Source organism: Nocardia africana NBRC 100379 (genome assembly GCF_001612635.1).
GTDB lineage: Bacteria > Actinomycetota > Actinomycetes > Mycobacteriales > Mycobacteriaceae > Nocardia > Nocardia africana.
Window position 1 is genome coordinate 56,472 of record NZ_BDAV01000005.1, and the last position, 461,373, is coordinate 517,844.

Consider the following 461,373-nt stretch of genomic DNA (forward strand, 5'->3'; position numbering starts at 1 on the left):
GCTCGAGCGTCCCGAATCTCACAAGGAGTGCGCGCGCGATGGCAGGTAAACGCACGGTGCTGACGGTTCAGCTGCGGCGGTTGGCCGCACTGCTGTCGGAGATGCGTGAGCAGGCGGGGATCAGCAAAGAGGTGGTCAGCGCTCGCACCGGCATCAACGTCACCACGCTCTACCGGATCGAAACCGCGCAGGCGCGCCCGCAGCGGCGCACCCTCACCGCGATGCTCGACCTGTACGGCATCGGCGAACCGCAACGCTCCGACGCGGTGCAGTTGCTCATGGAAGCGCAGAAACCGGGCATGTCGCGCCCGTTCGAGGCCGCCGTCTCGGAGGTCTACGCCGCCTACATCAACTTCGAGACCGAGGCGCTGTCGGCGCGACTGTTCCAGACCTCGTTCATCCCCGGCCTGCTGCAGACCGAGCGCTATGCGTGGGCGGTCCTGGACACCGCGATGCCCAAGGTCGAGACGTCGGTGATCGAACAGCGCCTGCGGGCCCGGGTGGAGCGCTCGAAGGTGCTGACCCGCGACGGGAATCCGCTGGAGTTGTGGGTGGTCCTCGACGAGGCCGCCATCCGGCGGGTGGTCGGCGGGCCCGAGGTGATGCGCGAACAGTTGCTGCGGCTCACCGAGGACACCGACAAGCGCAATGTCATCCTGCAGGTGCTGCCGTTCGGCGCGGGTGCGCACCCGGCGATGGTCGGCTCCTTCGTCGTGCTCGACTTCCCCGATCCGGCCGACCCCGAACTGGTCTACGTCGAAGGGATCGCCGGCGACGATATCGTGGAGGGCCACAACGAGATTCGCCGATTCGGCGTGATGTTCGACCAGCTGCGCGCGATGGCACTGAGCCCGCGTGATTCCGCGGAGATGATCAACGAGATCGCCGAGGGCCTGCGCTGAGCGACGCCGGCCCGGCCCCGCTCACTGCCGGCTGGCACGCCGGAATCCGACCGCCGCCGGCACCGCGAACAGGACCATCGCACCGACCGACCATCCCACCGTCGCCCACAGCGGCCCGCGGGCCGATTCGCCGAGCGCCAGCGCGCTCATCGAGTCGATCGCCGTGGACAGCGGCTGATGGGCCACGATCGGCTGCGCCCATTCGGGGTAGGCGGGAAGCGGGACGAATCCGGTACTGAAGAACATCAGTAGCGAGGATCCGAGCGAAATGGCCTCTACCACGAACGTTTTCGCCGAATACACCGCCACCGCCGTCACCATGGTGGCGAATCCGATTCCGTAGAGCAGCGGCACCCCGAGCACCGCGAGTGCGGCGGCGGGACGGTGGAACCGGAAACCGAGCGCCATACCCACCGCGAAGAGCACCACCGTGCAGAGCACGATCCGGGCGACCTCGGCGAGCAGCCGCGACAGCAACCCCGAGGCGCGGTGGACCGGCAGCGCCCAGAAGCGGCCCAGCAGGCCCGCATCGCGTTCGCGGCCCAGCGTCACCGCCCCGGCCAGCGATCCCGACATCACCGACACCACGGTCACCATCGGCACCGAACCGTAGAGCGCGTCGACGCCGGAGAACGAAGAGATCTGCCGGCCGAGCACCGTATTCAGCATTATCAGCAGCAGCGCCGGGAAGACCAGGATCTGTGCCGTGGTGAGCGGATCGCGGCGCCAGCGCCGCAACAGCCGGCCGGTCTGCACCAGGGTCTGTGGCAGCAGATACCGCCAGCGCTCGGTATCCACCTGCACGGTCGCCAATTCGCGCACCGCCGTGTCCGCCCCGGTCATCGCTGCCTCCGTACCGCCAGCACCACCGACCCGACGCCGAAGACCAGCAGCCCGGCCACCGTCCACATCACACCCGGCCCGATCGTCGACCGGTCCACCGCCGTGGCGAAACCCGGCTTGTCACCCGCGAGCGCTCGCATCGCGTCGACGAACTGCGACACCGGCTGATTCCGCGCGAAACCCTGAATCCACGGCGGGAATTGCGAGGCCGGCGCGAACCCGGTGGACACCATGCCGAGAATCAATTGCGGCAGCATCAGCACCTGGGTGGTGGCCTCCGGCGACTTCGACAGCGCCCCCAGCAGATCACCGAACAGTCCCAGCATCACCCCGACCGACACCGAGAACAAGAGGAAACCCAGTGTCTCCCAGTTACTTCCGCCGAACCGAAAACCGATCACGTGCGCGGCCAGCAGCGCCGCCGCCAACGCGATGACGACGCGGTATCCGGTGGGGGCGGTGCGGGCCATCAACGGTGCGATCGAGGGAATGGGCATGGTCGCCAGCCGGGCATCGAGACCGTCGCGGGCATCGACCGCCGCACGCAGCGCGGCCGCGGACGCGCAGAACGACACCGCCTGCATGACGATCATCGGCATCAGGAACTGGGCGTAACTGCTCGCCCCGTGCCCGGCGAAAGTCATCACCCGATTCAGCGGTACGTAGAAACCCAGGGTGAACACCGTCGGCGCCAGCACCGCCGTCAACACCTCGCCGTTGCGCAGCGAGGGCCGGATCTGGCGCCGGGTGAGCACCCAGCACGGCAGCCACCAGCCGCGCAGCACGGCATGCGCGCTCCGCCGCGGCATCGCCTGGATACGCACGGTCATCGCCAGCTCCGTTCGCACGCGGTCGGCATCGGTCCATCACACCAGACACCGGACCGCCGCGGCGTGATCTCGGCGCGAGCGGGGCCCGATTCGCGATGTATGTCGTGGCCTACCCCGTCTCGTCCCGGACGAACCGGACTCGGCCGCGTGGTCGTCCCACCCTCGGCGCCGCGGGGAACTATGCTGTGCGCCGTGCTCGAACCCCAACCCGCCGTCGCGCCCCATCCGGATATCGCCCATCTGGCTCCGCTGCTGGGCACCTGGCGGGGCTCCGGTCACGGGGAGTATCCGACCATCGAGCCGTTCGACTATCACGAGGAAATCCGGTTCGGCCACGTCGGCCGCCCGTTCCTCACCTATCGGCAACGCACCCGCCACGCCGGCGACGGCCGCTCGCTGCACGCCGAAACCGGCTACCTGCGCGCGACCGGCGCGGACCGGGTGGAACTGATCCTCGCCCACCCCACCGGTATCACCGAGATCTGCGAAGGGCGGATCACAATCGCCGAGGACGGGCTGCGGCTCGAACTCGATTCCACGCATATCGGCACCTCCACGACGGCGAAATCGGTCACCGCGCTGGGCCGGTCGATCCATCTGTCCGGCGACACGATCGACTACACGCTGCGAATGGCGGCCGTCGGGCAACCGACGCAACACCATCTGTCGGCCAGCTTGCGCCGATCTGAACAGAATTAGAAATTGACAGTCTAACCGGGCTTTTCATGGCCTTTTCCGCTGCGCGTTCCGGCACAGGGGGTTGTCGGCGCGCGGTTCGCCGGTTTACGGTTTTCGGGGTCGGCTAACAGTCGGCGAACCGATGGTTCGATGCCAGTGGCTCTCACTCACCGACAAGGGAGAAGACCATGAAGCGTTCGACGCTCACGCTGATCACCGCGGGGATGATCCTCGCCGGGACCGGGGCCGTGGAGATTCTGGGAGACGGTTCGGCCGGGGCGTCACCCCCGACCGAGCACGCGACCTCGGCCACCGTCGGTGGAACGGAGGTGCAGGGACAATAAACGCCACCCGAACTACACAGCTTTCACCCCCGTGACCGGACGCCACCGAGCGTCCGGTCACGTGCATTCGGGGGGCTCGCCGCAATCTCGGTCCGCCGGGCGGGCCCACGGGCGGCTCAGGCACTGCCCGGTGGGAGAGCTGCCAGCATATCCCTGGTCACCGCGACCGCATTGTCGGAACTCCCGCCGCGTACCAGCAGCGTCGCCCATGCGAGATCGCCGCGAAATCCGATGAACCACGAATGCGATCCGCCGTCGACCTCCGCCTCACCGGTCTTGCCGAACACCTCCCCCTGGTCGGCGATCCGCTCGGCCGTACCCCCGGTGACCACCTTGCGCATCATCGCCTGCAGACCCTCCACCACCTGCGGCGACAGGCTCGGCCGGTCACCGTGCACGGCCGTCTCGTGCCCGGAGATCAGATACGGTGTCGGCGCCGACCCGTGCGCGACCGTCGCCGCCACCAGCGCCATGCCGAACGGGCTGACCACCACCTTGCCCTGACCGATCCCGTCCTCGGTGCGGACCACCTCGTCGTCGGCCCGTGGTACCGAACCCGACACGGTCGGCAACCCGGCGACGGTGTAGTCCGGGCCCACCCCCATCCGCGCGGCGGCGTCGGTCAGCGCCGCACCGGGCAGTTCGCTGGCCAATTTCGCGAAGGCCGTATTGCAGGACCGCTCGTACGCCGTCGACATCGGCACATCACCGAGGGAGAACAGGTCGTAGTTCGGAATTGTCCGCTCCCCCACCACGATCCGGCTCGGACACGGCACGACGGTATCCGGGTTCGCGATGTCCGCGGTCATCGCGGCGGCGGCGGTGACGGTTTTGAAGGTGGAGCCGGGCGGATACAGCCCGGTCGTCGCGACCGGCCCGTCGGTGTCGGCGGCCTCGTTCTGCGCCACCGCGAGGATGGCTCCGGTGGAAGGCTGGATCACCACCATCATGGTCTGCTCGCGACGCGGGTCCACGGCCCGCTGCGCGGCGTTCTGCACGGTGCGATCGATACTGAGCGAGAACGACGGAGCCGGTTGCGGCGCAACCTCTTTCAGCACATCGGTATCGACGCCGTCGGCGTTGACGGTGACCACACTCCAGCCCGCCTTGCCGTCGACCTCGTCGATGACGGTCTTGCGGATCTGCGTCATCAGGTCGGGCGCGAAATGCCTGTCGGTGGGCAGGAGGTCCCCCTGCCGGTCGGTGGTCACCCCGGGCAGGCCCAGCAACTGTCCGCTGACCTGGTCGAATTCCCAATCGCTGAGCCCCAGGACGAGAGCAGGACCGTGTTGTTTCCGGGCGGCGGCCAGGATCGCGTCGGTGGTCAGGGTGTCGTCGAACTGTTTCAGCGCGGCCGACAGCGCGCCGGCCACATAGCCCGGATCCGGGGCGTCGGACACCGTGAACGAAATCCTGTGCACCACACCCGGAACCAGGACGTCGCTGCCGGACCGTTCATTGACCCGCGCCCGCGGAGCCGGGGTGGTGCGCAGGTGCAGGCTCTGGGTGTCGCCCAGTTTCGGATGGATGTCGGAGGCACTCCAGCGCACCTTCCACTGCCCGCCGCTGCGGCCCATCTGCAACTGCCCGGAGTAGCTCCAGACGCGGTCCTTCGGCAGGGTCCACTCGTAGGTGTAGTCGACGGTGGCGGTGTCGCCGGTGACGCGCGCGGATCCGGTATGCGCGGTCAGGTGCTGTGCCTGCAGGTTCTGCCACGCCGAAGCCAATGCGGCCGAGGCCTTCTCCGGCTGGGTGGTCAGATCGGCGGCGTGCGCCGCGTCCTGGCGGGCGAAGGCGGACAGGAAGGAGTCGGCCGCGGCGACCGGCCCCTGCGGTCCGGACGAACACGCGCTCGCCGTCACCACCACGGCGGCGGCCGCACTCAGCACCAGCGCGCGCGGCGCACATCTCGACTTCGACATCGCCACCGATGGTAGCCAGCAGGTCGCTGGTAAACGTTGCGACACACTGGCTTTGCCCGGTGGGCACCGGAATCCGGGTGCTCAGTCCACGAGGATCGTCGCGAATGTCGCGACCTGATGGAAGCCGACCTTGGCGTAGGCGCGGCGGGCGACCTCGTTGTAGGAGTTCACGTACAGGCTCGCGGTGCGACCCGCCGCGACCACCGCATCGGCGACCGCGGCCGTCCCGGCGGTGCCCAGGCCCCGGCCGCGCCACTGTGGATGGACCCACACGCCCTGGATCTGACCGGTCCGCCGCGACATCGCCCCGACCTCGGCCTTGTAGACGACCTGACCGTCCTCGAAGCGCGCCCACGCGCGACCGGCTTCGATGAGGCTCGCCACCCGGCGCCGGTATCCGCGCCCACCGTCGCCGGCCCGCGGATCGACGCCGATCTCCTCGGTGAACATCGCGACCGCGGCGACCAGATACCGTTCCAGCTCGTCGCGCCGCACGCGGCGCACCTTCGGATCGGGTACGGCGTGGGCGCGGCCGTCGAGAGCCAGCAGCGGCTGATCGGAGCGGATCTCGCGCGGCGGACCCCACCGCTGTTCCAGCATCTCCCACAGCGGCAGCGCCAATTCCTGGCGGCCCACCACCGAGGAGCACAGCCGCGGCCAGCGTGCCGCGCGGTCGGCGAAGGCGCGCATATCGTCGGTCGTCCCGCGCAGCGGCACCAGATTGGCGCCGGAGAAGCACAGCGAATCCGCCGGGGTGCCCCGCGTCCACAGTTCCCCGCCGCCGCGGTTGTCCAGACCGTATTCCTGCAGGCGCGCGGCAACCATGCACCCGGCCACCGGATCGGTGTCCAGCACTTCCAGCACCTGTGCCAGATCGCGATCCGCGAGCTGACGAGCACCGGAAATCCGTGACCGGCGCGACGGTTCCAGCACACTCCGCACGCTCCCAGCCTGCCATGAACGACGCCTGCGTGCGGGGGCTTTGCTCGGCTCCAAGGGCAGAATGCGCCCGGCGCGGGACACGCCCACTCCCTCTTCGCGTCCGGCGGTCAGCCGACGGTCACGACGGGCTCGCCGGTCTCGGCGTCGGTACCCATCTCGTCGGCGATGCGCATGGCCTCTTCGATCAGCGTCTCCACGATCTGATGTTCGGGCACGGTCTTGATGACCTCGCCCTTCACGAAGATCTGGCCCTTGCCGTTGCCGGAGGCGACACCCAGATCGGCCTCGCGTGCCTCACCCGGCCCGTTGACCACACAGCCCATGACCGCCACCCGCAGCGGCACCTCCAGGCCCTCCAGACCCGCGGTGACCTCGTTGGCGAGGGTGTAGACGTCGACCTGCGCACGTCCGCAGGACGGGCAGGACACGATCTCGAGTTTGCGCGGACGCAGATTCAGCGACTGCAGGATCTGCCCGCCGACCTTGACCTCCTCGGCGGGCGGCGCGGACAGCGAGACCCGGATGGTGTCGCCGATGCCCTCGCTGAGCAGGGCGCCGAAGGCCACCGCCGATTTGATCGTGCCCTGGAAGGCCGGTCCGGCCTCGGTGACGCCCAGATGCAGCGGATAGTCGCACTGTGCGGCCAGCTGCCGGTAGGCCTCGACCATGACCACCGGATCGTTGTGCTTGACCGAGATCTTGATATCGCCGAAGCCGTGTTCCTCGAACAGGCTCGCCTCCCACAGCGCCGACTCCACCAGCGCCTCGGGGGTGGCCTTGCCGTACTTCTCGAGCATGCGCTTGTCCAGGGAGCCCGCGTTCACGCCGATCCGGATCGGGATCCCGGCCGCACCCGCGGCCTTGGCGACCTCCTTGACCCGGCCGTCGAACTCCTTGATGTTGCCCGGATTGACGCGCACGGCGGCACAGCCGGCATCGATCGCGGCGAAGATGTAGCGCGGCTGGAAGTGGATGTCCGCGATCACCGGGATCTGCGACTTCTTCGCGATCATCGGCAGCGCGTCGGCATCCTCCTGCCGCGGGCAGGCCACGCGCACGATGTCACAGCCGGACGCGGTCAATTCCGCGATCTGCTGCAGCGTGGCGTTCACGTCGTGGGTCTTGGTCGTGGTCATCGACTGGACGGAGATGGGGTGATCACTGCCCACTCCCACCGTGCCCACCATCAGCTGGCGCGTCTTTCGCCGCGGTGCGAGGACCGCCGCCGGTGCGGCCGGCATCCCCAGGGTGATGGCTGTGCTCACGTTCGGCTGCCTACTTTCATCTGCGTCTGGGTGCACCCGTTCGTTGCCGAGTCTAGTGCGGGCGGTAGCAGAGCGATCTGTGAGAGCACCGACACCACCGCCGGTGATCCACGCGCTCGCGGTCCGCCGCCGTCCGCAACCACTGTGACCAGGACCGCATGGTGGCCGGGGCCGGACTGCCCGGCACACCCGGTTCGCCCGGTCATCCGGGCTTTTCCGCCCCGATGCCGAGGCGGTTACCGTGGACGAGCCGAAGACCGGCAAGCACCCTCGCGTTCAGGAGGATTCACCGGATGTACATCCTGCGACCACGTGTCGGGCGGCACTGACCGTGCGCTTGGCGATGACTCCGGAACTGCCCGCCGACCCGGAAGCGGCTGAGGCCCTGCAGGAACGATTGCGCGATTCGGTGCTCGCCCACGACCCGCGGCCGCCGCGATTTCGCACCGTGGCCGGCCTGGATTCGGCGTACGACGAGTCCGGCGCGGTCGTCGCCGCCGTCGTGGTCCTCGATATCGACACCATGAAGACCGTCGACACCGCCGTCGCCCACGGCACGACGCGGTTTCCGTACGTGCCGGGCCTGCTCGCGTTCCGGGAGCTGCCGACCACCCTGGCCGCGCTGGAACGCCTCGGGACCACGCCCGACCTGCTCGTGTGCGACGGCCAGGGCATCGCCCACCCGCGGCGTTTCGGGCTGGCGTGCCACCTGGGTGTGCTGACCGGCCTGCCGTCGATCGGCGTCGCCAAGACGGTGTGGGGTGAGTGCGACGAGCCCCATGCCGCGCGTGGTTCGGTCTCGGACATCACCGTGGACGCAGAGGTGGTCGGCCGGGCGCTGCGCACCCAGGCCGGGATCAAACCGGTGTACGTGTCGGTGGGCCACCGCATCTCGCTCGACACCGCATGCGCCCAGGTTCTCGCGCTGGCGCCGACGTACCGCCAGCCGGAAACCACGCGCCGCGCCGACCAGCTGTGCCGGACCCTGCTGCGCGACACCGTCGCTCGCGGCTAGGGATCCGTCCGCGCCGATGCGGCGGCCGACGTCGGGCGGCAGCATCGAAACAGCCCGCGCAGACCACCTTTGGCAACTTGACCGTTAACGGATGATTCACATCGTGCGCGCCCGCGAGATTCGATGAACATCACCGGCGTCCGGAGCGCCGAACCATGATCCTCCGGGAGCGCCGGAGGCGAATGTCACCTCGTTCCCGATATCGGTTCCCGAATTACCGTCGCACCCAATACGGTCGATTGTTTTTCCGGCTCCTCGCACGCAATCGACGTAGCCGGAATCCGATTATGATTCCCCGATTCCGACGGGATGCGAACTCTTTCCCCCGAGCCACGACGGCAGCCGCCGAGCCCTACCCGAGCCATGTCCCGTGCCGGATTCCGCAGATCAAGAGGCAAAACAGATTAACGGGCGCCGGAGCCGACACGACCTGCCGCGAAAAAGCAAGGCACGGCCGGAATTCGCGCCCAATTCGTGCCTTGACGACCATCGCGGGCGGGCAGACGATAGATCGATGACCGGCGACGAGGAATTGATTCAGGTCGAACAAGTCATCGAGCGACTCATCGCGCGTCACCCATCCGTCCCGCCCGGGGACATAGAACTCATCGTGCGCGAGATCCACAAGCGCTTCTCCGCGGCGCGAGTGCACGATTTCGTCCCGCTGCTCGTCGAGAAGGCGGCACGGCAAGCGATCAGCATCCGCATGGCGGGACCGGCGGCATCGTCGTCTCGCACCCGTCCGCGCGGCACGCACCCGGTGACGGTCATCTGAGGAGGCGAGGACGAGCGTCATGGCGGCCACACACGCGGTTCCCCGCAGCCCGTCGGCGGGTGCGCCGGCTCCCGACCGGGCCGATTGGCACGCTCGCGACGCCGACGCCGTGCTGGCAGCGCTGTCCTCGGACCGGCATGCCGGACTCACCACCGCCTCGGCCGAGGAACAGCGTCGACGCTACGGCCCCAACGAGATAGCCGCCGAGCCGGCACCGGCGCCGTGGGCCGTCGCGCTGCGGCAGCTCCGGGATCCGATGAACCTGATGCTGGTCGCGGTGGCGGTGGTCAGCGTCGTCATCGGCGAGATCCCGACGGCCATCGTGGTCGCGGTGCTGGTCGTGCTCAACGTCGTACTCGGCACGCGGCAGGAACTCGTGGCGCGCGCGAGCGTGGACGCGCTGGCGAAGATGCAGTCGCCGCAGGCGCGGGTGGTACGCGACTCGGCGCTGATCCAGCTCGACGCGGTCGAGCTGGTGCCCGGCGATATCGTCCAGCTCGAAGCGGGCGATATCGTCCCCGCCGACGGCCGGCTCCTCACCTCCGCGACCCTGGAAACCCAGGAGGCGGCGCTCACCGGTGAGAGCGCCCCGGTGGCCAAGGACCCCGGCACGCTCGCCGCCGCGGACGTGCCGCTCGGCGACCGCGGCGACATGGTCTATCAGAACACCTCGGTCACCCGGGGAACCGCCACGGTGGTGGTCACCGAAACCGGGATGAACACCGAGATGGGCCGGATCGCGTCGATGCTGTCGGCGGTTCCGCCGTCGAGGTCGCCGCTGCAGCGGGAGCTGGATTCGCTGACGAAACTGCTCGGGGTGATCGCGTGGACGGCGGTGGCGATCATCGTGGTGATCGGCGCGCTGCGCGGCCAGGATGTGACATCCGTACTGCTGCTGGGCATTTCGATGGGCGTCTCCGCGATTCCCACCGGGCTGCCGACCTTCGTCCAGGCGATGCTCGCCTACGGTGCCCGCCGCCTCGCCGATGCCAAGGCCGTGGTCAAGAACCTCACCGACGTCGAGACGCTGGGCGCGACCAGTGCGATCAACTCGGATAAGACCGGCACCCTGACCATGAACCAGATGACGGTGCGTTCGCTGTTCTTCCACTGCCGCTGGTACGGCGTGACCGGAGAGGGGTACAGCAAGAACGGAACGGTCACCGAGGCCGCCGGTGCGGACATCCCGGATTTCACCCTTCTCGCCTACGGGCTGTGCCTGGACAGCGACGCCACCGTTTCCGACGCCGGAGAAGTGGTCGGCGATCCGACCGAGGCGGCCCTGGTGGTGCTGGCGGCCAAGCTGGGTATCGACGCTCCCCTCACCCGCCGCGAATATCCGCGCGTCGCCGCGGTGCCCTTCGACTCGGCCTACAAATTCATGGCGACCTTCCACCATCTGCGCGTCGACGATCGGACTCGATTCGTCGAATTGGTCAAGGGCGCACCGGATATGGTCCTGGCCCGCTGCGCGAATGCCTACCGCCCCGGCCGCAGGGAAGTGCCGATCGAGGAGGCGCGCCCCGAGATCACCGCCGCGATGCACGCCATGTCGGAGAAGGGACTTCGCGTCCTGGCCTTCGCCGCCCGAATCCTCGACGGCCAGGAGGAGGCCGCGCAGGCCGATCCCATGGCGATGGTCGAGAATCTCACCTTCGTCGGCATGGTGGGCATCATCGACCCGTTGCGGCCCGAGGCGGTCGAATCGGTGCGCATCGCCCACGAGGCCGGCATCGACGTGCGCATGATCACCGGCGACCACGCGATCACCGCCGCCGCGATCGGAGCCGAACTCGGGCTGGGGCCGGGGGCGGTCGGCGGCGCGGAACTGCAAGCCATGACCGATGAGCGGTTGGCCGCGGCGCTGCCGAATCTGCACGTGTTCGGCCGGGTGACCCCCGAGGACAAGCTGCGACTGGCCGGCGTGATGCAGCGCGGCGGCGCGGTGGTGGCGATGACCGGGGACGCGGTCAACGATGCCGCCGCGCTGAAGAAGGCCGATATCGGCGTCGCGATGGGTTCGGGCAGCGAGGTCACCAAACAGGCGGGCAAGATGGTGCTCACCGACGACAACTTCGGGACGCTGATCACCGCGATCCGGCTGGGCCGCGCCATCTACGACAAGATCGTCTCCTACATCCGGTATCAGATGTCGAAACTGTTCTCCCTGGTGCTGCTGTTTCTGGTGGCCAGCATTTTCGACATCAACCACGGCGTCGCGCTGACCCCGCTGATGGTGCTGTTCCAGCACTTCTTCATCACGCTGTTCCCTGTCGCGGTCATCATGACCGACCCGCCGCCACCGAATCTGATGAACAAACCACCGCGCGACCCGGCGATGCCGATCGCCAACCGGGCCGCGTTCACGCAGTGGCTGCTCTACGGCGTGCTGCAGTTCGCGGTCGCCCTCGCCGCCATGCTGCTGGCTCCCGGCGAGATGAGCACCGACACCGCCTCGGTGCCGATGACGACGACCTTCGTGGTGCTGTCGCTGGGTTCGGTCCTCGCCGGGCTGGCGATGCGCCGCGATCCCGAATCCGGTTTCACCGCACCGATTCTCGGTGCGCTGAAGATTCTGTCGATACCGGTCGTGGTCACCGTCCTGGCCGTGCAGCTGGGCTTTCTCCAGGATCTGCTGATGACGACATCGCTGACGGGCGGGCAGTGGCTGGCCTGTCTCGGCTGGTCGCTGCTGATCCCGATCGCCGTCGAGGCCGAGAAAGCGCTGCGGCGCAGGCGCGTTCGCCGGAGCACACCGCCCGCGCCGTTGAACGCCGCGGTCGCGGTGGCGCCGCAGCGGGCCCGGGCTCACTGAGGCGCGGCCGTGCGCTGGAGCGACGGTATCGGCCGGCTGCCGGGAATCGCGACCGGCACCTGAGTTGCGGGACGAGGCCTGTCGTGAACCACGCCTATGCCGAAGAGCCGCACTCGCACCGTCGGCCCGCCGTCGCCGCGAGCGACGGTCGCGAGCTGCGCGGCCGAACCCACTGGGCGCGAACAGCATTCGTCTTCGCCGGTGCGGCGGTCGTGGTGCCGGTGGTGTTCGCCGGGGTGCTGGCGACACTCGCGGTGCTGATCGTCGGTGCGGGCGGTGTGGTGGTCACCGTCGCCGCGCTGTATTGGTTCGTGAGCGGGCGTGGGGTCCTTCGGTGGGTGTCGGCGGTCGTGGCGGTGGCGGCGCCGATCGTGGTGCTCGTGATGTTGGTGCGCGCCGGCCTGCTGTGGGTCGTGCTGGTGACGGGTGCGCTCGCCCTGGCATCCCTGTTCTGTGCCCGCGCCGCGCTGCGGCCGCGCGACTCCCACACCACGGCGATCGACTACGCCGCGCCACCACCCCGGCGACCGTTCCTGATCATGAATCCCCGTTCCGGCGGAGGGAAAGTCGAGAAGTTCGATCTGCGACGCCGGGCCGAAGCACTCGGCGCGGAGGTTGTCCTACTGGAGGGCCACGTCGATGTCGCCGCCGTGGCTCGCGACGCCGTCGAGCGAGGTGCGGATCTGCTCGGGGTAGCGGGCGGCGACGGAACCCAAGCCCTCGTGGCCGGGGTCGCGGCCGCCCACGACCTGCCGTTCCTGGTGCTCAGCGCGGGCACGCGCAATCATTTCGCCATGGATCTCGGGCTGGACCGCGCCGATCCGGCGACCGGGCTCGACGCCTTGCGCGACGGTGTCGAGATGCGCGTCGACCTGGGCCGGATCAACGGCCGGCCGTTCGTCAACAACGCCTCGTTCGGCGTCTACGCCGAGATCGTGCGCAGCCCCGCCTATCGCGACGACAAGACCGCGACCGTCATGCGCATGCTCCCCGACCTGCTCGCCGGCCACAGCGGGACCCGGCTCGTGGCGCGGATCGGCGCCACCACGGTCACCGGCCCGCAGGCGGTGCTGGTGAGCAACAATCCCTACGGCACCAGCGATCTCGCGGGGCTGAGCCGCCGCGACCGCCTCGACCGCGGCGTGCTCGGAGCGGTCACGGTCTCGGTCTCCGATACCCGCGCCGCCGTGGATTTGATCCGCCGCACGCACAGTCACGGGCTGACCCAGCAGACCACCTCCGAAGTCGTCGTCGAGGCCGAGAGCTCACCGATTCCGGTCGGCGTCGACGGAGAATCACTGCTGCTCGACACACCGGTGCGATGTCTCGTGGAACCGGGCGCCCTGCGCGTGCGTGTTCCGCGCAAGCGCCCCGGAACCCGCTCCGCCGCACCGGCTGTGAGCTGGCCGCGGCTGCGTGATCTCGCTTTCGGCCGCGCGCGCACCGAATCCGCTACGGGAACAGCTTGATCGGATTCACGATGTCGGCGACCAGTGTGAGGATCATGTACGCCCCGCCGATCACCACCACCACGTAGGTGGCGGGCAGCAGCTTCATGTAGTCGACCGGAGCGCCGTTGGGCAGGCCCTTGCGGTTGCGCCACATGTTGCGCAGCTTCTCGTAGATCACCACCGCGATATGGCCGCCGTCCAGCGGGAGCAGCGGCAGCAGGTTGAACGCGCCGAGGAAGAAGTTCAGGCTGGCCAGCACCAGAATGAACGCGTTCCACAGGCCGTGTTCGGCGGTCTCGCCGCCGATCTTGCTGGCACCGTAGACACTGACCGGAGTATCGGCATCGCGCTGGCCGCCGGTGACCGCGTGCCAGAGGCTGACCACCTTGCTCGGCATCTGCGCCAGCGAGGCGAACGTGCGGCCGAACATGTCACCGGTGAACGCCACCGAGGCCGGAACGGCGGAGACGATGTCGTGTTTCACCGGCAGGTAGAAGTCTTGTGCCACACCGACTTTGCTCACGTAGACCGGCGTGGTGACTCGCTCGGTACTGTCGGTGGACTTCAGCGGATAGGTCGCCACGCGTTCCGGGGTGACCGGAATCTGCAGGGTCTGATCGTCGCGCTTCACCGTGTAGACGACCGGGCCGTCGGCCTTCTCGGTGATCGAGCGGAAGTCGTCCCAGGTCTTGACCGGCTTACCGTCGATCGCGGTCACCAGGTCGCCGCGCTTCAGACCGGCGCGTTCGGCCGGACCGGGGCCGGTGCACTTCTGCATCGACCCGTCGGGGTTCTGCGCGGGCACGCAACCGGCCGGGTAGATCTGAGTGGCCGGCGGCGAATCCAGCCGCGGCAGCCCCCAGGCCACCGCGAGCAGCACGATCAGCAGGAAGCCCAGGATGAAGTTCATCGCGATGCCGCCGAACATCACCACCAGCCGCTTCCAGGTGGCCTGCCGGTACATCGCGCGATGCAGGTCTTCGGGTGGGACCTCGTCCAGCGCGGTCATACCCGCGATATCGCAGAAACCACCCAGCGGCAGCGCCTTGAGGCCGTATTCGGTCTCACCGCGGCGGAACGAGAACACCTTCGGCCCGAAGCCGACGAAGTAGCGGCGCACCTGCATGCCGGTGGCCTGCGCCGCCCACATGTGGCCACACTCGTGTAGCGCCACCGATACCGTGATGCCGAGGGCGAACAGCACGAATCCGATCGCGAAGCCCATGCGGTATGGAACCCTCCTGAATCAGTTGCTCACGAGCGTGCGCGCACGCTGTCGCGCCCACGCATCCGCCGCGAGCACCTCGTCCAAGGTACTGGGTTCCGCGGCCCAGCGGTCGGCCGACTCGACCACCCGCGCGACCGTGCGCACGATATCCGGGAATCGCAGCGCACCGTCGAGGAATGCCTGCACCGCGATCTCGTTGGCGGCGTTGTACACCGCGGTGACGCTGCCGCCGGCCTTGCCCGCCGCACGCGCCAGTTCGACGGCCGGGAACACCTCGGTGTCGACCGGTTCGAATTCCCAGGTGAACGCGGTGCCGAAGTCGATCGGGGCGAGAGTGCCCGGCACCCGGTCGGGCCAGCCCAGGGCCAGGGCGATCGGCAGCTTCATATCGGGCGGACTGGCCTGGGCGAGGGTGGAGCCGTCGGTGAAGGTCGCCATCGAATGCACGATCGACTGCGGATGCACCGTGACATCGATCTTGTCGTAGTCGATGCCGAACAGCATGTGCGCCTCGATCAGTTCGAGGCCCTTGTTCACCAGCGTGGCCGAATTGAGGGTGTTCATCAAACCCATCGACCAGGTGGGATGGGCCTTGGCCTCCTCGGGACCCACCGATTCCAGCATCTCGGCGGTCCAGCCCCGGAACGGGCCGCCCGAGGCGGTGAGCACCAGCCGCGCGACCTCGTCGGCGCGCCCACCACGCAGGCACTGCGCCATCGCGGAGTGTTCGGAGTCGACCGGGACGATCTGCCCGGGGGTCGCGGCCCGCGTCACCAGGCTGCCGCCCGCGACCAGCGATTCCTTGTTGGCCAGGGCCAGGCGCCGACCCGATTCCAGGGTCGCGAGCGTCGGCCCCAGCCCCAGCGCACCGACGAGGGCGTTGAGCACCACGTCGGCGTCGGTGCGGCGCACGAGTTCGGTCACCGCGTCCGGACCGGCCAGGGCCACACCGAGTTTCGCGGCCGCGGCCGGATCGGCGACGGCCACGTTGTCGGTGCCGGTGACGCGGATCTGCTCGGCCAGCAGGTCGGTATTGCCGCCGCGCGCGGCCAGTCCCACCACCTGGAACCGGTCCGGATTGGCGGCGACGACCTCCAATGCCTGGGTGCCGATGGAGCCGGTGCTGCCCAGCAGCAGAACTTTCACGATGTCGGACACGCACTCATTGTCCACGGTGAATCGCCGTGGACGTCACCCCGCTGGCTACGACGCCCGGTCGTATGCAAACATATTCTCGACAGTCACCTTCACGACCTGCGGACCTCGCGGCGCACTCCGCGCATCCGAACCGCAGTGAACACGGAAATGATGGGAGCGAACGTGGCCGCCACGGAACTGGAACCCGCCAAGAGCGCCGGCGTCGTCACCAAGGTCGATCCCGCCGAGGTTCCCTCCGCCGCCTGGGGCTGGAGTGGTGAATCGCGGCGCACCTTCCGTATCGCCGGATGGGTCGTCGTCGTGATCCTGCTGGCCATGCTGTTCGAGAACCAGCAGGGCCACACCTCGGGCACCGGCTACACCGGATACATCTTCCTGATCGGCTTCGCCGTCGCGCTGGCGGGCGTGCTGATCCGCGATTCGATCATCCACCGCAAGCCCCGCTGAATCGGCTTCGCGCCGTGCGCCGTTCGACCGGCCGCTGAGGTTCCACCTCAGCGGCCGCGTCGTTTCCGCGGGCCGGCCTTGCCCGCCCGTCCCGGCTTCGCCCCGCCACTGCGGCGTGCGGCCGGTTTCGCACCGCCGTCGCCCCGGCCCCGACCGCGCTGTGCCGCACCGCCTTCGGCGCGCGCGCCGGAATCGTGCCGGCCGCGCCGATCGCGTTCACCGGCGGTCCGGGAGCTGCGTGCCGTGCGGCCCCGCACGACGCCGATGAATTCCTCGGCGAGTTCGACCGCATCCTCGATCGGCCAGGACAGCGCGATCTGCGTCGGATCGACATCGGTGAGCGGACGATAGATCAGATCGCGGCGGTGATGCAGCCGTGCCAGCGACTGCGGCATCACCGCCGCCCCGCCGGCCGCGGCCACCACTTCGACGGTGTCGCCCACCGCGTCGAGATCGGTCGCGTCCTGCATCCGCTCGCCCTCCAGATCGGCCAGGCTCACCTCGTCGAACAATCCGATCGGATGATCCTTCTGCACCACCGCCACGGCGACCTCGTGATAGAGCGGAATCGCGTGCAGCCCTTCCCGATCGATCGGTAAGCGGACGAAGCACATATCGACCCGTCCCTGCGCCAGGGCGTCGCGCTGTTGCGCCTGCGGCACCGCGATCACCTCGAGCGCGACGTCGGGGAACCGTTCGGCCCACACCCGCGCCCACTTGGCGACGATGACGCCCGGGACGTAGCCGATGCGCAGCGCGGGGGAAGCAGACTCGGTCATGCGGCCAGCGTATGGCACCGGGCGGGCCGGTCCGGCATCCGCCGCAAACCATGGCGGCCCGATATCCGATCGAGGTGACGCGGAGGTCGACGGCAGTGGTCGAAACCGTGCCCACCGGGCGAACACGGTAGAAATGATCGCAGTACGTTTCCCATCCTCCCCCGGCGTTCCGGGCAGACCAGATCGGATATGCGTTGACGACCCCCTCCCCGGCCCCGATGGCATCCGGCGGCCCCGGATTCGATCGGCCGCTGTTCACCACCATCACCGATTTCGCCGACCACACCCGGTGGCTCAACGACACGATGCTGTGGTTGACCGATGCCGGTCTGGCGGTGTTCGCGGTGCTGATGGTGATCGGCTGGTGGCTGGCCCGGCGCCGCGACGACCGGTCCATGGCGCTGGCGCTGCTGGCCCCGGTCAGCGTGGTGATCGCCTATCTGGTCGCCGAGGTGGTGAAGGTGATCGTCGCCGAACCGCGCCCGTGCCGGGGCGTGCCGACGGCCTACATCATCGAGACCTGTCCGGCGCCGAGCGACTACTCGTTCCCCAGTGGTCACACCACCACCGCCGCGGCCACCATCGCCGCGCTGTATCTGCTGGATCGGCGGCTGGGCTGGATCGCGGCCGTGTTCGCGGTCTTCCTGGCCTTCAGCCGGGTCTACGTCGGCGGTCATTACCCGCACGACGTCATGGCGTCGGCGATCCTGGCCATCCCGGTGGCGGCGGCCGTCAGCCTGCTGCTGGCCCGCCCGGCCACCGCGGTGGTGACGCGTATGCGGTCCTCCGCCCTGGCGCCACTGGTCGCGAACACCGCGGCGACACCGGCGTCCCGGGTGTGAGCCGGGCGGCATTCGCTATTCTGTCCGACGTGGCGGTGGGGCTCGCCACTTCGGCGCAGCGGCCGGAGCAACCGTGATCACCCGATCGCCAACAGTCCCTACTCGAGGTTTCCGCGTGTTCGTGTTCGAGTAGGAGTCCGTCGTTGTCCGAGCTACGCCGTGAGGAGCCCCGGCCCGGTGAATCCGCCGACCGGCCGGTCGATCCCGATATCGATCTGCATGTCCCCGCGCATTGCCGCGAACTGCTCCGCGAACACGGCGCGGTGGTTGCGGTGATCGGGCTGGGTGGCGGATTGGGCGGTCTGTCCCGCTACGGCCTCACCCAGCTGCTGCCGACTCGCCCCGGGCAGTTCCCGTGGGGCACCTTCACCGAGAATGTGCTCGGCTGCCTCGCGATCGGCGTGCTGATGGTGCTGATCACCGAGGTGTGGTCGGCGCATCGACTGGTGCGGCCGTTTCTCGGGGTCGGATTTCTCGGCGGGTTCACCACCTTCTCCACCTACGCCGTCGAAATCCGCAATCTGCTGCAGCCCGGTTCGGCCGGGACGGCGTTCGTCTATCTGGCCGCGACCCCGCTGAGCGCGCTGCTCGCGGTCCTCGCCGGGGTGACGGTGGCGCGAACAACCGTGCTCCGCACGGTGATTCGAGGGGAGGCACGGTGACCGTCGTCCTGGTCTTCGCCGGTGCGATGATCGGCGCCCCGGCCCGCTACCTCACCGATCGGTTCGTCCAGGCACGCCACGACAGCCTGTTCCCCTGGGGCACGCTGACGGTCAACATCGTCGGCTGCCTGATTCTGGGCGCGCTCACCGGCGGTGCGGCCGGCAGTCCGGTGCTGGCGTTCGCCGGCACCGGACTCTGCGGGGCGCTCACCACCTACAGCACCTTCGGCTACGAGACGGTCCGGCTGCTCGAACAGCGCGCCGTGTTCTACGCCGCGATGAACGTGGTGATCAGCGTGATCGCCGGACTCGGCGCCGCACTGCTCGGCTATGCCGTGGCGCACGCGCTGGCCGGCTGAGATACCGCGTCCTCAACCGGCTCGGCCGTGCGGCTGGTCCCAGACCAGCGCCAGATACATCCGGGCCCGCTCACGCGGCGAATCCAGGCGTTCCCCGAGCAGGTCGTGCAGCCGGTCCATGCGGTAGCGCACGGTCTGCGGATGGATGTGCAGATCGTCGGCGACGGCGTGCCGGTCGCCCATGTTCCAGAGCCAGCTGCGCAGCGTTTCGACCAGCCGGTCGCGCTTCCCGTCGGGCAGTTCCCGAAGTGGTTGCAGCACTTGGGCACGCAGCGTCTCCAGCAGCCATTCATCGCGGTTGGCGATGATCGTGTCGAGTTCGTCGGCTACCACCACCGGCGAGCCGGACAGCACGCCGGCCTTGCGCAACCGCAGCGCGGTGCGGGCGATCCGCATACCGGTCGGCAGCAGGTCCAGCGTGAGCGGATGGCCGATCACCGCGTCACAACCCCGCAGCGCGGTGACCAGCCGGGTGATCCGCCCGCCCAGCATCGGACTGGGCACGATCGCCCCGACCGCGTCGTCGCGCCGGATCGGCAGGCAGTGGCCGCCGAGATGTTCCACGACGCCGCAGGAGCGCGCATCGGCCGGATCGGCGAGCACCACCGCGACCTCGGGAGGCAGTTGCCAGCCGGCGCGTTCGGCGGCCAGCCGGATTCCGATGGTGTCCGAACGGCCGGAAAGCAACATTTCCGCCAATTCCTCGCGGTGCCGTTCCCGGGCCGCGCTGGATGCGGACTGTTCGAGTACATATCCGTGCGCGGAGGCCGCGGAGAATTCGTCGACGAAGGCGAAAACGGCCTCCGCCAGCACCGCGAGCACCTCCGGTCCGAGGTCGAGTTTCAGCGCCGTTTCCGCGACGTGATGCCAGGCCGCGCGGGCGCCGACCTGGTAGGCGCCGAGCAGATCGGACAGGTCCGCGCCGTCCTGCAGTTGCTGGCGGCCCACCTGTTCGAAGACCAGCTGGGTCCGCGGCGGAACACCCTCGCCGGCGGAATCGCTTGTGTGCGGGCCGTGTTCGGCCAGGTCCAGGAGCCGATGGACGAACAGCACCCCGACCTCGGCAACCTCGGGGCGATGGTCGTCGAGATAGCGCGCGTAGTCGGGCCATTCGGCGGCGAGCAGATCACGGACCTCGTCCAGGAGATCGGGCATCCTAGCGTCGAGTTCCTCCGAAAGCTGCTCCAACGCCTCCGGTGTTATCGGAATTTCATTATGGGAATCGCTCATTCGAGTCCTTTCCGACTCGATTATCTTCCGGATACAAAAAACGCCAACCGGAATCACCTCGACGGTTGAAGATTTGAACCCTGTGTTGCGTTCACCATCGAATCATGGACGCGGCGACAGCCCCGGCCCGCTGGCTGCGGGCCCGTGAAAAGGAAGAGAACTTTCCCGTCGCGCTGCGGTGGTTGCCGCGCGAACCACGCCGACACCTGCACGCGGTCTACGCAGCCACCAGGTTAATCGACCAGGTCGGCGACGAAGCCCCCGGCGATCGTGTGTCGCAACTGCTGACGCTGCGAGCCGACCTCGCAGGTCTCTATCAGGGCCGCACGCCCGACGATCCGGTGCTCCAGATGCTCGCCCCGACCGTGGCGGCGTGCGATCTGCCGCAGGAGGCATTTCAGGAACTGATCGAGGCGAATCTGCTCGATCAACGCGTCGACCGCTACGCCACCTTCGAGGATCTGCTCGGCTACTGCCGGCTGTCGGCGAATCCGGTGGGCCGCCTGGTCCTGGCGGTCTTCGACCAGTCCACGCCGGACACGGTCGAACTGTCGGATCGGGTGTGTTCGGCACTGCAGGTGCTCGAGCACTGTCAGGACGTGGCCGAGGATCACGCGGCCGGACGCATCTACCTGCCGCAGGACGATCTGGCCGCGGCCCGGGTGCCGGAGGCGGCGCTGGCCACCGGCGGACCGGGCGATCCGGCGTGCCGGGCGGTGGTGATGACCCAGGTCGAACGCTGCGAATCGATGCTCGGCGAAGGCGCTCCGCTGGTCGCCCGGCTCACCGGGTGGGCCCGGCTCGCGGTCGCGGGATATCTCGCGGGTGGCTGTGCGACGGCACGGGCGCTGCGCGCGGCCGAGGGCGACGTGTGGACCCAGCCGGTGCGGCCCCGCCACGTCGACACCGTGGCCTCGATGGTCACGCTGCTCGGCAAGGCCACGGTGGTGCCGCAGTGAGCGGCATCGCGACCGGGCCGACCACCGCGGCGGCCTACGACACCTGTGAACAGATCACCCGCACCGAGGCCAAGAACTTCTACTACGGCATCCGGCTGCTGCCTCCGGAGAAGCGCTCGGCGCTGTGCGCGCTCTACGCGCTGGCACGGCGCATCGACGATATCGGCGACGAGCGGGGCGAACCGGCCGCCAAAACCGAGGCGCTGACACTGTTGCGCAAGGAATTGGACAAGGTCACCGGCGGCGCCGGCACCGACGACCCGGTGCTGTTCGCCGTCGCCGACACCGCCCGGCGCTATCCGGTACCACTGGGCGCGTTCGGCGAACTGATCGACGGGGTGCAGGCCGATGTCGACGGCGTCACCTACGTCGACTTCGACGAGCTGGCCCACTACTGCCGCTGCGTGGCCGGGGCGGTGGGCCGCCTGTGCCTGTCGATCTTCGGCTCCGGCGGTGATCCGTGCGCCCCGCTGTATGCCGATCAGCTCGGAATCGCGTTGCAGCAGACCAACATTCTGCGCGACATTCGCGAGGACCTCGGCAACGGCCGCGTCTATCTGCCCCGGGACGAGCTGCGGCGCTTCGGCGTCCGGCTGGAACTCGACGCCGGCGGTGCGCTCGACGATCCCAACGGCGGACTCGCCGCGCTGATCCGCGCCGCTGCCGAGCGTGCCGAGAACTGGTATTGCCTGGGGCTGCGGCTGATTCCGCATCTGGACGGCCGCAGTGCCGCCTGCTGCGCGGCGATGGCGGGCATCTACCGGCGGCTCAACGAGCGCATCCGCGCCAATCCGGTGGCCGTCTACGACCGGCGGCTGTCGTTGAGCGCACGGGAGAAGACCCGGGTCGCCTCCGGCGCGCTGCTGCAGTATTCGATGACGGCATTCGGGTGGGGCACGCGATGACGGCGCGGGTGGCCGTGGTCGGCGGCGGGCTCGCGGGGATCACCGCGGCCCTGCGCTGCGCGGACGCCGGATATGCGGTGCGGCTGTTCGAATCCCGGCCCTGGCTGGGCGGGCTGACGCATTCGTTTCCCCGTGGCGATCTGTGGATCGACAACGGACAGCATGTTTTCCTGCGCTGCTGCGACCGCTATCTCGCGCTGCTGGATCGGCTCGGGATGCGGGACGCGGTCCGGCTGCAACCACGGCTCGACATCCCGGTATCCGGCGCCGGCCGGGTGGGCAGGTTGCGGCGGTTGCCGCTGCCGGCGCCGCTGCATCTGAGTTGGGCACTGCTGCGGTATCCCTGGCTGTCGCAGGGCGCGCGGCTGCGGTTCGTCCGTGCCGCGCTGGCGCTGCGCGCGGTCGACACCGCCGATCCCCGCACGGACACAATCAGTTTCGGGGACTGGTTGCGTGCGCACGGCCAGCATCGCGACGCCGTCGACAGTCTGTGGGATCTGGTCGGCATCGCCACCCTCAACGCCCGGGCCGACGACGTATCGCTGGCGTTGGCCGCCACCGTATTCCAGATCGGCCTGCTCACCGACTCCGGCGCGGCGGATATCGGCTGGTCGCGCATCCCGCTGCGGCAGTTGCACGGCGAGGCCGGGCACGCGGCGCTGACGGCGGCGGGCGTGACGGTGATCCACGAGAAGGTCACGGCGGTCCGGCGGGCCGAGGCCGGGTGGTCGGTGCGGACCGGAGCGAGCACCTACGCCGCCGACGCCGTCGTCTCGGCGGTGCCCCCGGCGGCGGCACAGGCGCTGCTGCCCGCCGACGCGGTGGATCTTCCCGCGAATTGGGTTGCGGCCCTGGGAAGTTCGCCGATCGTCAACATCCATGTGATCTACGACCGCCGGGTGATGGACGAACCGCTGCGCGCGGGCGTCGGCACGGTCGTGCAGTGGGTGTTCGACCGGACCGGCGCGTCCGGGTTGCGCACCGAGGCAAGTCCGCGCAGCGCCGTCGCGCTTCCCGCCGGCGCACAGTATCTGGCCGTTTCCGTCTCCGCCGCCGACGCATTCGTCGATCGCCCGGTCGCGCAGCTGCGCCGGGAATTCCTGCCCGCCCTCGAACAACTGCTGCCCGCCGCCCGCACGGCACAGGTCGTGGACTTCTTCGTCACTCGCGAACGCCATGCGACGTTCCGGCCCGCCCCCGGCAGCGCGCGGCTGCGTCCGCCCGCCGCCACGGCGTTGCCCGGCCTGGCGCTGGCCGGCGCGTGGACCGACACCGGCTGGCCCGCGACCATGGAGGGCGCGGTCCGCAGCGGGGAATCCGCTGCGGCCGAGGTCATCTCGCATCTGGCGGGGATTCGACCCCGCGCCGGTGCCGCCGAGCGCACCGGTATGCCCGGACCCCGCACGCGGATATCGGAGGTGATCAGATGACGGTAACCATCCTGTCCACGGTCGACGCCGACGGCCAGGCCGTCCGGTCGGCGCTGTCCGACGCCGTCGGACGGCTCGACGAGGCGATCCGGCCGGTGGTCGCCTATCACCTCGGCTTCTGCGACGAACACGGCCGTCCGGCCGCCGCCGACAGCGGCAAATCGGTGCGGTCGCGGCTGACCATGCTCGCCGCCCACGCCGCCGGCGGTGACGAGCTCTGCGGGATTCCCGGAGCGGTGGCGGTCGAACTGGTGCACAACTTCTCGCTCGTACACGACGACCTGATGGATCGCGACGCCACCCGGCGGCATCGGCCCACGGTCTGGGCGGTGTGGGGCGATCCGGTCGCGGTGCTGGCCGGCGACGCGATGCTCTCGCTGTCCCACGAGGTGCTGCTCGACTCCGGCTCCCCGCATGCGATGGCTGCGGCCCGGCTGGTCGGGAAGGCGACCCAGGATCTGATCATCGGCCAGGCCGCCGACGTCGACTTCGAACACCGCAACGACGTGACCCTCGCCGAATGTATCCGCATGGCCATGGGCAAGACCGCGGCGCTGCTCTCGGCGAGTGCCGCGCTCGGCGGTGTGCTGGCCGGGGCGCCGGCGGCGACGATCGCGGCGCTGCGGACCTACGGCGACAACATCGGTCTCGCCTTCCAGCTCGTCGACGATCTGCTCGGCATCTGGGGCGATCCGGCGGTGACCGGCAAGCCGGTGTTCTCGGATCTGCGCTCGCGCAAGAAGTCGCTCCCGGTCACCTGGTGCCTGGAATCCGGGCGCCCGGCGGGCCAGGCGCTGGCGCAGTGGCTCGCCCAATCGGGCGAACCGAGCGAACACGATCTACGCGCCGCCGCCGACATGGTCGAGACCGCCGGTGGCCGGCGTTGGGCGCGGGCCGAGGCCCGGCGGCGGGTGCGCACCGCCCAGCAGGCTCTGACCGCGGTCACCCTCACCCCCGAATACCGCCGAGAACTCTGTGACCTGGCGGATTTCATCGTGGAACGGAGTGCATAGGAATGACAGTCACCCAAACCGGCAATGCGGCAGCGCACCGGCGGGCCTCGGTCGATCCGGCGCACGGCGCCGACGAACTGAGCGCGGTCCGCGCGGCCACCGACGCGGCGGTGCGGCTACTGCGTTCGTCCCAGCACGAACAGGGCTGGTGGAAGGGCGAATTGGCGACCAACGTCACGATGGACGCCGAAGATCTGCTGCTGCGGGAGTTCCTCGGCATCTCCAGCCCGGACGTGACCGAGCCGGCGGCGCGCTGGATCCGATCCCAGCAGCGCGCCGACGGCACCTGGGCGACCTTCCACGGCGGCCCCGGCGATCTGTCGACCACCGCCGAGGCGTGGGTGGCTCTGCGGCTGGCCGGTGACGACCCCGCCGCACCGCATATGCGTGCCGCGGCCGAATTCGTGCGCGCCCAGGGCGGGATCGAGGCGTCGCGGGTCTTCACCCGAATCTGGTTGGCGCTGTTCGGTTTGTGGTCCTGGGACGATCTGCCGAATCTGCCACCGGAGCTGGTGCTGTTCCCGTCCTGGTTCCCGCTCAACATCTACGACTGGGGATGCTGGGCCCGCCAGACCGTGGTGCCGTTGACCGTGGTGGCCACCCTGCGGCCGTGCCGCCCCCTGCCGTTCGGCATCGACGAGTTGCGAACCGGCGCGCCCGTGGCCCGCCGCGCGCCGATCACCTCCCTCGCCGGAGTGTTCCAGCGGGTGGACACGGTGCTGCACACCTACGCGCGACTGCCGGTGAATCCGCTGCGCGATCTGGCGATGCGGCATGCCGCGGAATGGATTCTGGCCCGTCAGGAGGCCGACGGCGGCTGGGGCGGAATTCAGCCGCCGTGGGTGTATTCGCTACTGGCACTGCACCTTCTGGGCTATTCGCTCGATCATCCGGCGATGCGGGCGGGCATCGCGGGCCTGGACGGATTCGTCGTCCGGGAACAGACCCCGGACGGTGAGGTGCGGCGGCTCGAGGCCTGCCAGTCACCGGTGTGGGATACCGCGCTGGCGACGGCCGCGCTGCTGGACGGCGGGGTGGCGCCGGACGACCCGGCGGTGCTGCGGGCCACCGACTGGCTGCTGGGTGAGCAGATCACCGCCGGCGGCGACTGGCAGGTGCGCCGGCCACGACTGGAGCCCGGTGGCTGGGCCTTCGAATTCGCCAACGACGTCTACCCCGACACCGACGACACCGCCGAGATCGTCATTGCGCTGCACCAGGTCTCGCATCCGGACCGCCGGCGGCTGGACGCGGCGATCGAGCGCGCGGTGCGCTGGACGGTCGGCATGCAGTCCGCCGACGGCGGGTGGGGCGCCTTCGACGCCGACAACACCTCGATCCTGCCGACGAAACTGCCGTTCTGCGATTTCGGCGCCGTCACCGACCCGCCCTCGGCCGACGTGACCGCGCACGTGGTGGAGATGCTGGCGGTCCTAGGCCGCAGCGGCGATCGCGCGTGCCGGCGCGGCGTGCGCTGGCTGCTCGACCACCAGGAGTCCGACGGTTCCTGGTTCGGACGCTGGGGCGCCAACCACGTCTACGGCACGGGCGCGGCGGTTCCGGCGCTGGTCGCGGCGGGCACGAGCCCGCGGTCGACGGCGATCCGGGCGGCGGTGCACTGGCTGGAGGACCATCAGAACGCCGACGGCGGATGGGGTGAGGATCTGCGCTCCTATCGGGAACCGGAATGGGTCGGCCGCGGCGAATCCACCGCCTCGCAGACCGCATGGGCCCTGCTGGCCCTGCTGGCCGCCGAGGAACACGACTCCCCTGCCGTGCGTCGCGGCATCGACTGGCTGGTGCGCACCCAGCGCCCCGACGGCGGCTGGGACGAGGATCTGTTCACCGGCACCGGCTTCCCCGGCGATTTCTACATCAACTATCACCTGTACCGGCTGGTGTTCCCGGTCTGGGCACTGGGACGGTACCTGCGGCGGCAGAGCGCATCGGGCGAACAGATGGCCGCGGCTGCGGTATCCGCACCGGTCATGTCCCCGGCAACCGACGGGGCGGGTACTGCCGGCCGGGACGGGAGCTGACCGTATGGCCCGGCCCGGAACCATCTGCGCCCCTCTGCTTTCGGAGTGGGCGGCACTGCGGGGCGCCGCCGCGGCGCCCGTGGTGCACACCGGGCGCGGCCCGCGGCGGCGCTACGACGCCGCCGCCGCGGGCCCGGTCGCGGTGGCGGGTGTGGCCGGTGCGCTGACCGCGGAGCTGCGCCCCGGCGATCTGGTGGTGGCCGACGAGATCCGGCGCAACGGTACCGAATTGCCCAGTCCCGCAGCGGTTCTCCTGCACGGGGAAGTGCGGCGACTGGGGCTGCCCGCACGCCTCGGGCCGGTGTATTCGGCCGAGCACGTGGTCACCGGCCGGGCGCGCGCCGAACTGGCGGAGACCGGTGCGCTCGCGGTCGACACCGAAACGGCGTTCCTCGCCGCCGATGCCCCCGACGGGCAGGCCGTCGCGCTCCGGGCGATCGTCGACACTCCCGACGCGCCCCTGCTGAGCCCGGGCACAGTGTGGCGCGGGGTGCGGGCACTGCGCTCGCTGCGAGCGGCGGCGCCGGCGCTGGACCGGTGGTCGGCGGCGGCCGGTGAGCGCGAGATCCTGCTCGCCGGTCCGCGCTCGTTCTGCGCCGGGGTCGAGCGAGCGATCGAGATCGTCGAGCAGGCGCTGGACCGCTTCGGCGCACCGGTGTACGTGCGGCGCCAGATCGTGCACAACAGCCATGTGGTGGACGAATTGGCTGGGCGCGGCGCGGTTTTCGTCGAGGAGCTCGATCATGTGCCCGAAGGCGCGGTGGTCGTGCTCGCCGCGCACGGCGTGGCTCCGGACGTGCGCAGCCAGGCCGAACGCCGCCGCCTGCGCGTAGTCGACGGCACCTGTCCGCTGGTGTCGAAGGTGCATGCGGAGGTGTGCAATTTCGCCGCCGCCGACAAGACCGTCTTCCTGATCGGGCACGCCGACCACGAGGAGGTGGTGGGCACCCGCGGCGAGGCGCCCGAGAACGTCATCGTGGTCGCCGATCCGGAAGCGGCTGCCCGGGTGTCGCCACCGGATCCCGATCGGGTCGCCTACGTCACGCAGACCACCCTGGCCGTCGCGGAGGCCGAAGCCACGGCCGCCGTACTGCGGCAACGGTTTCCGGCGCTGAGCGGGCCGCGCAAGGACGACATCTGTTACGCCACCACCAATCGCCAACAGGCGGTGCGGGCGGTGGCGCGCGAATCGGACCTGGTGCTGGTGCTGGGTTCGCCCAACTCCTCCAATTCGCTGCGGCTGACCGAGGTCGCCGCGGCCGAGGGTGTGGCGGCACATCTGGTGGAGCACGCCGGCGAGGTCGAATTGGGCTGGCTGGCCGGCGCCCGCCGCGTCGGCGTCACCGCCGGCGCGTCGGCACCGCCGCATCTGGTGGACGACCTGGTCGAGGCCCTGTCCGGGCTCGGCACCCTGCGGGTCCGCCACACCACCGTGACCGAAGAGAGTGTTCGATTCAACCTGCCTCGGGAGGTGAGCTGAATGGCCATGCCGTTCCGTCAATCCGTACGTCTGGGAGCGTATCTCGCAAAACAGAAGCTGCTGCGGCGCGAGAAGTTCCCCATTCTGGTCGAATTGGAGCCACTGTTCGCCTGCAATCTGAAATGTGCGGGCTGCGGCAAGATCCAGCATCCGCACACACTGCTCAAACAGCGCATGCCGGTGGAACAGGCCGTCGGCGCGATCGAGGAATGCGGCGCCCCGATGGTCTCGATCGCCGGTGGTGAACCGCTGATGCATCCGCAGATCGACGAGATCGTGCGGCAACTGCTCGACCGCAACAAGATCGTCTTCCTGTGCACGAACGCGGTACTGCTGCCCAAACATCTGCACAAGTTCACCCCGCACCGCAATTTCGCGTGGATGGTGCATCTGGACGGGCTGCGCGAACGCCACGACGCCTCGGTGTGCAAGGGCGGCGTCTTCGATCAAGCCGTGGCCGCGATCCGCGAGGCCAAGGCGGCCGGATTCCGGGTGATGACGAACACCACGTTCTTCGATGTGGATTCGCCGCAGGACGTGATCGACGTCCTGGACTATCTCAACGACGAGCTCGAGATCGACCATATGCAGATCGCACCCGGCTACGCCTACGAGAAGGCGCCCGATCAGGAGCACTGGCTCGGGGTGAAGGAGACCCATCAGCTGTTCGCCAAGGCCTTCGCCGACGGGCGCCGCAAGAAGTGGCGGCTCAACCACTCGCCGCTGTATCTGGATTTTTTGGAGGGCAAGGTCGACTTCGACTGCACCGCCTGGGCGATTCCGTCGTATTCGCTCAAGGGGTGGCAGCGGCCGTGTTATCTGCTCGACGACGGTTATGTCGCCACCTATCGGGAATTGATCGACGACACCGATTGGGACGCCTTCGGTCGCGGCAACGATCCGCGCTGCTCGAATTGCATGGCGCACTGCGGATACGAGCCGACCGCGGTGGTCGCGACCCTCGGTTCGTTGAAGGAGACGATCCGCGCCGCCGTCAGCTGAGTCGAATCACACCGGGTCGAATTCCCCACCGGAAGGTGAGCCACGTATGAATCCCTCGCCGCGCGGGCCGGACCCGCTCGCCGCCCTCACCGGACCCGACGCGCTGGCCGCGTTGTCCGACGACGAACTGCCCGCGCTGGCGCAGCTGGTACGCGATCGCCTCGTCGAGACCGTCACCGGAACCGGCGGGCATCTCGGCGCCAGTCTGGGGACGGTGGAACTGACCATCGCGCTGCATCGCGTATTCCGTTCGCCCACCGATGTGCTCGTCTTCGACACCGGACATCAGAGCTATGCGCACAAGTTGCTCACGGGGCGGTCGCCCGCCTTCGCCACGCTGCGCCAGGCCGGTGGGATCGCGGGGTATCCCAACCGCACCGAATCCGCGCACGACTGGGTGGAGAACTCGCACGCCTCGGTCAGCCTGGCGTGGGCCGACGGCATCGCCAAAGCCTTCCACCTGCGTGGCGAACACGATCGCCGGGTGGTGGCGGTGATCGGCGACGGCGCGCTCACCGGTGGTGTGGCGTGGGAGGGCCTGAACAATCTGGGCGCGGGCCGGCGGCCGGTCGTGGTGGTGCTCAACGACAACGGGCGCTCCTACGATCCGACCGTCGGCGCGCTGGCCGGGCACCTCACCGGACTGCGCGACGGCGACACCGTCTCCGGAAACCTTTTCGACGCCTTGGGTTTCACCTACCTGGGACCGGTGGACGGCCACGATATCGGTGCGCTGTGCACGGCCCTGCGCAAGGCCGTCGAACTCGCCAAACCGGTTGTGGTGCATGCGATAACAGTGAAAGGACGCGGCTTCGGCCCGGCCGAGGCCGACGAGGCCGACCGCATGCACGCATGCGGAGTGATCGATCCGGTGACCGGTGTGCCGCGGAAGCGGTCCGCCCCCACCTGGACCGATGTCGTCGAATCGGAGCTGGCCGCCATCGCCCGCGACCATCCGGAGGTGGTCGCCATGACCGCGGCGATGCGGCTGCCCACCGGCCTCGGCGCATTCTCCCGGAGGGCTCCGGAGCGGGTGTTCGATTCCGGCATCGCCGAACAGCACCTGATGGCCTCCGCCGCGGGATTGGCGGCGGCCGGTATGCATCCCGTGGTGGCGGTGTACTCGACCTTCCTCAACCGCGCGATCGATCAGGTGCTGCTCGATATCGCCCTGCACGAACTGCCCGTCACCCTGGCGCTGGACCGCGCCGGTGTGACCGGTCCGGACGGGCCCAGCCATCACGGGATGTGGGACCTGGCGCTGCTCACCTGCGTGCCGGGGATGCGGATCGCCTGTCCGCGCGATCCCGGCCGGGTCCGCGAACTCCTGCGCGAAGCCGTCGCCACGGCCGGCCCCACCGCCGTGCGCTACCCGAAAGCCACTGCCGGAGCGGATATTTCGCCGCTGGCACGGATGGACGGAATGGATATTCTGTATCGCGGGCCGCACCGTCCCCTCGACATCCTGCTGGTGGCGGTCGGCCCGATGGCCGGACCGTGCCTGCGGGCGGCGGAACTGCTGGCCGACAGCGGTTTCGGCGCCACCGTCGTCGACCCGCGCTGGGTGTGGCCGATCAACCCGGGGCTGACGGCGATCGCGGCACGGCATCGGCTCACCGTCTGCGTGGAGGACGGTATCGCCGCCGGCGGGATCGGCTCCCACCTGGTCCACACGATCGCCCGCAACCCCGAGGCCGCCCCCGTCCGCGCCCTCGGCCTGCCCACCGAATTCATCGCCCACGCCTCCCGCGACAGCATTCTGGCCGAATACGGCCTCACCGGCGAGGGCATCGCCGCGGCCTGCGCGGAGTGGTTGCCCGCGACGGAGAGGATCCGATGACCGCCGTATTCCTGTCCGAGCCCACGGCGCCGCCCCTGCGACCCCGCCGGGAGAGCCGGCGCATCCAGGTCGGCTCGGTGCCCGTGGGCGGCGGCGCACCCATCTCGGTGCAGTCGATGACCACCACCGTCACCGCCGATGTCGAGGCGACGCTGCGCCAGATCGCCGAATTGACCGCTGCCGGTTGCGATATCGTCCGCGTGGCGGTGCCCACCCAGGACGACTGCGCGGCGCTGCCGACGATCGCCCGCCGCTCGGCCATCCCGGTGATCGCCGACATCCACTTCAATCCGCGCTACGTCTTCGGCGCCATCGACGCCGGCTGCGCCGGGGTGCGGGTGAATCCGGGCAATATCCGCACCTTCGACGACAAGGTCCGCGAGATCGCCGCCGCGGCCGGTGCGGCGGGGGTGCCGATCCGCATCGGCGTCAACGCCGGTTCCCTCGACCGGCGGATCCTGGACCGGCACGGCGGTCGCGCCACTGCCGCCGCGCTGGTCGAATCGGCGCTGTGGGAGGCCGGCCTGTTCGAGGAGCACGGTTTCACCCATCTGAAGATCTCGGTGAAACACAACGATCCGCTGACGATGATCCAGGCCTACCGGCTGCTCGCCCAGCGCTGCGACTACCCGCTACACCTCGGGGTCACCGAGGCGGGGCCACCGCTGCAGGGCACCGCGAAATCGGCCACCGCGTTCGGAATCCTGCTGTCCGAGGGAATCGGCGACACGATCCGGGTCTCGCTGTCGGCGCCGCCGGTCGAGGAGGTCGAGGTCGGTCACCACATCCTGGCCGGGCTCGGGCTGCGCCCCCGCACCCTCGACATCGTGTCCTGCCCGACCTGCGGCCGCTCCCAGGTCGACGTCTTCGAGCTCACGAAGAAGGTCGAGGCGGCCTTCCGGGATTTCCCCGCGCCGCTGCGCGTCGCGGTGATGGGATGCATCGTCAACGGGCCGGGTGAGTCGCGGGAAGCCGATATCGGAGTCTCGGCGGGCAATCACAAGGGGCAGATCTTCGTCCGCGGCGAGGTGGTGCGGACGGTGCCGGAATCGAGGATCGTGGAGGCGCTGCTCGAGGAGGCGCTGACCTTGATCGAGGATTCCCCGGAGGGTTAGCCCGGCAAATACGGACATTATTCGCATACCGCCCCATTTGCTGTGACGGTTGCTCGCTACAGCCATGCAGGATTGGACCTGCGGTATAGGTATGCCTTACCTTTGGACGGTGAGCTGGGCCGAGGCTGTACCGAATCTACTGATCTGCCTGCGGGAGGGCCTCGAGGCGGGCCTCGTGGTGACGATCCTGCTGGCCGCCGTGCGCAAGACGTCGACCCCGCAGCGCCCGGTCTCCTCGACGCCGGTCTGGCTCGGCCTGCTCGGCGCGGTATCGGTGGCGGCCAGCTTCGCGGCCGTGCTCACCTATTCGACGAGCGTGCTCTCCAACTCCGGCCAGCAAGTCGTCGGCGGCACCCTGAGTGTGATCGCGGTCGGTCTGGTGACTGCCATGGTCTTCTGGATGCGACGCACCGCCGCGTCGCTGTCCGGCCAGCTTCGGGGTGAGGTCGCCCGGGCCACCGCGATCGGGGCGGGAGCGCTGGCCATCACGGCCTTCATGGCCGTCGGGCGCGAAGGCCTGGAATCGACGCTGTTCGTGTGGACCGCGGTCAAGGCCTCCGGCACCACCGTCGCGCCGCTGATCGGCGCCGCCCTCGGTTTCGCGGCCGCGGTGGTGCTGTGCTGGCTGCTCTACCGGCAGTCGGTCAAACTCAACCTCGGCGTGTTCTTCAACCGCACCGCGCTCGCCCTGATCGTGATCGCCGCCGGCGTGCTGTCCTACGGCCTGGGCGACCTGCAGGACGCCGGAATCCTGCCCGGCCGTCACTGGGTGGCGTTCGACCTGTCGGCGCAGATCGACCCGAACTCCTGGTGGGTCTCGATCATCACCGGTATCACCGAGCTCACGCCGCGCATGACGGTGCTACAGGTTGTCGCCTGGGTGGTCTACCTGGCCGTGGTGATCCCGCTGTTCATCCGCGCGGGACGCCAGGCGCCCGCGAAGGCCCCGGCGAAGCGTCCGGAGCAGTCGGCGCCCGCCACGACGGCGGGCACCGCAGCCGCGGCGGCCGAATCCGAGGCCACCGGCGCCGGCGCGAGCTCGCAGGATGCCGGTACGACTCCGGCACCTGCAGCCGCGCCGGCCCCCCTGACGGCGTCGACTGCGGCGCACGACCGCTCCGAGCAGACGCCCGACTGGTGGGAGCGGATCGCCGGGCCGCGCCCGTTGCTGGTGGGTGCGGTGCTGGTGCTGGTCCCCGCGGTGGCCGCCGGGGTGGCGATCGCGCTGCTGCCGTCGAGCGACTCCGGTAAGGCGCAGGCGGTATCGGTCACCGACAGCTCGTGCGCCTCGGAATGGAAGTCCGGGCGGGCCGGGAGACAGACATTCGAGGTACAGAACAAGACGTCCAAGGCCGGGGAGATCAACCTGATCAACTCCGGCGGTGCGGTCGTCGGCGAGATCGAGACCATCGGCCCGGCCACCACCGCCAACCTCACCGCGACCTTGAGCAGCGGCAGCTACACCATGCAATGCCTGATGTCCGGCAAGCCGGTGACCTCGTCGGCGGCGGTGCAGGTCAGTGGTGAGGCGGGCGATACCCCGCCGGCCGTCAAACGCGTCACCGAGGACGATCTGCGCGGACCCAACGACGCCTATCAGACCTACGTCTCCGGCGTGCTGACCCGGCTCTCCGGCGCCGTCACCGCGATCGGCAACGATCTGCGCGGCGGCAATATCGCTGCGGCACAAGCGGATTGGCTGAACGCCCAGCTGGAATGGGAAAGGGTCGGCGCCTCCTACAACAGCTTCGGCGACGCCGGCACCGCCGTCTCCGGTCTGCCCGACGGCCTGCCGGGTGGGGTGAACGATCCCGGATTCACCGGGCTGCACCGGCTGGAATACGGCCTGTGGCACGGACAGCGGCCGGATCAGTTGCTGCCGGTGGCCGATCGGCTCGGTGGCGATATCGCCAACATCCGGAAGAACCTCGGTAGCGACGAGCTGGCCGGCGACCCGAAGAAGCTGCCGCTGCGCGCGCACGAAATCCTGGAAGACGCTCTGCGCGACCATGTGTCGAGCATCGACGACCAGGGCGCGGGCGCCGCCTACCCGATGACACTCGCCGATATCGACGTGACGCGCACGGTGCTCGATCAGCTCGGCCCGCTGCTCGATCCGCGAGCGCCGCAACTGCGCGCCACCCTGCGGACCCGCCTCGACGAATTGCAGGCCGCCCTGCTCGCCACCCAGGACCACGGACACTGGCAGTCGCCGGACCGCACCCCGCCGGCCGCCCGGCAAGCCGTCAACGCCCGCCTCGGCGCCGCCCTCGAGGAACTCGCCAAGGTGCCGCGATTGCTCGAAGTGCCGATCACCCACTGACATGCCGAACCACCGACATGCCGAACCACCGACCGACCAGTAAGGCTTCACGATGAACGTCAGCCGCCGCCGCTTCCTCTCCGGCGCCGCCGCCGGTGCCGCCGGAACCGCGCTGACCGCGGGCATTCTCGCCGAGGGCGCCCGCAAGGACGCCGACGCCGCCACCGTGGGCGTCCCGAAGGCCGAGGCGAGCTACCCCTTCCACGGCGAACATCAGTCGGGCATCCTCACCCCGGGCCCATCGGCGAAACAGAACGCCGCCTGCTTCGCCGCCTTCGACGTCACCACCACCAACCGCGCGGAACTGGTGGAGGCGATGAAGACCCTCACCGCACGTGCCCGCTTCCTCACCGCCGGCGGCGCCCCGACCGATCTCGGCCTCGGCCAGCCGCCGTCCGACAGTGCGGTGCTCGGGCCGGAGGTCATCGCCGACGGGCTCACCGTCACCACCGGTGTGGGCGCCAGCCTGTTCGACGGCCGCTTCGGGCTGGCCGCGGCCAAACCCGCCAAACTCACGCCGATGCGGACCTTCCCCAACGACACTCCGGACCCGGCCTGGATGCACGGCGACCTGCTGATCCAGCTGTGCGCGCATCACCCCGACACGGTCCATCACGCGCTGCGCGACATCACCCGCCAGACCCGCGGGGCGCTCCAGCTGCGCTGGAAGATCGACGGCTACAACTCCCCGCCGCGTCCGTCCGGCACCGGCCGGAACCTGTTGGGCTTCAAGGACGGAACGGCCAACCCGACCGGCGCCGACGCCGAATCGCTCATCTGGACCGACGGCGGCGGCGAACCGGAATGGACCCGCGGCGGCACCTACCAGGTGGTCCGGCTGATTCGCATGCTCGTCGAATTCTGGGACCGGGTCTCGATCAACGAGCAGGAGAACATGTTCGGGCGACGCCGCGACTCCGGCGCCCCGCTCGACGGCAATCAGGAATTCGACACCCCCGATTACGCCGCCGACCCCGAAGGCTCGGTCATCCCGCTGGATTCCCATATCCGGCTGGCCAATCCGCGTACCCCCGAAACCGCCCGCCAGCAGCTGGTCCGCCGCTCCTACAACTACGACCTCGGCGTGGAGCGCAACGGCAACATGGCCTCGGGCCACATCTTCACCTGCTTCCAGCAGGACGTCGCCCGCCAGTTCGAGGCCATCCAGACCCGGCTGATCAACGAACCCCTGACCGACTACGTCCAGCCCTTCGGCGGCGGCTATTTCTTCGCCCTGCCCGGGGTCCGCGACGAGAAGGATTGGTACGCAAGGGCCTTGCTGAGCTGAGCGGCGAGCGCGGGCTGATCGGCGCCGCCGCGATGGTGTGGTGGGGCCGCCACGGCGATCGCACCGGCGAACGGCGCCGGCATGTCGCTCTGCCCGCGATCATCGGCGGTCTCGCCATTCCGGTCGCGCTGTACCTGGACAACCCGTTCGCGGCCATGTCCGCGGTCACCGTCTGCGCCGTCGGTGTGCTCGCCGCCCTGCCCACCTTCTGGGCCCTGCCGAGCGCGTTCCTGTCCGGCGCCGCGGCCGCGGGCGGTATCGCCTTGATCAATTCGCTCGGCAATGTCAGCGGGTTCGCGGCGCCCTATCTCACCGGCCGGCTGGCCGACCTGACCGGGACCCAGCACGCCGGCCTGTGGGTGGTGGGGGCGGCGATGGTGCTCGCGGGTCTCGGCGTATTCGCATTGCGATCCGTCGGCGACGACCGCGACACTATCGGCAGCGCAGCGAACTAACCCTCGGCCGCCAACTGTCCACAGGCCGCGGCGATCTCCTGCCCCCGCGTATCGCGCACCGTGCACGGCACACCTTGTGCCTCCACCCGCCGAACGAATTCGCGCTCAACAGGTTTCGGTGAGGCGTCCCACTTCGAGCCCGGGGTCGGATTCAACGGGATCAGGTTCACGTGCACGCGGGAGCCCAACGCCTTGTGCAGCTTCTGGCCCAGCATGTCGGCACGCCACGGCTGGTCGTTGATATCGCGGATGAGGGCGTATTCGACCGAGACCCGGCGACCGGTCTTGTCGGCGTAATACCGTGCGGCGTCGAGGACTTCGGCGACCGACCAACGATTGTTGACCGGCACCAACGTATCGCGCAATTCGTCGTCCGGCGTGTGCAGAGAGACGGCCAGCGTCACCGACAGCCCCTCATCGGCCAGTTTGCGGATCGCGGGCGCCAGGCCGACGGTCGACACGACCACATTGCGCTGCGAGATACCCAGGCCGTCCGGTGCGGGCGAGGTGATCCGCCGGACCGCCGCCACCACGCGCTTGTAGTTGGCGAGCGGCTCACCCATCCCCATGAACACGATGTTCGACAGCCGGCCGACACCACCGGCCACCTCGCCGTCACGCAGAGCCGCAGCGGCCGCGCGCACCTGGTCGACGATCTCCGCGGTCGAGAGGTTGCGGTTCAGTCCGCCCTGCCCGGTCGCGCAGAACGGACAGGCCATGCCGCAGCCGGCCTGACTGGAGATGCACAGCGTGTTGCGGTCGGGATAGCGCATCAGCACGCTCTCGAGCAGGGTGCCGTCACCGGCACGCCACAGCGTCTTGCGGGTGGTGCCCTCGTCACACACGACCTGCCGCACCTCGCTGAGCAGCGGCGGGAACAGCGCCTCGGCGATCTTCTCCCGCATCGGCTCGGGCAGATCGGTCATCTGCCGCGGATCGGCCTGCAACCGCCCGTAGTACTGCCGGGCGATCTGATCGGCCCGGAACTTCGGCAGTCCGAGTTCCTCCACCGCCTGACGCCGCTGGGCCGAATCGAGGTCGGCGAGATGCCGCGGCGGCATTCCACGGCGCGGAGCATCGAAAACGAGCGGCAGGGAGGTAGTCATAACCCTTCCAGTGTCGCATTGACCATGCGGGTCCGCCGCGAGCGGGCAGGGATAACCCGATCACAGTTACGGCGCGGGCGAACGGGTATTCCGGAGATACACATATCCGCCATAGCGATCGGGAATGATCGAAATATGACCAGCGACGCAGTACCGAGCCACGGACCGGATCCGGTCCCGCACACCGATCCCCCGCGCGTCGACACTCCGCCCTCGACCGCGCCCGTCCGCCGCAACCGGGCCCTCCAGACCCGCGCGGGCTACACCTGGGTGGCGCTGGTCGCGGCGGCGGTCATCGGGGTTCTGCTGTTGATCTTCATCCTGCAGAACCTCGACCAGGTCCGGATCCACCTGTTCTTCTGGCAGGTCAACCTGCCGCTCGGCGTCACGCTGCTGCTGTCGGTGATCGCCGGAGCGCTGGTGATGGCGCTGGCCGGCGGGTGGCGGATCATGCAGTTGCGGCGCGCGGCGAAGCGGCGCTGAGCCTCAGAGCAGGGCGGTCAGCACCAGCCAGGAGACGAACGCCGAGGGCAGCATCGAGTCGAGGCGGTCCATGATGCCGCCGTGTCCGGGCAGCAACGTGCCCATGTCCTTGATGCCCAGCTCGCGCTTGATCTGGGATTCGATCAGATCCCCGCAGGTCGCCACGAGAACGATCGCGACGCCGAGCAGCACGCCGATCATCGAATTGGCCTGCAGCAGCAGCGTCACCGTGAGCAGACCGCCGATGATGCAGAACACCAGCGATCCGCCGAAACCCTCCCAGGACTTCTTCGGGCTGATGGCCGGCACCATCGGATGGCGGCCGAACAGCACCCCGGCCACGTAACCGCCCACATCGGAGCAGACCACCAGAATCATGAAGGTCAGCACCCGGAGATTGCCGTCGTCCTGCTGCAGCATGAGCACCGCGAACGAGGCCAGCAGCGGGATCCAGGACACCACGAATACCGTGATCGCGGTGTCGCGCAGGAAGTTTCGCGGCGTCGCCGCCAGGCCGTGATCGAACAGTCGCCAGACCATGCACACCAGCGCCGTCGCAGCGAAGGCGCCCGCCACGCCCTCGGTGCCGTAGGGCCAGGCCAGCCAGATCATCGCCTGCCCGCCGACGATGAGCGGCACGCGCGGCACCAGGACATCGGCCTCGCGCAGCCGCTTGGCGACCTCCCAGGTGGCGATCGCCATCGCGACCGCGATGACTCCGATCAGAACCTTCGGAACGAACAGCAGGATCGCGATCAGCGATGCGCCGAGGCCGACACCGACCGCCAGCGCCGCCGGTAAATTGCGACCCGCACGCGAGGGCTTACCGCTCGGCTGCGCCGAGGGCGTGTCGGGAGCCGGTGTTGCACCGGCCGGGTCGCTCACCGGCATCGTCTCGCCGGCTGCGGCTTCTTCGGCCACGATTGTCCCGTCGCTCACTTATTCGTCCACTCCGTCCCCGGGCCCGTGCCGCATCGTCGCGCCGGGCCGAGTCTCACACCTCGAGCAGTTCCGATTCCTTGTGCTTGACCAGCTCGTCGATCTGGGCAACGTACTTCTGGGTGGTCTTGTCCAATTCCTTCTCGGCGCGACCGACCTCGTCCTCGCCGGCCTCGCCGTCCTTCTGGATGCGGTTCAGCTCGTCCATCGACTTACGCCGTACGTTGCGAATGGCGATCTTGGCGTCCTCACCCTTGGATTTCGCCTGCTTGACCAGTTCCCGGCGGCGCTCCTCGGTGAGCTGCGGAATCACCACGCGGATGATCGTGCCGTCATTGGTCGGATTCACGCCCAGATCCGAATTGCGGATCGCGGTCTCGATCGTCTGCAACTGCCCCTGCTCGTAGGGCTTGATGACGACCATGCGCGGTTCCGGCACGGTGATGCTGGCCATCTGGGTGATCGGCGTCGGCGAGCCGTAGTACTCGACCACGACCCGGTTGAACATGCCCGGGTTGGCGCGGCCGGTCCGAATACCTCCGAGGTCGTCCTTCGCCACCGAGACAGCCTTTTCCATCTTCTCCTCGGCGTCGAAGAGCGCTTCATCAATCACGACCGTTTCCTCCACAGCATCGTTTCGGGGCCCGGAATTCGCGAGGACCGATCCCCGCAGGGTTCAGGACCGAACCAGTGTGCCGATTTTCTCACCGGCCACCGCGCGGGCGATATTGCCCTTGATCAACAAATTGAACACCAGCATCGGCATCTGGTTGTCCATACACAAACTGAACGCGGTGGCATCGGCCACCTTGAGTCCGCGCTCGAGGACTTCCTTGTGGGTGATCTCGGAGAACATGATCGCCTCCGCCTCAACCTTGGGGTCGGCGGTGAAGACGCCGTCGACGGCCTTGGCCATCAGCACCACCTCGGCGCCGATCTCGAGGGCGCGCTGCGCCGCGGTGGTGTCGGTGGAGAAGTACGGCATGCCCATACCGGCCCCGAAGATCACCACGCGGCCCTTCTCCAGATGCCGCTTCGCCCGCAGCGGCAGATACGGCTCCGCGACCTGTCCCATCGTGATGGCCGTCTGCACCCGGGTGTCGACTCCCTGCTTCTGCAGAAAGTCTTGCAGCGCAAGGCTGTTCATCACGGTGCCGAGCATACCCATGTAATCGGAGCGGGCCCGCTCCATGCCGCGCTCCTCGAGTTCGGCGCCGCGGAAGAAGTTGCCGCCACCGATGACCACCGCCACCTGCACGCCGGTCGAGACGACCTCGGCGATCTGCTCGGCTACGGTCTGGACTACATCCGGGTCGAGCCCGACCTCGCCGCCGCCGAACATCTCCCCACCCAATTTGAGGAGTACTCGGCGATAGCCCTTGCGGTCGGGCGCCGTATCCGGGTCCGTCATCGGTCTCCTAGTCCTCGGCAGTCGAGCGAGCGCACGCACGGGAAATCACCCTCCCGGGCGCGATTGTTCGCGCGGGACGGTAACACGCTGTGTCCATCCTGCACCACGCGAGGTCGCGCCGGTGAGCCGACCCTCGGATACGCGGCAATTCCCGATGCTGGTGCGAAACGTTGTTGCTTCAAATAAGGTGCGGGGGCACGCCGATCATCAGCCTGCTGCCGGCGATCCCGTATCCGGCGAACCGGGCCGTCACGGGCAGCAGCGGATACGTCGACCCCGGCGGCTGCGGCGGCTGATCGATGCCGAAAGGCCCCCGGCGCAACGGAATTCGTCGCACCGGGGGCCTTTGCGGCGTATCAGGCCTGACCGACCTCGAAACGGGCGAAGCGGGTCACGGTGACACCGGCCTCGTCCAGCAGCTGCTTGACCGTCTTCTTGCTGTCGGTCACCGAGGACTGCTCCAGCAGGACGACGTCCTTGTAGAAGCCGTTCACCCGGCCCTCGACGATCTTCGGCAGCGCGGCCTCCGGCTTGCCCTCTTCCTTGGCGGTCGCCTCGGCGATCTCGCGCTCCTTGGCGACGACCTCGGCCGGGACGTCCTCGCGGGTCAGGTACTTGGCCTTCAGCGCGGCGATCTGCATCGCGGCGGCGCGAGCGACCTCGGCGGCGGCCTCGCCCTCACCCTGGTACTCGACCAGCACACCGACGGCCGGCGGCAGGTCCGAGGACCGCTTGTGCAGGTAGGTCGCGACCGGTCCGTCGAAGGACACGACGCGGCGCAGCTCCAGCTTCTCGCCGATCTTGGCGGCCAGCTCCTGCACCACCTGGTCGGCGGTCTTGCCGTTGACGTCGACGGCCTTGAGCGCCTCCAGATCGGCCGGGCGCACCTTGGCGGCGGCGTCGACGATGTCGCCGGCGGTGTTCTGGAACTCGTCGTTCTTGGCGACGAAGTCCGTCTCGGAGTTGAGCTCGATCATCACGCCGTTCTGCGCGGCGACCAGGCCCTCGGCGGTGGCGCGCTCGGCGCGCTTGCCGACATCCTTGGCGCCCTTGATCCGCAGTACCTCGACGGCCTTGTCGAAGTCGCCGTCGGTCTCCTCCAGGGCCTTCTTGCAGTCCATCATTCCGGAGCCGGTGAGCTCGCGGAGCCGCTTCACATCCTGGGCGGTGTAGTTCGCCATCGTGGCGAGCCTCCTCGAAGATTTACGAAAGTTGTCAGGTCTCTTAGCACCACCATGCCGACCGCTTCCGAACAGGAAGGGCCGGCAGGGTGAACAGACAATCGCGGTGGGAACCGCGCCGGATCAGAAGTCGGCCGGGGTCTTGGTGGCCGGCTCTTCCTTCAGCTCCGCCTCGGCGGCGGTCTCCGTAGCAGCCTCGCCGCCCTCGGCGGCCGGGGTCGCCTGCGCCAGGAGTTCCTGCTCCCACTCGGCGAGCGGCTCGCCGGCGCCGGCTTCGGGCTTCACATCGCCCGAGGCGCGGGAGGCACGAGCCTGCACGCCCTCGGCGACCGCGGAAGCGACAACCTTGGTGAGCAGCGCGGCCGAGCGGATCGCGTCGTCGTTACCCGGGATCGGGTAGTCGACCAGGTCGGGGTCGCAGTTGGTGTCCAGGATAGCGATGACCGGGATGTTCAGCTTGCGAGCCTCACCGACGGCGATGTGCTCCTTGTTGGTGTCGACGACCCAGATGGCCGAGGGCACCTTGGCCATATCGCGGATACCGCCGAGGGTGCGCTCCAGCTTGTTCTTCTCGCGGGTCAGCATCAAGATTTCCTTCTTGGTGCGGCCCTCGAAACCACCGGTCTGCTCCATCGCCTCGAGTTCCTTCAGGCGCTGCAGCCGCTTGTGCACGGTGGAGAAGTTGGTGAGCATGCCACCCAGCCAGCGCTGGTTGACGTAGGGCATCCCGACGCGAGTCGCCTCGGCCGCGATCGACTCCTGGGCCTGCTTCTTGGTGCCGACGAAGAGAACGGTGCCACCGTGGGCGACGGTCTCCTTGACGAACTCGTAGGCCTTGTCGATGTAGGTCAGCGTCTGCTGCAGGTCGATGATGTAGATGCCGTTGCGGTCGGTGAAGATGAACCGCTTCATCTTCGGGTTCCACCGCCGGGTCTGGTGACCGAAGTGTGCGCCGCTGTCGAGCAGCTGCTTCATGGTTACGACAGCCATAGCCGCGTACCCGCCTTTCCTATGCCGGTTGACGCAGAAACCGAAGGCCGGTCTCTGCCCTGGCGTCCGTGGCCGCCGGACCTTCCGGAAAAATTCGGGAGGACCAGCCGACGGCACCGTGATCGGACGCGCGAAGTCGATCCGCGTACAGCGAACCGCGTGGCCAGTCTACGACCAGCGCAGGTGAGAACATAAACGAGGTGGTCAGCGCCCGGTTTCCCGGCGGGCTCAGCGGACGCCGGGCAACCCGCCGATCCCCAGATCAGCTCACAGATGCCAGCCGGGCGTCGACTCCAGCAACGCCACCACGAGCGCCGCCAGCGCCACCACGCAGATCGCCGCACTCGTCGTCGACATCGCGATCCGCCCGTCGCTCCACCTCCCCCAGGCATGGGTATGCAGGGTCCGGCTGCGCGCCACGGAGACGGTGGCGATCACGGCCAGCGCACCGATGGCCACGAGCGCGAGCACGATGGCGGCACGATCACCGCTGGTGAAGGCCACGTGCAGGAACAGCAGCGCATTGGCCATGGCCGCCACGGCTGTCCGCCACCAGGACAACGCCGTCCGCTCCGCCTGCAAACCCCGGTCGGCCGGGACTGCGGGCGGGCGATTCGGCGGGATCGCGGTCATGACAGCAGCAATCCGATTCCGGCCAGCATGGCGATGACGGCGATTCCGATCGCCAGAATCGGCACCATCACCGTGTGCGGGAGCGGACGGCCCTCCCGCATCGCCGCCCCGACCAGCCGCCAGCGGCCGAAGGCACCCAGAGCGATCACGGCCGCCAGCACGATGCAGCTGATCGCCAGCGCCGATCGGATGTCGTGATGACCGAACGGCTGCACCAGCTCGTGCACCGCGACCCCGCCCGCGAGCAGGCCGAGGGCGGTGCGGATCCAGGCGAGGAAGGTGCGTTCACCGGCGAGGGTGAATCGGTAGTCGAGTTCGGGGCCCTCGGCAGGGGACGGCGACTGGGCCGCAGAGGCGAGCGGCGACTGAGCCGAAGTGGCGGGCGACGACTCAGCTGCGGGGGCAGGCGACGACTCGGCCGCGGGCGTGGGCGACGACTCGGTCGCAGGCGTGGGCGACGACTCGGTCGCGCCGATCGGCGACGACTCGACATTGCGCCCGGCGGACGAACCCGCACCGCCGCCGCTCGGGTCCGGCGGAGCGGATTCGGCGGGCCCCGGCGTTTCGGCACTCATGAACCGGACCGGCCACGGGCTCGGGACGGACGAGAGGTGTGGGCCGAATCGCGAACGGCCACTTGCCTTTCCACCGGTCGCATCGTCCCGGCGAACGATGCGGCCGTGATCGAGTCGGCGACGTCACGACACACGATCATCGACCTGCCCTTCCTCGGGGCGAGCCCAGCGGACCCGGTACACAGCGTCCTGCCGGAACGCGCCCTGTTCACATGCCTCGGAGTTGTCCACACACGCCGAAACCGATCTTTCCATGTCCCTCGGTTCCGGCGAGGGTGGGACGCATGCGCTGGATGTCGGCACTTCTCCTGGGGACGGCGGTGGCGGCCGTGACCTGCGGCGCCACCACGGCAGAGGCCGCGCCCGCGACCGGATTCGGCTGGCCGCTGCAGCCGCGCCCGGCCGTCGTGCGTGGTTTCGACAAACCGCCCCACGATTGGCTACCGGGCCATCGCGGAGTCGATCTCGCGGGCGCCGCCGGACAGGCGGTAATCGCCGCCGGCGCCGGAATCGTGGTGTTCGCGGGGGAGGTGGGCGGCAAACCGGTCGTCTCGGTCGACCATCCGGGCGGACTGCGCACGACCTACGAGCCGGTGCGAGCGGAGGTGCCGGTCGGTCGCCGAGTCGAGCGCGGGTCGGCGCTGGGGACGCTGCAACCCGGCCATGCGGGTTGTCCCGGCGTCTGTCTGCACTGGGGTCTGCGGCGCGGCCGTGAGTATCTCAACCCGCTCGGCCTGGTGCGCCACGCTCCCGTGCGCCTGAAGCCGGTGCGGCCGCCCGCTCCGCCGGCGCCGCACGGAGGTCCCGTGGCGGCTCCCGCCGATCTAGCGGACCGCCTCGGCGGCAGTGGATTCCTGTTCGGGCAGTTCACGCTTCCACTGCCGGAAGCCCTCCTCGGTGCGCCCGCGCCGCCAGTATCCGGAGATGGAGGCCCACTCGGCCGGCACCCCGCGCTCGGTGCGGACATAACGCCGCAGATCGTGCATCACCTTGTCGGCCTCGCCGTGGATGAAGACGTGCACGCGGCCTTCGCGCCAGGGCTCGGCACGGACCGCGGCGGCCAGCGCTTCGCCGGGGGCACGGTCACCGCGATACACCCACTCGAGTCCTACCGCTGCGGGGCGCGGGAAATCGAGTTCGTCGGCAGGACCGGCGATTTCGACGAATACTCGGCCGACGGCATCGGACGGGAGGGCGGCACACGCCGTGGCGATGGCGGGCAGGGCCGCCTCGTCACCGGCGAGCAGATGCCAATCCGCCTCCGGCTTGGGGGAATACGCGCCGCCCGGCCCGAAGAGTTCGATGCGGTCGCCGGGTCGAGCCGTGGCCGCCCACGGCCCGGCCACCCCCTCGTCACCGTGGTAGACGAAATCGATGGCGATCTCCTCGGCCTCGGTGTCGATCGAGCTCACGGTGTAGGTGCGCGTGGTTTCGCCATCGGGGCCGGGGAACAGCAGTTTGACGTAGGCGTCGGTGAATCCGTTGGGCTGGAATCCGGCGAACCCCGGGCCGCCCAAATACACCCGGATCAGATGGTCGGTCAAGCGTCGCGTGCGCCTGACCTCGAAGGACAGTTTGGTGCGAGTTCGAGCCACAGTGCGTTACCTCCGATATTAGGGTTACCTAAGTAAGGTTAGCACGACTTATCTCCGATAGCTCGAAGTATATCGGCGACATCTTCGAGCTGTCCGCTGTCGCGCCTATGCCCTGTTGCGTCCCTCGCTCTGCGGGCGAGGATGGAGCTATGGCGAATTCCCCGGCCACCGAGCCGTTCACCTATCCAGAAGTCGGAGCGACCGCCGGCGAATTCCCGCTCGGCTATCACCACTTCCGGCTGCGCCGCCGCATCGGTAGCGGACGGGCGCTGTTCGAATCCGCCGGCGATCAGATCCTCGCCTACCGCATGCAGCGCGGCACCGGCATTTTCCAGCAGGCCGATACCCCGGTCGCCGAACCGGGAACGGCGCTGACGGTGCGACTGGGCATCGCCGGCATCGGCATCACGGCACCCTGCCGGGTGATCTATGTGGTCGACGAACCAACCCGCCGCGGCTTCGCCTACGGAACCCTGCCGGGCCACCCGGAAATCGGCGAGGAACTCTTCGCGGTGGAATACGACCCCGCCGACGAGACGGTCTACGGCGTGGTGGCCGCCTTCTCCCGTCCCGCAACCTGGTACGCGAAACTCGGCGGCCCCGTCGTCCGCGCGATCCAGCATTTCATCGCCGGCCGCTACATCGACGCCATCCGCCCCTAGGCGATGACATGATCGGCCTGTAGGCGGCGACGCGAAAATCTCCGCCTTGGTCCACCTTCTGCTCGAGGCTTCGCATGCGAGCGCTGGTGTTCAGGACCCAGCCGGTCGAATGCCTTTCAGGGTCCGGGTCGTTCTCGGCACCGGGCAGGGCGAACCGTCCCAGACCGTCTCGTTCCATAGGCCGGCCCAGTGCGGCCACGCATCGTCTCGGGTGCGAGTCGACGGACTCCCGAACTCCGGGTGCACGATCTTGCGCGCGACACGCACCTCGGACCGGTATCCCGGTCCGCCGAGCACGGGTCATAGCGTGCCCGACGCCGGAGGGCACCCCGGCATCACGCCGGCTCCGCGAGGCAGGCCGCGTGACGACTGGTCGAACTGCTGTGCACAGCAACCTGTTTGGAGCCAAGCAGCTCAACGGCACCATCGTCGCAGTGCTGCGGAGCAACCGTCGCACCGCTGCTCAGGCGCGGGGATGGGCCTGGTCGTGGACGCGTTTCAGGCGTTCGATCGAGACGTGGGTGTAGAGCTGGGTGGTCGCCATACTGGCGTGACCGAGCAGCTCCTGGACCACGCGCAGGTCGGCTCCGCCTTCCAGTAGATGAGTGGCGGCGGTGTGGCGCAGACCGTGTGGGCCCAGGTCCGGTGCTCCCGGCACCGCCGAAACGACGTCGTGGACAACGGTTCTGGCCTGGCGCTGGTTCAGCCGGCGGCCGCGCCGGCCGAGCAGCAGCGCCCGCCCGGATTCGGCGGTGGCCAGGTGTGGGCGCCCGTAGTTCAGCCAATTCTCCAAAGCCCGGTCGGCGGGCAGGCCGAACGGTACCGAGCGTTCCTTGTTGCCCTTGCCCAATACCCGCACCAGCCTCCGGCCGCGGTCGACGTCGTCGATGTCGAGTCCGCACAGTTCGCTGACTCGGATACCGGTGGCGTACAACATCTCCACGACGAGCCGATCGCGCAGGGCCATCGGGTCACGCTGGGCCGCACCGGATTCCGCGGCGTTCATCGCCGCGTCGGCCTGGTCCTTGCCCAGCACGGCGGGCAGGACCCGATGCGCACGGGCCGAGCCCAGTCGTGGGCCGGGATCCGTCGCGAGGCGGCCGGTATGCGTCAGCCAGGCGGTGAACGTGCGCACCGCCGAAGCCCGCCGCGCCATGGTGGTCCGGGCGGCGCCCCCGGCCGATTGTTCGGCCAGCCACGATCGCAACAGCGGCAGATCGATCTCTCCCACCGCGGCATCGGGGCAGCGGGCACACAGATGTTCCAGCAGGGACCGTGCATCCCCGAGATAGGCCCGCACCGTATGCGCCGACCGGTTTCGTCCCAGCAGCAGATGTCGCTCGTACTGCTCGAGCAGATCCGCGAGATCGCCCGGTAATCCGTCCATTTCTCCACCGTCACCGGCTGCCGCCCCGCGCGCAAGCCACCGCGCCGACAGCAGCCCGCAGAACCGGCACCCCCTCCTCGGTCGGCTTCCGGTGGCGTCGGTCGGCCGCCCCGGTATCTCTCGACCGGGAGACCCGCTCACCACCGACCAACAGGCCCACCACCGCCGACCGCGCCGACTCGCCACGCTGCAGCAGACTCTTGGGCGTCGGCTGGGACATACGCTCACGCCCACCACACGTGGCACAAGCCAGGAGCGAGTGGATTCCGATTTTTATGCGTGCTCCCCGCAGGCACCACCGCTCACCGGCCGCGTCGAGGCGTCGGTGACGAAGGTGAACGGCGCCCCGGGATGCGCGTCGCCCCCCTCCTGCGGGAAGTGTTGGGTGACAACGACGCCTGGTGCCGGCGTACGCCGGGCCGGTGCTGCCGGCGTACGCCATCGACCGGCTACACCGCCACGGTGAGCCTGTCGGTCGGTCATTTCGCCGCGAGGCCGCAGGTCGCCGGTCACGTCGACAGTTAGGCGCACTCTGACCGCACTCGCCTGTCACGCCCCCTTTCGCACGGTGCGGAACCAGCCCGAACTGTCCGACCCGACCAGCCCGGCGACCTCGAGGGCGACCAGTGCCGCGCGCACCGCGTGGATGGCGAGGCCGCTCTCGTCGGCGATCTGTTTCGGCAGTCGGGAACCGGCGACGGGCAGTTCCGCGAAGACGGCCGCCTGGTCCCCGGCGAGATCGGCACCGGCTTCGCTGCCCGCGGGCAGCGACAGTCGCAACGGCCCGACCTCGTCGTGGATTTCGTCGACCCGGGTGACGAGGATGGCTTCCCGGTCGCGGATCATGCGGTGGCAGCCGACCGATGCCGCAGCGGTGATCGGCCCCGGCACCGCGAGCGCCGGACGGCCCAGGCGGCGAGCCCATTTCGCGGTATTGCGCGCCCCGCTGCGCACACCCGCCTCGACCACCAGCACCCCGTCGGACAGCGCCGCGATCAAACGGTTCCGAGCGAGAAACCGGTGTTTGAGGGCGGCGGCGCCGGGCGGGTATTCGCTCACCACCAGACCGGTTTCGGCGATCTCGGCCAAGAGGCGTTCGTGCTGAGCGGGATAGGGGCGGTCGACGCCGCATGCCAGCACGGCGATGGTGGGACCACCGACGGCCAGCGCCGCGCGATGCGCCATCCCGTCGATGCCGAAGGCCGCGCCCGACACGATCGTCCAGCCGTGCGCGGCCAATTCCCCCGCGAGTTCGGCGGTGACCTGTTCGCCGTATCCCGAGGAGCAGCGAGCTCCCACCACGGCCAGAGCCTGTTCGGTGTACTGCTGCAAGGACAACGGGCCGCGCGCCCACAACACCAGCGGCACTGCGGCGTCGGCATCGCGGGCCGGGTCGAGCTGGGTCAGGCCCAGCAGGCGCCACTGCGGCCACTCCGGGTCGTCCGGAGTGATCACCCGCCCGCCGATGCGCGCCATCAGCTCGAGATCGCGCTCGGCGCGGTCGACGTCGCGGCGCCGTTCGGTCGGACCGCGCAGCGATTCGGGCAGATCGCATTCCCGCACCGCGCGCGCCGCCTCCACCACGCCGACTCGCGCGATGAGCGCCGACAACGCCGGACACGGTCCCTCCACCACGCGCGACAGATAGACCCACGCCAGCCGCTGTTCGTCCGCGTCGACGGTGACCAACGACGCGACACCACCGCCCGAAACGGCCTCCACGCCAATCGAATCACCGTCCGCGCCGTAACGGGTCACCGCCACACCCCCGCCTCGCCGCCGAGGCCGCCCGCATGTCGGTGCTGTCGCCGAACTCGACAGGCCGGCATCGGGTTCGTGCCGAATCCCGCCCTGCGAAACACGTTCTGCCTGTCCGCTCGTTCTCGAGTTCGACCGCGTTCGGCGGCCCCCGTTCCCGCACAGGCCATCGACCTACCGATCATCAATTCCCTCCCTCACTGCGCACATTCGGTCATCGGTACCCACGCCCACGCCCACGCCCACGCCCACGCCCACGCCCACGCCCACGCCCACGCCCACGCCCACGCCCACGCCCAGACGATGAGCGCCGACGGGCGCGCTCGACAACTCAGGACACGCCGCGTTGCCGAAAGTTCAACGCCTGCAGCACGTCCTGCGCCGACGGCGCATCTCCCCCGCGCAAATCGCAGACTGTCCACGCGACCCGGATCGCCCGATCCGCACCGCGGGCGGACATCCGGCCCTGACGCAGCGCACTCTCCACCGGCGCCAGCGCGTCGGCCGCCAGCCGGAAGCGCTGGCGCAGCACATGTCCCGGCACCTCGGCATTGACGGTCCACCCGTATTCGGACCAGCGCCGCGCCGCGACCTGCCGCGCCAGCTCGACCCGTTCTCGCACGACCACACTGGATTCGGCGTCGGAGGGAGTGAACGTTCCGGCGGCGTGCGCATGCATCTGAACCCAGATATCGATGCGATCCATCAGCGGTCCGGACAGTTTGCCCAGATACCTGCGGCGAGCCAGCGGTGCACAGATGCAGTCGACGTCGCGGGCCGGAGCGCACGGACAGGGATTGGCCGCCAGGATGAGCTGGAAGCGGGCCGGATATCGCGCCACGCCGTCGCGGCGGGCAATGCGAACCTCACCCTCCTCCAACGGCGTTCGCAACGCCTCCAGCACCTTGGTTCCGATTTCGGCACATTCGTCGAGAAAGAGGACACCGCGATGGGCCCGGCTGACGGCGCCCGGCCGCGCGGATCCGGAGCCACCGCCGACCATCGCCGAGACCGAGGTCGAATGGTGCGGTGCCACGAACGGTGCCGTCGTGATGAGCGGATGATCGTCCGACAGCGTCCCGGCCACCGAATGGATGGCGGTGACCTCCAGCGACTCCGATTCCGTCAAAGGCGGCAGCAGACCCGGAAGCCGTTGCGCCAACATGGTTTTGCCGATGCCCGGCGGCCCCGTCAGCAACAGATGGTGGCCCCCCGCCGCGGCCACCTCCAACGCCCACCGCGCCTCGTCCTGACCGACTACCTCGTTGAGGTCGCCGATACTTCGCCGCGGGGCGGTATAGCTACCGTCCGGCGCCGACAATTCGCCGTCGCCACGCAACCAGTCGATCAGCGCGCGCAGTGTCGGCGCCCCGAGCACGGTGATCCCGTCCACCAGCCCAGCCTCCCCGAGCACCGACTCCGGCACCACGACGGTCTTGCGGCCCGCGGTTCGCGCCGCCAGCACGGCGGGAAGGATGCCCCGCACCCGCCGCACCCGGCCGTCGAGGGCCAGCTCGCCGAGCAGGACCGTACCGGCGAGCTTCGATCCGGGCACCGAATCACCGGCGTGCAGCACGGCGGCGGCCAATGCCAGGTCGTACACGCTGCCGACCTTCGGCAGCGTCGCGGGTGACAGGGCGAGAATGACGCGGCCGTCGGGCCATTTCTCCCCGGAGTTCGCGACCGCGGCCCGTACCCGGTCCCTCGATTCCTGCAAGGTGGTGTCCGGGCGCCCGACCAGATGAACCGAGGGCAACCCCTGCCCGATATCGGCCTCGATCTCGACGAGTTGCCCGTCCACCCCGGTCACGGCCACCGAATGAGCGCGTCCGAGGGCCATCAGAACGCCGCCCGGACGTGCTCGATCCGCGGGTCCCGGCCCGGGAGCAGCAGGACCGACACCACATCGAAGCGGACCTGCCGCCACGGTCCGCTCTGTTCGGCCAGCCACAGCAGCGCGAGCCGGCGAATGCGCTGTTGTTTGGCGAAGGTCACCGACTCGGCCGGTGTGCCGAATCCCAGCCCGGACCGTGTCTTGACCTCGACGAAGGCCGTGGTGTCGGCTTCCCGGACGATGAGGTCCAGTTCGCCGTAGCGACACCGCCAATTTCGTTCGACGATCCGCATCCCGGCCCCCTGCAGGAACTGCGCGGCCAGTTCTTCTCCGTGGGCGCCGAGCGCCAGATTGTGTGCCACCCGCTCAGCATGCCGTCGGCGACACTACGCTCTGCGGGCCTCACCTGCGGAAACAGAAACTCTGTGGATGAACCCCGGGCTGTGGATCAACGGCCGGGCCGACGAACGATCTCCCCAGGTCGGCCCCGGTTCTCGCCTACTGCTCTCTATTCGGGAAGGCGCAGGTCCGGCTTCTCCAACTCCTCGATGTTCACGTCCTTGAACGTGATGACGCGGACGTGTTTGACGAAGCGGGCGGGCCGATACATATCCCAGACCCACGCATCCGACATCCGCACCTCGAAATACACTTCACCGTCGGCGTTCTGCGGGCGCAACTCGACAGAATTGGCCAGATAGAAGCGGCGTTCGGTCTCGACGACGTACGAGAATTGACCGACGATGTCCTTGTACTCGCGATACAGCGAGAGTTCCATCTCGGTTTCGTACTTCTCGAGGTCCTCGGCGCTCATGCCTCGCTCCGCTCGCTCATCGGGTGGAATATCCTCCTCTATCGCCACGAACGCGTGTAGGTCACATCATCCCGCATGGGCCGGATCGACAGCCACCCGCCCGGTCTCCCCGGCCTCGGTACCCCGGACGTTGCGCCACGACCGGCGGTGCTCGTCACTGGGCCCGAGCCGCTCCAGCGCCGCCAGATGCTCGGGCGTGTTGTAGCCCTTGTGCGCGGCGAATCCGTATCCGGGCAGGTCACGATCCATCTCGACCATGATTCGGTCGCGTGTGACCTTGGCGAGGATGCTGGCCGCGGCGATACAGGCCGCCGCCGCGTCGCCGCCGATCACCGGCAGCGACGGCACGCTGATACCCGGCACCCGGAAGCCGTCGGTGAGCACGTAGCCGGGCCGCACGTCCAAACCCGCTACCGCCCGGCGCATGCCCTCGATATTGGCGACATGGATGCCGATCGCGTCGATCTCCCAGGCGGGAATCACCACGACCTTCCAGGCCAACGCGCGGCGCACGATCACCGGATACAACTGCTCGCGCACGGCCTCGGTCAGCTTCTTCGAATCGTCCAGTCCCGCAAGGGAATCGTAGGCCTTCGGCGCGAGCAGACAGGCCGCGACCACGAGGGGACCGGCGCAGCATCCCCGCCCCGCCTCGTCGACACCCGCGACGGGCCCGAGGCCGCTGCGGATCAGTGCCGCTTCCAGCGTGCGCAGACCACCGGCCCGCCGCATCACCACTCGCGGCGGCCAATCTCCCGTGCGAACCACCGGCCGGATGATCTTGCCGCCCTTACCGTTGCGCGTCGTGCGTCGCGATGTCTCCGCCACTGCACCTACCGTTCGACTATCCCGTGACTCGATTATCTCGCGCCGCGCGCCTCAGTTCGTCTGCGGATTCTGTGATCGGACCGGCCCGATCCGGCTCGGCGGCCAGATCTTGAACACCGCTTTACCGCGCACAGCGTCGACCGGCACGGTGCCGGAGTACTCGTCGTCGACATGGGCGCGCGAATCCGCGGATTCGTTGCGGTTGTCACCCATCACCCACAGATTGCCCTCGGGCACCTTGACCGGACCGAATTCCCGGCCGCGCGGGTCGATCGACAGCCCGCCGGCCACCTTGGTCGCATAGGGCAGCCCCGGCTGATAGGGGTAGATGTAGTGCGCATACGGCTCGTCGAGTGGTTTGCCGTCGACCATCACCCGGCCCTGCGCATCGCAGCACTGCACGGTCTGGCCGCCGGTCGCGATCACCCGCTTGACCAGGTCGTTCTCATCCGGCGGCACCAGTCCGAAGAACGAGAAGAAGTTCTGCACGCCGCGCACGACGACGTTGCTGGAGCGGTTGGAGTGGTAGGACTTGTTCCACGAGCCGCTCGGGCCGACGAACACCACGACGTCGCCCGGCTCGGGATGACCGAAGTCGTAGCTCAGCTTCTCGACGTAGATCCGGTCGCCCGTGCAGCCCGTGCAGCCGTGCAGAGTCGGTTCCATCGACTGCGACGGGATCACATACGGCCGGCCGATGAAATTCACCACCAGCGCCGCGATGACGGCGGCGATGACGATCAGGATCGGCAGTTCTTGCCAGAAGGGCCGCTGCTTGCGCTTGCGCCTGCCGCGCCGGCTGCGCGATCCGGACTCGCCTCTGCGTTCGCCACCGGCACGTTTGTCATCGGCTCCGGGCACCGCCACCGACTCGCTTTCGTCTGCCACGCCGAACAGGTTATCCCGCAGCCATGTTCGTCGTCGCCCCGGCGCACCCTGCGCGCCGAGAAGGCGGGCATATCCCGGCCGCGAAAAGGAAAACCCCCGGTCGCGAGGACCGGGGGCAGGCGTGAACGGGCAGAGCCCTGATGTTCAGCGCTTCTCCTTGATCTTGGCGGCCTTGCCGCGCAGATCGCGCAGGTAGTACAGCTTGGCCCGGCGGACGTCACCGCGGGTCACCACATCGATGTGGTCGATGTTGGGGCTGTGTACCGGGAAGGTGCGCTCGACACCCACGCCGAACGACACCTTGCGCACGGTGAAGGTCTCGCGGATGCCGCCACCCTGGCGGCGGATGACCGCACCCTTGAAGACCTGGATGCGCTCCTTGTTACCTTCGATAACCTTCACGTGCACGTTCACCGTGTCACCCGGGCGGAAGTCCGGGATGTCGGTGCGCAGCGACTTTTCGTCGACGAAGTCGAGGGTGTTCATTTCCGTCCTTTGGAAGTTCGCGTGAACAGAGGAACCTGGCGGCAACTGCTCGGCCGGTTCGTGCTCCGGATAGTGGGCGGTGCGCCGGGTCGAATGCGCCCAGAGCAACCTGAGCATTGTGCCAGATCAGGCCGCTGCGGGAAAAATCGCCCCCGGGTTCCGCGCCGTCCCGGCCGTCAATGTCCGGAGTGCTGCGGGTGGAACGCCGTCAGGTCGTCGTCAGCATCGGCCGGTCGCGGCGTATCCGCGGGTGGCGGCGCGTCCGCGGGACCCGGGTGGTGCGGTCCCTCGTGCATGGATGCCCGCATCGCTCTGGTCCGCAGGTGGGCGGGCGGAGCGGGGACCACGGTACGCGCCAATTCTTCCTCGGCCGCACTGCGCACATGCTCGACATCGGGTTTGCCGGCGACCAGATCCTGCACGAAGATCTTGGCCCGGATCACCGGCCGCCGGTAGCGGCGTTCGCGTACGACCGCCCGGTACATCAGGCGGCGGCGTTCGCCGTAGCGCCAGCGCGCCCACGGCGCACCCGGCCGGCTCAGCCGCAGTGCGCCCACGACCAGCAACGGCAGGAAGAACATGCCGAACAATCCGGTCCAGATCTTGCCCTTGGCGATGACGATCGCGGCCAGCACCAGATTCACCAGGGCGAAGATGCCGAGGAAACTGCGTCCCGCGACGCTGCTGTCGTGCCGGATGTCGTTGACGTCGAGCAGCCACAGCGGGTGGAAGCCGAGCAACAGCAACCCGGTGACCGCTACCGCGACGAACACCGCATCGACCGAGGTGCGCCCCTGTTCCTCCCAGTACACATCGCGCAGGTAGTAGATCAGCGCGAATTCGTCGAGCACCAGGGCCGCACCGACCCCGAACGTCGAGGCGAGCGCGGAGATGGTGCCGACTCCGCTGTTGTAGGTCGCGACCAAGCCCAGTCCCGACGCCAGCACCAGCACCACTCCGAACACCATGTGGTGAATATGCACGTTGCCGGCGCGCAGGTTGCCGGGCCACCAGCGCACCTGTTTGCGAATCATCCGCACGCTGAGCCGGATCAGCAGGAATCCGACGATGAAGCCGAGCAGGAAGCACAGCAACGGCAGGCGTCCCTCCGCGAGGATCGCGTCGTCGAACCAGCGCCGCACAGCCGTCGTCCCCTCACTCGGAACCGCGGTCGGGGTAGTGATGCCCCGCGAGGCCGATCACCGAGACCGGACCCCGCGACTCCATTGTCCCGTACCCGGCCGCCGCGGTCGGGCCGAACCCGAATGCGGCGGCCGCCGAGACCTACCGCCCGAAACCGGCGCGGCGCAGCGCATCCGCCATCGCGCCCGACGGTTCGGGCGCATTGCGACGCTGCTGGTTTCGGCCCTGCCCCTTGCCCTGGCCGCCGCCACGGTTCTGCCCACCGCGATCCTGGCCGCCGCGGCCCTGGTTGCCCTGGCCACCGCGCGGCTGACCACCCCGGTTCTGCCCACCGCGCTGGCCCGCGCCACCCTTCTCGGGTTTGCCCGCGCCGGGCTCGTCGTCCAGACGCAGGCTCAGGCCGATGCGCTGGCGGGCGACGTCGACCTCCAGCACCTTCACCTTCACCACGTCACCGGACTTCACGATCTCGCGGGGATCGCGGACGAACGAATGCGACATGGCCGAGACGTGGACCAGGCCGTCCTGATGGACACCCACATCGACGAAGGCGCCGAAGGCGGCCACGTTCGTCACCACACCTTCGAGCACCATGCCGGGTTCGAGGTCGGCGACCTTCTCCACGCCGGCGGCGAATTCGGCGGTCTTGAACTCCGGGCGCGGGTCACGGCCGGGCTTCTCGAGCTCGGCGATGATGTCGGTGACGGTCGGCACACCGAATTTCTCGTCGGTGAATTCGTCCGGCCGCAGTGCCCGCAGGGCGGAGGTGTTGCCGATCAGCCCGGGCACATCGCGTCCGGTCGCCTCCAGGATCCGGCGCACCACCGGATACGCCTCCGGGTGCACGGCCGAGGAGTCCAGCGGGTCGTCGCCGCCGCGGATGCGCAGGAAGCCCGCGCACTGTTCGAACGCCTTGGGGCCCAGCCGCGGCACCTCGAGCAGGGCGGTGCGACTGCGGAACGGCCCGTTCTGATCGCGATGCGCCACAATCGATTCCGCGACAGAGGAGGCGATGCCGGAGACGCGCGACAGCAGCGGCACGGAGGCCGTGTTGACGTCGACACCGACCGCGTTCACCGCGTCCTCGACCACCGCGCCCAGCGACCGGGCCAGCAGGGTCTCGGAGACGTCGTGCTGGTACTGGCCGACGCCGATGGACTTCGGCTCGATCTTCACCAGTTCGGCCAGCGGATCCTGCAGCCGGCGCGCGATCGAGACCGCGCCGCGCAGCGAGACGTCCAGGTCCGGCAGCTCCTGCGAGGCGTACGCGGAGGCGGAATACACCGAGGCGCCCGCTTCCGACACCACGATCTTGGTCGGCTTCCGCGCGCCGGGCGTCGCACCGATCCGCGAAATCAGTTCCGCGGCAAGGGCGTCGGTCTCCCGGGACGCGGTGCCGTTGCCGATCGCGATGAGCTCCACGTCGAACCGCGCCACCAGCGCCCCGAGCACCGCGAGCGACTTCTCCGTCTGACCCTGCGGTTTGTGCGGATAGATCGTCTCGGTGGCCACCACCTTGCCGGTGCCGTCCACCACGGCCACCTTCACGCCGGTGCGGTAGCCCGGGTCCAGCCCCATGGTGGTGCGGGTGCCGGCCGGTGCGGCGAGCAGCAGGTCACGCAGATTGGCGGCGAAGATGTCGACGGCGTCCTTCTCCGCGGACTGCCGCAACCGCATCCGGATGTCGATACCGAGGCTGACCTGCAGTTTGGTCCGCCATGCCCAGCGCACGGTGTCCAGCAACCAGGTGTCGGCGGGGCGTCCCTGGTCGGCGATGCCGAATTTGTGCGCGATCCGGCCCTCGTAGATGGTGCGCTGCCCCGGTTCCGGTTCCTCGGTGTCGGGTTCGAGCGACAGGCTCAGCACATCTTCCTTCTCGCCGCGCAGCAGCGCCAGGATGCGGTGCGAGGGCAGTTTGGCGAACGGCTCGCTGAATTCGAAGTAGTCGGCGAATTTGGCCCCGGCCTCTTCCTTACCGGTCCGGACCCGCGAGGTGACCTGTCCACGCTCCCACATCAATTCGCGCAGTTCACCGACAAGGTCGGCGTCTTCGGCGAATCGCTCCACCAGGATCGCGCGGGCACCGTCGAGCTGTTCTGCGGTGTAGCCGGACGGATCGGTGGCAGGGTCGCCGATGAGGGCGTCGGCGACCGGTTCGTGCCCGGCCTCGCGGGCGATCTGCGCCTTGGTGCGCCGCTTCGGCTTGTAGGGCAGGTAGATGTCCTCGAGGCGGGCCTTGGTCTCCGCGAGCATGATCTGCTGTTCCAGCGCGGCATCCAATTTGCCCTGCCCGCGAATGGATTCCAGGATCGAATTCCGGCGCTCGTCGAGTTCGCGCAGGTAGTGCAGCCGCTCCTCCAGTTGGCGCAGCTGCGCGTCGTCGAGCCCGCCCGTCACCTCCTTGCGGTACCGGGCGATGAACGGCACGGTCGACCCGCCGTCGAGCAGCTCTACGGCGGCACGGACCTGTTCGTCACGGACCGAGAGCTCCTCGGCGATCCGCCTGCCGACACTGGCAAGGCGGACCTTTCCAGGGGCGGCGGCTTCCGGGCCGGTGGTGGCTTCGGTGCTGACGGGTTCGGAGGCTGTCGTCACGCTGGCTGACACTACCGTCGGCCGCCGACAGCAGACCAGGTGGAGCGCCCGGTGCGCACGCAGCCGCACCCGCTGTCGGCGCATCGCGGCCGGGAATAACCGAAAACCGCCTGGCCACAGGCTCGCCGAACTCGTGAATGCGATCGAACTCGGCAATCTCGGCGAGCGCACATCCGCACCCCCTCGTGGGCGCGTCGGGCACGCGATACCGGCGACAGGGCGAATGCCACGCCGGCCGGGTGAAGTCCTGCAGCGCAGGGTGTTCGGCTACTCCGGCGGCAGCAGATCCGGGCGGCGCTCCCGGGTGCGCCGCATCGACTGCTCTCGGCGCCACGCGTCGATGCGCGCGTGATTGCCCGACAGCAGAATCTCGGGCACATCGAGTCCGCGCCAGCTCACCGGCCGGGTGTAGCTGGGGCCTTCCAGCAGCCCGTCGGAGAACGAATCCTGTTGATGGGAGGCCTGATTGCCCAGGACGCCGGGGATCAGGCGCACCACCGCCTCGGCCATCACCAGCACGGCGGCCTCCCCGCCGATCAGGACGTAATCGCCGATGCTGACCTCTTCCACCCGTACCCGGCGGGCGGCGTCGTCGAAGACGCGCTGATCGATCCCCTCGTAGCGGCCGCAGGCGAAGACCAGATGCGATTCGGTGGACCAGCGCTGGGCGGTTTCCTGGGTGAACGGCACTCCGGCCGGCGTCGGCACGACGAGCAATGCGTCGTCCGGGCACACCTCATCGAGCGCATCGCCCCAGACGGCGGGTTTCATGACCATGCCCGGCCCGCCCCCGTAGGGAGCGTCGTCGACCGACTGATGCACGTCGTGGGTCCAGCGCCGCAGATTGTACACGCCGAGTTGAACTATGCCCTTCTCGATCGCCTTGCCCAGCAACGCGGTCCGTAGCGGCTCGAGATATTCGGGGAAGATGGTGACGACGTCGATGCGCAGAGCTGACGAGCGCTGCGCGGGCTCGTCGGCTCCGATGCCCATCACTACTCCTCGTCCAGCAGACCTTCGGGTGGGTCGATCACGATCAGGCCCTCGGCGATCGACACGGTCGGCACGATCGCGGTCACGAAGGGCACCAGAATCTCACGACCGGCACGCCCGCCGGCGCCCGCGCCGGCCCGGATGGACAGCAATTCGCCTGCGGCCGAATGCAATACCTCGGTCACGGTGCCGATCTCGGTCCCGTCCGCGAGCCGCACGCTCAAACCTTCGAGTTCGTGATCGTAGAACTCGTCGGGGTCCTCCGACGGCGGAAGGTCGGCCGTATCGACGAGAAAGAGGGTGCCGCGCAACGCATCCGCGGCGGTACGGTCGCCGACACCCTCGAGACGAACGAGAAGCCGGCCCGAATGCTCTCGGGCCGACTCCACCGTGAAAATGTCCACCGCCTCGCTTCTCGGCGCCCGGCCACGCAGGCGGGCGCCGGGAGCGAAGCGGAGTTCGGGTTCGTCGGTACGTACCTCGACCACGAGTTCGCCACGCACACCGTGCGATTTGGCGACCCGCCCGACTACCAGTTCCATCTACTGATCGGTATCGACCACGTCGACCCGGATACCCCGGCCACCGATACCGGCGACCAGGGTGCGCAGCGCGGTCGCGGTACGACCGCCGCGGCCGATCACCTTGCCCAGATCGTCGGGGTGGACGTGGACCTCGACGGTGCGTCCCCGCCGGCTGGTGATCAGATCGACGCGCACGTCGTCCGGATTGGCGACGATGCCGCGCACCAGGTGCTCGACGGCATCGGCGACGACCGCACTCATGCCTCCACCTCGCTGGCGCTCGGTTCCGGCATGACTGCGGTGGCAGCTGTGCCGTCGGTTCGCTCGCTGCGCTCGCTCACGTTACTCGGCAGCCTCGGTCGCGGCCTCGGCCTCACCCTCGCCCTCGGCGGCCTTGGACTTCTTCTTCTTGGGGGTGACGGCCTCGGCGACCGGCTCGCTGTCGGCGGCGGCCAGGGCGGCGTTGAACAGGTCCAGCTTGCTCGGCTTGGCGGCCTTGACCTTCAGGGTGCCCTCGGCGCCCGGCAGGCCCTTGAACTTCTGCCAGTCGCCGGTGATCTCCAGCAGACGCTTGACCGGCTCGGTCGGCTGCGCGCCGACTCCCAGCCAGTACTGCACGCGCTCGGAGTCGACCTCGATCAGCGAGGGCTCTTCCTTCGGGTGGTACTTGCCGACGTTCTCGATGGCGCGGCCGTCGCGGCGGGTGCGGGCATCGGCGACGACGATGCGGTACTGGGGGTTGCGGATCTTGCCCAGACGGGTCAGCTTGATCTTGACAGCCATGGCTGTATCAATGCCTTTCGATGGCGGCCGCCCGAGGGCAGCCTGAGTGGTCACGGCGCAATTCAGCAGCCCGCACGGGGGTGCGGACCCGGTTTTGCGTTGAGTGTGTGACCGCCGCGCGGTACGTAACCGGAGACGGGCTGACACTGTCCCCGAATACGGAACCGCGAGCGGGTCGCGGTCTTCGACGAGGACGGTCGTTCATTGTGCCAGACGCGCCCGCACCCGGAGAAATCGCCCCGGACCCGGCGGGCCGGGCCGCCGCGCGCACGGGGCTCGAGCGGCCGGGCCGGCCGCGGACCGCGGCCATGGCTGGTGAACAGCGCGTTTGCCGGGCCCATCGCCGCCCTGACGACCTACCTGTGTCCAGTGACCGGGTCGCGCCTCGGGTAGACCCGCCCGCGCAATACGACGAAGGCGGGTGCGTCGAGCGCCGCACGGCTCCCCCTGGGATCGGTGCGGTAGACGACGAAATCGGCTGGTGCGCCGTCCTCGATTCCCGGTCGGCCGAGCCACTCGCGCGCCCGCCACGATGCCGCGGCCAGCGCCTCGTGGCGCGAGAGCCCCGCCCCGGCCAGCGCGTCGATCTCGTCGGCGATGCGGCCGTGCCGGATCGAACCGCCGGCGTCGGTGCCGGTGTAGATCGGCACCCCCGCCGCGTGGGCGTCGGCGACGGTGTGGCGGACCCGGCGGTGCAGATCGCGCATATGGGCGGCGTAGACCGGGAATTTGGTCGCACTGTCGGCGATATCGGGGAAGGTGTCGATATTCACCAGGGTGGGCACCAGCGCGGTGCCGTGTTCGGCCATCATCTCGATGGTGTCGGCGGTGAGTCCGGTGCCGTGCTCGAGACAGTCGATTCCGGCGTTGATGAGGCCGGGCAGCGCGTCTTCGCCGAAGACGTGCGCGGTGACGCGGGCGCCCTCCCGGTGCGCGGCGTCGATGGCCTCCTTCAGGATCGCGTCGCTCCACAGCGGCCGCAGATCACCGGCGGAGCGATCGATCCAGTCACCGACGATCTTGACCCAGCCGTCGCCGAAACGAGCCTGCTCGGCGACGATATCGGGCAGGTCGCGCTCGTCGTCCAGTTCGATGCCCAGTTCGCGGATATACCGCTTGGGCCGGGCGATGTGGCGACCGGCCCGGATGATCTTCGGCAGTTCGTGGTGGTCGTCGATGAAGCGGGTGTCGATGGGCGATCCGGCATCGCGCAGCAGCAGGGCCCCCGTATCGCGTTCCACCTCGGCCTGCGCGATCGCGCCCTCCCGATCCTCGTGCCCGCCGCCGTAACGAATGCCGACATGGCAGTGGGCATCGACCAGCCCGGGCACGATCCACCCTGTGTCACACAGGGTTTCGGCGTCGAGCACCGGCTCGTACGAGATCACCCCGTCGCGAACCCACAGATCGCGCACCTCGTCGTCGGGAAGAACCACCCCGCGCAGATGCATCCGCATACCGCCTCCTGACCACGTCGCGAACCCGGTCTCGCCGTCGATGCCAACCTACCGCCGCCCCTCCGCGGTATCGGTTCCGGCACTACACCCCGGATACCCGAAACGGGCGGCGCCTTGCGACGCCGCCCGTTTCGGATGTTCAGTTCTTGGGGAACTTCAACTTGCTCAGATCGAATCCCTCCAGGCCCGGCGGCAACTCGTCCAGCCCCGCGGGCATATTCGACAGATCCGGCATCCCCGCGGCGGGCATCCCCGGCATTCCGCCCGGCATACCCGGCATCCCCGGGAACCCTCCGCGCATACCCTTCGGCGGGGTCGGACCGCGTCCGCCCTTCTTGCCCTTCTTACCCTTCTTACCCTTGGCGTTGCGGCGCGCTCCCGGCAGACCCATCTGCCGGCCCATCGCGGCCATCATCTTGCGGGCCTCGAAGAAGCGGTCGACCAGTTGGTTCACATCGGAGACGGTGACGCCGGAACCGTTGGCGATGCGCAGGCGGCGCGAGGCGTTGATGATCTTGGGGTTGGCGCGCTCGGCGGGGGTCATACCGCGGATGATGGCCTGCACCCGGTCGAGTTGTTTGTCGTCGACCTGGGCCAGTACATCCTTCATCTGACCGGCGCCCGGCAGCATGCCGAGCAGGTTGCCGATCGGGCCCATCTTGCGGATGGCGAGCATCTGGTCGAGGAAATCCTCGAGGGTGAGTTCGCCGGAGCCGATCTTGCGGGCGGCCTCCTCGGCCTGCTGCTGGTCGTAGACCTGTTCGGCCTGTTCGATCAGGGTGAGCAGATCGCCCATGCCGAGGATGCGGCTCGACATGCGGTCGGGGTGGAAGACGTCGAAGTCCTCGAGCTTCTCACCGGTGGAGGCGAACAGGATCGGGGCGCCGGTGACCTCACGAACCGACAGCGCGGCGCCACCGCGGGCGTCACCGTCGAGCTTGGTGAGCACGACACCGGTGAAACCGACACCGTCGCGGAAGGCCTCGGCGGTGCTGACCGCGTCCTGGCCGATCATGGCGTCGAGGACGAACAGCGTCTCGTCCGGGTGCACCGCGTCGCGGATGCCGGCGGCCTGGCGCATCAGCTCCTCGTCGATACCGAGGCGGCCCGCGGTGTCGACGATGACGATGTCGTAGTGCTTCTGCTCGGCTTCCTCGACACCGGCCTCGGCGACGCGGATCGGGTCGGCGGCGGTGACGCCCAGGGCGTTGTCGCCGCCGCCGATCGACGTGCCGGGATGCGGGGCGAACACCGGCACGCCGGCTCGCTCGCCGACCACCTGCAGCTGGGTGACGGCGCCCGGGCGCTGCAGGTCACATGCCACCAGCAGCGGCGTATGCCCTTGGCCCTTCAGCCATTTCGCGAGCTTGCCCGCGAGTGTGGTCTTACCGGCACCCTGCAGACCGGCGAGCATGACGACCGTGGGCGGGTTCTTCGCGAACTGCAGGCGCCGGGTCTCGCCACCGAGGATGCCGATCAGTTCCTCGTTGACGATCTTCACGACCTGCTGCGCGGGATTCAGCGCCGCCGATACCTCGGCGCCCTTGGCGCGTTCCTTGACGCGGGCGATGAACTGCCGCACGACCGGCAGCGCCACGTCGGCCTCGAGCAGGGCCAGCCGGATCTCGCGCGCGGTCGCGTCGATATCGGCCGGCGACAGACGCCCCTTGCCACGCAGATCCTTCAGGGCACCGGTCAACCGGTCGGAAAGGGATTCGAACACCGATCGCGCTCCTGGTCTCGTCGAGGGACGTCACTCGGGTTACCAGGGTACGGGCAACTCCGCGATCGGTGGATTCGCCCTAGTCGAAGCCCTGTCACACGGGCCCGTCGCCGGACCCGTCACCGGGGCTGCGGTCAGGACAGCGCGCTGTGCCGCGGCCGCGGGGCCCGGCTGAAGTCGTGCTGTTCGTAGGCCACCAGATAGACCGCCTCGCGGCCGGTCAGCCCCAGTGGCAGTGCCATGGCGTCCAGGGTCGCCCAGTCGGAGTCACCTGGGGTGCCGTCGACGAGCGCGCCGGCCAGTTTCATAGCCGCCACCGCCTGACCGCCGGTCAGCGTCCGGCCCGGAAGCCAGGACACCACCCAGTGGTCGCCGCCGACACAGCGAGCGATGTGGTGGGTCGAATCGCTGGTGATCATGGATGAGGACACGACTTCGTTTGCCATCGACCTGCTCCCCTCAACGCACCCAACTCGCCGGACAGGTACAGCAACAGGTACAGCAACAGCTCGAACAGCTTGCGATCACGATCAACTTCACGATCTACACCGATCGTAGAGTGGCAGACATCACATCCAGCAGAGGTTGCCGCAACGATCTGGTTACCGCATTACGGACCAATCGACCAGGTTGTCCCGATAACCGGCAGGAGGTTGGTAAACCTAACCGGCATCGGCGGCGGTGTCCGTTTCGCTCGGTTTCTTCGGCTCCGGATGCGGGACGACCCCCAGCAGCGCCGCCTCGATGGCACGACGTCGCTGCGGGGTGTCGTCCTCGCCCAGACCGAGGCCGAACGAGTCGACCACCACCGAGCCCATCGTGTCCGCCTTGGCCCACCGCACATCCGCGCCGTGGGCGGCCAAGGCCGCGGCCAAGCGGCTGAGCAGGCCGATGCGGTCCTCGGCACGCAGTTCCAGCACCACCTCACCGGGCCGGTCGGCCTCGATCCAGATGACCCTCGGCTGCGCCTGGGCGTACCGGCTGGTTCGCGCCGTCGCCTCGCGCTCCTTGTCCGCCAGCACGGAGGCCAGCTTCAGATCGCCGTTGATCGCGCGGATCAACTCCTGGCGCAGCAGGCCGGCCTCGGGCGGATTGCCGAAGGTCGGTGTGACCACGAAGGTGTCGATCGCGGTGTCGCCGGAGGCGGCCAGGGTCGCGGAGAGCACCCGCAGGGAATGCAGCGCGAGCACCCCGGCCGCCTCCGAGAGCAGGCCCGGAGTATCGGGCGCCACGACCGTGACGAGGTGGATGTAGCGTCCGTCGCCCGGAGTCAGTTCCACGTGCACACCACCGGCCGCGGCCTTGTCCAGCACGGCGGCGTCGACCACCGTCGGCGTCGGCGAAACCCGTTGCGGCACGGGCTCTCCCGCCATGGCGGCGTGGCCGCGGCGCACCAGTTCCCCGATCAGGGAAGCCTTCCACTCCCCCCACACGCCCGGACCGGTCGCCAGCGAATCGGCCTCGGCGAGGGTGTGCAGCAGATCGAGCAGCTGCCGGTCACCGCCCAGCGCGTCGACCACCCGAGCCGCCGTCGCCGGATCGGCGAGATCGCGCCGGGTCGCGGTTTCGGGCAGCAGCAGATGATGCCGCACGATCGTCGCCAGGCTGTGCACATCGTCGGGCCACAGGCCCAGCCGATGACCGATCCGGTCGGCCAGCTCGGCACCCACCACGCTGTGATCCTCGGTGCGGCCCTTGCCGATATCGTGCAGCAACGCTCCGAGCAGCAGCAGATCCGGCCGGGCGACCCGGGTGCTCAGCGCACTGGCGTAGGCGACGGTTTCGACCAGGTGGCGGTCGACGGTCCAGGTGTGCACGGCATCGCGGGGCGGCAGATCGCGCACCGCTCCCCATTCCGGAAAGAGTCTGCCCCACAAGCCCGTTCGATCCAGGGCCTCGACGGCGTCGATGGTGTTGCGACCGGCGCCCAGCAGCACGAGCAGATCGTTGAGCGCCTCGCGCGGCCACGGCTCGCGTAGTTCGGGAGCATCCTCCGAGAGGCGGTTGAGGGTGGTCGCCGACATCGGCAGGCCGGTGCGCGCCGAGGCGGCGGCGACCCGCAGGATCAGGCCGGGATCGCGCTGCGGCCGTGCGTCGCGGGCCAGCACCACCTCACCGGCGTGTTCGACCACACCCTCGTCGAGCGGGCGGCGCACGGGCAGGCGCCGCAATCGGGCCAGACCACGGCGCGGCAGCGCGTTGGCGGCGGTGCGCAGGCCGACGTCGACCGAGTAGACGACCGTGCGCGCGGCGTCGCTGAGCGTGCGCGCCAGATCGAATCGATCGCCGATGCGCAGCGCGGCGCCGATTTCGTCCGCGTCCTGGGCGCGCAGCTGATCACGGGAACGCCCGGCCACCCGATGCAGTTCGGTCCGCACGTCGAGCAGCCGGCGATGAGCCGCCTCGAGACCTCCGCCGGGAACGTCGGGGCCCAGCCCGGGCATCGCGTCGGTCAGCTGGGCGATGGCCAGCGCGTCGAGCAGCTGGATATCGCGCAACCCGCCGCGGCCGTTCTTGAGGTCGGGTTCGGCCCGGTGCGCGATCTCGCCGTTGCGCTTCCATCGCACGTGGGTCTGTTCCACCAATTCACCGAAGCGGGAACGGATTCCGGTGCGCCATTCCCGGCGCACGCCGCCGATGAGCAGATTGCTCAACTCCGCGTCGCCGACGATATGGCGGGCATCGAGCATGCCGAGCACGGCGGTGAGATCGTCGGCGGCCACCCGCAGCGCCTGCGGCACGGTCCGCACGCTGTGATCGAGTTTGATGTGGGCGTCCCACAGCGGATACCAGAGCCGGTCTGCCACCTCGGCGACCCTCGCGGGGTCGACATCGTCGTGCAGCAGCATCAGATCCAGATCGGAATACGGCAGCATCTCGCGCCGTCCCAGTCCGCCGACCGCCACCACGGCCAGCCCGCTGTCGGCGGTGATGCCCAACTCCGCCCCCTTCGTGGTCAACCACAGCTCGTGCAGGTCGACCAGCGCCTGTCGCAGCGCTTCGGCGCTCAGTCGCGGCCGCCGGGGGTCACCCCCGTCGAGCAGTTGATCTCGTGCGGCCACCAGATCCTTGGCGCCCTGGGACAATTCGTCTGCACTCATACCCGCAACCACCGCCCGTTCATGCGGGCAGCCCCGTTCCCGGCCGGTGCCAGGGAGCGGGGCTGCCCGAATCCTTCATCTCCTATAGTGCGTCGGCACCGCGTTCACCGGTTCGGACCCGGATCACCGATTCGACCGGGGTCACCCAGACCTTGCCGTCACCGATCTTGCCGGTGCGCGCGGCCTCGACGATCACCTCGACGACCTTCTCGACCGAGGCGTCGTCCACGACGACCTCGACCCGTACCTTCGGCACGAAATCGACCGAGTACTCCGCTCCGCGGTATACCTCGGTGTGCCCCTTCTGCCGGCCGTACCCCTGGACTTCGCTGACCGTCATTCCCAGCACACCGGCCTGCTCGAGCCCGGACTTGACGTCCTCGAGCGTGAACGGTTTGACGATTGCAGTGATCAGTTTCATTGCGTCATGCCTCCTTGACGGCGGTACGTGCCGTGCCACCCACAGCAGCGAAATCGTATGACGTCTCCGCGTGCTCCGACTCGTCCATGCCCTTGAACTCGTCTTCCTCGGAAGCACGAATGCCGATCGTGTACTTGATGATCAGACCCAGAATCAGCGAGACGACGAAGGAGAACGCCAGCACCGTGAAGGCGCCGACGGCCTGCTTGCCGAGCTGATCGAAACCGCCGCCGTAGAACAAGCCCTTGGCGCCGCCGGCTCCCGCACCCGATTCCGGGACGAGGAACAGACCGATGAGCAGCGTACCGACCACACCGCCGACCAGGTGCACGCCGACCACGTCGAGCGAGTCGTCGAAACCGAGCTTGAACTTCAGGCCGACCGCCAGCGCGCACAGCACACCGGCCACCGCGCCGATCACCAGCGCACCCAGCACGTTCACCGACGAGCAGGACGGAGTGATCGCGACCAGGCCCGCGACGATGCCCGAGGCGGCGCCGAGGCTGGTGGGCTTGCCGTCACGGAACTTCTCCACGACCAGCCAGCCGAGCATCGCGGCGCAGGTGGCGAAGGTGGTGGTCAGGAAGGTGGAACCGGCCAGGCCGTTGGAGCTGACCGAGGAACCGGCGTTGAAGCCGAACCAGCCGAACCACAGCAGACCGGCGCCGAGCATGACGAAGGGCAGGTTGTGCGGACGCATCGGCGTCTTGGGCCAACCCTTGCGCTTGCCGAGCACCAGACACAGCGCCAGGCCCGCGGCACCGGCGTTGATGTGCACCGCGGTACCACCGGCGAAGTCGATGGCCTGCAGTTTGTTCGCGATCCAGCCGCCGTGGTGGACGATGTTGCCCGCGGCGTCCTTGACGTCGAAGTCGAACACCCAGTGCGCGACCGGGAAGTAGACGATGGTCGGCCACGCGATCGCGAAGACCACCCACGCGCGGAACTTCATGCGGTCGGCGACCGCACCCGAGACCAGGGCCACGGTGATGATGGCGAACATCAACTGGAAGGCCACGAACACCGTCATCGGGATGGTGCCGGCCAGCGGAATGTTCGCCTGATCCACCGCCGCCGCGCCGGTCGACGGGTCGGCCGGGCTGGCCTTGACGGCATTGGTGCCGATCAGCCCCTTGAGCCCGAAGAACTGGGCGGGGTTGCCGATCAGGCCGAATTTGTTGTCACCGAATGCCTCGGAAAAGCCGTAGAGCGACCACAGCACGCCGACGATGCCCATCGCGCTGATGCTCATCATGATCATGTTGAGCACGTTCTTCGAGCGGACCATACCGCCGTAGAAGAACGCCAGCCCCGGGGTCATCAACAAAACGAGCGCGGAGCTCGCCAGCATCCACGCGGTGTCGCCGGTGTCGGGCACACCGAGCAAGGGATACGCCACCTTGTTCCTCCTCATCTCGGGCCCGGCCGAAACTGCGGCAAACGAGCCTGCACAGAAGGGTCGCCAGCGGGTGTTTCATCCGTGCCGCCGCGATGTTTCGCATGCGTGAACGGATCCGCCTCCCGTGTTGCTACCAGGTTTCAGCGCGCACACAGCGCATGTCGGCGCACTGTGAGGACCGTGTCGAAATGAGGAGGAACTGCCGTTTTGCTTCCGCCGCTACCCGAGAAGGGCGTCGACGAACGCGGACGGTTCGAAGGGGGCCAGATCGTCGGCGCCCTCACCGAGGCCGACCAGTTTCACCGGCACGCCGAGCTCGTGCTGCACCTGGAACACGATGCCGCCCTTGGCGGTGCCGTCGAGTTTGGTGAGCACCACGCCGGTGATGTCGACGACCTCGGCGAAGACGCGAGCCTGGGTGAGCCCGTTCTGCCCGACGGTCGCGTCGAGCACGAGCAGGACCTCGTCGACGGCGGCCTTCTTCTCCACCACGCGCTTCACCTTGCCCAGTTCGTCCATCAGACCGGTCTTGGTGTGCAGCCGGCCCGCGGTGTCGACCAGAACCGCGTCGACCCCCTCCGCGATGCCGGTGCTGACCGCGTCGAAGGCGACCGATGCCGGATCCGCGCCCTCGCGGCCGCGCACCGTGTCGGCGCCGACCCGTTCGCCCCAGGTCTGCAGCTGGTCGGCGGCGGCGGCGCGGAAGGTGTCGGCGGCGCCGAGCAGCACGCGACGGCCGTCCGCGACCAGGACACGCGCCAATTTGCCGGTGGTGGTGGTCTTACCGGTGCCGTTCACGCCGACGACCAGCAGGATCGACGGGTGGTCGGCATGGGGCAGCGCCCGGATCGAACGATCCAGTTCCGGGCGCAGGGCCTCGATCAGCACATCCCGCAGCACCTGCCGGGCCTGTTCGGAGGTGCGCACGCTGCGCGCGGCCAGCTCCTCGCGCAGTCGCTCGACCACGGTCGTCGTGACCGAGGTGCCGAGGTCGGCCATGACCAGGGTGTCCTCGATCTCTTCCCACGAGTCCTCGTCGAGATCGCCACCGCCGAGCAGGCCGAGCAGGCTCTTGCCGACGGCGTTCTGCGATCGCGAGAGCCGCCCGCGCAGGCGGACCAGGCGACCGGCGGTGGGTTCGATCTCCTCCACCGCGGCGGGCTCGGGCGCCGGGGCCGTGGGCGTCGGCGCGGTAGGTGTCGGGGCGGTCGGTGCCGGCGCGGTCGGTGCCGAATCCGCCGGGGCGGTCTCGGGCGTCTCGACCGGCGCGGTCTCGGGCGCTTCGACCGGGGCGGGAGTGACCGTGGCGGCGCCGTCGGTCGAGGGCGGCGCGGCGGGCGCTTCCGGTGCGGCCAGGCCGTCGCCGGGTGTTTCCGTCGTTTCCGGTTCGACGGTCGGCGCGGTCGCGCTCGCCCCGTCCGCCGGGCGGTCGGCCAGGGTTTCCGGTTCCGGCAACCGCACGTCGGTGATGGTCCGGCGCACCGAGTCGCGCGGAATGGCGGCGTCGTCGCCGACGTGCGGCTGACCTTCGTCGTCGGTGCGCTCGATCGGGACCGGTTCGGGGCGCGGTGGCGTCAGCGTGCCCGAGCCCGCACCGCCCTGACTGAAGTTGAAGCCACCGGCCGCGGTGTAACCACCCGACCGGTCGGTCAGCTGCTTGTCCTGCTCCTCCGCCGGGGTGATGCTCACTCGCCGGCGCTTGTACAGGACGAATCCGGCAACGAACGCCACCAGTAGTACGGCGACGATCGCGGCGATCAGAATCCAGGCTTGCGCAGTCACGGTTCCCATCCTGTCAGAACCCGCGAACGCCCCCGCGTGGCGGCAGGCAGGTGGCGCGCCCGCGCCGGTACGGGCGATTCGTCACTATTCGCGCGACTATCCGCAACTATCCGCGCACCTATCAGCACACGCCCGACACGCCGACGACGTCGGACGATACGGCGTCCGGCCACGCATCACCGGCAACCGTCCCGATACCAACCGCCCAAGGCGCGGCGAATCCGACACAGAGACAATAGGATCGGCTCGTGACCGATCGAAATGTGCTTGGGGGACCGCTGGAGGAGTGTGGCACCGATCCTCTCACCGGCTTCTACCGGGACGGCTGCTGCAGCACCGGCCCCGAGGATCTGGGTAGCCACACCGTCTGCACCGTCGTGACCCAGGAGTTCCTGGAGCATCAGAAATCGATCGGCAACGATCTGCTGACCCCACGTCCGGAGAACAACTTCCCCGGACTGCAACCCGGCGACCGCTGGTGTGTGGTCGCGGTGCGATGGCTGCACGCCCACGAGGACGGGGTGGCCGCGCCGGTCGTCCTGGCCGCGACCCACGAGAACGCCCTCGAGGTCGTGCCGATGGAAACCTTGCGCAAATACGCCGTCGACGTCCCCGACGACGTCAGCGATCTGTTGTAATCGCTCGCCGGACGGGCGATCGAGCCCGAGGAATCGCGCTCCCCGACGAACGGGACTTTCGGCGAACGGTCTGCCCGTCGAGACGGTCCACGCCCGCGCGGGAGTCCGTGTCCTCGACGGAATCGGTATTCGCGGCGCCGGCCCGGATGCCCGGAGCCGGGTACCGTCGATCGGGTGAGATGGTGGCGGGGGCGGGCAGCGGCAACGTCGGGACGCCCGCGCGGCGCCGAGATCGACGAACTGTTCGGCCCGTCGCGCAAACATATTCACGAACGCAAGGAATGGGTGGCGATCGCGAAGGTCGACGACCGCCTCGCCGGCGACGATCCGATCGTGGACCTGCCGGCCGGCACCGTCACCCTGTCGCCCACCGGGCAGGCGGCGGATGAGATCCCGGGTACCGAAACGTAGGACTTCGCCCAACGCCGTGGGCTCGTGGCTCACTCGGCGACGTCCGAATCCTGTCCCGCCGCACGCCCGGCCCGGCGCAGCCGATGGGCCTTCTGCCTGCACGCGGACGAGCAGTACCGGGCGGGTCGACCGATCTGCGCCTGCGCCACTTCCGCCCCGCAGATCGGACAGCTCCCACTGTCACGATTCCCGTCGTCCGCCACGGTTTCGTTACGGCCGAGGGGCGAGTTTTCAGGTTTCGTTACGGCCGATTCGGCACGCATCGCCGCCAGCAGCATGGCCGCGGGGCGGCACAGTTCGTCGCGCGCGTTCGAAACACGTTGCATGGCAACGCATCCGGTGAAGATCGCGAGCACGTCGACGAGGGTCAGGTCGGCACGTACCCCGCCCGTGCGCCGCGCCGCCTCCAGCAACTGCCCGAGGGCGACGTGAAATCGCTCCCCGGCATCCCGCAGCAGCATCCGCGGCCAGCCGTCGTCGGCGTCGAGCAGATCGCACATCGCCTTGTTCCCCGGAGTGCGGGTGACGACCTCGGCACAGAATCCCAGGAAGGCCGCGGCCGGATCCGTATCGTCGCGCAATGCCAGCGCCCGCGCGGTGAGCCGATCGATCCGTTGCTGCAGCACCGCCTCGAGCAGGTCCGTCTTGGTGGGGAAATGCCGATGCACGGTGCCCGCCCCCACGCCCGCGCGGCGGGCGATCTCCGCCAGCGACACCGACGTTCCCGATTCGGCGAAGGCGCGCTGGGCGGCGGCGAGGACGCGAGCACGGTTACGGCGAGCGTCGATCCGGGTGCCCGGGGCTCCGGGCACCGGTGCGCGCACGCCGTAACGAAACCCCACATCGGCGGATGGCGGAGACGACAACGCTGTTCCTATCGTACGAATACGGGTCGACCGACCCGATTCTATCGAAAGGTACCTCCGACATGACCGTCCACGACAACCTCGTTCTCGTCACCGGCGCGACCGGCAAGCAGGGCGGCGCGACGGCCCGCGCGCTGCTGTCCCGCAACGTCCCGGTCCGCATCCTGGTACGCGATCCCGCCGCCGCCGGAGCGCGCGAACTCGCCGCACTGGGCGCGCAGGTGGCCGTCGGCGACTTCGACTCCCCAGCCTCTCTGACCGCGGCGGTGGCCGGAACGCGCGGCATCTTCCTCGTGCCACCGGCGGCCTTCGGGCCCGACGGCTGGGATGTCGACCTGGAGGCGACCCGCGGCGCCGCCGTGATCGACGCTGCCCGCCGCGCCGGAACCGACCACATCGTATTCACCGGCGTCGCCTCCTTCGACAACGAAATCTCCTGGGGCAGTGCCGGAAAGCGGCAGATCGAGCAGGCACTGGGCGGCAGCGGCATGCGCTATACCGTGCTGCGCCCGGTCCGGTTCATGGAGAACTATCTGGCGCAGGGTATGCCGCTCGACGGGTTCGTCGGCGGGGTGAACGTCCACCTGTTTCCGGCCGATCGGCCGGCACAGATGATCGCGGTCGACGATATCGCCGCGGTGGCCGCGGTGGCCTTCGCCGATCCCGAACGGTTCTCCGGGCAGACACTCGAACTCGCCGGCGACGCCGTGACCCCCGCCGCCGCCGTGGAGTTGATCTCCCGCGCGACCGGATATCCGGTGCGGTATCGCGAAATCACCGAGGCGGAGGCCGACGCACTGGGTGAACAGATCGGCAATACCTGGCGCCTGAGCCATCAGGGCCACGGCTGGCATGCCGATATCGAGCAGATCCGCTCGATCCACCCGGGCTTGCAGAGTCTGGAAACCTGGCTGGCCGGCACCGGCGCCGCGGTCCTGAAATCCCGGTTCGCGGCGGGCGACTAGGTCGACGCGCCCACCAGATTCTCCCCGCGCAGTCGCTGCGAGATGACCTGGGTGATGCCGTCGCCACGCATGCTCACTCCGTACAGCGCGTCGGCGATCTCCATGGTCGGCTTCTGGTGTGTGATGACGATGAGCTGCGACTTCTCCCGCAACTGCTCGAACAGGCCGATGAGGCGGCGCAGGTTCGTGTCGTCCAGGGCGGCCTCGACCTCGTCCATCACGTAGAACGGCGAAGGGCGGGCCCGGAAGATCGAGACCAGAAATGCCACGGCGGCAAGGGATTTCTCACCACCGGACAGCAGCGAGAGCCGCTTCACCTTCTTGCCCGGCGGCCGCGCCTCCACCTCGATGCCGGTGGTGAGCATGTCGCTGGGGTCGGTGAGCAGCAGCCGTCCCTCGCCGCCGGGGAAGAGGCGGCCGAACACCTGCACGAACTCGCGTTCCACGTCCTCGTAGGCCTCGGTGAACACCTGCAGGATGCGGGCGTCGACCTCGGCCACCACATCGAGGAGATCCTGGCGGGCCTTCTTGACGTCCTCCAGCTGGGTGGACAGGAAGTTGTAGCGCTCCTCCAGGGCCGCGAACTCCTCCAGCGCCAGCGGATTCACCTTGCCGAGGGTGGCGAGATCCTTCTCGGCGCGTTTGACGCGGCGCTCCTGGGTGGCGCGGTCGTAGGGCATTTCCTGCGGTGCGCTCACCTGGTCGCCGCGCTCGCGGGCCTGCTCGTACTCCTGCATCTCCAGGGCGGTCGGCGGCATCGGCACGTGCGGACCGTATTCGGCGACGAGTTCGTCCAGCGCGATGCCGAACTGCTCGGCGATGGTGGTCTCCAATTGTTCGATGCGCAGCGCGGATTGGGCCCGCGCGACCTCGTCGCGATGCACGGCGTCGGTCAGCTGCGTGAGTTGTGTGCTCAGCGCCCGCACCCGCTCCTTGATCTGATCCACCTGTCCGGCGCATTCGGTACGCCGGCGGACCAGCTCGTCGCGCCGCGCGGCCGCCTCGGCCACCACGGTTTCCAGCTCCGCGGCGATCCGCTCGGCCGATTCGGCGACCACCGCGGCCACCTCGGCGGCACGGCGGCGGGCGGCCTGGGCGCGTTCGGCGCGGGCGCGGGTCTCGCGTTCGGCGCGAGCCGCGCGCCGCAGCGAATCCGCTTTGCCCCGTACCGATTCCGCGCGCTCCTCGGCGGTGCGCACCGACAGCCGGGCCTCCACCTCCATGGCGCGCGCCTCGGCCAGCGCGGCGGCGGCCTGTTCGCGTTCCTGCCCGGCGGTATCGGTGCCGGCGTCGGCGTCGGAATCCAGATCGGACTGTTCTGATTCGGCATGACGCAGCCGGCCCTCGAGTTCGGCCAGGGCCCTCAGATTCTCGTCGCGCGCGGTTTCGGCCTCGGCGCGCTGGGCCAGCAGCCGCTCGTATTCGGACTGGGCGCTGCGCGCCGTCGCACCGAGGCGACCCAGCCGGTCGTAGATCGCGACCAGTGCCTGATCGGATTCGTGTAGCGCCAGCAACGCCTGGTCGACGGCCTGTTTGCGATCGCTCTGCTCGGCCAGCGCACCCGACAGCGCGGCCTCGACCTCCTCGGCCTGCCGCTGCCACGACACCAGTTCGGCGGCGGCGGCATCGATTTCGGCCTGCACCTCGATCTGGCTCGGCGCCCGGTCCGAGCCGCCGAGCACCCAGCCCGAACCGCTCAGATCGCCGTCGCGGGTCACCACCCGCAAGTCCGGCCGGGCGGAAAGGACTTCGGCCGCCTGCGCCAGATCGTCGACGACCACGGTGCCGGCGGTGAGCGCCGCGACCGCACCACGCAGCCGATCCGGGCAATCGACCACCTCCACGAGCGCGCGCACTCCCGCGGGCAGATCACCGATCTCACCGCCGGGCTGCGCCGCACCGCCGTAGACGACGGCCGCGCGCCCACCGTCGGCCTCCTTCAGCGCCCGCACCGCCGCCTGCGCGGTGGGGTGTGCGTCGGCGGCGATGGCGTCGGCCAGCGGCCCGAGCGCGGCGGCCACCGCGGCCTCGAATCCGCTGTGTACCCGCACCATTCCCGACAGCCGGCCCTGCAATCCCTCGGCGCGGTTGTCCAGCAGCCAGGCGCCGCCGTCCTTGCGGGCCAGGCCCATGGTCAGGGCCTCGATCCGGGCGGTCAGCGAGGCGACCTTCTTACCGGCCTCGCGGTCGCGTTCGCGCAGTTCGGTCACGCGCGCATCGGCCAGTTCGAGCGCCTGGGCGGCGTGCTCGTAGGCGGCGTCGAGACCTTCCTCGCCGGCGTCGAGTTCGCTCAATTCGGTTTGCACGGACTCGAATTCGGCCTCGGCGGCATCCCCGCGCTGCCGGGCGGCGGCCAGCGACTCCGACAGCCGGGCGATATCACCGTCGGCCGACTGGGCGCGGTGGCGCAGCGTATCCACCTGACCGGCGAGGCGGGCCAGACCCTCGCGCCGGTCGGCGATGGCGCGCACCGCCGCCAGGTGGGCCTGTTCGGCGGCCTTGGCGGCCTGTTCGCGGTCGAGCAACTGATCGCGGGCGGCCTCCAGGGTCGCGGTGGCGACCTCGACCGCTTCGAGCAGTTCGGCCTCCTCGGCCTGCACTCGATCCGCCTCGGCCTCGAGCTGTTCGGGATCGCGGCCGGTGCCGGTGGGCTGCTCGATGGTGAGGTTGCGAGCGCGGTCGCGGGCGATCCGGATGGTCGCGTTGACCCGCTCCACCAGCGCCGAGAGCTGGAACCAGGTCTGCGCGGCCGCCTCGGCGCCGGGAGTCAGCCGGGAGAGCTGGAATTCCTGCTGCGCCAGTGCGGCATTGGCGGCATCCAATTCGGCCTGCACATTGATCTGCTGTTCGCGAGCGAAGGCTTCCTTGCTCTGCTGGCTCTCCAGTTCACGCCGACGCGCGACCAGATCGTCGGCGGCCAGTCGCAGGCGGGCATCGCGCAATTCGGCCTGCACGGTGGCCGCGCGCCGGGCGACCTCGGCCTGGCGTCCCAGCGGTTTGAGCTGACGGCGCAGTTCGGTGGTGAGGTCGGTCAGACGGGCCAGATTGGCCTGCATCGCATCGAGTTTGCGCACCGCCTTCTCTTTGCGTTTGCGGTGCTTGAGCACGCCAGCGGCCTCTTCGATGAAGGCGCGGCGGTCCTCGGGACGCGATTCCAGAATCGCCGACAGCTGGCCCTGGCCGACGATGACGTGCATTTCCCGGCCGATACCGGAGTCCGAGAGTAGTTCCTGGACATCCATCAGCCGGCAGGAGTTGCCGTTGATCTCGTATTCACCGGCGCCGTCGCGGAACATCCGGCGGGTGATCGAGACCTCGGAGTAGTCGATGGGCAGCGCGCCGTCGGAATTGTCGATGGTCAGAGTGACTTCGGCGCGGCCCAGCGGCGCCCGTCCGGCGGTGCCGGCGAAGATGACGTCCTGCATCTTGCCGCCCCGCAGCGCCTTGGCGCCCTGCTCCCCCATCACCCAGGTCAGCGCGTCGACGACATTCGATTTGCCGGACCCGTTCGGCCCCACCACACAGGTGATGCCGGGCTCGAGCCGCAGCGTCGTCGCGGACGCGAAGGATTTGAATCCCTTCAGCGTCAGACTCTTCAGGTGCACAGTCGGTCAGGCTACCCGGTCGGGGCGCGTTGCCGGTCGGATGCCGGGCGAACGTGTTCGCCCGGCATCCGCCGAATCGGGACCGGAATCAGGCGGCGGTGACGGTCAGCGTGTAGTCGCTGGGCGAGCCGTCGGCGGAGGTGACGGTGATCTGGTAGTCGAGGCCGTCGGCGACGATCTCGGCGTGCGGGACCTCGGTGGCGGCCATCGGGCCGACCAGCGGGCCGACGGTCACCCGGGCGTTGCCGTTGTTGGAGGTGACGTCGAAGATCAGCTTCTGCCCCTGCGCCGACGCGATGGAGTAGTTGTCGATCTTGCCCTCGGCCACGGTGCCGCTGCCGCCGGTGCTGTTCTGGCCCGGGGCGATCACCAGGCGGGTGACGGCGCCGGGCAGCGCGGGCACGCCCGGCAGCGGCTGGGCGGAGGCGACGCCACCGGCGACCGCGAAGGTGATCGCGGCGATCAGCGTGACGAGCACGGCCGGAACGGCGCGCACGAACAGACGAAGTACTCGGGATGCGTACATGGACCCACATCTTTCCTCACACCCTGCGCAGGATCGCAAGTCCCGGCACGTGTTTCGCGTTCCGACACGCTGTCACCACCTGCCGGGAATCGCCTCGGGCGCCCCATCCGCGGTCGCAATAAGTTAACGACCATTTGCGCTCGACCCGGAGTAAATGAGAAGGTGGAGGCCCGTTTATCGCACAAGGAGTTCTTCGTGAATCTGGACTGGTCGCCCACCGATCTGACGTTTCGCGACGAGGTGCGGCGCTTTCTGGACGAGAATCTGACCCCGGAACTACGCCGCGCCGGTCGGCTCGCCACCAGCGTGTACCCGGATCACGAGGCCAGCATGCAGTGGCAGCGCATCCTGCACGCCCGTGGCTGGGCCGCGCCGGCCTGGCCGGTCGCCCACGGCGGCTGTGACTGGAGCATGACGCAGCACTACATCTTCGATCGGGAATCCACCCTCGCGGGCGCGCCCGCACTCTCGCCGATGGGCATCCGGATGGTCGCGCACGCGATCATCGCCTTCGGCACCCCGGAACAGAAGGACTACTTCCTGCCGCGCATCCTCACCGGCGAAGTGTTCTTCTGCCAGGGCTATTCCGAACCGGAGGCCGGTTCCGATCTGGCCTCGCTGACCATGGCCGCGGTCTCCGACGGCGACGATCTGGTGTGCACCGGTTCCAAGATCTGGACCACGCACGCCACCGAGGCGAACTGGATCTTCGCCCTGGTCCGCACCTCGAGGCTGGAACGCAAACAGCAGGGCATCACGTTCGTACTGATCCCGATGGACACCCCCGGCATCGAGATCCGCCCGCTGGTCATGACCTCCGGCGAGCAGGTCCAGAACCAGGTGTTCTTCGATCAGGTGCGGGTGTCGAAAACCAACGTCATCGGCCGCATCGACGAGGGCTGGACGGTCGCCAAACATCTGCTGAACTTCGAGCGCGGCGGTTCGGCCTACGGCCCGGCGCTGCAGGTGCTGGCCGAATCGCTGGCCGAGCACGCGGCCGGACAGCCCGGCTTCTCCGGCGGCAGCCTGCTCGACGAACCGGCCTTCGCCGCGAAACTGGCCGATGCGCGCATCCGCGCCGACGTGCTCGAGATCCTCGAATACCGCACCATGTCGGCGATCTCGCACGGTAAGGATCCGGGTCCGGCCGCGTCCACGATCAAGATCCTGGGCACCGAGTTGAGCCAGCGGCTCACCGAATTGGCCCTCGAGGCCGCCGGTCCGCGCGGGCGCGCCTATCAGCCGCACGCGGCCATGCCGGGCGGCCCGGTCGCCGATTTCGTCGCTTCCGCCGATGGATATCTCAGCGGCGAACCGTGGCAGGCCGTGGCGCCGCTGCGGTACTTCAACGACCGCGCGGGCTCGATCTACGCGGGCAGCAACGAGATTCAGCGCAACATCATCGCCAAGGCAACCCTGGGACTGTGAGAGATGGACTTCGAATTCACTGCCGAACAGCAACTGCTCCGTGACACGGTCACCGAATTTCTCGCCGCCCGTTACGATCTGGAGAAGAGCCGGGCCGCGGCGCGGGTCGGCGCCGGCCATCAGCCGGAAATGTGGCGCGCCTTCGCCGAGGAGGTCGGCATCCTGGGAGCGAGCCTGCCCGAGAGCGTGGGCGGGTTCGACGGCGGCGCCATCGAGACCATGATCATCGCCGAGGCGCTCGGCGCCGCCCTGGTCGTCGAACCCTACGTCGACACCGCCGTCCTCGGCGGCGGACTGCTGCGCCGCGCCGGCGGCGCCCGGGCCGAGGAGCTGTTGCGCGGCATCGTCGACGGGTCCGTGATCACGGCCTTCGCCGCCCTGGAAGCCGATTCCGGCTACGACCCCACACAGGTCACCACGACCGCCCGCCGCGACGGCGACGACTGGATTCTCGACGGCGCCAAGACGGTGGTGACGAGTGCGCCGCTGGCCACCCACCTGCTGGTGACGGCACGCACCGCCGACGCGGCGGGGCTGTCGCTGTTCGTGGTGGCGGCCGATGCGGCCGGCCTGACCCAGCACCCCTATCGCACGATCGACGAACGCCGCGCGGCCGATCTGGTCCTCGACGGCGTCCGGGTCCCCACCGACGCGCTGCTGGGCGCCGAGGGCGCGGCCGACGCGTCGATCGAGCGGGCGATCGACGAGGCGATCGCCGCGATCTGCGCCGAAGCCGTGGGCGGGATGCGGCGGGTACTCGCCGACACCGTCGAATACAGCAAGCAGCGCCGCCAATTCGGCGTGCCGATCGCCAGTTTCCAGGTGCTGCAGCACCGCATGGTCGATATGCACCTGGAGCTCGAGCAGGCCGTGGCCGCCACCTACCTGGTGACGCTGAAACTCGACGCCGAACCGAAGGCCCGCGCCCGGGCCGCCGCCGCGGCCAAGGCCACCGTCGCCCGCGCCGCGGGCTTCATCGGGCAGCACGCGGTGCAACTGCACGGCGCGATGGGCATGACCGAAGAACTCCCCATCGGGCATTTCTTCAAGCGGCTCACCGCGATTCGCACCGAATGGGGTTCGGCGGACCAGCACATCGCCCGCTACGCCGCGCTGACGCGGGCCTGAGCGGCGCGCACGATCGCCGGGGCGAGGTTCCCATACCGCCGACGCCCCGGACATGTTTTCGGCCGGAATCCGATTCGGATTCCGGCCGAAAACGCGCCGGGGATGCCGGGCTCGCCCCGCCACCGTCGGGAGCGAACCCGCGCGTTCATCGGTCCCGACGTGATCGGGTCACCCCCGCTCAGCGCAAGGGGGTGAAATCGCGCGAGGCGATGTAGGTCGGCCGCCGATGCACGGCCGAATACGGTTCTTCGAGAGTGTTCTCCACGCTGTTGAACACCAGGAAGACGTTCGAGCGCGGGAACGGCGTGATGTTGTTCGACGAGCCGTGCATGATGTTGGAATCGAACAGCAGCGCCGAACCGCGGGCGCCGGTGAACTGCGCGATGCCGTACTTGTCGGCCAGCTGAGCCAGATCCTCCTGTGCGGGCACGCCGATCTGCTGCTCGCGCAACGATTCCCGGTAGTGCTCGTCCGGAGTCTCACCCTGGCACGGCATGAACTGCCGGTGCGAGCCCGGCAGCAGCATCAGGCTGCCGTTGAACGGGTAGTTGTCGGTCAGCGCGATCGACAGACTCACCGCACGCGGTGAGGGCATTCCGTCCTCGGCGTGCCAGGTCTCGAAATCCGAATGCCAGTAGAACCCGGCACCCTCGAATCCGGGCATGTAGTTGACCCGGCTCTGGTGGATGTAGACCTCGGAACCGAGGATCTGGCGGGCCATCCCGACGATCCGCTCGTCACGCACCAGCTCCGCCACCACGGAACTGATCTTGTGCACCTCGAAGATCGAACGAACGCTGTTCGACTTCTTCTCGATGATCACTCGCTCGTCGGCACGCAACACCGGGTCGGCGGCCAGCCGATCGACGTCGGCGGCGATATCGGCCACCTCCATCGGGGTCAGCAATTCGTCGATGATCGCGTACCCATCGGCATCGAAATTCTGCAGCTCCGGCGAGGTGACCGTGCCCCATACCGTGGGGTCGGTGCGCTCCACCGGCGGTACCGCTACGGCGGTTCTGGTCCGGTAGCGGTCGATTCGACTCTCCGCCAACGTCATCGCGGCGTCGTCCTCCTAACTACATCACTACTCGCCTACGGCCACCAACGGGTAGACACCGTTCTCGTCGTGAACTTCCTTGCCCGTGACCGGAGGATTGAACACACACAGCATCCGCATCAGCGTGCGGGTCTCGACCCGGTGCCGCTCGTGCCCGTTGAGCAGGTACATCGTTCCCGGCGCCAAGTCGTAGGTGACGTCGTTGGTCAGATCCGTGAGCGTGCCCTCGCCCTCCACCAGCCACACCGCTTCGACGTGGTTCTGGTAGTGGAACTCGTGCACGGTGTTCGGCTGAATCGTCGTCTCGTGGAAGGAGAAACCCACCCCGTCGCCGCCGAGGATGATCCGCTTGCTGCGCCAGCCCTCGGCCGCGACGTCGCGGTCGGTTCCGGTGATCTCGGCAGTGGTACGCACGATCATGGTCAGTTGCCTCCTCGGGCCATGTCGACCGCCCGGTTCAGGATCCCCAGGCCGTGGTCGAGTTCGTCGTCGGTGATGGTCAGCGGCGGCAGCAGCTTGACCACCTGGTCCTCGGCGCCGGAGGTCTCCACCAGCAGGCCCTCCTCGAAGGCGATGCTGCTGACCTTGCCCGCCTCCGAGGCGTCGTCGAACACCAGTCCCTGCACCAGCCCGCGGCCGCGGGTCGAGACACCCTCGAAGTTCTCCGAGAGCGCCTCGAACGACTTTCGGATCTTCTCGCCCTTGGCGGCGGTGGCCTCCTCGAGACGGTGGTCGGTCCAGTAGTGCTCGAGCGCCACGCGGGCGGTCACGAACGCCGGGTTGTTGCCGCGGAAGGTGCCGTTGTGCTCACCGGGCGCCCACTGGTCCAGCTCACGCTTCATCAGCACGAGCGCCAGCGGCAGGCCGTAGCCGCCGATCGACTTGGACAGCGTGACGATGTCCGGGGTGATGCCGGCGATCTCGAAGGAGAAGAACGGCCCGGTCCGGCCACAGCCCATCTGCACGTCGTCGACGATGAGCAGAATTCCGCGCGCGGCGCACAGCTCCGACAGATGCCGGAGCCACTGTGCCCGAGCGACGTTCACGCCGCCCTCGCCCTGCACGGTTTCCACGATCACCGCCGCGGGCTTGTCCACACCGGAGGAATTGTCATCGAGGACCCGCTCCATCCATGCCAGATCGTCGGTGCCGTCCAGATACCCGTCGTAGGGCATCGGATTCACGTGGTTCAACGGTACCCCGGCGCCCGCGCGCTTGGTCGCGTTACCGGTCACCGAGAGCGCACCGAGGGTCATGCCGTGGAATGCGTTGGTGAAATTCAGGATCGAGGTGCGGCCGGTCACCTTGCGGGCCAGCTTCAGCGCCGATTCGACCGCGTTCGCACCGGTGGGACCGGGGAACTGGACCTTGTAATCGAGGCCGCGCGGATCCAGCAGAACCTTGTTGATCGTCTCCAGCAATTCACGCTTCGCGACGGTCGACATATCCAGTCCGTGCGTAATTCCGTCACGGGCGATGTAATCGATCAGTGCTTCTTTGAGAACGGGATTGTTGTGCCCGTAGTTGAGCGCTCCGGCGCCCGCGAAGAAATCGAGGTAATCACGTCCGCTACCGTCGCGCAGCCAGGCGCCGGAGGCGGTGTCGAACAGCGTGGGCCAGGAACGGCAATACCCACGGACATTCGATTCGAGCGATTCGAAAACGGTCATCTCAGCGGTGGTCATCGATGATCCTTCCTATCGTTTTGCGTCACTCTTCAGTGGCGCGATCCGGTACAGGTCCTCCGATTCGTGCCCGTCCGGAAAATCTTCTGGCTCGAACAACGTCTCGCGCGTCATTTCCGCGTCACGGCGCCGGGCCAGTGAGGCGAACATTGCCAGCGAGGCTTCGTTGTCCGGCGAAACGGTTGTCTCCAACTTCGAAACACCTTGGTCGGCAACGTCTTCGACGAGCCGATCCAGCATTGCCACGCCCACTCCGCGGCCGCGGAAGGCGTGATCGACGGCTACCTGCCAGATGAACAGCGTGTCCGGCGATTCCGGGCGCAGATATCCGGTGACGAATCCTGCTATCTCCGAGTCGATTTCGGCCACGACGGTGGTCGAGGCGAAGTCACGACTCCACAGCAGATACGCGTAGCTCGAATTGGCGTCGAGCACTTGGGAATCCACTGCGATTCGCCACATCCGCGCTCCGTCGTCCACCCGCGGCCGACGAATCAGCGTCTGGGTCGAAACGTTCCGACGGCCGTTCGGCTCGTCGGTTGCCGGAGAACTGAACGACATACTCCGCGTTCGGGTCTGCATCACCCCTTCAGAATTGCCCGCGAACGTTGAGGTCTATCGTGCGACTACTTTACGGTTGTGTTACAGAAGTATGATCGGTGAATTTCGTCACCGTGGGCAACCACACCATGAATCGCGCCCCGCCGCCGGGACGGTCGTCACATTTCACGCGGCCACCGTGGGCGGCCACGGTTTCGGCCACCAAAGCCAATCCGATGCCGGTGCCCGACCGTTTCCCGCGTCGCACCGTCACGAATCTTTCGAAGATGCGTTGCCGATCTTGCGGAGCGACTCCCGGACCGGCGTCGTCGACCGTGATCACCATTTCGTCGCCGGCGCGCGCGACCCCCACCGCGACCACTCCCCCACCGTGCCGCTGCGCATTCTCGAGTAAATTCACCAGCGCACGCTCGAGTTCGAGCTTTCGCCCGGTCACGATTCCGTCGTCGGCGACGGTCAGCAGATCCGGTGAATAATGCATTTCCGCGAGCGTGTGGGTGAGCAGTTCGCGCACCGACAGCGGTTCGGCGTCGGCACCGTGCATGCGCGCCTCGGCCCGGGCCAGTGCCAGCAGATCGTCGAGCAACCTGCGCAGATGGTCGAGTTCGGCGCGCACCAGCTCCAGCGCCCGCCGGGACCGTTCGGGGAGCTGATCCTCGTAGCGCGACATCACTCCGACGCTGGTGGTGAGCGTGGTCAGCGGGGTTCGCAGTTCGTGACTCACATCACCCACCAGCCGGCGTTCGCGATCGATGCGGTTCTGCAGCGAATCGACCATGGTGTTGAACGCGTCCACGGTCGGGGCCAGATCGGGATCGTCGGTGTCGGGCAACCGGGTGCCGAGCTCACCGGAGGCGATCTTGGCCGCGGTGCCGGTGACCTGGCGCAACGGTTCCAGCAAACGGTGTGACAACCAGATTCCGAAGATCGCGCCGATCACGGTGCCGCCGAGCGCGCAGGCCAGTGCGGTGCGCCACCCGCCGCCGTCGAGCTTCGCGATCAGCACCGCCAGCAATGCCGAGACCAGGCCGGTGACGGTGAAAGCGACGATCACGCGACCGCGCAGAAGCTGGCGGCGGGGCAGGCGCGGAAATCTAGCGCTGCACATCGAGGCGGTAGCCGAGCCCGCGCACGGTTACCACGATCGCCGGCTCCGACGGGTCGCGCTCGATCTTGGTGCGCAACCGCCGGACGTGCACGTCCACGATCCGCTCGTCACCGAAGAACCCACGGTCCCAGACCCTTTCGAGCAGGACGCTGCGCGAGAGCACCCGCCCGGGAGTCTCGGCCAGCTCGCACAGCAACCGGAATTCGGTGAGGGTGAGGTGCAACTCCTCGTCGCCGCGGTGGACGGTGCCGCCGTCGGCCGAAAGCACCAGCGGCGCTTCGGGATAGGCGTCGAGCACGATCTCCTGCGGGGCCGGCGGCTCCACGGTCTGCTGGGCGCGGCGGCGCAGGGCCCGCATCCGGGCGGTGATCTCCTTGATCTCGAACGGCTTGGTGACGAAATCGTCGGCGCCGGCCTCCAGCGCGGCCACCACGTCGTGGGTGTCGTCGCGCGCGCTGACCACGATGATCGGCACGTCGTGATCGCGACGAATCTCACGAATACAGGTGAATCCGTCCATCTCCCCCAGCATCAGATCCACGATCATCACATCCGGTGCGCCGTTGTCACGCAGATGTTCGAGCGCGTCCTCGGCCTCCTCGGCCTCGGCGACGTCGTAGCCCTCGTCCTCCATGGCCAGCCGCAGCGCACTGCGGACCCGGTCGTCGTCCTCTACGATCATCAAATTTGCACTCATCGCTACACCTCGTCCAGCCACGCGTCATCGGACCGTGATTCCCCGACCCGTCCGTTCGTCAGCGATGCGAGCGGCCGCGCAGCCAGTGGTCTCGCACCGTTCTCTCATAACCACACATCCCTAACAGACATCGGTGGCGGACCACACGACGCCGGACATGCCGGCCGGTCGGTCCTGAGCGCCCGCTGGGCACACAACAGTAACTGGAGTACCCGGCGCGCCGATGCGTAAACACGGGGCAACACCACCGAGGTGCAAGCACCTCAAAAAGCCCCGTAAACTACGTACCGAGACAGTAAGGCGATTGGTGCGCTGCGGGGGCTTGCCCAGGCGCACGTCGAACGCAGGAGACACCATGTCCACTCGCCGCTGCCGATTCAGTGTTGCGCTGGGAGCTATCGCCCTGGTGACGACGCTGATGGCCGCGTGCTCGTCATCCCCGGATCCGGCGTCGAATCCGACGCGGGGCACCCCGGGGCCCGCCGCGCCGGCCATTGCGATGGTCCCGGCCACGGGTAGTGCCGACGTCGATCCGCTCGGCACGATCGAGGTGAGCGCAACCGACGGCATCCTCACGGATGTGACGTTGACCAACGAAGAAGGTAAACAGGTCGACGGCACGCTCAATCCGGAGCGAACCGCGTGGAAGCCGAAGGTTCCGCTCGGTTACGGCCACAACTACAAGATGACCGCGAACGGCATCACCGTCACCGGACCCAGCGGTCCGATGACCTCGTCGTTCACCACGCTCACTCCCAGCAACCAGGTCAAGGCGTATCTGACCACCACCGGCGGGCAGCCGCTGGCCGAGGGCGGAACCTACGGTGTGGGCACTGTCATCGTCGCCCACTTCGACGAGGCGGTCGGTGACCGGGCGGCGGCCGAGAAGCGGCTGTCGGTGACGACGGAGCCGCAGGTCCAGGGCTCGTGGTACTGGCTCGACGACAAGAACGCGCACTGGCGGCCGCAGCAGTACTGGCAGCCCGGCACGAAGGTCACCGTCGCGGCGAACATCTTCGGTGCTCAGCTGGGGCCCGGTCTGTTCGGCCAGGAGGACTCCAAGACCAGCTTCACCATCGGTGACTCGCACGTCTCCATAGCCGACGACAACACCCATGAAGTGCAGGTGTTCGAGAACGGCAAGCTGATCCGCACCATGCCCACCTCGATGGGCCGCGGCGGCAGTGAACAGGTCGGCGGCAAGACGATCTACTTCAACACTCCCGCCGGCATCTACACCGTGATGGGCAAGGGCAATCCGGTGATCATGGACTCCTCCAGCTACGGCCTGCCGGTGAACTCGCGCCTGGGCTACAAGGAGGCGATCGGCTGGGCCACCCAGATCAGTGGTGACGGCATCTACCTGCATCAGCTCGACTCCACGGTCTGGGCGCAGGGCAACACCGACACCTCGCACGGCTGTCTGAACCTCAATCTCGAGAACGCGCGCTGGTTCTACAACTTCGCCGTCCCGGGCGATGTGGTCGAAGTCCGTAACACCAGCGGGCCGCCGCTGCCGTCGTGGAACAACGGCGACTGGATTGTGCCGTGGGATCAGTGGGTGGCCGGCAGCGCGCTGCACTCCTGAGCGCCACCGCACCGATCGCCACGGCGGCCGGCTTCAGCGCCGCACCGGATACCGCTGGTCCAGCTCGAGATTCACGCCGAGGACGTCGACCCTGGGCTCCCCCAGGAAGCCCAGGTCACGACCGTCGGTGTGCGCCGCCACCACGGCGGCGACCTGCTCGGACGTGATCCCCCGGGCGGCCGCCACCCGTGCGCTCTGGATCTGCGCGTAGCGCGGTGAGATGTGCGGATCCAGTCCGGAACCCGATGCGGTGACCGCGTCGGAGGGCACCGGGGTATCGGCCGGCGCGTCACCGCGGACGGGGACGATCAGCCCGGCCGAATAGTCCGTCCCGGGCTGGGCACAGTCCACCCGGACCCCGCGGTAGGCGTCCTGGAACGGCACCGCCGGGCACGCCTCGTTCACACTGACGACCTTCGTGGGCGCGGTGACCTCCCCGTGGCCGTCGCGGGGACCGAAGACCGCCAGCACCGCACCGACCCCGCCGGGCGTGCAGAACGGCCGCGCCCCGGAGACGCCCTCGCGCTCGCCGACCTGTTTGCTGCGCGTGCAGACCGTGGTCAGCAAACTTGCCTTCGATTGTGCCGGGTCGGTCGCCAGGGTGTCGACGACGTCCTCCGGACCTTTGTTGCCGAAGTTGGTGTTGGTCGGGTCGTAGCCGTCGGGGCGGCTGCCGTCGGCCGGAGCGGAATTCGACGGGCGCGTCTGGAAGTACTGCGGCAGCGCCGCGCCCTTGCCGTCGGTGAACGCCTGCCCGATCAGGCTGCTGCCGACCAGTGTTCCGTCCCGGTGGACCAGTGAGCCCTCGGCCTTGTCGTGCAGGCCCGGCAACTGGGCGACCGCGAAAACGGCCAGCGGATAGGCGATTCCGGTGATCACCGTGAGTACGAGCAGTGCTCGTACCGCGGCCAGATGCTGGCGGAACCAGGTGGTGTATCGCATCGAGAAGGAAGGCATATCAGGACATCCCCGGCAGGAATCGGACGACAAGGTCGATGAGTTTGATGCCGATGAACGGGGCGACGATCCCGCCCGCCCCGTAGATGGCGAGGTTGCGGCTGAGCAGTTTCGACGCACTCGACGGGCGATAGTCGACGCCGCGCAGAGCCAGCGGGATCAGCGCCACGATGACGACCGCGTTGAAGATCACCGCCGACAGGATCGCCGACTGGGGACTGTGCAACCGCATCACGTTGAGCACGTCCAAACCGGGGAACAACGCCACGAACAGCGCGGGAATGATCGCGAAGTACTTGGCGATGTCGTTGGCGATGGAGAAGGTCGTCAGCGCACCCCGGGTGATCAGCAACTGTTTGCCGATCTCGACGATCTCGATCAGTTTGGTCGGATCCGAATCCAGATCGACCATGTTGCCGGCTTCCTTGGCCGCCGACGTTCCGGTGTTCATCGCGACGCCGACGTCGGCCTGCGCCAGCGCCGGGGCGTCGTTGGTGCCGTCGCCGGTCATGGCGACCAGACGTCCGCCGGCCTGCTCGCTCTTGATCAGCGCCAGCTTGTCCTCGGGAGTGGCCTCGGCCAGGAAGTCGTCGACTCCGGCCTCGTCGGCGATCGCCTTGGCGGTGAGGGGATTGTCGCCGGTGATCATCACCGTGCGAATTCCCATGCGGCGCATCTCGTCGAAGCGTTCCCGCATGCCCTGTTTCACCACATCCTTCAGATGGACCACACCGAGCAGCCGGGCCCGCCCATCGAGCAGCTCGCCGACCACCAGCGGTGTGCCACCGGAGGCCGAGATGCCGTCCACGGTCCGGCCCACCTCGTCCGGCACCGCACCACCGTGCGCGCGAACCCATTCCGTGACCGCGCTGGCCGCACCCTTGCGCAGCTGATGCCCGTCACGCAGATCCACCCCGGACATCCGCGTCTGGGCGGTGAATTCCACCCAGTGCGCACCCGCGAGTTCACCCGGAGTGCGTTCGCGCTTGCCGTAGGCGGACTTCGCGAAGACCACGATCGAGCGTCCCTCGGGTGTTTCGTCGGCGAGGCTGGAAAGCTGTGCGGCGTCGGCCATCTCGTCCTCGGTCACCCCCGGCATGGCGACGAAACTCGATGCCTGCCGGTTGCCGAGGGTGATGGTGCCGGTCTTGTCGAGCAGCAGTGTGTTCACATCGCCGGCGGCCTCGACCGCGCGGCCCGACATCGCCAGGACATTGCGCTGGACGAGCCGGTCCATCCCCGCGATGCCGATCGCCGACAGCAGCGCGCCGATTGTCGTCGGGATCAGGCAGACGAGCAACGACACCATGACGATGCCGGTCACCCCGTTGATATCCAGTGCGGCGGTGTCACCGACTCCCGGGTTGTTCACCTTCGAGAAGATCGCCGGCGGTTGCAGCGTGACCACGGCGAAAACGAAAATGATCGTCAAGCTCGCGAGCAGGATGTTCAATGCGATCTCGTTGGGCGTCTTCTGCCTGCTGGCGCCCTCGACGAGCGCGATCATCTTGTCGATGAAGCTGCCGCCCGGTTCCTGGGTGATCTTCACGACGATGCGGTCCGACAGCACCGTAGTACCGCCGGTGACCGCCGACCGGTCGCCGCCGGATTCGCGGATCACCGGCGCGGATTCGCCGGTGATCGCCGATTCGTCGACCGAGGCGATGCCCTCCACGACGTCGCCGTCGCCCGGAACCACCTGCCCGGCCTCGACCACCACATGGTCGCCGCGCCGCAGTTCGGGTGCGGGAACCCGCTCCTCGAGCGGCGAGTCGGCGCCCGGATGCCAGTTCACCAATCGCCGGGCGACGGTGTCGGTCTTGGCTTTTCGCAACGTATCGGCTTGCGCCTTACCGCGGCCCTCCGCGACGGCCTCGGCCAGGTTCGCGAAGATCACCGTCAGCCACAGCCACACCACGATCGACCAGGCGAAGACCGTGGGATGGGCGACGGCGAGGATCGTGGACCACATCGCGCCGATCTCCACGATCAGCATCACCGGATTGCGCCACAGCGTGCGTGGATCCAGTTTGCGCAGGGCCTCGGGCAGCGACCGCGCGAGCATCACGGGATCGAACATGCCGCGGGTGACCCGGCGCGAGGACGGTTTTCCGCCGTGCGGGGCGGCCACGGAATCGGTTGTCGGAGCGGTCATGTCAGTGGATTCCTTCGGCGAGCGGCCCGAGCGCCAGCATGGGCAGGAAGGTCAGGGCGACCAGGATCAGCGTCACGCCGGCGACCATGCCGACGAACTGCGGCCGATGCGTCGGCAACGTGCCGATCGATTCCGGCGTATGCCCCTGGTGGGCCAGCGATCCGGCCAGCGCGAGAACGAGAACGATGGGAACGAATCGGCCGAACACCATCGCCAGGCCGAGGGCGGTATTCCACCAGACGGTGTTGCCGCTGAGCCCGGCGAAGGCCGAGCCGTTGTTGTTGGCGGCCGAGGTGAAGGCGTAGAGCACCTCCGACAGGCCGTGCGGGCCCGAATTCGCCATGGCCGCACGCTCGCCCGGCAACGCCATCGCGATCGCGGTGCCCACCAGTGCGATCAGTGGAGTGACGAGGAAATACGATGCGGCGAACTTGATTTCGCGCGGCGTGATCTTCTTGCCGAGATATTCGGGTGTACGCCCGACCATCAGCCCGGCGACGAAGACGGTGATCACCGCCAGGATCAACATGCCGTACAGGCCCGATCCGACACCACCGGGCGCGACCTCACCCAGCTGCATGTTGACCATGGTCATCATGCCGCCGAGGCTGGTGTAGGAATCGTGGGCGGAATCGACGGCGCCGGTAGAGGTCAGGGTGCTCGAGGCCGCGAAGGTCGCGGAATCGGCGACGCCGAAACGTGTTTCGACTCCCTCCAGCGCGGATCCGACCGCCGTCGGAACGGTGCCGTGGTGGCGCAACTGCAGGAAGTTGGTCAGCGTCACGCTGATCAGCGCGAGGACACCCATCACCGAAGCGATCGCATATCCCTGTCGGTTGCTGCCCACCATGCGGCCGAAGGTCCGCGGCAGCGAGAACGCGATCAGCAGGATCAGGAAAATCTGGATCCAGTTGGTCCAGGTCGTCGGATTCTCGAACGGGTGTGCGGAGTTCACATTGAAGAACCCGCCGCCGTTGGTGCCCAGCACCTTGATGACCTCTTGGGAGGCGACCGGTCCCCCCGGGATTGTCTGCGGCGCCCCGGACACCGTCTGCGCCACCTGATCGTGCAGATGAAAGTTCTGGATCGCACCGCCGGCGATCAGCACGATCGCGAAAACGAAAGCGATCGGCAGCAGGATTCGCAGCGTGCCGCGCACCAGATCGACCCAGAAATTTCCGAGATCACCGGTGTGGCGGCGAGCGAACCCACGCACCAGCGCGACCGCCACCGCCATCCCGACAGCGGCCGAGAGGAAGTTCTGCACCGCGAGGCCGGCCATCTGAACCAGATGTCCCTGGGTGGATTCACCGGCGTAGTTCTGCCAATTGGTGTTGGTGACGAAACTGATCGCTGTGTTCCACGCCAGCGCCGCGGTCATTTCCGTGCCGGGCTGATGCAGGTGCAACGGCAAATGTCCCTGGATCAGCTGGAGAAAGAACAGCGCCAGTACACCGACCGCGGAGAAGGCCAGCACGCTGCGGGCGTAGACGCCCCACGTCTGTTCCACCCCCGGATGGACGCCGACGGCTCGATAGACGATCCGTTCGACCCTCGAGTGTTTCGTCCCGGAATACACCCGATACATGTAGTCGCCGAGCGGTACGTAGACCGCGGCGAGCGCGATGATCAGGGTCGCCACGAAGACGACCCCGGCAGTGGTTGTGCTCACCTAGAACCTTTCCGGGAACAGCAGCGCCGCAACCATGTAGACGGCGACGCCGAGCGCCAGGATCAGACCGACGATGTTCTCGATCACAGCCGTTCCACCCCTCGTTGGAGCAGGCCGAGCAGGGCGAAGATCGCCACGGTCACGACGGTGAACACCGCGACAGACATAAGTGCAAACCTCTCTGTTGACGGCATCCGGAGCGGATGCGCCGCCAGAAAGTCAAGCGTCTCGAACGGTCCGTTTTCGACGGCCTTGACGGCTTCTTAGCGGCGCGGACGACGGCTTTGACGAGGTGCTTACGTCCCTCCAGCGTCCGCGAACGCGGCGTCAAAGTCAGCACCGGCCCCGTCAAGAAAGTGTCAAGATCGGCAAACGACCGGCCGTGGCGGTGCACAGTGTGTTGTCCGGTTCGCCCAGTCGACGGGCACAGCGGCAATCACCGGGTCGTGAGGAGAAGACAGTGCCGGATTTCGCGGTCGCGGCGATGGTGATCATCGTCTTCGTCAGCTGCGCGCTGGGTCTGCGCGTCGCCGGCGGGCGCACCACTCGGGTCGTCCGGGTTTCGCACCGTCCACGTCGTCCGAATCGCGCGATGATGGACCTGTGAAGCGCGGACAACTACGCATCTACCTCGGGGCCGCGCCCGGCGTGGGAAAGACCTACGCGATGCTCGGCGAGGCACATCGGCGAATAAGCCGTGGCCGCGACGTGGTCGCCGCGGTGGTGGAGACCCACGGCCGCAGCAAGACCGCGGAACTGCTCGAGGGCATCGAGCGCATACCGCCGGCGATGCGCACCTACCGCGGCACGACCATGCCCGAACTGGATCTCGACGCGGTGCTGCGCCGAGCGCCGGCCGTGGCCCTGGTCGACGAACTCGCGCATACGAACGTGCCGGGATCGAAGAACGAGAAGCGCTGGCAGGACGTCCACGAACTGCTCGACGCCGGTATCGATGTCGTCTCCACGGTCAACGTTCAGCATCTGGACAGCCTCAACGACGTGGTCGAGCAGATCACCGGCGTGGTGCAACGCGAAACCGTGCCGGATTGGGTGGTGCGCGGCGCCGATCAGGTCGAACTGGTCGACATCACGCCGGAGGCGTTGCGGCGCAGACTTTCCCACGGCAACGTCTACACCGCCGAGAAGGTCGACGCGGCGCTGCGCAACTACTTCCGGCCCGGCAATCTCACCGCGCTGCGCGAACTGGCCCTGTTGTGGCTGGCCGACCAGGTCGACGCCGCGCTGGCCAAATACCGTGCCGACCACAAGATCACCGCCACCTGGGAGGCGCGCGAACGCGTGGTCGTCGCGGTGACCGGCGGGCCGGAATCGGAGACGATCGTGCGCCGCGCGAGCCGCATCGCCACCAAATCCAGCGCCGAGTTGATCGTCGTGCACGTGGTACGCGGCGACGGACTGGCCGGAGTGTCGGCGCAACGGCTGCACCGGTTGCGCGAGCTCGCCGCCGGACTCGGTTCCAGCCTGCACACGGTGACCGGCGAGAACGTCCCCAACGCCCTGCTGGATTTCGCCCGGCAGGTCAACGCGACCCAGCTGGTGGTAGGCACCTCCCGGCGCTCGCGCTGGGCACGGATTCTCGATCAGGGCATCGGCGCGACCGTGGTGCAGCGGTCGGGGACGATCGACGTCCACATGGTCACCCACGAGGAGGCGCAACGGGGCCCGCGCTGGTCGGCGCTGCTGCGGCGGCAGCGGCCGACCGCGTCGTGGCTGGCCGCGCTGGTGGTGCCCACCCTGATCACCCTGGTCTGCTATCTGTGGCTCGATTCGCGACTCGATCTGGCCGGCGAGAGCGCGATGTACTTCATCGGCGTGATCGCGGTCGCCCTGCTCGGCGGTGTCGCCCCGGCCGCGCTGTCGGCGGTGCTGGGCGGGCTGCTGCTGAACTGGTTCTTCACCACCCCACGCCACAGTCTCACCATCGCCGAACCCAATAATTTCCTCACCATCGTCGTGATGGCGGGGGTCGCGGTGGCGGTGGCGGCGCTGGTCGACATCTCGGCCAATCGCACCCGCGAGGCACGCACCGCCTCCCGCGAAGCCGAGTTGCTGACCCTGTTCGCCGGCGCGATCCTGCACGGCGCCGACCTGCCCGATCTGCTCGAGCGCGCCCGCGAGATCTACCGTCAGCGGGCGGTGAGTTTCGTCAGCGACGCGGAAGTGATCGCCTGCGTCGGTGACGATCCGGCGCGCACTCCCGGCGCCGCCGATACCGCGATCGGGGCCGGCGACGAGGAACATTGGCTGCTGCTCAGCGGGCGCGCGCTGACACCCGGTGACCGCCGGGTGCTCGCCGCGGTCGCCGGGCAGGCGGCCGGGCTGGTGCGCCAGCGCGAACTCGCCGATCAGGCCCAGGCGGCGGCCGGTGTGATGGCGGCCGACCGGCTGCGCCGCGCGCTGCTGTCGGCGGTCAGCCACGACCTGCGCACGCCGCTGGCCGCGGCGAAGGCGGCGGTGTCGAGCCTGCGCAGTGAGGACGTGCAGTTCTCCCCTGCCGATACCGCCGAATTGCTGGAAGCCATCGAGGAATCCACCGATCAGCTCACCGCGCTGGTCGGCAATCTGCTCGACTCCTCGCGGCTCGCGGCCGGCGCCGTGGAGCCCAACCTCAAACAGGTCTACCTGGAAGAGGTGGTCAACCGCGCGGTCGTCGGCGTCGGTATGGGCACCCGCGGTGTGCGGCAGGCGGCGATGGACCGGGTGAAGGTCGAGGTCGGCGAGGTGTCGGTCTACGCCGACAGCGGCCTGCTGGAACGGGTGCTGGCCAATCTGATCGACAACGCGCTGCGCTACTCGGCACCGCCCGGGACGGCGGTCCCCGACACACCGGTGCGGGTTGGCGCCGAACGCGACGGCGACCGGGTATCCATCACAGTGGTCGACTACGGTCCGGGCGTTCCGACCGGACTCGAGGACCAGATGTTCGAGCCGTTCCAACGACTGGGCGACCGCGACAATTCGACCGGTGTGGGCCTGGGCCTGTCGGTGGTCCGCGGATTCGTCGAGGCGATGGGCGGCACCGTGCACGCCGAGCCGACGCCGGGAGGTGGTCTGACCATGGTGGTCGAGCTGCCGGCCAGTGAAGTACAGGAGGCGTCGTGAGCAACACTGCGCAGCCCGCGCGCGACGCCGACCGGGCGCGGGTGTCCCGCAACACACAGGAGGCGTCGTGACATCGGCCGAACGACCACCGGCCGCGACCCGGGTCCTGGTCGTCGACGACGAACCGCAGATCCTGCGCGCACTGCGGATCAACCTGTCGGTGCGCGGCTACGAGGTGATCACCGCCGCCACCGGCGCGGCGGCCCTGCGGGCGGCCGCGGAGAAACATCCCGATGTGGTCGTGCTGGATCTCGGCCTGCCCGATATCGACGGTGTCGAGGTGCTCGCCGGAATTCGCGGCTGGAGTTCGATGCCGGTGATCGTGCTGTCCGCCCGCACCGATTCCTCGGACAAGGTGCAGGCCCTCGACACCGGAGCCGACGACTACGTCACCAAGCCGTTCGGCATGGACGAACTACTGGCCCGCCTGCGGGCCGCGGTGCGGCGTTCCGCCTCGGCCGCCGAGGAGTCGGCGCCCATCGTGGAAACGTCCTCGTTCACCGTCGATCTCGCGGCGAAGAAGGTCATTCGCGGCGGCCGCGACGTCCACCTCACCCCCACCGAATGGGGTGTGCTGGAAATGCTGGTGCGCAATCAGGGCAAGCTGGTGGGCCGCCGGGAACTGCTGCGCGAGGTGTGGGGGCCGGCGTACGCGACCGAAACCCATTATTTGCGGGTATATCTGGCGCAGTTGCGGCGCAAGCTCGAAGACGATCCGTCCCAGCCGAAACACCTGCTCACCGAGGCCGGCATGGGGTACCGATTCCAGGCCTGACCGGCCCACGGCCGGTCGGGCAGAACCGGTGATATCGGACACAGCCGCCCGCACACGCCGTGGTGAAAACCGGTGTGCGGTGCGGATACGCCGGGCGCGATGGCAGGATCGACGGTATGTCCGAACAGACCGCCAACTCCGCCGCACCCACCGCCGCCACTGCGCAGCCCGCGACCGTCGCGCCCGCCCCGCAGACCAAGGCGCCGAAGCCGGTGACCGAATTGTGGGTGGAGCGGACCGGCACTCGCCGCTACACCGGGCGCAGCTCGCGCGGGGCCGAGGTACTCATCGGCTCCGACGGCGTCGAGGGCGTCTTCACCCCCGGTGAGCTGCTGAAGATCGCCCTGGCCGCCTGCACCGGAATGAGTTCGGATTTCCCGCTGTCCAACCGGCTCGGCGAGAACTACGACACCACGATCCGCGTTTCCGGCGACGCCGACCGCGAGAACGAGGTGTATCCGGAACTGAAGGAGGTCGTCGAGCTGGACCTGTCCGAACTCGACGAGGCCGGTCGCCAGCGCCTGCTGGTCACCGTGCAGCGCGCCATCGACAAGGTGTGCACGGTGGGACGGACGTTGAAGGCGGGCACCACGGTGAACCTGACGTTCCAGATCGACAAGATCGACTCGTGAGCCCCGAACCCGTCCGGCTCAGCGCGTGGGTGCACGGCCTGGTTCAGGGCGTCGGGTTCCGCTGGTGGACGCGGGCGCGGGCGCTGGAGCTCGGTTTGGTGGGCCACGCACGCAACACCCGGGACGGGCGCGTGCACGTGATAGCCGAGGGTCCGCGACCAGCGTGCGAGCGTTTGCTGGCATTGTTGCGGTCGGGTGACACTCCTGGTCGAGTCGACCTGGTTGTGGAAAACTGGGGCGCCGCCCTCGGCGGAATCACAGGCTTCGAGGAACGGTAGCGGCGGGGATACAGGAGTCGATCGTTGGCAACACATGAGCCGGGGGGCGGACCCGGGGATCGGGATTCGCACGACCCCCGCGACACCCCGTCGACGGGGGAAGACAACACCGGTGCCGGCGCGGAATCCGGCGAGTCGAAGGACATCGGCGCATCGGATCCGACAGTGCGTTCCGGCGCAGAGCCCGGTGGCGAGCGTGAGAGCGTCGCATCCGAGGCGGAACCGGCCAAGCGCCTGGGAGAACCGGACCCCACACTCCCGAATCCGCGGACCGCGCCGACGCTGCCGGGGGCACCGATCCTGCCCGGATTCCAGGAGCCGACCGCACCGATTCCCGGCCTCGGCACTCCGGGGGTTCCGAACCCGCTGTCCGACAATGCTTTCGGTATCGACGTCGGCGGCTCGACCGGGTCCGAGGGCGAGAATCCCGACGCCGCAGGCGAATCCAAGCCCCGGCGCATGCGCGGCAGTATGCAGCGGCAGGAGGCCGGCGTCACCCAGCCCCGCCCGCCGACGGTGGCCGAGGCTCGGGCACGCGACAAGGCCCGCAAACGCGCCGAGGAGGCTGAGCGGGCCGCGGCCGAGGCCGCGGAAGCCAAGCGGCGCAAGCGCAAACGGCTGCTCATCGGCGGCGTGGCGGTGGCCGGCATCGCCGCGGTGGTCGGCACCGGATATCTCGCCTACCAGGCCGCGCACCGGCCGGCGAATGTGACCGCGTACTGCATCACCGACGACAACGGCCGGCAGCAGGTCGTTCCCGACGACGACTGTGTGCGCGCCCAGTCCTACACCACGTCCAGCGGCTATTACGGTGGCGGCGGCCTCGGGCCCGGCATATTCCTCTACAACGGCCATCAGTACCGCTACTACTACGGCGGCAACAACGCCGTCGGGCGCGCGCCCGTCGGCGGCAGCACGGTCGAGCCGAAGAAGGCCACCGTCAGCACCAAGAGCGGGACCGTCGTCCGTGGCGGTCTCGGCAGTAAATCCGGTTCCACCAGTGGAGGCTCCTAGATGCGTCGGATGCGCAACCGGCAACGTACCGGCTGGCAGAAGATCATCGCCGATCAAGGGCTGGTATTCGGCTCACCCGGCCGCGACGCGAACGGACAGTCGCGCCCGTACTGGGACGAATCGGTGCACTACGAATTCGATCTCGATGAAATTCTCGCGCTCGAGGCCCAGGTCGAGGTCCTGCATTCGATGTGCCTGCACGCGGTCGAGCAGATCGTGCTCACCGAACGCTTCGCCGATTTCGGTCTGCCCGAATGGAGCTGGGAGCCGATCAAGAAGTCGTGGCAGCGTAGCGACCCGTACGTCTACGGGCGTTTCGATCTGCGCTACGACGGCCGCGGCCCGGCGAAACTGCTGGAGTACAACGCCGATACGCCGACCTCGCTGCTGGAGGCGGCCATCGTCCAGTGGCACTGGCTCACCGACGTCTACCCCGACGACGACCAGTGGAATTCGCTGCACGAGCGCCTGGTCGAGCGCTGGGGCGAGCTGCTCGACCAGCTGCCCACCAACCAGCTGCACTTCACCTGGTCCTCGGCCGACGCTTCCGGCGAGGACAACGTGACCACCGCGTATATGCAGGAGACCGCCGCCGAGGCCGGTTTCGACACCATCGCGCTGCCGATCGAGGAGATCGGTTTCGATACCGAGCTGGAGCGTTTCGTCGATCTTGCCGAGGCGCCGATCGGTTCGATCTTCAAGCTGTATCCGTGGGAGTGGGCGCTCGACGACGATTTCGGCAAGCGCGTGGTGGACTCCATCCCCGAGACCGCCTGGGTCGAACCTCTGTGGAAGACACTGCTTTCCAACAAGGCGCTGCTGGCGGTGCTGTGGGAGATGTATCCCGGGCACCCGAATCTGCTGCCGGCCTATCTCGACGATCCGCACGAACTCACCGAGTACATCCGCAAGCCGAAGCTGGGCCGCGAGGGCGCCAATATGACCATCGTCGGCGCGGGGATGGAAACCTCGACCGGCGGCGTCTACGGCGAGGAAGGGTTCGTCTACCAACTCCTCGATCCGCTTCCGGATTTCGACGGCCTGCGTCCGGTGCTCGGCGCCTGGATTGTGGGCGACACCTCGGCCGGTCTCGGCATCCGCGAATCCCCCGGCCTGATCACCGACGACGGCTCCACCTTCGTTCCGCATCGCATTCCGACCAAGTAGCATTCAGCGACTCGATCGACATCACCGGAGGAATTTGTGTCGTCCCCCCTCGCGCTCGAATCAGGGTATTGGAGCTCCGTCGGGCACGGCGTCGGCGCGATCGCGCTGTACGCGGTGCTGGGTCTGGCCCTGATGCTGATCGGTTTCCAGGCCATCGACAGTTCCACGCCCGGACCGCTGCGCAAGATGGTCGCCGCCGGTAATCCGAACGCGGTCGTCATCGCCTCCGCGGGCATGGTGAGTATGGCGTTGATCGTGGTGCTGGCGATCTACTCCTCCGGCGGCCGGCTCACCGAGGGCCTGATCGCCACCGGGATCTACGGGCTCGTCGGCATCATCGCGCAGGTGATCTCCATCCGGCTGCTCGAATGGCTGATCGGCCTGCACATCGGCGATCTGCTGAAATCGTCCACGTACCACATTCAGTCGCTGCTGGTGGCCGCCGCGCATCTGGCGATCGGCATGGTCGTCGCGTTCGCGATCCTCTGAGCGGGCCCCGGTTCGCCGCGAGGTATCACCGCGCGGTGAACGCCAGGAGTTCACTCAGTGGCAGGCTGTTGATGATGCGATCGGCCGGGACCTCGTTCGCCGCGGCACGTTCGCAGCCGTAGCCCTGCCAATCCAGCTGCCCCGGGGCGTGCGCGTCGGTATCGATGCTGAAATAGCAGCCCATCTCCACGGCCAGGCGCAGCAGCCGGCTCGGCGGATCGAGACGTTCGGGACGGCTGTTGATTTCCACGGCCGTCCCGTAGCGGCGGCAGGCCTCGAAGACGAGTTCGGCGTCGAACGACGATTCCGGCCGGATGCCGCGATTCCCGGCGACCAATCGTCCGGTGCAGTGGCCGAGCACGTCGACGTTCGGATTCGCGACCGCGTACACCATGCGCTTGGTCATGGTCTCCGAGTCGGCACGCAGATTCGAATGCACGCTGGCCACAACGATATCCAGGCGGGCGAGCAGCTCCGCCTCCTGGTCGAGGGTGCCGTCGTCGAGGATGTCGACCTCGATGCCGGTGAGGATGCGAAACGGCGCGAGCCGCTCGTTGAGTTCGGCGACCACGTCCAGCTGGCGGCGCAGCCGCTCCGCGGACAGGCCGTTGGCGACTGTCAACCGCGGGGAATGGTCGGTCAGCGCGCAGTAGTCGTGGCCCAGCGCCTGCGCGGTGCGCATCATCTCCTCGATCGGACTGCCGCCGTCGGACCAGTCCGAGTGGGTGTGCAGATCCCCCCGCAGCAGCGCGCGGACCGCACCGCCGGCGGGCGCGATCGGCTTTGCGGCGGAACGCAATTCGGCCAGCCGCTGCGGCACGGCGCCGGCACAGGCCTGTTGGATCACCGCCGCGGTCTTCGGCCCGATACCCGAAAGTTCCTGCCAGGCACCGGATTCGCGATAACGCTCGAAATCGGCATCCGGCAGCTCGGCCACCACATCGGCCGCCCGCCGGTAGGCCTTGACCCGATGGGTTTGCGCGCGATCGCGTTCCATCCAGAACGCGATCTCGCGCAGCGCGGCCACCGGATCCGGAACCTGCCCGCCCACTAGGGCATCCGGTTGTATTTGATGAACGCCACCCCGTCCTCGAACACCCGGCTCGTGAGTACCCGGAACAGCGCCGGCTCCGGCAGCCTCGGTCCCGCGCCGAACAGCGGCCGCCCGTGCCCGAGCACGATCGGATACAACTTCAGGAAGATCTGGTCGATCTCCGGCAGCAGCGCCTGCGCCAGCTCGCCGCCGCCGCACAACCAGATACCCGCTCCCTTCTCCTGCTTGAGTCCGCGCACGCGCCCGAGCGGGTCGGAGGAGATCAGCTCGACGTCCGCATCCGGATCGGCAGGCAGGGTGGTCGACACGACGAACTGCCGCAGATGTGAATACGGGCTCGACGTGCCGGTCCGTACACCGAAATCGTGGGTTTTCCGGCCCATGAGCACGGTGTCGAAAGTTTCGCCGGGGCTGTCGATCCCGAGCGATTCGCGGATCTTGGTCGGTAACGTCTCCGGATACTGCGCGGTGATGGCGGGGCCGTGGTCACCGCCGACCGGGAAGAAGTCGACCGATCCGTCCGAGGTGGCGATGTAGCCGTCGATGGTCGAGGCCACGAAGTAGGTGAGCTTGCGCATCCGTTCTCCCTTCATGCGAAGTGGCGTCATCGGACACACCGCAAATTTAGCGCGTACTCGCCACTATCGCCGGGGCTTCGGCTGGCAGCGCGGACAGGAGTAGGAAGAGCGGTTCATGAACTTCTCGCGGCGGATCGGCGCGCCGCAGCGACGGCACGGTTCGTCCTCGCGGCCGTAGGCGGCCAGCGACCGCTCGAAGTATCCGGAATTGCCGTTGACGTTGACATACAGCGCGTCGAACGAGGTACCACCGGCGTCGAGGGCCGCCCCCATCACCGCCTGCACCTCGCTCAGCAGCCGCCGCAGCGCGGGCCGGGTGAGCGCCGCGGCGGGGCGTTCACCGTGGATGCGAGCTCGCCACAACGCCTCGTCGGCGTAGATGTTGCCGATACCCGAGACCACCGTCTGATCCAGCAGCACCCGCTTGATCTCGGAGGATTTGGTCCGCATCCGCGCGACCACGGCCTCGGTGTCGAAACGGGGATCGAGCGGATCGCGCGCGATGTGGACGACCGATTCCGGCAGTTCCTCACCGTCGGCAGTGACCAGCCGGTTCAACGCCCAGCCACCGAAGGTGCGCTGATCGATGAAACGCAGCTGCGTGCCGTTGTCGAGACCGGCGACGATATGCGCGTGCTTCTCCAGCGGCGCCTGCGCGGACTGCACCAGCATCTGCCCGCTCATCCCGAGATGAACGACGAGCGCGGCATCGGGATCGTCGAAGGTCAGCCAGAGGAATTTGCCGCGGCGGCGGGCGGATTCGATCCGCAGGCCCGCCATCCGTGCGGCGAGATCGTCACCACCGAGTTCGTGCCGGCGCACCGACCGCGGATGTTTGACCAGGACCGATTCCACGACGTGGCCGACGACGTGCTCATCGAGTCCGCGCCGGACCACCTCGACCTCGGGCAGCTCGGGCATCAGTCACCGGCTTCGGCGGAACCGTCCGCGGTGAGGGCCTGCCAGGCGGCGCCTGCGGCCTTCTGCTCGGCTTCCTTCTTCGACCGGCCGATACCCTGCCCGTAGGCCTTGCCGCCGATCACCGCGGTAGCGGTGAATTCCTTGTCGTGATCGGGACCCGTCGAGGTGATCTCGTAGCTGGGCACACCGATGCCGCGTTCCGCGGTGAGCTCCTGCAGGCTGGTCTTCCAGTCCAGGCCGGCGCCCATCCGGGGACCGCGTTCGAGCAGTTCGGCGAACAGCCGCAGCACTACTCCGCGCGCGACCTCGATGCCGTGTTGCAGATGGACCGCGCCCAGCAGCGATTCCATCCCGTCGGCGAGGATGCTCGCCTTGTCCCGGCCGCCGGTGAGCTCCTCACCCTTACCGAGCAGCAGGTGACGGCCGAGCCCGCCCTCGCCCAGGCCGCGCGCGACCTCGGCCAGGGCATGCATGTTCACCACACTGGCGCGCAATTTGGCGAGCTCGCCCTCGGATTTCTCCGGATGCTCGAGATACAGGCGCTCGGTGATGCTCAGACCGAGAACCGAATCACCCAGGAACTCCAGGCGTTCGTTGGTCGGCAGACCACCGTTCTCGTAGGCGTAGGAACGGTGGGTGAGCGCCAGACGGAGCAGATCCGGACGCACCTCCACGCCGAGCGCCTCGAGGAGGCTGGCGTGGTCAGCGGAATCGCCCGCTGCGGGTGCGTCCGCTTCGTCCTTACCGGCGGTCACTTCGCGGCTACCCGATCAGCAGATCAGATGGCCGAGGTGACCTGACGGCCCTTGTAGGTGCCGCAGTTCGGGCACGCGATGTGCGGGAGGGTCTTCTGACCGCACGCCCGGTTCGGGCAGGTGATCAGGGTCGGCGCGGTGGCCTTCCACTGGCTGCGCCGCGAGTGGGTGTTGGCACGAGACATCCGGCGCTTCGGAACGGCCACGACTACTTCTCCTCTGTCTTCGAACTTGCCGAACCATTGCGGTCGGCAAGAGATCGGTCTACGTCTGATGGGGCGTCGGAGACGCCGGTGCCGGGGGTTTCGCTCGCGAATTTCGCAAGCCCCGCCCAGCGAGGGTCCAGTATCTCATGCGTGTGATCCGGACCCGCAATCGCCATCCGGACACCGCATTCCGGGCACAGCCCGGCGCAATCGGGTTCACACAGCGGTTGCAGCGGCAATTCCAGGCCGACGGCGTCGGTGATCACCGGCTCGATGTCGATCATGTCGTCGACGAGCCGGTAGATCTCGTCTTCCTCGGTGGTCTGCTCGGTCGCGCTGTCCGGATAGGCGAACAGTTCGGTGATCTCGAGTTCCAGATCGTCGGTGAACGACTCCAGGCAGCGCGAGCACTCCCCCTCGATCGGCGCCGACACCGAACCGGTGACCAGCACGCCCTCCGAGACCGCCTGCAGGGTCAGATCGAGGTCGATCTCGGCACCGGCCGGGATCGCGATCAGGTCCAAGCCGATCTTCTCGGGGGCGGTGACGACCCGATGCACCTGCCGGATCGAGCCCGGGGCACGCCCCAGACTGCGAGTGTCCAGCACGAAATCCGCGTCGGTCTGACGACGACGCGAACCGGGACCGGACTGGGCGGACATCGGACACTCACTCACGTTTCGAGGGGGTTTGGGCAACCACTCCACAGTACGCGAACTGCGCCGATCCCCCCAAATCCCGGAACGAGCGCGGACGGATCAGCGCCGGAAGTCGGCGGCGTAGTCCGGAATGCCGGTCCCCGAACGCAATTGCTGGCGACCGCGGCCGACCGTGCGCAGCGTCGAGTGCAGAGTTTCCTCGAAATCGGCGAGCTGGGAATCGACGTAGTGGTCGCATTCCTCGCGCAGCCGGTCCGCCTCGGTCTGCGCGGCGTCGATCAACCGCGCGGATTCGGCGTGCGCGGCCCGTACCACCTCGGTCTGCGAGACCAGGCGCTCCTGTTCGGCCTGCCCCTCGGCCACCGATCGGTCGTAGGACGCCTGACCGGCCGCGATCATCCGCTCCGATTCGGTGCGGGCGCGGCCGGTGAGCGCCTCGTATTCGGCCTTACCGTCGGTCACGATGCGGTCGGCCTCGGCCTGCGCCGTCGCGACCAGGTGATCGGCGTGCGCACGAGCCTCGGCGACCATCCGGTCGGCATGGGCCTTGGCGTCGGCCAGCAGCCGGTCGGCCTCCTCGCGGGCGTCGGCGACGGTCTGTTCGGCCTGGTCGTTGGCGCCGGTCACCGTCGCCTCGGCGGAATTGCGGGCATCGGAGACGATCTTGTCGCGGTGATCGAGCACGTCCTGGGCGTCGTCGAGTTCGCCCGGCAGCGCCTCCCGCACGTCGTCCAGCAGTTCCAGCACATCACCGCGAGGCACGATGCAATTGCGGGTCGGCGGGATACCCCGCGCCTCTTCGACGATCGCGACCAGTTCGTCGAGCGCTTCGAATACGCGATACATCCTGCTGACCCCACTCTCGTGCCGAACTACAGCTCTCGGCCCAGTGTGCCCGCATCCCGCGTGTCTGCCCAGATCACCTTCGGTGTGTCGGGCGGTGTTTCCTATCCCACACAAATCAAGTGGAGGCAATCTCTCCGCTTGGTGCTATCTTTTCTACCGAGCGGTAGACCAGCCGGAACCGATCCCCTCGGCGCCCGGCACTGTGCGATCGGAACGACAATGGTTGTCCTTTATCCGGCACCTCCGGGTATGTGGGTGAACCCACAGCCCGATCCGGGCGTATCCCTCGTGCACACCGAACCGCCGGTCGAGACGCCCGAGACGCAGCAGTCCCCGCCTGTCATCGGTCGCCTCGCTTCCCGCTTCGCCGACTACCTGCGTGGAGACCACTGGTTGTCGCAGCTGGTCCGGTTCGCACTGGTCGGCGGTTTCAGCAATATCGGCTACTTCCTGCTCTTCCTGGCCTGCTACGGCGGTGGACCGCAGCTCGCCAACCTGACCGGATCCATCGTCAGCACCGCACTCGCCAACGAACTGCACCGGCGGCTCACCTTCCACGCCGCCGACCGGGTCGGCTGGCTCGCCGCCCAACTCGAGGGCGGCGGACTGGCGCTGGCCGGCCTCGCCATCACCTCGGGGGCGCTGGCGGTGCTCGATATCGCGGCGCCCGGACTCGACGACGTCGCCGAGGCGATCGCCGTCATCGCCATCACCGCCGGAGTCGGTGCGTTGCGCTTCCTCACGCTGCGGCTCTGGGTGTTCTGACCGCCCGGCGCGCTCCTGCACGGGGTGCGGCTGCAACCTGGTCATGTGAGCAAGGAACCGAGCCTTCTTACCCCACGTCCTAACTCAGCAAACATCGTTGCGAGTTCTCATCGTGGGAGGTTCGGCAATGCATCACCATTCGGGGAACCACTGCCCGGGAAGTCCCACCCTCTGGCGCGCGGGTCTGCGCTCGGCCGCGTCCCCGCGCCCGCGGATACCGGTTCCGTGCCCGCTCCTTCCCCACCCGCGCCGCACCCGGCCGCAGCAGGATCCGCAATGACACACCGCGCCCCGGGTGCCGAGACCCGGTGCGGCGCAGCGCGACCGGCCGGAATCGCGGGTTTGCATCGGCGTCGCGACGCGGTGTCGGCAGGGGTCGGTGACGACGAGATCCGCCGGCGCTGTGCGATCGGAAGCTGGCGGCGGGTGCGGCGCGGCGCCTATGCGGAGACCTCGGTGCTCGCCGACCTGGACGGCGTGGCGCGGCATCGGCTGACTGTCGCCGCGCTGCTCCCGGAGATGGCGGCCGACGCCGTGGTCAGCCACCAGTCGGCCGCGGTGCTGCTCGGTGCGCCGATGTCACCGGCACTGCTCGACCGCGTGCACGTGACGCGCGATCGACGCTACGGCGGGCGCATCAAGCCGAATCTGGCGGTGCATTGCGCACCGGTCGGCGTCGTGGCCGAACGCCACGGGCTGCTCGTCACCACCCCCGCGCGCACCGTCGTCGATCTGGCGCGCACACTGCCGTTCGAATCCGCGGTCGTCGTCGGCGATGCCCTCGCCCGCGAATTCGGTCTCACCGCACCGGCATTGGCGCGCGAACTGGCCTGGGCTCGAGGCCGGCGCGGCGTCGACGGCGCCCGGCACGTGATCGGTTTCCTCGATCCGCGCAGCGCCGGAGTCGACCACTCCCGGATCCGGGTGCTGCTGCGACTGCTCGGTTTCCCGCCGGCGGATGCCGGTGGGGTGATCCATGCCGACGACGGGCAAGTGCTGGGTACGGCCGATCTGTATCTCGGCCGGACCGGAGTGGTGCTCGAGGTCGACGGGCACCCGCCGGGCAGAGCACGAGCCCACGGGTGCCCGTCGCGGCGCCCGCAGGATGCGGTATTGCGCCGCTACGGATTTCAGTCGATCCGCACCACCTGGCGCGGGTTGAGTACCGGAAGCACCGCGGAACGCGTGCACGCCGCGCTGAGCCGGGCCCGCGAGCAGCGGCCCCGCGGTTATATCCGCCCCGCTGCCCTCCCGGCGCCGGCGCCACTGCGGCTGCGTGCGCTGTGACGACCACGATCGGCTCGGCCCGCCCCGACCTGTTAGCGTCGCTACATGGCTGGAGCACTGTGCCCCGGGTCCTTCGATCCGGTGACCAACGGGCATATCGACGTCATCTCGCGCGCGGCCGCGCAGTTCGACGAGATCGTCGTGACCGTGATGATCAACAAGAGCAAACAGGGCATGTTCAGCGTCGACGAGCGGATCGAGATGCTGCGCGAGGCGACCGCCGATCTGCCCAACGTGCGGATCGAATCCTGGTACGGCCTGCTGGTCGATTTCGCTCGCGAACAGGGCATCACCGCCATGGTCAAGGGACTGCGCGATGCCACCGATCTCGGATACGAGATGCAGATGGCCCAGATGAACAAGCACCTCTCCGGCGTCGACACCTACTTCCTGGCCACCAACCCGGCGCTGAGCTTCCTGTCCAGCTCCCTGGTCAAGGAGGTGGCGACCTTCGGCGGCGATGTCACCGGCATGTTGCCCCCGGCCGTGCACAAGCGCCTGCTCGCCCGCATCGCCGAACGCCGCGGCTGAGGTGGTCGCCGCCGCAGCGGGATCGACCGCCGCGGCCGCGCGCCGGGCCGGGCGTCACCCGCGGTGTTCCGCAAGGTCGACGCGGGTTTCGCCGTATCGGCGCGACTTCAGCGCCGAATAACCTGCGGGCCATACCGTTTCCGGTGATCGCGCCGACCGCTCGACGACGATCAGCGCGTCCTCGTACAGCCAGCCGTTGACCGATAACGCCCGCAGATCGGCCTCGACAGCGGCGTCGGCGACCGCGTAGGGCGGGTCGGACAGCACCAGGTCGTAGGGCTCGGCCGGTGCGGTCGCGAGCACGGAAGCGACTGCACCCAGGCGCAATTCGGCGCCCGGCACATCCAGATCCGCGATATTTCCGCGAATCACCGCGGCCGCCTTGCGATCCGATTCGACCAGCAGCGCATGGGACGCACCGCGCGACAGTGCCTCCAGACCGAGGGCCCCGGAACCGGCATAGAGGTCCAGCACCCGGATGCCGTCGAAGTCCATGCGCGCGGCGAGCGCGTTGAACAACGCCTCCCGCACTCGGTCGGAGGTGGGCCTGGTCCCCGCGGGCGGAACCCGCAGCCGTCGGCCACCGGCCACGCCCGCGACGATCCGGGTCACCGCGAGTCCTCCGCCACGGCACGCCGAGGGCGCGAGGCCGTCATTCGGCCGCGGTCTCGTTCGTGCGCAGTTCCACCAGCAGATCGCCACCTTCCACCTGCTGCACCGCACCGATCGCGACGCGGGCGACGGTACCGGCGCGGGGTGCGGTGATGGCGGCTTCCATCTTCATGGCCTCGATCGTGCCGACCGTGTCACCGGCGGCGACGGTGTCCCCTTCGCCGACGGTGAGCGTCACGACACCGGCGAACGGGGCGGCGATGTGGCCGGCGTTGTTCTTGTCGGCCTTCTCGGCCACCGGCACCTCGCTGGCGATCGAGCGGTCGCGCACCAGCACCGGACGCAGCTGCCCGTTCAGAATGCACATCACCGTGCGCATACCGCGCTCGTCCGGCTCGGAGATCGCCTCCAGGCCGATGAGCAGGGTGACGCCCTTCTCCAGTTCCACGCGGTGTTCCTCGCCGTGGCGCAGACCGTAGAAGAACTGATTCGCCGACAAGCCGGTGGTGTCGCCGTACTTCTCCCGGTGTGCCAGGAATTCCGCGGTCGGACCGGGAAACAGCAACCGGTTCAAGGTCTCTCGGCGCTGCTGCGACGTTCCGTCCAGCGCCGCGGCGTCTTCCGCGGTCAACGGCACTTCCGGCTTCGCGGGTCCGCGGCCTTCGAGAGCGCGGCTGCGGAAGGGTTCGGGCCAGCCCCCCGCCGGGGTGCCGAGTTCGCCACGCAGGAAACCGATCACCGAATCCGGGATGTCGTAGCGCGCGGGGTCGGCGGCGAAATCCTCCACGTCCACACCGGATCCGACCAGCGACAAGGCCAGGTCACCGACCACCTTGGAGGACGGGGTGACCTTCACCAGCCGGCCCAGCAGCCGGTCGGCGGCCGCGTATTTCGCCTCGACCTCCTCGAACCGGTCGCCCAGCCCGAGGGCGATGGCCTGCTGCCGCAGATTCGACAGCTGCCCGCCCGGAATTTCGTGGTGGTACACCCGGCCCGTCGGCCCCGGCAACCCGGACTCGAAGGGCGCGTACACCTTGCGCAACGCCTCCCAGTACGGCTCGAGGTCGCACACGGCGTCGAGGTTCAGACCGGTGTCGTAGGGCGAATGCGCGGCCGCGGCGACGATCGCCGAGAGCGCGGGCTGGCTCGTGGTGCCGGCCATCGGCGCGCTCGCGCCGTCCACGGCGTCGGCGCCGGCCTGCCAGGCCGCCAGGTAGGTGGCGAGCTGGCCGCCCGGGGTGTCGTGAGTGTGCACGTGCACCGGCAGATCGAAATTGCTGCGCAACGCCGTCACCAGCGTGTGCGCGGCCGGCGCCCGCAGCAGCCCGGCCATGTCCTTGATGCCGATCACGTGCGCGCCGGCCTCGACGATCTGCTCGGCGAGCTTGAGGTAGTAGTCGAGGGTGTAGAGGTTCTCGTTCGGATTCGACAGATCACCGGTGTAGCTCATCGCGACCTCGGCCAGCGCGGTGCCGGTCTCGCGGACCGCGTCGATCGCCGGCCGCATCTGATCCACGTTGTTGAGTGCGTCGAAGATCCGGAAGATGTCGATGCCGGTCTCGGTGGCCTCGCGCACGAACGCGCGCGTCACCTGCTCCGGATACGGCGTGTACCCGACGGTGTTGCGTCCGCGCAGCAGCATCTGCAAGCAGATGTTCGGAATAGCCTCCCGCAACGCGGCCAGCCGCTCCCACGGATCCTCGTACAGGAACCGCAGCGCCACATCGTAGGTCGCGCCACCCCAGCATTCGACCGACAGCAGCTCCGGCGTCATCCGCGCCACGTGCCCGGCCACCGTCAGCAGTCCGCGCGTGCGCACCCGGGTCGCGAGCAGCGACTGATGGGCGTCGCGGAACGTGGTGTCGGTGACGCCGACCGCGTCGCGCTCGCGCAGCCACCGCGCGAACCCCTCGGGCCCCAGCTCGAGCAGACGCTGACGGGTGCCGTCCGGCGGCGGCGCACTCAGATCGATCGCGGGAAGCTTGTCGTGCGGGTACACCGCCGTCGGCCGCTCACCGTGCGGCTTGTTCACCGTCACGTCGGCCAGATAGCGCAGGATGCGGGTGCCGCGGTCGGCGGAACCGCGCTGGGTCAGCAGTTCCGGGCGCTCGTCGATGAACGAGGTGGTGATCCGTCCGGCCCGGAAATCCGGGTCGTCGAGCACGGCCTGCAGGAACGGGATGTTCGTGGCCACGCCGCGGATGCGGAATTCCGCGACCGCGCGCCGGGCCCGCGCCACCGCCTGCGAGAAGTCGCGGCCGCGGCAGGTCAGCTTCACCAGCATCGAGTCGAAGTGCGCGCCGACCTCGGCGCCCAGGTTCGCACCGCCGTCGAGGCGGATGCCACCGCCGCCCGGCGAGCGGTAGGCGGTGATGCGGCCGGTGTCGGGACGGAATCCGTTGGCCGGATCCTCGGTCGTGATCCGGCACTGCAACGCCGCACCGTGAATCGACACACTGTCCTGGCTCAGCCCGAGATCCGCCAGCGACTCCCCGGACGCGATGCGCAGCTGCGACTGCACCAGATCCACATCGGTGATCTCCTCGGTCACCGTGTGCTCGACCTGGATCCGCGGGTTCATCTCGATGAACACGTGACGGCCGCGCTCGTCGAGCAGGAACTCCACGGTGCCCGCGCACGAGTACCCGATCTGCCGCGCGAAGGCCACCGCGTCGGAGCAAATACGTTCGCGCAGTGCGGGATCCAGATTCGGCGCGGGCGCCAGCTCGATCACCTTCTGATGCCGCCGCTGCAGCGAACAGTCGCGCTCGAACAGATGCATGACGTTGCCGTGCTGATCGGCCAGGATCTGCACCTCGATATGGCGAGGGTTGATCACCGCCTGCTCGAGGAACACCGTCGGGTCCCCGAACGCCGACTCGGCCTCGCGCATGGCGGCCTCGATCGCCTCGCGCAGCTGCACCCGGTCCGCCACCCGGCGCATACCCCGGCCGCCACCACCGGCGACCGCCTTCACGAACACCGGGAACTCCATCTCCTCCGATGCCCGCAGCAGTTCCTCGACATCGGCCGAGGGCGCGCTGGAGTTCAGCACCGGCAGCCCGGCCGCCTTCGCCGCCGCGATGGCCCGCGCCTTGTTACCGGTCAGTTCGAGCACCTCGGCCGAGGGGCCGATGAAGGTGATGCCCTCGGCCGCGCAGGCCGCGGCGAGGTCCGGATTCTCCGACAGGAAGCCGTAGCCGGGGTAGACCGCATCCGCGCCAGCGGACTTGGCGGCGCTGATGATCTCGGGAATCGAGAGGTAGGCGCGCACCGGATGTCCGGGGACACCGATCTGGTACGACTCGTCGGCCTTGAGGCGATGCACCGAGTTGCGATCTTCGTAGGGGAAAACCGCCACGGTGCCGATGCCGAGTTCGTACGCGGCGCGGAAGGCGCGGATAGCGATTTCCCCGCGGTTGGCGACCAGCACTTTGGAGAACATTCGATAAAGGTACCTGCCCGGCGAGCGGGGCCGGACAGTGAATACGGCTTCGCAGCCATCCTCACAAACCGGATCGGCGAGTCTGCGAAGTTGTGTTCTTCCAGCGGAAACATATCCGGCTGGGCGGTCGGCGTTTCGCATGCCGATCGCGGTGGATTACGCTCGGGAACGCAGCTGGTTCGCTGCCGTCGACGAGTTGGAGCCCCGAGCGTCGCGCGCAGCGTCGAAACCGGTCCTCGCGGGCCGGCGAGAGGGAACCCGGTGGGAATCCGGGACTGTCCCGCAGCGGTGAACAGGAACGACCGCCGTCATGAGCACTGGAGCCTCTCCGGGAAGCGACGGCCAGTAGGCGACATCCGGGGCCATCCCCGGACCGGTCCGCACGACCGATGCCTGTGAGTCCGAAGACCTGCCGGTTGTGCCGGATACGCCGTATCCGGCGGTCACCGCCTCGTGGATCGGGCGGGCGGACCCGCGGCACACCGGAAACCCCGGTGCGGCAGTGTTTTTCGGGGCTTCGTCCGTCGTGCGGCGGTGACCTGTGGCTTCCATTACTGGAGAACACCGTGACTGTCACAACGCATAATCGTTTCACCGCAACGGTTCTGGGCCTGCCGCGCATCGGGCCGCGGCGCGAACTCAAACGTGCCGTCGAAGGGTATTGGGCCGGCCGGATCGACGCCGCCGAACTCGAGCGCGTCGCCCGGCAGCTGCGCGCGCAGGGCTGGTCGGCAGCGCAGGACGCCGGACTCGACGCGGTACCGGTGGGCACCTTCTCGTTCTACGACCAGATGCTCGACACCGCGGTCATGCTGGGCGCGCTGCCCCCGCGGGTGGCCGGCATCGGCGATCCGCTCGACCGCTATTTCGCGGCCGCGCGCGGCGCCGAGGGCATCGAACCGCTGGAAATGACGAAATGGTTCGACACCAACTACCACTATCTGGTGCCGGAGATCGGCCCGGACACCCGGTTCGCCCTCGACCCGTCGGTCCCGCTCGGCGAGCTGCGTGAGGCGAGTGAACTGGGCATCGCCGCCCGTCCGGTGGTGATCGGCCCGATCACCTTCCTGGCCCTGTCCAAGGGTGTCGACGGCGTCGCGCCGATGGACCGGCTGGGCGAGCTGATCCCGCTCTACCGCGACCTGCTGGAACGGCTGGCCGACGCGGACGCCGCCTGGGTCCAGATCGACGAACCGGCCCTGGTGCGCGACCTCTCCGAGGCCGAACTCGACACCGTGCGCACCACCTACGACGCGGTGAGCGCCGGGGACCGGCGGCCGAACATCCTGGTGGCCACGTACTTCGGCTCCCCGGGCCCGGCACTGGGCGCGCTGGCCGCCACCCCGGTCGAGGGTGTCGCGCTGGACTTCCGGTCCGGCACCACCGTCGCCGAGGTCGCGGCGGTGCCCGCCCTGGCGGACAAGCTGGTGGTCGCCGGGGTGGTGGACGGCCGCAACATCTGGCGCACGGATCTGGAGGCGGCGCTGAGTGAGCTGGCGACCCTGCTGGGATCGGTCGGCGCCCTGGCGGTGTCGACCTCGAGTTCGCTGCTGCATGTGCCGTATTCGCTGGCCGCGGAGTCCGGCCTGGATCCGGTGCTGCGTTCGTGGCTGGCTTTCGGCGCCGAGAAGATGAACGAGGTGCGGGTGCTGGCACACGCGGTCGGTGCCGGCACCGACGCGGTCGCCGCGGAACTCGCCGCATCGCGCGCAGCGATCGAGAACCGCCGCCGCGATCCGCGCCTGCACAACGCGGCCGTGCGGGCCCGGCTCGCCGGCCTCGGCGAGGATCGAGCGCGGCGGGCACCGGCGCAGCGCCGCCGGGAGCTGCAGCGCGCGCAGCTGCGGCTGCCGCTGCTGCCGACGACCACGATCGGCTCCTATCCGCAGACCACCGCGATCCGCACCGCCCGCGCCGATCTGCGCGCCGGCCGGATCGACGATGCGCAGTATCGCGAGCGGATGCGCGCCGAGATCGCGGATGTGATTGCGCTACAGGAGAATCTGGGGCTCGACGTCCTCGTGCACGGCGAACCCGAGCGTAACGACATGGTCCAGTACTTCGCCGAACAACTCGACGGATTCGCCGCCACCGACAACGGCTGGGTGCAGTCCTACGGCACCCGCTGCGTGCGCCCGCCCATTCTCTACGGCGACGTGGTTCGCACCGCGCCGATGACGGTCGAGTGGATCACCTACGCCCAATCGCTGACCGGTAAGCCGGTCAAGGGCATGCTGACCGGCCCGGTCACGATTCTGGCGTGGTCGTTCGTGCGCGACGATCAGCCGCTCGCCGAGACCGCGCGGCAGGTGGCGCTGGCCATTCGTGACGAGACGGTGGATCTCGAGGCCGCCGGAATCCGGATCGTGCAGGTCGACGAGCCCGCGCTGCGCGAGCTGCTGCCGCTGCGCCGCGGTGATCAGCGGCCGTACCTGGACTGGGCGGTGGGCGCGTTCCGCCTGGCCACCGCCGGGGTTCGCGACGACACCCAGATCCACACTCATCTGTGCTACTCCGAATTCGGCGAGATCATCGGCGCCATCGCGGCATTGGACGCCGATGTCACGTCGGTGGAGGCGGCGCGCTCACATATGGAGATCCTCGACGATCTGACCGCCGCCGGGTACGCGCTCGGTATCGGGCCCGGTGTCTACGACATCCATTCGCCGCGAATCCCGAGTGTGGCCGAGATCGAGAACTCACTACGCGAAGCGATGAAAGCCGTGCCGGCGGAGCGGTTGTGGGTGAATCCGGACTGCGGCCTCAAGACCCGCGGCCGCGCCGAGGTGGAGGCGTCGCTGCGCAACATGGTCGAGGCGGCCGCGCTGGTGCGCTGATGCGTTGACGCGCTGCTGTCGCACGGTCGGCGACTCGCCGGACACGAGTCGCCGACCGGACCGCCTGCCGGAAATCTCGCTCCGGAGCCCAGCAGCCTCACCGGCAACCTTTTCCACCCGGTAGTTCACCGCCTGCGAGCAGCACTTCCGCTTTCACGCACCGGTCGAATCCGGCCGCATACTTCGCACGCTACGCATCCTCGAAGTTGATCAAAACTCCTTGCAACAGCAGATTTTTGTACGCGCCGAGTAGCGAAATTGCAATGATTGCGAAGGTGTAAAGGTAGCATCTGCGGCGTGCGCAAGATGTATGCGGGTGCCCGGTTACGGCGGTTGCGCGAAGAACGACGGATGACCCAGGCCGCCCTGGCCAAGTCGTTGGAGCTTTCGCCCAGCTATCTCAATCAGCTCGAACGTGACCAGCGGCCTCTGACGATTCCCGTTCTGCTGAAACTCAATTCGACCTTCGATCTCGATGTGCAGTTCTTCGCCGCCGACTCCGACGCGCGGCTGGTCTCGGACCTGCACGAGGTGCTGGTGGAGGCGGCCGGCGGCACCGCCCCACCGGCGGCGGAGGTGGAAGATCTCGCCACCCGGCTACCGGAGGTCGCCAAGACCATCGTCGCCATGCATCGCCGTCTGCGCGCCACCACCGATCAGCTCGATCTGTTGTCGTCGAAGGTCGCCACCCCCGCCGGGGCGCCCGGTGTGCCGATGCCCTACGAGGATGTGCGCGATTTCTTCTACGACCACCACAACCACATTCCGCAGCTGGATCTGGCCGCCGAACGGCTGTTCGACGAATGCGGCCTGACGATCGGATCGATCGATCGCCAGCTGGCCCGCGTCGCCGAGGAGCGGGCCGGCGTCACGGTTCTGGTCCGCGGCGACGGCGCCGACCCGGCCATCCCGAAACGGCGCTACGACCCCGAGACTCGCACCCTGATCCTCGCGCGCCGGTTGCGCCCCGGGCAGCGAGCATTCCAGATCGCCACGACACTCGCGTTCCTGCTGCACGGCGACCTGCTCGACGAGGTCCTCGACGCCACCCCGTCGCTGGTCGGTGAATCGCGGGCCCTGGCCCGGGTCGGGCTGGCCAACTATTTCGCCGGCGCGGTGGTGCTGCCGTACGGCAAGTTCCTGCGCTCGGCCGAGGAACTGTCCTACGACATCGATCTGCTCTCCCTGCGATTCGAGGTCGGCTTCGAGACGGTCTGCCACCGGCTCAGCACCCTGCAGCGGCAGGGCCAGCGCGGCGTGCCGTTCTTCTTCGTCCGCACCGACCGCGCGGGCAATATCTCGAAACGTCAGTCCGCCACCGCCTTTCACTTCTCCCGGGTGGGCGGCAGCTGCCCGCTGTGGGTGGTGCACGAGGCGTTCTCACATCCCGGCCGGATCCTCACGCAGGTCGCGGCCATGCCCGACGGCCGGCGCTATCTGTGGATCGCGCGCACGACCTATCCCAGTCCGCACGGATTCGGCACCGCCACCAAGGAATTCGCGGTCGGGCTGGGTTGCGATATCGAATACGCCGACCGGCTGGTGTATTCGCAAGGCCTGCAACTCGACGAACCGGCCGCCGCGGTGCCGATCGGCGCCGGATGCAAGGTGTGCGAGCGGCCGGCTTGTCCGCAGCGCGCGTTCCCGCAGATCGGCCGCCCGCTGGCGGTCACCGAGAACTCCAGCGTCGATCTGCCGTACCCGCCCGCGGTCCGGTGATCAGGACTTCGCCAGATATTCCAGCCGCTCGGAGTCGACGGCGGCATGCATCATATTCGCCAAGCCGGGATGGTCGGTCAGCCCCGGATCGGCGTCCACGACCTCCCGCGCCAGCACCTGGGCGGTGGTGATGACGTCGAGATCGTCGAGCAACGAGAGCAGTTTCAAACTGCGCGCGGTACCCGACTGCGCGGAACCCAGCACATCGCCCTCGCGGCGCTGCCGCAGATCCAGCACCGACAGTTCGAAACCGTCCAGCGTGCCGGCCACCGCCTCCAGCCGCGCCATGGCCGTACCCATCGGCGAGGTTTCGGTGATGAGCAGGCACAGACCCGGATGCTTGCCACGGCCCACCCGGCCACGCAGCTGATGCAGCTGGCTGACGCCGAACCGATCGGCATCCACGATGACCATGACGGTCGCGTTGGGCACGTCGACGCCGACCTCGACGACCGTGGTGCAGATCAGCACGTCGATATCGCCGTCGTTGAACGAGCGCATGACGCGGTCTTTGTCGTCGGTCGGCAGCCGGCCGTGCAACAAGCCCAGACGCAGGTCGGCCAGCGGTCCGGCGCGCAGCGTCTCGAAGACGTCGATCGCGGCGTGGGTGGTCGGTTCCTCACCCGTGTCGTCGGCTTGTTTGCGGCTCTTGCCTTTCGACTTGGCGCCCTTCTTCGATGCGCCGTCGTCCTCCTCGTCGCCGATGCGCGAGCAGACCACATACGCCTGCCGGCCGGCGGCGACCTCCTCGCGGATCCGCTCCCATGCGCGCTCGACCCACGCCGGTTTCATCCGGGCGGGCACCACCCGGGTGGTGATCGGTGAGCGCCCGCGCGGCAGTTCGGTCAGGGTGGAGGTCTCCAGATCGCCGAGGGTGGTCATCGCGATGGTGCGCGGAATCGGCGTCGCGGTCATCACCAGCAGATGCGGGGTGATGCCGTCTTTCGCCTTGGCGCGCAAGGCATCTCGCTGCTCCACACCGAAGCGGTGCTGTTCGTCGACGATCACCATGCCCAGATCGAAGAATTCGACCGCGTCCTGGATCAGCGCATGCGTGCCGATCACGATGCCGGCCGTGCCGGTCACCACGTCCAGCAGTGCCGCCTTCTTCGCACTCGCCGACATCGACCCGGTCAGCAGCACCACCTTGGTGGCGCGGTCGGCGGCGCCCAGTTCGCCCGCCGCACCGAGATCGCCGAGCATGGACCGCAGCGACCGATAGTGCTGGGCGGCAAGGACTTCCGTCGGAGCCAGCAGTGCGCACTGCAGTCCGGCGTCGACCACCTGCAGCATCGCGTGCAGGGCGACGATGGTCTTACCGGAACCGACCTCACCCTGCAGCAACCGGTGCATCGGATGCGGGCGTGACAGGTCGCCGGAGATCTCGGCGATCACCTTGTTCTGGCCGGCCGTCAGCTCGAACGGCAGGCGCTGCTCGAATTCGGCGGCGATGCCGTCTGTGCGCGGTGGGCACGGGCGTGCGGTGCGCCCGGCCGCGTCGTGGCGGCGCTGGGCCAGGACCAGCTGCAGCGCCAGCGCCTCGTCGAAACGCAGCCGCTGCCGGGCCTGGTCGATATCGGATTTCCGTTCGGGCAGGTGGATCAGCCGCAGCGCATCCGAGACCGGGAGCAGTTCGTGGTCCTCGCGAAGATCCTGCGGCAGCGGATCGTCGATCGGATCGAGCTGGTCGAGCACCTGCCGCACACACGCCAGAATGTCCCAGCTCTGCACCTTGGCGGTCGCCGGATACACCGGAATGTACTCCCGTTCGAAGAACGAGATATCCACTCCCCCAGAACCTTTCGCGCTCTCCGCCAGACCGCGCAGGGCGCCGCCGCCGCGCACGGAGGTGAGACTGTCCACCGATTCGGCCGTCTCGGGCAGGATCAGATACGACGGATGCGACAGATTCCAGCGATCCGGCCGCCACCAGTGCACGGTGCCCGACATCATCGCCCGGACGCCCTGTTTGACGAGGTAACTCACCTTGTCACCGTTGAAGAAGGTGATCTCCACCGGTTTCGCGGAGCCGGTGTCGAGTTCCACCTTCAGCAGTTTGCCGCGGCGCTGGCGCATCGGCCGCAGTTCGGTCTTGCCGACCCGGCCCACCACCGTGATGTGGGCGCCCTCCTCGGGGGCCTCCTCGGTGAGCGGCTGCCCCTGGGTGGCGTAGCGCAGCGGATAGTGGCGCAGCAGATCCTCGACGATATGCATGTCGAAGGCGTCGGCCAGCGGTTCGGCCGCCTTCACGCCCAGCACGTGGTCGAGCCTGTCGCTCAGTGTCGCCATCTACTCCACCCCGATCTGGACCAGGTCCACGGCCTGTCCGCCGTCGTAGGTGACGACCTCGACGCCGGGAAATTCCGTGGTGATGTGTGCGGTGAGCTCGTCGGCCAATCCGGCGGGCGCCTGCGCGCCCAGCAGCAGCGTCACCAGTTCCCCGCCCAGGCCGAGCATGCGATCGAGCAGGGTGCGAGCGGCCCGGCGCAGGTCCGGATCGATGACGACAACATCGTGGCCCACCAGGCCGAGACCGTCGCCCTGTTCACACGTGCCGACGATGGTCAGCGCGCGTTCGGTGGCGACGCGGACCGCCCCCCACCGGGTACTGGCCGCCGACTGCGACATCGTCAGCGCGTCGTCGACGGCCAGGCTGCCGCTGTCGTGCAGGGCGAGGGCGGCCAGCCCCTGCACCATGGAGCCGCTGGGCAGCATCATCACCTCGCGCCACCCGTCGCGGGCGGCCATACCGATCGCCACCAGCTCCGGCGCGGGCAGCGCCCCGTTCGGTAGCACCAGCACCTCCCGCTGCGGCATCGCGCGAATGGCGGCGAGGAGCCGATCGGCGGTCACCGCACCGGTGAGCACGACGGCACCGGAATCCTCGAACAACCGCACCGCCCCGGCACCGGTGGCGATCGCGAGAATGCCTCGATCGGACTGCCCGTGCGCGGCAACGGACGTTCCGAACAATCCCTCGATCCGGATATTGCCCAGGGTGCCCGCGGCGAGGCCCGCCTCCACCGCGGCACCGGCGTCGGCACAATGCACATGCGCGGACCAGCTGCCCTCGCCGTCGCCCACCACGACCACCGAATCTCCCAGCGCGGCAAGATCACGACGCAACCGGTCGATGCGCGCCGGATCGGTCTCGCCGATCCGGTACATGACCTCGTACTGCGGTACGCGCGCCCGTTGTCGCCGGGCGGACTCCTGCCCGGCGCGCCGGACTGCCTCCGTGCCGGACTCGCTCCGGGACGAGATCATCGGCGGCGCATCGCCTTCCGTTCGCGACCGCAGACTCGCGATGTGCGCGCGATCGAAGCCCTCCGATGCATCACGACTCACGACGGAACCGTCGCCCGTGAGCACATCCGGCCGGTCCCCCTCGGGCTGCGCCGACGGATTCATCTGCGCCGCAATCTGATTCGAACGCACGGTCGGCGAATCGTCACCGGGAGCATCGCGTCGCACCGGCGCGGCGGCCCGCCGCACGGGGCCGCAATCGGTCACCCGGTAGACCGGACGCGCGGGTGCGCTCCCGGTGCACACCTCCACCAGGGCGTCCAGCAGGACCAGCAGCCCGCGTGCCCCGGCATCGACCACACCGGCCGCACGCAGCACGACCAGTTGCGACGGTGTCTCACCCAGCGCCTTCACCGCGCCGTCGGCGGCGGCGACGGCCACCGCGGCGACCGTCTCCTCCGCACAGTCCTCGGCGCGGTCCGCGGCCGCTTCCAGCACGGTGAGCATGGTGCCCTCGACCGGTTCGCTCAGCGATTCCCGGACCAGGACCGCCGCCCGGCGCAACGCGGCACGCAGCGTAGCCGCGGTGAGGACGCCGCGATCGGCCGATTCGGCCAGCCCCCGCAGCACCTGCGACAGGATGATTCCCGAATTCCCGCATGCCGCGGCGGTCGCGGCTCGGGCCATGGCGCCGAGCGGATCGGCGGCGCCGGACAGATCAGCATCACCCGGCACCTCCGTCGCGGCGAGCGCGGCCCGCATGGTGATGAGTAGATTGGTTCCGGTGTCGGAATCGGCCACCGGGAAGACGTTCAGCGCGTTGATCTCCTCGCGATGGGCGAGCAACTGTTCCACACACAGCGCACCCCACTGCCGCAGTGCGGCCGCATCGAGCCTCTCCCGGACCCCGCGCACGTCACCGTCCTTCCCGCCACCGCGATCACCGTCCAACCCGCCAGCCAGGGTAGTCGTCCACACCGACAGCCTCGACACGCGAAGCCCGGTAAGGACGCGGATTCGGCGGCGGCGACGACGCGAGCGCGGATCGGCGCGCGCGGCCGGCCCGGGGGCGATTGGACATCGAAGACGACCGGCCGCTACTCTTGCAGGGTTGCCTCACGCGGCCGCTGCCGGTTGCGTTGACCAGCGGTAGCGCTGGTAGGCATTGAGGATAAAGTTTCCGGACAGGCTGTCTCCCGACAGCGGTCCCCCATGACATGAAGGAGCTCGCGACTATGGCTGCCGTCTGCGACGTCTGCGCCAAGGGCCCCGGCTTCGGTAAGTCGGTTTCGCACTCGCACCGGCGCACCAACCGTCGCTGGAACCCGAACATCCAGACCGTTCGTGCGCAGGTTGCCCCCGGCAACACCCGCCGCATGAACGTCTGCACCTCCTGCCTGAAGGCCGGAAAGGTTGTTCGCGGCTGAGCTGCGTAGACATCTTCGACGCCCCGGCGCACCCACAGGGTGACCGGGGCGTTGTCATGTGGTCACCCGGCGGGACGCGCCGGTGAGCCCGCATCGCCCGCGGATCACGGCGGCGACCCCCGAATACGCCCGTGACCTGGCGATCTGTCATATCGAATCGTGGCGTGAGGCCTACCGCGGCCTGGTGCCCGACCACGTGCTCGCCGCCTTCGACGTCGACCGCCGTACCGCCCGGTGGGAAGCGCTCATCGACTCGATCGGCGAGAGCGCGGCGGCCGACCGAACGGCCCACACCATCGTGCTGGCCATCGACGACACCCGCGCCCCCGGCGACCGCGTTCTCGGATTCGCGCACGCCGGCCCGCCTCGCGACGAACCGCGCGTCGCCGATCGGGAACTGTATGCGCTCTATGTCCGGGCCGATCGATACGGCACCGGAATCGCACAGGAATTGCTGCGTGCGATTCTCCTCCCCGACACCGACACCGCGTTATGGGTGTTCGAGGAGAATCCACGCGCCCGGAATTTCTATCGAAAGTTCGGATTCGCCGCCGACGAGGCCCGCCGAATCGAACCGTTCTCCCTGGCGAGCGAGATCCGGATGATCGCCCGCCGCCCGATTACTGGGCGCCGTTGAAGCAGTCGAGTCCGCCCTGCGCGCTGATGCTCTGGAAGATGCACAGACCGCGCGCATTGACGTTGGACGACAGCGACGACGAACCCGTCTGCGGATCCCACAGGGCCAGCACCGGTCCCGCGTGCTGAGGGGTGGTGACCTCTTCCTGCGGGGTGGCCGGCTCCAGCGGCAGGCCGGCGGCCTGCGCTATCGCGGGTGCGCCGAGAACCGCCGCACCGGCGGCGACGGCGACTACGGCACCGCGCACGGATGTGATCTGCATGCATCTGCTCCTGTTTCGCTCGAACTGTTACGCCGCGGTCAGGGCAAGCGCCAATCGACCGGGGCGGCCCCCAATGTACCGAGCAATTCGTTGGTGCGGGAGAAAGGCCTCGATCCGAAGAAACCGCGAGAGGCCGACAGCGGTGAGGGATGGGCGGATTCGATGAACGGGACATCGCCGAGCATCGGCTTCAGTGTCGAGGCGTCGCGGCCCCACAGAATCGCCACGAGCGGCTGCTCGCGGGCCACGAGCGCGCGAATTGCCTGCTCGGTCACCGCTTCCCAGCCCTTGCCCCGATGCGATGCGGGTCGGCCGGGCGAGACCGTCAGCACTCGGTTCAGTAGCAGCACACCCTGATCCGACCACGGCGAGAGGTCACCGCACGACGGCGTCGGATGGCCGAGATCGCGCGAATACTCGGAGAAGATGTTGGCCAGGCTGCGCGGCACCGGCGAAACATCCGGCGCCACCGAGAAACTCAATCCCATGGCATGGCCCGGAGTCGGATACGGGTCCTGTCCGACGATCAGCACGCGCACCTTGTCGAAGGGGCGGGTGAAGGCGCGTAAGACGTTCTCCCCCTTGGGGAAGTATCCGCGTCCGGCGGCGTTCTCCGCCCGCAGGAACTCGCCCATCTCGGTGATCCGGTCGGCCACCGGTTCCAATGCCTCGGCCCAGCCCGTATCGATGATCTGCGGCAGTGGTTTCGCGCCCATGTCGGGACAAGATAGTCGCCGCGGCTCGGCGTCGTCACGCCGCCCACCCGCCGTCACATCGTCGGGCCGCACCACTATTCGTCCCCTCCGAACGACTCCCAGCCCAGCGGCCCCGGCCACCGCGCTCCGTCGACGAAAACGCCCGTGCCGGTGCATACCCGGCCGATCGTCCGCCAGCCCGGTGGGATCGCGGTGCCGGCCGCGAAGGTCGCGGCGAAGGCATGGTCCTCACCGCCGGTGAGCACCCAGCCGAGCGGGTCGGCGTGCAGCGCGGCGGCGACCGGAGACAGCGCCGGGTCCGCCACTGCCGCGGAGTCGATATCGACCGCCACACCGGAGGATTCGGCGATATGAGACAGATCGGCGAGCAGTCCGTCGGAGACATCGGTCATCGCGGTGATCGCCGTGGCATCCGGCAGCCCCAGCACGGCCGAGTAGGGTGGTCGCGGAACCCGGTGGGCGGCAATCACATCGGCGAACGGCTCGGCGTCGTCACCGGCCGACAGGGCCGCCAGTCCGGCCGCCGACCAGCCGAGCCGCCCGGCGACCGCGACGATATCGCCGTCGCGCGCCCCCGAGCGCAGCACGGCCCGGCCCCGGGGATCACCGAACGCCGTCACCGAGATCACCAGCTGCGGGCTGCGCACCACATCGCCCCCGGCGATCGAGGCCCCGGCACGCCGCGCCTCCGCCCACATACCGTCGACCAACCCGTCGACGAAGGTCACCGGCGTCTCGGCCGGACAGCCCAGCGCCACCACGAACGCGCTGGGCGCGGCGCCCATCGCGACCACGTCGGCGGCATTCTGCGCGATCGCCTTGGCGCCGATCTCCTCCGGGCGCGACCAGTCCAGCCGGAAATGCCGATCCTGCACGAGCATGTCGGTGCTGACCACGTACCGCCCGGCCGGGGCCGCCACCACCGCCGCATCGTCGCCGGGCCCCAACTCGACGCCGCCACCGGACGAACGCCCGGCGTTCATCCGTTCGATCAATGCGAATTCGCCCAGGTCGCGCACGGTGCGCGGGCCACTCTCGGTGATGTCGCTCTCCTTCTCCACACCCGGTCACGTCACCGGGGACACCACACTCCGACGCTACCCTGTGCCCGGGCAGCGGCACCGGCCCGCTGTGGCCTTCTGTCGGGCGCGGGGGCCGGATGCCGCGAGAGCGCGCCGACGGCCGTTCGATACCCTCGAACACGCATTCCAGACAATCAGCCGGGCGCGACGCCCGCCCGGCACGAGTGGAGACGAATCCCGGATGAGTAGCGAGACGGACCGGCCGACAGCGGACACCCCGCAGCCCGACCGACCGGAGCCCGAGCCCGGCCTCCCCGCCGCGGCCGACCCGGAACCCGCTACCAACCGGCCCGAGAACTCCGCGCCGACCGTGGCCGCAACCCCCGCAAGCTCCGAGACCGACGAGACCGACGGCTCCGACCGCACGGATGTGGCGGCCGAGTCTTCCGAGTCGCAGCCGGCGGACTCCGAGCCCACCGAGCGCGGCGATTCCGGCCGCGACGCCTCGGCTGCCACCGAATCCGCCGCCGAGCAGGAGACCGACGACGCCGGGCCACAGTTACATCCGGCGCTGATCGCGACCGCCGTCGCACTTCCGGTCGCGCTGATCGTCGTCGTCCTGGTCATCGCGGTCATGTCGCGACAGTCCACCGGCCGCGAGCCGCTGGCGCTGGGCTCGGTACCGGCGCCCGCAGCGTCGAGCCAGGATTGCACCACCCTGCTGGCGGCGCTGCCGGAGTCACTCGGCGACGACTACACCAAATCCGAACTGGCCCAACCGGCTCCGCCCGCGACCGCGGCCTGGCAACTGCCGGGCGGCGGTGATCCGATCGTGCTGCGCTGTGGCTTGGACCGGCCGCTGGAATTCACCAAGGCGTCCGCCCTGCAGGTGGTCAACGGCGTGAACTGGTTCGAGGTGCGCGATCAGACCAGCGGCGTGACCTCCGGCACCTGGTATGCGGTCGACCGCGGCACCTATATCGCCGTGACCATGCCGGCCAAGGCGGGACCGTCTCCTCTGCAGGAGATCTCGAACGCGATCGGCAAGGCCCTCCCCGCGAAACCACTCGATCCGGGCCCCGTGCCGAACTGAGCCGGTCAGACGCGCGGCAACGCGTGCCGCGCCGCCGCTCAGCGCAGTCCGGTGCCCCGGGTCAGTGCCGTCTCGATCAGCGTCGTGATCAGGGTGCGGTTGTCGATTCCGGTGGCATCCCACATGCGCGGATACATGGAGATGGAGGTGAATCCGGGCAAGGTGTTGATCTCGTTGATCACCGGTCCGGATGCGGTGACGAAGAAGTCGACCCGCGCCAGCCCCTGGCAGTCCAGCGCCCGGAACGCCCGCACCGAGAGCTCCCGGATCTGTTGCGACACATCGTCGTCCAGCTTGGCCGGAATGTCGAACTCGCACACGTCGTCGAGGTACTTGGTGTCGAAATCGTAGAATTGCGGTGCGCCGGAAGCGGTTTCGCTCGCGGAGCTGTCGCCGTCGGGCATGCGGATCTCGGCGATCACGCTGGCCTCCACCCGGCCGTCCGGGAATTCCAGTACTCCGCACTCGACTTCGCGTCCGACGATGGCGGCTTCCACGATCACCTTCGGATCGTGCAGGCGAGCCGCGGCGATCGCCGAATCGAGATCGATCCACTCCTCGACCTTGGTGATGCCGATCGAGGAGCCCCCGCGCGCGGGTTTGACGAACACCGGCAGGCCGAGCCGGTCCCGATCGGCCTCGCTCACGGTGTCGGTGCCGGGGCGCAGCACCACCTGCGTGCCGACCGGAAGTCCTTCCGCGGCAAGCAGTTTCTTGGTGAACTCCTTGTCCATGCCGGTGGCGCTGGCCAGCACGCCGGGGCCGACGTACGGCACACCCGCCAGCTCCAGCAGTCCCTGCAGGGTGCCGTCCTCACCCCACGGCCCGTGCAGTACCGGAAACACGACGTCGACCACGCCCAGCACCGCTTCGGCGCCGTCGAGCGCGACCAGCGCGCCCGAGCGGCTCGGATCGGCGGCCAGGGTCAGCACGGTGCCGGCCGAGTCGACCGTGGGCAGCGCACGTTCACGGATGGCGAGTGCGCGCGCATCGGCGCCGCTGAGCACCCAGGCGCCCTCGCGGGTGATGCCGATGGGCACCGCCTCGTAGCGTTCGGGATCCAGGTTCGTCAGCACCATGCCGGCGGAAACGCACGACACCGCGTGTTCGTTGCTGCGGCCACCGAACACCACCGCAACCCTGATCCGGTTTGTCATAGTCCGAACCGTACCCCGGCCGGACCGAAATCATTCATTCCGGTTTGATCCGCCGACCGAGTAATTGCCCGACGGCATCGGAAACCGAGAGTTCCTCGTGACAGACCCGATGCACCGCGGTGGTCAGCGGCATCTCCACATCGTGGGTCTCGGCCAGCGCCCGGATCGAGGTGCACGACTTCACACCCTCCGCGACCTGCCCATGTGTCGCATCCTGGGCGGCGCGCATGGAGCCGCCGGCGCCCAGCACATGGCCGAAGGACCGGTTGCGCGACAGCGGCGAGGTGCAGGTTGCCACCAGATCGCCCACCCCGGCCAGACCCGCCAGCGTGACCGGATTCGCACCCAGCGCCACCCCGAGCCGGATGATCTCGGCGAGGCCGCGGGTGATGAGACTGGCGACGGAGTTGTCTCCCAGGCCCATGCCCGCGGCGATCCCGCACGCCAGCGCGATCACGTTCTTGCACGCGCCGCCGATCTCGCAGCCGATCACATCGGTATTGGTGTAGGGCCGGAAGTAGCCGGTGGCGCAGGAATGCTGCACCGCCTCCGCCCGCGCCGCATCCGAGCAGGCGACCACGGAGGCGGCCGGCTGTTCGGCGGCGATCTCGCGGGCCAGGTTCGGACCCGACAGCACCGCGATGCGCCCGGAATCCGCGCCGGTCACCTCCGCGATGACCTCGCTCATCCGCATCAGGGTTCCGGTTTCGATGCCCTTGGCCAGACTCAGCAGCGTCGCATCCGAGCGGATCGCCGCGCGCCAGTGCGCGAGATTGGGACGCAGGGACTGCGACGGGACGGCCAGCACGACGATGTCGGCGTCGTCGAGGGCCACGCGGTAATCGTCGGTCGCCGCGATCCCGTCGAGCCACACATCGGGTAGATAGGCGGGATTGCGATGTTCGGTCGCCACGGCCTTCGCGATCTCGGGCCGCCGCGCCCACATCGTGACCTCGGTACCCGCGTCGTTGAGCACTTTCGCGAATGCGGTACCCCAGGATCCCGCACCCATCACTGCCGCCCTCGTCATCGTTTCAATATGCCACTCGCCGCGACGCCAATACCCGGTACTCGGGGTTCGCGTGTTCGATCGGTCACTGCTCGCAGGCTGCGGCCCCTCGGAACGTGCGACGATGAACACATGCGTCCGGATGCCGTCCACGCCGTGATCGCGGTCAAGCACCTCGACCGAGCCAAGAGCCGACTCGCCGACCGATTGCCGGCCGGCGAACGCTCGCGGCTGGTGCTGGCCATGCTGTCGGATACGGTCGCCGCGGCCCTGGCCGCCGGACTGGGATCGGTCACGGTGGTGACACCCGATCCGCGCGTGGCGAGCGTCGTGCGCGAACTCGGTGCGGCGGTCCATCCGGATCCGTCCACGACGGCCCTCGCCGATACAGCGGCGCTCACCGATTCCGCGCAGCCCCTCGCGGACAGCGACGGCCTGAACACCGCATTGGCATCGGCCGCCACCGCCGTGCGCGAACGCCACGGTGCCGTCGATCTGCTTGCGCTGCAGGCCGATCTGCCGGCCGTGCACGCCGACGAGTTGCGCTCGATGCTCGCCGCCGCGCCCGGCACCGGCCGCAGCGTGATCGTCGACCACACCGGCCGGGGCACCGCCGCCCTGCTCGTCCGCGCCGCGGGCCACACCCACACGGCGGATTCGCTCTCCCACGCCGACGCGGCCGATTCCACGCCCCTGATGCCCCGCTTCGGAGCAGACTCCGCGCGCCGCCACCGGGAATCGGGTGCGGTCGACGTGGGCGGGCACTGGCCCGGGCTGCGACTGGACGTCGACACCGCCGAGGATCTCGACCGCGCGCTGTCGCTCGGGGTCGGCACGGCCACGGCGGCGTTGTTGCGCGACATCGGCTGGCCGGTCGATGTTCACGAGAACCTCACTCGGAGGTGTGCCGCACCGTCACACGTGTGCTAGATGATCGCCAGGCCTCTACGAGGGGCCGCACAACGGTGGTGTCGAGCGCGACACCACCCGAGCCGTAAGGAATGATCGTGAGCGTGAGCGAAACGGAGACCGTCCCGCAACAGCCCCGGCTACCGGCGGCCCCGCCGGCGGCCACGCCACCGCCCACCACGGCCGCCGCGGCACAGTTGCCCGCCGATCGCTACCTCAATCGAGAACTGAGCTGGCTGGATTTCAACGCGCGCGTGCTGGCCCTCGCCGAGGACCCCTCGGAACCGCTGCTGGAACGCGCCAAATTCCTCGCCATCTTCTCCTCGAATCTCGACGAGTTCTACATGGTGCGAGTGGCCGGCCTCAAGCGCCGCGCCGAGGCCGGACTCTCGGTCCGCTCCGCCGACGGCCTGTCCCCCACCGAACAGCTGACTCTCATCGCCGAGCGCACCCAGGAACTGGCCGGGCGCCACGCGCGGGTCTTCCTCGACCAGGTGCGGCCGGCCCTGAGCGACGAGGGTATCGCCATCATCGGCTGGGCCGATCTGGACGACGACGAACGCCGCCGGTTGTCCGGATACTTCCTCGACCAGGTGTTCCCGGTGCTGACCCCGCTCGCCGTCGATCCCGCCCACCCCTTCCCCTACATCAGCGGCCTGAGTTTGAATCTGGCTGTCACGGTGAAGGATTCCGAGACCGGCGGTGAACATTTCGCCCGCGTGAAGGTGCCCGACAACGTCGACCGCTTCGTCCGGGTGCGCCGCACCCTCGACGAAACCCCCGGCGCCCGCAGAGATTCCGACATCACCGCTGTACCCCGGCTGGCCGCCTTCCTGCCGATGGAAGATCTGATCGCCGCCCACCTCGATCAGCTCTTCCCGGGAATGGAAGTGGTGGAACACCATTCGTTCCGCATCACCCGCAACGCCGACTTCGAGGTCGACGAGGACCGCGACGAGGATCTGCTGCAGGCCCTCGAACGCGAACTGGCCCGCCGCCGCTTCGGATCGCCGGTGCGCCTGGAAGTTTCCGACGATATGACCGAGCACATGCTCGAGCTGCTGCTGCGCGAACTCGACGTCGACCCGGGCGATGTGATCCAGGTGCCCGGCCTGCTCGACCTGTCGTGCCTGTGGCAGGTCTACGGCGTCGACCGGCCGCTGCTCAAGGACGCGCCCTACGTGCCGGCCACCCCACCGGCGTTCGGTGAAAGAGAAACGCCGCGAAACGTTTTCGCCGCCCTGCGCGAGGGCGACGTGCTGGTGCACCACCCCTACGATTCGTTCTCCACCAGCGTCCAGCGTTTCATCGAGCAGGCCGCGGCCGATCCGCAGGTGCTGGCCATCAAACAGACCCTCTACCGCACCTCCGGCGACTCCCCGATCGTCAACGCGCTCATCGACGCCGCCGAGGCCGGTAAGCAGGTCGTCGCACTGGTCGAGATCAAGGCCCGCTTCGACGAACAGGCCAACATCAAATGGGCGCGCGCGCTGGAGCAGGCGGGCGTGCACGTGGTGTACGGCCTCATCGGCCTGAAGACCCACTGCAAGACCTGCCTGGTAGTGCGCCGCGAGGGCGCCACCATCCGCCGCTACTGCCATATCGGGACCGGCAACTACAACCCGAAGACCGCACGGCTCTACGAGGACGTCGGACTCCTCACCGCCGCACCGGAGATCGGCGCCGACCTCACCGACCTGTTCAACTCGCTGACCGGCTATTCGCGAAAGGCCAACTACCGCAACCTGTTGGTCGCGCCGAGCAGCGTGCGCTCGGGCATCGTGGAGCGGATCCGGCGCGAGACCGAACTGGCCGCCCAGGGCGTGCCGGCCCGTATTCGCCTCAAGGCCAACGCCATCGTCGACGAGCAGATCATCGACGCGCTCTACCGCGCGTCCCAGGCCGGCGTGCCGGTGCAGATCGTGGTGCGTGGCATCTGCGGGCTGCGGCCGGGTGTGCCCGGGATGAGCGACAACATCGAGGTGCGCTCGATTCTCGGCCGGTTCCTGGAACATTCGCGCATCATGCATTTCCAGGCCCAGGACGAGTACTGGATCGGCAGCGCCGACATGATGCACCGCAATCTCGACCGGCGCGTGGAGGTCATGGCGCAGGTGAAGGATCCGAAGCTGCGCGAGCGGCTGGCGGTGGTCTTCGATTCCGCCCTCGATCCCGCGACCCGATGCTGGGTGCTGCAGCCCGACGGCAGCTGGGCGGCCCAGCCGAGCCCCGACGCCGACAGCCGCGGCGTGCAGGTGCGCGACCATCAGGAGTTTCTCATGCGACTGCGGAGGCCGAACCAGCAGTGAAATCCTCGGCCACACGAGATTTCGATCGGTCCCCGGAAGACGGCGACACCGCCCTCGATCGCCTCGGCGACACCGGCGGATCGATCAGCGACGGCGAGACGGGTACAGATGACGGCAGCTCGGGCGACACGATCTCGGATCCGCGGGTGACCGCCAACATCATCGCCGCCGGCGCGGTGGTGTGGCGGCGGCCCCGCGACGGCGGTCCGGTCGAGGTGGCCCTCGTCCACCGGCCGAAATACGACGATTGGTCGCTGCCCAAGGGAAAGCTCGACCCGGGCGAAACCGCAATGGTCGCGGCCGAGCGCGAAGTGGCCGAAGAAACCGGCCTGAACTGCCGTCTGGGACGCTATCTCGGTCGGGTCACATATCCGGTACCCGGACATCGCAAACTCAAACGAGTGGACTATTGGGCGGCCACACCCGTCGCCGGCGAGTTCGTCACCAATTCCGAAGTCGACCAGTTGCGGTGGCACCGGGTGGACCGGGTGATGGACCAACTCTCCTACCCGATGGATCGCCGAATCATCCGCAATTTCCTGCGTCTGCCGCCCGATACCGCGACCCTGGTGCTGGTGCGGCATGCGAAAGCGGGCCGCCGCGACCGATTCACCGGTCCCGACGACGAACGGCCACTGGAAAAGGCCGGTCGCGCACAGGTCGAGGTGCTGACGCCGAATCTGCTCGCCTTCGGGCCCGGAGCGGTGTACTCGGCGCCTCCGCTGCGTTGTGTGCAGACCGTCGCGCCGGTCGCCGAGGTCCTCGGCCTCGACATCGCCCGCGAGCCGCTGCTGTCGGAAAGCGGTTATGCCGCAGCACCGGAGGCCGGTGTGGCTCGGCTGCGGGAACTGGTCTCCTCCGACGTCGTTCCGCTCGTGTGCAGTCAGGGCAAGGTCATTCCGGATCTGCTGCAACGCTGGGCCGACGACGACGGCCTCACCCTGCCGCCGGCCCGGAACCGCAAGGGCAGCGTGTGGGTGCTGTCGGTCGCCGACGGACGGCTGGTCGCCGCCGATCATCTCGATCGGTCCCTGCGTACCCACTGAATCCGGGAAAACACGGACGAGCCCGGAAACGCATCGAACCGAAAACGCAATGACCCCGGACCGAAAGGACCGGGGTCATCGGCGTCGCGTCACTCGCTATCGCCGCGTGGTGCGCTTGGTTGCCGTGCGCTTGGCAGCGGTCTTCTTGGCGGGTGCCTTCTTGGCCGCGGTCTTGGCCGCGGTCGTCTTCTTCGCCGCGGTCTTCTTGGCTGTCGTCGCCTTGGCGGCCGTGGTCTTCTTGGCCGGAGCCTTCTTGGCCGCGGTCGTCTTCTTCGCCACGGTCGCCTTCTTCGCAGGCGCCTTCGCGGCCGTCTTCTTGGCGGTCGTCTTCTTGGCCGGGGCCGCCTTCTTCGCCGTGGTCTTCTTCGCGGCGGTCTTCTTGGCCGTGGTCTTCTTGGCGGCGGTCTTCTTCGCCGCACCCGACACCGGCGCTGCCACACCGCGTTTCACGGCCGGACCGGCCGCCGCGATCTTCTGCTTGCCCGAGATGATCGCCTTGAACTGCGCACCCGGGCGGAACGCGGGCACCGAAGTGGGCTTCACCTTCACCGTCTCGCCGGTTCGGGGATTACGCGCCACCCGTGCCGCCCGCTTGCGCTGTTCGAATACACCGAATCCGGTGATTGTGACGCTCTGACCCTTGTTCACCGCACGCACGATCGTGTCGACAATGTGCTCGACTGCCGCAGTGGCCGTGCGCCTGTCAGTACCCAACTTCTCGGTCAGAACATCGATCAGTTCCGCCTTGTTCATTGAATCCTCCGCAGACTAATGGCCCGTCGTCGGACCGACTAGGTACCACGGTAAACCCTGAATGGGCAAGAGTCTATGTGCCACGCCAAATTTCATGTGGCGTGGCACACGCGCAGCAACCTCGATTGGTTGCCCTCAGCTAACACTCGAGACTGTTCAGTCCCGTGAAATAGCCGCTGGAATGGTGGTCGGTTTCCAAGACGGCCTTGCCTTTTCGAACTGCTCGATGGCCTCTTCCTGCCGAAGAGTCAGTCCGATGTCGTCGAGACCTTCCAGCAGCCGCCACCGGGTGTAGTCGTCAATATCGAAGGGCAACACGGTGGTTCCAGCGGCCACAGTGCGCGCCTCGAGATCGACGATCAATTCCAGGCCGGGATGTTCTTCGATCAACTTCCAGAGCAATTCGACATCATGTTGTGACATCTGCGCGGCCACCAAGCCGCCCTTACCGGCGTTGCCCCGGAAGATGTCGGCGAAGCGGGAAGAGATCACCACCCGGAAGCCGTAGTCCATCAATGCCCAAACCGCATGCTCTCGCGACGATCCCGTACCGAAATCCGGTCCCGCGACCAACACACTTCCCCGGTCGAAGGGGGTGGTGTTCAAAATGAAGCCCGGATCCGAACGCCAGGCGGCGAACAGACCGTCCTCGAATCCCGTTCGGGTCACCCGTTTCAGATAGACCGCCGGGATGATCTGATCGGTATCGACATTCGACCGGCGCAACGGCACGCCGATCCCCTTGTGCACCTTGAACGGTTCCATAGTTGCTCCTGTAGTCCTGAGGTGAATTCCGGCCGGTCAGTTCAGATCCGCAGGCGCCGACAACCGGCCCCGCACCGCCGTCGCGGCCGCGACCTGCGGCGAAACCAGATGCGTGCGGCCGCCTTTACCCTGGCGCCCCTCGAAGTTGCGGTTCGACGTCGAAGCACAGCGCTGACCGGGAGAAAGCTGATCCGGATTCATTCCCAGGCACATCGAGCAGCCGGCCTGGCGCCATTCCGCGCCCGCCGCGGTGAAAATTTCGCCCAAACCCTCGGATTCGGCCTGGGCACGCACCCGCATCGAGCCCGGCACGATCAACATCCGCACGCTGTCGGCGACCTTGCGGCCCCTCAAAACGTCCGCCACCGCCCGCAAATCCTCGATCCGGCCGTTGGTGCACGATCCCACGAAAACCGTATCCACGGGCACCTCACGAAGCGGAGTTCCGGGCTCCAAATCCATGTAGGTCAGCGCCTTCTCCGCGGCCGCTCGCTCGTTTTCGTCGGCGAAATCCTCCGGATTCGGCACCACGTCGCCCAGCGGGGCGCCCTGACCGGGGTTCGTGCCCCAGGTGACGAACGGCGTCAACGACGCGGCGTCCAGGTGCACCTCGGCGTCGAAAGTGGCGTCCGGATCGGTCTTCAGCGCCTCCCAGGCGGCCACCGCCGCATCCCAGTCCGCGCCGGTGGGGGCGTGTTCGCGGCCCTTCAGGAATTCGTAGGTGACCTCGTCGGGAGCCACCATGCCCGCCCGGGCGCCGGCCTCGATGGACATGTTGCACATCGTCATCCGCGCCTCCATGGACATGGCGCGCACGGCCTCGCCGCGGTATTCGAGCACATAGCCCTGTCCGCCGCCGGTACCGATCTTGGCGATGACCGCCAGAATCACGTCCTTGCTCGTGACGCCGGGCGGCAGCTGGCCATCGATATTGATCGCCATGGTCTTGAACGGCCGCAGCGACAACGTCTGCGTCGCCATCACATGTTCGACCTCGCTGGTGCCGATACCCATCGCCAGCGCGCCGAATGCGCCATGGGTCGAGGTGTGCGAATCACCACACACCACGGTCATGCCCGGCTGCGTCAAACCCAGCTGCGGGCCGACCACGTGCACGATGCCCTGTTCGATATCACCCATCGGATACAGCCGGACGCCGAATTCCTCGCAATTGCGCCGCAGGGTTTCCACCTGGGTGCGCGAGATCGGATCCGCGATCGGCTTATCGATATCGACCGTGGGCACATTGTGGTCCTCGGTCGCGATGGTCAGATCCGGCCGGCGCACCGGGCGGCCCGCAGCCCGCAGCCCGTCGAAGGCCTGGGGGCTCGTTACCTCGTGCACCAGGTGCAGATCGATGTAGATGAGATCGGGTTCGCGCTGCGCACCCTCTCCCGCACCCCGTACGACGACATGCTGATCCCAGACCTTCTCCGCCAGCGTGCGTGGCCGTTCGGCCATGACAACCACCTCTCTGTGCCTATTGCGACGGCTTCGCCGCCGCGGTTTGCGGCCCCCTGGGCCTCGGTTCTTCCCTCCTCCGCTCAGTCGCTGCGCTCCCTCGCTCCGTCAGTCCAGAACCGAGGCGGGCCGCAAACTTGGAGGTGGGCGTCCTTTCGAGGTCCACCGGCCGGTATGCGTCTTTGGTGTTCGACGAACTTGCCAATCTCACTATGCGAGACGCTAATATCGTTCTATGAGACAGCATAGCGGCATCGGGGTGCTCGACAAAGCCATGGCCGTGCTTTACGCCGTGGCCGAACAACCGTGTGGACTCAACGAGCTGTGCACCCGCACCGGACTGCCCCGCGCCACCGCGCATCGGCTGGCCGTGGGGCTGGAGACCCATCGCATGCTGGCTCGCGACGCCGCCGGCTCCTGGCGGCCCGGCCCGGCGCTGTCGGAGCTGGCCACCACCGCCGAGGACCCACTGCTCGACGCCGCCGCCGTCATCCTCCCCCGGCTCCGTGAGATCACCGGCGAGAGCGTGCAGCTCTACCGGCTCGACGGGCACTCCCGTATCTGCGTGGCCGCTCTCGAACCCACCTCCGGCCTGCGCGACACCGTCCCGGTCGGCGCCCGCCTGCCGCTGACCGCCGGATCGGCCGCGAAGGTCCTGCTGGCCTGGGCCGATCCGGAACTGCAGCGGGGTGTCCTGGCAGATGCGGTCTTCGGTGAGCGCGCCCTGGCCGAGGTCCGCCGCCGGGGCTGGGCACAGAGCGCCGCGGAACGGTCCGCGGGTGTGGCCAGCGTCTCGGCGCCGGTGCGCGACGGAACGTCTCAGGTGATCGCCGCGGTCTCGGTATCCGGTCCGATCGATCGCATGGGCCGGCGCCCGGGCGCGCGCTGGGCCGCCGATCTCGTCGCCGCCGCCGATGCCCTGCACAAGCGACTCTGATCGCCGGATAACGAGCTGTGATTCCGGCCATACGCCGTAAAGTATCGTGACCGCATGGGAGTGAACCAACGCGCACAGATCGTGATGTCCGAGACGGAGATCACCGAATTCCTGGAACGCAGCCGCATCATGACGCTGGCGAGCCTGGGCAAGAACGGAACGCCGCATCTCACGGCGATGTGGTACGGCCTGGTCGACGGTGAGATCTGGTTCGAGACGAAGGCCAAGTCGCAGAAGGCGGTGAATCTGCGGCGCGATCCGCGCGTCACCGTCCTGGTCGAGGCGGGCGACACCTACGACCAGCTGCGCGGGGTGTCGATCGAGGGCCGCGCGGAGATCGTGGAGGACCCGGAGGCACTGTTCAAGGTCGGCATCAGCGTCTGGGAGCGCTACACCGGCCCCTACACCGAAGAATTGCGCCCGATGGTGGAGGCGATGCTGAACAAGCGCATCGCGATCCGCGTGGTGCCGGAACGGGTGCGCAGCTGGGATCACCGCAAGCTCGGGATGCCCGCTATGCCGCCGGGTGGATCGACCTGGCCGGTGCGGGACTGACCGCACTCCCGCAACGGGAACCCGGGAACGAGAAAAGCCCTCCAGCTCGCGCTGGAGGGCTTTCGAATGTAGCCCCGACGGGATTTGAACCCGCGCTACCGCCTTGAGAGGGCGGCGTCCTAGGCCGCTAGACGACGGGGCCGAGGACTTCCCCGAAGGGAGATCTCCGTGGATCTTTCGATCGAGGAGGCTCGGCAAGCTTAACCGGCCGAGACCCGGCGACCAAATCGCCGGGGATGCTGTTCCGTCTCGACCGAACGAAGCGAATCAACATTCTCCGCTGGGGTACCAGGACTCGAACCTAGAATGGCTGAACCAGAATCAGCTGTGTTGCCAATTACACCATACCCCAATGACCTGGGCTTTCGACCTCTCCCCTGCCGGTTCGAGGCCCTCGTTCCGGGCCGAGAAGAAGAGTACCAAACCCCTCCCGTACTTATCCAAATCGTCTGGTCAGAGCCCATTTTCCGGGCCGATACGGCCCCCGGACTCCCGGCGGGCGGTCACGAAGCCGCGACCGCCCGCCGGAACGACCGATTCGATGACCGATTCGGCGAGTATCCGGGGCCGGCGCGGCTCCTACGCGAGCGCTGCCCGCAATCGCTGCATGGTCAGCTCGCGGCCGAGCAGTTCCAGCGATTCGTACAGCGGCGGGCTGATGTGCGATCCGGTGACCGCCACCCGCACCGGACCGAAGGCCTTACGCGGTTTGAGCCCCAGATCGTCCACCAGAGCCTTTTTCAGCGCCTCCTCGAGCACGGTCGGCGTCCATTCGGAAACACCGTCGAGCGCCGCCACGGCGGCCTGCAACACCGGCACCGCATCGGGCCCCAGATTTTTTTGCGCCGCGGCCTCGTCGACAGCAAACTCCTCGGCCGGCACGAACAGAAACTTCAACAGATCCCACGCATCACCGAGAACCACGATCCGGGTCTGCACCAACTCGGCCGCCGCGGTGAAAACTCGATCGTCCACTTCGGCGCCGATGTGGCCCTGCGCGGTGAGGAACTCCCGCAACCTCCGGGCGAAATCCCCGGTATCCAGCAAACGAATGTGTTCGGCGTTGATCGCATCCGCCTTCTTCTGGTCGAAGCGGGCCGGATTCGAATTTACTTTCGATATCTCGAAGGCATCGACCATCTCCGCCATGGAGAAGACATCGCGGTCCTCGGCGAGGCTCCATCCGAGCAAAGCCAGGTAATTCAGCAAACCTTCAGGAATGAATCCGCGATCCCGGTGCGCGAAGAGATTCGACTCCGGATCACGTTTGGACAACTTCTTGTTGCCCTGGCCCATCACGAAGGGCAGATGACCGAACTCCGGAGTGAACTCCGCCACCCCGATCCGCTGCAATGCGGCATACAACGCGAGCTGTCGCGGAGTGGAGGAAAGCAGGTCTTCCCCGCGCAACACGTGTGTAATTTTCATCAGTGCGTCATCGACCGGATTCACCAGCGTATAGAGCGGATCACCGGTGCCGCGGGTGAGCGCGAAATCGGGCACCGTCCCAGCCTTGGCAGTGATCTCCCCGCGAACCAGATCGTTCCACACCAGATCACTGTCGGGCATCCGCAGGCGCACCACCGCCGGGCGGCCCTCAGCCTTGTAGGCCGCAATCTGCTCGGGGGTCAGATCGCGATCGAAGTTGTCGTAACCGAGCTTCGGATCGCGTCCGGCGGCCCGGTGACGCGCCTCGACTTCGTCTGGGGTGGAGAAGGATTCATAGGCTTCGCCGGCCGCCAGCAACCTCTGGACGACATCGAGATGAAGCTCACGCCGCTGCGACTGACGGTAGGGACCATAGGGCCCGCCGACCTCCGGCCCCTCGTCCCAGGTCAGTCCGAGCCACCGCAGCGCGTCCAGAATCGCGTGGTACGACTCCTCGGAATCGCGTGCGGCATCGGTGTCTTCGATACGGAAGACGAAGGTGCCGCCGTGGTGGCGAGCGAACGCCCAGTTGAACAGCGCGGTCCGGATCAGGCCGACATGCGGTGTGCCGGTGGGTGACGGGCAGAATCGGACCCGTACGTCAGTCATAGTCCTTCTCTCGATCAACGTTTGGCGGCAACAGGATTGGTAAGGGTACCGATGCCCTGAACCGTCACGGATACGGTTTGCCCATCCGTCATCGGTCCTACACCTTCCGGCGTTCCGGTGAGGATGACATCGCCGGGCAGCAATGTCATCACCTTGGTGACCCACTCGATCACTGTCGGAATGTCGTGCAGCAGAAGTGAAGTCCGGCTGCGCTGGCGCACCTCACCGTCGAGTTCGGTGGTGATCTCGAGATCGCCCGGATCGAGTTCGGTTTCGATCCACGGCCCCAGCGGGCAGAAGGTGTCGTAGCCCTTGGCGCGCGTCCACTGCCCGTCATGGCGCTGCTGGTCACGCGCGGTCACGTCGTTGGCGACGGTGTAACCGAGAATGACGTCTGCGGCTCGGGCGGCCGGCACGTCCTTGCACGGGCGGCCGATCACCACCGCCAGCTCCCCCTCGTATTCGACCTGAGAGGAATTGGGCGGCAAGAGGATCGGCAGGTTCGGCCCGACGATGGAGGTATTCGGCTTCAAGAAGATCACGGGATCCTCCGGCGCCGGTCCGCCCATCTCCGCGGCATGCGCGGCGTAGTTCTTGCCGACGCACACCACCTTGCTGGCCAGGATGGGGGCCAGCAGTCGCACATCGGCCAGCGGCCAAGTACGGCCGGTGAATGTCGGGGTACCGAACGGATGCTCGGCGATTTCACGAGCGATCTCGTCGGAACCGTCGGTTTCGATACTCACGAACGCGACCCCATCGGGGCTGGCAACACGACCTAGACGCATGGCGAAGAGTCTATCCACCTGCCCGAACGCGGCCGACCACCCGGTCTGCGACAGCCGGATGTGACGAATTTCGACTTGCCGACCGGGCACTTCCTGGGTGTACGGTAGGAGCCTGTTCACAGTGTAAGACTCTGATCCCAAAATATGAGATTCGAGGTGAGGGCGTTGACCACCGTGACCCCCGTGCGCGCGACCCGGCGGTGGACGATGCTCGCCCTCGGAGTGTTCGCGCAGTGCTCGAGCGCGGTCATCGTGCACGGCACCCCGTTCCTGTTGCCGGCGCTGACCGATCGCGGAATGCCCTTGGCCACAGCGGGTCTGCTGGTCGCGATGCCGACGGTCGGCCTGGTCTGCACGCTGATCGCCTGGGGATACATCGTCGACCGGGTGGGCGAGCGCACCGTCCTGGTCGCCGGTCCGGTCGTGATGTGTGTGGCAGGTGTGGCTGCTGCGACGGTGACGAACTCCGGCATCCTGGGCGTGCTGCTGTTCCTGGCCGGTATGGGCGCCGCCAGTACCAACGGCGCGAGCGGACGGGTGATCGTCGGCTGGTTCCCGGTCGATCAGCGCGGGCTCGCGATGGGCATCCGCCAGACCGCGCAGCCCCTGGGTGTCGCTATCGCGGCGATGTCGATACCGGCTGTCGCTGCCGCACACGGGTTTTCCACGGCGATCCTGGTGCCGGCGGCGATGGCGGGCGTCGCGGCGATCGGCTGCCTGATCGGGATCGTCGACCCGCCCCGTCCCGCGAGCAACGGCGCGCATCCGGACAACCCGTATCGGGGCGATTCCACGCTGTGGCGTATCCACGCGGTATCGGTGCTGCTGGTGATCCCGCAGGCCACCCTGTGGACGTTCGCGCTGCTGTGGCTGCATCGCGATGCCGGGCTATCGCTGCCGGTGGCCGGGGCGATCGTCACCGCGACCCAGATCCTGGGCGCTGCCGGGCGCATCGGCGCCGGTGTCTGGTCCGACCGCGTCGGCAGCCGCCTGCGTCCGTTGCACACCGTGGCGATCGCGGCTGTGGTCTCGATGGCCGCCCTGGCCGGCACGGCCTGGCTGCACTGGTGGTGGGCGGCGATCCCGATCCTGTTCGCCGCGTCGATGATCACCGTGGCGGACAACGGCCTGGCCTTCACCGCCGTCGCCGAGATCGCCGGTCCGTACTGGAGCGGCCGCGGCCTGGGCATCCAGAACACCGGCCAGAACCTGGCATCCGCCGCTGTCGCACCGATTTTCGGCGCTCTCATCACCGCCGCAGGGTTCCCGGCGACCTATCTGGTCGCCGCGATCATCGCCGCGGCCGCCGTCCCCTTGGTGCCGATCGCCCGCAACCGCTGACGCCCGGGTTCCCCACGCCCGCACCCCTTTCCGTCACAGTACGGAGCGCGACCGTGGGGAAACCCTACGCCGCGAACAGCTTTCGAAGTTGTACTTACAACCTGAACTTCGCCGGACAATGCCGACAGGCGACTCGGGAACGACAAGGTCGAATCGTTCTCGATCGACGCCCGACCTTGTGCGGGCGACACAATCACATCTCGATCAGCGCAGCTGGATCGAACTCGACCGGAAAAACCTTGTCTGCCTCGATATCCGCGCCCGGCTTCCCTCGCCGACCGTCGGCTCCCATCGGTAGCCGTCGTCGCCGAGCACGGAACGATGAATTCGGATATGTGGCTGATGCTCGATGATCCAATACTGTGGGATCCCGAGTGCCGCGTACTCGCGGACTTTGCGCACCCGGTGCGACAGCAACCAGCGCCGCGAAGAACTCGTGGCGCGCATCCGAACGCATCGTGTCGGAGCCGCACACGCGACAATCCCCCTGTCGCGCAACTCTTTACGCGACAGGGGGATCGGCTGGGCAAACTCAGATCGACGCGGCGATGCGGTCACCGATTTCGACCGTGGAGGCGGTACCGGTGCGGGCGGCGAGGTCCTTGGCCACCGCGGCTTCGATGCGGGCGGCTTCCTCGGACCGGCCGAGGTGGTTCAGCAGCAGCGAGACCGAGAGGATGGCGGCGGTCGGGTCGGCCTTGGACTGGCCGGCGATATCGGGGGCGCTGCCGTGGACCGGCTCGAACATGCTCGGGTTGGTACCCGAGGCGTCGATGTTGCCCGAGGCGGCCAGGCCGATACCACCGGACACCGCCGCGGCGAGGTCGGTGATGATGTCGCCGAACAGGTTGTCGGTGACGATCACGTCGAAGCGGCCCGGATCGTTGACCATGTGGATGGTCGCGGCGTCGATGTGCTGGTAGGCGACCTCGACCTCGGGGTACTCCGCGCCGACCTCGGTGACGGTGCGCTGCCACAGCGAACCGGCGAAGCTCAGCACGTTGGTCTTGTGCACCAGCGTCAGGTGCTTGCGGCGCTGCTGAGCCTTGTCGAAGGCGTAGCGCACCACCCGCTCGATGCCGAAGCGGGTGTTGGTGGAGACCTCGGTGGCCACCTCGTGCGGGGTGTTCACGCGGATCGCGCCGCCGGTACCGGTGTACGGGCCCTCGGTGCCCTCGCGCACGACGACGAAGTCGATCTCCGGGTCGCCGGACAGCGGGCTGGTGACGCCCGGGTACAGCTTCGACGGACGCAGGTTCACGTGGTGGTCGAGCGCGAAGCGGGTGTGCAGCAGCAGACCGCGCTCGAGCAGGCCGCTGGGGACCGACGGATCGCCGATCGCGCCCAGCAGGATGGCGTCGTGCTGCTTCAGCTCCGGCAGCACCGAGTCCGGCAGCACCTCGCCGGTCGCGTGGTAGCGCTTGGCGCCCAGGTCGTACTCGGTCTTCTCGACCCCGGGCACGACCACATCGAGTACCTTGAGCGCCTCGGCGATGACCTCGGGCCCGATACCGTCACCGGCGATGACAGCCAGCTTCATATGACAACGCTCCGTTCGTTCCTGCTCGCGGCTCGCAACGCGTATGCGGCCGAATCAGCCAAGGGCGGTCGATCGGCGGCGTTGCGCCCGGCCGGATCGCCGACACCGCCACACTATCGGTCCCCCGGATCACCCCGATAACCAGGGCAAGCCGCTCCCAATGAGTGAGATCGGGGACGGTCCCGCGATCGCGGCCGGTGCCGCGAGTCCTGCGAAAGCCTCGATTCTTCCGAACCGCCGCGTTCGTGCACCGTCGATGCGGGCGCGGAACAACGGCGTCCGGTGTCGCTACTGCTCCCGCCGCCCTGCTCGTTCCCCTGGTCCCACTGGTACGCGACGTCTCCCGAAACGCACAATGCGCGCGAATCCGGTTCCGCACCATCGCGGTTGGATTCGCGCGCACTGTCACGCGTTGCGGTCGAGCCGGTTACGGCCCGCCGAAATCAGCTGAGGTCGACCTGAACGACCTTCGCGGCGCCCACGGCCTCGGCGATCGAGGACTGCACCTCGGCCGGGACGGACTCCTCGACGCGCAGAATGACCGTCGCGCCTTCCTTGTCGATGTCCTGGCTCAGCTGAGCGGCCTTGATGTCGATGGCCGCCTCGCCCAGCTTGGTGCCGATCTTGCCCAGGGCGCCCGGACGGTCGTCGTAGTTGAGGATCGCCAGGTTGAGGCCCTCGGCACGCATGTCGTAGTTGCGGCCGTTGATGTTGACGATCTTCTCGACCTGAGCGGGCTCGGTCAGGGTGCCGGCGACGTTCAGGGTGCGGCCGTCACCGAAGACGGCGCGCAGGTCGACCAGGCTGCGGTGGGTCGGGCTCTCGGTGTGGGTCGTGACGGACGCCTCGAGGCCCCGCTCCTCGGCCAGCGACGGGGCGTTGACGAAGGTGACCGCATCCTCGATGTGCGCGGAGAACACGCCGCGCAGGGCCGAAAGTTCCAGCACCGCAACCTCTTCCGAGGACAGCTCGCCGCGCACCTGGATCTCGAGGGAGACCGGCAGCTCGTCGGCGAGAGCGCCCAGCAGCACACCCTGCTTGCGGACGATGTCCAGCCAGGGGGCGACGATCTCGCTGACCGCACCACCGGCGACGTTCACCGCGCCGGGCACGAACTCACCGGCGAGGGCCAGCTGCACCGACTTGGCGACATCGGTTCCGGCCCGGTCCTGGGCCTCGGCGGTGGAAGCGCCCAGGTGCGGGGTGACGACGACCTGCGGCAGCTCGAACAGCGGGCTGTCGGTCGACGGCTCGGTCTCGAACACGTCGATGCCGGCCGCGCGCACGTGGCCGGAGGTGATGGCGTCGGCCAGCGCCTGCTCGTCGATCAGACCGCCGCGGGCGGCGTTGACGATGATGACGCCCTTCTTGGTCTTGGCCAGGGTCTCCTTGTTCAGCATGCCCTTGGTCTCGGGGGTCTTGGGCAGGTGAATGGAGATGAAGTCGGCGCGCTCGAGCACCTCGTCCAGGCTCAGCAGCTCGATGCCCAGCTGGGCGGCGCGGGCCGGGGAGGTGTAGGGGTCGTACGCGATGACCTTGGTCTCGAAGGCGGCGAGGCGCTGCGCGAACAGCTGGCCGATGCGGCCGAGGCCGATGACGCCGACGGTCTTGCCGAAGATCTCGACACCGTTGAACTTGCTGCGCTGCCAGGTGTGCTCGCGCAGGGTGGCGTCGGCGGCCGGGATCTGGCGGGCGGCGGCCAGCAGCAGGGTGACGGCGTGCTCGGCGGCGGTGTGGATGTTGGAGGTCGGCGCGTTGACGACCATGACACCGCGCTCGGTGGCCGCGGGCACGTCGACGTTGTCGAGGCCGACACCGGCGCGGGCGACGATCTTGAGGTTCTTACCGGCCTCGAGCACCTCGGCGTCGACGGTGGTGGCCGAACGGACCAGCAGCGCGTCGGCCTCGGGCACGGCGGCCAGCAGCTCGGGTCGATTGGGGCCGTCGACCCAGCGAACCTCGACACCGTCACCGAGCGCGTCGACGGTCGACTGGGCGAGCTTGTCGGCGATCAGAACAACAGGACGGCCATTTTGGCTCACTGTGGGGCACTCCTGGGGAAAGAGGTCGGCATTTACCGCGGACCAGCTTAATGGTCGCGCTCCGGCGCCGGTGTACCGCCCGGTAGGCAGCCGCCCTCACACCGCCGCCGAGCCGCGGCCGTGGCGCATCCGGCCCCGGACGCGGAAGAGCCCCGCATCTCGAAAGATGCGGGGCCCCACTGTAAGTCGCGGACAGTTCACGCTACGTAAAGTGGCGCGCAGTCAGCGGACTCGATCAGATAACGCTGACGTTCTGAGCCTGCGGGCCCTTCTGGCCCTGCCCGATCTCGAACTCCACGCGCTGCCCCTCGTCGAGGGACCGGAATCCACTACCGCTCACAGCCGAGTAGTGCACGAACACATCGGGACCACCGTCATCCTGAGCGATGAACCCGAAGCCCTTCTCGCTGTTGAACCACTTCACTACGCCTTGCGCCATTTCATACCTTCTGTAGACGAGCCGAGCCGACCAACTTCACGGTCGGCCCGTTCTCGATGTTCCAGCCTGCCACGGACCGCGATCTCGCGCCACCACAGCAGCCACCCGAGACGGGGGATACCGCGCCCGGAGCGAAAATATCGCTTTTCGATCGGCGTGCGCTGTGATTGTCCCGTGATAGCGCGGCCCGGCCGCGCCCGGTGCGCCGCGACGGGCGGCGGGAATCATGTGCGCGGCCGTCCGGCCGCAGAAATGGGTCGACCCCGGACACCGCGGTCCGGGGTCGACCCGAGGTCGCGTCATGCGACCGAAATCAGTGATCAGCCACCGAAAGAGCCGGTCCACAGGGTGTTGACCAGGCCGTGGAAGGCGGCACCCAGGGTGTCGAACAGGCCGTTCACAGCAGCGCTACCGGTGTCGATGATAACGGGGATCATAAATACCTCTTCGTTGTTTCAATTCAGTCGTACAAACTGACGATCAACATATCGAGGGCCCTCAAAGGCGCGTTAACCCGATTTCTGGAAAAGTGATCTGCCCGACAGGTCACAGTTCGTGTGCGTCCGGCCACAGTCGGCGCATCGGCTCGATTCGGACGCCCTTGGCTTCCGGTCCGGCCTTGGTATGGCGAACGTCGAACTCGACGCGCTGGCCCTGGACCAATCGCCGGAAACCGTCGCCGTGAACCTCGGTGTATTCGACGAAAACGTCGGCTCCGCCACCATCCGGGATTATGAAACCGAAGCCTTTCTCACTGTCGAACCACTTCACCGTGCCGTGCAACTACGCTTCTCACTTACTTCTCGACGTCGGGCCAGGCAGAGGGTAACCGGCCCCCCACCGACAGTCCAGCGCCGGCGGCCGCCGCACACCGCCACTCACTCCGGCAGCGGACGACGCAATTCATGTTGCAGCGCTTCCAGTTCCGCGCCGCCGGCCATCTGCCGGGTCAGCTCGGGAAGGTCGATCTGCGACTTGTCGTAAGCGCCGAGTGCGCGGCCGCGCCGCAGCAGCAGGAATCGGTCGCCGACGGGATAGGCGTGATGCGGATTGTGCGTGATCAGCACGACTCCGAGCCCGCGATCGCGGGCCTGCGCGACATAGCGCAGCACCACGCCGGACTGTTTGACGCCGAGCGCGGCGGTCGGTTCGTCGAGGATGAGGACCTTCGCGCCGTAGTGGACCGCGCGGGCGATCGCCACACATTGTCGCTGCCCGCCCGAGAGCGTGCCGACCGGCTGTTCCAGATCGCGAATCTCGATTCCCATGTCCGACAACGCCGCCCGCGTGACCTCGCGCGCGGTCGCACGGTCCAGCAGGCGAAGCGGTCCGACGCCCCTGGTCGGTTCCGAGCCGAGGACGAAATTGCGCCACACACTCATCAACGGCACGACGGCCAGGTCCTGGTAGACGGTGGCGATACCGCGGTCCAATGCCTCGCGCGGCGAGGAGAACCGGGTCGGCTCGCCCTCGATGCGCAGGTCACCGGCATCGTGGCGGTGCACACCGGCGAGAACTTTGATAAGGGTCGACTTCCCGGCGCCGTTGTCGCCGAGTACACAGGTGACCTCCCCGGCCCGCACGACCATCGAGATGTCGGCGAGGGCGACGACGCCGCCATAACTCTTCCCGATGTTCACCGTCTCGATCAGCGGGGCGGTGGTCGGCGCCGGCGTCTGCTGAGGGGTCATCGGCGCAACCTTTCCGCGCGCTTGGCGAAGGCGTTGTTGACCAGTACCGCGGCAAGCAGCAGTACTCCGAGGAAGAGCATGAACCAGTCGCTGTCCCAGCGTGCGAATACGATTCCCTGCCGGGCCATGCCGAAGATCAGCGCGCCGATGGCCGCGCCCAGCACCGATCCGAATCCGCCGGTGAGCAGGCAACCGCCGACGACCGCGGCGATAATGTACTGAAACTCCAGACCCACGCCCTGGTTGGCCTGCACACTCGCGAACCGCAGCAGATTGCAGGAGCCGACGATCCAGCCCGCGACCGCGGTGCCCATGAACAGCAGAATCTTGGTCCGCGCCGCCGGTACGCCGACGGCTCGCGCGCTGGGCAGCGAACCGCCGACCGCGTAGATCCAGTTGCCGAAGCGGGTGCGCAGCAGCACCACCGTCGCCACCGCGGTGACGGCGATCCACCACAGCACCGAGGCTTGGATGCGAGCCTCACCGAGATTCGTCGTCGCCGCGAAAACCCAACCGGCCGAGGCGTATCCGGGCGCGGAACGGATTCCCGACACCTGCACGGTCCCCGTGACCAGCCGTGTCACGCCGAGGTTGAGGCCCTGCAGGGCGAGGAACGTGCCCAGGGTGACGATGAAACTGGGCAGGCCGGTGCGCATCACCACCCACCCGTTCAGCGCGCCGACCACGAGGGCGAAGAGCAGGGAGACGGCCAGCGCGAACCACACGTTCCAGCCCGCGTGCACCGCGAGCATGGCGGTCACCAAGGCCGTCGACGCGGTCATCACCCCGGCGGACAGGTCGAATTCGCCGCCGATCATCAGCAGCGCGACCGCGACGGCCATGATGCCGAGCGTGGAGGCGTCGTCGAGCCAGGTGGCCACGCCGAGGGGGCTGAGGAACCGGTCGGTGATCACGGCGAAGAAGACGAACACCAGCAGCGCGCCCAGACCGGCGCCGATTTCGGGCCGGACGATCAGCCGGTTCAGTAGCGACGGCCGGATCGCGGCGGGTGCGGTGGTTTCGGAAATCGTTGCGGTGTCGGTCATTACAGCTCCCTGCTCAGCGCGTGCCCTGTGCCACGAGGGCGGCGATGGCGTCGACGTTGGTCTTGTCCACGAAGGCGGGTCCGGTCTGCACCGGCATCCCACCCCCGACCGTGTCGAGATTGCGCCGATACAGCTGCAACATCACGACCGGCAGATATCCCTGCTCGTACTGCTGCTGGTCGACGGCGAACACCAGGGTTCCGGCCCGGATCGCGCTCACCACATCGGAATTCAGGTCGAAGGTCGCGACGGCGGCGCGCGAGCGGGATTCCCGCACGCCGTCGACGGCCCGGGCGGCGATCTGCGAATTGAGGGTCAGCACGGCGTCGATCGAGCGGTCGGCCTCCAGCGCTCCCTTGATCCGTGACTGCGCATCGGCGGGATTGTTGATGTCGACCTGCAAGGTGGTGGCGTGGCCGCCGAATCCGTCGATCGCGCCGGCACAGCGGTCGTTGGCACCGATATTGCCGGCTTCGTGGATGACGCAGAGCATCGTGGTCCTGCCGCCCTCACGGAGGCGTTTCCCGGCGGCCGCTCCCGCCTGCCGCTCACTCTGCCCGACATGACCGATCGCACCGGCGGTCGTGCTCTCGGCTTCGCCGGAGTTGATCGTGACGACCGGAATCCCCGCGGCGACGGCGTGCTCGACGGACGGGCGCAGCGCCTGCGGATCGGCCATCGACACCACCAACCCGTCCACATGCTGCGCGACGGCGTTGTCCACCAGCTTGGCCTGCTGCCCCGGATCGCCCGAGGAGTTGTATTCGACCCGGATGCCCAGATCCTTACCGGCCGCCTCGGCGCCGTTCTTCACCACATTCCAGAACGCGTCGCCGGGGCTGCCGTGGGTGACCACGGCGACCGAGTTCAGCGGAGCGGTCGAAACGGTTGCGGGAGTGGCTGTTTCGGAGACGTCGGCTCCGGGTCCGCTGCACGCCGCCAGAATCGCGGTGAGAGCCAGCCCCGGCGCGAGGCGGCGTACGAGGCCGCGCCGATGTCGCGCGGGCGCGGCAGAACGGTCGGGAATCCGGTGTGGCCGTGCGGTCATCGCGCCTCCGGGCATTCGGCAGAACAAGGCGGGCGCCCGCTCCGGAGCGCTCCAGGTGTATTGAACACCACCGGACCGGCCGCGACCGGTGACACGCGCCCGCGGGTGGCGCCTCACACGGGCCCGCGCCGCGGCGACTACCCTCGTCAACATGGTTGTCGGAAAACGCGGGAGGGCCCCGATCGACAGCCCTGGATTCGAGCTGCCGCTGCTGCTGTTCGCCGGGTTCCGCTCGCTCATCGACGAATTGCACGCCGAGCTGGCGCAGCGGGGCCACCACGACATGCGCCCGGCCCACGGATTCGCGATGCAGGCGATCGGAGTGCAGGGCGCGACGGCCAGCGAAATCGGCCGCAAGCTGGGCGTATCCAAACAGGCGGCGGGCAAGACGGTCGAGAAGCTGACCGCGCTGGGCTACGCCGAACGTGTCGAGGATCCCGACGACGCCCGACGCAAGATCGTATGCCTGACCCCGCGCGGTATCGACGCCCTCCGGCAGTCGGCCGAGATTTTCGAGCGATTGCGCCGCCGCTGGGCGCACGAGCTGGGCGCCCAGCGCGTGCGCGATATGGAATCCGCGTTGCGCACGATGGTCCGGCCGGAATCGTTCCGGCTCGATGTCGCGGGGTGGTTCGGGAGCTGACCGGCTCCGCCCGGCGGCTGTCGAGGCTTGCCCAATTAGACAACCCGGTTTACTGTTTAGACAACTTGGTTGTCTAACTCGAACGGATCGACTCATGCATTTCCCCACCCACACCCTCGACTCCGCACCCGCCGAGGCCCGTCGCACGATGACGGCGACCGCCGCGCACCTCGGCTACCTCCCCGCCGCAGTGGCGAAAATGGCGACGTCACCGCGACTGCTCGACGGCTTCATGAAGCTCAATGCCCTGTTCGAAGCCGGCACCCTCGACGAGCTGTCGCGCGAGGTGCTGGTCATGACCATGGCCACGCGCAACGAATGCCACCTGTGCGTGGCCATGCATACTGCGAAGCTGACCACGCTCGGCGCCGATCCGGAATTGATCGCCGCGCTGCGCGACCAGCGCCCGCTTCCCGATCCTCGCCTGGCCGCACTCCAGGAGTTCACCCTCGCCGTCGTAGAAACCGCCGGCAACGTCCCCGACGAGCGAGCGAGCGATTTCCTGTCCCACGGCTACAGCACCGAACAGGCCCTCGAGGTGGTGCTGGGCATCGGCACCTACACGCTGTCCACGCTGGGCAATCGACTCACCGCGGCGCCACTGGACCCCACCCTGGCCGCATTCGCCTGGTCGGCGGGGCAGCGCACGGCGTGACACGCAGCGCTTGACCTCAACCGCACTCGAGCTCTTAGCGTGGCGGCATGCCTTTCACCGCGGCCGAACGCGCGTATCCGACTTCCCAGTCGCTGGGCCGGCTGGCCACCGTGACGGCGGACGGGCAACCGCAGCTGGTGCCGGTGGGGTTTCGCGTGAACGAGGACGGCACGATCGATATCGGCGGGCCGAGTCCGAGTGCGCAGCGGTATCGCAATGTGCGGGGTAATCCGAAGGTGAGCCTGGTCGTCGACGATATAACGCCCGACGATCCGGCCGAGGTGAAGCCCGGCTGGGGGCGCGGGATGTGAGCTGAGCCCTTCTCAGCCCTGGGCGTATCGCGGCCGTGACGTGCGCGCCGAATTCGGCGATGGTTGCGGGACACGCGAGTTGAAAGGGGCTGGTCGTGTTCGCGACTGCCACATCCGTCCGGGTACGCCGAATCCTGGCGAGGACGGCGATAGCGGGATTGATCCTCATCGGGTTGGTCACCGCGACCGCCGGGCAGAGTTCGGCGCAGGCGCCGGCGAGCGAGCCGAGCTCGGTCGGTTGGTACTACCCGGAAGTGACGCCGTTCGATCCCATACCGCTGAACTACCTGTACGGCTGGAATTCGTGGTATCGGCCGTACTACTCCTGGTATAGGCCGGTTTACCCGCCGGGGTGGTTCGGCAGCAGCTGAACCGCAGGACTCGGGGGCAACCCCGAGCCTCCGTCATCCCCGTGGCCGATTCGGCCCTGAATCTCGTGCCACCACCCGTGACGCGGTGTCCGATGTGCGGGAGACTGCGTTCGGTGTAACTGATTGGAAGGATTCACCGTGATTGCCAGAACCGAACATCGCACCAAGCGCACGGCGGCGCGAATCGCCGTCGCCGGGGCCATCGTCGCGGCGCCGCTTGCCGCACTGGCCATTCCGGCCCAGGCCGACGTCGTGAGCGCCCCGGCGGCCACCGAGATCGCGCACCCGGGTCACGGGCACGGCCCGTGGGACGACCGCGACCGTGGCGACTGGGACCACCGCGGCGACTGGGACCGCCACCACCGCGGCGACGACTGCAACCCGTGGGACCGGCACGGCAACGGCTGGAACGGTTTCCGCCACGTCGTTCCCCCGGGCTGGTTCGGCAGCAGCTGATCCGATGTGTTCGCGGCCCGGCGCCTCCACGGCGCCGGGCCGCTTGTCGTTACCGGCCGGCCGCGGCTATCGTCGCCGCGACGCCGTCGAGGACCAGGTCGAGACCGAAAGCGAAGTCCGAGTCGGGATCGGCCTCGGCGGGTTGGACGGCGTCGAACAGTCCCGAATCCAGCAGCGCGGCCATATCCGGCAGCCGTTCTCGATCCACCAGGGCACGCAGGTTACGGCTGTAGTCGTGCAGGGCGCCCGCGGGGTCGAGATCGGTTGCCGACATGGCGTGTTCGAGCTGGCGGGCGGTGACGAACGCCTCGCGCACCTAGCCGCTGACAACCATGATCGCCCCGACCTTCGCCGGCCAGTCCAGTGCGGTGTCACGCAGTGCGCGCAGCCCGGCGTCCATCCAGGCCACGGTATTGGGCCCGTTCGGCGGTCCGGTGATCGGCAACTGGGTGAGCCAGGGACGGGCGCGGTGCCTCTCGAGTTGTGCCAGTGCCCAGGCGCGCAGCATCGAACGCCATGAGCCGCTGGGCAATTCGGGCGGTGCGCCCATTCCGGCATCCGACATCAAGCCCAGTAGTTCGTTTTTCGATCCGATGTGACGGTAGATCGACATCGGCGTAACACTCAGAGCCGCAGCGATTTTCGGCAGCGTCGCGGCGGCGAGCCCCTCCCGGTCGGCCAGCTGAACCGCCGTCGTCACCACTGTTCATGACCACGGCCGCCGTCACGATCCTGCGCACCCGGTTCTGCCCGCGTGGGCGGGACGCTCGGCCGCGGTCCTGGCGGTGGTGAACGTGGCGTTCGCGCCGTCGATGTTCTTCGGGAACAACCCGGCGAACTTCTACACGGCGAACGGAAGGGGCTCTACCGCAACGGTTTCCGGGTTCACGATCATCTGGGTGCTCGCGTCGGGGATAGCGTTGCTCACCTCCGCATCACCGAAAGCTGTTCTCGCCGGGAACAACTCACACACGGCGGCATCGCAGTTGATCGACTGACGCCGCCGGGGCGCTCGACTCCCGCCCCGGAATAAGCTGCGGTCGAGACCTTTTCACTGCCGAAGGTAATCTGCCGCCGCCATGCCGATCGTCTGCGCGACGAGCGCGAGGGCCGGAACGTCCAACTTCCACTGCTGCCAGTAGAGCGGCACATCGACCCACTGCTGCGGTGCGACATTCCGCAACGCGCCCGAACGCAGCAGGGGGTCGGCGTGCGTTTCGGGGACCAATCCCCACCCGAGCCCCGCGACGATGGTGTCGCGGAAGCCTTCCGACGTGGGTACGTAATGGCGGAGCCGGCTCGCGCCCGCCCTGCCGGAGGTGACGGTGCGGACGTAGCGATCCTGCAGCTCGTCCCGGCGATCGAAAACGATCACCGGCGCGTCGGGAAGCCGCTGCTCCAGAGGTCCGCCCGCGAAATGGCGCTCGACGAATTCCGGGCTCGCCACCGGCAGATACCGCGCCAGACCCAGCAGCCGTGCGGTACATCCGGTCACCGGCTCGGCCAGCGAGGTCACCGCCGCCATCACCGTGCCCTCCCGCAGCAGCGCGGCGGTGTGGGATTCGTCCTCGCGATGCAGATCGAAGCAGACCGGCGGATCCTGCGGCACCTGCGACAGGGCGGGCAGGAACCACGTCGCCAGTGAATCGGCATTGACCGCGATGGACAGCGTCGTGGACTCGGCATTACCGGCGATTCCCAGCTCTCGTTGCGCGGCCTCCTGCAATGCGGCCAGTTGCCGCGCGAACCGCACGACCGCCTGGCCGGACTCGGTGGGCCGAACCGGTTTCGTGCGCAACAGCAGCACGCGCCCGGTGCGCTGTTCGAGCGCCTTGATCCGCTGACTCACCGCCGAGGGCGTCAGATGCATCGCGGCCGCGGCGGCGTCGAATGTGCCTTCGTCCACGACGGCGAGCAGCGTGCGGACTTGATCAACCGGCAGCTCGGACACCACGGTCGCTAATGATAGTTAAGAACCTTTAGCTGTACTGATTACGTCAAGACCCATACCGTCGGCTGCGTGAACAGCGGTATCTTCTCGGCGGCCCTCGCCGGATTCGGTGCCGGCTTATCCCTGATCGTCGCCATCGGCGCGCAGAACGCGTTCGTCCTGCGCCAGGGTGTGCGCGGACAAGCCGTGGCGGCCGTGGTCGCCATCTGCATCGCCTCCGACGCCATTCTGATCATGTGCGGTGTCGGCGGTCTGGGCGCGCTGGTCAGCGCCTATCCGGCAGCACTGACCGTCGCCGGACTCGCCGGCGGGTGCTTCCTGATCGCCTGCGGCGCCGTCGCGGCCCGTCGCGCGCTGCGTCCCGCCACCGCCGCCCTCGCGACCACCGGCGATTCCACCGCGTCCATCCGCACCGCGATTCTGGTCTGCCTGGCGATGACCTGGCTCAACCCGCACGTCTACCTCGACACCGTCCTGCTGCTCGGCTCGGTCGCCGCCGGGCACGGATCGTTGCGCTGGGCCTTCGGAATCGGCGCGATGATCGCGAGCGGAGTGTGGTTCGCCGGGCTGGGATACGGGGCTCGGCTGCTCGCGCCGGTGCTGTCGCTGCCCGCGGCGTGGCGAGTGCTCGATGTCTTCGTAGCGGGGACGATGTTCGTGCTCGGGGTGGTGCTGTTGACGCAGATTGCTTGAGTGTCGGCTTCGCGGCGCGGTGCACCGTGTGCCCCAGTGAAACTCACTGCAACACAGGACTTTTCGGTCACTTGTTCAGAACGGACTTCGAAATCCGCACAGGCCGAAGGGTGCACACCTCCACCCCTTCTTGATAGAATTCGAACATGCATTCGAACGCGGAGGACGTCGCCGAGCAGGTCACGAGACCGCTGCTCGCTGCGATTTCCGAGCTGTTCGAACGTTCACTGATGCCGCTGTCGGATGAACAAATGATCCAGGCGATGCGGGATGTGGAGAGTTGCGCGCGCCGGTTGACAGCGATGCAGCATCGCCTGCTGATCGAAGCCGAGGAGCGATCCCTGCCGTCGCGGACCGGCGCGAAGACGGTGAAGCGGTTCCTGATGGAGACGCTGCGGATATCGAGCGCGGACGCGGGCAGCCGCGTGAACTCGGCCCGCTGGGTAGGAACCTTCCACGATCTCGACGGCCAACTGCGCGACCCGCAATTGCCCTGCACCGCAGCCGCTTTGAGCCACGGCGACATCTCCGCCGATCACGTGCGCGGGATCGCGCAGGTCATGAACCGCGTGCCCCGGGGCGTATCCGACTCGGATCGCGAAGCCGCGGAACAACTGCTGGCCGAATTCGCACGATCCGGCTCACCGGACGACATCGGCAAGGTCGGCGACCGCATCCTGGCCTACCTGGACCCCGACGGCCGCCTCACCACCGACCAGGACCGCGCCCGAATGCGAGGCATCGTCGTAGGCCGGCAACGCCCGGACGGCATGTCCCCCATACGCGGCGACATCGACCCCGTGCTGCGCGCCCTCTTGGACCCACTGCTGGCCAAGTACGCCCGCCCCGGCGTCTGCAACCCGGAGGACCCCAACAGCCCCGCCGTCGATATCGACACCGCCGACCCTGCCGCGCTGGCCGAGGCAGCGCGAGCCGACCACCGCAGCGCCGCCCAACGCAACCACGACGCACTCACCGCGGTCCTGCGCTCCGGCCTGGTCGCCGAAGACCTCGGCCGCCACCGCGGCATGCCGGTGACCACCGTACTGACGATGAAACTCGAAGACCTGGAAAAGGATTCGGGCACCGCGACCACCGCCACCGGCGGCGTCGTCCCGATCCGCGAAGCACTGCGACTGGCCGAACGATCCCGCCCGTACCTGGCGATCTTCGACCACGCCGGACTCCCCCTGCATCTGGGCCGCATGAAACGACTCGCCTCCCCGACCCAACGCCTGGCGCTGATCGCCGCCCTGCGCGGCTGCTCCCGCCCCGGATGCGACGCCCCCGCCGGCCTCTGCGCCGCCCACCACATCCGCGACTACGCCAAGGGCGGCCCCACCGACATCACCAATCTCGTCCTGGCCTGCGACGCCTGCCACTCGTTGATCCACGACGGCCCCGGCGGCTGGAAAACCATTGCACAGGAAGAACTTTCCCCCTTCCCCGGCCGCACCGCATGGATCGCCCCAGAACACATCGACCCCAGTCGAACACCCCGCATCAACCACCGCCACCACCCCGACGAACTCCTGGCCGCGATACTCACGCGCATCCACCTGCGCGACGAACAGGAACGACAACAACGTCGCAAACGTGAACGCGAACAACACCAGCGCTGGTTGCAATCGCGCTTCCGCCCGCCCGACACCAGCGCGGCTTGACACCCGACCACCGGCCGGGCAATCCGCCGTGCATGAAACAAGGCGCCGACACTCACAGCCGCCGGGATCGGTCCGGCCGCACCCGCCCGGCGGCCACGAGAGTCCTCATCGCCACGGCCTTCGCGGCGCACAAGGCAGGATCACATTCCAAGTGCAGCTGCATATCCTCGTGCGCCTCCACCACCGTCGGCACCGACGACCGGGCGCCATGCGTCAACGAGAACCAGAGGATGTCCGGGCGCACAACGGCTTTCACAGCCGGACACGTGCCTTGGCCGAATGTCCGATCACCCCCGACATCCGGCCAAGCACAGGAAACCCCGGCAACCGCCAACGCCGCCACACCGACAACCGTCATCACCAAGGATCCCCTGCGATGTCGAACCCAATTCCCCGCGTTTGTAAGGCAGACAACGCAGGTCGCATGTCGGGATACAGGTGTCCCTAATTGATTTCTCTCCATGGCCGGCAGCCTCTCGCAGCTGGCGTTCCTGTTCGAGATCAAACCCGGCCGAAAGTACTGGAAGGTCTCGGCGTCGTTCCGCCCAGCTGCAGTCACCGCTCCAAGCACGGCAGAAAAGGTGTGCCGTGGACACCGATCCGGTCAGCCCGGGCACCGATCTCCCGAGTGTCGTCGAGAAGGGTTTCACCTACGTCGAAACGACTGATCGAATCAAGTCGCCACCTTACGTCGAACGAACACCGAAGAGCCTACTCAAATCCGCGAAAGCGCCTGGTAAGACCTTTCTTCCGCAACATCCCGTGATTGCCCACGGCTGACCAGGACGCCGACGACTGCCTCACGAGCCACTGTACGAAGCTCGGCGTCGAGAGCCGCGTCGTCGAGTGCCTCGTAGACCAGGAACGGGTCGAGTCGGAGTAGGCGCTTCAGAAAGTCGCGGAGAACCTCACGTTCGGGCATATCACGAATTTCGATCTCTTTCCACACCCGAAGAATGGATTTGATCAGCTGTGGCCGCCCGCCCAACGTCGCTCGCCGCGCATAGATTTGGTCGAACTCGGATTCACCCAGCACCGACAGGGCCGCATACGGGTCGGACTCTTCTGGCGAGTAGACGAAGTGCGCTCGCCACCACATCCGGCCGAATACATGCCGGGTGAGGTCGGCGCCCAGAAAACGATCGCGCAAGACACCGTCGCTGGACGGAGGGTATCGCCAGTACGCCACGTCCGGTAGCAGGATGACGGCCAGGAATGCCCAGACGTCGCCGGAGGCGGCTTCTGCCGGGGCGATATCCATCTGGCTGTGCAGTAACGTCGCCAATCTCAGGTCGAACACGGCTTTCTGATCGTTCGCCGGCGGCGCCGGAAAACCTGCTTCCTTGGCCAGATCGATGACCATGTCGCGGAGCGCCTGTAGCCGATCCGGTTGCACGCGAGCGCCGCCGGTAGCAACGTACACGGCGGTCTCGTCGCTCGTCGCCGATCGGGACTGCAGATCCAGAACCGACAGCTCCCGGTACTCCTTGGCCAACCTCGAGGCATGCGGGCGCAGCAGGCGTGGGTACAGGAAGGTCATGCCACACCTCCGAAGAGACGTACGGCGGCCTGCAATTCGGCTTCGAATCGACTTGGCGAGTTGTCGGCGAGCAAGCGGATGTCTTCGATCGAGCGGGACGGGAAGAGTCGCCCGATCAGCTCCTGCAGGGTGGCGCCGAGAGTGTCGTCCTCATAGTCGATTTCATCATCGAAGTCGCTGTCGCGAAGGGCGTGGTTAACCATCGAGCGGGCGACGTCGGCATACAGCGCCTCCATCACGAGTTGGTCCTGAACCCGTGGGCTCTTCACGCGCTGGACCGCCTCTGCCATCACGGTGTTCTTCTCGTTCACCAGGAGCAGGATCGTGCCCATGGTGGCGGCTTCCAGATTCGATCCGATCTCCAGATACCATGCCGCATTCTCGGGATAAGGGGTCGTAGCAAAGTCGACGATCGCGATCGGAAACTGCGTAGCATCACCTTGCAAACGTATTGCGTGACGGTCACTCCACAGCACCGATCCCGCGCGCCGAGGGGCAGTCAGGCGATCCTTGCCAATTCGCCTGTGCGTCAGCACCAACGCCGTGTCGAGTACCACGGTGCCGCCTAGATCGGCACCCCGAAGCACCGCGGACAGTTCGACCACCCCGGATTCCGGAACCGGCTGCCGCATCAGGCACCCTTTGAGTTTGGAGCCGTCCGCGCGCCAGGTGGCGGCCAGGGTTAGAGGCGTTCCGGGAGCCAACCCGGACTCCTCACGCGCGCGTGCGATATCGACGGTGACTTTTCGACGCAGCTCCAGGTCGGTCTGATAGTCCCAATGCGGGAACGCCTCGGGAAGTGGAAGCTCTTCTCCATCGATCGTCAGCATCCATCCGTCTGCACCGACGACATCAGGCTGCGGAATCTTGTAGGGCAGCGCGAGCGACATCAGGCGTCCACCGCCTCCACATACAGTCCGATATTCGTCATCGTGTCGGCAGCCGGCTTGACCACCGCCTGCCAGGTGTTCCCGCGGCCGCCGTAGACCAGTTGGGTTTCACCGCTATGAAGTACTCCCGCGGAATCACGCCACCCGATGAGAAGGGGCATATCGGCTCCGGCAGGTGGGTCCAGTTCGAGCCCGGAGTCATTACTGAGGGCCACCGCCAGGTCGGCGGTGACACGTTGTGGCCCGTTCACCGGTAGCCGGAACTCCTGAACCACCACGGCCGCACCCTCGAATTCCTCCAGGTATGGATCACCGACGTATTCGATCTTGGGTCGGCGGCGTCGCACAGGTTTCTGCTCCAGGGACCCGCCTCCCAGCATTCGGTCGGCGCAGTTGTCGTCACTGCCATCGGGACGAACTCCATCGCCGGAGTCGACGTCGAGACGCTCGTCGACGATATCTGTGTTCATCGCGGGCGATCCCACCTTCTTACGACGCTTCACCGGACGCCGAGGCTCCCGCGAGCGGGTATCGCCCGGCTTGCCGTAATCGGTCGCTGAGCCGACGCCCCAGGTTCCGCCGATCAAGGGCGAAAGTCGATCGGCCGCGGCCCCGAGTGACACCTGGGCGACCTCGAACTGAGCCGAGTTTCGAGTGCCGAGAACCTCTTCGATGGATTCCTTCAATCTGGTGAAAGTTGTTTTTACATAGGAACTTTCAGGATGCTCGAGGGATTGGTAATTCCAGCTGTCGTGAGTCGGCGGCTCGGCGGCGGCGTAGGCGCTGTCCAATGCCACATCAGCTCTGAAGACCCCAGCATAGGCCGTGTATTCGGTCGTAGGCTTCGGACCTGACCAATACGTCACAACCAATTCGGCCGGGCGCATCAGACAGACGTGATGCAGAAGGCCGTCTTCGAATCCTGCGACGCTAGCCGCGTCGCTGGGCTCGAATTTTTGAAACATGAAGCGCTGCAATCCGAGGTCGCCGAGAAGCAACTTCTTGCGCCCCCACCGCAGCTGTTGGCGTGCTTCGGGATCGTTCATCTGTCGGTAAGCCACGACGAACGGCCGCAATGTCTTGAGCGACTCCGGGTCGGGCACCGGATATTCGATGCCGTCACAGCTCACAGAAAAGCGCATCGGGCGCATGCCCGTGCTCCTCGGCAACATCTTCGGCCAGAGATGCCAAACGATCGTTTCAGCAAGATACCGTGCGGCATCGGCCGGCTCACGCTCATCGAGAATCGGATCGACGATCGCGATCGTCGTTCCGGTTTCCGAACTCTCGAAACCTCGGAGTCCGAGTCGATTGGCCATCACGTCCGCATCGACACCGACCACGGGTTCGACCACGTTGTCCGATATCGCGCCCCACCAGTGCCGACCGGTGTACCGCCGCGGACCCGACGATTCCTCGGCCTGATAGCTCTGCCACAGCGAAGCACCCATCAGCCTGGACTCGAGTCGCCCTCGATATCGGCACCGGGTATACACCAGGATCGTGCCGCATCGCGACAGCAGGTACAGGATGCCTTTCCCGAAACCGTATGTTCCACCGCCGAGCGCCTGGTCGCGCGGCTCACCGATATTGCGCAGGAAGGCGACGAAATCCCTTGTTTCGTCGGAGACTTCGTCGGCGCGGGTAGGTCCCCCCAGACCACGGGTTCCTCTGTCGGAGATGGAGAGTATCCGGATCGCCGGCTTCTGCAACGAGTCGCGCAGTGGCAGGAAGGCTTTCATAGGCGCACGGCGTTGAAAATGCTCCCGCCACGCCGAGGCGTGGGCCGCACTCACCGTTTGCAGGTCGAGCCGGAAGTCGACCGAGGTTTCGTCGTCGCAGCGCGCGTCCCAACTGTTCTGCGCTGATTCTCGGACGAGCACAGTGAGGTGGTCCAGCTGAGGCTTACCCAGTTGGTTCCGAATGCCCTCGGCAGCGCTGGCGCCTTCTGCCGGGAACGGTTGCGACATCCATGCGGGCTCGTTCACCTCAGCTCCTCGACCAGTGCAGCTAGTTGTGTCTTGATCCGGCCGTCGTCCAACGGTTCCGGCGATTCTCCGGTCAGCGAGACCGAGTAATCGACGCCGAAAACCGCCTCGGATGTCCCGGCCGCGGACAAATGGGTCTGCGTCAGTCGTGGAAAGTCGTCATCGACCCGGTACCAGCGTTCCTCGTTCAGTCCGAAACGTATGTGCCGGTAGTGGTCGTCGTGCGCGACGCGGTATCCGACTGCGGCCAGCAAAGTGATCACGGCCCCTTCGTCGTCACACAGTCTGAGGACCTCGTCGACCAACTCCTTGACCCCCGTTCCACCGACGACCGCTGCCTCCAACCGCAACCAGACGAGAGCGAGTGTGCCGCCGAGGGGCGGCTCCATCTGGTTCAGGCCGTGGATTCGGATTTCCCTGCTTTCGGCTGCCATCGAGGTCTTCACCTCTATCGCGTTCAGCTCGCCCGAGAAGTCGTGGCGATATCCCGACGGTCCCCGCCACAGCCGGTGAGCGCCCGCATCCAGTTCCAGTAGACGTCGCAACACCACGAGTTCGCCGAAGAGGCCGGCTATCTGTTTGGCCCCTAGCGGAGCCCCGGGATTCTGGAACAACGCTTTCCAGTGATCCAGGACCCGATTCATGGCCTTGACCGGCTGTGCGGACGCGGCCTCCGTCGCGAGCAGAATGTCTGCGCACAGCACCGCGAAGACATCGTTCAGATCCGCTCTGAGACAGCAGAGATCGGCAAAGCTCGAGCGAGTTTCGTCGTCCTCGAGGACCCTTTTTCGCAGTTCGAGCACTGGCCCATTCAAACCGCGCCGCACACTGTGATGTGGATCGACTGGCACGAGAAGATGTCGATGGCCGTCGATATCGACGGCAGCGAGGAGCGGTCCCGCAGGGGTCACGACGGGAAGAGCAGCAGTCTGCAACGCGTGCCCGGTCGTCGGACGGTCATGTTCGAGTCGATCCCAGTAGTCGTCGAGAATGGATCGAAGGGCCGTGTCGGTCATCCTTCGTCCGCCTCGAGGATGCTCAGGTCCTCTTCCTCGTTTTCGATTCCGGACAGGTCGGCCGAGATGTAAGTGGCCTCCCACTCGACGGTGGTGTCGGCGTCGCTCGGCGTCGGAAACACCAGCCCCACACCGATCACATGCTCCGGTGCGTCGAGCGACAGACGGGTCTTTTTACGGGCTTCGCTCGGCTCAGAGAGCTTGTCGATCGGGTACAGCACCAGCAACCCGGTGTCCGGGAATTGTCTGCGGCGCTCAGCTTCGATCTGTTTCTCGGTGAGATCAGCTGCCGCGTCCGCCAAATCCACCGCAGCGTCGCGGCGGCTCATCAGAGTCTTGATATCGGCGATGTCGGCGGTCGACGTTTGTAGCCGCGAACGCACGATTCGACCGACCGACACTCCTGGCGCGAAATCGAACCGACCGGCCTCGTCCTCGCTCGGCGTTCCGACGATGGCGATGTTCCAACGACGCAGAGTGTGCGCCTTGCGGTTTCGCTTGTCGATGTAGTCGATGATCAGGTCGCTGTCGCATTCCTTCGAGTTCTCGTGGAACTGGTACTCACGCAGGAAATCGATCACCAGTTCGCTGGGCACATCCCGGATCAGGTACCGGCCCTCGTCGCTGCGATCCTCTGCTCGTCCCCGTGCCACAGCCTCTGACACCAGCACCTGCGCCGCCTTCTGATTGCGCAGCAGCCAGTCGGATTCCCTTCGGAAGTAACGGGTTTGGACCCGCCTGCCGCCATAGGAGGAGGCGGCGGTCACGGCGGACTTCATCTTGGCCGCTGCAGTCACCCGCAACGACGGGTGCGTACGCAACCGAACTGCGAAGGTGCGCGGGGTCTTGTCCTCGGTCAGATAGAGGTCTATATCACGACGCATCTCGGTCTCGACGGTCGCCAGGTGGCGGAACGAGTCCTCGAGTTCGGTCGTCATCCAGATTCGTGGCAGGTCGGCGTAGCCCTTGCGGAATCCGAACCATCGCCCCATCTGAAGCAGGGTGTCGTAGGTGGAAACCGATCGGACGAAAAAGCTCACCGACAGGCCTTCCAGGGTCAGTCCGCGCGAGAGCGTGTTGCCGCCGACCGCGATGGCCACGACGGGACCGTTCTCGTAGTCGAGTCGGTCGACGCTCTCGGAGTTGTCCATGACGATCCGGCAGTCCCGGACCGCCCCCGGCAGGTATTCCAGTACGGTCTCGAAAGGCACTGCCTCCTCGCCGAAGTCGGAGGCGGTAACCCGCGAGGTCTCTTCCTCCCAAAGCTTGCGCAACCGCTCGATCCCAGCCTCGGCGGCCAAATCGCGGATCATCCGTCCGCGCATCGTCTCCAGCGGTTCGCGGAAACTGTTGTGCACCGAAGTCCGCACACTGGTGTGAATCAGCATGGTGCTGTGCGGATTACCGGTCCCACGTGCACGGCGGGCGGCTGTGGTCATCCAGAAGTAGTGCACAGCATCACGCAGGGCGTCGGTGATGGTGGGGACAAACCCTTCGGCGTCTGCCTTCGTTTTGGGCCGAACCAATTCGACGTCCTCGTCGGGAATGGTCCGGATCATGTCGTGACCGTCATCGACCTCGTTGGGGTCCTCGCCGTCGAGCGCATACCGCCCGAACAGGACCTCGGTACCGAAGTGACCGTCAGGTTTGGGCAGGTTGACGATGAAATGTTCGGGATACAGATCCTCGGCGGCCGGGTCGATCAGCAGGTTGGCGAACGGAGAGGCCGTGTACCCGACATAGGCGGACTTCGGCAAGGTGTTCAGGATCTGCCGGATCAACGGGTTGATCGAGGCGGTAGCGACCGTGGCCTGATCGGCCTCGTCGTCGACGATCAGCGCCGGGCAGTCGGCGAGGTACTCTTGTGCGTCGCCGAGCCACCGCACCAACTTGCGCAGCACCGTGGCATTCTTCTTGACCACGCACAGCACGTGCGTCTTGTTCGACTTCCCGAAGAAGCTCGCGGGATTCGCGGTAGGGCGGAAATCCGCGTCCAGATCGGTGATCTGGGACCAAAGGCTCGGGTTCGGTTGGACGAGCTGTTGGATGAGGCGCGCCTGAGTTTGCCGCCGCAGGCCGTTATGAATTCCGGCCAACACGATGAAGAGCTTGTACCCTCGGTCGGCGGCCTTCGCCATGACGGCGGTGAAGCTGGTCGTCTTTCCAGACTGCACATAGCCGACGACCAGGCCGCGCGTGGAGAAAGCCCGCTCACGCGGGTGGCTCAGCAGCGAGACGATGCGAGTGGACGAGGCGTCGAGGCTGTCGATCGCCGGAGGCTGCCATCCGTCACGCCGCAGGATGTCGGCGAGCGCAGGCCAGAGTCGATCATCGGGATGCGGTCCTGCATACCAGGTCTCGTAGTTGTCGATGACGACCGCTTGCGGTTCCTGGAGTTCCTTGATCCGGATCATGTCGGCCTCGTACCGCTCGAGGATCCGCGTGATGACATCCTCAGAAGCCAGCACCGCCAACTTCTTGACCGCTTCCGCCGGCGTGTACTTGTCCAAGATCGACTTGAACACGTCGTACTGGTCCTCGATCAGATCGTCCACCCGAAGCTCCCTGCCCCTCACTCTTGTCGCACTCCGCTCCGCGACCCACTTGCGTCGCGGAGATCGAGCTCCGTGAACGGCGGGTACCCCAGTGCGCTTTCAACGAGGAATAGTACAAACGCAGCATTGCGTTACGGTCCGAGTCGAGACGCTACTTTGCATCCGTCGTAGGGCAGCTCGGCATTCCCATTCGCCAGTTCGACGACCCTTGCCCGTGCCACGGTTCGAACGCCGGCGCCGCAAACAGATGCGGACCGTCTCTTGCCACGGCGCCCGGCGGCCCCGGCGCTCTCGACTCGCGGTTCACTCCGAACCGGACCGAACGTGGCGTTATTCTGAATCGACGCGCGCCGCGCGGAGAAGGGGGCATCGATGAAAGGCGTCGCACAACGCCTCAGCTCGCTGGAATTGTGCGCTGGGGCAGGTGGGATGGCGCTCGGGCTGGAACGGGCGGGGTTCGATCCGGTTGCACTGGTAGACAACCGAAATATTGCGTGCACGACGTTGCGAGCTAACAGACCGCGGTGGCGGGTGGTCGAACGGGATCTGTCGCTGATCGATCCACAGAAGGATCTCCCTTCGACCGACGTTCTCGACCTCCTGTCAGCGGGACTACCACGGGTGCGCTCCGCAGCGACTGCGTCGCGCACTCGCGGTGACAACTTCGAACTCGAACTGCTCGAGACCACCGGCCGGTGGGTGTGGGAACTGCGGCCGCGAGCAGTCCTGCTGGAGAACGTCCCCGACCTGGTCTCACGCGACGAATATGCCGAAAGTCGTTCGTATGTCGAGAAATATCTGGACGCCGCCGGCTACGAGTTCAACTGGCGCGTGATCGATGCCTGCAATTTCGGTGTGCCACAACGTCGGGACCTGGGCATACTTGTCGCCTTCCGGGACGGCGGACTCAACGAATTCAATGCCGCACTGGATGCGGTCCTGCCAACACCGAATCTGACAGTCGGTGCGGTACTTCGTACTTCGATGGCCATTCGGGGCTGGTCACAAGCCGCCGAGTGGGCCGCGTACGCCGATCGGCTCGCACCCACAATCGTCGGCGGTTCATGGGATCGCGGTGGCGCCGATCTGGGCCCCGCAGGATCGCAGCGCGCCTGGGCAAAGCTGGGTGTCGAGGGAAAGTCGCTATCCGATAGCCCTCCCGGGATGGACTTCCAGTGGGATCCCGACCTGCCCGACGGAAGGGTGCGGCTGACAGTCGACCAGATCGCCGAGCTGCAGGCATTTCCGAGCCATTGGGAAGTCTGTGGCCTCAAGACCGCCCGCTACCGCCAGATTGGAAATGCGACGCCGCCTCCTGCCGCCGAGGCACTCGGCCGTGCAGTACGCGCCGGCCTGGGTTGTAGCTGAAGTCCCGCTCCGGCCGTGCGCCGGCTATGCTCCAGGGGTGCCGAGCGAGGACCTCACCGTTGCCATGGAACATGCCGACACCGTCGACCTGTTTGCCGGGCCGGGTGGCCTGGACGTTGCTGCGCGCTGGCTCGGCCGAAAGGTCTACGGCCTCGAGTGGGACGCCGATGCCTGCAAGACCCGAGAAGCTGCCGGACTCAATTTCAAGTGCCACGACGTGCGCAAATTCGGTCCCGAGAATTTTCCCACCGCGACGATGCTGATCGGCGGGCCTCCGTGCCAGACCTTTACGGTCGCAGGGAACGGTGCCGGCCGGCGAGCCTTGGACATCGTGTTGAAATTCATAATCGCCATGGCGGCAGGCGAATCGGTACAGCACGAGCTCGCACGGCTGGAAGACGAACGCACCGGCCTGGTTTTGGAACCATTGCGCTGGGCGCTGCGAGCAGCCGAGCTCGGTCGCCCGTACCGGACGATCGTGCTAGAGCAGGTCCCCGCCGTTCTTCCAGTTTGGGAAGCGATGGCGATCGTGCTGCGCGACAAATTGCAGTACCACGTCGAGACCAAGGTGCTGCATACCGAGCGATATGGGGTACCCCAGACTCGGCGCCGCGCGGTTCTCATCGCCACCCTCGACGGACCTCGATCGATACCACAGCCGACCCACCAGATATTCCGCAAGTCGGGCTTACGTCCTACCGACGACCATCACTTGCCCGCGTGTAAGACCATGGCGGATGCCCTCCCTCACCGAACGGAGGCCTTTGTCGTTATTTCGAACTACGGCACAGGGGGAGATCCGAAAGCACGCGGTGTCCGCGAGTCCACGCAACCGTCCGCAACGATCACCGGGAAAGTTTCACGAAACAAAGTGGTGAGCAGCGGCCGGACCGATCGGTTCAGCGAGCTGGAAGCGGGCCGGTTACAAAGCTTTCCAGAAGACTATCCATGGCGTGGCGGCGCGGTCGCCCAGCAAATCGGAAACGCTGTTCCGCCGATCTTCGGATTGCATGTCCTCTCGGCCGCCCTCGGGTGCCAGGTCACACGCGAGTTGGCAGAGGACATATTCCTTCTGAAGTGGGCGGAGGTGCAGGATGAGGAGAAGAATGGGGTCCCGGCCGTTCTGACCGAACTTCGCGAGCGAGTAACGTCCGCCCGTGAAGGGGCTCGGAACGACCGACCCGATCCAGGCGTCACATATCAACCGGCGCTATTGTTCTGAACCGATTTCCTCGAGGTAGCCTCGATTCGCACGGCAAGGCTCTGGGTAGGATCCAGTCTACGGAGAACAATTTGCTGTTCGAATTCCGGTCTGGCCAGATGGCACCGCGCTAGCCTACGCCGACCGGGGACGCAGCACCACGATGCCCGGAACGGTTTGCACGTATTCGCCCAGCGGAGTGTCCACCACCTTGTTGTTGGTCGCAAGTGAGGAGGCATTTCGGAAAACCGGGCCGCTCGGCGTCATGACAAGGATTCCGACGTGGGTGACGTCGAGTCCGGGTTGGTCGGCGTAGGCGCCGATGTAGTCGCCGGTTCGGAGCCCGTTGATGACGCCCTGATCCACTGCGGCACTTCGGATGTAGGTGATGTTGCGGTCTACCACCGGGATTCCCGGTAGGTAGACACCGCCGTCAGCCCTTGCGTTGAGGTGTTTGGGGACCGTGATTGCGGCGGGTGACAAAAGAGCGGTCATGTCGGTGGCGGCGACGTCCGCAACTCGTGCCCAGTCTGTGAAGAAGTGTTTGCGGTGGGTGTAGTCGACTTGGGCTTCCGCGTAGCGGGTGTCGATCAGGTTGGCTTCGAAGCGGTTTCGGTCGGCGGTTCGGCTCAGGGCTTCTACGTAGTCGAGGAAGGTGAAGCAGTCCACCTGGCGGAAGTCGGCTACCAGCTGTTCGGGCTGGGTTGGCGAGCCGATGAGGGTGTTCGCGGCGTAGGGGGTGCCCAGGAATTGTCGGGACAGCAGGTCGAGCAGTTCACCTTTGCTTGCTCCGGTCGCGCCGGCGCGCAATGCGACGAGTTCGTCGATGCGGTGGGAGGTGGTGTCGTCGATGGCGGCGTCGGCGCCTGCGCGTACCGGCAGCAGGAGGGCCGTCGCGAAGAGGACGAGCAGGATCGGCAGTGTGCGGGCGGTGGAGCGCAAGGCGCCTCCCGGTGACGGGGCGTTCGGTCGGAGTCCACGGTAGTTCAGCGGGCGGCCGTCGCGCAGAGCCGGATGGGATCGCCTGTGCTGCGGCGCAGATCAGCTTCTGTTTCGATACCGAATTCGGATAACGGCGACGCCGGCGTGAGGTGCGCTGGTAGAACTGACAGCGTCCGTCGTCAGTTCATCGGCGGGCACACCGTATTACCCGCGAGAGAGGCCGGCTCAGTGGACCGCAGCTCATTCCAGAAACTCTTCGACCTCAGCGGGCGGACCGCGATCGTTACCGGCGGTACCCGGGGTATCGGGCTCGCTCTGGCCGAAGGGATGGCCTGCGCCGGCGCGAATGTGGTTGTGGCAAGCCGGAAGCCGGAGGCCTGCGAGAAAGCCACCGAGCGGCTGCGGGAACTCGGGGCCGAGGCGATCGGGGTGCCCACTCATCTCGGTGAGATCGACCAGTTGCAGGGGTTGGTGGCGAAGACGGTGGAGACGTTCGACGGGGTCGACATCGTGATCAACAATGCGGCGAATGCGCTGGCTCAGCCGTTGGAGGTCATGCAGAAGCCGGCGGTGGACAAGTCGTTCGCGGTGAATGTGCAGGGGCCGTTGTTTCTGGTGCAGGCGGCGTTGCCGTATCTGCGGAAGAGCAAGCATGCGGCGGTGTTGAACTTCGCGTCGATCGGTGCGTTCGGGTTTTCCGGTGGGCTGGCGATGTATTCGGCGGGGAAGGCGGCGTTGTTGTCGTTGACTCGCTCGATGGCCGCCGAATTCGCCGGCGACGGGATTCGGGTGAACGCGATCGCTCCGGGGGCGGTGGATACCGATATGGTCCGCAACAATCCGCAGGAAGTGGTGGACGCGATGGCGGCGGCACCGTTGCTGCGGCGGCTCGGTCAGCCGGACGAGCTGGTCGGGCCCGCGCTGCTGTTGTGTTCGGACGCAGGCAGTTTCATCACCGGGCAGACGTTCGTCATCGACGGCGGCACCGTTGCGCGCTGAATCGCGAAGGAGGCGGGGATGTCCGCGCTGAACATCGAATACCGGTCCTCGGGTGTCGTCGTGTTGACCATCGACCGGCCGCACCGGCGCAATGCGCTGGACAATCAGACCGTCGCCGAATTGCATCGGGTGCTCGACGAGGTCAACGGGAAGCCGGAGGTGCGGGCGCTGGTCATCACCGGCGCGGGGGCCGGATTCTCCTCCGGTGCGGATCTGAAGTCGAAGCCGGAGGATTTCACGGCCACCGACGCGACTCCGACCGCGACGCTGCTGGGTGCGGTGCGGTCGCCGGTCGCGCGGATCTACGCGAGCCAGGAGTTGATGGCCTCGGCGTTCGAGAAGATCCATCGGCTGCGGCAGCCGGTGATCGCGGCGGTGAACGGGGCCGCGGTCGGTGGTGGGTTCGCGCTCGCGCTGGCCTGCGATATCCGGTATGCGAGTCGTAGTGCTCGCTTCGGGGCGGTGTTCATCCGGCACGGGATCTCGGCATGCGATATGGGCACCAGCTATCACCTGCCTCGGCTGGTGGGCGCGTCACGATCGGCCGAATTGCTGCTCACCGGACGGGTTTTCGACGCCGACGAGGCCGAGCGGATCGGGCTCGTCCTCGAGGTGGTCGACGAGGACGAGCTGCTGAACCGGGCGATCGACAAGGCGGAGGAGATCGCCGCCAACTCCCCGCTCGCGGTGTGGATGACCAAGGAGACGATGTGGCAGACGGTGGACGCGCCGAGCCTGCGGCACGCCCTCGACATCGAGAACCGGACTCAGGTGATGTGCAGCGCCACCGGGGAGCTGGCGGAATCCTTCGGAGCGTTCCGCGACGGGGACGAATTTCGCTGGCGCCCACTGTGACCCGCCGTCACCGATTACGACCCCTGCCTCAGGCGGCGCCGGATACTCGGCGGCCGAGCCGGAGCCGCCGCGCGACCCGGCTCATCAGCCGAGACATCGTCGAGGGAAACGAATCCGGCTCCGGAACGGTCACCGGCCGGACCCGTCCGTTGTGCAGGGCCGCGATCGCCCAGCCGCCGTCGGTACGCACGGTCACCAGCGTCTGACGCGACAGCCGGCGGCGGGGCAGCCGTGAGCGCCAGGGCATGAGGACCGAGGCCGTGCCGTGCAGGATCGCCACGTCGGAGGTGACGTAGCGAATCGATTCGAGCTCGCCGACCAGGGCCGAACCGGCGAGGACGCCTCGAAAGAGCTTGTCGTGATTGTGCTGGTGCTCGGCGCGGCCGATGGCGCGGGTGCCGTCGTAGGAGACGTAGTCGGAGTCCGTCGTGAACAAGGCCGCGTAGGCCGCCGCGTCGTTCTCGGTCCATGTCCGCAGGAGGTCGTCGAACAGGCCGCGCAGGGCCGCATCGTCGGCTCGGGTATCGAGGGTGGTGCTCATGGTCGCGCCCTTCCGGTGCTACAATTCGAGTATCGAAAATTAAGATAACAGAAAGTTTCGAATGTCGAAAGAAGAACTGATCGGCGAGATCGCCCAGGAGCTACGCCGGCTGCAGCAGAGTTTCGACGCCTTCGACGAGGCGGTGTCCGCTCATCTGGGGCTCAATCGCACCGATCTGCGTTGTCTGGACATCGTGCTGGGAGCCGGACGACTGTCGGCCGGCGAGCTGAGTACCGCACTACGCCTCAGCCCGGCCGCCACCACGACCGTGGTGGATCGCCTGATCCGGGCCGGAATGGTCACGCGCACAGAGGATTCGGAGAACCGCCGACGGAAGATCATCGAGGGCACGGCGAAGGCCGCGCGAGTCGCGGACGAGATCTTCGAACCCGTAGCCCGCGCGGGAACGCAGGCTCTCGGGCGGTTCGATATCGGCGAACTGCGGACGGCGCTCGAATTCTTGCGTGTCGCGAAAGAGGTGCAGCAGAGCCAGATCGCGCGAGTCGCACAGCTCGGTGGCACCACCTGACCGCATCGTCCGACCGCCACGCCTGCCGGTAGAGCGGGAGCCGGCCGCGACATCACGCCGTCGCGACACCGCGCCCGGGCATGACAGGTCGACACCGGCCCGCTGGACCTGTGGAAACTATCCGACCGTGATCCGGAAGTGGTTCGGCTGCGCGTCTTCCGGAACAGCGTCTGCGGGCGTGAAATCCTCGACCAGCGAACGTAATCCGATCAGGTGGCGGGCGTGGGCGTCCAGGGCAACGTCCTCGTCGGAGGCCGGAATCCACTGCCGGATCGAGCGCGCCTTGGCGTCCGGGTCCAAGGCGACGACCACAGCCAGGCCGTGGGCCGCCAGTTCCGGTTCGCCGGAGTGCGGGTCCGTGGAGGTGACGTGCACGCTGATGTGCATGCTGCGGGGGCCGGTGTGGATCAGCCGGGCCGTCGCCTCGACGGCGTGGCCGATGACGATCGGGCGGTAGAAGCGGATGCCGCCGAAGTACGAGGTGAGAACGTGCTGGCCGGCCCATTTCGCGCCGCAGACGTAGGCCGCTTCGTCGATCCACTGCATGGTGCGGCCGCCGTGGACCTTGCCGCCCCAGTTGATGTCGGAAGGCGCGGCGAGGAAGCGCAGGGTCGCACTGGGCGCCGTTCCTTCGGCGGTGTAGCGCTGGGCGGCCATCGCGGCTTCGATTTCCTTCCGAACCGCGATCCTGACCTTCGCCTGCCGGTGCCGCCGCACTTCCAGAGCGGTGACCGGATTCCATTGCGGCACTTCGACGGTGCGTCGCTCGCCATCGACGGCGACGAAGATGGTCAGGCACTGGGCGCTCTGGACCGGCTTCACGCGGGTCGGGTCGGTCGAGTAGACGGTGACCAGGATGTGCATGCTGGTGCGGCCGGTGTGGACCAGGTTGGCGTGCAGTTCCACCAGCTCGCCGACCTCGATCGGCCGGTCGAGATGGATATTGCCGACGTAGGCGGTGACGCAGTAGTGACCGCTCCACTGGGCGGCGCCGGCATAGGCGACCTTGTCGATCCATTCGAGAAGCTTGCCGCCGTCCACCGTGCCGACTATGCCGGCATCGGCCGGCTTGACCAGGAAGCGGTGGATGACCTCGGCGCGAGATCCGGTCGAGTGGGCGGCGGCCGCTGGAGCGGCGAGGGTGTCAGGCACGGCGACAATTCCGTTCGGGGATGTGCGGTCGATACGCTGACACCGTTGTCCTGGAGCACAGTAGAGGGCGCGTGCCATACGGGCGAGTAACCGCTCCCCAGGCGAGAAGGGCCGGCACCCAGCCTCAATACGGGTTCGCCGCCGCTTGTACTCGTCCGGAATCTATGGCGCGCAACAGTTCTCGATGGTCGGCGGCGGTCTGATCGGCATAGGTGAGGGCGAATTGCGTCATCGCCTTGTCGAAGGCCTCTCCCCCGCCGAGGTAGTCGGCGATGGCGATGCGGTCGCCGGAACGGGCGTGGGCCCGGGCGAGGGTGTGGCCACAGATTCCGGCGTAGTCGCGCAGGGCGGCCTTCGACATCTGGGTGATGTCGGCGCCGCCTTTCATATCGCGCAGCTGCCGGAAGTAGTAGTTGCGGTCGTTGGGACCGGAGACCCAGCCCAGGAAGATGTCACTGGAGGTCTGCAGCAGACGCTGGCCGTGGACGACGCGGTGGTCCTGGTGCTGGAAGCGGCTCGGCGCGAGATACGGCTCGAGCACCGACTTTTCGGCTTCCTTCATCTGCAGGAACAGCGGGCCGCCGGTGTCGCGGTCGACGGCCAGGATCACATAGCAGCGGGTGCCGACGCTGCCCACACCGACCACCTTGTGCGCGTAGTCGACGATGCGATAGCGATCGGCCAGCACCCGCCGCTCCTCGGGCAGCGACCGCCGGTAGGCGGTGAACACCTCTTCCACGGTCTGCGCGTCGACGTAATCGACCGGTGTCAGCAGCGGCGGTCGATGCCGGATGCGCAGCGCTCCCTGGTCGTCGGTGTAGGTGAGTTTGCGCAGCGCGCCGAGGTTGGTGCGTTTGCGGGCCGCCTCGAACGTGCGGTCCACACCCTCGAGAAACTTGGGGCGGCTCACCATATTCGCCACCGTCTCCTCATCGACCTGCTCGTACCAGACGTCGAGGGAGTCCATACCGGCCAGGCGGCGCATACATTCCCGGTAGGCCGTCGCGGCGCTCCGGGCGGCGGCGGTGGCCTCCTCATCGGTGAAGCCCTTCTCCCTGGCCGCCACGGCCACACTCGCCACCAGCCGCTTGACGTCCCATTCGAACGGGCCGGACAGGGTTTCGTCGAAATCGTTGAGGTCGAACACCAGTGACCGTTCCGGCGAGGCGAAGATGCCGAAATTCGACAGATGCGCGTCCCCGCACAACTGCACGGTCAACCCGGTGTGCGGGATCGTGGCGAGGTCGGCGGCCATGATCGCGGGAGCGCCGCGCAGGAACGAGAACTGCCCGGCCGCCATCCGGGCGTAGCGAATCGGAACCAGATCGGGCAGCCGGGTGGCGGCCTGGCGTTCCAGGATCGCGATCGGATCGCGATCGGGGGCCGCGTGGAATTCACCGAGCGACGAGCGGGGAACGGTGGCGCGCACCGCACGTCCCGTGGAGAGGGGTTCGCCGGAAACTGGGTCGGCCACGGTCTTCGTCATCCACCAAGTTTTGCCCCGGAACGCGTCTGCGGCAACCGCTTGGCGAACACCGTGATCCGCTTGCCGCCGACACGACCGTGCCGCCCTCCGCAGCACTGGTTCTGCGAAGGGCGGCACCCCCTGTGGCTCATGCGTTGAGCGGGATCGCGATGACCACCTCCTGCTCGTTCTCCGGGAGGTAGTGCACCTGCACGATCCGTCCGACCTGCACGTTCGAGACGCTCGCCGGCGGCAGGAACTTCTCCGCGTGGGTGCTGAAGGTGCTGCCGTCGGGCCGGGTGACCGCGAGCCCGAGGTCGATTTTCGCGTAGCCGTTGCGGATTTCGCCGGGCACCGACAGCGACTGCACGACCGCCTGCGCGGCCACGCCACGACCGGCGATGTCGATCTTGGCGCGCGTGGTCACGCCCTTGCGAATCAGCGATTCGTTCATCGCCTGCTGGGCCGACGCGCTGTCGCCGGATCGATCGACTTCCACCTTGTCGGTCCGCCCGGGCAGATAGCGCACCGGAAGTACGACACCGGGGCGCAGCAGCGCCAGTTCGGCGAGGGGCACGATCATTGTGGCGGTCGAATCGAAGATCTCGCCGTGGGCGCCCTCGACGCTGAACTCGATGCGCAGCTGCGGCCGGTCGTTCACGCTCACCCCGGTCTCGCGAATCGACTTCACGGTTCCCAGGCCGAGCAGGCCATCGCGGAACTCCGCGCTGTTGCGGCCGGTGAGCGCCGACAGCACGCCCTCGCCTGTGAACACGAAGGCCATCACCACCGTGGTGAACGCGATGATCGGCAGTGCGAGAAAACCGTTGAGCCAGGCGGCGAAACCCGGCTCCCACGGGCTGCCGGCTCGATAGGTGAGCCCGTGCCAGAGGTAGACACCGATCGCGACGACCTCGAAGGCGACGGCGCCGGCTCGTACTGTGGTGCGCATGACGGTTGGTCCTCTGCTCAGCCGTTGACGATGGTGGGGCAGGCGAAGGTGATCTCGAACTTCGCGGTGGCGGGGCCGGCCATCGGGTTGGTCATATCCGGGGCGGCGACACCCTCACCGGTGATCCGGTAGGTCTTGCCGTCCTTGGTCACCGTGGCGGAGCCGCCGGGCTGGCCGTTGCCGAAGCCGACGGCATAGGGCAGACCGGAGGAGCCGCCCTTGCTGCCGCCGATCGCGACCGCCTGCACGGTGTCGCCGCCCGCGGTGAGGGTGGCGCTGACGCTCAGATGGCCGTAGGTGGGGTTGGCGGCGTCGGTCAATGCCAGGGCGAGCGTTCCGCCGCGCTGGGCGCATGTGGTGTCGAAGCTCGCGCTCAGGGCCTTGCCGTCCACGAGGGCCGCCGACTTTCCGCCCGCCGGGGCCTGGGTCGCCGGCGCCGCGGTCGTCGACGCCGGGGCGGCGGTGCCGGAGTCGTCGCCGCAGGCGCCGAGGGCCAGGGTGAGGCCGGCGGCGGCGAGGGTGGCGGCGGCGATCCGGATCTGCTTGGTGCGCATGGTGTTCGTTCCTTCGTTCTCGGTGAGTCCGGCCAGGTGATCGGGCCGTTGTTCACAAAGTTAGGAAGGGCCGGCCGCCTACCGATCCCAGGTTTCGGGTTGTCGCGGCAGCGGCTTTCGGACCCCGGCCGGGGTGGCGGCGGTGGGCTACTCTGACCGAATGCGACGACCGCGCGCCATGGTGCTCGACGAGGTGTGGCGCGGTATCGACGGCGTCGAGGCGCTCAGCGGCGCCCAGGGCGGGCCGCTGCGCCGCACCGTCAAGCTGATCCTCGACCCACTGGTGATCCGGCCGGTTCAGTACCCCGCCTGCGCCGGGCCGATGCTCACCGCGGACGGCGCCACCCTGCTCGCGGCCCGCGTCCATGCCGCCGCCGATGTGCTGCGCGCGACCGCGGCCTGGTTCACGCTCCTCAAACAGGTTCGACGGGCACTGCGCATCACCGACGGCAATCCGCAGGACCTGTATTTCCAGCGCTGTTTCGAACTCGCGACGGTGTCGGGGGCACCGGATCCGGTGCGTGACAGGCCCACTGCCACAGCGGCATTGCACGACATCCATCACCTCGCGGCGGGGCGGACCACACAGGCGTTGAAGGATCATCTCACCGATCGGTCCGCGATCGGCGAACTCGCGGCGCTGATCGACACCGCGTGGCGCCGGCGACCGCGATACGCGCCCGCGGGCGCCGACCACACCACCGCCCTCGCCGCACTCCTCGATTCGTGCGCCACCGACCGAGCCGAGGACACCGCACGGGAACTGCGCGCCCTGATCACGGAACGGGCCGGGACACATTCGGGAATTGCGCTGTGGTACAACGCTTCCGGAGTTTCCGCATCGGAGCTGGGACTGACCGTGCACGGACTGCCGGTCGCCCCCGCGCTCGGCGCCGGGGCATCGACCGCGACACTGGCACTGCCGTTCGACCGCACCATCTACGAACGTGTCTTCACGGTGTTGCAGGCCTCCACCGAGCGCTCGGATCTGCCCACGATCCCGGAATTGGTGGTCGAGGAGATCGCCCGGAGTTGCGCACCGTGGGCGTTGCTCGACGAATCACTTCGGGTGACAGCGGCGGCGGGGGTAGAACTGGCACGGGGCCTCGCCCCCGTCACCGGAACCGATGGGTCGCCCGCGAGCGAACCGGTGACCTCGAGCGGCCGCGTCCGGGATCCGGACGATTCTGCGCGTGAGGACATTTCCGTCAGACGGGGCGGCACCGCCGCGCATCGGGTGATCAACGCGAGGTGGCGGCGCGAGGCCTATGTGCTGCAGGCACGCCGCCTCGCCGTGCACGACACCGGGAACTCGTCCGATCCGCTGGCCATGATCGCGGCCGAGCTTCGCCGTCCCTGGCGTTCCTATCTACGGCGACTGTGGGTTCGTCTGCACGGCCGCGATGTCCGAGGCGCGTCCATATCGCAGATACCACCGGAAACACCCGAGTTGTGGGATCTGCTCGACGGGGTCGCACGCTCGGTCATCCTCGATCACCGGATGCGGGTGCGGAAGGCGCTGACCGCCAATTCCTGTGCGGCGATGACCGATTCGCTGGAATCGAGGGCCGGATGATGCCCGAGGCCGTATTCCTGCACCGCGACGACGAGGTGGTCATCGTCTCGCCTGCCGATACTCCTACCGTCCACGACGGCACGCCCGGACTGGACACGCTGGTTCTCGAGGTGATCGGCGGTCATCTGTCGTGGGGTTTGCTGTCCGGTCAGGCAGTTCCGGCGGCGGTGCTGCACGATCCGGACGCCACGCAGGAGTGGCTGTGGGCCGTGTACGGCGAACCGGTGGCACTCGCCGTCGCCGACGGGCGATCCGGAGAGCTGACGGCGACAGCGGCTCGTCCCGAATTGGCCTATGCCGCACGGCAACTCGGCTATGCGTACTGGGCCGCGCACTGGTGGCCCGCCTCCACCATAGACGGCATTCCCGCGCTCGATTCCGAAGTGCTCGGCCGGGATATCGCGGCTCTCACCGAAGCCTGCGAATCGATCGTCGACGGTGCCGACGCACAACCGTCGCCGATGGGTCCGCCGTCCGAGGCGATTGCGGCGCGCCGGCAGGACTACGCGTTGGCGGCCGGTGCCGCCGGCCCCGGGCACACCGGATTGGCCCTGGCCACGGGCACCTCGGGCTGGGATTGGCGCCGGTGTCCCCCGGGCGTGCTGGATGCCTCGGAATTCGCCATCTCGTGGCTGCTGGCGAGGGAATCCGGCAGTACATCGGTCGAGGTGCGCGCGACGGCGGCTCCGCACCTCGATGCCGGTCTGCCCGTGCATCTGCGGCCTCGAGCTCGGGTCGTAACAGACTCCGTGGCAACGGATGTCGCGCTGCGGCTCACCGGCGATACGTGGGTCGGCGAGGAGCTGGTCGACGCCGAAAATATTGTGCGCGTGGATCTTTACGTGCCCGGGGTCGGGCCCGCCCCCGACGAGACCTCGGCATCGGAGAACATTTACGGGCCGAGGCTACGGCAGCGGATCCGGGAATTCGTGATCGACCGATTGCGATCGCCACAGCCGTCCATGCCACTACTCGAGGCAGAGCGCGCCGCCGCCGCATCGGATACGGACTTCTGATGGCCGACGCTGTTCCTCCCGGCCTCGAACTGCTGCACGAGGGCGCCGCGGCACACGCTCGCGGCGACGTCACCGAAGCACTGCGGATATTCGAGCACGCCACACACACCACCACCGGCGGCGTTCGGGTCAGCGCTCTGGTCAATGCGGCGAGTATGCGCGACGAACTCGGCGACCACGCCGGCGCCATCGCCGGATTCCGCGCCGCGATCGCCGAAATACCTGACGATGCAACGGAAAAGCGCGCATCCACACTCGTCAACTATTCACAGGCACTGCAGCACGTAGGCGATCTCGACGCCGCACAGACGGCGCTCGAGCAGGCGCGCGACCTTCTCACCGGCCACAGCGAGTTGTCGACGTTGCGGGTCTCGTGCCTGATCTCGCTGACCGCCGTTGCGATGCATCGCAGCCAGTGGGCGCGGGCCATCGAGCTGGCTACCGAATCACTGGAGTTCACCACGCGATTCGCGCCGCCGTTGCGCGGCCACCCGCTCGCCAATCTAGCGGCCGCCCACTTCGAGTCGGGGCGTGGTGAGCTCGGGCTCGACTTCGCCCACCAGGCCCTGACCGCATTCGAAGCAGCGGACGACGCGAACGGCACGGCCGAATCCCGGCAGACGCTCGCGATGATGTATGCCCGGCTGGGCCGCCCCGACGACGCCGAGCCGTATCTTGCTGCCAGCCAGCAATATTTCGAGCAGGCCGGTCTCGGCTACCGCGCGGGACTGGGGCTGCAACTGATGGGATATCTCGCCGAACGGCACGGCGACCTCGACCGCGTCGCACAGCTGTATCACCGGGCGCTGACCTCTTTCGAGCAATCCGGTGCCGCGCTCGAATCCGCCGGAGTGCGAATCCGAATGGCGACAGTGGATTTCGCGCACGGCCGGGTCGGCGACGGACAAGCGCAGCTCGCGGCCGCCTACGCGATCTATGCGGCGCGCGGTCTCGGCCTGCAGTGCGCGCGGGTCGACTATTGGCATGCGGCGCTGTGGGAGTCGGTGATCGACGACATGGTCACACCGCCGCCCACGGAGGTACTCGCCCTGGCTCGCGATCTGGCCGTCACCTCCGCCCTCGCCATCGACGCGGTGCGCTACAGCTTCACCAACGGGACCCAGCGGGAACAGTGGAACCGTGAGATCGCCGCTCCCGCCCTGCGACTGGCATTCCGCTTCGCCTACCTGTGCGGCAACGGCGGACTGATCGCTGATCTCATCGAAACCGTCTGCGCCGGAACTTCTTTCGTCGGCGACACCGCCTCTGCGGACGGTCCGCCCCGGCTTCCGTTCGACCCGATACCGATGCCCGGGGATGACGATCCCGACGCCGGTTCCCTGCAGCTGGGCTCGGCGCTGGCCCAGGTCGCCGCCGCGGCCGGGCTGCCCGTCTCCCCACCGCCACGGCTGGCGGTCGCGCCGGACGGCCACATCGCCTTGGACACCTACATCACCGCGGCCGAACAACGCTACGGCCGGACCGTCCGGGACGATCGGGTACTGGCGGTATGACCGACGAGGCACCCGGCGCACAACCGACGGTGAGCGTGCGGATGGCCGATGCCGGCGATCTGTACATGTCCTGGCGCTGGGTCGCGGATACCGCGAGCCCGGGCGTGGCTCTGCTGCCCGGCGCGGACATCGACGCCGCGGTGCGCCGGCTCGCGGCGGCGCTGCCCGATCCCGCCCGTCCCGGCGGACTCGAACAGGCCCTCACCACCGGCCCTTTCGCCGACCGCGAATCGGAATACACACTGGCCCAGGCACTCAGCCGCGCACTGCTCCCACAGGCGCTCGCGATCCAACTGCACGACCTGCTCGTGCGCGGTGTCCGCCCGCATATCCGGCTGCAGCCATCGCCACGGGTCGCGCAGGTGCCGTGGGAGATCATCGCCCCCGATCCGAATCTACGGCTGATCGATATCGCGGATCTCAGCCTGCTCGCACCGGCGAGCATCGTCCACGCGCCCGGCCGCACCGCGCGCAGGTGGGCCGGCGACCGTGCGCTGCCCGTGGTCGCGGTGCTCGATCCGCGGGTGCCCGGGTTCCGGGCCGATTCCGAACTCGGTTCGGTGCTCGGACGGATGCGTTCCAGCTCCCCACTCGCCGAGCTGGTAGCCGAATACGTTGCGCGACAGCGTTTTCGGCCGCTGATCGACGACCCGCTGCAGGCCTTCCGGCGCACCGATCTCGACCGCGGCCGTTTGGGCGCACTGCTGCGGGACGGTGCCTCCCGGCTGGTCTACGTCGGCCACGTCACCGCCGAACGTCCGGAATCCGGTCTGAGCGAGAACGCCGAACTGCACCTCACCTGCGCCGCCGACACCACCGGTTTCGCCCGGCCGCTGCGCACCCATCGCCCGCTGTCGGCCAAGGATCTGCTGCTGGGCACTCATACGTTGGAGCCCGAACCGGTTGCCGGACCGCAACTCTGGCCGATCCCGAGCCGGGTCGCGCTCATCGCCTGCGAAAGCGGGGGCGATCTGCGCTTCACCGAAGCGCTGGGGTTGGTGGCGGCGATGATCCACGGCGGGGCCGAACTGGTCACGGCCACTCGCTGGCCGCTACCCACCGATCTGGCATTCCAGCGGTTCGCCGGCACCACCGACGCGACGCCGCTGCAGGATGTCATCTGCGCGGTCGACGAGGCGCACGAAAGGGCCGATCCCGTTGCCGCCCTGGCGAAGTGGCAACGGGGGCGGCTCGCTGCCTGGCGTGAGACGGGTGCTGTGGCGGATTCACCGGTCTTGTGGGCGGCCTTCGCGACCGTCGACGCCCAGACCGAGCGTTGAACGGGCGCAGCGACCGCCGCAGAGCACCGCACAGACGCGACGACCCGCCGGACACGATTGTGCCCGGCGGGTCGTTCTGCAGCGTGAAACCTTACGCGGTTTCGGTGATCGGCCGGTCGACCCAGCTCATCAGGTCGCGCAGCTTCTTGCCGGTGACCTCGATCGGGTGCTCGGCGTTCTGCTTGCGCAGGCTCTCGAGCTCCTTGTTGCCGCCCTCGACGTTGGCGACCAGGCGCTTGACGAAGGTGCCGTCCTGGATGTCCTTCAGGATCGCCTTCATGCGCTCCTTGGTGTCGGCGTCGATGACCCGCGGGCCCGACAGGTAGCCACCGAACTCGGCGGTGTCGGAGACCGAGTAGTTCATCCGCGCGATGCCGCCCTCGTACATCAGGTCGACGATCAGCTTCAGTTCGTGCAGCACCTCGAAGTAGGCCATCTCCGGCGCGTAGCCGGCCTCGACCATAACCTCGAAACCGGTCTTGACCAGCTCTTCGGTACCACCGCAGAGGACGGCCTGCTCACCGAACAGGTCGGTCTCGGTCTCCTCCTTGAAGGTGGTCTTGATGACGCCGGCGCGGGTGCCGCCGATGCCCTTGGCGTAGGACAGCGCCAGGGCCTGGCCCTCACCCTTCGGGTCCTGGTCGATGGCGATCAGGGCCGGAACACCCTTGCCGTCGACGAACTGGCGGCGCACCAGGTGGCCGGGACCCTTCGGGGCGACCATGCCGATGGTGACGTTGGCCGGAGCCTTGATCAGGCCGAAGTGGATGTTCAGGCCGTGGCCGAAGAACAGAGCGTCGCCGTCCTTCAGGTTCGGCTCGATGTCCTCGGTGAAGATCTTGGCCTGCGCGGTGTCGGGGGCGAGCAGCATGATGACGTCCGCCCACTCCGAGACCTCGGCCGGGGTGCCGACGGTCAGGCCGGCCTCTTCGGCCTTGGCCCGCGACTTGGAGCCTTCCTTGAGGCCGATGCGCACCTCGACGCCGGAGTCACGCAGGCTCAGCGAGTGTGCGTGGCCCTGGGAGCCGTAGCCGATCACGGCGACCTTGCGGCCCTGGATGATCGACAGATCGGCGTCGTCGTCGTAGAACATCTCGACTGCCACGGTGGTTGTGTCCCTTCGTTGATTCTTCTGAATAAGTGTTAGCGGGTCGCGGTGATGGACTTCGGCCCGCGGCCGACGGCCACCACGCCGGACTGCACGATCTCACGGATGCCGTACGGTTCCAGCATCCGCAGCAGCGCCTCGAGCTTGGACCGGGTGCCGGTCGCCTCGATGGTCAGCGCGTCGGGCGACACGTCGATGACCTTAGCCCGGAACAGGTTGGCCGATTCGATCACCTGGGTGCGCACGCTGGCGTCGGCGCGCACCTTCACCAGGATCAGCTCGCGGGCCACCGAGGCGTCGGCGTCCTGCTCCACGATCTTGATGACGTTCACCAGCTTGTTCAGCTGCTTGGTCACCTGTTCCAGCGGCAGATCCTCCACGGTGACGACGATGGTCATCCGCGAGATGTCCGGAACTTCGGTGCCGCCCACGGCCAGGGATTCGATGTTGAATCCACGCCGGGAGAACAGACTCGCCACCCGGGCCAGCACGCCGGGTTTGTCCTCCACCAGCACGCTGAGGGTATGGGTCGTGCTCACAGGTTGGTCTCCTTCTGCGAGGCCCGTTCGTGCGCCGACAGGGTCGCCTTGTCGTGGGACATGGCCTCATGGATGACGGCCGGCTCGGCGGCCTGCTCGTCCTCGTCGAACAGCGGGCGGATGCCGCGGGCGGCCATGATCTCGTCGTTGGAGGTGCCGGCGGCGACCATCGGCCACACCTGCGCGTCCTTGCCGACGATGAAGTCGATGACCACGGGACGGTCGTTGATCGACTGCGCCTCGCGGATGGCGGCCTCGACGTCCTCTTCCTTCTCCACCCGGATGCCGTGGCAGCCCAGCGCTTCGGCGAGCTTCACGAAATCGGGGATGCGCAGGGTGTGGGTGCCCAGGTCGGTGTTGGAGTAGCGCTGCTCGTAGAACAGCGTCTGCCACTGCCGGACCATGCCCAGGTTGCCGTTGTTGATCAGCGCGACCTTGATCGGCACGCCCTCGACGGCACAGGTCGCGAGCTCCTGATTGGTCATCTGGAAGCAGCCGTCACCGTCGACCGCCCACACCTCTTTGTCCGGCGCGCCCATCTTGGCGCCCATCGCCGCGGGCACGGCGTAGCCCATGGTGCCCAGGCCACCGGAGTTCAGCCAGGTGCGCGGCTTCTCGTACTTGACGAACTGCGCGGCCCACATCTGGTGCTGACCGACACCGGCCACGTAGATGGCGTCGGGTCCGGCCAGGCGGCCCAGGGTCTCGATGACGTACTCCGGCGACAGCGAGCCGTCGGAGGTCGGACCGTAACCGAGCGGGTACTGCTTGCGCACACCGTCGAGGTAGGTCCACCAGGACTCCAGGTCCAGCAGCGGAGCCTCGGCGTTGGTGAAGGCCGGATCGGACTTGAGGGTCTCGATCAGTTCCGTGATGACCTCGCGGCAGTCACCCACGATCGGCACGTCGGCGTGGCGGTTCTTACCGATCTCGGCGGGATCGATATCGGCGTGGATCACCTTCGCGTGCGGGGCGAAGGAATCGAGCTGGCCGGTGACGCGGTCGTCGAAGCGGGCGCCCAGGGTGATCAGCAGGTCCGACTTCTGCAGGGCCGCAACGGCTCCCACGGTGCCGTGCATACCGGGCATACCCATGTTGAGGGTGTGGCTGTCGGGGAACGCGCCGCGCGCCATCAGGGTGGTGACCACCGGGATGCCGGTCAGCTCGGCCAACTCCAGCAGCTCCGGCGAGGCATCGGCCTTGATCACGCCGCCACCGACATAGAGCACGGGAGCCTTGGCCTCGGCGATCATCCGGGCCGCCTCGCGCACCTGCTTACCGTGCGGCTTGGTCACCGGACGGTAGCCGGGCAGCCGCATCTCCGGCGGCCAGCTGAAGGTGGTCTGCGCCTGCAGCACATCCTTCGGGATGTCGACCAGCACCGCGCCCGGACGGCCGGAGGAGGCCAGATGGAACGCCTCGGCGATGATGCGCGGGATGTCGATGGCGTCGTTGACCAGGAAGTTGTGCTTCGTGCACGCCATGGTGATGCCGGAGATGTCGGCTTCCTGGAAGGCGTCGGTACCGATCAGGCCGCGGCCGACCTGTCCGGTGATCGCCACCAGCGGCACCGAATCCATCTGCGCGTCCGCGATCGGGGTGACCAGGTTGGTCGCGCCCGGACCGGATGTGGCCATACACACACCGACCTTGCCGGTGGCCTGGGCGTAACCGGTCGCCGCATGGCCGGCGCCCTGCTCGTGCCGGACCAGGACGTGGCGCACGCGGGTGGAGTCGAAGAGCGGGTCGTAGACGGGAAGAATCGCACCACCCGGAATGCCGAATACCGTGTCGACGCCGAGCTCCTCGAGGGAGCGGACGACGGACTGGGCGCCGGTCACCTTCTCGGGCGGGACCTGGCGGCGGTTTCCGGTCGCGGCGGCAGCCGCGGGGGTCGGCTGGGAGGCCGAGGGCGCTGGCCTGCGGGCCGAGGGCCCGGGCCGGGCAGTTGGTGCGCTCACCGTCTTTTTCCTTACTGCTTGTCGTTCACCGCTTCGCTGTCACGCGGCGCTCGCGCGAACATCGAAGCCGTGAACACAACTTGTCCGAACACAAAAAAGCCCCCGTCAGCCGATGGCTGAGCGAGGGTGGCGCGTCGCAGTTGCGAGCTTGACGTAGTCGACCTCGAGTCGTCAGGCTCAGCGCTGGACGCGCCGGCCGATTACGAGAAGCTCGTTTCGATTCACGCGCTCGACGGTATGCGCGCGAGAGCCGATGAGTCAAATTACTTGACGTGCGGTGTCTCATTATGTGAGACGGGGCGGTTCGAGTGTCGCTTCACCATGATGCGAGGATGGGGGTGTGTCATCGCCGCAGCAGTCCGTGCCACCAGCTCAATCGTCCCACACCGCCGAAGGCGGAACCGATACGGGGCGGGTGATCCGTATCCCCCGGCTCGGGCATCTCGGGGTGTTCATTCTGCTGTTCTGCGTGGCGTTCCCGTTCTTCGGCTGGCCGGCGGTGCTGTGGATCCTGTTCCTCATTCCCATCGCGGCCGCGTGGTGGGTCGAGCGCTCCCGCACCACGGTCTCGGCCGGCGGACTGGATCTGCGCACGACCTTCGGCTCCCGGCATATCGACTGGTCTCAGATCCAAGGACTGCGGATCCCCAAGCGCGGCTGGGTGCGCGCGCATCTGAGCGACGGTTCCGAGGTGGCCCTGCCGGCGGTGAGCTACGACCGGTTGAAGGATCTGGTCGCGGCATCGGACGGGCGGATTCCGGATCCGTTCGCACGGCCGGAGAAGAGCGCGGCGGGCACTGACGACAAGAACGACGAAAAGGACGGCATCGAAGCCCGGAGCGCGGAATCCGGCGCAGCGGACAGCTCCTCGGCCGACGTTGCCGAGAAGCCGGATACCTCCACGGACGACTGAGCGGGATCTCGTTCCGCTCCGCCGCTTCGGCAAGTCGTCGCCGCCCGCCCGGCGGCGAAGCAGTGGGATGTTTCACACTCTCCCGCCAACGCCGAACGCCGGGAACAAATTCGCGCGTTCGCGATGCTGCCCTGACTACGTCCCCACTCGGGGCGAGTCGCCGCGATCATCGCGTCGCGGTGCGGGTCCGTGGTCGAGGCCCCACCCGGTGACGGCCGCTCGGACCGGCTCGACGTGCGTCGTGCTGCCGCGCCACCCCGCGGCCGCACGACCACCCGCCTCCGGTGAGCCCGCTCCGGTGGCGGGAGTAACGTTGAAGCGCCGAACAGACACTCTGCTCTTGCGAACAGACACCTCTGCCGACGACACCACTCGCCGAAGAGACGCTCCGCACGGCGGCCGACCAGCCCCCGGCCCCGGCGACCCACCGGACGATGAGCACCGACGAGCAGAGCCCTGCCCGAGTAGAGCCGCTCCGGCCACCGCGCCGACCACCGAGGACCGAATTCATGCCACCGCTTCGCTCACGCACCACCACCGCCGGACGCAATGCCGCAGGCGCACGCGCACTCTGGCGGGCCACCGGCCTGACCGACTCCGATTTCGGTAAGCCGATCGTCGCGATCGCGAACTCCTACACCCAATTCGTGCCCGGCCACGTGCATCTGAAGGATGTCGGCGAGATCGTCGCCGACGCGGTGCGCGCCGCCGGTGGCGTGCCGCGCGAATTCCACACCATCGCCGTCGACGACGGCATCGCGATGGGTCACGGCGGCATGCTCTATTCGCTGCCCAGCCGCGAAATCATCGCGGACTCGGTCGAATACATGGTCAACGCGCACACCGCCGACGCGCTGGTGTGTATCTCCAACTGCGACAAGATCACTCCCGGCATGCTGAACGCCGCCATGCGGCTCAACATCCCGACCGTGTTCGTCTCCGGCGGTCCGATGGAGGCCGGTAAGGCCGTGGTCGTCGGCGGTGTGGCCCAGGCGCCCACCGATCTGATCACCGCGATCGCCGCCAGCGCCTCCACCGAGGTCAGCGACGAAGGGCTGAGCGAAGTCGAGCGCAGCGCCTGCCCGACCTGCGGTTCCTGTTCCGGCATGTTCACCGCGAACTCGATGAACTGCCTCACCGAGGCACTGGGCCTCGCGCTGCCCGGCAACGGCTCCACCCTCGCCACCCACGCGGCGCGGCGGGCGCTGTTCGAGCGGGCCGGCAGCACCGTCGTCGAGATCGCCAACCGCTGGTACCGCGAGGACGACGATTCGGTCCTGCCGCGAAACGTCGCCAACGCCAAGGCCTTCCGCAACGCGATGGCCCTCGACGTCGCGATGGGCGGTTCCACCAACACGGTGCTGCACACCCTGGCGGCCGCGCAGGAAGGCGACATCGATTTCGACCTCGCCACCATCGACGAGATCTCGCGCCGGGTGCCCTGCCTGTCGAAGGTCTCGCCCAACTCCGACTACCACATGGAGGATGTGCACCGCGCCGGTGGCATCCCCGCCATCCTCGGCGAGCTGCGCCGCGGCGGACTGCTGGAAACCGACGTGACCACCGTCCACACCGCCACCCTCGACGAGTGGCTCGACACCTGGGACATCCGCTCCGGCAAGGCCTCCGACGAAGCGATCGAACTGTTCCACGCCGCACCGGGCGGGGTCCGGACCACCGTGCCGTTCTCCACCGAGAACCGCTGGTCCTCGCTGGACACCGATGCCGAGGGCGGCTGCATTCGCGATATCGCACACGCCTACACCGTCGAGGGCGGGCTGTGCGTGCTGCGGGGCAATATCGCCCTCGACGGCGCCATCCTGAAGACCGCCGGTATCGACGAGGACCTGTTCACCTTCGAGGGACCGGCCGTGGTGCTGGAATCCCAGGAAGACGCGGTCTCGGCGATCCTCGGCAAGAAGATCACCCCCGGCGACGTCGTCGTGATCCGGTACGAGGGCCCCGCCGGCGGCCCCGGCATGCAGGAGATGCTGCATCCCACCTCGTTCCTCAAGGGCCTCGGCCTGGGCAAGGTGTGCGCGCTGATCACCGACGGCCGCTTCTCCGGCGGCACCTCCGGCCTGTCCATCGGGCACATCTCCCCCGAGGCGGCCAGCGGCGGCGCCATCGGCCTGATCGTGAACGGCGACCGCATCCGCATCGACGTGCACACCCGCGCGCTGGAGCTGCTGGTCGACGACGAGGTGCTCGCCGAGCGCCGCGCCAAGATGGAGGCGCGGGAGCGGCCGTGGCAGCCGGTCCAGCGCGATCGGCCGATCACCACCGCGCTGCGGGCCTACGCGGCGCTGGCGACCTCCGCCGACAAGGGCGCAGTCCGCCGCGTGCCGTAGGCTGTGCCGCCTCCCCGAGGAAGTGATCGCCCACGATCCGGCGACCGCGAACCGGGATGGCGGAAAAAGGGGGATTCGTGGCGCGCACAGCGGGGCGCACCATGCCCGAATCGAGCACCATTTACGGGGCGCCGACCGTTCGGAAGCGTCGTCGCCCCAACCGGTTCCGGTCGACGCCCGCGGGCAGCAACCGAGAATCCGATCACGAGGAGTCCCCCATGCCTTTCATTACCACGTCGGACGGCGTCGACATCTTCTACAAGGACTGGGGCAGCGGACAGCCCATCGTCTTCAGCCACGGCTGGCGCTGTCCTCGGATGACTGGGACGCACAACTGATGTTCTTCGTGTCCCACGGTTTCCGGGTGGTCGCTCACGACCGGCGTGGACACGGCCGTTCCGCTCAGGTCGCCGACGGGCACGATATGGACCACTATGCCGATGACCTGGCCGCCGTCGTCACTCATCTCGATCTGACGAACGCGGTTCATATCGGTCATTCCACCGGCGGTGGTGAGGTCGTGCGTTACCTGACCCGCCACGGACAGGATCGGGCGGCCAAAGCCGTTCTGATCAGTGCGGTGCCGCCGATCATGGTGAAGACCGCCGACAATCCGGGCGGATTGGACAAGTCGGTCTTCGACGACATCCAGGAACAGGTCGCCACCCGCCGGTCGGACTTCTTTCGCACGTTCGCCGAAGGACCGTTCTACGGCTACAACCGGCCCGGCGCACAGCCCTCCGAAGGAGTGATCGCCAACTGGTGGCGCCAAGGCATGGCCGGCGGCGCCAAAGCCCACTACGACGGTGTCGTCGCATTCTCCCAGACCGACTTCACCGATGAGCTCACGAAGATCACCATCCCCACTCTCGTCATGCACGGGGAGGATGACCAGGTGGTCCCGATCGAGAACACCGGCATCCGCTCGGCCGAACTGTTGCCCAACAGCACCCTGAAGACCTATCCGGGCTTCCCGCACGGTATGCCGACGACCGAAGCCGCGACCATCAACGCCGACCTGCTCGCATTCATTCGTTCCTGAGCGGTCGTTGCGCGCCGGAGCTCGTCCGGGCGGGGTCCGCCGGATCTGCGGCAGTTGGGAACACGGCGCTCCCCAGTGGGAAGCGCCGTGTTCACCAGGTTGTGGCCCGGCGTCGCGGCTACCTACTTGCGCAGGTGGTGGCTGACGTCGCCGATGAGGTCCATGGTGACCGCGCGTTCGGCGAAGGCCCAGGTGCCGTCGGTGCGGTGGAAGCGGTCGGCGTAGCGGCCGCTAACGATGGGTTGCAGCGGTAGGTCGGGGGTGGCTTGCAGGACGGTGAAATACGATCGGGCCGTGGCGGTGTCCCGGTCCTCGTCGACCTCGATGACCAGGTTGGTGACCAGGTGTTTCGTGCGGGGAGTGCCGTCGTCGTAGCGGATCACGGTGGCGGACAGCATCTTCTCCACCGCGCCGCTGCCCTCGATCCGTGCGCCGCTGCCGCCGAAGCTGCCTGCAGCGAACAGAGCGCCGACGCCGCCGAAGTCGCCCTGGTCGACCAGCAGGGCGTAGTCGGCGATCAGGCGTTCGATCGCTCGGTGACTCGACGGCTCAACGGAATTCGACACGGGAACGACTCTAGAAGATCCCCACGAACGGGTTGCCGCCGTGCAGGAAGATCCAGCCGGCGGCCGCGGCCGCGAGCGCCAGGATCAGGCAGACGAACGAACCCCAGGAGGGGCGGACGGCCCAGCCGCGGTTGCGGTCGAACGACAGGCGGCCGGGGCCGGTGAGGATCAGCGAGGCCGCCGCGCCGGCGAGGATCGACTCCAACTCGACCGGGCGGTACTGGAAGTCGGGAGCCATACCCTGCTTCCACAGCCACGCGGTCGAGATCGAGGCCAGGACGGCGCCGGCCGCGAGCGGGGTGGCCAGGCCGAGGATGATCAGCGCGCCGCCGCCGACCTCGGAGACGGTGAGCATCGCGGTGGACAGTTCGATGTGTTTCCAGCCGCCCTGTTCGAGCATGTGCCGGGTGCCGTCCAGACCGGGCCCGTGGAACCAGCCCGCCAGCTTCTGCAGGCCGTGGTAGAGGAAGGTGAGGCCGACGGTCAGGCGCAGGCCCAGCAGACCCAGATCCAGTGTGCCGCGCCGATATTCGCGTGGGCGACGGAGTCGCTCGGTGTCGCCGTTGGCCCGCGCGGGCGGGATCGTGGCGAAGGCGTAGGTGGGTGCTTCGGCGCCTGCGGGCTCGGCGCCGGGATGTTCCGTGCCGGGATGTTCGGTGCCCCGGGCAGCGCCGGGGTGCGCTGCGCTCGCGGCGGTAGCGCCGGCGGCGGCGCCGGTGGGCTCCTGCGTCATCTTCGTGGCGCCGGTGTGCTCGGCACCCGCGGCCGGTACGTCCGGGTCCAGGCCGAGATCGTCGTCGGTGCGCGGAACATCCTTGCCCACCGCGGGTTTCACCGAGGGAAATTCGCCGGTCGGATTGTCGTAGGGGCTGCCTGCCGTCGGTCCGGAGCCCGACGGCCGCCCCGACGGCTGATTCGATTCCGGTGTTTGATTCGGCTTGTCCGTCACGGGCACAGAGTATGACGCCAAACGAGCGGGCGCGTGGTCTGGTCCCGGCGTGTCAGCCGCGGCCCGCCGGTCCTGCGGCGCGCCCCGCCAGCACGAACCGCAGTCGCCGCGGTGGGCCGCGCGGTGTGGTCCGGACCCCTGCGAGCGCGCGCGGCGGTATTTCCGTAACGTTTGGGCAATGAGTGTGGTTGTCGTCGGCCGTGTCGCGTCGATCCTCGCCGTCACCGCGGGCCTGGTGGTCGGCTGTGCTCGCTTCGACGATTCCGCGTCCAAACCGTTCACTCCCGCACCCACCATCGAACCCGAGGGGCAGGGCCCGACCAGCGAACCGAAAACTCCGCCGCCGACCGGGCAACGCCCGACCGGGCCCTGTATCGATCCCGATCCCGCGGTCGTGGTGTCGTGCCTGGACACCACCGGCGGGCTGACGGTCCTGCCGGACGGGCAGCAGGCACTGGTCACCGAACGCACCACCGGGCGCCTTCTGAAGGTCACCGCCGTCGATCCGAGCCAGGCGCCGCCGCAGCCGCTCGAGGTCAACCGGGTCGATGTCGACGCGGCCGGCGACGGCGGGCTCAGCGATGTCGCGCTCTCACCGAGTTACGGCGAGGACGGCCTGGTCTACGCCTACATCACCACCGCCTCGGACAATCGCGTCGTGCGCATCGGCGCGGGCGGCGATCCGAAACCGATTCTCACCGGAATCCCCAAGGGCGCCAACGGAAACCACGGCTCGCTCGCCTTCGTCTCACCGACCAAGCTGGCGGTGCTGACCGGCGACGCCGGCAATCCGGGCGCGGCGAACGACCCCGGGTCCCTGGCCGGCAAGCTGCTCGAGATCGACGATCCGGCGCCGGGCAACGCGAATCCGAAGGTGCTGGCATCGGGTATCGGCACCGCCGGCGGGGTGTGCCCCGACCACAAGGACACCATCTGGTTCACCGACCGCACCGCCACCGAGGACCGGCTGCAGCGCCTCGGACCCGACGGCGCCGTCGCCACGGCGTGGACGTGGCCGGACAAGCCGGGTGCGGGTGGCTGCGCGGCCGCCGTGGACGGCGTGGCGGTCTCGATGCAGGGCGCCAAGGCGCTGGCCTTCGCCAACGCCGATCCCACCACCCACGCGGTGACCACCGCCCCGACGATGGTCGCGCAGGACAAATACGGTTCGCTCGGTGGCGCCGCGCTGGGCGCCGACGGCAACGTCTGGGTGGGGACGGTCAACAAACCCGCCGCCGCGGGGCCGTTGGACGACCGCATCGTACGGATCCCGCCGCCGAAGGGCGGTGCCGGCGGTGGACCGGACTAGTCAGCAGGGTCTTCCCGGCCCGGCCGCGGTGGGCCGGGCCTCGAGGTACGAGTACTCAGGCCGCGCCGCAGGCGGCGAGCACCAGTTCACGGACGCGGGCGGCGTCGGCCTGGCCTCGGGTGGCCTTCATGACATCGCCGACGATCTTGCCGGCGGCCTGGACCTTGCCGGAACGGATCTTGTCGGCGATGTCCGGGTTGGCGGCCAGGGCCTTGTCGACCTCGGTCTGCAGGGCGGAGTCGTCGGACACCATGCCCAGCCCCTTGGCCTCGACGATCTGCCCCGGATCGCCCTCACCGGCCAGCACGAAATCGACGACCTGGCGCGCCACCTTGGAGTTGATGGTCTTGGCGTCGACCAGCGCGACCACCTCGGCGACCTGCTTCGGCGTGATCGGCAGATCCTCCAGCGCGACCTCGCGCTCCTTGGCCTGCTCGGTGAGGTAGTTGACCCACCAGGCGCGGGCGGCGTCGACCGTGGTGCCGGCGTCGACGGTGGCGATGATCAGATCGAGCGCACCGGCGTTGATCAGATCGCGGAACACCTCGTCGGACAGACCCCATTCGGCCTGGATGCGGGCGCGGCGCAGCCACGGGTATTCGGGGATGGTGCCGCGCAGCTTCTCGACCCAGTCGGCGTCGGGCGCGATCGGCTCGAGGTCCGGTTCCGGGAAGTAGCGGTAGTCCTCGGCGGTTTCCTTGACCCGGCCCGGGGAGGTGGAACCGTCGCCCTCGTGGAAGTGGCGGGTCTCCTGGATCACGGTGCCGCCGGAGCTGAGCACCGCGCCTTGGCGGCGCATCTCGTAGCGCACCGCGACCTCGACGCTGCGCAGCGAGTTCACGTTCTTGGTCTCGGTGCGGGTGCCGAATTCCTTGGCGCCCTTGGCCATCAGCGACACGTTGGCGTCGCAGCGCAGCGAACCCTGCTCCATCTTCACATCGGAGACGTCGAGTGCCTTCAGCAGATCGCGCAGGGCGGTGACGTAGGCGCGGGCCACCTCGGGGGCGCGTTCACCGGCACCGGTGATCGGCTTGGTGACGATTTCGATCAGCGGCACGCCGGCCCGGTTGTAGTCCAGCAGCGAATGGCTCGCGCCGTGGATGCGGCCGGTGGCGCCGCCCACGTGCAGGGACTTCCCGGTGTCCTCCTCCATGTGGGCGCGTTCGATGTCGACCCGGAAGGTGGAGCCGTCGTCGAGCACCACATCGAGGTAGCCGTCGGTGGCGATCGGCTCGTCGTACTGGCTGATCTGGTAGTTCTTCGGCTGATCCGGGTAGAAGTAGTTCTTGCGCGCGAAGCGGCCCCACGGAGTGATCGAGCAGTTCAGCGCCAGGCCGATGCGGATCGCCGACTCCACGGCCTGCTGGTTGACCACCGGCAGCGAACCCGGCAGGCCGAGACAGACCGGGCAGACCTGGGTGTTCGGCTCGGCGCCGAAGGCCGTCGGGCACCCGCAGAACATCTTGGTTTCGGTGCCCAGTTCGACGTGCACCTCCATGCCCAGCACCGGCTCGTACCGGTCGATGACGTCGGCATAGTCCATCAAGTCCACCGTGGGTGCAGTCATGTCCATCAGTTTATGTAAGGGCACCGACGACGCTGCGCCGACCCGTTGCGGGGCGCAGTACCCGGAGTAGTCCCACGCGCCCGGCCGCGTGGGACTTCCCCTCCTGACGCGATCAGTCGACGGCGATGGCCTCGACGATCGGCATGCGGGCCGCGCGCAGCGACGGCGGGATCGAGCCGAGCAGGGCCAGGACCAGCGCGGCGGCGGCGTAGACCAGCAACAGGGGGCTCGGGCGGTACACCACGTCGATGGTCATCGCGTGCCCCATCGCCACGGTGGCCAGATACTGCACGGCCGCGCCGGTCACCAAACCCAATGCGGCCCCGGCCAATCCGATGCCGGCCGCCTCGGTCAGCACCGTGCGCAACAGGAATCGGCGGCTGGTGCCCATGGCGCGCAGCACGCCGAGTTCGCGGCGGCGTTCCAGCACCGACAGCATCAGCGTGTTCAGCAGCGCCGCGGTCGACACCAGCACCACGATCCACAGAATCGAACCGGACAGCGACGTACCCTGCTGCACCCCCTGCGATACCGCCGCGAGCGCCTGCGCGCCGGTGTCCACGTGCAGGGCGGGCGGCACCACCGCGCGGATCGCGTCGATCACCTGGGCCTTGTCGACACCGGGCGCGAAGTTGACGCCGAGGATCGTCTCTCCCGGCCGGTCGTACCACTGCCGGAGGACGTCCAGATCCATCAGCACGATGCCCGACAGCGCCGAGAAGTACGGGATCACCCGCAGGACCCGCACGGAATGGATGCCCGTCGGCGTCGGCAGCTCGAGTCGTGCGCCCTCGCCGACACCCAGCGAGCGCGCCACATCACGCGACAGCACCACGCCCTGCCCCGACGACATCTGTTGCAGCACATCGGGTCCCAGATCGGCCAGGACCGACGATCGGATATTCGCCTGATAAGCCTGCAGCATCACCCGGTCGCTACCCACGGTGGCGAAGGCCATCTGCGCCGACCCCACGTCGGCGACGCCGGGCACCCGCCGCACCGTTTCCTTCAGATCCGCCGGAAGCAGTGGGCCCGTGGGGAATTCGGCCAGCGAGGTGGGGCTGATGTAGGCGTCGCGGCGGCCGAGATCGGAGAACGAGTCCCGCGCCGAATCGACCAGATTGCTCGACGCACCGCCCATCGCGACGGTCGCGGTGACGCCGATCATCACCGTCATCGCCGTGGCCCACACACGTCGCGGAGCCCGTTCGATGGTGGTCGCCCCCAGGGCGCCGGGCGCGCCGAAGATCCGGGCGACCGCGGCCGCCAGTCGCACGATCGGGCCCATCGCGGCGAAACACAAGCCGACCGCGCCCGCGATGGACAGCGAGATCGCGACGAGCGAGACCCGCCCCAGATCAGCGCGAGCGATGACGATGGCGCCGCCGACCATGGCCACGCCACCCGCCAGCGCACCCCAGCGCAACCACGGCCCGACCGAATCGGCCTTCGACACTCCCACCGGCGCCAGCGCCTCGATGGGCTGCACCTTGTAGACCTGCCGGGCGGCGATCGACGCGGCCGCGACGCTGGCCAGCACACAGGCCGCGATCGCGAACGGAATCGCGTAGCCGGGCACCATGTATTCGGTGCGGGTGTCCACCGCCGCCACCATGGCCGAGGGAATCGTGTCGATCGACATGCGCCCGGCGAAGATCCCCACGACCGAACCGATCGCGCCGCCGATCAACCCGATGACGGCCGCCTCCACGACGAGATCACGAACCATCGGACGCCGCCGCCCGCCGATCGCGCGCAGCAGCGACAGCATCGGGCGGCGTTGTGCCACCGCCATACTCATCGCGTTGTAGATCAGAAATCCCGAAACGATCAGCGCCGCAGCGGAAGCCATCGTGGTGGAGAAGCGCACGAGCTGGATCGCGCCACCCGCCTGGGCGGCCCGCAGGCTCGGATCGGCCACCACGGCCCGGCCGTTCACCAGCGTGGTCAGCGCCGAACGCAACTGCCCCACATCGGTTCCCGGCTTCGGCACGATCTGGAGGGAGTCGACCATGCCCGCCCGGCCGGCTAGTTGCTGGGCGACGGGCAGGGTGGCGATGACGATGTGCCCGCTGTTGAGTTTGCGGGAGGTGGCGTCGTCGAGTACTCCGGCCACGGTCACCTGCTGGTTGCCCAGCGTGAAGGTCTCGCCCTCGTGCCGGCCCAGCCCCGCGCCGACGAGAACGCCGCCCGGCACCGACAGCAGTTTCGCCGCCTGCGCGCTCATCGCCCCGTTGAGTTCGCTGCCGAGCGCCGATACCGACGCGTCGGCGCCGATGAGCAGCGTGCGGTCGGCCGGGTTGCCGACCCCGGTGCGGATCATCGGCACCGCCGCCTCGACGCCGGGGACCGCGCGCACCTGCGGCACCAGATCCTGCCCGAATCCGCTCTCGGTGATGCCGGAGATCTCGAGTTGGGCCTTACCGCCCAGCGCCGAGGTCAGCCGGTCGACCGAGCCGGTCACCGAACCGGAGATGCTGAGCACCGCCACCAGCAGTCCCGCCGATACGCCCATGACCGCCATCGACATGGCGGTGCGGCCCTTGTGGGTGAACAGCTCTCCGATATTGAACAGCCGCAACCGATCCCAGCCGGCTGTGATCACGCGCGCACCACCTCGTCGCCGTCGCGAACCTCGCCGCGGCGCGCGGACACCAGCTCGTCGGAACCGATGCGCCCGTCCCGCAGGGTGATCACGCGATCGCAATATTCGACGGCGCCCATGTCGTGGGTGACCATCACCACCGAATTGCCGGCGCCGGAGATGTCGCCGAGCAGTTCCAGAATGGCGGCGCCGGTCTTGGAATCCAGGTTGCCGGTGGGCTCGTCGGCCAGGATCAGCGGCGGATCCATGATCAGCGCGCGAGCCACGGCCACCCGCTGCATCTGGCCGCCGGACAGTTCGGCGGGACGATGGTCGGCGCGATCGGCCAGGCCCACGCGGTCGAGCAGTTCCAGCGCCCGCGGCTTGGCCTTGCGCAACCCGGTGCCGTCCAGCAGTTTCGGCACCGCGACGTTCTCCCACGCCGAGAGCGTCGGCAGCAGGTTGAAGAACTGGAAGACGAAACCCACGCGGTGGCGGCGGAACTCGGATTGCCGGTTGTCGTCGAGGGCGCCGATCTCCTCCCCCTGGAAGGTGATCGAACCCGAATCCGGCGAATCCAGTGCGCCGAGCAGGTGCAGCAGCGTGCTCTTTCCGGAGCCGGACGGGCCGATGATGGAGGTGAATTCCCCCGCCTCGATGCGCAGGCTGATGCTGTCGAGAGCGCGAACCCGCTGTTCACCCACCCGGTATTCCTTGACGACGTCGGTCAATTCCAACATGGCGGTCGCCCCACCCTCTTTCTGCTGTCGGTTGCGGTGACGGCGCGGGTTCGACTGCGCCGCAACCGGGTCGGATCGTCGCTCAGCGTGCCAGGGCCGGCTCGCGATGCCAATGCCGGACCTCGTGCGCGTCGAGCACGGCACGCAGAACCGGCTGTTCGGCGGCCAGTTCCAGATAGGCCTCCGCCGGCGACTGTCCCTGCAGCTGAGCCTGGTCGAGCTTGGCGTGCAGATGGTTGTCCCACCGATACCGCAGGGCGGCAAGCACTCCGGCCGGTCCGCCGAAGAGCCGATCGCAGTCGGGCAGGTCGTAGAACAGTCCCGGGGTGGCCGGATCGACGGCCGCGCGGGCGAGCACCTCGTGCAGGATGTCGGTACGAGCGTGCTGGTCTTGCCAAGTCATCGCACCCATCTCCTCGGGCCGGGTGTCCGAACCTTTCCGCCGGACACTGTGCGACTCACGCTACGGACGCGGCCCCGCGGATACGTCGTGCCGCAGACGAGACTTCGGGTCCTACCACGGTAGGAGCGCGGGCCCTTTCCGGGAACGATGCAACGGCGCCCCGCCGGCGACTAGCCTGACTGTTATGGACCTGACCAGCGCCGACGACCGTGCGGGTGCATCGCCGCACGCGCCGCGGCGCCCGGGCCGGGCCCGCCTGGCGCTGGGGCGGGTCGCAGGTCGCCTGCTCGACCTCGCGCACGATCCGGCCGGCACGCTGCGGCGGCGGGTCGAGGAGATGTCCTACGGCTATCCCGTCTCGGTGGTGGTCACCGCGGATATCGCGGTCGTGGTGTCGGCGGTCGCGGCCGCGGCGCTGCGCAGCCAGTACTTCTCGACCGGGGTGCCCTTCCTCGCGGTGGCGCTGCTGTTCGCCTGCTATCCGCTGCTGTTCTTGTTCGATCTGCCCCCGAAACCGGCGGTGTTCGGCCTGTCCGCGCTCACCGCCCAGGCACTGTTCCTGCTGCAGCCCGTCTCGCCCGACTGTTCTCCGCTGGTGCTGACCGTGATGGTCGGCATGATCGGGGCGATCGCGCCGAAACGGGTCAGCCTGTTCTGGACGATCGCCGCGGTCGCGGAGATCGTCATCTTCTACGCACTGGGCTCCGCCGAACTGGTGCAGGTATACGTCGTGGCGATCGTGCTGGGCTGGATGGTCGGCCTGATGCTGCAATTCCAGCGGCAGTCGCTCGATCAGGAACGCGAGAATCAGGCGATCCGCTCCGCGCAGGCCGCCGACGACGAACGCCGACGGATCGCGCGCGAGGTCCACGACGTGATCGCCCATTCCCTCAGCGTCACGCTGCTGCATCTGACCGCGGCGCGGCACGCACTGGAGACCGACCGCGATGTCGACGAGGCCATCGACGCACTGGGCGATGCCGAGCGCCTCGGCCGCCAGGCGATGGCCGATATCCGGCACACCGTCGGCCTGCTCGATCAGCGCCCGTCCGCGATGACACCCGAACCGGGTCTCGAGGACATCGCCGATCTGGTCGCCGATTTCGTCGGTGCCGGGTTGGCGGTGACCTATCACCTCAGCGGCGACACCACGACGGTGTCCGCGTCGACGGGTCTGGCGCTCTACCGGATCAGCCAGGAATCGCTGTCGAATATCGCCAAGCACGCGCCGGGTGCGCAAGCGTCCCTGGATATCGCCGTGACCCCCGGCGAAGTGACCGTGCGCGTGCGCAATACGCTCCCGCAGGGCCCGGCGCCGCGCACCGGCCGCGGGATGGGGATCACCGGTATGCGCCAGCGCACGGCGACCCTGAACGGCACTCTGTCGGCCGGCCGATCGGGCGAATACTGGCAGGTGCGCGCCCGCATCCCCCTCGCTCCCGACGAGGTGTGCCCGGTGAGCGGACTCGACGATCCCCTGACGATGGTGCGCGATGCGATCACCTCGCTCACCCGCAAACGCCAGGAGGACCGGTGAGACATACTCGCGCGGCCGCTCACCGGTCCGACCGGGCGTGGGTGTGCTGCAACACACAGGAGGGCACGTGAATCCGGGGCAAACCCCACTCGCCGCCACCGATACCGCGACCACCACCGTGCTCGTCGTCGACGATCAGGAACTCGTGCGGGGCGGGCTGCGAAGGATCCTGCGCCGCCGCGACGGCTTCGTGGTCACCGAATGCGGTGACGGCGACGAGGTGCCGGCCGCCCTGGCCGAACACCGGCCGGACGTGGTGCTGATGGATCTGCGGATGAAGCGGGTCGGCGGCATCGATGCGACCCGGCGGCTGCGGACCCGCGCGGACGCGCCGCCGGTGCTGGTCCTCACGACCTTCGACGACGACCATCTGCTCTCCGGTGCGCTGCGGGCCGGTGCGGCGGGCTTCATCCTCAAGGACTCCCCCGCCGAGGATCTGATCCGCGCGGTGCGCACCGTGGCCGAGGGCGGCTCCTGGCTCGATCCGTCGGTCACCGGCCGGGTGCTGTCGGCCTACCGGACGGCGCGGCCGGTCCCGACCGACACCCGCTCCCGCATGGCGGAACTGACCGCTCGCGAACTCGAGGTGCTCAAACTGATCGGCCGCGGGCGGGTCAACTCCGAGATCGCCGGCGAACTCGGCATCTCCGAAGTAACGGTAAAGAGCCACGTCGGACACATTTTCGGCAAGCTAGGGTTACGAGACAGGGCGGCCGCGATCGTCTTCGCGTTTGACCACGGCGTGGTCGCACCCGGAGAATCGGCGTTCTGAGGGGCAGGCAACCCGGTGCGGCGCCGGGCAGGTTGGCCACCTTGCCCAGGAGTTGGAGGTTCACCGGTGGAAGTGCCGAGGTCACGGGTCGGCACGAGATTCGGCCCGTACGAGGTGCGGTCGCTGCTCGGTCGCGGTGGTATGGGCGAGGTGTACGAGGCGTTCGATACCGGTAGGGATCGCGTGGTCGCGCTCAAGATCCTGCCCGAACAACTCGCACAGGACGCGACGTATCAGGAACGTTTCCGCCGCGAATCGCAGGCGGCGGCCCGGCTGGCCGAACCGCACATCATCCCCATCCACGACTGGGGTGAGACGGGCGGCTCCCTGTTCCTGGATATGCGGCTGGTGCGCGGTGAGAATCTGCGCACGCTGCTGCGCCGGCAGGGAAAGCTGGATGCCGACCGCGCCGTGGCGATCATCGAGCAAGTGGCCGCCGCGCTCGATGCGGCGCATGCCGCCGGGCTGGTCCACCGGGATGTCAAGCCCGCCAACATCCTCGTCACCCCCGCCGATTTCGCCTATCTGACCGATTTCGGCATCGCCCGCGACGAGGGCGACAGCCCGCACACCACGGGCAGCCACGCCGCCGGTTCCTACACCTATATGGCGCCGGAGCGATTCGACTCCGGGCCCGTGACCGCCCGTGCCGACATCTATTCGCTGGCCTGCGTCCTGCACGAATGCCTGACCGGCGCGACGCCCTTCCCCGCCGAGAGCGTCAGTGTGCTGATCCGGTCGCATCTGTCGGAACCACCGCCGCGGGCCAGCGCCGCCCGGGCCGGCGTGCCCGAGGCCATCGACGGCGTCATCGCACGCGCGATGGCGAAGGCGCCGGCGGACCGGTATCAGACCGCCGGGCAGTTCGCGGCCGCGGCGCGCGCCGCGCTGGGACTGGGCGGACGTATGCCCGCCGAGCCGACGACCGCGAGCACGCCGTTCGATTCGGGGACGCCGAAGGTGTTCGGCGCGGAACTGCTCGCGAACACCCCGCGCGGCGAGGAGACCCGCATCGGCCCCAGCCCTATCGATGTGGCGGCGGCGCGGGACAACGACTACCGCCGCGCGCCGGAGCCGACGACCTTCCAGCCGTTCGGCCCGGACGGGCCGACGATTGCGGCGAACTTCCAGCCACGCGGACCCGTCGCCGCGGGCGGGGCCGCCGCGTCTGCCGGGGCCGCGCAAGCCGGTGGCGCGCAGCCTGTTTCAGCCGCCGCGTCGGGGGGCGCCCCGGTTCCGGAGGACGCGGCCGGTGCGAACCGTGCCGCCGGCACCGACGTCCCCGCGGCCACCTCCCGCGGGTACGAGACCACGGGCACACTGCGCATCATCCCGCCGCCGAGCAAGGACGAGCGCGATACGTCCGGCGATCTGCCGATCATCCGTCCCGCCGACCCCACGCTGGTCGGACCGGGCGAATTCCACTACATGCTACCCGACGAAACCGTTGCGGCGCAGTCGAAGCCGGCCACGCTGCCCAGTCTGCCGATGCGCAAACCACCCGCGTCGGCCGCGGCCGCCTCGGGACCGCCGGCGGCGGAACCGGTGCTGCCGCGGGCGGGCGAACCCACCCGCGCGTACGGCGTGAACGGGAGCGCGGACACTCCCGACCGCACGGAACAGCCTGCCCTCGAGCAGGATTCGGCACCGGGTTCCGAACACCGCACCCAACTGCTCGACCCGACACAGTTCAGCACCCGGCCCGAGGACAGCGCGCGCTCCGGCGCCGGCACCGATCTCTCCGACGAAGACCTGCAGCCCGGCGAGAAGACCGAACTGATCGACGTCTCGCAGTTCCGGCACGGCGGCACCGATCGCGCGCCCGGCGCCGAGGACACCCGGTTCCTCGACGTCTCGCAGTTCGGCACCGCGACGGAGGCAGCGGGCGACACGCAATTCCTCGACGTCGCGGGCGACGAGGACTACGACGAGACCCCGTACGACGACGATCCGCGCTACAGCGACGACGCTCGCTACGACGAGGACGCCCGGTACGAGGACGACGCCTACGACGACTATGCCGACGAGTACGCCGATGACGAGTACGCCTCGGCGGCAACGGGTTCGGACGATCGGCGCCCCGCCAAGCGATCGCGATCGGTCGCGGTCCCGGTCGTTCTCGGCGTCCTGGGTGCGGCGGTGCTGGCCGGCATCGGCGTGGTCGGCTGGCAGGTCTTCGGCTCGTCGTCGAACACCGACCATCCGGCCACCGCGGCGGGTCCGGCCGCCCCGGCGGTGACCGCCCAGCAACCGGCGACCAGCTCCGCGCCGACCACGACCGCGGCGCCGACCACCACCGGCACGTCGGCGAATCTTCCGGTCGGCGCGACGCCGTGCTCGCAGACATCGACGTCGCAGGGTTCGTTCGCCAAGACGGCGACCGGTTCCTCGGTGACCTCCTGCGGTTTCGCGGAAGCGGTGCGCAAGGCGTACGCGCAAGCGGCCGAATCCCACGGCGCGACCAGCGCGGCCACCGCAGAGGCCAGCACCTCGATCATCGCGGTGAGTCCGGTGACGGGCCGGTCCTATCCGATGACCTGCACCAGCTCGGGCAAGGTCGTCACCTGTACGGGCGGTGACAACGCGGTGGTCTATGTCTACTGACCCGACGCCCACCGGGCGCCAGGGTCGGCGGCGGTTGTTCTTGGCAGTTCTCACACTTCTCGCTTCGGCGTGCGCGGCGCACGGTGCCGCGGTCAGCACCGAGCCGGGCCTGTCCCGGCCGCCCGCCGACATGATGCGTCCGGCGCCCGTTCCCGACTCGACGTCCAGCCTGCCCAGCGGCCTGGTGGCCGGCTTCGCCAACCTGCGCGCGCAATTGCCCGGCCGTATGGGCCTGGCGGTGATGGCCGTGGGCGGCGACCGCGTGATCACGCTCGGCGACTGGACCACGGGAGTCGCCTGGTCGACGATCAAGGTGCCGCTCGCACTCGCGGCGCTGCGCCGGGATCCGGTCGGATTGGCCGACGCCGCACAGGCCGCCATCACCGCCTCGGACAACGATGCGGCCCAAGCACTCTGGATCGCGCTGGGGGGTGGTGAACCCGCGGCCGAAGCGGTCGAGGCGGTGCTGCGCGAGGCCGGCGACACCACCACCGATGTCGCCGACCGGCACAACCCGGACGCGCGCCAATCCATCGACGACCCCATGGTCTTCGGCGCCACCCCATGGAGTCTGGTCGATCAGCTGCGCTTCGCCGCCCGGCTGCCGTGCCTGCACAATGCCTCGCGGGTGGTGGATCTGATGCAGCAGATCACCGACAGTCAGAGCTGGGGCCTGGGCTCGTTCGTCGGCGCCGAGTACAAGGGCGGCTGGGGACCCGACGACGACACCGGGGCCTATCTGGTCCGCCAATTCGGGCTGGTGCCGACGTGGTCCGGCCAGCTCGCGGTAGCCCTTGCGGCGCAACCGGATTCGGGTTCCTATGATGACGCGGTCGTCATGATGGACCGAATGTCGGCCCTGCTGTCCGAACACGTGCACGAACTGCACGGCGGAGAATGCGAGCGGTGAGTGTGCACTCGTCTCATATGCGCCGTCGACGGTCGGCGCATTTGACCGGCGAGCCGCGACCGCACACAATTCCTCGTCTGACGGATGGTGCCGTGCGGGGCCATTCGCACGATGTGGAGGTGAACGGGTGCACGCACCACTCCGGCCGAGCACGAAGCGGGCCATGGCTTTTCGCGCTTGTCGCTGCGCGGCGGCATTGCTCGGAGCGAGCCTGTTACTGAGCCCGGCGGCCTGCTCGAACGCCTCCGACACCGTCACGCCGACCACGACGACCCGGGCGAGCACGTCGTCGGCTCCCGTCACGATGTTCGCGCTGCCGGGTTCGCTGGCGGCCGATTTCACCGCGCTACGACCGAGTCTCGACGGACACGCCGGCATGGCGATCATGGCGGTCGGTGGCCAGCGCACCGCGCAGATGGGCGATTGGACCACCGGGCCGTCCTGGTCGACCATGAAAGTCCCACTGACACTTGCCGTTCTGCGCACGAACGGCAACACCAGCACGTATCAGATGTCGGCGGCCATCACCGAGTCCGACAACTCCGCGGCCGACGGGCTGTGGCAGTCACTGGGCACCCCCGACGCGGCGGCCAAGGCGGTGCAGGCGGTGCTGCGGGAAGGGGGCGACACCACCACGACCGTCCCCGCGGCCCGCTCGCGCGCCGAGTACTCCGCGTTCGGGCAGGCCGACTGGTCGCTGGCCGACCAGGTGCGCTGGGCATCGCGGCTGCCCTGCCTGCCCGATGCCGACACCGTGACCACGCTGATGAGCAAGGTGGTCTGGGGCCAGCAGTGGGGCCTCGGCCATTTGGACAACACCCGTTTCAAAGGCGGCTGGGGTCCCGACCCGAGCGGCAACTACCTGGTCCGCCAATTCGGGCTGCTGACCACACCCAACGGTGACGTCGCCATTTCCCTTGCCGCACAGGCGACCTCGGGCACCTTCGACGACGGCACCCAGATTCTGAACAAGATGGCGGGGCTGATCACCAAACATCTCGACGACCTTCCGGCCGGTCACTGCGCACCCGCGCAATAGCCTCACTGCGCACCCGCGCAATAGCCTCACCGCGCACCCGCGCAATAGCCTCACCGCGCACCCGCGACGACCGCTGACCGTGGTAGCCGGTTGCTGTAACCGCCGGTTAACGGGGGCGGGGCTGCGCCGCGCGGCCAGGCGCGGCAAGATAGCGGCATGCGCATCGGAGTCTTGACCGGAGGCGGGGACTGCCCAGGCTTGAACGCGGTCATCCGAGCTGTCGTTCGCACGGCGAACGGCCGCTACGGTGACGCGATCGTCGGCTTCCAGGACGGTTGGCGCGGGTTACTGGAGGATCGCAAGATCCACATCCATAACGACGACCGCACCGACCGGCTGCTCACCAAGGGCGGCACCATACTCGGCACCGCCCGCACCAATCCCGACGTGCTGCTGGAGGGATTGGGGCGGATCAAACGCACCCTCGACGACAACGGCATCGACGCCCTCATCCCGATCGGCGGGGAGGGCACCCTCACCGCGGCCCACTGGCTCTCCGACGAAGGCGTGCCGGTGGTCGGCGTGCCGAAGACCATCGACAACGACATCGACTGCACCGACACCACTTTCGGCCACGACACCGCCGTCAGCATCGCCACCGACGCCATCGACCGGCTGCACACCACCGCGGAATCGCATCAGCGCGTCATGCTGGTGGAGGTGATGGGCCGCCACGCCGGCTGGATCGCGATGAATTCCGGCATCGCCTCCGGCGCCCACCTCACCCTCGTCCCCGAGGTACCCTTCGACGTCGACGAGGTGTGCACCATGATCAAACGCCGCTTCCAGCGCGGTGATTCGCACTTCATCTGCGTGGTCGCCGAGGGCGCGAAACCCGCCGAGGGCTCGTTCCACCTGCGCGAGGGCGGGGTCGACGAATACGGCCACGAGCGGTTCACCGGTGTGGCCCACCAGTTGGGCGTGGAGATCGAACGCCGCATCGGCAAGGAGGTCCGCACCACGGTGCTGGGCCACGTGCAGCGCGGCGGCACGCCTACCGCCTACGACCGCGTTCTCGCGACCCGCTTCGGCCTGCATGCCGCCGAAGCGGTCCACGACGGCCGGTTCGGCCAGATGGTGGCGTTGCACGGCACCGAGATCGGCCTGGTGTCGCTGGCGGAGGCGACGAAGCAGCTCAAGCTGCTGCCCAACGATCGGTACGGGGAGGCCGCCGCGTTCTTCGGGTGAGGAAGGCCGGCACTGCGCCGGCCTCCTCTCACGTCAGCGGCATCTTTCGCCACCACGCGGCGAATTCGGACTCGCTGAGGCCGTCCGAGGAATTCATGAACGAGGAATACCGGCTGCTCGCGATGACGAGACATCGGCCCCGCTCGGAGTCCGGGCCGAAGGACAGCACGACCCACCGGTAGTAGAGCGATGCGGAACTCGGCGGGTTCACGTGGCTCGTATAGCTGACGGTGCCGGTTCTCCCGCTGCCCTGCGGTGAACCGGTCAGCTGAGCGACCATTGCCTGAGCATCGGCGGACGACGCGTATTTGAGGACGGCATAACTCGGCGTGTCGCCCGAGTTCACGCAATCCCAGCCGATCGTCCACTTTCCCAGCTCCAGATCGTTTCCCGTCAAGGCCAGCAGATTCTGACCGCTCGGCTTCCGGATGCAGGAAGCCCCGCCGTATCCAAGCCTCGGGGCCGGGACCGCAAGCGCGGGAAACAGTTCGGTGATGGTGGCCGCCTGCTTGTCGAGGGCTTGGGTTTCATGCAGCCAATCCTCGGCGCTTTTGCTCTCATTCCGCTGCAGCACCACCACGACGATCGTGACGATGATGGCCACCACCACCAGGACGGCGATGATGATCGAGGCCACCATCGCGCCCGAGCGCTTCGGCGGCTGTGGGCGGTATCCCGGGCCGGGCGGGTAGCCCGGCGGCGGCGCGGAATACCCTGCGGGAGAGGGGCTTGCGGGCGAGGACATCCCAGGAGGAGGTGCTGCGGGAGAATGTGCGGCGGCCGGCATCGGCATTCGAGCGGATGCGGTATTCGAGGGGCCGGCGGTGTTCGCGGCCGGTGAATAGTGCTGTCCGCCAAGGGGAACCACGGTAGGCACGCGAGCGCCGTTCGCCGGCGGGTACCCCTGCGTATGGGTGCCGGGGTGTGGTCCGGCGGGCACGCTCGCACCGTTAGCGGGCGGGTATCCCTGCGTGTGGTTACCGGGCTGAGGTCCGGCGGGCACTCGCGCCGAGTTCTGAACGGGTGCCGGCCCGCCCGGCCGGACGAGTGTCGGGGCCGCACCACTCGCCGTCGGCATCCCCGCGGGCGCGTTCAGCGCCGCTCGTGCCGCGGCCGCGAATTCCCTACAGCTGCCGAATCTTTCGGATGCCCGCTTGGCCATGGCGCGGGCGATCACCCCGTCCATCGCCGGGGACAGTCCGGCGCGGCGCGCACTGGCGGGCGGGACCGGGAGTTGCAGGTGGCCGCGGATCACCTCGGTGGGATGTTCGGAGTCGAACGGCCCCGTTCCGGTGAGCAGCCAGTACAGCGCACAGGCCAGCGAATACTGATCGGAGCGGTGGTCGAGTTCGACGCCGGTCATCTGCTCCGGTGAGGCGTAGGCCAGGGTGGCGGTGAACATGCCGGCCTGGGTGAGGTGCGTGGAATCCTCACGCAGACGGGCGATTCCGAAGTCGGTGAGGAAGACCCGCTCACCCTTGCCGCTCACCGCCCGGGCCAGCAGGATGTTGGCGGGCTTCACATCCCGGTGCAGCACACCGTTGCCGTGCGCGTAATCCAGTGCGTCGGCGACACCGTCGATGATCTGCACCGCACGCTCGGGCGGCAGCGTCAGCGGATTCACCGTCGCGGCGTCGACGCCGTCCACGTATTGCATGCAGATCCACAGCTGATCGTCCTCGACGCCGCGGTCGTAGACGGCGACGATGCCGGGGTGGTCGAGTTGTGCGCACAGGTCGGCCTCGCGTTCGAACCGAGCGCGGATCTCGGCATCGGTGTACAGCTCGCGATTCAGCAGTTTCAACGCGGTCAGCCGGGGCAGACGCGGATGCCGCGCCAGATAGACCGATCCCATCCCTCCCTGACCGAGCAGTCGCTCCACGGTGAAGCCGGCGAACACGTCACCGTTGTTCAACACCTACGTTCCCCCTTCCGGCGACGTACCAGGTGGCGATCCTACCCGGATCGCTCAACCCGGCGTGACCAGGCCGGATTCGTAGGCGATCACCACGGCTTGCGCGCGGTCCCGCAGATCGAGTTTGGAAAACACCTTGGACACATGGGTTTTCACGGTCTGCTCGGCGACGAACAGCGCCTCGGCGATCTCGGTGTTGGACATGCCCTTGGCGATCAGCTCGAGTACTTCGCGTTCGCGCGGGGTGAGCGCGTTCAGGGCCGGTGCGGGTTTGGGGCGGGCGCGGCGGCGGGTGACATCGGCGATCAACCGGCGGGTGACCGTCGGCGCCAGCAGCGCCTGCCCCTCGGCGACGACCCGCACCGCGCGGACCAGTTCGTCGGCGGGTGCGTCCTTGAGCAGGAATCCGCTGGCGCCCAAGCCCAATGCCTCGTACACGTAGTCGTCGATGTCGAATGTGGTCAGCATCAGCACGCGCACCGGCGGATCGAATCCGGCGGCCAGGATGGCACGCGCCGCCTCGAGCCCGTTCATCTCCGGCATGCGCACATCCATCAGCACCACATCGGGCCGCAGCCGTTTGGCCTCGGCCACCGCGATCGCCCCGTTGGCCGCGTCGCCGATGACGCTGATATCGGGCTGGGCGGCCAGCAGCGCACCGAACCCCTGCCGGACCATCGCCTGATCGTCGGCGATCAATACGGTGATGGGCATACCCGCCTCAGAGGAATCTGATGATCGACAGCAGCCCGGCCACCAAGCAGTAGACCGCGAACGGCAGCAGCGTGCGGGACTTGAAGAACCGCTCCAGGAATCGCACCGCGAGCCATGCCGCGATGCCGGCGACGATCGCGCCGACCAGCGCCTGCCCGTGGATGCCGGCGGCCTGCGGACCGGCCAGTTCCGGCAGCTTCAGCACACCCGCGGCCAGGATGACCGGAGTGGCGAGCAGGAAGGCGAACTTCGCGGTGTCCTCGTGGTCGAGTCCGCGCAGCAGACCACCGACCATCGTCAGCCCGGAGCGGCTGAATCCGGCCAGCAGCGCACCGGATTGGGCCAGGCCGATGCCGAGCGCATCCTTGACCGACAGCGCCGCCAGCCGCTCGTCGGAGGGAACCTCGAGGTCCTCCTCGAGCGCCACACCGCGCGCCTGCGCGTCGGCGCGGGCCTCGTCCGCGGCGAAGCGGCGACCGTATTCGGCCAGCGACGGTGCGTTGCGCCGCCGCAGGCCCTCACCCACGATCAGCACCACACCGTTGAGGGTGAGGAAGATGCTCGCGTAGATCGGCGTCGCGAACATCGTGCGCAGCGGATGTTCCAGCAGCAGGCCGAGCACGCCGACCGGGATGGTCGCCAGCACGATTAGCCAGGCCAGCCGCTGCGACGAGGTCTCGATGCGCCGGGTGCGCAGCGTGGTCACGAAGCCGACGATGATGTCGCGCCAATCCCGCCAGTAGTAGCCCAGCAGCGCGAGCGCGGTCGCCACGTGCAAGGCGACCACGAAGGCCAGATACGGGGTGCCGTTCTCGGAGTCGCCCTCGGTGACCAGCTTCTCCCAGCTGCCGCCCAGCCAGGCCGGCACCAGCACGGAATGTCCCAGGCTGGAGATGGGGAACAATTCGGTGACGCCCTGCAGCGCGCCGATCACGATGGCTTGGAAATAGGTGAGCATCGCCGCTAAGTCTTACACGACCGCCGACTCAGTTCCGCACGCCCGGCAGGGCAGTCGCCGCGGGTGCCCCGACGGTTCCTTCCGCGACGAGAATCGGTAACCGCGCATACACCTGGAAGCCACCTTCGGAGCGCGGTCCGGCGGCCAGCATGCCGCCGATGGATTCCGCCCGCGCCCGCATTCCGGAGATACCGCTGCCGTCCGAGCTCACCACCGGCGCCCCGCCCGTCCCGGCATCGTTGGCGACCAGCACCTCCACCGCCTGCGCGGCCACCGTCAAGGTCACCGTGACGGCCGCGCCCGGCGCATGCCGCGAGACGTTCGACAGCGACTCCTGCACGATCCGGTACAGCGCGAGGCCGACGGTATCGGGGACCGCGGCGAGCGGCCCGTCGATGGTCCAGTCGATGCGCACCCCCGCGCGGCGCACGCCGTCCAAGACCGACACCACGTCCGCGGCGACCGGCTGCGGCGCGTGTTCGGGCAGCTGACCGTCGCTGCGCAGGACGCCGAGCATGCTGCGGATCTCGTTGAGCGCCTCCCGGGCGGACGCGCCGATGGAGTCGAACTCCGCGCGAGCCGCCTCCGACACGTCCGGAACCCGATAGGGCGCGGTCTGCGCCTGCACCACGACCATCGACATGTGGTGGGCGACCACGTCGTGCAGGTCGCGCGCGATGCGAGCCTTCTCCTCGAGGATCGCGCGGCGAGCGCGTTCCAGTTCGTTCTGCTCCTCCTGCCGCACCAGCGCCTGCCGCGACAGCACCAGCCAGCGCACCAGCAGGCCGAATCCGACCAGCCCGGTCATCGCCAGCGGCCAGCCGAACCCGGCCTCCGCGAACGAACTGGTGCCCGCCATGGTGGTCGCGAACAGCAGTGACGACGCGATCCACGCGATCAGCACGATCTGCATGGGCGCCCGCACCGCCACCGCGAACAGCAGTGCGAACAACACCAGGATGTGCACGACCTGGTACGGCAGATCGTTGCCCGGCTGATGCGGGATGGCCAGCGCGATCAGCAATGCCGCACCGGCCGAGATGGCCCAGCCCAGCGCCGGGTTGACGCGGATCAGCGCCAGCGGAAAGACCGCCAGGGCGGCGATGAACGGCTGCGCGGCGGCCGGAACCTGATGGGTGACGTGCAGGGTGGGCCAGCCGACCGCGAACAGAATTCCCACGACCACCACCGTCGCCATGTCGAACCACAGCCGCGCCCGGCCCGGAGTTCGCGCCGCCGCCCGCGCCTGCCGCGCCGCTCGTATCGCCCGTCTCATGGTGACGAGCCTAGGAACTTCCCTGCGATCCGTCCTCACCCCCGGGATCGACATCGCGCCCCCTACCCGGGTATGAGACCGCCGACCGCGCGCACCCCAGTAGCGGGGCCGAAATCGATCTGCAGCGGGACGTGCGCGCCGGTTCCCGATTCCTACCTTCGACCGCCATGAGCGAAATTGCGGATGGGTCGCCGCGCGGGGGCAGCAGGACCACGGTAGGCAAGGAGCCGAGCCACGGCGGCCGTCGTGCGTGGCGTAGGGATGACGGAAGGTCGTCGGCCGCGATGCCCGGTCGAGCCGGGACGTACGAGCGCTTCGTAAGTCATTGGCGGCGTGGGTATGTGCGCGGGATCGTCGGCGTTGCGGCCGTTGTCACCGCGGTGCTCGCGCTGCTGGTGTCGTTGCCGCCGGTAGCCGGGGCGGCCGAGATCGGGCCCGCGTCGGAGAACACGGCCGCACGCGATGCGGTGCGCGCCCTGACCGGTGACCGGCCGGAGCTGGCGGTGATTCCGGCGGATTTCGCTGCGACACAGGGTTATCGGCCCGTCGAGATGGCGGGTATGCCGGTCGACCCGTCCGGCGAGTGCTCCTCGCCGGTTCCGCTTCCCGCCGAATTCGACACCGCCTGCAAGGCGCACGACCTCGGCTACGACCTGCTGCGCTACGCGGAGGTCCACGGCCATCCCCTGGGCGCCTGGGCGCGCCGAGCCATCGACAACGCCCTCGAAACCCGGATGTTCGCCGCCTGCGATACGCGCGCCGACCTGCTCGCCCGCGCCCGCTGCACCACGATGGCGTCGGTCGCCACCGCGGCGGTGGATCTGAATTCGCGCCGCCAGAACTACGCCGCGCCGATGCCCGAATACCTGTTCGGCCGGCAGCTTTCCGGAACGGAACTCGGCCCGCAGGTGGTTCACATCCTGGCCCGGCTCGCCATGGTGCTGCTGATGGTGGCGGCGTTGTTCGCCATCGTCCGCCGCACCGTCCAGCCGCGTCGGGGAGGGCAAGGGACAGCGCCACAGGCGAATTGGGCGTGGCCGTGGTCGGGCTCTCGTGGCGCATCAGCCCGGCGCGGGTGGAGCCGACGCCCGGGTGGGCGTACCGGCAATCCGGCAGCGCCTTGGCCAGGTCATGACTGGCGCGTTCTCTCCGCCACACGCATCAGTGCAGCGGTATCGTGCACCGTACGAGCGGCGCGTGAATGGCTGTCGCGCAACGCTGTTCAGCTACGCAGCGTTGCCATGCGGGGTGTCGACGGGATCGGCCTATGGCGCGGCGCTCCGGCGACCGCGGCAGCGGGAGGCGGCCCCGGTGGATGGACGCCGGAGCGGGCGCGGCCGGCCGTTACGGCCCTGGAACTTTCACCGTTGCGGCGTCCGGGCGCGCGACGAGAAATCTCGCCCACCCAACCGGCGAGCGACCCACGAGGGACGGCGGCGCCGGGCACTGGCACTGGCACTGGCACTGGCACTGGCACTGGCACTGGCACTGGCACGAGCGGTAACCGATCGACGCCGCAGCACTCACACGATCCCGCCGGTTCGACTGGCGCACAGGGCAGTTCGTCGCCGGATGGTATCGCCGAGGCCACCGTCCGAACATGTTTCACACCACCGTCGCTCGGCGAGGCGACCGCCACGACACCGTCTTCCCGCTCGTCCGAGCGGGCGCGACATCCACTCGGCGCGGCGATCCGCCGCCTCGTCACCATGGTCACGCCTCGGACCGGGACGCTGATGGCCTCGGCGGCGGGGATCTCCGCCTCGCTGGCGCCGGGACTCCTTCCGCGCACCTCGCTCGCGCAGGCGTTGCTCACCGCCCTGCTGGTACTCATCGCGCTGGGTGTGGCGGGACTCGGCCGGAAGGTGTTGGGCCACTGGGCGATCGATACGGAGAAGCGGACCATGCGGTTCCGCAGTGCGATCGTGATCGCGTGCGGTGCCGTGACCGGCGCCTCGCTCATCCACGCCTGGTACTGGCAGAACCGGCTGCGGGCGGCCATGGATTTTCCGCCGGTGGGTGTCCGGTATTGGCTGCACGGGGCGATCGGCGTCGTGGCAGTGGTCGTTCCGATCGTGCTCGTGATGCGCGGATTGCGGTGGGCGGCACGGTATGTGGGACGGCTGCGGGCGACGGCGCTGGTGGCGGCCACCGTCCTGGCCTGCCAGTTCGCCCTGCTGCCGGCCGTGGTGAATTGGCAGCGCTCGGCCTTCGCCTCGGCCGACGCCGCCATGGATCCGACGGTGGTGCGACCGGTGTCCTACACCCGCTCGGGCAGTCCGGATTCGGAGGTGAGCTGGGCCTCGCTCGGGGCGGAGGGACGCAAATTCGTCGCCGAGCGCGGCCGGTCGGTCCGCGTCTACATCGGTCTGGACTCCGCACCCGATCTCGATTCCCGTGTCGCCCTGGCCCTTCGGGAGATCGAGCGGTCCGGCGGATTCGACCGCGCCCACCTGGTGATGATGGTGCCGACCGGATCGGGCTGGCTCGACGCCAACGCCGCACGCGGGCTCGATGAGCGGTTCGACGGGGACGCGACGCTGGTCGGCATGCAGTATTCGCAGGCCCCGAGCTGGGCGACCTTCCTGTTCGCCCGCGCCGACGCGGAACGCTCGGCGCGGGCGCTGTTCACCGGCATCGAACGACGACTGGCCGGCATGGCCCACCCGCCGAAGCTCTACGTCTACGGCCAGAGCCTGGGCGCGATCGCGGGCAGCGCCATCTTCGCCGACGACCGGGACGAAAGCGCCCGGGTCTGCGCCGCGCTGTGGGCGGGCCCGCCGGCCTCGGCCGTGCACCGCGGCGGGGCCACCGTCCTCGCCAACTCCTCCGATCCCGTGGTGCAGTGGTCGCCGCGATTGCTCTGGCGCGCACCCGATCTCACCGGGACCCGCCACGACGCCCCCCATCCGCCGTGGCTACCGGGGCTGAGCTGGGTGCAGACCACCGCGGATATGCTCTCCGCCCTCGGCCCGGGCCCCGGCCACGGCCATCGCTACGGCTCCGACCAGGGCACCGCCCTCGGAACCTGCTGACCTCGACGACGGCGGCCGCGGCGGGTATGGCGCCGGCTCCCACCCAGCCGACCACCGTGCCCGTCCGGCCCTCGCCGTGTGCTATACCGGTTCTCGCAGGTCAGAACTGTAAATCGGCGGAAGGACGGCATGGACAAGCCCACGAATCTGGTGGAATTCGAGACCATGCTGCTCGGCCGCTACACCATTCACCCGCGCTATCGCCGCGACGGCACCCGCCTCGATCGCAGCGCCTACCTGCTGCTCAGCCGGCTGGCCATCGAGGGACCGATGTCGATCGGGCAGCTCAGCGAGGCGTTCGGCCTCGACGCCTCCACCCTCAACCGGCAGACCGCGGCGCTGCTGCGCGCCGGACACGTCGAGCGCATCCCCGATCCCGAGGGCGGCATGGCCCGCAAGTTCCGCATCACACCGGCCGGCGAGGAGAACCTCGACGCCGAGCGCAGCGCCAATATCGAAGGTCTGGGCCGTGTGCTGGAGGGCTGGTCCCCCGACGACGTCGCGCGATTCGCCGACTATCTGCAGCGCTTCAACACCGATATCGAGCGGCTCGACGGCCGCCCGTGGCCGCGGCCGTAATCCCCGGCTCGACGATCACCGCGCGTTCGCGGCGGCGTGACTTCCTCGGTACGCCGCCGCATCCACGCCGGATCGAGCTCGCCGATCGTCCGCGGCTCAGACGATCGGACCGCGCGCGGCCTCGTAGGCGGCGCCCACGCGGTAGAGCCGGTCGTCGGCCAGCGCCGGCGCCATGATCTGCAGGCCCACCGGCAGGCCGTCGTCGGCGGACAGTCCCGACGGCACCGACATCGCGCAGTGCCCGGCCAGGTTGGTCGGGAGGGTGCACAGGTCCGACAGGTACATCGCGAGCGGATCGTTCACCTTCTCCCCCAGCTTCCACGGCGTGAACGGGCTGGTCGGCGAGACCAGCACATCGACGGTCTCGTAGGCCTTGTCGAAGTCCTGCGCGATCAGGGTGCGCACCTTCAGCGCCTGACCGTAGTAGGCGTCGTAGTATCCGGCCGAGAGCGCGTAGGTGCCGATCATGATGCGGCGCTTGACTTCCGGGCCGAACCCCGCCTCGCGGGTGAGCGACATGACCTGCTCCGCGGAATGGGTGCCGTCGTCGCCGACGCGCAGGCCGTATCGCATGGCGTCGAAGCGAGCCAGGTTGGACGACACCTCACTCGGCAGAATCAGGTAGTAAGAGGCCAGCGCGTATTCGAAGTGCGGGCACGACACCTCGACCACCTCGGCGCCCAGATCCTTCAGCTGCGCGACCGCGGCGTCGAAGGAGGCGAGCACACCCGGCTGATAGCTGTCGGAATGCAGCTCCTTCACCACGCCGACCTTCACGCCGGTCAGATCACCGCGCGCACCCGCGCGAGCGGCCTCCACGAGCGCCGGAACCGCCACATCGCGCGAGGTCGAGTCCTTCGGGTCGTATCCGGCGATCACCTCGTGCAGCAAGGCGGTGTCGAGCACGGTGCGCCCGCACGGACCGCCCTGATCCAGCGACGACGCGCAGGCGACCAGGCCGTAGCGGGACACGGTGCCGTAGGTCGGCTTGGTGCCGACGGTCGCGGTGACCGCGGCGGGTTGACGAATGGAACCACCGGTGTCGGTGCCGATCGCCAGCGGAGCCTGATAGGAGGCCAGGGCCGCCGCCGAACCGCCGCCGGAACCACCGGGGATGCGGCTGGTGTCCCACGGGTTGCGGGTCGGGCCGTAGGCGGAGTTCTCGGTGGACGAACCCATCGCGAACTCGTCCATGTTCGTCTTGCCCAGGATCGGGATGCCGGCGGCGCGCAGCTTGGCCGTCACGGTCGCGTCGTAGGGCGACACCCAGCCCTCGAGGATCTTCGACGCGCAGGTGGTCGGCATGTCCGTGGTGGTGAAAACGTCCTTGAGCGCCAACGGAACTCCCGCCAGCGGCGAGGCCACGGTGCCCGCGGCGATTGCGGCGTCGACCTCGGCGGCGGTCGCCAGCGCCTGCTCGCCGGCGACGTGCAGAAAGGCGTTGAGCTCACCGTCGACCTCGGCGATGCGCTGCAGATGCGCCTCGGTGACCTGCACCGAGGACACCTCGCGGCCGTGGATCTTCTCCGCCAGCTCGGCCGCGGACAGTTTCGTCAGATCGCCGCTCATTACTCGCCTTCTCCCAGGATCTGCGGAACCATGAACCGCTGCTCGTCGACCGCGGGGGCGCCGGACAGCGCCTCGTCCGGGGTGAGCCCGGGGACGACCACATCCGGGCGGGTGACGTTGGCGGTCGGGTTCGGCGACGCGGTGGCCGGTACGTCGGCGGCGACCTCGGTGATGACCTGCACGTGACTCAGGATCGAATCCAGCTGACCGGCATACAGATCGAGCTCTTCGTCGGTGAGGGCGAGCCGGGACAACCGGGCGAGGTGTGCGACCTCGTCGCGGGAGATGGCGGACACCGCGAATCCCCTTTCGGCAGGTTGGTGCGTGTCGATGGCGCAGGGCGCTGCGCATGGGACAGCCTAATGGGGTCAAGGCCCGGAGGCGGCAGCGGATGCGTAACCACGCAGGGCCTCCCCATTAGGCTCGGACAACACAGCCTAATGGGTCGGCCGTGTAGCCATCCGGTCACGGTCGGCTGCGCTGTTCGTTCCGGTGCTCGCCGGACACACGGTTGACATCACAACGTCATCGGAACGGCACTGGCACGGCACCCGGTGTTCGGCAGACAATGTATGTGGCGTACCTCACTGCTCCCGCTTCGAATCGTTTGCCGGCAGCAGTGGGTGTAAGTATTGCGAGACTCGGGTATACGTCCGAAAGTCTCGGTCGCACAGGAAAGGAAGGCAAGCACGTGTCATATCTGCTTCGCGTGCAGCTTCCGGATCGCCCAGGAAGTCTCGGTTCACTCGCAGTAGCGCTGGGCTCCGTCGGCGCCGACATCCTCTCGCTGGATGTCGTCGAACGCGGCGCAGGATATGCGATCGACGATCTGGTGGTGGAAGTTCCGTCGGGTGCACTGCCCGACACGTTGATCACCGCGGCCGAATCACTCGCCGATGTGCGGGTCGATTCGCTGCGTCCCTATTCCGGCATTCTCGATACCCATCGCGAGCTGGAGCTGATCGACCAGGTCGCCACCGCCCGCGACGACCGGCTGCAAGTGCTGGTCGACGGCGTCCCGCGCGTCCTGCAGGTCGGGTGGAGCACCGTGATGGACCTGGGCCCGCACGGCGGCGGCCAGCGCTTGGTCGGCAGCACCAGCGCACCCGAGACGCAGGCCGGCAGTGTGCCGTGGATGCCGCTCGAGAAGCCGACCGCCCTCGATCCCGAGGCCGACTGGGTCCCGCAGATCTGGCGGGACATGGACACCAAACTGGCGGCCGCCCCGCTCGGCAATACCGGCAAGGCGCTGCTGCTCGGCCGTCCGGGCGGGCCGGATTTCCGGCCGTCCGAAATCGCGCGGCTGGGCTACCTGGCCGGCATCGTCGCCACCGTCCTGAGCTGAATCGATTGCGGCGCAGCGCCTTTCGGCGAAAAGTGGCCGTGGGCAGCTGGGCCGGGCCGGACACTGCCCGCCTCCCGCCGCGGACGCCTACGCCCCGCGAGTGAGTTCCAGCCGCATCACGGTGAGCGGCAGCCCGGCGTCGGTGTGCCAATCCCGTTCCGGCACATGGCCGAATCCCAGCCGCTCGTAGATGCGGCGGGCGTCGGCCATCCCGGGCATCGTGGTCAACACCACCGCGGCGAAGCTCTCCGCCCGGGCCGTCTCGACGACGGTGCGGACCAAGGCGGTGCCGACGCCGGCGCCGCGAGCCCGTTCGGCGACCGCGAGCATGCGGAACTCCAGCTCACCCGGCCGTGCGATATCCGCGTACCGGGTGCCGGGCCGCGCGATGGTCAACGAACCCAGCAGATCCCCGTCGCGCTCCGCGACGAGGACCTCGGCTTCGCGCGCTCTGGTCTCGGTATCGGAAAGTTCGGCCACATAGAGACTTTCGGGATGCACATGCCCCTCGCCGACGTAGGTGTCGACCGTGAGCAGTGCGATCGCCGCGAAATCGTCCGGGCCGGCGGGGCGAATCCGTGCCCGCGTATCCAACTGGTCCATCCTCAGTCCGATTCGTCCTCGGAGTCCGGCTCCGGCCGCACCGCGTCGGGCCCCTCCGCCAGCAGCGCGCGGAACCCGTCCTCGTCCAGAATGGGCACACCGAGTTCCTCCGCCTTGGCCGCTTTGGACCCCGGGGAATCACCGATCACCACGAAAGCCGTTTTCTTCGAGACCGATCCGGCCGCCTTGCCGCCGCGCACCAGGATCGCTTCCTTGGCCTCGTCGCGGGAGAATCCTTGCAGGGAGCCGGTGACCACGATCGACAACCCCTCGAGGTTGCGTTCGATGGATTCGTCGCGCTGGTCCTCCATGCGCACCCCGGCCGCACGCCACTTGTCGACGATGGTGCGATGCCAGTCGACGGTGAACCATTCCTTCACCGCGGCCGCGATGGTGGGGCCGACGCCGTCGACGGCCGCCAGCGCCTCGGCCGACGCCTCCTCGATCGCCGCCATGCTGCCCAGTTCGGCAGCCAGGGCGCGCGCCGCGGTCGGCCCGACGTGGCGGATGGACAGCGCCACCAGCACCCGCCACAACGGACGGTCCTTGGCGGCGTCCAGATTCTGCAGCAGGCGTTTGCCGTTGGCCGAGAGGGTGCCGCTCTTGTTGACGAAAAGCGTTGTGCCGAGCAGTTTCTCCTCGGTGAGGTCGAACAGATCGCCCTCGTCCGAGATCGCGCCCGACTTCAGCAGGTCGATCGCGGCCTCGTAACCCAGCGCCTCGATATCGAACGCGCCACGCCCGGCCATGTGGAACACCCGCTCCCGCAACTGCGCGGGGCAGTGCCGCTGGTTCGGGCACCGGATATCGGCATCGCCCTCCTTCTCGGGCGCGAGCTCGGTTCCGCATTCGGGGCAGTGGGTGGGCATGACGAAGCGCCGTTCGCTGCCGTCGCGCACGTCGACCACCGGCCCGAGCACCTCGGGAATGACATCGCCGGCTTTGCGGATGGTGACGGTATCGCCGATCAGCACACCCTTGCGCTCGACCTCCGAGGCGTTGTGCAGCGTCGCCATCGCGACCGTGGAACCGGCGACGGTGACCGGTTCCATCACCGCGAACGGCGTCACCCGGCCGGTCCGGCCGACGTTGACCTGGATGTCGAGCAGGCGGGTGGTGGCCTCCTCGGGCGGGTACTTGTAGGCGATGGCCCAGCGTGGGGCACGCGAGGTGCTGCCGAGGCGGCGTTGCAGGGTGAACTCATCGACCTTGATCACCTGGCCGTCGATTTCGTGCTCGATATCGTGGCGGTGTTCGCCCCAGTACCGAATGCGCTCGACCACCGCGTCGGCGCCCTGCACGCGCACGGTGTGCGCCGAGACGGGCAGGCCCCAGGCCGCCAGCGCCTGATACGCCTCGAACTGCGAGGACGGACTGAATCCGACCATCCGGCCGAAGCCGTGACAGATCATGCGCAGCCGGCGCCGGGAGGTGACGGCCGGATCCTTCTGCCGCAGCGAACCGGCGGCGGTGTTGCGCGGATTCGCATAGGGCGGTTTTCCCTCGGCGACGATCGCCGCGTTCAGATTTTCGAAGTCCTCGAGCCGGAAATACACCTCACCGCGCACCTCGAGCAGCTCCGGAATCGGGAATTCCGTTGTGGGCGTGAGTTGTTCGGGGATGTCTTCGATCGTGCGCGCGTTGAGGGTGACATCCTCACCGGTGCGGCCGTCGCCTCGGGTGGCGCCGCGCACCAGCCGGCCGTTCTCGTAGACGAGGTTCAGCGCCACACCGTCGACCTTCACCTCGCACACGAAGTGCGTATCGGCGCCGGTTTCGGCGACCACCCGGCTGATCCAGGTGCGCATCTCGTCCTCGTCGAACACGTTGTCCAGCGAGAGCATGCGCTCGAGATGGTCGACCGCGGTGAATTCGGTGGCGAAGCCGCCGCCGACCAGCTGCGTCGGCGAATCGGGTGTGCGCAGGTCCGGATGCGCCTCCTCCAGCGCCAGCAGGCGCTGGAACAGCTTGTCGAACTCGCCGTCGGAGATGATCGGCGCATCGCGCACGTAGTACCGGAACTGGTGTTCGCGGACCTCCTCGGCCAGCTGCTGCCATTCGGTGCGCTCGTCGGCCGTGGCCGCCTCGGCGGCGTCGGCCGCCTCGGCGGCGCGTGCGTCCTCGATCCCGGTTTCGCTCACGTCTGGCACATTAGCCCAGCCCACCGACATGCTCGCGGACCGTTCGGGCACGTCGGAATCAGGCGTTCACGGCGGCCCGGACGTCGTCCGGCCAGGACGGCGGCGCCGATTCGAAGGTGCGCTCGGCGTTCGCGAGCACCGCCCGGCCGAGCGCGTAGTTACCGGTGCCGCCGATGATCGCACCGAGACCGGCGGGCAGCGCGCGGCCGAACAGCAGCGCCCCGCGCTTGGCGATGAAACCGACGATGAATTTGCGCGCCATCGGGTTGTCGATCGAGCGGACCACCGGGAGCTTGTCCGCCACCGCCGAGGCCCAATCCTTGGCCGACTGGCCGGCGCCCTTGCCGAGCAGCTGCGCGCCGCCCTCGCCCAGGACCACCGCCACCACCAGCGCCCGGCGCTGCTGCTGCGACATCGTTCGCATCCCGTGCAACTCGCCCACCGAGACCGCGTAGAACGCCGAGGCCTCCATGAAGAAGACCGATTCCACACCGCTGGCCGCCAGCCCGATGATCGTGCCCACCCCGGGCACCGCCGCCGACAGGCCCGCGAGTGTGCCGCTGACGGTCACCGCGCCCAGATAGCGCCACCGCAGGCCACGCTCGATATCCTCCGGCGTGCGCTCCGGATGTTTGCGCCGCAACCGGCCGACGTACTTGGCCGCCAGCGGTTCCTGCACCCCCGTCCCCGCCCGCACGAAGGTCTCCACCGACTTCTGCACTACCCGCTCGAACATCCCGGAGGCCCCTTTCGTCGACACCGGCGACCTTACGGAGAGCACGCCGGTTCGCGTCTACCGACACGAACCGGACACACATCTTCGCCCGGCCGCCGCACTGTTCACGCCGAAGCCGTCGCGACCGCCGGATCCCTAGGGCTCGGCACTGCGACAACTTCGCTCGGCACAGCGATTACCCGCCCGCCGGCGGTTCACTCGCCGATGTGCCGAGGCCCATGCCGCGAGGGCGCCCCGAAGACCCACAGCCGGGCGGCGGCCACGCTTCGGGAGGTGCCTGATTCCGGCGGCGACGGACTCAGCGAAGTTGGCTGTCCCGGCAGAGGCCCGAACCGCGCGCGGAGGGCGGCGCCCGGTGGGTGCCGGGCTCGAAGGTCCACGAACCGGTGGTACGTGTAACCGCCCTGCTATCTAATTGATGGCGGCACAGTGTCCGCAGACCCGGCCGGTCCCGGATCGGGCCGCACCGAGCGCGGCGACATCGGAGAGGAGGGCGGCGGCAGATGAGCGGGCAGCCCGAGTCGGCGCCCACACCGGCACCGCCATCCGGGGACGCCTGCGCCGACTGGGAGGAGATCTTCGGCGGCAATGTCGGCTGGGTGTACGCGCTGATGCTCGCGAAGGTGGGCGCCGCGCCCGACGCCGAGGAGCTGACGACGGAGGTGTTCATGACAGCACTGGAACCCTCGATCGAGGTGGAACCGTCGCGGATCCCGGCGCTGCTGCGCGATACCGCGCGCTCGGTACTGGCCCGCTACTGGCTCTCGCGGGTGGGCCGCGAAATCACCGTGATCGACGCCGAGCCGCCCGGCACCACCTCGACCACGCCGGCAGCGGTCGGAGATCTGCTCGCCGAACTACCGGAACCCTACCGGCGCGTCCTGGAATTGCGCTTCCTGCAAGGACTTTCGATGGCCGACACCGCGGCGCGGCTCGGTGTCAGCGTTCCCGAGGCCGAGGCACGCCAGCGTCTGGCGTTGCGATCGGCCGCCCGTCCCGGATCAGGAGGCTCGCTGTGAGCAGCAAAGATGTGGAACGCTACGTCGACGACATCCTGGCCGGCCGCAGCCCGCGCGGCTTCCGGCCCGACGATGACGATGCCGCCCAGATCCGTGCCGCGATCGCGCTGCGCTCGGCCCGGACCGGCGCGGGCAGCCCCGACGAGGAGTTCATCGCCCGGCTGCATCATCGCCTGGCCGAGGACCTCGACGAACCCACCGCCGAGCCGGGTGCGCGCCCGCGGCGTCCCACCCGGCGCACGGTATTGATCGGCACCTCGGTGGCCGCCGCGGCCGCGGCGGGCGGGGTGATCGACCATACGATGCTGAGCGGATCCGGCGAGCCGAAAGTTCCCGCCGCACAGCAGACCCTCGTGCCGTCCCACGGAACCTGGCAACCGGTCCTCGCCAGTGCGGAACTGCCCGACGGGGCGACCACGCCGTTCGACCTCGGCGCCGTCAACGGCTTCCTCCGCCGCCGCGACGGGGTCGTCTACGCACTGTCGGGAATCTGCACCCACCAGGGGTGCAAATTGTGGCTGGACGCGGCGGCTGCCCGGCTGCGCTGCCCGTGCCACTCGACCTCCTTCGGTTTCGAGGGTGAGGTCGTGACCCACGAGCTGCCCCGCCCGCCCGCTCCCCTGCCGCGGCTGCAGGTCCGTGAAGCCAACGGCTCGATCGAGGTGTTCGCACCGGAGAAGCCGGCCTGACGGCCCGCACCGAACCGCGTGTAACCACACCCCGTATCTATACCGGACAGGCGCGCGCGTCACCGGGCTGCAGGAGGGTGGTTGGGATGGCAGGGCGATCCACGGCCGGGTCGCGGTCGCCGGAGGATCCCCGGCGCCGGGACCTGCGACTGGTACCGCAGGATCGCTATTCCAACTGGGAAGAGGTGTACCGGGACAACGTCGGCTGGGTCTACGCGCTGATCTTCGGCAAGGTCGGCAACAAGCCGGATGCGGAGGACCTCACCGCGGAGGTGTTCGTGGCCGCGCTGAAACCGTTGCGGATCACCGCGAGCGTCGCCGAGGTGCGCGCCTATCTGCGGACCACCGCTCGCACCGCGCTCGCCGGGTACTGGCGATCCCGGATGGGCCGGGAGATCACGGTCATCGACGACGATTTCCCGGACGAGACCGGTTCGGCACCCACCGATTCCGCCGACTCCCGGGCACCGGAGCACGTGCGCGCGGTGTTGAGCGGACTGCCCGAACGCTACCGCCGGATTCTCGAACTTCGGTTCCTGCAGGGGTTGTCGGTGCGCGACGCGGCCGCGGCGCTCGCGATCAGCGTGGCCAATGCGAAGGTGCTGCAGCATCGAGCGCTGCGAGCGGCGTCGGAACTGAACATCGACCTCGGTCTGTAACCCGGTCCCCTATCTGTCGGTGAAACCCCGCACCCCGCGGGGTCCGGATGGAGGCCGGATCCGATGCATCGACACCTCGTTCTGAATCTCACCGCCGCCGCGCTGGTCGCGCTCGGCGCACCAACATTGGCGGCCTGCTCGACGCCTGCCGACAAGGGCGCGAGCCCGCCCGCTCCGACCGTCCGCTCCGACGACCCCGGACTGGGCATGACGCCGGGCGCGCCCGCACCGATGCCGGATATGCCCGGCATGCCGACCACACCCCGCACCCCGGCCGTCGCGGCCGGACCGAACGCCGTCACCATCGACAATTTCGCCTTCGGCCCGCAGACCGTCACGGTGAAGGCAGGCACCACGGTGACCTGGACCAATCGCGACGAGGAACCGCATACGGTGGTGGCGCGCGACGGCTCGTTCCACTCCCCGGGCCTGGGCACGGGGGCCACATTCGGCTTCACCTTCGCCCAGCCGGGCACCTTCTCCTACTTCTGCTCGATCCATCCCTTCATGCACGCGACAGTGGTGGTGACCCCGTGACCGAAAACGATCCGCAGCACACCGATCCGCGCGATCCGCACGCCATGACCCGCCGTCAGCTATTGCGTCACAGCGCCTGGTTCGGCGCGGCCGTCGGCCTGACGGTGGTCGGCGGCGAGGTCATCTCCCACGTGGCGGGCGCGGCCCCGGCCACCTCCGACCGTCCCACCCTGCGATTCGCGCAGATCAGCGACAGCCACATCGGATTCCAGGGCACCGCCAACGCGAATGTGACCGACACCTTCACCGAGGCGATCGATCAGGTCAACGCGCTCGGGTACACACCGGATTTCGTCATCCACACCGGGGACCTGACACATCTGGCCACACCCGCGCAATTCGATCAGGTCCGCCAGATGATGTCCGGATTGCGCGCGCCCCACATCTTCACCGTGCCCGGCGAACACGATTCGGCCGACGACGGCGGACAGCGATACCGCGAGGTGTTCGGCAAGGGCACCCGTGGTGACGGCTGGTACAGCTTCGATATCGCGGGCGTGCACGTCATCGGTTTGGTGAATACGCTCCACGCGCAGAATCTGGGCCATCTGGGGCAGGACCAGATCGATTTCGTCCGAACCGACGTGGCGGGATTGTCCGCCGACACCCCGATCATCGTCTTCAGCCATATCCCGCTGTTCGCGATGTACCCCCAATGGGGTTGGGGCACAGACGATGCCGCGCACGTCCTGAGCCTGCTGCGGCGGTTCTCCTCGGTCACCTGCCTCAACGGCCATGTGCATCAACTCTTCACCAAAACCGACGGGAACATCACCTTCTTCAGCGGGACGACCACCGCCTACCCCTTGCCGCATCCCGGCGACGGGCCCGCGCCCAAACCGGTGACGTTGCCGGCCGGAAAGCTCCACGACGCATTGGGAATCCGCGAAGTGAGCTACCAGCAGGGCCGGCAGATGCTCGCGATCAAGGAGCAGACGCTGCGATGAACACGCTGTCTCCCACCCGGTCACGGTTCTCCTCGCGCCTGGTGATCAGCGCCGGGCTCGTCACCACCGGTGTCGTGCACACTCAACTCTACGGCCGGGGCTATCGCTTCATCGAATACGTGGGCCCGTCGTTCGCCATCCAGGCCGCCGCCGCCTTCGCGCTGGCCGCGCTGGTTCTCGCCGGTCCCTGGACCATGCGCGCGGCGGCAGCGGTGCTCAGCGCCGCTTCCCTGGGCGGCTTCGTGCTGTCGCGAACGAGCGGACTGTTCGGATTCACCGAAATCGGCTGGCAGCCGGCACCGCAGGCGATGATCGCGGTCGTCGCCGAGATCGTCACCCTGGTGGTCTGTCTGGCCTCGCTGTACCGGAGGGAACTTCGCACCTGATGTCGCGGCGCCGCCCGGCGGACGGCAGGATGGCTCGGGTGCTGCGTAGTTTTCAGGTGACCAATCACCGATCCCTGGCCGAACCACAGGAACTCCGCCTGGTGTCGAGCCGGGCGGGAGCGCTGCCCGCTCCCGTCACCGCCGTCCACGGCGCGGCGGCGAGCGGGAAATCCGGTCTCGTCGACGCACTGGCCCACATGCGCGACGCGGTCCTGCATTCGGTGACCGGGTGGGATCCCTACGCCGGGCCGGTGCGCACACCGCATCTCGGATTCGCCGACCGGCCTTCGGAATTCGTTGCCACCTTCGTCGCCGAGGGCACCCCCTACACCTACGGGTTCCGCCTCGACAACGCCGATGTCACCGCAGAATGGCTGCATACGCATCCACACAACCGCAAACGCATCATCTTCGAGCGCGAGGGCGAGCAGATCCGGATCGGGCCGATGTTCGAACCGGTGCGTTTCGGCATCACCGCCCTGGTGCCGCTGGTGCGGCCGAATGCGCTGCTGCTCAGCCTGACCGGGCAGATGTACGCCGAGGCGCTGGTGCCCGCCTACCGCTGGTTCTCCGCCCAGCTCGACGTCCAGCGCGGGCCGGCCGACCCGCACAGCATCGCCGAGCGCCTCGGCGGCCACATCTCCCGCTCCGCCGACAACGCCGCGCGGCTGCTGATGCTGCTGCGCTCGGCCGAACTGGGCATCGAGGATCTGCTCCTGGCCGAGAACGATCCGATGTACGCGGACTACCTGCGCGACATCGACGGCGAAATCGCCGGTATGGCCAAGGAATTGGACGCGTGTGCGGCCTCGCCCGCGCACGCCCAGCAGGTGCGGGAAACCCTCGGCGTGGAACCCGTCGCCCTCGAGCGCGAACTGAGCAATCTGCGCGCGGCCCGCGACACTCTCTACGCGCGGATGGTCGCCCGCCGCGGGGTCGGGCTCGGAGTGGTCCACGCGGGCATCGACGCCGCCTTCGACATCGCCGACGAATCCACCGCCACGCTGGCCCTGCTGCGCCTGCTGCCGACCGTGCTCGACGCGCTCGACACCGGCCGGGTGCTGGCGGTCGACGATATCGACACCCACCTCACCGGGGACACCGCCGACCGGCTGATCCAGCTGTTCCAGAATCCGGAGACCAACTCCCGGGGCGCGCAGCTGATCTTCACCACTCGCAACCGCACGCTCATCGACCGCGGCAACGGGCGATCGCAGTCCCGGCGCACCCGAGTGTGGCAGGTGCGCCGGACCGCGACCGGCACCAGTGAGCTCGGCGCCGGCTGATCTCGCCGGAGCGCCCCGGTGACGGCGGCGCACCGGGCTGTCCCGTTTGTCCGCCTAGCATGGAGGCATGCTGCTGCAGATCGTGTTCATCGTGTTGATCGCCGGCGCTCTCATCGCGCTGCTGATGAACTTTCGCGGGCGGGGTCGTTTCGGTGGCTTCCAGCGCGGCGCGCAGGAGGCCGGGACGCTCCGGATTACCGGAGTGAGCCCGCGCCCGGCCGCGCAGGGCGAGCAGTTCGTGACGATCACCGGCACGATTTCCGGGCCGAGCGTAGCGGCCGAGACCGTGTACGGGCGCTTCGCCTGGGACGTCAATCAGTGGCCGTTCCCCGGTGAAGACCTCCCGGTCGTCTACCCGCCGGGTAAGCCTCAGCACTGGCAGATCGGTCATCCGAACCCGGGGCCGTCCGCTGGATTGTGATCCCGGCGCCGGTCTCGCGGTATCCCGGAGCGACCGCCGCTTTCCGGACACGCCCGCCGTCGGCGGTGCGTCGGGATCGTCCGCGGCTCATCGCGCCGTACCGATGCGTCCTATTCGAAGGTGAGCGAGTCCGGGTCGTCGGCGTAGGCGCGGGCCACGTCGGACGACAGATCGAGGGCGCGCCGTGCCCATGCCGGCGCAGCGGTGCCCAGCCCACACGCGGGGGTGACCAGGATGCGATCGGTGAGTGTGCGGCGCGGGAAGCCGAGGCGGTCGACCAGGCGCACGCCCGGTTCGGCAAGCTGCCGCCAGGTGGGCGGGGTGGCCGGGGCCCTCGTCGGGACCAGGCCCAGAGCGAGGAATTTGCCGGCGTCGAGTAGTTCACCGACGGCGTCGAGATTGCCGGTAGCGACGGCCGCCATATCGAAACCGACTGCGGCAGCGGCACTTGCGCGCAGAAACGACAGTGGCGGCGCATCGGCGCAGCTGTGGATCAACACCGGGCCGGACTGTGCGGTGACGACCGTGTCGAGGATGTGCAGCGCCTCGGGCTCGGGAACCGCACGCACGGTGTTCAGCACGCTCGCGCCACGCAGACTGCCCTCCAGCACGGCTCCCAGCGACGGTTCGTCCAGTTGCACGACCACCTCGGCGCCCAATCGTTTGGCCACCTCGGCGGCATGATCGGACAGCCCCTCGGCCAGTGATTCCGAAAGGTCGCGCACGGCACCGGAATCGGTGAGCACGCGATGACCGTTCGCCAGTTCGACCTGTGCGGCGAGGGTCAGCGGTCCGGCCGACTGGACCTTGAGGGTGCGGCCGGTGCCGGTGAGACCTGCCGTCTCCCAGGCTTCTTCGAGCGCGTCGAGATCGGTGCGAAGCAGATCGTGAGCGCGGCGCGCGGTCGCTCCGGGGCGGGCGCTCATTCGGTATCCGCGGGTGGTGGTGTCGAACTGCATATCGACCAGCAGCGCCGAGGCGCGCCCGAGCATATCGGAACCCGCTCCGCGGGCGGGCAATTCGGGGAGATGGGCGAGTTCGGGCAGCTCGCCCACAACGGTGGCGGCGGCCTCACGAGGGTCGGCGCCCGGCCAGGAGCCGACACCCGTGGCGATACCTCCCCGCAGGCGCGGCCGCGCGTCGGATCGCTTCTCGCTCGTCATCTTCCACCCATCTCGATCACCGCGCCGGACGTCCGCGGCCACCCGGAGTCACGCACGGCGCAACCGTATCCGAGCGTGCACGCGAAGTCGGCAGTACTCCCCGAAGTCGTCCCCGATCCGGACGACGCCCACGCTCACCGCGCGGAATCCGCGGCCAGTTCCCCGACGCGCTCACGGCCGGTACCGCTGATGGTTCCGCTGCCGATCACGCGGTCACCCAGCGGATCCGGCAGATAGGCCACCACGGCCTGCCCGCGCGCCACCCCGGTCAGGGGCTCGCGCAGCCGCGCGATCAGCCCGCCGTCGACCGCCTCCACGACGGCCGGGGCGATCCCGCCGTGCGCACGCACCTGGACGACGCAGTCGAAGGGTCCGGACGGCACCTCGCCGGACGTCCACACGGCCCGGTCCGCCCGCACGGTCCACACGTTCAGATCTTCGGCGGGACCGACGTGAACGGTGCCGGAGTCCGGATCGATCTCGGTGACGTAGCGGGGGCGGCCGTCCGCGGCGGGGCCGGGCAGCCCGAGCCCCTTGCGCTGCCCGATCGTGAATCCGTGCACGCCTTCGTGATCGGCCAGCTTGCGGCCGTCGCTGTCGACGATGGCGCCGGGGCGCACGCCGATCGAGGCACCGAGGAACGCGCGGGTGTCACCGGAGGGGATGAAGCAGATGTCGTGGGAGTCGGGCTTGTTCGCCACGGCGAGACCGCGCTCGGCGGCCTCTTCGCGGATGCGCGGCTTCGGGGTGTCACCCACCGGGAACATCGCCCGCGACAGCTGGTCGGCGGTGAGCACGGCCAGCACGTAGGACTGGTCCTTGTCGGCGTCGACGGCGCGGCGCAGCACACCGTCGGACAACTGCGCGTAGTGACCGGTTACCACGGCATCGAATCCGAGCGCGGCGGCACGGTCGGCCAGAGCCGAGAACTTGATCTTCTCGTTGCAGCGCAGGCACGGATTCGGCGTCTCACCGGCCGCGTAGGCGGCGACGAAGTCGTCGATCACATCCTCTTTGAAGCGGTCGGCGAAATCCCAGACGTAGAACGGGATTCCGAGCACATCAGCGGCGCGGCGGGCATCGCCGGCGTCCTCCTTGGAACAGCAGCCCCGCGACCCCGTGCGCAGCGTTCCGGGGGTGGCCGACAGGGCCAGATGCACGCCGACCACCTCGTGGCCGGCGTCGACCGCACGCGCGGCGGCCACGGCGGAATCGACGCCGCCGCTCATCGCTGCCAGCACTCTCATCGCGTACCTCCTTTCGCACCGGCCAGTCCGGCCGCTTCGGCCCGTTCCACCACCGATGGCAGAACTTCCAGCACCCTGTCGATCTCGGCCCCGGTCGTGGTGTGGCCGAGTGAGAACCGCAGGGAACCGCGCGCCCGGCGCGGTTCCACCCCCATCGCGAGCAGGACATGGCTCGGCGCGGCCACCCCGGCGTTGCACGCCGACCCGGTGGAGCATTCGATCCCGGCGGCGTCGAGCAGCATCAGCAGGGAATCGCCCTCGCAGCCGGGGAAGGTGAAGTGGACATTTCCGGGCAGGCGTCGGTCACCGGTCGCGCCGTTGAGGACGGCGCCGGGAACCGCCTCCCGCACACCGGCGATCAGGCGATCGCGCAGGTCGATCAATTCCGCTGTGCGCGCGGGCATTTCCCTTACGGTCTCCCGCAGCGCCGCGGCGATTCCGGCCGCGGCCGGCACATCGGAGGTGCCCGATCGCAGGTCGCGCTCGTGGCCGCCGCCGTGCAGCAGCGGGACGCAGCCCACCTGCCGGCCCAGCAGCAGGACGCCGCATCCGTGTGGACCGCCGACCTTGTGCCCGGCGAAACTGGCCGCGGCCAGCCCGCTCGACGCGAAGTCGATGGGCAGCTGGGCGGCGGCCTGTACCGCGTCGCTGTGCATCGGAATGTCGAATTCCTGTGCGACGGAGGCCAATTCGAGGATCGGCTCGATCGTGCCGACCTCGTTGTTGGCCCACATCACGCTGACCAGGGCGATGTCGTCGGCGTGCATCGACAGCGCTTCGCGCAGCGTCCCCGGCGAGACGATGCCATCGGCGTCGACGTCGAGCAGGGTGACCTGCGCGCCCTCGTGCTGCTGCAGCCAGTCCACCGCGTCGAGCACCGCATGGTGTTCGACCGAACTCACCAGGATGCGGGTGCGGCCCGGATCGGCGTCGCGACGGGCCCAGTAGATACCCTTGACCGCGAGATTGTCACTTTCGGTACCGCCCGAGGTGAAGATCACCTCCGAGGGACGGGCCCCGAGGTCGGCGGCGACGGATTCGCGCGCCTCCTCCAGCAATCGTCGCGCGGTGCGGCCGGAGCCGTGCAGGGACGAGGCATTACCGACCGTGCCGAGCACAGCCGTCATCGCCTCGACGGCGGCCGGGAACATGGGTGTCGTGGCCGCGTGATCGAGGTAGACCGTCTTGGGCGCCGCTGCGACCGGACCCGGGAAAGCCGACATCATGACCGATCCAGCCTATCCCACCGTTGACCTGCACACCTTGGGGGTATCCTTCCGCTTTCCGCGCACCACCTACGCTTCACCCCCATCGGCAACCCGGCGGCCCTCCCCGGATATTCCCGATCGCCGCCGGAGATTCCCGGCGGCCGCGATTTTCCGGCGTACAAATCCGACCGCCGAGAAGCAAGCATGTGCTCGATATTTGCTGAAGCCGGAAAAGTTCGCTCGCCGCGAATCCCCGATTTGAGCTCGAACCAACACTACCATTCGAAAACGACTGGATAACAGGTTCTTTCGGGCCACCGACCAGCGCGCGGGAAGTTTGCGGATAACGGCTTTTCTGACTAGGCTGCGTCGCAGAACGATCACCACGGCGCGGCGCGGATGGCGCTCGAGCGGGGGCGATTCCGATATTTCCCGCCGTGGGTGCGCTGGGGGTTATTCGCAGACATATGACGGCTGAGCCCGGTATGCGGCAGATCGTGTCCGGGCTGTGAGGTGAGGAGAACGGTGAGCGGCAAACTGATCACGGCAACTCCGTCGGCGGCCCTGCTGGTCGAGGAGATCGTCGATCGCTACGGCTCGGTCGAGCAGTTCTGCAACCAACTGCGTCGGGACCTGGACGACCCGACCGTGCAACTGCCGCGCCTGACCCATCTGCTGCCGCCGGACAGCCCCCATTCCCCACATCTCGCCTGGTCGCAGGCTCCGTGCACGGGACCGGCACGCGAAACCGATGCGACGCCGTCCGGCGGCCACGGCGATGCCGTGGCGGCCCCCGGCCCGGGCCCGGCCTCGGCGGCCGAACCCGGTCCGCCCGCGCCCTCGCGAGCCGATCCCATGACCCCCGACGCGCAGGTGCGCCGCAGCCTGTGGCACCGCCTGCTGTCCTGGTGGTGATTCGTCTCGGCGCCCGGTGAGAGCGGCGCGGCGCCGACCCCCACCGCTCCCCGGGCGCGCCGTCGCGCCGCGGCATCCCCCGCTGACGATCGCATCGGTGGTGCGCGTGTTGCGCGATGCCTTCTGCCACAACGCCTTCGGAGCCGAACAGTGCGGGTTCGCGCACGCCGGTCACGTGCCGGCGCCCCGATCTCCTCCGTCCCCGGCCCCGCTCTGCAGCCGGTCCGGTGGACGCTCGATCTGTTCCGCGCGGTGCGGATGCGCCCCACGGCGACCTCCGCGACGGTCGTCCGCGAAGGCCCCCGCCTCTGCCTGGTCGACGCGGTGCTGCGCCAGGACGGCCAACCGGCGGCGCGCGCGAGTGCGCTGTATCTGCGAGCGAGCGAGGCCCCGCCCGCGTGACGGTCCCCGAAAACGCCTCTGGCACTTCACCATTCCGGTGGTCGAGGGCGAGGAGCCGACCCCGTTCCAGTTCGCCGCCTCGGTCGCCGACGTCACGAATATGGTGTCCGATCTCGGCAGCGCGGGGCTGGAATACATCAATCCCGATGTCACGATGGCGATCACCCGCCTGCCGGCCGAGAGGGAAGTCGGCCTCGCCCTGACCGAACGCGTCGAACACCACGGCCTCGCCGTCGGCACCGCGGTCATGTTCGACCGCGACGGCGTCCTCGGCACCACCACCGTCTCCGCCATCGCCAACGCCCGCCGCGCCGTCCGCCTCGACCACGGACGCGACTGAGCACGACCGCTTCCGCCAACAGGACGCCGACCTGATCAACTCTCGGGTGTGGGGCCGGTGAGGACCGCCTGCGCGATCTTGCGGAGGGCGGCGACGAGGCGACGGCGGTCGTCGGTGCGGGTGGCCAGGACTACGTGGGCCGGATCGACATCGGCGAGGGGGACGGCGGTGAGGTCCGGGCGCAGGGAGTGGATCCGGAAGCCGGCGGCGATGGCGATGGCCTCGCCGGCGGCGATGATCTCGAGTTTGTCCTCCATCGCATCGATGATCGGTCCGTCGGGGGCGGGACGGCCGTCGGGGCGAGGGTCGATGCGCCAGTAGGCATTCCAGGCCGGATCGGAATCGCGGAGGCGGGGCAGCGGTTCGTCGGCGATGTCGTCGAGGGTGACCGATTCCTTGCCTGCGAGCCGGTGGGAGACCGGCAGGATCACCACCCGCGGCTCGTCGTAGAGAACGGTGACGTGCAGGCGGTCGGTGGGAAAGGGCAGCCGGGTGACCAGTGCGTCCACGCGATGTCCCAGCAGCGCGGCGGGGACGTCGTTCCAGGGCACGTGCTGGGCGCGCACCTCGGCATCGGGATGCCGGCGGCGCAGTTCCCGGACCGCGGGGGTGACGATCAGCCCGCTGGTGTAGCCGATCGCCACGCGACCGGGCTGGGCGGCGGCGCGGGTCTCGGCGACCGCCGCGGCCGCCGCACGCAGGAGCGCGTGGGCCTGCGGCAAGAACACCTCCCCGGCCTCGGTGAGCCGGCTGCCCTGCGGCGTCCGGTCCAGCAGGCGAGCACCGAGTTGCTGTTCCAGCCGGTGGATCTGACGGCTCAGCGACGGCTGGGTGACGTGCAGCGCCGCGGCCGCGCGACCGAAGTGCCGATGGTCGGCGACCACGGTGAAACAGTGCACCAGCCGTAGATCGAGGTCCACGGGTGACGTCTCGGACATGCCGCCAGCTTACTGGCCCCGGCCTGGCACTCGGTGGCCTCTACCTGGAGTGATACGAAGAATGTATTGCGTCAGGCGAAAGATTCATTGGCAGCGACGATGTCGCCGGTGCGAGAGTGAGTTACCGGCACAGACCGGCAGCAGAGCCTCTGGCTGCCCCCTTCGACGCCGCGCGACAGTGTGCGCGTCGTCGGCCGTGGCACCGGTTGCACCACCGGCCGCCGACGCAACTGTTCCCGTATTCGCCTTCAGCACAAGCCATTTCACCCGAGCTCAGCACATCCCAGGAGGAACGGTCGATGACAAGCAGCACCGTCGTGGAGGCCGCGCGCCGTCGGCGCAGGAGCAACGAAGCGCGGGCCGCCGGTTGGAGGAGGCCGGAATCCGGGCGGTATGGACCAACGAGGTGATCGGCAAGGACGCGTTCGCGCACTTGGCCGTCCTCCTCGCCGCCACAGAACGGATGACGGCCGGAACGTGCGTGGCCAACATCTGGGCCCGGGCGCCGCAGACCGCGCACGGCGCCGCCGCCTACCTCGCCCAGGCATATCGGGGGCGCTTCGTCCTCGGCCTCGGCGTGGGATATCCGCAGCAGGCCGACAGCGTCGGCCGCGAGTTCGGCAGCCCGCTGACGACAATGCGGGACTACCTCACCGGGATGAACGAGCAAACCTGGCCGCCGGCACCCGAGGCGTCCTATCCCCGTATTCTCGCCGCGAACGGTCCGAAGATGCTGGCCCTGGCCGCCGAGATCGCCGATGGCGCCCTGCCCGCCGCGCTGCCCGCGGAACACACCGCGCGCGCCCGGAATACGCTCGGCTCCGGCAAACTGCTGGTGGTGGGTCAATCGGTCGTGGTCGACGATGATCCCGGGCGAGCCCGCGCGACCGCCCGCGAGGTGGTGCGGACGTGGGCCGCCCGGCCGTCGTTTCGCGCCACACTCGTCGAATTGGGCTATCCGGCAAGCGAAATCGACGACACCAGCGACCGGGTCGTGGACGCACTCGTCGCCCACGGCAGCCCGGAATCCATCACCGCCACGATCCGCGCCCAGCGGGACGCCGGGGCGGACCATGTGGTGCTGCTGCCGCCGATCGGCACCGAATTCGCCTCCGGCATCGAACAGCTGGTGTCGATCGCGCCGGCACTGAACGAGATCGGCTGAACGCGCCACTCCGCCCTCCCCCGCCGGCGCAGGTCCCGGGCGTAGGGTCGCCGCATGCGCCTGAGCACCCGAAATCAACTCGACGGCACCGTCGTCTCGGTCACTCGCGGTGAGGCCATGGCAGTGGTGCGGGTCCGCCTCACCGGCGGGGACGAGATCACCTCGTCCATCACCCGCGATGCCGTGGACGATCTCGGCCTCGCCGAGGGATCGACGGTCAAGGTGCTGATCAAATCGACCGAGGTCACCCTCGGCATCGAATAGATCCACCGGCGAGGCCCGCCGGCGGCACACGTAGCCTGGTCTGGTTCGTTCCGGACCGGCCGGTGCCGGCGCTGCTGTATCGAAGCGACGGAGACAGTGATGCGTCTGGCTGATCTGACCTCGGCCGACCTCGCCGAGGCCGACCGCGCGCCGCTGCCGGCGATCCCGCTCGGCGCGACCGAACAACACGGCCCGCGGCTGCGGTCCGGCGGGGTGAAAGCGGTGAGCGCCAACGGAATACTCGGCGATCCGACCACCGCCGACGCCGCCGAGGGCGCCCGAATCCTCGACCGCTGGACCGGCGCGTTGATCGCCGCGGTCGCCGAACATTTCCCCGAACCGCGCTGAGGCAGCCGCATCGCCGCCGGAAATCGGCCTAGCCTGGGCGAAGCACTGCATCGCGATCGATGGAGGTAACGCCATGGCCTGGACCCCCGCTCAGCTCGATCGAATCGGATCGTCCGAGGAACTGCAGATCACCAGCTACTACGAGAACGGCGCACTGCGGGATTGGACCACCATCTGGGTGGTGCGCGTCCACAACGACCTCTACATCCGCTCCGCCTACGGACAATCCGGCGGGTGGTACCGCCACGCCATGCACACCCGCGGCGCGCGCGTCCGCGCCCACGGCGTCGAGACCGACGTAACCCTGCACCCGGTCACCGACTCCTACCTCAACGACCGAGTCCGCAAGGCCTACGAGTCGAAATACCGCGACCACCCCAGCGCCCTCGAACCCATGCTGGCCCCGGCCGCCGAGAACACCACCCTGCGCATGGACCCGGTCGGGTAGTTCGGGGACGGGCAGCCCGGTTAACACCTCCGTCGTCGGCATCGGTCGGGGTTCGTCAGTGCACCATCGACAGCTGTCGGTGCGGACAGGTAACGTCCGGCCTGTCGTCGATAGGGACCGAAGGGTGGGGCCGATGATCCGATCGAAGCGTTTCCGGAGCACAGGACGATGTGCCATCGGAGTCGTGAGCGCCGTTGCCGCCACAATCCTGATGGTCGCGCCGTCCTGGGCCGCCCCTGCACCCGGCAGCGGATCCGGGTCGCCGACCAGGGCTCCGGGCCCCGAAGTCGAGCTCAATGCCTACTGTGACGACCACGGCGGCGTCGCCCACCTCGCGAACGGCCGCACCGTCTACTGCACACGGGTCGAAGGCACTGACGCCTTCGTGTGGTCCTACTCACGGGGACCTCTGAGTCACGACCCCAATACCCGGGGCTACACCTGCGACGACAACGGCTGCCACTTCCCCGACGGTTCCACCGTCCCCGGTTATCAACGCTGCGGCATTCTCTGCGGCGAGCCGCCGACCAGCGGTGACATCCAAAGCGGGTTGGCCGACTGTTTCAATGCCGGGACTCCCTTCGAGGAGTGTGAGCGGCGCGGCCGGTGAACGGCGGCTTGTGACCCACCGGCCGGGCGCTGCTCCGCATCACTGCCCGGTGAAGTAGTGTCCCTCCTCCAAATCCTCGATGAGGTTGGGGTGCAAGGGTTTCCACCCGAGCAGGGCCGTGGTCGCCTCGGCCGTGGTGGGGTTGTCCAGCTGGACTATGGGGGCGAGGAAGCCGAAGTGAGCGGGGGCGTCCTCGGCGGCGATGCTGACGACGGGGACGTTCAGGTGGCGGCCGATCACCTCGGCGATGCGGCGCAGCGGAATGCCTTCGTCGCCGACGGCGTGCAGGCGGGTGCCGGCGGGGGCGGATTCGAGGGCCAGGCGGTACAGGTGCGCCGCGTCGAGGGTGTGGCCGGCGGGCCAGCGGTTGGCGCCCTCGCCGACGTAGGCGGACACACCCTTCTCACGCGCGGTGGCGATCAGGGTGGGTACGAAACCGTGGCGGTCGAGGGTGCTGTGCACGGTCGGTGGCAGTCGGACCACGCTGGAGCGGATACCGCGATCGGCGAATCCGATCACCTCGTTCTCCGAGTCGATCCGCGGGCCGGCCGGCAGCGAGTCGGCCTCCGTGCCGATCCGTCCCAGGGCCGCGAGCAGACCCGTTCCGGACGTGCTGACCAGCGGCTTACCGGATCCGGCCAGGGCCTCGCCGAACGCCCGGACGACGCGGAGATCGGTCTGCGCCGCACCGAGGAAGTCCCCGGCGATCATGTTCTCGTGTTTGAACGCCAGGTGGATCACGCCGTCGGCCGCGGCCGCCGCCTCGGCCAGCACCTCCGGATCGTCCAGATTTCCGCGCTGCACCTGCGCTCCGACCGCCGCCAAGGCCGCGGCCGAGGCATCCGATCGCGCCAGCCCGACCACCTCGTGTCCCGCTGACAGCAGTTCGGGCACGACCGCGGACCCCACATGTCCCGACGCCCCGGTGATGAATACGCGCATGGAAAGACCTTCCCGCGAGAAATGCGCCGCGCTTCCCGCGCGGCGGCCGCCGATGTCAGCGACTGCCATCAGACTACACCGCGATGTCAGTTGCTGTCATCACTCGCGGGCAGACAGACCTGAAATCGCTCGACACCCGGGTACTTCTCGCCCAGCGACGTCGCGGTGAATCCGAGCGCCGAGTAGAAACCGAGCGCCGAGCGGTCTGTCTCGGCGACGATCGGCAGCGTGGGGTCGTCCCTGCGGATTCGCGCCACCAACCGCCGACCGACCCCGCGCCCGCGCGGCGATGTCGCGATATGCAACAGGACGATCCGGTCCGCGCGCCGTTCGTACCCCGCCACGCCGATGGGTTCGTCGTCCAGAAACACGGCCAGCAGCTCGGTGGCCGGATCGTCGCGATATCGACGCAGCACCTCATCGAGGCGGGCCGGGCCGCCACCCACGGCCGCCGACAACAGCGCGCACACCCGGATATCCGCCGCGAGATCACGACCGGCTCGAATCGTCATCCGGGCACCGTATGCCCGGCACCGGCCCGCGAACGCCTCGCGGGAGGCCGGCTCTCAGACCGAATTCGCCGCGCGGCGTTCGATTTCCGCGGTGCTCCAGGCGCCGATCATGCGGGCGGTCATGACGATGGCTTCGCGGCGTTCCTCGGGGTCGACCTCGAGGGCGGAGGCCCGCAGGACCGCGGAGAAGCCCGTGTTCACCAGCACGAAGGCCATGACGTCGAGTTCGTGGTCGTCGCTGGGGCCGAGGATCTGGATCAGCAGCACCTTCACCAGCAGGCGCAGGCGGGGTTCGAACTCGGGTATGCCGCTGTTGTAGAACTGCACACCGGCGGCCAGGGCGCGCACCAGTTTCGCGTTGTCGACCAGTTCGTCGCAGATGGCGGCGAGGATGTCGGCGGTCATATCCTCCACCGAGCGATCCGCGCGATCCAGCCGTTCGGTGAAGCGGCGCTCGATGCTCTCCAGCAGCCGTTCCAGCAGTTCCTCGACGATGACCGTGCGGTCGGAGAAATACCGGTAGACGGTTCCGATGCTCAGGCCGGCCTCGGCGGCGATCCGGTTGGTCGAGGTGTTCTCGATCCCGCGCTCACCGAACAACCGCGCCGCGGTGTCCAGGATGTGCTGGCGGGTTTCCTTCGCACGCTCCTGCGTCGGGCGTCGACGCTGACCGACCGCCTTGGACGGCATCACGCACTCCTACCTGATCTCGCGCCTGTTGATCGGTTGCTCATCCTAAGATGCCCGGGAACGATATCCAGCCTGTTCGGCGGCCGGCCACGACGAATTGGCCGAGTCCACAAAGGACCGGCGTTTCCGCTATTACATTGGCGCCACAGCGGATTTCCCACCGAGAGGCCAACCATGTCGGAGCGCGTCGTCGGAGTCGTGCTCGCCGCCGGGGCCGGGCGGCGCTTCGGCCGTCCCAAGGCCACGGTCGGTGACTGGCTGACCACCGCGGTGGACGCCCTGCGCGGCGGCGGGTGCGCGGAGGTCGTGGTGGTGCTCGGCGCCGCCCGCCTCCCACCGATTCCCGCGACCACCACGGTGGTGGCACCGGAGTGGGCCGAGGGAATGAGTGCGTCTGTGCGCACGGGAATCGGTGCGGCGCAGCGGCTCGACGGTGCATACGTCGCCCTGCATGTCGTGGATACCCCGGATGTCGGCGCGGATGTCGTCGCCCGGGTGATCGAGCGAGCGCTCGCCGATCCATCCGGTATCGCGCGCGCGAGTTTCGCCGGACGTCCCGGTCATCCCGTGGTGATCGCCCGGCGGCACTGGGCCGATCTGCTGACGACCCTGTCCGGTGATCGCGGCGCCGCCGCCTATCTGCGAACCGTCCCCACCCGGACCGTGGAATGCGGTGATCTGGCCACCGGCCGCGATATCGATGAACCCGGCGACCTCGAACACTGACGCGCCCCGTCAGCCCCGCCGCACTCGCCGCCGGACCACGACCCCCGGCACCGCGAGTCTCAGCGTCGCCGCGAAACCGCTGTGGCGCACCAGATTTCCGGACTCCGTGGCCGCGAGCAGACCCAGCGGCTCGGCCGAGTTGCGCGCGGCGGTGGCGGCGCTGCGGTGCCGGACCGGCCGACCCACGCCGACCCCGGACTCGCATCGTAGCCACGGGACGAGGGCCGAATCATCGGCGGTTACGATCCACGCGTGGCGAAACTGAAGGTGTCGGTGGACGTTCCGATCTCCCCCGATCGGGCGTGGTCGCACGCGTCGAACCTGAGCGAACTCGACCAGTGGCTGATCATGCACGAGGCGTGGCGCGGGCGGGTGCCCGACGAACTCACCCCCGGTACCGAACTGGTGGGCATCGCCTCGGTGAAGGGTCTGCGCAATCGCGTGCGCTGGACCGTGCGCACCGCCGAACCGCCACGCCGGCTCGTGTTGACCGGCGCCGGCAAAGGCGGCACCAAATTGGGGCTGGAACTGCTGGTCGCGCCGAACGCCTCGGGTTCGGAGGTCACGGTCGACATCGATCTGGGTGGGCGACCGCTGTTCGGCCCGATCGGAGCGACCGTAGCGCGGGCCCTGAGGGGCGATATCGAACGCTCACTCGACCGGTTCGTCGACCTCTACTGCTGAACTCGGCCGGCGCGGTTCGAGGACGACCAGCGGGATCGTGCGACCGCCCGCCCGGCGCCGATAGAACTCGTAATCCGGTGTCATAGCGACGAATTCGCGCCACAGGTCCGGATATTCGGCGGCGGTGGCGACTCGCGCACGCACCGGGCGCACGTCGGTCCCGACCCGCATCGTGGTGTCGGGGTGGGCCAGGAGGTTGTGATACCAGGCCGGATGGTGCGGCTGCCCGGCCTTGGACGCCGCGATCGCCACCGCGGCCCCCGCGTCGACGTACATCAGCGGTGAGGTGCGCCGGATGCCGGATTTCGCACCCACATGATCGAGCAGCAGGATACGCGCGTCCCGACGACCCGGCATGCGCCCGCCGATCCGCCCGCCCGACCACCGGTAGAGCGCCACATGGACTTTCGCCGTCCGACGACCGGCATAGACGCCGCGGCGGTTGGCGAATCGTGCCGTGGCGGAGACGATTCCGGCGAGTGAGGCCATACCGCCGAGCATGCATCACCTCTGGCGTTCGCGCCAGGGACCGCTCCGCACGGCCGAACTCGCATCCCGGTGAGAATCGGGTAACCGGCCGGCAACCCGAGCGGGCTTGCGATCCGCATCCACGGCAATATGCTGGAGATTGTGACGAATCTGCGGATCAGTGAGGCGGCGGCGCTGCTGGGCGTCAGCGACGACACCGTGCGGCGTTGGATCGATCAGGGCCGGTTGCCGGAGATCCGGCTCGACAGCGGTCGCAAGGGGGTGCGCGGCGCGGACCTGGCCGACGTGCTGCGCGGTCAGCACGCCGAGGCGCACGAACCCGGTGTCACCGTCGCCGCCTCGGCCCGCAACCGGATGCGCGGCATCGTCACCCGCATCGTCAAGGACACGGTGATGGCGCAGGTCGAGATGCAGGCCGGACCGTTCCGGCTGGTCTCGCTGATCAGCCGGGAATCGGTCGACGAACTCGGTCTCGAGGTCGGCAGCATCGCCGTCGCCTCGGTCAAATCGACCCACGTCGTGGTCGAAATCCCGGAAAGTTGACGAGAATGCAGAGTGTGCGCACCATCGGCGCCGCAGCGGCCGCCGTAGCCGTCACCATGGGCTTGGCCGGATGTGGTTCCGACGCCGCCCCATCCCCCGCCGGAACGGACCAGCTCTCGGGCACGGTGACGGTGTTGGCGGCGGCCTCGCTCACCGAGACGTTCACGAAACTCGGACACGACTTCGAGGCCGCCCACCCGGGCGTGAAGGTCGTCTACAGCTTCGGCGGCAGTTCGGCACTGGCCGAGCAGATCAGGCAGGGGGCGCCGGCCGATGTCTTCGCCTCCGCCGCGCCGGCCACCATGCAGCAGGTGGTCGACTCCGGTGAGATCACCGCGAAACCGGACACCTTCGTGAGCAACCGGCTGGAAATCGCTGTGCCCAAGGGTAATCCGGGCAGGATCACCGGACTGACCGATTTCGGCAGGCCCGAGCCGCGGATCGCGCTGTGCGCGGTGCAGGTGCCGTGCGGTGCGGCCGCGGAGAAGGTCTTCCGGATCGCCGGCATCACCCCGCAGCCCGACACCCGTGAGCAGGATGTCAAGGCCGTGCTCACCAAGGTGACGCTGGACGAGGTCGACGCCGCGCTGGTCTACCGCACCGATGTGCAGGCGGCCGGAGACAAGGTGCAGGGCATCGACTTCCCGGAATCAGCGCAGGTGATCAACACCTATCCGATCGCACCGCTCGCCAAGGCGCCCCACGCCGCCGCGGCCGCCGCCTTCGTCGACTACGTGCACTCCGATCCGGCGAAGAAGGTGTTCGCCGCCGCGGGATTCGATACCCCGTGACCAGGACGGGAACGCGGCGGCGGACGGCCGCGGGACGGCGGCCGGTCGTGCTGGTCCTGCCCGCGCTCGGTGCGCTGGCGTTCCTGGTGATCCCGCTGATCGGCCTGCTGGTACGCACCCCGTGGGCGAGCCTGACCGCCCGGCTGTTCAGCGCGGAAGTCGGTACCGCCCTGCGACTTTCGCTGATCTGCGCGAGCTGCGCGACCGTGATCTGCCTGCTGCTGGGCATCCCGCTGGCCTGGCTGCTGGCGCGGGCGCACATCCCGGGCCGCGCAGTGATCCGCGCGCTGGTGACGGTGCCGCTGGTACTGCCGCCGGTGGTCGGAGGGGTGGCGCTGCTGCTGGTGTTCGGCCGCCGCGGGCTGCTCGGGCAGTACCTGTACGACTGGTTCGGCGTCTCGCTGCCGTTCACCACGCCGGGTGTGGTGGTGGCCGAGGCGTTCGTCGCCATGCCGTTTCTGGTCATCTCGGTGGAGGGCGCGCTGCGCAGCACCGACACCCGCTACGAGGAAGCCGCCGCCACCCTCGGCGCGACCCCCTGGTACACCTTCCGCCGCGTCACCCTCCCCGCGATCCTGCCGGGCGTGATCGCCGGCGGCGTGCTGTGCTGGGCCCGGGCGCTGGGCGAATTCGGCGCGACCATCACCTTCGCGGGGAACTTCCCGGGCCGCACCACCACCATGCCGCTGGCGGTGTATCTCGCGCTGGAAACCGATCCGGACGCCGCGATCGTGCTCAGCCTGGTGCTGCTGCTGGTCTCGGTCGCGGTGCTGGTGTCGTTGCGCGAGCGCTGGATTCGAGCAGCGGTATGACGCTGCGGGCCGAACTCGAGGTGCGGCGGGAGCGCTTCCGCCTCGGCATATCGCTCACCGTCGAACCCGGTGAGGTGGTGGCCCTGCTCGGACCCAACGGCGCCGGCAAGACCACGGCACTGCGCGCGCTGGCAGGACTCGAACCGCTCAGCGGCGGACGTCTCACCGTCGCCGACCGGATCTGGGACCAACCGCCGGGAATCTTCGTCCCGGCCGAACAGCGACAGGTGGGCGTCGTCTTCCAGGATTACCTGCTGTTTCAGCATCTTTCGGCACTCGAGAACGTCGCGTTCGGCTTGCGGGCCCGCGGCATGCGGCGCGCACAGGCGCGGGCGCGCGCCGCCGACCGGCTCGACCGGGTCGGTCTCGCCGAGCACGCGCACGCCACACCGCGCACCCTCTCCGGCGGACAGGCACAGCGGGTCGCACTCGCGCGCGCCCTGGCCACCGACCCGCAGCTACTGCTGCTCGACGAACCGCTGGCCGCGCTCGACGCCGGGACCCGGATGCAGGTGCGCGCCGACCTCGCCCGTCACCTGCGCGACTATCGCGGCCATACCGTGGTGGTCACCCACGACCCACTCGATGCGATGGTGCTGGCGGACCGGCTCGTCATCCTCGAACAGGGCGCGATCGTCCAGCAGGGCGCACCGGCCGAGATCGCTCGGCGGCCACGGTCGGACTATGTCGCGGATCTGATGGGGCTCAACCTGTTTCGCGGCACGGCCGAGGGCACCGGCGTCGAGATCGACAACGGCGGGCACCTCACCGTCGCCGCACCGGCTGCGGGCCGCGTCTTCCTCGCCTTCCCGCCGACCGCGGTGAGCTTGCATCCCCAGCAACCCGGCGGCAGCCCGCGCAACACCTGGCCGGTGACCGTCGGCGGCCTGGAACACCACGCCAACCTCACCCGCGTCCGCCTCGACGGGGCCCCACCGGTGCTCGCCGACATCACCTCGGCGGCGGTGGCCGACCTGCGCATTCATCCGGGCATGCGGCTGTGGGCCGCGGTCAAGGCGACCGAGATCCATGTCTACCCCGCTTGAAATCTCGAGGTCGGCGGCGTGGCGCGCGCCGAATCCGAGGTCCGCGCGGGTTCGCGCATTATGCTTGCCGGTCGATAGCTATTCGGGATCTGCTGCCGTGACATCGAGGAACAGGATCCAGCTATGCGCCGTCCTCTCATCGCCGCCGCGACGGGCATCGCCGCGGTTACCGCCGTCGCGTCGGTCTTATGGACCGGCGGGAGCGAAACGAGTCACGCCCAGCCACCCGGCACGGACGTGACAGGTTCGGGAGTCCATCTGACCGCGTCGGTGGACAACATCGGGGTGAACCCACCCGGTGACCGGACACCGAACTACCTCATGACGTTCTCCCATGCCGCGCAGTTGTCCGGGAATTTCTCGATCAACGTCGAAGGCGACCCGATCAGCTCGGGTCAGGCGGTCGCGGGATTCCTGCTGGGGTGCGGGATCAGCGTGGCCGGCGGTTTATCCGTAGGCATCTCGCCCAACCAAGGGCTGCAGCTGAGCATCTCGCCCACCTTCACGCCACCCTCTCTGACCACTGCGGCTGCTCCGATTGCGGCCAGCGGTAGCGCCACTCCGACCACAACCACCAGCGCCTCCCCGACGACCGCCCAGATCACGACCACTCCCACCCAGGCTGTCCGTACGACTGTGGCCGCCCCCACCACGAGCGCCCCTCCGACTACGACCGTCACCACGACCACCACCCCCACCACGACAACCCCCATCACAACCACCCCGCCCACGATCACCACCCCCACGATCACCACACCCACCCTGCCGACCACCTCCGGTGCGGGGGTGCCCGGAGTATCTCCTCCCGGTTTCAACCTCGGGCCGAGCGTCGGCGGTTCCCTGGGGTTGTCCGAATCGCTGACCGCGACCCTCGAACCCGGCCAGGTCACCCCCGCCACGACGGCGACGGCCACCCTGGACGACAAGACCACCTTCCCATACCACATCACGTTCAACAATGCCGCGTTGAACGTCTCCCAATGCGCGTCGCCGGTGTCGGCCGTCCCCTTCGTCTCCACCTCGGTGTCGACCGCCACGGGACTGGTCCAGACCACCGCGTACGGCGATCAGTTCACCTTCTGACAACGCATCCCCCCTTATACGGCCTGGGCCGCCCGCAATGCGGGCGGCCCAGGTGCATTCAGGTCAGGATACGGCCTCGCTCACCGCATTCGGCCCGTCGAACATACGGTCGGGCATGCTCTCGAGCGCGTCGACGATCTCCGCGCCGGCGCCGTTCTTGCGCGCCGCGCGCACGATATCGCGGCGGTCACACGGATAGTCCACGCCGGAGAGATACTTCTGCACCTGAATGGGATTCACCTTCTGGCTCATCGTTTCTCCTCTCTCGGTACTGTCCGTACGGGAATGGAACGACGGCGCGATACCACCAGGATCCGAGCCGAAACATCGCAGTTGCCGGATCGCTGCCACGATCACCTGGACGGGCTGGATCCGCAACAATCCGGGGTCCGGTTCGGCGCCGTGCGGATCGCCGATATGCCCCGCCCACAGGGCGATATGGGCCGGTTCGGGCGGCGGACCCCACCACGCCGGCGGGGTCGGCCCGAAGATCACCACCGACGGCGTGCCGAAGGCGCTGGCGAGATGTCCGACGCCGGTATCCCCGCTGATCACCAGGGCGGCATGCGCGACGACGGCGGCCAATTCGGTCACCGTGAGCGCACCGGCCAGCACCGATCGCCGAGGCAGGCCCGCCGCGTCGGCGACCTGCGCCGCCAGCGCGGCCTCCTCGGCATTTCCCGTGACCACGACGTGGTGACCCAACGTCCGCAGGTGGGCGGCGACGGCGGCGAAGCGGTCGGGCGGCCACCGCCGCGCCTTCGAACTGCCTCCGGGGTGCACCACGACGCGGCCGGCCGGGGCGCCGACGTCCGGCCTCCGGAGTTCGAGGCGGGTCGGATCGGCCGGGATGCCCGCCGACTCGAGCAGCCGGCACCAGCGATGCACCTCGTGCACTCCGTCGGGCCAGGCGGGGCCCGCCACCTCGGGAAAGTCCCGATGCCGGTGGGTGATCAGGCGTGCGGGGCGGACCTTCAGCAGATCCTCGATGCTCTGCGGACCACTGCCGTGCAGATTCACCGCGAGATCGGGTGGTGGGCGGTCCCAGCGCAGTGTGCCCAGACCGGCGGTCGGGAGGACCTCGTCGACACAGTCGGCGAGGTCGGCCAGCGGCGCCAGCCAGCGGGGAGCCGCCAGCACCAGATGGTCGTCGCCGTGCGCGGCCCGCAGCCCTCGCAGGGCAGGCACCGCCGTCAGCAGATCACCCAGCCCCAGCGCCCGCAGGACCAGCGTCACACCCATGACGGTGGATCTGCCGCCCGGCTCGGCGCGGCGGCCACGACCGTTCGATCCGCTCGCATCTCGCCCATCCCGAGCGAGGACACCGCACCGTCGCGGACGAACCGCGCCGCGACATCGACGGCACGGCGGACCGCGTTCGTCACCGAATCACCGGAAGCCAGCGCCGCGGTGGCCGCCGCGGCGAATCGGTCGCCGGCGCCACACACGTCGTATCCCTCCCCGCATCGAAGATCCGGCGATATCCCCACGGCGACAGTGCCTTTCGTTCCGCGACGGTAGAGCACCGCGCCCTCGGCGCCGAGCGTGACCGCCACCGCCCGCGCCGACCACCGGCGGCTCAGCTCACGAGCCCGGTCCCCGAACCCGCCGTCGCCGCCCACCAGGCTCGCGGCTTCGTCGCGATTCGGTGTCACCAAGCTCGCCCCGGCGACGGGCGCCGGACCGCGCGGATGGGGATCCCACACCACGGGAATGTCGTGCAGGCGCCGGCCCAGCAGGGCGCGAATCCCGGGGTGGGCGGCGACGCCGTGGCCGTAGTCGGCGACGAGAATCGCACGGGCACAGCCGAATTCGGCTTCGACCTCATCGGGGAGCGGACCGTGCCCGATCCGGCCGTCGCCGGAGTCGACACGCACCACCGAGACCGGGCGATCGGCCGCACCGTCGGCGGCGACGGGAGCGCACGGGCCGACGGCGCGAATCCGCTGTTTGCACACCGTCGTTCCCGGCATCGGCAGCGGCGCCACCCGCACGCGCCCCGCCAGCAGCCGGCGCAGCCGGTGGCCGGCCTCGTCGTCACCGAATCCGCCGACCAGCACCACCTCACCGGCGTCGCGAGCGGCCAGCAGGGCGGCCAGCCCCGCACCGCCGGGGCGCCAGATCCCGGTGCGGACGTCGACCACCGGAACGCCGGCGTCGGGACTGCGACGGTCGGCGCGGCCCTCGATATCGCTGTCGAGCAGCACATCCCCGACGACGACCAGCGGCCCGGTCACGAGGCTTCCCGCAGCGCGGAGTCCAAGGCCGTGCACAGCGCGTGGACCAGCACCAGGTGGACTTCCTGCACCGTCGCTGTCGACGCCGCCTCCACCGCCACCGCGTCGTCGCACAGCGACGCCAGCGAATTCGGCGCCGGGCCGGTCAACGCCCAGCTGGTCAGGCCGATTTCGGAGGCGGCCTTCGCCGCGGCGACGACATTGCCGCTGGAACCGCTGGTGGACAACGCGACCAGCACATCTCCGGGCCGGCCGTGCGCCCGCAGCTGGCGGGCGAACATCTCGTCGAATCCGTAGTCGTTGGCTATCGCGGTGACACTCGAGGTGTCGGCGTGCAGTGCGACCGCCGACAGCGGTCTGCGCTCTTCCCGGAAACGCCCGGTCAGCTCGGCGGTCAGATGTTGCGCCTCCGCCGCGCTGCCGCCGTTACCGCAGGCGAACAATCTGCCCCCGTCGCGATAGACACGAGCCAATCGCTCTCCCCAGTCCCAGATGCGGGCGACCGAGGGGCGCACGTTCCTGCGCAGCGCCGTGCCGAGGAGTTCGAAATGCTCCTCCAATTCGGCGCCGATGCCGGCGACGTCGTGACGGCGATAGTCGTCTCCCGGTGCGATCATGGCAGCGCCTCCTTCCCGTCGAGTTCGGCAAGTGCCAGCGAGACCGCGGTCCGCAGGTCCGGTGCGACGTGGGCGACCACCGCGGCGAAGGCGATCTCCGACGGCCGCGTCTTCGCCGTGGGCACGAGCACCGACCGCGCGCCCGCCGCGGCGGCCGCCTCGACATCACTGCCGATATCACCGATCACGACACAGCGGTCGGGCGTGGTCCCCAGCGCCTCGGCGGCCGAAACGACAAGTCCCGGTTGCGGTTTGCGGCAGTCACAGCCTTCGTCGCGGCGATGTGGGCAGATCTGCCAGGTGTCGATGGGACCGAGCAGATCCTCGACCTTCGCGGTCACCGCCGCCAGCTGCTCCGGGGTGATGGTGCCCGCGCCCACCCCGGACTGGTTGCTCACCACCCCGATCCGCACTCCGGCCCGGCGCAGCCGATCCAGTTCGGCGGCCGCACCGGGCACCGGCTGCACCAGTTGCGGATCGGACAGATACGGCACATCGATGATCAGGGTGTCGTCGCGGTCGAACAGCACCGCCGGCGGGCCGCCGTGCCGCGCCGCGGTCGCCGAGCGCCGCGTTTTCTCTCCACGCAGATGCGCCACCGCGTCGACGATCTCCTCGTCGGCGATCCGGTTCAGGCACGGATGGCCCGAGACCGGGCACTGCCGGGCCCGGGTTCCGGCGCACGCCGCGGACTGGTCGCCGAGCACCACCGTCGGAACCCCGTGCGGCGCCCAGCGGATCGCGGGAACGACCGGCGCGAACAGCGAGACCACGGGAGTCGCGACGGCCGCCGCCAGATGCGCGGCGCCGGTATTGGGCGCGACGACCACATCGGCCCCGCGCAGGACCGCCGCCAGCTGCGGCAGGTCGGTCGCTCCGCCCAGATCGCGGGCATGCGTCCCGGCGACGGTGGCGGTCAGCTCACGCTCGTCCGGGCCGCCGGTGACCACCACGCGGTATCCCGCCTCGGCCAGGGCCACCGCGACCGCGCGCGACCGCTGCGCCGACATCCGGCGGGCGGGCACGGCCGCACCCGGATGCAGCACGACATAGCCCGGCTCACCGGTCAGCGCGGAGACATCCGGCAGATCGGTACGCACCCGCAGCCGGTGCCCGACCGACGGATAGCCTGCCGCCTCGGCCAGTGACAGCGCCCGAATCGCCTCGGGCACATCGTCGTCCAGTCGATGGCGGACATCGAGCAGCGATCCCGGATAGTCGGGACTGATCGCCGAGATCCGGGCGACTCCCGCCATCCGCAGCACGAGCGCCAGCGGCAGTGGGGACTGATGGAAGGAGGTGAAGATGATCGCCTCGTCCGGCTGCTGGGTGTCGACGAGCTTCACCAGCTCGGCGATCGATTCGGCATCCACCGGCGGGGCATCGAAATCGACCCAGCCGGCGTGGAATTCGAGCACCTGGCTCACCCCGGGCAGCAGCTGCGCGGCGGCCCGCCCGCGCGGGCCCGCCAGGAAACTCACCCGCTCCGCGCGGGCGGCGACCGCTCGCACGGCCGGGCCCGTCAGCAGCACATCGCCCGCACTGTCCAGGCGGGCCACCAGGACATGGCCGCTCATCTGCGCCTCCCGCTGTGGAATTCGGCAACCGTGTCGGCGAGCAGCCGGTCCCAGCGTTGCGTGAACTCGGTGATGCCGAAGTTCTTCACCGCCCAGGCCCGGGCGGCCTGTCCGGTGCGCTGGGCGAGTTCCGGATCGGTGAGGTAGCGGCCGATCGCGCCGGCCAGCTCGTCGAGATCGGTGGAGACGACGCCCGCCTCCGGCGGGACCGCCCAGGGCGCCTCGGTGGCGCCGACCGCCACCACCGGCATGCCCACGTACATGGCCTCGAGCAGCGATAAACCGAGCGAAGTCCAGCGGGCGGTGTGCACGAACACCCGCCGCCTTCCGATTTCGGTGTGCAGCCGTTCCTGGCCGACGTCACCCGCACCGTGAACCCGGGTCGCGGGGCAGTGCTCCCACTTGTGCAACTCGCCGGTGTCGATGCCGAAGACGTCGATCGGCGCGGCCCGCGACAGTTCACCGAGCAGATCGGTGCCGGTGATCCGCCACCGCCGCACCGGTTCGTTGATGATCGAGGCCGCGCGCTCGAGCTCACCGGTGTACCGGTAGCCCGGATCGACGACTCCGTGCGGGACCGTCTCGGCCCGGCAGCGCCCGTTGTCCCACATCAGCCGGTTGAACCCGGTGACATGCACCAACGTCACGTCGCTGCGGTCGGCCAGCGGATGCCGGCTGGTGGCCGCGTGTTCGCGGGGGGTGTTGTGCTCGACGTAGATCACCGGCACCTCCTGGCCCGGCACTCGGCCGAGCCAGTCGCGCACCAGCTCGAATTCCTCGAGACGCTGCAGCACCACCACGTCGACCGGCTCGTCGGCCAGATCGGCCGGTGCGACCTCGACAGCGGATTCGGGCCACGGTCGCCCGCACCGGCCCAGTGCCCACTGCCGCCGCCGGGAATCGGACGGAACCAGATATCGATGACGCCCCTGGACGAAGGAGGTCATCCACGATCCGTGCACGTGCCACACCAGCACGCGCAGGGGATCCGAAACCGGTACGGCGGCAACGGTCATGGCCACGACGATTCGGTGGACGAGCACACCAGCATTTCCCGAACCTCCGATCCGGCGGGCCGGGTGAGGGCGAAAACGACGGCGTCGGCGACGTTTTCGGGCCGTTCGAGTCGCACGTCGGGCCCGGGGACGTACTGCTCGGGGCGGTCGTCGAAGAAGTGCGTGTCCATCCCGCCCGGGATCAACAGCGTCACGCCGATCTCACCGGCCGTCTCGGCGGCCAGTGCCCGGGTGAATCCCACGACCCCGAATTTCGACGCGCAGTACGCCGTGGCATCGGGCAGCGCACGCATGCCCAGGGTCGAGGCACAGGTGACGACGTGACCGCGCGACGCGCGCAGCGCCGGCAGCGCGGCGCGGATCACCGCCGCGGTACCGAGCAGATTCACCCGCACCACCCGTTCCCAGGCGGTCGCGTCCACTTTCTCCAGCGGGCCGCAGGCATCGATCCCGGCGGCGGTGAACACGCCGTCGATGCGGCCGCCGGCCCGGTCGGCCAGCGCGCGCGTCGCCTCCTCGGCCGCGGCCGAATCCGCGAGATCGGCTTGCTCCCAGTCCACGTCGATATCGGGACGGTTGCGATCGATGACCAGCGGGACGCCACCGGCGGCGCGCACCGCGTTCACCGTCGCCGCGCCCAGTCCGGACGCGCCACCGGTGATGACGATATTGCCCAGGGGCCGAGTGCCATTGCCCAGAGGGTGAGTCGGTTGATTCATCCGCGAGTTCCTCCTGCTGTCAGCGAGCGGACGACGCGATGTCGCCCGCGGCGGCCGTGGCGGCGGTCCGGCGATAGGCCGCCGAGGTATCCCTGGAGATCCGATCCCACGAATAGCGGGCGCGGGCTCGTTGCAGCCCCGCCTCCCCCATCGCCTGGCGCGCCTGCCGGGTATCGAGCAGGCCCGAGAGCACCTCGGCCAGCACCGCGGGATCACCCGAGGGCACCAGGCGGCCGGTCACGCCGTCGAGGACGGTGTCGAGCATTCCGCCGACCGCGGTGGCGACCACGGGCTTCGCACACGACATCGCCTCGAGCGGAACGATGCCGAACGGCTCGTACCACGGCGTGCACACCACGGCGTCGGCCGAGCGCAACAGCATCGGCATTTCCCCCCGCGGCACCGGCCCGCGTAACCGAACTCGTTGCGACACATCGTATTCCGCGGCCACCGCGCGTAATCGCGCCTGCTCGGCCTCGTCCTCGGCGCTCGGCGAACCACCCGCGATCACCAGTTCGGTGTCGGGAACCTCCGACAATGCCGCGATCGCGGTGTCGAATCCCTTCCGCCGCACCATGCGGCCGACCGAGACGATCCGCCGCGGCAGATCGGGTTCTTCGGCGGGGCCGTCGGGCGTGAACAGCGACAGGTCGACACCGCACGGCACCACCGATGTGCGCTCGCGCGGCACCCCCATTTTCCCGAGCTCCCGGACCTCGTCGGAACAGGTCGCGACGATATGCGTGGCTCCGGCCGCGACCCGGCGCTCGGATTGGATACGCGAGCGCGGGCTGGTGTCGGCCAGCCCCTGATAGCGCCGCTTCACGGTGCCCAGCGCATGGAAGGTCAGCACCACCGGGACGGCGAGATCGCGGGCGGCGAGTTCGGCGGCGATACCCGACATCCAGAAATGCGCGTGCACGATATCGGGCGGGTCGGCACTCCACTGCTGTCGCAGGAATGCGGCGAAATCGGCCAGGAACGGCAGGATATCGTCCTTCGGGATGTGCTCGGGCGGGCCGGCCGGCACGTGGATCACGCGATATCCCGCTCCTACCAGCACCTCGGTGGGGATGTCGGGGTCGTCACGGCGGGTGTAGACCCGCACGTCGTGGCCCAACCGGGCCAGTCCCGCGGCGAGTTCGGCCACATGCACGTTCTGCCCGCCCGCGTCCACACCACCCAGGGGAGCCAACGGGCTGGCGTGCTCGGACACCATCGCAATCTTCACGCTTCCTCCGATCCGCGTCGCCGCCGGTGGACCTCGCGCTCTCGAACTGCGCCATAGCTGGCGGAAACCGTGCCATGGATGTATGCGACCCGCGACCGGCCCGATCGTTCGACTTCTGAACCGGTTGTGGTCGTCATGCCCGCGCAGACGCGATGCAAACGGCCCGGAGCAGAACAGTCCGACGACCGGGCGTCGGTGAACGACCAGGACTGAGTCGCGCGCGCACGGGTAGGGCTGCGGTATGTCCGAGACGACGACAGCCCCGGCCACGACAGCGGCACCTCAGCGGCCCGCTGCTGTTCCCGCGACCGAGGGTGCGAGCATCGGCCCGATCGGCGACACCGTGCCCGACGTGCGGCGCATCGTGGTTCTGCGCGGTGGCGCACTCGGCGACCTGCTGTACGCGGTGCCGGCCCTGTACGCCTTGGCCGCGGCCTACCCCGGCGCCGAGATCACCCTGCTCGGCGCGGCTCTGCATGCCGAACTCCTGCGGGACCGGCCCGGACCGGTCGACGAGGTCGCGGTCCTCCCGGTCACCCGCACCGACTGGAACGAACCCGCGCAACCGGCCGAGACCGAATTCGTCGACCGAATCCGCGAACGCCCCGTGGATCTGGCCGTGCAACTGCACGGCGGTGGCGCCTGGTCGAATCCCTTTCTGCGCCAGCTGAATCCGAGGGTGAGCATCGGTTCCCGCGCCGAGGGCGCAGCGCCGCTGGATCGCACCCTCGCCTATCGCTTCTATCAGAACGAGGTGTTGCGGGCACTCGAGGTGGTCGGGCTGGCCGGCGCGCCGCCGGTGGTGCTGGAGCCGCGCGTGGAACTCACACCCCGGGATCTGGCCGCGGCCGATGCGGCACTGGGCACCGTGACCGGCCCGCTGGTGATCGTGCATCCCGGCGCGAACGATTCCCGGCGGCGCTGGCCGGCGCAGGCCTTCGCCGAGATCGCCACCCACTGCCTGGACCGCGGTGCGACCGTGGTGATCATCGGCGGCCCGTCGGATCAGGCGCTGGTGGCCGATCTGCGTTCTCACATCCCGGTCGCGGCGACCGGCGATGCCAGGCTGCGCACCCTGGTCGGCTCCGATATGCCGACACTGTGCGGAGTGCTCGCCCGCGCCACGGTCCTGGTCGGCAACGACAGCGGACCGCGACATCTCGCCCGGGCACTCGGCACACCGACCGTGGGGGTGTTCTGGATCGGCAACGTCATCAGCGCCGGGCCGCTGAGCCGCGGCAGCGACCGCGTGCTCATCTCCTGGCAGACCCACTGCCCGGCATGCGGACACGACGCCACCGACGAGCGTCTGCCCCGCTGCCCGCACGGCGATTCGCTCGTGTCCACGGTGCCCGTCGCGGCGGTGCGCGCGGACGTGGACGAGCTGCTCGGCTGGAAGTGATCGTGGCCGCTAGGGCGCGGCGCCGGAGCGAATGCGCGCGATGACCTGCGACGTCGAGTGATCGGCCAGATAACTCAGCACCCGCACCTCTCCGCCGTAGCCGTTCACGATCGGCGCCTCCGGCAACATCTCCGGCCGATAGTCGCCACCCTTGACATAGAGGTCGGGTGTGGTCGCGCGCAGCAGGGCGGCCGGGGTGTCCTCGTCGAAGATGGTCACGTGATCCACGCAGCTCAGCGCCGCCAGGACGGCCGCACGCTCGTGGTCGGGGTTCACCGGCCGGTCCGGCCCCTTCAGCGCGCGCACGCTGCGGTCCGAATTCACCGCCACCACCAGCACGTCGCCGAGCCGTTTCGCCTCGTTGAGATAGGCGATATGGCCGGCATGCAGCACGTCGAAGCACCCGTTGGTGAACACGATCCGTTTGCCGGCCGACCGCTGATGCGCCAGCACCGTGGCGAGGTCGCGTGCCGACAACACCGCCCCCGCGCTGCGCGCGAGCCGATCGCGCAATTCGGAGGTCGAACACATCGAGGTCCCGGTGCGGTGCACCACCACATCCGCAGCCGCCTGCGCCACCTCCACCGCGGCGGTCGAGGGCAGCCGGCCGAGCAGCGCCAGCGTCAGCGCGGCGACGAAAGTGTCTCCGGCGCCGGGAGATTGGCTCTCCGGCACGGGCTCGGCCCAGGTCCGGTGCAGCGGCCGATCCCCCTGCAGCAGCACCGCGCCGTCGCGGTCGAGGGTCACCACGACCGCGCCGGCGCCGGTGAGTTCGAAGAGCCGGTCGCGGTGCCGGTCGAACCATTCCACGCGGGACCGCCCCGGCATCGCCGACGGCATCCCCAGCACCCGTGCGGCCTCGTCGGCATTCGGGGTCACCAGATCGGGACGCAGATCCGCCCACCGGGTCGGATGGTGGGTGTCGACGATCACCAGCGGCAGGTCGGCCCGGCGGGCGGCCAGCGCCTCCCGGACCCGCTCCCCGAGTACACCGTCGTAATCGCAGACCACGAGGGCATCGGCCCCGTCGAGCGCCTCGGGCAGGGTGTCGATCACCCGGTCGACGTCGGCACCGGTCGCCGGCGCCGACGTGCTCCGATCGAAGCGCACCACGATCTGGTCTCCGGACACCACCCGGCATTTCGCCACGGTCTCGGCGTCGGCCACGCTCAGATAGGTCGTATCCACTCCGCAGCGGCGCAGCGAATCGCGCAGATGGGTGCCGTGCTCGTCGGCTCCGGCCAGCGCGACCAGACGCACCTCGGCGCCCAGGGCCGCGATATTGGCCGCGGTATTGGCCGCGCCGCCCGGCAGATAGCTCGTCGTGTGCACGTCGACCACGGGCACCGGCGCCTCCCGGCACAGCCGCTCCGAACGGCCCCACATCCAGACGTCGAGCACCGCGTCCCCGAGGACGACCACCGTCGCGTGCTGCTGGGCGAGGCGGTCGGCGATCTCCGGAACCAGACTCCGCGAAACCGGTGATCCCGCTTCACGATTCATGTGTCCTCCTCGAGGCGGCGGGTCTTCGGGTGTGCGCCGATGAATCAGTTCTTCCGGCGGGCGCGCTCGTTGGACCGCTGGATGGATTCGATCAATTCCTTCTTCGTCATCCGGGAGCGGCCGCTGATGTCGAGGCGCTTGGCGACATCCAGCAGATGCTGTTTCGACGCATTGGCATCCACACCGCCGGCGGTCGTGCCGGCCGGCTCGGGGCCGCCGTGCCGGGCGCGCTCGTCGGAGGGACCCTTCTGCTTCTTGGGCTCCCAGTGGTCGCCGACCTTCTCGTAACTGTGCTTGAGTGCGGCGTATGCGACGCGATGCGCGCGTTGTTCGCTCCGGTACTCCTCCAGCGCGGAGTCGTGAACCTCGGCGAATATCCGCTGCGCGTGCTCATCGGATTTCCGTATCGTGCTGGGCAATTCGGACTGTTTCGGGTCACCGCGCCGTGTGGTCTTGGGCATCGTCTGTTCCCTTCGTCGACGGACAACTACTCGGGTCGCCGAACCGGCGGCCCTGTCGACGCACTACCCGGACTGCTCCGGCATATTCACCGCAACAGCGCGATCTGCGCTTCGACGTGCTCGGGCAGGCGGCGGCGTTCCCGCAGCGCGTGCGGCATCCGGGCCGCGAAGCTCACCAGAGCCGGGACACCGCTGGGGTGGCGCAACGCCGTGCGGCCGAAGGCGGCCAGCTCACGCAGGCAGGCGCCGACGGGCCGGCGCATCACCGCGGTGAGCGCGGCGTTGCGGGATTCGAGGTAGACGCGGGCGGTATTCGGCATCCGGCGCGGCGAAGGCATATGCCGGCTGACGATCTGCGGCGAATAGCACAGCAACCATCCCGCGGCGGCCAGATCGTAGGCCAGCAGCGTCTCCTCCCCGGCGAAATGCAGCACCGGGGAGAATCCGCCGGCCGCCAGGAACGGATCACGGCGCACCACCGCCGCCCCCGCCAGAAATCCCAGCACCGATGGTCCCGGCGCCCGGGGATCGGTCCCCAGGGCACTGCGGTGCATCAACTCGTTGACCGGATCCTCGCGCATGTCGGGACCGACCAAAGTCCGGCCCGCGATCAACCCCACCTCGGGATGCCGATCGAACAGCTGCTCGGCCGTCGGCAATGCGCCCGGCGCCCACCAGGCGTCGTCGTCACAGAACGCGACGAACGGTGTGGTGGCACATCGGGTGCCGTGATTGCGGGCGACCGCGCCGTCGTTGCGCGGCAGCTCGACCACCTCCAGCGCACGGATCCGCCCGCGAAATCCGGCCGCCGCCGGCACCGTGTGATCGTCGGACGCGTTGTCCACCACCACGATCGGCGGTTGCGGCTCGATCTCGGCGAGGCGGTCCAGGGTGATGACCAGTTCGTCGGCCCGGTTGCGGGTCGCGATCACCACGGTCGTCCTGCTGCGATCCCGGCTCATCGGCCGTTGCCGATCACGGTGAACCCGTCGCGCCGCAGAGCCTCGGCGTCGAGCAGATTCCGGGTGTCGACGATCAGCCGGCGCCGCGTGAGAGTGCCCAGGCGCGGCCAGTCCAGTTTGGCGAATTCCGGCCATTCGGTCGCCACCACCACCGCATCCGCCTCCCGCGCGGCGTCGTAGGGGTCGTCGACGATGTGCACCCGGGCCGGCAGGCCCAGATCCCGGCCGCGCGCCGGCGCCACGGTGGGGTCGTAGACGCACAGCTGCGCGCCGTGTCCGGCCAGGGCGGCGGCCAAGCGCCGGGCCGGTGAGTCGCGCAGGTCGCCGGTGCCGGCCTTGAATGTCAGGCCGAACAGCGCGGCCCGCACCCCGGCCAGGTCTTCGCCGGTGCGGCCCAGTACCCGCGCGACGGTGGTGACGGTGCGGTCGGTCTGCGCGCGATTGGCCGCCACCGCGGCCTCCAGCACACCCAGGTTCACCTGCTTGTCGTGGGCGATGTGCAGCAGCGCCGCGGTGTCCTTCGGCAGACACGACCCGCCCCAGCCCGGCCCCGGCCGCAGGAACGCGGCGCCGATGCGCGGATCCGAACCCAGACATTCGCCGACGAGTTCGATATCGGCACAGACCTTTTCGCACAGCTCGGCGAGTTCGTTCACGAACGACACCTTCGTCGCGAGGAAGGCATTGCTCGCGTACTTGGCCACCTCGGCACTTTCGAAATCGACGATCTGCACCGCCGGGGACTCCACGCCCTGATACAGCCGCGCGATCCGCTCCCCGACCTCGGCATCGGCGGCACCGATGACGATGCGATCGGCGTGCAGGAAGTCGTAGACCGCGTGACTTTCCCGCAGGAATTCGGGATTGCTCACCACATGCAGCCCGTGCCGGCCCGCCGCCTCGCCGGCCGTGCGCGCCGTGCCGACCGGGACGGTGGACTTCAGCACGATGATCGCGCCGGGAGACAGCAGATCGAACAGGGTGGCCAGCACGTCCTGGACGGCACTGGCGTCCGCCGCACCCGACGGGGTCGCGGGCGTCGGCACGCAGACGAAGACCACACCCGCCTGCGCGAGCCGTTCGATATCGGTGTCGAACTCCAGCAGTCCGGCGCGAATGCCTTGGCGCAGAAGCGGTTCCAAGTCCGGCTCGTGAAGGTCGGTGCGTCCCTGCCGCAATCGTTCGACACAGCCGGCGTCGACGTCGACCGCGGTCACCGGCCACCCGAGATGCGCGAGTCCCGCCGCCGTGGTGGTGCCGACGTACCCGGCTCCCACGACGCCGATACGTTCACTCATGGCCGGCCTCCGATCCGCCGGTCGCCGGCCGGGGCCGCCGGGTTCCGCGTGCCACCTGCCATTCGCCGCGCAACCGATGCCAGCACGCCGCCGGTGGAATCAGCACACTGGTCAGCGCCATGGCACCGACCTCGCGAACGGTGGCCGGACCCTGACCGATACGCCGCGCCGCGAACTCGGCCGTTCCCGCCAGCCACAGGCCCGCACACGCGAGGGCGGGCGCGCGGCGACGGCGCACCGCGAACACCGCGGCCGCGACCCCCGCCGCCGAGACCGCCGCGTGGGTGCCGAGTCTGCCGCTGCCCTCGCCGATGTCGTCGCGCCAGGTGCGGCCGAATTTACGGCGCATCAACGCGTTGTCCGCATTCCCCGCCTGCGCGCGCAGCGACGACAGCAGTGAACCGGACGCGGGAGGGTGCGTGGTCACCCGGCTGCCCGAGGTGATGTGACGCCCGGTCCGCACGACGCGCAGCGCGAAGTCGGAGTCTTCGCGGTAGGCACGCCGGAAGCGTTCGTCGAAGCCACCCAGTTCGGCGAGCACCACACGGCGATAGGCCATATCCGCGGTGATCCAGCGCGCACCCGCCAAGGCGGCGGTTCCGCGCTCGGCGTCGGTGGGCCGGCGTCCGGCCGGCAGCGGCACCCACAGCCGTGCCTGCGATCCGGCGACATCGCCCGGCAGATCACGCAGATCCTCGGCCAGGCGCGTCCGCCATTCCGGTGACGGCACCACATCGTCGTCGAGAAACGCGATCCATTCCGACTCGGCCGCGCGCCACCCGGCGTTGCGTGCCGCCGCCGGTCCGCGACCGCCCGAGCGCACCACGCGCACGGGAATCTCGCTGGGCGGCAACGACAACGGCTCGACGGCATCCGATCGACCGGCCGACGGCCGATCGTCGACGACGACGATCTCGGCCGGGGCCACACCACCGGGCCGATTCACCGCCGCCAGCACGTTCGCCAATCCGGCTCGTCCGATGGTGGGGATCACGATGGTGTAGTCGGGAGTCACACCGTCGGTGCCGCCGGGAGCCGCAGAGTCGGTACCACCGGGAATCTCCGCGTCGCGCACGCCGCTCACCGCCGCACGACGAACGGGCCGATCGCGAGCAGGTCCACCGGCGCGGAACCGAAACACTCGAGCGCGTCGCGGGGGGAATCGACCATGGGCCGGCCGGCGGTGTTGAGGCTCGTGTTCACCACCACGGGCAGCCCGGTCAACTCCTCGAACCGGGCGATCATCCCGGACAGCAGCGGCTGGTCGGCAGCGTCGACGGTCTGGATGCGGGCGGTGCCGTCCACATGGGTCACCGCCGGCAGACGCTCCCGCCACGGTTCGGCGACATCGTGGACGAAAAGCATGTAGGGACTGGGCAGTGGCCCGCGGGTGAAGATCTGCGACGCCCGCTCGGCCAGCACCATCGGCGCCACCGGACGGAACTGTTCGCGGCCCTTGACGGCGTTGAGGCGCTCCAGATTTCCGGCGTACCCCGGATGCGCCAGCAGCGAACGATATCCGAGGGCGCGGGGGCCGAATTCGGCCCGGCCCTGGAACCAGGCGACGATCTCGTTGCCGGCCAGCGCCTGTGCGACGGTGCCGGCCAGGTCGGCCGGTCGGTCGTAGCGAATGTGAGCCTCGCGCAGCGTCTGTTCGATCTCGGCGTCGGAGAAGCCGCGGCCGAGAGCGGCCGTGGTCATGGGATCGGGAGGTGGTCCCGCTTCGGCGGCGATCGCCAGGGCGGCACCGAGCGCGGTGCCCGAATCGCCCGCCGCCGGCTGCACCCAGATGTCGTCGAACGGTCCCTGGTCGAACAGCGCGGTATTCGCCACACAGTTCAGCGCGATACCCCCGGCCAGGGTGAGCTTGTCCGCCGAGGTGGCCGCGCGCAACCACCGGCACAGGTCCAGCATCACCTCCTGCAGGACCTGCTGGACCGAGGCGGCGAGGTCGGCGTGTTCGGGCCGCATCGGCTCGTGCGGGGCGCGCTTCGGGGCATAGGCGTCCCAGTTGATCGGGTGGGTGCGAAAACCGCCGTCGCCGGTGCTGAAAACCTTGTCGCGCAACCAGTCCACGAATCGCGGCTGCCCGTACGAGGCCAGCGCCATCACCTTGTACTCGTCACTGGAACGCAGGAAACCGAGGTGGGCGGTCAGTTCCTCGTACATCAACCCGAGCGAATGCGGAAGCTGTTGCGTGGCAAGCACATCCAGCTTTCCGTTGCGGTATTCACCGGCAAGCATCGACGTCGACTCGCCACGGCCGTCCAGCGTCAGCACGGCCGCGTCTCCGAACGGCGCGGCGAGCCCGCAGGACGCCGCGTGCGCGACGTGGTGCCGCACGAAACGCACCTTGTCCGGGTCCAGCCCGGGCAGCTCGGTCGCCAGCAGGTACGGAGCCCGCTCCGCGTACCGGGTGCGCAACGGTTCCCAGCTCGGATCCAGGCCGCCGAGGCTCTCGTCCACCTGTGCGGGATCGTAGGAGTAGCCCACCGCATCGAGATCCGCCGCGGTGAGTCCCGCCTGGGCCAGACACCAGGCCGCGGCCTGTCCGGGCTGTTCCCACGCCGAGAACGGCACCGGGCGCTTGCCGTGCTTACGCCTGCTGAACCGTTCCTCTTCGGCGGCCGCGACGATTGTGCCGTCCACGACCAGCGCCGCCGCCGAATCGTGAAATATGGCATTGATTCCGAGAACGCGCATCGAACACCTCCCACAGGTGTCGCAAGGCTTGTGCCGGCGAACTACCCGGCGTGTGATCGCATAAACCGCGCCCGCGCCCGCCGCTGCGCGAACCATGCCAGTGTCCGGCGCAAACCCTCCTCCGGCGAGACGGTGGGTTCCCAGCCGAGCAACGCACGCGCCGAACCGATATCGGGACATCGCCGCCGCGGATCGTCGACGGGCATGTCGACCGAACGGATCGGCGAGTGACCGCCACCGAGCCGCTGAATCAGCGCCGCGATCTCGTTGACCGTCATCTCCTGCGGATTCCCGATGTTCACCGGACCGCGATGGCCCGACTCCGCCAGCGCGAGCAGCCCGCGCACGGTGTCGTCGACGTAGCAGAGCGAGCGGGTCTGCTCACCGTCGCCGGCGATGGTGAGCGGCTCCCCGGCCAGCACCTGCTCGATGAACGCGGGCACCATCCGGCCGTCGTCGGCACGCATGCCCGGCCCGTAGGTGTTGAAGATGCGGGCGATCGCCACATCGGTGCCGCGGTCGCGGTGATACGCGGTCACCAAGGCCTCGGCGTACCGCTTCGCCTCGTCGTACACACTGCGCGGACCGACGGGATTGACATTGCCCCAATAGGTTTCGCGCTGCGGATGTTCGGCCGGGTCGCCGTAGACCTCGCTGGTCGAGGCCAGCAGCAGCCGCGCGCCGTGGCGATCCGCCAGGTCGAGCGCCGCCGCGGTGCCGTCCGCCCCGGCCCGCAGCGTCTGCACCCCGAGCCGGGCGTAGTGGATCGGCGACGCCGGCGAGGCGAGATGCGCCACCAGGTCGACCGGCCCGACATCCGGCAGCCCCTGCGTCACGTCGTGGGCGAGGAATCGGAAATCCGGGTACTTCTCCAATTCCGCGATGTGGTCCGGATCTCCGGTGGCGAAGTTGTCCACGCCCACGACCGCCGTGCCTCGTTCGAGCAGGGCCGTGCACAAATGGGTGCCGATGAATCCGGCACACCCGGTGACGACCGCCCGGCGAAACCGCGACGCGCTCGTCATCGTCAGTCCTCGAACCGAGCCCAGTACCGGACTTCGCGGCACCGGCCGAGGAACTCGGCCACCGAAGCGCCCGCCGCGAGATCCAGGACACCGCCATCGAGATCGCCGGTCAGCCCCGCGGCCGCGAACAGCGCGCCGGCATTGCAATGGGCGATGAATTTGCCGTGCGCGTAGGCGTCGCTGACGAAGTCGCGCGCCGGCGGCAGCGTGGCGAGTTCGGCGGCTCCCGCTTCGGTCGCGAGGATCACGACCGCGTCGTAGAGCACCGAGGGTCCACCGTCGATCTTCTGGTCCGCTTCGATGGTTCCGCCGTCGTCGGTGGTGACACCGCCGACCTTCGGCGCGACGATCTCGAGGATCGCCTTCTCCGCCTGCACCGCCTCGCGCACCTCGGCCAGCGCCTTCGCGTCGACACCCTCGGTGACCAGCACGCCGATCTTGCGCCCCGCCACGCTCTCCGGGCCGTTGCGCACGATACTCAGCGCCGGCGAGGGCGCCAGATCGGTGATCGGCTCGCGCGCACAGCGGGCCGGTTCCGGAAGCTCGGCGAGGCCGAGACCGTCGGCGACCGCCGTGGCCAGATCCTCGTGCACGTTGCGCAGCGCGGCGACGACCCGGGTGCGGATCTCCACGCGATCGCATTTACTCAACTCGAAGACGAACGCGTCGATGATGTGCTGCTGCTCGATCCCGGTCTGGCTCACATAGAACTGCCGGGCCTGGCTGTAATGGTCGGCGAAGCTTTCCGGGCGCAGCCGGCGTTTGGGGCCGGAAACGGTCTCGGGAACCGTCGTGAAGCCGCGTTCGGGGTCCTCGCGCGGGCCCTTGATCTCGTCGGGCCAGGAATTGGGTTCGTAATTGACCCGGCCCTTCGGATTGACCATGGCCATGTGGCCGTCCTGCTGGAACGTCGCGAACGGACATTTCGGCGCGTTCACCGGCAGGTGCGTGAAATTGGGCCCGCCCAGCCGCTTGAGTTGCGTGTCCAGATACGAGAAGTTGCGGCCCTGCAGCAGTGGGTCGTTCGTGAAATCGATACCCGGGATGATGTTCTGCGTGCAGAACGCCACCTGCTCGGTTTCGGCGAAGAAATTGTCGACGACCCGGTTCAGTACCAGCTTGCCGACCGGGCGCACCGGCACTTCCTCCTCCGGGATGATCTTCGTCGGATCCAGGATGTCGAAGGCGAAGCGATCGGCGAACTCGTCGTCGAACAGCTGCATGCCCAGTTCCCATTCCGGATAGTCACCGGACTGGATGGCGTCCCAGAGGTCGCGGCGGTGGAAATCGGGATCGGCGCCGTTGATCTTCAGCGCCTCGTTCCACACCACCGACTGCAGGCCCTGCTTCGGCTTCCAATGGAATTTGACGAACGTGGAGCGGCCCTCGGCGTTCACCAGCCGGAAGGTGTGGACACCGAATCCCTCCATGAACCGGAACGAGCGCGGGATGGCTCGGTCGGACATGATCCACAACAGCATGTGGGTCGATTCGGGGGTGAGCGATGCGAAGTCCCAGAAATTGTCGTGGGCCGTCTGGGCCTGTGGAAAGCCGCGGTCGGGCTCCTGTTTGGCGGCGTGGATTATATCCGGGAATTTGATGGGGTCCTGAATGAAGAAGACCGGGATATTGTTCCCCACCAGATCCCAGTTGCCTTCCCGCGTATACAGTTTCACCGCGAAACCGCGGACGTCGCGGGCCAGATCGAACGAGCCCTTGTTACCGGCCACCGTGGAGAACCGGACGAACGCCTCGGTCCGGCGACCGGCCTCCTGAAAGGGATCGGCCCGGGTCAGATCCGACAGCGAATCGTAGTTCTCGAAATAGCCGTGCACGCCGAAACCGCGGGCATGGACCACACGCTCCGGGATTCGCTCGTGGTCGAAGTGGAAGATCTTCTCGCGGAAATGGAAATCCTCCAGCAGCGCGGGCCCACGCTCCCCCGCCCGCAAGGTGTTCTGATCGTCCCCCACCACCACACCCTGCTGGGTGGTCAGCCGCACGTCCTCACCGGTTGCCTCCTGGTGAGTTTCGCCACCGTTGCCCGGCCGACCTGCCACATTGTCCGTCATCTCCCGGCCTCCTGCCGCTGTACGCCGAACCGCTCGGTCACGGAGCCGATACCCGCCCGGTGCGGAGACAAACGTTCGCGCGGCTATCGACAGGGCCACGCGGCAAACAGCGGCGAGGAAGCGCCCCGGCCCACCACGTCGAGCGAAAAACGTTGCACTCCTGGGCATCCCGAGTGATCAGCCGATGGCCAGCTCAGTCCGGCCTGGATGCGGCGAGTCCGGGCAGCACGACGGCAAACCGATCGCCTCCGTGCGCCCGGCCATGGTGTTCGCGGCCGGTGATCACCCACGAGACCTTCCGGGCCGCGATACCTGATCCCCCGCAGTGCCGGCAGCGGTCAGCGCGCTCCCGCTCCGGCGAGGCGCTGCGCCAGGAGCTCCTTGCCCATATCCGCGCCCTTGCGGCTGTCGGCCTGTGCGCGCCGGAAGAAGTCGGCGAGTTCGGCATCGCCGGCTCGTTCGGCATCGCGGCTGTAGACCTCCATCCGCAGCGCGTTGCTCATGCACTGTTCGGTGTACCAGACCAGGTTGTAGTCCTTGTCCAAGGTGCCCGTGACCTGCCCGGTTTCCTGCTCGTTACCCATCGTGATCCTCCTCTTCGGACGCGTTTTGCCTCCCCATCACGCGCACTACCCGAGTCGATCGCGACTATTCCTCGGCGGGTGACCGAAGACCCTATCGACGGCCGGCACCCTTTCCGTAGAAAACAGTGCAGCGACATCGCACGCGGCAGGGAGGAGTGACGCCGAGGGGCCATGACCGAGCAGAAGACGAGATCGATCATCGCGACCGCGCTGTTGGCCGGAGCCGCCGTCCTGGCGGCGCCGGCGGTGGCTCCCGCCGATTCGCCCACCCGGATGGTGGGGCCCGGCACCTCACTCGGCCTCTGCACGATCACCGCGGCCGGGCACGACGCGGCGGGCAACGCGGTAGCGCTCACCGCCGGCCACTGCATGCTCAGCCCCGGGCAGAGCGTCGTCGCCCCCGCCATCGGCCGGATCGGGCACTACGCCAGCTGGACATCGAAATGGGCACTGCTGCAATCGGATTCGACCAGCGATTGGGCCGTCATCGCGCTGCGCCCCGGCATCGGCATCTCGACGGAGGCCCCGAACGGCGCCGTGATCGATCACTTCGGTCCGGTCCCGGCCCCCGGCAGCCGCCTCGACAAATACGGCAGCACCACCCGCTCCACCAGCGGCCGGGTCGATTCGGTGACCGACAATGTGATCCACACCTCCGTCCCGGGCCTCAACGGCGACAGCGGCGGTCCCGCATACCAGGGCACGGGTCTGGTGGGCATCGACTCGCAGATCAACCCCACGACACCGGACGGCCCGTTCTGGTTCTCCGGCATCGAGGGCGTGCTGGCCGAGATCAACTCCCGTCCCGGGATCGTCGGCTACGGCTTCCGCATCGGCTGATCCGATGTGCCGCTCAGACAGATCAGCGTCTGCTGGCCGGTGGCGATCAGCGTGCGCCGATCGTCCCGCACACCGAACACCTCCAGCCTGCACACCGTCAGCGTGCGCCCCGATTTGAGGACGACGCCGACCGCCTCGAGGTGATCCCCCTCGGCCGGCGCCAGCAGATTGATCTTGTACTCCACCGTCAGCACCGACGAGTCGTCGGGGAACAGCGTGTACGCCGCATATCCGCCGGCGCTGTCCGCGATGGCGCTAGTCGCCCCGGCGTGCACATACCCGTGCTGCTGCGTCACCTCCGGCCGGTGCGGCAGTTCGATATGCACCCGCCCCGGCCCGATATGGGCGAGCCGGGCGCCCAGATGACGCATGAGCCCCTGCCGCTCGAAACTGTCCCGAATGCGCGCCCGCACAGCGGGACTCGCTTGCTCGTGTGCCGCCTCGTCCATCGATCTCCTCGTGACCCCGTTCGCGGCGCACATCGTATCCCCGCGCACTGCGACCACCCGGCGGTGAGGATCCGCGTCGGACAACCGGGGCGGCGTTCGTCCCGGCCGTAGAACGAGTTCAGCCCCTGGCTGTGGTACGTTCCCACAGGCCAGGGGCTGTTTACGCTCCCCCATCTGGACTCGAACCAGAAACCTGCCGATTAACAGTCGGCTGCTCTGCCAATTGAGCTATAGGGGATTGCTCCGGTCAGCCCGTGCGGGCCAGCCGAGCACAAACTTTAGCTTATGTCCGGTCCGCTCCCCAAATCGGCCCGGGAGCTGCGGAAATGCAGAATGCGGTGGCGTGTCGGGGGTGGGCGGCGCGGCCGCGGCAGCGGTCGCCAACCGGGGTGTGCGGGTGCGGAATTCGAGGGGCCGGCGGCAGGGATCGGAAATTGTCGGTGGGGTCTGGCAAGGTGGTGCCGGATCGACAGTCCGGCTCGGTGTCGGGCAGGATGTACGGCGCGGACAGCTACTGGGAGGAGCCCGAAAGAATGCTGCGGTTGATCATCGGCGTCGCAGCCGGTTATGTGCTGGGGGCCAAGGCGGGGCGGGCTCGCTACGAGCAGATCAGCAAGACCACCCGTGCTGTCGCCGCCAGCCCGGTCACCCGCAAGCTGGTTCAGGCCAGCCGCCAGAAGCTGTCGGATCGTCTCAATACGCAGCCGCGGCTCGAACCCATGGAGCCGATCGACGAGCGCACCACCGTTCTCGTGCCTCAGGACCAGCTCCGCCGCTGAGCCGCGGTCCCGGCGGCCGACGGCCCCGCCGGACCGCGCGCCACCGAACCTGCCCTACCCACCGGTCGAGCCGATCTTCCCGGGCTCGTCCTCGGTGCCCGCGCGCACTGCGGCGGCGATGTGCCGGGCGAGCAGGTGCGGCGCCTGAGCATGGGCCAGATGTCCCTGCCCCGGCAGCTGGTCGATGCGGGCCTGCGGCAGTGCGCCGGCGATGCGGCCGAAGGCGGTGCCGTAGGGTTCGGCGCCTGCATTGAGTTCGCCCAGCAGAAGGGTGACGGGAACCGTCAGGGCGCGATACCGCCGCAGGTCCACCGGGTACGCCTCGATGGCCGCGAGTTCGGTCGGCAGCGGCGCGGCCGGCGGCCGCAGCACCGCCCACGCCGGCGATTCCCGCAGCGCGGCAACATATTCCGCGGAGAAGCCCGATACGTCGGTGTTGACCAGCCGGACGGCCGCATCCGGATCGCCGCGGTCGACGGCGGTGCGCAGCGCGGGGATCGCGGCGGGCGCGAAGGGCGCCGAGACCGGTTCGTAGGCGATCACCGACCGCAGATCCGACCGCTCACACGCCGCCTCCAGGGCGATCAGTCCGCCGTAGCTCCAGCCGAACGAGAAAAAGACGTCGATCTCATTCCGAATGGAACGATCAGGCCACGTTGAAATCATCCGAGTTGCCCATGGCCTGGGTGAGCAGGCTCTTGCGGTACTGCTCGAGTGCGACCAGATCGCCGAACAGGGCCATGTAGTCGTCCGGCTGTTCGGTCGACGAGACCCGCTGCAGTTTCGACTTGAGCGCGGCGACCTGGCGCCCGACCCACGCCTCCTGTACCCGCGCCAGCACGCCGGAGATGAATCGAGGGATGTCGTCCATCGATTTCACCGGAAGCGGCTCGGCGGCCAGTTCGGAGACCAGTGCGCGCAGCATCAGATCGTCGGTGTGGTCGGCGACGCGCGAAACCCATTCCGCGCCACCGAGTCCCGCGGCGGTGCCACCGGCGGCGGCGAGCGCGGCACGCACGGCGGCGTAGGCGGGATGGGTGAACGCTTCGGGCTCGAGGCTGTCGAAGATCGGTCCCGCGGTCGCCGGATACTGCAGGGCGGCGGCCAGAACCTGGCGCTGCGGCAGCAGCACCGGATCCCCCGGATTCGGACGGGCGGCGGCCGAATCCGCGACCGTTGTCTCGGCGACCGCTTCGCGGCCGGGCACACCCTTCACCGGCTTGCCGCGGCGAGCATGGTCGCCGACCCGTCGCACCACCAGCTGGATGTCGTCCCAGCCGACCCAGCCGGCCAGCTTCGTGGCATATGCCTTGCGCAGCGCGTTGTCCTTGATCTGCGCCACCACGGGCACCGCGCGCCGCAGCGCCTCCACCTGCCCCTCGGGGGTGTCGAGGTTGTGGTCGGCGAGCAGGCCGCGAATCACGAACTCGTACAACGGGACCCGCCGTGCGACCAGATCGCGGACCGCCCCGTCGCCGGACCGCTGCCGCAGTTCACACGGATCCTGCCCGTCGGGCGCCACCGCGATGTACGTCTGCCCGGCCAGTTTCTGGTCACCGGAGAAGGCCTTCAGCGCCGCGGCCTGGCCGGCGGCATCACCGTCGAAGGTGTAGATGATCTCGCCGCGCCAGAAATTGTCGTCCATCAGCAACCGGCGCAGCATCGACAGATGCTCGTCGCCGAAGGCGGTGCCACAGGAGGCGACCGCGGTCGTCACGCCCGCCAGATGCATGGCCATCACATCGGTGTAGCCCTCGACGACCACCGCCTGATGGCTCTTGGCGATCTCCCGCTTGGCGTGGTCGAGCCCGAACAGCACCTGAGACTTCTTGTACAACACCGTCTCCGGCGTGTTGATGTACTTGGCGGTCACCTGATCGTCGTCGAACAGGCGCCGCGCGCCGAAGCCGATGACGTCGCCGCTCAGATTCCGGATCGGCCACAGCAGCCGGCGGTGGAACCGGTCCATGGGGCCGTGCCGGCCGGGCCTGGACAGCCCGGCCGCCTCCAGCTCCTTGATGTCGAAACCCTTGCGCAACAGGTATTTCGTCAGCGTGTCCCAGCCCGCCGGGGCGTAACCGCAGCCGAAATGCCGTGCGGCGGTGGCATCGAAATTGCGGTCGGTGAGGTACTTGCGAGCCACCTCCGCGCCCGGTTCGCGCAGTTGCGCCTGATAGAACTCGTGCGCGGCCGCATTGGCGGCGACCAGCCGGGAGCGCGTACCGCGGTCGCGCTGCACCGAGGTCCCGCCACCCTCGTAGTTGATCGTGTAGCCGATCCGATCGGCCAGCTGCTCGACCGCCTCGACGAATCCGACGTGGTCGATCTTCTGCAGAAACGCGAACACGTCGCCGCTCTCCCCGCAGCCGAAGCAGTGGAAGTGGCTGTGGTTCGGCCGCACGTGGAACGATGGCGACTTCTCGTCGTGGAACGGGCACAGCCCCTTCAGCGAGTCCGCACCGGCCCGCTTGAGCGACACATATTCACCGACGACATCCTCGATGCGTACGCGTTCACGTATTGCCGCGATATCGCGATCCGGAAGTCGACCTGCCACGGCATCCGAGTCTAGCCGCGTACCGGCCGGCCCACGCCGACGACCGGGGTCATCGGGCCGCGATCCGCTCCAATCGGCTCTCGGTGTAGGAGGCGATCTGGTCGACGATCACGCGCACCCGGGCGGTGTCGTCGTCGGCCGCTTCCCACCACGGCAGCAGGATCGGGTCGAGGCCCTGGGGAGCACCGGCCAGCAGGCGGTCGGCCACGAAGTGGATGCGCTCGCGCTGTTCGGCTTGGCGTTCGTGATGCCGGGGGTCGGACATCACGTAGCGCAGCGCGACCGTTTTCAACAGCGCGACCTCCGCCGCTACCACGGCCGGCACCTCGAGGTCGGCGGCGTAGCGGCACAGCGACTGCCCGGTCCATGCCGCACGGGTCGCCTCGACCGCCGCGGTCGCGAACCGGCCGACCAGATCGCTGGTCAGCCGCTTGAGCGCGACCGAGGCGCGCAGGGTGCCGTCGTAAGCGGCGGCCTCGGCGATCACCTGCAACTGCGAGAGCCGCTGGGCGGCCGCGATCAGATCGTCGGCGGACAGGTCGCGGTGCTGGCGCTGGCCCAGTTCGGCGAGGGCGGCCTGTTCGGCCGGATCGGCGAGCGCGCGCAGATCGATCCGGCCCGCGATCACCCCGTCCTCGACATCGTGCACCGAGTACGCCACATCATCGGACCAGTCCATGACCTGCGATTCCAGCGACTGCCGACGCTCGGGCGCGCCCTTGCGGACCCAGTTCATCCGGTCCAGATCGGCGTCGTAGGCGCCGAACTTCGCACCGGAAGCCGTTCTGCCCCAGGGGTATTTGACAGTGGCGTCGAGAGCGGCGCGAGTCAGGTTGAGGCCGTAGCTCTCGCCCGCCGCATCGAAGACCTTCGGCTCCAGCCGGGTCAGAATCCGCAGGTTCTGCGCATTGCCCTCGAACCCGCCGTAGGCGTCGGCGAATTCGTCGAGGGCGCGTTCGCCGTTGTGGCCGTACGGCGGATGACCGATGTCATGGGCCAGCCCGGCCAGATCGACCAGATCCGCGTCACAGCCCAGCCCCTCGGCGATGCTGCGCCCGATCTGGGCGACCTCCAGCGAGTGGGTCAGCCGGGTGCGCGGCGTGTCGCCGTCACGGGGGCCCATCACCTGGGTTTTGTCGGCCAATCGCCGCAGAGCCGCCGAATGCAGCACCCGCGCCCGGTCCCGCGCGAAGTCGCTGCGGCGCGCCGGTGCGGGCGACCATCGCAACCCCGCCGTGGGCGAGGTCTCGGACACCATGCGCTCGTGATCGCTGTCGACATACGGGCATTCGGGCATCGCGTCGAAACTCATGAAGGATACCGCCTGGTACGTTTCTCACTGCTCCGCTGTGTATTTGAAATCCGCGGAGAAGTGGGTGAGCTGATACCACAGCAGCGCACCGGTTTCGCGGGCGATGCCGTGGAATTGGGACTCCCGGGTGTAGACCGCCGGGCCGGTGCGCGTCGGCGCGGTCCACGCGTCCAGGCCGGCGTCACGGGCCATGGTGCGGGTGCGCAGCGAATGCCACGGATCGCTGACCAGCACCGCCGAGGACAGATCGCGGGCCCGCATCGCGGTGGCGACCGCCTCGATACTCTGCAGCGTGTCCGATCCGGTCTCCACGGCCAGCACCCGGTCGGCGGGCACCCCGCGATTCTTCAGATAGTTCTTACCGGAGGCGGCCTCGGTGTAGTTGTCGCCCACCTGTTTGCCGCCGACCGTGATCACCAGCGGCGCAACACCTTTGGTGTACAGGTGGTATGCCTGGCCGAGCCGTGCCTCGAACACCGAGGACGGGGTGCCGTCGTATTGCGCGGCGCCCAGCACCACGATCGCGTCGGCCCGGCTGTAGTCGTCGATCCGCGCCACCTGCCAGACCCGGAAGGCGGTGCCGCCGACGAGGACGACCCCGATGACAACGGTGCCGGCGATCACCCGGCGCACCCAGCGCGCGACCGCCGACCCGCGCGGACGGCGCGGTGCGGCGGGCGGGCGGACCGGGGCGGGATGGGTGAGGGCGGAGGGCATTCCCCGAGTGTGCCAGTGCTCGGTCACGCCCCGATTGCGGAGCGCCGGATCCTCGCGGCTGCGCAGCGCCGGATCCTCACCGCTGCCGGGCACCGGAACCGCTCACCAACCGCGTTGCCGCCACTGCGCGAGCTGCGGACGCTCGGCACCCAGGGTGGTGTCGTCGCCGTGGCCCGGGTAGACGACCGTATCGTCGCCGAAGCGGTCGAACACCTTGGTGGTGACGTCGCTGTAGAGGGAGTCGAAATCTTCCGGGGAGGTGGTGCGGCCGACACCGCCGGGAAACAGGCAGTCGCCGGTGAACAGATGGGTGCGGCCGGAGCCGTCGGTGAACGCCAGCGCGACCGATCCCGGGGTGTGTCCGCGCAGGTGGACGACCTCGAACTCCAGTTCGCCGATCGAGACGGTGTCACCGTCGGCGAGCAGCCGATCCGGCCGCACCGGAAGCGGTTCGGCATCCAGGGCGTGCGCGGCGGTCGGTACACCGGTGTCGGCGACCACCGCGCTCAATGCCTGCCAGTGGTCGAAATGCTGATGGGTGGTGACGATCAGCCGCAGCCGCCCGGGCACCTCCTGGTCCAGCAAGGCCTGGATGCGTTCGGATTCGTTGGCGGCGTCGATCAGCACCGCGTCACCGGTGGCGGTGTCCTGCACCAGATAGACGTTGTTGTCCATACCGCCGACCGACAACTTGACGATCCGGGCGCCCGGCACATCGCGCTGCTGCGGATTCGAACCCGGCGCGACGTGGCCCGTATAGGGGATATCCAGCGTGATCACCCTGCCGATGGTAATCATCGGTTCCGACACGGGTCGGCCGGATCAACGCCCGTCACGCCGTGTCGGCGGATACATTCGTGCTATGCAGCCGCACGCGCGTCTTCGCCGATCACAGCCGCCGACGCTGCTCGCGATGCTGCTGTCGATCGTGTTCGGGTTCGTGCTCGGCTGCTGCGGCCCGGCGGTCGCCGACGAACCGATGCGACTCAACGAATACGTCACCGATTCCGCCCAGGTTCTCGACGGTCCGCAGCGCGACACCGTGCGTGCGTCGGTGGACGCGCTCTATACCGCGCACCGGGAGCGGCTGTGGGTGGTCTACGTCCGCGATTTCGGCGGTGTGGACCCGCAGACCTGGGGTCAGCGCACGGCGACCGCGTCCGGATTCGGCGATCGCGATGTGCTGCTGTCGATCGCGACCAGCGACCGCTCCTATGCCTTCACCGGCGCGCTCCCGCCCTCGGTGAGTGATGCGGAACTGAATTCGCTGCTCACCGATCAGGTCGAGCCGCGACTGCACAACGGTCAGTGGGCCGAGGCCGCGGTGGCCGCCGCCGACGGATTGTCCACGGCCATGGGCGATTCCGGCGGTGTGGGGATCTGGCCGCTGATCGTGATCACTCTCCTCGTGCTGGGTGTGATCGGCGTGGTGCTGGGTTATTCGCAGTTGCGCCGGCGCGCTCGGGGCCGCGCCGAGGCCGACGCCGCGCGGGCGGTCGACCCGACCGACACCGCCGCGCTGGCCCGGCTCCGGCCGGATCTGCTCGAGACCCGCTCGGCGCAGGTGCTGGTCGACACCGACAACGCGATCCGGGCCAGCGCCGAAGAACTGCGGCTGGCCACCGACGAATTCGGCGCCACCGCGACCGCGCCGTTCGCCGCCGCGCTCGAGACGGCGAAACAGGCGATGGCGCATGCCTTTTCGATCCGCCAGCGGCTCGATGACGACATTCCGGAAACCCCTGATCAGCGCCGTGATCTGCTGGTCGAGCTGATCGCCACCTGCGGGCGGGCCGATGCCGAACTCGATGACAAGGTGGCCGAATTCGACGCGATGCGCAATCTGCTGATCGACGCGCCGCAACGGCTGGACGCTCTGACTCGCGATGTGATCGATCTCACCGCGCGGCTGCCGCGCTCGGAGGAGACGCTGCGGCGGCTGCTGGCTTCACAACCGGAATCGGTCACCGCGCCGGTGCGCGACAACGTGACGATGGCACGGGAGCGAATCGGATTCGCCGAGAACACGATCGAACAGGGCAGGCGGGCCGCGGCCGCGCCGGTCGGACGCCAGGGCGGAGCGGTCGCGGCGATTCGCGGCGCGGAAGCCGCGGTGACCGCCGCCCGCGCCCTGCTCGACGCCGTGGACACCGCCGAGACCGATATCACCCAGGCGCGGGCCGGTCTGCCGGCGGCGATCGACGAACTGGGCCGCGATCTCGCGACCGCGCAGGGCCTGACCGAACACGGCGGCCCGGAACTGGCGGAGGCGATGTCCGGTGCCCGCACCGCGTGGGAGGCGGCCCGAACCAGCGGTGACCGCGATCCGCTCGGCACCTTCCACCGCGCGGTCGCGGCCGATACCGCACTGGATCGCGCCGTCGCGGCGGCCGGTGAGCGCAAACTCGCCGCCGAGCAACTGCGGCGCCGCCTGGACCAAGCCGTGCTCGCCGCCCAGAGTCAGGTCCGGGCCGCCGCCGATTTCATCGACACCCGCCGCGGCGGCGTCGACGCCGCACCCCGCACCCGCCTCGCCGAGGCGCAGCGCAATCTGGACCGGGCGCAGCAACTCTCGGCCACCGACCCGCAGGCGGCACTGAACAGTGCGCAACAGGCCGCCGATCTGGCCACCCGCGCACTGCACGCCGCCGAGGCCGATGTGCGGGAGTGGCAGGCCCGCCGGCCGGCTTCGGGGACATCACAGGCCGGCGCGGTACTGGGCGGAATTCTGATCGACAGCCTGCTGCGCGGCGCGGGCAGCGGTTACCGCGGCCGCTCGACGGGCGGATCCGGCTGGGGCCCGGCCTCTTTCGGTGGATCCGACAGTTCGCGCCGGATCAGCCGGGGCGGGCGATTCTGACCTCGTCGCCTCACCGTGCCGGTGGTACGGCGTCGCCGGTACGGGTCGCGAGCCACTGCTGGAGTTCGATCAGGTTGCCCTCGGGGTCGCGCAGATAAGCGCAGCGGAGACGGCCGTCGTATTCGACTGGTTTGCCCGGGATTTCGGCGCCACGCGCGGTGATCTCGGTGAGATATGCGTCGAGATCGTCGACCCGCAGCGACACCATCGCCGCGTCGGCGGGCGGGACCGGCGCCACGTCGTTGTCCGAGGGCGACCCTGGGCCGCTCGCGGACCGCAGGGTATCGCCCAGCGCCGCCGCCAGATTCGCACGCTCGTGCAACGCCAGCGTGCTTCCCAGCTCGGGTTTGAAGGCCGCGTAGGGCGGGCGCGGGTCGTCGGTTTGCGGTGTGAGTCCGAGAACGTCGCGATAGAACGCCACGCAGCGGTCGAATTCGGACACGATCAGGCGGATCTGCGTCAGGTGCACATCGGCGAATCTACGCCCGCGGCCGATGAGGGCCGCTTACAACCAGCCGAGACGTTCGGCCGCGCGGACGGCCTCGGCGCGAGTTCGGGTGCCCGTCTTGCCGATCGCGGCCGAGAGATGGTTGCGGACGGTCCCCTCGGACAGATGCAGGCGGCCCGCGATCACCGCCGCCGTCGACCCGTCGGCCGCGGCGGCGAGCACCTCGCGCTCGCGTGCGGTGAGTGGTGAGGTTCCGGCGGTGAGGGTTTCGGTGGCCAGCGCCGGATCCACGACGCGCAGCCCCATGTGCACGCGCCGCACCGCGTCCGCCAATTCCCGTGCGGGCGTGTCCTTGACGACGAAACCGCCGGCCCCGGCGTCGATGGCGCGGCGCAGATATCCGGGGCGGCCGAATGTGGTCACCATCAGGATCCGGATGCGCGGGAATTCCGCATGCAGCTGCGCCGCCACCGAAATTCCGTCCATTCCGGGCATTTCCACATCGAGCAGCACTACATCCGGCGTGGTGCGCCGCACGGCGTCGAGAACCTCGTCGCCCCGGCCCACCTCGGCCACCACCTCGAGGTCGGCCTCCAGCCCGAGCAGCGCCGCCAGCGCGCCCCGCACCAGCGCCTGATCGTCGGCGAGCAGCAACCGGATCACCGGCGTCGCCCCCGTGGCGCTGCACCGATCGACATCATCACACGCATGTCTGTGACCCTAATCCGACCGGTGGGGTATCCGCCGCCCGACATTCGCCGGTCCGAGTCGACGATGTGTCTCGCCGTGCTCAACTGCGCCCGTCGGCCGTCGGGAACTCCGCGGCGATCAGCGTTCCCCCGCCGGACGGTGTTTCGACCGTCAGGCTGCCGCCCTCGGTGCGCACCCGGTCGCGCAAGCCGGTCAGGCCGGAACCGAAGGTACTGCCGGACAGTCCTTTTCCGTCGTCGCGGACCTCGATCCGCCACTCGCTCACCCGTACCCGGCAGTGCCGGGCGCCGCTGTGGCGCACCACATTCGTGACCGCCTCACGCAGCACCCATCCGAAGATCACCGCATATCGCTCGGGGAGCTCGGCGGGATCCGGAAGCTCCGCCTCGATACCGGCGGCACGCAGGGCCGTGCGCGCGTTGACCAGTTCACTCGCCAGCGACACCTCGCGCAGCCCGCCGACGGTATCGCGCACCCCGGCCAGCGCCTCGCGGGCGAGCCGCTCCACATCGGCCATCTCCTGCCGGGCGCGGGACGGATCGGTATCGAGCAGCCGTTGCGCCAGTTCGGTTTTGACGGTGATGACGGTCAGTGAGTGGCCCAGGATGTCGTGCACGTCGCGTGCCACGCGGTTGCGTTCCTCCACGATCGCGAGCTCGCTCTGCTGGCGGCGAGTCAGCTCCCGCAACTGTCCGCGCCGCCGCCCGATTTCGCGACCGGTCCACATCACCACCGGTATGAAGGCGAAATACAGCGGCGTGCTGCCGTAATGCACTGACAGGCCGATCAACAGCGCGGCCGTACCCGCCACCACCGCACCGGATTTCGCGGTGGGAAGCACGAAGACGGCGGCGGCCGCGACGTAGATGGCGGTGCCCAGGCCGGTGACACCCAGCAGCACGGTCATCGCGGCAGCCAGTGCCGCCAGCGCGCCCACCACGAGCCATCGCGGCCACTCGTACGAGACCGGCAGCACCGCCTGCGTGTGTCCCTCGTCCCAGTCCGGTTGCCGGAAGGGACCGAAACACGAGGCGGTCAGCAGCCAGAAAACCGCGAGGCATACCGCCGCCGCGACGGCCCGCATCCGGTGGCCGTCCTGCCATTGCGAGACGATCGGCGCGATCAGATACAGCAGCCAGATCAATGCCAGCACCGCGCCGAAGAACAGGCGCCGATGCTGGATGGCGGTATGCGGGGCGGGATCGCGGTCCATCCTGCGGGCAATCCGGTCCAGCGCTCCGGAGATCGGCCGATCGACCGGAGGTATTCGCATCGTCACCCTCCGTATCCCGCCTCTGCCGGCACCGCCGGAGTCCGACGCTACCGCACCGTCCACCGAGGTGGACGGTGCGGCGCGGCGGTCAGCGAGCGGTGTCACGCCGGAACAGAACCGCAGCTCCGAGGGCGAATACCGACGCCCACACCACGATGTTCAGCACCCCCAGTGCGGCGGATCCGGCACTGGTGTCGCCGAGCGGCAACCGGGCCAGGGTCGCGACGCCGTTGGTCGGGAAGACCTTCGACACCGTCTCGAACCAGCCGTGCAGCGGCATGAACAAGCCACCGGCGAACGACAGCAGCGCCAGCACCGGGCCGAGGATCTGCATCACGTTCTCCGACGGCAGCACGTAGCCCATGAACAATCCGAACGCCGCGAAGACCACCGAGGTCAGCCACGCGATCAGGAAACAGCCCACCCAGGCCGCCGTGGTCAGATGCGCGCCGGTCACCGCACCGGCGACGAAGACGACGACGACCGAACACAATCCGAGCACCATCGCGCCGGCCACTTTGGTGGCGACGTAGGCGGCCGGGGTCAGCGGCGTGAGACGCAGCTGCCGTATCCAGCCGGCGGCGCGCTCGACGGCCACCATGGCACCGCCGCTGGTGGTGGCCAGCATCGCCCCGTAGACGGCCATCGACACCATCACGTACGCCGTGACATTCGCCGAACCGTAGGTCTCGTTGCGGTAGGAGTTCTGGGCGCCGAAGATCACGAAGAACACCACGGGCATCACCAGCGCGAAGATGACGGTGCGGCGGTTGCGCAGCATGCGACGCAGTTCGAGCAGCAGAAATCCCCAGCTGAATCCGCCGGCGCCCAGCCGGGTGGCGCGAGGCACGGTCGATGTGGTCATGTCAGTTGTCTCCGGTCAGTGCGAGGAAGGCGTCTTCGAGATTGCGGCCGGTGATTTCGATATCGACGGCCGGTGTCCTGGTGAGCAGATAGCGGGCGACCGCGTCGGAGTCGTTGCCGTGCACCAGCACTCGATCACCGCGCTGTTCGACCCGGTCCACCCCGGCGAGGGCGAGCAGGCTCGCCGGATCGGCGCCGGGCAGGGTCGCCGAGACCGTGCGGCCGGAGGCCAGATTCTTCACCGATGCCGCACTGCCGTCGGCCACGACCCGCCCGCCCCGCACCAGCACGATGCGGTCGGCGTAGGCGTCGGCCTCGTCGAGGTAGTGGGTGGCGAAGACGACGGTGCGTCCGAGACCCGCGTCGGCGCGAATGGCGTTCCAGAAATCGCGGCGGCCCTCGACGTCCATGCCGGTGGTCGGCTCGTCGAGGATCAGCAGGTCCGGATCGGGCAGCAGCGCCAGGGCGAACCGCAGGCGCTGCTGCTGACCTCCGGAGCATTTGCCGACCATGCGGTCGGCGATGCCGTCGATTCCGGCGCGGACGAGCACCTCCCCGGCCGGGCGCGGATTCCGATGCAGGGCCGCCACGACGCGCACCGTTTCGCCGACCGTGAGATCCGGCAGCAGACCACCCGACTGCAGAACGGCCGAAACCCGGCCCGCCGCAACCGCTTCCGCCGGCGTGCCGCCGAGAATGCGGGCGGTTCCGGCATCGGGCCGCAGCAGGCCGAGCATCATGTCGATGCTGGTGGACTTCCCGGCACCGTTGGGTCCCAGGAACGCCACCACCTCACCCGCGGTGACGGTCAGATCGAGTCCGTCGACCGCGCGGACGGGCCCGGCGGAGCTGCGGAAGGTTTTGGTCAGTCCGCGAAGCTCGATCACCGGTGCGGCGGCGACCCGTTCCGCCGAACCGGATGTCAGTGCTGATGTCATGGTTCCACTGTCGCGTGGAGCCGGGCGTCGTACCTGGCCCGACCGTCACGACTGTGCCATGACAGATGTCATGGCAGCAGCACGATCTTGCCCCGGGTGTGGCCGCGCTCGAGTTCGGTGAACGCCGCGCGCACCTCGGCGAGCGGATAGGTGGCGGCGATCGGAATCCGCACGGTCCCCGCGGCCGCCAGTTCGGCCAGCTGGGCGAGCACGTCGATGGTGTCGGCGGCCGCATTGCCCTCCGCCTTGACGCCGTATTTCTCCACCGCGGCGAAGTCGATGATCGTATCGATGCGTTCGGGCTTCACGCCGAGATCGAGAGCGAGTTCGACATAGCCGTTGCCGTGCGTATCGATGAAGGCGTCGATGCCGCCGGGCGCCGCCTGCCGGAGGCGCTCGGCGAGACCGTCACCGTATTCCACCGCGACCGCCCCCAGCTCGCGCAGATAGTCCTGGTTGTCCGGCCCCGCGATGCCGATCACCGTCACCTCGCGGGCCCGAAGCAGTTGCACCACAATGGATCCCACTCCACCGGCCGCGCCGGACACCGCGATGGTGTCACCGGCTTCCGGGCTCACGGCCCGCACGGCGGCGAAGGCGGTGGTGCCCGCGACGTATAGCGATCCGGCCACCTCCCACGACAGACCCACCGGCTTGGGAGTGACCTGCTGGGCCGGCACCACCACCCGGGTGGCGTGGCTGGAGCGCTTGTCGCTGAATCCGAGCACCTCGTCGCCGACGGCGATCCCGCTCACCCCCTCGCCCAGCGCGACGATGCGCCCGGCGAAGTCGGTGCCCTCCCCTTCCGGAAAGGTGGCGGGCCACCGTTCGTGCAGCGAGCCGTTGCGGATCTTGGCCTCGCCCGGATTGATCCCCGCGGCCACCACCTCGACCGCGACCTGGCCGGGCCCGGGCTGCGGATCCGGGATCTCGCGAACTTCGAGCACATCGATATCGCCGTACCGATCGAACTTGACCGCCTGCGCCATGATCAGGACCTTTCGTCGCACCTGTGGGCCGGGCCCGGCCGCACCCGAAGGGTGCGCCGGATCTCGGACTGCTCAGTGCTCGGAACGACCCGGACCACGGCGATATTTCCGCCGATCCCACTTCGGCGCGCGATTCGCCCCGATGACGCCCGGGTCTTCGGTTATGTCCGAATCCGGATGCGAGAGACCCTCCGCGTCGCGGTGAACTCAGGCGCCGAGCAGGCGCTGGGCGAGATAGCCCTCCACCTGGTCGAGCGCGATCCGCTCCTGTGTCATCGAGTCCCGCTCCCGCACGGTCACGGCCTGATCCTCGAGCGTGTCGAAGTCGACGGTGATGCAGAACGGGGTGCCGATCTCGTCCTGGCGGCGGTAGCGGCGCCCGATCGCGCCGGCGTCGTCGAAGTCGACGTTCCAATTCTTACGCAGTTGCGCGGCAAGGTCTTTCGCCTTCGGCGACAGATCGGCGTTGCGCGACAACGGAAGTACGGCGGCCTTCACCGGCGCGAGGCGGCGATCCAGGCGCAGCACGGTCCGCTTCTCCATGACGCCCTTGGCGTTCGGCGCCTCGTCCTCGGTGTAGGCGTCGATCAGGAAGGCCATCAGCGAGCGGGTCAGGCCGGCCGCGGGTTCGATCACGTACGGCGTGTAGCGCTCGTTGGTGTTCTGGTCGAAGTAGCTCAGATCGGTGCCGGAATGCTTCGAGTGCGTCGAGAGATCGAAGTCGGTGCGGTTGGCGACACCTTCGAGCTCACCCCATTCGCTGCCCTGGAAGTGGAAGCGATACTCGATATCGACCGTGCGGGTCGAATAGTGCGAGAGCTTCTCCTTCGGGTGCTCGTAGAGCCGCAGATTCTCCGGGTCGATGCCGAGGTCGGTGTACCAGGCCAGCCGGGTGTCGATCCAGTACTGGTGCCACTGCTCGTCCTCACCCGGCTTGACGAAGAACTCCATCTCCATCTGCTCGAATTCGCGGGTGCGGAAGATGAAGTTGCCGGGGGTGATCTCGTTGCGGAAGCTCTTGCCGATCTGCGCGATGCCGAACGGCGGCTTCTTGCGCGCGGTGGTCATCACGTTCGCGAAGTTCACGAAGATGCCCTGCGCGGTCTCGGGACGCAGGTAGTGCAGGCCCTCCTCGGACTCGATCGGCCCGAGGTAGGTCTTGAGCATCATGTTGAAATCGCGCGGTTCGGTCCACTTGCCGACCGTGCCGCAGTCCGGGCAGCCGACCAGATCCATGGACACGCTGTCCGGATCATCGATCTTGTGCTTCTCGGCGTACGCCTCCTGCAGGTGGTCCTGCCGGTGCCGCTTGTGGCAGTTCAGGCATTCGACCAGCGGGTCGTTGAAGACGCTGACGTGACCGGAGGCCACCCACACCGGCCGCGGCAGGATGATCGCGGAGTCCAGGCCGACCACATCGTCGCGGCTGGTGACCATGGCCCGCCACCACTGCTTCTTGATGTTCTCCTTGAGCTCCACACCCAGCGGGCCGTAATCCCACGCCGACCGGGTCCCTCCGTAGATCTCGCCGCTGGGGTATACCAGACCCCGGCGCTTGGCGAGATTCGCGACGGTGTCGATCTTCGACTTGGGTGCCACGGCTGGAGCTCTCCCTCTGGATGATGGGTTCGATCGATTCGCCCCAGCCTAGCGACCCGTCGAGGCACACCGCGAAGCAGTATCGGACCGGAGCGACTGATTTCGCGAGCACATGGGTGACTCGCCGGGGACGACCAGAACCGGGCCCACCACACACCGCCGGCCCGACACGAAAATCTCCGAGCAGTCACGACACGCAAAAGACGCGGAGAGGCGAGGCGGCGCGCTGCCTTGACATGCGCACTTATGCATATCAATAATGGCATCGGTTTCCAATAAGGAGTTGGTTCGATGACCGCCGACAGCGGTGTCCCCGCGCGTCGTAGCCGCGTCGCCGTCGAGGCGCCCACGCCGATCCCGCACGACCCGTATCCCTATCGCGCCCCGACCGCCCCCGCGGTCCCCGCCCGCACCACCCTCGACAATGCGGGTGAACTGCTGCGCGCGCTGGCCGCGCCGGTGCGGATCGCGATCGTGCTGCAGCTGCGGGAATCGCCGCGCTGTGTGCACGAACTGGTCGATACGCTGGGCGTCACGCAGCCCCTGGTCAGCCAGCACCTGCGCATTCTGAAATCCGCCGGCGTGGTGCGCGGTGAACGCACCGGCCGTGAGGTGATCTACGAATTGGTCGACGACCATCTGGCACGCATCGTCGTCGACGCCGTCGCACACGCCGAGGAAGGATGACAGTGCCGGAGAAGACGGGCACCGCCGAGAAGACTGTCGGAATTCGCAGCACCCGCCAGCGCAGCGCGATCACCGCACTGCTGGGCGATATCGAGGAATTCCGTTCGGCCCAGGAGCTGCACGACGAACTACGCCGCCGCGGGGAGGGCATCGGCCTGACCACCGTGTACCGCACCCTGCAGTCGCTCGCCGACGCCGGCAAGGTCGACGTATTGCGCACGGACACAGGCGAATCCGTCTACCGGCAGTGCTCCAAGGGTCATCATCATCACCTGGTCTGCCGCCAGTGCGGACGCACCGTCGAGGTGGAGGGCCCGACCGTGGAGGCCTGGGCCGCGGCCATCGCCGGCGAACACGGATTCACCGACATCAGCCACACCATGGAGGTGTTCGGCACCTGCCGCGACTGCACCCACATCGCGCGCTGATTCGGTCGGCGCGCCGATCGACAAGTCGCGCGGGTGCCGCAGCAACTCCGGGACCGATAGCCGCCCGCTCAGTCGTGCGACGGGCCGGCGATGTGATCGGCCAGCGCGAGCAACCCCTCGGTGAGATCACGTTCGGTCGGCGCATGCTCGGGATCGAGAGTCCATTGCATGAGCACGCCGGACATCAGCGCCAGTTGCAGCGCGCCGATCGTCCGCACCGCCCGTTCGTCGACGGAATCTTCCGGGACACCCAGCAACCCGGCGGCGAGACCGCTGCGCCCCTCGGCCATGGCATGGGTCATCAATTCGCGCACCCGCGGTGACCGCTCCGCTTCCACACCGGCCTCGACCGAGGCGAGCCACAACTGCCGGTTCTCGGAGTAGGAAGCGATCGTGTGCCGCCAGAACGCCTCGTAGCGTTCCCGCGGGCCCGCGTCGGAATCGATCGCGGCGAGCGTCGCCTCCTGGATACGCAGGCCCCATTCCTCCATCGCCTGGGTGAACGCCTCGATCAGCAGCGCGTCCCGGGAGCCGAAGTGATAGCCGATCGCGGCGTGATTGACACCGGCCGCGGCGGCGATATCGCGGACCGTGGTGCGGGCCCACCCCTTTTCCTTCAAGCACACCAACGCCCCGGCCAGCAGATCGTCCCGGTTTCCCATGTCGGCGATGCTAGCCAACCGCTACTCCAAGCGGTTTATCCATTTGGATTGACCAAATGGATAAGACGCTTGTACGGTCGGGCTGTCACGCAGTAACCCACCCACAGGGAGCAGCCATGAGCCTGTCCGTTTTGATCTCCGGCGCCGGTATCGGCGGGCCGTCACTCGCCTACTGGCTGGGCCGGCTCGGATACCGGGTCACCGTGGTGGAGCAATCGCCGGTGCTGCGCGCCGGCGGCGGCGCGGCCGTCGATTTCCGCGGCGACCAGGTCGTGTTGCTGGAGCGCATGGGAGTCCTCGCCGATATCCGCGCCCACGAGACCGGCATGGGCGACCAGCTCATCGTCGACGCCGCCGGACGCACCGTGTCACGATTCCCGTCCGCACTGTTCAGTGGCGAGGTCGAGATCGATCGCGGGGATCTGGCGCGAATCCTCCACCGGCACAGCAGCACCGACGCCGAGTACGTCTTCGGGGATCGCATCACCGCCATCGACCAGGCCGCCGACGCGGTCCGGGTGAGCTTCGCCCACGGTCGTTCCCGCAGCTACGACCTCGTGGTCGGTGCGGACGGTCTGCACTCGGGTGTGCGGCGGCTGGTCTTCGGCGACGAGGACGACTTCCGGAGCGATCTCGGCTACTACGTCGCGGCGTTCAGCATGCCCAACACCTTCGGACTCGATCACAGCGGCCGGATCTACAACGAGCCGGGCCGATACCTCTCGATCGCCAGCGCCCGCGATCCCGAACGGGCCGTGGCCGGCTTCATATTCGCCGGTCCCCCAACGGAATTCGACCGCCGTGACATCGACGCGCAGAAGCGGTTCATCGCCGATCACTTCGCCGGTGTGGGCTGGCGAGCGCCGCAATTGCTCGCCGCCCTCCAGGATGCCGGAGACCTGTACTTCGACTCACTCAGCCAGATCCGGCTCGACCGATGGTCCAGCGGCCGGGTGGCGTTACTCGGCGACGCCGCCTGGTGCGCCGGGCCCGGCGGCAACGGCACCGGACACGCCATGCTCGGCGCGTACACGCTGGCGGGCGAATTCGCGGCGGCACACGGGGACCACCGGGTTGCCTATGCCCGCTACGAGCGCATCATGCGCCCCGCGGTCGAGAAGTCGCAGAAGTTCGCCACCGGCGCCGGCCGCTTCCTCGCGCCCGCGACCCGGTGGCAGATCCGCCGTCGCGATCTCACCTACCGCGTGCTGTCCTCGGCGCCGATGTCCGGCGTCTTCACATGGCTGAGCGGCCGCTCCGCGAAGACCGGCACGCCCGCGCCCTACCCGCTGCCCGTGGCCTGAGGACCACCGTGCCGGTCAGGGCACCAGGCCCTGGCGGGCGCGGCCCGCGCCGGACAGCACCAGCAGCAGCATCGTCGCCAACGCGTCGTCGTCGAGGCCCGCTGCCGGGAAGGTGTAGCGCAGCAGCACGTCGGCCTGTTTGTCGTGGGCGATGACGGTCAGCGAGCCGAACTGCAGCGCGTTGTTGCGATCGGCGACGCGCTTGTGCAGTTGCGGCTTCAAGGGACGATCCCAGGCGAGGACGCAGGTCAGCGTGAGGACGTCCAGGCCGGGAGCCAGAGTGACGCCGCGCAGCGAGCACAACGCGCCCTCGTATTCGAAGCCGAGGGCGCCGCCGTCCTCCTCGCGCACGGCGATCTCGCATCTGCGCAGGCACGCGGCGGCCTGGGCCTGCAGTTCCCGGGCGACGGTCAGATCGTTGCTCACTTCACGCCACCGAACCGGCGATCGCGCTTGGCGTACTCCACGCAGGCCTCCCACAGGTCGCGACGGTCGAAATCGGGGAACAGGGTGTGCTGGAAGACGAATTCCGCATAGGCGGACTGCCAGATCAGGAAGTTCGAGCTGCGCAGCTCACCGGAGGGCCGCAGGAACAGGTCCACATCCGGCATATCCGGTTCATCGAGATATTTCGCGAAGGTCGATTCGGTGATCTTCTCCGGGTCCAGCTGCCCGGCCGCCACCTTGCGCGCGATTTCCCGTGCGGCATCGGCGATTTCGGCGCGGCCGCCGTAGTTGACGCACATGGTCAGCGTCATCACGGTGTTGTCCTTCGTGAGTTCCTCGGCGATCTCCAATTCCTTGATCACGCTGCGCCACAGGCGCGGCCGCCGGCCCGCCCAGCGCACCCGCACCCCCATCTCGTGCATCTCGTCGCGGCGGCGGCGGATCACGTCGCGGTTGAAGCCCATCAGGAACTTGACCTCGTCCGGGCTGCGCCGCCAGTTCTCGGTCGAAAAGGCATAGGCGGAAAGCCATTTCACGCCGATCTCGATACATCCCTCCACGGTGTCCATCAGCACCGCCTCGCCGCGCTCGTGCCCGGCGGTGCGCGGCAGCCCGCGATCCTGTGCCCACCGGCCGTTGCCGTCCATCACCAGCGCCACATGCCGGGGCACGAACTCCTGCGGCAGCGCGGGCGGAGTGGCGCCCGACGGGTGCGGTGACGGCGGACGAATCGTGCGGGTGGTCTGGGAGCGGTTACCGATCACGCCACCTATCCTGCAACACCGCGCGCCGCCTGTGACCGGTGCCCGGGAGATTTCGTCGCCGACCTGCGGCTGCGCATCCGCTCACAGGGTGAGCGCCACCGGCTCGGACAGATCGATCACCGCGCGGAACTTCTCGGAGCCGATCATCAACCTCTTGACCTGGAGTGCGCTCCAGGGCATAGCGTTCTTCCGGGGAAGTCGGTCACTGACGAGGAGAACTCCATGGAGCTCGGATTTCACATTCCTATCTTCGATATCGACGGCGGCACCACCGCGATCGCGGGAGAGCTGGCGCGGGTCGGGCAGGCCGCGGAGGCGGCGGGCGCCACCTGGTTGTCGTTCATGGATCACTACTTCCAGATCGAGCCGACCGGACTACCGGCCGAGGCGAACATGCTGGAGGGCTACACGACGCTGGGATACCTTGCCGCGCATACCACCTCGATCGACCTCGGCCTGCTGGTCACCGGCGTGACCTATCGGCATCCGGGGCTGCTCGCCAAGATCGTCACCACCCTCGACGTGCTGTCGGGCGGGCGGGCCACACTGGGTATCGGTGCCGCCTGGTTCGAGCGGGAGCATCGCGGGCTCGGGGTCGAGTTCCCGCCGCTGGCCGAGCGGTTCGAGCGGCTGGAGGAGACGCTGCGAATCTGCGCGCAGATGTGGGATCCGGACAACAACGGGCCGTTCGAGGGCAAGCACTACCAGCTGGCCGAGACGCTGTGTTCACCGCAGCCGATCCATCGCCCGAACGTGCTGATCGGCGGCGGTGGCGAGAAGAAGACACTGCGGCTGGTCGCGCAGTACGGCGACGCCTGCAACCTGTTCGGCACCTCTCCGGAGGATGTCGCCCACAAGCTGGACGTGCTGCGCCGCCACTGCGACGATGTCGGTCGCGATTTCGACACCATCCGCACCACGATCATGGCCAACAACCCGCGCCCGAATCCGCACGTTCGTGACGAATTCGTCCGCAGCATGGCCGATTACGCGAAACTGGGCATCGACGCGGTGCTGATCACCCCGACCACGGGCTCGCCCGCCGCGTGGATCGAGGATATGGCGCCGGCGGTCCCGCAGCTGGCCGACCTCGGGTAGGCGGCCGGTCTATCCCACCCGCGACGCCGGCGGCTCCGCCGCCTCGTGCGGACGAGAGCGCTCGATCAACGGCAAGGTCCGCAACTGCCGTTCCAGATGCCATTGCAGATGGGCGGCGGTGAGCCCGCTGGCCTGGCGGCGGACGGACTCGGCGACCACATCGAGTCCGGTCCAGTCCCCGCGATTGAGCGCACTCATCAGTTCCAGGACTCCGACCGAGGGCGTGGCCGAGCCGGGCGGGCGGCAGTGCACGCAGACCGCTCCCCCGGCGGCCACGTGGAAGGCACGATGCGGGCCGGGGGTGGCGCACCGGGCGCATTCGTCGAGGGCGGGCGCCCAGCCCGCGAAACCCATGGCGCGCAACAGGAATGCGTCGAGGATCAGTTCGTGCGGGCGTCGGCCGGCGGCGATCGCGCGCAGCGCGCCGGCGGTCAGGGTGTGCAGGCGGGGCGCAGGGGCGCGCTCCTCACCGGCGAGGCGTTCCGCGGTTTCCAGCACCGCGCAGGCGGTGGTGTAGCGGCCGTAGTCGGCGACGATATCGGCGGCGAACGCTTCCACGGTATGCACCTGCGTCACGGTGTCGAGGTTGCGTCCGGGATACAGCTGCACGTCGATATAGGCGAACGGTTCCAGCCGGGCGCCGAACTTCGACCGGGTGCGGCGCACACCCTTCGCCACCGCCCGAACCAGCCCGTGCTGACGGGTGAGCAGCGTGACGATGCGATCGGCCTCACCCAGCTTGTGCTGGCGCAGCACAATCGCCTGGTCCCGATACAACAACACGCTGACAGTCTCCCACGCCGCTCCGACGTGCCCACGCCCCCACGCCGCTCGGCCCCCGACCGGGCGACACCTGCCGACATCTTCCGGCCAGAATACTCGGCCCTCCGCTTCGGCGCGGTGCCGCACCGCAACGCCTCACACGCTGCGCGGCAGCCCCTCCGCGTACAGCTGCGCGATGCGCGGTGCGTGAATTGTGCGCAGCAGCAACGTGGTCCAGCCGGTGCGAATCGGATCGATCGCACCGCGGTCGGCCTCGACGAGCATGCGTTCGGGCCCCTGCAGTTCCATGGTGACGGCGGGGTGGCCCAGCCAGACGTCGACCAAGGCCTCCCTATTACCCCAGATGACCAGGCGTTTTCTGCTCATCCCGATGGTTCCGCCGACGATATTCTCCCAACTGGAAGAACCGTAGTGCAGTGGTGTCCGATAACTGCGTCTGGCCAGCGATCCACTCACCGGGCCGAATACGACGATCCCTTCCGATTCCAGATCCGAACGCACTTGCGGCGGCAGCTCTTTCGAGCCGAACGCCCGGGACATCCACTTCACGCCAGGATCGTAGGCCCGTCTCACAATGTGCGTGCGCACACAGTTCGCGCCCGCCTGCGGAAATACCGGAACCGCACATCACAATTCGACTACGGCCGACCTGCGACTCCGATATGAGCGGGTGACCGGATCCCGACGACGACTCGGGTACCCCCGCGAGACGGAGATCACAGTCGACCCGATCAGAAGCCCAGCTTGCGCAGCTGTTTGGGATCGCGCTGCCAGTCCTTGGCGACCTTCACGTGCAGATGCAGATAGATGCGGGTGCCCAGAATGTGCTCGATCTGCTTGCGCGCCGCGGTGCCGACCTCCTTGAGCCGGGCGCCGCGCTTGCCGATGATGATCGCCTTCTGACTAGGCCGCTCCACGTACAGCAGGGCGTGCACGTCCAGCATGTCCTCGTGCTCCTCGCGCGGCAGGACCTCCTCGATCACCACCGCCAGCGAATGCGGCAGCTCGTCGCGCACACCCTCCAGCGCCGCCTCGCGGATGAGTTCGGCCATCAGGGTTTCCTCGGGCTCGTCGGTCAGCTCCCCGTCGGGGTAGAACGCCGGGCCCTCCGGCATCTTGGACGCGATCACATCCACGAGCAGTTCGACCTGCTCGCCCTTGGCCGCCGAGACCGGAACCACCTCGGCCTCGGGGCCCAGCAGTTGCGAGACCGCGAGCAGTTGCTCGGCGACCTGCGGCTTGTCCACCTTGTCGATCTTGGTGACCACGCCGATCAGCGTCGTCTTCGGCGCCATCTGCTTGACCTGCTGCACGATCCAGCGGTCACCCGGTCCGATCTTCTCGTCGGCCGGGATGCACAGCGCGATCACGTCGACCTCGGAGTAGGTGTCGCGCACCAGATCGTTGAGGCGCTGCCCCAGCAGGGTGCGCGGCCGGTGCAGACCGGGGGTGTCGACCAGGATCAGCTGGGCGTGGTCACGATGGACGATGCCGCGGATGGTGTGGCGGGTGGTCTGCGGCCGCGAGGACGTGATCGCGATCTTCTGGCCGACCATGGCATTGGTGAGCGTGGATTTGCCGGTGTTGGGCCGCCCGACGAAACAGACGAAGCCGGAACGGAATTCGCCCTCGCCGGGCTGCTGGACGCTCATCGTGCCGTCTCGGTTCCGGCGACGGTGCGGTAGGTGGTGCCCTTGCGATCGGTGACGATGACGACCGCCGAGGTGCTCACCTCGCGGACCGCGGCCACGCCCGGATCGGAATCCTGCCCACCGACCAGCACCGCGGCCTCGAATCCCTCCGCTCCGCTGGAGATCGCGGCCGCGACCGCCGCCTGCAGCGCGGACAGCGACAGCGTGTTCAGGTCCACCGTGCCCGCGGCGTAGGTGCGGCCGTCGGTGTCGCGGATCGCCGCGCCCGCCACTCCGCCGGTGCGTCCCATCGCACCGCGCGCCAGCACCAGCAGCTTGCCGTCCTCGGCGTTCAAATCGGCGGTGTTCAGTTCGGCGCTTTCACGCTCGGTCATCGCCATCTCCGTTCTCGTATCTCGACGTCTCTTCCCGCCCCTGACGGTCGCCGCGCCCCGCGTCCGCGAGCGCACCCGACAGTTCGTCCGGCTCCTCCGCGCGGCGCGCGACGACGGTGTGCACCCGCACCCGACCCCGGGTATCGGCGCCGCCCTCCCCCTGCAGCAGCAGCCCGTGCACGACGACCTCGGACCCCGGCAGCGGCACCCGGCCCAGCGTATGGGCCAGCATGCCGCCGACGGTGTCGACGTCCTCCTCCTCGATCTCCAGGCCGAACAGCTCGCCCAGATCCTCGACCGGCAGCCGGGTGGAGACGCGGTAGACGCCCTCGCCCAGCTCCTCCACCGGCGCGATCTCGTCGGTGTCGTATTCGTCGGCGATCTCACCGACGATCTCCTCGAGGACATCCTCGATGGTGACCAGCCCGGCGATTCCGCCGTATTCGTCCACCAGCAGCGCCATATGGTTTCGGCGACGCTGCATCTCGTCGAGCAGGGCGTCGAGCGGTTTCGAATCCGGCACGAACACGGCCGGCCGCATCACCGCCCGCACCTGCACGCTGCGGCCCCGATCCGCATACGGCACAAGATCTTTCAGATACACCACGCCGAGGATGTCGTCGACGTTCTCGCCGACCACGGGAATGCGCGAATGCCCGGACCGCACGGCCAGCGACATCGCCTGCGCCACCGTCTTGTCCGCCTCGATCCACACCATCTCGGTGCGCGGCACCATCACCGCGCGGGCCGCGGTGTCGCCGAGTTCGAACACCGACTGGATCATGCGGCGCTCCTCGGAATCGACCACGCCGCTCTGCTGCGCCATATCGACGATCTCGCGCAGTTCCACTTCGGAAGCGAAGGGGCCGTTGCGAAATCCGCGACCGGGGGTGATGGCGTTACCGATCATGATCAGCAATCGGCTCACCGGTCCGAGTAGCGCCCCGATCGCCTGCACCGGCAGTGCCGCCGCCAGCGAGATCGAATACGCGTGCTGGCGGCCCAGCGTGCGCGGGCCGACACCGATGACGACATAGTCGATCACGACCATGATCACCGCGGTCGCGGCCAGCGCCCACCCCCAGCCGAGCACCTCGCCGAGTGCCGCCACCAGCAGGACCGTCGCCGCGATCTCGCAGGTCAGCCGCAGCAACACCATGAGGTTCACGTAGCGCGGCCGGTCGATCGTGATCCGGGCCAGGCGGCGGGCCCCCGGCCGGTCGGCGCGGACCAGATCCTCCACCCGCGCCGCCGAGACGGTCATCAGCGCGGAATCGATCGCCGCGAAGACACCGCCGACGGGTACCAGCAGAATCGCCAGCAGCAGCGGAATCAGCGCATTCACGCTCTGCCCTCGACGCTGCGCTGCCGCCTCCGGCCCCGACCGCTCATGCTGTGTCCGATGGCGGCATGATCGGGGGCCTGCGTGGTGACGCTGCGCTGCCGCCTCCGGCCCCGACCGCTCATGCTGTGTTCGATGGCGGCATGATCGGGGGCCTGCGTGGTGACGCTGCGCTGCCGCCTCCGGCCCCGACCGCTCATGCTGTGTTCGATGGCGGCATGATCGGGGGCCTGCGTGGTGACGCTGCGCTGCCGCCTCCGGCCCTGACCGCTCATGCCGGGTCCAGGGGGTCGCCCGGGGCGGTGAACCCGGTCTTCCCCAGCAGACGGCGGTCGCGTTCGGCCAGCTCGGCCCGGCGGGCGGCCTCGCGCAGGCTTTCGTACCATTCGGCGAGCAGGCGGTTCTGCAGGCCGAACATCACCTTCTCCTCTTCCGGCTCGGCGTGGTCGTAGCCGAGCAGATGCAGCACCCCGTGGACGGTGAGCAGCGCCAGCTCGTGGTCGAGGGAATGGCCGGCCTTCCCGGCCTGAGCGGCGGCGAATTCGGGGCAGAGCACGATGTCGCCGAGCATCGAGGGGCCCGGTTCGGCGCCGTCGGGACGGCCACCGGGTTCGAGTTCGTCCATCGGGAACGACATCACGTCGGTGGGACCCGGCAGGTCCATCCACCGCATGTGCAGGTCGGCCATGGTGTCGAGATCGACGAGCACCATCGACAATTCGGCCGCCGGATGCACGTCCATCCGTTCGATCGCGAACCGCGCGACGCTGACCAGATCCGGTTCCGATACGTCGATGCCCGACTCGTTGGCGATCTCGATACTCACCCTGCCAGCCTAATGGGGGCCGCGCATGGCCTCACCACCACACCAGCGGCGAGCCGCTCCGGTAGCTCAGCGGCGGGCCGCCTTGTCCGCCGCTCGGCGCTGGGCGCGGTTGCCGCCCGGGTAGTGCCGCGCCATCTGCGGGCGGGCGTCGGACTCGTAGCGGTCGTAGGCGTCGACGATCTCCGAGACCAGCCGATGGCGCACCACGTCGCTGGAGGTGAGCTCCGCGAAATGGATGTCGTCGATATCGGTGAGGATGTCGCTGACCACCCGCAGCCCGGATCGGGTGCCGCCCGGCAGGTCGACCTGGGTGACGTCACCGGTGACCACGATCTTCGAGCCGAAGCCGAGCCGGGTCAGGAACATCTTCATCTGTTCCGGCGTGGTGTTCTGCGCCTCGTCCAGGATGATGAACGAATCGTTGAGGCTGCGGCCGCGCATGTACGCCAGCGGCGCGACCTCGATCACGCCGGAGGCCATCAGCTTCGGAATCGCCTCGGGGTCCATCATGTCGTGCAGCGCGTCGTAGAGCGGGCGCAGATACGGGTCGATCTTCTCGTTCAGCGTGCCCGGCAGGAAGCCCAGCCGCTCGCCGGCTTCCACGGCCGGCCGGGTGAGGATGATGCGGGTGACCTGCTTGCTCTGCAGTGCCTGCACGGCCTTGGCGACCGCGAGGTAGGTCTTACCGGTACCGGCCGGGCCGATGCCGAAGACGACCGTGTGCTCGTCGATGGCGTCGACGTAGCGCTTCTGGTTCAGCGTCTTCGGGCGGATGGTCTTGCCGCGCCGGGCGATGATGTCCAGACTCAGCACCTCGGCCGGGGAATCGGAGGACCCCTCGGTCAGCATGGACACCGTGTGCCGGACCGCTTCCGGGGTGACGACACGATTGTGCGCGGTCAGCGCCACGAGCTGCTCCACCACCCGCTCGGCCAGCGCCACGTCGGCGGCCTTACCGGTGAGGGTGACAGAATTCCCGCGCACGTGGATGTCGGCGTCGAGGAGACCTTCGAGCTCACGCAGGTTCGCATCGGCGGAACCGAGGAATCCGAAGACGGACTCCGGGGCCAGTTCGATGCTGGACCGCACCGTCCGGGCCGCTGGACCCGAACCGTTACCATTGCCGGGGGCACCGGCTCCGATGCCGGTCGTGGGTGTTGTCGGGTCGCCGATATCGCCTGATGTTCGCAAAAGGGGCTATGGCCTGCTTTCCGGTCTCGAACGGATCCTCTCGTTTCCTCAAAGTCTATCGCGCGGCACCGACACCGCCCAGTTATTTGATCTCCAGCCCCAGCTCAGAGGCCGCTCACCCGGAAGATGAGCACTCGTCACCGTCCGTTCACCGACCGCTCCCGCGCGACCACTCGACGGCGAACTCGCGAAAGGTGCGCACGGCGTCGCCGGGCACCGCATCGGCCGACCAGATCAGTCCGACCGCGCGGGCGGCGCCCGGATCCGCCAGCGGCACCAGCACCGGCCCGGGCTGCGGCCCTCGCACCGCGGGCTCCTCCAACGGCAGCAGCGCCACGCCGAGCCCCGCGGCCACCAGACCCGACACGGTCACCAGATCACTGGACTCCAGCGCGATCCGCGGCCGGAAATCCGCTGCGGCACAGAGTTCGTCGAGAATCCGGCGCATTCCGTATCCGGTGGGCATGGCGATGAATTCGGCCTCGGCGGCCTCGGCCAGCCGGATCTGCCGCCGTCCCGCCAGCCGATGATCGACCGGAACTCCGAGGGCGAGGCGCTGCCGGACAGCGTGCGCCAGCCCAGTCCCGGCAGCGCCGGTTCGGGCGAGGTCAGACCGAGGTCCGCCGTACCGTCGAGGACCTCGGCCGCCACCACGTTGGCGGGCCCCTGGTCGAGCCGGAACGTGATCCGCCCCGACACGCGCCGGAAGCCGGCGATCAGCTCCGGCACGACCCGCCCGCCGAAGGAATGGAGGAACGCCAGCCGCACCGACCCCCGGGCGGGATTCGCCAGATCCGCGAGCGCCCGGCCCGCGGCGTCCAGTTCCGCCTGGGCGCGGCGGGCGTGTTCGTAGAAGATGCGCCCGGATTCGTTGAGCGTCAGCCGCTTACCGTGCCGATCGAACAACTGCGTGCCGAGCCGCTGTTCCAGCCGGGCCAGCATGCGCGACAGCGTGGGCTGGGCCAGACGCAGCCGATCGGCCGCCGCACCCACGCGTTCGAGTTCGGCGAGGGTCAGAAACCAGTGCAAATCGTCACTCGGCATCGCGGCCCTCCCGGCGCTCAGCTCGGCTAATGCGGCAATAGCATCAACTTACCGATCATTATGCATTTCCTTTTCCAGCCGCGCGGAGCCACGGTGGAAGGCATGACCAGCGCGACCGTGACCACCGCTCCCGTCCGGACGGTCGAGGACGCGCGGCACGAGCGACGGATCACCGTCGCCCTGTTCGCGGCCGGGCTCACCACCTTCGGATCGATGTACAGCGCGCAGGCGCTGCTGCCGAGCCTGTCCACGGCCTTCGGCGCCACGCCCGCGCACGCCGCATTGGCGGTATCGCTGACGACGGGTCTGCTGGCGGTGGCGATCGTGCCGGTGAGTGTGCTGTCGGGGCGGTTCGGCCGCACCCGCGTGATGATCGCGTCGGCGGTGGCGACCAGCGTCATCGGCCTGCTGTTGCCCTTCAGCCCGAATCTGGACCTGATGCTGGCGGGGCGGGCCGTGCAGGGCATCGCCGTGGCCGGCGTGCCCGCGGTGGCGATGGCGTATCTCGCCGAGGAGATCGGTTCGGCCGGATTGGGTGCCGCCATGGGCATCTACGTCTCGGGCACCACCGTCGGCGGCCTGGCGGGCCGGCTGATTCCCGCCTTCACCTTGGAGGTGGCGTCCTGGCGTTGGGGCGCAGCGATTTTCGCGGTGGGCGCCGCGCTGTGCACGGTGTGGTTCGTGCGGATGCTGCCGCCCTCGCGCTACTTCGTCGCGCGGCCCCTCGGCGTCGGCGCGCTGCTCGGCGACCTCGCCACCCACCTGCGCAACCGCTCGCTGCTACCGCTGTTCGGCGTGGCCTTCCTGCTGATGGGCGGCTTCGTCTCGGTGTACAACTTTCTGGGCTATCGGCTCATCCAGTCGCCGTTCGGGTTGTCCGCGGCCACCGCCGGCGCGGTTTTCCTGATGTATCTGTCGGGGACGGTCTCGTCCACCGCGGCCGGCAGATTCGCCGATCGGCTCGGCCGTTTTCCGGTGGTGGCGATCTCCATCGGGACGATGGGACTGGGTTTGCTGCTGACCATTCCGGACCACCTCGCGATCCTGCTGCCGGGGCTGTTGCTGTTCACCGCGGGCTTCTTCGGCGCGCACGCGGTGGCCAGCGCCTGGGTCGGCGCCACCGCGACCGGCAATCGCGCGGCCGCCTCGTCGCTGTATCTGTTCGCCTACTACGTCGGCAGTTCGATCGTCGGGGCGCTGGCGGGCCTGGCCTACAGCCGGCACGGCTGGGCCGGATTGGCGCTGTACGTCGGCGTGCTGATCGTGGTCGCGGCGGGCTTGGTCGCGAGCCTCGGATTACGCCTGCGGGCCGACAGCGCATCTCGGCGATCGGCCGTGACGTAGGCCGATACTCGGCGCGGCGGCTCGGTGGAATGACCCCGCCGCCGCGGGCACCCGCCGTCGCGCCGACGCGATCTACCAGCGCGGAGTCAGTGCTCCCAGCGCGCCGAGCGCGACCGCCGCGGCCGTGGACGTGCGCAGGACCGTCGGTCCCAGCAGCGCGGCGGTGGCACCCGCCGCGGTCAGCGCATCCAGCTCCGACTCGTCGAGACCGCCCTCGGGTCCCACGATCAGCACGATCGGCGCGGTCGACGAGAACGCCAGCTCGGCGAATCGCGCGGTCGCGGATTCGTGCAGGGCGATCGCGATACCGTTGTCCGCGACGGTTGCCCGGACCAGCGCGGCCACATCCGCGGTCCGGTGCAGATCGGTGACCTCCGGGATATAGGCGCGCCGCGACTGCCGTGCGGCGGCCCGGGCCGCCGCACGCCATTTGTCGACGCCCTTGCGCGCCTTGGCTTCCCAGTTCGCGACACATCGGGCAGCCTGCCACGGCACGATCGCGTCGGCGCCCGCCTCGGTCATCAATTCGACGGCGAGCTCGGAGCGATCCGATTTGGGCAATGCCTGCACGACCGTCACCGCCGGCGACACTGGCGGGGCGACCACGCGGTCGAGCACCTTCAGATCCAGGCGATCCCGTCCGGTGGCCACGACCTCGGATTCGGCGAGTAGTCCCGCACCGTCGGAGAGCGTGATCGGCTCGCCGACCCGGATGCGGCGCACGGTCGCGGCGTGCCGTCCCTCCGGACCGTCGAGCACCGCGACCGCGCCGACCGGCGGTATCTCGTCGAGATAGAAAACCGTTGCGGCCACGGCGTTTTCAGCGACCGCTGAAGGAGGCCCGCAACCGCGCGAACAAGCCGCTGTTGTGTTCGGACTGGGCCGAGAGCACCTCGGTGTGTTCACCGTTGCGCATCGCCTGGTACTTGCGCAGCAGGTCGAACTGTTTGTTGTCCAGTTTGGTCGGGATCACGATGTCCAGGTGTGCGACCAGATCGCCGCGCGAACTGGAACGCAGCTTCGGCATGCCGTGGCCACGCAGCACCGACACCTCGCCCGGCTGGGTGCCCGGCGGAATGGTCAGTTCGGTGGGCCCGTCCAGGATGGTGTCGATCACCACCGTGGTGCCGAGCGCGGCGTCGACCATCGGCACCCGGATCGTGCAGTGCAGATCGTCGCCGTCACGGACGAAGGTGTCGTGCGGCTGCTCCACGATCTCGACGTACAGGTCACCGGCCGGTCCGCCGCCGGGGCCGATCTCGCCCTGAGCGGCCAGTCGCACCCGCATGCCGTTGGCCACGCCCGCCGGAATCGGCGCGGCGATCTCGCGGCGGGCCCGCACCCGGCCGTCGCCACCGCATTTGCGGCAGGGGTCGGGAATGGTCTCGCCGGTGCCGCGACAGGTCGGGCACGGCCGTGAGGTCATCACCTGGCCCAGGAAGGACCGCTGCACGGTCTGCACCTCACCCGCGCCGCCACAGGTTTCACAGCGCACCGGCTTGGAATTGCCGTTGGTGCCCGAGCCCTGGCACAGATCACACAGCACCGCGGTGTCGACGGTGAGGTGTTTGGTGACGCCCACCGCGCATTCGGCCAGCGACAACCGGGTCCGCAGCAGCGAATCCGCGCCCGGTTGCACCCGGCCGCGCGGCTTGCGCGAACTGGTCGCGTTCATACCGCCGAAGAAGGCCTCGAACACATCGCCCAGACCGCCGAAGCCGGCGCCGGAGAAGCCGCCGCCCGCCCCCGCCGATTCCATCGGGTCGCCGCCCATATCGACGATGCGGCGCTTCTCGGAGTCGGTGAGAACCTCGTAGGCGGTGGATACCTCGCGGAACCGCTCCTGCGCGTCCGGATCCGGGTTGACGTCGGGGTGCAGTTCCCGGGCCAGCTTGCGGTAGGCGCGTTTGATCTCCTGGTCGGACGCGTTGCGCCCGACGCCGAGGATTCCGTAGTAGTCCCGTGCCACTTGAGTCTCTAGTCCTGTTCCGAATGGGTGTCGTCCAGCATCCCTGCTCACAGCCGATGCTGCCATGTTCACTGTGGCCGACCGGCGAACTCGGTTGCCGGCGGGCGCGGATCCCGGTTACCGGGGCGGGCTCATCGTTCCGCGAGCACCTCACCGATATAACGGGCGACCGCGGCGACCGACGCGATCGTGCCGGGGTAGTCCATCCGGGTCGGGCCGACCACTCCCATACCCCCCAGCACGGTACCCGGCATACCGTACCCGGTGGATACCACCGAGGTGCCGCGCATCTGCTCGACCCTGGTCTCTTCACCGATCTGCACCGTCACCGTGCCGGGCTGCTGCGCGGCGGCCAGCAGTTTCAGCACCACGACCTGCTCCTCGAGCGCCTCGAGGACGGCACGCAGCGAGCCGGGGAAGCCGAAATCACCGGCATTGCGGGTCAGGTTGGCCGTGCCGCCCAGCACCAGCCGCTCCTCCGGATGTTCCACCAGGGTTTCCACCAGCACGGTCGACACCCGGACCAGCACGTCGCGCAGGCGGGCGGGGGCGTTCTCCGGCAACGCCGCGACGGCGCTCGAGGCAGCGGACAGACGCTTACCGTCCATCGCCTTGCCGAGCATGCCGCGCAGTGCCGCGAGATCCTCGTCGTCGATGACCGCGCCCAGGTCGACGAGCCGCTGATCGACCCGGCCGGTATCGGTGATCACCACCAGCAGCAGACGGGCCGGATTGAGCGCCACGACCTCCAGGTGGCGCACGGTCGACGCCGAGACCGTCGGGTACTGCACCATCGCGACCTGCCGGGTCAGTTGCGCCAGCAGCCGCACCCCGCGCCGCAGGACGTCGTCGAGGTCGACGCCGCTTTCCAGGAATTCCATGATGGCGCGGCGCTCGGCATTGGACAGCGGCTTGACCTCGGCGATGTTGTCCACGAACTGGCGATAGCCCTTGTCGGTCGGGATGCGCCCGGAGCTCGTGTGTGGCTGGGTGATGTATCCCTCGGCCTCGAGGACCGCCATGTCATTGCGCACGGTTGCGCTGGAGACGCCCAGATTGTGCTTGTCCACCAGCGTTTTCGACCCGATCGGCTCCTTGGTCGCGATGTAGTCCGCGACGATCGCGCGCAGGACCTCCAGCCGCCGCTTCTCGGTGCTCGACATCGGCCCCACCTCCTCGTTCGCCTTCGGGGTCCACGCGGCCGCACACGGGCAGCATCGACCGCGCGGATTCCCGGTTGATCCGACACCAGTTTAGTTCCTGTGCGGACGAGTTCCCGCGTGTGAGGTCGCACAGTGATGCCGAGCCGGCGGCGGACACCCGGTCTCGTAGCGGAACGGAGGTGGCGCCACGGGAGGTGCTGCGAAGACGTCCGTCTCGCGCCCGATGGGCGAAATCAGTCCGATTCGGCGACGAGTTTGCCTGCCGCCGCATCCAATCCGAGCATCGTCAGCAGCGACTGGCAGTCGTCGACTCCGGTCGAATGACTGGCCACCGCCCGCGCGGCGAGCGCGCTGCGCCGTGCGGCCTCGGCCTTCTCTGCGGCACGCGTTTCGGCGAACTCGCTCTGCTCGTGGACAAGGGTGATGTGGCGTGCCTGTGACATGGATCTCCTCAAGTTGCCTCGAACCCTACGCTGTCGGTACCCGCGCCCGGGCAGCAGCGCCGAATTCGGGGCGAAATACACCGATTCACCGGGCCGCTACCAGGCGGCGGGTTCCTGCTCCCGCAGGCGGCGGACGGCTCGGTCGATCCAGGTGTCGAAGTGCGCGGCCAGATCTCGGCTCGCCGCCGGACGGATGCCGATGGGCGTGCGACGCCCGGCGGGTATGCCGTCGCGTCGACCCCGGCGGCCGTCAGCTCAGCAGATCGCGGACGACTCCGTCGGCGAGCAGACGCCCTCGATCGGTCAGGACGAGCCGATCGCCGACCACCCGGGCCAACCCGTCGGCGGCCACGCGCTCGAGCGCCGCATGCCCATCGGCATCCAATTCCTCGACCGGAAGCCCCGACCGCAAGCGGACGCCGAGCATCACTCGCTCGGTGTACCGCTCCGTGTCGGTAAGGGCTTCCCAGCCTGCGGCGGGCAGTCCGGCGCCGGATGCGACGCGCTCGGCGTAGCGGCCCGGATGCTTGACGTTCCACCAGCGCACGCCGCCGAGGTGGCTGTGCGCACCGGGGCCGGCGCCGAGCCAGTCGCCGCCGTCCCAGTAGCCGAGGTTGTGCCGGCAGCGAGCGGAAGGTGTTGTGGCCCAGTTGGATACCTCGTACCAGCCGAAGCCGGCGGTGGTGAGGCGGGCGTCGATGCGTTCGTAGCGGGCGGCGAGGGTGTCTTCGTCGGGGGCGGGGAGTTCGCCGCGGCGGACCTTGCGGGCCATGGCGGTGCCGTCCTCGACGATGAGCGAGTAGGCGGAGACGTGGTCGACGCCGGCGGAGAGGACCGCGTCGAGGCTGGCGTCGAGGTCGGCGTCGGATTCGCCGGGTGTGCCGTAGATGAGGTCGAGGTTGACGTGGTCGAAACCGGCGGTCCGGGCCTCGCGGGCGGCGGCCACGGCGCGCCCGGGAGTGTGGGTGCGGTCGAGAATGCGCAGGACGTGGCTCGCGGCCGATTGCATGCCGAGGGAGACACGGGTGTACCCGGCCGTCCGGATGCGTTCGAAGAACCGCGGTGAGGTGGACTCCGGATTCGATTCCGTGGTCACCTCCGCATCGGCGGCGAGAGAGAACTCGGCGCGGATGGCGTCGAGGACGGCGGCCAGGCCGTCGCCGCCCAGCAGCGACGGGGTACCGCCGCCCACGAACACCGTCGAGACCGGCGGTTGCGCGCTCGGCAGTTCCGCGAAAGCCGCTGCCGCCGTGGCCAATTCCCCGCGCAGGGCCTCGAGCCACGACTCCGGCGAGGCGGAGGAACCCAACTCACCCGCCGTATAGGTGTTGAAATCGCAGTAGCCGCAGCGCGTCGCGCAGAACGGGACGTGCACGTAGATCCCGAACGGCCCGCCGCCGAAATCGCGCAGCGTCGGCGCGGCGGTGGTCTGTTCGGGAGCGGATGCGGTCACCCCACCAGTGTGCCCGGTGCGGCGCAGTGACCGGCGGCACACCGGCTAGTCGGCCGCTTCCGGCGCCGGGTGCTCGCGCCGGGTTTCATGCGAGCGGACGTATCTGCCAGGAGTGGTGCCGACGATCTCGGTGAACGCCGCGATGAAGCTGCTGGGGTTCGCCCACCCGCAGGCGTGCGCGGCATAGGTGGCGTCGTGGCCCTCGGCGAGCAGTACGAGGGCGTGTGAGATGCGCAGCTGGGTGCGCCATTCGTAGAAGGTCATGCCGAGCTCGTCGTGGAACAGCCGGCTCAGCGTGCGCGCACTCGCGCCGACCGCCCGCCCGAGTTCGGCCAGCCCGGTGGTGTCGCCGGGGTTGTCGTACAGAATCCGCGCCAGGGCCTGCAACCGGTCGTCGCGGGGCTGCGGCAGTTGCAGCGGCTGCTCGTGCGCTTCGCGCAGCTCGTCGACGAGCACGCGGTGCAGCCGGGCGCGCGCGCCACGGTCGTGGTCGCGGGGTCCGGTGAGAGTGAGGAACACCTCCCGGGCCAGATCGGTGGTCCCGAAGACCGCGGGACGGTCCGGTAGTAGCCGGGCCGGTGCCGCCGGGAGGAAGACGATCCGCATGTCGGTTCGCCCGTGGGCGCGGTGCTGGTGCGTGAATCCGGCTGGGGTCCAGCCGATTCGGTTCGCCGGAACGATCGAGGTGCCGCGTTCGGTGTGCACCGAGAGCACACCGCGAGCGGCATACACCAGATGCCCGCGCGCATGCGCGTGCACCGAACTCGACGCGCCCGAAGCCCACTGATGAACGCCACCGGACGGCCACAGCCGCGATGTAGGAGCCGCCTCGGCAGGTTGGCGGCGAACGGGCATGGACCGGCATCCTATCGGTGGTCGGCCGCCCGGATGGCCCGCGAGAGTGAACCCCCTCGGCCGGGACCGGCGGCACCGCGATCGGCGAATCCGCTTGATCTATGACGCATCTCACAAATTAGGACGGCCGTCCAGGGAATTTCCCGCTTTTTTGCGGAGAATATGACCCACCCGTCGGAAAGACCCATCTGACATGGCACAATGACTTCCATGACCGGACTTGGAGTACGACTCGTGGCGCGCCGCCATGTCGACTTCAAGCGTGTCTGCAGCGCCAGTTGTCTGCCGGATCGCCTCCGGTAGCTCGGCCTCCCCTCTCCCCGGTTCCGGCATCCGTCGCGATGCCCATCGGTCCGATTCGCTGAACACCGAAGGCGCGAGCCAGCCCCCTCCCGCCTGCCGCAAGGCCTGATCCATCTTCTTCAGGAGCGACCCTATGACGTCGAGTACCGACGCCGGTCCCACCCCCGAGTCCGTTCGCGCGGAGCGTGAACGCCTCGCCCGCGAGCGTCGTGCCCGGCCCCGCCCGGAGGCGTCCGGACCGCGCGAACGCACCGGCAAGCCGGTTCGCCGCAAGTCCGAGGGCCAGTGGGCCCTCGGTTACCGGGAGCCGTTGAACGCGAACGAACAGAGCAAGAAGGACGACAACCCGCTCAACGTCCGCGCGCGCATCGAGAACATCTACGCCAAGGGCGGATTCGACTCGATCGACAAGGGCGATCTGCGTGGCCGCTTCCGCTGGTGGGGCCTCTATACCCAGCGTGAGCAGGGCTACGACGGCACCTGGACCGGTGACGAGAACATCGATCTGCTCGAGGCCAAGTACTTCATGATGCGCATCCGCTGCGACGGCGGCGCGCTGAATGTCGAGCAGGTGCGCACCCTCGGCCAGATCTCCACCGAGTTCGCCCGCGACACCGCCGATCTGTCCGATCGCGAGAACCTCCAGTACCACTGGATCGAGATCGAGAACGTCCCGGAGATCTGGCGGCGTATCGAGGCGGTCGGATTGCAGACCACCGAGGCCTGCGGCGACTGCCCGCGCGTGGTTCTCGGTTCCCCGCTGGCCGGTGAGTCGCTGAACGAGATCATCGACGGCACCTGGGCGGTCGAGGAGATCACCCGGCGCTACATCGGCAAGAAGGAGTACTCGAACCTTCCCCGCAAGTTCAAGACCGCGATCTCCGGCCAGCAGGATGTGGTCCACGAGATCAACGACGTGGCGTTCATCGGCGTCGAACACCCCGAGCACGGGCCCGGTTTCGATCTGTGGGTCGGCGGCGGCCTGTCCACCAACCCGATGCTCGCTCAGCGCGTCGGCGCGTGGGTGCCGCTCGAGGAGGTGCCGGATGTGTGGGAGGCGGTCGTCTCGCTGTTCCGCGACTACGGTTACCGCCGCCTGCGGACCAAGGCGCGGTTGAAGTTCCTGATCAAGGACTGGGGTGTCGAGAAATTCCGTGAAGTTCTCGAAACCGAGTACCTGCGGCGCAAGCTCATCGACGGCCCGGCGCCGGAGAAGCCCACCCGTCCCATCGACCATGTGGGTGTGCAGAAGCTGCGCAACGGACTCAACGCGATCGGCTTCTCCCCCATCGCGGGCCGCGTTTCGGGGACGATCCTGACCAAGGTCGCCGACGCGGTCGAGCGGATCGGCGCCGATCGGATCCGGTTCACCCCGTACCAGAAGCTCGTGGTGCTCGATGTTCCCGACGACAAGGTCGAGGAACTGATCAGCGAGCTGGAGCCGCTCGGACTTCAGGCCCGTCCGTCCGTGTGGCGGCGAAACCTGCTGGCCTGCAGCGGTATCGAGTTCTGCAAGTTGTCGTTCGTGGAGACCCGCAAGCGTTCGCAGGTGCTCGCGCCCGAACTCGAGCAGCGCCTGGCCGACATCAACGCGCAACTCGATGTTCCGGTCACGATCAACATCAACGGCTGCCCCAACTCCTGCGGCCGCTCGCAGATCGCGGATATCGGCTTCAAGGGCCAGCTGGTCGACGACGGCAACGGGAATCAGGTCGAGGGCTACCAGGTGCATCTGGGCGGCACCCTCGGGCTCGATGCCGCCTTCGGCCGGAAGCTGCGCCAGCACAAGGTGACCAGCGAGGAGCTCGGCGACTACATCGAGCGTGTCGTCCGCAATTTCGTCAAGAACCGCGACGGCGGTGAGCGGTTCGCGCAATGGGCTGTCCGCGCCGACGAGGCCGACCTTCGGTAACGGGAGATTCAGTATGGAAACCACTGTGGACAAGCTGAGCGAAGCCGAGCTGCGCAGGATCGCCGAGGACGGCGCGGCGCAGCTGGGCCCCGATGCCTCGGCGACCGAGCTGCTGCAATGGACCGAGGACACCTTCGGCAGCGGCTATATCGTCGCCTCGAACATGCAGGACGCGGTGCTGGTGCAGCTGGCCGCGCAGGTGCGTCCCGGCGTCGAGGTCCTGTTCCTCGACACCGGCTATCACTTCGCCGAGACCATCGGCACCCGGGACGCGGTCGAGACCGTGTACGGCGTGAACATCCTCAACGTGCAGCCCGAACACACTGTGGCCGAACAGGATCGGCTGCTCGGCAAGGATCTGTTCGCCCGCGACGCGGGTGAATGCTGCCGGCTGCGCAAGGTGGTGCCGCTGAAGAAGTCGCTGGCCCCCTACAACGCGTGGGTGACCGGCATCCGGCGCGTGGAGGCTCCCACCCGGGCCAACGCCCCCCTGATCTCCTTCGACGAGGGCTTCGGCCTGGTGAAGATCAACCCGATCGCCGCCTGGTCCGACGACGAGATGGCCGCGTATATCGACCGGCACGGCATTCTCGTCAATCCCCTCGTCGAGGAGGGATATCCGTCCATCGGTTGCGCTCCGTGCACGCGGAAGCCGGAACCGGGATCCGATCCGCGAAGCGGCCGCTGGGCCGGCCTCGCCAAGACCGAATGCGGGTTGCACGCCTCATGACTCTCACAGCGACAGATACACAATTCGATACCCTTGCCGCCCTCGAGAGCGAAGCCATCCACATCTTCCGTGAGGTGGCAGGCGAATTCGAGCGTCCGGTGATCCTGTTCTCCGGCGGCAAGGACTCCACCGTCCTGCTGCACCTGGCGCTCAAGGCGTTCTGGCCCGCGCCGCTGCCGTTCTCGCTGCTGCACGTGGACACCGGCCACAACCTCGACGAGGTGCTGGCCTTCCGCGACCACGTGGTCGAGAAGTACGGGCTGCGCCTGCACGTCGCCAGCGTCGAGGAGTACCTCGCCGACGGCCGGCTCACCGAACGGCCCGACGGTATCCGCAACCCGCTGCAGACCGTGCCGCTGCTGGACGCCATCGCCGAGAACCGCTTCGACGCGGTCTTCGGCGGCGGCCGCCGCGACGAGGAGCGGTCGCGGGCCAAGGAGCGGATCTTCTCGCTGCGCGACGCCTTCGGCCGCTGGGATCCGAAGCGGCAGCGCCCGGAACTGTGGAACCTGTACAACGGCCGGCACGCGCCCGGTGAGCACGTGCGGGTGTTCCCGCTGAGCAACTGGACCGAACTCGACATCTGGCGCTACATCGCGCGCGAGAACGTCGAACTCGCGACCATCTACTACGCGCACGAGCGGCCCGTGTACCAGCGCGACGGCATGTGGATGACCCCGGGTTCGTGGGGTGGGCCGCGCGAGGGCGAGGAGCTGGTCGTCAAGTCGGTGCGCTACCGCACCGTCGGTGACGGATCCACCACCGGCGCAATACTTTCCGATGCCGCGACCAACGACGACATCCTCGCCGAGGTCGCCGCGTCGCGACTCACCGAACGTGGCGCGACCCGCGGCGACGACCGCGTCTCCGAGGCCGCCATGGAAGACCGCAAGCGAGAGGGTTACTTCTGATGTCCGACCTACTGAGACTGGCCACCGCCGGCAGTGTCGACGACGGCAAGTCCACACTGGTCGGACGCCTGCTCTACGACACGAAATCGGTGCTGGCCGACCAGATCGACGCCGTCACCCGGGCCTCGGTCGACAAGGGGCTGGCGACCCCCGATCTCTCGCTGCTGGTCGACGGGCTGCGCGCCGAACGCGAACAGGGCATCACCATCGACGTGGCCTACCGGTACTTCGCGACGCCGAAGCGGTCCTTCGTGCTCGCCGACACCCCGGGCCATGTGCAGTACACCCGCAACACCGTCTCGGGCGCGTCGACCGCGCAGCTGGTGATCCTGCTGGTCGATGCCCGCAAGGGCGTCATCGAGCAGACCCGGCGCCACGCCGCAGTGATGGCGCTGCTGGGTGTGCCGAAGCTGGTGCTGGCGGTGAACAAGATCGATCTGGTCGACGATGCGGAAGCTGTCTTCGCGCAGATCGTGGCCGAGTTCACCGAGCTGACGAGCAAACTCGGCTGGGCCGCCGAGGACGTCGTGGAGATCCCGGTCTCGGCGCTGCACGGTGACAACATCGCGTCGCGGTCGGAGAACACCCCGTTCTACGACGGCCCCTCCCTGATCGAGCATCTGGAGTCGGTGCCGGTCGATGCCGACAGCACCGGCCGCCATCAGGTGGGCCTGCGCTTCCCGGTCCAGTACGTGATCCGCCCGCGCACCGCGGAGTATCCGGACTACCGCGGGTACGCGGGACAGGTCGCCGCGGGCGTGGTGTCGAAGGGTGACGAGGTCGTGGTGCTGCCCTCCGGCATCCGGACCACGGTCGAGCGCATCGACACCGCCGACGGCGAACTGCCCTCCGCCCAGCCCGGCCGCAGTGTGACCCTGCTGCTCACCGACGACGTCGACATCTCGCGCGGCGACACCATCGTCGCGGCCGCCGATGCGCCCGAACCGATCGATTCGTTCGACGCCACCGTCTGCTGGCTCGGCGACAAGCCGCTGCGGCCCGGGGCCCGCCTGCTGCTCAAGCACGGCACCCGGACCACGCAGGCCATCGTCGGCGCGCTGATCGAGCGGTTCGACGAGCAGAACCTGGCCGCCGATCCGAATCCGGATTCGCTGGCGCTCAACGATATCGGCCGCATCTCGGTGCGCGTCGCGGAGCCGATCGTGGCCGACGACTATCGGGTCAACCGGTACACCGGCAGCTTCCTGCTCATCGACCCGGCGGGCGGTAACACGCTGGCCGCGGGTCTCGTGGGCGACGTCCTGACCTCGGTCGAGGTCGGTAGCTGACATGGGTTCGGCCGGTGCGGCATTCGTGAACGGCGAGCGGTCGCTCAGGCCGTTCGCCGGGCAGGTGATGCCCGCCGGCACCGGCCGTGCCCCGGCGTTCATCGCGGTCGCACACGGGAGCCGTGACCCGCGGTCCGCGGCGACGATGTCGGCCGTGGTCGCCGAGATCGCCGGACAACGTCCGGATGTCGACGTGCGACTGGCATTCCTGGACCTGAACACCCCGTCGGTGGAACAGGTCATCGATGCCGTCGCGACACAGGGACATACCGAGGCGATCGTCGTCCCGTTGCTGCTGGGCAGTGCCTTTCACGCCCGGGTCGATCTGCCCGGCATGCTGGCGGCCGCCCGCAATCGGCATCCGCTGCTGCGGATCACACAGGCCGACGTGCTGGGAACCGACGAACGACTGGTGGCGGCGGTGCGGGACCGGGCGCAGACCGCGGGCGCCGATCCCGGCGATGCCGAGCTGGGTATCGCGGTCGCAGCCGTCGGCTCCTCCTCCGCGGCCGCCAACCGGATCACGGCCGAGGTCGCGGTGGCGCTCACGCACGGCACCCGCTGGCGATCCACGATCTGCTTCGCGACCACGCAGCCGTCGCTGAGCCGAGCCGTCTCGGATCTGCGCAGCCGGGGAGCCCGCCGGGTGATGGTCGCCCCGTGGTTCCTGGCCCCGGGATTGCTCCTCGATCGCCTGGCCGTCGCCGAACCCGGCCTCGTGCACGCACCCGCGATCGGGCCGCACCGGTTTCTCACCGAGGTCGCACTCGAGCGTTATCTCACCGCCGACCGGTTGTCCCTCGAGCTTTCGGCCTGAATCCACCCGGCCCTCCCGGTGGCGCGCGTCGGGTGCCGGGCCTCAACCCGCGAACCAGCGCTCCAGCACCAGGGCCGCCCCGTCCTCGCTGATATCGGCGGTCGTCTCGTCGGCGAGCTCGTGGACCGGGGGCACCGCATTGCCCATGGCGACGGAATGTCCTGCCCAGGTGAGCATTTCGATATCGTTGTAGCCGTCGCCGATGGCCAGGGTCTGCTCGAGCGGGATGTCGAGGGACAGGCGAAGTTGTTCCAGCGCCCAGCCTTTGGACACCCCCTGTTTGGAGGCGACCAGCCACGGTTCGTCCTCGCCGTGCACCCAGCCGGCGCCGGGAAGGTCGAGTTCGCCGATGGCGTCGATCATTTCGTCGAGGCTGCCGCCGGGCCACCAGCCGTTGAGCCGCGTGGTCGGCTCCAGGCTCAGTTCGGCATCGTCGACGAAGCGAAATTCCCCGAGCCGGAAGCTGCCGGGATAGTAGCCGGTGGCCCACGTTCCCACCCCCACCTTCTCCACCGACAGCACCATATCGGGCAGCAGTGAACGCAGTGTCGCGACCGCGGGTTCCGGGTCGAAGGTATGAACGGCCAGCGGCTCCCAGTTCGAAATGTCGACGTGCACAGCGCCGTTCGAGCACAGCGCCTGGCCTTCCTCGAGTCCCAGTTCCTCCATCACGAGCCGGGTGGCCAGCAGGGTGCGACCGGTCGTGATCACCACATGGGCGCCCGCATCGACCGCGGCCCGCACCGCCGCACGCACGCGCGGGCTCATCGGTGCGCCCGCCTGCAGGATGGTCCCGTCCACATCCAGGGCAATCAGTCGAGGACTGTTCACCGAGTCATTGTCACCGATCGTGCCGCTGCGCTGACAGCCCCGCCACCGTTACCCGGCGGTATGCCCTCCCGTTGCTGGATGACATATCAACTACAGGTCCGAATCCCGCCAGCTTTGCCGGCTTCGCGCGATTTGACTGACACCTGTCACGAGATGGCGTGGCAGACAACGGATATGGAAACGGCAATAGAGAGGGACGACAGTGGACAACCGCTTCGAATCGAAGGTCGTGCTGATCACCGGCGCCAGTAGTGGGGTCGGCGCGGCCGTCGCCCGGCGAGTGGCGGCGGAGGGCGCCGCGGTGGTGCTGGGCGCCCGCGGCAAGGAGGCCGGGGACCGGATCGCCGCGGATATCCGCGCCGAGGGCGGCCGGGCGATCTTCGTCCCGACCGACGTCACCGTGGCCGAGGACGTGGATCGGCTCACCCACGCCGCCATCGACGAATTCGGGCGGCTGGACGCGGCATTCAACAACGCCGGGGCCGTCAACTCCTTCGGCCCGGTGCAGGACATCGACGAAGCCGGGTGGCGCGCGGATCTGGAACTCAACCTCACCGGCGTGTACTTCGGCCTGCGGTCGCAGGTACCGGCGCTGCTGGCGTCCGGCGGCGGGGCGATTCTCAACAACGCCTCCAACCTCGGTGTGGTCGGTATGGGCTCGGTCGCTGCGTATGTCGCGGCCAAACACGGTGTGGTCGGCCTGACCCGCGCGGTCGCGCTGGAGACGGCCACCGAGGGTGTGCGGGTCAACGCGCTGGTCTCGGGTGCGGTGGACACTCCGGCGTTCCGCGCGTCGATGGGTGCGACACCCGAAGGCGAGGCGGCGATCGCGGCGCTGCATCCGCTCGGCCGAATCGCCCGCGCGGAGGAGATCGCATCCCTGTGCGCCTACCTCCTCTCCGACGAGGCGAGCTTCGTGACCGGCGCGGCGGTCGCGATCGACGGCGGTTTCACCGCCCGGTAGCCCGACGATCAGCGGTAGATCGCGGCGAGCTCGGCCGCCAGCGCGGCCAGCTCACGCCGAATCGATTCGGGGGCAACGACTTCGAGGCGGCCTCCGAATCCGGCGAGTTGCTCGGCGATCGCGCGCGGCAGATGGGCGCTGATCCGGAGCCCCACCCGGCCGCCGTCGACCGGGCCGTCCTCGGCGCAGTGCCGGCCCAGCCGGTCGTGCAGGATCGGCACGATCTCGGCATCGGCGTGCACGATCGCCGAGACCTCACCGCGGCGGTGTTCCATCTGTTCGACGATCTCCGACCACGCCTGCGCCAGATCGAAATCCGCCGGAACGTCGGCCACGCCGTCCTCGACGGTCACCTCGCTCATCCGATCGACGCGATAGGTCCGGCGGCCGCGGTCGGTCCCGGCTATCAGATACCACACGGCGTCCTTGTCGACGACGCCCCACGGATCGACGACACGCTCGCGATGCGCCGGGCCGTAGCGGAATCGGACGGTACGCCGCCGGGCGACGGCCTGTCGCAGCAGTTCGACCTCCGCCGGTTCGGATCGCGGCCGCCGGCCCCAGCCGTCCGGATCGATCAGCGTCGCCGCCGAGGCGGCCAGGGCTTGCTCGCGGAACGTCTCCGGCAAGGCCCGCAACAGTTTTCGCAGCGCCGAGCGAGTGGCGGGCGAGCCCGAGGCCGCCGGACCGAGCAGCAGGAACAGCGCCCGGGCCTCGTCGGCCGTCATTCCGCTGAGGTCGGTCCGGGCGCCACCGACCAGCTCCCAGCCCCCGCCTCGGCCGGGCTGCGGGTAGACCGGCACGCCGGCCGACGACAGCGCCTCGAGGTCGCGGCGCGCGGTCGCCACGGAAACCTCGAGTTCCCTCGCGACCTCGGCGGCGGTCACCCGGCCCCTCGCCTGCATCAGGAGCAGCGTGGCAATCAGACGGTCGGCGCGCATACGGCAATTCTGCCGAACAAAGTGCTCATTCGGTGAGCACTTTGAGCGCGACGATTGTATGAGACACCGCAACGAGCGAGACATGCAACGACCGAGGAGAGACCGATGCTGCGCGGAATGACGACCGTGTCCTACTACGCCGACGACCTGGCGGCGGCGAAGCGCTGGTACAGCGAATTGCTCGGTACCACACCGTATTTCGAGGCCCCCGGCTATATCGAGTTCCGGATCGGCGACTACCGGCACGAACTCGGCATCATCGACCGCCGCTACTGCCCGGACTCCGCCCGCGAAACCGGCGGCGCACTGCTGTACTGGCACGTCGACGATCTCGACGCCGCAATGAACAGGCTCCGCGAGCTCGGCGCCGCCGAACACCAGCCCGTCACCGAACGCGGTCCGGGGTTCGTCACCGCGTCGGTGGTCGACCCGTTCGGCAATCTTCTCGGCATCATGTCCAACCAGCACTACCTCGACGTCCTGGACGAACGCCGAGCCTCGTAACCGACGGTTCGGCGCGATATCGGTGGCCGAGGGCCGCCGGTGAACCTGGTCAGTGCCCGAAACCGCCGAAGCCACCGCTGTGGAAACCGCCGCCCAGGCCACCCCCGTGGAAGCCGCCACCGGCGCCGAGGCCGGGGTTGCTCGGCGCGACGACGCCGGGGTGAGCGGGCGCGACCGGGGCGGGGTTCGTCCCGCCGGGGCGGGTGGCGCCGCCGGGAGGTGCGACCGTGCCGCCCCCGGGATGGGGAGTGTGGGCCGCACCGGCACCGGCACCCGGGCTGGTATCGGAAGGCGTTGTGCCCGTGGCGGATTGGGTTCCCCCGGTCGACGCGGAATCGGTGCCGCCACCGGCGGGGGCCGAGGTGCCGGGCTTCGCGTTGTCCCCGGCGTTCGCTGTGCCGTTCGAGTTCGCTGTGCCGTTCGAGTTCGCAGTGCCGTTCGAGTTCGCGGAGTCGCCCGAATGCGAGCCGTCGCCGGGATTCGCCGTACCACCGGTATCGGTTCCGGTGCCGGAGTTCGTGGCGTCGCCGGAGTGTGCCGGGCCCGAGTTCGCGCCCCCCGGCTTCGTCGCATCCGAGTTCTGCGTACCAGCGGAGTTCGCGGAGTCGTCGGCGTGCGCGCCGTGCGCATCGGCGCTGGTCGAACCGCCGGTCGCACCGCCCGAATTCGACTCGGGCTCCGACGCGGTACCCGAGCCGTCACCGTTGCCGGCGGTACCGCTCGAGTGCCCGGACCCCGGAGGGGACGCGGCATCGCCGGAATGCGAATTACCGGACGCCGCACCGGTAGCTGCGGGCGTGTTGTCGGCAGGCGCTGGGTTCGTGCCGGGCGCGGGTGCGGTCGGACCATCCGGTTTCGGCGCCGAGCGTCCGGGCTTGGACGGGGCTCCGGGTGTGGAACCGCCGTCGGGTGGGGTGCCCTGGTCACCGGATCCGGGCTGACCGGGATGTCCCGTGCCGGGCAGATCGCGGGCCGCGGCGCCGGCGGCCAGCAGCGCCGCCGCACCCGAGTTCACGAACGGCATGGGGTTGGTGAAACGCGCCGGGTCGGAGTAGGTCCGGGCGCGAGGCGGCACACAGGGCGTGACGGCGCCGTAGTCGCGCAGCGCGTTCTCCACCCGACCGGTCATGGCGTGTGAAAAGTCGTGCGCCGCACCGGCATAGCTGCGCAAGCCGGACAGCGAGGTGCCCATCAGACTGTCGGCGCGGGCCGCCAGCGCCGCGAATCCGGTCCCGAATCCCGGCGTCTGCGGCAGCTCGCCGACCTGCTCGCGCAATCCGTCCGCCGGGCCGGCCAGCGCGGGGGCGAACTCCATGATCGGGCCGTCGGTACCGAGCGGCCCACCGCCGATCATGGTCGCCGCCGACATCGCGAGGGCGGAGACGACCGCGGCGGAGGATACGACCGCCGCTCCCCGGGCATACCGCCCGACATTGCTGTTGCTCGTGGCGAATCGAGCCGAGGCGATGGCGGCTCCGGTCGCGACCGTATGCGCCGGATCCGGCGGGACGATCACCGGAGGCCCCAATTCGGCCAGTACCTCCGCCACCTCGACGGGCCGCGCGGCGCCGCCGATCAATACCACGCGATCGATGTCGTCGATGGTCACCCGCGCACGCTTCAGGCAATCGCGAACCACCCGAAGGGAATTGCGCACATGCCACGTCCGCAAGCGACGGGTGTCCTCGGCCGGGACCACCTTCGACACCGGCGCCGGCACGTCCGGAGCCAGGGCCCGGGCGTAGCGCGCCAGGACGGCGCCCAGCGGCCGGCCACCGAAGGCGTCGGAGCGCAACGCCGAGCCGAGCACTCCGCGCTGATCGAATTCGGCCTCGGTCCGGACCACCGCGACGTCCAGATTGTTGGCGCCCAGATCGTAGACGAGCGTGGAACAGCTTGCGGAGACACCGTATTCGTCGTCGAGCCATTCCACGGCGGCCACCGGTTCGGGCATCAGGATCACGTCGAAGGCGCCGCAGCGGTGCAGCGCGTACTGCAGCGATGCGATCTGCCGGTCGGTGTAGCAGGCGGGATAGGTGAGGACCGGCCCGGCCTCGGGATCGCTGGCCTCGATCAGACAGGTGGCGACCGAGGCGAGCAGGTCGGCCGAGGACCGGACCCGGCCACCCAGCGACACCGGCTCGCGCGGCTGAGTGAGATCGGCGAAATCCGTGACCACCGGCGCGAATCGAGGCATGCCACCGACCCGGACGGCTCCGGATCGATCGACGGTGACCGCGGTGCGGCGCACACGGACCGCGGGACGGCCGCGATCACCGGTAGTCGCCGCCCACACGGAATTCACTGTGCCGATGCTCATGCCGAAGCCAACCGTCATTGCCATCCCGTCAACGCACCGAGACCACGGCCCCAGGTGGTTCAACCATGTGGTCGCGGTCGTTTACCAAATAGCGAACACAGGTTAGCTGGTCGGTCTCGTTCACGGAAACCGAATGGGCGGAAAAGCTTTCGCACTTACCGCTGGATCGAGCAAAAGACCTGATAGGCAGCGGTCTACGACGCGATCGGAAGGGCTGAATCACCCACCGCGCGAGAATAGCTGGAAAAACTGGCCATTTCACAGTTGAGCAGACTAAATACCGACCGGTTTTCTATGGAATTGCGGCAATGACAATCACGAGGCCGAATTCCGTGCGGCCGTGCCGAATGGCTGAACGGTTGCCGAAACGACAACTGCCCCGATCCGGGCGGATCGGGGCAGTCGGTCGAGATGTCCGATTCAGGCGCGAGCGAGCAACTTGCGCTTCCACCACGGCTGGGCCGTGGCACCGCCACGCACCGCATCGGGGCGGCGGCGCTGGACCAGCCGATCGAAATCGGTGGCGTCGGCGGTGGGCCGGCGCAGCCGCCCGGCGTTGAAGTCGTCGACCAGTTGCCGCACCGTCTGCTGCGCGCAGGATTTGTTGGTGCCGATGAAGCCCGTCGGACCGCGCTTGATCCAGCCGGTCACATAGGTTCCCGGGACCACCGCGCCGCCCGCCGATTCGAGCACCCGGCCGTCGGCGTTCGGGATGACACCGGCGCGCTCGTCGAACGGCACCCCCGGCACGGCCACGCCCCGGTACCCCACCGAAGCCAGAACCAGCGCGGCATCCAGCGTTTCGGTCTCGTCCGTCGCGACCGCCCGGGTGACGCCGGCCTCGTCGGTGACGAGTTCGTTGCGCACCAGCTCGATTCCGGTCACCCGGTCGGTGCCGACCAGCGCCACCGGCGAGGACAGATAGCGGAAGACGATGCGCTTGCGCGCGCCCACCGGGCGGTCGGCCACACTGCGCAGCAGCTTCAGCTTCTGCTCGACCTTCTGCGGCATATCCGGAGTCGGTTCCGGCACATCACCTTCCACGACGATGTCGAGATCGGATCCGAGCAGGCCCACGAATTCGGGCACGGTGAAGGCGGATTCGGCGGGACCACGACGGCCCACGATCACCACTTCCTCGATCTTGCTGTGCCGCAGTGCCGTCAGCGCCGTCGGCGACACCTCGGTGGCATCGAGCAGTTCGGGGTCCATGGTGAGGATCCGGGCCACGTCGAGCGCGACGTTGCCGTTGCCGACGATCACCGCGCGCCGCTGCGACAGATCGAAACTGCGCTGCGCATAGTCGGGATGGCCGTTGTACCACGCCACGAACTCGGTCGCGGACAGGCTGCCGGGCAGACCCTCGCCGGGAATACCGAGCTTGCGGTCGGACGAGGCGCCCACGGCATAGATCACCGCATCGAAGTGGTCCAGCAGTTCCGGATGCGAGATGTCCTCACCCACGGCCACATTCAGGTATGAACCGAAACCGGGCTGCGCGGAGATCACATCGAACAACCGGCTCACCTGGCGGGTCCGGGTGTGGTCGGGTGCGACACCGTGGCGGGCCAGGCCGTAGGGCACCGGCAACCGGTCGAAGACCGTCACCGTCACCTCGGGCTGGGTGAGCAGCTCGTCGGCGGCATACATCGCCGAGGGGCCCGAACCCACGATCGCGACGCGCATCGGACCGCGACCGGCGTCGACCTCGGCGGCGGGCACCGGCTTGGCCAGCAGCGGACGCGGGCGCGCCTGGCGATAGAAATCGGCGTTGATCTCGATGAACGGCTTCTGCTCCGCGGTGAGCTTCTTCGAGGAGGTGATGGCGTCCACCGGGCAGGCCGTGGCACAGGCGCCGCAGTCCACGCATGCCGCGGGGTCGACGTACAACATCTCCGCCGTGAGAAAATCCGGTTCGTCGGGCGTGGGATGGATGCAGTTGACCGGGCACGCGTAGACGCAGGAGGCGTCGCTGCAGCACGACTGGGTGACTACATACGGCACTGTATGGCTACCCTTCAGGCGGCTTTGGTCTTGGCCCGCTGCGGCTCCGAGCGGTACCGGCTGGCCGGACCGTCGATCTTCAGCAGCTTCCAGACGTTCTTCGAAATCGGATTCATCAGCCCCAGCTCCTTGGCCAGAGCACGCACGTCGATGAAGTAGTCGGCGAAGGTCTGCTGCGCCTCGGCGGAGCCGTAGAACAGTTCCTTGCGCACGTCCTCCGGGATGTCGAACTCCTTGAAGAAGGACTTCGGCGGGGTCGCGATGGACCGGCCGAGGATCCACATCACGATCGGCATGGCCAGCGAGAGCACGAACTTCGCGGCCGGGTTCGACTCCGGCACATGCTTCTTCAGGAATTCGTGCGCGAAGGAGATGTGGCGTGCCTCCTCGGCGACGTGAATCGCCATGACTCCGCGCATGATCGGATGCACTTCCTCGCCGGAGCGCAGGATCTGCTTCTGAATGTGGTCGATCGGCTCCTCACCGGCGAGCACCGCCATGAAGAACAGATTCGGGAACCGGGCGGCGACCGGCGCGGCGAAGTAGCGGAGCTTACGGACCAGCGGGCCCATCCCCGGCACGTCGATACCGATCCGGTTGACCATCTCCTGGAACATCAGGGTGTGGTTGTGCTCCTCGATCATCTCGTGGGAGCAGTACCGGAATTCGGGCGAGCCGTTGGGCAGGCTGAAGTTGTGCGTGACCATGCCGCTGATCAGGATCGACTCGAACTGCAGGCCGACCTTGGCGACATTGGCCTGGCGGTACTTGCCGAGGGCGATCTTCTGCTCGTCCGGCAGCGCCTTGTACCAGGGGTGACGCCCCAGCGGGTCGGCGGATTCCGGAAGGATCCACCGCTTCTCACCGGCGGTCGCGGCGAAGTCGGGGTTGTCCCAGTCGATGTCGGTGAACGGATCGAAGTGCTTGTTGACCGAACCCTCGGACAGCAGGAGCAGCTTCTGGGCGTATTCCATGGCCTCGGCGACCACAGGGTCTACTTCCGGCGTCGCGGCAACGGACATCCTCGTCACAGCCTCTCCATCTCGCATGGGTAACTGTTTCCCATAGTTACACCTACAGCGGCGGAGGTCAACACCAACGACCTGCCGCGCCGGACTCGATCGCGCACCCCCGCCGATAGACCGGCGAATTCCCAGCTCGCAGCCAACCGAAACCGCATTACCGGGAAGTACTGTGCGGGGCGTCACATCGGACGCGAGGTCGTCACCACTCGCTCGCGAAGCGGGCCGGACGTGTCGGCACCCACATGGCAATTCATCCCATGTTCCCGCTAAGCTACAACTTGTGTCTAAGACGTATTCAGCGGCCGAGCGCGCCTATCGGGAGATCAAGGAGCGCATCCTGACCGGGGCACTGCCCGGCGGAGAGCTGATCAGCGAGGGCGAGATCGCGACCGATCTGGGCACCTCGCGCACTCCGGTCCGGGAGGCATTCCTGCGGTTGGAGACCGAGGGCTGGATGCGGCTGTACCCCAAACGCGGCGCGCTGGTGGTTCCGATTCCCTCGCACGAGGCCGAACACGTCGCACATGCCCGCTATGTCGTGGAGACCGCGGCGGTGCGCGCCCTCACCGCCGGCGACCGCCCGGCACTGATCGACACCCTGCGCGAATCGCTGACCCGCCAGCGCGAACTCCTCGCGAACCTGGCCGCGTCCGATGGCCGCGCGCTGTCCCGCTTCGCCACCGAGGACACCGACTTCCATCGCGGCTATGTGGTCGCCGCCGGCAACCCGCTGCTCACCGGGTTCTACGACTCGCTGCGCGAAAGACAGCGGCGGATGAACAGCGTCGCCCTGCACCGCGCGCCGATGAATACCGCCCGAATCGTGGAACAGCATGCGCAACTGACCGATCTGATCGCCGCCGGCGATACGGCGCGCTTCGATACCGCACTGGCCGAACACCTTTCGGGTGTGCATCAGCTCGAACTGAGAGGACTGTGATGACCGCGCCGACCGCCGTCGACATCCGCCCGGCCCGAGTCGGCACCGCCCCTCGCATCTGGTGGGGCGTGGCCGCGGCGGTCTTCGCGATCGCCTGGGGCGGAAACGAATTCACCCCGCTTCTGGTGATGTACAAGAACGACGGCCTGCCGGTCACCACGGTGAATCTGCTGCTGTTCGAGTACGTCCTGGGCATCGTGCCGGCGCTGCTGATCGGCGGACCGCTGTCGGATCGCTACGGCAGGCAGCGGCTGATGCGGCCCGCACCGCTCATCACCGCGCTCGGATCGACACTGCTGGCCTTCGGTTCCGGCGTGGTGCCGATGTTGTCGATCGGGCGAGTGCTGTGCGGGGTCGGTCTCGGGCTGGCGATGGCCGTGGGCAGCAGTTGGTTGAAGGAGCTGTCGCAGCCGCCGTTCGGGCCCGCGTCGGCTCCCGGCACCGGCGCTCGGCGCTCGGCGATGAGCCTCACCGGTGGTTTCGCCATCGGAGCCGGCGTGGCCGGAGTGCTGGCACAGTGGGCGCCGTGGCCGGCGACCCTGGCCTATCTCCTCAATGTGGCGCTGTGCCTGATCGCGGCCGTCTGGGTGCTGCGCGCACCGGAAACCGTGGCGCCGCAACCGGTTCGCAAGCCGCTGCGCGACGATCTGCGGATTCCGGCGGCCGGCCATCGGCGCTTCCGCGGCATCGCACTGCCGCTGGCGCTGTGGCTGTTCACCTCCGCCGCGACCGCCTACGCGATCTTGCCGACGCTGGCCGCCGACCGCGTCGCCGCAACGCCGATCGCCTTCTCCGCGCTGATCACCGTGATCACGCTCGGATGCGGTTTCGCCATCCAGTCGGTGGCCCGGCGGATCGATCTGCCGGGTACCGCGCGGATCGCGGCGCTCTCGCTGATCCTCACCACGGCCGGCATGGCCGCCTCCGTGTACGCGGCGGCATCGCTGCAGCTGTGGGCCGTCGTCGCGACCGCCGCCGTGCTCGGCTTCGGGTTCGGCATCGGAATGGTGGCCGGACTGCAGGAAATCGAGCGGATCGCCCGGCCCGACGATCTGGCGGGGCTGACCGCGGTGTTCTATTCGGTGAGCTACCTCGGATTCGGTTCGCCGGCGCTGCTGTCGCTGCTGCACAACGCGCTGAACATCGGCTATCCCGCGATGTTCGCGGCCGGTGCGGTCACCGCCCTCGGATGTCTTGCGGTGGTGCTCAACAACTACCGCGATCCGGACAGCGCGACATCGCGGCCGGGCATATAACGCGCCCCGCGACTGCACCCGCTGCGGCCGGGTGCAGTCGCGGAGTCGGCTTCCCCTGCGCGGCACGCCGTCAGTGCTGCACGTGCACGATCCCGGCGCTCATGGATTGCGCTCCCGCTTCGTCCCCCACCACAGCCGTCGCCGCGAACAGCGCACCACCCGCCGCGACCGCGACGGTGACCGCGACCCGGGTCAGCCGGCGACGCAGCATGCGCGGCGGCTCGGGCCGCTCCGGCGCCTCGGCGACCTCGCTCTCCCGGACCGATTCCGCGGCACGGCGCGCGAAAATGGCGGCGCCCTCGGCGATCGTGCGCTCCGGATCCGGGGCGACGATCACCGGCCGCGCCAGCGCCGCTGCCAGGACAGCGGCGACTTCGGGCGGGCGGGCGGCGCCGCCGACGACCAGCACACAGTCGACATCGGCCATCGTCACGCGGGCCCGTCCGAGGCATTCGTACACCACATCGAGCGACTCGCGGATGTGCGCGGTGCGCAGTGCCGTGATCGCCGAGTCGGCCACCGACGATTCACCGGCGCGCCAGTTGTCCTGGGCGGCCATCTTCGCGCCGAAGGCGCGGCCACCGAAGGCCGTGGAGCGCAACGGTTCCCCGATCACCGGCTGGTCGGGAGTACCGGCGCCGACGCGCACCAAGGTCACGGTCAACCCCGATCCGCCGAGGTCGTAGACCAGCGCCAAGCCCGGCAGCAGCGGACCGTGCGCCACCGACAGCCACGCCGCGGCCGCCACCGGTTCGGCCACCAGGGCGGCATGGGACAGCCCGATCGCATCGAGGGCCTCGCGCAGTTCGAGCACCCGCTCTTCGTCGTAGCTCACCGGATGAGTCACGGCGACAGCGGTTTCCGGATTACGAGTATCGGCGGTGGCCACCACGTGGGCGGATACGTCCGCGACCACGGTGCGCGCGACGGTCGCCACCAGATCGGCCGCGGACAGCGAACGATGACGCACGCGCGCGGTCCGTCCAGGCTCGGTCAGATCGGCGAAATCGGTCACGGCACGGCCGTGCCGCGGAATCCGGCCGACCCGCGCGGTGCCGCTGCTGTCGAAAGTGAGTGTCGTACGCCAGGTTCCCGGCGCCGTGCGCTGTTGCGACAGCGCGGATCTCGGACCGGAAGCCCGTGTGCGCCCACCGGATCCGCCGGCCGCGCCACGCCTGCGGCCCCGGGCGTTCTTCCCGCTCTCAGCAGTATCGATGGCGCACACCGTGTTGACCGTGCCGATACTCACTCCGAGCCCAACCGTCATCACAATTCCCCTCGATCGACGAGCGTACGTCCGCTGACATGTCCCGAGCAGGCATCAGGCAATCACTGTGCTGAGAACTTGCCAAGCACCGGACAATCGGTTGTCCGCTCAACCGCCGCACTTCGCGATGACGCCGCCGATACCGCAAATATACGCCTTCACCTGCGGTAACAAATCAGGCAATTCATACGCGCAGTGGACAATTCGCGACACCGACCGACCGGTACGGATTTGCCAGCAATCGTGCGAATATCCTCGGACACCGTATACCGGCGATCCGGCAACCGGTGGCGCATCCGCGAAACACTCACTCCCGCAGCGCGCCACGGACGCGGGATGCGCATCGGCGACCGGGGAGGGCGCTCCGCTCGACGGCGAGCCGGATGTGCCGGCGCTCCGGCAGCCGTGGGCCATCGGGCGAAACGCTCACTCCCCCAGTGCCACACGAATACGGAAGGCGGGCCCACTCGACAGCGAGCCGGGAGTGCCGGCGGGCGAGATCAGGCCGCCGGCAGTTCCGGGATGCGGGTGGCGCGGGCGAAGACGGTCTCGCCCTCCGCCAACCGCAACGCCTCCGCATCACCGCGAGTGACCTGCGCGGTGAACAGATCGCCGGTGGCCGCGTTGCGCAATTCGAGGCGAACCTCGAATCCCAGGCGGACGACGCGCTCGACGGTCGCGCGGGTGACTCCCGCCGATTCCGCGGTGCCCTCGTGTTCGGCCAGGGCCATACCGGGATCGCGTCCGATGCGAATATCGTGCGGGCGCACGAGATGTCCGTTCAACTTGGCCACCGCACCGAGGAAGGACATGACGAATTCGTTGGCGGGACGGTCGTACACGTCTTCGGGCGTTCCGACCTGTTCGATGCGACCGGCGTTCATCACCGCGATCCGGTCGGCGACGTCGAGCGCCTCCTCCTGATCGTGGGTGACCAGCACGGTGGTCACGTGCACTTCCTCGTGCAGGCGACGCAGCCACGTGCGCAGGTCGTGTCGGACCTTGGCGTCGAGCGCGCCGAACGGCTCGTCGAGCAACAGCACCTGCGGGTCGACGGCCAGCGCGCGGGCCAGAGCCATCCGCTGACGCTGACCACCCGACAGCTGCGCCGGATAACGATGCTGGAAGCCGTCGAGGCCCACGATGCCGAGCAGTTCGTCCACGCGCTTGCGGATTTCGTTCTTCGGCCGCTTGCGGATCTTCAGCCCGAACGCGACGTTGTCGCGCACGGTCATATGTTTGAACGCCGCGTAGTGCTGGAAGACGAAGCCGATATCGCGCTTCTGCGGCGAGACCCGGGTGACGTCGCGGTCGGCGATGGTCACGATGCCCGAATCCAAGGATTCCAAGCCGGCGATCGACCGCAGCAGCGTCGATTTCCCGGAACCGGAGGGCCCCAGCAGTGCGGTCAGCTCACCCGAGGGGATGTCGAGGCTGACGTTGTCGAGGGCGGCGAACGAACCATAACGCTTGTTCGCGTCGGTGACGGTAATCATGTGCTTGCCTCCGGCAACGTAATCATTTGGCAGTGCCACGCTTGCGTTCGAGAAGGGTCATCAGGACCAGGGTGACGAGCGCCATGGCCATGAGCAGGGTCGCCGCGCAGTAGGCGCCGAAGGTGTTGTGGTCGTTGATGTAACGACCGTGCACCAGCAGCGTCAGGGTTTGGGAGATTCCGGGCAGTCCGGACGACACCATGATCACGGCGCCGAATTCGCCGAGGGCGCGAGCGACGGTGAGCACGATGCCGTAGGTGAGGCCCCACCGGATGGCCGGCAGGGTGATGCGCCAGAAGGTCTGCCAGCGGCCGGCGCCCAGGGTCGCCGCGGCCTGCTCCTGATCGTCTCCGATCTCGTGCAGGACCGGGACGACCTCGCTGACCACGAAGGGCAGCGTGACGAAGAGGGTGGCGATCACCATGCCCGGCAGGCCGAAGATCACCCGGAAGCCGACGCTGTCGAGACCGCCGAACCAGCCGCCGACACCCCACAGCATGATCAGCGATACGCCGACCACCACCGGCGAGACCGCGAACGGCAGATCCACCACACCCTGAATCAGGGTGCGCCCCCGGAAGTTTCCGCGCACCAGGGCGATGGCCGTGATGACTCCGAAGACCACATTGAGCGGCACCACGATCGCGACGATCAACAGCGAGAGATTGAACGCCGAGATCGCGGCGGGTGTGGTGATCGAATCGAGGAATGCGCCGATCCCGTGCTCGAAGCTGCGCCAGAGAATGATCACCAGCGGAGCCACCAGCAACACGATCAGATACGCGAGCGCGATCACGCGCAGCGAAATCCGGGACGGGGCGGACAGTTTCATCGGCTGGCCTGTTCCTTGCGGGCGGTGCGTTCGGAGAAGATGCGCAGGATCAGCAGGGTGGCGAAGGAAATCGCCAGCAGCGCAACCGAAACCGCCGCCGCGTTCACCGGACGGTCCACCTCGATCTGCTGCTGGATGTACTGCGACGCCACCTGCGTGCGGCGCGGAATATTGCCGCCGATCAGGACCACCGACCCGTATTCGCCGATGGCGCGCGCGAAGGCGAGGCCGCCGCCGGAGATGATGGCCGGCGCGAGCGACGGCAGTACCACGCGCCGGAAGATGGTCGGATTGTTCGCACCGAGCGAGGCCGCGGCCTGCTCGACCTCCTTATCCGCTTCGATGAGCACCGGCTGCACCGAGCGCACGACGAACGGCAGCGTCACGAAGGCCAGCGCCACCACCAGTCCCGGCTGGGTGGCGTTGAGGTGGATACCGACCGGGCTCTGCGGCCCGTACAGCGACAACAGGACGATGCTCGCCACGATCGTCGGAAGTGCGAAGGGCAGATCGATCAGGGCGTTGACGAAGCTCTTGCCGGGGAAATCGTCGCGCACCAGCACCCACGCGACCACGGTGCCCATGACGACGTTGATCACGGCGACGGCCACCGACACGAGGACCGTCACCCGCAACGCGTCCAGTGCCGCGGGCGCGGTGACCGCATCCCAGAAGCCGGACCACCCGTCGTCGAAGGAATGGACCGTCAGTGCGGCCAGCGGCAGCAAGACGATGATGCTCAGCCAGAGCACCGTGATCGCCAGGCCGAGCGAGCCGGCCGCTCCGGTGAGGCGCGACCGCCAGGCCGGACCGGCCGACTCCTTCTGCTGCTGCCCGGAAACGCCGGGACCAGGGGTCCCGGCGTCGGTACTACTGCCGATATCGGCTTTCGTACTGCTGTCAGTCACAGTTATCCAGTATTCCGTGCGCTCCGGGCCACCGGCTTACTTGGTGGCTTTGTCGTAGAGCACCGCGACGCTGCCGGTGTTGGGGGTGAACAGATCCTTGTCGACCTGCTTCCAGCCACCCAGATCGGCGATCGTCCACAGCTTCTGCGGCGCCGGGAAATCCTTGCTGTACTTCGCGGCGACCTGCGGATCGACGGGACGGAAACCGGCCTCCGCCCAGGCCTTCTGACCGGCCTGCGAGTACAGGAAGTCCTTGAACGCCACGGCCGTGGTGGGGTTCTTGGCGTTCTTCGTCACGGCCACCGGGTTCTCGATCTTGAAGGTGGTCGGCGGGAGGACGTGGTCGATCGGGTCCCCGCTGCGCTCGGAGAAGATCGCCTCGTTCTCGTAGCTGAGCAGGACGTCACCGGTTCCCTGCAGGAAGGTTTCGGTCGCTTCCCGGCCGGACTTCGGTTGCACCTTGATGTGGTCCTTGGAGATCAGCTTGCCCAGATAGTCCAGGCCCGCCTGCGTGTTCTTGCCGCCGTCGCTTTCGGCGGCGTAGGGCGCCAGCAGGTTCCACTTGGCCGACCCGGAGCTGAACGGGTTCGGCGTCACCACCTCGACGCCCGGCTTGAGCAGGTCGTTCCAGTCGTGAATGCCCTTGGGGTTGCCCTTGCGGACCGCGATCACGACGACCGAACCGAACGGCACACCCTTGTTGGCGTCGGCATTCCAGTTCGAGTCGACCAGTCCGGCATCCACCAGCCGGGTGATGTCGGGCTCGACCGAGAAGCTGACGACGTCGGCCTGCGCCCCGTCCTTCACCTTGCGGGACTGGTCACCGGAGGCGCCGTAGGACTGCTGAATCTGCGCGCCCTTGCCCGCCTCGGTCTTGTTGAATTCGGTGATCACCTTGTCGTAGCCCGGCTTGGCGACCGAGTAGGCGAACAGCGTCAGCTGCCCGCCACCGCTGTTGGCGTTGCCACCCGCGGTGTCGCTCGAACCACCACTGCAGGCGGCGGTCAGTCCCACGGCCACCAGCGCGGTGAGCGCGACGGCGATGCGCCCTCGGCGCACCGAGAACCAGGATCTGCTGGACGATCTGCGAGACATGGAAGCGACCTTTCCTGCCGCCCGCCACCGGCGCACACTGCTGCCGGAGCGGATGTAACTGTGATTGAGCGGTAGACCTGCCCCGGTGGATACCGGGCAGTGGCGCGTGCGGCAGAGCCGCGGGATGCGGAGACGCTGCGGAAAAAGATGTGCGCCGGTCCGATGGAGAAGGCGCAGCGTGTCCGATCAGCTATCGACGACAGTGAATGTCCGCGACGACGAGACAGCCGACCGCGATCAACGCCAATTCATGGCGGACCTGCGGAACAACGCTCGATGACACGGGCAGACTCTAACAGAGCGCCCGGAACCGCGCGAATCGGTCGAAGGGGAAATCGCCCGGGCCCGGCGAGTCCGCGAAAACCGCCGATGACCGGCGGGGAGTATTCATATTTCGGATTCTCGATCGCCACCGCGCCGACACCGGAACGACCACCGGGGTCCGGGCGAACCGTGGTCAAGACCACAGCCGCGCGGACCCCGGTGCGTACGATTCCGGCACCAGCCGATCGGTGGCCGGTCTACTCCTCGTCGGCGGACTCGGGCGGGCTTTCGTAGAGGTCGAGCACCCACTCCTCGACGGCGGTGTCCTCACCGTCCTCGTCGGGCTCGTCGGCGCGCAGCCGGTTCTGCAGCCGCACGCCCAGACCGAGCAGTTGCGCGGCGCGCACCATCTCGATCGCCTCGTCGGCGGTGGTGTAGTGGGTCGCGATCAGTCGGGGGCCGTCCTCGATCTCCAGAAGCTGCTCGAGGTCGACGAATTCCTCATCGGTTGGCATGGGCTGCACAGTACCTGCAACCTCCGACACCGGGGGATTATCGCGTCAGCAACCAGGCGACGACGATCAGCACGAGCAGCGCGATCAGCGCCAACTGGACGCGTGAGCGTGGCATCAGATCGCTTCCTTCGGCATCGGCCCCGGAGTGTGCATCGACGCCCCGGCCAGGACCGGCTCGGGCGGTGCCACGGCCGCCGTATCGGACGCGATCTCGGAGGCCGCGTCGCCGGGCACGAGGTCGGTCTCGGCGACGGCCGAGCGGTCCCGGCCGAGCAGCCGCAGCGCGATCCGCAATCCACGATCGAGCAGGTAGGCGATCAGGAAACTGACCGGCACCGCCCCGACCAGAACCACAGCGAACTGGGGGATGAACGGTAATCCGGCCACCCACAACTCGAAGCCGTCCCACCAGCCCGCGACATGATGCACAACCTCCAGCCTAGTAGGTCACGGGTGCGGCGGCCGCGGGGCATGCCGACCGGCCGTCGCGAGGTGTCGGCAGTCCCGGCGAACGGGATCGGAATCCACCATGATGGCTGTATGGCGTCCTACGACGAACCGATCACCGAACAACCTCTCATCGAGACGCTCGACGACATGTCCCCGCCGCGCGATGCCCTGGCCGATATCTCCGATGCCGAGATAGGGGCGAACTACCTGCCCATCTCGGCGGGTGTGGTGCACAAGTCGTCGTATCCGCCGATCGACGACTACGCCTTCCTCTCCGATTGCGAGACCTGCTGCCTCATCGCGCGCAACGGCGCGGTCGAGTGGATGTGCCTGCCGCGCCCGGATTCGCCCAGTGTGTTCGGCGCCATGCTGGACCGCAGCGCCGGCCACTTCCGGCTCGGCCCCTACGGCGTGAACGTGCCCGCGGCGCGGCGCTACCTGCCCGGCGGCATGATCGTGGAGACGACCTGGCAGACCGACACCGGCTGGATCATCGTCCGCGACGCGCTGGTCCTGGGTCCCTGGCACAACAACGACCGGCGCAGCCGGACCTACCGCCGCACCCCGGAGGACTGGGACGCCGAGCACATCCTGCTGCGCACGGTGAAATGTGTCAGCGGCGTGGTCGAACTGGAGATGAGCTGCGAACCGGCCTTCGACTATCACCGGGCGGCCGTGAACTGGGAATACACCGGCGATGTCTACGAGCGGGCCACCGCCACCGCGACCTGCTCGCACGACGAATTGCCCTGCGGCGAACTGGTTCTCACCACGGATATGCGGCTGGGGCTGGAGGGGCGCGAGGCCCGCGCCCGCACCCGCATGCGCGAGGGCGACGAATTGTTCGTGGCGCTGTCCTGGTCACCGCTGCCGGCCCCGCGCACCTTCGCCGAGGCGGCGGAGAAGATGTGGCAGACCACCGAATGCTGGCGGCAGTGGATCACTCTGGGCAAGTTCCCGGATCATCCGTGGCGCGGCTATCTGCAGCGCAGCGCGCTCACGCTCAAGGGCCTGATCTACTCCCCGAGCGGCGCCCTGATGGCGGCCGCGACCACCTCACTTCCGGAAACGCCTGGCGGCGAACGCAACTGGGACTACCGCTACAGCTGGGTGCGCGACTCGACCTTCGCCCTGTGGGGTCTCTACACACTGGGCCTCAACCGGGAAGCCGACGACTTCTTCGCCTTCCTGCACGATGTCGCGACCGCGAAAGACGGTGAGGCGCAACCGCTTCAGGTGATGTACGGCATCGGCGGCGAACGCGACCTGGACGAGTCCGAAGTTCCGCATCTGCACGGTTACGACGGCGCCAAGCCGGTCCGCATCGGCAACGGCGCGTTTCAGCAACAGCAGCACGACATCTGGGGCACCATCCTGGATTCGGTCTACCTGCACGTGAAGTCGCGGCAGCAGGTGCCCGAGACGTTGTGGCCGATGCTGAAGCGTCAGGTCGAGGCGGCGATCGAGAACTGGCGCAAACCCGACCGCGGAATCTGGGAGGTGCGCGGCGAACCGCAGCATTTCACCTCTTCCAAGGTGATGTGCTGGGTCGCGCTGGATCGCGGCGCGAAACTCGCCGAGTTGCACGGCGAGGCCGACTACGCCGAGAAGTGGGCCGCGCTCGCCGAAGAGATCCGCGCCGATGTACTCACCCACGGCGTGAACGACAAGGGCATCTTCACCCAGACCTACGGTGGCGACACCCTCGACGCCTCACTGTTGCTGGTCGTCCTCCTGCGCTTCCTGCCGCCCACCGATCCGCGGGTGCGCGCGACGGTCCTGGCCATCGCCTCCGATCTGACCCAGCACGGTCTGGTGCTGCGCTACCGCACCGACACCACCGACGACGGATTGTCCGGCGCGGAGGGCACATTCACCATCTGCTCGTTCTGGCTGGTGTCGGCGCTGGTGGAAATCGGCGAGGTGCGCCGGGCGCGGCATCTGCTGGAACGGCTGCTCGGATACGCCAGTCCGCTCAAGCTCTACGCCGAGGAAATCGACCCCTACACCGGACGGCATCTGGGCAATTTCCCGCAGGCGTTCACCCACCTGGCCTTGATCAACGCGGTCATGCACGTGATCCGGGCGGAGCAGGCCACCGGCGCGGGAGGATTCCGCCCGGCCCATCCGGCGGGCTGACGAGTACGGGTGGTCCCGGCGGCACCGGTCCACCCGGAAACATCAGGGCACATCGGCGTTTTCGCGGATCTCCCGCAGCCGGACCATCGATCGCTCGATTTCGGTGAGACGCCGTTCGCGACTCTCCGGCGAGTTGATCGCCGCCGCCTCCTCGGCCGCGCGCAGCGATTCGTCCACCGATCGCAGCGTCTGATCGGCCAGATCGGTGAAGTGGTCGCGCAGCATGCGCTGCATGGCCCGCAGCCGGTGCCGTGATTCCTTGCCGACCTGGAAGATGACATCGTCCATCAGGCGGGCCACCGCCACCTTGGCCTCGGACTGGCGGCGCTCCCGGCGCAGCTTGCGGTCCTCCCACAGGGCGTTGATACCCAGCAGGGCGGCGGCCGCGCCCGAATACCAGTTCACCAGTGGCATTTTCAGCAAACTGGTGAGCAACCCGACCATCAGCAGGCCGCCGTAGGAACCGCGCATCACGTTCAGCAGCGACGAGGTGAAACTCCCCTTCGCGGTGTCCAGCGGCTCCAGCGAGGCCACGGGTTCGAGGACGTCGCCCGGATCCTCGAGCCGCAGATCCGGCAGCGGCACATCGCGCGAGTCGGCGGGGAACTTCGCGGTCACCTGCTCGGCCAGTTCGACCGCGCGATAGTGGGCGACGACGAAATTCTCCTCGACCGCCTCGCAGATCCGGGAATCCAGATCGGCGCCGAATTCGTCCCAGCTGCGCGCCGGATCGCGTTTGGCGATCTCCGATTCGGCGTGACGGACCAGCACGCGCAGCCGGTGCCGCAGATCGTGTTCGATATCGGCCATCAGCTCCGAGCAGCCGTCGGCGAGGGTGACCTGCCAGTTGGCGCTGCGGTGGCGCAGATCGTCGGCCTCGGCGCGCGCGGCGCGCAACTGATCGGTGATCGCGGTGTAGCGCTGCGGATCGCGCAGGGTTTCGGCCTCACTGCGCAGGGCCAGCCCCAGATGGTCGGTGATGGTGCGGATGTCGCGCACCGCCGCCTCCCGGGCGACGGCGTCGGCGCGGGCGAGGACGTATCCGCGCAGATGGTCGATCAGTTGCGGCACACCGGATTCGATATCGCGGCGGTGATCGTCGCCGGCGCGCAGATGCAGGTCGGCGGAGATCGGGGCCACCGCGAAACCCAGGCCGGCGTCGTCGAGCAGATCGCGGTTGCGCTGCTGCACCCGGCTCCAGTGGCTGTAGCGATCGATCTTGTTGAGCACACAGACGACGGTCGGGCACACCTGCCGGATGCGCTGCAGCAGGGCGATCTGCTCGGGGGTGTACTCCGCGGCCGCGTCGCTGACGTAGAGCACCGCGTCGGCGGCGGCGATCAGCGACCAGGTCGTCGGCGCGTCGGCGGGTGCGCCGGGCGCGTCCATCACCACGAACCCCTCGGCCAGCAGCGGGCTCGGGTCGGTGAACTCGGCTCGGATCACGCCGGCGGCACTCAGCGCCGGACCGGGGTTCAGCGGGTCGACGGGCTGGCGTTCGGTGCGACCACCGGGCAGCGAGCGCACCAGCGTGGCGGTCGCCTCCGGCCCGTACTCCGCGATCACCGGAACGCTGACCGGACTGCCGGTCGCGCTCACCGCGCTGCCCACCAGGCCGTTGACCAGCGTGCTCATCCCGTTCTTGGGTTCGCCGACGACCACCAGCCGCACGCGCGGATCGGCCACCCGAGCCCGCGACATTCCCAGCCGCGCGGTGAGATCGGCCCGGCCCGCGGCGCGGGTCAGGTCGAGCAGTTCGTCGAGCTGCGCGAGCAGCGGCGCCATCTCGTCGGGGTGTTTGGCACCCGGCGACTCCACCGCCGTCACAGCGGAAGCACGTGGAAATCGACGACAGGATGGTCCACCGGGTGGTGCGTCTCGGCAAAGGTGGTTTCGTGCAGACCGCCGGACAGTCCGGCTGCGGACACGCTCGTCAGCCCGTGGCCGGGATCGGTCCACAGCGAGGTGTCGTACGAATCGTTCACGGCCGCAACGGGTTTCACCGGAACGTGCGCATTCGGCGCGGGATCGATGGTGGTCGGCGGTTTGATCACGGTCGGCGGCTCCACGGGTGCGGTGTGCTGCGCGGTCGGCACGGTCGGTGCTTGTGTCGGAACGGTCTGGTCGTGACTCGGCGGCGTCGCATGCTGGGTCGGGACCTGCTGGGTCGGGACCTGCTGCGTCGGGACCTGCTGCGTCGGTGCGGAATCCTGGTCGTGAGTCGGCACCTGGGCACCGTGTGTCGGCGCGGCCGGATCATCGGCGTTACCGGTGGCGGAGGTGTCCGCGCCCGACGATGTACCCGGCGCATGCGTCGCGGTGTGACCCGGCGTCGAGGCATCCGCGCCGGCGGAGCTCGACGGCCCGGAGTCGCTGCCGGTATCCGACGGCGTCGTGCCCGGGGTGCGGGTGGGATGGGCGGAATCGGTGTCGCGGGGCACCGTCACGGTCGGTGTGGGCCGGTCGGTGGAATCGTGATCGGCCGAATCCCGTCCGGGCGAGGTACCCGGACGGGTGGTGTGCTCACCGCCGGGCGTGGTCCCCGGCGCGTGCGACGTGCTCGGCGTCTTCGTCGCATCGGCGCCGTGGGTCGTGGTGGTGCCGTGCGTCGTGGTGGTCGGCGCGTGGGTGGTGGTCCGCCCGGCGCCCGATTCCGAGGGATCGTCGGCACCGCCCGGCAGTCCGGTATCGGTGCCGGCGTGGCGGGGCCGATCGTCGAACAGCGCCGGAACGGCCATCGCGGGCGCGGTCAGCGGGGACGGTCCCGCATGCGTGGTGATCACGTTCGCGATCGGGTGGGTCGCCGCCTCGGGCTGAATCGTGGTCTGCAGCGGCGTCGCCGAGACCGGTTGGACGAGCGCGGGCGCCGGAGCGGGTGCGGCCGGCGCCGGAGCGGCAACGACCGGCGCCGTCGAAACCGGTTGCGGTGCCGCGACATTCGTCACCGGCGCGGACGCCTGCGCGGTGGCGTACGGCGTCGAGCCGGGAGCGGCCGAGGTCGCGATCGACCCGGATTGCGGCGCGAACGCCGGCGAACCCGGCACTGCGGCGCCAGGGCCGTTCGCGGCGGTGCCGGCGGGTCCGTTCACCGCCGCGCCCGCGGGGCCGTTCGCGACTCCGGCATGCGTCGCCGCGGCCGTAGCCACCCCGGGCGACGCCGCGCCCGGGCCGACACCGTCGGAGGCATGGGCACTCGACGTCGGGCCCCCGAAGTTGCCGGTCCAGCCGGAGGCGCCCGATTCGCTTGCCCCGCCGGGGATCTGGTGGGTGCCGCTGCCGAGCCACTGCCCGTAGTTGTCGAGCTGGTGCCCAACGTCGCCGACGGCGAAATCGACCTTGGTCTCGGTCGTCACCCAGATTCCGTCGAATCCGACGTGCGCATCGACCGTCATCTCGGTGCCGAGGAAGATGCCGGGATGGCCGCCGTCACCGACTCCGTCGAAGGCGCCGGGATGTGGATCCGACGGACCGCCGAACCCGCCGGGAGCGAATCCGTTCATCCCGGGCAGGTGAAGGCCGTTGGTGCCGGGCAGGCCCAGTCCGTGCCCGGGCAGTGGTGCGGTGGGATGGGTATCGGCGCCGGCCGTGTCGACATCGGCCTGCCGCTGGTCCGCCGCGTCCTCGTCACCGGGCAGCCCGAATGCCCCCGAGGCGTGAGACCGGCCGGGCAGACCGAAGCCTCCGGAGGTCTCCGATTCCGGCGCACCGGGCAGGCCGAAACCGGCCGGAGCACTGGCATGGTGCGCACCGGGAATCGTAAAGCCTTGTCCCCCACCAAATCCCGGACTGCTGAAACCGCCGTTGCCCGAATGCGAGGGGGAACCGGGGATCGAGAAGGGCGGTGCGGTCGACCCGCCGCCGGGCGATGTGGGCAGGCCACCGATACCGGGCGCGGGCTGGACACCCTCGGCGAAGGGCAATTGCATGCCCGGATAGGCATCGGTGCCGTGGTGTTCCGGCAACGCGAGTCCCGGTGCCGGTGCGGCCGGGGCGTGTGGCGCGGAGGTGCCGAGATCCGGCGGGACGGAGTCCGGCGACGGATCCGGATAGGTCACCACCGGACTCGGCACATCGGAGTGCGGATCGGCCGTGGACCAGCCGGTGATGTGGCTGTTGTGCGATTCGTTCTCCGGCGCCGGCGACCCGTTGGAGGCGATCAGCGCGCCGCCGGTGACGTACGCACCGGCCCGAGCCACCCGCGCGACACCGGTCGCGACGCGATATGCGGCATCGTCCGCATGATCGCCCGCGTCCGCATCATCATCGAAGGGCAGCTCACGCGTCATACAAACTCCGCTCTCAGCGTTCGGCTGGCGAAACCGAACGGGGTGTTACCGAATTTGGGTCTTTTTACACCTTATTTCCGGAAAACTTGCCTGTCACATCCTTCAGGTTTCTTTCAGGCGGACGGATGGCAGGCCACAGCGGTACTTTCTGAGCCTGCCACCGGCGGTCGTGACCGGAAAGCCCCAAGATCAACCGGCAGTCGACTCGGTCAACGGTCCAACTGATCTCACGGAACCTTGGAGACTACCTCTTCGGCTTGTCCGATGACGAATCGGTGGAGAGCGCGGCCACGAAGGCTTCCTGCGGAACATCGACCCGGCCGATGGTCTTCATGCGCTTCTTGCCCTCCTTCTGCTTCTCGAGCAGCTTGCGCTTACGCGAAATATCGCCGCCGTAGCACTTGGCCAGCACGTCCTTGCGGATCGCGCGGATGTTCTCGCGCGCGATGACCTTCGAGCCGATGGCCGCCTGGATCGGCACCTCGAACTGCTGCCGCGGAATGAGTTCGCGCAGTTTCGTGGTCATCTTGTGGCCGTAGGCCTGGGCCGCGTCCTTGTGCACGATGGCCGAGAATGCGTCGACGGCCTCGCCCTGCAGCAGGATGTCGACCTTGACCAGTGCGGCCTCCTGCTCGCCCGCCTCCTCGTAATCCAGCGAGGCGTAACCGCGGGTGCGCGATTTCAGCGAATCGAAGAAGTCGAAGATGATCTCCGCCATCGGCAGCGTGTACCGCATCTCGACGCGTGTCTCGGACAGATAGTCCATGCCGAGCAGTTCGCCGCGGCGCGACTGGCACAGCTCCATGATGGTGCCGACGAACTCACTCGGGGCGATGATCGTGCACTTGGTCACCGGTTCGAAGATCTGGCGCACCTTGCCCTCGGGCCAGAACGACGGGTTGGTGACGACGTGTTCGGTGCCGTCCTCCATGATCACGCGATAGATCACGTTGGGCGCGGTCGAGATCAGGTCGAGGTTGAATTCGCGCTGCAACCGCTCGCGGGTGATCTCCATGTGCAGCAGTCCCAGGAAGCCACAGCGGAAACCGAAGCCCAGCGCGACGGAGGTCTCCGGCACATAGGTGAGCGCGGCATCGTTGAGCTGCAGTTTGTCCAGCGCGTCACGCAGATCCGGATAGTCCGAACCGTCGACCGGATAGAGGCCGGAGTAGACCATCGGGCGCGGCTCCCGATAGCCGGTCAATGCCTCGGTGGCGCCGTCGCGCGCGGTGGTGACGGTGTCACCGACCTTCGACTGGCGGACGTCCTTCACACCGGTGATGAGGTAGCCCACCTCACCGACGCCGAGGCCCTGGGTGGGCTTGGGCTCCGGCGAGACGATGCCGATCTCCAGCAGTTCGTGGGTCGCGCCGGTGGACATCATCTTGATCTTCTGGCGCGGGGTGAGCTTGCCGTCCACCACACGCACGTAGGTGACGACGCCGCGATACGTGTCGTAGACGGAGTCGAAGATCAGCGCGCGGGCCGGGGCATCGGCCTCGCCGACCGGCGACGGGATCGTCTCGATCACCTTGTTGAGCAGTTCGGGCACGCCGACGCCGGTCTTGCCGGAGACGCGCAGCACATCCTCGGGTTCGCAGCCGACGATATGGGCGAGCTCGGCGGCGTAGCGGTCGGGATCGGCGGCGGGCAGGTCGATCTTGTTCAGCACCGGGATGATCTCGAGATCCTTGTCCAGTGCCAGATACAGATTGGCCAGCGTCTGCGCCTCGATGCCCTGGGCGGCGTCGACCAGCAGGATCGCACCCTCACACGCCTCGAGCGCCCGCGAGACCTCGTAGGTGAAGTCCACGTGCCCGGGGGTGTCGATCAGGTGCAGGACGTAGTCGGTGCCATCGACGTTCCAGGGCAACCGCACGTTCTGGGCCTTGATGGTGATACCGCGCTCGCGCTCGATATCCATCCGGTCCAGATACTGCGCACGCATCTGCCGTTCCTCGACCACCCCGGTCAACTGCAGCATGCGGTCGGCCAGCGTGGACTTGCCGTGGTCGATATGCGCGATGATGCAGAAGTTCCGGATCCGCGAGGGATCGGTGAACGTCGTGTCGGCAAACGTGCTGATGGGACACTCCTACCCGTGAACAAGTCGATAAGTCGCCATGCGGCAGTCTACGTGCGCATACCGCATGGTCGTGCACGCACCGGCGGGCCGGCATCAGCGGCAACGGCGCAGTTCCCGCGGCCGGCGACCCGGATGTGAGCGGCAGCACACTCGATTCCCCGCTGGGCACAACCGAATCCGGCAGGGATGAGCCGAACGCGCTTCGCCGTTAAGCTCTGCCGATATGGCCAGCACATGGAGCTCTCTGGGCAAGCAGTTGGGGACCATTGCCAAGGAGCAGGGGCCCCGGATCGTCAAGAAGCAGGCGCCGAAGCTCGTCGACCGGATGCAGCGCTCCTCGATGTGGGATCGCGCCCTCGGCGGCCGCCGCAAGGACACGGTCGCGGTGCGGCCGGCGGCCTCGGCTCCGGTGCCCACCCGGGAACGTGCCCGCCAGATCGTCTACTGCCCGCACCTCGACGGCCGCGCCGATCCCGGCGAGATCGTGTGGACCTGGGTGCCGTACGAGGAGGATCCGGCCAACGGCAAGGACCGCCCGGTACTGGTCGTGGGCCGGGAGCGCAAGACCCTGCTGGGTCTGATGCTCTCGTCGAACCCGGCGCGCGGCGCCGAGCACAACTGGATCGGAATAGGTTCGGGTCCTTGGGATTACGAGGGACGCGACAGCTGGGTCCGGCTGGATCGCGTTCTCGATGTGCCCGAGGCCGGAATCCGGCGCGAGGGGGCCATCCTCCCGCGCAAGACCTTCGATCTCGTCGCGCACCGGCTGTGCGTGGAGTACAACTGGGGGTGAGCGTCCTCGCGACCGGTGCGCTGACCGGGGCGCCGGCACAGCGATTTCACTTCACAGCACCCCAGCTGGTAACCTCGATCGTCGGCGCGGCGCTACCCGTTTCGGTGTAGTGCGCCCAGAGACTTTTCACGAACATCCAGAGCACATCAACTGACGAGAAGGAATCAGAGGAACAGGCGTGGCCAACATCAAGTCCCAGATGAAGCGGATCCGCACCAACGAGGCGGCGCGGGTGCGCAACCAGTCGGTGAAGTCCGCGCTGCGCACCTCGATCCGCAAGTTCCGCGAGGCCGCCGCGGCGGGCGAGAAGGACAAGGCGCTCGAGCTGATGCGTTCGGCGAGCCGCAGCCTGGACAAGGCCGCCTCGAAGGGCGTCATCCACGCCAACCAGGCCGCCAACAAGAAGTCCGCTCTCTCGCTGGCCTTCAACAAGCTGGGCTGATTTCCCGGGTTCCGGCCGTCGGCCGGAACCGACGCGGCATCGTTCTGCCGCACAACAGCATTCGCAACGCCGCCGTGGCAGAGGATCTGCATCGCAGATGACCACGGCGGCTTTTGTCGTTGTTTCACGTCCGCTACGGTGATGCGGGTGTGGGGTGGGGAGATTCGCAGAAGCACGGGCCTTTTTCTCGTGGTGGCGGCCGTGTCGGGCGCGCTGCTGACCGGGTGTGATCAGTCGGTCCCGGCCGCGCGATCCGCCGCTGCCGCACATCAGGCATCGGCCGTGCCGGGCACCGAGGCCGCCGGGACGCCCCGGGCAGCCACCGCCGGCGCGATCGACCACCTCGATGCCGCGAGCAATCCGGACTGGATGGGCGCACTGCCCGACAGCACCTCGCTCGGCGAGATGTCGATTCCCGGCACCCACGACACCCTGTCGATCCACGGCGGTAAGGCCGGGCCGGCCGTGGTCACCCAGGAGAAATTCGATACCGGGTGCACCGAGCCCGCCTGCGCCTCGCAACGGACCGCGAGCACCCAGCTCGAGGCCGGCATCCGCGCACTCGATATCCGTGTCCGGCGCGACGAGGCCGGCAATCTCGGCATCCAGCACGGCAGCTTCTATCAGCAGGCCGGTTTCGACGACGTACTGCGGGTCACCGAGCAATTCCTGAACCGGCATCCGCGCGAGACGATTCTGATGCGGGTGAAGGCCGAATGTACGAACGAGGACAAGACGTTCCAGTGCGAGGACGCGGGTGGGTTACCGCCCGACCCGCCACTGCTCGACCGGTACCTGAACGGGCATCCGCAGGTGTGGCGACCGGCGGCGACCGGACCCGCCGCGATTCCCCGGCTGGGTGATGTGCGCGGCGCCATCATCGTCATCCGTGCCGACGGGATCGACGATCGTGGTCTGCCGGTCGACGCGCAGGATCTGTGGGACAAACCCACTCGCGAGGACAAATGGGCGGCCGTCGCCGCCCACCTCGCGCGGGCGCCGGCCATCGGCACCCGCGCACTGTCGATGGACTTCCTGTCGGCCTCCGGGGTGCCCGACCCGGCGAAGTTTCCCCACCGCTACGCCGAATACGAGAATCAGCGCGCACTCGACTATCTCCGCTCCCGTCCCGGCACCGCGACCGGCATCGTGATGGCCGACTTCCCGGGTCCCGCACTCGTCGGCGAGATCATCACGCACAACCACCGCTGAGTCCGGCCGCCGCCTCGGTTCGATCGATGCGGCCCGGCGAGCAACCGCCGCCCGGCCGGGCCGGCCGCCGCCTCGCCCGCTCGGCGAGGTGACCTCCCGGCCCGCCGCTCAGTGTGCGGCGGCGTGCAGGTCCAGGATCGTGGCCAGCGCGTGTTCGAGCGCGTAATCCGTATCGGCCGCACCGCCTTTGACGTCGGCATTGAGTGCGGCCACCACTTGCAGGGCGGTGCCGATGGTGGCGGCGGTCCAGCCGCGCGCCTGGGTCTGCGCCTTCTTCACCTTCCAGGGCGGCATGCCGAGTTGCGAGGCCAGCGCGAACGGATCGCCGCGTCCGGCGGATCCGACCCTCGCGATGGTGTGCACGGAATCGGCGAGCGCGTCGGCGAGCAGCACGGCGGGAACGCCGCGGTCGGTCGCCCAGCGCAATGCCTCCATGGCCGCGGGGCGATCACCGGCGACGGCCAGATCGGCGACCTCGAATCCGGTGACCTCGGCACGGCCGGAGTAGTACCGGCGCACCGCGTCGACAGTCACCTTGCCGCCGGTATCGGCGGCCAGCTGGGAACAGGCCGCGGCCAGCTCGCGCAGATCCGATCCGATCGCCTCCACCACGGCCTGCACCACGTCACCCGCGACTCGGACGCCGGCCGAACGAAATTCGTTGCGCACGAACTCGTTTCGCTCGTTCGCCTTGCTGACCTTGGCGCAGTTGTGCACCTCGGCGCCCTGTTTCTGCAATGCCGGCGCCAGCGCCTTGGCCCGGCCGCCGCCGGAGTGCAGAACCACGAGCACGACACCCTCGGGCAGATCACCGGCGGCCGCGGTGACCAGCGCTACCGCATCCTTACCGGCCTCCGCGGCGGCCTCGAGCACGATCACCCGATCCTCGGCGAACAGCGAAGGGCTCAGCAGTTCGGCCAGTTCGGCGGAACTCGCATCCCCCGCTCGCAGCCGATCCACCGGCATCGCGTCGGGATCGTTGGTCGCGGCCCGCGCCTGCGCCACGATCGAGGCGACCGCCCGTTCGATGAGCAGTTCCTCCTCACCGAGTACCAGATGTAAGGCAGCCAGGTGATCGGTCACGGCACGATCCTACGGGTGGCCGGTGACAGGTTCACCGGCCCGTCGCCGGGCGCGGGCGGCGGAGCCGGGCCCGCATGGGTGCGATGGCGGCGCGAGCCGAGGCGGGCGAGTACGGCGACACCACATCCGATGAGCGCTCCGGCCAGTGCCGCGCCCGTCGCACCCGCGGGCATCGGCAGCGAAATCCCCAGTGCCGCCCCGCGTTCGGCGACGAAGAGCAACCACCACAGCGGCGGCTCGGCCAGGTTCAGCACCCAGATCGCCGCCGGCTGCCAGCAGCAGGAGAGGGCGGCCGCGCCGACGCCGAGCAGCGTGATCGGGGCGACGACGGGCTCGACCAGCACATTCGCCACGATCGCCACACCGCTGACATGTCCGGTGAGTGCCGCGATGATCGGCGTGGTGACCGCGAAGGCCGCCGCCGCGACACCGAACGCCTCGGCCACCAGCGGTGGCCAGCCGCGCTGTTCGAGCCACTGCGACCAGATCGGCGCCAGCAGGATCAGGCCCGCGGTGGCCAGCACCGACAGGGTGAATCCGATATCCACCGCCAAGTGCGGCGAGAACGCGATCAACACGAGCACCGCGGCACAGAGGGCGGGAAGCGCCTGTTTCCGGCGTCCCGTCACCATCGCCAGCACCGCGATCGCGCCCATCACCGCCGCCCGCAGTACCGAGGGCGACGGGCGCGCCAGGATGACGAATCCGATGAGCGCCAGCCCGGCGAGGACCGCGGCCCAGCGCGGGTCGAGCGTCAGCGCGCGGGTCGCGAGCAGCACGCCGGCCAGGACGATCGAGACATTCGTTCCGGACACGGCCACCAGATGCGTGAGATCGACCGCTTGGAAGTCCTCTCGCACGTGATCCGGCAGCCGGGAGATATCGCCGTCGATCAGCCCCGGCAGCACTCCGGCCGCATCCGGTGGCAGTGCCCGCCGGGCCGCCTCGGACAGATTTTCCCGCACCGTCGCGGCCGCCGACTGCCACCACGGGCGCGGGCCGACTCGGGACGGCGGGCCCTGCGCTCGTAGTACAGCGACCGTCAGATCGCGCCGCCACGGGCGATCGAGCCGAGCCCGGACGGTGACGTGCTGCCCCGGCACCAGATCCGACCAGCCTCGCTCCGGCATGATCACCGTCACCGCCGCATCGCCGTGCACCGATGTTGCACCGTAACAGAATTCGCGCACCGTCGCGCGCATCATCCATTGCCGCCCACCGAAGGAACGGGCCGGGAGGGGTTTCGGATCTCCCGCCACCATTTCGGCCGTCACCTCACTGCCCGCCGCCAGCCGCCCGAGGGGATGAGCACTCACGCGATAGGCCTGCCACGACGCCGCCACCCCGAACCCGGCGGACGCCAGCAGCGCGGCCAGCACCACCCACCACCCCGCTCGATGCGGCACACGAAAACGGCCACGCGCCAATACGATTCCCGATCCGGCCGCCGCCATTCCGAGCCCGACGCACACCCACATTCCGGCTCGCCATCCCAGCGATATGCCCGCAACGCTCACACCCCAGCACCCCAGCGCCGCGGGAAGCAACCGCGCGTCCAGTGCGGTGGCACCGGTTCCGGTCGTTCCCTGATCGGCATCGCCGCGCCCGGAGTCCGAGACCGGCTCGGGCCGGAGTCGACTGCCGTTGGATCCCCCGGGGTTCACAGGGTGACCTGATCGCGGAGGCGCTCGAGCTTGGCGGGACCGATGCCGGTGACTTCGGCGAGTTGGTCGATGCTGGTGAAGCGGCCGTGCCGAGTGCGCCAGCCGATAATGGCCGCGGCGGTGGTGGGACCCACCCCGGTGAGAGAGTCGAGATCCTGTTCCGTCGCCGTGTTGAGGTTGACCTTGTGTCCCGGTGGCGACACGGCGCCCGATGTCGCGGCCGAATGCGGCGCGCCCGGAACGACCATGCTGCCGAGGCGCGGGCCGCTCGCGGGACCGGGTGCACCGACGACAATCTGGTCTCCGTCGGCGAGCCGTTGGGCGAGATTCAGTCCGGCGAGGTCCGCACCGTCTCGCGCGACGGCCACCGCGACGGCATCGGCGACCCGCGTTCCGGGTGCGAGATGCACCAGTCCCGGATGCTCGACCAAGCCGATCACGCTGACCACCAGATCGCCGCCGGGAGCCGGCAACGGCGTCGCCCGGCCCGGCGGATCGGACCGCACGGCCAATCCGGGGCCATCCGCCGGTGCGGGCACGGCGGAGGTTTCGACGGAGGCCGTGTGCACGGCCGGTAGGGGTGCCACCGGCGCCGCCACCGGGTCGTCGCGGTGCGCCGCTGCCGCCGCGACGATCACGGCCGCCACGCCGGCACCGGCCAGCACCCACACCCCCTTCCGCCCCGGATCCATGCGAACTCCCCGGAATCGCTCCGGAACCAGCCGCTGCCAGATCGTCACCGTTCCCACCGGCTCACTGAGCCACTGCGGAATTCGCGGGCTTTCCGGCGCCTCGGCGAAGGTCACCGCCGCGCCATTCGCCGCGAGACCTTCGTCCTCTTCCCGACTGTCACCGTCGCGCAGGTCGGGGGCTCCCGCACTCGAAGGATGCGACGCGGCATCGCCGCGCCTCGGCCGGATACGGCTCGGCGGATATGGCCGCCTCGGCCAGGTACCACCGTGGTCGCCGGCCCGCACACCGGCGGCGGCTTCGTCCAGGCCCGCGTCCACACCCGGTCGCGTCGCGACGACAGTTCGGCCGCCGTCGGAGCCGCTCACCGGTACGGCAGGGAGATCCGGTTCGCTACCACGGAAGCCGAAATTCCTGCTTCCCGAGGGGCGGCCCGAGGGATCGCGGCGCTGTTCGGCCGAGTCGGCGGGTGACCGGGCGAGGTCCCACAGCCCGTCGTGGGTTGGGTCACCCGGCCCGGGGGCCAGGGTGCCGAGCGTTCCCAGCCCGGGTGATACGTCGTGCAGTCGCTGCCGCAGCAGGGTCCGATCCTCGTGTCGCGCCATGACCGTGACCGTAGGTGGGCGGTGCGTCGAGCCGCGGAGCGCGATCTGGGGTTTCGAAATGTCTGGGGACAGCGGTCGAGCTGTGGACAACGCGCGGCGCGGGGGCCGAATTCGTCGGCCGGCGGTGGTAGGCGCTCAGCCGCAGCCGCCGGGGACCACCAGGACGCCGACCGCTCCGGTGCCTACGTGCACGCCGAGCGTGGGGCCGAATTCCGCGATCACGAGCTCCCGCAGACCGGGGATGAGTTCGCCGAGCTGTGCGGCGATCGTGGCCGCCGCGGCGGCGGCACCGAGATGCTGAACCGCTACCGCCGCCCCGTCGTCCCCGGCCGCATCGACCGCTGCGGCAACGAGTTTCGCGAAGGCCTTGGATCGGGTCCGTGCCTTCTCCCGCAGTTCCAGTTTCCCGTCGACGATCTGCAGTATCGGCTTGGTCACGAGTTCGGTGCCGAAGAACATGGCCGCGGTGCTGAGCCGCCCGCCGCGACGCAGCTGCTCGGTCCGGTTGACGACGATGAACGTGCGAGATCGCCCGGCGGCGGCGACCGCGGTGTCGTAGACGACATCCAGCGCCGCACCCGACTGCGCGCGACGAGCCGCGGCGAGGACCGGTAGCCCGGTGCCCAGGCCCGCGCTCAGCGAATCCACCAATCGCACCCGATCGGCGGCATCCATATCGTGCACGGCCTGCCGCCCGGCCTCCCAAGTCGCCGAGAGCTGACGCGAAATATGCACGGCCACAACACCATCGCCCGCGCTGAGCTCCAGGGCGCGCTCGTAGGCGGCGCGTAGTTCACCCGGAGAAGCGGAGGAGGTCGTGACCGTGGACGCGCCGTAGTCGATCTCGCATTCGTCGACGCCCTCCGCTATCGCGCGATCGTCGACCAGCACATGCAGCGGCACCACCACGATGCCCAACTCCGCTACCAGTTCGGCGGGAACGCTCGCCGCCGAATCCGTGACCACCACAACGGCCATCGGCTATCCGAACCGATTCATGCACCGGCCTCGACCGAACGCACCTCCGACAGCACCTTCACCATGGCCCGTGCCACCGCCGCATGCCCCTCCCAGCCCCAGTGGATCCCGTCCGGATTCGCCTCGCCCGAGAAGATGTCGTCGCGCACGGCCTCACCCAGATCCACCAGCGGCACACCGGATTTCGTGGACCACTCCCGCAGCGCACGCACTGCGGGCGCACGCCCGGTGTGCACCCGGCCGTAGGCTTCGCAATCGTGGACCGAGGGCAGTACCGAGACCACCGGCAGCTCCGGCCGCAACTGGGCCAGCGCATGCCGTGACTGTTCCAGGTAGTCGATACTCACATGCGGCGGAAGTGCCACGGGGCGACCGAGTTTCGACAGCCGCGGTTGCAGCCACTGATAGCCGGTGCGCACCTGCCGGCGCAGCACCGGCGGGCGCAGGTACCGGATCAATTCGCGCAGCGCCGTGGGCAGCGGCGACGGCAGCGTATCCATGCCGCCCGTGGCCAGGACAACTGCTCCCGCGCGCGGCACCGCGGCCCACACGCGTGGATCGCCGATGAGTGCCCAATAGGCATCGCGGCAGGTCCAGCCGATCCGCGCCACCAATTCGACGTCCCAATCGAGTTCCGCGGCAACCAGATTCGGCCAGATGCGCGGATGGTCGGCGGGCAGTCCGCCCTTCGGGCCGAAGTACGACAGCGAATCCGCGATCACGACCAGCACGGGGCGCGTCGAATTCGCGGGCGCCCCGGTCGATTCGGCGCCTACGGCGATACTCGGCTGTGCGTCCGCGGAGACCGCCTCGTCGATTCCGGAGACGGCGTCGACGGCCGCGCTCGACACGGTCTGATCGCCGGGAACAGCTGCGCCGAATGCGGTGTCGGAACCCCCGGGCAGGCCATCCTGCGCCCCACCTTCGGCCGACTCCTCGCCCGCCGTGCGCACCTCCTCGCCGACCTCGGGCGGTCCGGTCGATCCACCGTCGTCGTCCGCGTCGCCCGATTCGGACGCCGCGTCGGATTCCCCGGCCGGTTCGACCGGCGCAACGGGACCGCCGAACAGCGCGTCCGGCAACCGCCGGACGGGCCCTTCGGACGCCTTGCGCAACAGTTCGTCGGATACCTGCCGGACCGGCTCGTCCCGGTCGTCGGAGGAGCGTTCAGAGGACATCAGGTGCTACCTTCGCCGCCGCATTCCACACATCCAGCCGCCAACCCGGCTGATCGATGCCCGGACCGTGGCTGCTCAGCTGCACCCAGCTGGTATTGGCCAATCCACCCAGGATCGGCCATTTGTGCTCGGGCAGTTCCAGCAGCGCGGCGGTCAGGGCGGCGATCAGCCCGCCGTGCGCGACCAGGATGATGGTACGGCCGGGCCAGTCCGCACGCTCGGCGAACAGCTCGCGAACCACCGGCAGCGCCCGCGCGCCGACCTCGAGTTTGCTCTCCCCACCCGGCGGAGTCACCGTGGGATCCAGCCGCCACGCCTTGCGCGCGCCCGGATACCGCGCGTCCACCTCGAGATGGTCGAGACCTTCCCAATCGCCGAGGCTGGTCTCCCGCAGCCGCGCGTCCCGCACAACCTCGAGTCCGCTGTGTTCGGCGAGGGCGAGTGCGGTGTCGTAGGCGCGGCGCAGATCCGAAGAGACGATCGCGACGGCGTCCTGGGAAACGAGCTCGCGCGCAGCGTCTTTCGCCTGTCGCCGGCCCAATTCGCTGAGCTCGGTGTCGATCTGGCCCTGCATGCGGTCCGCGGCGTTCCATTCCGTCTGCCCGTGTCGCAGCAGGATCAGCCGGCGCACCCCCGGATACTTCGACGCCCGCGAACCCACCGCCGACGCAACACCTTCGGGTGCGTCGCTCACACCGGAGTCGACGGCGCGTTCCCCGGATACCTCGGGATCACGCGCGGTCCCCCCTTCGGGCCCGCGGCTCACGCGGGATCCCCGCTACCACTCGCCGGAGCCTGAGCGGGCGCGGCCAGACCCGGCACCTCGACCTGCGGGCAGTCCTTCCACAACCGTTCCAGCGCATAGAAATTGCGTTCGTCGCTGTGCTGGATGTGCACCACGACATCGACGTAGTCCAGCAGCACCCAGCGGCCTTCCCGAGTGCCCTCGCGGCGGACCGGCTTGTGCCCGGCGAGACGCAACTTCTCCTCGACGTTGTCGACGATCGCGTTGACCTGACGCTCGTTCGGCGCGGAGGCGATGACGAAGCAGTCGGTGATCACCAGCTGATCGGAGACGTCGAGGACGACGACGTCGGTCGCCAGCTTCTCGTCGGCGGCCCGCGCGGCGACCTGCGCCATCTCCACCGCCTGTGCCGATGCCGTCATGCGTTCTCTCCTCGAGCATGAGCGGGGCGCTCCATGGTTATGCTCCGCTGCCTCCTGCGCGCCTGACCGCTCATGCTGGGCTCACCTTCCCGTTCCCTCCCGGCACGTACAGGTGCCGTTTCGATATGTACTGCACGACGCCGTCGGGAACGAGGTACCACACCGGACGCCCCTCGGCGGCGCGGCGACGGCATTCGCTCGACGAGATCGCCAGGGCCGGGATCTCGATGACGGTGACCGCATCGGCCGGCTGGTTCCGCAGATGTTCCTCGAGGTGGTCGACATTCAATTCGTACCCCGGACGGCTCACCCCGACGAACTTCGCCAGCTCGAACAGTTCCGCCCAATCCTGCCATGTCAGGATGCTGGCCAACGCGTCCGCACCCGTGATGAAGTACAGATCCGCGTCCGGATGCTGATTCTGCAGGTCACGAAGGGTATCGACGGTGTAGGTCGCCTTCTCCCGGTCGATGTCGGCCCGGCTGACCGAGAACCGCGGATTGGACGCGGTGGCGATGACCGTCATGAGATAGCGGTCCTCCGCCGGTGAGACCTGCCGCGAGGATTTCTGCCACGGCTGCCCGGTGGGTACGAAGATCACTTCATCGAGGTCGAACCGGTTGGCGACCTCACTGGCGGCAACCAGGTGCCCGTGATGGATCGGATCGAACGTACCGCCCATCACGCCCAGTTTGCGCCGGCCTGTGTTTTGCACGAATGCCGAGCTTACTGGGCGGGCCCGGGCGGGGGCGGGTCTCGTCGGCCGATGCGGCCTTCGAGCGGGCCCGGCGACGCCGATTCCGGGCCGGATGCGCCGGGACGAGGCCCGGCGCCGCTGCCCGGGGAACGCCGGTGCTCACCGCGTCCGTCGCGCCGACAGATACGCCCGCACCATCGCGGCCGGGTTGCGCGCCGAGCGCCGGGACCGGGCCGCCGCCTCGATCAGGTCGCCGTGCAGTTCGTCCCACTCCGGCCGGCCGGCGACGGCGGCCGCACCCGCTGTGTAGGCCCGTGCCGCGGCACGGTGGCGGTGGCACTGCGTCAGACATCGTCCGAACTGCTCGTACAGCACCGCGATCTCTTCCGGCGGATAGGGCAGCGCAGCGCAGCCGAGGGCCTCGGCGAACAGCGTGGCGGCGAGGCGATGGTGACCGCTGCGGTAGTGGACGCGAGCGGCGAGCAGGGTGTGATGGGCCGCGTCGGCGGCGGAGATACCGGCCCAGCTCTCGGCCGCGACGGCCGCCGCGGCCGCCACGTCGTGCGCCCGGCCCGGCTGGTTGCCGACCGCCGTCACCACCAGCGAGCACAGCCGCGCGAGCTGCTCACCCGACAGCACGCCGGTGCCACAATCCAGAGCCTGCAACAACATTCGTTCCGCTACGGCGGGACTGGTGCCGAGCAGGGCGGTCGCGGCCTCGGTCAGTTCCCGCGCTCGCCGCCGCATATCGCCCCGCACCGGCCGGTCCGTCGCGCGCGGCGGTGCCGGGTGTTCGGTCGCGGCGCGTTCGTCGCCGGATCGCTCCGAGTCCCGCGACCCGGAGCCCCGCGGCCCAGGGGCGCGCGGCTCGACCGCCCAGGGGCGGGGATGTCGTTGCGCCGCAGGGGCGCTCGGCTGGTCGGCGGGGATTTCGTCGGCGAACTCCCCCGATGGGCACGGCACGCGCGAATGATCGACGGACCCGCTTGGAAAGCGCTTAACAGCCGCTGATGGTGCCGGCAAATGCCGCGTTACTCCTTCGGCCGCTTGGACTTCGGCAGTTTGGCCACGACATCGGCATAGGACTGATCGATCAGTTCGCGCACTTCCGCATCCGACACCGAGCCGCCCAGCCGCACGGTGTTCCAGCCGTATCGCCCGATATAGGCGGAGGCGCTGACGTCATCGGGATGGATATGCACCAGTTCGTCGGCTTCGAGGCGGTTGCGCCCGCATTTGAGCGTCACCGCCTCCGCGCCGACGAAGGCGAAAATCTTGTCGCCGACTTTCGCGACGACATCGCCCCAGGGTTCGTCGCGCCACGCTCCCGGCTTGCCGAGGCAGTACCGCAGCAGATCGCTCATGACCCTCCTCGATGGCTAGACCGGCAGCAGCCTGCTCACCACACCGGTCAGCTGGCGCGCCGACCGGCATTCGTGCATCTCGACGACCTCGGCGTAGCGGTTGGCGGCCGAATCGCCAGTGCCCCACATCTTTTCGGCCTCCGGATTCAGCCAGTGCGCATGCTTGGCCACCTGAACGAGTTCCCGCAGCGTATTCAGCGCCGGATCGCGATAGTTCGTGCGGGCGTCGCCGAGGATAAGCAGTGAGGTGCGGCTGGTCACCACGTCGGGCCAGTCCTGCGCGAAACCACGCAGCGCCGCACCGTAATCCGAATGCCCCTCGAATCCGACCACCTTCGTCTCGGTGAAGATGCGACGGGTGACCTGATCCAGCGGCGTGACCTGATCGAAGATGTGGGTCACCTCGTCCACCTGGTCGACGAAGGCGAAGATCCGTACCCGCGAGAACTGCTCACGCAGCGAATCCACCAGCAGCATGGTGAAACTGGAGAATCCGGCGACCGATCCCGAGATGTCGCACAGCAGTACCAGATCCGGGCGGCCGGGCCGCGGTTTGCGGGTTTGCAGCGTGATCGGCACCCCGCCGGTGGACATGGATTTCCGCAACGTCTTGCGCAGATCTATTTCGCCGCGCCGGGAACGGCGACGGCGAGCGGCCAGGCGAGACGCGAGCACCCGGGCCAATCGCTGCGAACCGCGGCGCAATTCGGCCAGCTCGTTCTCCGAGATCCGCAAGAAGTCGGCATCCTCGGCCTGGCGCTGGACACCGTAGGTCGCCACCCGCTCGCGGCCCAGCCGCTCGGCCACCCGCCGCCGCGTCTCGGCCTCGACGGTGCCGCGAAACGCCTTGACCCGTTCGCGGGCGGCGCGGCGGGCGACCTCGGTGTCGAACTCCGAATTGTTCTGCCCGGCGGCCAATCCCGCGAGGATCTTGCTGATCAGCACCTCGGGCTGCACATCTTTCAGCGTCTGGTACGCCGAGAACGACGGCCCGTTCGCCGACTGGTACTGGCCCATCTGCTCGACCATCTGCGCGGCCAGATTCTGCAGCTGCCGGGTCTGGTCCCCGCTCGGCTCGGCGGCCAGCATCTCGGCCAGCATGCGCCGCAACTCGAACAGGTCGATTTCACCGTCGTCGCGCCGCGGCAGCTCGATATCCCCGGCGCCCGCACGTTCCCCCAGTGCGGCCGGGAACCACAGCTCGAACAATCCGTCGAAGGTGGCGCGCTGCGTGGGCCGGCGCAGCAGCGCACAGGCCAGGCCCTCGCGCAGCATCTCGCGATCCATCAGATCGACCACGGTGAGCACCCGGCCGGCGTCCACGGTTTCCGACGGGCCGACCGGAATTCCCCTGGCGCGCAAGGCTTCCACGAAGCCGACCACATGCCCGGAAAGCCCGTGCGGCGCGGTCTGCCCGGGTTGCGGCGCACCCTGCGCCGCGGACGCGGACCCGCCACGCAGCGCCGCCGAGACCAGCGCGCGGGGGGTGGTGCGCTTACCGGACACGGCTCAGGCCAATTTCAGCTCGGCCAGGGCGCGCTGATGGTCGCTCTGGTGTTTGAGCACCACGCCGAGCGTCGCGCGCACGGTCTTGTCGTCGAGATCCTTCAGTCCCAGCGCCAGCAGCGTCCGGGCCCAGTCGATGGATTCGGCGACCGAGGGCAACTTCTTCAGCTGCATCCCGCGCAGCACGTGCACCACGCGGACCAGCTGTGCGGCCACGGCCGGTTTCAGCTCCGGCACCCGGCTGGCGAGGATGCGGCGCTCGAGTTCCTCGTCCGGGAAGTCGATGTGCAGGTAGAGGCAGCGGCGCTTCAACGCCTCCGACAGCTCGCGGGTCGCGTTGGAGGTGAGTACCACGAACGGACGGCGAGTGGCGGTGATCGTGCCGAGTTCCGGGACGGTGACGGCGAAGTCGCTCAGCACCTCCAACATCAGGCCCTCGATCTCGACATCCGCCTTGTCCGCCTCGTCGATCAGCAGCACGGTCGGGTCGGTGCGCCGGATAGCGGTCAGCAGCGGGCGCTGCAGCAGGAATTCCTCGCTGAACACATCAGCTTTGGTGTCGGCCCAGGCGTTGCCCGAATCCGGCCCACCGGACGTCGCCGACTGGATGCGCAGAATCTGCTTGGCGTGGTTCCACTCGTACAGGGCCCGCGCCTCGTCGATCCCCTCGTAGCACTGCAGGCGGACCAGTTCGGCATCGGCGACCTGGGCGACCGCGCGCGACAGTTCGGTCTTACCGACGCCGGCGGGTCCCTCGATCAGCAGCGGCTTGCCGAGCCGGTCGGCCAGGAAGACCGAGGTGGCGGTGGCCTTGTCGGCCAGGTAGCCGGTGGTGGCCAGGCGGTCGATCACATCGTCGACCGAGGCGAAAATCGGCTCGTGCACGGTCGTCTGCACAGTTGGGCCCTCCTTCGGGAACAGCGCAGCCCACTGCAGGTATGCACCGTAAAGACCAGCTGCTCACGACGGTACACACCCGTGGGCCGGGTTCGATACTCCGGTGTCGGCGAGACCACAGGCCCGGCCGGCACCGGTGGTCACGGCCGGGGACGGGGTCAGCTCGGCCGAATCTGGCCGTCGCCCCAGACGATCCACTTGGTGGAGGTCAGCTCCGGCAGCGCCATCGGACCGCGGGCATGCAGCTTCTGGGTGGAGATGCCGATCTCCGCGCCGAATCCGAACTGCTCGCCGTCGGTGAAGGCGGTGGAGGCGTTGACCATCACCGCGGCCGCGTCCACCCGGGCGGTGAACTCGCGGGCCGCCTTCAGATCGGCGGTCACGATGGCCTCGGTGTGGCCGGTGCCCCACTCGTTGATGTGGTCGACCGCGGCGTCGAGACCGTCGACGACCTTCAGCGCGATATCGAGCGAGAGGTATTCGTCGGCCCAATCCTCCTCCGTCGCGGGAACCAGACCGGGCAGATCGCCGTGGATGGTGACCTGAGCCCGTTCCAGCGCGCCGATCAGGCGCGGAACCGCGGTATCGGCGATCGCGCGATCGATGAGCACCGTCTCGGCGGTGTTGCAGACACTGGGCCGGCGGGTCTTGGAGTTCAGCAGAATCGATTCCGCCATGTCGAGATCGGCGGCGGCGTGCACGTAGACGTGGCAGTTGCCGGTGCCGGTTTCGATGGTCGGGACCCGTGCGTCGCGCACCACGGCGTTGATCAGCCCGGCGCCGCCGCGCGGGATGACCACGTCCACCAGGCCGCGGGCCTGGATCAGATGGGTGACGCTCGAGCGATCCTCACTCGGCAGCAGTTGGACGGCGTCGGCCGGAAGACCCTGGGCCACAAGGGCTTCCCGCATGACCTCGACCAGGGCGGCGTTCGATCGCGCCGCCGAGGACGAGCCGCGCAGCAGGGCCGCGTTACCCGACTTCAACGCCAGGCCGAAGGCGTCGACGGTGACGTTCGGGCGGGCCTCGTAGACCATGCCGACCACGCCCAGCGGCACACGCACCTGCCGGATCTCCAGTCCGTTGGCCAGCGTCGAACCGCGCAGCACCTCACCGACCGGATCCGGCAGACCGGCGACCTGACGCAACCCGGAGGCGATGCCGTCGATGCGCGGTTCGGTCAGCCGCAGGCGATCCAGCAGCGAGGCCGCGGTTCCGCCCGCCTCCGCGGTCGCGATGTCTTCGGCATTGGCGGCCAGGACGGCATCCTTCGCCGCGAGCAGCGCATCGGCGGCGGCGTGCAGGGCCGCATCCTTCTGCGCGGTCGTCAGCTGTGCCAGCGTCCGCGACGCCACCCGAGCCCGCCGCGCCGCCTCGTGCACCGCCTCGCGCACGGTATCCACTTCGCCGACAGTTCCAGCAGTCATGGTGAACAGCCTACTGACCGGGCCGCGGACGCCGTCGGCGGATAACCGCCGAACGCGCGCCGGCGTCGGTGCCCACCGCTACCGTGTGCTCATGGTCGCCACCATCCGGTTGTCCTCGGGTTCGGGTCGTTGGGTGTTGCTGGCCACGGTGCTGGGTTCGGGGATGGCGATGCTGGACGCGACCGTGGTCAATGTGGCCCTCCCCCGCATCGGCGACGAATTCGGCGCCTCCATGGCGGGCCTGCAGTGGACCGTCAACGCGTACACACTCACGCTGGCCGGGTTGATTCTGCTCGGCGGCTCACTGGGTGACCGATTCGGGCGTCGGCGGATCTTCGTCGTCGGCGTGGTGTGGTTCGCGTTGGCCTCGGCGATCTGCGGTGCGGCGCAAGGTATTCCGATGCTCATCGCCGCGCGCGCCCTGCAGGGCGTGGGCGGCGCGCTGCTCACTCCCGGTTCGCTGGCGATCATCCAGGCCTCTTTTGCGAAATCGGATCGCGCCCGCGCGGTGGGCGCGTGGTCCGGGCTCGGCGGGGTCGCCGGCGCGATCGGTCCCTTCCTGGGCGGATGGCTGGTCGGCGCGGCCGGGTGGCGCTGGGTGTTCCTGCTGAACATCCCGCTGGCCGCGGTGGTGGTGCTGGTCGCGGTGCGGCATGTGCCGGAGACCTACGGTTCCGGCGCGCCCGACGGCTCCGCGACAACCCGCCCGGCTCCCGAATCCGGCGGCCCGGCACACGAGGGGTTCGATGTGCTGGGGGCGTTCCTCGCGGCACTGTGCCTGGCGGGCATCACCTACGCGCTGACCATGGCCCCCGAACACGGGAGCAGCCGGACGGCCGTGGTGGCGACGGCGGTGATCGGCGTGCTCGCCGGGGTGGCCTTCGTCGTGGTCGAGCGGCGGCGCTCGGCGCGAAGCGGTGCGCCCGGGCACCACGGGCCCCCGCCGATGCTGCCGGTCGAGATCTTCGCCTCGCGGCAGTTCAGCGCGATCAACGCCGTCACCTTCGTGATGTACGGCGCGATGGGTGTGGTGTTCTTCCTGCTGGTGCTGACCCTGCAGGTGGTGGCCGGTTTCAGTCCGATCGCGGCCGGAACCGCGATGCTGCCCTCGACCGTGCTGATGCTGCTGTTCTCCGCGCGCTCGGGTGATCTGGCGCAACGCATCGGGCCGCGCATCCCGATCACCGCGGGTGTTCTGCTGGCGGCCGCCGGGATGCTGCTGATGATGCGGATCGGCCCTGACGCCTCCTATGTCAGCGATGTGCTGCCCGCCGCCCTCGTGTTCGGTCTCGGACTCACGCTGGCCGTCGCGCCGCTGACCGCGACCGTGCTGGCGACGGCCGACGAACGGCACGCGGGGGTGGCCAGCGGCGTCAACAACGCCGTCGCCCGAGCGGCCGGATTGCTCGCCGTGGCGGCGATCCCGCCGCTCACCGGACTCACCGGCGCCGCCTACACCGACCCCACCGCGTTCGAACACGGATTCCGCGAGGCGATGCTCATCTGCGCGATCGTCATGGCCGCGGCCGCGGCGCTGACCGTGGTCACTGTCCGCGACGACGCGCTACGGGACGCGAGTCCCGAGGCCACGCCGCAATGCAAGATCAACTGCCCGGTGACCGGCCCGCCCCTCGAGCCCCGGCACGCCGAAGCGACGTCCGGCCCGGTCGGCGACCAGGAATAAGACGCGCACACCGAAAGGGCTGTGTCCGAACGATAGTCGCGGCCGCGTTGTCGCCGCTGCCGGTGAATGATTCGATGGTGTCATGGCAGATATCGACAGGGTGGTGTCGGCGGAGCGTGACATCGCCGCGCCGGCCGGGCACATCTTCGAATTGATCGCCGATCCGGCGCAGCAGCCGCGGTGGGACGGGAACGACAATCTCGACCGGGCGGAGGCCGGGCAGCGCGTGCGGAGTGTGGGTGACGTCTTCGCGATGACACTCACCAACGGGAGTGTGCGGGAGAACCACGTCGTGGAGTTCGAGGAGGGACGCCGGATCGCCTGGCTGCCCGCGGAATCCGGGCAGCGGCCGCCGGGGCATCTGTGGCGGTGGGAGCTCGAACCCGTCGACGAGAGCCGGACGCGGGTGCGCCACACCTACGACTGGACGCGGCTGACCGACGAGGGCCGGCTGCCCCGGGCCCGGGCGACGACCTCCGACAAACTTCTCGGGTCCCTCGACCGGCTGGCCGCGCTGGCGACCGCGGCCGACCGCGCCTGACCGCGGCGACGTTCGGGCCCGCCCGCACCGGGGCGGGTTACGGTGCGTGCATGGCACGGATCGCAGTGGTCGGCAGCATCAACATGGATCTGGTGACGCGCACGCCGCGGCGGCCGCGGCCCGGAGAGACCGTCCTCGGCACCGCCTTCGATACGGTGCCCGGCGGAAAGGGCGCGAATCAGGCGATCGCCGCCCGGCGTGCGGGCGCGGCGGTCGATTTCGTCGGCGCGGTCGGAACCGACGTCTTCGGCGCCGAGCTGCGGAAAGTGCTCGAGGACAACGAGATCGGGACCGCCGGGCTGCGCACCGTCGAGGGGTCCAGCGGAACCGCGACCATTGTGGTCGACGAGGCGGGCGAGAATACGATCATCGTGGTCGGCGGAGCCAATGCGGAGCTGTCGGGACTCACCGACGGCGATCGCGCCCTCGTCGCCGAGGCGGATATCCTGTTGTGCCAGCTGGAAATTCCGGTGGAGACGGTGCTCGGCGCCGCCCGCTGCGCCCGTGATCGCGGCACGCTTGTTCTGCTCAATCCGTCCCCCGCGCGGTCACTGCCACCGGAGCTGTGGGAGGCGGTCGACATCGCGGTGGTCAACGAGGGCGAAGCGGCACAACTGGATTCGGAACTGCGGGCGGTCCCGCACGTGCTGACCACCCGCGGCGGCGCAGGCGCGAGTTATCGCGGACCGGAGGGCGAGCTCACCCATCCGGGGATGCGGGTCGAGGTGGTCGATACGACCGGCGCCGGGGACACGTTCACCGGCGCACTCGCCGCACACTGGCACGAGGGCCCCGCCGCCGCTCTGGCCTGGGCGTGCACCGCCGGCGCCCTGGCCACCACCGTCGTGGGCGCCTCCGCGTCCATTCCCACCGCCGCGGCGATCGAGCGGGCACTCGCCGAATAGCGCGCGGGCTGTAGAAGACCCGCGTCGGACTACTTCGCGGTGTGGCGCGCGATGAGTTCCGACATCTGGGCGCCCACCCGCTCCAAGGGCGCCATCGACCGCGTCGCCAGGGACAGGATCACCGCCCCCTCCAGCGCCGCCACGACCGTGGTGGCCAGCGATATCGCCAGATCGGGCTCGACGTCCTCGGTTTCGAGGCGTTCGGCGAGAATGGTCTCCCATTCGGTGAAGGTCGCACCGGCGGCGTCGGCCGCGTCGGGCGCCTCCGAGCGCCCCAGCGCGGCCGCGACGATCGGGCACCCGGCGGTGAAGTCGCTCGAAGCCAGCTTGTCGCGCCAGAGCGCCGGAAAGGCGCCGACGCACGACGCCACGTCGGCCCCCGTGGTGATCGTGCGCAGCAGCGCGCTGTAGGCGGCGCCGGCCGCGCGGGTCGCCTCCGCGATCAGTTCCGATTTACCACCGGGAAAGTTGAGGTACACCGAGCGGCGAGAGATGCCGCTGTGGTCGAGCAACTGCGCGATACCGGTGCCTGCCACACCGTTGCTGCGCATCAGATCCACGGCGCTGTCGATGAGCCGGTCGCGGGCTCCCATGATGCGACCCCTTTCCTCGTGCACCCTGCACGGTCCAGCCTACCGTTGCTCTAGACCGATCGGTGTACTACTGTGCCGACTATACCGATCGGTATACCTCATTTCCGATCCGCGCCCTGGAGGATAGGCATGACCGGACTGCACGACCCACTTCCCCTGCCCTGCGGCCAGGTGCTCCCCAACCGGATCATGAAATCGGCGCTCAGTGAGGGGCTCGGCACCGCGGCCCATGCTCCCGACGACCGGCTGGTCCGGTTGTATCGCCGCTGGGGGGCGGGCGGCTACGGCCTGATCGTCACCGGCAACGTGATGATCGATCGCACCCAGCTCGGTGAGCCGGGCAACGTCGTCGTCGACGACGATCGCGATCTCGCCGCGCTGACGCGCTGGGCGAAGGCCGCCAAGGACGGCGGCACCCCGATCTGGATGCAGCTGAATCATCCCGGCCGCCAAGCCAATCCGCTGGCCACCCGGCAGCGACCGGTGGCGCCCTCGGCAGTCGCGTCGGGAGTGCCCGGCCTGCCCACACCGCGCGCGCTCACCGAGGCCTACATCCACGAGCTGATCCGGCGCTTCGCCGACGCGGCGCGGATCGCGGAGTCGGCCGGCTTCGACGGGGTGCAGATCCACGGCGCCCACGGCTACCTGGTGTCGCAGTTCCTGTCGCCGCTGGCCAATCGGCGCACCGACGACTGGGGCGGTGACGAGCGGCGCCGGGCGCGCTTTCTGCTCGAGGTGGTCGGCGCGATTCGCGCGGCGGTTCAGCCGGGCTTCGCGGTGGCGGTCAAGCTGAATTCGGCGGATTTCCAGCGCGGCGGTTTCACCGAGGAGGAATCGCGGGCGGTGGTTCGGCTCTTGGCCGGGCTTCCGCTCGATCTGATCGAAATCAGCGGCGGCAGTTACGAATCCCCGGCGATGATGGGCCGCGCCGACAGCGTGGCGGCGAGTACCCGAGCGCGGGAGGCCTACTTCCTGGAGTACGCGGAGACGGTGCGGCAGATCGCGGCCACGGTGCCGCTGGCGGTCACCGGAGGCTTCCGCAGCCGGACGGCGATGGCCGATGCGACGGGCTCCGGCGCCTGCGATGTGGTCGGGCTCGGCCGCCCCACCACGGTGTACCCGGCCGCTGCCGCCGACCTGCTCACCGGCGGCACGGAGGTTCTCCGGCCGCCGTCGATTTCGCTGGGCCTGCGCGGGCGTGTCGCTCGCAGTGGCATGCTGCGCGCCGTCGACGGTGCCCTGGATCTGCAATGGCACACCGATCAGCTGCATCGCCTCGGCGCCGGGCTGGATCCGGATCCGGCCAGGTCACCGTGGTCGACCGCGATAACCATGTTGCGCCGCAACGGCCTCGACGCTTTCCGATCCACGCGCGCGACAGCCGGTAGTACCGACCGGAAGTCGACGAAGTTCCGGATCGAACGCGCCGTCGGCCGCTACCTGGTCAACCCTGGATTCGCCGCGCTGGACCGGATCGGTGTGCGGTCCACCTTCGCGACCGAACTGGAGACCATCGGCCGCAAATCCGGTCAGCCACGGCGAGTTCCGGTCTCGGTGCTGTTCGACGACGACGGTGCGTGGATCATCTGTCAGCACGGCATGCGGTCGGGCTGGGGCAACAATGTGCGCGCCGATCCCTCGGTACGCCTGCGGCACAACGGAATCTGGCGCGCGGCCACGGCCGAGTTGCGCCCCGACGACGATGTGGTCGCCCGGGCCCGCGCCTTCGCTCAGCACCCGGCGCTCGCACCGCTGACCGCCGCCGGATTCGCCGCCCTGCAAACCGATCCGATCTCGGTGCGGGTCACCTTCACAGACAGGTAGGAACCCTGTGGCCGGCGCGCGTTACCGCGTGCCGGCCGCCGAGCGGTGGTGACGGCCGTTCAGCCGCGCGCCCATTCGTGGCCCCAGTAGCTGTCGGCCGTCATCTCCTCCGCGACGTAGTCCTCGCCCACGAGCATTCCCTCGCAACCGAATTCGAGGTCCCAGCCACCTGGGGTGCGGACGTAGAAGGAGATCATCTTGTCGTTGGTGTGGCGACCGAGCGTCGAGGACAGGTGGTAGCCCGCCTTGGTCACCCGGTCGAGGGCCCGGCCGACATCGTCGAGCGCGTCGACCTCGACCATCACGTGCACGATCCCCGGACCGTCGCCCCGGCCGCCGGGAATCAGCGCCAGGCTGTGGTGGCGGGGATTGACACCCATGAAGCGGATCCAGATCGGATGTTCGGGGGGACCCACCCGGAACGAACCGCGCGAGGCGAAGTCCAGGACCTCGGTGTAGAACTGCCGCGCGGCCTCGATATCGGGCACCGGCAGCACGACGTGGCCGAGACCGAGATCGCCGGCGACGAAACGGTTCCCGTACTTGCCGACCACCGGGCTGTGATCGAGCAGCGGTCCGTGGAAGACCTCGATGGTGAATCCGGCCGGATCGGTGAAACTGATCGCCTCCTCGACGTGGCGCGCGGCGGCTTCGGCGACAGTCAGCTCGGTGACCTCGACACCGGCCGCGGCGAGGGTCTCGCGCACCAGCGTCAGCGAGCGTCGGTCGGCGACCTGCCAGCCGACGGCGATCACCTCGTCGCGATCGCCCGGAACCAGCTCCAGACGGTAGGTGTGCTCGTCGGTGCGCAGATACACCGACTCCGGATTCGGGCCCGACCCTTCGGCGAATCCGATGGTGTCGAAGGCGAATTCACGCCACGCGGCGACATCGGCGATTCGCGCCCGGACATATCCGAGCGAGCTGACGGCGGCCATTTTCACTCCTTGCAAGGGGTCGGGTGGTTCAGGAATAACTGATCGAAACGTCGTCGGTGACCGGTACCGCCTGACAGGCCAGCACATAGCCCTCGGCGAGATCCTCCTCCTCGAGGACCTCGTTGCGGCGCATGGACACCTCGCCGGATACCACCCGGCACACGCAGGCGCTGCATGCGCCCTCGCGGCACGAATACGGCGCCTCGAGGCCCGCGGCCAGCAAGGTGTCCAACAGGACCTGGCGTCGCGGCCACGCCATCCGGTGATTCTCGCCGTCCAGCTCGACCTCGACGTGCGCCGAGTCGGCGAGGTCGGCGTCGTCGGTCACCGGAGTCGCGGCCTCGAACGGATTGCCGGTGAGGGAGACGAACTTCTCCATGTGCACGCGCCGCCGGTCGGCGCCGTGCGCGGCCATCGCGGCGCCGACGGCATCCATGAACGGCCCCGGCCCGCAGACGAATGTCTCGCGGTCGGCCCAGTGCCGCACCAGCGCGGACAGTTGCGGCACGCTCGGCAGGCCCTGCACCGATTCCAGCCAGTGCAGCACCTGCAGCCGATCCGGATGCGCCGCAGCGAGTTCGGCGAGTTCCGCGGCGAAGATGACCGACGCTTCGTCGCGATTGGCGTACACGAGGGTGCAGTGGCCGCTGCCCTGCGCGAGTATCGATTTCAGGATCGACAGCACCGGGGTGATGCCGCTGCCGCCGGCGAACAGCAGCAGATCGGCGTCCAGAGAGGCCGGGGTGAACAGTCCGGCGGGCGGCAGCACCCGCAGGGCGTCACCGGCGACGGCGTTGTCGCACAACCAGTTCGACGCATAGCCGGCCGCCGTTCGTTTGACGGTGACCTTCAGCGGCCCATCCTCGTGTGGTGCGCTCGACAGCGAGTAGCACCGGCTCACCGAACCGGTCAGTTCGCTGGGGATGCGCAGGGTGAGGAACTGTCCGGGCCGATAGTCGAACCGCTGCACGTGTTCCGGCGGCGGAACCAACTCGAGCGACACGGCGTCCGCGGTCTCGCGCACCACCCGGACGATCTCGACGGTAACCGGATCGGCCGGCGACCCGGCGGCTGCCACGACGTCGTCCGCGGATTCGCCGCCGGTTGCCGAGACGCGCGGGCCGGCCTCCTCGCGCGCACTGCGCGGCTCACGCACGCCGAGTTCGATCGCGGTATCCATCGAGCACCACCACATCCATTTCTGTGCCGTTCATCCAGCTTCCTGCCCCGCCGTCATGCCACCGTCCGGCCGCGGGTGCGCACATCGACGTCGCGGGTACTCACGCTCACCCGCCCCGACCGCACCGCCGCGTCGATGCTCTCGCGCAGAGCGGCGCAGGTGTGCGTGCCCGGCCCCGACAGTTCGGTGCACGCGCGCATCGCCGACCGGCTCCACTGCACGCTCGTATGCTGCGGGCTGAACTTCTCCACCAGCACACACGTTCCGCAGGATCGGCACGAAACCTCGTCCATCGCGATGACTCTCAGCCCGCCACGGCCTGTTCGGCCCGCTTGGCGAGGTTCTCGGCGACCTCGGCCTCCCAGGCGGTGACCGCGCGGGTGGTGTCGACCTCGAATTCGAAGCGCGCGGTCATCTCCTCGGAGATGTCGGCGACGTCGGTGTAGAACTGCTCGTACCAGCGACGCAGCTGATAGACCGGCCCGTCCTCCTCGCACAGCAGCGGATTGTTGATGCGCGACTTGCGCTTCCAGATCGCCGCATCCTGTTCGAACCCCTTGCCGAGGCCGCCGACGAAGGCCGCCGCGATCTGCTCGGCCCGCTCCGGCGAGACACCCTGCGGCTTCTTCGCGATCGCCCCGTACTGCAGGACGAACCGGTTCTCGGTGATCGGGTAGTGGCAGTTGATCAGGTAGCCCTCGACCGAGAGATCCGCGCTGTCGCTGCGCAGGTAGTCGATCATGTAGGAGGGCCCGTAGTAGGACGCCTCCGAGTGCAGAGTGTTCTTGCCGCCCAATGCCTTCGCGGTTTCGCCCATCATGTCCTCACGCGAGATGGAGGTCATGTACTGGCTGGCGATGTGGCCCTCGAACACGTTCTTGAAGAATGTCGGGAAGCCGTAGTGCACGTAGAAGAAGTGCGCCATGTCGACCACGTTGTCGACCACTTCGCGGCAGTTGGCCTCGACGATCATCGAGTTCCAGGTCCAGTCGGTCCACTCGTCGTCGAAGGCGGCGTCGATGCGCGGGATGGTGACGTCGGCGGGCGGCTGCTTGCCCTCCGGATCGTTCCAGACGAACAGCTGCTTGTTCTGCTCCAGGGTCGGCCACGCCTTGGTGCGCGCCAGCGGAGGCACCCGGCGCGCGTAGGGGATTCCGGTGCATTTGCCCTTGCCGTTCCACCGCCAGTCGTGGAAGGGGCAGGCGAGCGAATCGCCCTTGACGGTTCCGTCGGCGAGATTGCCGCCCATATGCGGGCAGTAGGCGTTGAGGACGTTGAGCGTGCCGTCCTCACCGGCGAAGACGACCAGTTCGGTGCCGAATGCGGCGACGGTGTGCGGCTTGCCGTCGCGGAAGGAGTCCGCCAGGCCCAGGCAATGCCAGCCGCGGGCGAACCGGGTGGGCGGTGCGCCGGCGTCGATGACCCGCACTTCGCTGTCGCTGTTCATGATTCCTCCGTCTCGATTGCGATCGGCCTCGTGTGCGATCGGCCTCGACTGCCCGCCGGCCGAACCCGCCCCGGGTGATGACTCGATGCTCGCCATCGGGACGGGGGCCCGGCATGCGAAGTCCCACTGGCCGGGAGATTCGCGCCGCCCATCGGCAATGACGGGACGCGGCAGGGGCGCAGGCGGGTACGCACCAGCCGCCCGCCCCGCGACTCTCGCGCGTCAGTGCCCGTGCAGCCGTTCGAAGGAGGAGCGGTAGAACAGCAGCGGCGCCTGTTCGGAATGTTCGGCCAGGGCGGTGACTCGCGCGATCACGATGGTGTGGTCGCCGCCGTCGACCTCGCGATCCAGCTCGCAGTCGATACTGGCCAGCGCGCCGCTCAGCCGCGGCGACCCGTTCCCGGACAGCTCCCAGTCCACGCCGGCGAATTTATCGGTGCCGCTGCGGGCGAGCGCGCGGCAGACGTCGGCCTGGTCGTGGGCAAGGATGTTCACGCAGAATCGCCCCACCTCGCGGATGCGCGGCCACGACGTCGAGGTCCGCGCGGGGAAGAAGCAGACCCGGGGCGGGTCGAGGGACAGCGACGAGAACGACTGGCAGCTGAACCCGATCGGCTGGTCGCCGGACAGGGCGGTGATCACCGTGACCCCGGAGCAGAACCTGCTCAGCACGGATTTGAAGGTCGCCTCCGAGATCTCGTCCACCTGTACTACCGGCTCCACGGCCACTCCTTGTTTCGGACAGACATATAGCTGTAAGTCATGACACCAGGTCGGCCCCTGGACCGGTCAACAGCCAGGTCCAGTGAACGGGAGAGATTTCGGTAGCACTTACGTAGTTCCACCGATTCGCGATCGATGTGGTGGCAGCCACTGTGATAGGTGACACAAATGCCGAAACCGAACATGCCTAGTCGAAATACTTCTAGACTGCATATGAGCCAACGGAGGTACATATGACCGTCACCGTGCTGCCCTCCGCGGAACGCACCACCACGGCCGCGCATCACGCGACGACGGGCGCCAGGGCTCATCGAGCCGGCGCGCCGATTCCGGTGTCGATGATCGAGCGAATGACGCTGATCCTGGACGCCTTCGACGCGAACACCCCGACTCTGACCCTGCTGGAACTGGTCGAGCGAACCGGACTTCCGCGCTCGACGGTCCATCGCATCCTCGATCAGATGATCCGGCTGCGCTGGCTGGCGCATTCCGCCGGCGGCTACCGCCTCGGCATGCGGACGCTCGAACTGGGCGGACTCACCGCGGACCACAACGAGATTCGCGATGCGGTGAGCCCGCTGCTGCACGAACTGTCGCAGCGGACGGGCATGGTCGGCCACCTGGCGGTGCTCGACGGTCGCGAGGTCGTCTACCTGGACAAGGCCGGCGGCCGGTTCGCCGCGGCACTGCCGACCCGGCTCGGCGGCCGGATGCCCGCGCACGCAACGGCTTTGGGCAAGGCGATGCTGGCCGCGCTGGAACCCACCATCGCCGAGGCCGCCTTCCGCGGCCGGCTGCCCCGCCTCACTCCCCGGACCCTGGCCGAACCCGACGCGCTGCATCGCGAACTCGGGCAGATCCGGTTGCGCCAGGGTGTCGCGATCGACCGTGAGGAGGCGATGGTCGGCATCGCGTGTGTGGCCGCGCCGCTGCGTGGACGCGGCGCCCCGCCGGCCGCGCTCTCGCTGTCGGGGCGGGCCGAGGCGATGAGTTACGACCGGCTGGCCCGGGTCGTCCTCGAGGTCGTGCACGAGGCCGGGCGGGCGCTGTTCCCGCACCGCACCCGCTGGCGCTGATTTCGGATCCGCATATGACTGGGCGGTATAGTTCGGCGATGACATCTGGCACCGATCTGCCGACCACCTCGTGGGCCGTGCTCGGGATGCTTTCGCATGCGGACGAATTGTCCGGCTACGACCTGAAGAAGTGGGCGGACTGGAGTTTGCAGTTCTTCTACTGGAGCCCGTCGTTCAGCCAGATCTACGCCGAACTCAAACGGCTCGAGAAGCACGGGTACGTCACCTCGCGCACCGTGACCTCCGAGGACGGCGTGCGCGGCAAGCGGATGTACGCGATCACCACCAGCGGCAGGGATGCCGTGGCGCACTGGGTCAATCATTCACCGGTGGAGGCGCCGGTGCTCAAACACAGTGTGCTGCTGCGGGCGTGGCTCGGTCATCTGGCCGAGCCGGAGCGGCTGCGCGAAATCCTCACCGCGCATATCGATTACGCGGAGAAGATGCGCCGCCGCGCCGCCGCCGACGCCGAGGGGTCCGACGCCAACCCGGAGTGGGCCTTTCCCAGCGCCGTGTTGCGGTGGTGCATCCGCCACTACGAGGCGGAGCGCCAACTGGCCGAGGATCTACTCGACGACCTGGAGGCGCTGAACAAGCGCGGACGGCTGCCCCGCAATCGCGAGGCTCCGCTCGCACCACCGAAGTCGAAGGCTCGTCCGCGATAGCGCACAGGACCGGCGCGCCGGATCCGTCGCTACACTCGCCGGACCCGAGCCAGCCAGGCGGCGGTCTCCACCGTCCCGTTTTCGGCCACGTGCAGCCCGGCGACCTGATCGGCGACCACCGGGGTCACCCGGCCGCGATAGGACGCGGGTCGCAGATCCTCCAATTCCCAACCCGCATCGAATGATTCACGCAGCAGCCGATCGCTGATGCGCGGCCCGAAGCCCGGGTCGATATCGGAGAGTGCCAGCACATGCACCAGACCGCCCGGAACGCACAGGGCGTGCAGCGACCGGACGTAGGCGGCGCGGGTGCCGGGGTCCTCGCGGAAGATGTGGAACAGTGCGCTGTCGACGATCGTGTCGAAGGCGCCGAGTTCGGCGGCCGCAGCGGGATCGGCGCCGAGCCGGACCGCATCGGCAACCTGGAAGCGCGCCCCGGGCACCCCCTTCGCGGCGGCGTTGCGCCGCGCGTACTCGACGGCGCTCGGCGACAGATCGATACCCAGCACGTCGTATCCCAGGGCGGTCAGGGCGATGGTGTGCTCCCCCGCACCCGTTCCGACATCGAGCACCCGTCCCCGGATCAACCCCTCGCGTTCCACCTCCATGATCGCCGGCTGCGGCGCACCGATCACCCAGGGAGCGGTGTCGTCGTCGTAGACGGTGTTCCAGAACTCTGCGGCCTGTGTCATGACCCCAGCGTGCATCCTCAACCGCACTCGAGGTCAACGCCGGCGCCGGGTCCGGTGAATCCGCCGTCCCCAGAATCTCACTGAGCGGAACCCTTCCTAGCGAGGAGCGTTTCGGAATATTTCTATTAGGCATACAGGAGGTGCACGATGACCGGTGAACTCGATTCCATCCAGAACGCACTCGACGCCCTGGCCGCCGGCCGGCCCGTCGTGGTGGTCGACGACGAGGATCGGGAGAACGAAGGTGATCTCGTACTGGCCGCGGAATTCGCGACCGCGCAGACCATCGGTTTCCTGATCCGTCACACCAGTGGCGTGCTGTGCGTGCCGATGCCCGGCGCCGACCTCGACCGGCTCTCGCTGCCCCCGATGACGGCGGTCAACGAGGACCCCAAGGGCACCGCCTACACCGTATCGGTCGACGCGGCGGCGGGCGTCAGCACGGGTATCTCGGCGGCCGACCGCGCCCACACCATGCGGCTGCTGGCCGATCCGCGCACCACCCCGGCCGACCTCACCCGGCCCGGGCACGTCTTCCCGCTGCGGGCGCATCCGCGCGGCGTGCTGGGCCGCGCCGGGCACACCGAGGCGACCGTCGACCTGTTGCGCGCGGCCGGCTTGCGCCCGGCGGGTGTCATCGCGGAGGTCGTCAACGACGACGGATCGATGGCGCGGCTGCCACAGCTGCTGACCTTCGCGCGCGAGCACGCGCTGCCGATCATCTCCATCGCCGACCTCATCGAGTACCGAAAGCACCGCGAGCACACCGTCACCCGGCTCGCGCAGACCCGGCTGCCCACGCGCTACGGCGACTTCCAGGTCTTCGGCTACCGCGACGCCGACTCCGGTGCGCAACCGGTCGAGCATCTCGCCCTGGTCTTCGGCGATCCGTCCGGAACCGACGTCCTGGCCCGGCTGCATTCGGAATGCCTGACCGGCGACGCGTTCGGCTCGCTGCGCTGCGACTGCGGTGAACAGCTGGACGCCGCGCTGCAGGCGGTGGCCGCCGAGGGCCGCGGTGTCGTCGTCTACCTGCGAGGCCAGGAGGGACGCGGCATCGGCCTGCTGAACAAGTTGCGTGCCTACGAACTGCAGGACGCGGGCGCCGACACCGTCGACGCGAATCTGCGTCTCGGGCTGCCGATCGATGCCCGCCGCTACGGCGCGGGCGCACAGATCCTGAGCGATCTGGGTGTCGAATCGGTGCGGTTGCTCAGCAACAATCCGGATAAGCAGGCGGGCCTACAAGCCCACGGCATCGCGGTCACGCGCCGGATTCCGCTGCAGACCGACCCGACCGAGCACAACGTCCGCTACCTGCGCACCAAACGGGAGCGCATGCGCCACCAGCTGGCCGGGCTCGACGTCGCCTCTGCCGCGGCGAACTGAAACATCTTGCGCCGCACCGGTTATCGCCGAGATCAGAGCCGATGTTCGGCGAGCCAGCGCCGGCCGCGCGCCGCCGAGGCCCGCGACAGCCAGGCGTCCTGGACGATCTCGCGCAGCTCGTCGAGGTCGAGTGCACCGATGTGGGCCCCGCGCAGCAGCACCGACAGATGCCCGTCGAAATGAGCGGTGGTGAAGAACGGGGAATCCGGATCCTGAACCAGCGCACGCTTGTCCGACTCCGACGGCACCCAGAAGACGATCACGTCCGGATACCGTTCGCCGGTGTCCGGATCGACGGCGTCCGGGCGCGGGGTGCGGAAGAAGATGAACGACTTGCCACCGACCTGGTAGACCGGATTGCCGCTCGACCCCCGCACCACGGTGACGTGCGGCATCGCCAGGGCGAGCTCTTCCACGTCCTCGATCCGCGCCCGGCGCACCACCGTCGCTCAGTCCGCCAGCTGGGTGAGCAGTGCGCGGGTGCGCTCGGCGGCCTGGCCGCCGACGAAGGGCGCGGCCACGAATTCCGTGGCACCGGCGGCGAACACCTTCTCGATCCGGGCGGCGACCTGCTCCTCGGTGCCGATGATCGCCAGATCGGCCGGCCCCTCGGCGCCCTCGCGGTCCATCATCGCCCGATACGAGGGCAGCGAACCGTAGGCGGCGAAGACGGTGGCGGCCTTCTCCCGGCCGCGATCGACGTCGTCGGTGACCAGCACCGGCAGCGAGCAAACCACCCGCGGCGCGGGCCGGCCGGCCTCGGCGGCAGCCGCGGTGATCGTCGGTGCGATGTGCTCGGCGATGGTCGCGGGTCCGGTCATCCACAGCACGGTGCCGTCGGTGCGGCGCGCGGCCAACTTCAGCATCTGGGTTCCCATCGCGGCCACGAGCACCGGGATCCGGCCGGTCTCCCCCGCGGTCAGGCCCAGGTTCGCGCTCAGGGTCTCACCCTGGAACGACACCGGCTGTCCCTCGAGCAGCGGCCCGAGAATCGACAGGTACTCCTTCATGTGCCGGGCCGGGCGGCCGAAGTCGTAGCCGAACATGTTCTCGATGACGATCTGGTGCGACAGCCCGATCCCCAGGGTGAGCCGTCCGCGACCGGCGGCGAGCGCGGTGGTGGCGGCCTGCTGGGCCAGGGCGCCCGGATGCCGCGGATAGGTCGGCACCACGGCCGTGCCGAGTTCGATATTCGGTACCTTGCTGCCGGCGACGGCGAGCGCGGTCAGCGCGTCGAGACCGAAGATGTGCGACAGCCACGCCGATTCGAAACCCTCGTCGGCCACCTGCTGCAGTTCGTCGGTCAGGCGCACCAGCGCATCCGGTCCGGTCTGTTCGCTGAGCATGATGCCGATCCGCACTGCGGGCCTCCTGGGGACGAGGGGTCTGTGGGTCCGCGGCCCCGACGGACCGCGGGTCGATTGTCGGTTCGCCGTCTCAGCCTATTCCCGTTCCCACCGTCCGCGGCCACGCGGGACCGACATCGCCGATGTGGTCCGAACGCGTTTCGATCACGATAGGGTTGGCGATCATGGCGCGGCGTGTCACCGGGAACCTTCCCGCCGAGGTCACCAGTTTCGTCGGCCGCCGCGACGAACTGGCCACCGCGAAACGGCTGCTGCCCGCGACCCGGGTGCTGACTCTGCTCGGCCCGGGCGGCGTGGGTAAGACGCGGCTGTCGCGACAGGTCGGCGCGACGATGGCGCGCGCCTTCCCGGACGGGGTGTGGCTGGTCGAACTGGCCGATGTGCACGATCCCGATCTCGTCACCCTCAGCGTCGCCGAGGCACTGGATCTGCGCGACGACACCACCGCCCCGCTCGACCGGCTCACCGAATTCCTCGCCAGCAAACGACTCCTGCTGATCCTGGACAACTGCGAACACCTCATCGACGCGTGCGCTGCCCTGGTCGCCCATCTCGTCGCCGCCACCCCCGAGGTGCGGGTGCTGGCGACCAGCCGCGAGGTGCTGGGCATACCCGGTGAGCAGGTGATGCCGATTCCGCCGCTCCCGGTCGCCGAACACGACAGCGACGCGCTGATGCTGCTGGTGGAGCGGGCGACCGCCGCGAATCCGGATTTCACCTTCACCCCCGCCAACCGCGACACCCTCGCCGCGATCTGCCAGCGTCTCGACGGCATTCCGCTGGCGCTGGAACTGGCGGCGTTGCGGTTCCGGGTGTTCACGCCCGAGCAGATCCGCGACCGGCTCGACGACACCATGGACCTGCTCAGCGCCGGACCGCGCACCGCACCGCAGCGCCAGCAGACCATCGAAGGCGCGATCCGCTGGAGCTACGAACTGTGCACCCCCGCCGAACAGCGGCTGTGGCAACAGTTGTCGGTCTTCGCCGGCGGTTTCGACATCGAAGCCGCCGAGGAGGTGTGTCAGCTGCCACCGGGGCCACAGGGACTGCTCGACGCGCTGACCGGCCTGGTCGACAAGTCGGTGCTGCGATTGCGTTACGACGCTGCGGCGCCGCGCTATTCGATGCTGGAGCCGATCCGGCAGTTCGGCCACGACCGCCTCGTCGAACACGGTGACGAGCGCCGGGTGCGGGCGCGCCACCGCGACCACTACCGCGGGCTGGCCCTGCGCGGGCAGACCGCGTACTGGAGCTCCGACGATCTGGCGTGGTTCCGCGAATTGGCCCGCGAACACGCCAATCTGCGGTCGGCCCTGCAGTTCTCGATGCTCGACGCACCGCAGCTGGCGATGGAGACCGCGACGGTGCTGCGCCCCTTCTGGGAGCACTACCGATTCCTCTCCGAGGGGTATCGGTGGCTGACCGACGCCCTGGCCCGGAATCCGGAACCCAGCTGGGAGCGGGCGCGGGCGCTGTCGTCGGCGGCCTCGCTGGCGGCGCTGCTGTCGGATCGGGAGTCGGCGGCGCGGTTGGCCGGCGAATGCGTCACCGTCGCCACCGATCTGGGCGCCACCGACATCCTCGCCGAGGCGGAACTGGATGCGGCACTGATCGATTTCACCGATGCGGATACCGCCGGTGCGCTGCGCCGTTCCGAGGAGGCCGTCCGGCTGGCCCGCGCCGACGAGCATCACGCCACCGAAATGGACAGTCTCGCTTTCGGTTTCATGTGCGCAATCCTGCTGGAGGAGCCGCGGGCGACCGAGATGGCCCGGGAATTCCATGCCCTCACGCAGCGCTACGGGCCGCATATGCTGGGCGGGCTGGCGTTGTGGACGCTCGGGATCGATCAGTGGCGGCTCGGCGATCAGGACGCCGCCGACGACTACCTCGGACGCGCGATCGAGGAATTCGCGCTGTTCGACCGATGCGTGTGGCTGGCTTCGGGATTCGACGGTATGGCGTGGTCGGCCGCCGCTCGCGGCGATATGGAGCGCTCGGCGCGGCTGATGGGCGCGGCCGAGACGCTGCAGCGCAGTACGGTGCGACTGGCCCATACGATCACCAGCGCGGTGGGCGAGAAGGTGCGCGACGAGGTCCGCAACGCGCTGGGCGAGAGCGGTTTCCGCGCCGCCTACGACGCGGGGGCGGCGATGACGCTACCGGCGGCGATCGATTTCGCTCTGGGCCGCGGTCCCGCCGCCGAGGAACCACCGGCCCCGCCCGCACGCCCCACGCCCGTCGACACCGCGGCGCTGTCGCTGCTGACTCGACGGGAGAAGGATGTGGCCCGGCTGGTCGCCGCCGGGCACAGCAACAAACGCATCGCAGCCGATCTGGTGATCTCGGTGCGCACGGCCGAAACCCATGTCGAGCACATCCTGACCAAACTCGGTTTCACCTCGCGCACCCAGATCGCGGGGTGGGCGCGCGACCACGGGTTGTAGCGGGCACGGGCGTCCACCGGCACGGCCCGGAGACGGCGATGGCCGCCGCACCCTCGTGAGGTGCGGCGGCCACTGCGGCGTCGGCGCGAAAAGATCAGCGCGCGTTCACAGTCCGTGGTGCAGGAAGTCGATCACGGCGCGTTCGAACGCGTCCTTGCGCTCGACCTGGACCCAATGCCCGCAGCGCGAGAAGATCCGCAGATCCGCGCGCGGCAGCTGGCGGGCGGGCAGCAGGGCGCCCTCCACCGGTGTCACCCGGTCGTCGCGGCCCCACAGCATCAGCACCTCGTGCTGGATCGCCCGCAGCCGGGCCCACAGCGGAACCGGCTCGGCGAAGGCCGGGTTGTAGAACGTGGCGTAGGCGTCGGCGAGCGCCTTGGTCTGGCGCGGATCCGAGGCCGCGGCCGTGCGGGCCGCGATCAGCTCCTCGGTGAGCACCGCCTGATCGAAGACCATCGTCTTCAACCAGTCGACCGCCCGCTCCGGAGTGGGATCGGCGTTGAAGTCCAGCAGTCGCCGAATCCCTTCCGACGGTTCGGGTCCCAGAATGTTGACGCCCACACCGCCCGGGGCCATCAGCACCAACCGGTCCGCGCGATCGGGATGTTCGGCGGCCAGCAGGGTCGCCACCGCCCCGCCCATCGAATTGCCGAGCAGGTGAGCGGTCTCGATGCCGAGTTCGTCCAGCAGGCCCAAGACCGCGTCGACGGCGATCCGCAGATAGTTGCGGTCGTAGGTTTCGGGCCGTTCGCTGGCGCCGAAGCCGGGCTGGTCGAGCACCAGGCAGCGGAAGTGCGGAGCCAGCGCCTCGAGATTGGCGCCGAAATTGGCCCAGCCCGACACTCCGGCGCCGGAACCGTGCAACAGCACCAGCGGCGCACCGGAACCCGCTTCGTGATACCGCAGTCTCACGCCGTCGACGGTGACCCAGCGGGTGGTGTCCTCGGCGGTGAAACCCATCAGACCATCCGTTCTGTGACCTCGACGCCCATCTCGCCCTGACCGTACATCGCCAGTGCGCGCTCGACGTCGTTGATCACGTGCGCGTTGCCGGCGTGGGCGTCGCGCCAGTTGCGTTCGATCACATTGGGTTTGCGGATCGAGTGGCCGCCGGAGTTCTCGAACAGCAGATCGATCGCGTAGATCGCGCGTTCGGTGCCGCGCACCTGATCGCGGCGGGTCCGCAGCCGCAGCTCGTACGGAATCTCCTCGCCCGCTTCGGCGTAGCGCAGCTGCTCGGTGATATTGCGTTCCTGCTGCAGGATGGCCGCGTCGATCTCGGAGGCGGCACGTGCGATCCGCACCTGCGCGAACGGATCCTCGGCCACCTTCTGCCCGCCGTAGGACAGCCGGACGCGCTCGCGCTGACGCCGCAGATGCGACTCGTAGGCGCCCTGCGCCGCGCCGATGATCGGTGCGGTGATGGTGTTGGAGAACACGCTGGCGAACGAGATCCGATACAGCGCAGCGGTATTCACCTTCTGGCCCGGCCCCACCAGCGCGGACTGATCGGCGGCGCTGTAGGCGCGATAGGCCGGGATGAAGGCCTTCTCGACGATGATGTCGTTACTGCCGGTGCCCGACAGGCCCGACACGTGCCAGACATCCTCGATGCGGTAGTCGGTGCGCGGCACCAGCACCGTCAGGTAATCGGCCCCACCCTGATCGTTGGGCACCACCGCGCCCAGGAACGCCCAGTCGGCGTGATCGCAGCCCGAGGAGAAGCTCCACCGGCCGCTCATCTCGAAGCCGCCGTCGACGGGAGTCAGCTTGCCCGTGGGCGCATACGACGAGGAGACCAGCGTGTCGGGATCCTCACCCCACACATCCTGCTGGGCCCGCGGGTCGAACAACGCCAGCTGCCACGGATGCGCACCCAGCACCGAGGACACCCACGCGGTCGACGGGCAGACGGTCGCGATCGCGCGAATCACCTCGTAGAAGGCGACCGGCGACTCCTCCGCACCACCGAAGCGGCTCGGCTGCAACATCCGGAACACGCCCGCCTCGGTCAGCTCGCGGATCGTCTCGGCGGGCACCCGCCGCACCTGCTCGGCCGTCACCGCCCGTTCGCCGATCGCCGGGAGCAGGTCCCGCACCCGATCGAGCACCTTGTTCGTCATTGCCGGTGTTCCTCCCTGCCTCTGCGCTGCCACGCACTGGGTCGATGCCTCGACGGTAGGGGCGGGCGGGAGTGGCGGGCCCGAGAAGTCCCGATCATCGGAATGCGGAGGCCGAGACCCCGGCGGAGCGAAGCACGGCCCGGAACACAACCTCACTCAGCGAAACGCCGCGCCCGCTGACCGGGACTTCGCGCGGGCACCCCGCGATCCACTCGTCATGGTGTGTGAACGGCGTCACGTTCGTGGGTGGCGCACGCGAGGAGGAAGAGTCGATGCGGGTCCTGATCACCGGAGTCACCACACCCACCGGTCGCGCGGTGGCGCGCATGCTGGCGGCCGCCGGGCACGACGTTGCCGGAGCGGACCGGGTCCGGCACCGGTATGTGGATCCGCGGATCGAGGTGTATATCGCCGATCCCGGCAGTGCCGGCGCCTACCGCGGCATCGTGGACGGCTGCGACACGGTGGTGGACGTTTCGGACGGTCCGGTCGCGGCGGTCGCCGCGGCGGCGCAGGAGGCAGGCGCCCGCCTGGTTGTGCTCGCCTCGCCCGAGCGGGAAACCCTGGCGCGCACGGCCATTGCGGCCACCGGCGCGCGGGCACTGCTGGTTCGTCCCGGTTTGGTGGCCGGGCGGCGCACCGCGGAGGGCAGTCGCTCCGTGGTCCGGGCCCTGCTCAGCGCGGGCGGCTCCCAGCGGGTTCCGCTGGTGCACACCGACGACGTGGAGCGCTTCCTGGTGATCGCCGCGACTTCCGACCGCACCGGCGCGGTGGATCTGATTGCGCCCGAGCCGGTTTCCGGGTCGAAGGCCCGGGCGATACTGCGCGAATCCGGCCTGCGGATTCCGCCCCGCGTCCCGGGAACCGGCCGCGTTCGCCTGCCGGCACTCGATCCCGCCGCGGCACAGGACGAGTGGAATTTCGGCTACGGCTGGACCGGCGCCGAAGTCGTCGAGGACATCGTGCGGGGACTGGTCGGCCGCCGCGCGCACGGCACCGGATTCCGCGCTCGCCGCGGCGCCATCCCGCTGACCGACCATGTGATTCCCGCCCGCGCGACAACCTCCGACGGACACCCGCTCGAGGTGGCCGCGCCCGAGGGGCTGGAGGGCGAATTCGACGACCGCGTCGACCCACGCATCCCGGTGCACACCGCCACCAACACCTCCGAGGCGCTGCCCGGTCCGATGAGCCCGCTCACCATCGACCTGCAGGCGGGGGCGATCCGGCTCGCCAATGCCGCGATGGGCCACATGATCGCCCTGGAGGGCATCGCCCTCGAGCATTGGACCAGCCGCGTCACCTCGGTGCTCGGCCACCACATCTTCATCAACGCCTCGATCGGCGTCCTGGCCGCGGACAATATGCCCGGCTGGGACGAGGACAGCATCCGCCGCGACGTGTACGGCGCCATCCCGCCCGAGGTCCCGTTGCAGCCCCAGGGCCGTCCGCCGATGCCGACCGGCCTGGGCAGCACCTGGGGGACGGCCAAAGCGACCGGACGGGTGCTGGCGACGGCACTGCGCTTCGGCACCACCACCGAAACGATCAACGCCGCCTCGCACCGAGAAGCGTTGTCGCGCAGCGATATCGAAAAGCTGACCGATGCGCGGCTGCACGCCCGGGCACTGCTGTGGCGCGATCGGCTCAATCAGTCCTGGGCGGCGGCCTCGATCGGCGTCATGCTGGTCGGCGCCGCGACGGCCATGCACGCACGCGGCAAGGACGACCCGGACGTTCCGATCGACGTGAACCGCCTCGAATCGGCGCGACCGATGCTGGCGGTGGAACGGCTGGCCGCGGTCTGCCGCGAGGAACCCGCCGTCCACGAGGCCGCGCGGGCCGGCGACGTCGCCCTGGCCCGCAGCCGTTCGCCTCGCTTCGCGCAGGCCCTGGATGCCGAGCTGGCGGTGGTCGGCCACCGTGGGCCGGGGGAATGCGAATTCCTCAACCCGACCTTCGGTGACCGTCCCGAGCTGCTGGTCACCGCCGCTGCCCGGGCCGCCGAACTCCCGGCGCCGAAGCGTGACGCGGTCCCCGAGCCGACCGCCCGCACGGCGCGGATGGCCGTCGGCGCCACGGTCTCGCGGGAACGCGTTCGCGATGCGGTGGTGCGGTACACGAACTGCCTGCGCATGGCGGCCCGTGAGCTGGCGGCGCGACTGGTCGACCGGCACGAACTCAACAACGTCGACGACGCCTGGTTCCTCACGCTCGACGAATTGCTCTGGGCGCCCGCGGATCTGAAGGACCGCGTGGCCCGCCGGCGCGAGGAGCGGGTGCGGTTGCAGGCGGTGCGGATGCCGGATCTGGTCGTCGGCCGCTGGGAACCGCAGCCGGTCTCGGGGGCGCTGGCCGTCGGCGAGAGCCTCAGCGGCACCGGAGTCAGCGCCGGCGTCGTGGAGGGCACCGTGAAACTGGTGCTGAGCTCCGACGACGATATCGAGCCCGGCGACATCCTGGTCGCCTCGGTCACCGATACCGGCCATACCGCGATGTTCGCCTATGCCGCCGCGGTGGTCACCGATATCGGCGGCTCGGCCTCCCATGCGGCCATCGTGGCCCGCGAGTTCGGTATTCCGTGCGTGGTGGACACCAAGACCGCCAGCACGGGTCTGTCCGATGGACAGCGGGTACGGGTCGACGGCGCCACCGGAACCGTGACGCTGCTGGCCGACGCCGAGGCCTGAGGCTCGCCGAATCGACGTCGCGGGACCGAATCCCGCGGCTCAGACGTGGTCCGCCGTCGATCCGGCGGACCTCGAGGAAAGGAACACCACCCGTGCCGATTTCGCATGTCCTGCGGGGGTCGGTGGCCGGTTTGGCCGCCGCGCTCATCGCCGTCCTGCCCGCCGCGACCACCCCGGCATTCGCCGCGCCACCGCTTGTCCACACCGCGCCGGCCACCTCGGATCAGCAACAGTCCCTGGGTATTTCCGCGCCCAACGCACGCGATATCGGTGGTTATCCGACGCAGCACGGGGGCGGGAAGATCCGGTTCGGCCTGGTCTACCGCTCCGATGCGCTCAACCGGCTGACGCCCGCGGATCAGCAGAAGCTGGCCTCGCTGCGGATCGGCAAGGCCATCGACTTCCGCAGCCCGAACGAGATGAAGGCCGCCCCGGATCAGCTGCCGTCGTCGATTCCCTACAGCGCGCAGTCGATCTGGGATCCGAACAACGACTTCTACCTCATGGTGTCGAGCACCATCGCCGGCGGACCACAGGTGCAGCAGGACAAGCTCGGCGACGGAAAGGCCGCGCAGATGATGCGCGACTACTACCGCTGGCTGGTCACCGACGGTGCGGCGCGGGCGCAGTTCTCCGCGGCGCTGAAGGAGATCGCCGGCTCTCCGAATGCGGTGCTCTATCACTGCACCTCCGGTAAGGACCGCACCGGCTGGATGATCGCGATCCTCATGTCGGCGCTGGATGTGCCCAAGGGCCAGATCTACAAGGACTATCTGGCGTCCAACGACTATCTGGCCGCGAGCAACAAGGCACAGATGGATGCGCTGGTGCAGCGGGGCCTGGTCACCGATCCGTCGCTGTTCGCACCGATTCTGGGCGTGCAGGCCGACTATCTGGACGCCTCCTTCGACCAGGTCCAGCAGTCGTACGGATCCTTCGACCGGTTCCTGTCCGACGGCCTGGGCGTGGACTCCGCGACGGTCGACGCCCTGAAGGCCAAGTTGCTGGACAAGCCGGGCCGCTGAGCCCAGCCGTACCCGACCACCGGCACGCCGCGCTCACCCCTCGAGCGCGGCGTGCCGCCGAGGAGAGGCAGACCATGCCGGTTCACGCGGTGACGCCGCGATCATCGACCGAGATCACCCGCTACGACCTGGACACCGACGTGCTGGTCGTCGGATACGGATGTGCCGGTGCCGCAGCGGCTTTCGAAGCCGCGCGCACCGGGGCCCGGGTTCTGGTCCTCGATCGCGCGGGCGGTCCGGGCGGCTCGTCGGCGATGTCGGGCGGTGAGATCTACCTCGGCGGCGGCACACCGATCCAAACCGCCTGCGGCTTCGACGACACCCCGGCCGATATGGCCGCCTACCTGACCGCCGCCCTCGGTCCCGGCGCCGACACCGCGAAGATCGCCGATTACTGCGAGCACAGTGTCGAGCATTTCCACTGGCTGGTCGATCGCGGTGTGCCGTTCAAACCCTCGCTCTGGGATGCCCCGGCCTGGGTGCCGCCCACCGACGACGGCCTGATGTGGCTCGGCGAGAACAGCTGGCCGTTCACCGAGATCGCCCGTCCCGCCCCGCGCGGACATCGGCCCACCGCCAACGACTTCGGCGGGCTCCTGCTGATGCAATGCCTCAGCGCGGCGACCGAATCGGCCGGTGTGGCAACCCTGTTCGACACCGCCGCCACCGCGCTGATTCTCGCCGGCGACGGCACGGTCACCGGTGTGGTCGCCCGGCAGTACGGCCGGGAACTGACGATTCGAGTCCGGCGCGGATGTGTCCTGACGACCGGCGGGTTCGTCGACAACGACGAGATGCTCGCCGCGCACGCCCCGCTGCTGCTCGGCCATACCAAGGTCAGCGCCGGCACCGACGACGGCAGCGGCATCCGCATGGCGCAGGCTGCGGGTGCGGCGGTGCGGCACATGTCGACGGGGCAGGTGGGAATTTCCCTGATTCCCGGGTTGGCCGCGCGCGGAATCGTGGTGAACGCCAACGGACAGCGCTTCGTCAACGAGGACACCTATCCGGGCCGCATCGGCCAGGCGGCGCTGTTCACGCAGGGCATGCGGGTGTGGGTGGTGGTCGACGAGGAAGCGTTCGAGGCCGTGCCGGAAGAACAACGCTGGGGTGTGCAACCGACCCATCTGGCCGAAACCGCCGACGAACTCGGCGCCGCGATGGATCTGCCGCCGGGCGCGCTGGCCGCGACACTGCGCCGCTACAACGAATTCGCGTCTGCCGGAATCGATCCCGACCAGCACAAGGCGGCGCGGTGGCTTCGACCGCTGCGCGCCCCGCTGGCGGCCATCGATGTGCGCGCCGGCATTCGCCCGCCCGCCGAAGCCGGTGACCGCCGCGGCACCGGCGCCTCGGTGTTCACGCTCGGCGGATTGCACACCGACGCGCACGGCCGCGTCCTGGACGTCGACGGCGCCGTGCTGCCCGGACTGTTCGCCGCCGGCCGCGCGGCGGTCAATCTGCACGGGCAGGGATATATCAGCGGCACGTCGCTCGGGGACGGAACGTTCTTCGGCCGCCGCGCGGGAACGGCCGCGGCGCAGGGTTAGTCGCGATCACCCGGCCGGTGCGCTGTCGCCGCACCGGTCTACGCGTGTTGCGACGCCACGACCACCTCGTGCCGATTGCTCCGGTGCGACCGACGGTATTCGGTCGGTGACACACCCACTTCGCGCCCGAAGTGTGCGCGCAGATTCGCCGCACTGCCCAGACCGCAGCGTTCGGCCACCACGTCGACGGCGAGGTCGGTGGTTTCCAGCAACTCCCGGGCTCGGATGATGCGCTGGGTGAGCAGCCAGCGCAGTGGTGTCGTGCCCAGTTCGGCATGGAACCGGCGGGCCAGGGTGCGCTCGCTGAGTCCGCTGTGCCGGGCCAGGTCGCCGACGGTCAGCACGGTGTCGAGGCGGGTGAGCGCCCACTGCAGGGTCGCGGCCACGCCCGGATCGGCCGCATCGACGGGCACCGGATTCCGCAGATACTGCGCCTGCCCGCCCGCGCGGTGCGGCGGCACCACCAGTCCGCGCGCGGCGGCATTGGCGACACGGGAACCGAGGTCCTTGCGGATCAGATGGATACACAGATCCATCCCGGCCATGGTTCCCGCGCTGGTGAGAATCTGCCCGTCGTCGATGTAGAGGACGCTCGCATCGACATCGAGGTGTGGATACCGTTCCAGCAGGGCCGGGACGTGCTTCCAATGCGTGGTCATGCGGCGCCCGTCGAGCAGGCCGGCCGCCGCGAGCACGAAAGCGCCCGAACACAATGCGGCGATGCGCGCTCCCGCGTCGTAGGCCGCGCGGACCGCCGCCACCAGCTCGGCGGGCGGATCCTCCCGCACATTCGGGGTCGCGGGTACGACCACGGTGTCGGCCGCGATCAGATCGTCGTAGTCGTAATCGGTCAGCGTGACGAACGGGTCCCGCAGCGTCGCATGCCGGGTGCCGCGGGGACCGCACATGCGCAGCCGATACCAGTGCTCGGCATCGACACCCGGCGGAGGTTCGAAGAACACCTGGTACGGGATCGCGACCTCGAACACCGGCTGGCCCGGGGCCACCGCCACCGCCACCGTTCCGGGTTGCCCGGATTCGCACACCACATCCGCAGTCATGTCAGAAATCTAGCGCATGTTGGCCAATCTGCCACTCGATCCGACGGTTCGGCGGCTGAATAGTTGCATACATGACAATTACGGCCAATGTGCGCGCGGATGCGCCGATCACCGAATCGCCACGGCGGTGGCGGATTCTGGCGGTGGCGAGCGTCGCGCAATTCCTCGCGATTCTCGACCTCTTCGCGGTCACCGTCGCCTTCCCGACCCTGCAGACCTCCTTCACCGGCGCCTCCCCGAACACGGTCTCCTGGGTGCTCAACGCCTACACGATCGTGATGGCCGCGCTGCTCGTCCCCGCGGGCCGGCTCGCGGACGACACCGGGCGACGGCGCGGGTTCCTCATCGGCATCGCGCTTTTCGGCGCGGCCTCGGTCGGCTGCGCGGTCGCGCCGACGCTGGTGGTGCTGATCGCCGCGCGGGTCGTGCAGGCCGCGGCGGCGGCCCTGCTGGTGCCGACCGGGCTCGGACTGGTGTTGCCCTCCTTCGATGTTCGTGATCATCCGACGGTGATGGGGATCTGGACCGCGATCGCCGCGGCGGGCGCCAGCAGCGGCCCGGTGATCGGCGGTCTGCTGCTCGAATGGGGCTGGCGGTGGATCTTCTGGCTGAACGTGCCGATCACGCTGGCGGCGCTCGGCTTCGGCTTGCGGGTCCTGCCCGACATCCGGGCACGCGCGCGGCGCCGGCTCGATCTCCTCGGCGCCGCACTGATTCTCGGTGCCACCGCGGCACTGACCACCGTCTTCGTCCAGGCCGCGGCATGGGGATACGGATCCGCGGCAACAGTGGGCACACTCGCCGCGGCGGTGGTGCTCGCGGCGGCGTTCACCTACCACGTGCGACATCACCCCGATCCGGTGGTGAGTCCGGCGGTGTTGCGGCACCGCATGTTTCGCATCGCGACCCTCGGCGTGTTCTGCTACTACCTGGCCTTCGCGGCCCTCCTGCTCTCGGGCACCCTGTATCTCACCGCGGAATGGCACTACTCCGAGTTGCGAGCCAGTCTAGGAATCGCACCGATTCCGATCAGCTGCCTGCTGGTGTCGCCGCTGTCCGGCCGCGTCGTCGCACGCATCGGCGCCCGCGCCTCGGCCGCCCTCGGTGGGCTCGCCATCGCGGCGGGCGCGGGATGGTGGATCGCTCTGAGCGGTTGCGGCGCCTCGTATCTCCTGATCTTCCTCCCGGGAGCGGTGCTCGCCGGCGTCAGTACCGCGCTGCTGCAACCGCCGCTGTTCGGCGCCTCGTCACTGCTGCCGCCGGATCAGCTGTCCCTGGGTTCGGGCACGCTGATGATGGCGCGCCAGACGGCCTCGGCTCTCGGCGTCGCCGTGCTGACCGCGATCCTCACCCGCACGGCGGGCTACGACCTCACCGATTTCCGCGCCGGCTGGCTCTACATGGCTGCCATGGGATTGCTGGCGGCGGGGGCCGGGTGGGCGTTCCGTCCTCGCACATGACCGGATCCGACAGCGATCCGTCGTTGCGGTCGCCAGGGGGCAACCCAGAGGATGAGAGGCATGTCATCGAAGCATCGTGTGGTTATCGCGGCCTTTCCGGACGTGGATCTGCTCGACGTCACCGGGCCGGCGGAGGTGTTCGCACTAGCCAATCGGGAGAGCGGCGGTAGCGCCGCCTACGAGGTGTTACTGGCCGGGCCGGATCGAGGTGTCGTGCGCACCTCGGCCGGCATCCGGGTACTCACCGACCTGGCCTTCGACGATATCGACACGGGCATAGACACTCTCATCGTTCCGGGCGCGGTGGATCCGGCGCCGTCCGGCCCGGTCGCCCGCGTCGACGACGAGGTGGTGCGCTGGCTGCGCGAGGTCGCGCCGCGCACCGGCCGGATCGCCTCGGTCTGCGTGGGCGCCCATCTGCTGGCGGCCGCCGGACTGCTGGACGGGAAGACGGCCACCACCCACTGGTCGACGGCCGGGCAACTGGCCGCCGACCATCCGCGGGTGCTGGTGGATCCGGATCCGATCTTCGTCCGCTCGGGCCGGGTGTGGACCGGCGCCGGAATCAGTGCCTGCCTGGATCTCGCCATGGCGCTGGTCGCCGACGACCACGGTGAGGAGCTGGCATTGTCGGTGGCCCGGCAACTCGTCGTCTATCTGCGCCGGCAGGGCGGCCAGAGTCAGTTCAGCGTGCCGCTGAGCCGGCCGGCACCGGCTCGCCGCGATATCGAACAACTGCGTACCTATATCGCGGAGAATCTCGACGCCGACCTGTCCGCCGCCGCACTCGCGAGCCGAATGTGTTTGAGCGAGCGGCATTTCGCGCGGGTGTTCCGGCAGGAGATGGGGCTCACCGTGGCCGCCTATGTCGAAGCCGCGCGCGTCGAATCGGCCCGCCGGTTGCTGGAAACCAGCGACTTCCCGCTGTCGCGCGTGGCCCGGTCCGCCGGACTGGGCTCGGTGGAGACCCTGCACCGGGCGTTCCTGCGCCGGCTGGGCACCAACCCCGGCGCGTACCGCCGGCGGTTCCGCACCTCCGCCTGATCTCACCCACGACGACCGGACCGGGCGCTTGCCCGGCCCGGCGCTCTGTCCTGCCCGAACAGCTCCGTACTGCCCGAAAAGCTCTGTCCCCCAAGGAAAGAAGGTATCCATGTCCGCCGTCGCCACTCCCCTGCGCCGGGTCGTCGGCCTCGACGACGACCTGCCCCGCCTGGCCGACGCCACCGTCGTCATGATCGATTTCCAGAACACCTACCGCGAGGGGGTGATGCGGCTCCCCGAGGCCGACGCGGCACTCGCGGCCGGCGCCCGGCTGCTGGCCGCGGCCCGCGCACTGCACCGCCCCGTCGTGCACATCGTCAACGACGGCGGCCCCGGCACGCCCTACGACGTCGGCTCCGATATCGGCGCGATCAGCGCCGAGGTCGCGCCTGCCCCGGGAGAAACAGTGGTGGTCAAGAACTTTCCCGACGCCTTCCACGAGACGGACCTGCACGAGGTGCTGCAGCGCGCGGGTGCCGGACCGGATCTGGTCCTGGCCGGATTCATGACCCACATGTGCGTCGCCTTCACCGCCCAGGGCGCGTTCAATCGCGGCTACCACCCCACCGTCGTCGCCCAGGCCTGTGCCACGCGTGCACTGGCCGCCCCGGACGGAACGCCCCTGTCCGCGAAGGCGGTGCACGCGGCCGCCCTGACCACGATCACCGATCTGTTCGGACGCGTCGCCCCGACCGTCGCGAGCCTGATCGACTGACATCATGGACCGATGGCGATCGGAACGGTGAAATTCTTCCGGCCGGAAAAGGGCTGGGGCGCGATAGCCGCGGCGGAACTCCCGGACGGCTGCGACGTGTGGGTGCACTTCAGCGCGATCGAGGGCGACGGTTTCCGAGCGCTCGACGCGGGTGAGCGCGTGGAGTTCGACTACGAGTCCGCACAGCAGGACAGTTTTCGATACCGCGCCACCCGGGTGCGCCGCATCGACGGGGCCGCCCACCTCGAGTCGGCCGGGGCCTAGCCAGGGCTCAGACCCGGCCAGCCGTAGCTGGGTCGGCCGGTGGCGGCTCCCGCACGAGCCATCGGCGGGGCGGGCGCGGTGGCGGCCGGGGTCTGCACGCCGAGTTCGCGGCGCATCTCGTCCATGTCGAGCCAGCGGATCTGCTGGATGACCTCTTCCAGCTGGGCGGCGGTCTGGAAGCCCGGATGGGAGTAGACCAGCAGGCCCTCGCGGAACGCGACGAGGGTCGGCAGGCTGGTGATCTGGGCGGCGGCGGTGAGGGCCGGCTCGGCCTCGGTGTCGACGGTGGCGTGCACGATCTCCGGGTGCGCGGCCGCGGAGTCGGCGAAGATCGGGGCGAAGCGAGTGCACCAGCCACACCAGGAGGCCCAGAAGTCGACGAGCACGATCGCATGAGTCGCGATCACCTGCTCGAAGTTCTGCTGGGTCAACGGTTGGGTGGGCATGTGTTTCCTCCCGGCGTCGGCCATCGTCGACTCCGGATTCTCCCACGGATCGCCGGTCACAGCAGGGCTCGAGCGGGCGGCGCCCGACGAGCGCTGTCGGACGACGGCCCCGCTGAGTATCGTGGAGTCATGGGTATGGGCGACCACCCGCAACGAACACCGCTCTACGGCGTGGTGCTGCTGTTGGGCGTTCTGATCCTGGGTATCTGGGTGCACAAGCTGCCGTATACCGGCCTGCAGGTCCTGGCCTACATCCTGCTCGTCATGATTGCCGCACCCGCCTTCGTGATGACCTTCCGCGATTATTCGCGGTGAGGGCCTTCACCACCCGGTGACCAGGGCGGCTCGCAACATCGCCAGCTCCTCGGCCGTCAGCCCGTGCTCGCGCAGCCAGCGGGCGGCTCCGCCGTGGTCGCGCCGCAGGTCGTCGAGGAACCGCAGCATCACGGCCGCCTCGACAGCCAGGATTCCGGTGCTCGTCGGCGGCAGGCCGGTATAGGAGTTCAGCGCGTCGAGCCGGTTGCGCACCCGCGTCATCCGCTCGTTGGTGAGGGCGTAGTCCGCCGCGATCACCTCCGGTGCCACGCCCACCGCATCGAGGAGAACCGCCGCGAGCACTCCGGTGCGATCCTTACCTGCCGCGCAATGGAAGACGACCGCCTGCCGTTCGGCATCGGCGACCAGCCGCGCCGCGGCGACGATCTCCTCCGGACTGCCGGCGAGCAGCTGTCCGTACAGCTGCGCCAGATCCACGCGTGTCTTGTCCGGCACCAGATCCCGTGCGGCGAGCGAGGATTGCGCCGATTTGCGGACCGGCAGGTTCACCTTCTCGATCGCCGCGCCGGCCAGCAGGCCGTAGCCTTCCCTCTCCACCTCGTCGGGCAGCCGCAGGTCGATCAGGGTGCGCATGCCGACCGAACCCAGCAGCAGCGCCACATCCGCCTCGGTCGCCTGCTGCAGGGTGCTCGACCGCAGCGCCACGCCGAATCGCGTCGTACCGCCGCCACCGACGGGCAGGCCGCCGAGATCGCGGACGTTGTCGATTTCCTCGAAGTCGACCCAGCGCCGGGTCGCGTCGAATTCCTGGGCGATCGGTTTACTCGGCACGGCCGGCCGCCGCTTCCTCGGCACGACTGAGTCCGCACAATCCGATCAGATCTTCGTGCAGTTCGAACCACACGGTGTGGTAGCTGTCCATGATCGGCCGCGCCACCCAGGCGTGATCACCGCCGGCGATCCGCTCGACGGCCGTCTCCAGCCGCTCGCGGTACCGGGCCAACCGCGGCGCGATCGATCCCAGCCGCTCGGCCAGCGGCCGCACCCGGGTGTGCAGATCGGTGAGCCGGTCCAGCACCGCCGCATCGTAATCGGCGTCGCCGTGGTCGTTGGGCGTGGCCGCGTCCTTCATCTGCCACGCGGTCACGATCTCCTTCAGCTCCGCATTGACGACACAGAAGTCCTCGTAGGCCGCGGCCATGGCGGCGGTGTCGACCTCGCCTCGTTCGGCGGTCAGCAACTCGGCCAGGCGATGTCGCCCGTCGGGCGTCAACCGCACACCGGCCGGGGTGTCGGCGCACAAGCCGCCTGCCACCAGATCCGCACACCGTGCGCTCACCTCGTCCACGTCACCGCCCAGGCTGGCGGCCACCGCGTCACCGCGCACCCGGCCCTTCACCCCGATCAGTCGCAGCAGTTCCAGCTCGCTCACGGTACGGGAAACAGGCTGTGCCACAGCCACTTCCGCCGCACCGTCCAGCGCCCCGGCGAGTTCGCCGGGCGCTACTCCCGCCCATTCGGCGAGCATGCGCACATCGTCGAGGACCGCGCCGTCCACCTCGCCACCGGCGACCTCGCCCGCCCACACCACACCGGCGCCGCCGTCGACGGTGACACTGCGCCCCGCCAGCGCGTCCACGACACCCGGCCCGCATCCGACGACACACGGCCGCCCGAGTTCCCGGCTCACCAGAGCCGCATGCGAGGTGGTGCCACCCAGTTCGGTGACCACCGCTCGGGCCGCGATCATGCCGGGCAGATCATCGGGACTGGTCGTCGGCCGGACGAGGACGACGTTCTCCCCCGCCGCCGCGCGCGCCTCCGCCTCGTCGGGGTCGGTGACCACGATGCCGAAAGCCAAACCCGGACAGGCGGATTCGCCCCGTGCCAGCGCTTCGCCCGCATCCGCCGCCGTAGTCGCGGGCTGCAGCACGGCGCGGATCTGGTCGGCCCCGACCCGCTGCAACGCCTCCGCCGGGGTGATCAGCCCTTCCTCCGCCATCGCCACCGCGGCCCGCACCGCCGCCCGCGCCGAGCGCTTGGCCGGACGCGACTGCAGCATCCACAGCGTGCCGGATTCCACGGTGAATTCGATGTCCTGGATATCGCGCCCGTCGCGTTCGAGCAGTGCCGCGGCGGCGATCAGCCGATCGTGCACCTGGGGCTGGGTGGCGGCGAGGTCGCTCAGCGGCCGCGGGGTGGTGCGGCCGGACACCACGTCCTCGCCCTGTCCGCCGACCAGCCATTCGCCGTAGGCCGGCCCGTCGCCGGTGTTCGGGTTGCGGCTGAACAGCACGCCTGTCCCGGACGCCTCGTCGAGGTTGCCGAACACCATCGCCTGCACGGTGACCGCGGTGCCGAGGTCGTCGGATACGCCGCGGTTGCGCCGATACGCCTTGGCGCGCACCGAATCCCACGACCGGAACACCGCGGTGATCGCCGCGCGCAGCTGTTCCCACGGGTCCGCCGGCACCACGCCGTCGGGTGTCTGCAGCACCGTCTCGCGATACTGCGCCCGGAAGCGCCGATGCGTGTCGGCGGCATAGCCGGCGCTGCCGGTCGCCGCGGCGAGCGCTTCTTCGACGCCGTCGTTGATGCCGAGGTTGAGGACGGTGTCCATCATGCCGGGCATGCTCACGGCCGCGCCCGAGCGCACGGAGACCAGCAGCGGCCGGCGGATCGAGCCGAAGGTGCGGCCGGTGCCGTGCTCGAGCATGGCGACGCCGTCGCAGACCGCCTGCCAGATGTCGTCGGCGATCGCGCCCCGCTCGGTGAAATCACGCCACGCGTCGGTGGTGAGCACGAATGCCGGCGGCACCGGCAGCCCGAGTCCGCGCATGTGGTTGATACTCCAGGCCTTGCCGCCGATCCGGTCCCGCGACAACGGGCAGTCGCCGTCCAGTCCGACGACGGTCTCGGATCGTTGGGCCAGCTCCGCACCCGCGGTCATGTCACTCCTTCGGTCCATCCATCGGGGCGTCGAACCCCCTGCCGCCCCGGTCATCCTTCGAGAGTGCCGTTCGACCGTCCTCGGCCAGTAGCGATGGTCCCGCTCAGCGGATGCGGGAATCAACGGCGCGCCCGCCGTACCACTGACCGGGACTGGTGGTGTGCGGACGGCCTGCGCGGCGGCCGCCTGCGGCACCATGGGCCCTGGACCGCCCGAACGGCGGCAAGGTGTGTTCCAGTGTGTATCCGGACAGCGATGGTGTGCGAAGAGATGACGGCGGAGCCCGTGACGATTCCGGCTCTGGTTTCCGAACAGGCACGCCGGAACGGGTCGACCGTCGCGATCGTCGAGGGCCGCACCCGCCTCACCTATGCCGGCCTCCACGCCGAGGCGCTACGCGTGACCCGCGCGGCGATGGCCTGCGGGGTGGGCGCCGGGGATCGAGTCGCGATCTGGGCGCCCAACAGCGCCCGCTGGATCGTGACCGCCGTGGGCCTGCTCGGCGCGGGCGCCACCCTGGTGCCGATCGGCACCCGGCTGCGTGGGCCGGAGGCCGCGGCGCTGTTGCGCCGCACCCGATGCCGTGGCCTGTTCACGGTGCGCGGGTTCCTGGGAATCGACTATCCGAGCCTGCTGACGGATCAGGACGAGCTGCCGGATCTCGCATTCACGGTCCTGTTGTCCGATACGCACGCAATGGACGGAAGCGCCGCACCCACATCGAACTTGGGCAACGATGAGGAACCTACCGCCGCGGCCGAGTCGGTCACCGGCTCGGGGCAGCGGCACGAGCCCCGGGGATGGGCTGCCCGTGCGCACGATCGACGCGACGGCGTGCCGATCGGCTGGCGGGACTTCATCGCCGAGGCCGAGCGAACAGAGCCGTCGGATGCCGAAGCACGAACGGCCGCAATCCCTTCCGATGCGATCAGCGACATCCTGTTCACCTCCGGCACGACAGGTTCGCCCAAAGGGGTGCTGACCAGCCACCGGCAAACTCTGACCGTCCTGGACCGGTGGGCGAGCGCCGTCACCCTCCGACACGGTGATCGCTGCCTCCTGGTCAATCCGTTCTCGCACACTTTCGGATACAAGGCGGGCATCGTGGCGTGCCTGTTGCGGGCGGCCACCATGTTCCCCGTGGCGGTATTCGATCCGAGGGCGGTGGCGGATCTGCTGGCCTCGGAGCGGATCACCGTACTCGCCGGTCCCCCGACGGTTTTCACCGATCTGCTCGCGGTGGGGCGGTCGTACCCGCAGCTGCGACTGGCCGGCACCGGCGGGACGGCGATTCCCGCGGAACTGATCACCCGGATCGGCGCCGGCCTCGGAGCCGATCAGGTGTTCACCGCCTACGGTCTCACCGAATCGGTCGGCGTGGTCGCGGTCTGCCCGCCCGGTACGGATATCGAGCGCACCGCGCACACCGTGGGCAAGGCGTTGCCGGGCAGCGAGATTCGCATCCTGGGCACCGACGGCCGCGAGGTGCCGGCCGGCACGCCGGGCCGGATCGTGGTGCGCGGACCGAATGTGATGGGCGGATATCTCGACGACCCGGACGCCACTGCCGCCGCCGTCGATCCGCGGGGCTGGCTGCATACCGGTGACGTCGGCACCCTCGACGCCGACGGCTACCTGCGGGTCACCGATCGGGTCGAGGATATGTTCATCGTCGGCGGGTTCAACGTCTCTCCGGCCGAGGTCGAACAGACGTTGCGGGGCTATCCGGGGATCGCCGAGGTCGCAGTCGTCGGCGTACCCGACGAGCGCCTCGGAGAGGTCGGCGCCGCCTTCGTGGTTCCCGCCGGGACGGCGCCGTTCGACGCGGACGATCTGCTCGCGTGGTGTCGCACCCGCTTGGCCGGGTACAAGATCCCGCGCACGGTGCGGATACTCGACCGGTTGCCCCGCACTACGGCGGGGAAGGTGCGAAAACGTGAATTACGTTGTGCGCACTGACGTTCAACTCACCGGGCCGGTGATGGCGCGATCACCGGCCCGGCCGCGAGTGGCCTACTTGCTGACCTCGTTGCGCATCTGCGCGGTGAGGATCTTCTGATAGCCGGAGCCGAAGATGCGCGGCAGCAGGTCGATCATCCGGGCGTCGTTGCCGATCAGCACCTTCGCCTTGTCCTTGCGGATGCCGTCGACGATCGCCTTGGCGGCCTGCTCCGGACTGGTCTTGGCGAGCCGGTCGAAGTTGGCGGCCAGCGCATCGCGATCCCGGGTGGCGCCCGCGCGCGCCTTCCACGCGATCTCGGTCTGGATCATGCCGGGATGGACGCAGCTCACTGCGACGTTGTGCCCGGCGATCTTCATTTCCTGGCGCAGCGCGTCGGTGAAGCCCCGGATCGCGAACTTGGTCGCGTTGTAGGCGCCCTGGGTCGGGCATGCGGCCAGGCCGAACATGCTCGACACATTGACGATCGCGCCGTCACCGGACGCGATCACGTGCGGCAGAAAGGCTTTCGTCCCGTAGGCCACGCCCCAGAAGTTGATGTTGACGATCCATTCGAAGTCGTCCCAGCTGACCTCTTCGGTGCTGGCGGTCAGCGACACACCCGCGTTGTTGACCACGATGTTCACCCCGCCGAAATCGCCCGCCACCTGGTCGGCATGGGCGTACACCGCGTCGCGGTCGGTAACGTCGAGCCGGTAGGCGCGGGCGTGGGCGCCCTTCTTCTCGCACAGCGCGGCGGTCTCGGCGACATTGTCGATATTGCGGCCGGACAGGGCCAGGCGAGCGCCGTGGCCGGCCAGCTCCAAGGCCAGCGCGCGGCCGATGCCGGCACCGGCGCCGGTGATGACGGCGGTCTTACCTGCGAAATTCTTCACCGCGGAAATCCTTTGTGTCAGTGGGAGGTGAATCCGCCGTCGGCGACGAATTCCGAACCGGTGCTGTAACCGGACTCGTCGGAGATGAGGAACAGCACAAGATTCGCCAATTCCTCGGGGGTGCCGGGACGTGCCAGCGGCTGATCGTGGAACATCGAATTCGACCGCGCCGAATCGGTGGTCATCTCGGTCATGACCACACCGGGATGCACCGAGTTGACGCGAATCCCCATGGGCCCGAACTCTTGTGCCGCGGTTTTGGTCATGCCGCGCACCGCCCATTTGGAGGCGGTGTAGCCGAGGATGTTGGAGAAGCCGATGATGCCGCCGACCGAGGAGATGTTCACGATCGACCCGCCACCGGCACGTCGCATCGATCCGACGACGGCCTTCATGCCCAGGAAGACACCGACCTGATTGACGTCGATCACCTTGCGGTAGTCCGCTTCGGCGAGCGTTTCGATCGGATCCACGTGCACGATTCCGGCATTGTTGACCAGTCCGGACACCGGCCCGAACGCCGATTCCGCCTGCGCCACAACGTCGTTCCACGCGGATTCGTCGGTCACGTCGTGAGTGACGAACAATGCCGCATCACCCAGCCGTGCGGCGGTCCGCTGACCGTCCTCCGCCAGCACATCGGTGATCACGACGGAAGCGCCCTCGGAGACGAGCCGCTGCGCGAACGCCGCACCCATTCCCCGCGCCCCGCCGGTGACGACGACCGTTTTACCGTCGATCCTGCCCATGGTCACTCCTGTCCCGTGCGCGCGGCCGTCTTGCGGCCGTTGCTCGCCCGCTTCGGCGCTGATACGACGGCCTGCGGTTCGCGCTCGTCGGCGAGGTGGTTGGCGGCGATGTACCCGAAGACCATGGCGGGTCCGATCGTCGCTCCCGCACCCGCGTAGTCGTTACCCATGACCGAGGCCGAATTGTTGCCCGCCGCATACAAACCCGCGATCGGCGCGTTCTGGTCATCGAGCACGCGGGCATATTCGTCGGTGCACAGCCCGCCCTTGGTGCCCAGGTCGCCGGGCACCATTTCGACCGCGTAGAACGGTCCTCTTTCCAGCGGCGCCAGACACGGATTCGGCTGCACGGTGGGGTCGCCGTAATACCGGTCGTAGGCGGAATCGCCGCGACCGTAATCCTCGTCGCGCCCGCTGCGGGCGAAGCCGTTGAAGCGCTGCACCGTGGCTGCCAAGGCCGCCGCGGGAACACCGATCGTGTTCGCCAGCTGCTCGAGCGTATCGGCCTGGGTGATGATCCCGGCGTCGAGATACTTCTGCGGAATCGGGCGCTTCGGGAAGTTGCCCAGGAACAGATACCGGTCGCGGAAGGTCTGATCCATGATGAAGTACGCCGGGATGTGGTCCACGCCCGCGGCCTGCTGCTCGTACATGGTGTGCACGACGTTCACATACGGGGCCGATTCGTTGACGAACCGCTCCCCCGCGTGATTGACCATGATGCCGCCGGGTTGCGCGCGTTCGGCCAGGCAGAAGAACGGCGGCCCCTCGGGGTTGCGCACCGACGGTCCCCACCACGCGTCGTCCATGAGATCGACCGCGCCGCCGGCCTTCTGGCCCGCGACGATCCCTTCGCCGACGTTCTCGGTGGCGCCCACCGTCCAGTCGGTGGACTGCGGCCCGGAAATGTACTGCTTGCGCATCTCCAGGTTGTGTTCGAATCCGCCCGCCGCGAGCACCACGCCGCGACGCGCCTTGATCAGCACCGGAACACCCTGGTGTTCGGCGCGCACGCCGACCACCGCACCGGCCTCGGTGACCAACTCGGTCAGCGGCGTGTTGAGCCACACCGGCACCCCGGCGTCGCGCAGTGACAGCCACAGCCGCGCGGCCAGGGCCTTGCCCAGGCTCAGCGGCAGCCGGCCGCGCAGCTTGTTCGCCACGGCCTGCGCACCCACCTTCATCGCGGTGCGCTTACCCGCCCAGGTGCGGGCGATCATGTTCAGATCGTGGAAGTCGCTGACGGTGAAGGCGATTCCCTTCGGCCCCGACATGGTCGGCTGGTTGATCTTGTGCAGATCACCACCGAGCAGCCGACCGTCGATCGGCGCCGGTTCGATGCTGCGCCCCTGAGCCAGCCCGCCGGGGAATTCCGGGTGGTAGTCGGAGTACCCGCGGTCGTAGACGAACTGCCAGTACTTGCTGCGCGCACCGATGTAGCGCATCATCTCCGGCCCGTGATCGAGGAAGGCACGTTGCTTTTCCTCCGGAACGCGATCGCCCACAACGGCTTTCATATAGGTCCGAGCCAGTTCCGGGCTGTCCGGCACACCGGCGGCCTGCAACACCGGGTTGTTCGGGATCCAGATACCGCCGCCGGAGCGCGCGGTGGATCCGCCGAAGCTGCGGCTCTTCTCGATCAGCGTCACCGACAGCCCGCGGTAGGCGGCGGTCAATGCGGCGGTCATACCGGCCGCGCCCGAGCCGACGACCACCACGTCGAATTCGAATTCCTGTGTCATCCGTCCTTCTTCCCCGTCGTTGCGTTCGACGCTATGGCCGCTCGGCCGCGCCGACACGGCACGGTCCCGACCAGCGGGACTTCCGGCTGACCAGTGCGGGTCCGGAACGGACTATTTCGATTAGGCATACACCGCTACGACAGGGAGCACGCGGATGAAGTTCTCGATGATCTTCGAGGCCCAGATGACCGATCCGACCGCCGAGCACGAGGCGCAGGTGCTGCGCGACTGTGTGGAGCAAGCCGTGCTGGCCGACGAGATGGGCTTCGACACGGTCTGGGCCGTCGAGCACCACGGCCTCAAGTGGTACGCGCATATGAGCGCCCCCGAAATCTTCCTGACCTGGGTGGCGGCCAAGACGCAGCGCATCCGGATCGGCCACGGCGTGGTGTGTATGCCCTTCAACTTCAACCACCCGGTGCGCGCGGCCGAGCGCGCGGCGATGCTGGACGTGCTCTCCGGCGGCCGGCTGAATCTGGGCGCCGGGCGGGGCGCCACACCGGTCGAGACCTCCATGTGCGGGGTGGACCCGGAACGCACCTATGCCGAGGTCGAGGAGTCGCTGCGGATGATCGGCACGGCGTGGCAGGACCCGGAGGGCGATTTCGAGTACCACGGCGAACTGCTCGACATCGATCCGCATGCGCTGCTGCCGCGTCCGGTGCAGCGCCCGCACCCGCCGCTGTTCATGGCATGCACGAAGAAGGACACCCTGAAGCTGGCCGCCGACTACGGAATCGGCGCTCTGGTATTGGGTTTCGCGGGTGTGGAGGAGATCGCGGAACTGCGCCGCACCTACGACGAGGCGATCGCGGCCCGCACCGGTGAGCGGTTCGTCTCGACGGTGACCAACGATCACTTCGCCGCGCTGTGCCCCACCATCGTTCTCGACGACCGGGAACGGGCACAGCAGATCGGCGCGCGCGGCCAGCGGTTCTTCGCTCAGTCGATCAAGCACTACTACGGCGCCGGCCCGGTGCCGGACGAGGCCGTGGATCCCACCGTGGACGAGGTCGCCCGGATCAAGGAGGCCGCCGACGAACACGTCGCCTACCTGCACGAGGCCAAGATCCCGGTGAAGGCGGGGTCGACCTCGGTGTTCAACGCCGACCACGCCTACGGCAACCCGGAGGACGCGATCGCCTACGTCGAACGACTGCGCGATGCCGGCGCCGACGAGATCCTGTGCCTGATCCAGATGGGCACCGTGCCGCAGGAGGCCTGCCTCGAGACGATCCGGCACTGGGGCGAGAAGGTCATTCCGCACTTCCGGAATCAGTGATCGGGCCTCACCGCCCGGACCAGCGAACAGAACACCGGACAACCACGCGCCGATCTCGCTCATCGAGACTGCCGCGAGCCGAGGACGCCGACGACGGCGCAGGATCTCGGCATATTTTCAGGAGGAGAAGTCGAATGGTCGATCTCACAGGCAAAGTCGCGTTGATCACCGGTGCGGCCCGCGGGCAGGGCGCGGCGGAGGCACGCCTGTTCGTCGAACGCGGTGCGCGGGTTGTTCTCACCGATGTGCTCGACGCCGACGGAAAACAGTTGGCCGACGAACTCGGCGAGGCGGCGCGCTTCGTCCGCCACGACGTCACCTCCGCCGACGACTGGAATGCCGCTGTCGCCGTGGCCCTCTCGGAATTCGGCGCACTGAACGTGCTGGTGAACAACGCCGCGATCTATACCGCGAAACCGCTCACCGACACCACCCCGGAAGAACTCGACAAGATTCTCCAGGTCAACCTGGTGGGCGCGTTCCGGGGCATCCGCTCGGTGGTGGGACCGATGTCCGAGGCGGGCGGGTCGATCGTGAACATCTCGTCGCAGGCCGGACTCGAGGGGCTGATGGGCCACTCGGCGTACGGCAGCTCCAAATGGGGGCTGCGCGGGCTCACCAAGACCGCGGCACTCGAACTGGGGCCCAGAGGAATTCGCGTCAACTCGGTCCACCCCGGCCCGATCGCGACCCCGATGGTCCCGTATCTGACCACCGGCCCGGGCAGCTTCCCGACCCTGCCGCTGCAGCGCACCGGCGTGCCGGAGGAGGTCGCGGAGCTGGTCGCCTTCCTCGCCTCGGACACCTCGTCGTATGTCACCGGCGCGGAAGTCACCATCGACGGCGGACTCGCCGCCGGAAAGTTCATGCCGCCGGAGCTGCAGGAGGCGCCGTGAGCGGGCGATGCGCACCCCGGCACGGCTCGCCTGAGTCCCGGGCACCGCATACCGGCGAATTCGCAACAGCGGCGAGGGGCGGCTCATGGCGATGACGCCGCGAACGCGTGCGGTGGTCGAGGCAGCGACCGCGGCGTTCCCGAAACTCGGCACCGAGGTGCTCGACGCCGCCGAAGCGCGGCGGCAGCTCGCGGCCCGTCCACCGGCACCGATCGATCCCATTCCCGTTGGGGCCGTGCATGATTCGATCGTATCGGCCCCCCATGGCGCCGACATTCCGGTGCGGATCTACACCCCGCGGGGTGGCACCGAGCCGCTGCCGGTCGTCATGTTCTGCCACGGCGGCGGCTTCGTGATCTGCAGTCTCGACAGCCACGACCAGTTCTGCCGGACCATGTCGAACGAGAGTGGCGCACTGGTGGTTTCGGTGGATTACCGCCGGGCGCCGGAACATCGGTTCCCGGCCGCCGCGCAGGACGCCTACGCCGTACTGTGCTGGATCGGCGCGGCCGTCGCGCAGTACGGCGGCGACCCCAGCCGGATCGCCGTTGCCGGCGACAGCGCGGGTGGCAATCTGGCGGCGGTCTCGGCGCTGATGGCCCGCGATCTGGGCGGCCCGGCGGTGACGGCCCAGCTGCTGATGTACCCGATGCTGGATCCGACCCGCGCCGGCGCGTCGTACCGGGACAACGCCCAGGGCTATTTCGTGACCGACGATCATCTGCGCTGGTACTGGGAGCAGTACCTCGGCGATGCCGACGGCACCGATCCGTACGCGGCGCCTCTGCTGGCGGACCCGGCCGGGCTGCCTCCGGCGCATATCGCCACCGCGGAGTACGACCCGCTGCGCGACGAGGGCGAGGCCTACGGCGCACACCTGGCCGCTGCCGGTGTCCCGGTCGACGTGCACCGCTACGAGGGCATGTTCCACGGGTTCATGACCATGGGCGATGTGCTGCCGGAAACCGCCACCGCGAACGAAACCGCCTTCGCGGCACTGCGCCGGGCGTTCGCGGGCGACGAGCGGAGCACGCCGTGACCGTCCAGCGCGTGTAGCAGGCCGAGAACCGGTCCGACCGAATTATTCGGGTGCGCCGGCGGCCCGCGATCCCTACCGTGAACAGGGAAAGTTGTTCACGAAAGGATCGAGATCATGTTTCCCGTCGAGCTGCGCGGCACCAAGGCGCAGACGCTCATGTGGGCCCACGAGCACGAGGTCGAGCCGGCCGCGCTGCAGCAGCTGCGCACCCTCGCCCAACTGGAATGGGTCTACGGCGTCCGCGTGATGCCCGACGTGCATCTCGGTAAGGGAGCCACGGTCGGGTCCGTCATCGCCATGAAGGACGCCGTCGCACCGGCCGCCGTGGGCGTCGACATCGGCTGCGGAATGGAAGCGGTCAAGACCTCGCTGACCGCCTCCGATCTGCCGGACAACCTGCATTCGCTGCGCTCGCGCATCGAGGCCGCCGTTCCGGTCGGATTCAACGCGCACAAGGAGCCGGTGAAGGTCACCCGCCTGCAACTGGACGTGCACGGCCGGCGGGCCACCGGAGCCACCTTGCGGGCCGGGTGGTCGGCGTTCTGGAGCCGGTTCGGCGATCTCGATCCGGCGGTGCAGCAGCGAGAGTCCAAGGCGCACAAGCAGATGGGCACCCTCGGCGGCGGCAACCACTTCATCGAGGTCTGCCTCGACACCGAACAGCGCGTGTGGATTCTGCTGCACTCCGGAAGCCGCAATATCGGCAAGGAACTGGCGGAACGGCATATCGCGGTGGCGCGTACCCTGCCGCAGAACCAGGATCTGCCGGATCGCGATTTGGCGGTATTCCTCTCCGGCACACCGGAAATGGATGCCTACCGGCGCGATCTCACCTGGGCACAGGAGTACGCGGCCCGCAACCGGGCGGTGATGCTCGACCTGGTGTGCGGTGCGGTGCGCGACGAATTCGACCCGCTGGCCGTGCGTTTCGACGCGCCGATCTCCTGCCACCACAACTACGTGTCGGAGGAGATCATCGACGGCATGCCGATGCTGGTGACCCGTAAGGGCGCGGTCCGGGCCGGAGCCGGTGACCTCGCTCTGATTCCCGGATCCATGGGCACCCGCTCGTATGTGGTGCGGGGCAAGGGAAATCCCGCCTCGTTCCAGTCGGCATCGCACGGTGCGGGCCGCCGCATGAGCCGCAATGCGGCCAAGCGGCAGTTCACCGTCGCGGATCTGATCGCGCAGACCGACGGCGTGGAGTCCCGCAAGGACGCCGGGGTGATCGACGAGATCCCCGCGGCCTACAAGGACATCGATGGGGTCATCGCGGCGCAGAGCGATCTGGTCGACGTGGTCGCGACATTGCGTCAGGTGCTGTGTGTGAAGGGCTGAAGGCGAATTCGTTCCGGCACGCCGGGAATCGGCGTGCCGGAACGGCCGGAACTACTTGCGCAGCACACCCACCAGGCCCGCGCCCAGCAGCATCATGCCCGAGATGAGCGCGAAACCGTAGGTCACCCAGGAGTGCAACGCCACCTGCATCGTGGCATCGGTGAAGGGCAGGTCGCCGATCAGGCGGAAGGTGTCGTCCGGGTACAGCAGATGCAGGACGCCGGGGAAGATTCCCCACACCAGACTGGCCACGATCGTGCCCACCGGCGAGAACGCGGCCATCGCCGCGACGAACAACAGCAGCAGGGAGCCGCCGAAGATCTCCAGCGCCGCGGTCCAGCGATCGGTCACCGCGCCGACGATCACCCAGTACCGGATATCGGCTCCGCCCTTGGCGGCGAACGCGATTCCGATGGGCGTCACGATCAACCCGAACAACACACCCGAGAGGGTCCGGCTGGTGACACCGCGGCTTTGGAACTGCGCCCCCGGTGGGGCCCAATCCGCAGGTGATTCGAACTTCTTGGCCATCGCCCGTTCCTCCCGCATTCCCGCGCATGCCCGCGGACCTCGCAGTCCGATCGCCCTCATTGTCCTGCCTCGGGACCGAAAATGCCCGACGCCGGGCGGAAAACGTTCGTGGCGTGGCGGTCCCGGGTTGCCGGTGGTTAGCATCGGCTATGCCCTCGACATCCGGATCTGCCCGACCGCCCGAAATTCCCGGAGTGCGCCGCAGTTTCATCGAGGCCCGTGGCGTGCGATTCCACGTCACCGAGGCCGGGATGCCCGACGGCCGTCCGGTGCTGTTGCTGCACGGATGGCCGCAGCACCACTACGCCTATCGGCATCTGCTCGCCGATCCGCCCGCCGGGCTGCGCCTCATCGCCCCGGACCTGCCGGGTTACGGATGGTCCGGACCACCTCCGCATCGCTGGGCCAAGGAGGACGTCGCCTCCGACCTGCTGGCGCTGGTCGACGAGCTCGAACTGCCCCGGCTGCTGCTCGCCGGGCACGACTGGGGCGGGTTCGTCGGATTCCTGATGGTGTTGCGGGAGCCGGAGCGATTCGAGGGCTATCTGCCGCTCAATATCGCGCACCCGTGGATCACCGCCCGGACCTTCGCGCCGCATGCGTGGCGTTTCCTGATGTACCAGCCGCTGGTGGCCACATTCGGCGTGCCGCTGCAGCGGTACACGCCGTTCATCGATCGCCTGTTGCGGCTGAACGCCGACGCCCGTCGCACGTTCACCCCGGAACTGGCCCGGATCTACGGCGATCGGTTCCGCGATCCCGCGGCGGCCCGCGCGGCGACCGACACCTACCGCACCTTCTGGTTGCGCGAACTTCCCGCCGCCCGCCATCCGGAACGCCGCCGCGCGACGATTCCGATCCGCGCGCTGTTCGGTACCGGGGATGTGGCCATCCACCCGTCGCTGGCGGCCGCGCAGACGGCACGGGCCGACGACTACACCGTCGAATACGTCCACGGCTGCGGACATTTCATTCCGGAGGAGCGACCGGACCTCGTCCGGGACCGGCTGCTGGCGCTGGCCGCCGAAACCGGATAGATATCGCCGCGACCGGGCCTTCCGGTCACGGGCCGGCCGGGTTCTGCGACCGGGTTTCCGGGCACGGGGTGCGGCTGTAGCCGGATGGTGGCCAGGTGTCGGAGGGGTCGGGCACGATGGAGCGCGTGACTACCACCGAGCTGCGCGAATCCGCCGAATCCCTGCTGCGTGAGCTGGCCGGGCCCGAGGCGCGTCTGCGCGAGGATCAGTGGACGGCCATCGAGGCCCTGGTCGTCGAGCGGCGGCGGGCGCTCGTCGTCCAGCGCACCGGCTGGGGCAAATCGGCGGTGTACTTCATCGCCGCCCGGTTGCTGCGGTCGCAGGGGCGCGGGCCGACGGTGATCGTGTCACCGCTGCTGGCATTGATGCGCAACCAGGTCGCCGCCGCGCGCCGGGCGGGCGTGATCGCGGAGACGATCAACTCCGGCAACGTCACCGAATGGGACGAGATCCATCAGCGGGTCGCCGCCGGTGAGGTCGATGTGCTGCTCGTCAGTCCGGAACGATTGAACAATCCCGATTTCCGCGATTCGGTGCTCCCAAAGCTGGCCGCCGACGCGGGCCTGGTGGTGGTCGACGAGGCGCACTGCATCTCCGACTGGGGCCACGATTTCCGCCCCGACTACCGCCGCATCCGCACCCTGATCGCCGACCTCGGCGAGGACATCCCGGTGCTGGCGACCACCGCGACCGCCAACAACCGGGTGGTCACCGATGTCGCCACCCAGATCGGCACCGACACCCTGGTGTTGCGCGGCACCCTGGACCGGGAATCGCTGCATCTGTCCGTCGTGCGGATCGACGACGCCGTCCAGCGCACCGCCTGGCTCAGCCGGCAACTGGGTGAACTGCCCGGCTCCGGAATCATCTACACCCTCACCGTCGCCGCCGCCCACGACCTGGCCGACGTCCTCGCCGACCACGGATATGCCGTCGCGGCCTACACCGGCCGCACCGAACCCGGGGAACGGGAAACGCTCGAGCAGGCCCTGCTGGACAACGAGGTGAAGGCTCTGGTCGCCACGTCGGCGCTCGGCATGGGCTTCGACAAACCCGACCTCGGCTTCGTGGTCCACGTCGGCGCCCCCTCCTCCCCCATCGCCTACTACCAGCAGGTCGGGCGCGCCGGGCGCGGACTGGTCCCGGGTGGGTCCGGCTCTTCCGGCCCGTCCGTCCGCGCGGAGGTCATCCTGCTGCCGGGCCCCGAGGACCGGAGGATCTGGAATTACTTTGCGTCCGTGGCCTTTCCGCGCGAACAGGTCGTGCGGTCGGTGCTGGCCGCGCTGGACTACGAACGGCCGCTGTCGACGGTGGCCCTCGAACCCCTGGTGGAACTGAGCCGGTCGCGGTTGGAGATGGTGCTCAAGGTGCTGGATGTGGACGGCGCCGTGCGGCGGGTGCGCGGCGGTTGGCTGGCCACCGGCGAACCGTGGACCTACGACGCCGAACGCTACGAACGCCTCGACCGGGCACGCGAAGCCGAGCAGCAGGCCATGCTCGAATATCAGAGCACCACCGAGTGCCGGATGAACTTCCTGCGCCGCCAGCTCGATGATCCGGGCCTCGCGCCGGACGCATCCGGCTGTGGTCGCTGCGACAACTGCACCGGCCGCCGTTTCGACGTCTCCGTCGACGCCGACCAGGTGGCCACCATCCGCGCCCGGCTGGACCGGCCCGGAATCGATCTCCTCCCTCGCAAACAATGGCCGACCGGGCTGGCGAAGCTGGGAGTTCCGTTGTCGGGCAAGATAACCGACGGTCCCGAGGTGGGCCGGGTGCTGGGCCGGCTCAGCGATCTCGGGTGGGGTCAGCGCCTGCGAACCCTGCTCGACGCCCCCGACGGCCCGGCGCCCGACCATATCGTCGACGCCTGCATCGCCGTTCTGCGGGAATGGAATTGGACGCAACGCCCCGGAGCGGTGATGGCCGTGCAATCGGTGACGCATCCGGCACTTGCCGCCGACCTGGCCGCCCGCCTGGCCCGCATCGGCCGTCTCACCGACCTCGGAGTGCTGCACACCCGTCCCGACCGGCCACCGGTGTCGGCGGCCAACTCCGCCCACCGCGTGGCAGCCCTGTTCGACTCCTGGGAAACCCCCGACCTCACCGGCCTCGACACTCCCGTCCTGCTGGTCGACACCCACACCGACACCGGTTGGACCCTCACCCTCGCCGCTCGTACCCTCCGCCACGCCGGCGCCCCGGCCGTGCTCCCCTTCGCCCTGGCGACCCCGACGTGAGGCCCGGACGCGGCGCGTACAGTGCCCGGCGATCGATCACCCACTATGGTCGATCCGGTGACCAGTAAGTCGACGCCGGCGGTGGAGTTGACGGTCGGCGAGCATACGGTGCGGGTGTCGAATCCCGATCGGGTGTACTTCCCGGAGCTCGGGGCGACGAAACTCGATCTGGTGCAGTACTACCTGAGCGTCGGCGACGGAATCGTCAACGCCCTGCGGGACCGGCCGTGCATGCTGCACCGCTTCCCGAAGGGATTGCCGGGCGGGAAGGTGCATCAGAAGCGGCTCCCAGCAGGGGCGCCGGAGTGGATTCCCACTGTGCGCGTGCACTTTCCGCGCTACAACCGGTATGCGGACGAGCTGTGCGTGCGGGAACTGGCGGACGTGATCTGGGCGGTGCAGATGTCGACGGTGGAGTTCCATCCGTGGAACTCACGCCGCTTCGACACCGAGAAGCCGGACGAATGGCGCATCGATCTGGATCCGATGCCGGATTGTCCGTGGTCGCGGGTCCAGCGCGTCGCCGAGGTCGCGCACGAGGTCCTCGACGAGCTGGGCGCGGTCGGCTGGCCCAAGACATCCGGCGGGCACGGCCTGCACATCTACGTGCGCATCGCCCCCGAGCACGGCTTCCAGCAGGTGCGCCGCGCCGCCCTGGCCTTCGCCCAGGAGGTGGAGCGCCGCGCCCCCGACGATGTGACCACGACGTGGTGGCGCCGCGACCGCGATCCGGCACTGCTGTTCGTCGACTACAACCAGAACGCCCGCGATCACACCATCGCCGCCGCCTACTCGGTACGCGGGAATGCGGGGGCGACCGTCTCGACACCGGTGCGGTGGAACGAGATTCCCGATATCGAACCGAACGACTTCACGATCAACACCGTCCCCGCCCGCTATGCCGAACTCGGCGATCTGCACGCGGGCATCGACGACGCGGTCTTCGACCTGAATACGCTGCTGGAGTGGGCGGACCGCGACCGGGTCGAGGTGGACCTCGACGAAGACGAAGGAGCACACGACGCATGACGAGCGCACCCCGCATCGCACTGGCACCGATCACCGACGACCTCGTGGCACAGGCGATCACCGGCGCGGGAGCGCAACTCGCGGAGCTGAGTGAGGCGAGGGCGCTGGTGTGGGACGGCGGTCCGAACGGATTTCCCGACCTGCCCGAGTCGATCGAATGGGTGCAGCTGTACTCCGCCGGGGTCGAGGAGTTCTTCGCCGCCGGCATCTTCGAACGCCATCCGACTGTGGTGTTCACCTCGGCCGCAGGCGCTTTCGCCAGGAGCGTTGCCGAAGGCACGATGGCGCTGCTGCTCGCCGGTGTGCGGTATCTGCCGGAACACATCCGCGCCCACAGCTGGCGCCAGACCGACTTCTTCCCGCATATCGGGACCTTGCGCGGGGCGACCGTCGCGGTGGTCGGCGCGGGCGGTATCGGACGCGAGGTCATCGCCATGCTGGAGCCGTTCGGGGCCCGGGTGATCGCCGTCAACCGCTCCGGACGGCCGGTCGAGGCACCCAACGTGGTGGATACGGTTCCGGCGGAGCGGCTTTCGGAGGTATGGGCTCGCGCCGATCACGTGGTCGTCGCCGCGCCCGCGACCGACGACACCCGGCACCTGATCGGCAAAGACGAACTCGCCCAACTGAAGCCGCATTCGTGGGTGGTCAATGTCGCCCGGGGATCGCTCATCGACACCGAGGCTCTGGTCGCCGCGCTGCGGGAGGGCGCCATCGGTGGCGCGGGCCTGGACGTGACCGATCCCGAACCGCTCCCCGATGGCCATCCGCTCTGGGACCTCCCGAATGTGATCATCACCCCGCACGATTCCAACCCACCGCAGCTGCGCACGGCAGCCTTCGCCGAGCACGTCGCCGAGAATGTCACCCGCTTCGCGCAGGGGCGTGAGCTCATCGCTCGAATCGATCCGGCCGCCGGTTACTGACCACCGCTGGTACCCGTGCCTACCGCAGGGGGATGTCCACCCCATGCTCCGCGGCCGGGCGCGGGCCGAATATCCGGCGTTCGACCTCGGTGATGGGTACGTCGTTGATGCTGGCCTCCCGGCGTGCCATCAACCCCTGGTCGGTGAATTCCCACAGCTCGTTGCCGTAGCTGCGCCACCATTGACCGGTACGGTCGTGCCATTCGTACTGGAATCGGACGGCCATGCGGTTCTCACGGAAACCCCACAGGCTCTTGCGCAGCGCGTAGTCGAGTTCGCGTTCCCACTTAGCGGTGAGGAATTCGACGATCTGCTCACGGCCGGTGACGAATTGGTCCCGGTTCCGCCACATCGAGTCGGAGGTGTACGCGAGCGCGACCCGGTGCGGGTCCCGGGTGTTCCACGCATCCTCCGCCGCTTGCACCTTCCGCGCGGCGGTTTCGAGGGTGAACGGCGGATACGGCGGTCGAGCTTCGGACATCGGATTCCTGCCTCTCAACGGAGAACGTTCGTTCTCCACCGATGCGTTACGGTAGGGAACGTACGTTCTCGATGTCAAGGGAGTCCGGTCCATGCCCGCCACACTCGGTGCCGAACGGAATGCGTCCGACCGCGAGGCGCTGCTCGACGCCGCCGAGCAGTTGATGTACGCGCACGGCGTGCAGGCGGTCGGGATGGACCGGATCCGCGAGGCGTCCGGTCTGTCGCTGAAGCGGATCTACTCCCTGTATCCGACCAAGGACGACCTGGTCGTGGCCATGCTGCGCCGCCGCGACGAACGGTGGCGGCATGCGCTGGCCCGATACGTCGACCGAGTCGACGATCCGAGCCGTCGCGTCGCGGCGATGTTCGACTGGCTGCGAGACTGGTTCGGCGAGCAGGGTTTCCGCGGCTGTGCGTGGATCAATATCCACGGCGAACTCGGTGCCGAGTCACCGGCCGTCCGCGCGGAAGTGCGCGCCCACAAGGCCGCCTTCCGCGGCATGGTCGCCGGCTGGGTCGCCGCGACCGGCTCCGATGCCGCCGACGCGATCTACCTGCTCGCCGAGGGAGCCATCGTCACCGCCGGGATCACCGGCGAGTCAGCCGCCGCCTCGACCGCCGAATCCGCTGCCGCGCTGATACTTTCGAATACCCGGCAGTGAACGGAGCAATCAGCTCGGATCGTAGATGAGCGAGCGCGCCGCATCGCCACCGAGCCGTGGTGCCACGACGACGGGTGCTGCCCGCAGTCCCGCGTTGTGTCTGCACCACACTCCACGGGTCGATGGTCGCGATTCCCCCGATACGAGCTCGACGCCCATGACGAGGATTCCGCCGTCGGTGTGCCGACGCGCGTGCTTACGCCGTAGGCTGCGGACGCGACCCTGTCCGCGTCTCGGAGGAGTTGTGCATGGTGTTCGGGTTACCGAAGCTGCCGCCGCTGCCGGTGGTGCGAGCCGTCGCGACCGTTCGCTACGCGCTGGGCGAAGCCTATCGGCGGTTGGCGCCGGCACCGCTGTCGTTGATGGAGTTGCTGGCGGCGGGGTGGTTGGCGCAGGCGATTCATGCGGCGGCGGCGCTGGGGATCGCCGATGAGCTGGCGCGGGGACCGCTCACCGGTGCGGAGCTGGCCCGGCGAGTGGGGGCGGACGAAGATGCGCTGCGGCGGCTGTTGCGGCTGCTGATCAGTCACGGCATCTTCGCTCAGCGACGCGATGGACGTTACGGGCTCACCGCGCCCGCCCGCGCGCTGTGCAGCGACTCCCCAGAATCACTGCGGGATGCGGCGCTGTTCTTCGGGTCGGCCACGCACCGGGCGCATTGGACGCATGTGGTCGATGCGGTACGGACAGGGAAGCCGGTCGGACCACAGGTGGACGGGGCGCCCTTCTTCGAATACATCCGCACCGACCGTCGATTCGGCGATCTGTTCGACCGCGCGATGACCAGCATCGGATCGCTCACCACGGAATCATTGTTCGCCGCTTACGATTTCGGACGCTTCTCGACGATCGTCGACGTAGGCGGCGGGCGCGGCGCGATGCTCTCCGAAATCCTCACGCGCGCACCCCGCACCCGGGGAATCCTGTTCGACCTGCCCGATGTGGTGGCCGATGCGGCGCAGCGGTTCGCGGCCGCCGGATTCGACGGGCGAGCCGAGGTGGCGCCGGGCTCCTTTTTCGAATCGGTTCCCGCGGGCGCGGACGCGTACCTGCTCAAACATGTGGTGCACGATTGGCCGGATGCGCGCGCCGAACAGATCCTGCGCACCGTGCGCGCCGCGATGGCTCCGCACGCCCGGCTGATCATCGTGGAGATCGTGTTGCCCGAGGACAATCGGCCGCATCCGGGCAAGTACACCGACCTGGAGATGTTGATCAACAGCGGCGGCCGCGAGCGCACCGCCGGTGACTACCGCGAACTGCTCGCGCACTGCGGTTTCGCGCTGACCCGCATTACCGAGACGGTGTCACCGGAATCCGTGATCGAGGCGCGACCGGTATAGCCACCTGCGCTATCGCGGACCACGCGGTCGCCGGCGTGCGTACGGGCGGGGGCTGCCGACGTGCTGCTCGACCAGTTCACCCCACCAGTTGGCCAGGGAGCCGGCCAGAAACCATGCGGCCCTGATCCGTTCGTCGTCGACCGTCTCGGCGTCGCGCAGCAGAACCGTGGCGCGCACCTGTGCGGCGGCGAGGCCGTCGACGGCCGCGCCGAGGGAACGCGCCTGCGCCGCAGCGGCGGTGCGGTCACTGACCCAGCGGTCGATGTGTACGACGATTTCCCTTCTGCGGCAGTCGATCTCCGCCGCACGCACCGGGGAGCGGCGGCGGGCCAGGTGGAGTTCGGCCAGCTGCCGGGCGGCCCGGGTAACCGGGTGATCGTCGGTCCGGTCGCCGATATGACCGCAGCAGGCGGCGAGTAGTTCGTGCCCGTCGGGTATCCCGGGGTGGAGTTCGGCGGCCGTGCCCGGGGCGCCCGTCCCCACGGCGCCCCGGTCCACCGCGGCGGCGCACCGGCCGCGCAGCCCACCCGGGGCATTCCGCGCGGCGCGGCCGTACGGCTGCGGGGCGGCGGACATCGGATACCTCCGGAAGGGTCGTGGTTGCACCCGACGCCACGAACGAGACACCGGACCGCGAGCCCGACGCGGCAAGGGCAAACCGCGCCGGATCCGGTGTGCCGCACGATGCGAAGGGGGCAATCCTGCGGCGCCGGGTGCTACTTCCAAGCGTGCGCGCTCGCGGCGGCCCGGTCACTGCCCTTTCAGTGGCCTTCCGATGCCCCTGGGCCGTGAGCCCCTGCCCGCCATGGGAACTATCGCCAGGTCACGGCCGTGACGATGAGAATCAGATACAACACCAGTACGAATACCACAGCCGGGACCACGGGATACGCGCGGGTGCTCGAATCCGGCTCCCCGCCCGATTCACCGGGCGACGCCGGACCGGCTCGGACGGGCTCGGGCGGCGACGGCGAGACCGATGTCCGGGTGAGGAACGAGCCTGCCGCCAGGGCCGGAAGTATCAACAGCCCCACCGGTACCCACGGCAGCAGCGCCCACGGCAGCGGATGCTCCCACGGTCGGCTCAGCACCACCTCGGCACCGACCGCGAGGGCCGCGAAACCCACGATCGCGACGACGCTCCCCCGCACTCCCAGCACGTTCGAGTAATACCACTGCCCCGCCCGCACATCCGCCACCGTCTTGCGCGCGAATTCGAAATGCAGGAAGGCACCCGCGAAGATCAGCGCGACCCAGACTGTCCGCCAACCGGATTCGACCTGACCGGTGTCGCTCGCCGAACGGACGAGGTACGCGATGATCCACACCTGCACCGGATAGGTCACGGCCAGGTTCAGCAACAGATCGCCCCGTATCCGCGCCGACACGCTCTCCAGCCCCCACAGTGCGAGGCCGTACCCCATCGCGGCGACGACAAGGGCCGCGGACCACCACGACAGCAGCGACGACACAACGGTCAGCGCCACCGCGATCACGCCCATCGCGACCCACAGTTCGCCGACACCTACCGTTCCTGTGACCAGCGGCCGATCCGGATTGTGCACCCGGTCGTAGTCGAGATCCTTGATCTCGTCCAGCATTCGCAGATACAGCAGCAGCACCGCGACGACGAGAATCCGCACCGCCGTCGCCCATCCCGGACGCCATGCCGAGTCCGGATGTGACACCACCGCCGCCGTGCCCTCCACAGCAGCGACGAACATGACCGCGTAGAGCAGATGATGCGTGTCGTATCGCGCGACGGTGAAACGCGCGATCCGCGCGACGGCCGCCCCGGCTGCTCGATATCGATGCGCGGACGCCGCCTGCTCCGAGCCGCCGGCGGACGTGACGGAACCTTTCAGCATTCCGCCTCGTCGGTGTCGTAGCGCAGGCCGATGCGCGCCGCCAGCGCACCGCACTGGTGGATTTCGCAATCGACCTGTCCCGGAACGGAATCCGAGGCGCGCGCCACACATTCGGCGCGGTGGTCCAATTCCACGAATCGCTCGAAGGAACTGGAGACCCCGATCAGCCGGCTCGGCTCCGGCGCCGACATGGCGGCGACCGTCTGACGTGCCGCCTCCAGCAGCACGCTGCCGGGCACGTGATCCACGGGGTGGTCGAACAGGATCGGATGCCCGGTGTCGATCACCAGCTCGGCGACCGCGGCCGCGCCCACTCGCCGCAGCGGGCCGATCACCACATTGCGCGCGTTGGCCCGGCCCACGTCGACCGCCGCGGCCGACCGCCCGGGCGGCAGCGCGGCGCCGATGTCGCCCAGCCCCAGTCCGGTGCGCGACCCGCCGCGCAGCGCCTCCCAGCGCGACGGCGACACCCAGGTGAAGGATCCGTCCACGATCATCAGCGGCACCCCACCACATTCGATGTCGAGCACCATATCCACCCCCTGCAGGACCTCACCGCGCCGATGGCGGCGCGAAATCTGCACCGACATCACCAGATCCGCGGGCGCGGGCCCGATCGCCCAATTGTCGCTCTCGGCCACCGCACCGTTGAAAGTGCGCACGATGAAGCCGAAATCCTGTGGTACACCGAAGTATTCGTGCGTGAGAGCGATCGATGCCTGCCGGGCCGCCTCCATCACCAGCAGGGGATCGTAGGTGCCGTCCCACGGTGCCAGGTGGTCGCCGTAGAACGCGTGCATGCGGGGTAGCTGGGCGCCGACCACGAATTCGTCGGATCGCGCGGCGTGCAGGGAGGTGACGAAGACCTCCGAGACCGCGCAGCGGTGGGCGAGATGGCGGGAGATGGTGTGCACATGGCTCGCGGTCGGGATGGTCGCGGTGTCGATCGTCATGGTCGTGCCTCCAACCAGTCGTGTGCGGATACCGGGGGCAGCGTCTGGCGCCGCCCGCCGTTGCGCATGGGAAGTACCTGAGAGCCGAGGACGATGGCCGACCACGGATCGATCGCACGACCCGTCGCCCAGGCGCGCCGCAACAGCAGCGCACAGTCCTCGTCCCGATCGGGATCGAAGTCCGCCGGAACGTCGCCGAGGTCGGCGAGCAGACGCGCGGTCGCGGCCGAACGCGCGAAAACCCGTGCGGGAGTGCGGGAGTACAGCGTCGCCGCACAGGCGGCGGCTTCGGCGCCGCGGTCCTCACCGGTCCCGATCTCACGCAGCACCCGCGCACGGGTGTCGGTGTCGAAGTAGATCGCGAACTCCCGCAGCACATCGGCCGGATCGTCCGGCGAATGCACCAGATTCAGCAGATAGCTGTATCTGCCCAGCACATAGCGTAATTCGCCCGGCTGACGTTTGCCCGGGTCGGTCGGCCCCTTGGCCGCTGTGAGCCGCACCGAGGTCGGCAGCGCCGTGGGTTCGCCGGCGACGACGAGAACCAGCGCGTCGGAGATCTCGGTCAGCAGATCGGCCAGCCGCCGCCGCTCCGGCGAGGCGATATTCCACGCGAAATACCACAGCGCGCGCACCAGATGCCGGTCGACCGCGCAGATCCGGGCGGCCACCACACGGAAATCATTGTCCTGCAACCACTGCAGCGTCGGTTCGACCGCCCGGGCCACGATCGCATCCGGTTTCAGCAGCAGCAGTGAATATCGGCGGGAGAATTCGACCGCGTCGAGCCCGGCCGCACCGAGCTGGTCGACGGTCTCCTGGACGTAGGTGTCCTCGGCATAGGTGGCCGCCTTGTCCGGCAGCGGTGTCGACGCCGCCAGCACTTGCGCGAGATTCATCGGCTGTCTCCCCTCTTCGCGTCCGAGGCGAAGCGCGCCAGCACCTCCGCTACCGACGGCAGCGGTTCGCCGAGGTAGCCGCTCTCCAGGCAGTGGTCCAGGAGCAGTCGCAGATACGGCTTGCCGGTCGCGGGGCAATCCCTTCCGAGCAGGGCGTGGGTCGCGGTGGTGTCGAACAGCGGGCGGCGGGCGAAGTAACTGGTATAGAGCGCGCCGATGCGCTGGAAGTATTCGCGTTCCAGCGGTTCCAGGTCGTCCACCGCGAACGAGGCTTCGGGAACGAAGGTCGCGACGTGGAAGGACGGATATTCGGCGAGGACGTCCGAAATGTCGCGCAGCGACAGCGCATCGGCGCCCACGGCGTGGAAGGTCTGTCCCACAGCGGAGTCGAAGTCGGTGGCGGCGGCGGTGATCACATCGGCGACGAAGTCGACCGGCGCGGGGGCGATCGTGGCGTCGTAGCGGCCGGGCAGCGAGCGCAGTTTGCCCTCGACGATCAACTTCACCACGGTGTAGAGGTTCTTGTAGTCACGGATCACGCCGGTGCCGGCGGCGCCGGTGACGACGCCGGGGCGCACGACCGCCCAGCGCAGTCCCGGTGTGGTGCGCACCTGGCGTTCGGCCCGGAACTTACTGTCCTCGTAGCCGTTTCCGAAGGCTTGCCCGACGTCGAGTTCCGCCTCGGCGACGACGCCGGTCCGCATCCCGCAGACGTAGGCGGTGCTCACATACACCAGCGGCACGTCCCAGCGCAGCGCCAGCTCGATCGCGTGCGCGGTGCCGCGCACGTTCAGTTCCTCGTAGTCGCCGGCGGTGGCATCGAAGGCGGTGGTCGCGGCGGCGTGCACGATCATGCCGACGCGGGAACCGAGTTCGGCGGCGGCGTGCGGGGAGAGGCCGAAACCCAGCCGCCGGATATCGCCGCGCACCGTCTCGATGCCGTCCAGCCCGGAACCGTCGTTGCGGACGATCCGCGAGTTGCTGTGCAGCACACCGACAACGGGCCGGCCCGCCGCGCCGAGGCGGCCCACCACCTCGGCGCCGACCAGTCCGCCCGCGCCGGTCACCAGGACGGCGTCGTGCCCGGTCACAGTCCCGCCCCTTCGATCAGGGTCACGACGTCTCCGATGCGGCGCACGCCGGCCAGCTGTTCGGGGCGGTAGCGCGGTAGACCGAAGGCCTGTTCGAGGACCAGGGTCAGCTCCATCAAGCGCAGCGAGTCGAAGCCGAGATCCTCGATCAGCCGCAACCGGTCATCCGGTTCGGCGGGCGGGGCGGGCGCCATCGCGACGACGAGCCGGCGAACCCGTTCCGCCACGGGGCTGTCCACATTCGTCATCACTGTCCTCCGTCGTGCTGATGGGGTTGCCGCCCGCCCGAGCCGAGCAGGTCGCGGGCTTCGTCGAGGGGCAGTTCGGTGTCGAGATAGGCGGCCGGGCGCAGCCAGTCGTAGCTGATGTCGAGGGTGCGCCGCCATTGCTCCCGCGAATCGAACGAAGCCGGGAACTGCGTGCCGCCGGCGATCTCGCGCACGGCCGCGGCGAGTTCGTCCAGCACGGCCAGCTCGTCCAGGCCGCTCGCACCCGATCCGAGGACCGCGCCGAAGCGCAGCGCCGCCGCGCGGTCGACCAGCTCACGCAGCGCTCCCACGTCCGGCACCAGCGCGGTGAGCGTCGGTCCGGGCGCGACGTCGGCGGGCAGCGGGTGAATACCGTAGGTGGACAGCACCATTCGCACACACATCGCGATCACCCGACGCGCCGCGATATCGGCCACCGCACCCTGGCCCGCTTTCACCGCCCCCATCAGATCCTCGCGAGCGTTCTCCAGCACCACGTTCGACCAGACGACTTCCATCGCACAGGCGACGAAGCGCTGGGCCGGCAGCGGTGACAGCGTCGCGATATCGCGGTCCGCGCCACCACCGGCGAGACCGAGTGCGGGCATCCTCGTCGACGGAATCGGCGTGACGGGGCGTAGCGGCTTGCACATGGCGAGCGCGGGACGCAGGGTCTCGCCGCCGCGCAGCGACAGTCCGATGAAGCCCAGGCGGACGAATTCGGCGAGCTCGGTGCCGATCGGCGACCGGCGCAGGATGTCGGCGACCGACTTGCGGGCGACGACGGCACGCCAGGCCGCGGCACCGCGCTCGGAGAGTGCGAAGACATCCGTGTCGTCGCGCAGGACATGGATCCGGTCCCCGATGGGCCAGGTGGTCACGCCGTCGATCCGGGCCAGCAGAATCCGGTCGGGATCATCGGCGACATCCGCGATGCCGAATCGGCGAGCCAGTGCGAGCACCTCGTCGAGCGTCGCGGTGGCCGCAAGACCACGGTAGGCGTCGATCAGCTCGGTGGCGCCCGGATCGGCCGCCGCGATCCGAACAAGTTGTCGCGGAAGCCATTTCGTCTCGATGTAGGTCTCCCCGCGCGTCGCGGCCCACGACTTGACCGCCTGGAGCAGGCCGTCGCGAGCCCACCCGTCGGCTTCCGCGTCGGCGCCCAGTGCCTGCAGCGCGACCGCGAACCACAGCGCGTGGCGGCCGCGCTGCGCCCACCAGTCGGACACGGTCGCCGCGAAGGTGCCGGCGGGCAGCAGCGCCGACAGTCCGTCCAGATCCACCGCCGCGCTCGATCGCAGCACCGTCGCGTTCCGGAAACGCTGACAACGGTTCAGCACGTCCTCGTCGAGGTCGCCGGCGCCGTCCGCACCGGTCACCCGCTCGAGCTGTGCCCGCAGTTGCGCCTCGGACCGGGTGCGGATCTCGATGCGGCGGCCGTCGGCGAACACCACGGTCGGTAGCGTGGGCATCTCCTCGGCGCCGGGCGCCACGATGAGGAAGTCGATATCGGACCCCTCGTTACCGAATCCCTCCGCCAGCGACCCCTCGAACAGGGCGGCGGAATTCGGCGGGATCGAGACCGTCTCCAGCGCGGCGGCCAGCAACCGCTCGGCACGATCGAGCGGCAGCGCCGGCTCGGTGGACGGACTCGTCGCCGCCGTGTCGGCGGCGGGATGTTCGGTGGCGCCCGCCAAACGGCCCTCGGTATACAGCTGCCACATGTGGCGGCGGCGCGGTTTGCCGCTCGAGGTGCGACGGATGAAGCCGCGCGGTCCGGTGACGACGCCCACGGTGCCCGCGGGACCCAGTTCGCCGCGCACCACGGTCCGGGCTCGGGCGATCCACTCGCCCGGCGCGGTCTCGGCGAAGAGCACGATGCCGGGCGCGGCGCCGCCGGACAGCGAGACCGCCGCGAGTTTGCCCTTGGTGATACCGGTTTCGCGGGCCACCCGCGATTCGATGTCCTCCATGAACACCGAACGGCCCCGTACCTTCAGGCTCGTGCCCATCCGTCCCAGCACGAAAACCTCGTCGTGGTAACGGAATCCGGCGTCGCCGGTGTAGAGCCGGCCGTCGGTGATCCGGGTCGCGCCACCGGCGCCGTCGGTATAGCCGAGCGCGACCGAATCGCCGATCACCGCCATCTCCCCGAGCACCCCGTCGGGCAGTTCGCGACCGTCCTCGTCCACCACCACGACGGTGGATTCGGGGGTGGAGAAGCCGAGTCCGGTGATCCAGCCCGGGCCGCTCACCCACCGATCGTCGGCGAGTGCCACCTCCGCGACGACTCGCACCGGCGCACCGTGCCGCAGGGTCGCGGTGTCGACCCGCAGAGCCGTGAGCGGACGATCGCGCGCCGAGGAGGTGACCATCAGCGTGGCCTCGGCCAGACCGTAGGCGAGGGTGTAGGCCCGAGCCGAAAAGCCCCGCGCGCCGGTGAGTTCGGCGAACGAACGCAGATCTTCGACTTCGACCGGTTCGGAGCCGACCGCCAGGGTCCGCCATCCGGACAGGTCCAACTCCGCGATGTCGTCCGGCGACACGCGATGTGCGACATAGCCGAGGGCGAACGACGGCGACGGCGAATGCTGGGCGTGCGTCATCGCCCGCAGCCAGCGCGCGGGGTCGCGGACGAACTGATCGGGCCGCATCAGATACAGGTCCCCCTGATTGGCGACCGTGGTGAGGAATGCGCCGACGAGGCCCATATCGTGGTAGAGCGGCAGCCATGAGACCATCGCCTCGCCGGGCCGCCAGTCGATCAGCCGGCTGATCATCCGGATGTTGGTGGCCAGGTTGTGCCACGACACCCGCACGCCGCGCGGAGTTCCCGTGGACCCGGAGGTGAATTGCAGCAGTGCCGTCTCGGCCGCGGGTGCGAGGGTCCGCTCGGCGGGCGTCGCGGTGTCGCCCACGACGACCGGCTCGTCGGCGCGGCCGGCCGCTGTCATCGCCTGGCGGACCAGTGTTTCCAGCTCCACCGAGGTGACCACCACCCGCGGCACGGCCTGCTCGAGGATCGCCGCGACGTGCGAGATGTACTGCGCCATATCGGCGAACATGGGCGGCGCGATCGGCGTGAAGACCCCACCGCACGCCCACACCGCGTAAAAGGCTGCGACACAGGGAAATCCGGTCGGCATGACGACGCAGACGCCCGCCTCGTCACCGCCCCCGAGGCCCCGTTCGCGCAGTCGGCCGGCAACCGACCAGGTCAGCTCCGCGAGCTCCGCGTAGCTGCGGAACTGCCAGCCGTCCTCTTCGTCGGCGAGATGGATGCCGGTGGCGGTGGCGGGATCGACCAGCCAGCCGCGCACCAATGCCTGGTCGTCGCTGATGTTCTGCAGTTCAGTGGGCATCGAATGCCTCCCCTTCTTCGAGCACGGTGACGGTTCCGCCGCTGCCGTCGACTCGCAACGGCATGCCGGTGCGCACGGATCTGGTGACACCCGGAATCTGCACCACCGTCGGCACGCCGAGTTCGCGCGCGACGATGGCGACGTGGGTGAGCGGGCTGCCGCGCTCGACGACCAGCGCCGTCGCCGACGGCAACACCGCCACCCAGCCCGGATCCGTGCGATAGGTGACGAGCACGCCGCCCGCCACATCGCGCGGTTCGTCGACCACCACCGCCGGTCCCGTGCCCACACCACCGCCCGACGGCGTCCCGGTGAAGACCGCACCCGCCGACGCCGCCGGAGTGTCGGTGATCGGCACCCAGCCGGACGCCGCGAGCTCGGCCGGACCGAAACCACCACCGCGGGTGACGAAGCGGGCCGGCGCGACCAGGCGCGCGTCGGCGGCGCGCTGCTGTTTGCGGGCGGCGACCACCGCCCGCAGACCGGCCGTCTCGCCGCCCTCGTAGCAGCCCCGCAGTTGCGGCAGCGTCAGGTAGAACACATCGGAGAATTCGTCGATGATATTGCGCCGCACCAGGTCTCGTCCCATGATTCGGAGTGTTCGCTTGACCATGCCGAAGGCGCGGGTCCGGCAGAAACGCAGACTCTCCCGATGCCCGGCACATCGAGCCACCTTGCGCCGCAGGCGTTCGTAGATCGCACGCCGCCAACCGCGCAGGTGCGCATCGAGATATCGTTGCGCATCGTCGGCGGCCCGGTCCTGCCGTTCCGGTAGTGCGGCCAGCACCATGACGAACAGGCCCGACGGATCCTCGCGCAGATCCGGCGTCTCGAGCTTGAGTTCGTCGAGGCTGCGATAGCCGTAGCGGTCGATGTACTCGTCGACGCGCGCCCGGAAGTCGTCGTGGCCCGCCGCTACCAGCGCGTCGTAAACACCCTCCGGCGCAGTGCTTTCCAGCAGTTTGCGCAGTTCGGGGTTCTCCCGGACGGTGGCGGCGAGCGCGGACATCGCGCGGGCCGGCTCGGCGGATTCGACATCGGCTCCGGGCCCGGCGACGGCGTAGAGGAACCACTCCGGCGCCTTCGGCAGAAACAGCCTGGTGAGCACGTACAGCAGGCCGGTGAGGGTCAGCAACATCGCGTCCAGAACCATCATCGGCCCCCAGCGGTGCACCAGCTCCCGATCGAGTTCGCGATAGCGGGCGTAGGCCTCGGCACCGGTGTCGGCGCTGTCGTCGTGGGATTCGAAATCGTCGTAGACGCGGTAGAACTCGTCGAGGAACCGCCGCATCATCGCGTCGATCCCGGCGATGCGACGCAGATAGATCGCGGTGGTGCGGCCCCGGGACAGCATTCGCCGCAGCGGATTGCCGAAAGTGAACGGGCGCAGCGTCTTCGCGATCTCGTCGGGTAGTGGTTCGGCCACGCCGAGCGCGGCCTCGAGGACACGGCGGTTGAGCGGATAGCCGGGCGCGATGCCGACCATCCGGTACCAGTGCAGCAGGTTGTAGTAGACGCGGCCGTGGAAGTAGCCGAGTAGCACGGGAGTCCAGCTGTCGGTCTGCGCTACCTGCGCCCGCGGCACACCCAGGGATTCGGCGTATCCGCGATACACCCGGCCGTAGATATCGGCCGCGGTGGTGAAGGTGAGCGGTGAGGTGATGCCGCTGAAACTCTCGATGATGTTGGAGTTGTCCCAGATTCGCAGCTCTCCGTCCGGCACCTCTTCCCCGGCTCCGCGCAACGACTCTCCGACCGCGGTGGTCACCGGGCGCGCCTGCAGCACCCAGAGCCGGCCGTCTGCGTCGAAGGCCCATTCGACGTCCTGCGGGGCGCCGGCCACGCTCTCGATCCGGCGGCCCGCCTCGATCAGCCGGGTCACCTGATCCGGGGTAAGCGCCGGGCTCGAACGCAGCGCGGGATCGACGTCCACCGCGATGCAGCCCTGATCACCGTCGGGACGATAACGAGTCGCCTTCTCTCCCAGGGTCGCATCTATCAACTCGCCCGAAAACTTGTCCGCGACATACGTATCGGCGTCCACGGCGCCGGAGACCAGACCTTCACCCAGTCCGTAGACCGCGCTGATCAGCATCCGGTCCGTGGCGCCGGTGCTCGGGTCGCAGGTGAACAGCACACCGCTGGTCGCCGCCGCGATCAGGCGTTGCACGATCACAGCCGGCATCTCCGGAAGCGCCAGTCCGTGCGCGAAACAGTAGGTGATCACTCGCGGTGACAACGCCGAGGCCCAGCATGCCGTCACCACCGAGGCGATCGCCTCGGCGCCGGATACGTTCAGAAACGAATCGAACTGGCCGGCAAACGAATACGCGGTTCCGTCCTCCACCGCGGCCGACGACCGGACCGCCACAGGGCCACGGCCCAGACGCCGCCACACCTCGTCCATCGCCTCGACCAGAGCATCCGGGGGTGTGGCGGTCATGATGCTCGCGCGCAGCCGGGCGCCCCGCGCCAGCGCCTCGTCGAGGTCGGTCGCGGACACGAAATCCGCTGCCGCCGCGACGATCTCGGCAGGCATGTGCTCGAACAACGCCGGCTCGACGACCAGCCAATCCGGCACCGGCAACGACGCATCGCGCAACCGACGCAGCCCGGCCGCCTTCCCGCCGGCATCCGCGGCTTCGGCCGAGCCCGCTTCGGATTCGTGCACCAGGTCTCCTGTCATCGCGGACCGTGCGCCTGCCCAGGGTCGCTCACAGAGTTCGTAACGGTATAACCGAAAAGTGGATGTTTCGAAATGTCGGTGATCAGGCATCCGACATGCCGCGATGCACAGGCGATCACCGCGGCGTCGTCTCGATATACCGGCCACGCCCGCCGGTGTTAACCGAATTCCGAACAAGATCGGCTGGCCGCTCGCCGGGAGCGCGGCTACGCTACGTTGAGGCTCGTGACGATCGGTGGAGGGTGTAATTCGGCGTGAGTTGGTCATTCACACCGGACGAGTTCGCGCACATCTGGCGCGAGACCGACCTCGATCGCCATCCCTTCCCGCTTCGCATCCTCGAATCACCCCGTACGGAGGACGAGGCGGCCACCCTGCGCAAGACCCTCGAGGCACGGCTGCCGCTCGGCGCGGACCCCGACCTGTCCGCATGTCTGCGCATCCTGGCCGCGCCGCACACCCGCGTGGTCGCGATCGGGGGCGAACACGGTCCGGGAACCGAAATCCGGGCGGTGGCGGCGGCGATCTACGACCACGCCGTCCTCGCGATCCAGGAACCGGGACGCACACCGGGATTCGGCGGGTCCATCCGATTGTCGATCGGGCACACCGCCAAACTCGGCGCTCGCATCGCCGCTCTGCTGCCCGACTGCCCGCCCGGAGGCGAACCCGCACGTTCGGCGCCGAGCGAAGCGGTGCGCGACGACGACTGCCCGCGGCCGACCTCACCGCCGGCGCCGCGCATCCGCCGCCTGCTGCTGAAACCGCATACGGCCGAAGGGCATATCCGCATCGAGGCCGGATTGGACCGCGCGACACCGCCCGCACCGCTGTACTACACCTGGATCGACGTCGCCGACGACGGGCGCTATCTCATCAAGGCGGGCGACGAGGTCCACATCGTGCCCGCGAGCCGCCAGCAGATCGGCACTCATCTGCAGAAACGCATCCCGCACTGACTGTGGAGTACACGGAACAGGGCAACTCGGGCTGACCGGACATCGGCGGAACCAGTAAGCTGGGTCGACCTGCAGCCGCGAAAGGAAGCCGCCTTCGGGCCCTTCCCATCAGGCTGTGCGATGACAGCCGATGGGGGCCGTACGCGGTAGCGCTCCGCTGCCGCCTCCGGGCCTCCCCATTAGGCTGATCGGACCGACCGATCTCAGGGGTGCGCATGACGATCGAGACCAGCCAGGCCGATATCACCCGTTTCCTGCAGGCCGCGCGCGGGGGAACCGTCACCTTCGATCCGGCGGCCGCGCGTGGGTGCGCGGAGATCTATCAGCAGCAGGCCGACCGGCTGCGGGAACTACAGCAGCGCCTCGATTCGGTGGCGCAGCTCAGCGGATTCGGGGGCTTCTTCTCCGCGCAGCAGCTGCAGGCCGGTTTCGGCCGCAAGGCGCGCGATGCGGCCGAACTGCTCGACCACTACATCGCCGCCGCCTACCGCATGAAAGAGGCCTTCCTGACCAGCGCCGGGCTCTACGAGGAGGCCGATTCCGCACATGCGGCCGCGCTGCGAGCGATCTCGTCCGGACTGTCGCGATGAGCGCCGAATTCCGTTACGGGCCGGCCGCATCGCAGACCGACCCGCACTACGTCAGCGCCATGGAACATTTCGAGTCGATGACGCACGAACAGATCTACGCCGGAACCGAGAAGATCGAGGCCGGTGAGATTCTGCAAGCCTCGCTGATCTGGCTGGAGGCGGCCGCCACACTGACCGGGTCCATGCCGGCCACCCGCTCGCAGGCCGAACGGATCATGGATCAGGCCGGCTGGCAGGGCCCGGCCGCCGAGGCCGCCGCCGCGAGCGCACACAGCTTCGCCGCCTCCGTCGACGAATTGGCCGCCGTCTTCGGGGAGGTCGGTGCGCGGCTCGGGGCCGTCGCCGGAGCGGCCGAAGCGGTCAAGATGGCGGTACCCCCGCCGGGCGATTCCGGGCCGGTGGGCGCCATCGCCCGAGTGCTGGAGGCCGCGCACGTGATCGATGCGCGCATCGCCGAGGAGGTCCTGCGTCAGGAGGCGATCCTGACGATGAACATGATCTACAAGCCGGCCTACTCCGCCGCGGGCACCGCGGTCCCGGCCCTGCCCGAACCCCCGGCACAATCCGACCCCGCCGGACCGCGCCCGAGCGCGCCCGCGCGCCCGAACGGCGACCGGCCGCAATCACACCAAAGCCCCACGGCCCCACCGTCTTCGGAGCCGGAGTCCGCGACGCCGGAGCAGGCTCCGAATTCGGCACCCGCGCCCGGCACCCCAGGTTCGCCGCAGTCGCCGCCCGCACCTGCACCGGCACCTGCACCTGCACCTGCACCTGCACCTGCACCTGCACCTGCACCTGCACCTGCACCTGCACCGGAGAGCCAGGCACCCGCGCCTCCGCACACGCAACCCGCACCCCCGCCCGGCGACCCGGCCCCGAGTTCGTCGGCACCGGCACCCGCCGCGCCGACGCACGATCCAGGCCCAGCGCCGACCCCGGCGCCGCCGACCTCTTCCGCGCCCACCGCGCCGGACCCGAGCCAGGCACCCACACCGTCCGCACCGGGAAGTTCAGTGCCCCCGCCGGTTCCACCGACGTCCGATCCGCAGGCCACGCCGCCCGTCACCCCCGCCCCCGCCGCACCGGCCCCGGCGCCATCCGACACCCCCACGCCCACACCACCTCCCGCACCACAGTCGCCCGACCCGTCGGCATCCGCCCCACCGCACCAATCCCCCACGCCCACACCGCCTCCCGCCCCCGGGCCTCCCGGCCCGTCGGCGCCTCCGCTCACCGACCAGGAAGGTCAGCCGGGTATCACCGGTCCGATCCCGAACACGGATGCGCCGACGACTCCCGATCAACCCGGGGTATCTCCGCCGGGCTGAGCGGAAGTCGGAAGCGCGAGAGATTTCGGCAGGCGCAATCGACTCCCGTGACTGCAGCCGTGCGGGGCCCGACGTCGGCACGATCGCCATCGCCCCGGCCGCGATGCGGACCCGCTCGCGACAGGTATGCGCCCGGGTGGTGCCGAGTTCCCTACACCTTCACCAGGTCGTCGGCGTGAATGACGGGGCGTTGCATACCTTCCGGGAGTTCGGAGGTGGAGTGGCCGGCCATGGCCTGCAGTTCGGTGCTGTCGTATTCGACGACGCCCCGCGCCACGGTGCGACCGTCGGGGGCGAGCAGGTCGACCACATCGCCGCCGTAGAAGCGGCCCCTGACGCCGGTGATACCGGCGGCCAGCAGTGACCGGCGGGAGTGCGCGACGGCTCTGACGGCGCCGGCGTCGAGGTGGATGGCGCCGCGGCTGTCGGCGGCGTGGCGGACCCAGAATTTGCGGGCCGAGAGCCGGACCGGGCGGGCGGCGAACGCCGTGCCGACCGAGGCATCGCGCAGTGCCGGCGCCGCATCGGAGGCAGCGGCCAACAGGACGGGCACGCCGGCGTCGGCGGCGAGGCGGGCGGCCGAGAGCTTCGACGCCATGCCGCCGGTGCCGAGAGCTCCGCCGCTACCGGCGATCACACCGTCGAGGTCGGCACTGCTGCGCACCTCGGGAATGAATGTGGCGGCACCCTTGCGGGGGTCACCGTCGTAGAGTCCGTCCACATCCGAGAGCAGAACGAGCGCGTCCGCGCCGACGAGATGCGCCACCAGCGCGGCCAGCCGGTCGTTGTCTCCGAAGCGAATCTCCTCGGTGGCGATGGTGTCGTTCTCGTTGACCACCGCGACCGCGTGCAGCGCGCGCAAACGGTCGAGGGTGCGTTGCGCGTTGCGGTGGTGTTCGCGCCGGGCGAAGTCACCCGCGGTCAGCAGCACCTGCCCCACAACCCGGTCGAATCGGGCGAACGAGGTGCCCCAGGCGTGGGCCAACGCCAATTGCCCGACACTCGCCGCGGCCTGCTTCGTCGCGAGATCCCTTGGGCGGGCGGCCAATCCGAGCGGGGCGATGCCGGCGCCGATCGCACCGGACGACACCACCACCACATCCGAGCCCGCGCGCATCCGCGCCTCGATGGCCTCGGCGAGCTTGTCCAGGCGCGCGGTGTCGAGTCCGCCCTCCAGGCTGGTCAGCGCCGAGGAGCCGATCTTGACGACCACGCTGCGCGCGGTCCGGATCGACTGCCGAGTAGTTACCGCTCCCTTGTCGGAATCCACCTGTGTCACAACAACACTCACTCACTTGACGCGCCACCACCGTGACGCACGACGACTACCGGACCGGCACGCCCGCGCACACCGGCGAAACCGGTGCGGCGGGCGATCACGGTTGGTCCTCGTCCTCCGAGACCAGGCCGCGGCGCACCCGGGAGGCATGCTTGCGCTCGGCGGCGGAGATGCGGTCGGTCTGGTCCAGGCGGGGGTCGGTCCCGCGCCCGGTCATCACCATATCGACACCGGCCGAGATCTGCGGCTCCCATTCGAAGCTCACATCGCCGATGGTGACCTCGGCGCCCGGCACGGCGCCCTGGCGGACCAGTTCGTCCTCGACGCCGAGACGCGCGAGCCGGTCGGCCAGGTAGCCGACGGCTTCGTCGTTGTCGAATTGCGTTTGGCGCACCCATCTTTCGGGGCGCTCACCGCGGACGATGAATCCGCCCTCGACCTCCGGATCGGGTTCGACCGTGAAGCCGGTCTCGCCGGCCACCACGGGCCGGATCACCGGGCGCTTCGGCGCGGCCTTCGGATGCGCCTCACGATACTCGCGGACCATATCGGCCAGCGCGAAGGTCAACGGCCGCAGTCCTTCCCGGCTCACCGCGGAAATCGTGAACACCGGCCAGCCACGCTCGGTGAACTCCGGCGTCACCATCTCCGCCAATTCGGCGGCGTCGGGGATATCGGCCTTGTTGAGGATGACCACGCGCGGCCGGTCGGCCAGATCGCCCAGACCGGCATCGGCCTGCAGGGCGGGCCGGTAGGCGGCCAGTTCGGCCTCGAGCGCGTCGACATCGGAGATCGGGTCGCGGCCGGGTTCCAGTGTGGCGCAATCGACTACGTGGGCCAGCACCGCGCACCGCTCGAGATGCCGCAGGAAGTCCAGCCCGAGGCCGCGTCCGTCGCTGGCACCGGGGATCAGGCCCGGCACATCGGCGACGGTGAAGGTGGTGTCACCACTGGACACGACGCCGAGATTCGGCACCAGCGTGGTGAACGGGTAATCGGCGATCTTGGGCTTGGCCGCGGAGAGCACCGAGACGAGTGAGGATTTTCCGGCCGAGGGGAAGCCGACGAGGCCGACATCGGCCACCGACTTCAGCTCGAGAACGAGATCGCGCTCCTCGCCCTCCTCGCCCAGCAGGGCGAAGCCGGGCGCCTTGCGGGCGCGCGACACCAGCGCCGCGTTGCCGAGCCCGCCGCGGCCACCGCGCGCCGCCACGAATCGGGTGCCCGCGCCGACCAGATCGGCCACAACCTCACCGTCGTCGTCGATGACGACCGTGCCGTCGGGGACCTTCAGCAGCAACTCCCCGCCCTGTTTGCCGTCGCGGTTGCCGCCCTCGCCCGGCTTGCCGTTACCGGCCTTGGCGTGCGGGTGGAAGTGGAAGTCGAGCAGCGTGTGCACGTTCGGGTCGACTTCGAGGATCACATCCCCGCCGTTGCCACCGTTGCCACCGTCGGGTCCGCCGAGCGGCTTGTACTTCTCCCGATGCACCGAGGCACAGCCGTGACCGCCCTTACCGGCGCGGACGTGCAGTACCACACGATCGATGAATTTGGACATGCCAGCTGGACCTCTGTATTTCGGTGGACGGTGGTGGTGAGCCTCCCGGAACGGCGAACGGGCCAGGGTTTATCTGCTAAACCCTGGCCCGCTTCGAAGAGTGTGTGGAGAAGGCTCCGGCGCGGCTCAGGCCTGCACCGGCTCCGGTACCACGATGTTGACGGTCTTGCGGCCCCGCTTGGTGCCGAACTGGACCGCGCCCGCCTCGAGGGCGAACAGCGTGTCGTCGCCGCCGCGGCCGACGTTCACGCCGGGGTGGAAGTGGGTTCCGCGCTGGCGAACCAGGATCTCGCCGGCCTTGACGGCCTGGCCGCCGAAGCGCTTCACACCGAGTCGCTTGGAATTGGAATCGCGACCGTTGCGAGAGCTGGACGCACCCTTCTTATGTGCCATGGCTGAAAACTCCTCGATTCGAAACCGGGTGGTTCCGCTAGGTCGAAATTACTTGATGCCGGTGACCTTCAGGACCGTCAGCTTCTGACGGTGGCCCTGACGCTTGTGGTAGCCGGTCTTGTTCTTGAACTTGTGGATCCGGATCTTCGGGCCCTTGGTCTGCTCGACCACCTCGGCGGACACCGAAACCTTGGCCAGCTTGTCGGCATCGGTAGTCAGCTCGGCGCCGTCAACCACCAGCACCGGCGACAGCGATACGGCCGTGCCCGGTTCACCCTCGATCTTCTCGACCTTCACCAGGTCACCGACCGCGACCTTGTACTGCTTTCCGCCGGTCTTGACGATCGCGTACGTTGCCATCGGTCGGCTGCCCTCTTTCCTCAACTAGTGCTCGGCACTCTGCTCACACGGCCGCCTGCCGGTGGACACCGGAAACCGCCGTACGACTGGTCTGATAGTCACCGCCGCCTCGGTACTTGTTCCGCACCGGAGGGCTCGTTTCGAGCCGGATCTCATGACAGCGCAGCGTTTTCTCTACACAACACGGTGCTGTCACCGGGCAGCGACTGTCCAAGATTACAGGACTGCCACCCCCGGCACCAAACCGGGTCGCCACCACTCCGAACGCGATCCGCAGCGGCGCCCCGCCCGCCGTGCGGGCGGGGCCTGTGCTGCTGATTCTCCGGTTCGACGCCCCGGATCAGTTCGGCGATTCCGGCGCGCCCGCGGCTCGTCCGGCGGCCCGGCGACGGGTCCGCTGCCGCGGGGTCACCTCGGCCGGAGCCAGCTCGTCGAGCGAGAACTTCGGCGCGGTGTCCTGATCGGCGTCGGTCAGGACGAATACCGCGCCCCGGCTGTCGGTCGACGGAGCCGCTGCGGTGCGCGCCACCCGGCGGCGGCCACGACGGGCACCTGCCTCCGCAGCCTGCTCGGCCGGCCGCGCCTCTGCCTGTTCGGCCGGCTGCGCTTCGGCTGCCGGGCGGACCTGCGGAGCCTCGGGTGCCTGCCGGACCGGCTGCGCCTCGGCCGGAGCCGGCGCGGAGTCCGCGGTCCGTTGCGCTCCGATTCGTCCGGTCACCACGGGCTTCGCCGCGGTGGCGGCCGGCTCGGTGCTGGTGGTCTCCGTGCTGGTCGATCCGGCGCCGACCGGCTCCGAGTCGGCCGGCTCGGAGCCGTCCCGCCCCGCGGCCACGGATTCGGCGGCTTCCGCCTCGGCACGTTCGGCGGCCGCGGCCCGGGCACGGCCACGGCGCGACTCCCGCGACTCCTTGGCCTGCGGCCTCGGCTCCGCTTTCGCCTCGACCGGCGCACCGGCCTCGGCCACCTCGTCGTCGGCGTGGTGCGCGGCCATCGCGAGCGCGACCGGATGAGCACGCTTGGCGGCCGCCTCCTCCTCGGGATGCGAATCCGCGGTCTCGGGCGCGGCGGTGGTCACCGGCTTGGTGTCCTTGTCGCGGTCCTTGTCCTTGCGGCGGCGACGGCCTTCCCGGCGACCGGCCCCGTCCTCGGCGGGCGCGGTCTCCACCGGGTAGTTGTGCACGATGATGCCGCGGCCGTGGCAATGCTCACAGGTGGTGGAGAACGCCTCGACCAGTCCGGTGCCCAGCTTCTTGCGGGTCATCTGGACCAGGCCGAGCGAGGTGACCTCCGACACCTGATGGCGAGTGCGGTCACGCCCGAGCGCCTCGGTGAGGCGACGCAGCACCAGGTCCCGGTTGGATTCCAGCACCATGTCGATGAAGTCGACGACGATCATGCCGCCGATATCGCGCAACCGCATCTGGCGCACGATCTCCTCGGCGGCCTCCAGGTTGTTGCGGGTGACCGTTTCTTCCAGATTGCTGCCGCCGGAACCGGTGAACTTGCCGGTGTTGACGTCGATCACGGTCATCGCCTCGGTGCGGTCGATGACCAGGGTGCCGCCGGACGGCAGCCACACCTTGCGATCGAGGGCCTTCGCGAGCTGCTCGTCGATGCGCAGACTGCCGAAGACGTCCACGCCGTTGTTCTCGTAGCGCTCGACCCGGGCCAGCATGTCCGGTGCAACGGTGCGGACGTAGTTCTCGACCGTCGTCCACGCTCGATCACCCTCGATGACCAGCTTGGAGAAGTCCTCGTTGAACAGGTCCCGGACCACCTTCACCAGCAGGTCCGGCTCTTCGTACAGGGTCTTCGGCGCGCCCGACCCGTTCTCGGCCTGCTTCTCGATGGTCTTCCAGGTGGCCTGCAGCCGCTCGACGTCGCGGGCCAGCTCGGTCTCGCTCACGCCCTCCGACGCGGTGCGGATGATCACTCCGGCGTCCTGGGGGACGATATCGCGCAGGATCTCCTTGAGCCGCTTGCGCTCGGTGTCGGGCAGTTTGCGGCTGATACCGGTCGAGGTCCCGCCCGGGACATAGACCAGGAAGCGTCCGGCCAGGCTGATCTGAGTGGTCAGCCGGGCGCCCTTGTGCCCGACCGGATCCTTGCTGACCTGCACCAGAACGGTGTCGCCGGGTTTGAGCGCCTGCTCGATCTTGCGTTCCTTGCCACCGAGCCCGGCGGCCTCCCAGTTCACCTCACCGGCGTAGAGCACGCCGTTGCGGCCGCGGCCGATGTCGACGAAGGCCGCCTCCATGCTGGGCAGCACGTTCTGCACCTTGCCCAGGTAGACGTTGCCGACCATGGACGCGGTGCCGGTGTTGGTGACGAAATGCTCGACCAGGATGTTGTCCTCGAGCACCGCCACCTGGGTGGTCGCGCCGACATGCGAGTGCTCACCGGCCGGGAACGACTTCTCGCGGACCACCATGACCCGGTCGACCGCCTCGCGGCGGGCCAGGAATTCCGATTCGGTGAGGATCGGCGGGCGGCGGCGACCGGCCTCGCGACCGTCGCGACGACGCTGCCGCTTGGCCTCCAGCCGGGTCGACCCGCTGATGCCCTGCACCTCGTCGACCGTGCGGCGCTTGTTGCGCGGTTCCCGCTCGTGCACGACGGTGTTCGGCGGATCGTCGTCGGCGGGCTCGGATTCGTTGTCCTCGCCGGCCTTGCGGCGACGACGGCGGCGGCGACGGCGGGTGGAACCTTCGGGCGTCGAACCCGATTCGTCGTCGCTCTCCTCGCCGGTCTGCTCGGCGGCCGTCTCCTCGGCGGAGTCGTCGGAGTCGGCGTGCGACTCGGTGTCCTCGTCCTCGGACTCGTCGTCGGACTCGTGATCGGCGTGCTGTTCGCCCCGGCCCCGGCCGCGACCGCGACGACCGCGGCGGCGGCGACGCGAGCGACCGCCGTCTTCCTGCTCGTCCCGCGACTGGTCGTCGTCCCAGTCGGCGCCGGATTCGGTCTCGGTCTCCGCCGCGACGGTCTCGGGCTCCGCGGGGGCCTTCTCCGGTGCGGGTTCGGCGGCCTTCTCGGTAGCTTTCTCAGCGGCCTTCTCGGCGGCTTCGGCCTCGCGCTCGGCGCGCCGGCGCCGGCGCATCTCCTCGGCGGCCGCGGCATCCGGCGGCAGGAACAGCGGTGCGGCCGCGATACCGGCCGATTCGAAGACGACCGGCTGTGCGGGCTGCGCGGCCGGCTGCTGGAACGGGCTGGTGAACAGCGAAGTGTGAGGGGCCGATTCCGGCTCGGCGGGCGCTTCCGGCGATTCCGGCGCGACGGCCGGATTCGCGGTGCCGGCGTTCTCGATGACGCCGGTGGCCTGCCCGCTTTCGGCGACCTGGGTGTCGGCGACCTCGGCGGATGCGCCGGACTCGCTCGGCTCGGGCCGGCCGGCCGGATCCGGCGCGGTGGCGGTCTGCGCGGTATCGGCCGCGGCGGTGGGTGTGGACGAGGTCGCCGGGGACGCACTCTCGGCGGGTGCGGGAGCAGGCGTCTCGGCCTGCTCGGTCGTGGGTTCGGCGACCGGTTGCCCGGTGCCGGGCGGTGGGGGAACGAGCGCGTCGCGCACGGATTCGGCGACGGTCCGGTCCAGGCTGGATTGGGCGCTGCGGGCTTCGGCACCCAGTTCGGTCAGGTGGGCAAGGATGCGCTTGCTGGTGGTTCCCAGAAGTTTCGCCAGCGCGTGCACCCGGATACGTTCGGGCAACTGCGCTGCCTCCCCTACCCCGGCCACCTCGGTCGAGGTGGATTCACCATTGCTCTGCGATGTTCCTTGCGGCTCTTGATCGGCCACGAAATCTCCTCGGGCCCCCGGGCGCGTCCCACTCGTACGAGAGTGACGCGGCCGACGCGGGGGCGCTGTCCGTTCGCCTCACGCCTGTGGCGCAAGGTCTGATGGTCTCGCCCCGCGTGCCCGGTTATCACCTGTCGTACGTCGTTCGGGCTAACTGGTCACGCGGCGCCTGGCTGTTGGCTTTCACACCTGAGCTCGAGCGCTCATCCAGCGTGCCGCCGAACAGCCGAGTCTTGTAACCGTCCGGGGCAGCGATGATCGGCGTCGAGCCGCGGTGCCATTCGGTTGCGCTCGCCACCTGCCCCGATAGGTAGGCGTCGATCACATCCGCTTCCAGTATCCCACACAGCGACCCACTGGTACGCCATCGGAGCGCGTCCGCACCGTTTCCGGGGCCCCACCGGCGGCACTTTCCTACACCTGAGTAGGTCTTTTCCGGCGGATGCGGATCACCCGCTGGAGTGTCACCGCGACCCGCAGGCACATGATCACGGTGGGTTGAGAGAAACCCCACCGACCACAACAAGATCACCCGACCTGCTCGTGAACCGGCAACCGGGACTTTGCGGGCGCCATCGCGCCCCGCACGGAGCGAGTCGTACGAGCGACCGTTCGCGGCCGGCTCGCCGTTCGGGTACCGCTGCGTACGCGACGAAGGAGCAAGCAGCGGTGACCGAACGGCGAGCACTGGAGGCCGCGAACCCGCCGGAGCGACGCGGAGGCCGAAGACAGAGCCTAGAACCAGAGTGCGATTTCGCGCTTCGCCGATTCGGGCGAGTCGGAGCCGTGCACGAGGTTGAACTGGGTTTCGAGGGCGTAGTCGCCGCGGATGCTGCCGGGGACGGCCTTCTCGACGGGGTCGGTGCCGCCGGCGAGCTGACGGAAGGCGGCGATGGCGCGCGGTCCCTCGAGGATGGCCGCGACGACCGGGCCGGAGGTGATGAATTCGATCAGCGAGCCGTAGAAGGGCTTGTCGGCGTGTTCGGCGTAGTGGGCGGCGGCACGTTCTTCGGAAACCTGCTCGAGCTTGAGGGCCGCGATCTTCAGGCCTTTGCGTTCGATGCGGGTGATGATCTCACCAACCAGGCCTCGGGCCACGCCGTCCGGCTTGATGAGTACCAACGTCTGCTCAGTCACGGCGACACTCTAACCGGCGCTGCCACCGGACTCCGAACCGAGCCGTCAGGACGAGCCCTGCATCCGCTGGCTGGGCAGTAGACCCTGGTCCATGCGGCGTTTGACGTCGGAGCGCAGAACCAGAATGAAAGCCCACACCGCCGCGAACACGACGCCGATGATGCCGATCGACAGATGAATGAATCCGCCGGCCAGCACCAGCACCTGCAGGCCGAGATTGAACGGCACCGCCCAGGAGCGGCGCTGCATTCCGGAGCCGACGAACATCAGCACGGCCAATCCGACCAGGTAGGTCACCGACCACCAGCTCAGTCCGCCGCCGACGGCCCCGACCACGGGCAACGCCAGCAGCACGGTGATGGCCTCGAGTACCAGCGCACCGGCCATCACACCGCGAAAACCCTTCCACGGGTCGGTCGCGGGCGCGGGTACACCCGGCTTCGGTGCGCCGGCCTCGCCGCGCACATCGTCCTCGCTACCCACGTTGCCTCCTCCGCGCCGGCCCGTCGAATGCCCTCGACACCAGCTTCCCACCGCCTCCGGCCCGCTGCTTCACGCGGGGTCCTTGCCGAACAGCGAGCGCGCCGCACCCGCGGTGACCACCGAGCCGGTGACCACGATGCCGGCGCCGGAGACCGGTTCGCCGGCGTCGCCCGCTTCCTCGGCGATGGCGATCGCGGTTTCGACCGCATCGGCGAGGGTGTTCGCGGTGACGACTCGTTCGTCGCCGAAACGCTGGACCGCCAGGTCGGCGAGTTCGTCGACGCCGAGCGCCCGCGGTGAGCCGTTGGTGGTGACGACGATCTCGTCCAGCACCGGCTCCAGCGCGGCGAGAATGCCGGCCGCGTCCTTGTCGGAGAGCACCGCGACCACACCCACCAGCTTGCGGAAGTCGAATTCCTCGGTGAGGGTCGCCGCCAGGGCCCGCGCGCCGGCGGGATTGTGCGCGGCGTCGATGAAGATGGTGGGCGCGCTGCGCATCCGTTCCATCCGGCCCGGGCTGGCCGCCGCGGCGAATCCGGCCCGCACCGCGTCGATATCGAGCTGCTTGTGTGCCCCCGCGCCGAAGAACGCCTCGACCGCGGCGAGCGCGAGCGCCGCGTTGTGCGCCTGGTGTTCGCCGTGCAGCGGCAGGAAGATCTCGTCGTAGACCCCGCCGAGCCCCTGGATCTCCAGGACCTGACCGCCGATCGCGACGCGTCGCGACAGCACCCGGAACTCGGATCCGGCACGGGCGACCGCGGCATCGGCCTCCACCGCGCGCCGCAACAGCACCTCCATCGCCTCGGGATCCTGTTCGGCGATGATGGCGACGGTGTCGCGCGGAATCAGCAGATCCTCCGGCGACTTCTTGATGATCCCGGCCTTCTCACCGGCGATCGAGGCCAGGTCCGGCCCGAGATAGTCGGTGTGGTCCAGGCCGATCGGCGTGATCACCGCGACCTGCCCGTCGATGACGTTGGTCGCGTCCCAGGTGCCGCCCATCCCGGTCTCCACGACCGCGACATCGACCGGCGCCTCCGCGAACGCCGCATACGCCATCGCGACGAGGACCTCGAATTTGCTCATCCGCGGTCCCGGTCCGTCGCCGAGGGCGCCGTCGGTCGAGCGCGCGTCGATCATCTCGACGTAGGGCAGCAGTTCCCGGTAGATCTCGACGTAGCGGGCCGGGGTGATCGGCGCGTTGTCGATGGCGATGCGTTCGGTCGCCAGTTGCAGATGCGGGCTGGTGAACCGGCCGGTGCGCCGGTGCAGGGCGGTGAGCAGCGCGTCGACCATCCGGGTGACCGAGGTCTTGCCGTTGGTACCGGCGATGTGGATGGCGGGATAGCTCTGCTGCGGCGAGCCCAGCAGGTCCATCAGGGTCGCGATGCGGGTCAGCGACGGCTCGATCTTGGTTTCGCCCCAGCGCTGGTCGAGTTCGGCCTCGACCAGCGCCATTTCGGCGAGGTCCACCGGCGAGGGACCGGTGCGCAGCCGGTCCGCACCGCCGGCGAGCGGTTCGCTGTCGAATCCTTCGCCGTCGCTCACTTCTTCGCCGCCAGCTCCGCGATCTGCTCCAGCCGTGCCCCGATCCTGGTCACCTCGGATTCGGCGACCTCGCGGCGGGTGCGGATCTTGGCGACCACCTCGTCGGGGGCCTTGGCCAGGAATGCCTCGTTGCCGAGTTTGGCGCTGGTGGCGGCGAGGTCCTTCTGCGCGGCGGCGAGATCCTTCTCCAGCCGGCGGCGTTCGGCGTCGAGGTCGACCGCGCCGGAAGTGTCCAGTTCGACGGTGACGGTGGCGCCGGACAGGCGTACCTCGACCGCGGCGGTCGCGGAGAAATCGGCGCCCGGTTCGGTGAGCCGGGCCAGGCTGGCGATCTCCGCGTGCAGCCCGGTGAGGTCGGCGGCATCGATGCCGATCAGCGTCGCGGCGACCTTCTGCTTGTCGGTCAGGCCCTGATCGCTGCGGAACCGGCGGATCTCGGTGACGAGCTTCTGCAGATCCGCGATGCGCTGCGCCGCAACGGTATCGGTGGCGACCCCCGAGGGCTGCGGCCACGCGGCGATCACCAGGGAGTCGTCCTCGCCGGCCTCGGTGAGGGCCCGCCACAGCGTTTCGGTGACGAACGGGATGGCCGGGTGCAGCAGGCGCAGCACCGAATCCAGCACGTTGCCGAGGACGATGCGCGTGCTCGCGGCCCGCTCCTCCGATTCGGCGAACTGCACCTTCGCCAATTCGAGGTACCAGTCGCACAGTTCGTCCCAGGCGAAGTGGTACAGCGCCTCGCAGGCCTTGCCGAATTCGTAGCGGTCGAAGGCCGCGTCCACTTCGGCGCGCACCTCGTCCAGCCGGTCGAGGATCCAGCGGTCGGTATCGGTGAGGGTGGCGCGTTCGGGCAGTTCGCCGGGGGCGGCACCGTTCATGAGCGCGAACTTGCTGGCGTTGAACAGCTTCGTGATGAAGTTGCGCGAGGCCTGCACGTGCGGCGGACCGACCGACAGGTCGCTACCCGGCTGAGCACCCCGGGCGAGGGTGAAACGTGTTGCGTCCGCGCCGTATTCGTCGATCCACAGCAGCGGGTCGACGCCGATGCCCTTGGACTTGGAGTATTTGCGGCCGAATTCGTCGCGGATGAGGCCGTGCAGGAAGACGTCGTCGAACGGAACCTGCTGGTGTCCGGGGTCCTTTCCCGCGGCGATGACCGGATCGTCGGAGACGAACATGCCGAACATCATCATCCGGGCCACCCAGAAGAACAGGATGTCGTAGCCGGTCACCAGCACGCTGGTGGGATAGAACTTCGCCAGTTCCGGGGTGGCGTCCGGCCAGCCCATGGTAGAGAAGGGCCACAGGCCGGAGGAGAACCAGGTGTCGAGGACGTCCGGGTCCTGCACCCAGCCTTCCGGCGCCTGCTCGTCGGGGCCGACGCACGCGATCTCGCCCTCGGGGCCGTACCAGATCGGGATGCGGTGGCCCCACCACAGCTGCCGCGAGATGCACCAGTCGTGCATGTTGTCCACCCATTCGAACCAGCGCGGTTCCTGGCTCGCCGGGTAGATCGTCACCGCGCCGTTGCGCACGGCGTCACCGGCGGCCTTGGCCAGCGATTCGACCTTCACCCACCACTGCATGGACAGTCGCGGTTCGATCGGTTCGCCGGAGCGCTCGGAGTGGCCGACGCTGTGCACGTACGGGCGCTTCTCGGCGACGATGCGTCCCTCGTCGGCCAGCCGCTCGCGGATCTTGATCCGGGCCTCGAACCGGTCCATTCCGTCGAATTCGGTTCCGGTGTCGGCGATCTTGCCGGTCTTGTCCATGATGGTCGGCATCGGCAGGTTGTGCCGCAGGCCGATCTCGAAGTCGTTGGGGTCGTGCGCGGGGGTGATCTTCACTGCGCCGGAACCGAATTCGGGGTCGACGTAGTCGTCGGCGACGATCGGGATCTGGCGGCCGGTGATCGGGTGGTAGACGGTGGTGCCGATCAGCGCCTGGTACCGCTCGTCCTCGGGGTGCACCGCCACTGCGGTATCGCCGAGCATGGTCTCCACCCGGGTGGTGGCCACGATGACGTGCGGTTCGTCGTCGTTCAGCGAGCCGTAGCGCAGCGAGACGAGCTCACCCTCGACGTCCTCGTATTTCACCTCGACGTCGGAGATGGCGGTCTCGAGCGAGGGCGACCAGTTCACCAGGCGCTCGGCCCGGTAGATCAGCCCCGCGTCGTAGAGGCGCTTGAAGATGGTCTGCACCGCGCGGGACAGGCCCTCGTCCATGGTGAAGCGGTCGCGGCTCCAGTCGACGCCGTCGCCGAGACGGCGCATCTGGCCCTGGATGGCGCCGCCGGATTCGCGCTTCCAATCCCAGACCTTGTCGACGAACAGTTCGCGGCCGAAGTCTTCCTTGGTCTTGCCGTCGACGGCGAGCTGCTTCTCGACCACGGTCTGGGTGGCGATACCGGCGTGGTCCATGCCGGGCAGCCACAGCACCTCGTAGCCCTGCATCCGCTTGCGGCGGGTGAGCAGGTCCATCAGGGTGTGGTCGAAGGCGTGGCCCATGTGCAGGTTGCCGGTGACGTTCGGCGGCGGCAGCACGATCGAATAGGGCGGCTTGTCGCTCGCCGGGTCGGCGGTGAAGTAACCGGCCGCTACCCAGCGCTCGTACAGGTCGGCCTCTACATCGCTGGGGTTCCAGCTCTTGGGGAGGGCGTCGGCACGATTTCGCGAGTTATCAGGGGCTGCGCTGGTCACCGTGCGATTCTACGGAGTTGAGCAGGAGAGCTCGACACGGCCCTGCACACGGCGCCGGAGAAAGATGTAGGGCGGGGGTTTCGGCGGATGAGGGACACCGAAAACCCCGCCCACGTCTTCGAGACTACCGTCCGGATCGGCGCAATACACCAATCCATATGCAATTCTCAGCTTTTGCCCGAATCCGTTGTGCAGGTGTGGGTTTGCCACTCAGCATGCTCGCAGATTCGCCGCCGGGATGCGGAGGCCGCGCCCCGCCCGCGGGCGGCGGGTCACGGCACCAGTATCGCCAGCGCTCCGGGTTCGGTCCGGAAGGTAGCCGGTAGCAGCCCTGCCGGGTCGCCGTCGGCGGTCGCCGGTACCTGGGCGGTGAGGGTGATCGTGCGCGCCCGGTAATGCCCGACCGCCGGATGATCGACGCGCTTGCCGGCGGCCAGCGCCGGAAGCAGGCGGACCATCTGCAGCCGCGACATGGCACCGACCACGGTCACGTCGAGCAGGCCGTCGTCGACGATCGCGTCGGGGCAGATGAGCATGCCCCCGCCGTAGGTCCGGGTGTTGCCGACCGCCACCATCACGGCCTCGGTCTCGAAGGCGCGATCACCGGCCGAACCCGGCTCCCCGGACAATTCGATGCGGTAGGGCACCCCGAGTTGGCCGAGCAGTTCCGGCACCGCGGCGAAGGAGTACCGCAGCGAGCCCTTCGGCCGGCGCATGCTGTTGGCGCGCAAGGTCACTCGCGCGTCGAAGCCGGTGCCGGCGACGGTGGCGAATCGCATGGGCCGATGCGCGACCGCGGGTTCGATGCCGGCCACCCATCCCTGGGCGTGTTCGGGATCGGGCCGGGATTCGATCGCGCCGAGGTCGATGGTGCGCACGGAACCGTCGAGCACGATATCGGCGGCGGCGCGCGGATCGTCGTCGGGCACCCCCAGCTCCCGGGCCAGGTCGTTGCCGGTGCCGCCGGGCAACAACCCCAGTGGCACCCCGGTCGAGGCGAGGGCCTGCAACGTCACGCAGACGAGTCCGTCACCGCCCGCGCAGACGACCGCGTCCGGACGCTCCGGACCTCGCACCGAATCCCGGACGAGGCGAACGGTTTCCGCCGCGTCGGCACCGCGGATCTCGCGCACCCGCACGCCGCGCTCGGCGAAGCGGGCGGTGGCCGCGGCGGCCGCCGCCAGACCCCGGCCGTGGCCGGACTGCGGGTTGGTCACCAGCGCGACCGATCCGATGGCGGTCACGGAATCAGCTTGCCGGGGTTGAGGATTCCCGCCGGGTCGACGGCATCCTTGACCGCACGCAGGATCCGCGCGCCGAGGTCGCCGATCTCGGCGGTCATCCACGGCCGGTGGTCGGCGCCGACGGCATGGTGATGGGTGATGGTGCCCCCGTGTCCGGCGATGGCGTCACCGACGGCGCGTTTGGCCTGCGCCCACTGCGCCAGCGGATCGTCGGCCTGCTTGGCGACGACGGTGAAGTACAGCGAGGCGCCGGTCGGGTAGGTATGCGAGATATGGCACATCACCAGCGCGGGAGTGCCCTGGGCACCCAGCGATTCGGTGAGCGCGGTGGTGACCGCCGCCTTGAGCCGCTCGACATTCGACCAGCTGGTCGCCGTCTCGAGCGTTTCGCACAGCACACCGATGTCGAGCAGCGCGTCGCGCAGATACGGCGCGGCGAACCGGCCGTGCTCCCATTCCCGCGCCGGGTGTTCACCGAGTGCGGTGCCACCCGCCGCGGTCAACAGGGCCGCGGCCTCGGCGCTGCGCGCGGCCACATGGGCCTCGGTGCCCTCGAACGTGGTGACGGCCAGGCAGCCGCTGACCGGCGCGCCGCCGATATCACCGGAACGGGCCAGATTGAGCCCGGTCTCGGCCTCGTCGGACAATCGCAGCACGGTCGGCGCCGCGCCGTTCTGCACCACGGTGCGCAGCGCGGCGGCGCCGGTGGCGAAGTCCGGGAACGACCACGCCTGATACGCCGTGGTCTCCGGTAGCGGATGCACCCGCAGCGTCACCTCGGTGATGACGCCGAGCGTGCCCTCGGACCCGGCGAACAGCTCGCGCAGATCCGGTCCGGCGGCCGAGGCGGGCGCGCGGCCGAGATCGACTGTGCCCGTGGGTGTTGCGACCTTCAAGCGCATGATCATGTCGTCGAAGCGGCCGTATCCCGCCGAGGCCTGGCCCGAGGATCGGGTGGCCGCGAAGCCGCCGATGCTGGCGTATTCGAAACTCTGCGGGAAATGCCCGAGCGATAGTCCGTGGCCGGCGAGCAGTTTCTCCGCCTGCGGCCCGGTCAGTCCGGCGCCCAGGGTCGCGGTGCCGCTGACCGGGTCGACGTCGGACAGTCCGTCGAGTCGCCGCAGATCCAGGGCGATCACGGTGGCGAAGCGGCCCCGCGCGGGATCCACGCCGCCCACCACGCTGGTGCCGCCGCCGAAGGGAACGACCGCGATGGACTGGTCGGCACAGTAGGCGAGAACGGCCAGCACCTGGTCGTGGTCGGCGGGGAAGACGACGGCGTCGGGCGCGTCCTGCGGCGCTTCGGCGCGACGACGCAGCAGATCGGGGGTGCTCTTGCCGCCCGCGTGCAGCAACCGGTCGCGGTGGTCGGCCGACACGTTGTCCGCGCCGACCACCGCCGACAGCCCTGCTCGATGCGTGGCCGTCAATCCGGATTCCCGCAGCGGCACGTCGCCCTCATCACGACGGGTCACCGGTTCCCCGGACACTCCGAACACCTGCGCCACCAGCGTCCGGATCCGGTCCGGAAGCGGCGCATGCGCCGAGGCGATGCCCCAGGCGTCCCACACCATACTCGGACGTCCGGACGACTCGCCCGGCGTCGAGTTTTCCGATTGTGCTTCGGATGTGTCCTGTCGCGTGTCGACCATGCGTTACAGTCTGACATAGACTGTCAAGCAGTAACGAACGTAGTTCGCAATGACGAGAACAGATCGATGGTGAGTTGTTGATGGAGCCCAACGAATCCCCCGGCCCCGACGGCGAGTTGCCGGCCATCGACGTGGCGATCCTGGAGGCGGGACGCGCCTGCGTCGAGGAGTTCGGCGTCCGCCGGACCACGCTGAGTGAAGTCGCCCGGCGCGCCGGCGTCAGTCGCCCCACGGTGTACCGGCGCTGGCCCGACACTCGGTCCCTGATCGCCGACCTGCTGGTCCGGGAGCTCAGCGAGATCGTGGCGGCGAGCATTCCCACCGAAGGTCCGGCGCGTGCGCGCCTGGTGGAGGGCATCGTCTCGGGTGCGGCCGAGATCCGCTCGAACCCGTTGTTCGCCAAGATCTTCCGTATCGATACCGACCTGATGCTGACCTATGTGTTCGGCCGGCTCGGCCGCAACCAGCGGCAATTGATCCAGGTTTTCTCCAGCGCCGTGCGCGAGGGACAGCGCGACGGTTCCATCCGGGCCGGCGATCCCGATCACCTGGCCACCATGCTGCTGCTGATCGGGCAGTCCACCGTGCAGTCGGCGAGCACGGTCAGCCACCTGCTCGACGACGCCGGGCTCGATGTCGAGCTCGCCCGCGTCGTCGACCGGTACCTGCGCCCCGATACCGACTAGTCCGACACACAGAGAGCGAGACAGCGCATGCTCGACGAGAGCACATCGACGGCGGGCCGCGGGCCCGGCGACAACGCGGGCGATTCGGCACTCAACGCCGCCCGCCGCGGCCGTGAATTGCAGGAGCTCGGCGACGCGGACCGCATCGACGTCCTGGTCATCGGCGGCGGTGTCACCGGCGCAGGGGTGGCGCTGGACGCGGCGGCCCGTGGTTTGCGAACCGTCCTGGTGGAGGCGCACGATCTGGCCTTCGGGACCAGCCGGTGGAGTTCGAAGCTCGTCCACGGCGGATTGCGCTATCTGGCCTCCGGCGGGGTCGGTATCGCGCACGAGAGCGCGGTGGAACGCGACATCCTGCTCACCACCACCGCACCTCATCTGACTCGCTCGATTCCGCAGCTGGTCCCGTCGTTCTCCGATGGCTCCCTGCCGCAGCGACTGCTGGTCCGCGCGGGCTTCCTGGCCGGAGATGTGCTGCGGCGCAGCGCCGGAACCTCGCCGAAGATCCTGCCGCGATCGCGCCGGGTCGCCGCGGCCGAGGCGCTGCGGCTCGCGCCGACACTGCGCCGCGCCGGGTTGCGCGGCGGGATGACGGCCTGGGACGGTCAACTCGTCGACGACGCGCGGCTGGTGGTGACGATCGCGCGCACCGCCGCGGCGCACGGCGCGAGCGTGCTCACCCGCGTACGCGCCGAGCAGGTGACCGGCGAGTCCGCGGTGCTGCACGATGTGCTGACCGGTGAAACCCTGTCCGTCCGAGCACGTTCGGTGATCAACGCGGCCGGGGTGTGGGCCGACCGGGTCGATCCGAGCATCGAGTTGCGACCCAGCCGCGGCACCCACCTGGTTTTCGACGCCACGGCCTTCGGCGGGCTCACCGCCTCGCTGACCGTGCCGATTCCGGGCAGCACCAGCCGTTTCGTCTTCGCCTTCCCGGCCGCGCACGGCCGCGTGTATCTCGGCCTGACCGACGAGGACGCACCCGGCCCGGTTCCGGACGAACCGAAGCCCACCGACTCCGAGATCGATTTCCTCCTCGACACGGTGAACACAGTGCTACGGGAACCGTTGCGGCGCAGCGATATTCGCGGATCGTTCGCCGGCCTGCGGCCACTGCTGCGCACCGCGGAGAATTCCACCGCCGACATCTCTCGCGAACACGCGGTCCTGCACTCCCCCGGCGGCCCGATCACCATCGTCGGCGGGAAGCTGACCACCTACCGGCAGATGGCCGAGGATGCGGTCGACGCCGCCGTGGCCGCCGCCGGTTTGACCGCAGCGCCCTGCCGGACCAAACGGATTCCGCTGGTGGGAGCGGTATCCGGACGTGCGCGCGACCGGATCGCCGCCCCCGTGGCGCTTGTCGAACGGTACGGAGATCAGGCCACTCGAGTGCTCGCCGCACTGCGGGACAACCCGAGCCTCGCCGAACCGGTCGCGCCCGGCATCGACGTGCTGCGCGCCGAATTCGCTTATGCGACAACCCATGAGGGCGCACTGGACGAGAGCGACCTGCTGGATCGACGCACCCGGATCGGCCTGGTCGACAGCGACCGAGCCGCCGCCCTTCCGGCCGCCCGGGAAGTGCTCGCCGCGAGCGACGCCTGACGCCGCCTAGCGCCAGAGCTCGGCGATCCGGGCCGCCGCCGACTTGCCCTGCACCCGACCGGCGTGCGCCGACGGTACGCGGGAGGCGGTGTCGAGCGGATTCGCCCCGAAGGCGGCCATCGCGGCCTCGTCGGGGACGATCGATTCCACCCGCGCACCCCGTTCGGCCAGGCCCGCGATCTCGCCGTCCAGCGCCGGATCGGGCAGCGGAGCGACGATCAGCACCCGGTCGAATCCGGCCGCCAGATCGGCGTTGGCACTGGTCCGCACGCCGCCGTCGGTATAGCGCACGCCGTCGACGGTGTGCGGCGGCCAGACCAGCGGCACCGCCGAACTGGCGGTGACCGCGTCGACGAGTGCGACCCCGGAGTCCCGATCGAAGATGCGCGGCTCACCGGTTCCGGCGTCGACGGCGGTGATCAGCAGCCGCTTCCGGGGCCATTCGTGCACCGGCAGCCGCGATTCGATCACCGCGCGGCGGGCGGATTCCGGCACCGTCTCGGTCGCCAGGGCGAGGTTACCGAGTCGCTGCCGAGCCACGGCCATATCCCCGCCGCTCTCGGCGATTATCTGGTTGATCGTCTCCCATACCCCCTCGAGCGGATTGCCCTCCGGCACGATCTCTGCACTCTGCAACGACGGGTCGATCTGGCGGCGGAACAGCTCCTCCGGGGTCAGCCCGCTGGTCAGCTGTGCCGCCACATTGGCGCCCGCGGACGTGCCGATGTACACATCGGCGGCGGTGAGATCGATGCCCGCGTCGGCCAGCCCGGCGATCACGCCGTTCGCCCAGGCGATACCCGCCACCCCACCGCCGCCGATCACCAGCGCCCGTTCGTCCGACATCATCGCTCCCACATTTCGTTTGCGCGTTCCCGACCGCTCGGGACAACGTCGACGGTAGCGACGACCATTCCTCCGGCGCGATTACCGGCCGGGTAATGACGTGTCAGGACGCGTTACCACCGACGCTGAACGCGACACCGCTCGGATCGCGCAGGGCGGCCAAGCGGCCGTACGGCGAGTTCTGGGCCTCGAATTCGACCGAACCGCCCAGGCTCACCGCCTGTTTCACCGTCGCGTCGACGTCCTCGGCGCCGATGTAGATCCGCCACCCGCCGGGCGATCCCGGGGGCAGGTGCGCCGCCGAATCCATCACGCCACCGAGCATCGGCGTCGCGGAATGGATTGTCGTGTACCGGAACTCGGGCGAATCGCCGACCGTGAAGGGATCGCGCCAGCCGAAGACCTCGCGGTAGAACTTCAGCGCCTCGGCATAGGCCGGTGTGTGCAGTTCGAACCACGACGGGTACCCGACGTGCCCGCTCCACGTACCGCCACCGGCGACGCCGAAGGAACCGAAACCGTGATGGACGCCGGGCTGCCACGCACCCACGCCCGCACCGGACGGATCGGCGAGGACGGCCATACTGCCCAGGTCGCCGACGGCCATCGGCTCCACCACGACCCGGCCGCCGTGATCGGCGGCGGAGGCGGCGGTGGCGTGGACATCGACGCTGGTCAAGTACACGGTCCACTGATCGGGCGCGCCGTCCGAGCCGTCGTTGCGCATCCCACCGGCGACGGCATTGCCGTCCTTGCGGAAGGTGATGTACCCGCCGTACTGCTCATCGCTCTCGGCGGTCCAGCCGAACAACTCACCGTAGAAATCGACGGCTCGATCGGTGTCGGCGGTGAACAGTTCGATCCAGCACGGGTCTCCGGGTTCGAAGGTGTAGGACATGCTCGCTCCTCTGGATGGGATTGCGTTCTCTCACCGGTACGACGGCGCCGAACGGACAAACTCATCGGCCCGTCTCCAAGCCTGGCACGACGCGGCGACGATCGGCCTGATCTGTGGGTAGCGTTTGTGAACTAACTCTTCTACGCTGCCTCTATGACGGAATGGCATCCGACGGCATGCATCCTGTGCGAGTGCAACTGCGGCATCCAGGTGCTGCTCGGCGCCGACGGCCGCAGCTTCGACAAGATTCGCGGCGACAAGCTGCATCCCTCGTCGGCGGGCTACACCTGCAACAAGGCCCTGCAACTGGATCGGTACCAGAACGGTCGCACCGGTCGCCTGACCGCGCCGCTGCGCCGCAACCCCGACGGCTCGTTCACCGAAATCGATTGGGATACCGCCATTTCGGAGATATCGGCGCGTATGCGCGAGATCGGCGCCGAATACGGCGGCGAATCGATCTTCTACTACGGTGGCGGCGGCCAGGGCAATCATCTCGGCGGCGCCTACGCTCCGGCCACCATGGCCGCCTACGGCATGCGCTATCGATCCAGCGCGCTGGCCCAGGAGAAGACCGGCGATTTCTGGGTCGGCGCGCGAATGACCGGACATCCGGTCCGCTCGGACGTCGAACATGCCGAAGTGGCTCTGTTCATCGGCAAGAATCCGTATCAATCCCACGGTTTCCCGCGCGCCCGCTCGGTCTTGAAGGAGATGGCGCGCGATCCGCAGCGGTCGATCATCGTGCTCGACCCGGTCCGCACCGAGACCGCCGAACTGGCGGATTTCCATCTGCAACTGCGCCCGGGCACCGACATCTATCTGCTGGCGGCGATGGCGGCGATCCTGGTCCGCGACGACCTGGTCGACCACGACTGGCTGGCCGCGCGCACCGAAGGTTTCGACGAGGTGGCGGCGGTCCTGCGCACGGTGCCGATCGAGAAGTACTGCGCCCTGGCCGATGTCGAGATCGATCTGGTCACCGCAGCGACTCGTCGCCTGGCCGCGGCGGACTCGGTCGCCGCGCTCGAGGACCTCGGCGTCCAGATGAACCGCCATTCGACACTGGTCAGCTACGTCGAGAAACTGCTCTGGCTGCTCACCGGGAACCTGGGCAAACCCGGGACGCAGTATGCCTTTTCCGGGATGGCGGCCATCGGGCACGATCGTGGCCATCCCGCCGATTCCGGTCCGCGCAGCCCGGTCGTGGGCGCGCGCATCATCAGCGGACTGGTGCCGTGCAATGTGATCACCGAGGAGATCCTGACCGACCATCCCGCCCGCTATCGCGCGATGATCATCGAAAGTGCCAATCCCGTTCACTCCCTGGCGGATTCGCCCCGGATGCGCGATGCGCTCGCAGCGCTGGAGCTCGTGGTCGTCATCGACGTGGCGATGACCGAAACCGCCCGCGCGGCCGACTACGTCCTGCCCGCGCCGACCCAGTTCGAGAAGTACGAGGCGACCTTCTTCAACTTCGAATTCCCGCGCAACATCTTCCATCTCCGGCATCCGGTGCTCCCGGCTCCGGCGGGCGTACTCGCCGAGCCCGAGATCCATGCCCGGCTGGTCGAAGCGGCCGGCGTCCTGACCGACGACGATTACCGGCCGCTGCGCGCGGCACTCGAGCAGGGCCGGGAGGCCTTCGCCATGGCATTTCTGGGCGTCCTCGCCGATCCGGCGAAGGCGAAGCTGGCTCCGATCCTGCTCTACCGCACCCTCGGCCCGACGCTGCCCGGCGGCGCGGCTGCCGCCGCGGTGCTGTGGGGTGCCGCGTACACCTGCGCCCGGAAGAACCCGGCCGGCGTGGAGCGAGCCGGCTACGGCACCGGCCTCGCCGCCGGGGAGCGGCTGTTCGAGGCGATCCTCACCGGCGAGCACGGCGTCGTGATCACCGACGACGAGTTCGACGAGACCTGGAACCGGGTGCGCGGTGGCCTCGTCCGGCTCGCCGTCCCGGAACTGCTGTCGGCGCTGGCCGCACTCCCGGAACCGGACGAGGACCGCGACTGGCCGTTCGTCCTGGCCGCCGGAGAGCGGCGTGCCTTCACCGCCAACACCATCATGCGCGATCCGGCCTGGCGCAAACGTGATCCGGAAGGTGCGCTGCGCATCAGCACCGCCGACGCCCTCCGGCTGGGCCTGACCTCCGGCGATAGGGTGCGGCTCAGAACCCGCACCGGCAGTACGGAGGTGACCGTCGAGCCGACCGATCGCATGCGCAGCGGCCATCTGTCGCTGCCCAACGGCCTGGGGCTGTCCGTCGTCGAGGCGGGCGAGGTCCTCACCAGCGGGGCGGCCCCCAACGAGTTGACCGCCTTCGACGCTCGCGACGAATGGGCCGGCACCCCGTGGCACAAGTACGTGCCCGCCCGGATCGATACGGTGGGGGCATGAAGCGCACCACCTTCGCCGCCTGGCCCTGTTCGGTCGCCCGCACGGTCGATCTGATCGGTGACTGGTGGACGCCGCTGGTGCTGCGCGAAGCCTTCTATGGCACAACGCGTTTCGACGATTTCGAACGCACGCTGGGCCTGAGCCGCAATGTCCTCACCCAGCGTCTGACGCGGCTGGTCGAGGAGGGGATGCTGGAGAAGGTCCCTTATCAGGATCGTCCGGTCCGCTACGAATACCGCCTCACCGACAAGGGACGCGACTTCTTCCCGGTGCTCACCGCCATGATGCGCTGGGGTGACCGCTGGCTCGCTCCGGACGCCGGACCGCCGGTGGTCGTCCACCACGACACCTGCGGCCACGACACCCACGCCGAAGTGGTGTGCGCGCAGTGCGGAGAGCCCCTGCGGCACGCCGACGTCTCGGCTCGGCTGGGGCCGGGCTTTCCGCCGCAGCACCGCGAAAGCGCTGTGCGCAGCGGGCGATTCACCTCCTGAGAGGCCCTGCCGCCGCGGCGCTACTCCGCGTTCTCGAGTTTCGGGACCAGACGTTCCAGCAACTCACGCAGCACCTCTTCGTCCTCCGCCGTCAATTCGGCCAGCGCCTTGTACGCGCGCACCTGCGAGCCGCGGATCTGCGCGGCCAGCTCACGGCCGGCGTCGGTGGACGCGAGGTATTTGACGCGCCGGTCGGCGGGATTCACCGTGCGCCGGATCAGGCCCCGCGTTTCCATCCGGTCGGCGACACCGGTCAGATTCGACGGATCGCACGCCATCCGGTCGGCCAGCACCCGCATGGGCAGTTCGGCGGACGGTTCGTTGAGCGCCAGCAGCAGTTTGGCCTGGGTCAGCGTGAGCCCGTGCCCCTCGGCCGCGGTCAGGAAATCCTGCAGATAAGCCGAGACGAATCGTGCGATCAGCAATGCCAGCGGGCTCTGCGCTGTGTCCGGTGACATAGCTCCGATGCTACCGAAACGATTGACAACGGCTATCGTCGCCTCCTTAAATACTTGAAGTCTTCAAACATATAGGTCTTCAATTTCTGGAGGTGGCTGTGGAGCGCAGAGGTTCACTGCTGACCGGCGTATTGGCCTTCGCGGCGATGATCGTCACCGTCATGCAGACCCAGGCCGTGCCGATCCTGGGCCTGATCGCGACGAAGTTGCAGGTCTCGACCACATCGGTGAGCTGGGTGACCACCGCGACCCTGCTGTCGGCCGCGGTCTTCACACCGCTGCTGGGCCGCATCGGCGACCTCTACGGCAAGAAGCCGACCCTGCTGGGCGTCCTCGCCGTGGCCACGGCCGGTTCCGCGGTCTCGGCGCTGGCGAATTCGCTGAGCGTGCTACTGGTCGGCCGAGTGCTGCAGGGTGTGGCGACCGCGATCTTCCCGCTGGCCCTGGCCGTGTTGCGGGAGGAGATTCCGGCGCGCCGGCTGCATCACGCGATGGCGATCGTCAGCGGCACCCTCGGCTTCGGCGGCGGCCTCGGCCTGGTGTCGACCGGCCTGCTGACCAAGGGAGCCGACCCGGACTACCACATCGTGTTCTGGTTCACCGCGGCGCTGTCGGTGGTGGCGCTGGCCGCGGCCGCGGTGGCGGTGCCGGCCACGGGTAAGCGGCATCCGGGCAGTGTCGACCTGCCCGGCGCGATCACGCTCGGCGGCTTCCTCGTCCTGCTGCTGTTGCCCATTTCCCAAGGGCACGAATGGGGTTGGACCTCCGCGACCACGATCGCCTGCTTTGCCGGCGCGATCGCGACGGCGGTGGCCTGGGTCGCGACCGAGCGGCGAGTGCGGGCCCCACTGGTCGATCTGCGGATGTTCACCCACCGGCCGGTGCTGTTCACCAACCTGTCCGGCATGTTCATCGGCTTCGCGATGTTCATGCAGTTCATGGGCGTGTCCTACCTGGCCCAGATGCCGTCGCGGGTGGCCGGTTACGGCTTCGGCGCCTCGATCCTGCGGGCCTCGGTCGAATATCTCCTGCCCGCCACACTGTCCTCGATGCTGGCCGCACCGGCGGGCGGAATTCTGGTCGGCCGGCTGGGCGGCCGTCGGGTGCTGGCCCTGTCGGGCGCGATCGGCGCGGCCGGATTCGGCTGGCTGGCACTGGCACACGATGCCACCGGCTCGGTGATCGCCGCGAGCGTGGTGATCGGTGTCGCGATCAGCTTCGCCTACGCGGCGATGCCCGCACTGATCGCGGCGAGCGTCCCGCATCACCAGAGCGGAATCGCCAACGGCATCAATTCGATCTCCCGTACCGTCGGCAGCTCGCTGGCCAGCGCCATCATCACCACCCTGCTGACCGCGAAACTGCTGCCCCATCTCCCGCTGCCGCAGGAGAGTCAGTTCACCATCGCCTTCTGGGTCGGCGCCGCGGCGTGTGCGGCGACCGTGCTGGCCGCCCTGTTCGGCTTGCGACCGGAAGGCCGCGACGCCGGAACCGACGGCGGCGAACTCGGCGCGGCCGAAACGGGAAGTGGCACGGCATCGTTCGATCTGGCCGAGCTTCCCAGCCGGGTCGGCTGAGATCACCCGGCGGCATGGCCCTCACCGCGCGAACAGCCATGCCGCCGTGGCCAGGTGCACCGCCGCCAACCCGACGCAGGTGATCGCCATCGGCGTATTCCTCTGGCGCACACCGACGATCGCATCGCCGATCTGAGCCGATCCGGCGACCACCAGCACCGGTAGCGCGGCCGCCTCGCTCCCCGCGACCAGCACGGCCACGGTCACCACACTCAGCGGCAGGGCGCGCGCGGCATAGGCGCCGAGAAAGAACGTCGCCGCCGAGGTGAGCTCCTCCCCCTCCGCCAGGGCCAGACGCGGTCGCGCCAGGCCGATCAGGCACGACACACCGGAGATCACGGCCACCACCGAATTGGCGACCACAGCGGCAACCAGCATAATCATTCTCCAGATAAATCATTCATTCTCTGAATCATTCAGGCAAAGATATACTCGGGGACGTGAAGCACGTCAAGACCGCGGTTCCCGCGACGATCGCCTTCCGCCTCGGCACCCTGGGCGCGCTCGTGACCGATCGTTTCGCCGTGGCGATCGAGGAGCTGGATCTCAAGCCGAAACACGTCGGCGTGCTGGTCGCTCTCGATCACGACGTCGCCGCCTCACAGCAGGACCTGGCGACCAGGCTGGGTGTCGCCCCCAGCCTGGTCGTGGCATTGGCCGACCATCTCGAACGACTCGGGGCGGTCCGCCGCGATCGCGATCCGGACGACCGCCGGCGTCAGATCCTCACCCTCACCGACCACGGGCGCGAATTGCTCGCCGCGACCGAGGAACGGGCGCGGCGACTCGACCACGAATTCACCGGCTCCTTGACCGCCGCACAGCGCAGCGCCCTGCAGTCGGCACTGGCCGTCCTCGCCGCCGACGCGGGGCTACCGGGCGCGGGAGACGTTCACTCGCCCGGGTGAGTCCTAACCGCCGGCGACCAGGCAGGCATACCCCAGGTGGATGCCGGTGCCGACCCGAAGTGCGAGCGTCGCGGCCGGCATCTGCGCGGGCCGGCCGGCTTGCACCGCGCTGAGCGTGTGCTGCCCCGGAACCGCCGGAACCCACGCGATGAGCGCATACGCGCCACCGGGCGGCGCCACGCCGATCGGGGTTCCGTTGTCGTAGAAGGTGACCGGCGCGACCGGATCGGTGACATCGGCCTGCAGGGTGTAACTGCAGCCGCTGCCGTAATTCGTGGCGATGCCGAAGTTCATGTCGGGCGTGGCGCCGAGTCTGGTCACCGCGGCATTCGCCGTCTGCGGGATCGCGAGCGCGAACACCGCCGCGGCACCGAGAATGCCGCCGGCCATGACCGTGGCGGCCCGGCGGCGCGCCCGCTGCCGGGGCGGCCCGCTGATCGTCGTCTCGTGCATGATGCCGTCCTCGTCGTAGGCGCCGCAGCGTGAACCGAGACCGTCTGTCCTGCGCGAACATCCCCCGACAGCGCCGCACGGTCTGTCGGCACGATACCCCGTAGGCTCGGCTGTGCGGCCCGGTTCGCGGTCTCGATGTCGCGCGATCGGCGGGCCGGAGACGGCACCCGCACGCGCAGGAGGACGATGGGGCCATGCACCGCAAACCGCCGACCCGCGATATCGATGAAGCCAAGCTGGCGGTGACCCCGCCCAAAGAGCAGGCCGCCGGCGTCACCGCCGTCGCGGTCGCCCTCGACCGGGCCGTCGAGGAGATGGGCGTCGTCCGCACCGCCCGCACCCTCACCCGGGTCAATCAGCGCCACGGTTTCGACTGCCCCGGCTGCGCGTGGCCCGAACCCACCGGCCACCGCCGACCGGCCGAATTCTGCGAGAACGGGGCCAAGGCCGTCGCCGAGGAGGCGACGCTGCGCACGGTCACGCCGGAGTTCTTCGCCACCCACTCGCTGGACGATCTCGCCGGCAAGACCGGGTACTGGCTGGGACAGCAGGGACGCCTGACCCATCCGATGGTGCTGCGGCCCGGCGACACCCACTACTCCCCCATCGCGTGGGAGCAGGCCTACCGGCTGATCGCGGACACCCTGCGCGGCCTGGCCTCCCCGGACGAAGCCGTGTTCTACACCTCCGGGCGCACCGCCAACGAGACGGCCTTTCTCTATCAGCTGCTGGTGCGCAGCTTCGGCACGAACAATCTGCCCGACTGTTCGAACATGTGCCACGAATCCTCCGGTGCGGCGCTGACCCGGTCGATCGGCATCGGCAAGGGATCGGTGTCGATCGACGATTTCGCCGCCGCCGATCTGATCATCGTGGCGGGACAGAACCCCGGGACCAACCATCCGCGCATGCTGTCGGCCCTGAGCACCGCGAAAGCGCACGGCGCCACGGTGATCGCGGTGAATCCGCTACCGGAGACCGGACTGATCGGCTTCCGGGACCCGCAGACGGTGAAGGGTTTCACCTCCGGCGTCACCATCGCCGACGAATTCCTGCAGATTCGGCTCGGCGGCGATATGGCACTGTTCCAGGGCCTGGCGAAACTGCTGTTCGACGCGGAGGATCGCGCGCCCGGCACGGTGGTGGACCGGGCCTTCGTCGACGCGCACACCGCCGGCTTCGTCGAATACGAAAAGCATATGCGCGCAGTCGATCTCGACGAGGTGGTCGACGCGACGGGCCTCACCCGCGAACAGCTCGACCGCACGGCCGAACTGCTGGCCCGCTCGAAGTCCACCATCATTTGCTGGGCCATGGGCCTGACCCAGCAGCGCCACGGCGTCGCCACCATCGAGGAGGCGACGAATCTGCTGCTGCTGCGCGGCATGATCGGCAAACCGGGCGCGGGCGTCTGCCCGGTGCGCGGGCATTCCAACGTGCAGGGCGACCGGACCATGGGCATCTGGGAGAAGATGCCCGAGAGTTTCCTCGACGCACTGGATTCCGAATTCGGCATCACCGCGCCGCGCGAACACGGCTGGGACACGGTCGATTCCATCCGGGCCATGCGCGACGGGCGCGCCAGGGTGTTCATCGGCATGGGCGGCAATTTCGTCTCGGCCACTCCGGATACCGAGGTCACCGAGGCCGCCCTGCGCGCCTGCGAACTCACCGTGCAGATTTCGACCAAACTCAACCGCAGCCACGTCGTGCACGGCCGCACCGCACTGATTCTGCCCACCCTCGGCCGCACCGATCTCGATCTGCAGGACGGGATCAGACAGCAGGTGTCGGTGGAGGATTCGATGTCGATGGTGCATCTGTCCACCGGCCGGCTGCGGCCGGTGAGCGACGATCTGCGCAGCGAGGTCGCGATCGTCTGCGAGCTGGCCGCCGAATTGTTCGGCCCCGATCACCCCGTGCCGTGGGAACGGTTCCGCCGCGACTACGACCACATCCGCGACGCCATCGGCCGGGTGGTGCCCGGCTGCGCCGACTACAATCGGAAGGTCCGCAGTCGCAACGGTTTCCAGCTGCCGCACCCGCCCCGCGACAGCCGCGAATTCCGCACCGCCTCCGGGAAGGCCAACTTCGCGGTCAACGACCTGCACTGGCCGCGAATCCCCCAGGGGCGGCTGTTGTTACAGACGCTGCGCAGCCACGACCAGTACAACACCACGATCTACGGCCTCGACGACCGCTATCGGGGCATTCACAACGCCCGCCGCGTCGTGCTGGTGCATCCGGACGATATCGCCGAATTCGGTTTCGCCGACGGCGATCTCGTCGACCTGATCTCCGAATTCAGCGACGGCGTCGAGCGCCGGGTCACCGGTTTCCGGATCGTCGGCTACGCCACGCCGCGCGGCAACGCCGCGGCCTACTACCCCGAAACCAACCCCCTGGTCCCGCTCGGCCACGTCGCCGAGCGCTCCAACACCCCGGTCTCCAAGGCGGTCGTGATCCGGCTGGAACCGCACCGCCACATCACCGCGTGACCACCCGCCGGCACCGACCAGAACTGCGAGGCAGCTTGTGAGCAGAGTAACCGCGCGCAGACCCACCCGGCGCATCACGCCCGCGGGCATCGTCTCCCGGCCCGATACGCTCGCTGTGGAGGAGCCGCTGGAACTGCGCGTCGACGGGACGGCACTGACCGTCACCATGCGCACCCCCGGCCACGACATCGACCTGCTGCACGGATTCCTGTTCAGCGAGAACATCATCGAGTCGGCCGACGACATCGTGTCGGCGAGGTACTGCGCCGGGACCGTCCGCGGCGCGCCCGGCGGGCCCGAAGGAGGCAGCCCGCGTAACCACGTAGGGCCCTCGGAAGCGCCGCCATCGGACACCGAAGGCCGCAATACCTACAACGTGCTCGACATCCAGTTGCGCCGGGCCGTTCCCGTCCAGCCCCGCGGATTCGTGACCAACAGCTCGTGCGGATTGTGCGGCACCACCGCGCTCGATCAGGTGCGCACGCGCAGCCGCTTCCGTCTGCCGGCCGGTTCACCACGCGTCGATCCGGCGCTGCTGGCCACGCTGCCCGACGAGTTGCGTTCGCGCCAAGCGGTTTTCGACGCCACCGGCGGGCTGCACGCGGCCGGGCTGTTCACTCCCGACGGCACCGCACTGGTCGTGCGCGAGGATATCGGCCGGCACAACGCGGTGGACAAGGTAGTCGGCTGGGCGCTGCGCGAAGGCCGCGTACCGGCGCACGACACACTGCTGATCGTCAGTGGCCGGGCCTCGTTCGAGCTCGTCCAGAAGGCCGTCATGGCGGGTATTCCGGTACTCGGCGCGGTCTCGGCGCCCAGTTCACTGGCCGTCGACCTGGCCGCCGACAACGGGCTCACCCTGGCCGGATTCCTGCGCGGCGACACCATGAACATCTACAGTGGGGCCGACCGGCTCGAGACCACGCCCGCGGCGGCCACCGGCACCTGACCCGCGAACCCGCGACCGGATCCGCGCGACCCTGCTACCCTGCCAACTAGAACACGTTTCAATTTCTTGGGAGTTCACATGGCAGCGCAGCAGATCCGCGAAACGGCCGAACGCTACGTGCAGTTGGTGGCCACCGGCCCGACCTCGGAAATCCTGTCGCTCTACGCACCCGATGCCGTCGTCGAGGATCCGATCGGCAGCGACCCGCGCCACGGTCACGAGGCCATCGAACAGCTCTACCAGGCGCTGGAGTCCATGGAGCGCAAGACCGAGCTGCACGCCGCCCGCATCGTGGGCAACCACGCCGCCGTCTCGTTCACCCTCGTCGGCGAGGCCGGCGGCCACCGGATGACCCTCTCGGCGATCGACGCCATGGAATTCGACGAGCAGGGCCGGATCACGAGCATGCGGGCCTACTGGGGGCCCCGACGACCTGATCAGCGAACAGATCTGAGCCCCGCGACCGGACCGTCGGCGCGGTAGCCGTTCCCCCTCTTGTCCATCCGTTTTGCCCGGCTTACCGTAAGGCGACAACCGGCGGACGGGAGGGCGCGCGATGCGGATTTCGGTACACGGCACGGGTGAGGGGGTCCAGGTACGCATGCGCCTGGACGCCAACCGCCGCCGCCGGCTGATCACCAGAATCTCGTTGTGGCTGTTGGCGATCAACGGTGTCGTGGTCGGCGTCTGGGCGCTGCTGCTGCCCGAACCGTGGTTTCGCAGCTTCCCCGGCTTCGGACTGAACTGGGTCGGCATGGACGGCCCGTACAACCACCATCTGGCCACCGATGTCGGGGCGTTCTTCCTCGGCCTCGGCGCGGTCAGCCTGGCGGCGCTGTACTACCGCGACAGTGTGGTGGCCCGAGTCGCCGGGATCGGATGGCTGGTCTTCGGAGTTCCCCACCTCATCTATCACGCCGCGCACAAGCCGGACCAGATGAGCGGCGGCAACTACGCCCTCAGTCTGATCGCCGCGGCACTGCTGCCGGCACTCGCCGCGGCCGTCGTCCTGGCCGCACCGCGCGAACGCGTCCAACTGCGGGACCCGGCGCCGATGAATATCCGGTTCCCGCGCCGTCGTAATAGATGAAAGCGCGGTGACAGGAGCCGGCGCCACCAGCGGTAACAGCGCCGACACCGGCGGCGATGAGCAAGCATCGGAGAAAAGGTTCAACGGCGAACCACGGAAGATCAACGACGATCTTCGGCAACGGGCGCGACGGGGCAACCGGTCGTCACCGCCTCCGACCAGCAGATCGACCCGCTACGGCCACAACTCGATACGTCTACTGCGGTTCCGCGCCCGCGCCGGCGATGTCGGCGCGCGGAACCGCCGCCAACGCCGCCAGTGCGTTGAGGAATCCCGCTCGGTCCGCCGCATCCAGCCGGCCGAGCAGTGCTTCCTCCTTGGCCTGGATATCGGCCTGGGCCGCCTTCGCCAGGGCCCGCCCTTCCGCGGTCACCGCCAGCAGCCGGGCCCGCCGATCGGCCGGATCCGGATAACGCTCGATCAGGCCGCGCTCCTGCAGATCGTCGAGGACGGCGATGATGCGGGTCTTGTCGGCACCGATCTCCTCCGCGAGCACGCCCTGCCCTCGCGCCGGCCCCCGGCCCAGTGCCAGCAGCACCGAATACGCCCACATCGTCAGCCCGTGCGATTCCAGTACCGGCCGCTCGGCCGCCATCAGGGCACGTCCGAGCGGCACGATCATCGCCGCCAGATCCGGTCGCTGCGCATCCGCCATGCCGAACAAGATACGTCCTCGCCGATCCGCGCCCGCCGCGGTCCGGCCGACATCGCCGAGGCCGCCGGCAGTTCGAGCGCCGGGACGAGCAATCTCGTTGTGCGAGTGCCTATTTCGCTCCTGCCGGCCAGGACGGCGACCGGCCCAGCAGGCTGAGGATCCGAGCGAGCGGATCGGCGGGGTCGGTATTCGGCACCGCGGGCGCGAACGCCGAACCCGGCTGCAAGCGGAAGTCCCCGTCGGGCACCGCCTCGGCGATCCGCAGGGCGGGCTCCGCCAGGTCCGGATCCAGGTCGTAGGGCAGACCGATCGCCCGGGCCACATCCCACCCGTGCACGACATAGTCGATGAGATGGAAGCCGATCGCCTGACGGCCCGCAACGTGGAACCCGGGGCCGAATTCGGGAAGTTCGAAATTCCTGTCCAGCACACCGGCTTCGGAGAAGGCCGCCGTCACATCGGCCGCCGCCTCGCGATACACCGCCACCGGATCCGCCGGGGGATCCATATGCCAGACGGCCGCATTGCCACCGCGCCCACGCGCGGCCGCCGCGAAGCCGCGATGCTGCACGGCCATATGGGTGAGCAGTTGAGTGAGATCCCATTCGCCACACGGCGTGGGCCGGTGCAGATCGGCAGGTGACACCTTCGACACGATCGTCACGCTGTAGTCGACCGCCTTGCGGTCGAGCTCGGAAATATTAGTCATTGGCATATCATATGCGCACGCGTATCGTATGTCCATGCTTATCAGTTCCCTCGCATCGCGGCGACTACGCTGCGAAGTAGGTGAGACCGGCATCACAGTCGCGCCCCGTCACATCGCGGGACGGCGTCTCGTCCAAGGGGTGAACCGTCCTCCGAAGGGAGAATCATGAGTGCCACCCGCATCCCCCCGGTGCCGCCGCAGCAGGCGGGCCCGCTGACCCGGATCATGTACCGCATCGGCAAGCGCAGGTTCGGCGAGGTGCCCGAGCCCATGGCCGTGATCGCCAACCACCCGAAGATGCTCACGGCGTACGCGGCCCACGAATCACTGGTCGGACGCGCCACCTCCGTCGTCCCCGACGATGTTCTCGAGATCGCGGTCTACCGGGTGGCCTGGACGATCGGCTGCTCCTGGTGCGTCGATTTCGGCACGATGCTCATGCGGCTGAGCCACCTCGACATCGACAAGCTGAAGCAGATCGCGGACTACCGGACCTCGGCGGCCTACAGCGACGACGAACGCGCCGCGATCGCCTACGCCGACGCCATGACCGCCACTCCCACCACGGTCACCGACGAGCAGATCGAGGACCTGCGGGCGCGGTTCGGCGATGCGGGCGTCGTGGAGTTGAGTTATCAGATCGCACTGGAGAATTCCCGCGCCCGCACGTACTCGGCGCTCGGCATCACCGCACAGGGCTTCAGCACCGATTCCTGTCGAGTGCCCTGGGCGCAGGACTGAGCGAAACGCCATCCCGGATCGCGGGCACGACGAAGGGGCGGGAGGTGGACCTCCCGCCCCTTCGTCGTAGCTATCGAATTGCGCCGTTCTCGGATCAGGCCGACTTCTCGCGGCGTTCGGCCGCCTGGCGCTTGCGCGGCACGATGGTCGGCAGCACGTTGTCGTTGACCGTATCGGCGTTGATGACCACCTTGGCGACATCGTCGCGGCTCGGGATGTCGTACATCACCGGCAGCAGCACTTCTTCCATGATGGCGCGCAGACCGCGAGCGCCGGTGCCGCGCAGGATGGCTTGATCCGCCACGGCCTCCAGCGCGTCCTTGGTGAACTCCAGGTCCACGCCGTCCATCTCGAACAGCCGGACGTACTGCTTCACCAGGGCGTTCTTCGGCTCGGACAGGATGCGGACCAGCGAATCCTTGTCCAGGTTGGTCACCGAGGCGACCATCGGCAGGCGGCCGATGAATTCGGGAATCAGGCCGAACTTGATCAGATCCTCCGGCATGACCTCGGCGAAGTGGTCCGCGGTGTCGATCTCGGCCTTGGACCGGACCTCGGCGCCGAAACCGATGCCGCGCTTGCCGACCCGGTCCTGCACGATCTTCTCCAGTCCGGCGAAGGCGCCGGCCACGATGAACAACACGTTCGTCGTGTCGATCTGGATGAACTCCTGATGCGGATGCTTGCGCCCGCCCTGCGGCGGCACGCTCGCCTGGGTGCCCTCGAGGATCTTCAGCAGCGCCTGCTGCACGCCCTCACCGGAGACGTCGCGGGTGATCGACGGGTTCTCGCTCTTGCGAGCGATCTTGTCGACCTCGTCGATGTAGATGATGCCGGTCTCGGCGCGCTTGACGTCGTAATCGGCGGCCTGGATCAGCTTCAGCAGAATGTTCTCGACATCCTCGCCGACATAGCCGGCCTCGGTCAGCGCGGTGGCGTCCGCGATGGCGAAGGGGACGTTGAGCATCTTGGCCAGCGTCTGCGCGAGGTAGGTCTTACCGCAGCCGGTGGGGCCGAGCATGAGAATGTTCGACTTCATCAGCTCGACCGGCTCGCCGCGGCTGTCGCGGCCCTTGTCACCGGCCTGGATGCGCTTGTAGTGGTTGTAGACGGCCACCGCCAGCGTGCGCTTGGCCGAATCCTGGCCGATCACGTACTGCTCGAGGAATTCCCGGATCTCCGCCGGCTTGGGCAGCTCGTCGAGTTTGACCTCACTCGACTCGGCCAGCTCCTCTTCGATGATCTCGTTGCAGAGGTCGATGCACTCGTCGCAGATGTACACCCCTGGTCCCGCAATGAGCTTCTTGACCTGCTTCTGGCTCTTTCCGCAGAACGAGCATTTCAGCAGATCGCCGCCATCACCGATGCGCGCCATCTCGTGGGTCCCTACTTCCTTGTCCGCGTGCAACCGTCTGTCCCGGATGCCGACAAGCCGCCTTCGAACAACGCTACCCGCCGTGCATCCGATCAGTGTCGCGCGTCGATCGGATTCTCGCACTTCGGCGTATGCCGTCCGGGTCGGTCGTGTGTGCCGACACCCCATGAGCCAAGGTCCCTAGACCGACCGTACCCGGTCGACGCGACGGAGGTCGACAACTCGAGGATGTTTCTCGCGGAGAGAGTGTCGGAAAGCTCACCCGACACGCTCGCCACGACCATCCCGGCTGCCGGTCCGGGCGGTGCCGACCTCGCTCCGCCGCCCGGACCGGCGTCCGATCACTTCTTCTGGGCGCTCAGCTTGCGGTAGTCGAACACCGTGTCGATGATCCCGTAGTCCTTGGCCTCGTCGGCGGTCAGGATCTTGTCGCGATCGGTGTCCTTGCGGATGGTGTCGGCATCCTTGCCGGTGTGGCGGGCCAGCGTGGTCTCCATCAACCGGCGCATGCGCTCGATCTCGGCGGCCTGGATCTCCAGATCGGAGACCTGACCCTGGATGCCACCCTCCAGCGAGGGCTGGTGGATCAGCACGCGGGCGTTGGGCAGGCAGGCCCGCTTACCCGGCGTACCGGCCGCCAGCAGCACCGCTGCCGCCGAGGCCGCCTGGCCCAGGCAGACCGTCGCGACATCGGCACGCACGTACTGCATGGTGTCGTAGATGGCCATCAGCGAGGTGAACGAACCACCGGGCGAGTTGATGTACATGGTGATGTCGCGGTCGGGATCCAGCGACTCCAGCACCAGCAGCTGCGCCATGATGTCGTTGGCCGAGGCGTCGTCCACCTGCACGCCGAGGAAGATGATGCGCTCCTCGAACAGCTTGTTGTAGGGGTTGGACTCCTTGACGCCGAAGCTCGAGTGCTCGATGAACGACGGCAGAATGTAGCGCGCCTGCGGGCTCGCCGGTGCGATGCCGGACAGGCCGGCACGCGGATCGATCAGGGTCATCTTCGTCTCCAAAGTCGATGGGGGATGAGCGGTTTCGCGCTCAGTTACCGGCGCCGTTCGCCTGGCGTGCATTGGTGATCACGTGGTCGATGAAGCCGTACTCCAGGGCCTGGGCCGCGGTGAACCAGCGGTCGCGGTCGGCGTCGGCGGTGACCTGCTCCACGGACTGGCCGGTGTGCAACGCCTGCAGCTCGTTCAGCTCCCGCTTGGTGTGGGCGAGCTGTTCGGCGTAGATCGAGATGTCGGCCGCGCTGCCGCCGATGCCGGCGGAGGGCTGGTGCATCATGATCCGGGTGTGCGGCAGCGCGTAGCGCTTGCCCTTGGTGCCCGCGGTGAGCAGGAACTGGCCCATCGAAGCCGCCAGGCCGAACGAGATGGTCGCGATATCGCACTCGGCGAACTGCATGGTGTCGTAGATGGCCATACCCGCCGTGACCGACCCACCGGGCGAGTTGATGTAGAGCGAGATGTCGCGGTTCGGGTCCTCGGCCGTGAGCAGCAGGATCTGCGCGCACAGCTTGTTGGCGATGTCGTCGTCGACCTGGGTGCCCAGGAAGATGATGCGGTCGCGGAGCAAACGCTCGTACACCGAATCACTGAGGTTGAGCCCAGCAGTCGCGGATGTCATGACCGGCCCCGACTTCAAAGGTGCCACAGCCTGATTGATTGTCACGGATACCTGCCCTCTCTCGCCGGCACGATGCCTGCCGGCACAGCCTCTGTCCAATATGCGGTCTTCCGGGGCCCTTCGTGGTTACGCAAGCTACCGCCTCCGTCCCCGACGTTCGACCGCGGCCTGATTCGGTTGACACAAACCCTAACGAAACAAGGCGGCACCGAACTCCCGGTACCGCCTTGCTTCGCTTACAGCTGACTCATATGTCGCCGATGGCTACTCGGCGGCGTTCTCGGCGGACTCCGCGGCGCCCTCGGAATCCGACGCCGCGTCGGCGGGCTCACCGAACATCTCGGCGGTGTCGACCGTGTTGCCCTCGGTGTCGGTGACCTTGGCCTTGAGCACCACGCCGGCCAGCGCCTTACCACGGCGCACGTCGGCGAAGATCGCGCCGAGCTGTCCGGCCTGCTGGATCTGCTGGATGAACTGTTCCGGCGCCATGCCGTAGCGCTGCGACTGGAACAGGATCCGCTCGGTCAGCTCCTGCTGGCCGACCTCGGTGTTCTCCGCTTCGGCGACCGCGTCCAGCAGCAGCTGGGTCTTCACCGACTTCTCGGCGGCCTCCTTGGAGTCCTTGTCGAACTCCTCGCGGGTGCTGCCCTGGGCCTCGAGCGCCTCGGCGAACTTCGCCTCGTCGTGGTCGAAGCCGTGCACCGCGTCGTGCAGCACGGCGTCGACCTCGGCCTGCACCGCGGCCTCGGGCAGCGGCACCTCGGTCTTGTCCAGCAGCGCCTCGAGGACCTTGTCGCGGATCTCGCCGGCCTGCTGCACCTTCTTGCTCTGCTCGACCTGCTTGCGCAGGTCTTCCTTCAGCTCGTCGATGGTGTCGAATTCGCTTGCCATCTGGGCGAATTCGTCGTCGGCCTCGGGCAGCTCGCGCTCCTTGACCGAGTTCACCTTCACGGTGATGACGGCTTCCTTACCGGCGTGCTCGCCGGCCACCAGGGTGGAGGTGAAGTCCTTGGACTCCTCCGCCTTCAGGCCGACGAGGGTGTCGTCCAGGCCCTCGATCAGCTGGCCGGAGCCGACCTCGTGCGACAGCCCGGAGGTGGTCGCCTCGGAGACCTCTTCGCCGTCCACGGTGGCCGACAGGTCGATGGAGACGAAGTCACCCTCCTGCACGGCGCGCTCGACGCTCTTCAGGGTGCCGAAGCGCTGGCGCAGCGACAGCAGCTGCTGCTCGATGTCCTCGTCGCCGATGGTCAGCGGATCGACGGTGACCTCGATGCTCTCGAAATCGGGCAGCGCGATCTCGGGACGGACGTCGACCTCGGCGGTGAACGCCAGCTCGTCGCCGTCCTCGATCTTGGTGATCTCGATTTCGGGCTGGCCGAGCACCTTCACCTCGGAGGCGGTGACGGCCTCGCTGTAGCGCGCCGGCAGCGCGTCGTTGACGACCTGCTCCAGGATGGCGCCGCGACCGAGGCGGGCCTCGAGCAGCTTGGCCGGGGCCTTGCCCGGGCGGAAGCCGGGAATGCGAACCTGCTGCGCCAGCGCCCGGTACGCCTTGTCGAAGTCCGGCTTCAGCTCCTCGAAGGGCACCTCGACATTGATGCGGACCCGGGTCGGGCTCAGCTGCTCGACGGTGCTCTTCACGGACATGCTCCTTGTTCGTTGTTCACTGGTCTGTGTGGCCGCCGGACGGAGGTGTGATCCGCCGGCGACGATGTTCGGGTGCCGTCGTACGACGACGCTGTTTCCCCCCGAAATCGCATCCGATCAAGGGTAGTCGACAGCGGTATTCGGGCCGCAATCGGCCGTAGGGAAGTCGTGTCGTCGCGCGACGAGACGACTGCGGACTAGCCGACCTTCACGGCATCGGTCACGAACACGAGCGTCTCGTTGGGCTTCACGCCCTGCCCGCCCTGGCCGTAGCCGAGGTCCGGCGGGATGATCAGCAGGCGGCGGCCGCCCTGTTTGATCCCGATCAGGCCCTGGTCCCAGCCCGGGATGACCTCACCGGCGCCGAGGGTGAGCGGGAAGGTCTGGCCGCGATCGAAGGAACTGTCCAGCTTCTTCTTGTCCGACCACGTGACCAGCGAGTAGTTCATCTCCACCGGCTGCCCGGTCGCCGCCGCCGGGCCGGTGCCCTCGACGAGATCCTTGGTGACCAGCTGCTTCGGCGGATCGCAGGTGTCGGGGATGGTGATGGTCGGCGCCTGGCCGAAGCCGCCGGTGACGCCGATGTCGTCGGCGGTGCATTCGCGGCCGTGGCTCGCCGTCGGAGCCGCGGCGGCCGAGGTCGCGGCCGGCGCGTGGGTGCCGGGCGCGGTGGCCGACGGGCTCGCCGAGGTGTTGTCGTCGTTGCCCCCGCAGGCGGTGAGGGCGACCGCGGCCACCGCGACGGCGGCCGAGCCGATGATCCTGGCCAAAGTCTGCATGCGCGGCACCCTAATCGGTGTGCACGGCGGTCTCGCGGTGGGCCCGGTAGCCTGGCCTCGAGTCTCCATCCGAAGCGGTTACCGAACACCCCAGTGTGAGGAGCACGATCGTGACCGACTTGGCGAGTTCGGAAGGACGGGTCCCGGCCACCGACCCGACCGGAGCTGATACGGCGGCCGACAATATCGGCGGCAGCGGCGGCGCCACGATCGCGCCCGAACCGTATCGGCTGGCCGAGGTTCCCGGCCCGCTGTCACCGGACGAGCTCGCCGATCTGGACGCGTGGTGGCGCGCGGCCAACTATCTCGCGGTGGGCCAGATCTATCTGACGGGCAATCCACTGCTGCGCACCCCGCTGACCGCGGAGCACATCAAACCGCGGCTGCTCGGGCACTTCGGAACCGTGCCGGGACTGAATATGGTGTGGGCACATGCCAATCGGGCGATCCGGGCCCGCGATCTGGACGCGGTCTTCGTCGCCGGACCCGGGCACGGCGGTCCGGGGCCGAACGCGTGCGCCTGGCTGGAAGGCACGTATTCCGAGCTGTACAGCAACATTTCGCGCGACGCGACCGGCATGGGCGCGCTGTTCGCGCAGTTCTCCTATCCCGGCGGCGTACCCAGCCATTGCGCGCCCGAGACACCGGGCTCCTTCCACGAGGGCGGCGAACTCGGCTACTCCCTGTTGCACGCCTACGGCGCCGCGCTCGACCATCCCGACCTGACCGTGTTCTGCGTGATCGGCGACGGCGAGGCCGAAACCGGGCCGCTGGCGACCAGTTGGCACGCGAACAAATTCCTCAATCCGGCGCGCGACGGCGCGGTGCTGCCGATCCTGGCGCTCAACGAATACAAGATCGCGAATCCGACCCTGCTGGCCCGCATCCCGGAAGCCGAACTGCTGTCGCTGCTGCACGGTTACGGCTACGACCCGATCATCGTCGCCGGGCACGACCCCGCGACCGTGCACCAGGCGCTGGCCGCGGCGCTGGATCGCAGCCTGGACCGCATCGCCGAATTCCAGCGCGCCGCGCGGGAGAGCAGCGACGGCACGCGTCCGCGCTGGCCGATGATCGTGCTGCGCACGCCGAAGGGCTGGACGTGTCCGCCGGTGGTCGACGGCAACCGGGTCGAGGGCACCTTCCGCGCCCATCAGGTCCCGCTGCCGGCCGCGCGTTCCGACGACGGGCACCGCCGGGTGCTGGAGCAGTGGCTGCAGTCGTATCGTCCGGCGGAACTCTTCGACGAGGACGGACGGCCGTATCCGCAATTGCTGCGCCAGGTTCCCCCGGGGCCGCGGCGGATGAGCGCCAATCCGGTGGCCAACGGCGGCGCCACGATGCGGGATCTGCGATTGCCCGACTGGCGCCGCTACGGCGTCGAGGTCCCCGCACCGGGCGCCACCTCGCACGAGGCCACCCAGGTGCTCGGCACCTGGCTGCGCGATGTCACCGACGCCAATCGCGACAATTTCCTGATCTTCGCACCCGACGAATTGGCCAGTAACCGGCTCCAGGACGTGCTCACCGTCACCGGCCGCAATTGGCAGGCCGAAGTCGGCGAATTCGACGTGAAATTGGACCGCCGCGGCCGCGTGATCGAGGTGCTCTCGGAACATATGTGCCAGGGCCTGCTGGAGGGATATCTGCTCACCGGACGGCACGGCGTCTTCACCTGTTACGAGGCGTTCATCCATATAGTCGACGCGATGTTCAACCAGCACGCGAAATGGCTGGACGCCAGCGACGCGGTGCCGTGGCGTCGCCCCATTCCGAGCCTGAATTATCTGCTGACCTCTCATGTGTGGCGGCAGGATCACAACGGATTCACCCATCAGGACCCCGGTTTTCTCGATGTGGTGATGAACAAGCAGCCCTCGATCGTGCGCGTCTATCTGCCGCCCGACGCCAATACTCTGCTGTCGACCTACGACCATTGCCTGCGTTCCCGCCATTACGTGAACGTGGTGGTGGCCGGCAAACAGCCGCAGGCGGATTGGCTGTCGGTCGACGAGGCGAGACTGCACTGTGCCCGCGGCGCCGGCATCTGGGAATGGGCCGGCCACAACGACGAGGCGGGCACGACACCCGATGTGGTGCTGGCCTGCGCCGGTGACGTGCCGACCCTGGAGACGCTGGCGGCCGCCGCCATTCTGCGAGAACGGCTGCCGCAGTTGCGCATTCGCGTGGTGAACGTGGTCGATCTGATGCGGCTGCTGCCGGCGGACGAACATCCGCACGGCCTGCCCGATCGCGAATTCGACACCCTGTTCACCCCGGATCGGCCGATCATCTTCGCCTTCCACGGCTATCCCTGGCTGATCCACCGGCTCACCTATCGGCGCACCAACCACTCCGGCCTGCACGTGCGCGGGTACAAGGAGAAGGGCACCACCACGACCCCCTTCGACATGGTGATGCTCAACGACCTCGACCGCTATCACCTGGTGATGGACGTGATCGACCGGGTTCCGGGGCTGGGCACCCAGGCGGCCGGACTACGCCAGGAAATGGCCGACGCCCGTTTGGCCGCGCGTATCTGGACTCGTGAGCACGGCGCCGATATTCCGGAGGTGGCCGACTGGCGCTGGCCCTACGGCCGATAACCCTCGTCGTACCCGTCGAACAGCGCGGACGGCCGTTCGGAGTTAGGCTCCGCATGTGCCCGCCGGGACGGGGGTACGACCGAGGAACGGAAATACCGCATGGAACTGCGCTCTACCCCCGCGGTGGTCCCCGCCGTGCCGCCTGTCGATCCGACGCCCGCGGGCACGGCATCGTTCACCGTGCATTTCACGGGATATCTCTATGCCGTCGGATTGCGCGACGCCTTCGCCGATCTGATCGCACGCCACGAACAATTGCGGACCGTGTATCCGATGCCCGGTTCGAGTGCCGCGCCGCGGGTTTTGTCCGCGACCACCGCGGTATTGCCACGCCTGGTGCCGACGCCGGTGGCCGCGGCCGAATTATCGGAGGCGATCGCCGAATTCGTGGAGACGGAAACGGCTGCGCCACTGTCGGTTCCGGTGCGGGCGAGAACTTTCCGGCCGATCGGCGACGCCGAGGAGATTCCACAACATCTGCTGGTGGTGATTCTGCGGCGGGCCGCGGTCGACCGCGTATCGCCGGCCCGGCTGGCACGCGACCTCATGACCGCCTACGCCGCCCGCCGCCGCAACCTCATCCCGGCCTGGGACGCGGCGCGCCCCGCGCATCGGCTGACGGTCCACGAATTGCAGGGCGTGCGGCTCATCGAATCCGGCGGCGAGCGGGTCGCCGACGCCTACCGCTGAACCTCAACCGGTCGCGAGCACCTCGGTGAGCCGGTCCAGGAACGGACGCTGACCGGCGACGATCTTCTCGCGGGCGAGCTCCGGTTCGAGCCACTCCACCCGATCGATCTCCGGGAACGTCTGCATGCGGCCGGATCTCGGCGGCCACTGCATCTCGAAGGTGCCGGGCACCACCTGCTCCGGATCCAGGTCGCCGGCCACGGCCCACACGACGACCTTCTTGCGGGAGCGACCGCTGCCGTACTGCGACTCCCCCAGCGCGATCCACTCACCGTCGGGCACGGGCAGGCCCAATTCCTCCGTGAACTCGCGCGCCGCGGCGGTCCGGGCATCCTCGGAATCCGGTTCGTACTCCCCTTTCGGCACCGACCAGGCGCCGGCGTCCTTGCGCGCCCAGTACGGACCGCCCATATGTCCGAGCAGGACCTGCAGCCGCGGGGCCTGCCGGAACAGCAGAACTCCCGCACTGAATGTCGACGCCGTGGCTCCGGTCATGGTCGCAGTCTGCCGCACCGGACCTGGGCCGTGGCGGCAGAGGGCCGCCACGCGCCCGAGTTACCGGGCCGGCGTCGTCAGGTCGTACACCGTGGTGCCGCCGACATCGGTCGCGGCGTACGTACTCTCCACCCACTGGGCGATCCGGCTCGCCTCCGAGGTCTCGTTCGATCCGCGGCCGCGCCGCTCGGAGCCGACGAAGTAGTGGATCCGTCCCTGTGCGACGTCGGCGCGGAACCGATCGAGGGTCGGGGACGGATCACCGCCACCGAATCCGCCGATCGGCATGACCGCGTAGCCCGAATCGAGCTGCAGGTCCGCGGCCCCCATCGAGCTGATGGCCGCGGCCGCCCACGTGTAGCCGGCACCGTTGTTCTTCAGCAGATCGATCAGCTGCTGATTCGTCCGCTCCCCCAGGCCGGGACCGACCGGGCGAGCGGCGGCACCCCGCCCCGTGGCGTCGGGTCCGGTGGCTGCCGGGTCGTCCGACCGCGTCGCCCGCCCCGGTCGCGCGGGAGTTCGGTTGACGCCAGCCGAATCCGACCCGCCGTCCGCCGGTCCGCCGGCCCCCGGGGCGCATGCGTTCTGTCCAGCAGCAGGAGCGCCGGATCCCTCCGGCTGCCCGGCCGGGGCACCCGGACGAGCACCGTTTTCCGCGGGTGCGGACGGTCCGCTACCGATACCGCCCGGCGCCGCGGGTCCGCACGCGCCCCAGGGGCCCCCGGGTCCGAAACCGAATCCGAATCCACCGCTGGTCTTCGGTCCGGCGAGGACGATGCCTCCGTTGTGGGCGGAGGCGATGGTCTGGATCGAATAGGCCACCGGTGCGGCGATCGCGACGAGCACCGCGACAACGGCCGTCCACGCCGCCGGCCGGCGCGGTTGCGGTATCACCAGCGCGACGGTCGCGACCGCGCCCGCGACGCCGACGATCCACCGCAACCACGGCACGAAATCCGGCGTGCGATCGAGCACGATCACCGCCGTGACCGTGGTCAGCGCGGCGGCCGCGGCCAGCACGACCCGGACGCCGAGCCGATCGCGCTGCCGCCACAGCACCACCGCCCCGATCGCGGCCGCGCCGGCGACGCCGGGCGCCAGCGCGACGGTGTAGTACTGGTGGAAGATCCCTTTCATGAAGCTGAACACCAGGGCGGTGACCAGTGCCCAGCCGCCCCACAGCAGCAGTGCGGCCCGCCGGGTGTCGGTCCGGGACGCCCTGCCGCACAGCACGACCGCCGCGACGCACAGAATCAGCGCCGCCGGGATCAGCCAGGCGATCTGACCGCCGACCGTCTCGCTGAACAGTCGCGTGATCCCGGCCTCCGAACCGAAGGACGGTCCGTGGCCGCGACCGCCCGGTCCGGGCGGACCGCCGAACCCGCCTCCGGAATCCACCCCGAGCCGCTGCAGCCCGTTGTAGCCGAGGGTCAGCTCGATGATCGAATTATGTTTCGACCCACCGAAATACGGCCGCGAATCGGCCGGCCACAACTGCGCGACCAGCACCCACCACCCGGCGCCGACCACCAGTGCGGCTCCGGCGGCCAGCAGCTGCAGCAGGCGTTTACCCAACCGGGGCGGCCCGGCGAACAGATAGGTCAGCGCCAGCGCGGGCACGACCAGCAACACCTGCAACTGCTTGGCCAGGAAACCGAGTCCGACGAAGCCGCCGCACAGCAGCAGCCAGCGCCAGCGGCCGTCCTCGAGGGCACGCGTCATCGCCCAGACCGCGGCGATCATCAGCAGGACCAGCAGCGCGTCCGGGTTGTTGTAACGGAACATCAGCGTCGCCACCGGCGTCACCGCCAGCGCGAGCCCGCCGAGCAACCCGGCACCGGGGCCGAAGGTCCGCCGTAGCGTCGAATGGAGCAGCGCGACCGCGGCGACCGCGATCATCACCTGCGGGATCAGCATGCTCCAGCTGTTCATCCCGAAGAGGCGGGCCGAGATCTCCATCGGCCACAGCGACGCCGGCGTCTTGTCGACGGTGATCGAATTGCCCCAGTCCGAGGAACCGAAGAAGAACGCCTTCCACGATTTCGCCCCGGACTGCACGGCGGCGGCATAGAAGGAGTTGGCCCAGCCGTTCGCACTCAGATTCCACAGATAGGCGATCGCGGTGCCACCCAGCAGCGCGGCGAGTCCCAGGTACTCCCACGGCAGGCTCCGGGTGGCGCCCCGGCCGGGTGTCGTCACGCCGTCCGCCGGGCGGCCCGGCGCGATAGCAGTTTCGGTCATGGCTGCCATGATGGTCGGCCGCGCCGCCGCTGCGCTGGGACGCCGCTGGGAGAAACCTGTGAACCGCCCGGTGCTCGCCGCCGCCCAGTGATCCACGCCGCGCGCCGAGGAGAGAACCGTCACTGTGCCGCGATGCCCGGGAAACCGCCGGGACGGGATAGGCTGAGGGAGGAGTATCGGTTACTCCTACTCCCTCCGTCGTGGATGTCTACTCTTCGCGTCGGCCACCCAGCGGTCAGCCTCCGTGCTACGAAGCCCGGCGCCGCTGCAACCCCAGCGCCGCTGCGGTTGACTCTGCTGCTCGAAAGGCATCACGACTACTCATGACGACTCGTTCATCGAGCCCTGCCGCCGGCTTCGAAACTCTCGGCGTCGGCGCGCCGCTGCTGCGCGCGCTGGCCGCGCAGGGTTTCAGCGCACCGCTGCCGATCCAGGCCGCGACGCTTCCCGACACGCTCGCCGGCCGCGATGTGCTCGCTCGCGGGCGTACCGGCAGCGGTAAGACCCTCGCCTTCTCGATTCCCATGGTCGACCGGCTGCACCGCCTCGGTCACCGGCGCCTCCCGGGCCGCCCCGCGGGTCTGGTGCTGGCACCGACCCGTGAACTCGCCACTCAGATCGCGGCGACTCTGGAGCCGTTGACCGACGCCTGCGGGTTGCGGGTGGTGACGGTGTTCGGTGGCGTGCCGCAGGCCCGGCAGGTCCGCGAATTGCGTTCGGGCGCCGATATCGTCGTCGCCTGCCCGGGCCGGCTGGAGGATCTGATCAAGCAGGGCCTGGTCGCCCTGGACGAGGTGCGGATCACCGTGCTGGACGAGGCCGACCACATGGCCGACCTCGGCTTCCTGCCCGGCGTCACCCGAATCCTCGCCGCGACTCCGGCCGACGGCCAGCGGATGCTGTTCTCCGCCACCCTGGACAACGGGGTGAACAAGCTGGTGCAGCGCTTCCTGCGAAACCCGTTGTCACACACGGTCGACGAGGCGCACTCGCCGGTCCCCGCGATGACCCATCACGTCTTCGAGATCGGCGACAGCGAGGCCAAGCGCGCGCTGGTCCACACCCTCGCCTCCGGAACCGGCCGGCGAATCCTGTTCATGCGCACCAAACATCACGCGCGACGGCTGGCCAAGCAGCTCACCATCGCCGGAATTCCGGCCGCCGATCTGCACGGCAATCTGTCGCAGGTCGCGCGCGACCGCAATCTGGCGGCGTTCGCCGACGGCAGCACGCGCGTCCTGGTCGCGACCGATATCGCCGCCCGCGGCGTCCACGTCGACGACGTCGAACTCGTCGTGCACGTCGACCCGCCCGCCGAACACAAGGCCTATCTGCACCGCTCCGGGCGTACCGCCCGCGCCGGCAGCACCGGCGACGTGGTGACGATCATGCTGCCGGAACAGCGCAAGGACGTCGCGGTCCTGCTGCGCAAGGCCGGACTCGACGTCCGCCCGCAACAGGTGAGCCCGGATTCCGCCCAGGTCGCCGCACTGGTGGGCCCGGTCGCCGCGCCGGTCACTCCGCCCGCGGCGAAAGCCGAACGCGCCGACCAGAGTTCACGCCGTCCCGCGCGAGGCGACAGCGCGTCCCGCAGATCCGGGCGGCGCGGCCCGGCGGCGCGCGGCGAGCGCGGTGAATCGGCGAACCGCGGCCGCACCGCGACGGTACCCACCGGTCGCACCGCCTCGCCGCGTTCCCGGACCGGGCATGATGGGGACCGGGCGGCAGCGGCCGCCTCTGAGACGGCTACCGGAGGTCGGGGCACGGCGGCGCGAAACCGGCGCACCATCGGCAATCAACGCCCGTCCGCGTCCGACAGCGGCCGCGGCGCGCGCACCGGTCACGGACGCCACGGCACGGCCGACGCGCCGGCGCGTACGGGCAGCACGCAGTCCGCGCGCGAGCGCACCGCGGTGGGTACCGGCCGCACCGAGCGCGGTTCGGCCGCCCGCTCGACGGCTACCCCACGCGCGGCGGGCGGAACGAAACGCGCTCAGGCGCATGCTCCTTCGGCGGGATCGCCGCGGCCGGCGCGCGGCAACCGATAGCGGCTTCCCGCCGACCGGCGGTCCCGGCAGGCGAGCGCTCACCTCACAGGGGTGATCGACGCGGCCGGGACACCGCCCGGTTCGGGGAGCATCCGGCGCAGTGGATCTCGACCGGCTATCCGGTCAGCTTCAGGCCCACCACTCCCGCCACGATCATCAGCAGCAGGGCGATCTTCACCAGCGACGCCTGTTCGGTCCCGGTGACCATCGCGTACAGCACGGTCAGCGCGGCCCCGATGCCCACCCACACCGCGTAGGAGGTGCCCACGGGCAGGGTCCGCATCGCGTAGGCGAGACCCGACATCGAGGCCACCAGCGCGGCCGCGAAGACCAGCGACGGCACGATGCGGGTGAAGCCGTGTGATTTCCCCAGGGCGGTGGCCCAGACGGCCTCGAAGACTCCGGACAGCACCAGCACGATCCACGCCATAGTCGGCATCCTTTCGGAAATACCGTCTTGTCGGGGCCCGGGTACGGTTGCGATCGTCCGGTCGGCCGCAGAACGCGACCTCACAATTCCAGCGCCCTCGACCGAGCGTAAATTCCCGGTCGTCATGGTCGGGATGACAGGATTTGAACCTGCGACCCTCCGCTCCCAAAGCGGATGCGCTACCAAGCTGCGCTACATCCCGTTTCCGTCCAGCGGCTCCGCTGGCGCCTCCCGATGGACGGGATCCGGCGGCCGGGGATTGCCGACAATCCCCTCATCGGAGCGGGTGACGGGAATCGAACCCGCACCATCAGCTTGGAAGGCTGAGGTTCTACCATTGAACTACACCCGCAGGCATACGACACCAATGGGATCGCCACGATGTCGTCTGCGTGTAGGACTGTACCGAACTTCACTTCCGGAATGCCAATCGCGCACCCGGTTTTCGCACGGCGCGTCCGCCGGACCGCTCACCAGCGCTCCCGGCACCACCCGCGGCAGGCTCACAGCGACTGAACAGCAACCGCGTCGGCCGACCCGGGTGGCACCTTCCGAGCGGTGCCGGCACACGATCGTCGCACCCACGAAAGGCACGGTCACCCACCGGCAGCCGGTACCCCACCAGAACCGGCGCCGCCTGTTACCACGCCCGGCACAACGCGGCGCCGCGGCCACCCCATCGCACAGGCGGGATATGAGCGCTCGCTCCACGGGCGCGGCTCGCCGACGCCCTGTGATACTCGTCACCAGCGGCTCGCCGCCGCCGCTCGAACCGCTGCGGTGTCAAGCCCTCTGGCCTGCGATGAGAACGATTCGCGAAGTCCCGCACACTCGCGGATGAACAGCAGTGGCAACACGCCGCATGCGACACGCTGAGGCAAGGTGTAACGCCGCAGGCCCGACGTCGATCACACTGCCGATCGCCATTCGTGAGGTATCGGAACAGGTTGTAAAACAGCGTTTTTCGGTGCCGGGTGGCTTGCTAGGATCCTTTTTGCCGGACGGGGGTATCTGGAAAGGGGGCGGTGAGCGTGCGCCGAAGGTGTACTCGACCGCGAAGCAGTGAGCGCGTTCCGGAGGGCGTGACCGGCCGGAGCGCCGGCGTCGACGACGTCTGCGCGAGGTGATCGGCGATGGCTGCCGAACTCGACACGCAGACCGCCGCCATCGTCGCGGCGACGACACGGGACTGGGTTCGCGCCGTCTATCCCGGCAGCGGGCTGACAGTCGGTCCCGAACACCTCGAGCAGGTGTTCGCGGCCATCATCGACGAATTGTTGAATCTTGCACAGTCCGAACCGTTTCCGGTATCCGCCGCCCGCGCCATCGGACGACGGCTGGCCGAGGCGCCCCTCGACCGCACCCGCATGCTCGCTCCCGCCACCAGAGCGCTGCTGGGCTTCGCGCCGGGTGATTCCGGCTCCCTGGTGGCGACCCGGTGGCCGTTCGTGGCCAGCCACGCCATCGACAGCTACGCCGAGGCCCTGCAGCAGCGCGCCCTGGCCCAGCAGGAGCGGAATCTGACCGCGGCGGTCTCGGTGCGGGTGCAGGAGATCGCGGCGCTGCAGAATCGGCTGCGGCACGAGGCGACCCACGACGCGCTGACCGACCTCGCCAACCGCTCCCTGTTGCAGGAGCGGGTGCGGCTGATGGCCACCGACCACACCCGCGGCGTCGGCCTGCTGCTGATCGATCTGGACGACTTCAAGCAGATCAACGACGGCTACGGCCATTACGTCGGCGACGAGGTACTGGTCGAGATCTCGCGGCGGCTGCGCGCGGCCTGCCCGGACGAAACGGTCGTATGCCGCTACGGCGGCGACGAATTCGTCCTCGCCCTGCCCGCCCGCCGCAATACGCTCGCTGAGGTGGCAATGCGCGTGCTCACCGCCCTGCACGATCCGGTGCCGACCGATGCCGGGCCGGTGCCGGTGTCGGCGAGTGTCGGCACCGCGTTCTCCCCACCCGGACGTCCGTGCGACTTCTCGGATCTGCTACGCAGCGCGGACCGTGCGATGTACACGGCCAAGACGGCCGGCAAGCGGCAGTTCGCACTGTCCGAACTCGGCGATTCCGACGGCGAGCCGGGCGGTTACGGCGCCGCCCGGCTCCGCTACGACGCGGCCGTCGCGGGCTGAGAGCAAGCCTCGGGCAAACCGTCGACGCGTACTCTGGTCGATGTGTGGCTCCTGCTGATTCTTGTGGTCGTCGTGCTGATCGCGGTCGTCGCGATGGCGGTCGCGGGGCGTTCGAACCAACGCACCCGGGAGAACAACCAACTCGCCGACGCGAAGGCCGACGCCCGCCGGTTGATCGAACGCCTCGGCGGCCAGGTCTACAACCTCACGGGTACCGATCAGGCCTCCAAACAGGCGCTCGCGGATGCCGGTGAACGGCTCAACGCCGCCGGGTCGCAGATCGACCAGGCCACCACCGTCACCCAGGCGCGGCTGGCCAAGGAAACCGCGATCGAGGGCCTGTACTACGTGCGCGCGGCGCGGACCGCGATGAATCTCGACCCCGGACCGCCGGTTCCCGAACTCGACGGGCAGCGCTCCGCCGGACGCGTCACCGAGGACCGGACCGTCGACTTCGACGGCCGCCGCATCGAGGCTTCGCCCACACCCTCCCCGCACACTCCGAACTACTACCCGGGCGGCCGGGTCGCCGGTCGACCGGTCCCGGCCGGCTGGTACTCCGAGCCGTGGTGGAAGACCGCACTGGTCGCCGGAGCCTGGGGCGTGGGCTCGGTGCTGCTGTTCGACGCGCTGTTCGGCGGCATGCACGGCGTCGGCTACGGCGCGGCCGGATTCGAAAACGGTTACGGCGCAGGTTACGACGCCGGATTCGACGCGGGCCAGGATGCCGGCCAGGACCCCGGGCAAGGCTTCGACGGCGGCGACCAGGGCGGATACGACACCGCCGGATACGACGGCGGCTACGACCAAGGTGGCGGGTACGACGGTGGCGGTTTCGATGGAGGCGGCTTCTTCGACGGCGGTGGTGGCTTCGACGGGGGCGACTTCGGCGGATTCGACGGAGGTTTTTAGCTTTTCCGTAGCTTTCCAGTAACCGGAAGTTGCGCCTCCGTTTACGTTGTGTTATCGATCTTCAGTGTTGATCGACCACGAGACGAGGCCAGTTCCCTCGTCGTCGTTATCCGGGGGTGGGAAAAAGCCCCGAGCGGCGGCCACCGCGGCATTCCTCGCCGCGGTGGCCCTGCTCACCATCGCCCAGGTGTGGGCATCGGCCCACGGTGCCCTCGGGCCCTTTCGTAGTCTCCTCGCCGATTACGCGGCCGATCCGCGGTCGGCGTTCGTCTCCTGGGCGGGGCTGGGCCTCGCCTGCGTCGGCGTACCCGCGCGCATCCGGGTCGTCGGCCTCGCCTCGGCGGCGGTGCTGGACCTGCTGGTGCTCGGCGTACAGGCCGTGTGCGGCTGGCACCTGTCGATCGGAACCGGACCCACGCTGGTCCTGACCGCGCTGGTGCTGACCGTCGTTCGGTGGCGTGGCAGGCGACGGCGCATCGCCCTGCGCGCCATCGCATTCGGTGTGTTGCTGATCATGGCGTCGAAACTCGCCGACACCTGGCTGCTGGTGAGCATTTCCGCCGGTCCCCGCGTGCTGGACCAATACGTGCAGTATGCCGACCGGGCACTGGGAGATCCGGCGTGGGTGGTCGGCAACATGCTCGACGCCGCGGGCCCGATCCCGTCGGCCGTGTTGCACGCGGTGTACATCCAATTGCCGGCGGCGGCCGTGGTGGTCGCGGTGTGGCAGCTGCGCCACGTGACGACGAAGCGGTGGCCGCGGCACAACCTGCTGCGCACGTTCCTGGCCCTGGGCATTGTCGGGCCGCTCGTCTACGTGCTGTTTCCGGTGGTCGGCCCGGTCTTCGCCTACGGTCCGCTGGGCCACGGCCTGCAGATCGGGGACTGGCCGCATACGGTGCCGGCGATATCCGGTACCCCGGCGCCGATGCTCTTCGATTCCGGCACCGCGCGCAACTGCATGCCGTCGATGCATACCGCTTGGGCCACAGCACTGTTCGTTCATTCCCGCTCCGGGCCGCGATGGTTGCGCTGGGGCGGGGCGGTGTGGCTGGTGTGCACACTGCTGGCGACGCTCGGGTTCGGCTACCACTACGGCTGCGATCTCGTGGCGGGTGCGGTCCTGAGCCTGACCGTGGAATCCGCACTGCGCGAACCCGATCGCGGCTGGGACGGACACCGAATCCGGATGGTGACGCTCGGTGCCGGGGTTTTCGCGGGGCTGCTGCTGTCCTATCGTTTCCTCGCGGAGACCATGGCCGCCCATCCCCTGCCGTCCGGACTCGCCGTCCTGGCCGCACTGGCCGCCGTGATCTCCCTCTTCTATACGACGTGGTTCGCCGCGCCCGAGCGCCGAACGGCGAACATCGAAAGGTCGGTCTCAGCTTCATGATCACGGTGCGGACGGAGCGGCGCCAGCTGCTCCGCCACCAGCATTCGGACGACACCGGATATTTCCCCCGCATTCCGATCGTGATCGGACTCGCGCTCTCGGTGCCGGCCGCCCTGCTCATCTCGGCGCTGCACGGTTTCCTCGATCTCCAGGTCTATCGGGTCGACACCCTGGCCTGGTTGCACCGCGGCGCACTGTACGGTCCGCCGCTGCCGGTGGCCGGCCACACCGACCTGCCGTTCACCTATCCCCCGTCGGCGGCTGTACTGATGGCGCCGCTGGCCGTGATGCCGCTCTGGCTGGCGGAGATCGCGGTGACGGCCAGTTCGCTGGCCTGTCTGTGGGTGACGATCCGGCTGGTGCTCTCCCGGGTCCGGCCCGATCTGAACCCGCGGTCGACAGCGATCCTGGCCACCCCGGTCGTCCTCGCGACGGCGGCGCTCGAGCCGGTGCACACGACACTGTGGTTCGGGCAGATCAACATCATTCTCATGGCCGCGGTCGCGCTGGACTGTCTGACGGAGAAGCCGCGCTGGCCCCGCGGCGTGCTGATCGGCATCGCCGCCGTCACGAAACTGACTCCGGCGGCCTTCGTGCTGTATCTGCTGATCCGCCGGGACTGGAAAGCGGCGGGAACGGCGGCGGCGACCGCGGCGGGGGTGGTGCTCGCCGGGTTCGTGCTATTCCCGCGGACGTCCACGCAGTACTGGCTGCACGCGATCGTCGAGACCGGGCGCATCGGCGCGCCCTACTACGCCGGCAACCAGTCCCTCAAGGGCATGGTTTATCGACTCGGTCTGCCGGAATCCACGGCCGTAGCGCTATGGCTCGGTGTGGGGCTCGCCGTCGTCGCCGCCGGCGCGGTCGCGATGTATCTGCTCCTGCGCGCCGAGCGCACCGCCGGCACCGGCCCGATCGCAACCGGCCATACCCCCGCGATCACGAAACTCTCGGTCGCCGCCCTGCTCGTGAATGCCGCAGTGCTGCTGCTGGTTTCGCCGGTGTCGTGGACTCATCACTGGGTGTGGGTGGCGCCCGCACTGGTGACCGCCGCCCTGTGGTCCACGAGCAGATCCGCGGCCGCGGTGGCCGGCGCGATCGCCGTCGTCACCGCGCCGTTCCTGCTCGGCCAGGTGCTGGTGCCGGGCGGTGGCGACCGGGAGCTCGACTGGAATTGGTGGCAGCACCTGCTGGGCAATACCTACGTCCTGGTCGCCGTCGCGCTGCTCGGACTCGCGCTCACGCGACTGCTGCGGCGTCGCGCCCCAGCGCTACCGGCGACTCAGTCCGGCTGACAGGTGGGGCACCAGAACAGGTTTCGCCCCTCGAGCACGGCATGGGCGACGGTGGTCCCGCAGATCCGGCAGGGCTCCCCGGCGCGGCGATAGACGTAGGTGCGTGGCTTGCCGACCGCGTAGGACGGCGCGCCGCGGTCGTGTTCGGGGCGCACCACCACGATGGCGCCCCGACGCACGCCGACCTTCATCAACGCGACCAGATCCGCCCACAGCGCGTCCCACTCCCCGGCCGTGATCGCGCGGCCGGGGCGTCGCGGTGAAATGCCGTGCCGGAAGAGCACTTCCGCGCGGTAGACATTGCCCACACCCGCCACCACCGACTGATCCATCAGCAGCGCCGCGATCGACCGGTTGGAGCGGCGGATCCGCTGCGAAGCCCGATCCGGATCGGCATCGCGCCGCAGTGGGTCCGGCCCGAGCCGGGCGGTGAGGACGTCGACTTCCGGTCCGTGCAGGACCTCGCACGCGGTCGGCCCGCGCAGGTCGGTCCCGTACAGCGTGGTCGCCGACCTACCCGCGCCGATCATCCGCATCCGCACCTGGCCGACCGGATCGCTCAGTGGCGCCGGCGATTCGGTGAAGGTGCCGTAGAGACCGAGATGCACATGGACGACCAGGCCCGAATCGTAGTGGTGCAGAAGGTGCTTACCCCACGCCTCGGCCTTGGTCAGCGTGGCCCCGTCGACCAGGGCGGCACCGTCGGCGAAGCGCCCCTGCGGGCTGGATACCCGCACGGCACCGCCGGCGAAGCGCTGCTGATGCAGCTTCGCCAGGCGATGCAGCGTATGTCCCTCAGGCATCGGCCGAATTCCGTTCCGCTCGGACCGACCCACACCCGGCCGGACGGGCCGGGCGGTGTGGCCCGGCCCGCTCGATGTCTGCTAGCTCTGCACCGCCGGCGGCTGACCGGTCTTCTCGTATTCGGCGATGATGTCGATGCGGCGCTGATGCCGCGCCTCGTCCGACCACGGCGTCGCCAGGAAGGCATCGATGATGGCGAAGGCCTCCTCGGTGCTGTGCATCCGGCCACCGATGCCCATGAGCTGCGCATTGTTGTGCTCACGAGCCAGTTTCGCGGTCTCCACGCTCCAGGCCAGCGCACAGCGCGCGCCCGGCACCTTGTTCGCGGCGATCTGCTCGCCGTTGCCGCTGCCACCGAACACGATGCCGAGGCTGCCCGGGTCGGCGACGACGCGACGGGCGGCGTCGATGCAGAAGGCCGGATAGTCG

At 68.8% G+C, this 461,373-nt stretch carries 425 protein-coding genes, 5 tRNA genes, 6 pseudogenes and 2 riboswitches (1 of these 438 cut by a window edge); of the genes and pseudogenes, 178 read left to right on the forward strand and 258 right to left on the reverse strand.

Annotated elements, in window-relative coordinates:
• The first annotated feature begins 38 nt into the window (after window positions 1-38).
• Window positions 39-902, forward strand: coding sequence for a helix-turn-helix domain-containing protein (locus NA3_RS05450; protein ID WP_062962471.1), 864 nt, complete (start codon window positions 39-41; stop codon window positions 900-902).
• A 21-nt stretch (window positions 903-923) separates the two neighbouring features.
• On the opposite strand, the gene NA3_RS05455 is transcribed toward NA3_RS05450, so the two are convergent.
• Both NA3_RS05455 and NA3_RS05460 read right to left on the reverse strand, forming a co-directional pair.
• Entirely contained in the window at window positions 924-1,745 is an 822-nt protein-coding gene (locus tag NA3_RS05455; RefSeq protein ID WP_084491236.1) for an ABC transporter permease, read from the reverse strand.
• Window positions 1,742-2,575 carry an ABC transporter permease gene (locus NA3_RS05460; RefSeq protein ID WP_084491336.1) on the reverse strand — a complete coding sequence of 278 codons (834 nt, stop codon included), beginning with the start codon at window positions 2,573-2,575 and terminating at the stop codon, window positions 1,742-1,744. The genes NA3_RS05455 and NA3_RS05460 overlap by 4 nt, the downstream gene beginning before the upstream one ends.
• A gap of 180 nt (window positions 2,576-2,755) precedes the next feature.
• Between NA3_RS05460 and NA3_RS05465 the strand changes: the two genes are divergently transcribed.
• A complete protein-coding gene (locus NA3_RS05465) occupies window positions 2,756-3,274 on the forward strand; it encodes a peroxynitrite isomerase (protein WP_062962472.1) in 519 nt (172 codons plus the stop codon).
• Window positions 3,275-3,441: 167 nt separating this feature from the next.
• Window positions 3,442-3,597: a hypothetical protein gene (locus NA3_RS36670; protein WP_156055460.1), complete on the forward strand. Its 156-nt coding sequence runs from the start codon at window positions 3,442-3,444 to the stop codon at window positions 3,595-3,597.
• Window positions 3,598-3,713: 116 nt separating this feature from the next.
• Here NA3_RS36670 and NA3_RS05470 read toward each other — a convergent pair whose 3' ends face one another.
• The 3 genes from NA3_RS05470 to ispG (NA3_RS05480) form a co-directional block, all read right to left on the reverse strand.
• On the reverse strand, window positions 3,714-5,519 hold the full coding sequence (locus tag NA3_RS05470) for a penicillin-binding transpeptidase domain-containing protein (protein WP_062962473.1): 1,806 nt from the start codon (window positions 5,517-5,519) through the stop codon (window positions 3,714-3,716).
• Window positions 5,520-5,600: 81 nt separating this feature from the next.
• Window positions 5,601-6,461, reverse strand: a complete 861-nt coding sequence (locus NA3_RS05475) for a GNAT family N-acetyltransferase (RefSeq protein ID WP_084491238.1) — start codon at window positions 6,459-6,461, stop codon at window positions 5,601-5,603.
• A gap of 107 nt (window positions 6,462-6,568) precedes the next feature.
• Window positions 6,569-7,702: a flavodoxin-dependent (E)-4-hydroxy-3-methylbut-2-enyl-diphosphate synthase gene (gene ispG, locus NA3_RS05480; protein WP_265337502.1), complete on the reverse strand. Its 1,134-nt coding sequence runs from the start codon at window positions 7,700-7,702 to the stop codon at window positions 6,569-6,571.
• A 367-nt stretch (window positions 7,703-8,069) separates the two neighbouring features.
• Here ispG (NA3_RS05480) and nfi point away from each other — a divergent pair, with 367 nt between their 5' ends.
• The 4 genes from nfi (at window position 8,070) to NA3_RS05500 (ending at window position 13,800) form a co-directional block, all read left to right on the forward strand.
• Entirely contained in the window at window positions 8,070-8,741 is a 672-nt protein-coding gene (gene nfi / locus NA3_RS05485) for a deoxyribonuclease V (protein WP_062962877.1), read from the forward strand.
• Between the two features lie 514 nt (window positions 8,742-9,255).
• Window positions 9,256-9,516, forward strand: a complete 261-nt coding sequence (locus tag NA3_RS05490; RefSeq protein ID WP_063917312.1) for a three-helix bundle dimerization domain-containing protein — start codon at window positions 9,256-9,258, stop codon at window positions 9,514-9,516.
• Between the two features lie 19 nt (window positions 9,517-9,535).
• Window positions 9,536-12,331, forward strand: a complete 2,796-nt coding sequence (locus NA3_RS05495) for a cation-translocating P-type ATPase (protein ID WP_062962475.1) — start codon at window positions 9,536-9,538, stop codon at window positions 12,329-12,331.
• A gap of 155 nt (window positions 12,332-12,486) precedes the next feature.
• Window positions 12,487-13,800 (forward strand): diacylglycerol/lipid kinase family protein, encoded by a 1,314-nt coding sequence (locus NA3_RS05500; protein WP_062962878.1) that lies wholly within the window; start codon window positions 12,487-12,489, stop codon window positions 13,798-13,800.
• Here the strand turns inward: NA3_RS05500 and NA3_RS05505 are convergent.
• On the reverse strand, window positions 13,784-15,007 hold the full coding sequence (locus tag NA3_RS05505; RefSeq protein ID WP_062962476.1) for a M50 family metallopeptidase: 1,224 nt from the start codon (window positions 15,005-15,007) through the stop codon (window positions 13,784-13,786). The two genes, NA3_RS05500 and NA3_RS05505, sit on opposite strands and share 17 nt — an antisense overlap.
• A gap of 21 nt (window positions 15,008-15,028) precedes the next feature.
• Window positions 15,029-16,168: a 1-deoxy-D-xylulose-5-phosphate reductoisomerase gene (gene dxr / locus NA3_RS05510; RefSeq protein WP_062962879.1), complete on the reverse strand. Its 1,140-nt coding sequence runs from the start codon at window positions 16,166-16,168 to the stop codon at window positions 15,029-15,031.
• Window positions 16,169-16,330: 162 nt separating this feature from the next.
• On the opposite strand from dxr, the gene NA3_RS05515 reads away from it, so the two are divergent.
• Window positions 16,331-16,615, forward strand: coding sequence for a DUF2631 domain-containing protein (locus NA3_RS05515; protein WP_128145367.1), 285 nt, complete (start codon window positions 16,331-16,333; stop codon window positions 16,613-16,615).
• 47 nt (window positions 16,616-16,662) lie between these two features.
• Here the strand turns inward: NA3_RS05515 and NA3_RS05520 are convergent, their stop codons facing one another.
• Complete coding sequence (locus NA3_RS05520; protein WP_062962477.1) at window positions 16,663-17,394, reverse strand: LysR substrate-binding domain-containing protein; 732 nt, start codon at window positions 17,392-17,394, stop codon at window positions 16,663-16,665.
• Between the two features lie 194 nt (window positions 17,395-17,588).
• Between NA3_RS05520 and NA3_RS05525 the strand changes: the two genes are divergently transcribed.
• The 3 genes from NA3_RS05525 (at window position 17,589) to crcB (NA3_RS05535) (ending at window position 19,257) form a co-directional block, all read left to right on the forward strand.
• The gene (locus NA3_RS05525) at window positions 17,589-18,236 is read left to right on the forward strand and encodes a phosphatase PAP2 family protein (RefSeq protein ID WP_062962478.1); all 648 of its coding nucleotides are present in this window, start codon (window positions 17,589-17,591) and stop codon (window positions 18,234-18,236) included.
• A gap of 143 nt (window positions 18,237-18,379) precedes the next feature.
• Window positions 18,380-18,898: a fluoride efflux transporter CrcB gene (gene crcB / locus NA3_RS05530; RefSeq protein ID WP_062962479.1), complete on the forward strand. Its 519-nt coding sequence runs from the start codon at window positions 18,380-18,382 to the stop codon at window positions 18,896-18,898.
• On the forward strand, window positions 18,895-19,257 hold the full coding sequence (gene crcB, locus NA3_RS05535; RefSeq protein ID WP_084491240.1) for a fluoride efflux transporter CrcB: 363 nt from the start codon (window positions 18,895-18,897) through the stop codon (window positions 19,255-19,257). Before crcB (NA3_RS05530) ends, crcB (NA3_RS05535) begins: the two co-directional genes overlap by 4 nt.
• 12 nt (window positions 19,258-19,269) lie before the next feature.
• Here the strand turns inward: crcB (NA3_RS05535) and NA3_RS05540 are convergent, their stop codons facing one another.
• Window positions 19,270-20,487, reverse strand: a complete 1,218-nt coding sequence (locus NA3_RS05540; RefSeq protein WP_062962480.1) for a PucR family transcriptional regulator — start codon at window positions 20,485-20,487, stop codon at window positions 19,270-19,272.
• 104 nt (window positions 20,488-20,591) lie between these two features.
• On the opposite strand from NA3_RS05540, the gene hpnC reads away from it, so the two are divergent.
• From hpnC to NA3_RS05600, 12 genes and pseudogenes are all read left to right on the forward strand, one after another.
• Window positions 20,592-21,446, forward strand: a complete 855-nt coding sequence (gene hpnC, locus NA3_RS05545) for a squalene synthase HpnC (protein ID WP_062962481.1) — start codon at window positions 20,592-20,594, stop codon at window positions 21,444-21,446.
• Between the two features lie 5 nt (window positions 21,447-21,451).
• Window positions 21,452-22,351, forward strand: coding sequence for a presqualene diphosphate synthase HpnD (hpnD, locus tag NA3_RS05550; RefSeq protein ID WP_062962882.1), 900 nt, complete (start codon window positions 21,452-21,454; stop codon window positions 22,349-22,351).
• A complete protein-coding gene (hpnE, locus tag NA3_RS05555) occupies window positions 22,348-23,781 on the forward strand; it encodes a hydroxysqualene dehydroxylase HpnE (protein WP_062962883.1) in 1,434 nt (477 codons plus the stop codon). The genes hpnD and hpnE overlap by 4 nt, the downstream gene beginning before the upstream one ends.
• A complete protein-coding gene (locus NA3_RS05560; protein WP_062962482.1) occupies window positions 23,778-24,794 on the forward strand; it encodes a polyprenyl synthetase family protein in 1,017 nt (338 codons plus the stop codon). The genes hpnE and NA3_RS05560 overlap by 4 nt, the downstream gene beginning before the upstream one ends.
• Before the next feature lie 2 nt (window positions 24,795-24,796).
• Window positions 24,797-26,833, forward strand: a complete 2,037-nt coding sequence (gene shc / locus NA3_RS05565; RefSeq protein ID WP_084491242.1) for a squalene--hopene cyclase — start codon at window positions 24,797-24,799, stop codon at window positions 26,831-26,833.
• Window positions 26,834-26,837: 4 nt separating this feature from the next.
• On the forward strand, window positions 26,838-28,313 hold the full coding sequence (gene ispH, locus NA3_RS39215; RefSeq protein WP_062962483.1) for a 4-hydroxy-3-methylbut-2-enyl diphosphate reductase: 1,476 nt from the start codon (window positions 26,838-26,840) through the stop codon (window positions 28,311-28,313).
• Window positions 28,314-29,315 (forward strand): adenosyl-hopene transferase HpnH, encoded by a 1,002-nt coding sequence (gene hpnH / locus NA3_RS05575; RefSeq protein ID WP_062962484.1) that lies wholly within the window; start codon window positions 28,314-28,316, stop codon window positions 29,313-29,315.
• A gap of 46 nt (window positions 29,316-29,361) precedes the next feature.
• Window positions 29,362-31,155 carry a 1-deoxy-D-xylulose-5-phosphate synthase gene (locus tag NA3_RS05580; RefSeq protein ID WP_062962485.1) on the forward strand — a complete coding sequence of 598 codons (1,794 nt, stop codon included), beginning with the start codon at window positions 29,362-29,364 and terminating at the stop codon, window positions 31,153-31,155.
• Entirely contained in the window at window positions 31,152-32,270 is a 1,119-nt protein-coding gene (ispG, locus tag NA3_RS05585) for a flavodoxin-dependent (E)-4-hydroxy-3-methylbut-2-enyl-diphosphate synthase (protein ID WP_062962884.1), read from the forward strand. Before NA3_RS05580 ends, ispG (NA3_RS05585) begins: the two co-directional genes overlap by 4 nt.
• A 91-nt stretch (window positions 32,271-32,361) precedes the next feature.
• Window positions 32,362-34,170, forward strand: a pseudogene (gene efeU / locus NA3_RS35745) (iron uptake transporter permease EfeU); the annotation flags it as partial.
• Between the two features lie 475 nt (window positions 34,171-34,645).
• Window positions 34,646-35,881, forward strand: coding sequence for an iron uptake transporter deferrochelatase/peroxidase subunit (efeB, locus tag NA3_RS05595; protein ID WP_062962487.1), 1,236 nt, complete (start codon window positions 34,646-34,648; stop codon window positions 35,879-35,881).
• A 17-nt stretch (window positions 35,882-35,898) separates the two neighbouring features.
• Window positions 35,899-36,336, forward strand: a pseudogene (locus NA3_RS05600) (MFS transporter); the annotation flags it as partial.
• On the opposite strand, the gene rlmN reads toward NA3_RS05600, so the two are convergent.
• Entirely contained in the window at window positions 36,333-37,442 is a 1,110-nt protein-coding gene (gene rlmN / locus NA3_RS05605) for a dual-specificity RNA methyltransferase RlmN (RefSeq protein ID WP_062962489.1), read from the reverse strand. The pseudogene NA3_RS05600 and the gene rlmN overlap by 4 nt on opposite strands.
• A 135-nt stretch (window positions 37,443-37,577) precedes the next feature.
• On the opposite strand from rlmN, the gene NA3_RS05610 reads away from it, so the two are divergent.
• A complete protein-coding gene (locus tag NA3_RS05610) occupies window positions 37,578-37,925 on the forward strand; it encodes a LapA family protein (RefSeq protein ID WP_062962490.1) in 348 nt (115 codons plus the stop codon).
• Window positions 37,926-37,928: 3 nt separating this feature from the next.
• Here NA3_RS05610 and NA3_RS05615 read toward each other — a convergent pair whose 3' ends face one another.
• The 7 genes and pseudogenes from NA3_RS05615 to NA3_RS38430 form a co-directional block, all read right to left on the reverse strand.
• Window positions 37,929-38,816, reverse strand: coding sequence for a phosphatidate cytidylyltransferase (locus NA3_RS05615; protein WP_062962885.1), 888 nt, complete (start codon window positions 38,814-38,816; stop codon window positions 37,929-37,931).
• 103 nt (window positions 38,817-38,919) lie between these two features.
• Window positions 38,920-39,477 (reverse strand): ribosome recycling factor, encoded by a 558-nt coding sequence (gene frr, locus NA3_RS05620; protein ID WP_062962886.1) that lies wholly within the window; start codon window positions 39,475-39,477, stop codon window positions 38,920-38,922.
• Window positions 39,478-39,540: 63 nt separating this feature from the next.
• Window positions 39,541-40,275, reverse strand: a complete 735-nt coding sequence (gene pyrH, locus NA3_RS05625) for a UMP kinase (RefSeq protein WP_030513088.1) — start codon at window positions 40,273-40,275, stop codon at window positions 39,541-39,543.
• Window positions 40,276-40,631: 356 nt separating this feature from the next.
• On the reverse strand, window positions 40,632-41,456 hold the full coding sequence (gene tsf / locus NA3_RS05630; RefSeq protein WP_062962491.1) for a translation elongation factor Ts: 825 nt from the start codon (window positions 41,454-41,456) through the stop codon (window positions 40,632-40,634).
• A gap of 123 nt (window positions 41,457-41,579) precedes the next feature.
• Window positions 41,580-42,446 (reverse strand): 30S ribosomal protein S2, encoded by an 867-nt coding sequence (gene rpsB / locus NA3_RS05635; protein ID WP_062962492.1) that lies wholly within the window; start codon window positions 42,444-42,446, stop codon window positions 41,580-41,582.
• Window positions 42,447-42,713: 267 nt separating this feature from the next.
• Entirely contained in the window at window positions 42,714-43,079 is a 366-nt protein-coding gene (locus NA3_RS05640; RefSeq protein WP_062962493.1) for a DUF202 domain-containing protein, read from the reverse strand.
• Window positions 43,076-43,414 (reverse strand): annotated as a pseudogene (locus NA3_RS38430) (YidH family protein); the annotation flags it as partial. The pseudogene NA3_RS38430 and the gene NA3_RS05640, both read right to left, overlap by 4 nt.
• A gap of 524 nt (window positions 43,415-43,938) precedes the next feature.
• On the opposite strand from NA3_RS38430, the pseudogene NA3_RS35755 reads away from it, so the two are divergent.
• Window positions 43,939-44,424, forward strand: a pseudogene (locus NA3_RS35755) (M23 family metallopeptidase); the annotation flags it as partial.
• Between the two features lie 54 nt (window positions 44,425-44,478).
• On the opposite strand, the gene NA3_RS05655 reads toward NA3_RS35755, so the two are convergent.
• A complete protein-coding gene (locus NA3_RS05655; protein ID WP_062962495.1) occupies window positions 44,479-45,249 on the reverse strand; it encodes a siderophore-interacting protein in 771 nt (256 codons plus the stop codon).
• Between the two features lie 149 nt (window positions 45,250-45,398).
• On the opposite strand from NA3_RS05655, the gene NA3_RS05660 reads away from it, so the two are divergent.
• Entirely contained in the window at window positions 45,399-45,911 is a 513-nt protein-coding gene (locus NA3_RS05660; RefSeq protein ID WP_062962496.1) for a DUF1990 domain-containing protein, read from the forward strand.
• A 463-nt stretch (window positions 45,912-46,374) separates the two neighbouring features.
• Here the strand turns inward: NA3_RS05660 and NA3_RS05665 are convergent, their stop codons facing one another.
• From NA3_RS05665 to ftsY, 21 genes are all read right to left on the reverse strand, one after another.
• The gene (locus tag NA3_RS05665) at window positions 46,375-47,298 is read right to left on the reverse strand and encodes a tyrosine recombinase XerC (RefSeq protein ID WP_062962497.1); all 924 of its coding nucleotides are present in this window, start codon (window positions 47,296-47,298) and stop codon (window positions 46,375-46,377) included.
• Between the two features lie 549 nt (window positions 47,299-47,847).
• A complete protein-coding gene (gene dprA, locus NA3_RS05670; protein WP_062962887.1) occupies window positions 47,848-48,957 on the reverse strand; it encodes a DNA-processing protein DprA in 1,110 nt (369 codons plus the stop codon).
• A 430-nt stretch (window positions 48,958-49,387) separates the two neighbouring features.
• Entirely contained in the window at window positions 49,388-50,896 is a 1,509-nt protein-coding gene (locus NA3_RS05675) for a YifB family Mg chelatase-like AAA ATPase (RefSeq protein WP_062962498.1), read from the reverse strand.
• The gene (locus tag NA3_RS05680) at window positions 50,896-51,252 is read right to left on the reverse strand and encodes a YraN family protein (protein ID WP_062962499.1); all 357 of its coding nucleotides are present in this window, start codon (window positions 51,250-51,252) and stop codon (window positions 50,896-50,898) included. Before NA3_RS05680 ends, NA3_RS05675 begins: the two co-directional genes overlap by 1 nt.
• A 146-nt stretch (window positions 51,253-51,398) precedes the next feature.
• Window positions 51,399-51,704, reverse strand: a complete 306-nt coding sequence (locus tag NA3_RS05685) for a DUF2469 domain-containing protein (protein WP_011210678.1) — start codon at window positions 51,702-51,704, stop codon at window positions 51,399-51,401.
• A 66-nt stretch (window positions 51,705-51,770) separates the two neighbouring features.
• Window positions 51,771-52,472 carry a ribonuclease HII gene (locus NA3_RS05690; protein ID WP_258562318.1) on the reverse strand — a complete coding sequence of 234 codons (702 nt, stop codon included), beginning with the start codon at window positions 52,470-52,472 and terminating at the stop codon, window positions 51,771-51,773.
• A gap of 111 nt (window positions 52,473-52,583) precedes the next feature.
• Complete coding sequence (gene lepB / locus NA3_RS05695; protein WP_227995008.1) at window positions 52,584-53,420, reverse strand: signal peptidase I; 837 nt, start codon at window positions 53,418-53,420, stop codon at window positions 52,584-52,586.
• Window positions 53,421-53,564: 144 nt separating this feature from the next.
• On the reverse strand, window positions 53,565-53,906 hold the full coding sequence (gene rplS / locus NA3_RS05700) for a 50S ribosomal protein L19 (protein WP_030513071.1): 342 nt from the start codon (window positions 53,904-53,906) through the stop codon (window positions 53,565-53,567).
• A gap of 176 nt (window positions 53,907-54,082) precedes the next feature.
• A complete protein-coding gene (locus NA3_RS05705; RefSeq protein ID WP_084491248.1) occupies window positions 54,083-55,048 on the reverse strand; it encodes a hypothetical protein in 966 nt (321 codons plus the stop codon).
• 142 nt (window positions 55,049-55,190) lie between these two features.
• The gene (locus NA3_RS05710; RefSeq protein ID WP_176580257.1) at window positions 55,191-57,644 is read right to left on the reverse strand and encodes a Tex family protein; all 2,454 of its coding nucleotides are present in this window, start codon (window positions 57,642-57,644) and stop codon (window positions 55,191-55,193) included.
• Window positions 57,645-57,911: 267 nt separating this feature from the next.
• The gene (trmD, locus tag NA3_RS05715; RefSeq protein ID WP_062962891.1) at window positions 57,912-58,595 is read right to left on the reverse strand and encodes a tRNA (guanosine(37)-N1)-methyltransferase TrmD; all 684 of its coding nucleotides are present in this window, start codon (window positions 58,593-58,595) and stop codon (window positions 57,912-57,914) included.
• A gap of 44 nt (window positions 58,596-58,639) precedes the next feature.
• The gene (gene rimM / locus NA3_RS05720) at window positions 58,640-59,179 is read right to left on the reverse strand and encodes a ribosome maturation factor RimM (protein WP_062962500.1); all 540 of its coding nucleotides are present in this window, start codon (window positions 59,177-59,179) and stop codon (window positions 58,640-58,642) included.
• Complete coding sequence (locus tag NA3_RS05725; protein ID WP_036503663.1) at window positions 59,180-59,422, reverse strand: RNA-binding protein; 243 nt, start codon at window positions 59,420-59,422, stop codon at window positions 59,180-59,182.
• Between the two features lie 81 nt (window positions 59,423-59,503).
• Window positions 59,504-59,944: a 30S ribosomal protein S16 gene (gene rpsP, locus NA3_RS05730; RefSeq protein WP_062962501.1), complete on the reverse strand. Its 441-nt coding sequence runs from the start codon at window positions 59,942-59,944 to the stop codon at window positions 59,504-59,506.
• Between the two features lie 356 nt (window positions 59,945-60,300).
• A complete protein-coding gene (locus NA3_RS05735; RefSeq protein WP_062962892.1) occupies window positions 60,301-61,395 on the reverse strand; it encodes an amidohydrolase family protein in 1,095 nt (364 codons plus the stop codon).
• Window positions 61,396-61,540: 145 nt separating this feature from the next.
• On the reverse strand, window positions 61,541-63,124 hold the full coding sequence (gene ffh, locus NA3_RS05740; RefSeq protein ID WP_062962502.1) for a signal recognition particle protein: 1,584 nt from the start codon (window positions 63,122-63,124) through the stop codon (window positions 61,541-61,543).
• 134 nt (window positions 63,125-63,258) lie between these two features.
• A complete protein-coding gene (locus NA3_RS05745) occupies window positions 63,259-63,570 on the reverse strand; it encodes a hypothetical protein (protein ID WP_036503669.1) in 312 nt (103 codons plus the stop codon).
• A gap of 216 nt (window positions 63,571-63,786) precedes the next feature.
• Window positions 63,787-66,225: a [protein-PII] uridylyltransferase gene (locus tag NA3_RS05750; RefSeq protein WP_062962503.1), complete on the reverse strand. Its 2,439-nt coding sequence runs from the start codon at window positions 66,223-66,225 to the stop codon at window positions 63,787-63,789.
• Between the two features lie 82 nt (window positions 66,226-66,307).
• Window positions 66,308-66,646: a P-II family nitrogen regulator gene (locus NA3_RS05755; protein ID WP_030513058.1), complete on the reverse strand. Its 339-nt coding sequence runs from the start codon at window positions 66,644-66,646 to the stop codon at window positions 66,308-66,310.
• A gap of 4 nt (window positions 66,647-66,650) precedes the next feature.
• Window positions 66,651-68,060 carry an ammonium transporter gene (locus NA3_RS05760; protein WP_128145368.1) on the reverse strand — a complete coding sequence of 470 codons (1,410 nt, stop codon included), beginning with the start codon at window positions 68,058-68,060 and terminating at the stop codon, window positions 66,651-66,653.
• 204 nt (window positions 68,061-68,264) lie between these two features.
• The gene (gene ftsY, locus NA3_RS05765; RefSeq protein ID WP_265337343.1) at window positions 68,265-69,836 is read right to left on the reverse strand and encodes a signal recognition particle-docking protein FtsY; all 1,572 of its coding nucleotides are present in this window, start codon (window positions 69,834-69,836) and stop codon (window positions 68,265-68,267) included.
• 239 nt (window positions 69,837-70,075) lie between these two features.
• Here ftsY and NA3_RS05770 point away from each other — a divergent pair, with 239 nt between their 5' ends.
• The gene (locus tag NA3_RS05770; RefSeq protein WP_030513055.1) at window positions 70,076-70,465 is read left to right on the forward strand and encodes a DUF2237 family protein; all 390 of its coding nucleotides are present in this window, start codon (window positions 70,076-70,078) and stop codon (window positions 70,463-70,465) included.
• A 174-nt stretch (window positions 70,466-70,639) separates the two neighbouring features.
• Window positions 70,640-70,876 carry a hypothetical protein gene (locus tag NA3_RS05775; protein ID WP_062962505.1) on the forward strand — a complete coding sequence of 79 codons (237 nt, stop codon included), beginning with the start codon at window positions 70,640-70,642 and terminating at the stop codon, window positions 70,874-70,876.
• 29 nt (window positions 70,877-70,905) lie between these two features.
• On the opposite strand, the gene NA3_RS05780 is transcribed toward NA3_RS05775, so the two are convergent.
• Window positions 70,906-71,742 (reverse strand): TetR/AcrR family transcriptional regulator, encoded by an 837-nt coding sequence (locus NA3_RS05780; protein ID WP_227995006.1) that lies wholly within the window; start codon window positions 71,740-71,742, stop codon window positions 70,906-70,908.
• Window positions 71,743-71,804: 62 nt separating this feature from the next.
• On the opposite strand from NA3_RS05780, the gene NA3_RS05785 reads away from it, so the two are divergent.
• The gene (locus tag NA3_RS05785; protein ID WP_084491338.1) at window positions 71,805-72,707 is read left to right on the forward strand and encodes an NmrA family NAD(P)-binding protein; all 903 of its coding nucleotides are present in this window, start codon (window positions 71,805-71,807) and stop codon (window positions 72,705-72,707) included.
• Here the strand turns inward: NA3_RS05785 and smc are convergent.
• Together smc and NA3_RS05795 are read right to left on the reverse strand one after the other, a co-directional pair.
• The gene (gene smc, locus NA3_RS05790) at window positions 72,704-76,312 is read right to left on the reverse strand and encodes a chromosome segregation protein SMC (protein ID WP_062962507.1); all 3,609 of its coding nucleotides are present in this window, start codon (window positions 76,310-76,312) and stop codon (window positions 72,704-72,706) included. The two genes, NA3_RS05785 and smc, sit on opposite strands and share 4 nt — an antisense overlap.
• 88 nt (window positions 76,313-76,400) lie before the next feature.
• On the reverse strand, window positions 76,401-76,838 hold the full coding sequence (locus tag NA3_RS05795; RefSeq protein ID WP_062962508.1) for a hypothetical protein: 438 nt from the start codon (window positions 76,836-76,838) through the stop codon (window positions 76,401-76,403).
• 195 nt (window positions 76,839-77,033) lie between these two features.
• Here NA3_RS05795 and NA3_RS05800 point away from each other — a divergent pair, with 195 nt between their 5' ends.
• Complete coding sequence (locus NA3_RS05800; RefSeq protein ID WP_062962895.1) at window positions 77,034-78,266, forward strand: acyl-CoA dehydrogenase family protein; 1,233 nt, start codon at window positions 77,034-77,036, stop codon at window positions 78,264-78,266.
• A 3-nt stretch (window positions 78,267-78,269) separates the two neighbouring features.
• Window positions 78,270-79,394 (forward strand): acyl-CoA dehydrogenase family protein, encoded by a 1,125-nt coding sequence (locus tag NA3_RS05805; RefSeq protein WP_062962509.1) that lies wholly within the window; start codon window positions 78,270-78,272, stop codon window positions 79,392-79,394.
• Between the two features lie 178 nt (window positions 79,395-79,572).
• Here the strand turns inward: NA3_RS05805 and thpD are convergent, their stop codons facing one another.
• The 6 genes from thpD to NA3_RS05835 all read right to left on the reverse strand — a co-directional run bounded on the left by thpD (window position 79,573) and on the right by NA3_RS05835 (window position 84,505).
• Window positions 79,573-80,454: an ectoine hydroxylase gene (thpD, locus tag NA3_RS05810; protein ID WP_062962510.1), complete on the reverse strand. Its 882-nt coding sequence runs from the start codon at window positions 80,452-80,454 to the stop codon at window positions 79,573-79,575.
• A gap of 27 nt (window positions 80,455-80,481) precedes the next feature.
• Entirely contained in the window at window positions 80,482-80,874 is a 393-nt protein-coding gene (locus tag NA3_RS05815) for an ectoine synthase (RefSeq protein ID WP_062962511.1), read from the reverse strand.
• Window positions 80,875-80,876: 2 nt separating this feature from the next.
• The gene (gene ectB / locus NA3_RS05820; RefSeq protein ID WP_062962512.1) at window positions 80,877-82,139 is read right to left on the reverse strand and encodes a diaminobutyrate--2-oxoglutarate transaminase; all 1,263 of its coding nucleotides are present in this window, start codon (window positions 82,137-82,139) and stop codon (window positions 80,877-80,879) included.
• 12 nt (window positions 82,140-82,151) lie between these two features.
• Window positions 82,152-82,601 carry a diaminobutyrate acetyltransferase gene (ectA, locus tag NA3_RS05825; protein ID WP_233427274.1) on the reverse strand — a complete coding sequence of 150 codons (450 nt, stop codon included), beginning with the start codon at window positions 82,599-82,601 and terminating at the stop codon, window positions 82,152-82,154.
• 169 nt (window positions 82,602-82,770) lie between these two features.
• On the reverse strand, window positions 82,771-83,754 hold the full coding sequence (locus tag NA3_RS05830; protein WP_062962513.1) for a HAMP domain-containing sensor histidine kinase: 984 nt from the start codon (window positions 83,752-83,754) through the stop codon (window positions 82,771-82,773).
• Between the two features lie 40 nt (window positions 83,755-83,794).
• Window positions 83,795-84,505: a response regulator transcription factor gene (locus tag NA3_RS05835; protein WP_036503729.1), complete on the reverse strand. Its 711-nt coding sequence runs from the start codon at window positions 84,503-84,505 to the stop codon at window positions 83,795-83,797.
• Window positions 84,506-84,860: 355 nt separating this feature from the next.
• Between NA3_RS05835 and NA3_RS05840 the strand changes: the two genes are divergently transcribed.
• Window positions 84,861-86,093 carry a L,D-transpeptidase gene (locus tag NA3_RS05840; RefSeq protein ID WP_062962514.1) on the forward strand — a complete coding sequence of 411 codons (1,233 nt, stop codon included), beginning with the start codon at window positions 84,861-84,863 and terminating at the stop codon, window positions 86,091-86,093.
• Between the two features lie 33 nt (window positions 86,094-86,126).
• Here NA3_RS05840 and NA3_RS05845 read toward each other — a convergent pair whose 3' ends face one another.
• From NA3_RS05845 to kdpF, 4 genes are read right to left on the reverse strand one after another with little or no spacing between them, the layout of a single operon-like run.
• Entirely contained in the window at window positions 86,127-87,035 is a 909-nt protein-coding gene (locus NA3_RS05845) for a potassium-transporting ATPase subunit C (protein WP_062962897.1), read from the reverse strand.
• 16 nt (window positions 87,036-87,051) lie between these two features.
• The gene (kdpB, locus tag NA3_RS05850; protein WP_062962515.1) at window positions 87,052-89,205 is read right to left on the reverse strand and encodes a potassium-transporting ATPase subunit KdpB; all 2,154 of its coding nucleotides are present in this window, start codon (window positions 89,203-89,205) and stop codon (window positions 87,052-87,054) included.
• A 1-nt stretch (window position 89,206) separates the two neighbouring features.
• Window positions 89,207-90,877 carry a potassium-transporting ATPase subunit KdpA gene (gene kdpA, locus NA3_RS05855; protein WP_062962516.1) on the reverse strand — a complete coding sequence of 557 codons (1,671 nt, stop codon included), beginning with the start codon at window positions 90,875-90,877 and terminating at the stop codon, window positions 89,207-89,209.
• Window positions 90,878-90,964, reverse strand: a complete 87-nt coding sequence (gene kdpF / locus NA3_RS38435) for a K(+)-transporting ATPase subunit F (protein ID WP_128145776.1) — start codon at window positions 90,962-90,964, stop codon at window positions 90,878-90,880.
• Window positions 90,965-91,337: 373 nt separating this feature from the next.
• On the opposite strand from kdpF, the gene NA3_RS05865 reads away from it, so the two are divergent.
• The 8 genes from NA3_RS05865 to NA3_RS05900 all read left to right on the forward strand — a co-directional run bounded on the left by NA3_RS05865 (window position 91,338) and on the right by NA3_RS05900 (window position 98,358).
• Window positions 91,338-91,484, forward strand: a complete 147-nt coding sequence (locus NA3_RS05865; protein WP_157126528.1) for a hypothetical protein — start codon at window positions 91,338-91,340, stop codon at window positions 91,482-91,484.
• Window positions 91,481-94,003 (forward strand): DUF4118 domain-containing protein, encoded by a 2,523-nt coding sequence (locus tag NA3_RS05870; RefSeq protein ID WP_062962518.1) that lies wholly within the window; start codon window positions 91,481-91,483, stop codon window positions 94,001-94,003. The genes NA3_RS05865 and NA3_RS05870 overlap by 4 nt, the downstream gene beginning before the upstream one ends.
• A 67-nt stretch (window positions 94,004-94,070) precedes the next feature.
• Window positions 94,071-94,778, forward strand: coding sequence for a response regulator (locus tag NA3_RS05875; RefSeq protein WP_062962519.1), 708 nt, complete (start codon window positions 94,071-94,073; stop codon window positions 94,776-94,778).
• A 116-nt stretch (window positions 94,779-94,894) separates the two neighbouring features.
• Entirely contained in the window at window positions 94,895-95,410 is a 516-nt protein-coding gene (locus tag NA3_RS05880; RefSeq protein WP_084491340.1) for an OsmC family protein, read from the forward strand.
• Complete coding sequence (locus NA3_RS05885) at window positions 95,407-95,688, forward strand: acylphosphatase (RefSeq protein ID WP_062962520.1); 282 nt, start codon at window positions 95,407-95,409, stop codon at window positions 95,686-95,688. Before NA3_RS05880 ends, NA3_RS05885 begins: the two co-directional genes overlap by 4 nt.
• Before the next feature lie 24 nt (window positions 95,689-95,712).
• The gene (locus NA3_RS38440) at window positions 95,713-96,702 is read left to right on the forward strand and encodes a hypothetical protein (protein WP_227995005.1); all 990 of its coding nucleotides are present in this window, start codon (window positions 95,713-95,715) and stop codon (window positions 96,700-96,702) included.
• Window positions 96,703-97,869, forward strand: a complete 1,167-nt coding sequence (locus NA3_RS05895) for a glutathionylspermidine synthase family protein (protein WP_062962521.1) — start codon at window positions 96,703-96,705, stop codon at window positions 97,867-97,869.
• A gap of 36 nt (window positions 97,870-97,905) precedes the next feature.
• Window positions 97,906-98,358, forward strand: a complete 453-nt coding sequence (locus NA3_RS05900) for a DUF350 domain-containing protein (RefSeq protein WP_062962522.1) — start codon at window positions 97,906-97,908, stop codon at window positions 98,356-98,358.
• A 25-nt stretch (window positions 98,359-98,383) separates the two neighbouring features.
• Here the strand turns inward: NA3_RS05900 and NA3_RS05905 are convergent, their stop codons facing one another.
• The 7 genes from NA3_RS05905 to NA3_RS05935 form a co-directional block, all read right to left on the reverse strand.
• Window positions 98,384-99,409, reverse strand: coding sequence for a PHP domain-containing protein (locus tag NA3_RS05905; RefSeq protein WP_084491256.1), 1,026 nt, complete (start codon window positions 99,407-99,409; stop codon window positions 98,384-98,386).
• Complete coding sequence (locus NA3_RS05910) at window positions 99,409-99,990, reverse strand: dihydrofolate reductase family protein (protein WP_062962900.1); 582 nt, start codon at window positions 99,988-99,990, stop codon at window positions 99,409-99,411. The genes NA3_RS05905 and NA3_RS05910 overlap by 1 nt, the downstream gene beginning before the upstream one ends.
• A gap of 63 nt (window positions 99,991-100,053) precedes the next feature.
• Window positions 100,054-100,911 carry a bifunctional DNA-formamidopyrimidine glycosylase/DNA-(apurinic or apyrimidinic site) lyase gene (mutM, locus tag NA3_RS05915; protein ID WP_062962523.1) on the reverse strand — a complete coding sequence of 286 codons (858 nt, stop codon included), beginning with the start codon at window positions 100,909-100,911 and terminating at the stop codon, window positions 100,054-100,056.
• Window positions 100,911-101,666, reverse strand: coding sequence for a ribonuclease III (gene rnc / locus NA3_RS05920; protein WP_062962524.1), 756 nt, complete (start codon window positions 101,664-101,666; stop codon window positions 100,911-100,913). The genes mutM and rnc overlap by 1 nt, the downstream gene beginning before the upstream one ends.
• A gap of 23 nt (window positions 101,667-101,689) precedes the next feature.
• Complete coding sequence (gene rpmF / locus NA3_RS05925) at window positions 101,690-101,872, reverse strand: 50S ribosomal protein L32 (RefSeq protein ID WP_030513024.1); 183 nt, start codon at window positions 101,870-101,872, stop codon at window positions 101,690-101,692.
• A gap of 2 nt (window positions 101,873-101,874) precedes the next feature.
• Window positions 101,875-102,534, reverse strand: a complete 660-nt coding sequence (locus NA3_RS05930; protein ID WP_174561052.1) for a YceD family protein — start codon at window positions 102,532-102,534, stop codon at window positions 101,875-101,877.
• A gap of 96 nt (window positions 102,535-102,630) precedes the next feature.
• Window positions 102,631-103,377, reverse strand: coding sequence for a polarized growth protein Scy-related protein (locus NA3_RS05935; RefSeq protein WP_062962525.1), 747 nt, complete (start codon window positions 103,375-103,377; stop codon window positions 102,631-102,633).
• Window positions 103,378-103,626: 249 nt separating this feature from the next.
• Here NA3_RS05935 and NA3_RS05940 point away from each other — a divergent pair, with 249 nt between their 5' ends.
• The 3 genes from NA3_RS05940 (at window position 103,627) to coaD (ending at window position 105,960) form a co-directional block, all read left to right on the forward strand.
• Window positions 103,627-104,142, forward strand: a complete 516-nt coding sequence (locus tag NA3_RS05940) for a GtrA family protein (protein ID WP_084491258.1) — start codon at window positions 103,627-103,629, stop codon at window positions 104,140-104,142.
• A gap of 276 nt (window positions 104,143-104,418) precedes the next feature.
• Window positions 104,419-105,429 (forward strand): hypothetical protein, encoded by a 1,011-nt coding sequence (locus NA3_RS05945; RefSeq protein ID WP_062962526.1) that lies wholly within the window; start codon window positions 104,419-104,421, stop codon window positions 105,427-105,429.
• A gap of 45 nt (window positions 105,430-105,474) precedes the next feature.
• Window positions 105,475-105,960 (forward strand): pantetheine-phosphate adenylyltransferase, encoded by a 486-nt coding sequence (coaD, locus tag NA3_RS05950; protein WP_062962527.1) that lies wholly within the window; start codon window positions 105,475-105,477, stop codon window positions 105,958-105,960.
• Window positions 105,961-106,014: 54 nt separating this feature from the next.
• Here coaD and rsmD read toward each other — a convergent pair whose 3' ends face one another.
• Both rsmD and NA3_RS05960 read right to left on the reverse strand, forming a co-directional pair.
• Window positions 106,015-106,572 (reverse strand): 16S rRNA (guanine(966)-N(2))-methyltransferase RsmD, encoded by a 558-nt coding sequence (gene rsmD / locus NA3_RS05955; protein WP_062962528.1) that lies wholly within the window; start codon window positions 106,570-106,572, stop codon window positions 106,015-106,017.
• A gap of 40 nt (window positions 106,573-106,612) precedes the next feature.
• Complete coding sequence (locus tag NA3_RS05960; protein WP_062962529.1) at window positions 106,613-110,017, reverse strand: pyruvate carboxylase; 3,405 nt, start codon at window positions 110,015-110,017, stop codon at window positions 106,613-106,615.
• Window positions 110,018-110,230: 213 nt separating this feature from the next.
• A riboswitch (cobalamin riboswitch) is annotated at window positions 110,231-110,448 on the forward strand.
• Window positions 110,449-110,583: 135 nt separating this feature from the next.
• On the opposite strand from NA3_RS05960, the gene metE reads away from it, so the two are divergent.
• Together metE and NA3_RS05970 are read left to right on the forward strand one after the other, a co-directional pair.
• Window positions 110,584-112,854: a 5-methyltetrahydropteroyltriglutamate--homocysteine S-methyltransferase gene (gene metE, locus NA3_RS05965; protein ID WP_062962530.1), complete on the forward strand. Its 2,271-nt coding sequence runs from the start codon at window positions 110,584-110,586 to the stop codon at window positions 112,852-112,854.
• A gap of 297 nt (window positions 112,855-113,151) precedes the next feature.
• Entirely contained in the window at window positions 113,152-114,573 is a 1,422-nt protein-coding gene (locus NA3_RS05970; RefSeq protein ID WP_174561053.1) for a short-chain fatty acyl-CoA regulator family protein, read from the forward strand.
• On the opposite strand, the gene recG is transcribed toward NA3_RS05970, so the two are convergent.
• The gene (gene recG, locus NA3_RS05975; RefSeq protein WP_062962531.1) at window positions 114,574-116,862 is read right to left on the reverse strand and encodes an ATP-dependent DNA helicase RecG; all 2,289 of its coding nucleotides are present in this window, start codon (window positions 116,860-116,862) and stop codon (window positions 114,574-114,576) included.
• Window positions 116,863-118,770 carry a DAK2 domain-containing protein gene (locus tag NA3_RS05980; RefSeq protein ID WP_062962532.1) on the reverse strand — a complete coding sequence of 636 codons (1,908 nt, stop codon included), beginning with the start codon at window positions 118,768-118,770 and terminating at the stop codon, window positions 116,863-116,865. It abuts the gene before it with no gap.
• Between the two features lie 284 nt (window positions 118,771-119,054).
• On the opposite strand from NA3_RS05980, the gene rpmB reads away from it, so the two are divergent.
• Together rpmB and NA3_RS05990 are read left to right on the forward strand one after the other, a co-directional pair.
• Window positions 119,055-119,246 carry a 50S ribosomal protein L28 gene (gene rpmB / locus NA3_RS05985; RefSeq protein ID WP_011210730.1) on the forward strand — a complete coding sequence of 64 codons (192 nt, stop codon included), beginning with the start codon at window positions 119,055-119,057 and terminating at the stop codon, window positions 119,244-119,246.
• An 82-nt stretch (window positions 119,247-119,328) separates the two neighbouring features.
• Entirely contained in the window at window positions 119,329-119,883 is a 555-nt protein-coding gene (locus NA3_RS05990) for a GNAT family N-acetyltransferase (protein ID WP_167354961.1), read from the forward strand.
• On the opposite strand, the gene NA3_RS05995 is transcribed toward NA3_RS05990, so the two are convergent.
• From NA3_RS05995 to NA3_RS06005, 3 genes are all read right to left on the reverse strand, one after another.
• Window positions 119,867-120,145, reverse strand: a complete 279-nt coding sequence (locus NA3_RS05995) for a hypothetical protein (RefSeq protein ID WP_062962534.1) — start codon at window positions 120,143-120,145, stop codon at window positions 119,867-119,869. The two genes, NA3_RS05990 and NA3_RS05995, sit on opposite strands and share 17 nt — an antisense overlap.
• Window positions 120,146-120,183: 38 nt before the next feature.
• Complete coding sequence (locus NA3_RS06000; protein WP_062962535.1) at window positions 120,184-120,861, reverse strand: uracil-DNA glycosylase; 678 nt, start codon at window positions 120,859-120,861, stop codon at window positions 120,184-120,186.
• A 74-nt stretch (window positions 120,862-120,935) separates the two neighbouring features.
• The gene (locus NA3_RS06005; protein WP_258562257.1) at window positions 120,936-121,922 is read right to left on the reverse strand and encodes a thiamine-phosphate kinase; all 987 of its coding nucleotides are present in this window, start codon (window positions 121,920-121,922) and stop codon (window positions 120,936-120,938) included.
• A gap of 202 nt (window positions 121,923-122,124) precedes the next feature.
• Between NA3_RS06005 and NA3_RS06010 the strand changes: the two genes are divergently transcribed.
• On the forward strand, window positions 122,125-122,976 hold the full coding sequence (locus tag NA3_RS06010) for a DUF3515 domain-containing protein (protein WP_062962536.1): 852 nt from the start codon (window positions 122,125-122,127) through the stop codon (window positions 122,974-122,976).
• Window positions 122,977-123,014: 38 nt separating this feature from the next.
• On the opposite strand, the gene NA3_RS06015 is transcribed toward NA3_RS06010, so the two are convergent.
• Both NA3_RS06015 and NA3_RS06020 read right to left on the reverse strand, forming a co-directional pair.
• Window positions 123,015-124,133: a D-alanine--D-alanine ligase family protein gene (locus NA3_RS06015; protein ID WP_062962537.1), complete on the reverse strand. Its 1,119-nt coding sequence runs from the start codon at window positions 124,131-124,133 to the stop codon at window positions 123,015-123,017.
• 34 nt (window positions 124,134-124,167) lie between these two features.
• The gene (locus NA3_RS06020) at window positions 124,168-125,163 is read right to left on the reverse strand and encodes an NAD(P)H-dependent glycerol-3-phosphate dehydrogenase (protein WP_062962538.1); all 996 of its coding nucleotides are present in this window, start codon (window positions 125,161-125,163) and stop codon (window positions 124,168-124,170) included.
• A 111-nt stretch (window positions 125,164-125,274) separates the two neighbouring features.
• Here NA3_RS06020 and cofC point away from each other — a divergent pair, with 111 nt between their 5' ends.
• From cofC to NA3_RS06035, 3 genes are all read left to right on the forward strand, one after another.
• Window positions 125,275-126,072, forward strand: a complete 798-nt coding sequence (gene cofC, locus NA3_RS06025) for a 2-phospho-L-lactate guanylyltransferase (protein ID WP_062962539.1) — start codon at window positions 125,275-125,277, stop codon at window positions 126,070-126,072.
• 71 nt (window positions 126,073-126,143) lie between these two features.
• Window positions 126,144-128,360 carry an RNA degradosome polyphosphate kinase gene (locus tag NA3_RS06030; RefSeq protein ID WP_062962540.1) on the forward strand — a complete coding sequence of 739 codons (2,217 nt, stop codon included), beginning with the start codon at window positions 126,144-126,146 and terminating at the stop codon, window positions 128,358-128,360.
• A gap of 146 nt (window positions 128,361-128,506) precedes the next feature.
• A complete protein-coding gene (locus NA3_RS06035; protein ID WP_062962905.1) occupies window positions 128,507-129,406 on the forward strand; it encodes an NUDIX hydrolase in 900 nt (299 codons plus the stop codon).
• A 96-nt stretch (window positions 129,407-129,502) separates the two neighbouring features.
• Here the strand turns inward: NA3_RS06035 and NA3_RS06040 are convergent, their stop codons facing one another.
• From NA3_RS06040 to leuC, 3 genes are all read right to left on the reverse strand, one after another.
• Complete coding sequence (locus NA3_RS06040) at window positions 129,503-130,159, reverse strand: HU family DNA-binding protein (RefSeq protein ID WP_062962541.1); 657 nt, start codon at window positions 130,157-130,159, stop codon at window positions 129,503-129,505.
• 156 nt (window positions 130,160-130,315) lie between these two features.
• On the reverse strand, window positions 130,316-130,924 hold the full coding sequence (gene leuD, locus NA3_RS06045) for a 3-isopropylmalate dehydratase small subunit (RefSeq protein ID WP_062962542.1): 609 nt from the start codon (window positions 130,922-130,924) through the stop codon (window positions 130,316-130,318).
• A gap of 36 nt (window positions 130,925-130,960) precedes the next feature.
• Window positions 130,961-132,385 carry a 3-isopropylmalate dehydratase large subunit gene (gene leuC / locus NA3_RS06050; protein ID WP_062962543.1) on the reverse strand — a complete coding sequence of 475 codons (1,425 nt, stop codon included), beginning with the start codon at window positions 132,383-132,385 and terminating at the stop codon, window positions 130,961-130,963.
• 235 nt (window positions 132,386-132,620) lie between these two features.
• On the opposite strand from leuC, the gene NA3_RS06055 reads away from it, so the two are divergent.
• Both NA3_RS06055 and NA3_RS06060 read left to right on the forward strand, forming a co-directional pair.
• On the forward strand, window positions 132,621-133,322 hold the full coding sequence (locus NA3_RS06055) for an IclR family transcriptional regulator (protein WP_062962544.1): 702 nt from the start codon (window positions 132,621-132,623) through the stop codon (window positions 133,320-133,322).
• Between the two features lie 54 nt (window positions 133,323-133,376).
• Window positions 133,377-133,877 carry a pyridoxamine 5'-phosphate oxidase family protein gene (locus NA3_RS06060; RefSeq protein ID WP_062962545.1) on the forward strand — a complete coding sequence of 167 codons (501 nt, stop codon included), beginning with the start codon at window positions 133,377-133,379 and terminating at the stop codon, window positions 133,875-133,877.
• A 69-nt stretch (window positions 133,878-133,946) separates the two neighbouring features.
• On the opposite strand, the gene NA3_RS06065 is transcribed toward NA3_RS06060, so the two are convergent.
• From NA3_RS06065 to NA3_RS06080, 4 genes are all read right to left on the reverse strand, one after another.
• Window positions 133,947-134,019, reverse strand: a tRNA-Glu gene (locus NA3_RS06065).
• A 138-nt stretch (window positions 134,020-134,157) separates the two neighbouring features.
• Window positions 134,158-134,229: transfer RNA gene (locus NA3_RS06070), tRNA-Gln, on the reverse strand.
• Between the two features lie 227 nt (window positions 134,230-134,456).
• The gene (gene gltX, locus NA3_RS06075) at window positions 134,457-135,914 is read right to left on the reverse strand and encodes a glutamate--tRNA ligase (RefSeq protein WP_062962546.1); all 1,458 of its coding nucleotides are present in this window, start codon (window positions 135,912-135,914) and stop codon (window positions 134,457-134,459) included.
• 14 nt (window positions 135,915-135,928) lie between these two features.
• Window positions 135,929-136,702, reverse strand: a complete 774-nt coding sequence (locus NA3_RS06080) for a fumarylacetoacetate hydrolase family protein (protein WP_062962906.1) — start codon at window positions 136,700-136,702, stop codon at window positions 135,929-135,931.
• A 165-nt stretch (window positions 136,703-136,867) separates the two neighbouring features.
• On the opposite strand from NA3_RS06080, the gene NA3_RS06085 reads away from it, so the two are divergent.
• Entirely contained in the window at window positions 136,868-138,043 is a 1,176-nt protein-coding gene (locus NA3_RS06085; protein WP_128145370.1) for an MFS transporter, read from the forward strand.
• Window positions 138,044-138,575: 532 nt separating this feature from the next.
• On the opposite strand, the gene NA3_RS06090 is transcribed toward NA3_RS06085, so the two are convergent.
• The 7 genes from NA3_RS06090 to NA3_RS06120 form a co-directional block, all read right to left on the reverse strand.
• A complete protein-coding gene (locus NA3_RS06090) occupies window positions 138,576-139,583 on the reverse strand; it encodes a 3-isopropylmalate dehydrogenase (RefSeq protein ID WP_062962548.1) in 1,008 nt (335 codons plus the stop codon).
• A 443-nt stretch (window positions 139,584-140,026) separates the two neighbouring features.
• The gene (gene serA, locus NA3_RS06095) at window positions 140,027-141,625 is read right to left on the reverse strand and encodes a phosphoglycerate dehydrogenase (protein WP_062962549.1); all 1,599 of its coding nucleotides are present in this window, start codon (window positions 141,623-141,625) and stop codon (window positions 140,027-140,029) included.
• Between the two features lie 235 nt (window positions 141,626-141,860).
• Complete coding sequence (locus NA3_RS06100) at window positions 141,861-142,064, reverse strand: cold-shock protein (protein ID WP_025351824.1); 204 nt, start codon at window positions 142,062-142,064, stop codon at window positions 141,861-141,863.
• A gap of 546 nt (window positions 142,065-142,610) precedes the next feature.
• Complete coding sequence (locus NA3_RS06105) at window positions 142,611-142,847, reverse strand: cold shock domain-containing protein (protein ID WP_062962550.1); 237 nt, start codon at window positions 142,845-142,847, stop codon at window positions 142,611-142,613.
• A gap of 95 nt (window positions 142,848-142,942) precedes the next feature.
• On the reverse strand, window positions 142,943-143,755 hold the full coding sequence (locus NA3_RS06110) for an ATP-binding cassette domain-containing protein (protein WP_062962551.1): 813 nt from the start codon (window positions 143,753-143,755) through the stop codon (window positions 142,943-142,945).
• Entirely contained in the window at window positions 143,752-144,801 is a 1,050-nt protein-coding gene (locus NA3_RS06115) for an ABC transporter permease (RefSeq protein WP_062962552.1), read from the reverse strand. The genes NA3_RS06110 and NA3_RS06115 overlap by 4 nt, the downstream gene beginning before the upstream one ends.
• Before the next feature lie 13 nt (window positions 144,802-144,814).
• Entirely contained in the window at window positions 144,815-145,849 is a 1,035-nt protein-coding gene (locus NA3_RS06120; protein WP_062962553.1) for a sugar ABC transporter substrate-binding protein, read from the reverse strand.
• 151 nt (window positions 145,850-146,000) lie between these two features.
• Here NA3_RS06120 and NA3_RS06125 point away from each other — a divergent pair, with 151 nt between their 5' ends.
• From NA3_RS06125 to NA3_RS06145, 5 genes are all read left to right on the forward strand, one after another.
• Window positions 146,001-146,492: a MarR family winged helix-turn-helix transcriptional regulator gene (locus NA3_RS06125; protein ID WP_062962907.1), complete on the forward strand. Its 492-nt coding sequence runs from the start codon at window positions 146,001-146,003 to the stop codon at window positions 146,490-146,492.
• A gap of 94 nt (window positions 146,493-146,586) precedes the next feature.
• The gene (locus NA3_RS06130) at window positions 146,587-147,147 is read left to right on the forward strand and encodes a carboxymuconolactone decarboxylase family protein (RefSeq protein ID WP_062962554.1); all 561 of its coding nucleotides are present in this window, start codon (window positions 146,587-146,589) and stop codon (window positions 147,145-147,147) included.
• 47 nt (window positions 147,148-147,194) lie between these two features.
• Window positions 147,195-147,458 (forward strand): PPOX class F420-dependent oxidoreductase, encoded by a 264-nt coding sequence (locus NA3_RS06135; RefSeq protein ID WP_062962555.1) that lies wholly within the window; start codon window positions 147,195-147,197, stop codon window positions 147,456-147,458.
• Window positions 147,459-147,553: 95 nt separating this feature from the next.
• Window positions 147,554-147,829, forward strand: a complete 276-nt coding sequence (locus tag NA3_RS06140; protein WP_128145372.1) for a hypothetical protein — start codon at window positions 147,554-147,556, stop codon at window positions 147,827-147,829.
• Window positions 147,830-147,967: 138 nt separating this feature from the next.
• On the forward strand, window positions 147,968-148,285 hold the full coding sequence (locus NA3_RS06145) for a hypothetical protein (RefSeq protein WP_157126531.1): 318 nt from the start codon (window positions 147,968-147,970) through the stop codon (window positions 148,283-148,285).
• Between the two features lie 49 nt (window positions 148,286-148,334).
• Here the strand turns inward: NA3_RS06145 and NA3_RS06150 are convergent, their stop codons facing one another.
• Window positions 148,335-148,601, reverse strand: a complete 267-nt coding sequence (locus NA3_RS06150; protein ID WP_062962558.1) for a hypothetical protein — start codon at window positions 148,599-148,601, stop codon at window positions 148,335-148,337.
• Window positions 148,602-148,985, reverse strand: coding sequence for a TetR/AcrR family transcriptional regulator (locus tag NA3_RS06155; RefSeq protein WP_167354962.1), 384 nt, complete (start codon window positions 148,983-148,985; stop codon window positions 148,602-148,604). It lies immediately after the preceding gene.
• 94 nt (window positions 148,986-149,079) lie between these two features.
• Between NA3_RS06155 and NA3_RS36685 the strand changes: the two genes are divergently transcribed.
• Window positions 149,080-149,283 carry a hypothetical protein gene (locus tag NA3_RS36685; protein WP_128145374.1) on the forward strand — a complete coding sequence of 68 codons (204 nt, stop codon included), beginning with the start codon at window positions 149,080-149,082 and terminating at the stop codon, window positions 149,281-149,283.
• A 53-nt stretch (window positions 149,284-149,336) separates the two neighbouring features.
• Here NA3_RS36685 and NA3_RS06160 read toward each other — a convergent pair whose 3' ends face one another.
• Window positions 149,337-150,236, reverse strand: a complete 900-nt coding sequence (locus tag NA3_RS06160) for a LysR family transcriptional regulator ArgP (RefSeq protein WP_062962908.1) — start codon at window positions 150,234-150,236, stop codon at window positions 149,337-149,339.
• A gap of 69 nt (window positions 150,237-150,305) precedes the next feature.
• Between NA3_RS06160 and NA3_RS06165 the strand changes: the two genes are divergently transcribed.
• Both NA3_RS06165 and NA3_RS06170 read left to right on the forward strand, forming a co-directional pair.
• The gene (locus tag NA3_RS06165; RefSeq protein ID WP_062962560.1) at window positions 150,306-150,929 is read left to right on the forward strand and encodes a LysE/ArgO family amino acid transporter; all 624 of its coding nucleotides are present in this window, start codon (window positions 150,306-150,308) and stop codon (window positions 150,927-150,929) included.
• A gap of 146 nt (window positions 150,930-151,075) precedes the next feature.
• Window positions 151,076-152,593, forward strand: a complete 1,518-nt coding sequence (locus tag NA3_RS06170) for an HNH endonuclease signature motif containing protein (RefSeq protein ID WP_062962561.1) — start codon at window positions 151,076-151,078, stop codon at window positions 152,591-152,593.
• Between the two features lie 715 nt (window positions 152,594-153,308).
• On the opposite strand, the gene NA3_RS06180 is transcribed toward NA3_RS06170, so the two are convergent.
• The 5 genes from NA3_RS06180 to NA3_RS06200 are packed head-to-tail and all read right to left on the reverse strand — an operon-like array spanning window position 153,309 to window position 160,582.
• A complete protein-coding gene (locus tag NA3_RS06180) occupies window positions 153,309-154,133 on the reverse strand; it encodes a DUF6339 family protein (protein ID WP_062962563.1) in 825 nt (274 codons plus the stop codon).
• Window positions 154,130-155,023 carry a hypothetical protein gene (locus NA3_RS38100; RefSeq protein WP_218021772.1) on the reverse strand — a complete coding sequence of 298 codons (894 nt, stop codon included), beginning with the start codon at window positions 155,021-155,023 and terminating at the stop codon, window positions 154,130-154,132. Before NA3_RS38100 ends, NA3_RS06180 begins: the two co-directional genes overlap by 4 nt.
• On the reverse strand, window positions 155,023-157,011 hold the full coding sequence (locus NA3_RS06190; RefSeq protein ID WP_128145375.1) for a hypothetical protein: 1,989 nt from the start codon (window positions 157,009-157,011) through the stop codon (window positions 155,023-155,025). The genes NA3_RS38100 and NA3_RS06190 overlap by 1 nt, the downstream gene beginning before the upstream one ends.
• A complete protein-coding gene (locus NA3_RS06195) occupies window positions 157,008-158,027 on the reverse strand; it encodes a PD-(D/E)XK motif protein (RefSeq protein ID WP_062962565.1) in 1,020 nt (339 codons plus the stop codon). The genes NA3_RS06190 and NA3_RS06195 overlap by 4 nt, the downstream gene beginning before the upstream one ends.
• Entirely contained in the window at window positions 158,024-160,582 is a 2,559-nt protein-coding gene (locus NA3_RS06200) for a Z1 domain-containing protein (protein ID WP_062962566.1), read from the reverse strand. Before NA3_RS06200 ends, NA3_RS06195 begins: the two co-directional genes overlap by 4 nt.
• A 372-nt stretch (window positions 160,583-160,954) precedes the next feature.
• Here NA3_RS06200 and NA3_RS06205 point away from each other — a divergent pair, with 372 nt between their 5' ends.
• Window positions 160,955-161,950, forward strand: a complete 996-nt coding sequence (locus NA3_RS06205) for a DNA cytosine methyltransferase (protein WP_062962567.1) — start codon at window positions 160,955-160,957, stop codon at window positions 161,948-161,950.
• A 37-nt stretch (window positions 161,951-161,987) separates the two neighbouring features.
• Window positions 161,988-163,172, forward strand: a complete 1,185-nt coding sequence (locus NA3_RS06210) for a DNA cytosine methyltransferase (protein WP_063917316.1) — start codon at window positions 161,988-161,990, stop codon at window positions 163,170-163,172.
• Window positions 163,173-163,286: 114 nt separating this feature from the next.
• Here the strand turns inward: NA3_RS06210 and NA3_RS06215 are convergent, their stop codons facing one another.
• Window positions 163,287-164,093, reverse strand: a complete 807-nt coding sequence (locus tag NA3_RS06215; RefSeq protein ID WP_062962568.1) for a DUF1460 domain-containing protein — start codon at window positions 164,091-164,093, stop codon at window positions 163,287-163,289.
• A gap of 228 nt (window positions 164,094-164,321) precedes the next feature.
• Between NA3_RS06215 and NA3_RS06220 the strand changes: the two genes are divergently transcribed.
• Together NA3_RS06220 and NA3_RS06225 are read left to right on the forward strand one after the other, a co-directional pair.
• On the forward strand, window positions 164,322-165,092 hold the full coding sequence (locus tag NA3_RS06220; RefSeq protein ID WP_062962569.1) for an SDR family NAD(P)-dependent oxidoreductase: 771 nt from the start codon (window positions 164,322-164,324) through the stop codon (window positions 165,090-165,092).
• A gap of 18 nt (window positions 165,093-165,110) precedes the next feature.
• The gene (locus tag NA3_RS06225) at window positions 165,111-165,947 is read left to right on the forward strand and encodes an enoyl-CoA hydratase/isomerase family protein (RefSeq protein WP_062962570.1); all 837 of its coding nucleotides are present in this window, start codon (window positions 165,111-165,113) and stop codon (window positions 165,945-165,947) included.
• 28 nt (window positions 165,948-165,975) lie between these two features.
• Here the strand turns inward: NA3_RS06225 and NA3_RS06230 are convergent, their stop codons facing one another.
• Window positions 165,976-166,488 carry an SgcJ/EcaC family oxidoreductase gene (locus tag NA3_RS06230; RefSeq protein ID WP_062962571.1) on the reverse strand — a complete coding sequence of 171 codons (513 nt, stop codon included), beginning with the start codon at window positions 166,486-166,488 and terminating at the stop codon, window positions 165,976-165,978.
• Window positions 166,489-166,549: 61 nt separating this feature from the next.
• On the opposite strand from NA3_RS06230, the gene NA3_RS06235 reads away from it, so the two are divergent.
• The gene (locus NA3_RS06235) at window positions 166,550-167,017 is read left to right on the forward strand and encodes a MarR family winged helix-turn-helix transcriptional regulator (RefSeq protein ID WP_062962572.1); all 468 of its coding nucleotides are present in this window, start codon (window positions 166,550-166,552) and stop codon (window positions 167,015-167,017) included.
• 117 nt (window positions 167,018-167,134) lie between these two features.
• On the opposite strand, the gene NA3_RS06240 is transcribed toward NA3_RS06235, so the two are convergent.
• The 4 genes from NA3_RS06240 to NA3_RS06255 all read right to left on the reverse strand — a co-directional run bounded on the left by NA3_RS06240 (window position 167,135) and on the right by NA3_RS06255 (window position 171,140).
• Complete coding sequence (locus tag NA3_RS06240) at window positions 167,135-168,169, reverse strand: acyl-CoA thioesterase (protein WP_063917318.1); 1,035 nt, start codon at window positions 168,167-168,169, stop codon at window positions 167,135-167,137.
• A gap of 124 nt (window positions 168,170-168,293) precedes the next feature.
• Window positions 168,294-169,655, reverse strand: coding sequence for a DUF2252 domain-containing protein (locus NA3_RS06245; protein ID WP_062962573.1), 1,362 nt, complete (start codon window positions 169,653-169,655; stop codon window positions 168,294-168,296).
• Window positions 169,656-169,782: 127 nt separating this feature from the next.
• Window positions 169,783-170,586 carry a hypothetical protein gene (locus NA3_RS06250; protein WP_062962574.1) on the reverse strand — a complete coding sequence of 268 codons (804 nt, stop codon included), beginning with the start codon at window positions 170,584-170,586 and terminating at the stop codon, window positions 169,783-169,785.
• Window positions 170,587-170,603: 17 nt separating this feature from the next.
• Entirely contained in the window at window positions 170,604-171,140 is a 537-nt protein-coding gene (locus NA3_RS06255) for a lipoprotein LpqH (RefSeq protein WP_062962575.1), read from the reverse strand.
• Between the two features lie 178 nt (window positions 171,141-171,318).
• Here NA3_RS06255 and NA3_RS06260 point away from each other — a divergent pair, with 178 nt between their 5' ends.
• From NA3_RS06260 to NA3_RS06275, 4 genes are read left to right on the forward strand one after another with little or no spacing between them, the layout of a single operon-like run.
• Window positions 171,319-172,716, forward strand: coding sequence for a hypothetical protein (locus tag NA3_RS06260; protein ID WP_062962576.1), 1,398 nt, complete (start codon window positions 171,319-171,321; stop codon window positions 172,714-172,716).
• Complete coding sequence (locus NA3_RS06265; RefSeq protein WP_062962577.1) at window positions 172,713-173,732, forward strand: hypothetical protein; 1,020 nt, start codon at window positions 172,713-172,715, stop codon at window positions 173,730-173,732. The genes NA3_RS06260 and NA3_RS06265 overlap by 4 nt, the downstream gene beginning before the upstream one ends.
• On the forward strand, window positions 173,732-175,246 hold the full coding sequence (locus NA3_RS06270; protein WP_062962578.1) for a tetratricopeptide repeat protein: 1,515 nt from the start codon (window positions 173,732-173,734) through the stop codon (window positions 175,244-175,246). The genes NA3_RS06265 and NA3_RS06270 overlap by 1 nt, the downstream gene beginning before the upstream one ends.
• Window positions 175,243-176,526: a CHAT domain-containing protein gene (locus NA3_RS06275; RefSeq protein ID WP_062962579.1), complete on the forward strand. Its 1,284-nt coding sequence runs from the start codon at window positions 175,243-175,245 to the stop codon at window positions 176,524-176,526. The genes NA3_RS06270 and NA3_RS06275 overlap by 4 nt, the downstream gene beginning before the upstream one ends.
• A 91-nt stretch (window positions 176,527-176,617) precedes the next feature.
• Here the strand turns inward: NA3_RS06275 and ilvC are convergent, their stop codons facing one another.
• The 3 genes from ilvC to NA3_RS06290 are packed head-to-tail and all read right to left on the reverse strand — an operon-like array spanning window position 176,618 to window position 180,134.
• Window positions 176,618-177,619 carry a ketol-acid reductoisomerase gene (gene ilvC, locus NA3_RS06280; protein ID WP_174372318.1) on the reverse strand — a complete coding sequence of 334 codons (1,002 nt, stop codon included), beginning with the start codon at window positions 177,617-177,619 and terminating at the stop codon, window positions 176,618-176,620.
• Window positions 177,620-177,669: 50 nt separating this feature from the next.
• Complete coding sequence (ilvN, locus tag NA3_RS06285; protein WP_040720620.1) at window positions 177,670-178,173, reverse strand: acetolactate synthase small subunit; 504 nt, start codon at window positions 178,171-178,173, stop codon at window positions 177,670-177,672.
• The gene (locus tag NA3_RS06290) at window positions 178,170-180,134 is read right to left on the reverse strand and encodes an acetolactate synthase large subunit (protein ID WP_062962580.1); all 1,965 of its coding nucleotides are present in this window, start codon (window positions 180,132-180,134) and stop codon (window positions 178,170-178,172) included. The genes ilvN and NA3_RS06290 overlap by 4 nt, the downstream gene beginning before the upstream one ends.
• A gap of 340 nt (window positions 180,135-180,474) precedes the next feature.
• Between NA3_RS06290 and NA3_RS06295 the strand changes: the two genes are divergently transcribed.
• From NA3_RS06295 to NA3_RS06305, 3 genes and pseudogenes are all read left to right on the forward strand, one after another.
• Entirely contained in the window at window positions 180,475-181,047 is a 573-nt protein-coding gene (locus NA3_RS06295; RefSeq protein WP_227995002.1) for a PH domain-containing protein, read from the forward strand.
• 509 nt (window positions 181,048-181,556) lie between these two features.
• Window positions 181,557-183,398, forward strand: coding sequence for a dihydroxy-acid dehydratase (gene ilvD, locus NA3_RS06300; protein ID WP_062962582.1), 1,842 nt, complete (start codon window positions 181,557-181,559; stop codon window positions 183,396-183,398).
• A gap of 218 nt (window positions 183,399-183,616) precedes the next feature.
• Window positions 183,617-184,440 (forward strand): annotated as a pseudogene (locus NA3_RS06305) (alpha/beta fold hydrolase).
• A 122-nt stretch (window positions 184,441-184,562) separates the two neighbouring features.
• Here NA3_RS06305 and NA3_RS06310 read toward each other — a convergent pair.
• Window positions 184,563-185,006, reverse strand: a complete 444-nt coding sequence (locus NA3_RS06310) for a nuclear transport factor 2 family protein (protein WP_062962583.1) — start codon at window positions 185,004-185,006, stop codon at window positions 184,563-184,565.
• A 10-nt stretch (window positions 185,007-185,016) separates the two neighbouring features.
• Entirely contained in the window at window positions 185,017-185,955 is a 939-nt protein-coding gene (locus NA3_RS06315; RefSeq protein WP_062962584.1) for a DoxX family protein, read from the reverse strand.
• A gap of 178 nt (window positions 185,956-186,133) precedes the next feature.
• Here NA3_RS06315 and NA3_RS06320 point away from each other — a divergent pair, with 178 nt between their 5' ends.
• Entirely contained in the window at window positions 186,134-187,264 is a 1,131-nt protein-coding gene (locus NA3_RS06320; RefSeq protein WP_062962585.1) for a PQQ-dependent sugar dehydrogenase, read from the forward strand.
• Window positions 187,265-187,319: 55 nt separating this feature from the next.
• Here NA3_RS06320 and gatB read toward each other — a convergent pair whose 3' ends face one another.
• The 4 genes from gatB to NA3_RS06340 all read right to left on the reverse strand — a co-directional run bounded on the left by gatB (window position 187,320) and on the right by NA3_RS06340 (window position 192,558).
• Window positions 187,320-188,837 carry an Asp-tRNA(Asn)/Glu-tRNA(Gln) amidotransferase subunit GatB gene (gene gatB, locus NA3_RS06325; protein WP_372464180.1) on the reverse strand — a complete coding sequence of 506 codons (1,518 nt, stop codon included), beginning with the start codon at window positions 188,835-188,837 and terminating at the stop codon, window positions 187,320-187,322.
• A 106-nt stretch (window positions 188,838-188,943) separates the two neighbouring features.
• Complete coding sequence (locus tag NA3_RS06330; protein ID WP_062962586.1) at window positions 188,944-191,436, reverse strand: FtsX-like permease family protein; 2,493 nt, start codon at window positions 191,434-191,436, stop codon at window positions 188,944-188,946.
• Window positions 191,433-192,155, reverse strand: a complete 723-nt coding sequence (locus NA3_RS06335) for an ABC transporter ATP-binding protein (protein WP_062962587.1) — start codon at window positions 192,153-192,155, stop codon at window positions 191,433-191,435. The genes NA3_RS06330 and NA3_RS06335 overlap by 4 nt, the downstream gene beginning before the upstream one ends.
• 82 nt (window positions 192,156-192,237) lie before the next feature.
• Window positions 192,238-192,558, reverse strand: a complete 321-nt coding sequence (locus NA3_RS06340) for a hypothetical protein (protein WP_062962911.1) — start codon at window positions 192,556-192,558, stop codon at window positions 192,238-192,240.
• A 184-nt stretch (window positions 192,559-192,742) separates the two neighbouring features.
• Here NA3_RS06340 and NA3_RS06345 point away from each other — a divergent pair, with 184 nt between their 5' ends.
• The 6 genes from NA3_RS06345 to NA3_RS06370 all read left to right on the forward strand — a co-directional run bounded on the left by NA3_RS06345 (window position 192,743) and on the right by NA3_RS06370 (window position 200,608).
• The gene (locus NA3_RS06345; protein ID WP_062962588.1) at window positions 192,743-194,095 is read left to right on the forward strand and encodes a sensor histidine kinase; all 1,353 of its coding nucleotides are present in this window, start codon (window positions 192,743-192,745) and stop codon (window positions 194,093-194,095) included.
• Window positions 194,096-194,213: 118 nt separating this feature from the next.
• Entirely contained in the window at window positions 194,214-194,867 is a 654-nt protein-coding gene (locus NA3_RS06350) for a response regulator (protein WP_062962912.1), read from the forward strand.
• Between the two features lie 66 nt (window positions 194,868-194,933).
• Entirely contained in the window at window positions 194,934-197,471 is a 2,538-nt protein-coding gene (locus NA3_RS39220; RefSeq protein WP_308189486.1) for a serine/threonine-protein kinase, read from the forward strand.
• Between the two features lie 40 nt (window positions 197,472-197,511).
• Window positions 197,512-198,381, forward strand: coding sequence for a serine hydrolase (locus tag NA3_RS06360; RefSeq protein ID WP_227994996.1), 870 nt, complete (start codon window positions 197,512-197,514; stop codon window positions 198,379-198,381).
• A gap of 163 nt (window positions 198,382-198,544) precedes the next feature.
• Window positions 198,545-199,420, forward strand: coding sequence for a serine hydrolase (locus tag NA3_RS06365; protein WP_062962591.1), 876 nt, complete (start codon window positions 198,545-198,547; stop codon window positions 199,418-199,420).
• Window positions 199,421-199,576: 156 nt separating this feature from the next.
• Window positions 199,577-200,608 (forward strand): ATP-dependent 6-phosphofructokinase, encoded by a 1,032-nt coding sequence (locus NA3_RS06370; RefSeq protein WP_062962592.1) that lies wholly within the window; start codon window positions 199,577-199,579, stop codon window positions 200,606-200,608.
• Window positions 200,609-200,636: 28 nt separating this feature from the next.
• Here the strand turns inward: NA3_RS06370 and NA3_RS35475 are convergent, their stop codons facing one another.
• Genes NA3_RS35475 through NA3_RS06390 form a run of 4 tightly spaced genes read right to left on the reverse strand, consistent with a single transcriptional unit; the run spans window position 200,637 to window position 205,471 of the window.
• Window positions 200,637-202,526 (reverse strand): serine/threonine-protein kinase, encoded by a 1,890-nt coding sequence (locus NA3_RS35475; protein WP_063917320.1) that lies wholly within the window; start codon window positions 202,524-202,526, stop codon window positions 200,637-200,639.
• 51 nt (window positions 202,527-202,577) lie between these two features.
• Entirely contained in the window at window positions 202,578-203,237 is a 660-nt protein-coding gene (locus NA3_RS06380) for a response regulator (protein WP_036503935.1), read from the reverse strand.
• Between the two features lie 7 nt (window positions 203,238-203,244).
• Window positions 203,245-204,195 carry an undecaprenyl-diphosphate phosphatase gene (locus NA3_RS06385; protein WP_062962593.1) on the reverse strand — a complete coding sequence of 317 codons (951 nt, stop codon included), beginning with the start codon at window positions 204,193-204,195 and terminating at the stop codon, window positions 203,245-203,247.
• A 28-nt stretch (window positions 204,196-204,223) separates the two neighbouring features.
• Complete coding sequence (locus NA3_RS06390; RefSeq protein WP_084491265.1) at window positions 204,224-205,471, reverse strand: sensor histidine kinase; 1,248 nt, start codon at window positions 205,469-205,471, stop codon at window positions 204,224-204,226.
• A 284-nt stretch (window positions 205,472-205,755) separates the two neighbouring features.
• Here NA3_RS06390 and NA3_RS38445 point away from each other — a divergent pair, with 284 nt between their 5' ends.
• The gene (locus NA3_RS38445; RefSeq protein ID WP_227994994.1) at window positions 205,756-208,506 is read left to right on the forward strand and encodes an alpha/beta-hydrolase family protein; all 2,751 of its coding nucleotides are present in this window, start codon (window positions 205,756-205,758) and stop codon (window positions 208,504-208,506) included.
• Between the two features lie 129 nt (window positions 208,507-208,635).
• Window positions 208,636-209,085, forward strand: a complete 450-nt coding sequence (locus NA3_RS06400; protein ID WP_062962595.1) for a MarR family winged helix-turn-helix transcriptional regulator — start codon at window positions 208,636-208,638, stop codon at window positions 209,083-209,085.
• 96 nt (window positions 209,086-209,181) lie between these two features.
• On the opposite strand, the gene gatA is transcribed toward NA3_RS06400, so the two are convergent.
• The gene (gene gatA, locus NA3_RS06405; protein WP_062962596.1) at window positions 209,182-210,654 is read right to left on the reverse strand and encodes an Asp-tRNA(Asn)/Glu-tRNA(Gln) amidotransferase subunit GatA; all 1,473 of its coding nucleotides are present in this window, start codon (window positions 210,652-210,654) and stop codon (window positions 209,182-209,184) included.
• Complete coding sequence (gatC, locus tag NA3_RS06410) at window positions 210,654-210,950, reverse strand: Asp-tRNA(Asn)/Glu-tRNA(Gln) amidotransferase subunit GatC (RefSeq protein WP_062962597.1); 297 nt, start codon at window positions 210,948-210,950, stop codon at window positions 210,654-210,656. Before gatC ends, gatA begins: the two co-directional genes overlap by 1 nt.
• 395 nt (window positions 210,951-211,345) lie before the next feature.
• On the opposite strand from gatC, the gene NA3_RS06415 reads away from it, so the two are divergent.
• Window positions 211,346-211,999, forward strand: coding sequence for an ACT domain-containing protein (locus NA3_RS06415; protein WP_062962598.1), 654 nt, complete (start codon window positions 211,346-211,348; stop codon window positions 211,997-211,999).
• Between the two features lie 87 nt (window positions 212,000-212,086).
• Here NA3_RS06415 and NA3_RS06420 read toward each other — a convergent pair whose 3' ends face one another.
• Genes NA3_RS06420 through NA3_RS06430 form a run of 3 tightly spaced genes read right to left on the reverse strand, consistent with a single transcriptional unit; the run spans window position 212,087 to window position 215,479 of the window.
• Complete coding sequence (locus tag NA3_RS06420) at window positions 212,087-212,602, reverse strand: GNAT family N-acetyltransferase (RefSeq protein WP_062962599.1); 516 nt, start codon at window positions 212,600-212,602, stop codon at window positions 212,087-212,089.
• Window positions 212,603-212,604: 2 nt separating this feature from the next.
• The gene (gene ligA / locus NA3_RS06425; RefSeq protein WP_227994989.1) at window positions 212,605-214,743 is read right to left on the reverse strand and encodes an NAD-dependent DNA ligase LigA; all 2,139 of its coding nucleotides are present in this window, start codon (window positions 214,741-214,743) and stop codon (window positions 212,605-212,607) included.
• Between the two features lie 58 nt (window positions 214,744-214,801).
• Window positions 214,802-215,479, reverse strand: coding sequence for a hypothetical protein (locus tag NA3_RS06430; protein ID WP_062962600.1), 678 nt, complete (start codon window positions 215,477-215,479; stop codon window positions 214,802-214,804).
• A 503-nt stretch (window positions 215,480-215,982) separates the two neighbouring features.
• On the opposite strand from NA3_RS06430, the gene NA3_RS06435 reads away from it, so the two are divergent.
• From NA3_RS06435 to NA3_RS06470, 8 genes are all read left to right on the forward strand, one after another.
• The gene (locus NA3_RS06435) at window positions 215,983-216,498 is read left to right on the forward strand and encodes an RNA polymerase sigma factor (protein ID WP_062962601.1); all 516 of its coding nucleotides are present in this window, start codon (window positions 215,983-215,985) and stop codon (window positions 216,496-216,498) included.
• The gene (locus NA3_RS06440; RefSeq protein ID WP_062962602.1) at window positions 216,495-217,187 is read left to right on the forward strand and encodes a Rieske (2Fe-2S) protein; all 693 of its coding nucleotides are present in this window, start codon (window positions 216,495-216,497) and stop codon (window positions 217,185-217,187) included. Before NA3_RS06435 ends, NA3_RS06440 begins: the two co-directional genes overlap by 4 nt.
• Before the next feature lie 86 nt (window positions 217,188-217,273).
• Complete coding sequence (locus NA3_RS06445) at window positions 217,274-217,846, forward strand: RNA polymerase sigma factor (RefSeq protein ID WP_062962603.1); 573 nt, start codon at window positions 217,274-217,276, stop codon at window positions 217,844-217,846.
• Window positions 217,847-218,053: 207 nt separating this feature from the next.
• On the forward strand, window positions 218,054-218,383 hold the full coding sequence (locus NA3_RS35775) for a cupredoxin domain-containing protein (protein ID WP_128145777.1): 330 nt from the start codon (window positions 218,054-218,056) through the stop codon (window positions 218,381-218,383).
• A 44-nt stretch (window positions 218,384-218,427) separates the two neighbouring features.
• Window positions 218,428-219,330 (forward strand): metallophosphoesterase family protein, encoded by a 903-nt coding sequence (locus NA3_RS06455; protein ID WP_062962915.1) that lies wholly within the window; start codon window positions 218,428-218,430, stop codon window positions 219,328-219,330.
• Window positions 219,327-219,716: a hypothetical protein gene (locus tag NA3_RS06460; protein ID WP_062962604.1), complete on the forward strand. Its 390-nt coding sequence runs from the start codon at window positions 219,327-219,329 to the stop codon at window positions 219,714-219,716. The genes NA3_RS06455 and NA3_RS06460 overlap by 4 nt, the downstream gene beginning before the upstream one ends.
• A 38-nt stretch (window positions 219,717-219,754) precedes the next feature.
• Window positions 219,755-221,002 carry an AAA family ATPase gene (locus tag NA3_RS06465; protein WP_062962917.1) on the forward strand — a complete coding sequence of 416 codons (1,248 nt, stop codon included), beginning with the start codon at window positions 219,755-219,757 and terminating at the stop codon, window positions 221,000-221,002.
• 67 nt (window positions 221,003-221,069) lie between these two features.
• Window positions 221,070-221,423 (forward strand): hypothetical protein, encoded by a 354-nt coding sequence (locus NA3_RS06470; protein ID WP_062962605.1) that lies wholly within the window; start codon window positions 221,070-221,072, stop codon window positions 221,421-221,423.
• 110 nt (window positions 221,424-221,533) lie between these two features.
• Here NA3_RS06470 and NA3_RS06475 read toward each other — a convergent pair whose 3' ends face one another.
• The 3 genes from NA3_RS06475 to NA3_RS06485 form a co-directional block, all read right to left on the reverse strand.
• A complete protein-coding gene (locus NA3_RS06475) occupies window positions 221,534-222,586 on the reverse strand; it encodes a methionine synthase (protein WP_062962606.1) in 1,053 nt (350 codons plus the stop codon).
• Window positions 222,587-222,720: 134 nt separating this feature from the next.
• On the reverse strand, window positions 222,721-223,833 hold the full coding sequence (gene mnmA, locus NA3_RS06480) for a tRNA 2-thiouridine(34) synthase MnmA (RefSeq protein WP_062962607.1): 1,113 nt from the start codon (window positions 223,831-223,833) through the stop codon (window positions 222,721-222,723).
• Window positions 223,830-225,059 carry a cysteine desulfurase family protein gene (locus NA3_RS06485; protein ID WP_062962608.1) on the reverse strand — a complete coding sequence of 410 codons (1,230 nt, stop codon included), beginning with the start codon at window positions 225,057-225,059 and terminating at the stop codon, window positions 223,830-223,832. Before NA3_RS06485 ends, mnmA begins: the two co-directional genes overlap by 4 nt.
• Before the next feature lie 507 nt (window positions 225,060-225,566).
• Here NA3_RS06485 and NA3_RS36690 point away from each other — a divergent pair.
• From NA3_RS36690 to NA3_RS38455, 3 genes are all read left to right on the forward strand, one after another.
• A complete protein-coding gene (locus tag NA3_RS36690) occupies window positions 225,567-225,956 on the forward strand; it encodes a hypothetical protein (protein WP_062962609.1) in 390 nt (129 codons plus the stop codon).
• 150 nt (window positions 225,957-226,106) lie between these two features.
• Complete coding sequence (locus NA3_RS38450) at window positions 226,107-226,358, forward strand: acyl-CoA thioesterase domain-containing protein (RefSeq protein ID WP_062962610.1); 252 nt, start codon at window positions 226,107-226,109, stop codon at window positions 226,356-226,358.
• Entirely contained in the window at window positions 226,318-226,698 is a 381-nt protein-coding gene (locus NA3_RS38455; RefSeq protein ID WP_369689782.1) for a hypothetical protein, read from the forward strand. The genes NA3_RS38450 and NA3_RS38455 overlap by 41 nt, the downstream gene beginning before the upstream one ends.
• A 35-nt stretch (window positions 226,699-226,733) precedes the next feature.
• On the opposite strand, the gene NA3_RS06505 is transcribed toward NA3_RS38455, so the two are convergent.
• Entirely contained in the window at window positions 226,734-227,636 is a 903-nt protein-coding gene (locus NA3_RS06505; RefSeq protein ID WP_062962612.1) for a LysR family transcriptional regulator, read from the reverse strand.
• A gap of 280 nt (window positions 227,637-227,916) precedes the next feature.
• Here NA3_RS06505 and NA3_RS06510 point away from each other — a divergent pair, with 280 nt between their 5' ends.
• The 5 genes from NA3_RS06510 (at window position 227,917) to NA3_RS06530 (ending at window position 230,471) form a co-directional block, all read left to right on the forward strand.
• Window positions 227,917-228,801: a TIGR03620 family F420-dependent LLM class oxidoreductase gene (locus NA3_RS06510; RefSeq protein WP_062962918.1), complete on the forward strand. Its 885-nt coding sequence runs from the start codon at window positions 227,917-227,919 to the stop codon at window positions 228,799-228,801.
• Between the two features lie 54 nt (window positions 228,802-228,855).
• Window positions 228,856-229,065 carry a TOBE domain-containing protein gene (locus NA3_RS06515; protein ID WP_062962613.1) on the forward strand — a complete coding sequence of 70 codons (210 nt, stop codon included), beginning with the start codon at window positions 228,856-228,858 and terminating at the stop codon, window positions 229,063-229,065.
• Window positions 229,066-229,164: 99 nt separating this feature from the next.
• Window positions 229,165-229,413, forward strand: a complete 249-nt coding sequence (locus tag NA3_RS39440; protein WP_062962614.1) for a hypothetical protein — start codon at window positions 229,165-229,167, stop codon at window positions 229,411-229,413.
• A 73-nt stretch (window positions 229,414-229,486) separates the two neighbouring features.
• Window positions 229,487-229,861, forward strand: a complete 375-nt coding sequence (locus NA3_RS06525; RefSeq protein WP_062962615.1) for a DUF2255 family protein — start codon at window positions 229,487-229,489, stop codon at window positions 229,859-229,861.
• A 184-nt stretch (window positions 229,862-230,045) separates the two neighbouring features.
• Complete coding sequence (locus NA3_RS06530) at window positions 230,046-230,471, forward strand: hypothetical protein (protein WP_128145379.1); 426 nt, start codon at window positions 230,046-230,048, stop codon at window positions 230,469-230,471.
• Window positions 230,472-230,510: 39 nt separating this feature from the next.
• Here NA3_RS06530 and NA3_RS06535 read toward each other — a convergent pair whose 3' ends face one another.
• From NA3_RS06535 to NA3_RS06545, 3 genes are all read right to left on the reverse strand, one after another.
• A complete protein-coding gene (locus NA3_RS06535; RefSeq protein ID WP_062962919.1) occupies window positions 230,511-231,413 on the reverse strand; it encodes an SDR family oxidoreductase in 903 nt (300 codons plus the stop codon).
• A gap of 86 nt (window positions 231,414-231,499) precedes the next feature.
• Window positions 231,500-231,925, reverse strand: a complete 426-nt coding sequence (locus NA3_RS06540) for a GNAT family N-acetyltransferase (RefSeq protein ID WP_062962617.1) — start codon at window positions 231,923-231,925, stop codon at window positions 231,500-231,502.
• Between the two features lie 54 nt (window positions 231,926-231,979).
• Window positions 231,980-232,615, reverse strand: a complete 636-nt coding sequence (locus NA3_RS06545; RefSeq protein ID WP_062962618.1) for a TetR/AcrR family transcriptional regulator — start codon at window positions 232,613-232,615, stop codon at window positions 231,980-231,982.
• Between the two features lie 174 nt (window positions 232,616-232,789).
• On the opposite strand from NA3_RS06545, the gene NA3_RS06550 reads away from it, so the two are divergent.
• Entirely contained in the window at window positions 232,790-233,341 is a 552-nt protein-coding gene (locus NA3_RS06550) for a nucleotidyltransferase family protein (protein WP_062962619.1), read from the forward strand.
• 9 nt (window positions 233,342-233,350) lie between these two features.
• Here NA3_RS06550 and NA3_RS36700 read toward each other — a convergent pair whose 3' ends face one another.
• Complete coding sequence (locus tag NA3_RS36700) at window positions 233,351-233,527, reverse strand: hypothetical protein (RefSeq protein WP_157126532.1); 177 nt, start codon at window positions 233,525-233,527, stop codon at window positions 233,351-233,353.
• Window positions 233,528-233,593: 66 nt separating this feature from the next.
• Between NA3_RS36700 and NA3_RS06555 the strand changes: the two genes are divergently transcribed.
• Window positions 233,594-234,025 carry a type II toxin-antitoxin system Rv0910 family toxin gene (locus tag NA3_RS06555; protein ID WP_062962620.1) on the forward strand — a complete coding sequence of 144 codons (432 nt, stop codon included), beginning with the start codon at window positions 233,594-233,596 and terminating at the stop codon, window positions 234,023-234,025.
• On the opposite strand, the gene NA3_RS06560 is transcribed toward NA3_RS06555, so the two are convergent.
• Window positions 233,993-234,514 carry a nitroreductase/quinone reductase family protein gene (locus tag NA3_RS06560; protein WP_063917352.1) on the reverse strand — a complete coding sequence of 174 codons (522 nt, stop codon included), beginning with the start codon at window positions 234,512-234,514 and terminating at the stop codon, window positions 233,993-233,995. The genes NA3_RS06555 and NA3_RS06560 overlap by 33 nt on opposite strands.
• Before the next feature lie 141 nt (window positions 234,515-234,655).
• On the opposite strand from NA3_RS06560, the gene NA3_RS06565 reads away from it, so the two are divergent.
• The 5 genes from NA3_RS06565 to NA3_RS06585 all read left to right on the forward strand — a co-directional run bounded on the left by NA3_RS06565 (window position 234,656) and on the right by NA3_RS06585 (window position 238,789).
• Entirely contained in the window at window positions 234,656-235,057 is a 402-nt protein-coding gene (locus NA3_RS06565) for a TOBE domain-containing protein (RefSeq protein ID WP_062962921.1), read from the forward strand.
• A gap of 5 nt (window positions 235,058-235,062) precedes the next feature.
• Entirely contained in the window at window positions 235,063-235,848 is a 786-nt protein-coding gene (gene modA / locus NA3_RS06570; protein ID WP_062962621.1) for a molybdate ABC transporter substrate-binding protein, read from the forward strand.
• Window positions 235,845-236,660, forward strand: a complete 816-nt coding sequence (modB, locus tag NA3_RS06575; protein ID WP_062962622.1) for a molybdate ABC transporter permease subunit — start codon at window positions 235,845-235,847, stop codon at window positions 236,658-236,660. Before modA ends, modB begins: the two co-directional genes overlap by 4 nt.
• The gene (locus NA3_RS06580; protein ID WP_062962623.1) at window positions 236,657-237,706 is read left to right on the forward strand and encodes an ABC transporter ATP-binding protein; all 1,050 of its coding nucleotides are present in this window, start codon (window positions 236,657-236,659) and stop codon (window positions 237,704-237,706) included. Before modB ends, NA3_RS06580 begins: the two co-directional genes overlap by 4 nt.
• 123 nt (window positions 237,707-237,829) lie before the next feature.
• Window positions 237,830-238,789, forward strand: coding sequence for an MspA family porin (locus NA3_RS06585; RefSeq protein ID WP_062962624.1), 960 nt, complete (start codon window positions 237,830-237,832; stop codon window positions 238,787-238,789).
• 63 nt (window positions 238,790-238,852) lie between these two features.
• On the opposite strand, the gene NA3_RS06590 is transcribed toward NA3_RS06585, so the two are convergent.
• Genes NA3_RS06590 through NA3_RS06620 form a run of 7 tightly spaced genes read right to left on the reverse strand, consistent with a single transcriptional unit; the run spans window position 238,853 to window position 246,186 of the window.
• Complete coding sequence (locus NA3_RS06590; RefSeq protein ID WP_227994982.1) at window positions 238,853-240,025, reverse strand: glycosyltransferase family 9 protein; 1,173 nt, start codon at window positions 240,023-240,025, stop codon at window positions 238,853-238,855.
• Entirely contained in the window at window positions 240,022-241,026 is a 1,005-nt protein-coding gene (locus NA3_RS06595) for a PfkB family carbohydrate kinase (RefSeq protein WP_062962625.1), read from the reverse strand. Before NA3_RS06595 ends, NA3_RS06590 begins: the two co-directional genes overlap by 4 nt.
• Window positions 241,023-241,643, reverse strand: a complete 621-nt coding sequence (locus NA3_RS06600; protein WP_062962626.1) for a D-sedoheptulose-7-phosphate isomerase — start codon at window positions 241,641-241,643, stop codon at window positions 241,023-241,025. The genes NA3_RS06595 and NA3_RS06600 overlap by 4 nt, the downstream gene beginning before the upstream one ends.
• On the reverse strand, window positions 241,640-243,220 hold the full coding sequence (locus NA3_RS39230; RefSeq protein ID WP_084491278.1) for an HAD-IIIA family hydrolase: 1,581 nt from the start codon (window positions 243,218-243,220) through the stop codon (window positions 241,640-241,642). The genes NA3_RS06600 and NA3_RS39230 overlap by 4 nt, the downstream gene beginning before the upstream one ends.
• Window positions 243,217-244,236: a glycosyltransferase gene (locus NA3_RS06610; protein ID WP_218021773.1), complete on the reverse strand. Its 1,020-nt coding sequence runs from the start codon at window positions 244,234-244,236 to the stop codon at window positions 243,217-243,219. Before NA3_RS06610 ends, NA3_RS39230 begins: the two co-directional genes overlap by 4 nt.
• Window positions 244,233-244,955: an SDR family oxidoreductase gene (locus NA3_RS06615; RefSeq protein WP_062962627.1), complete on the reverse strand. Its 723-nt coding sequence runs from the start codon at window positions 244,953-244,955 to the stop codon at window positions 244,233-244,235. The genes NA3_RS06610 and NA3_RS06615 overlap by 4 nt, the downstream gene beginning before the upstream one ends.
• A gap of 19 nt (window positions 244,956-244,974) precedes the next feature.
• A complete protein-coding gene (locus NA3_RS06620; protein ID WP_062962628.1) occupies window positions 244,975-246,186 on the reverse strand; it encodes a glycosyltransferase in 1,212 nt (403 codons plus the stop codon).
• 241 nt (window positions 246,187-246,427) lie between these two features.
• Between NA3_RS06620 and NA3_RS06625 the strand changes: the two genes are divergently transcribed.
• Window positions 246,428-247,588, forward strand: coding sequence for a glycosyltransferase family 9 protein (locus NA3_RS06625; RefSeq protein WP_063917324.1), 1,161 nt, complete (start codon window positions 246,428-246,430; stop codon window positions 247,586-247,588).
• Window positions 247,589-247,597: 9 nt separating this feature from the next.
• Here NA3_RS06625 and rfaE2 read toward each other — a convergent pair whose 3' ends face one another.
• The 9 genes from rfaE2 to NA3_RS06670 all read right to left on the reverse strand — a co-directional run bounded on the left by rfaE2 (window position 247,598) and on the right by NA3_RS06670 (window position 258,196).
• Window positions 247,598-249,091, reverse strand: a complete 1,494-nt coding sequence (rfaE2, locus tag NA3_RS06630; protein ID WP_062962629.1) for a D-glycero-beta-D-manno-heptose 1-phosphate adenylyltransferase — start codon at window positions 249,089-249,091, stop codon at window positions 247,598-247,600.
• 44 nt (window positions 249,092-249,135) lie between these two features.
• Window positions 249,136-249,552: a ChaB family protein gene (locus tag NA3_RS06635; protein WP_062962630.1), complete on the reverse strand. Its 417-nt coding sequence runs from the start codon at window positions 249,550-249,552 to the stop codon at window positions 249,136-249,138.
• Between the two features lie 86 nt (window positions 249,553-249,638).
• A complete protein-coding gene (locus NA3_RS06640; protein ID WP_233427276.1) occupies window positions 249,639-250,487 on the reverse strand; it encodes a glycosyltransferase family 2 protein in 849 nt (282 codons plus the stop codon).
• A 23-nt stretch (window positions 250,488-250,510) separates the two neighbouring features.
• Entirely contained in the window at window positions 250,511-251,812 is a 1,302-nt protein-coding gene (locus NA3_RS06645; protein ID WP_062962632.1) for a UDP-glucose dehydrogenase family protein, read from the reverse strand.
• Window positions 251,805-252,896, reverse strand: a complete 1,092-nt coding sequence (locus NA3_RS06650; protein WP_233427277.1) for a glycosyltransferase family 2 protein — start codon at window positions 252,894-252,896, stop codon at window positions 251,805-251,807. Before NA3_RS06650 ends, NA3_RS06645 begins: the two co-directional genes overlap by 8 nt.
• Window positions 252,893-254,515 carry a carbamoyltransferase family protein gene (locus tag NA3_RS06655; protein ID WP_062962633.1) on the reverse strand — a complete coding sequence of 541 codons (1,623 nt, stop codon included), beginning with the start codon at window positions 254,513-254,515 and terminating at the stop codon, window positions 252,893-252,895. Before NA3_RS06655 ends, NA3_RS06650 begins: the two co-directional genes overlap by 4 nt.
• Before the next feature lie 41 nt (window positions 254,516-254,556).
• Window positions 254,557-255,540 (reverse strand): NAD-dependent epimerase/dehydratase family protein, encoded by a 984-nt coding sequence (locus NA3_RS06660; RefSeq protein WP_062962634.1) that lies wholly within the window; start codon window positions 255,538-255,540, stop codon window positions 254,557-254,559.
• A gap of 2 nt (window positions 255,541-255,542) precedes the next feature.
• Window positions 255,543-257,612: a catalase gene (locus tag NA3_RS06665; protein ID WP_062962635.1), complete on the reverse strand. Its 2,070-nt coding sequence runs from the start codon at window positions 257,610-257,612 to the stop codon at window positions 255,543-255,545.
• 338 nt (window positions 257,613-257,950) lie between these two features.
• Entirely contained in the window at window positions 257,951-258,196 is a 246-nt protein-coding gene (locus NA3_RS06670) for a hypothetical protein (RefSeq protein WP_062962636.1), read from the reverse strand.
• 171 nt (window positions 258,197-258,367) lie between these two features.
• Between NA3_RS06670 and NA3_RS06675 the strand changes: the two genes are divergently transcribed.
• Window positions 258,368-259,036 carry a trypsin-like peptidase domain-containing protein gene (locus NA3_RS06675; RefSeq protein WP_062962637.1) on the forward strand — a complete coding sequence of 223 codons (669 nt, stop codon included), beginning with the start codon at window positions 258,368-258,370 and terminating at the stop codon, window positions 259,034-259,036.
• On the opposite strand, the gene NA3_RS06680 is transcribed toward NA3_RS06675, so the two are convergent.
• Window positions 259,015-259,485 (reverse strand): PaaI family thioesterase, encoded by a 471-nt coding sequence (locus NA3_RS06680; RefSeq protein ID WP_062962638.1) that lies wholly within the window; start codon window positions 259,483-259,485, stop codon window positions 259,015-259,017. The genes NA3_RS06675 and NA3_RS06680 overlap by 22 nt on opposite strands.
• 165 nt (window positions 259,486-259,650) lie before the next feature.
• Window positions 259,651-259,723 (reverse strand) — tRNA-Asn (locus NA3_RS06685).
• Window positions 259,724-260,018: 295 nt separating this feature from the next.
• Here NA3_RS06685 and NA3_RS06690 point away from each other — a divergent pair.
• A complete protein-coding gene (locus NA3_RS06690; RefSeq protein ID WP_036499775.1) occupies window positions 260,019-260,264 on the forward strand; it encodes a hypothetical protein in 246 nt (81 codons plus the stop codon).
• Between the two features lie 54 nt (window positions 260,265-260,318).
• Here NA3_RS06690 and NA3_RS06695 read toward each other — a convergent pair whose 3' ends face one another.
• The 5 genes from NA3_RS06695 to NA3_RS06715 form a co-directional block, all read right to left on the reverse strand.
• Complete coding sequence (locus NA3_RS06695; RefSeq protein ID WP_062962639.1) at window positions 260,319-260,930, reverse strand: alpha/beta fold hydrolase; 612 nt, start codon at window positions 260,928-260,930, stop codon at window positions 260,319-260,321.
• Window positions 260,911-262,821, reverse strand: coding sequence for a DNA primase (gene dnaG, locus NA3_RS06700; RefSeq protein WP_062962640.1), 1,911 nt, complete (start codon window positions 262,819-262,821; stop codon window positions 260,911-260,913). The genes NA3_RS06695 and dnaG overlap by 20 nt, the downstream gene beginning before the upstream one ends.
• Before the next feature lie 49 nt (window positions 262,822-262,870).
• On the reverse strand, window positions 262,871-264,133 hold the full coding sequence (locus NA3_RS06705; RefSeq protein WP_227994979.1) for a deoxyguanosinetriphosphate triphosphohydrolase: 1,263 nt from the start codon (window positions 264,131-264,133) through the stop codon (window positions 262,871-262,873).
• A 24-nt stretch (window positions 264,134-264,157) separates the two neighbouring features.
• Window positions 264,158-264,850 carry a YdcF family protein gene (locus tag NA3_RS06710; RefSeq protein WP_062962926.1) on the reverse strand — a complete coding sequence of 231 codons (693 nt, stop codon included), beginning with the start codon at window positions 264,848-264,850 and terminating at the stop codon, window positions 264,158-264,160.
• Window positions 264,851-264,952: 102 nt separating this feature from the next.
• Window positions 264,953-265,648, reverse strand: coding sequence for an MBL fold metallo-hydrolase (locus NA3_RS06715; RefSeq protein ID WP_062962927.1), 696 nt, complete (start codon window positions 265,646-265,648; stop codon window positions 264,953-264,955).
• Window positions 265,649-265,712: 64 nt separating this feature from the next.
• Here NA3_RS06715 and NA3_RS06720 point away from each other — a divergent pair, with 64 nt between their 5' ends.
• On the forward strand, window positions 265,713-267,710 hold the full coding sequence (locus tag NA3_RS06720; protein ID WP_084491280.1) for a TPM domain-containing protein: 1,998 nt from the start codon (window positions 265,713-265,715) through the stop codon (window positions 267,708-267,710).
• Window positions 267,711-267,720: 10 nt separating this feature from the next.
• On the opposite strand, the gene NA3_RS06725 is transcribed toward NA3_RS06720, so the two are convergent.
• The 7 genes from NA3_RS06725 to NA3_RS06755 form a co-directional block, all read right to left on the reverse strand.
• Window positions 267,721-268,179, reverse strand: a complete 459-nt coding sequence (locus tag NA3_RS06725) for a VOC family protein (RefSeq protein WP_062962642.1) — start codon at window positions 268,177-268,179, stop codon at window positions 267,721-267,723.
• A gap of 36 nt (window positions 268,180-268,215) precedes the next feature.
• Window positions 268,216-268,821 (reverse strand): response regulator transcription factor, encoded by a 606-nt coding sequence (locus NA3_RS06730; RefSeq protein WP_062962643.1) that lies wholly within the window; start codon window positions 268,819-268,821, stop codon window positions 268,216-268,218.
• Between the two features lie 127 nt (window positions 268,822-268,948).
• Window positions 268,949-270,142 carry a sensor histidine kinase gene (locus NA3_RS06735; protein ID WP_128145380.1) on the reverse strand — a complete coding sequence of 398 codons (1,194 nt, stop codon included), beginning with the start codon at window positions 270,140-270,142 and terminating at the stop codon, window positions 268,949-268,951.
• Between the two features lie 88 nt (window positions 270,143-270,230).
• Entirely contained in the window at window positions 270,231-271,007 is a 777-nt protein-coding gene (locus NA3_RS06740; protein WP_062962645.1) for an ABC transporter permease, read from the reverse strand.
• 1 nt (window position 271,008) lies between these two features.
• Window positions 271,009-271,944, reverse strand: coding sequence for an ABC transporter ATP-binding protein (locus NA3_RS06745; protein ID WP_062962646.1), 936 nt, complete (start codon window positions 271,942-271,944; stop codon window positions 271,009-271,011).
• Between the two features lie 68 nt (window positions 271,945-272,012).
• Window positions 272,013-272,933 carry an NADP-dependent oxidoreductase gene (locus NA3_RS06750; protein ID WP_062962928.1) on the reverse strand — a complete coding sequence of 307 codons (921 nt, stop codon included), beginning with the start codon at window positions 272,931-272,933 and terminating at the stop codon, window positions 272,013-272,015.
• A 207-nt stretch (window positions 272,934-273,140) separates the two neighbouring features.
• Complete coding sequence (locus tag NA3_RS06755) at window positions 273,141-274,532, reverse strand: glycine--tRNA ligase (protein WP_030512871.1); 1,392 nt, start codon at window positions 274,530-274,532, stop codon at window positions 273,141-273,143.
• A gap of 291 nt (window positions 274,533-274,823) precedes the next feature.
• Between NA3_RS06755 and NA3_RS06760 the strand changes: the two genes are divergently transcribed.
• Window positions 274,824-275,219 carry an ArsR/SmtB family transcription factor gene (locus NA3_RS06760; RefSeq protein WP_025351935.1) on the forward strand — a complete coding sequence of 132 codons (396 nt, stop codon included), beginning with the start codon at window positions 274,824-274,826 and terminating at the stop codon, window positions 275,217-275,219.
• Entirely contained in the window at window positions 275,216-275,647 is a 432-nt protein-coding gene (locus NA3_RS06765) for a Fur family transcriptional regulator (RefSeq protein ID WP_128145381.1), read from the forward strand. Before NA3_RS06760 ends, NA3_RS06765 begins: the two co-directional genes overlap by 4 nt.
• 68 nt (window positions 275,648-275,715) lie before the next feature.
• Here NA3_RS06765 and NA3_RS06770 read toward each other — a convergent pair whose 3' ends face one another.
• Window positions 275,716-276,309, reverse strand: a complete 594-nt coding sequence (locus NA3_RS06770; RefSeq protein WP_062962648.1) for a TetR/AcrR family transcriptional regulator — start codon at window positions 276,307-276,309, stop codon at window positions 275,716-275,718.
• 116 nt (window positions 276,310-276,425) lie between these two features.
• On the opposite strand from NA3_RS06770, the gene NA3_RS06775 reads away from it, so the two are divergent.
• Window positions 276,426-277,613, forward strand: coding sequence for an FAD-dependent monooxygenase (locus tag NA3_RS06775; protein WP_062962649.1), 1,188 nt, complete (start codon window positions 276,426-276,428; stop codon window positions 277,611-277,613).
• 15 nt (window positions 277,614-277,628) lie between these two features.
• Here NA3_RS06775 and NA3_RS06780 read toward each other — a convergent pair whose 3' ends face one another.
• Entirely contained in the window at window positions 277,629-278,027 is a 399-nt protein-coding gene (locus NA3_RS06780) for a YbjN domain-containing protein (protein WP_084491358.1), read from the reverse strand.
• Between the two features lie 8 nt (window positions 278,028-278,035).
• A complete protein-coding gene (locus tag NA3_RS06785; RefSeq protein ID WP_372464178.1) occupies window positions 278,036-278,824 on the reverse strand; it encodes an isoprenyl transferase in 789 nt (262 codons plus the stop codon).
• Window positions 278,825-279,046: 222 nt separating this feature from the next.
• On the opposite strand from NA3_RS06785, the gene NA3_RS06790 reads away from it, so the two are divergent.
• Entirely contained in the window at window positions 279,047-279,922 is an 876-nt protein-coding gene (locus NA3_RS06790) for an LLM class F420-dependent oxidoreductase (RefSeq protein WP_062962652.1), read from the forward strand.
• A 9-nt stretch (window positions 279,923-279,931) separates the two neighbouring features.
• Here the strand turns inward: NA3_RS06790 and recO are convergent, their stop codons facing one another.
• The 8 genes and pseudogenes from recO to NA3_RS06835 form a co-directional block, all read right to left on the reverse strand.
• Window positions 279,932-280,705 (reverse strand): DNA repair protein RecO, encoded by a 774-nt coding sequence (recO, locus tag NA3_RS06795; RefSeq protein ID WP_062962653.1) that lies wholly within the window; start codon window positions 280,703-280,705, stop codon window positions 279,932-279,934.
• Window positions 280,706-280,840: 135 nt separating this feature from the next.
• Window positions 280,841-281,254: a hypothetical protein gene (locus NA3_RS06800; RefSeq protein ID WP_128145382.1), complete on the reverse strand. Its 414-nt coding sequence runs from the start codon at window positions 281,252-281,254 to the stop codon at window positions 280,841-280,843.
• A 182-nt stretch (window positions 281,255-281,436) separates the two neighbouring features.
• The gene (gene era / locus NA3_RS06805; RefSeq protein WP_062962655.1) at window positions 281,437-282,357 is read right to left on the reverse strand and encodes a GTPase Era; all 921 of its coding nucleotides are present in this window, start codon (window positions 282,355-282,357) and stop codon (window positions 281,437-281,439) included.
• Window positions 282,354-282,731, reverse strand: coding sequence for a cytidine deaminase-like protein (locus tag NA3_RS06810; RefSeq protein WP_062962929.1), 378 nt, complete (start codon window positions 282,729-282,731; stop codon window positions 282,354-282,356). Before NA3_RS06810 ends, era begins: the two co-directional genes overlap by 4 nt.
• Window positions 282,718-284,076, reverse strand: a complete 1,359-nt coding sequence (locus NA3_RS06815; RefSeq protein ID WP_062962656.1) for a hemolysin family protein — start codon at window positions 284,074-284,076, stop codon at window positions 282,718-282,720. Before NA3_RS06815 ends, NA3_RS06810 begins: the two co-directional genes overlap by 14 nt.
• Before the next feature lie 268 nt (window positions 284,077-284,344).
• Window positions 284,345-284,899 carry an rRNA maturation RNase YbeY gene (ybeY, locus tag NA3_RS06825; protein WP_030512859.1) on the reverse strand — a complete coding sequence of 185 codons (555 nt, stop codon included), beginning with the start codon at window positions 284,897-284,899 and terminating at the stop codon, window positions 284,345-284,347.
• A gap of 66 nt (window positions 284,900-284,965) precedes the next feature.
• The gene (locus tag NA3_RS06830; RefSeq protein ID WP_062962930.1) at window positions 284,966-286,042 is read right to left on the reverse strand and encodes a PhoH family protein; all 1,077 of its coding nucleotides are present in this window, start codon (window positions 286,040-286,042) and stop codon (window positions 284,966-284,968) included.
• A gap of 196 nt (window positions 286,043-286,238) precedes the next feature.
• Window positions 286,239-287,134 (reverse strand): annotated as a pseudogene (locus NA3_RS06835) (LysR family transcriptional regulator).
• Window positions 287,135-287,236: 102 nt separating this feature from the next.
• On the opposite strand from NA3_RS06835, the gene NA3_RS06840 reads away from it, so the two are divergent.
• Window positions 287,237-288,478 (forward strand): MFS transporter, encoded by a 1,242-nt coding sequence (locus tag NA3_RS06840; RefSeq protein WP_062962931.1) that lies wholly within the window; start codon window positions 287,237-287,239, stop codon window positions 288,476-288,478.
• A gap of 72 nt (window positions 288,479-288,550) precedes the next feature.
• Here the strand turns inward: NA3_RS06840 and NA3_RS06845 are convergent, their stop codons facing one another.
• From NA3_RS06845 to NA3_RS06870, 6 genes are all read right to left on the reverse strand, one after another.
• The gene (locus tag NA3_RS06845; RefSeq protein WP_062962658.1) at window positions 288,551-289,291 is read right to left on the reverse strand and encodes a 16S rRNA (uracil(1498)-N(3))-methyltransferase; all 741 of its coding nucleotides are present in this window, start codon (window positions 289,289-289,291) and stop codon (window positions 288,551-288,553) included.
• Between the two features lie 7 nt (window positions 289,292-289,298).
• A complete protein-coding gene (gene dnaJ, locus NA3_RS06850; protein WP_062962659.1) occupies window positions 289,299-290,447 on the reverse strand; it encodes a molecular chaperone DnaJ in 1,149 nt (382 codons plus the stop codon).
• A 131-nt stretch (window positions 290,448-290,578) separates the two neighbouring features.
• Window positions 290,579-291,610, reverse strand: coding sequence for a heat-inducible transcriptional repressor HrcA (hrcA, locus tag NA3_RS06855; RefSeq protein ID WP_036499751.1), 1,032 nt, complete (start codon window positions 291,608-291,610; stop codon window positions 290,579-290,581).
• 233 nt (window positions 291,611-291,843) lie between these two features.
• A complete protein-coding gene (locus tag NA3_RS06860) occupies window positions 291,844-292,053 on the reverse strand; it encodes a hypothetical protein (RefSeq protein WP_062962660.1) in 210 nt (69 codons plus the stop codon).
• 250 nt (window positions 292,054-292,303) lie between these two features.
• The gene (gene hemW, locus NA3_RS06865; RefSeq protein WP_084491284.1) at window positions 292,304-293,506 is read right to left on the reverse strand and encodes a radical SAM family heme chaperone HemW; all 1,203 of its coding nucleotides are present in this window, start codon (window positions 293,504-293,506) and stop codon (window positions 292,304-292,306) included.
• A 45-nt stretch (window positions 293,507-293,551) separates the two neighbouring features.
• The gene (locus tag NA3_RS06870) at window positions 293,552-294,361 is read right to left on the reverse strand and encodes an AraC family transcriptional regulator (protein ID WP_084491285.1); all 810 of its coding nucleotides are present in this window, start codon (window positions 294,359-294,361) and stop codon (window positions 293,552-293,554) included.
• 210 nt (window positions 294,362-294,571) lie between these two features.
• Between NA3_RS06870 and NA3_RS39235 the strand changes: the two genes are divergently transcribed.
• From NA3_RS39235 to NA3_RS06895, 6 genes are all read left to right on the forward strand, one after another.
• Window positions 294,572-294,664 (forward strand): Ms4527A family Cys-rich leader peptide, encoded by a 93-nt coding sequence (locus tag NA3_RS39235; RefSeq protein WP_368854180.1) that lies wholly within the window; start codon window positions 294,572-294,574, stop codon window positions 294,662-294,664.
• A 133-nt stretch (window positions 294,665-294,797) separates the two neighbouring features.
• Window positions 294,798-296,576, forward strand: coding sequence for a nitrite/sulfite reductase (locus tag NA3_RS06875; RefSeq protein ID WP_062962662.1), 1,779 nt, complete (start codon window positions 294,798-294,800; stop codon window positions 296,574-296,576).
• Between the two features lie 13 nt (window positions 296,577-296,589).
• Window positions 296,590-297,306: a phosphoadenylyl-sulfate reductase gene (locus NA3_RS06880; protein ID WP_062962663.1), complete on the forward strand. Its 717-nt coding sequence runs from the start codon at window positions 296,590-296,592 to the stop codon at window positions 297,304-297,306.
• Window positions 297,285-298,217, forward strand: coding sequence for a sulfate adenylyltransferase subunit CysD (gene cysD / locus NA3_RS06885; RefSeq protein WP_128145383.1), 933 nt, complete (start codon window positions 297,285-297,287; stop codon window positions 298,215-298,217). Before NA3_RS06880 ends, cysD begins: the two co-directional genes overlap by 22 nt.
• Window positions 298,217-299,506 (forward strand): sulfate adenylyltransferase subunit 1, encoded by a 1,290-nt coding sequence (locus tag NA3_RS06890; protein WP_062962665.1) that lies wholly within the window; start codon window positions 298,217-298,219, stop codon window positions 299,504-299,506. Before cysD ends, NA3_RS06890 begins: the two co-directional genes overlap by 1 nt.
• Before the next feature lie 67 nt (window positions 299,507-299,573).
• Window positions 299,574-300,323 (forward strand): sirohydrochlorin chelatase, encoded by a 750-nt coding sequence (locus NA3_RS06895; RefSeq protein WP_062962933.1) that lies wholly within the window; start codon window positions 299,574-299,576, stop codon window positions 300,321-300,323.
• Between the two features lie 42 nt (window positions 300,324-300,365).
• Here NA3_RS06895 and NA3_RS06900 read toward each other — a convergent pair whose 3' ends face one another.
• The gene (locus NA3_RS06900) at window positions 300,366-301,154 is read right to left on the reverse strand and encodes an HAD family hydrolase (protein ID WP_063917326.1); all 789 of its coding nucleotides are present in this window, start codon (window positions 301,152-301,154) and stop codon (window positions 300,366-300,368) included.
• Between the two features lie 202 nt (window positions 301,155-301,356).
• Here NA3_RS06900 and NA3_RS06905 point away from each other — a divergent pair, with 202 nt between their 5' ends.
• Entirely contained in the window at window positions 301,357-302,118 is a 762-nt protein-coding gene (locus NA3_RS06905; protein ID WP_062962666.1) for an SDR family NAD(P)-dependent oxidoreductase, read from the forward strand.
• Between the two features lie 8 nt (window positions 302,119-302,126).
• Here NA3_RS06905 and NA3_RS06910 read toward each other — a convergent pair whose 3' ends face one another.
• A complete protein-coding gene (locus NA3_RS06910) occupies window positions 302,127-303,059 on the reverse strand; it encodes a helix-turn-helix transcriptional regulator (protein WP_062962667.1) in 933 nt (310 codons plus the stop codon).
• 105 nt (window positions 303,060-303,164) lie between these two features.
• On the opposite strand from NA3_RS06910, the gene NA3_RS06915 reads away from it, so the two are divergent.
• On the forward strand, window positions 303,165-303,563 hold the full coding sequence (locus NA3_RS06915) for a VOC family protein (protein WP_062962668.1): 399 nt from the start codon (window positions 303,165-303,167) through the stop codon (window positions 303,561-303,563).
• A gap of 49 nt (window positions 303,564-303,612) precedes the next feature.
• Here the strand turns inward: NA3_RS06915 and NA3_RS06920 are convergent, their stop codons facing one another.
• The 3 genes from NA3_RS06920 to NA3_RS06930 form a co-directional block, all read right to left on the reverse strand.
• Window positions 303,613-305,883, reverse strand: coding sequence for an Hsp70 family protein (locus NA3_RS06920; protein WP_167354964.1), 2,271 nt, complete (start codon window positions 305,881-305,883; stop codon window positions 303,613-303,615).
• 420 nt (window positions 305,884-306,303) lie between these two features.
• On the reverse strand, window positions 306,304-307,887 hold the full coding sequence (locus NA3_RS06925; protein ID WP_062962670.1) for an FAD-dependent oxidoreductase: 1,584 nt from the start codon (window positions 307,885-307,887) through the stop codon (window positions 306,304-306,306).
• A 14-nt stretch (window positions 307,888-307,901) separates the two neighbouring features.
• The gene (locus NA3_RS06930; RefSeq protein ID WP_128145780.1) at window positions 307,902-308,909 is read right to left on the reverse strand and encodes an AurF N-oxygenase family protein; all 1,008 of its coding nucleotides are present in this window, start codon (window positions 308,907-308,909) and stop codon (window positions 307,902-307,904) included.
• A gap of 283 nt (window positions 308,910-309,192) precedes the next feature.
• On the opposite strand from NA3_RS06930, the gene NA3_RS06935 reads away from it, so the two are divergent.
• Together NA3_RS06935 and NA3_RS06940 are read left to right on the forward strand one after the other, a co-directional pair.
• Window positions 309,193-309,852, forward strand: a complete 660-nt coding sequence (locus NA3_RS06935) for a GntR family transcriptional regulator (RefSeq protein WP_062962672.1) — start codon at window positions 309,193-309,195, stop codon at window positions 309,850-309,852.
• Window positions 309,852-311,108, forward strand: coding sequence for an MFS transporter (locus NA3_RS06940; RefSeq protein WP_062962673.1), 1,257 nt, complete (start codon window positions 309,852-309,854; stop codon window positions 311,106-311,108). The genes NA3_RS06935 and NA3_RS06940 overlap by 1 nt, the downstream gene beginning before the upstream one ends.
• A 70-nt stretch (window positions 311,109-311,178) precedes the next feature.
• Here NA3_RS06940 and NA3_RS06945 read toward each other — a convergent pair whose 3' ends face one another.
• The 8 genes from NA3_RS06945 to NA3_RS06975 all read right to left on the reverse strand — a co-directional run bounded on the left by NA3_RS06945 (window position 311,179) and on the right by NA3_RS06975 (window position 317,914).
• A complete protein-coding gene (locus tag NA3_RS06945; protein ID WP_128145385.1) occupies window positions 311,179-312,375 on the reverse strand; it encodes an Hsp70 family protein in 1,197 nt (398 codons plus the stop codon).
• 500 nt (window positions 312,376-312,875) lie between these two features.
• Window positions 312,876-313,871 carry a sulfate/molybdate ABC transporter ATP-binding protein gene (locus NA3_RS06950; protein ID WP_030512833.1) on the reverse strand — a complete coding sequence of 332 codons (996 nt, stop codon included), beginning with the start codon at window positions 313,869-313,871 and terminating at the stop codon, window positions 312,876-312,878.
• Between the two features lie 22 nt (window positions 313,872-313,893).
• Window positions 313,894-314,703 carry a sulfate ABC transporter permease subunit CysW gene (gene cysW / locus NA3_RS06955; protein ID WP_062962674.1) on the reverse strand — a complete coding sequence of 270 codons (810 nt, stop codon included), beginning with the start codon at window positions 314,701-314,703 and terminating at the stop codon, window positions 313,894-313,896.
• The gene (cysT, locus tag NA3_RS06960) at window positions 314,700-315,467 is read right to left on the reverse strand and encodes a sulfate ABC transporter permease subunit CysT (protein WP_062962936.1); all 768 of its coding nucleotides are present in this window, start codon (window positions 315,465-315,467) and stop codon (window positions 314,700-314,702) included. The genes cysW and cysT overlap by 4 nt, the downstream gene beginning before the upstream one ends.
• A gap of 180 nt (window positions 315,468-315,647) precedes the next feature.
• Window positions 315,648-316,706: a sulfate ABC transporter substrate-binding protein gene (locus NA3_RS06965; RefSeq protein ID WP_062962675.1), complete on the reverse strand. Its 1,059-nt coding sequence runs from the start codon at window positions 316,704-316,706 to the stop codon at window positions 315,648-315,650.
• Window positions 316,707-316,896: 190 nt separating this feature from the next.
• Window positions 316,897-316,989 (reverse strand): Ms4533A family Cys-rich leader peptide, encoded by a 93-nt coding sequence (locus NA3_RS39240; protein ID WP_310400397.1) that lies wholly within the window; start codon window positions 316,987-316,989, stop codon window positions 316,897-316,899.
• A gap of 238 nt (window positions 316,990-317,227) precedes the next feature.
• Window positions 317,228-317,485, reverse strand: a complete 258-nt coding sequence (locus NA3_RS06970) for a hypothetical protein (RefSeq protein ID WP_062962676.1) — start codon at window positions 317,483-317,485, stop codon at window positions 317,228-317,230.
• 114 nt (window positions 317,486-317,599) lie between these two features.
• The gene (locus NA3_RS06975) at window positions 317,600-317,914 is read right to left on the reverse strand and encodes a hypothetical protein (RefSeq protein ID WP_062962677.1); all 315 of its coding nucleotides are present in this window, start codon (window positions 317,912-317,914) and stop codon (window positions 317,600-317,602) included.
• A gap of 111 nt (window positions 317,915-318,025) precedes the next feature.
• On the opposite strand from NA3_RS06975, the gene NA3_RS06980 reads away from it, so the two are divergent.
• On the forward strand, window positions 318,026-320,074 hold the full coding sequence (locus NA3_RS06980) for a glycoside hydrolase family 15 protein (RefSeq protein ID WP_062962678.1): 2,049 nt from the start codon (window positions 318,026-318,028) through the stop codon (window positions 320,072-320,074).
• 42 nt (window positions 320,075-320,116) lie between these two features.
• Here NA3_RS06980 and NA3_RS06985 read toward each other — a convergent pair whose 3' ends face one another.
• The 3 genes from NA3_RS06985 to lepA form a co-directional block, all read right to left on the reverse strand.
• Window positions 320,117-321,901: a P-loop NTPase family protein gene (locus NA3_RS06985; RefSeq protein WP_227994977.1), complete on the reverse strand. Its 1,785-nt coding sequence runs from the start codon at window positions 321,899-321,901 to the stop codon at window positions 320,117-320,119.
• The gene (locus tag NA3_RS06990; RefSeq protein ID WP_062962679.1) at window positions 321,898-324,360 is read right to left on the reverse strand and encodes a hypothetical protein; all 2,463 of its coding nucleotides are present in this window, start codon (window positions 324,358-324,360) and stop codon (window positions 321,898-321,900) included. The genes NA3_RS06985 and NA3_RS06990 overlap by 4 nt, the downstream gene beginning before the upstream one ends.
• A 244-nt stretch (window positions 324,361-324,604) precedes the next feature.
• On the reverse strand, window positions 324,605-326,446 hold the full coding sequence (lepA, locus tag NA3_RS06995) for a translation elongation factor 4 (RefSeq protein WP_084491289.1): 1,842 nt from the start codon (window positions 326,444-326,446) through the stop codon (window positions 324,605-324,607).
• Window positions 326,447-326,669: 223 nt separating this feature from the next.
• Here lepA and NA3_RS07000 point away from each other — a divergent pair, with 223 nt between their 5' ends.
• The 3 genes from NA3_RS07000 to NA3_RS07010 all read left to right on the forward strand — a co-directional run bounded on the left by NA3_RS07000 (window position 326,670) and on the right by NA3_RS07010 (window position 328,893).
• Window positions 326,670-327,239 carry a type II toxin-antitoxin system PemK/MazF family toxin gene (locus tag NA3_RS07000; RefSeq protein WP_062962681.1) on the forward strand — a complete coding sequence of 190 codons (570 nt, stop codon included), beginning with the start codon at window positions 326,670-326,672 and terminating at the stop codon, window positions 327,237-327,239.
• A 178-nt stretch (window positions 327,240-327,417) separates the two neighbouring features.
• Window positions 327,418-327,681: a 30S ribosomal protein S20 gene (gene rpsT, locus NA3_RS07005; RefSeq protein WP_039777096.1), complete on the forward strand. Its 264-nt coding sequence runs from the start codon at window positions 327,418-327,420 to the stop codon at window positions 327,679-327,681.
• Window positions 327,682-327,822: 141 nt separating this feature from the next.
• Window positions 327,823-328,893, forward strand: coding sequence for a phosphatidylinositol-specific phospholipase C domain-containing protein (locus NA3_RS07010; protein WP_084491290.1), 1,071 nt, complete (start codon window positions 327,823-327,825; stop codon window positions 328,891-328,893).
• Between the two features lie 108 nt (window positions 328,894-329,001).
• On the opposite strand, the gene holA is transcribed toward NA3_RS07010, so the two are convergent.
• From holA to NA3_RS07075, 13 genes are all read right to left on the reverse strand, one after another.
• Window positions 329,002-329,976: a DNA polymerase III subunit delta gene (gene holA, locus NA3_RS07015; RefSeq protein WP_062962683.1), complete on the reverse strand. Its 975-nt coding sequence runs from the start codon at window positions 329,974-329,976 to the stop codon at window positions 329,002-329,004.
• On the reverse strand, window positions 329,973-331,640 hold the full coding sequence (locus NA3_RS07020; protein WP_063917330.1) for a ComEC/Rec2 family competence protein: 1,668 nt from the start codon (window positions 331,638-331,640) through the stop codon (window positions 329,973-329,975). The genes holA and NA3_RS07020 overlap by 4 nt, the downstream gene beginning before the upstream one ends.
• Window positions 331,637-332,935 (reverse strand): ComEA family DNA-binding protein, encoded by a 1,299-nt coding sequence (locus NA3_RS35790; protein WP_084491292.1) that lies wholly within the window; start codon window positions 332,933-332,935, stop codon window positions 331,637-331,639. The genes NA3_RS07020 and NA3_RS35790 overlap by 4 nt, the downstream gene beginning before the upstream one ends.
• A gap of 135 nt (window positions 332,936-333,070) precedes the next feature.
• A complete protein-coding gene (locus NA3_RS07030) occupies window positions 333,071-333,913 on the reverse strand; it encodes a DegV family protein (RefSeq protein WP_062962684.1) in 843 nt (280 codons plus the stop codon).
• Window positions 333,914-333,930: 17 nt separating this feature from the next.
• Window positions 333,931-334,695: a diglucosylglycerate octanoyltransferase gene (gene octT, locus NA3_RS07035; protein WP_062962940.1), complete on the reverse strand. Its 765-nt coding sequence runs from the start codon at window positions 334,693-334,695 to the stop codon at window positions 333,931-333,933.
• 385 nt (window positions 334,696-335,080) lie between these two features.
• Window positions 335,081-335,752: a histidine phosphatase family protein gene (locus NA3_RS07040; protein ID WP_062962939.1), complete on the reverse strand. Its 672-nt coding sequence runs from the start codon at window positions 335,750-335,752 to the stop codon at window positions 335,081-335,083.
• A 101-nt stretch (window positions 335,753-335,853) separates the two neighbouring features.
• Entirely contained in the window at window positions 335,854-336,258 is a 405-nt protein-coding gene (gene rsfS, locus NA3_RS07045) for a ribosome silencing factor (RefSeq protein WP_030512814.1), read from the reverse strand.
• 70 nt (window positions 336,259-336,328) lie between these two features.
• Window positions 336,329-336,973 (reverse strand): nicotinate-nucleotide adenylyltransferase, encoded by a 645-nt coding sequence (gene nadD / locus NA3_RS07050; RefSeq protein WP_084491294.1) that lies wholly within the window; start codon window positions 336,971-336,973, stop codon window positions 336,329-336,331.
• A gap of 141 nt (window positions 336,974-337,114) precedes the next feature.
• On the reverse strand, window positions 337,115-337,918 hold the full coding sequence (locus tag NA3_RS07055; protein WP_128145390.1) for a hypothetical protein: 804 nt from the start codon (window positions 337,916-337,918) through the stop codon (window positions 337,115-337,117).
• A gap of 68 nt (window positions 337,919-337,986) precedes the next feature.
• Window positions 337,987-338,319, reverse strand: a complete 333-nt coding sequence (locus NA3_RS07060; RefSeq protein ID WP_062962687.1) for an MmcQ/YjbR family DNA-binding protein — start codon at window positions 338,317-338,319, stop codon at window positions 337,987-337,989.
• A 15-nt stretch (window positions 338,320-338,334) separates the two neighbouring features.
• Window positions 338,335-339,780, reverse strand: a complete 1,446-nt coding sequence (locus tag NA3_RS07065) for a vWA domain-containing protein (RefSeq protein ID WP_062962941.1) — start codon at window positions 339,778-339,780, stop codon at window positions 338,335-338,337.
• 48 nt (window positions 339,781-339,828) lie between these two features.
• Entirely contained in the window at window positions 339,829-340,722 is an 894-nt protein-coding gene (locus NA3_RS07070) for an AAA family ATPase (RefSeq protein ID WP_128145391.1), read from the reverse strand.
• A 158-nt stretch (window positions 340,723-340,880) separates the two neighbouring features.
• Window positions 340,881-342,149: a glutamate-5-semialdehyde dehydrogenase gene (locus tag NA3_RS07075; protein ID WP_062962689.1), complete on the reverse strand. Its 1,269-nt coding sequence runs from the start codon at window positions 342,147-342,149 to the stop codon at window positions 340,881-340,883.
• A 91-nt stretch (window positions 342,150-342,240) separates the two neighbouring features.
• Here NA3_RS07075 and NA3_RS07080 point away from each other — a divergent pair, with 91 nt between their 5' ends.
• The 3 genes from NA3_RS07080 (at window position 342,241) to NA3_RS07090 (ending at window position 345,279) form a co-directional block, all read left to right on the forward strand.
• The gene (locus NA3_RS07080) at window positions 342,241-343,833 is read left to right on the forward strand and encodes an MFS transporter (protein ID WP_062962942.1); all 1,593 of its coding nucleotides are present in this window, start codon (window positions 342,241-342,243) and stop codon (window positions 343,831-343,833) included.
• A gap of 82 nt (window positions 343,834-343,915) precedes the next feature.
• A complete protein-coding gene (locus tag NA3_RS07085) occupies window positions 343,916-344,374 on the forward strand; it encodes an SRPBCC family protein (protein WP_062962690.1) in 459 nt (152 codons plus the stop codon).
• 50 nt (window positions 344,375-344,424) lie between these two features.
• Window positions 344,425-345,279 carry a ribokinase gene (locus NA3_RS07090; RefSeq protein ID WP_062962691.1) on the forward strand — a complete coding sequence of 285 codons (855 nt, stop codon included), beginning with the start codon at window positions 344,425-344,427 and terminating at the stop codon, window positions 345,277-345,279.
• A gap of 29 nt (window positions 345,280-345,308) precedes the next feature.
• On the opposite strand, the gene NA3_RS07095 is transcribed toward NA3_RS07090, so the two are convergent.
• The gene (locus NA3_RS07095; RefSeq protein ID WP_062962692.1) at window positions 345,309-345,872 is read right to left on the reverse strand and encodes a TetR/AcrR family transcriptional regulator; all 564 of its coding nucleotides are present in this window, start codon (window positions 345,870-345,872) and stop codon (window positions 345,309-345,311) included.
• 129 nt (window positions 345,873-346,001) lie between these two features.
• Here NA3_RS07095 and NA3_RS07100 point away from each other — a divergent pair, with 129 nt between their 5' ends.
• The gene (locus NA3_RS07100; RefSeq protein WP_062962693.1) at window positions 346,002-347,696 is read left to right on the forward strand and encodes a nitroreductase family deazaflavin-dependent oxidoreductase; all 1,695 of its coding nucleotides are present in this window, start codon (window positions 346,002-346,004) and stop codon (window positions 347,694-347,696) included.
• 59 nt (window positions 347,697-347,755) lie between these two features.
• Here the strand turns inward: NA3_RS07100 and NA3_RS07105 are convergent, their stop codons facing one another.
• The 5 genes from NA3_RS07105 to NA3_RS07125 all read right to left on the reverse strand — a co-directional run bounded on the left by NA3_RS07105 (window position 347,756) and on the right by NA3_RS07125 (window position 351,984).
• Window positions 347,756-348,634, reverse strand: a complete 879-nt coding sequence (locus NA3_RS07105; RefSeq protein ID WP_062962694.1) for a VOC family protein — start codon at window positions 348,632-348,634, stop codon at window positions 347,756-347,758.
• Between the two features lie 28 nt (window positions 348,635-348,662).
• Window positions 348,663-349,814, reverse strand: coding sequence for a ferredoxin--NADP reductase (locus NA3_RS07110; protein ID WP_084491296.1), 1,152 nt, complete (start codon window positions 349,812-349,814; stop codon window positions 348,663-348,665).
• Between the two features lie 53 nt (window positions 349,815-349,867).
• Window positions 349,868-350,107 (reverse strand): hypothetical protein, encoded by a 240-nt coding sequence (locus NA3_RS07115; protein ID WP_062962695.1) that lies wholly within the window; start codon window positions 350,105-350,107, stop codon window positions 349,868-349,870.
• A gap of 11 nt (window positions 350,108-350,118) precedes the next feature.
• Complete coding sequence (locus NA3_RS07120) at window positions 350,119-351,261, reverse strand: 3-ketosteroid-9-alpha-monooxygenase, oxygenase component (protein ID WP_062962944.1); 1,143 nt, start codon at window positions 351,259-351,261, stop codon at window positions 350,119-350,121.
• A 222-nt stretch (window positions 351,262-351,483) separates the two neighbouring features.
• Window positions 351,484-351,984: a flavin reductase family protein gene (locus NA3_RS07125; RefSeq protein WP_062962945.1), complete on the reverse strand. Its 501-nt coding sequence runs from the start codon at window positions 351,982-351,984 to the stop codon at window positions 351,484-351,486.
• Between the two features lie 233 nt (window positions 351,985-352,217).
• On the opposite strand from NA3_RS07125, the gene NA3_RS07130 reads away from it, so the two are divergent.
• Window positions 352,218-353,060, forward strand: a complete 843-nt coding sequence (locus NA3_RS07130; protein ID WP_062962696.1) for an IclR family transcriptional regulator — start codon at window positions 352,218-352,220, stop codon at window positions 353,058-353,060.
• A gap of 38 nt (window positions 353,061-353,098) precedes the next feature.
• On the forward strand, window positions 353,099-353,725 hold the full coding sequence (locus NA3_RS07135; protein WP_062962697.1) for a PadR family transcriptional regulator: 627 nt from the start codon (window positions 353,099-353,101) through the stop codon (window positions 353,723-353,725).
• 29 nt (window positions 353,726-353,754) lie between these two features.
• On the opposite strand, the gene NA3_RS07140 is transcribed toward NA3_RS07135, so the two are convergent.
• The gene (locus tag NA3_RS07140; RefSeq protein ID WP_062962698.1) at window positions 353,755-354,417 is read right to left on the reverse strand and encodes a class I SAM-dependent methyltransferase; all 663 of its coding nucleotides are present in this window, start codon (window positions 354,415-354,417) and stop codon (window positions 353,755-353,757) included.
• A 147-nt stretch (window positions 354,418-354,564) separates the two neighbouring features.
• On the opposite strand from NA3_RS07140, the gene NA3_RS07145 reads away from it, so the two are divergent.
• Window positions 354,565-355,806: a bifunctional 3,4-dihydroxy-2-butanone-4-phosphate synthase/GTP cyclohydrolase II gene (locus tag NA3_RS07145; protein ID WP_062962699.1), complete on the forward strand. Its 1,242-nt coding sequence runs from the start codon at window positions 354,565-354,567 to the stop codon at window positions 355,804-355,806.
• Between the two features lie 32 nt (window positions 355,807-355,838).
• Here NA3_RS07145 and NA3_RS07150 read toward each other — a convergent pair whose 3' ends face one another.
• Both NA3_RS07150 and NA3_RS07155 read right to left on the reverse strand, forming a co-directional pair.
• Window positions 355,839-356,201, reverse strand: a complete 363-nt coding sequence (locus NA3_RS07150) for an MmcQ/YjbR family DNA-binding protein (RefSeq protein ID WP_062962946.1) — start codon at window positions 356,199-356,201, stop codon at window positions 355,839-355,841.
• A gap of 54 nt (window positions 356,202-356,255) precedes the next feature.
• Complete coding sequence (locus NA3_RS07155; RefSeq protein WP_062962700.1) at window positions 356,256-357,167, reverse strand: TIGR03564 family F420-dependent LLM class oxidoreductase; 912 nt, start codon at window positions 357,165-357,167, stop codon at window positions 356,256-356,258.
• A gap of 170 nt (window positions 357,168-357,337) precedes the next feature.
• Between NA3_RS07155 and NA3_RS07160 the strand changes: the two genes are divergently transcribed.
• Window positions 357,338-359,620 (forward strand): LuxR C-terminal-related transcriptional regulator, encoded by a 2,283-nt coding sequence (locus NA3_RS07160; protein WP_062962947.1) that lies wholly within the window; start codon window positions 357,338-357,340, stop codon window positions 359,618-359,620.
• 105 nt (window positions 359,621-359,725) lie between these two features.
• Here the strand turns inward: NA3_RS07160 and NA3_RS07165 are convergent, their stop codons facing one another.
• The gene (locus NA3_RS07165) at window positions 359,726-360,580 is read right to left on the reverse strand and encodes an alpha/beta fold hydrolase (protein WP_062962701.1); all 855 of its coding nucleotides are present in this window, start codon (window positions 360,578-360,580) and stop codon (window positions 359,726-359,728) included.
• A complete protein-coding gene (gene hsaA / locus NA3_RS07170) occupies window positions 360,580-361,743 on the reverse strand; it encodes a 3-hydroxy-9,10-secoandrosta-1,3,5(10)-triene-9,17-dione monooxygenase oxygenase subunit (protein ID WP_062962702.1) in 1,164 nt (387 codons plus the stop codon). The genes NA3_RS07165 and hsaA overlap by 1 nt, the downstream gene beginning before the upstream one ends.
• A gap of 272 nt (window positions 361,744-362,015) precedes the next feature.
• On the opposite strand from hsaA, the gene NA3_RS07175 reads away from it, so the two are divergent.
• The 3 genes from NA3_RS07175 to NA3_RS07185 all read left to right on the forward strand — a co-directional run bounded on the left by NA3_RS07175 (window position 362,016) and on the right by NA3_RS07185 (window position 367,008).
• Window positions 362,016-364,433: a PEP-utilizing enzyme gene (locus tag NA3_RS07175; protein WP_157126534.1), complete on the forward strand. Its 2,418-nt coding sequence runs from the start codon at window positions 362,016-362,018 to the stop codon at window positions 364,431-364,433.
• A gap of 92 nt (window positions 364,434-364,525) precedes the next feature.
• Window positions 364,526-365,458 (forward strand): tyrosine-protein phosphatase, encoded by a 933-nt coding sequence (locus NA3_RS07180; protein ID WP_227994976.1) that lies wholly within the window; start codon window positions 364,526-364,528, stop codon window positions 365,456-365,458.
• 74 nt (window positions 365,459-365,532) lie between these two features.
• Entirely contained in the window at window positions 365,533-367,008 is a 1,476-nt protein-coding gene (locus tag NA3_RS07185; protein WP_062962704.1) for an FAD-dependent oxidoreductase, read from the forward strand.
• Window positions 367,009-367,046: 38 nt separating this feature from the next.
• On the opposite strand, the gene NA3_RS07190 is transcribed toward NA3_RS07185, so the two are convergent.
• Window positions 367,047-368,069, reverse strand: a complete 1,023-nt coding sequence (locus NA3_RS07190) for a GlxA family transcriptional regulator (RefSeq protein WP_062962705.1) — start codon at window positions 368,067-368,069, stop codon at window positions 367,047-367,049.
• 71 nt (window positions 368,070-368,140) lie between these two features.
• On the opposite strand from NA3_RS07190, the gene NA3_RS07195 reads away from it, so the two are divergent.
• The 4 genes from NA3_RS07195 (at window position 368,141) to NA3_RS07210 (ending at window position 371,552) form a co-directional block, all read left to right on the forward strand.
• Window positions 368,141-369,529, forward strand: coding sequence for an MFS transporter (locus tag NA3_RS07195; protein ID WP_063917332.1), 1,389 nt, complete (start codon window positions 368,141-368,143; stop codon window positions 369,527-369,529).
• Window positions 369,530-369,589: 60 nt separating this feature from the next.
• Complete coding sequence (locus NA3_RS07200) at window positions 369,590-370,573, forward strand: GlxA family transcriptional regulator (RefSeq protein WP_062962706.1); 984 nt, start codon at window positions 369,590-369,592, stop codon at window positions 370,571-370,573.
• Window positions 370,574-370,682: 109 nt separating this feature from the next.
• Window positions 370,683-371,288, forward strand: coding sequence for an isochorismatase family protein (locus NA3_RS07205; RefSeq protein ID WP_062962707.1), 606 nt, complete (start codon window positions 370,683-370,685; stop codon window positions 371,286-371,288).
• Between the two features lie 12 nt (window positions 371,289-371,300).
• Window positions 371,301-371,552, forward strand: a complete 252-nt coding sequence (locus NA3_RS07210) for a cold-shock protein (protein WP_062962708.1) — start codon at window positions 371,301-371,303, stop codon at window positions 371,550-371,552.
• Here the strand turns inward: NA3_RS07210 and NA3_RS07215 are convergent.
• Window positions 371,549-371,998, reverse strand: coding sequence for a thioredoxin family protein (locus NA3_RS07215; protein WP_062962950.1), 450 nt, complete (start codon window positions 371,996-371,998; stop codon window positions 371,549-371,551). The genes NA3_RS07210 and NA3_RS07215 overlap by 4 nt on opposite strands.
• 129 nt (window positions 371,999-372,127) lie before the next feature.
• Between NA3_RS07215 and NA3_RS07220 the strand changes: the two genes are divergently transcribed.
• Window positions 372,128-372,313 (forward strand): hypothetical protein, encoded by a 186-nt coding sequence (locus NA3_RS07220; protein WP_062962710.1) that lies wholly within the window; start codon window positions 372,128-372,130, stop codon window positions 372,311-372,313.
• A 6-nt stretch (window positions 372,314-372,319) separates the two neighbouring features.
• On the opposite strand, the gene NA3_RS07225 is transcribed toward NA3_RS07220, so the two are convergent.
• Both NA3_RS07225 and NA3_RS38475 read right to left on the reverse strand, forming a co-directional pair.
• Entirely contained in the window at window positions 372,320-373,105 is a 786-nt protein-coding gene (locus NA3_RS07225) for a tyrosine-protein phosphatase (RefSeq protein ID WP_167354965.1), read from the reverse strand.
• On the reverse strand, window positions 373,095-375,224 hold the full coding sequence (locus NA3_RS38475; RefSeq protein ID WP_062962712.1) for a pyruvate, phosphate dikinase: 2,130 nt from the start codon (window positions 375,222-375,224) through the stop codon (window positions 373,095-373,097). The genes NA3_RS07225 and NA3_RS38475 overlap by 11 nt, the downstream gene beginning before the upstream one ends.
• Window positions 375,225-375,494: 270 nt before the next feature.
• On the opposite strand from NA3_RS38475, the gene NA3_RS07235 reads away from it, so the two are divergent.
• Window positions 375,495-377,183: an AMP-binding protein gene (locus tag NA3_RS07235; protein ID WP_063917354.1), complete on the forward strand. Its 1,689-nt coding sequence runs from the start codon at window positions 375,495-375,497 to the stop codon at window positions 377,181-377,183.
• 54 nt (window positions 377,184-377,237) lie between these two features.
• On the opposite strand, the gene NA3_RS07240 is transcribed toward NA3_RS07235, so the two are convergent.
• Genes NA3_RS07240 through kstD form a run of 3 tightly spaced genes read right to left on the reverse strand, consistent with a single transcriptional unit; the run spans window position 377,238 to window position 380,550 of the window.
• Window positions 377,238-378,059, reverse strand: a complete 822-nt coding sequence (locus NA3_RS07240; RefSeq protein ID WP_062962717.1) for an SDR family NAD(P)-dependent oxidoreductase — start codon at window positions 378,057-378,059, stop codon at window positions 377,238-377,240.
• A 17-nt stretch (window positions 378,060-378,076) separates the two neighbouring features.
• Window positions 378,077-378,808: a glucose 1-dehydrogenase gene (locus NA3_RS07245; RefSeq protein WP_062962719.1), complete on the reverse strand. Its 732-nt coding sequence runs from the start codon at window positions 378,806-378,808 to the stop codon at window positions 378,077-378,079.
• Between the two features lie 2 nt (window positions 378,809-378,810).
• A complete protein-coding gene (gene kstD / locus NA3_RS07250; RefSeq protein WP_062962728.1) occupies window positions 378,811-380,550 on the reverse strand; it encodes a 3-oxosteroid 1-dehydrogenase in 1,740 nt (579 codons plus the stop codon).
• A gap of 154 nt (window positions 380,551-380,704) precedes the next feature.
• Between kstD and NA3_RS07255 the strand changes: the two genes are divergently transcribed.
• From NA3_RS07255 to NA3_RS07270, 4 genes are all read left to right on the forward strand, one after another.
• The gene (locus tag NA3_RS07255) at window positions 380,705-381,832 is read left to right on the forward strand and encodes an LLM class flavin-dependent oxidoreductase (RefSeq protein ID WP_062962732.1); all 1,128 of its coding nucleotides are present in this window, start codon (window positions 380,705-380,707) and stop codon (window positions 381,830-381,832) included.
• 134 nt (window positions 381,833-381,966) lie between these two features.
• Complete coding sequence (locus NA3_RS07260) at window positions 381,967-382,728, forward strand: glucose 1-dehydrogenase (RefSeq protein WP_062962733.1); 762 nt, start codon at window positions 381,967-381,969, stop codon at window positions 382,726-382,728.
• A gap of 85 nt (window positions 382,729-382,813) precedes the next feature.
• The gene (lipP1, locus tag NA3_RS07265; protein ID WP_062962734.1) at window positions 382,814-383,767 is read left to right on the forward strand and encodes a LipP1 family hormone-sensitive lipase; all 954 of its coding nucleotides are present in this window, start codon (window positions 382,814-382,816) and stop codon (window positions 383,765-383,767) included.
• A 114-nt stretch (window positions 383,768-383,881) separates the two neighbouring features.
• A complete protein-coding gene (locus NA3_RS07270) occupies window positions 383,882-385,105 on the forward strand; it encodes an RtcB family protein (protein ID WP_062962735.1) in 1,224 nt (407 codons plus the stop codon).
• A gap of 51 nt (window positions 385,106-385,156) precedes the next feature.
• On the opposite strand, the gene NA3_RS07275 is transcribed toward NA3_RS07270, so the two are convergent.
• Window positions 385,157-385,636, reverse strand: coding sequence for a hypothetical protein (locus NA3_RS07275; protein ID WP_062962951.1), 480 nt, complete (start codon window positions 385,634-385,636; stop codon window positions 385,157-385,159).
• A 149-nt stretch (window positions 385,637-385,785) separates the two neighbouring features.
• Between NA3_RS07275 and NA3_RS07280 the strand changes: the two genes are divergently transcribed.
• The 4 genes from NA3_RS07280 to NA3_RS07295 all read left to right on the forward strand — a co-directional run bounded on the left by NA3_RS07280 (window position 385,786) and on the right by NA3_RS07295 (window position 390,868).
• Window positions 385,786-386,673, forward strand: coding sequence for an alpha/beta fold hydrolase (locus NA3_RS07280; protein WP_062962736.1), 888 nt, complete (start codon window positions 385,786-385,788; stop codon window positions 386,671-386,673).
• A gap of 116 nt (window positions 386,674-386,789) precedes the next feature.
• Complete coding sequence (locus NA3_RS07285; RefSeq protein ID WP_062962737.1) at window positions 386,790-388,913, forward strand: RecQ family ATP-dependent DNA helicase; 2,124 nt, start codon at window positions 386,790-386,792, stop codon at window positions 388,911-388,913.
• Window positions 388,914-388,970: 57 nt separating this feature from the next.
• Complete coding sequence (gene ligD, locus NA3_RS07290) at window positions 388,971-389,942, forward strand: non-homologous end-joining DNA ligase (RefSeq protein WP_227994972.1); 972 nt, start codon at window positions 388,971-388,973, stop codon at window positions 389,940-389,942.
• Window positions 389,939-390,868, forward strand: a complete 930-nt coding sequence (locus tag NA3_RS07295; RefSeq protein WP_062962739.1) for a D-isomer specific 2-hydroxyacid dehydrogenase family protein — start codon at window positions 389,939-389,941, stop codon at window positions 390,866-390,868. The genes ligD and NA3_RS07295 overlap by 4 nt, the downstream gene beginning before the upstream one ends.
• Before the next feature lie 19 nt (window positions 390,869-390,887).
• Here NA3_RS07295 and NA3_RS07300 read toward each other — a convergent pair whose 3' ends face one another.
• The gene (locus NA3_RS07300) at window positions 390,888-391,349 is read right to left on the reverse strand and encodes a nuclear transport factor 2 family protein (protein ID WP_062962740.1); all 462 of its coding nucleotides are present in this window, start codon (window positions 391,347-391,349) and stop codon (window positions 390,888-390,890) included.
• Between the two features lie 91 nt (window positions 391,350-391,440).
• On the opposite strand from NA3_RS07300, the gene NA3_RS07305 reads away from it, so the two are divergent.
• Both NA3_RS07305 and NA3_RS07310 read left to right on the forward strand, forming a co-directional pair.
• The gene (locus NA3_RS07305) at window positions 391,441-392,013 is read left to right on the forward strand and encodes a TetR/AcrR family transcriptional regulator (protein WP_062962741.1); all 573 of its coding nucleotides are present in this window, start codon (window positions 391,441-391,443) and stop codon (window positions 392,011-392,013) included.
• 248 nt (window positions 392,014-392,261) lie between these two features.
• Entirely contained in the window at window positions 392,262-393,356 is a 1,095-nt protein-coding gene (locus NA3_RS07310; protein ID WP_062962742.1) for a methyltransferase, read from the forward strand.
• 9 nt (window positions 393,357-393,365) lie between these two features.
• On the opposite strand, the gene NA3_RS07315 is transcribed toward NA3_RS07310, so the two are convergent.
• From NA3_RS07315 to NA3_RS07350, 8 genes are all read right to left on the reverse strand, one after another.
• Window positions 393,366-393,932: a hypothetical protein gene (locus tag NA3_RS07315; RefSeq protein WP_062962743.1), complete on the reverse strand. Its 567-nt coding sequence runs from the start codon at window positions 393,930-393,932 to the stop codon at window positions 393,366-393,368.
• 236 nt (window positions 393,933-394,168) lie between these two features.
• The gene (locus tag NA3_RS07320) at window positions 394,169-395,224 is read right to left on the reverse strand and encodes a UbiA prenyltransferase family protein (RefSeq protein WP_128145396.1); all 1,056 of its coding nucleotides are present in this window, start codon (window positions 395,222-395,224) and stop codon (window positions 394,169-394,171) included.
• On the reverse strand, window positions 395,218-396,177 hold the full coding sequence (locus NA3_RS07325; protein WP_062962744.1) for a ScbA/BarX family gamma-butyrolactone biosynthesis protein: 960 nt from the start codon (window positions 396,175-396,177) through the stop codon (window positions 395,218-395,220). Before NA3_RS07325 ends, NA3_RS07320 begins: the two co-directional genes overlap by 7 nt.
• Window positions 396,174-397,076, reverse strand: a complete 903-nt coding sequence (locus tag NA3_RS07330) for a nucleoside-diphosphate kinase (protein WP_062962745.1) — start codon at window positions 397,074-397,076, stop codon at window positions 396,174-396,176. The genes NA3_RS07325 and NA3_RS07330 overlap by 4 nt, the downstream gene beginning before the upstream one ends.
• The gene (locus NA3_RS07335) at window positions 397,073-398,167 is read right to left on the reverse strand and encodes an SDR family oxidoreductase (RefSeq protein ID WP_062962746.1); all 1,095 of its coding nucleotides are present in this window, start codon (window positions 398,165-398,167) and stop codon (window positions 397,073-397,075) included. Before NA3_RS07335 ends, NA3_RS07330 begins: the two co-directional genes overlap by 4 nt.
• Complete coding sequence (locus NA3_RS07340; RefSeq protein WP_062962747.1) at window positions 398,164-398,415, reverse strand: acyl carrier protein; 252 nt, start codon at window positions 398,413-398,415, stop codon at window positions 398,164-398,166. The genes NA3_RS07335 and NA3_RS07340 overlap by 4 nt, the downstream gene beginning before the upstream one ends.
• Window positions 398,415-401,777: an AMP-binding protein gene (locus tag NA3_RS07345; protein WP_062962748.1), complete on the reverse strand. Its 3,363-nt coding sequence runs from the start codon at window positions 401,775-401,777 to the stop codon at window positions 398,415-398,417. The genes NA3_RS07340 and NA3_RS07345 overlap by 1 nt, the downstream gene beginning before the upstream one ends.
• A complete protein-coding gene (locus NA3_RS07350) occupies window positions 401,767-404,448 on the reverse strand; it encodes a phosphoenolpyruvate synthase (protein ID WP_233427278.1) in 2,682 nt (893 codons plus the stop codon). The genes NA3_RS07345 and NA3_RS07350 overlap by 11 nt, the downstream gene beginning before the upstream one ends.
• Before the next feature lie 269 nt (window positions 404,449-404,717).
• On the opposite strand from NA3_RS07350, the gene NA3_RS07355 reads away from it, so the two are divergent.
• From NA3_RS07355 to NA3_RS07365, 3 genes are all read left to right on the forward strand, one after another.
• Window positions 404,718-405,422, forward strand: coding sequence for an ESX secretion-associated protein EspG (locus tag NA3_RS07355; protein WP_062962750.1), 705 nt, complete (start codon window positions 404,718-404,720; stop codon window positions 405,420-405,422).
• A gap of 215 nt (window positions 405,423-405,637) precedes the next feature.
• Window positions 405,638-406,012 (forward strand): soluble NSF attachment family protein, encoded by a 375-nt coding sequence (locus tag NA3_RS07360; protein ID WP_062962751.1) that lies wholly within the window; start codon window positions 405,638-405,640, stop codon window positions 406,010-406,012.
• Window positions 406,009-407,340 carry a hypothetical protein gene (locus NA3_RS07365; protein WP_062962752.1) on the forward strand — a complete coding sequence of 444 codons (1,332 nt, stop codon included), beginning with the start codon at window positions 406,009-406,011 and terminating at the stop codon, window positions 407,338-407,340. The genes NA3_RS07360 and NA3_RS07365 overlap by 4 nt, the downstream gene beginning before the upstream one ends.
• A gap of 151 nt (window positions 407,341-407,491) precedes the next feature.
• On the opposite strand, the gene proB is transcribed toward NA3_RS07365, so the two are convergent.
• From proB to NA3_RS07425, 12 genes are all read right to left on the reverse strand, one after another.
• A complete protein-coding gene (gene proB / locus NA3_RS07370; RefSeq protein ID WP_062962953.1) occupies window positions 407,492-408,610 on the reverse strand; it encodes a glutamate 5-kinase in 1,119 nt (372 codons plus the stop codon).
• Window positions 408,611-408,716: 106 nt separating this feature from the next.
• A complete protein-coding gene (gene obgE / locus NA3_RS07375) occupies window positions 408,717-410,177 on the reverse strand; it encodes a GTPase ObgE (RefSeq protein ID WP_062962753.1) in 1,461 nt (486 codons plus the stop codon).
• Between the two features lie 126 nt (window positions 410,178-410,303).
• Complete coding sequence (gene rpmA / locus NA3_RS07380; protein ID WP_030512747.1) at window positions 410,304-410,570, reverse strand: 50S ribosomal protein L27; 267 nt, start codon at window positions 410,568-410,570, stop codon at window positions 410,304-410,306.
• Between the two features lie 48 nt (window positions 410,571-410,618).
• Window positions 410,619-410,930: a 50S ribosomal protein L21 gene (gene rplU / locus NA3_RS07385; protein ID WP_030512746.1), complete on the reverse strand. Its 312-nt coding sequence runs from the start codon at window positions 410,928-410,930 to the stop codon at window positions 410,619-410,621.
• A gap of 340 nt (window positions 410,931-411,270) precedes the next feature.
• A complete protein-coding gene (locus NA3_RS07390; RefSeq protein ID WP_062962754.1) occupies window positions 411,271-414,720 on the reverse strand; it encodes a translation initiation factor IF-2 N-terminal domain-containing protein in 3,450 nt (1,149 codons plus the stop codon).
• A gap of 127 nt (window positions 414,721-414,847) precedes the next feature.
• A complete protein-coding gene (locus tag NA3_RS07395; RefSeq protein ID WP_062962755.1) occupies window positions 414,848-415,045 on the reverse strand; it encodes a hypothetical protein in 198 nt (65 codons plus the stop codon).
• Window positions 415,046-415,455: 410 nt separating this feature from the next.
• On the reverse strand, window positions 415,456-415,857 hold the full coding sequence (gene ndk, locus NA3_RS07400) for a nucleoside-diphosphate kinase (protein ID WP_039777040.1): 402 nt from the start codon (window positions 415,855-415,857) through the stop codon (window positions 415,456-415,458).
• A 45-nt stretch (window positions 415,858-415,902) separates the two neighbouring features.
• Entirely contained in the window at window positions 415,903-416,244 is a 342-nt protein-coding gene (locus tag NA3_RS07405) for a DUF4233 domain-containing protein (protein ID WP_082857361.1), read from the reverse strand.
• Window positions 416,245-416,409: 165 nt separating this feature from the next.
• Window positions 416,410-417,834 (reverse strand): bifunctional tetrahydrofolate synthase/dihydrofolate synthase, encoded by a 1,425-nt coding sequence (gene folC, locus NA3_RS07410; protein ID WP_439956170.1) that lies wholly within the window; start codon window positions 417,832-417,834, stop codon window positions 416,410-416,412.
• A 50-nt stretch (window positions 417,835-417,884) separates the two neighbouring features.
• Window positions 417,885-420,587: a valine--tRNA ligase gene (locus NA3_RS07415; RefSeq protein WP_062962756.1), complete on the reverse strand. Its 2,703-nt coding sequence runs from the start codon at window positions 420,585-420,587 to the stop codon at window positions 417,885-417,887.
• A gap of 272 nt (window positions 420,588-420,859) precedes the next feature.
• On the reverse strand, window positions 420,860-421,831 hold the full coding sequence (locus NA3_RS07420) for a diacylglycerol kinase family protein (RefSeq protein WP_062962757.1): 972 nt from the start codon (window positions 421,829-421,831) through the stop codon (window positions 420,860-420,862).
• Window positions 421,828-423,405 carry an FAD-binding oxidoreductase gene (locus NA3_RS07425; RefSeq protein ID WP_062962955.1) on the reverse strand — a complete coding sequence of 526 codons (1,578 nt, stop codon included), beginning with the start codon at window positions 423,403-423,405 and terminating at the stop codon, window positions 421,828-421,830. Before NA3_RS07425 ends, NA3_RS07420 begins: the two co-directional genes overlap by 4 nt.
• A 158-nt stretch (window positions 423,406-423,563) precedes the next feature.
• Between NA3_RS07425 and NA3_RS07430 the strand changes: the two genes are divergently transcribed.
• Both NA3_RS07430 and NA3_RS07435 read left to right on the forward strand, forming a co-directional pair.
• Window positions 423,564-424,169 carry a TetR/AcrR family transcriptional regulator gene (locus NA3_RS07430; protein WP_084491299.1) on the forward strand — a complete coding sequence of 202 codons (606 nt, stop codon included), beginning with the start codon at window positions 423,564-423,566 and terminating at the stop codon, window positions 424,167-424,169.
• A gap of 27 nt (window positions 424,170-424,196) precedes the next feature.
• Window positions 424,197-425,777, forward strand: a complete 1,581-nt coding sequence (locus NA3_RS07435; RefSeq protein WP_062962758.1) for a glycerol-3-phosphate dehydrogenase/oxidase — start codon at window positions 424,197-424,199, stop codon at window positions 425,775-425,777.
• Window positions 425,778-425,783: 6 nt separating this feature from the next.
• Here the strand turns inward: NA3_RS07435 and NA3_RS07440 are convergent, their stop codons facing one another.
• A complete protein-coding gene (locus tag NA3_RS07440; protein WP_062962759.1) occupies window positions 425,784-426,626 on the reverse strand; it encodes a patatin-like phospholipase family protein in 843 nt (280 codons plus the stop codon).
• Between the two features lie 100 nt (window positions 426,627-426,726).
• Window positions 426,727-427,521: a VOC family protein gene (locus NA3_RS07445; protein ID WP_062962760.1), complete on the reverse strand. Its 795-nt coding sequence runs from the start codon at window positions 427,519-427,521 to the stop codon at window positions 426,727-426,729.
• Between the two features lie 153 nt (window positions 427,522-427,674).
• On the opposite strand from NA3_RS07445, the gene NA3_RS07450 reads away from it, so the two are divergent.
• Window positions 427,675-429,918, forward strand: a complete 2,244-nt coding sequence (locus NA3_RS07450) for a molybdopterin-dependent oxidoreductase (protein WP_062962761.1) — start codon at window positions 427,675-427,677, stop codon at window positions 429,916-429,918.
• Window positions 429,915-430,412, forward strand: coding sequence for a winged helix-turn-helix transcriptional regulator (locus NA3_RS07455; protein WP_062962762.1), 498 nt, complete (start codon window positions 429,915-429,917; stop codon window positions 430,410-430,412). The genes NA3_RS07450 and NA3_RS07455 overlap by 4 nt, the downstream gene beginning before the upstream one ends.
• Before the next feature lie 20 nt (window positions 430,413-430,432).
• Here NA3_RS07455 and NA3_RS07460 read toward each other — a convergent pair whose 3' ends face one another.
• Complete coding sequence (locus NA3_RS07460; RefSeq protein WP_062962763.1) at window positions 430,433-430,870, reverse strand: MarR family winged helix-turn-helix transcriptional regulator; 438 nt, start codon at window positions 430,868-430,870, stop codon at window positions 430,433-430,435.
• Window positions 430,871-430,968: 98 nt separating this feature from the next.
• Between NA3_RS07460 and NA3_RS07465 the strand changes: the two genes are divergently transcribed.
• The gene (locus NA3_RS07465) at window positions 430,969-432,447 is read left to right on the forward strand and encodes an MFS transporter (protein ID WP_227994967.1); all 1,479 of its coding nucleotides are present in this window, start codon (window positions 430,969-430,971) and stop codon (window positions 432,445-432,447) included.
• A gap of 21 nt (window positions 432,448-432,468) precedes the next feature.
• Here the strand turns inward: NA3_RS07465 and NA3_RS07470 are convergent, their stop codons facing one another.
• On the reverse strand, window positions 432,469-432,825 hold the full coding sequence (locus NA3_RS07470) for a hypothetical protein (RefSeq protein WP_062962765.1): 357 nt from the start codon (window positions 432,823-432,825) through the stop codon (window positions 432,469-432,471).
• 62 nt (window positions 432,826-432,887) lie between these two features.
• Here NA3_RS07470 and NA3_RS07475 point away from each other — a divergent pair, with 62 nt between their 5' ends.
• Window positions 432,888-433,355 carry a MarR family winged helix-turn-helix transcriptional regulator gene (locus NA3_RS07475; RefSeq protein WP_062962766.1) on the forward strand — a complete coding sequence of 156 codons (468 nt, stop codon included), beginning with the start codon at window positions 432,888-432,890 and terminating at the stop codon, window positions 433,353-433,355.
• Window positions 433,356-433,358: 3 nt separating this feature from the next.
• Here the strand turns inward: NA3_RS07475 and NA3_RS07480 are convergent, their stop codons facing one another.
• Window positions 433,359-433,808 (reverse strand): hypothetical protein, encoded by a 450-nt coding sequence (locus NA3_RS07480; protein WP_062962767.1) that lies wholly within the window; start codon window positions 433,806-433,808, stop codon window positions 433,359-433,361.
• A 194-nt stretch (window positions 433,809-434,002) separates the two neighbouring features.
• Here NA3_RS07480 and NA3_RS07485 point away from each other — a divergent pair, with 194 nt between their 5' ends.
• From NA3_RS07485 to NA3_RS07500, 4 genes are all read left to right on the forward strand, one after another.
• The gene (locus tag NA3_RS07485) at window positions 434,003-436,306 is read left to right on the forward strand and encodes an FdhF/YdeP family oxidoreductase (protein WP_062962768.1); all 2,304 of its coding nucleotides are present in this window, start codon (window positions 434,003-434,005) and stop codon (window positions 436,304-436,306) included.
• A gap of 37 nt (window positions 436,307-436,343) precedes the next feature.
• Window positions 436,344-437,255, forward strand: coding sequence for a formate dehydrogenase accessory sulfurtransferase FdhD (gene fdhD, locus NA3_RS07490; RefSeq protein ID WP_062962769.1), 912 nt, complete (start codon window positions 436,344-436,346; stop codon window positions 437,253-437,255).
• Between the two features lie 78 nt (window positions 437,256-437,333).
• Entirely contained in the window at window positions 437,334-437,738 is a 405-nt protein-coding gene (locus NA3_RS07495; RefSeq protein ID WP_062962770.1) for a nuclear transport factor 2 family protein, read from the forward strand.
• 73 nt (window positions 437,739-437,811) lie between these two features.
• Window positions 437,812-438,345 carry a hypothetical protein gene (locus NA3_RS07500; protein WP_062962771.1) on the forward strand — a complete coding sequence of 178 codons (534 nt, stop codon included), beginning with the start codon at window positions 437,812-437,814 and terminating at the stop codon, window positions 438,343-438,345.
• Between the two features lie 196 nt (window positions 438,346-438,541).
• On the opposite strand, the gene NA3_RS07505 is transcribed toward NA3_RS07500, so the two are convergent.
• Window positions 438,542-439,000, reverse strand: a complete 459-nt coding sequence (locus tag NA3_RS07505; protein ID WP_062962772.1) for a MarR family winged helix-turn-helix transcriptional regulator — start codon at window positions 438,998-439,000, stop codon at window positions 438,542-438,544.
• Between the two features lie 109 nt (window positions 439,001-439,109).
• Window positions 439,110-439,709: a TIGR03086 family metal-binding protein gene (locus tag NA3_RS07510; RefSeq protein WP_128145397.1), complete on the reverse strand. Its 600-nt coding sequence runs from the start codon at window positions 439,707-439,709 to the stop codon at window positions 439,110-439,112.
• A 165-nt stretch (window positions 439,710-439,874) separates the two neighbouring features.
• On the opposite strand from NA3_RS07510, the gene NA3_RS07515 reads away from it, so the two are divergent.
• Entirely contained in the window at window positions 439,875-440,450 is a 576-nt protein-coding gene (locus NA3_RS07515) for a carboxymuconolactone decarboxylase family protein (RefSeq protein WP_062962774.1), read from the forward strand.
• Between the two features lie 94 nt (window positions 440,451-440,544).
• Here NA3_RS07515 and clpX read toward each other — a convergent pair whose 3' ends face one another.
• The 5 genes from clpX to NA3_RS07540 all read right to left on the reverse strand — a co-directional run bounded on the left by clpX (window position 440,545) and on the right by NA3_RS07540 (window position 445,892).
• Window positions 440,545-441,825 (reverse strand): ATP-dependent Clp protease ATP-binding subunit ClpX, encoded by a 1,281-nt coding sequence (gene clpX / locus NA3_RS07520; protein WP_062962956.1) that lies wholly within the window; start codon window positions 441,823-441,825, stop codon window positions 440,545-440,547.
• A 341-nt stretch (window positions 441,826-442,166) separates the two neighbouring features.
• Complete coding sequence (locus NA3_RS07525) at window positions 442,167-442,835, reverse strand: ATP-dependent Clp protease proteolytic subunit (RefSeq protein WP_062962775.1); 669 nt, start codon at window positions 442,833-442,835, stop codon at window positions 442,167-442,169.
• 40 nt (window positions 442,836-442,875) lie between these two features.
• Window positions 442,876-443,463 carry an ATP-dependent Clp protease proteolytic subunit gene (locus NA3_RS07530; protein ID WP_062962776.1) on the reverse strand — a complete coding sequence of 196 codons (588 nt, stop codon included), beginning with the start codon at window positions 443,461-443,463 and terminating at the stop codon, window positions 442,876-442,878.
• A 264-nt stretch (window positions 443,464-443,727) separates the two neighbouring features.
• Window positions 443,728-445,107, reverse strand: coding sequence for a trigger factor (gene tig / locus NA3_RS07535; RefSeq protein ID WP_062962957.1), 1,380 nt, complete (start codon window positions 445,105-445,107; stop codon window positions 443,728-443,730).
• A gap of 203 nt (window positions 445,108-445,310) precedes the next feature.
• Window positions 445,311-445,892 carry an FKBP-type peptidyl-prolyl cis-trans isomerase gene (locus NA3_RS07540; protein WP_062962777.1) on the reverse strand — a complete coding sequence of 194 codons (582 nt, stop codon included), beginning with the start codon at window positions 445,890-445,892 and terminating at the stop codon, window positions 445,311-445,313.
• 110 nt (window positions 445,893-446,002) lie between these two features.
• On the opposite strand from NA3_RS07540, the gene NA3_RS07545 reads away from it, so the two are divergent.
• Together NA3_RS07545 and NA3_RS07550 are read left to right on the forward strand one after the other, a co-directional pair.
• Window positions 446,003-448,498, forward strand: a complete 2,496-nt coding sequence (locus NA3_RS07545; protein WP_372464173.1) for a phosphoketolase family protein — start codon at window positions 446,003-446,005, stop codon at window positions 448,496-448,498.
• A gap of 99 nt (window positions 448,499-448,597) precedes the next feature.
• Entirely contained in the window at window positions 448,598-449,188 is a 591-nt protein-coding gene (locus NA3_RS07550) for a condensation domain-containing protein (protein WP_062962778.1), read from the forward strand.
• Window positions 449,189-449,191: 3 nt separating this feature from the next.
• On the opposite strand, the gene NA3_RS07555 is transcribed toward NA3_RS07550, so the two are convergent.
• Together NA3_RS07555 and NA3_RS07560 are read right to left on the reverse strand one after the other, a co-directional pair.
• Window positions 449,192-449,683 (reverse strand): NUDIX hydrolase, encoded by a 492-nt coding sequence (locus NA3_RS07555; protein ID WP_062962779.1) that lies wholly within the window; start codon window positions 449,681-449,683, stop codon window positions 449,192-449,194.
• 60 nt (window positions 449,684-449,743) lie between these two features.
• Window positions 449,744-451,924, reverse strand: coding sequence for an ArnT family glycosyltransferase (locus NA3_RS07560; RefSeq protein ID WP_084491301.1), 2,181 nt, complete (start codon window positions 451,922-451,924; stop codon window positions 449,744-449,746).
• Window positions 451,925-452,247: 323 nt separating this feature from the next.
• Here NA3_RS07560 and NA3_RS07565 point away from each other — a divergent pair, with 323 nt between their 5' ends.
• A complete protein-coding gene (locus NA3_RS07565; protein WP_084491303.1) occupies window positions 452,248-453,972 on the forward strand; it encodes a DEAD/DEAH box helicase in 1,725 nt (574 codons plus the stop codon).
• 115 nt (window positions 453,973-454,087) lie between these two features.
• On the opposite strand, the gene NA3_RS07570 is transcribed toward NA3_RS07565, so the two are convergent.
• From NA3_RS07570 to NA3_RS07580, 3 genes are all read right to left on the reverse strand, one after another.
• Complete coding sequence (locus tag NA3_RS07570; RefSeq protein ID WP_062962780.1) at window positions 454,088-454,402, reverse strand: DMT family transporter; 315 nt, start codon at window positions 454,400-454,402, stop codon at window positions 454,088-454,090.
• A gap of 16 nt (window positions 454,403-454,418) precedes the next feature.
• Window positions 454,419-454,486, reverse strand: a riboswitch (guanidine-III (ykkC-III) riboswitch).
• A 41-nt stretch (window positions 454,487-454,527) separates the two neighbouring features.
• Window positions 454,528-454,604, reverse strand: a tRNA-Pro gene (locus NA3_RS07575).
• A 79-nt stretch (window positions 454,605-454,683) separates the two neighbouring features.
• Window positions 454,684-454,754, reverse strand: a tRNA-Gly gene (locus NA3_RS07580).
• Window positions 454,755-455,535: 781 nt separating this feature from the next.
• On the opposite strand from NA3_RS07580, the gene NA3_RS07585 reads away from it, so the two are divergent.
• The 4 genes from NA3_RS07585 (at window position 455,536) to NA3_RS07600 (ending at window position 460,140) form a co-directional block, all read left to right on the forward strand.
• Window positions 455,536-456,540: a GGDEF domain-containing protein gene (locus NA3_RS07585; protein WP_062962781.1), complete on the forward strand. Its 1,005-nt coding sequence runs from the start codon at window positions 455,536-455,538 to the stop codon at window positions 456,538-456,540.
• 93 nt (window positions 456,541-456,633) lie between these two features.
• Window positions 456,634-457,452: a GA module-containing protein gene (locus tag NA3_RS07590; RefSeq protein ID WP_062962960.1), complete on the forward strand. Its 819-nt coding sequence runs from the start codon at window positions 456,634-456,636 to the stop codon at window positions 457,450-457,452.
• A gap of 64 nt (window positions 457,453-457,516) precedes the next feature.
• The gene (locus NA3_RS07595) at window positions 457,517-458,845 is read left to right on the forward strand and encodes a phosphatase PAP2 family protein (RefSeq protein WP_062962782.1); all 1,329 of its coding nucleotides are present in this window, start codon (window positions 457,517-457,519) and stop codon (window positions 458,843-458,845) included.
• The gene (locus tag NA3_RS07600; RefSeq protein WP_084491307.1) at window positions 458,842-460,140 is read left to right on the forward strand and encodes a glycosyltransferase family 87 protein; all 1,299 of its coding nucleotides are present in this window, start codon (window positions 458,842-458,844) and stop codon (window positions 460,138-460,140) included. The genes NA3_RS07595 and NA3_RS07600 overlap by 4 nt, the downstream gene beginning before the upstream one ends.
• Here NA3_RS07600 and NA3_RS07605 read toward each other — a convergent pair.
• Both NA3_RS07605 and NA3_RS07610 read right to left on the reverse strand, forming a co-directional pair.
• Window positions 460,128-460,943: an Fpg/Nei family DNA glycosylase gene (locus tag NA3_RS07605; RefSeq protein ID WP_062962783.1), complete on the reverse strand. Its 816-nt coding sequence runs from the start codon at window positions 460,941-460,943 to the stop codon at window positions 460,128-460,130. The genes NA3_RS07600 and NA3_RS07605 overlap by 13 nt on opposite strands.
• An 81-nt stretch (window positions 460,944-461,024) precedes the next feature.
• On the reverse strand, window positions 461,025-461,373 hold the 3' portion of the coding sequence (locus tag NA3_RS07610; protein ID WP_062962784.1) for a ribose-5-phosphate isomerase. 122 nt of this gene lie beyond the right edge of the window; only the last 349 of its 471 coding nucleotides appear in the window; its start codon lies beyond the right edge, outside the window — the gene reads right to left on this strand; its stop codon occupies window positions 461,025-461,027.

Bases quoted from the DNA above. Each gene is read 5' to 3' on its own strand.
- NA3_RS06380 (WP_036503935.1), bottom strand. From the start codon at position 203,237: ATGCCCATCACCGTATTGATCGCCGACGATCAGGCGATGGTCCGGCAG.
- NA3_RS05785 (WP_084491338.1), top strand. From the start codon at position 71,805: ATGACCGTCCACGACAACCTCGTTCTCGTCACCGGCGCGACCGGCAAG.
- NA3_RS06710 (WP_062962926.1), bottom strand. From the start codon at position 264,850: ATGCCCTCCGCCCTCACCCATCCCGCCCCGGTCCGCCCGCCCGCCGCA.
- NA3_RS06110 (WP_062962551.1), bottom strand. From the start codon at position 143,755: ATGACCCCTCAGCAGACGCCGGCGCCGACCACCGCCCCGCTGATCGAG.
- mutM (WP_062962523.1), bottom strand. From the start codon at position 100,911: ATGCCCGAGCTGCCCGAGGTCGAGGTGGTCCGGCGCGGACTCGATGAG.
- NA3_RS07305 (WP_062962741.1), top strand. From the start codon at position 391,441: ATGCCCGCCACACTCGGTGCCGAACGGAATGCGTCCGACCGCGAGGCG.
- NA3_RS06585 (WP_062962624.1), top strand. From the start codon at position 237,830: ATGCGCCGTCCTCTCATCGCCGCCGCGACGGGCATCGCCGCGGTTACC.
- NA3_RS06400 (WP_062962595.1), top strand. From the start codon at position 208,636: ATGGACAAGCCCACGAATCTGGTGGAATTCGAGACCATGCTGCTCGGC.
- NA3_RS07525 (WP_062962775.1), bottom strand. From the start codon at position 442,835: ATGACCCTGATCGATCCGCGTGCCGGCCTGTCCGGCATCGCACCGGCG.
- NA3_RS07315 (WP_062962743.1), bottom strand. From the start codon at position 393,932: ATGTCCGCCGCCCCGCAGCCGTACGGCCGCGCCGCGCGGAATGCCCCG.
- NA3_RS07210 (WP_062962708.1), top strand. From the start codon at position 371,301: ATGGCGATCGGAACGGTGAAATTCTTCCGGCCGGAAAAGGGCTGGGGC.
- rpsB (WP_062962492.1), bottom strand. From the start codon at position 42,446: ATGGCTGTCGTAACCATGAAGCAGCTGCTCGACAGCGGCGCACACTTC.
- NA3_RS05675 (WP_062962498.1), bottom strand. From the start codon at position 50,896: ATGGCCCTCGGACGCGCTCATTCGGTGGCCGTGACCGGGGTGGACGGG.
- NA3_RS06655 (WP_062962633.1), bottom strand. From the start codon at position 254,515: ATGCGCGTTCTCGGAATCAATGCCATATTTCACGATTCGGCGGCGGCG.
- NA3_RS06250 (WP_062962574.1), bottom strand. From the start codon at position 170,586: ATGCGCACCACAGTACGAGCCGGCGCCGTCGCCTTCGAGGTCGTCGCG.
- ispH (WP_062962483.1), top strand. From the start codon at position 26,838: ATGGCCCGGCCCGGAACCATCTGCGCCCCTCTGCTTTCGGAGTGGGCG.
- NA3_RS06610 (WP_218021773.1), bottom strand. From the start codon at position 244,236: ATGACCGTTGCCGCCGTACCGGTTTCGGATCCCCTGCGCGTGCTGGTG.
- NA3_RS06560 (WP_063917352.1), bottom strand. From the start codon at position 234,514: ATGGCCTCACTCGCCGGAATCGTCTCCGCCACGGCACGATTCGCCAAC.
- NA3_RS06745 (WP_062962646.1), bottom strand. From the start codon at position 271,944: ATGACATCAGCACTGACATCCGGTTCGGCGGAACGGGTCGCCGCCGCA.
- NA3_RS06860 (WP_062962660.1), bottom strand. From the start codon at position 292,053: ATGTCACAGGCACGCCACATCACCCTTGTCCACGAGCAGAGCGAGTTC.
- NA3_RS07280 (WP_062962736.1), top strand. From the start codon at position 385,786: ATGCCCTCGACATCCGGATCTGCCCGACCGCCCGAAATTCCCGGAGTG.
- NA3_RS06000 (WP_062962535.1), bottom strand. From the start codon at position 120,861: ATGGGCGCGAAACCACTGCCGCAGATCATCGATACGGGCTGGGCCGAG.
- rsfS (WP_030512814.1), bottom strand. From the start codon at position 336,258: ATGACGGCATCGGCACAGGCGGTGGAGATGGCGCAGGTCGCCGCGCGG.
- NA3_RS07585 (WP_062962781.1), top strand. From the start codon at position 455,536: ATGGCTGCCGAACTCGACACGCAGACCGCCGCCATCGTCGCGGCGACG.
- NA3_RS07320 (WP_128145396.1), bottom strand. From the start codon at position 395,224: ATGCTGAAAGGTTCCGTCACGTCCGCCGGCGGCTCGGAGCAGGCGGCG.
- NA3_RS07105 (WP_062962694.1), bottom strand. From the start codon at position 348,634: ATGGCCGCCGTCAGCTCGCTCGGATATGTCCGGGCGCGAATCGCCGAT.
- NA3_RS07075 (WP_062962689.1), bottom strand. From the start codon at position 342,149: ATGACTGCTGGAACTGTCGGCGAAGTGGATACCGTGCGCGAGGCGGTG.
- NA3_RS06980 (WP_062962678.1), top strand. From the start codon at position 318,026: ATGGCGTCCTACGACGAACCGATCACCGAACAACCTCTCATCGAGACG.
- NA3_RS06010 (WP_062962536.1), top strand. From the start codon at position 122,125: ATGAGTAGCGAGACGGACCGGCCGACAGCGGACACCCCGCAGCCCGAC.
- NA3_RS05940 (WP_084491258.1), top strand. From the start codon at position 103,627: ATGTGGGTGAACCCACAGCCCGATCCGGGCGTATCCCTCGTGCACACC.
- NA3_RS05615 (WP_062962885.1), bottom strand. From the start codon at position 38,816: ATGCCGGTGAGCGACCCGGCCGGTGCAACACCGGCTCCCGACACGCCC.
- ispG (WP_265337502.1), bottom strand. From the start codon at position 7,702: ATGCCGGCCGCACCGGCGGCGGTCCTCGCACCGCGGCGAAAGACGCGC.
- NA3_RS07560 (WP_084491301.1), bottom strand. From the start codon at position 451,924: ATGACCGAAACTGCTATCGCGCCGGGCCGCCCGGCGGACGGCGTGACG.
- NA3_RS07145 (WP_062962699.1), top strand. From the start codon at position 354,565: ATGACCGGTGAACTCGATTCCATCCAGAACGCACTCGACGCCCTGGCC.
- NA3_RS06540 (WP_062962617.1), bottom strand. From the start codon at position 231,925: ATGACGATTCGAGCCGGTCGTGATCTCGCGGCGGATATCCGGGTGTGC.
- hrcA (WP_036499751.1), bottom strand. From the start codon at position 291,610: ATGTCGAGCACCGAGAAGCGGCGGCTGGAGGTCCTGCGCGCGATCGTC.
- NA3_RS06750 (WP_062962928.1), bottom strand. From the start codon at position 272,933: ATGGCGCAGGCGGTCAAGTTCGATCGGTACGGCGATATCGATGTGCTC.
- NA3_RS06260 (WP_062962576.1), top strand. From the start codon at position 171,319: ATGGTGCTCGACGAGGTGTGGCGCGGTATCGACGGCGTCGAGGCGCTC.
- NA3_RS07085 (WP_062962690.1), top strand. From the start codon at position 343,916: ATGGCAGATATCGACAGGGTGGTGTCGGCGGAGCGTGACATCGCCGCG.
- NA3_RS39440 (WP_062962614.1), top strand. From the start codon at position 229,165: ATGCGTCTGGCTGATCTGACCTCGGCCGACCTCGCCGAGGCCGACCGC.
- NA3_RS06580 (WP_062962623.1), top strand. From the start codon at position 236,657: ATGACGCTGCGGGCCGAACTCGAGGTGCGGCGGGAGCGCTTCCGCCTC.
- NA3_RS06720 (WP_084491280.1), top strand. From the start codon at position 265,713: ATGCAGCCGCACGCGCGTCTTCGCCGATCACAGCCGCCGACGCTGCTC.
- NA3_RS06760 (WP_025351935.1), top strand. From the start codon at position 274,824: ATGACCGCCGACAGCGGTGTCCCCGCGCGTCGTAGCCGCGTCGCCGTC.
- NA3_RS07325 (WP_062962744.1), bottom strand. From the start codon at position 396,177: ATGACGATCGACACCGCGACCATCCCGACCGCGAGCCATGTGCACACC.
- NA3_RS05455 (WP_084491236.1), bottom strand. From the start codon at position 1,745: ATGACCGGGGCGGACACGGCGGTGCGCGAATTGGCGACCGTGCAGGTG.
- NA3_RS06915 (WP_062962668.1), top strand. From the start codon at position 303,165: ATGCTGCGCGGAATGACGACCGTGTCCTACTACGCCGACGACCTGGCG.
- NA3_RS06545 (WP_062962618.1), bottom strand. From the start codon at position 232,615: ATGCCGTCCAAGGCGGTCGGTCAGCGTCGACGCCCGACGCAGGAGCGT.
- NA3_RS07510 (WP_128145397.1), bottom strand. From the start codon at position 439,709: ATGACTAATATTTCCGAGCTCGACCGCAAGGCGGTCGACTACAGCGTG.
- NA3_RS05735 (WP_062962892.1), bottom strand. From the start codon at position 61,395: ATGCATCTGCGCGGGGTGGTTCTTCCCGACGACGAGGTGCGCGATCTG.
- NA3_RS07405 (WP_082857361.1), bottom strand. From the start codon at position 416,244: ATGGCCGGTGCGCTGGTACTCGAGGCCATCACCGTGCTGCTGGCGTTG.
- hpnC (WP_062962481.1), top strand. From the start codon at position 20,592: ATGGACGCGGCGACAGCCCCGGCCCGCTGGCTGCGGGCCCGTGAAAAG.
- NA3_RS06970 (WP_062962676.1), bottom strand. From the start codon at position 317,485: ATGCCAACCGATGAGGAATTCGTCGACCTCGAGCAGCTTCTGGAGATC.
- rplS (WP_030513071.1), bottom strand. From the start codon at position 53,906: ATGAACACCCTCGACTTCGTCGACGAAAAGTCGCTGCGCACCGACATC.
- ispG (WP_062962884.1), top strand. From the start codon at position 31,152: ATGACCGCCGTATTCCTGTCCGAGCCCACGGCGCCGCCCCTGCGACCC.
- NA3_RS05945 (WP_062962526.1), top strand. From the start codon at position 104,419: ATGACACACCGCGCCCCGGGTGCCGAGACCCGGTGCGGCGCAGCGCGA.
- NA3_RS05840 (WP_062962514.1), top strand. From the start codon at position 84,861: ATGTCCACTCGCCGCTGCCGATTCAGTGTTGCGCTGGGAGCTATCGCC.
- NA3_RS05520 (WP_062962477.1), bottom strand. From the start codon at position 17,394: ATGACCGAGTCTGCTTCCCCCGCGCTGCGCATCGGCTACGTCCCGGGC.
- NA3_RS07605 (WP_062962783.1), bottom strand. From the start codon at position 460,943: ATGCCTGAGGGACATACGCTGCATCGCCTGGCGAAGCTGCATCAGCAG.
- NA3_RS07010 (WP_084491290.1), top strand. From the start codon at position 327,823: ATGCGGGTGTGGGGTGGGGAGATTCGCAGAAGCACGGGCCTTTTTCTC.
- NA3_RS07130 (WP_062962696.1), top strand. From the start codon at position 352,218: ATGACCGTCACCGTGCTGCCCTCCGCGGAACGCACCACCACGGCCGCG.
- NA3_RS05760 (WP_128145368.1), bottom strand. From the start codon at position 68,060: ATGAGGAGGAACAAGGTGGCGTATCCCTTGCTCGGTGTGCCCGACACC.
- NA3_RS05505 (WP_062962476.1), bottom strand. From the start codon at position 15,007: ATGGGCTTCGCGATCGGATTCGTGCTGTTCGCCCTCGGCATCACGGTA.
- NA3_RS06875 (WP_062962662.1), top strand. From the start codon at position 294,798: ATGACGTCGAGTACCGACGCCGGTCCCACCCCCGAGTCCGTTCGCGCG.
- NA3_RS07440 (WP_062962759.1), bottom strand. From the start codon at position 426,626: ATGATGTCGGACGAACGGGCGCTGGTGATCGGCGGCGGTGGGGTGGCG.
- NA3_RS07570 (WP_062962780.1), bottom strand. From the start codon at position 454,402: ATGGCGTGGATCGTGCTGGTGCTGTCCGGAGTCTTCGAGGCCGTCTGG.
- NA3_RS05930 (WP_174561052.1), bottom strand. From the start codon at position 102,534: ATGTCCGCCCAGTCCGGTCCCGGTTCGCGTCGTCGTCAGACCGACGCG.
- NA3_RS07455 (WP_062962762.1), top strand. From the start codon at position 429,915: ATGAAGCGCACCACCTTCGCCGCCTGGCCCTGTTCGGTCGCCCGCACG.
- NA3_RS07000 (WP_062962681.1), top strand. From the start codon at position 326,670: ATGGCCAGCACATGGAGCTCTCTGGGCAAGCAGTTGGGGACCATTGCC.
- NA3_RS06090 (WP_062962548.1), bottom strand. From the start codon at position 139,583: ATGAAGCTGGCTGTCATCGCCGGTGACGGTATCGGGCCCGAGGTCATC.
- hsaA (WP_062962702.1), bottom strand. From the start codon at position 361,743: ATGACGAACAAGGTGCTCGATCGGGTGCGGGACCTGCTCCCGGCGATC.
- rplU (WP_030512746.1), bottom strand. From the start codon at position 410,930: ATGGCAACGTACGCGATCGTCAAGACCGGCGGAAAGCAGTACAAGGTC.
- NA3_RS06515 (WP_062962613.1), top strand. From the start codon at position 228,856: ATGCGCCTGAGCACCCGAAATCAACTCGACGGCACCGTCGTCTCGGTC.
- NA3_RS05450 (WP_062962471.1), top strand. From the start codon at position 39: ATGGCAGGTAAACGCACGGTGCTGACGGTTCAGCTGCGGCGGTTGGCC.
- NA3_RS06670 (WP_062962636.1), bottom strand. From the start codon at position 258,196: ATGGGTAACGAGCAGGAAACCGGGCAGGTCACGGGCACCTTGGACAAG.
- NA3_RS07185 (WP_062962704.1), top strand. From the start codon at position 365,533: ATGCCGGTTCACGCGGTGACGCCGCGATCATCGACCGAGATCACCCGC.
- NA3_RS07445 (WP_062962760.1), bottom strand. From the start codon at position 427,521: ATGTCCTACACCTTCGAACCCGGAGACCCGTGCTGGATCGAACTGTTC.
- cofC (WP_062962539.1), top strand. From the start codon at position 125,275: ATGCGTCCGGATGCCGTCCACGCCGTGATCGCGGTCAAGCACCTCGAC.
- NA3_RS06950 (WP_030512833.1), bottom strand. From the start codon at position 313,871: ATGATTACCGTCACCGACGCGAACAAGCGTTATGGTTCGTTCGCCGCC.
- NA3_RS38445 (WP_227994994.1), top strand. From the start codon at position 205,756: ATGCCCGGTCGAGCCGGGACGTACGAGCGCTTCGTAAGTCATTGGCGG.
- NA3_RS07470 (WP_062962765.1), bottom strand. From the start codon at position 432,825: ATGCTGGTTGCCGCTGTGGTCGCCAATTCGGTGGTGGCCGTGATCTCC.
- NA3_RS07505 (WP_062962772.1), bottom strand. From the start codon at position 439,000: ATGGCGGATGCGCAGCGACCGGATCTGGCGGCGATGATCGTGCCGCTC.
- NA3_RS06420 (WP_062962599.1), bottom strand. From the start codon at position 212,602: ATGGACCAGTTGGATACGCGGGCACGGATTCGCCCCGCCGGCCCGGAC.
- NA3_RS06705 (WP_227994979.1), bottom strand. From the start codon at position 264,133: ATGAGTTTCGACGCGATGCCCGAATGCCCGTATGTCGACAGCGATCAC.
- thpD (WP_062962510.1), bottom strand. From the start codon at position 80,454: ATGACGTTGGCGGAGAGTCGAATCGACCGCTACCGGACCAGAACCGCC.
- NA3_RS06455 (WP_062962915.1), top strand. From the start codon at position 218,428: ATGACCCGCCGTCAGCTATTGCGTCACAGCGCCTGGTTCGGCGCGGCC.
- NA3_RS06015 (WP_062962537.1), bottom strand. From the start codon at position 124,133: ATGACAAACCGGATCAGGGTTGCGGTGGTGTTCGGTGGCCGCAGCAAC.
- NA3_RS05610 (WP_062962490.1), top strand. From the start codon at position 37,578: ATGACCAGCGACGCAGTACCGAGCCACGGACCGGATCCGGTCCCGCAC.
- recG (WP_062962531.1), bottom strand. From the start codon at position 116,862: ATGGCGACACTGAGCGACAGGCTCGACCACGTGCTGGGCGTGAAGGCG.
- modA (WP_062962621.1), top strand. From the start codon at position 235,063: ATGCAGAGTGTGCGCACCATCGGCGCCGCAGCGGCCGCCGTAGCCGTC.
- NA3_RS06775 (WP_062962649.1), top strand. From the start codon at position 276,426: ATGAGCCTGTCCGTTTTGATCTCCGGCGCCGGTATCGGCGGGCCGTCA.
- tsf (WP_062962491.1), bottom strand. From the start codon at position 41,456: ATGGCGAACTACACCGCCCAGGATGTGAAGCGGCTCCGCGAGCTCACC.
- NA3_RS35775 (WP_128145777.1), top strand. From the start codon at position 218,054: ATGACGCCGGGCGCGCCCGCACCGATGCCGGATATGCCCGGCATGCCG.
- NA3_RS06910 (WP_062962667.1), bottom strand. From the start codon at position 303,059: ATGCGCGCCGACCGTCTGATTGCCACGCTGCTCCTGATGCAGGCGAGG.
- efeB (WP_062962487.1), top strand. From the start codon at position 34,646: ATGAACGTCAGCCGCCGCCGCTTCCTCTCCGGCGCCGCCGCCGGTGCC.
- NA3_RS07165 (WP_062962701.1), bottom strand. From the start codon at position 360,580: ATGGGTTTCACCGCCGAGGACACCACCCGCTGGGTCACCGTCGACGGC.
- NA3_RS07095 (WP_062962692.1), bottom strand. From the start codon at position 345,872: ATGGGAGCCCGCGACCGGCTCATCGACAGCGCCGTGGATCTGATGCGC.
- NA3_RS06170 (WP_062962561.1), top strand. From the start codon at position 151,076: ATGCATTCGAACGCGGAGGACGTCGCCGAGCAGGTCACGAGACCGCTG.
- NA3_RS06135 (WP_062962555.1), top strand. From the start codon at position 147,195: ATGCCTTTCACCGCGGCCGAACGCGCGTATCCGACTTCCCAGTCGCTG.
- NA3_RS06525 (WP_062962615.1), top strand. From the start codon at position 229,487: ATGGCCTGGACCCCCGCTCAGCTCGATCGAATCGGATCGTCCGAGGAA.
- NA3_RS06895 (WP_062962933.1), top strand. From the start codon at position 299,574: ATGCCCGCCGGCACCGGCCGTGCCCCGGCGTTCATCGCGGTCGCACAC.
- NA3_RS06920 (WP_167354964.1), bottom strand. From the start codon at position 305,883: ATGAGCATCGGCACAGTGAATTCCGTGTGGGCGGCGACTACCGGTGAT.
- NA3_RS07245 (WP_062962719.1), bottom strand. From the start codon at position 378,808: ATGGGCAGGATCGACGGTAAAACGGTCGTCGTCACCGGCGGGGCGCGG.
- obgE (WP_062962753.1), bottom strand. From the start codon at position 410,177: ATGTCCAAATTCATCGATCGTGTGGTACTGCACGTCCGCGCCGGTAAG.
- NA3_RS06340 (WP_062962911.1), bottom strand. From the start codon at position 192,558: ATGACTTGGCAAGACCAGCACGCTCGTACCGACATCCTGCACGAGGTG.
- NA3_RS06615 (WP_062962627.1), bottom strand. From the start codon at position 244,955: ATGAATCAACCGACTCACCCTCTGGGCAATGGCACTCGGCCCCTGGGC.
- NA3_RS07060 (WP_062962687.1), bottom strand. From the start codon at position 338,319: ATGAGCGATCTGCTGCGGTACTGCCTCGGCAAGCCGGGAGCGTGGCGC.
- NA3_RS05495 (WP_062962475.1), top strand. From the start codon at position 9,536: ATGGCGGCCACACACGCGGTTCCCCGCAGCCCGTCGGCGGGTGCGCCG.
- NA3_RS06765 (WP_128145381.1), top strand. From the start codon at position 275,216: ATGACAGTGCCGGAGAAGACGGGCACCGCCGAGAAGACTGTCGGAATT.
- NA3_RS06535 (WP_062962919.1), bottom strand. From the start codon at position 231,413: ATGCGCGTATTCATCACCGGGGCGTCGGGACATGTGGGGTCCGCGGTC.
- leuD (WP_062962542.1), bottom strand. From the start codon at position 130,924: ATGGAACCGTTCAAGGTGCACAAGGGGATCGGCGTGCCGTTGCGCCGG.
- NA3_RS06810 (WP_062962929.1), bottom strand. From the start codon at position 282,731: ATGACCGAGCGTGAAAGCGCCGAACTGAACACCGCCGATTTGAACGCC.
- NA3_RS05910 (WP_062962900.1), bottom strand. From the start codon at position 99,990: ATGCGCAAGCTCACCTACTTCGTGGCCTCGACCATCGACGGCTACATC.
- NA3_RS06230 (WP_062962571.1), bottom strand. From the start codon at position 166,488: ATGAGCACCACCCTCGATACCCGAGCCGACGATGCGGCCCTGCGCGGC.
- NA3_RS07140 (WP_062962698.1), bottom strand. From the start codon at position 354,417: ATGACACAGGCCGCAGAGTTCTGGAACACCGTCTACGACGACGACACC.
- NA3_RS06445 (WP_062962603.1), top strand. From the start codon at position 217,274: ATGGCAGGGCGATCCACGGCCGGGTCGCGGTCGCCGGAGGATCCCCGG.
- NA3_RS39235 (WP_368854180.1), top strand. From the start codon at position 294,572: ATGACCGGACTTGGAGTACGACTCGTGGCGCGCCGCCATGTCGACTTC.
- NA3_RS07115 (WP_062962695.1), bottom strand. From the start codon at position 350,107: ATGGACGAGGTTTCGTGCCGATCCTGCGGAACGTGTGTGCTGGTGGAG.
- NA3_RS07515 (WP_062962774.1), top strand. From the start codon at position 439,875: ATGAGTGCCACCCGCATCCCCCCGGTGCCGCCGCAGCAGGCGGGCCCG.
- NA3_RS07205 (WP_062962707.1), top strand. From the start codon at position 370,683: ATGTCCGCCGTCGCCACTCCCCTGCGCCGGGTCGTCGGCCTCGACGAC.
- NA3_RS07030 (WP_062962684.1), bottom strand. From the start codon at position 333,913: ATGGCCGTTGTGGTGGTCACGGATTCGGCGGCGAGCGTTCCCGCCGAA.
- NA3_RS06790 (WP_062962652.1), top strand. From the start codon at position 279,047: ATGGAGCTCGGATTTCACATTCCTATCTTCGATATCGACGGCGGCACC.
- NA3_RS05755 (WP_030513058.1), bottom strand. From the start codon at position 66,646: ATGAAACTGATCACTGCAATCGTCAAACCGTTCACGCTCGAGGACGTC.
- NA3_RS07480 (WP_062962767.1), bottom strand. From the start codon at position 433,808: ATGCACGAGACGACGATCAGCGGGCCGCCCCGGCAGCGGGCGCGCCGC.
- NA3_RS06840 (WP_062962931.1), top strand. From the start codon at position 287,237: ATGACCAGCGCGACCGTGACCACCGCTCCCGTCCGGACGGTCGAGGAC.
- cysW (WP_062962674.1), bottom strand. From the start codon at position 314,703: ATGAAACTGTCCGCCCCGTCCCGGATTTCGCTGCGCGTGATCGCGCTC.
- coaD (WP_062962527.1), top strand. From the start codon at position 105,475: ATGGCTGGAGCACTGTGCCCCGGGTCCTTCGATCCGGTGACCAACGGG.
- NA3_RS06945 (WP_128145385.1), bottom strand. From the start codon at position 312,375: ATGACGGTTGGGCTCGGAGTGAGTATCGGCACGGTCAACACGGTGTGC.
- NA3_RS05580 (WP_062962485.1), top strand. From the start codon at position 29,362: ATGAATCCCTCGCCGCGCGGGCCGGACCCGCTCGCCGCCCTCACCGGA.
- NA3_RS06020 (WP_062962538.1), bottom strand. From the start codon at position 125,163: ATGACGAGGGCGGCAGTGATGGGTGCGGGATCCTGGGGTACCGCATTC.
- NA3_RS06345 (WP_062962588.1), top strand. From the start codon at position 192,743: ATGGACCTGACCAGCGCCGACGACCGTGCGGGTGCATCGCCGCACGCG.
- NA3_RS07110 (WP_084491296.1), bottom strand. From the start codon at position 349,814: ATGGATACCGCGATCGAACTCGGCGTGCGTGAGCCGCGCAGTGCGCGC.
- NA3_RS07345 (WP_062962748.1), bottom strand. From the start codon at position 401,777: ATGCCCACTGAACTGCAGAACATCAGCGACGACCAGGCATTGGTGCGC.
- NA3_RS07540 (WP_062962777.1), bottom strand. From the start codon at position 445,892: ATGCAGACTTTGGCCAGGATCATCGGCTCGGCCGCCGTCGCGGTGGCC.
- NA3_RS07120 (WP_062962944.1), bottom strand. From the start codon at position 351,261: ATGAACAGCGACAGCGAAGTGCGGGTCATCGACGCCGGCGCACCGCCC.
- NA3_RS07460 (WP_062962763.1), bottom strand. From the start codon at position 430,870: ATGTCACCGGACACAGCGCAGAGCCCGCTGGCATTGCTGATCGCACGA.
- rfaE2 (WP_062962629.1), bottom strand. From the start codon at position 249,091: ATGAATCGTGAAGCGGGATCACCGGTTTCGCGGAGTCTGGTTCCGGAG.
- era (WP_062962655.1), bottom strand. From the start codon at position 282,357: ATGAGCGTCCAGCAGCCCGGCGAGGGCGAATTCCGTTCCGGCTTCGTC.
- hpnE (WP_062962883.1), top strand. From the start codon at position 22,348: ATGACGGCGCGGGTGGCCGTGGTCGGCGGCGGGCTCGCGGGGATCACC.
- NA3_RS06195 (WP_062962565.1), bottom strand. From the start codon at position 158,027: ATGACCGACACGGCCCTTCGATCCATTCTCGACGACTACTGGGATCGA.
- NA3_RS06125 (WP_062962907.1), top strand. From the start codon at position 146,001: ATGGTTGTCGGAAAACGCGGGAGGGCCCCGATCGACAGCCCTGGATTC.
- nfi (WP_062962877.1), top strand. From the start codon at position 8,070: ATGACTCCGGAACTGCCCGCCGACCCGGAAGCGGCTGAGGCCCTGCAG.
- NA3_RS05560 (WP_062962482.1), top strand. From the start codon at position 23,778: ATGACGGTAACCATCCTGTCCACGGTCGACGCCGACGGCCAGGCCGTC.
- rlmN (WP_062962489.1), bottom strand. From the start codon at position 37,442: ATGACTACCTCCCTGCCGCTCGTTTTCGATGCTCCGCGCCGTGGAATG.
- NA3_RS06880 (WP_062962663.1), top strand. From the start codon at position 296,590: ATGGAAACCACTGTGGACAAGCTGAGCGAAGCCGAGCTGCGCAGGATC.
- lipP1 (WP_062962734.1), top strand. From the start codon at position 382,814: ATGGCGATGACGCCGCGAACGCGTGCGGTGGTCGAGGCAGCGACCGCG.
- NA3_RS07600 (WP_084491307.1), top strand. From the start codon at position 458,842: ATGATCACGGTGCGGACGGAGCGGCGCCAGCTGCTCCGCCACCAGCAT.
- NA3_RS07330 (WP_062962745.1), bottom strand. From the start codon at position 397,076: ATGAATCTCGCGCAAGTGCTGGCGGCGTCGACACCGCTGCCGGACAAG.
- NA3_RS06370 (WP_062962592.1), top strand. From the start codon at position 199,577: ATGCGCATCGGAGTCTTGACCGGAGGCGGGGACTGCCCAGGCTTGAAC.
- NA3_RS06660 (WP_062962634.1), bottom strand. From the start codon at position 255,540: ATGACGAGCGCGTCGCGGTTTCGCCGGGCGGTCGTCACCGGGTGTGCC.
- NA3_RS07425 (WP_062962955.1), bottom strand. From the start codon at position 423,405: ATGGTGTGGGACGCCTGGGGCATCGCCTCGGCGCATGCGCCGCTTCCG.
- NA3_RS05880 (WP_084491340.1), top strand. From the start codon at position 94,895: ATGTCCGAACAGACCGCCAACTCCGCCGCACCCACCGCCGCCACTGCG.
- NA3_RS07555 (WP_062962779.1), bottom strand. From the start codon at position 449,683: ATGACCGGAGCCACGGCGTCGACATTCAGTGCGGGAGTTCTGCTGTTC.
- NA3_RS07295 (WP_062962739.1), top strand. From the start codon at position 389,939: ATGACGAGCGCACCCCGCATCGCACTGGCACCGATCACCGACGACCTC.
- NA3_RS06205 (WP_062962567.1), top strand. From the start codon at position 160,955: ATGAAAGGCGTCGCACAACGCCTCAGCTCGCTGGAATTGTGCGCTGGG.
- NA3_RS07270 (WP_062962735.1), top strand. From the start codon at position 383,882: ATGTTTCCCGTCGAGCTGCGCGGCACCAAGGCGCAGACGCTCATGTGG.
- NA3_RS06695 (WP_062962639.1), bottom strand. From the start codon at position 260,930: ATGATTTCAACGTGGCCTGATCGTTCCATTCGGAATGAGATCGACGTC.
- NA3_RS07340 (WP_062962747.1), bottom strand. From the start codon at position 398,415: ATGACGAATGTGGACAGCCCCGTGGCGGAACGGGTTCGCCGGCTCGTC.
- NA3_RS06965 (WP_062962675.1), bottom strand. From the start codon at position 316,706: ATGTCTCGCAGATCGTCCAGCAGATCCTGGTTCTCGGTGCGCCGAGGG.
- shc (WP_084491242.1), top strand. From the start codon at position 24,797: ATGACAGTCACCCAAACCGGCAATGCGGCAGCGCACCGGCGGGCCTCG.
- NA3_RS05995 (WP_062962534.1), bottom strand. From the start codon at position 120,145: ATGCAGATCACATCCGTGCGCGGTGCCGTAGTCGCCGTCGCCGCCGGT.
- NA3_RS05895 (WP_062962521.1), top strand. From the start codon at position 96,703: ATGCGTCGGATGCGCAACCGGCAACGTACCGGCTGGCAGAAGATCATC.
- NA3_RS06430 (WP_062962600.1), bottom strand. From the start codon at position 215,479: ATGTTCGAGCGGGTAGTGCAGAAGTCGGTGGAGACCTTCGTGCGGGCG.
- NA3_RS05750 (WP_062962503.1), bottom strand. From the start codon at position 66,225: ATGAGTGCAGACGAATTGTCCCAGGGCGCCAAGGATCTGGTGGCCGCA.
- NA3_RS06940 (WP_062962673.1), top strand. From the start codon at position 309,852: ATGACCGCGCCGACCGCCGTCGACATCCGCCCGGCCCGAGTCGGCACC.
- NA3_RS07090 (WP_062962691.1), top strand. From the start codon at position 344,425: ATGGCACGGATCGCAGTGGTCGGCAGCATCAACATGGATCTGGTGACG.
- rimM (WP_062962500.1), bottom strand. From the start codon at position 59,179: ATGGAACTGGTAGTCGGGCGGGTCGCCAAATCGCACGGTGTGCGTGGC.
- NA3_RS06365 (WP_062962591.1), top strand. From the start codon at position 198,545: ATGGCTTTTCGCGCTTGTCGCTGCGCGGCGGCATTGCTCGGAGCGAGC.
- NA3_RS07285 (WP_062962737.1), top strand. From the start codon at position 386,790: ATGGAGCGCGTGACTACCACCGAGCTGCGCGAATCCGCCGAATCCCTG.
- NA3_RS06870 (WP_084491285.1), bottom strand. From the start codon at position 294,361: ATGCCCGTTCGCCGCCAACCTGCCGAGGCGGCTCCTACATCGCGGCTG.
- NA3_RS07495 (WP_062962770.1), top strand. From the start codon at position 437,334: ATGGCAGCGCAGCAGATCCGCGAAACGGCCGAACGCTACGTGCAGTTG.
- NA3_RS06180 (WP_062962563.1), bottom strand. From the start codon at position 154,133: ATGACCTTCCTGTACCCACGCCTGCTGCGCCCGCATGCCTCGAGGTTG.
- NA3_RS06890 (WP_062962665.1), top strand. From the start codon at position 298,217: ATGTCCGACCTACTGAGACTGGCCACCGCCGGCAGTGTCGACGACGGC.
- NA3_RS07450 (WP_062962761.1), top strand. From the start codon at position 427,675: ATGACGGAATGGCATCCGACGGCATGCATCCTGTGCGAGTGCAACTGC.
- NA3_RS05540 (WP_062962480.1), bottom strand. From the start codon at position 20,487: ATGAGCGATTCCCATAATGAAATTCCGATAACACCGGAGGCGTTGGAG.
- rpmA (WP_030512747.1), bottom strand. From the start codon at position 410,570: ATGGCACATAAGAAGGGTGCGTCCAGCTCTCGCAACGGTCGCGATTCC.
- NA3_RS05660 (WP_062962496.1), top strand. From the start codon at position 45,399: ATGGCGAATTCCCCGGCCACCGAGCCGTTCACCTATCCAGAAGTCGGA.
- NA3_RS06990 (WP_062962679.1), bottom strand. From the start codon at position 324,360: ATGACGCGTGAGCTGCCCTTCGATGATGATGCGGACGCGGGCGATCAT.
- NA3_RS05805 (WP_062962509.1), top strand. From the start codon at position 78,270: ATGGACTTCGAATTCACTGCCGAACAGCAACTGCTCCGTGACACGGTC.
- NA3_RS06770 (WP_062962648.1), bottom strand. From the start codon at position 276,309: ATGGGAAACCGGGACGATCTGCTGGCCGGGGCGTTGGTGTGCTTGAAG.
- NA3_RS05470 (WP_062962473.1), bottom strand. From the start codon at position 5,519: ATGTCGAAGTCGAGATGTGCGCCGCGCGCGCTGGTGCTGAGTGCGGCC.
- NA3_RS07235 (WP_063917354.1), top strand. From the start codon at position 375,495: ATGACGGCGGAGCCCGTGACGATTCCGGCTCTGGTTTCCGAACAGGCA.
- NA3_RS07135 (WP_062962697.1), top strand. From the start codon at position 353,099: ATGACATCTGGCACCGATCTGCCGACCACCTCGTGGGCCGTGCTCGGG.
- NA3_RS07430 (WP_084491299.1), top strand. From the start codon at position 423,564: ATGGAGCCCAACGAATCCCCCGGCCCCGACGGCGAGTTGCCGGCCATC.
- NA3_RS07200 (WP_062962706.1), top strand. From the start codon at position 369,590: ATGTCATCGAAGCATCGTGTGGTTATCGCGGCCTTTCCGGACGTGGAT.
- NA3_RS05665 (WP_062962497.1), bottom strand. From the start codon at position 47,298: ATGGACGGATTACCGGGCGATCTCGCGGATCTGCTCGAGCAGTACGAG.
- NA3_RS07500 (WP_062962771.1), top strand. From the start codon at position 437,812: ATGCGGATTTCGGTACACGGCACGGGTGAGGGGGTCCAGGTACGCATG.
- NA3_RS06040 (WP_062962541.1), bottom strand. From the start codon at position 130,159: ATGAACAAGGCGGAACTGATCGATGTTCTGACCGAGAAGTTGGGTACT.
- kdpB (WP_062962515.1), bottom strand. From the start codon at position 89,205: ATGACCGCTCCGACAACCGATTCCGTGGCCGCCCCGCACGGCGGAAAA.
- NA3_RS07080 (WP_062962942.1), top strand. From the start codon at position 342,241: ATGGTCGCCACCATCCGGTTGTCCTCGGGTTCGGGTCGTTGGGTGTTG.
- NA3_RS06335 (WP_062962587.1), bottom strand. From the start codon at position 192,155: ATGTTGGAATTGACCGACGTCGTCAAGGAATACCGGGTGGGTGAACAG.
- NA3_RS06235 (WP_062962572.1), top strand. From the start codon at position 166,550: ATGTCGAAAGAAGAACTGATCGGCGAGATCGCCCAGGAGCTACGCCGG.
- NA3_RS35790 (WP_084491292.1), bottom strand. From the start codon at position 332,935: ATGGCGCGACACGAGGATCGGACCCTGCTGCGGCAGCGACTGCACGAC.
- NA3_RS06550 (WP_062962619.1), top strand. From the start codon at position 232,790: ATGTCGGAGCGCGTCGTCGGAGTCGTGCTCGCCGCCGGGGCCGGGCGG.
- NA3_RS05640 (WP_062962493.1), bottom strand. From the start codon at position 43,079: ATGACCGCGATCCCGCCGAATCGCCCGCCCGCAGTCCCGGCCGACCGG.
- NA3_RS06055 (WP_062962544.1), top strand. From the start codon at position 132,621: ATGAGACAGCATAGCGGCATCGGGGTGCTCGACAAAGCCATGGCCGTG.
- NA3_RS07190 (WP_062962705.1), bottom strand. From the start codon at position 368,069: ATGACTGCGGATGTGGTGTGCGAATCCGGGCAACCCGGAACGGTGGCG.
- NA3_RS05490 (WP_063917312.1), top strand. From the start codon at position 9,256: ATGACCGGCGACGAGGAATTGATTCAGGTCGAACAAGTCATCGAGCGA.
- NA3_RS07565 (WP_084491303.1), top strand. From the start codon at position 452,248: ATGACGACTCGTTCATCGAGCCCTGCCGCCGGCTTCGAAACTCTCGGC.
- NA3_RS07550 (WP_062962778.1), top strand. From the start codon at position 448,598: ATGGAACTGCGCTCTACCCCCGCGGTGGTCCCCGCCGTGCCGCCTGTC.
- gatB (WP_372464180.1), bottom strand. From the start codon at position 188,837: ATGGACATGACTGCACCCACGGTGGACTTGATGGACTATGCCGACGTC.
- NA3_RS38475 (WP_062962712.1), bottom strand. From the start codon at position 375,224: ATGACCGCGGGTGCGGAGCTGGCCCAACGATCCGAGACCGTCGTCGGA.
- NA3_RS07220 (WP_062962710.1), top strand. From the start codon at position 372,128: ATGGGTATGGGCGACCACCCGCAACGAACACCGCTCTACGGCGTGGTG.
- NA3_RS07100 (WP_062962693.1), top strand. From the start codon at position 346,002: ATGACCGGACTGCACGACCCACTTCCCCTGCCCTGCGGCCAGGTGCTC.
- rpsP (WP_062962501.1), bottom strand. From the start codon at position 59,944: ATGGCTGTCAAGATCAAGCTGACCCGTCTGGGCAAGATCCGCAACCCC.
- NA3_RS05685 (WP_011210678.1), bottom strand. From the start codon at position 51,704: ATGAGCGCCGAGGACCTCGAGAAGTACGAAACCGAGATGGAACTCTCG.
- NA3_RS06735 (WP_128145380.1), bottom strand. From the start codon at position 270,142: ATGCGAATACCTCCGGTCGATCGGCCGATCTCCGGAGCGCTGGACCGG.
- NA3_RS07275 (WP_062962951.1), bottom strand. From the start codon at position 385,636: ATGGCCAAGAAGTTCGAATCACCTGCGGATTGGGCCCCACCGGGGGCG.
- NA3_RS07300 (WP_062962740.1), bottom strand. From the start codon at position 391,349: ATGTCCGAAGCTCGACCGCCGTATCCGCCGTTCACCCTCGAAACCGCC.
- NA3_RS07310 (WP_062962742.1), top strand. From the start codon at position 392,262: ATGGTGTTCGGGTTACCGAAGCTGCCGCCGCTGCCGGTGGTGCGAGCC.
- NA3_RS06030 (WP_062962540.1), top strand. From the start codon at position 126,144: ATGATCGTGAGCGTGAGCGAAACGGAGACCGTCCCGCAACAGCCCCGG.
- cysD (WP_128145383.1), top strand. From the start codon at position 297,285: ATGCGGGTTGCACGCCTCATGACTCTCACAGCGACAGATACACAATTC.
- pyrH (WP_030513088.1), bottom strand. From the start codon at position 40,275: ATGACGGACCCGGATACGGCGCCCGACCGCAAGGGCTATCGCCGAGTA.
- NA3_RS07255 (WP_062962732.1), top strand. From the start codon at position 380,705: ATGAAGTTCTCGATGATCTTCGAGGCCCAGATGACCGATCCGACCGCC.
- NA3_RS07360 (WP_062962751.1), top strand. From the start codon at position 405,638: ATGACGATCGAGACCAGCCAGGCCGATATCACCCGTTTCCTGCAGGCC.
- NA3_RS06600 (WP_062962626.1), bottom strand. From the start codon at position 241,643: ATGATCGCACCGGGAGACGACTATCGCCGTCACGACGTCGCCGGCATC.
- NA3_RS07215 (WP_062962950.1), bottom strand. From the start codon at position 371,998: ATGCCCACCCAACCGTTGACCCAGCAGAACTTCGAGCAGGTGATCGCG.
- gatA (WP_062962596.1), bottom strand. From the start codon at position 210,654: ATGAGCGGCGATCTGACGAAACTGTCCGCGGCCGAGCTGGCGGAGAAG.
- NA3_RS06385 (WP_062962593.1), bottom strand. From the start codon at position 204,195: ATGCTCACCTATTTCCAAGCCATCGTGATCGGCGCGCTGCAGGGCGTC.
- NA3_RS06115 (WP_062962552.1), bottom strand. From the start codon at position 144,801: ATGACCGACACCGCAACGATTTCCGAAACCACCGCACCCGCCGCGATC.
- clpX (WP_062962956.1), bottom strand. From the start codon at position 441,825: ATGGCGCGCATCGGTGATGGCGGCGATCTGCTGAAATGCTCGTTCTGC.
- NA3_RS07150 (WP_062962946.1), bottom strand. From the start codon at position 356,201: ATGCCGCACGTCACCGTGGTGCGGGGGTCGAGCGGCAATCCGGTCTAC.
- ilvC (WP_174372318.1), bottom strand. From the start codon at position 177,619: ATGTTCTACGACGACGACGCCGATCTGTCGATCATCCAGGGCCGCAAG.
- NA3_RS06390 (WP_084491265.1), bottom strand. From the start codon at position 205,471: ATGAGACGGGCGATACGAGCGGCGCGGCAGGCGCGGGCGGCGGCGCGA.
- NA3_RS05745 (WP_036503669.1), bottom strand. From the start codon at position 63,570: ATGGCAAACGAAGTCGTGTCCTCATCCATGATCACCAGCGATTCGACC.
- NA3_RS06120 (WP_062962553.1), bottom strand. From the start codon at position 145,849: ATGACCGCACGGCCACACCGGATTCCCGACCGTTCTGCCGCGCCCGCG.
- NA3_RS06245 (WP_062962573.1), bottom strand. From the start codon at position 169,655: ATGACGAAGACCGTGGCCGACCCAGTTTCCGGCGAACCCCTCTCCACG.
- NA3_RS06930 (WP_128145780.1), bottom strand. From the start codon at position 308,909: ATGTCCGTTGCCGCGACGCCGGAAGTAGACCCTGTGGTCGCCGAGGCC.
- NA3_RS06675 (WP_062962637.1), top strand. From the start codon at position 258,368: ATGACCGAGCAGAAGACGAGATCGATCATCGCGACCGCGCTGTTGGCC.
- NA3_RS05460 (WP_084491336.1), bottom strand. From the start codon at position 2,575: ATGACCGTGCGTATCCAGGCGATGCCGCGGCGGAGCGCGCATGCCGTG.
- NA3_RS06320 (WP_062962585.1), top strand. From the start codon at position 186,134: ATGAGTGTGGTTGTCGTCGGCCGTGTCGCGTCGATCCTCGCCGTCACC.
- NA3_RS06715 (WP_062962927.1), bottom strand. From the start codon at position 265,648: ATGATTACCATCGGCAGGGTGATCACGCTGGATATCCCCTATACGGGC.
- NA3_RS07175 (WP_157126534.1), top strand. From the start codon at position 362,016: ATGCGGGTCCTGATCACCGGAGTCACCACACCCACCGGTCGCGCGGTG.
- NA3_RS07160 (WP_062962947.1), top strand. From the start codon at position 357,338: ATGGCGCGGCGTGTCACCGGGAACCTTCCCGCCGAGGTCACCAGTTTC.
- NA3_RS06225 (WP_062962570.1), top strand. From the start codon at position 165,111: ATGTCCGCGCTGAACATCGAATACCGGTCCTCGGGTGTCGTCGTGTTG.
- ectB (WP_062962512.1), bottom strand. From the start codon at position 82,139: ATGACCACCGCTGAGATGACCGTTTTCGAATCGCTCGAATCGAATGTC.
- NA3_RS06625 (WP_063917324.1), top strand. From the start codon at position 246,428: ATGTCCGAGACGACGACAGCCCCGGCCACGACAGCGGCACCTCAGCGG.
- kstD (WP_062962728.1), bottom strand. From the start codon at position 380,550: ATGACACAGGAATTCGAATTCGACGTGGTGGTCGTCGGCTCGGGCGCG.
- mnmA (WP_062962607.1), bottom strand. From the start codon at position 223,833: ATGAGAGTGCTGGCAGCGATGAGCGGCGGCGTCGATTCCGCCGTGGCC.
- NA3_RS07590 (WP_062962960.1), top strand. From the start codon at position 456,634: ATGGCGGTCGCGGGGCGTTCGAACCAACGCACCCGGGAGAACAACCAA.
- NA3_RS06100 (WP_025351824.1), bottom strand. From the start codon at position 142,064: ATGGCGCAAGGCGTAGTGAAGTGGTTCAACAGCGAGAAGGGCTTCGGG.
- NA3_RS06645 (WP_062962632.1), bottom strand. From the start codon at position 251,812: ATGAGTGAACGTATCGGCGTCGTGGGAGCCGGGTACGTCGGCACCACC.
- NA3_RS06435 (WP_062962601.1), top strand. From the start codon at position 215,983: ATGAGCGGGCAGCCCGAGTCGGCGCCCACACCGGCACCGCCATCCGGG.
- NA3_RS06265 (WP_062962577.1), top strand. From the start codon at position 172,713: ATGATGCCCGAGGCCGTATTCCTGCACCGCGACGACGAGGTGGTCATC.
- leuC (WP_062962543.1), bottom strand. From the start codon at position 132,385: ATGGCCGAACGGCCACGCACGCTGGCGGAGAAGGTCTGGGATCAGCAT.
- NA3_RS06505 (WP_062962612.1), bottom strand. From the start codon at position 227,636: ATGTCCGAGACGTCACCCGTGGACCTCGATCTACGGCTGGTGCACTGT.
- NA3_RS06255 (WP_062962575.1), bottom strand. From the start codon at position 171,140: ATGCGCACCAAGCAGATCCGGATCGCCGCCGCCACCCTCGCCGCCGCC.
- hpnH (WP_062962484.1), top strand. From the start codon at position 28,314: ATGGCCATGCCGTTCCGTCAATCCGTACGTCTGGGAGCGTATCTCGCA.
- NA3_RS06270 (WP_062962578.1), top strand. From the start codon at position 173,732: ATGGCCGACGCTGTTCCTCCCGGCCTCGAACTGCTGCACGAGGGCGCC.
- NA3_RS07530 (WP_062962776.1), bottom strand. From the start codon at position 443,463: ATGACATCCGCGACTGCTGGGCTCAACCTCAGTGATTCGGTGTACGAG.
- NA3_RS06275 (WP_062962579.1), top strand. From the start codon at position 175,243: ATGACCGACGAGGCACCCGGCGCACAACCGACGGTGAGCGTGCGGATG.
- NA3_RS07260 (WP_062962733.1), top strand. From the start codon at position 381,967: ATGGTCGATCTCACAGGCAAAGTCGCGTTGATCACCGGTGCGGCCCGC.
- NA3_RS39230 (WP_084491278.1), bottom strand. From the start codon at position 243,220: ATGAGCGGCCATGTCCTGGTGGCCCGCCTGGACAGTGCGGGCGATGTG.
- NA3_RS06635 (WP_062962630.1), bottom strand. From the start codon at position 249,552: ATGCCCAAGACCACACGGCGCGGTGACCCGAAACAGTCCGAATTGCCC.
- gltX (WP_062962546.1), bottom strand. From the start codon at position 135,914: ATGACTGACGTACGGGTCCGATTCTGCCCGTCACCCACCGGCACACCG.
- NA3_RS05795 (WP_062962508.1), bottom strand. From the start codon at position 76,838: ATGTACGCATCCCGAGTACTTCGTCTGTTCGTGCGCGCCGTTCCGGCC.
- ftsY (WP_265337343.1), bottom strand. From the start codon at position 69,836: ATGGGAACCGTGACTGCGCAAGCCTGGATTCTGATCGCCGCGATCGTC.
- NA3_RS06475 (WP_062962606.1), bottom strand. From the start codon at position 222,586: ATGACGAGCGAGAAGCGATCCGACGCGCGGCCGCGCCTGCGGGGAGGT.
- NA3_RS06080 (WP_062962906.1), bottom strand. From the start codon at position 136,702: ATGCGTCTAGGTCGTGTTGCCAGCCCCGATGGGGTCGCGTTCGTGAGT.
- NA3_RS07195 (WP_063917332.1), top strand. From the start codon at position 368,141: ATGACAATTACGGCCAATGTGCGCGCGGATGCGCCGATCACCGAATCG.
- NA3_RS06690 (WP_036499775.1), top strand. From the start codon at position 260,019: ATGCTGCGGTTGATCATCGGCGTCGCAGCCGGTTATGTGCTGGGGGCC.
- ilvD (WP_062962582.1), top strand. From the start codon at position 181,557: ATGCCACCGCTTCGCTCACGCACCACCACCGCCGGACGCAATGCCGCA.
- ectA (WP_233427274.1), bottom strand. From the start codon at position 82,601: ATGTGGCGAATCGCAGTGGATTCCCAAGTGCTCGACGCCAATTCGAGC.
- NA3_RS06470 (WP_062962605.1), top strand. From the start codon at position 221,070: ATGCTGCTGCAGATCGTGTTCATCGTGTTGATCGCCGGCGCTCTCATC.
- NA3_RS06130 (WP_062962554.1), top strand. From the start codon at position 146,587: ATGCATTTCCCCACCCACACCCTCGACTCCGCACCCGCCGAGGCCCGT.
- NA3_RS05815 (WP_062962511.1), bottom strand. From the start codon at position 80,874: ATGATCGTGCGTACCACTGCCGAGATCACCGGAACCGACCGCGACGTC.
- NA3_RS06740 (WP_062962645.1), bottom strand. From the start codon at position 271,007: ATGACCACATCGACCGTGCCTCGCGCCACCCGGCTGGGCGCCGGCGGA.
- rpmB (WP_011210730.1), top strand. From the start codon at position 119,055: ATGGCTGCCGTCTGCGACGTCTGCGCCAAGGGCCCCGGCTTCGGTAAG.
- NA3_RS05960 (WP_062962529.1), bottom strand. From the start codon at position 110,017: ATGTTCTCCAAAGTGCTGGTCGCCAACCGCGGGGAAATCGCTATCCGC.
- NA3_RS05845 (WP_062962897.1), bottom strand. From the start codon at position 87,035: ATGCGATACACCACCTGGTTCCGCCAGCATCTGGCCGCGGTACGAGCA.
- NA3_RS06665 (WP_062962635.1), bottom strand. From the start codon at position 257,612: ATGACGGACAATGTGGCAGGTCGGCCGGGCAACGGTGGCGAAACTCAC.
- NA3_RS36670 (WP_156055460.1), top strand. From the start codon at position 3,442: ATGAAGCGTTCGACGCTCACGCTGATCACCGCGGGGATGATCCTCGCC.
- NA3_RS06485 (WP_062962608.1), bottom strand. From the start codon at position 225,059: ATGATGTCGGCTTTCCCGGGTCCGGTCGCAGCGGCGCCCAAGACGGTC.
- NA3_RS06460 (WP_062962604.1), top strand. From the start codon at position 219,327: ATGAACACGCTGTCTCCCACCCGGTCACGGTTCTCCTCGCGCCTGGTG.
- NA3_RS06060 (WP_062962545.1), top strand. From the start codon at position 133,377: ATGGGAGTGAACCAACGCGCACAGATCGTGATGTCCGAGACGGAGATC.
- NA3_RS05465 (WP_062962472.1), top strand. From the start codon at position 2,756: ATGCTGTGCGCCGTGCTCGAACCCCAACCCGCCGTCGCGCCCCATCCG.
- NA3_RS07485 (WP_062962768.1), top strand. From the start codon at position 434,003: ATGCACCGCAAACCGCCGACCCGCGATATCGATGAAGCCAAGCTGGCG.
- NA3_RS06680 (WP_062962638.1), bottom strand. From the start codon at position 259,485: ATGGACGAGGCGGCACACGAGCAAGCGAGTCCCGCTGTGCGGGCGCGC.
- NA3_RS05835 (WP_036503729.1), bottom strand. From the start codon at position 84,505: ATGAGTGCAAATTTGATGATCGTAGAGGACGACGACCGGGTCCGCAGT.
- NA3_RS05725 (WP_036503663.1), bottom strand. From the start codon at position 59,422: ATGAGTGCGGTCGTCGCCGATGCCGTCGAGCACCTGGTGCGCGGCATC.
- NA3_RS07365 (WP_062962752.1), top strand. From the start codon at position 406,009: ATGAGCGCCGAATTCCGTTACGGGCCGGCCGCATCGCAGACCGACCCG.
- NA3_RS38100 (WP_218021772.1), bottom strand. From the start codon at position 155,023: ATGTCGCTCGCGCTGCCCTACAAGATTCCGCAGCCTGATGTCGTCGGT.
- NA3_RS05935 (WP_062962525.1), bottom strand. From the start codon at position 103,377: ATGTATCGCGTATTCGAAGCGCTCGACGAACTGGTCGCGATCGTCGAA.
- NA3_RS07435 (WP_062962758.1), top strand. From the start codon at position 424,197: ATGCTCGACGAGAGCACATCGACGGCGGGCCGCGGGCCCGGCGACAAC.